The following is a 461,373-nucleotide window of genomic DNA, read 5'->3' on the forward strand; positions in this document are numbered from 1 at the left end:
CCAGCTGTCTTGAAAGCCTAGGCCATCCGCGCCTGTTCGCCTTCACCACCAAGGGCTCGCGGCCGTTCCACGACGCCAGCTTCGCCGAAGGCGATGCCTTCCTGTTCGGCCCGGAAAGCCGTGGCCTGCCCGCCGAAGTGCTGGACGCCCTGCCCGCCGAACAACGCCTGCGCCTGCCCATGCGCGAAGGCTGCCGCAGCCTGAACCTGTCCAACACCGTGGCAGTGGCCGTCTACGAAGCCTGGCGCCAGCTGGGGTTCAAATAAGCCACCCACTTCCGCGCCACTCCCTGTAGCCGCTGCCGCAGGCTGCGATAAGGCCGAAGGCCTTCAGCGTTCTCAAGGCCTTGCGCCTCCTTCGGCGGCGATCGCAGCCTTCGGCAGCGGCTACAGGTTCAGCGCCGGTATCGACATCAGTCTCGAAACCTTGGGCCCGAACATGAAAAAAGCGCCTGAAACGGCGCTTTTTTCATGGAACCCAGCAGCTTATTGAACAGTGCCTTCACCAGCTGCCTGCAGGCGTTGCAGCTCTTGCGCGTACAGCGCGTCGAAGTTCACCGGAGCCAGCATCAGGGCCGGGAACGAACCGCGGGTCACCAGGCTGTCCAGCGCTTCGCGAGCGTACGGGAACAGGATGTTCGGGCAGAACGCGCCCAGGGTGTGGCTCATCGAAGCGTCGTCCAGGTTCTTGATCAGGAAGATACCGGCCTGTTGCACTTCGGCGATGAACGCTACTTCTTCACCATTCTTCACGGTGACCGACAGGGTCAGCACGACTTCGTGGAAACCTTCTTCCAGCGCCTTCTGGCGGGTGTTCAGGTCCAGGCCGACGCTCGGCTCCCACTGCTGGCGGAAGATCGCCGGGCTTTTCGGAGCTTCGAAAGACAGGTCACGCACATAGATACGCTGCAGCGAGAATTGCGGTGCGGATTCGTCTTCGGTCGCAGCGGTGTTCTGTTGGTCAGTCATCTCAGATCCTTCTTGATCTCGGGGTCATGTAGGGTTTGCTGATCTTGGGTGGTCAGTCAGGCCGCGAGCAGCGCATCGAGCTTGCCGGCGCGCTCCAGGGCGAACAAATCGTCACAACCGCCCACATGGGTGTTGCCGATCCAGATCTGCGGCACGGACGTGCGCCCGGCCTTCTGGGCCATTTCGGCGCGAACCTGCGGCTTGCCGTCGACCTTGATCTCTTCGAAGGCTACGCCTTTGTTCTCGAGCAGGTACTTGGCCCGCGAGCAGTAGGGGCAGTAATCGCTGGAATAGACGACGACGGCGGCCATATCACTTCACCAGCGGCAGGTTGTCGGCTTTCCAGCTGCCAACGCCACCGGACAGCTTGGCGGCGGTGAAGCCGGACTTCATCAGCTCGCGAGCGTGGGTGCCGGCGTGCTGACCCAGGGCGTCGACCAGAATGATGGTCTTGGCCTTGTGCTTTTCCAGCTCGCCCACGCGGGCGGCCAGTTTGTCTTGAGGGATGTTCAACGCGCCGACGATATGGCCCGCGGCGAAGTCCTTGGACGGACGGATATCGATCACCACGCCCTGCTCGCTGTTGACCAGCGCGGTCAGTTCACGGGTGCTGAGGCTGCGGCCACCGCGGCTCAACTCGTGAGCGATCAACAGAGCCAGCAAGATGACGAAGGCGCCGACGAGCAAGTAGTGTTCAGTGGCGAATTGAATCAGGTGAGCAACCATCAAGGAGGTTCCAGGGCGTTAAAATGTCGGCCAGTATACACAGCCCTCCGGGTCGGCCAAACCCCGCCCGGCGGTGACGCCACCGGAACTTCGCTTTAAACTGCCACTCCCTTTTTCCAACATTCTCCCAATCCAGCCACGAGTGGAATCTATGACTACCACGCCTAAACCTTTGGTCCTGATGATTCTGGATGGCTTCGGTCACAGCGAGAGCCACGAATCCAACGCTATCTATGCGGCCAAGAAGCCGGTCCTCGACCGCCTGTACGCCAGCGTGCCGAATGGCCTGATCTCGGGTTCGGGCATGGATGTCGGCCTGCCGGACGGCCAGATGGGCAACTCCGAAGTCGGCCACATGAACCTCGGCGCCGGCCGCGTGGTGTACCAGGATTTCACCCGTGTCACCAAAGCCATCCGCGATGGCGAGTTCTTCGAGAATCCGACCATCTGCGCCGCCGTGGATAAAGCCGTGGCCGCCGACAAGGCCGTGCACATCCTCGGCCTGCTGTCCGACGGTGGCGTGCACAGCCACCAGGACCACCTGGTGGCCATGGCCGAACTGGCCTTCAAGCGCGGCGCCGAGAAGATCTACCTGCACGCCTTCCTCGACGGCCGCGACACCCCGCCGAAAAGCGCCGCCTCGTCGATCGAGCTGCTGGATGAAACCTTCAAGACCCTGGGCAAGGGCCGTATCGCCAGCCTGATCGGCCGCTACTTCGCCATGGACCGCGACAACCGCTGGGACCGCGTGGCCCAGGCCTACAACCTGATCGTCGACGGCAACGGCGAATTCAACGCCGCCACCGCCCAGGAAGGCCTGCAGGCCGCCTACGAGCGTGGCGAGAGCGACGAATTCGTCAAGGCCACCACCCTCGGCGAGCCGGTGAAGGTCGAAGACGGCGACGCCGTGGTGTTCATGAACTTCCGCGCCGACCGCGCCCGCGAGCTGAGCCGGGTGTTCGTCGAGGACGGTTTCAAGGAGTTCGAGCGCGCCCGCCAGCCGAAACTGGCCGGTTTCGTCATGCTGACCCAATACGCGGCGAGCATTCCGGCCCCTTCGGCCTTTGCCCCGGGCAGCCTGGAAAACGTGCTGGGCGATTACCTGGCGAAAAACGGCAAGACCCAGCTGCGCATCGCCGAAACCGAGAAATACGCCCACGTGACCTTTTTCTTCTCCGGTGGCCGCGAAGAGCCGTTCCCGGGCGAAGAACGCATCCTGATCCCGTCGCCGAAAGTCGCCACCTACGACCTGCAGCCGGAAATGAGTGCGCCGGAAGTCACCGACCGGATCGTCGACGCCATCGAAAACCAGCGCTACGACGTGATCGTGGTCAACTACGCCAACGGCGACATGGTCGGCCACAGCGGCGTGTTCGACGCGGCGGTCAAGGCCGTTGAATGCCTGGACCTGTGCGTCGGCCGGATCGTCGACGCCCTGGAAAAGGTCGGCGGCGAAGCCCTGATCACCGCCGACCACGGCAACGTCGAGCAGATGTCCGACGCCGCCACCGGCCAGGCCCACACCGCCCACACCAGCGAGCCGGTGCCGTTCATCTATGTTGGCAAGCGCAACCTGAAGGTCCGCGAAGGCGGAGTCCTGGCTGACGTGGCGCCGACCATGCTCAAGTTGCTGGGCCTGCCGCAGCCTGCGGAAATGACTGGCACTTCGATACTGGTCTGATATCAAACAGTCCGAATAATGGGCCGGAAACGGCTTTTTATGACGAACGCCTCAAAGCAGTTGGCTTTGAGGCGTTTTTTTTGCAGCGAGGGGCGGGCATACTAGGCCGTCCCTTTCCCTGGTGTCGCCCGCCTCTATGCTTCGCGCCCTGATTACCCTAGCTCTGATCTGCCTGCTCCAACCGGCCTTCGCCGACGAGCGCGCGCAAACCCAACAGCAGTTGGACGCCACGCGTCAGGACATTGCCGAGCTGAAAAAGCTGCTGGGCAAGCTGCAGGAAGAAAAGTCCGGCGTGCAGAAAGACCTGCGCGGCACCGAAACCGAGATGGGCAAGCTGGAAAAGCAGGTCGATGCCCTGCAGAAAGAGCTGAAGAAAAGCGAATCCGAGCTGCAGCGTCTCGATGATGAGAAAAAAAAACTCCAGAGCGCGCGCATTGAACAGCAACGACTGATCGCCATCCAGGCCCGCGCGGCCTACCAGAACGGCCGTCAGGAGTACCTCAAGCTGCTGCTCAACCAGCAGAACCCGGAAAAATTCGCCCGCACCCTGACCTATTACGACTACCTGAGCCAGGCCCGTCTGGAGCAGCTGAAGAATTTCAACGAGACCCTGCGCCAGCTGGCCAATGTCGAAAAGGAAATCTCCCTGCAGCAAGCCCAGCTGCTGGTGCAGAAAAGCAGCCTCGACACCCAGCGCGAAGAGCTCGACAAGGTCCGCAAGGAACGCCAGGTGGCCCTGGCCAAGCTCAATGACGACGTGAAGGCCCGTGGCGACAAGCTCAAGGCCCGCGAACAGGACCAGGCCGACCTGGGCAAGGTGCTGAAAACCATCGAGGAAACCCTGGCCCGCCAGGCCCGCGAGGCAGAGCAAGCGCGACAGAAAGCGCTGATCGCCCAGCAGGAAGCCGAAAAAAAGCGTTTGCGTGAGGCCCAGGCCAGTGCCGACGACAGCCCGCGCAAGCCGCCCCGAGCGGCGCCCGGCCCCTTGGTTTCCAGCGCAGGCGCCTCCTATGGAGGCCCTTTTGCTTCATCCCGGGGAAAACTTCCATGGCCGGTTGATGGTCGACTGCTGGCGCGCTTCGGCGAAAGCCGCGGCGACGATGCCCGGACCAAGTGGGACGGGGTGATGATCAGCGCCTCGGCCGGCAGCCAGGTGCATGCCGTCCACGGCGGCCGCGTCGTGTTCGCCGACTGGTTGCGCGGCGCCGGCCTGCTGGTGATCCTCGACCATGGCAACGGCTACTTGAGCCTCTACGGACACAACCAGACGCTGCTTAAAGAAGCAGGCGATGTGGTCAAGGCCGGCGAGTCCATCTCCACTGTGGGTAGCAGTGGCGGCCAGGGCGCGCCTGCACTGTACTTCGCTATTCGCCAGCAGGGTCGCCCAAGCGACCCGGCACAATGGTGCCGCGCGCAAGGATAAGCGCGCCATCTCATTCAGGAGTTCGTTCGACATGCTGCATTTGTCCCGCCTCACCTCGCTGGCCCTGACGATCGCTCTGGTGATCGGTGCGCCCCTGGCGTTTGCCGCCGAAACCGCTCAATCGACAGCCGCCACGACCACCAAGGCGCCATTGCCGCTCGAAGAGCTGCGCACCTTCGCCGAGGTCATGGACCGGATCAAGGCCGCCTATGTCGAACCCGTCGACGACAAGACCCTGCTGGAAAACGCCATCAAGGGCATGCTCAGCAACCTCGACCCGCATTCGGCCTACCTTGGCCCTGAAGACTTCGCCGAGCTGCAGGAAAGCACCAGCGGCGAATTCGGCGGCCTGGGCATCGAAGTCGGCGCCGAGGACGGCATCATCAAGGTGGTGTCGCCGATCGACGACACCCCGGCGTCCAAGGCCGGCATCCAGGCCGGCGACCTGATCGTCAAGATCAACGGCCAGCCGACCCGTGGCCAGAGCATGACCGAAGCCGTGGACAAGATGCGCGGCAAGATCGGCCAGAAAATCACCCTGACCCTGGTCCGCGACGGCGGTGCGCCGTTCGACGTGACCCTGGCCCGCGCCACCATCCAGGTGAAGAGCGTGAAGAGCCAGCTGCTGGAGTCAGGCTACGGCTACATCCGCATCACCCAGTTCCAGGTCAAGACCGGCGAGGAAGTCTCCAAGGCCCTGGCCAAGCTGCGCAAGGACAATGGCAAGAAGCTCAACGGCATCATCCTCGACCTGCGCAACAACCCGGGCGGCGTGCTGCAGTCGGCGGTGGAAGTTGTCGACCACTTCATCACCAAGGGCCTGATCGTCTATACCAAGGGCCGCATCGCCAACTCCGAGCTGCGCTTCTCCGCCACTGGCAAGGACGAAAGCGAAGCGGTACCGATGGTGGTGCTGATCAACGGTGGCAGCGCCTCGGCTTCGGAGATCGTCGCCGGCGCCCTGCAGGACCAGAAACGCGCGGTGCTGATGGGCACCACCAGCTTCGGCAAGGGCTCGGTGCAAACCGTGCTGCCGCTGAACAATGACCGTGCGCTGAAGATCACCACCGCGCTGTACTTCACCCCGAACGGCCGCTCGATCCAGGCCCAGGGCATCGTGCCGGACATCGAGGTGCGCCGCGCCAAGATCACCAACGAGGCGCAGGACAACGAGTACTTCAAGGAAGCCGACCTGCAAGGTCACCTGGGCAATGGCAACGGCGGCGCCGACAAGCCGACCGCTTCCGGCAGCAAGCCCAAGCCGATGCCGCAGGACGACGACTACCAGCTGGCCCAGGCCCTCAGCCTGCTCAAGGGCTTGAGCATCACCCGCAGCAAGTGATGGAACCCATCGCGAGCAAGCCCTCCGCCTCCTCTGTAGGAGCGAAGCTTGCTCGCGATGGCGTCATCATGATCGCCACACCCCGCCAAGGCCCTACCCGAACCCTATGCTGCAAATCCCCATGACCCACCAACGCCAACCCCACCCACGGTTGTCGTGGAGGCTCATGATCGGACTTCTGTGTCTTCTCGCCTTCACCTCGACCCAGGCCGCCGGGCCCGCTGCGCGCAAGGCCTACCTGAGCCTGATCATCGACGACCTCGGGCAGAACCTGCCCCGCGATCGCCGCGTACTCGCCCTGCCCGGCCCGGTGACTACGGCGATCATGCCCGACACGCCCCACGCCGCCGAGTTCGCCCGCGAAGCCCATCGCGCCGGCAAGATCGTCATCCTGCACATGCCCATGGACCCGGCCACCGGCCCCTTCGCCTGGCACCCCGAGCTGCCCATCGAAGAGCTGGAAAGACGCCTCAACGCCGCCTTCAAGGCCGTGCCCTACACCAGTGGCATCAACAACCACATGGGCAGCCGCATGACCTCCCAGCCCCAGGCCATGTCCTGGCTGATGGCCGAGCTGCAGCGGCGCCATAAGTTCTTTGTCGACAGCCGCACCAGCGCCAAGACCGTGGCCGCCGCCGAAGCGCAGAAGATCGGCCTGGCCAGCGTGTCCCGCGATGTGTTCCTCGACGACGAACGCACCGAGGACGCCATCAGCCATCAGTTGCAGACCGCGATCGACCTGGCGCGCAAGCAGGGTTCGGCGGTGGTGATCGGCCATCCCTACCCGCAGACCCTGGCCGTGCTCGAACGCGAACTGCCCAGGCTCAAGGCCCAGGGCATCGACTGGATCGATATCGAGTTGATGATCAGCGTGCGCAGCAACAGGGCGATGTCCGGGCACGGCAAGGATGGGGTTTACCGCTGAGGATTGGCGGCGGACGTTCGAATGCATCGCGGGCAAGCCTCGCTCCTACAGGAGCCGTGCCAGACGCAATTACCGCAAACGACCTGAATCCGTAGGAGCGAGGCTTGCCCGCGATATTCAGCTGCGTCTGCCTACAGGTAGCGGCCCATGATCTCTTCCACCACGCCTTCCTCGCGCAGCTGATCCAGCGCGGCCTGCAGCCGGGCGACGGTCTCGTCCGGCACTTCTTTGTTCAGCGCCAGGTACAGCTGGGCGCTGTGGAAGCGCAGCACGGTCTTGAGCCCGGTCACGCCTTCCTGCCTGGCCAGGTAACGCCCGGCGGGGTCGCCGGTGGCCCATAGATCGATCTGGCCGCCGACCAGCTTCCTGGCGTTGTCCTGGTCCTTCAGCACCACCTGCGGCTTGAGCCCTTGCTTGGCCAGGGTCTCGGCGATGGCGTCGCCCTTGTAGGCGCCGATCCGGTATTTGCGCGCCTGCTCCAGGGATTGCAGGGCGATCTTGCTGTCGTCCCGGGCCAGCAGGATCCAGTCATCCGGGCCGATGGGGCCGACCCATTTGAACAGCGGCTCCCGGTCCGGCAGCCGCGCCGTGACAAACACGCCATACCCCGGCTGCTCCAGGGCGAGCTTGTAGATGCGCTCCCAGGGAAAACGCAGGGTCAGGCTGTAATTGATCCCGGCGCGCTTGAACATTTCGCGGACGATATCCACGGCGATGCCGTTGATATTCTCGCCCTGGGCGAAGTTCTTGCCGTTCCTGGCCATGTTGTAGGGGGGGAAGTTTTCCGTCAGCAACACCAGGGAGGTGTCCGGCGTTTGCGCTGCACGAGCGCCTGCGGCGAAGAGAACCGAAGCGCTGGCAAGAACAAGAAGACGTTTGAACATGACGGGCTACCGGAATCCATGGCGTGCTCAAGAGTGCCGCGAGCCCGCCATGCTGTCCAGTGGCTATCTGACGACGATACCGCGGTGCGCCATGTAGGCCTTGGCCTCGGGCACGGTGTACTCGCCGAAGTGGAAGATGCTCGCCGCCAGCACCGCGCTGGCGTGGCCTTCGAGGATGCCGTCGGCCAGGTGCTGCAGGTTGCCGACACCACCCGAGGCGATCACCGGAATGCCCAGGGCGTCGCTGATGGCGCGGGTCACCCCCAGGTCGAAGCCGTTCTTCATGCCGTCCTGGTCCATGCTGGTCAGCAGGATTTCGCCGGCGCCCAGGCCTTCCATCTTCTTCGCCCACTCCACCGCGTCCAGCCCGGTAGGCTTGCGCCCGCCGTGGGTGAAGATCTCCCAGCGCGGGGTTTCGCCCGGCCCGGACACCTTCTTCGCATCGATGGCGACGACGATGCACTGCGAGCCGAAATGCTGCGCCGCTTCGCCGACGAACTCGGGGTTGAACACCGCCGCGGTGTTGATCGAGACCTTGTCCGCACCGGCGTTGAGCAGGTTGCGGATGTCCTGCACGGTACGCACGCCACCGCCGACGGTCAGCGGGATGAACACCTGGCTGGCCATGCGTTCGACGGTATGCAGCGTGGTGTCACGGCCATCGACGCTGGCAGTGATGTCGAGAAAGGTAATCTCGTCCGCGCCCTGCTCATCGTAGCGACGGGCGATTTCCACCGGGTCGCCGGCGTCACGGATGTTCTCGAACTTGACGCCCTTGACCACCCGGCCGTTGTCGACATCGAGGCAGGGAATTATGCGTTTGGCTAAAGCCATGGTTAATCCTCGAGTTGCAAGCTTCAAGCTTCAAGCTGCAAGAAAGAGCGGATCGCGTTCACGCTCTTAACTTGCAGCTTGCAGCTTACGACTTGGAGCTGGCCGCGTAGCCATCACAAAAGGCCTGAGCCTCAGCCACATCCAGAGTGCCCTCATAAATCGCGCGGCCAGTGATGGCGCCGATGATCCCCGGCGCCTTGGCGTCCAGCAGGGCCTTGATGTCGCCCAGGTTGTGGATACCGCCGGAAGCGATCACCGGGATTTTGGTGGCAGCGGCCAGGGCAGCGGTGAAGGGTACGTTGCAGCCCTGCATCATGCCGTCTTTGGCGATGTCGGTATAAACGATGGCGGATACGCCGTCGGCTTCGAAGCGCTTGGCCAGGTCGATGACCTGCACGCTGCTGACCTCGGCCCAGCCGTCGGTGGCGACGAAGCCGTCCTTGGCGTCCAGGCCGACGATCACCTTGCCCGGGAAGGCGCGGCAAGCTTCGGCGACGAATTCCGGCTCCTTCACCGCCTTGGTGCCGATGATCACGTAGCTCACGCCGGCCTTGACGTAGTGCTCAATGGTTTCCAGCGAGCGGATGCCGCCACCGATCTGGATCGGCAGGTTCGGGTAGCGCTTGGCGATGGCGGTGACCACTTCACCGTTGACCGGCTGGCCTTCGAAGGCGCCGTTCAGGTCGACCAGATGCAGACGGCGGCAGCCGCCCTCCACCCACTTGGCAGCCATGCTCACCGGGTCATCGGAGAACACCGTGGAATCTTCCATGCGGCCCTGGCGCAGACGTACACAGGCACCGTCTTTGAGATCGATAGCGGGGATAATCAGCATGCTTTTTCCTTCGTAAAAAGAGCTGCAAGCTGCAAGCCACAAGCTGCCAGCATGCGTGTGTATGTTTCTCTCTTACAGCTTGAAGCTCGAAGCTTTCAGCTGCTTTTCTCGAGCGCCCACAGGTCGCTTTCGATGCTTTCGAACCGCTCTTTGAGCTGGGTCTGCACATCGAAAATCGCCCTGTTGTAATAGTGCGGAGCAATTTCGCGGGTAAACAGTTCAAGAATCTCGGCTGCCTCGAACGAGCCCAGGTCGAGCTCGAAGCGATCTTCCATGAAGCGCTGGATCTTGTGATTGGCCTCACTCTCCTGCTCGGGGGTGAGGCTCAGGATCGGCGCTTTAGCCTTCTTGACCGCCATTTACCAGCGACCGTCCCACGCTGCGAAGTTCTGCAGCAATTGCAGGCCATGGGTATGGCTTTTCTCCGGGTGGAACTGCACGGCGAAACGCGAACCTTCGGCCAGCGCCGCGGCGAAATCGACGCCGTAGTGACCGCTGCCGACCACCTGCCGCGCGTTGCCGGCGGCGATGTAGTAGCTGTGCACGAAGTAGAAGCGCGCCAGGTCCGGGATGTTGTGCCACAGCGGATGGCTCACCGCCTGTTTCACTTCGTTCCAGCCCATGTGCGGGACTTTCAGGTGTTCGCCGTCTTCATGCAGGTCCTTGCCGAAGAACTTCACCTGGCCGGGGAACAGGCCGATGCAGTCGACGCCGTCGTTCTCTTCGCTGTGGTCGAGCAAGGCTTGCATGCCCACGCAGATGCCGAGGAACGGACGGTCCTGGCTGACTTCACGTACCAGCGCGTCGAAGCCCAGGCGACGGATCTCCGCCATGCAGTCGCGAATCGCACCGACGCCGGGGAATACCACCCGGTCGGCTTCGCGAATCACATTGGCATCGCTGGTGATCAGCACCTTGCCGGCGCCGACGTGCTCGAGGGCCTTGGCCACCGAGTGCAGGTTGCCCATGCCGTAATCGATAACCGCGACCGTCTGCATTACAGCACGCCCTTGGTCGAAGGCATCTGCCCGGCCATGCGGTCATCCAGCTCCACGGCCATGCGCAGCGCGCGGCCGAAAGCCTTGAACACGGTTTCGATCTGGTGGTGGGTGTTGTGCCCACGCAGGTTGTCGATGTGCAGGGTGACGTTGGCGTGGTTGACGAAGCCCTGGAAGAATTCCTGGAACAGGTCGACATCGAAGCCGCCCACGGTGGCGCGGGTATAAGGCACATGCATCTGCAGGCCAGGACGGCCGGAGAAGTCGATCACCACGCGCGACAGCGCTTCATCGAGCGGCACGTAGGCGTGGCCGTAGCGACGGATGCCCTTCTTGTCGCCGATGGCTTTGGTGAAGGCCTGACCCAGGGTGATACCGACGTCTTCCACAGTGTGGTGGTCGTCGATATGCAGGTCGCCTTTGCTTTCGATATCCAGGTCGATCAGCCCGTGACGGGCGATCTGGTCCAGCATGTGCTCAAGGAAGGGAACCCCGATATCGAATCGGGCCTTTCCGGTGCCATCCAGGTTGATCGAGGCTTTGATCTGGGTTTCCAGAGTGTCGCGCTCGACGGACGCCTTACGTTCGGCCATCACCAGCTCCGCAAAATCATTGGGCGAAAAAGGCGATCATTATAGGCCGGACGGCGGCTAAACAGGAACACGCAGGACAAGATCCTGACGGGCGCAACCCAATAAAGCCGGGGTTGTACCTGTCATGACAAGCAATATGAAACCTGTAGCCGCTGCCACAGGCTGCGATCGGCCGGAATTGGCCGTGGCGATCCTGAAATCGCTGAAGGTCCTGCGGACCTTATCGCAGCCTTCGGCAGCGGCTACATCCTTGCCAGCGATGCCTTAGTGGAACAACACCGCGGTCTTCTGCAGGGTGACCCATACGCCCCACGCCAGCGGAATGCCCACCACCAGCCAGGCGGCGACCGCCAGCGGCACGCTGCCGGACGAGGCTTTCCACTCCAGCACGGTGCTGCTGTCCGCGCCCTTGTCATGGCCCAGCGCCTGTTCGGCGGCCAGCTCGGCGTCGGTCATGAAGTACTTGTCGGCCACCGGACGCACCAGCAGGTTGCACAGGAAGCCCAGCACCAGCAGGCCGGCGAGGATGTACAGGGTGATGTCGTAGGCCGCGGCGCGCTCGACGCCGATGCTCAACTGATACTCACGCAGGTAGTTCACCAGCACCGGGCCAAGCACGCCTGCCGCCGCCCAGGCGGTGAGCAGACGACCGTGGATCGCGCCCACCATCTGGGTGCCGAACAGGTCCGCCAGGTAGGCCGGAACCGTGGCGAAACCACCGCCGTACATCGACAGGATGATGCAGAACGCCGCCACGAACAGCGCGACGTTGCCCAGATGCCCCAGGTTCGGGATCAGCGCATACAGGGCAAAGCCCAAGGCGAAGAACACGAAGTAAGTGTTCTTGCGGCCCAGGTAGTCGGAGAACGAGGCCCAGAAGAAACGACCACCGATATTGAACAGGCTCAGCAGGCCGGTGAAGCCGGCGGCGATCGCGGCGATCGACGCCAGCTGCGAAGCATCCAGCTGACCGAAGGCCAGCTCGTTGCCCAGCAGTTTGCCGGCGAAGACTTCCTGCAATAGCGGCGAAGCCATGCCGAGGATGCCGATACCGGCGGAAACGTTCAGGCACAGCACCAGCCATACCAGGCGGAACTGCGGGGTTTTCCAGGCCACGTTCACATGCACGTGACGGTGGGTGATCATCGCGTTCGCGGCTTTTTTCGCCGGCGGAGTCCAGCCCTCGGGCTTCCAGCCGGTCGGCGGCACGCGGTACGACAGCGCGCCACCGATCATGAACACGAAGTAGATCGCCGCCATCACCAGGAAGCTCTGCCAGACGCCAACACCGGTTGGCGAAGCGAAGTGACTCATCAGTGCCGCCGCCAGCGGCGCACCGACCATCGCGCCACCGCCGAAGCCCATGATCGCCATGCCGGTGGCCATGCCGCGCTTGTCCGGGAACCACTTGATCAGGGTCGACACCGGCGAGATGTAGCCCAGGCCCAGGCCGATACCGCCGATCACGCCGGAGCCGAGCCACATCAGCCAGATCTGGTGGGTATAGATACCCAGCGCCGAAATCAGCAGGCCGCCGCACCAGCACAGCGCCGACACCACACCGGCCTTGCGCGGGCCGGCGTGTTCCAGCCAGCCGCCCCAGACCGCCGCGGAGCAGCCGAGGAAGATGAAGAACAGGGTGTAGATCCAGCCGAGCATCGAGATCGGCCAGTCACACTGGGACGAAAAGACCTGAGCGATAAAGCTCATGTCCGGGGCACAGGCCAGCGGAGCGGTAACGCCCAGGGCCTTGGACAGCGGCAACCAGAACACCGAGAAGCCGTAGGCCATGCCGATGCACAGGTGGATGGCCAGAGCGGCCGGTGGAACCAGCCAACGGTTGAAACCGGGCTTGGCGATGATGCGTTCTTTGGACAAGAACGCCGGCTGGGCGGCAATGACGCCCGCCTCGGTGCTAGTGCTCATGAGTGTTTCCCCCAATTATTGGAATTATTCGCCGGCCACTCTCCACCCACGACCTTTGCACGCAGACGTGGCCGTTTTATCGAGTGAAGCTCCATAGAGTGCGACTTTTGGTCGCAGAAGGGCAGATGAACTGCGAGAGATTACCATTTGCTCGTGACAGAAAAAGCAAACTGCCATCACCTTTTCCGCATCATCTGCTCCGCAAGACGGCAAGAACGCCTCTGTAGGAGCCAGGCTTGCCGGCGATGGGCGTTATGCGGTGTGTCAGGCAGAACGCTTCGCGGGCAAGCCTCGCTCCTACAGAAGCCTGCGCGGCCCCGTCGACGATGCCTGCCCCTCGCCAGCCCGCGCGCTGCTGTCGATAATGGCCAGCCATTCCTTCGCTCTGCACAGGATCCGCCATGCCCATCGTTGTCGAGTCGCTGAAACAAGCCAGCTATCAGGATCAGCAGGACCTGCAGAAGATCTACCGCGATGCCCCGCCCTGGCTGTTCGCGCCGCAGCGCGATGACCAGGAGCTGATCGAAACCGCCCTGGGCGACGGCAGCCTGATCGCCGGGCGCTTCAACGACCGCCTGCTGGGCGCCGCCCGCCTGCAACGGCACCCAGGCGTCTGGCACCTGTCCCAGTTGTGCGTGCGCAAGATCACCCGGCGTCGCGGCGTGGCCGAGCGACTGGTGAGCGAAGCACAGAAAATGGCCGCCCGGCATGACGCCGCCTTGCACCTGCTGGCCCCCGCTGGGCATCTCGAAGCCCAGGCGCTGGCGGCCAAGCTGCAGATACCGCTGGATGTGCTGCAAAGCGATCAGTGACCAGTGGCCAGGCCCGGGGCGTTATACTCCCTGGCTAAATTCGAATTCGACACTACAAGGACTCGCCCATGAAAGCGTTCGGCAAAATCCTGGGTCTGGTACTTCTCGGGCTGTTGCTGATCATCGTGGCTCTCGGCTTCGCCCTGACTCACCTGTTTGATCCCAACGACTACAAAGAAGAAATTCGCCAGATAGCCCGCGACAAGGCCCACATCGAGCTGACGCTCAATGGCGATATCGGCTGGAGCCTGTTCCCCTGGCTCGGCCTCGAACTGCATGAAGCCGGCGTCGCCACCCTGGCCAACCCGACCCAGCCGTTCGCCGACCTGCAGATGCTCGGTTTATCGGTCCGCGTGCTGCCGCTGCTGCGCCGCGAAGTGCAGATGAGCGATGTGCGTGTCGAAGGCCTGAACCTGCGCCTGACCCGCGACAAGGACGGGCACGGCAACTGGGAAGACATCGGCAAGATCGCCCCCGCCGACAAGCAGGCCGCAACCCCGGCCACCAGCACCGGCGACACCGCCGCCGCGACCCCGGCCAGCCCGGAAAAACCGGCGCAGCCGATCCGCCTGGATATCGACAGCCTGACCGTGAACAACGCCCGGGTGGAATACAACGACGAACAGAGCGGCAAGCAGTTCACCGCCGAAAGCATCCAGCTGAGCACCGGCCCGATCCACGAAGCGACCAATACCCCGGTCAAGCTCACCGCCTTCCTCGCCAGCACCCAGCCGGCCGTGCGCGTACGCACCGAGTTGAAGGGCGAGCTGCGCTTCGACCGCGTGCTCAAGCGCTATCAGTTCGAAGACATGAAGCTGTCCGGCGAAGCCGCCGGCGATCCGCTGCAAGGCAAGACCCTGACCTTCGCCGCCCAGGGCCAGCTGCTGCTGGACCAGGCCGCCAACGTTGCCGAATGGAACAGCCTGAAGCTCTCGCTCAACCAGCTGCGCGCCATCGGCGAGCTCAAGGTCCACGACCTGGACAAGACCCCGCAGCTCAACGGCGGTATCTCCATCGCCCAGTTCGACCTGGCCAAGTTCGTCGACAGCATCGGCCAGACCCTGCCGGCCATGGCCGAAGGCAGCCTGAGCAAGGTCGAGCTGGTCAGCCGCCTGTCCGCCACGCCGAACAGCATCGCCCTTGAAAACATCAACCTGAAACTCGACGACAGCAGCTTCAGCGGCCGCCTGGCGGTCGAAGACCTGGCCAAGCAATCGCTGCGCGCCCAGCTCAAGGCCGACACCTTCAACGTCGACCGCTACCTGCCGCCGAAGTCCGCCGAAGCCAACAGCGCCGCGGTGGCGCGCAAGGCCGAAGTGCAGAGCAGCGAAGCCAGCGCCGTCGCCGGGGCCGGCAACTCGCCGCTGCCGGACGCGCCAACCAAGGGCGCCTGGAGCACCGAGCGCCTGCTGCCGGTGGAGCGCCTGAGCAAGCTGGATGTGAACGCCGACCTGAGCTTCGGCCAACTGACCCTGGACAAGCTGCCGATCCAGAACGCCACGCTCAAGGCCAACGGCCAGGGCGGCCTGCTGAAACTCGAAGGCCTGCGCGGCGAGCTGTACAACGGCAGCTTCGAAGCCAACGGCAACCTCGACGTGCGTCAACCGACGCCACAGCTGAGCCTGCAGACCAGGATCAACCGGGTGCCGGTGGAGCGCATCCTGGAAAGCCAGGGGCAGAACCCGCCGGTCAAGGGCCTGGTGACCCTCGACAGCAACCTGACCAGCAGCGGCAACAGCCAGAAAGCGCTGGTCGATAGCCTCAACGGCAATGCCAGCTTCGTCGTCAACAACGGTGTGCTGCTCAATGCCAACCTCGAACAGCAAGTGTGCCAGGGCATCGCCACGCTGAACCGCAAGACCCTGAGCAGCGAGCCGCGGGGCAAGGACACCCCCTTCCAGGAACTCAAGGGCAACCTGACCCTGCGCAACGGCGTGGCCAACAACCCGGACCTGAAAGTGCGCATCCCGGGCATGAGCGTCAAAGGCAATGGCGACATCGACCTGCGCGTGCTGGGCATGGATTACCGCGTCGGCATCATCGTCGAAGGCGACAAGAGCGACATGCCGGACCCGGCCTGCCAGGTCGGCGAACGTTTTGTCGGCATCGAACTGCCGCTGCGCTGCCGCGGCCCGCTGGAACTGGGCGCCAAGGCTTGCCGCCTGGACCGCGACGGCCTGGGCCAGGTCGCGGCCAAGCTGGCCGGCGATCGCCTCAGCGAAAAACTCGATGAGAAGCTCGGCGACAAGGTCAGCCCGGAACTGAAAAACGCACTCAAGGGGCTGTTCAAACGATGAGGGCCGAGCAGTTCGCACCGGCGGTACTGGACTGGTACGACCGCCATGGCCGCCATGACCTGCCCTGGCAGCAGGAGATCAACCCGTACCGGGTCTGGGTCTCGGAAATCATGTTGCAGCAGACCCAGGTCAGCACCGTGCTCAATTACTTCGACCGGTTCATGGCCTCGCTGCCAACCGTTCAAGCCCTGGCCGCCGCGCCGGAAGACGAAGTGCTGCACCTGTGGACCGGCCTGGGTTACTACACCCGCGCGCGCAACCTGCAAAAGACCGCGAAGATCGTGGTCGCCGAGTACGGCGGCGAGTTTCCCCGCGACGTGGAAAAACTCACCGAGCTGCCGGGCATCGGCCTGTCCACCGCTGGCGCCATCGCCAGCATCAGCATGGGCCTGCGCGCGCCGATCCTCGACGGCAACGTCAAGCGGGTGCTGGCGCGCTTTACTGCGCAGGAAGGCTATCCCGGCGAACCCAAGGTGGCCAAGCAGCTGTGGGCCGCGGCCGAGCGCTTCACCCCGCAGACCCGGGTGAACCACTACACCCAGGCGATGATGGACCTGGGCGCCACCCTCTGCACCCGAAGCAAACCCAGTTGCCTGCTGTGCCCCCTGGAAAGAGGCTGCGAAGCGCACATGCTGGGCCTGGAAACCCGCTACCCGATCCCCAAGCCACGCAAGGAAGTGCCACAGAAACGCACGCTGATGCCGATGCTGGCCAACCACGAAGGCGCCATCCTGCTGTACCGCCGGCCCTCCAGCGGCCTGTGGGGCGGTTTGTGGAGCCTGCCGGAGCTGGACGACCTGGCGGACCTGGAACACCTGGCTTCGCAGCACTCGCTGGAGCTGGGCAAGCAACAGGAAATGCCCGGGCTGGTGCACACCTTCAGTCACTTCCAGTTGGCCATCGAGCCCTGGCTGGTGCAGGTCCAGGCAGCCGCCCATCACGTGGCCGAGGCCGACTGGCTCTGGTATAACCTCGCCACCCCGCCGCGCCTGGGCCTTGCCGCCCCGGTGAAAAAACTGCTCAAACGCGCGGCCGACGTATTGAACGCAGGAGAGTTGCAATGACCCGCACCGTAATGTGCCGCAAGTACAAAGAACAATTGCCGGGCCTGGAGCGTCCTCCGTACCCGGGCGCCAAGGGCCAGGAAATTTTCGAGCACGTGTCCGCCAAGGCCTGGGCCGACTGGCAGAAACACCAGACCCTGCTGATCAACGAAAAACGCCTGAACATGATGAACGCCGAAGACCGCAAATACCTGCAGGGCGAGATGGACAAGTTCTTCTCCGGCGAGGAATACGCCAAGGCCGACGGCTACGTGCCGCCGTCCGAGTAATTGCCCGCAAATCGGGGTGGGAACGTAAGCGGCGGTAATAATTAAACTTTTTTTCAAAACTTGCTTGACGCCCCCCCGAAAAACCCGTTTAATGCGCCCCGTTGCCCAGATAGCTCAGTCGGTAGAGCAGGGGATTGAAAATCCCCGTGTCGGCGGTTCGATTCCGTCTCTGGGCACCACTAATACCGAAACCCCTGAATCGCAAGATTCAGGGGTTTTTTATTGCCTGCGATTAACTGGCACTTATCTGCGCCCCTCCTCCTCGCTCAATAACCTTCACTCCAATGCAGGTTGAGGTCGCGAATGCCCGCTGCCTTCATATCCACCGTGTTGCGCTCGGTACGCCCGCCACGGGTGGCGACAACCTGGTACTTGCCGGCCGGCAGTTGCACAAAGACGATCGGACCCACCTGATTCAGGGTCAGGACCGATTGCCCTTGCGGATTCTGGATCGCCAGGTCGACATCCGAGGTGTATTTGTTTTCCGGGCCGACGGAAAAGGTCATGTGCAGGTTGTACCCCTTGGTCTGCAAGAGCGCCCGCGACTCATCCAGGCCGATACCGCCGGACAGATAGGTAATGCCGTTCTGCTGTTGAGGCTCCAGCTGCACGCCCGCCGGGTCGATGGGTTCGTTGCTGGGGGTGGCGGACTGTACGCTGAACGGCGCGAGGGACAGGAACGCCGCGAGAACGCCTGTTACGACACACGAAAAAAAGGATTTCATGATGAGCACTCCCGGTTCGTCTCGAACCACTGAATGGGATGCCACCGCCAAGAGTCCGGCCCCAGCGCGGTAGCGTCCGGGTCTCCCCTTTCCTCTCGAATGGCTCAGCCTCGTTTCAACAAGCGATGCTCGAATGAAAAGCCCGTCAGGCGGCTTGCCCGCAGGCCTTGTTAGTCAGTGTACGCCCCGATTTAGGGCTGTTTAGATCGATTCGGTGTGAGGCTTTTAACCAAAAGTACCTAGCAGCGGCGCCTATCCCGGCGGTTGCCAGGGCGCGGACAAGGCGGTTATTAATGCTTGCACCCAAAAAGAGCCGACACGCCTTTTCGCCCGCAAAGGAATAGCGCCGATGACCGTGCAATCCCCGCCTTCGTCCCTGCACCCGGCCAGCACCGCCAGCAGCCCCGGCACGGCCTTCCGCGAACCCGCCGCCGACGGCTTCATGCTGGGCGGCTTCACCTGGCGCCATGCCGAACCGGACCCGGCACGCCCGGTGGTGATCATCAATGCGGCCACTTCCGTGCGCTGCCGGCACTACTCGCGGTTCGCCGATTACCTGTTCAGCCATGGCTTCGACGTCATCACCTACGACTACCGTGGCATCGGCGAGTCGCGGCCGGCCTCGATGCGCAAGTTGAAGGCATCCTGGTCGGACTGGGGCAGCCTGGACTTCGAAGCCATGCTGCAACGCGCACAGCGGGAATTCCCCGGCCAGCCCATCGATGTGGTCGGGCACAGCTTCGGCGGTTGCGCGGCGGGACTGGGGGCGTCCGGGCAGTTGATCCGCCGCGTGGTGACCGTGGGCGCGCAGTTCGCCTACTGGCGCGATTACGCCCCGGAAAGCCGCTGGCGCATGCTGGGCAAATGGCATGTCGTGATGCCGCTGCTGACGGCGATTTATGGCTACTTTCCCGGCAAGCGCCTGGGCTGGCTGGAGGACACCCCCGCCGGCGTGGTGCGCGACTGGGCCACGCCCACCGCGCACTATCAACGCCGGCCCAGCGGGCGCCATCTGGCGCGCCGGGACCCGGCGCTGCCCTTCGCCCGGGTCAAGGCGCAGCTGCTGGCCATCAGCATCAGCGACGACCCTTACGGCACCGTGCCGGCCATCGAGCGCCTGCTGGACTATTTCACGGCCAGCCAACGCCGCCATTGGCGCATCGAGCCCCGGGACATCGGTGAGCAGGAAGTCGGGCACTTCGCGTTTTTCCGCAGCCATTACCAGGACCGCCTGTGGCCGATCGCCCTGGCCTGGCTGCAACATGCGACGCTGCCCATGGATGCGCCGGGACGCCTGATCAGCGGTAGCCGTTGAGCGTGCCAGGCGGCGCATTTACTGGCATCCTCTGCCGCCTCAAAGCCAGGCCGGACGCAGTATCGATGCCCGGCCCTCCTATTTGCGCAAAAGGTACGACGCCCATGGCATCTGCGAACAAGCAACACAAAAGAGCCCAGCGGGCGAAAACCAAGGCCAAGCAGAACCGCACCCAGCGCAACGCCGCCCCGGTGGAGCTGGACCCGAATGACGACCGCATCGACTTTGAATCGGTGGACCTGACCGAACTGTTCAAGAAGATGATCGACGCCGAGAAGACCAGCCAGCAGGCGATGTGCGCGGCGTTCCTGGAAGACCCGCTGCTGGAGATCGTCTACGAGCAGGAAGGCGAGGAAGGTGCCATGGACTTTATCCTTGCCGCCCTGATCGAGTACCGCCAGTGGTCCACCGAAACCGACGAAGCCGGCGCCCTGGCCTGGATCGAAAGCCCGGAATTCCAGGCCGCTTACCTGGCCGCCTCGGAAGCGCTGATGCAGAAATAAGGCTCAACACCATCTGTAGCCGCTGCATGACCCTCACTGCTGCGTCGAATGTTCAATCGTCATCGCGGGCAAGCCTCGCTCCTACAGATGGAGGTGATCCGTAGGAGCGAGGCTTGCCCGCGAAAGCGTCAGTACAGACCACAAAAAAGGCCGCTGTCAGCACTGACAGCGGCCTTTTTGCTTAGCGGGAAAGACTCAGGCGCGGCTCAACACTCCGGCTGCCTGCTTCTCCAGCTTGCGCCGACGCGCCACCAGCAGGCCCGCCGCGATCACGATGATGCTCAGCAGGCCGGTGGCGATGATTTCCATGCGGTGCCCTTCCTGGAACAACATGATGGTCAGCACCCCGACGATGAACACGATCACCGCGTAGGTCAGGCCCGGGAACAGCCACATGCGGTAGGCGATCTTCTCGCCGGCCGCGGTGCGCTTCTGGCGCATGCGCAGTTGCGATACCGCGATCACCAGGTACACCAGCAAGGCGATGGCGCCGGAGCTGGCCAGCAGGAAATTGAACACCGCGGCTGGCGCTACATAGTTGGCGAATACCGCGAGGAAAGCCGCGGCGGTAGACAGGATCACCGCCCAGTAAGGCGTGCCACTGCTGTTGGTACGCTTGGAAGCGGCCGGGGCGTCGCCACGCTTGCCCAGGGAGAACAGCATGCGCGAGGCGGTGTAGAGCGCCGAGTTCAGGCAACTGGTCACCGCCACCAGCACCACCAGGTCGACGATCAGCTTGGCGTTGGGGATGCCCATGCGATCGAGCACGGTCTGGTAGGAACCGACCTGGGCCAGGCTCGGGTCATTCCATGGCACCAGCGACACGACGATAAAGATCGACACCAGGTAGAACAGGCCGATCCGCCAGATCACCGAATTGGTGGCTTTGCTGATCTGCTGGCCCGGGTTCTTCGATTCGGCGGCGGCGATGGTGACGATCTCGGTGCCCATGAACGAGAACATGGTGGTCAGCATGGCGGCGAGTACCGCGCCCATGCCGTTGGGCAAAAAGCCCTGGGTATCGAACAGGTGCGAGACGCCGCTGACATTGCTGGTCGGCAGCAGGCCGAAGATCGCCAACAGGCCGAGCACCACGAAACCGATGATCGCCACGACCTTGATCAGGGCGAACCAGAACTCGAACTCACCGTAGTTCTTCACGCTGAACAGGTTGGTCGCGGTCAGCAGCAAGGTGATCACCAGGGTGAACGCCCAGATCGCGATATCGGGAAACCAGGCATGCAGGATGGTCGCGGCGGCGTTGGCCTCCAGCGGAATCACCAGCACCCAGAACCACCAGTACAGCCAGCCGATGGTGAAGCCGGCCCAGTGGCCGATGGCACGGTCGGCATAAGTCGAGAAGGAACCCGTGTCCGGCGAGGCGACGGCCATTTCGGCCAGCATGCGCATCACCAGCACCACCAGGGTGCCCGCGGCCGCATAGGCCAGCAGCACGGCAGGGCCGGCTTCGGCGATGGCGTGGCCGGACCCGACAAACAGCCCGGCGCCGATTACCCCGGCGATCGACAGCATGGTCACATGCCGCGGTTTGAGCCCCTGTTCGAGGTCATTGGAGGTCTGCGTACTGCTCATTGAAACTACCTTTGCGAAGAAAGCGAAAGCGTCCACCCGGTCTGGATGTTCTTTCTCGTAAAAAGAATCCAACAGGGCGTTCTTTATTTCTTACGCAAGATTTGCGCCAAAATGTTACAGGCTCCCAGCCGGCGCGGCCTGCGAAGGCGACCGGCGGGTGAGCGTAAGTCCTTGAGATTAATGGCCTTGCGCCAGAACGTTACCGCACCACCCATTTGTAGAACGAACCAGCGCACCAGAAACACACACAAAAAGTGTGCGACGCACAAATAGAGGGCGGATACGCAACCTTTGGCCGTTTTACCCTTCCAACACCCGGCCAAAGCTGGCACCATCGCGCCTTTTTTTACGCGACACCCGCTGGGAACAGGGTTCAAACGGGCGTTCGGTTGTTGATGGGGCGACAGTCTGCTGTGCCGATGCGACAACCTGTCACACGCCGTCTGCTTACACCCTGAAGCGCTGTTGGCTGTCATTCGAACGCTATGCTAGGTTGGCGCCTCGCCAGGAAAGCCGCTACCAGCAGGAGCGCAATGAACTCATGAGGACCGCACATGGCTGAGGCCACGCCCGCGCTTGAAATCCGCAACTTGCACAAACGCTACGGCTCGCTGGAGGTACTCAAGGGTGTCTCGCTGACCGCACGCGACGGCGATGTGATCTCGATCCTGGGTTCCTCCGGTTCCGGCAAGTCCACCTTCCTGCGTTGCATCAACCTCCTGGAAAACCCGCACCAGGGCCAGATCCTGGTGGCCGGTGAAGAACTCAAGCTCAAGGCCGCCAAGAACGGCGAACTGGTCGCCGCCGACGGCAAGCAGATCAACCGCCTGCGCAGCGAAATCGGCTTCGTGTTCCAGAACTTCAACCTCTGGCCGCACATGAGCGTGCTCGACAACATCATCGAGGCCCCGCGCCGGGTGCTCGGCCAGAGCAAGGCCGAAGCCATCGAAGTGGCCGAAGCGCTGCTGGCCAAGGTCGGTATCGCCGACAAGCGCCACGCCTACCCGGCCCAGCTCTCCGGCGGCCAGCAGCAACGCGCCGCCATCGCCCGCACCCTGGCGATGCAGCCCAAAGTCATCCTGTTCGACGAGCCGACCTCGGCACTGGACCCGGAAATGGTCCAGGAAGTGCTCAACGTGATCCGCGCCCTGGCCGAAGAAGGCCGGACCATGCTGCTGGTCACCCACGAAATGAGCTTTGCCCGTCAGGTCTCCAGTGAAGTGGTGTTCCTGCACCAGGGCCTGGTGGAAGAGCAAGGATCGCCACAGCAGGTGTTCGAGAACCCGCTTTCGGCGCGCTGCAAACAATTCATGTCCAGCAACCGCTAACGGAGCAACACGCATGCAGAGCTATAAGAAATTCCTCCTGGCCGCTGCCGCCACTCTGGTGTTCTCGGCCAATGCGATGGCCGCCGACAAACTGAAGATGGGCATCGAAGCGGCCTACCCGCCGTTCAACAACAAGGATGCCAGCGGCCAGGTCGTCGGCTTCGACAAAGACATCGGCGATGCCCTGTGCGCCAAGATGAAGGTCGAGTGCGAAGTGGTCACCTCCGACTGGGACGGCATCATCCCGGCCCTGAACGCCAAGAAGTTCGACTTCCTGATCTCCTCGATGTCGATCACCGACGAGCGCAAGCAGGCGGTGGACTTCACCGACCCGTACTACTCCAACAAGCTGCAGTTCATCGCCCCTAAAGACAAGGCCGACTTCAAGACCGACAAGGCTTCCCTCAAGGGCAAGATCATCGGTGCGCAGCGTGCCACCCTGGCCGGCACCTGGCTGGAAGACAACCTGGGCGACGACATCACCATCAAGCTCTACGACACCCAGGAAAATGCCTTCCTCGACCTGACTTCCGGCCGCCTGGACGCGATCCTGGCCGACAAGTACGTCAACTACGAATGGCTGAAAAGCGAAGCGGGCAAGCCTTACGAGTTCAAGGGCGACCCGGTTGAAGAAAGCGACAAGATCGGCATCGCCGTGCGCAAGAACGATCCGATCCGCGAGAAGCTCAACGCCGCGCTGAAAGAAATCGTGGCCGACGGCACCTACAAGAAGATCAACGACAAGTACTTCCCGTTCAGCATCTACTGATACTGACTGGCCTGCCCGGCGCCCTCCCCCGAGGGCGCCGGTCCTTAGCAAAGCCTGCCGCGACTTGAATAACCATCCATGAATATCGATCTCTACGGATTCGGCCCGGCGCTCGCCGCTGGCGCGCTGATGACCGTCAAGCTGGCTCTTTCGGCGCTGTGCCTGGGGCTGGTGCTCGGCCTGCTCGGCGCCTTGGCCAAGACTTCCCCGTACAAGCCGCTGCAATGGCTTGGCGGCACCTATTCGACCCTGGTGCGCGGCGTTCCCGAGCTGCTCTGGGTGCTGCTGATCTACTTCGGCACCGTCAACCTGATGCGCGCCCTGGGTGAGTTCTTCGGCAACCCGGAGCTGGAACTCAACGCCTTCGCCGCCGGGGTCATCGCCCTCGGCCTGTGCTTCGGCGCCTACGCCACCGAAGTGTTCCGTGGCGCGATCCTCGCCATCCCCAAGGGCCATCGTGAGGCCGGCGTGGCCCTGGGCCTGTCGAAATGGCGGATCTTCACCAAGCTGATCATGCCGCAGATGTGGCGCATCGCCCTGCCGGGCCTGGGCAACCTGTTCATGATCCTGATGAAGGACACCGCGCTGGTGTCGGTGATCGGCCTGGAAGAAATCATGCGTCACTCGCAGATCGCTGTGACCGTGTCCAAGCAACCCTTCACCTTCTATATGGTGGCGGCCTTCATGTACCTGGGCCTGACCGTGCTGGCCATGACCGGCATGCACTTCCTGGAAAAACGCGCCGCTCGCGGCTTCGCGAGGAGCGCTTCATGAACTGGGAAGTGATCATCAAGTGGCTGCCCAAGCTGGCCCAGGGCGCCACGCTGACCCTGGAGCTGGTGGCCATCGCGGTCATCGCCGGCCTGCTGCTGGCCATTCCGCTGGGCATCGCCCGCTCGTCGCGCCTGTGGTACGTGCGCGCCCTGCCCTATGCCTACATTTTCTTCTTCCGCGGCACGCCACTGCTGGTGCAGCTGTTCCTGGTCTACTACGGCCTGGCGCAGTTCGACGCGGTGCGTAACAGCGCGATGTGGCCATACCTGCGCGATCCGTTCTGGTGCGCCACCGCCACCATGACCCTGCACACCGCGGCCTATATCGCCGAGATCCTGCGCGGGGCGATCCAGGCCATCCCGCCGGGCGAGATCGAAGCGGCGCGGGCGCTGGGCATGTCCAAGCCCAAGGCGCTGTTCTACATCATCCTGCCGCGGGCCGCGCGCATCGGCCTGCCGGCCTACAGCAACGAAGTGATCCTGATGCTCAAGGCCAGCGCCCTGGCCAGTACCGTGACCCTGCTGGAACTGACCGGCATGGCCCGCACCATCATCGCCCGCACCTACCTGCCGGTGGAGATCTTCTTCGCCGCCGGGGTGTTCTACCTGCTGATGTCCTATGTGCTGGTGCAAGGCTTCAAGCTGCTGGAACGCTGGCTGCGCGTCGAGCAATGCCAAGGCCGCTGAACCCTTCGCTCCTACCGGCGCCCCGCTAACCTGTAGGAGCGAGCTTGCTCGCGATTGCCATCCCCCAGACACCGCCGAGCCCGCCATGCCCTCCATCCTCCAAGGCCCCGAACTCCTCACCCGCTTCCAGGCCCTGGACCGCTTCCTGCTCGACCATCAACAGCTCTGGCGTCCGCGCCCCTTCACCGAGCTGCAGCTGCCCTGGGAAGCCCGGCACCACGAACTCGCCCAGTGGCTGCGCCAGCGCAGCCTGGACGATGCCGAGGCCAGCCATAACCACCCCGAGTTGCTCGATGCTCCCGCGCCCTTCCCCGATCTGGCGCGGACTGCCGCCGCGCTAGGCGCCGTGGCCGAGCTGCCAACGCACCAGGTACCAGCTGCCCGCCAACGCCTCAACGTCGACGTACCCGGGCGTAAATGGCAACAGATCGAAGCCTTCGCCGCCTGCCTGGAGTTCACCCAGGCACCCGGCCACTGGCTGGACTGGTGTTCGGGCAAGGGCCACCTCGGCCGCCGCCTGCTGCAACCCGGGCAACAGCTGACCTGCCTGGAATACGACCCGGCCCTGGTCGCCAGCGGCCGGCAACTGAGCGAACACCATCGGCTGCCGGCCAGCCACCTGCAGCAAGACGTGCTCGCCGCCGACGCCGCTGTCCGCCTGAGCGCCGAACACACCCCGGTGGCCCTGCACGCCTGTGGTGACCTGCATGTGCGCCTGATGCGACTGGCCAGCGAGTGCGGCTGTCGCCAACTGGCCATCGCACCCTGCTGCTACAACCGCATCCACCACGCCGAGTACCAGCCGCTTTCCGGCCCGGCCAAGGGCTCGACGCTGCAACTCTCCCTCGACGACCTCGGCCTGCCCCTGAGCGAGACCGTCACCGCCGGCGCCCGGGTACGCCGCCAGCGCGACAGCTCCATGGCCCGGCGCCTGGCCTTCGACCTGCTGCAACGCCGGCTGCGCGGGGTCGATGAATACCTGCCCACCCCGTCGCTGCCCGCCAGCTGGCTGGACAAACCCTTCGCCGACTACTGCCGCGACCTGGCCGCCCTCAAGCACTTATCCACAGTCGGCTCGCAGGACTGGCCGGCGCTGGAAGCCGCCGGCTGGCAGCGCCTGGCCCAGGTGCGCAACCTGGAGCTGCTGCGCGGCCTGTTCCGTCGGCCATTGGAGCTGTGGCTGGTGCTCGATCGCGGGCTGTTTTTGCAGGAACAGGGTTACCGCGTGCAACTGGGCCTGTTCTGCCCGGCACCGCTCACCCCACGCAACCTGATGCTGCTGGCGGAACGTGGATAACTTGGATCCACCACCCCACCCAGCCTGTGGATAACTCTGTTGATGAATTCCTGCCAAAGCCACTGAAAGTGCCTGCTACAGCACTAATCCACAGCTGGTCATTTTTTGTTCATAAAAATAAATCAACGAAAAAACAGCCAGTTGCGGCGAACTGAGAACGGATCCACAAAATCGGCCGTAATCGCCGTGCAACCGCCATCGATTGTGCATAAGCGTTAATACCAAAGGACATAACCGCCGAAAACCGGCACCTGGCAGGCAGCAAATTGCGCCGGTTGGCGGCGCTTGTTATACAGACGCAGGCGCTCGCGGGCGCGTCCGAGCCAGAACCTTTGTGACTGACGGGAAAAGACAGTGACGTTCATTTCTTATGCACAGAATTTCGAAGACATCCGCCTGTGGCGCGCGCTCAAACATGTCGAAAAAGGCTTCTACATCGACGTCGGCGCCAACCACCCCACCGCCGACTCCGTGACCCGCGCCTTCTACGACCGTGGCTGGAGCGGGATCAACGTCGAACCGGTACCCTGCTATTACGACGCCCTGTGCCAGGAGCGCCCCCGGGACACCAACCTGCAATGCGCAGCCGGCGACAACGCCGAGGCCCTGACCTTCTACGGTATCGCCGACACCGGCCTGTCCACCCTCGACCCCGCCATCGCCCAGCAGCACAAGGACGCCGGCATGCCGGTACAGACCCAGATCGTCAGCTCGCGCACCCTGAGCGATATCTGCGAGGCTCATGTCGACGGCCCGATCCATTTCCTCAAGATCGACGTCGAAGGCCACGAAGAAACCGTGCTGCGCAGCATGGACTTCAGCCGCTGGCGACCGTGGATCCTGCTGATCGAAACCCCGTGGAACCGCGACCAGGCCTGGGAACCCCTGGTTACCGGCGCCGGCTATCACCCTGTGGTGTTCGATGGCATCAACACCTTTTACCTGGCCGAGGAACACCTGAACCTCAAGGGCGCCTTCGACATCCCGCCGTGCAACCTCGACGAATTCCAGTTCAACCCCGGCCACCGCTTCGTCGCCCCCGCCACCGACCTGGAACAGGTCCTGATCGCCGAACGCCAACGCGCCGACCGCGCCGAAGCCGAACTGCACGCTCTGCGCAACAGCCGCTCATGGCGCGCCATCGAAAAACTCAAGAAAGTGCTGGTCCGCGGCGGACGTCACTGAGAGCGTCAATCAAGCAATAGCCTCATGCTGCGCTGTGACTGCTTGACTCACACGTTCCCCGCGGGCTTGCAAAAACAGTCTCGGCAGCCGAGTATTTCCGCCTACCTCAGCTCGAACAGGGATATGTTTCAGCGAGGCGTTATCAGGCACACACGGTCACAAGGACGAGACGACCATGACTTCTTTTTGCCAGCAAACGCGGCACGGCTCTCAGGCTGGGTGTCTATCGCAGCATCTGGACAGCGTGAGTCATCCCAAGGCCCCACCTCTCCTCGCTACGCTCCCTGATTCGCGTAAACCAAACCCGCCACGACTCAATCCCTTCTGCCCGACCTGACACGGAGCCCGATATGAGCGGAAAACCTGCAGCTCGCGTTACCGACCCTACCGCCTGCCCACTACCCGGCCACGGTACCAATCCAATCGCCTCGGGCTCCCCCGACGTACTGTTCGACGGACTACCGGCCGCTCGCCTGGATGACCCTTCAGCATGCGGAGGAAAGCTGTCCGGAAACCTCTCGGCGACAGTGTTCATAAACGGGAAAAACGCAGCAACGGTCGATAGCCTCGGCACCCATGGCAACGTAGTGATCGGTGGCTCCGGGACAATCATCATTGGCGATACCTTCGTCCCCAGCCCCATGGCACCGATCCAGGGCATGGGCACAAGTCCATTCAAAGGCCGCTTCCGGGTGTTCGACAGAGAAACCGGCAAGGCCATCGCCGGCCAGCAAGTGCGTATCAGCTCCAGCAGCGGAGAGTCGATACAAACTACCGATGCAGAAGGCTACACATCCTGGGTGAACAATGAGCAGCCGGAAACACTGAAGTTCGACCTGATCTATGGAGATGATCAATGAGTGGTGATAACCCCTTGTCGACCGGCGGCATGTCAGCACCAGGGCAGACAACGGATGTAGGCCTGACAAAACCCAGACTCGCCCCTGGAGACAAAAAAGTTCTCTGCTCGGCGGCCTGTTACTGCCAGGCGACACCTAACGTAGCGGTGGACGGCAAAAACCTTAAACAGCAGTGCGTTGCCGCGCGCCTGAACGGGCTGGACAAAATCCTTATGGGGCGAAGCCCGCTGAAGCCGGAAGTCAGCTACGACATGACCAAAAAGCCGCCCGTTCCGATCATGGACAGCCAGAGTGGCGACAACCCTCATAGCTGGATCCCCGGCTGGATCAAGAAATACTGGGATCAGGACCCAGATCACCCACCATTCGAAGCAGGCACGGGCATGATTCGCCGACCAGACGTCGTCATCGTGAATGACCCGAGAAAACCTCCGACCCAAGACAACATCAAACAGGTTGTGGAAATGAAGTTTCCACCCGATTCTCCAAACACGAAACAGACGGCTGAATACGCGAAAATTGCAGGGGGCAGCAATAAGGTGGTCACCCTCGATGCCAGAGAATGCGACTGCAGCCAGGAAGAGCAAACTTCTAGAGTCCCGTCTGAAGAGCTGGGGTGGGCCGCAGCGATTGCAGCCGCCGCCGCGTGGCTACTGAGCCGCGGCAAGACGCCTGTCCCGAGATTCCCGGTACCCGCCGGCGCCATGTGATTTAAAGGAACCGACCATGAGTGAACCTTTCGACTTAGCCGCCGAGCTGGAAAAAATGCCTTTCGCCCTAGAGATCCCGGGCCATTTACTGATGAAGGGTGGGCGGCAAGACTACATTGGAGCAGCGCTCTGCATCCGAGGCACCTTGTATTTCAAGGATGCCCATACCGTTCCGGTACGCGAAGAACTTGGTCGATGCTTCAACGACTACCAGCGCCTGGCAGGGCCTGAGTTGAGGTGGCTATGGCGAGAAGAACCGCCTGAAGGTTCAGCATTGACCCCTTACAACAAGGCCAGATCCCTGATCGAGATGCTGGCCACCATGAAAGAAAACGATCACCTGAGTTTTTACTACACCGGTGGCCGTGAAGCGGTAGACGCCAGTCCCTGGTTTTTCGAGTTGTTCGGCCAGCGTGGCTGGGAAGCAAAAATGGGGGATGACCTCAGCGTGCTGGAGTTTTCAGTCCCGATCCTCTTCTTCGAAGAGCACCGTCTCGACTTCCTGCGCTTGTTCCTCGATTGTGCAGCCCGTCTGAAAGCGGAACAGGGCTATGCCGGTTATGCGCTAAACCTGTCCGTGACCAAAAGAGACGGCAACGAAGCAACAGAAGCCTACATGAGCGAAAGCATGCCCGGGCTGGATGCAGGCCTGGCCCCCCTATTGGCCAACCGGCCCGAGTTCCAGAAGAACAAAATCAAAACCGTGAGCTGGCTGACCGTACTCAACAAACCACGCCTGGAAAGCGCAGGAGGTTTAAAGGCACTACAGGCCAGGTTGCCTGACAGCCATTTCGCTTTTTATGACTACGGTGCCGGCGTGATCATCCAGGCCGGAAACGAACCATCCGTGATAGGCGATGCCGACTTCCCAAGGCCTCCCGCCTACGTGCTGCTGAACCATGAGCTCAAGGAGTTGCGTTACGAAACAGTCGGCGACCTTCATGGTGGCTCTCATGATGGCGAAGTTCGTCTTACCGGGTGGTCGGCGGATCAATGGTTGAAACGCTTTGATGTGCCGCTGTCCGAGCTGAGCGCCTATCAGCACAAACTCAGCGAACAGCCCGCACTCAGCAGCCAGTACACGCTCAAGGACCGACTGCGCCCCCAAGGTTAAAAACCAGTGACCCCGGCAACGCCCCCTGACCGGCCAGTTCGGCGGTATGACGCGACTCCAATGAGTGCTACACCACTTTCCGCTTGAGCTGCTCCAAGGGCACCCATGCGAACGTCGATCCCGAGGTAGCTGGAACATCTGCAAAAATAGTCAGATTTCAGGGGTTTACAGAACCTTGCCAATCGCTATAATCGTCGCCCTGACACGCCGGTATAGCTCAGTTGGTAGAGCAACTGACTTGTAATCAGTAGGTCCCGGGTTCGACTCCTGGTGCCGGCACCATACAAGGTTCCAGAGAAGGCTTTCAAAATCTCTGGAACTTCCGAAAAACCCGCCTTCTGGCGGGTTTTTTCGTTTTGGGGTTCTGTCGGGTTACGGCAAAAACCGGGTGGATTGCGGCCGTTTTAGGGCTAAGGCCATTCGATACAAAGGGAGCCCCCTTATGTCGAGCTCCTCGCCGATTCGGCTTGCCGCTCAGCCAAGCCCACCAACTGCGCCTACAAGCTTTCGACGGCGACGACCTCTACCTTGGCAAAAGTTTTGCGCTAGTGTTCCCTGCGGGCTAAGACGGTTTTCACGTGCATTGCCTTTAAAAACAGGTGCGAACGCTTATGACGAATGCTACGCCGTCCATCAAACTCAGCACTCTTCGGCACATAGCCCCCTATCTGAGCATGCGAGGGGTGTCGCCGCTGGAGTTCTTTCGGCGTTACGGTATTTCCCCTCATGTTTTTCAAAACCCTGATGCCTGGGTACCGCGAGCGGCCTGCTTTCATATAGCCAATGAAATGGCAGCTATCGCACAGGACCCCTTCGGCGGCGCATGTGTGGGACACCTGATCGAAGTACGCTCTCTCGGTGCCTGGGGCGAGTTGATATTGGACTCAACCAACCTCGCTCAGGCTTGTGCAGTGGCGTCGATCTATACGGACTTACTGCATCAAGGAGGAGAAGTAAAAATCGTCACCGAAGGCCGTACGACAAAACTGATCCAGCAATTTACCGGACAGCATGGGGCTGATCCGAAGCAAGTCATTCTCGGCACTCTTGCGCTGCTTAGAAAAGTACCGCTCATGTCCGGCGAGCCTGGCGCCATACGCGTGCATCTGCAAAACCCAAGGGAAAGAGGAGACGAGGCGCTCGAAGAATACCTGGGGCCGAATCTCGAAATGAACGCGCAGTACAACATGATCGAATTCGACCGTGAGCTGCTAGGCACTCCCCTGCAAGCTGTTCGGGATGACGCCTGGAAAGTCACCGAAGCCTTGAGGTCGACCGCGGAAGCGGCAGGCGTGCTTATCGAGCAGATATCGGACCAGGATCAATCCAAACTTACCGCTATTTCCAGAAACATCGGACTGTCTTCTCGAACGCTGCAACGTCGTCTCAAATACTGCGGCATCGACTTCGAAGATTTACGCGACGAGACGCGTCGCAGCGAAGCCCTTCAGCTCATTGCCAGCGGTAAATACACTGCGACCGAGATTGCCTACATGGTGGGTTACAGCGATCAAGCGCACTTTACTCGAGCCTTCAAACGCTGGACTGGGAGTTCACCGTCGCGCTACCGCTCGGCCTTGAAACTTGATTATTAAAATTCAAGACAGCGTCTTCGCCTAACCACTTCCCCCCTCCCGCCGGACCATCTAATAGAGACCTGCGAAGCCTGCAACTACCGGGATATGGCTTGTCGTCCTGATCCCTGCAGCCATTTCTGTGCGAACTCCGCCAACAGGCGATGCGTAATGGCTTCGCCTTTTGGCACCAAATGGCAAGTTTCCATCAAGACGTTCTTATACAGTCTGAAAAGGTAATGCCAACACCAGCGAGCGGTGCAGCAAGCAATCCAGGCACAAGCAAAAGTCTGAAGCTGGTGAATGGAATCACTTCTTATAAGATCAAGAGGTTTAAATGCCCTACTCATTCACGGCCGGCATCGTCGCCCTGACGCTGGCAACTTTTGCGAGTGCAAACACTCAGTCATCCTCTGATGGGGCGACGCTGGTGGGTGTCGATAATTTTATCCGTGCCGAGTCCGACCTCTACATGGGTAAAAGGGTGGCCAGTGGAGGTTTTGGTCGGTTTGTCCATAGCCGCGAACCGGTTCCCATCGACGCTCAGGATGTCATTCGAATGAATCGGGACACGCTTTACTCGTCAGCTGTGTTCGATCTCGATGCCGGTCCAGTCACGATCACATTGCCTGAGGCCGGCGAGCGGTTCATGTCGATGCAAGTGGTCAACGAAGATCACTACGTAAGCGCCGTCGTTTACGGTGCCGGCCGCCATACGCTGACGAAAGAGGATATCGGCACACGATATATTTTTGTCGCTGTCCGCATGTTCTTCGATCCCACAGATCGAGAAGACCTTGAGCAGGTGCATGGACTGCAGGACGCAATCAAGGTCAGCCAGGCCAAGCCGGGGGCATTCGCAGTACCGAAGTGGGATCAGGCGAGCCAGAAAAAGATGCGTGATGCCCTGGCGGTTCTTGGTTCGACGATTCCCAACTACAACCAGTCCTTTGGCCCTAAAGGTGGGGTCGATCCGATCCACCACCTGATCGGAACTGCGACGGGGTGGGGCGGAAACCCGAGCAAGGACGCAATCTACCTCGGCGGTGTGATACCGCAGAACGATGGGAAAACCGTTTACCGTCTCAAAGTTGGACATGTCCCGGTCAACAGTTTCTGGTCTGTAAGTGTTTACAACGCAGATGGATACTTTCAAAAAAACCCATATGACGCCTATTCGTTGAATAACCTCACGGCCAAAAAAAGTGATGATGGTTCGATTGTCATTCAGTTCGGTAGTTGCGACGGAAAGATAGCTAATTGCCTGCCTACCATGCCCGGATGGAACTATACGGTCAGGCTTTATCAGCCAAGTAACGAAATACTGAATGGCCAATGGAGTTTTCCACAGCCGCAGCCCGTCGCTCTATAAGTTTAATTATTCGAATAGTGGCTGGTTCGTCAGATTAATGGGCTGACACCTCAGTAGAGTTAAACGCAAAGGTCACCAAGTTTGATATGGCTTATCAAGCCAGGGATGGCTCTGCACTACAGAGTTCACACCAAAGGAAATAAACAATGACGACCAAAGATAATCCAAATTCTTTCAGACATCCGGTGATGTTCATCATAGGTGCGGCACTCGCATTGACGCTGGCATTGCCTGCACACGCAGCCCTCGACGATTCAAACGGCACGCCATCCGTGACGGTAGGCGGCGGAATTGCCGTTGGCCCTTTGTATGAAGGCTCTTCACATTACGCCGCGTTCCCGTCCCTGAAGCTGAAAGCGGTCTTGCCTACCGAAGACTGGGGCACCTTTACCGCAGCCTTCCCGGAGGGGCTGCGTTGGGACTTGCCGGGGCTGGCGCCTTTCGGGGTGGCCCTGCTGATCGGTTATGACCAGGGGCGCAAGGAAAGAATTCATACCCTGGACGGTCGTGATGACTACTTGAAGGGAATGGGCAACCTGGACAGCACTGCCCTGGTCGGGGCGGAAGTGTACTGGATCCTGCCGAACGGCCGCCTGTTCGTTCGCGGTCTGCAATCGAGCCAGAACCGTAACTACGGTGGCGAAAGCCTGGGGCGCACGGCGTACCTGGAGGCCGGGGTCGCCACTGCATACCCACTGTCTTCGACCTTGACCCTGGACTCGACGCTGTACGGCACCTGGAGCAACGAGAACGACATGATGGCCCGCTTCGGCGTCACGGCCCAGCAAGCCGCACGCACCCGGTTCGATGAGTACCACCCGGGTGGCGGAATGCGGGACGTGACCTTGAAGCTGGGCCTGACCTGGCAATGGCAGCCACAGCTGGCACTGGAAGGTGGCATCAAGACCTATGCCCTGGTCTCCGACGCCCGCGACAGCCCGCTGACGGGTGAGAAGGTCGGAGCAGGTGCCTACCTGAATGCCTTGTACCGGTTCTGATCAACCGCCGGGACCGTGTGCGACATAAAGAAGGAAGCAGTCGATGAAAAAAGTACATGAACCCTGGGGGGTGACGCTGTCCCTGGCCGGCTTGCTCTGGTCGGGGCTGGTGCTTGCCGAGGATGCCACCACGACCGTCACGGACCCTCATTTCAAGCTGGCTCCAGGCTATCTCGCCCCGGCCGAATTGCCAGTGCACCTGGCGTTGCTCGGCGCCCCACCCAAGCCTGACTCTGCGGCGCTGGCACGGGACGAGGAAGCACGCCGCGCCGCGCTGGCGCTGCGTGGCTCGGTCCGGGAGAAACTTGCGGCAACGGACGCGGAACTGTCATTCCCGGGCCCGGCGCATACCTTCTCCTGCGCGCTGGGCACCCAGATCAGCGAAAAAGACACGCCTCATCTCTATACGTTGATGCAGCGCACCCTGACGGATGCAGGCGGCTCCACCTACGCCGGGAAGAATGCCTACAACCGTACCCGCCCCTTCGTGGTGCACAACGAAGGCACGTGCCGCAAGGACATGGAGCCACTGCTGCGCACGGATGGTTCCTGGCCGTCCGGCCACTCCGCTGCGGGCTGGGCCTGGGGCCTGGTCCTGGCCGAGATCAATCCTGCCCGCGCCACCGAATTGATGACCCGTGGCCTGGCATACGGCCAGAGCCGGGTGATCTGCGACGCACACTGGCAGAGCGACGTGGATGCCGGCCGCATCATGGGGGCCGCCACGGTGGCGAGCCTGCACAGCAATCCGGCGTTCCTGGCGGACCTGGCGGCGGCGAAGGAGGAGGTCAAGGCGGCTCAGAAGGCCGGTCTGAAGCCTACACAAGACTGTGGGGCCGAGGATGTGGCGCTCGCGCTGACCCAGCACTGATCGGAGAAACACCATGATGCACAGCGATCACCCCCGTTCATCGTCACGACTCAGGCATGCCCGCCTGGCTCTACTGGTCAGCGCCTTCACGACCGCCGGCTCCAGCCTGCCGATCGTGGCCATGGCAGCAGACGATGACAGTTGGCAGTTCAACGGCGGGCCTTACCTGTGGGGCGCCGGGATCCGTGGACACGTGGGCCACCGTAGCACCGGGACGCAGTTTATAAAGTCCGATTTCTCGGACATCGCGCGCACTGTCGATATGTCGGTGATGCTGATGGGCGAGGCGCGGCGCGGCCCCTACAGCGTGCTCGCCGACCTGATGTACATCGACACCGATACCCGCAACCGTCTACCAGCGGGTGCTCCGGCGTCCAAGCTTGAGGTGGAAAGCAAGACGGCTTCCGGATTCCTGGGGGGCGGATATACCGTGTTGGGGGATGACAATCATCGGTTGGACGTCGCGGGCGGCGTGCGCGTCTGGTACAGCAGCACCGCCATCACCCTGCATGGTGGACCTGCTGGCGGCCTGTCCGGGTCCGACCAGGCTACCTGGGCGGACGCCATGGTGGGGCTGCGTGGGCACTATGCCGTGAATGACCGATTCTGGTTGTCATCCTGGGGCATGGTGGGTGCCGGGCAGTCCCGGGAAGACTGGGATCTGGCCGCACTGGCGGGCTGGGAGTTCTTGCCCGGCTTTTCCGCGGTGGCCGGTTACCGGGCCATGGGGGTGAATTATCGCCATGACGGTTTTGTCTACGACATTGTCCAGAAGGGGCCACTGTTGGGTATCAGTGGGCGATTCTGAGTCTTTCATAGAGCCTTGCCCGACATCCCTCCTCGCTTTCAAATTCCCTTCAGTACTACGCCGCTCTCCAAGCCCCTATCAAGGGGGCTATCAGTTATTTAATCCAAATATATTCCTTATATATTTCAATCAATTAAAAACGCACTCCTGCCGCAGAAAGTAAAAACATTCATGACCTGTTCATAAAAGAACAGTCGCCCCCATCAGTCATCGTTGTTTTACAACGATCAATTTTCTCGAACATCCCGTTCGATATTTTCTCATATTCACAGAAGCCAATTAGATCGATCATGCGCCACGACTCACGCAGATGCAGGGTGAAACGGTGGGATGGATAACTAATCTGATCGCCTATTTAACAGGCAGTCAGTCAGCTCAAAACACACCTCAAGAGGAAGTACGCATGGCTAAGGTATTGGTTCTTTATCATTCGATGTACGGTCATATCGAAACAATGGCCCAGAGCGTGTCGGAAGGTGCCCGGAGCGTTCCCGGAGTCGAGGTCACTCTCAAACGCGTACCCGAAACCATGGACCCGGAAGCCTTCAAGGCTGCCCATGGGAAAGTGGATCAGAGCGCTCCGGTGGCCACACCAGGCGAGCTGGGCGACTACGACGCAATCATCCTGGGTACCCCGACCCGCTTCGGCAATATGTCGGGCCAGATGCGCAACTTCCTCGACCAGACCGGCGGGCTGTGGGCCAAGGGCGGGCTGGTTGGCAAGCTCGCCAGTGTATTCACCTCGACAGGTACGGGTGGTGGCCAGGAAATGACCATTGCCTCCACGTGGACCACCCTGGCTCACCACGGCATGATCATTGTGCCCATCGGTTATAGCTCGCCAGCCTTGTTCGACACTTCCAGTGTCGGCGGTGGCACGCCTTATGGCGCATCCACCATTGCCGGTGGTGACGGCTCTCGCCAGCCTGATGCTCGTGAATTGGACATCGCCCGTCACCAGGGCCAGTACGTGGCACAACTGGCGGTCAAACTGAGCAAGTAACAAATCGCCAGGTGAGCGCTGAGGCAGACACTGCATAAGCAGTGTCTGGCTGCGACTCCCGGCGTGGCACCCTACAAAACAAAGCCCTCGCAACGATGCGAGGGCTTTGTTGTTTCTGGGCTAATGTCCCTGCCTCCCGAGACAGCGGGCACCGACTGCTAATACCCACTTCGCCTGCCATCGAACAGAAGGACTCCCCCTCGGATTGCCCTATGTGCCCGCAGCCCCCGGCCGGCAAGGCGTTGCGGAGGGTGGTGCTATACTTTTTTAGCTAGCGACAAGCGTGCGGTGTTATCCAGAGCGACACGAAAACGATCTGGAATTTCAGATAACGACTGCAGAAAAAATGGGGGCCTCTGCGACGATGAAGTAGGAGGTGACTCATGAACCGACACTTTTACATCAGCGATAATCTCGACGAGCTGGAAACCGTTGAAAGCGAACTGGAAGCCAGCGGTATCAGCACCGAGCAGATTCATGTGCTCAGCGACCGGGATGCGGATGTGGAGCAGCATCACCTGCATGATGTGAACTCACTCATGAAGCAGGATGTCGTTCACTCCGGCGAGATTGGCGCGGTCATTGGCATACCGCTCGCGGCATTGGTACTGCTCGGTGCCTATCTGGCAGGTTGGACCGAGTCCGCGGCAGGCTGGGTGCCGTTCATCTTCCTGGCGATCGTGATCCTAGGCTTCTGTATCTGGGAAGGTGGCTTCTTCGGTATCCAGGTGCCCAATGCCCACTTCAGCAATTTGAAAAAGACGGTAAGGGACGGCGAGCACATCTTCTTCGTGGATGTGGAACCCGCTCAGGAAGCAGTCCTGGATCGGGTCATCAGCCATCACCCACAGCTACAGATCGCCGGAACCGGCGCAGCAGCCCCTCACTGGATAGTGGCCTGGCTGCAGAAGTGGCATCAGTTCAAGCGAACGATATAGAACGCCGTTGAACGCCGGAGGCGGAAGCCGGTCATTGCCCGAGGAAAATCCCCCGGGTGGAAAACACGTAGTCCGCCTCGGCTGCCATCAGGCCCACCAGCACCAGCAGGCACAAAGGCGGGACGAGTATGGCGTAGACCATCGCCAGGCGTTCCCACGCCATGTGCATGAAAATGGAAACGATCAGGCCCGCCTTCAACAGCATGAGCACCAGGATCAGCGACCACCTGAAGTAGCCCTGGAAGTGAAAGTAGTCGACCAGGTAGGACAGGGTACTGAGTACGAACAACAGCCCCCAGATCTTCAGGTACAAGCTCACTGGATGCTGTTGACCTTGTGCATGTGCCATCGCCGGTACTCCTCTGCGGGCTCACCATAAGTAGAAGAAAGCGAAGATAAATACCCACACCAGGTCCACGAAGTGCCAGTACAGCCCGGCGATCTCGACGATCTGATAGTTGCCGGAGCGCTCGTAGTCACCGCGCAATACCTTGAAGGCGACGATGCACAGGTAAATGACGCCGATCGATACATGCAGCCCGTGGAAACCGGTGATCATGAAAAAGCTGGCACCGAATTGCGCGGCGCCCATGGGGTTCGACCAGGGGCGTACGCCTTCGGCGATAAGCTTGCTCCACTCGAACGCCTGCATGCTGACAAAGGTCGCCCCGAAGGCCGCGGTAGCCAGCATCAGGGCCGCGCATTTGCCGCGTACACGGCGATAGGCGAAGTTCACGGCCATGGCCATGGTGCCGCTGCTGCTGATCAGCACGAAGGTCATGATGGCGATCAGGATCAACGGGATTTCAACGCCACCGATGGTCAGGGCGAACACTTCGCTGGGGTTCGGCCAGGGGGCGGTGGCACTCATGCGCACCGACATGTAGCCGGTCAGGAAGCAGGTGAAGATGAAGGTGTCGCTGAGCAGGAAGATCCACATCATCGCCTTGCCCCAGGGCACCCGCTTGAACACATCCTGATCCGAGGCCCAGTCGGTGGCGATGCTCTTCCACCCCGCTACCAGCGTATCGGGTGGGGGCGGGACGGGATCTTCCGGAGGGGTTGCTGAGGGCAATGCCATGGCTTCACCTCAGGCCGCAGAACGCGGCGATGGCTTGATAGGTTTCCGGCGTGCTGGTCAGCAGGAAGAAGAGGACGATCCAGAGCCCCAGCAGGTAATGCCAATAGATCGCGCAGAGCTCCACGCTGGAGGCCAGTTGCGACAGCGCAACCCGTCGCAGGAACCGGGCGCCGACGGTGCCCCAGGCCACCAGGCCTCCCAGCAGATGCAGCCCGTGCACGCCGGTCAGCAGATAGAAAAAGCTGTTGGCCGGATTAGCGGAGACGAAATAACCCCAGTCGACGAACTGCTTCCAGACCCAGAGTTGCCCCCCGATAAAGGCGATCGCAAAGACGCCGCCCAGGGTGAAGCCGAGGCGGGTCCCGCTCAACCCGCCCCGCCGGGCGGCCAGTCGCGCCCACTGCAGGCTGATACTGCCCAGCACCAGCAGGATCGTGTTCAGCCAGAGTTGCCGGGCACTGGCCAGCGGCGCCAACGGGTCGGTCAGCGGCTGCCAGTCGACCATTTGCGAACGCGCGATAAAGGCCAGCAGGAACAGCAGGAACAACGAGGTCACCGCCCCCAGGAACACGCGCAGGCCCACTTTTGCGGCTTTCGCCCTATCGAAGCCTGGCACCCGAGAGCTGCCTGGGGGCTGGCTCCAACGGCCTCCGGCGCCGGCGCTGTCGGTGTTTTTCAATAGCGGCCCGTTCATGGTCTTTCGCTCGCGGCCCTGGCTTCCACACAGCGCTGCCTCATCTGCTCCAGCTCCTGGGCAGAGACCGTCTGCGGCACGAAGTCCTGCTCTATCCCGGGCACGCTGTAGTCATAGGCCCAACGGTGCACCACCGGCAGCTCCGGCCCCCAGTTGCCATGGACGGGCGGGGTGTCCGGCGTCTGCCACTCCAGGCTGGCCGCCCCCCATGGGTTCGGGCCTGCCGGCTTGCCTTTGAAGGCACTCCAGGCCAGGTTGAAGAGGAACAGCAGCTGGCATACCCCGACCGTCAGCGCGACAACGGTGATGAACGCATTCAGTTGCTGCGCCGATTGCGGGATGAAGTCGTAGTTCTGCCAGGCGTAATAGCGCCGGGGCATGCCCAGCAGCCCCAGGTAGTGCATGGGGAAGTAGATGCAGTAGGTCCCCAGGAAGGTTATCCAGAAATGCAGCTTGCCCAGGGTGTCGTTCATCAGGCGCCCGGTGATCTTCGGAAACCAGTGATAGATGGCGCCAAATATCACCAGGATCGGCGCCACCCCCATGACCATATGGAAGTGGGCCACCACGAAGTAGGTGTCCGACAGCGGGATATCCACAATCACGTTGCCGAGAAACAAGCCGGTAAGACCACCGACCAGGAAGGTGACGATAAAGGCCAGGGCGAACAGCATCGGCACCGTCAGGTGGATGTCGCCATGCCACAGGGTCAGCACCCAGTTGTAGACTTTCAGCGCGGTCGGCACGGCGATGATCAAGGTGGTGGCGGCGAAAAAGAAGCCGAAGTACGGGTTCATCCCACTGACGTACATGTGGTGCGCCCAGACCACGAAGCTCAACACGCCGATGGCGACGATGGCCCACACCATCATGCGGTAACCGAAGATGTTCTTGCGCGCATGGGTGCTGATCAGGTCGGAGACCAGGCCGAACGCCGGGAGGGCGACGATGTAGACCTCCGGATGGCCGAAGAACCAGAACAGGTGCTGGAACAGTATCGGGCTGCCGCCCTGGTGCGCGAGCTGCTGCCCCATCGAGATCACCGCCGGCATGAAGAAGCTGGTGCCCAGCAGCTTGTCGAACAGCATCATCACGGCGCTGACGAACAAGGCGGGAAAGGCCAGCAGGGCCAGGATCGAGGCCATGAAGATGCCCCAGACGGAGAGCGGCATGCGAAACAGTGTCATGCCGCGAGTGCGGGCCTGCAGCACCGTGGTCACGTAGTTCAGCCCGCCCATGGTGGCGGCGACGATGAAGATCGCCAGCGACACCAGCATCAACACGATGCCCCATTCGGTTCCCGGGGTGCCCTGGGTGATCGATTGCGGCGGATAGAGTGTCCAGCCCGCCCCGGTGGGCCCGCCCGGGACGAAGAAGCTGGAAAGCAGCACCAGGACCGAGAGCAGGTAGAACCAGAAGCTCAGCATGTTGACGTAGGGGAAGACCATGTCCCGGGCGCCAACCATCAGCGGAATCAGATAGTTGCCGAAGCCGCCCAGGAACAGCGCCGTCAGCAGGTAGATGACCATGATCATGCCGTGCATGGTCATCGCCTGGTAATAGGTGCTGGCATCCATGAACTCGAGGCTGCCGGGAAAGCCGATCTGCATGCGCATCAGGCCGGACAGCACCAGGGCGACGAGCCCCACGGATATCGCCGTCAAGGAATACTGGATAGCGATGACCTTGTGGTCCTGGCTCCAGATATAGCGCGTGAAGAAGCTCTTCGGTTCGTGCAGGACTTCTGTTTCTGCGTGCTCGACATAAGCCATCAGGTCATCCTCCGCTAAGTTTCGGAGCATTTCCGGCTATTTACGGCGACTTGCCCGATTCCACCTTGCCGGCATCCGCGTCGACAGCAGCTTTCGACTTGATGAAGGCGATCAGAGCGTCCAGTTCCTTGTCATTGGGGGTAAAGGTCGGCATCACTGCGGCATAACCCTTGACGATCGCAGCGCCAGGTTGGCGCACGGAATCCTTCAGGTAGCCCTCATCGACCTTGATCTGAGAACCATCGGCCAGGGTTTCCGTCTTGCCGTACAAACCCTGCCAGCTCGGGCCGATACCCTGGCTGCCATCGACACTGTGGCAGGCCAGGCAACCCAGCGATTCGGCCAGCCGTTGTCCCTGCGCCGCCAGCTCATCCTGTGCGCCCGCAGGGCCTTGCTCGTTCTGCCCCGCGGCACTCAGCGACTTGATGAAGGCCACCACGGCGGCCAGGTCATCCTGGGTGAAAGTATAGGCCACCATGACCGGCGGGAATCCCTGGACCAGCCTGGCCTGCGGCTTAAGAATCGACTCCTTGAGGTAGGCCTCGTCGACCTGGACGCTGCTGCCATCGGCCAGCGGTTCCGAGCGGCCGTACAGGTCCTTCCAGCCCGGGCCCAGGCTGGTGCTGCCGTCCTGGCTATGGCAGGCGCGGCAGCCATGGCTTTCCACCAGTTGGCGACCTTTTTCCAGCAGGCTGTCCCGGCTTGGCGTGGCGACGCTCGTCAGCGTCTGGGCAAAGGTCGGCTGGCTGGCGAACCATTGGTCGAAAGCGCCCTGCTCCTCGACAATCAGATGGCCGCGCATATTGAAATGCCCCAGGCCACAGTACTCGGCGCACAGCACTTCAAACTTGCCGAGCCGGGTCGGGGTAAACCAGAAGTGGGACACCATGCCCGGCACCATATCCATCTTTGCGCGCATCTGCGGAACATAGAAATCGTGCAGAACATCCTTTGCCCGCAGCAGGACTTTTACCGGCCGATCGATGGGCAGGCGCACTTCATTGTTCATGACCAGCACATCGTCCTGCCCCGCAGGGTCATTGCGATCAAGACCGAAAGGATTGCCGGGATCGATCCATTTGACATCCGCCTTGCCGAGTTTTCCGTCCTGTCCGGGAAAGCGAAAAGCCCACTGCCACTGCTGGGCAACCACTTCGAGCTGGGTAGCCTCTTGCGGCACCTGGACGAAATCGTTGTAGACCACAAGGCCAGGCGCCAGCATGCCGATGATGCCCAGCGAGGTGAGGATGACCAGCCACCCTTCCAGCTTCTTGCTTTCCGGCTGGTAGTGCGCCCGGACACCTTCCCGATGACGGAAGCGAATCACGGCGATGGCCATGAATACCGTGATGGCGATGAAAAAGATGCCGGTGATGACCAGGGTGATCAGCAGCGTGGTGTCTATCGACCCCCAGTTGGAGGCCGCCGGCGTCATCTGCCAGGGAGCAAGCAGGTGAAACAGCACTGAAGCGACAACGACTAGAACCAAGATGATTGCTATCGCCATTTTCTCGTCATCCCGTGCCGGTTGTTCTGTGGCCGTGCAAACGCAACGTCGCCCAACCGCAGCGCCACACCGATGCCTAACCCTCCTCCCAAGCCTGCTGGAACATTGCCTCTATCCCCGGGGCAAATCTTCTGAAAAGTATAGTGCGCCCCAACGGACGTGCGGCGCCGGGTCCCTACGCGACACCGAGCCAGGGAGCTGTGGCACCACCACGTCCCTTTCCCCTGATGGCCATCCCCAACACCCGCCAACCATGCTCAAATAGCCCCCCGCTTTTGCCACAAGCCACACCCGATCCGGAGCCGAACATGAAAAGAACCGCCGCCCTGACCTTGACCCTGATGCTCAGCCTGCTGTCGCTCCACGCCCAGGCAGAAGCAGTGGGCGATGCCGAGGCCGGTGGCAAGCTGTTCAAGCGCATTTGCGGCGGCTGCCACAATATCGGGCCTTCGGTGCGCAGCTCTTTCGGGCCGCAGCTCAATGGCATTTTCGGGCGCACGGCGGGGAGCGTGGCGGACTATCAGTACTCCGATGCGATGAAGTCGTCCGGCATCGTCTGGACCCGCGACAAGCTGGTGGCCTACCTGGAAGATCCGAAGGCGGTGGTGCCTGGTACGCGGATGATTTTCTGGGGGCTGAGCGATCAGGAGAAGATCGATAATCTGCTGGCTTATCTGCAGAGCTTTCAGGCGCAATAACCCGTCGATTGGTGATCAACTCGGACTGAGCAACAACCGCTTCGCGCCCGATCGCAGCCTGGCGGCAGCGGCTACAGGGAGCCGCGGTGCTATTCAGGACGGGGTAACACCCACAAAAAAGCCCCGAACCAGTCGGGGCTTTTTCTATTGCTGGCCTGGTATCAGGCCGCGATCAGGCATTCATCAGAACACGTTGATCGGGTAGTCGACGAACACACGCAGTTCGTTACCGCTGTCGTTGTAGCCGGCGGATTTCTGCGATACGCGCAGGATCGAGCTACGAACCTTGACACTCAGGTCCTTGGCCGGGCCGCTCTGGACCACGTACTTGAACTGGTTGAAAATTTCGCGCTCGGTGCCGCCAGTGGTGGTGTGGCCCTCGCTGTTGGTGGAGGTGATGTTGTCACCACGCACGTAAGCCAGGTTGTAGGTCAGGCCCGGTACGCCAAAGGCGCCGAAGTCCAGACCGTAGCCCAGCTGCCAGCTGCGCTCGTCTTCAGCGTTGAAGTCGGACCAGTAGGAGTTGGCCAGGTAGATGGTGTTGCCGCCATCGCCCACGCGGTGCTGCTCTTTCTGGTAGCCGCCGTAGGCGTAGCCCAGGTTGCTGTCGCCGGTGCTGCGCTGGTGCGCCAGGGTGAAGGAGTGCGGGCCGGTGGCGTAGGTGGCTGCCAGGCTCCAGATCTTGTTGTCCTGGCCGCCTGCTTCTTTGAACTCGGCGTAGGACTTGTCCAGCTTGGTGCGATAGCCGTTGAAGTCGAAGGTCAGGGACTGATCGGTGGCCAGCGGGAACACGTAGTTCAGGTTCACGTACTGCTTCTTCAGCACGTCTTCGACGTCGGAAGCGTACAGCGAGCCCTTGAACTGTTCGGTGAACTGGTAGCTGCCGCCCAATACGTTGATCGACTTCAGGCCACCGCTGTCACGGCCTTCGGCGCTTTTACGCGATTCGGCGGTGAAACGACCGGCGTTCAGCTCCAGGCCCTTGATCTCTTTGGAGGTGATCAGGGTACCGGTGTAGCTTTCCGGCAGCAGACGGCCATTGTCGTAGCTCAGCACCGGCAGGGCCGGCATCTGGTCGCCGTAGGTCAGGACGGTGTTGGACAGGCGGAATTTGACCGCGGCGCCGGCCTTGGCCAGGTCGCCTGCCGGGCTCTTGTTGCCGCCTTCGCTTGGCTTGAAGAAGTCGATGCCCTGGCCGCCGCTGTGGCTGCCTTTATCCAGGCGCAGGCCGTACAGGCCGAAGGCGTCGACGCCCACGCCCACGGTGCCTTGGGTGAAGCCCGACGAGAAGGTACCAATGGCCGCTTGACCCCACTCGCGCTGGTCATCGTTACCGTTTTTCTTGTCGCGATTGATGTAGGCGTTGCGCAGCAGGATTTTCAGGCTGCTGTCTTCGACAAAACCCTTGGACTCAGCCTGGTCGTTAGCCATAACTTGAGTACTGCTCAGAATCCCCAGTGCGATCAGACCGATCCGCTTGTTCAACATTTTATTTTCCTTATTACGGGTTGATGACGCGCTGTGGTGCTCCTTGGAAACGGCGCTTAAGCGCTCTTTTTTCAGGCCAGAACAAAAAGACCCGCCCACGAAGAGTCGCGGCGGGCCTTTTATTATTTGAATGTTATGGCCGTTGGCCACAGGCGTTGGCGCGAATCCTATCTGCGCCCCGAACAGTGTGTCAATTTCAAGAATCGTCTGAAAATAGGCGAAAATCGTCTAAGAACTTAACGATCCTTGATGGCCAGTTGCACGGTATGGCTGTCGACGAACTGTTCGAAGTGCGTGACCTTGCCATCCTTGAGGGTCCACAAATGGGCCACGCGGGCATTCAGCGGTTTGCCCGTGGCTTTATAGACGCCGCTGTAATTGCCGTAGGCGAACACCTTGTCGCCCTGGGCCACATAGTTCTCGACGGTGAAGGCAAAGCCTTCCCATTCGGTGGCCAGGCGCTTGAAGACATTCTCCACCACGGCATCAAAACCGATGTAGGTGCCGGCGTAGGGAAAGCCTGCCGCCTCGGTCCAGCGCGCATCGGCGGCCAGGGCGGCGGCGGTGTTTTTCGCGTTCTCCTGGGAGTTGGCGCCTTCGTAGGTGCTTTTGATCAGTGCCAGGTTATCCATGGGTGACTCCGTCAATAAGTGGGTGGTTCAAAGGGCGCAACCGTCCAGGCCACAGGCCTGCAGACTCGGTGAAAGCTCGACCTCAGGCGTACCGAAGGCCTCGCTCAGCCAGTCGGCGAACGCCTGCGGCTTGCCCAGCCAGGGGCTGATATCGATCAGCCTGAACTGACCGTCCTGTTCCAGCACCAGGGTCGGAAAACCCTGGCCACCGACCCGGGCCAACAAGGCGCGGCTGGCCTTGATGTGCTCGTCCAGGCTATTCGCCGCGGAGTATTCGAAGGCTTCCTCGAACTCGCCGCGCTCAAAGCCCAGGCCTTCGGCGAGCTCCAACAGTACGTCGACATCGGCGATGCGTCGCCCTTCGACGTAATGCGCCGTCTGCAAGCGTCCGAGCAATTCCAGGCCGCGCCCGGCGAGCGCCTGCGCCGCCAGGGCCGCGGCGATCGGCGGGGCCGAATCGAAGACCGCCGAATGATCGCGCAGCAACCCTTCGAAGTAGGCCTCGCCGAACGGCTGCCCGGTGTATTCGGCAATGCGCCGGTCATGGGGCATGACGTAGTCGCGCAGTTGCGGCGAAACCTGCTGGCAGTTGCGCCCGGTCATCATGCCGCCGCCATGGGCCACCACCGGCAGCACCGCCTGGGCCGCCTGCACCAGCGGCTTGGCGCCGTAGCACCAGCCGCACAAAGGATCGTAGATGTAATGAAGGGTCGCTGCCGACATGCAAGGCTCCGGGACAAAGGCCGATAAATTCGATGGCGGCAGACTATGCCCGTGGCCCACAGGAAAAAACGCTGGAATGGCTTTTAGTCTGTTTCGGGAATCGGTCGAATCGGCCGTGTATCCACTTCATTTCAATCAAGACACAAATTGAAACAATCCGCCCGGGGAACTTTCCAAGAATAATTAACGAAAGTAAATAGCAAGCATTACCATTCGCGACCACTGTTTCCTTCACCCTTCTGGATGCGTTTTTCCATGCCTGCCCCCTTCCGCCTGACTCCCCTCACCCTTGGCTTTTGCGCCTCGCTGACGGCCGGTTTCACCTGCGCCGCCCCGACCACCCTGCCAGCCACCGCCATCAGCGCAGAAGTCGATGCCGACGATCCACGGGTCAAGGAAGTCAGCACCGCGACCCGCACCGCCACGCCGGTGCGCTATGTGCCGCAAGCCATCGACTCGGTGAAGACCAGCAACGTGCTGGACTACGGCATCAACGATCTGGGCACGGCCCTGAGCGGCATTCCCAACGTCAGCAGCGGCGCCGACACTCGCTTCGACAGCCTGCGCATTCGCGGCTTCGACGCCAGCAACGACTTCTACCTCGACGGCGTCCGTGACGACAGCCAGTACGTGCGCGACCTGCACAACATCGAGCGTATCGAGGTGCTCAAGGGCCCGGCGGCGGTGCTTTACGGCCGTGGCAGCCAGGGCGGGATCGTCAACCGGGTGAGCAAGCTGCCGCAGTTCGGCCGCCACTCCAGCGTCGAAGTCAAAGGCGGCAGCGAAGACCTGCGCAGCCTGTATGCCGACCTCAGCGCCGACCCCAGCGAGAACATCAGCCTGCGCCTGAACATGGGCAACCAGGACAACAACAGCTTCCGCGACGGCGTCAGTGGCAGTCGCCAGCTGTTCGCGCCGTCCATGAGCTGGCAGCTGACCCCGGACCTGAACTGGCTGGTGCAGTACGAATACAGCCGCTACAACCGCACGCCGGACCGCGGCATCCCGGGGATCGACGGGCGCCCGGCGGACGTGAGCCGCGACACCACTTACGGCGACAAGCGCGACTACATCGACGACAAGTCCCAGTCCCTGCGTTCCAAGCTCAGCTACGAGCTGAACGACAACTGGCAACTGCGCCATACCCTGAGCCTGTTCAAGCTCAACAGCGATTTCGACAACACCTACCAGACCGGCTACGACAGCCGCACCAAGCGGGTGAACCGCCAGCGCTGGCAGCAGGACCTGAACACCCGCAACATTTACAACAACCTCGAAGTCGAAGGCACCTTCGATACCTTCGGCCTCGAACACCGACTGCTGACGGGTGTCGAGCTGGGCAGCCAGCGACGCGATCCGAAGCTCTACACCGCAGCGGCGGTCAGCGCCGGTGGCCAGGCCGTGCCGTCCCTGGACCCGTTCAACCCGGATAAAAACCTGCGCCATACCGGGAAAATGGTGGCGTCCAGTTACAACCACAGCGAGGTGGAAAGCCGCGCCGTCTATGTCCAGGACCAGCTGCGCCTGAACGATCAGTGGCAAGTGCTCGCCGGCCTGCGCTACGACAACTTCAACGTCGAGACCCACAACAAGCTTCTGGATCGCAAGGACGACCGCGACAGTCACAGCACCAGCCCGCGCCTGGGTGTGGTCTGGACTCCGCTGGAGAACCATTCCTTCTACGCCTCCTGGAGCAAGAGCTTCTCCCCCGTCGGCGGTGGCCTGATCGGCATCACCCCGAACGCCAACGGCAACACCAACGACCTGAGCCCCGAGCGTACCCGGCAGAAGGAAATCGGGGTCAAGAGCGACTGGCTCGACGACCGCTTCAGCACCACCCTGGCGGTCTATGAGCTGGAGCTCTACAACCGCCGCAGCCGCAGCGTGGAAGACCCGAACGTGATCCTGCTGACCGGCCTGCAGCGCTCACGCGGCGTGGAACTGACCGCGGCCGGCAAGATCGTCGGCAACTGGTCGATACGCGGTGGCATCGGCCTGCAGGACGCGACTGTGGTCAAGAGCAATAACGGTGACGAAGGTAACCGGGTGAACAACGTGGCCAAACGCAACGGCAGCCTGTTCGTGACCTGGAAACCGGAAATGGGCTGGTACGCCGAGACCGGCCTGACCCTGGTGGGTGATCGTTATGCCGACAACGCCAATACCGTGATGCTTCCGGGCTATGGCCGCTGGGACGCCCTGGCCGGCTTCCGGCAGAAGGACTGGGACCTGCGGGCCGCGCTGAACAACATCAGCGACCGCACTTACTACTCCTCGGCTACCAGCGCCGGGCAGATCCAGTTCGGCGACCCGCGCAGCCTGGTGGTGACCGGTACCTACAGCTTCTAAAACGCAGCCATGGATGCGGCCAGCCATCGCCTGAGCGCAGTGGCGGCCTGGCGTCCGCTGCGCGGCCGATCGCAGCCTGCGGCAGCGGCTACACACGATCGCGTGTACCGTACTATCGGATTGCACCCTGTAGCCGCTGCCGAGCACCGCGAGGCTGCGATCGACCGCGAAGCGGGCGCTGCTCTTGAGCTCGCTGGAGGTCCTTCGGACCTATCGCAGCCTGCGGCAGCGGCTACACCGATCGCGTGTACCGAACTATCGGATTGCACCCTGTAGCCGCTGCCGAGCACCGCGAGGCTGCGATCGACCGCGAAGCGGGCGCTGCTCTTGAGCCCGCTGGAGGTCCTTCGGACCTATCGCAGCCTGCGGCAGCGGCTACACACGATCGCATGCACCGAAGTATCGGATTACACCCTGTAGCCGCTGCCGAGCACCGCGAGGCTGCGATCGACCGCGAAGCGGGCGCCGCTCTTGAGCCCGCTTGAGGTCCTTCGGACCTATCGCAGCCTGCGGCAGCGGCTACATTCGCGCAAAAAAAAGCGCTGCCATCAGGGCAGCGCTTTTACCAATCCGTTGTTTGCTTATCCTTCCAACACATCCCACAACGCTTCGAGTTCCGCCTCGCTGAACAAACCAGCAGGGTAACGATCGAGGATCATCCGACGCGGGTCGGCTTCCCGGACCTGTCGCGTTCCATTGGACTTCAACCATTGCGCCAGAACCTGAAGCGATTCGTTATTCATTGCCAAGGGATGTGAAGTCCGCTCGCTGACCCTATTCATCTCCAGCGCTCTCTCCCGGTTTGTGAGCGGCTAACTTATCCAAGGTTTATGACAGAACATCGCAGTTCCACCGGCCTCAGAGTGACCTCGCGAGGGATACAAGAGCTATGCCAAGGTCCCGTGATTGCTGGCTTTCGGATACAAAAAAACCCGCAGTCCATCAGGGCTGCGGGCTTGCCGGGCGACGCCGGATTGGATCCATGTAACAACCCGTCAATCAGGCGTCACAGGCTGTTACAACAACACTCAAACCTTGTGCGGCGCCGGTTGCTGTTGGGTAAGGCAATGGATATTTCCGCCCCCCAGTAACAACTCGCGACCCGGCACCATCACCACTTCGTGCTGCGGGAACAGGTTCTGCAGAATCTCCTTGGCCTGGGCATCCAGAGGGTCGTCGAAACTCGGGGCGATGATGCCGCCGTTGACGATCAGGAAGTTCACATAGGAACCGGCCAGGCGCACCGACGGATTACGCTCCTGGGTGCCGTCCACCGGGTCGACGCCCGCGCACTCTTCTTCGGTCGCATACAACGGCCCCGGAATCGGCATCTTGTGCACGGTGAACGGGCGACCCTTGGCGTCGGTGCTGTCTTGCAGCACTTTCAGTGCTGCCTGGCAGCGTGGGTAGTTCGGGTCCTGCGGGTCGTCGGTCCAGGCCAGCAGCACTTCGCCCGGGCGCACGTAGCAGCAGAAGTTATCCACATGGCCGTCGGTTTCGTCGTTGTACAGGCCGTCCGGCAGCCAGATGACCTTATCCACCGCCAGGTTGGCGCTGAGCACCGCTTCGATCTCGGCACGGTTCAGGTGCGGGTTGCGATTGCGGTTGAGCAGGCACTCTTCGGTGGTGATCACCGTGCCTTCGCCGTCGACGTGAATCGAGCCGCCTTCGAGCACGAAGCCCTCGGTGCGGTAACGCGGGCTGCGCTCGATCTCGAGGATCTTGCCGCCCACCTGCGCGTCACGGTTCCACGGCGAATACAGGCCGCCGTCGAAACCGCCCCAGGCGTTGAAATCCCAGTTCACGCCACGGACTTCGCCCTTGTCGTTGATGACGAAGGTCGGGCCGGTATCCCGGACCCAGGCGTCGTCGCTGGACATCTCCACCAGGCGGATATTCGGCACGTCCAGGCGGGCCCGGGCGTTTTCATACTGGCCCGCGGAGACCGCCACGGTCACCGGTTCGAAGCGGGCGATGGCTTTGGCCACCGCTACATGCGCGGCTTGCGCCGGCTTGCCGCCCAGGCGCCAGTTGTCCGGGCGCTCGGGCCAGATCATCCAGGTCTGGGTCTGCGTCGCCCACTCGGCTGGCATGTAGAAGCCGTCGGCGCGCGGGGTGCTGTGCAAAGTGGTCATGGGTTCAGGACTCCAGGGAACCGTCGAGGGTTTTGATCGCGCTGTACAGGTTCGGCCGACGGTCGCGGAACGAACCCCAGGCGCTGCGAATGTGTTCCAGCTCGTCGAGGTCGAAACTGTGGACAAGAATACCTTCTTCAGTCTCGTTCAGTTCTTCAACCTTCTCGCCGAACGGGTTGGCGATGAACGACGAGCCGTAGAAGGTGATGTCGTAGCCGTCCTGCTCTTCGTTGCCGATGCGGTTGCTGGCGATCAGCGGCATCAGGTTGGCGCCGGCGTGGCCTTGTTGCACGCGCTGCCAGTGGTCGCGGGACGAGATGCTCTTGTCGTGGGGTTCGCTGCCGATGGCGGTCGGGTAGAACAGGATCTCCGCGCCTTGCAGTGCCATGCTGCGGGCGCACTCGGGGAACCACTGGTCCCAGCAGATGCCCACGCCGATTTTCGCGTAACGGGTGTTCCACACCTTGAAGCCGGTGTCGCCCGGATTGAAGTAGTACTTTTCGTGATAGCCAGGGCCGTCCGGGATGTGGCTTTTACGATAAATCCCGAGGTTGCTGCCGTCGGCGTCGATGATCGCGATGCTGTTGAAACGCGCACGCCCGGCCAGCTCGAAGAAGCTGATCGGCAGCACCACTTGCAGCTCGCGGGCGACCTTCTGGAAGTGGGCGATGGCCGCGTTGCCTTCCACCGGGGTGGCCAGCTGCAGGTAGTCCGGGTTCGGCTTCTGGCAGAAGTACGGGGTCTCGAACAGTTCCTGGATCAGGATGATCTGCGCGCCTTTGGCGGCGGCCTCGCGGACCAGCTTTTCCGCGGTCTCGATATTGGCTTCGAGGTCCCAGGAACAGGCCATCTGGGTTGCGGCGACGGTAACGATACGGCTCATGAATCATCTCCTGGGCAGCAGCAAAGGACCGATGGTGGCATCGGCCGATGACAGAAAAGGGCAAGGCCGGACGCGGCTTGGCCGGGTCCCGACAGGGATGACTTTATATCCGATAAAAATCGACTTTAGAAGTCATAAAAATATAAATTCAAAAATAAAACCCGATAAATACCGATTCTTATCGATATTTATCGGGTCGTTCTGGGGATGGGGTTGTCTGTTCTGGCGCTATCGCGAGCAAGCTCGCTCCTACAGAGGCTGGCTGCTTGCTCGCGATCCGGGTACGAGGAGATCGAGGGGCTTAGAGCCCCTCGTCCAGCACCTTCGCCAACATGTCGACAAAGAAGTCGACGCTCTGGCGCGTGGTGACCATCGGCGGCTTGATCTTGAGGATGTTCAGGTAGTCGCCGGTGGGCTGCATGAAGATCCCCAGCTCGCGCAGGCGATCGCACAGCAGTGCGGTCTCCTCCGTGGCCGGCTCCAGGGTCTGGCGATTGCGGATCAGCTCCAGTCCCAGGTAGAACCCCGAGCCATGCACCGCGCCCACCAGCGGATAACGCTCGATCAGGGCTTCCAGGCGCTGCTTGAAGTGGCCGCCGACCACCTGGGCGTTTTCCCAGAGTTTTTCTTCCTGCATCACGTCGAGCACCGCCATGCCGATCCGGCAACTCACCGGGCTGCCGCCGGCCGAGGAGAAGAAATAGCCTTCGGCCTCCAGCGCTTCGGCGATCTCCCGGCGGGTGATCACCGCCCCCAGCGGCTGGCCGTTGCCCATGCCTTTGGCCATGGTGATGATGTCCGGCACCACGCCCTGCTCTTCGAAGCCCCAGAAGAACTTGCCCATGCGCCCGTAGCCGACCTGCACCTCGTCGGCGATGCACACCCCGCCCTGGGCGCGGACCAGGGCGTAGACCTGCTTCAGGTAACCCGGCGGCAGGGCGATGCCACCGGCGTTGCCATACACCGGCTCGCAGATGAAACCGGCCAGCTGGCGCTTCTGCTCCGCCAGCTTGGCCAGGTTGTGTTCGACGCTGCGCACGTAGTCCGGAGTGCTGTTCTGGCCGCGGAACTCACCGCGATAGGTATTGGGCGCGGTCACCGGATGCACCCAGTCCGGGCGGCTGCTCAGGGCCTGGGGGTTGTCGGCGATCGAGGTGGACACCGCGTCCGCGCCCACCGTCCAGCCGTGGTAGGCCTCCAGCACGCTGAGCATGTCGCGCCCGCCGCTGTAGGCCCAGGCCAGGCGGATCGCCAGGTCATTGGCCTCGCTGCCGCTGTTGACCAGGAACACCCGGTCCATGGAATCCGGCGCCAGCGCCAGCAGGCGCTCGGAGAACTCGGCAATCGCCGCGTAGTGGAAGCGCGAGTTGGTGTTGAGCAGCGACCACTGGCGCGCGGCCTCGGCGGCCATGCGTGGATGACCGTGGCCGAGCACCGCGACGTTGTTGAGCATGTCCAGGTAGGAACGGCCCTGCATGTCGATCAGGTGGTTGCGCCAGCCGCGCTCGATGCGTGGCGGGTCGACGTAATAGTGCTTCTGCGAGCGGGCGAAACTGGCCTCGCGTCGCGCCAGCAAGGCTTGCGGATCGAGCTCCGGCTCGGCGTCGCAGGCCAGGCCCAGCAGCGCCGCCGGCGACGGGCACAGCGCCTGCCATGCCGCGGCTCGCGATGGCGTACAGAACAGCGGCGGATCAAGCTGCGCGCCACGGCACAGCTGGACCTTGAGCCCGCCGTCCACCGCCCCCAGCACCTGGCCTTTGACCAGCGCCGCGCCGGCATGCACCGAGGGCGTGACGCCCCATAGCCGTACACTCAATTGCGGGCCGTCGAGGCGCAACGCACCGTCGGCGGCACGGTGCAGCACCCCGGCAAAAGGCGCCTCGACCGCCGTGCCCGACGGCACCTGCAACTGCACATGCAACGGGAAGGTGTCCGGCTCGACGGCACTGTCCGGGCAGGTCCGGGACAGGCGATACTGCCCGTAGCGACTGGCCGCCAGCCCATGGGCCGCCGCGGCCTGCTGCAACAGCTGGGTATCGATCTCCGGCTGCTCCCAGTTGCCGGCCTCGAAGTGCGGGCTGAGCACGCCCAGGTCGATCAGGGCGAACTCGCGTCCCACCAGGCCCGGCAACAACGGCGCGAAACCTTCGCCGGCGATGGCCGGCAGCGTCTGGCCGACCGCCCCGAGGATCGCTGCTTCCATCAATTCGAACGGCACCGAGGTGGCGACGCGGAAGATCTCCCATTCGTGGTTCAGGTTGTCGCGGCTGTACTGGTTGTTCGGGTCGATGCTCACCTGCTGTTCGCCACTGAGCACCAGCACCGCGGCGCGGGCCACGATCAGCGGCCACAGCGCCAGCAACTCGGCCTGCTGTAGCGGATTGACCGCGTGATAGGCGCGGACCGCCGGCAGGATGCAGAACGGATCGCCCTCGGCATGGTGCAGCAACGCCGCACAGGTCACCGACAGGTCGGTGATGCGCCAGGTGCGGATCAGGTCGCCGAAATCGATCACCCCCTGCACCTGCCAGTGGCGTTGGGCGTCACGCTGCCAGACCACGTTGTCGTCGGTGATGTCCAGGTGGATCGCCTGCACCGGCAACTGCTCGGCCAGGCGCTGCACGCGGCGCTCGGCCTGCTCGGCCACGTCGGCGATCAGGCTGCGCTGCTGTTCATCGGCGATCACCGGCAACAGGTGCTTGATCAGGCTATGGGCATGACGCGCGTCCCATTGCAGGGTGCGCGTAAGTCCTGGGTGCTGGAAGTCCGCCAGGGCCAGGTCCATTTGCCCGCACAGCCGACCAAAGCCGGCTGCCAGCTCGGGGCCCAGGTGCTTGAGGTGGGTCAGCGCCTGGCCTTCGATGTAGTCGAGCAGCCGCACATGCAGCGCCTGGCCATCGACGTCCAGGGACAGCAGGTCGGCGCCGTTCTTCGCCGGGATCACCCGGGGTACGTGCAGCTCGGGGTGGGCGCCAAGGTGTTTGAGCGCCGCATGCTGGGCCTGCAGTTCCAGGGCCGCGTAGTCGCCACGGCAGATCTTCAGGACAAACCGCCCCTGGGGGCTGTCGAGCCGGTAGTTGAGATCCTGCTGGCTGCCCAACGATTGCAGCGTGCCGCCAAGGCCGTAGTGCACTTCGAGCAGGTCCAGCGCCTGCTGTGGGGTGACCTGCGGACCGGGCAGGCTGGCGCGGTGAATCAACGTGGCGAGCAACATGGAACGACCCCTGGAATTATTGTCAGATGCGTATATCGCCACTGCGCCAGGCGTTACGCAACCCCCAGGCCCGGGCAGTCGACAAGGGCTGCACCGCCGCCGGGAAGCTAAACAGGATGCCAATAGCCGGGCCAGACGTCGGCGCCCCTTGCAGCGGCCGCTGGCTGCCGACAAGCTATGCTCCATTCGCGACTTCATGTCTTAGGGAAGAAGGCCTACCCATATGCGCATTCTCGTTACCGGCGGTGCCGGTTTTATTGGATCGGCGCTGGTTCGCCACCTGATCCGCAACACCGAACACGAAGTGCTCAACCTCGACAAGCTGACCTACGCCGGCAACCTGGAGTCGCTGTCGAGTATCGCCAGCGACACCCGCTACGAGTTCGTCCAGGCCGATATCGTCGACCAGGCCACCGTCAGCGCCCTGCTCGAGCGCTTCCAGCCCCAGGCGATCATGCACCTGGCCGCCGAGTCCCATGTCGACCGCTCCATCGACGGCCCGTCGGACTTCATCCAGACCAACATCGTCGGCACCTACAGCCTGCTGGAAGCCACCCGCGCCTATTGGCAGGCCCTGCCGACGGCGGAGAAAAGCGCCTTCCGCTTCCACCATATTTCCACCGACGAGGTGTACGGCGACCTGCACGGCGTCGACGACCTGTTCACCGAAACCACGCCCTACGCCCCCAGCTCGCCCTACTCCGCCAGCAAGGCTGCGTCCGACCATCTGGTCCGCGCCTGGCAGCGCACCTACGGCCTGCCGGTACTGGTGACCAACTGCTCGAACAACTACGGGCCGTTCCACTTCCCGGAAAAACTCATCCCGCTGGTGATCCTCAACGCCCTGGCCGGAAAGCCGCTGCCGGTGTATGGCAACGGCCTGCAAGTGCGCGACTGGCTGTTCGTCGAAGACCACGCCCGCGCCCTGCTCAAGGTGGTGACCGAAGGCGTGGTCGGCGAGACCTACAACATCGGCGGCCACAACGAACAGACAAACATCGACGTGGTGCGCGGCATCTGCCAACTGCTGGAAGAACTGGCGCCACGCAAGCCCGAAGGCGTGCAGCACTATGCCGACCTGATCACCTTCGTCCAGGACCGCCCCGGCCACGACCTGCGCTACGCCATCGACGCCGGCAAGATCGAGCGCGAACTGGGCTGGGTGCCGCAAGAAACCTTCGCCAGCGGCCTGCGCAAGACCGTGCAGTGGTACCTGGACAACCAGGAATGGTGCCAGCACGTGCAGGACGGCAGCTATCAAGGGCAACGCCTGGGCTTCACTGACTTCAAGGATCTGATCGCATGATGAAAGGTATCGTTCTGGCGGGTGGCTCGGGCACCCGCCTGCACCCGATCACCCTGGGTGTGTCCAAGCAACTGCTGCCGGTCTACGACAAGCCGATGATCTATTACCCGATCTCGGTACTGATGCTGGCCGGCATCAAGGACATCCTGCTGATTTCCACCCCCCAGGACCTGCCGCAGTACCGCAACCTGCTGGGCGACGGCAGCCAGTTCGGGGTGCGCTTCAGCTACGCCGAGCAACCGTCGCCGGACGGCCTGGCGCAGGCGTTCCTGATCGGCGAGGAATTCATTGGCGACGACCCCGTGTGCCTGATCCTCGGCGACAACATCTTCCACGGCCAGCATTTCACCGAGAAGCTGCAGAACGCCGCGGCGAAACCCTCCGGGGCGACGGTCTTCGGCTATTGGGTCAAGGATCCGCAGCGCTTTGGCGTGATCGATTTCGACGAACAGGGCAATGCCCTTTCGATCGAAGAAAAGCCTCTGCAACCCAAGTCCAGCTATGCCGTGACCGGGCTGTATTTCTACGACAACTCGGTGGTCAGCATCGCCAAGGCGGTCAAGCCTTCGGCACGCGGCGAACTGGAAATCACCGACGTCAACAACGCCTACCTGCAACGCGGCGACCTCAGCGTCGAACGTTTCGGCCGTGGCTTCGCCTGGCTCGATACCGGCACCCACGACAGCCTGCTGGAAGCCTCGCAGTATGTGCAGACCATCGAGCACCGCCAGGGCCTGAAAGTCGCCTGCCTCGAGGAAATCGCCTACAACCAGGGCTGGATCGACCGCGAGCACTTGCTCGAGCACGCCAAGTACTTCGGCAAGACCGGCTACGGCCAATACCTCTACAGCCTGGCGGGAGAAACCCAATGAAGGTCCTGGCCACCGAACTGCCCGGCGTGCTGATCATCGAGCCCAAGGTCTTTGGCGACGAGCGCGGTTTTTTCTACGAGAGCTTCAATGCCAAGGCGTTCGAAGCCGCGACCGGCGTGCGCACCCAGTTCGTCCAGGACAACCATTCGCGCTCGCAAAAGGGCGTGCTGCGCGGCCTGCACTACCAGATCGAAAACACCCAGGGAAAGCTGGTGCGGGTCGTCGCCGGCGAAGTGCTCGACGTCTCGGTGGACATCCGCCGCAGTTCGCCACACTTCGGCAAGTGGGTCGGGGTGCGGCTGTCCGCGGATAACCATCGCCAGCTGTGGGTACCGGAAGGCTTCGCCCACGGTTTCGTGGTGCTGAGCGAGTACGCCGAATTCCTCTACAAGACCACCGACTACTACACGCCGGCGTCCGAACGCTGCATTCGCTGGGACGATCCGACCCTGGCCATCGATTGGCAACTCACGGGCCCGGCGCAGCTCTCGGCCAAGGATCAGGCCGGCAAATTGCTCAGCGAAGCCGAGCTGTTCCCATGAGCAGCCGGTTGAAGATCCTGATCAGCGGCCAGCACGGCCAAGTCTCCCAGGCCCTGCAACAGCGCCTGGGCAACCAGCACGAATTGATCGTGCCCGGGCGCGGCCTGCTCGACCTGACAAACCCGGACGCCATTCGCCAACAGGTACGCAGCCTGCGCCCGCAACTGATCATCAACGCGGCCGCCCATACTGCCGTCGATCAGGCCGAGAGCGAGCCGGAGCTGGCCTTTGCGATCAATGCCAGCGCCCCCGGGGTGTTTGCCGAGGAAGCGCGGAAACTGGGGATCCCGCTGATTCACTACTCCACCGATTACGTCTTCGACGGCAGCAAACAGGCCCCCTACACCGAAGACGATGAACCCAACCCACTGAGTGTCTACGGCCAGAGCAAACTGGCCGGCGAACGGGCCATCGACGCAGTCGGTGGCGAACACCTGATCCTGCGCACCAGTTGGGTGTATTCCAGCACCGGCAAGAACTTCCTGCTGACCATGCAACGCCTGCTGCAGGAAAAACCGCACTTGCGCGTGGTGGCCGACCAGATCGGCGCGCCGACCTGGGCCAGCACCATCGCCGCCAGCACCGCCGCCCTGATCGAGCGCTGGCAGGCGGGCCAGCCAGGAGCATGGGGGACCTATCACCTGACCGCTGGTGGCGAGACCTCCTGGTTCGGCTTCGCCCAGGCCATCGGCGAGCACCTGCTGGCCCAGGGCAAGGCCTGCGCGACCCTGGAGGCGATCCCCTCCAGCGCCTATCCGACACCCGCGCCGCGGCCGTTGAATTCCCGTCTCGACTGCAGCCGCCTGGCGCGCGAGTGGGGCGTGGTCCAGCCGGAATGGCGCAGCGCATTGCACGAGTGTCTTGCCGGGCAGGGGTAGGTTCTGTACGGAAAGTCGCCGAGCGGCGATCAGGCAAGGCAAAAACAGGCGAGGAACGGCCGGGGTCGCGCTCGACTGTAGGGGCCTACATGAGCATTCCGAGCCTGTTTTTAACGCGGCATGATCGTCGCGCAGGCAGTTTACGTATAGAACCTAGGCATAATGCGCTTGTACCCACAGGCGCATCGCTCCCATGACTCCACCCCTTCCCCAACGCCCCCGCTGGCGTAGCCTGGCTTTGCTGGCCCTGTGCCTGGCGCCGCTGCTGTGGCCGCTGGAGCATCTGGCCGAGCGTTATTACCGCAGCGAACTGGCGGGCCAGAACCGCCAGACCCTCGACCTCTACGTCGCCAACCTGCTGGGCACCCTGCACCGCTATGAAGTGCTGCCGCAGATTCTCGGCGAGCTGCCGGCGCTGCGCGCGGTCCTCGGGGCGCCGGACGACGGCGTGACCCAGGGCAACGCCAACCGCCTGCTGAAAAACATCAGCGCCCAGACCGGGGCCGAAGTGATGTACCTGATGGACACCTCCGGCAACACCCTGGCGGCGTCCAACTGGGACAAGCACGACAGTTTTGTCGGTCGTAACTTTTCCTTCCGCCCGTATTTCAGCGAGGCCATGGCCGGGCGCCTGGGGCGTTTCTTCGGCCTGGGCACCACCTCGGCCAAGCGCGGTTATTTCTTCGCCGCCGCCGTGCGCAAGGGCGAGAAAATCATCGGTGTGCTGGTGGTCAAGGTCGACCTGGACCACACCGAAAGCCTCTGGGGCAAGACCCCCGAGCAACTGGTGGTCACCGACCACAATGGCGTGGTGATTCTCACCTCGCGGGCGGAATGGCGTTTCCGCTCGACCCGCCCGCTGAGCGAAGACGAAAGCAAGGCCATAGTCGCCATCCAGCCCTACCCGACCCGCGATCCACGGCCGCTGAACCTCGACTCCAGCGCCTGGCTGACCCAGACCCGAGAGATCGACGAAACCGGCTGGAGCGTGAGCATCCTCGCCCCACGCACCCTGATCGACCGCCCGGTGCGCACGGTGGTGGCGGTGGGCGGCGCCACGCTGCTGGTGCTGATGCTGTTGCTCGGGCTGATGATGCAGCGCCGCCGCCACTACCTGGAGCGCATCGCCTTCGAAGCCAAGGCCCGGCGCGAGCTGGAAATGCGCGTGGCCGAACGTACCAGCGACCTGGAAGGCCTCAACCGCCGCCTCAGACAGGAAGTGCTGGAGCGCGAACACGCCCAGCAGGAACTGGTGCGCGCCCAGGACGACCTGGTGCAGGCCGGCAAGCTCTCGGCCCTGGGCACCATGTCGGCAAGCATCAGCCATGAACTCAACCAGCCGCTGGCGGCGATCCGCAGCTACGCGGAAAACGCCGAGGTGCTGCTGGACCACCAGCGCACCGAGGACGCCCGCGGCAACCTCAAGCTGATCAGCGAATTGACCGGGCGCATGGCCTCGATCATCGCCCACCTGCGCGCCTTTGCCCGCCGCGACCGCCACGCGCCGGAAAGCGTTGCCCTGCAACCGGCGCTAGACGATGCCCTGGCGCTGCTGGCCAAGCGTCGACGGGCGATGGAAGTGGAGCTTATCCGCGACCTGCCGGCGGCCACCCTGTGGGTCGAGGCCGGGGAGACGCGCCTGCGCCAGGTGCTCGGCAACCTGCTGGCCAACGCCCTGGATGCGCTGACCGAAAAAGGCCCGCCGCGTAAACTCTGGCTGAGTGCCGAATCCACCGCCACGGGCGTCAATCTGTACATTCGCGACAACGGTCCGGGCTTCTGCATGGAAGCCCTGGGCCGCGCCGGCGAGCCTTTCTACACCACCAAGACCCGTACCCAGGGCCTTGGCCTGGGCCTGGCGATCTGCGACACCCTGATGCGCGCCTTTGGCGGTGAACTGTCGTTCTCCAACCACCGCGAAGGCGGCGCCCTGATTACCCTGCGGCTGCGCGCCGGCGCGCCGGGAGTGAGCCTGCAACCGTCCGAGGACCGCAGCGTATGAGTACACCGATCACCAGTGACGTGCAGGTGGTGTTGATCGACGACGATCCGCACCTGCGCCAGGCCCTGAGCCAGACCCTGGACCTGGCGGGGCTGAAGATCCTGCCGCTGGGCGAAGCCCAGGGCCTGGCCGCGCGCCTGGAGCGCGACTGGCCGGGGGTGGTGGTCAGCGACATCCGCATGCCCGGCATGGACGGCCTCGAACTGCTCAGCGAGCTGCACGGCCAGGATCCTGAACTGCCAGTGCTGCTGATCACCGGCCACGGCGATGTGCCGCTGGCGGTGCAGGCGATGCGCGCCGGGGCCTACGACTTCCTGGAAAAACCCTTCGCCAGCGATGCCCTGCTCGACAGCGTGCGCCGTGCCCTGGCCCTGCGCCGCCTGGTCCTGGACAACCGCAGCCTGCGCCTGGCCCTGAGCGACCGCCAGGAGCTCAGCGCACGGCTGGTCGGGCTGTCCGCGCCGATGCTGCGTCTGCGCGAGCAGATCGGCGCCCTGGCGGCGACCAAGGCCGACGTGCTGATCCTCGGCGAGACCGGCGCCGGCAAGGAAGTGGTGGCGCGGGCGCTGCACGACCTGTCGAGCCGGCGCAACGGTCCGTTCGTGGCGATCAACGCCGGCGCCCTGGCCGAATCGGTGGTCGAAAGCGAACTGTTCGGCCACGAGCCGGGGGCCTTTACCGGCGCGCAGAAACGCCGCATCGGCAAGTTCGAATTCGCCAACGGCGGCACGCTGTTCCTCGATGAAATCGAAAGCATGAGCCTGGATGTACAGGTCAAGCTGCTGCGCATGCTGCAGGAGCGGGTGGTGGAGCGCCTGGGCGGCAATCAACTGATCCCGCTGGACATCCGCATCATCGCCGCGACCAAGGAAGACCTGCGCCAGGCGGCCGACCAGGGGCGCTTCCGCGCCGACCTCTACTACCGCCTGAATGTCGCGCCGCTGCGTATTCCACCGTTGCGCGAGCGCGGCGAAGACGCCTTGCTGCTGTTCCAGCATTTCGCCGACGAGGCCAGCGCCCGCCACGGCCTGCCGCCCCACGAACTGCAACCGGGGCAGCGCGCCCTGCTGCTGCGCCACAGCTGGCCGGGCAATGTGCGCGAACTGCAGAACGCCGCCGAACGCTTCGCCCTCGGCCTGGAGCTGGCCCTGGACAACAGCGCGGCGGAGGGCGGCGCCTCGCAGCCGGCGCCGACGCTGGTCGAGGGCGGCCTGAGCGAACAGGTGGAAAACTTCGAAAAGAGCCTGATCGCCGCCGAGCTGGCCCGCTCCCACAACTCGCTGCGCAGCCTCGCCGAAGCCCTGGGTATTCCACGCAAGACCCTGCATGACAAACTGCGCAAACACGGCCTGAGCTTCGGCGACAGCAGCGCCAGTTCCGGTAGCGACGACATCGATTGAACGATGCCGACTAACCTTGTTAAAGCACCCCTTTCACCATCGAGGCCTTGCATGAACCGCGACAGTCGTCACCTGGAATCCATCCTCCATCACGACATTCCCCTGACGCGGGACATGGGCCTGAAAGTGCTCGACTGGCACGCACATGAGCTGCGCCTGCAACTGCCGCTGGAAGCCAACGTCAACCACAAGAGCACCATGTTCGGCGGCAGCCTCTATTGCGGCGCGGTACTGGCCGGCTGGGGCTGGCTGCACCTGCGGTTGAAAGAAGCGGGGATCGACGACGGGCACATCGTGATTCAGGAAGGGCAGATCAACTACCCGCTGCCGGTGACCAGCGACGCCACGGCGATCTGCGCCGCGCCGAGCGAAGAGGTGTGGCACCGGTTCGTGACTATGTATGAGCGCTACGGTCGCGCGCGGCTGATCCTGCACACCCGGGTGGTGAATGCCGACAGCGATGAAGATGCGGTGCGCTTCACCGGGCAATACGTGTTGCACCGGTAACCCTGTAGCCGCTGGCGCAGCCTGCGATTGGGCTAGGCGGCACTCCGACGAAGCGGCCGTGGATCGACTGACGATATTCTGTCTGACACACCGCGCGGACCGGTTTACGACTGCTGCGCAGCCGATCGCAGGCTGCGCCAGCGGCTACAAAGATCAGCCTCGCGCCAGCTCCAGCAAGCGCCCACGCCATGCGGCCTTGGCCGGCAGCGCCAGGAAGAAGCCATTGAGCAGCGACTCCCGCGCCGGGTAGCAGAACGGCTCGCCACTCAGATCCAGCACCTCGCCTCCAGCGCCCTCCAGCACGCCTTGGGCCGCCGCGGTGTCCCACTGCGAAGTCGGCGCCAGCCGTGGATAACAATCCGCCGCGCCTTCGGCCAACAGGCAGAACTTCAACGAGCTGCCGATGTTCGCCAGCTGCAACTCGCCCAGGGTCGCGCTCAGGCCAGCCAGCAGACGTTCCTGCTCGGGACTGGTATGCCGACGGCTGGCGACCACGGTGAAGGCTTCGCCCGCCGTCAGGCTGTCACGCACGTGGATCGCCACCGGCGCCTCGCCCTTGTCCGCGCGCCAGGACCCGAGGCCGGCGCCGCCGAAATAGCAGCGACCGCTGGTCGGCATCGACACCACGCCGAACACCACCCGCCCCTGTTCGATCAGGGCGATATTGACGGTGAACTCTTCACTGCCAGAGATGAATTCCTTGGTGCCGTCCAGCGGGTCCACCAGCCACCAGCGCTGCCAGCCGGCACGCACGTCCCGAGGGATATCGGCGTCTTCTTCGGAAAGCACCGGGATGCTCGGATCCAGCGCGGTCAGGCCTTGCACGATCAGGTGGTGCGCCGCCAGATCGGCCGCGGTCACCGGCGACTCGTCGGCCTTGCTGGTGATGGCGACGTTGGCGCGCCAGAACGGCAGGATCGCCTCGCCGGCCTTCAAGGCCAGGTCGATCACTGGCGCCAGCAATGGGTGGGGAAAATTCATCGGTTGTTCGCTCATGCTTGAAAGGCGCCGCGCTGGGTCAGCAGGTCGCGGGCCAGGTACAGCGCGGCCAGGGCGCGGCCCTCGGTGAATTGCGGGTTCTGCGCCAGGCTCGACAGCTCGCGCAGGTTGATCTTGTCCACGCGCATCGGCTCGGGCTCATCGCCCTCCAGCCGTTCTTCGTAGAGGTCGGTGGCCAGCACCACCTGGATCTTCTGGCTCATGTAGCCGGGGGACAACGACAGCTCGGTCAGATGCTCCAACTGCCGCGCGCCAAAACCGGCCTCCTCCTTGAGCTCACGTTCGGCGGCCGCCAGCACATCCTCGCCGGGCTCGATCAGGCCCTTGGGCAGGGACAGCTCATAGGCGTCGGTGCCGCCGCAATATTCCTCGACCAGCACCGCATGATCGGCATCGAGCATCGCCACGATCATCACCGCGCCGTAGCCCGCGCCCTTGCCCACCAGACGCTCGTAGGTGCGCTCCACACCGTTGGAAAAGCGCAACTGCACCGCTTCGACGCAAAACAGACGGCTGGTGGCGACGATCTCGCGGGCGAGTACGGTGGGTTTCTGGCGCATACAAAGGCTCCTTGGCGTGAACGCGCTACTATAACGCGGCTTTCCCGATTGTTTGTGTCGGATATCTTTCTACCGTTCGAGACGTTCTCCATGCCTTCACTGCCCTGGCGCGACATCGATACCGTTCTGCTGGATATGGACGGTACCTTGCTGGACCTGCACTACGACAACCACTTCTGGATGGAGCACCTGCCCCAGCGCTACGCCGAGCTGCATGGCGTCAGCCGCGCCATGGCGGAAATGGAACTGCAGCCGCTGTTCGAGCGTAACGCCGGACAATTGCAGTGGTATTGCCTGGACTTCTGGAGCGCCGAACTGAAGTTGCCGGTGCGCGAACTGAAGCTGGAGACCGCCCACCTGATCTCCCTGCGCCCGGACGCCGATACCTTTCTTGCGGCAATCAAGCAGGCAGGAAAGCGCGTGGTGCTGATCACCAATGCCCACCGCGACTCGTTGTCATTGAAGTTGGAAAAAGTAGAGCTGGCGCCCTACTTCGAACGTTTGATCAGTTCCCACGATTACGGTTTCGCCAAGGAGAACCCGCAGTTCTGGGACGCGCTGCAAGCGGATATCGACTTCGATCCGGCACGCAGCCTGTTTATCGACGACACCCTGCCGATCCTGCGCAGCGCGCGGGATTTCGGTGTGGCCCATCTGTTGGCGGTGAGTGAACCGGACAGCCGCAAGGGGCCGAAAGACACGGCGGAGTTTGCCGCGCTGGGAGATTATCGAGAATTGATCGAGGGGCTGTAGAGCAATCCTGTAGCCGCTGCCGCAGGCTGCGATCGACCGTGGAACGGTCGCAGCGATGTTGATCGCTGAAGGTCCTTCGGACCTTATCGCAGCCTTCGGCAGCGGCTACAGGCCGAGCATTACTCGGGAATGCGCAGTACCTGGCCCGGATAGATCTTGTCCGGGTGCGACAGCAGCGGCTTGTTGGCCTCGAAGATTTTGTTGTACTTGTTGGCGTCGCCGTACACGGCCTTGGAAATGGCGCTGAGGGTGTCGCCTTTTTTCACGGTGACAAAACGCGCGGCAGCCGCCACAGGACCGGTGACGGTGATCTGGTCGTCGACGCTGCCGACGCCTTCGATGTTGCCCACGGCCAGCAGAATCTTTTCCTTCTCTTCCTGACTGGCCACTTCGCCGGTCACGATGACCTTGTCGCCTTCCACGGTAGCCTGGACGTTGGGGTTACCCAGGCCGACCTTGGCGATGTGCTCCTTCAACTGTTCGCTCGCATTGGCGTTACCCGGCGTCAACAAATCGATAAGCTTTTCGCCCGCTTCTTTCACAAAGCTAAAAATACTCATGGTGCACACTCCTTGGGTTTAATAGGTCCAGACGCGAAAGACTAGACCAGCCTTCAGAGACGAGGTTCAAAATCGACCAATGACTCTGTGCACGGCAAGCACGCTAGAATCGCCTCCCCCCGCGCCCAGGAAGCGAAGATGGACATCAAACAGCTGAAATTCCTCATCGCTCTCGACGAAACCCGCCACTTCGGCCAGGCCGCCGCGCGCTGCCACATCACCCAGCCGACCCTGTCCATGCGCTTGCGCAACCTCGAGGAAGAACTCGAGCTGCCGCTGGTCAACCGCGGCCAGCGTTTCGAAGGGTTCACCGCCCCCGGGGAACGGGTGCTGGCCTGGGCCCGCAGCGTGCTGGCCGCCTATGACGGGCTGCAGGCCGAGGCGGCCGCCTGTCGCGGCAATCTGGTCGGTACCCTGCGCCTGGGGGTGGTGCCGCTGTCGAGCTTCGACCCGCTGCCACTGATGCAGCGCCTGCACCAGGCGCACCCGAACGTGCGCTTCGAGTTGTCGGCGCTGAGTTCCGAGCAGATCCTCGAACAGCTGGCGAGCAATCGCCTGGATATCGGCGTTTCCTACCTGGAGCGCCTGGACAGCGAACGCTTCGAATCCCTGGCCCTCGGCGAAACCCGCATGGGCCTGCTCTACGACCAACGCTTCTTCAGCTTCGGCGAGCAGCCCCTGAGCTGGGAGGCCGTGATCGAACTGCCGCTGGGCATGCTGACCAGCGGCATGCATTTTCGCCAGTCCATCGACCATAACTTCCACAGCCGCGGCCTCACCCCACAACCGCTGCTGCAGACCGATGCCGTGCATCAACTGCTGCAAGCCGTACATGGCGGCCTGTGCTGCGCGATCATGCCGTTGGACGGCGGCCTGGAAGCCCTCACCGAACACCTGCGCCTGCAACCCATAGCAGACGCCAACACCCTGGCGCACCTGGGCCTGATCATGCGCCGCAGTGCACCGCGCTCGGCCCTCGCCGAGGCGTGCTTTGCCCTGCAGCAGAAATCACCGAGCGAGCCTTGATCGACGGCATCTATCGGCACATCAGTACTAGCAATTAGACGCGACACTTTGACGCGCTTAGTCTTAGGGCTGGATATTCCGCCGGTGATGCCCCATGAAACCCCAGCGCCCGGCTTGCGCGACGCCCACTGCGAAAACGCCCGCGCCCGCCGCCAGTCAGAACTACCGCTACAGCAACCTCGACCACACGGAATCGGCCAGCACCGCGCTCGCCGAGGAAGTCGCGCTGGCGATCGCCTATAACGGCATCAGCCAGGCCGTGATGCTGGTCACCCCCAGCGACCTGGAAGACTTCATCGTCGGCTTCAGCCTCGGCAGCGGCATCATCGGCGACGCCTCGGACATCTACGACCTGCAACTGAGCGGCAGCGGTTCGGCCCAGTACGCCCAGGTACAGATCTCAAGCCGCGCCTTCTGGAACCTCAAGCAGCAACGCCGGCAACTGGCCGGTACCAGCGGTTGCGGCCTGTGCGGCGTGGAAGCCGTGGAGCAGGCCCTGCCGGACCTCAAGGTGCTACCCGGCGCGCCGTTGCCGCCGGCCCAATGGCTCGATGGCCTGCGCCAGCGCATCAGCGCCTTCCAGCCCCTGGGCCAGCACTCCGGCGCAGTGCATGCGGCGGTGTTCATGAACGCCCAGGGCGAGCTGCTGCTGGGCCGTGAAGATATCGGCCGGCACAACGCGCTGGACAAGCTGATCGGTGCGTTGATCCGCCAGAACATACCTACTGCCGGCGGCGTGGCCATCGTCACCAGCCGTTGCAGCCTGGAACTGATCCAGAAAGTCCTGCGTGCCGGCATCCAGACCCTGGTCAGCCTGTCGGCGCCCACCGGCCTGGCCCTGCAATGGGCACGCCGGCACAACCTCAACCTCATTCACCTGCCACAAAAAAGTGCGCCACGGGTCTATAGCCCTGCGATGGAGAAACAAGCGTGACCACTCATCATCAAGCCGACCAGACACCCACCCCGCGCTACAAGCCCTACAAGGGCCCGGCCGGCGGCTGGGGCGCGCTCATCAGCGTCGCCCAGGCCTGGCTGACGAGTGACAACGCACTGAAGAACATCCGCATGATGCTCAAGACCAACCAGAACGGCGGTTTCGACTGCCCGGGCTGCGCCTGGGGCGACTCGCCGGAAAGCGGCATGGTCAAGTTCTGCGAGAACGGCGCCAAGGCGGTGAACTGGGAAGCCACCAAACGCCGCGTGGATGGCAAGTTCTTCGCCAGGCACAGTGTCAGCTCGCTGCTGGAGCAGAGCGACTACTGGCTCGAATACCAGGGTCGCCTGACCGAGCCCCTGAGCTACGACGCCGAGACCGATCGCTATAAGCCCATCAGCTGGGAAGCGGCCTTCGCCCTGATCGGCAAGCACCTGCAAGCGCTGCCCAGCCCGGACATGGCCGAGTTCTACACCTCGGGCCGGGCCAGCAACGAAGCGGCGTACCTGTACCAGCTGTTCGTGCGCGCCTATGGCACCAACAATTTCCCCGACTGCTCGAACATGTGCCACGAGGCCAGCGGCGTGGCCCTGGCGCAAAGCGTCGGCGTCGGCAAAGGCACCGTGACCTTCGACGACTTCGAGCACTCCGATGCGATTTTCGTCTGGGGCCAGAACCCCGGCACCAACCACCCACGGATGCTCGAGCCGCTGCGCGAAGCAGTGAAACGCGGAGCCCAGGTGGTCTGCATCAACCCGCTGAAAGAGCGCGGCCTGGAACGCTTCCAGCATCCGCAGCACCCGATCGAAATGCTCACCAACGGCAACAAGCCGACCAATACCGCCTACTTCCGCCCAGCCCTGGGCGGCGACATGGCGGTGGTGCGCGGCATGGCCAAGTTCCTCCTGCAATGGGAACGCGACGCCCAGAAGACTGGCGCGCCGGCGGTGTTCGATCACGACTTCCTCAATGAACACACCGCCGCCGTGCTGGATTACCTGAGCGTCATCGACGACACCCCATGGGACGAGATCGTCGAGCAGTCCGGCCTGACCCTGGTGGAGATCGAGCGCGCGGCGCGCATGTACGCCAAGGGCAAGAACGTGATCATGTGCTGGGCCATGGGCATCACCCAGCATCGCCATTCGGTGCCGACCATCCAGGAAATCGCCAACCTGATGCTGCTGCGCGGCAACATCGGCCGTCCGGGCGCCGGCCTGTGCCCGGTGCGTGGCCACAGCAATGTGCAGGGCGACCGCACCATGGGTATCAACGAACAGCCGCCGGTGGCCTTCCTCGACGCCCTGGAGCGACGCTTCCAGTTCAAGGTGCCGCGCGAGAACGGCCATAACGTGGTCGAGGCGATCCACGCCATGCTCGAAGGCCGTTCGAAAGTCTTCATCGGGCTGGGCGGCAACTTCGCCCAGGCCACCCCGGACAGCCCGCGGACCTTCCAGGCCCTGCGCAACTGCGACCTGACCGTGCAGATCAGCACCAAGCTCAACCGCAGCCACCTGGCCCACGGCAGGGAGGCACTGATCCTGCCGTGCCTGGGCCGCACCGACATCGACCTGCAAAGCGAAGGCGCGCAAGCAGTGACCGTGGAAGACTCCTTCAGCATGGTCCACGCCTCCAACGGCCAGTTGCAGCCACTGTCACCGCAGATGCGTTCAGAGCCGTCGATCCTCGCCGGCATCGCCGCCGCTACCCTGGGCAGCCACCCGGTGGACTGGAACTGGCTGGTGGCCGATTACAGCCGCATCCGCGACCTGATCGCCGACACCATTCCCGGCTTCAAGGACTTCAACGAGCGGGTGAAAAACCCTGGCGGCTTCTACCTTGGCAACTCGGCCGGCGCGCGGCGCTGGAACACCCCGTCGGGCCGCGCCAATTTCCGCCCGAACCTGCTGCCCAAGGATCTGGTGCATGAGCGCACCCGCGCCACCGGGCAGTTGCCGGACCTGATCATGCAGTCGATGCGTTCCCACGATCAGTACAACACCACCATCTATGGCCTGGACGACCGCTATCGTGGCGTGAAGGGCCAGCGTGACGTGCTGTTCGTCAACGAAGCCGACATCATCCGCCTGGGCTTCAAGCCGGGGCAGAAAGCCGACATCGTTTCGTTGTGGGATGACGGCCGCGAACGCCGGGTCAAGAGTTTCACCCTGCTGGCCTTCGACATTCCGGCGGGGCAGGCCGCGGCCTACTACCCGGAGGTGAACCCGCTGGTGCCGCTGGAAAGCATCGGGGACGGCAGCTACACCCCGACCTCGAAGTTCGTCGCGATCCGCCTGGAGGCGGCCAGCGACAGCGGCTTGATCATGGCCCGGTCGGCCTGATCGGCGAACTCATTGGCCCTGTAGCCGCTGCCGCAGGCTGCTCGTCTCCGCAGGAAGCGTTGTTCTTGAGGGCGCTGGAAGGCGCTATGCGCCTTATCGCAGCCTGCGGCAGCGGCTACGATCCGCGAGATGTACCAGCGCCAACCAAATCGCAGGCACAAAAAAGGCCGTTTCCATCCAGAAGCGGCCTTTTCCAAGTAGCTAAAGACTCGCAAAAACGGGATAAGTTCCCTACTAAAAACAATAAGTTACGAGATTGTGTACAACTCGTGCTATTCGTCGGATTTTGATTGTAAGCGCCTCAATACAGCCTCAGGATCGCGCCGTCATCCCTTTGAGGCTCCTCTATGAAGTTCTCCTCGATTCTCTTGTTGTCCCTTGGCCTGGTCAGCGGCATCGCCTCTGCCGGCGGCACCACAGAAGCAGGTGTGGGCGGCGCATTGGGCGGGGTTCTAGGCTCGGTCGTCGGTCAGTCGATTGGTGGTAGCACCGGTTCGACCATCGGTGCGGCCCTGGGCGGCGCGGGCGGTAGTGCCGTGGGTGCCGACAGACGCAGCCGTGGCGAAGCCGCTATCGGAGGTGCGCTGGGCGCAGCCGGCGGTAACGTGGTCGGTCGCAGCATGGGGGGCACCACTGGCAGCCTGATCGGCGCAGCGGCGGGCGGTGGCGTCGGCGGCGCGCTGGGTAACCACCTGGGCAACTCCAGCGATCGTGACGATCGCCGCTACCGTGATCGCGACTACGACGATCGTCGCTACTATCGCGACGGCCACCCGGGTCGTGGCCATGCCTACGGGCATCGCAAGCACAAGCGTCACTGGCGCGACTAAGACCTGAAACGGTCGCAGCCCGCTGACACAAAGACCGCAGCCTGACGGCAGCTCCTGCCAGACAGGGTTCATCACCCCCGGGATGAACCCCCAGGAGCCGCCGAAGCAGGCTGTGTGAAAGCGTCGCGAGTGAAGGCAAGACAAGGCAAAAACAGGCGAGGAAGCGGAGTTTAGGGGCCTAAATGAGCATTCCGAGCCTGTTTTTAACGCAGGATTGCCGAACGCAGCAGCTTTCACACAACCTGCGAAGGCTGCGGTTTTTTTTTGTGCCTTACATCAGCAAGCGTTCCAGCGCTGCACGCAGCCCGGCGGGAATCCCCACCGGCTGGTTTGATGCCCGATCGACGAACACATGCACGAAGCGCCCCGCCGCGCAGGCATCGCTTTCCCCCGCCTTGAACACCGCCAACTCATACTGCACCGAACTGTTGCCCAGCTTGCCGACGCGCAGGCCGATCTCGATGCGCTCGGGAAAAGCGATCGAGGCAAAGTAATCGCAGGCCGAACTCACCACGAAACCCACCACCTCGCCGTCATGGATATCCAGGCCGCCCTCTTCGATCAGGTAGGTGTTCACTGCCGTGTCGAAGAAGCTGTAGTAGGTGACGTTATTCACATGACCGTACACATCGTTGTCGTGCCAACGCGTGATGATGGGCTGGAAGTGGCAGTAGTCGGTGCGTTGCGGCATGCGGTCGGTCATTGGCGGGTTCTCGGAGGTGAGGTGTCTGGAAGGCGACCCTGCTGTGGTCGGTCAGGCGATCGACTATTTCAACCGATGGCCCGGTGATCGGCAAACCCTTTGCCAGCCTGCACCAGCTCGTCAATCAACCGCGCCGGCTTCCAATGCGCGCCCAACTCGGCTTGCAGCCGCAGCAAGTCTTTCTGGATTGCCACCAGCCCCTGCCGGTCCGCCCAACTCATCGGCCCGCCCTTGTCCGCCGGGAAGCCATAACCGTTGAGGTACACCAGGTCGATATCCTGTGCCGAGCCGGCGATGCCTTCCTCGAGGATCTTCGCACCTTCGTTGACCAGCGCCAGCAGGCAGCGTTCGAGGATTTCCTCGAGGCCAACATCGCGACGACGGTAGCCCAGGCCTTCGCTGACCTCCTGAACCAGAGCATCGACCTGCACATCGTGCTCGGCCTGGCGACTGCCGGGCTCGTAGTGGTAATAGCCGTTGCCACTCTTCTGGCCGAACCGGCCCGCTTCGCACAGGCGATTATCCACCTGCACTTCGTGCGCCTCCTGGCCCTTGCCGGCCAGTTGCCGGGCGCGCCACTCCAGGTCGATGCCAACCACGTCATACATGCGGAACGGGCCCATGGCAAAACCGAAGCCCTGCAATGCGGCATCCATCTGATAAGGGAAAGCGCCTTCCAGCAGCATCTTGCGCGCCTCCAGCACATAGGTGCGCAACATGCGATTGCCGATGAATCCAGGGCAGTTGCCAGACACCACACTGACCTTGCCCATGCGTTCGCCCAGCGCCAGCGCGGCCTCGAGCACCTGCGGTGCGGTCGCGGCGCCGCGCACGATTTCCAGCAGCTTCATGATGTGCGCCGGGCTGAAGAAATGCAGGCCCAGCACCTGCCGCGGTCGCCGGGTGACTGCGGCGATGGCGTCGATATCCAGCGCCGAAGTATTGCTGGCAAGGATCGCCCGCGGCTGGAGCAGGTCATCGAGCTCGCGGAAGATTTTCTGCTTCAGCTCGAGGTTTTCGTAGACCGCCTCGATCACCAGGTCCACATCGCGGATCGCCGGATAATCCGCTACCGCGCTTACCCGGGCCCGGCGCGCGTCGGCCTCTGCCTGATCGATCCGACCCTGACGCACGTTGTGCGCATAAGTCTCGGTCACCGCTGTCAGCGCCTGTTCAAGCATCTGCGGATTGTTGTCCACCCACTGCACCGCAACCCCGGCATTGGCCAGGCACATCACTATCCCGCGGCCCATGGTCCCGGCACCGATCACTGCGGCGCGCTGAATGTCGATCTGGCTCATAGTGGCTCCCTTGTAGGTGGCTCGAAGACGCAAACCACCATAATCAGGCCCAGGGTATTTTTGAAATTTATTCCTGTGATGAGCGGCATTCAGCGGATGGATCGGGCAGGCATCAACCCTGAAGGTGATGTTCAGCCCAATCGCGCACGTCGGCGTAGGGGTAATCCTCGAGTACCGCAAACCCCTGGATCGACCGCGCCTTGAGCTTGGTGAACAGCGGCACGCTGATCCCACAGAGGAAACGCGTCAACCGTTCCGCCCCTGGAACCGTGCCGCTGTGCTGTTGGTGCCTGTGGATAAATTCACCGCACAGCGCTTCGAAGTTTTTATCCACAAGCGCGGGCAAGGCTGGCGGCTCCGGCAAGCGAGCCACCTGACCGTTACACACCGAGCAATGCCCGCACCGCTGCGGTGCCTGGTCATCGCCGAAATACTGCGCCAGGCGATACCCCAGGCACTGCTCGGTGGCGAACAGCGCGAGCATCGCGTGGATCCGCGCGATCTCGCTGCTTTCGTGCTGCTTGAAATAGGCGTGCAACTGCTGGCTCAGGATCGCGGCATCGAAGCTCGTCTCCAGCAGGTTGTAGACCTCGGTCATCTGCTTGCTTTCCAGCTCGACCCAGCCCTTTTCCTGGAAGTAGTCCAGGGCCTTCACCACCCGGTTACGCTCGGCCTGATGTTGCTGATACAGCGCGTCGAAATTCACCGTGGCCCAGGTCCGGGCACGGCTGGAGGTCTCGATGATCGCCGCCACGAACTCTCGGCGCTCACCCTCGAAACGCGCCAGCAGCACCTGCGGTTCCTCGAGGAACTTGAAGCGGTATTCGGCGAAGTAGGCGTAACGCGGCGCGATCAGCCCACGCAGCTCCAACTGCACCAGCAAGGTCTTGAGCGGCAGCTGACGAATGTTGCTCTGGTCCGCCAGCGGCCCCAACAGGAACTCCCATTGCCCGTCCGGCGCCGCGCCCTGCAACTCGTCCAGCACACAACGAATACCTTCCAGCTCCGGCGTGTCGCCGTAGACGAAGTTTTCCAGCACGTTGAGGCTGTCGCGGTTAGCCAGCACCAGGCAGTCGGAAGGTTGGCCATCACGCCCGGCGCGGCCGATTTCCTGGCTGTAGTTTTCGATGGATTTGGGCAGGTCGAAATGCACCACGTTGCGGATGTCGCTCTTGTCGATGCCCATGCCGAAAGCGATGGTGGCGACGATGCAATTGGACTGGCCCGCCATGAACTGACGCTGGATGGCCTCGCGCTGCTCATGGGGCAGGCCGGCGTGATAAGCCTGGGCCTGGATGCCGTGGCGACTCAGATGCTCGGCAATGTGCTCGGCGGTTTTCTGCAAGGTGACATAGACGATGCTCGGCTGCCCGGGACGCTCGCTCATCCACTGCACCAGGCGCCGGCGCTTGTCCTGGCCGCGCACCGGTTCCACCAGCAGGTTGAGGTTGGGCCGATAGAAACCGGTGGTCACCACATCCTCCTCGGCGATGGCGAATTTCGCCTGCATATCGGCGATCACCTTGGGCGTGGCGGTAGCAGTCAGCAGCAGTGCCTGGGGAATGTTGAACTGGCGCTGATAGTCCGGCAGCTTGAGGTAGTCGGGGCGAAAGTTATGGCCCCATTCGGAGATGCAGTGCGCTTCGTCCACCACCAGCAGGGAGATCCGCACCTGCTGCAGAAAGTTGCGAAAGCGCTCGTTCTTCAGGCGCTCCACCGAGATCATCAGGATCTTCAGCTCACCGGAGCGCGCCCGCGCCATGACCTCGTTGGCGTCGTCGCGGCTCTGCGCCGAATCGATGCTCGCCGCGGCGATGCCGTGGCGCTGGAGGAACGCCAGCTGGTCCTGCATCAGCGCCAGCAGCGGCGAGACCACCAGGGTCAGGTGCGGCAGCAGCAAGGCCGGCAACTGGTAACACAGGGACTTGCCGGAGCCCGTGGGAAAGATCGCCGCCGCCGAGCGCCCGGCCAGTACCGCGCTGACCGCCGCCTCCTGGCCGGGACGAAACTGTGGATAACCGAAGACCTGTTCGAGGGTGTCGTGCATGAGCTGTCACTCCTTTGACCGCTGACGTGCCTTGCAGACTGGCACAGGGTCGGGAAAAGGTCGGGGAAGAAAGGATACGGGATGATACAGGGAGGCGCAGAATGCTGTCCGGCTGGGGTTATGCGGAGTTTTTCAGGGTGTATCGCGAACCACCAGGCAGCCGATGGCTCGCGATAAAAGTCGTGTTCTTACCGCGTCGCGCGGCAATCCACCCACTTCACGCCATTGCTCTTGTTGGCGGCGATCAGCGTCGGCACTGCAGCAGGCGCCTTGTTGTGAATGTCGTGGAACAAAATGATCCCCCGGCGCCACAGCAGCATCAGGGTCTGCACCCGCTGGCTCGCCGCGCTGGCGCTGAGGCTCTTGCTCCAGTCCTGGGAGTCGATGCCCCAGAGCATCACCTTGATGCCCTGTGCCTTGAAGAACGCCGCACTGTCACTCGAACGCTGACCATAAGGCGGACGGAACAGCGGCTGGTAATCATCCGGCAACGTGCCGCGCACCAGGGTCGCGGAACGGGTGATGGACTGCTGCCATTCGCTCCAGGCGCTGTGGGACTTGTGCGCCCAACCATGCAAGGCAACGCACTGGCCGCTGTACAACTCACGCATTTGCGCCGGCGAGGACTTGCGCAGACGCGCCTGGAACGGCTCGCCCAGCACGAAGAACAGGCCATGCAGATCGTTGGCCCGCAGCACATTGGCCAGCGTATCGGTATGGCCGCCCGCGGCCGTCGGGCCGTCGTCGAAGGTCAGCAGAAACTGCCGGTCCGCCAACTCGTCGCCCATCAGCTCGGCGCTGTCGAAACGTTCGATCTCACTGCTGATCTTCGGGAACAAGGCCGCCAGGCGCAGCTGTTCGTTCAGGTACTGCTCATGAAACTGGCGGCTCGCCTGGGCCCACGCGTCATAGGCCGGGCTGACCGTTCCGGTGAAGCCCTGGGCCAGTTGCCGCAAGTCATCCAGGTTACGCACCAGCGGACAGAAGGCGGCGCCTTCACAGTCCTGGCTGGCGCTGTGATAACTGCTGAGCAGGCGTATCCAGAAACGCTCGCGCACTTGCTCGACCGAATGATGGTCCAGCGCCTTGACGCCCAGGCGCTGCTTGAGACTGACATCGTCCAGCGCCTCGCTGGCCAGCAGGGCCTTGCCGAACATCAGGATTTCCGCGCGCGAGGCGGTATCGAAGCCCGCTTGCGTGGCCAACGAACCCGGCCAGCTACTGCGATCGATGGTGGCGAACACCATCGGGCCGGCAGCCTGGGCAACGGCCGTCCACAGGGACAACATCAACGCAACAACCAGAACCCGCATAACAACCTCCATAAATGCATAACGCGCCGTGGGACGGCGCGTTATGGGGGTCAGATCAACACCCGTGAATCAACGGTTTTGCACACGCTCGATGGCTTTGTCGTACACCGGGTTGGCCTTCTGCTGCTTGGCCAACTGATAGTGACGCAGGGCATCGGCGAACTGGCCGGCCGCTTCGTAGATACGCGCGATGTTGTAGTAGGAACTGGCGCGCACGGTGGCCGCCGAGCTGCCGCTGGCCAGAGCAATGGCCTTGCGGTTGGCCCAGATCGATTCGGCGGTATTGCCGGCTTTCTGATAGGCCAGGCCGAGGTTGCTGTAGGCCTGACCGTAGCCGTTGTTCAGCTCGATGGCCTGACGGTAGAAGTCGATGGCTTGCTGCAGGTTACCGGCGTGGTAAGCCTCTTCGCCCTTGCGGTTCAGGGTTTTCGCATCGGCTTGTGCGCTGCTGCTGACGGCAACGGCGGCAACTTCCACTTTGTCGTCGAGCAACGGCGACACTTCGTTCAACACGTCCTGCGCGTCGACGGTCACGCCGCTGAGGGTGTTGATGTCCTGGAAGTCGCCATTGCCGGTCATGCGGAACACGGTCCACAGGTTACCGCTGCGGTCCTGCGGCACGTAGTAGGTGCGCACCAGCGACTGGCCCATGTACACGAACACCTTGGCCTGGCTGGCGGCAAGCTGACGGGACTCCGGACGGGTCTGGTTACTGTAGTCATGCACCGCGTACACATAGCTTTCGCCGTAGTGTTTCTTTTCCAGGGTGATGGTTTCCGGGCCGTAGCCGTCGATATCGTCGACGTCCAGGTGGGCGTCATCGCCTTGCTGGTTGCGGAAGTAGATGTTGTTGCCCGGGAAGATCATGTGCGAATCGAGATCGCTGGGGGTCGCGCCCCAGGTCAGCACCACGCGCAGACCGTCGAGGTTCTGCATCACCGGGCTGATGGCGTAGGTCATGCCGCTGCACGGGCACTTGACCACCAGATTGGAATAGCCGGGTTTCTTGATGATCAGCAGGTTGCTGGGATCATCGGCGAAGTCGGTGGTCAGGGTCACCTGGCCTTGAGCATTGGTACGACCGACCACGCTCTGTGCACCATTGCGCTGCACCAGCACTTCGGCGTCGGCGATCTTCTGGTCCTTGACCACCGCACTCAGCACCTCGACCGGCAGCTGCTGCGCCGTCACCGAAAACGCCAATGCCCACAACGAAAAAATCGAAGTCACGCGAAACAAGCGCATACCTAATTCCCTTTAAGTGTATGAAGTCGGCACCCAAAGGTACCCGGCAGATTTCGCGCGCACCATACACAGTTTTTTGGGGGTTTGCTTGTTAATCCATAGGGAAAGGTGGGGGGCTGCGGGAATCCCTGAAGTTTGCTGAGGGGCCGGGATGGCAAAACCTTTTCAGACAGATTTGAAACCAGGCAAACCATTAGCCGCCCGCCACGCTTTAACGACACCGATTACACCTTCAGGACTATCGTCCACCCCCTCGTCGGGATAAAAGAGAATCCCATTTCCACGTGGATGCTGAATCATCTTATCGATGTGATCGACGAGGTTCTGGTAGTCAGCTTCCGTGTCACTTTCCCCATTGAACAGAGTGTTCAGCAAGGTAATGAACTCGTCCTCGGTATAGTCCTTCAGCTGGCTTTTCAGCTTTACGTGCGTCATCTGCAGGCTCTCCACTCAAACCTGTCTCTTAATCTCCCGACAGAACTGTCAGCTACTTTTGAAACCAGGCAGTCCGTTGACAGCGCGCCATTCTTTCACTGTTTTTGTAATACCCTCGGCTGAGTCATCAGCCCCATCCTCTGGGTAAAAAATCAGATCGGAGCCTGCCGGGTGCCCGCATATCGTATTGAAGTGATAAACCAGTTTGTTTTCTACATCCTCACTCTCATCACTCCCAATGATGCGTTGGAGCAACTCAATAAACTCCTGCTCCGAGTAGTCCGAAAGACTATTTTTCAGCGTCATTTTCTATCCTGCTTGTGAATTTCTATGTGTCGTTTCGGTGTCATCACCCCGAGATTCTCAATATCGTAGACCGCACCGCCATGTTTTATGTACTCGATGTGATGTAGCTCATATCGAGAGTTTTCTCCGTAGTGTCCTGACCTAGGGGCAAATGGCGCTCTGCCCTTTAACAGCTTGCCTTGGTTACTCTTATTGAACTGGCCAAGCAGCTCAGTATCGCGTCCTACAGCAGTCCAAAATGCCTTTCTGAAATCGTCGAATCTATTGAATTTCCGCCCTCGTAATTGATCTGCGATCCGAGATGGAACCGGTGCCCCCGCTCCTACATCAGCACCCGCAAGCCAAGTGCCAGAAACGTCCGTACCCCGACCTATGACGGTGCCTGGCTCATACCGAGCATTGATCACAATGTAGAGCGGCTGAACTCCAGACCCCACCGGAAACACCAGAATAAAATCCCGATACTCCGGCGGATAAATCGGACTCACGATGATCCGCTCCGCCGCCTCAGTCGGCGGAAAAATCCAGATCGGAGGTGTCTGTGGCGCCGCTTCCAGCGGTGGTATCCCTATGGTGCTCGAAGGGTCCACAGCTGGGGTCCAGATAAGGGTGATGCCATCCCCCAGATCGGCCACTTGCTGCTCATCACGAACCTCAAACTCAGCCACCGGAATCATTTCCCACTCGCGGCGCCCCTGGGTGTTGAAACCGTAGCCCTTGAGACTGCCATCGGCCTGCTGTTCAACTCGCAGGCGTAGCCGGGTGCGAGCTTGCTTGAGATTGCGTAGCTGCTCTTCGCTGTACAGCGCGCCATCACCCAGGCTCGATGGAGCGAGCAAAGCCACCAGCCCCAGCAACGCACCGGCCGCCACGCCCGAGGAGATCAGCCCCAGGCCACTGCCGGTGGTACCAGCCGCCGCGGAGACACCACCCAGGGTCAAGGTACCGAGATTGGCCGGCAGCGCGCCGCTGATGCGCTTGAGGGCCACGCACCCACCCGCCTCGACCTCTCGACCGCCCAGCAGCGTCAACGCGCCGTAATTCGCCACCGAATCAGTGGGTATGAAGCCCGTCGGGGTGACGTAGTCGATGATTGCGTTCGGCAGCTTGCAAGACTTGGCAAATACGCAACCGACGGGCATTGGTTGCGATTCCACCTGTGTAGTCGCCAGCCGCTCTTCATAGGCCTGCTGGCGAGCGAGCATCTGCTCGTAACCCTGCTGCGCATCGTCACGCTCGGCCAATTCACTCGCCGTCATATCGCGCAGGCGACGATAACCACCGCCGTCAGCATCGTGGTGCTGCCATACCTGGGGCACATCCTTGTTGCGGGCCATAGTCCTTTGCTCGGTCGCCTGGGAAACCCCGGTCTTCAACCGGGGGATCTCACGTTAACCAGTGCGAGGGGACCTTGGCTGTCAGGCAAATCCGAGCTGGTCGAGCGACTTTTCTTTTTCGCTCAGGCCAGGCGATTGGCCCTGAACTGTCTGCACAGGACACCAGGATTTACCTTACACGTCGCGTCGAATCAGGCTTATTGAGCCGCTCGAACAAGCCGCCTGGAATTTGAACGGGACTGAATGACGCCCACAAAAAAGCCGCCCCAAAGGGCGGCTTCTTGAACCACTTACCCGATGCTTACAGCTTCGGACCAGCAGCCTTGATGGCGTCGCTCACGTCGAACTTCTTGAAGTTCTCGATGAACAGGCCGGCCAGGGCCTTGGCGGCTTCGTCGTAGGCGGCTTTGTCAGCCCAGGTGTTGCGCGGGTTGAGCAGGCCGGTTTCGACGCCTGGAACGGCCAGTGGCACGTCCAGGTTGATGGTGTCCAGGTGCTCGGTCTCGGCACCGACTAGAGCGCCGCTCTGGATGGCCGCGATCACGCCACGGGTGGTCGGGATATTGAAGCGCTTGCCAACGCCGTAGCCACCGCCGGTCCAGCCGGTGTTGACCAGGTAGACCTTGGAGCCGAAGCCGCGGATGCGCTTGATCAGCAGCTCTGCGTAAACGCCGGCCGGACGCGGGAAGAACGGTGCGCCAAAGCAGGTGGAGAAGGTCGACTTGATACCAGCGCCCGAACCCATTTCGGTCGAGCCCACCAGAGCGGTATAGCCGGACAGGAAGTGGTAGGCAGCTTGTTCTTCGCTGAGGATCGACACTGGCGGCAGTACGCCGGTCAGGTCGCAGGTCAGGAAGATCACGGCGTTCGGCTCGCCACCGAGGTTTTTCTCGGAACGCTTCTCGACGTGCTCCAGCGGGTAGGCGGCGCGGCTGTTCTGGGTCAGGCTGCCGTCGGCGTAGTCAGCCTTCTTGGCGTCGTCCAGCACAACGTTTTCCAGCACTGCGCCATGCTTGATGGCTTTCCAGATCACTGGCTCGTTCTTCTCGGACAGGTCGATGCACTTGGCATAGCAACCGCCTTCGATGTTGAACACCACGCCCTCGCCCCAGCCGTGCTCGTCGTCACCGATCAGGTAACGGCTTTCATCGGCGGACAGGGTGGTCTTGCCGGTACCGGACAGACCGAAGAACAGGGTCACATCGCCCTCTTCGCCGATGTTGGCGGCGCAGTGCATCGGCAGCACGTCGGCGGCCGGCAGCAGGAAGTTCTGCACCGAGAACATGGCTTTTTTCATTTCACCGGCGTAGCGCATGCCAGCGATCAGCACTTTCTTCTGAGCGAAGTTGAGGATCACGCAACCGTCGGAGTTGGTGCCGTCACGCTCTGGAACGCATTCGAAGTTGGCAACGTTGAGCACCTGCCACTCATCACGGCCAGCCGGGTTGTACTGGGCCGGGTTGATGAACAGGCAACGACCAAACAGGTTCTGCCAGGCAGTCTGGGTGGTCATCTTCACGGCCAGGTAGTGCTCGTCGGAAGCACCTACATGCACATGGGAAACAAAATGCTCTTGCGCGTTGTTGAATGCCTCGACGCGAGCCCACAGGGCATCGAACTTGTCGGCCGGGAACTTGCGGTTGATCGGGCCCCAGGCGATAGCGTCCTGGGTGCTCGGCTCTTCAACGATGAAACGATCGACTGGCGAACGGCCGGTACGGTGACCGGTACGAACAACCAGCGCGCCGGTATCGGCAAGCTCGCCTTCACCGCGGTTCAGGGCTTCTTTGACCAGATCATCAACACTCAGATCGGTGTACACGGCGTTATTGGCTTGCGTCATGAGGTTCCCCGTCGGCCAGTGGCCGAGTGCTCCAAACGTTTTGTAGTAGAAAGTCGTGCACTACTACCGCGAAAAAAGTGCGCCGGATTATGCCAGAAAAGCCCAAAAAGAGTAGGGCCCTCCCGTCAGAACGGCGTTAATCCGGCGCTTGACAGGTGATTTACCTGCGCTGAAACGTTTTAGTGACGAGTATCTGACGGCGACTCGACACCCGCTCCGGCGAACAATTGGCTGATATCGGCCGCATCGAACAGGTAGCGCTCGTTGCAGAACTGGCAATCGATCTCGATGCTGCCGCCGTGTTCGACCACCAGCTTCTGCGCATCTTCCAGACCCAGACTGACCAGTGCATTGCCCGAGCGTTCCCGCGAGCAGCTGCAACGGAAGCGCAACGGCTGCACATCGAACAGGCGCACGGCTTCTTCGTGGTAGAGGCGATGGAGCACGGTTTCGTTGTCCAGGCTCAGCAGTTCGTCGGCGGTCAGGGTGCTGCCCAGCGCGGTGATGTGCTGCCAGCTGGCGGCGCGTTCTTCTTCATCCTTGAGGCGGTCGGCCGGCAGTTGCTGCAGCAGCAGGCCACGGGCGCGACGACCGTCGGCGTGCAGCCAGAAACGGGTACCGACCTGCTGGGACATGACGAAGTAGTTGGTGAAGCATTCCGACAGGGTCGCGCCGTCCAGGTCGACGATGCCCTGGTAACGCTGGCCGTGGGTCGGGTCGACGGTCAGGGCCAGCACGCCATTGGGCATCAGGTCGGCCAGGGTCGCGTCCGGGGCGATCTGCTCCGCGTCATAGCGGGCCAGACCACGGATCTCGCGCTCGCTGGAGCACTCGATCATCAGCAAAGGCACCGGGCCTTCGGAACGGGCCTGGAGGATCAGCAAGCCATCGAACTTCAGCGTGCCGACCAGCAGCGCGGCCGCCGCCATCAGCTCGCCGAGCAGTTGCGCGACCGGCTCCGGGTAAGCGTGTTTGGCGAGGACTTCGGCATAGCTGCGCTCCAACGCCACCAGCTCGCCGCGGGCGTCGCTGTCATCGAAGATGAAGCGTTGGGTGAAGTCGGTATCCGGCAAATGAGTCATAGGTTTGGGTATCTGAAGTGATGACAAAATGGTTACAAGATATGAAAATTGCGTTTTTTGCACTGTTACGGTGCGCGATTTTCTGCCATTGGAGGCATTTTATGAACAATCCGGGTTTGTTCCAAGCAAGGTGGAACCTCGGCAAGCTAGTGTTGTGCAATTTGCTCCCTCTGGCGCTGCTGGGTTTCTGGTTATGGCCAAGCGGGCAGATGCTTTGTGTAATGTTCGACGAATGGCTGTTCCGCCTGCTGAATGCTCCCCTTGCGAGCAACTCCACCTGGCTGCATATCTGGGCCGTGGCCAGCCTCAGGCCTTTTGACGCGATAGTCGGGCTGATCCTGCTGACCCTGTTGATCCGCGGTGACTGGGTGTTCAAGGCCGTGGACGTGCGCCGGGCGTTTTTCGGCTTCCTGTCGATCCTGGTCCTGATGCTGATTATCCGCTTGTTGTTCTCCAGGCTCGCCGACGCCATGGGCTGGCAACACGACAGCCCGTCGATGATGCTCCAGGATGCCGTGCACATGAGCGACTATTTCCCGCACTGGGAAAAAACCTGGGAGCTCAAGGACCGTTCCAGCCAGAGCTTCCCCGGTGACCACGCTTCGGTGCTGCTGATCTGGGCACTGTTCATGAGCGTGTTCAGCCGCGGCGTCGGCCAGTTCCTGGTGATCTGGGGCCTGACCCTGCTGTTTATGATGCCGCGGCTGGTGGCCGGCGCGCACTGGGGCCAGGACGACTATATCGGCGGCGTGCTGCTGGCGGTCTGGGCGCTCGGCTGGGGCTACTACACCCCGTATGCGGCCAAGGCTTCGAACTTCCTGTTGCGGGTGACCAATCCGCTGTTCAACCTGCTGGGCAAGCTGCCGTTGCTGTCGCGCCTGAGCGTGGTGCGGGCTACGGCCTGAGCAGGCGCCGGCTTGCCGGTGATTGAATGCAGACGATGCGCCCTCCAGGGAATAGTGAGAGGGCTGCAACCGCTGCTTCGCAACTGATCGCGGGCAGCCTCGCTCCTACAGGGGCTTATTCGTGGCTGTGGAACTTAAACAGGTCGCGCCGCTGTTTCTTGGTCGGCTTGCCATCGGTGCTCACACCCAGGGCGCCGGCCTTGCGCAGGGCGGCGGCGTTTTCCCGCTTGGCGATGCTGGCTTCGGTTTCCGTATAGAGAGCCTGCGCCTCCGGCGCCCCACGGCGCACGATCGACAGGGCCTGGACCACCACGGTGCGCTCGTCGAAACCGGTGCGTATCTCATACTCGTCGCCGATCCTCGGCTCCTTGCCCGGTTTGCAGCGCTCGCCCCGGTGATGCACCTTGCCGCTTTCGATGGCGGCCTTGGCCAGGGCGCGAGTCTTGTAGAAGCGCGCCGCCCACAGCCATTTATCCAGACGGACCTTGTCGTCGTCTTCGGCTTTTTGTGCCATGGCATTTCCTCATTCTGAAATATTTTCGAACTGTACTACCGTTTCTCTCGTGCCATGAATTGCGATGGCTCGGTTTACAATGCGAGGCTCTGCGGCAGCCCGTCCGGGAGCTGTGGAGCCGGGCCTAGATATCTGTCGCCTTTTACCCATTATTCTGCGTGAATACCGCGAATTCGGCCGCTTGACGGTACGAGCGGGTTCCTCAGCGGTTGAGCACATTTGAAGACATTTGACCATTTGACCGTCGTGGGTCTGCGCGAGTGGGTGGCGCTTCCGGATTTGGGAGTCGCCGGCCTGCGCGCCAAGATCGATACCGGCGCCAGCACCTCCAGCCTGCATGCCACCGAGATCGAGCCGTTCGAGCGCGACGGTGAGCAGTGGGTGCGCTTCAACGCGCACCTGGGCAGCGTGGTGCAGTTGCGTCACCGGCGTTGCGAAGCGCCGCTGGTGGCGATGAAAACCATCAAGAGTTCCAACGGCCAGGCGCAGGTGCGCTACGTGATCAGTACCACCCTGGCGCTCGGCGATCGGGTCTGGCGGGTGGAGTTCACCCTCGCCTGCCGCAAGGCCATGCGCTATCGCCTGCTGCTCGGTTCCAAAGCCCTGATCGATGGCCAGTTGGTGGTCAACCCGGGGATCAAATACGTTCAAGACAAACCGGTGTTCCCGGTGTCCACTACCTCTGCCACAGGTGTTGCATGAAGATCGCTGTGCTGTCGCGTAACCCGCGTCTGTATTCCACTCGTCGCCTGGTCGAAGCCGGCACCGAGCGTGGCCATGAAATGGTGGTGGTCGACACCCTGCGCGCCTATATGAACATTGCCAGTCACAAACCGCAGATCCACTACCGCGGCAAGCCGCTGGAGGGTTTCGACGCGGTGATTCCACGGATCGGCGCCTCGGTGACCTTCTATGGCTGCGCGGTGCTGCGCCAGTTTGAAATGATGGGTGTGTTCCCGCTCAACGAGTCGGTCGCCATCGCCCGCTCGCGAGACAAACTGCGCTCCCTGCAACTGCTGTCCCGACGCGGCATCGGCCTGCCGGTGACCGGCTTCGCCCACTCGCCGGACGACATTCCCGACCTGATCGAGATGGTCAACGGCGCGCCGCTGGTGATCAAGGTGCTGGAAGGCACCCAGGGCATAGGCGTGGTGCTGTGCGAAACCGCCACGGCGGCCGAGTCGGTGATCGAGGCCTTCATGGGCCTGAAGCAGAACATCATGGTCCAGGAGTACATCAAGGAAGCCGGCGGCGCCGACATCCGCTGCTTCGTGGTCGGCGACAAGGTGATTGCCGCGATGAAACGCCAGGCCAAGCCCGGCGAGTTCCGCTCCAACCTGCACCGTGGCGGCAGCGCCAGCCTGATCAAGATCACCCCGGAAGAACGCATGACCGCCCTGCGCGCGGCCAAGGTCATGGGCCTGAGCGTGGCGGGCGTGGATATCCTGCGTTCGAACCACGGGCCGCTGGTGATGGAAGTGAATTCCTCGCCTGGCCTGGAAGGTATCGAGACCACCACCGGCAAGAACGTGGCGGGGATCATCATCGAGCACATCGAGAAAAACGGTGGCCCGAACATGACCCGGACCAAGGGCAAGGGTTAAGGGCAGCGGCAAGCTTTTAGCTGCAAGCTGCAAGCTGCAAGAGAAAAGCGACTCCTCACTTGCCGCTTATGGCTTGTAGCTTGCCGCTTGTAGCTGCCTTCAGACCGCATCCCTGGGCAACAACAACCCCAACGGCAACCGCACCCGCGCCTCCAGGCCGCCATCGGCGCGGTTGCGCAGTTCGACATTGCCGCCGTGCATCGAGGCGATCCGCTTGACGATGGCCAGGCCCAGGCCGGTACCCTTGCCGCCCCGGGCACGGTCGCCGCGGGTGAAGGGGTTGAAGATCGCCTCCAGCTCCGACGGGTCGATGCCCGCGCCACGGTCCATCACGCTCAGCACCACATAAGGCGCGCTGGTGTCGCCCGACACATAGGCCGCCACTTCGACTTCCGTCCCCGCGTGGTTCAGCGCGTTGCCGATCAGGTTGTTCAGCAGGCGTTTCATCGATACCCGGCGCAACGGGAATGGCGGGATCGGCTCCAGGCGCAGGCGCACCTTCTCGTCGTTCTGGTTGTAGGGTGCCGCCACTTCACGCACCAGGTCACTGAGATCGACCTCCTCCACCGACTCGTCGCGGCCGTCGCGGATAAAGGCCAGGAACTGGTCGAGAATCGCGTCCATGTCTTCGATGTCGCGGACCATGTCGTCGGTCAGGTCGTTGTGGCTGCCCATCAACTCCAGCGACAGGCGCAGGCGAGTCAACGGCGTGCGCAGGTCGTGGGACACCCCTGCCAGCATCAGCTCGCGTTCGCGTCCGGCCTGCTCCACATCCTCGGCCATCTGGTTGAAGGCGCGGTACACCTCGGTCATCTCGCTCGGCGTATCGCTGATCGGCAGGCGCACGCTGCGCCCCTGCCCCAGTTGCCGGGCGGCATAGACCAGGCGCTTGAGGGGCTGGTTGAGCTGGCTGACAAAGATCCACGCCGAGGCCGTGGACAACAGGCCGATCGCCAGGAACCAGCCGAGCACACTCCAGATCTTCTGCCCCCGCAACGGATGCGGATACAGCGGCACTTTCAGCCAGCCATCGCCCAAGCTCGGTGCGCGCACCCAGAGCGCCGGCGGGGCGTGCATGCGCAGGCGCACTTCAGTGTCGGCGCCCAATTCGGCCTGCATCTGCCGCTGATAAATCTCGCTATAGGGCCAATGCTGCTCGCCCGCCGGCACACCGCTGCCGACTACCTTGATCAGCCCGGCGGCCTCGGCGATCTGGTCGCGGTTGGATTCGTCGGCGGCCCAATAGGCGCGCAGGGTCAGGGCCACGCCGTGGCTGTACTGGCGGTCCACCAGCACGTCCTCGTTCATCAGCAGATAAACCAGGGTCAGCGCCTTGGAGAACAGCACCACGATCAGCACCAGCCAGAGGGTGCGGGAGAAGAAGCTTTGCGGGAACCACAGCGGGGTTTTCATAAACAGCCATTACACGCTTTGCAGGAGCGAGTCGCGCTCGCAGAGTTGCGGAATGCGAGCGCCCGGGTCGTTTGCCGGCCCGGGCGCTCGCTCCTACAAATCATCGGTCACTTGGTGGTGGTGCCATCCGGCACGAACACATAACCCACACCCCAGACCGTCTGGATATAACGCGGCTTGGACGGATCGGGCTCGATCATCCGGCGCAGGCGGGAGATCTGCACGTCAATGGAACGCTCCAGGGCATCCCACTCGCGGCCACGGGCCAGGTTCATCAGCTTGTCGCGGGTCAGCGGCTGGCGAGCGTTCATCACCAGGGCCTTGAGCACCGCGAACTCACCGGTGGTGAGCATGTGCACTTCGGCGCCGCGCTTGAGCTCGCGGGTGGCCAGGGACAGCTCGTAGTCGCCGAAGGTGACGTTTTCGTCTTCGCTGCCCGGCGCACCCGGCACCGGCGCCGACTGGCGACGCAGCACGGCCTTGACCCGCGCCATCAGTTCGTCGGGGTTGAACGGCTTGGCCAGGTAATCGTCGGCCCCCAGTTCCAGGCCCTTGATGCGGCTCAGCTCGTCGCCCTTGGCGGTGAGCATGATGATCGGAATCTGGTTGTTCGCACTGCGCAGGCGGCGGCACGCGGTCAGGCCGTCTTCGCCAGGCAGCATCAGGTCGAGGACGACCAGGTTGAAGACTTCGCGCCCCAGCAGACGGTCCATCTGCTCGGTGTTGGGAACCGCGCGGGCACGGTAGCCCTTGCTGACGAAGAAGCGCTCCAGCAGGCTGCTCAGCCCCGGGTCGTCGTCAACGATAAGAATTTTTTCGCCTTCGGCAGTTTGTGCAGTGCTGCTCATCAGATGCTCCTTTTATCTCGGTGCGCATTATGGCGTAGCTGCCGTTATACGCACCGTGTGCATTGTTAGCAGATTTTTCCTCGACCGCCAGAAAACCCGCCGTCGGCCGCCACCGGGCCGATACCCCCGAAGACTGGAACGCTGGTTATAATGCGCCGCCTTTTGTGTCAGGCAACGTCTGATCGTTATCGCCCGTGGCCATTTTTTATTTTTCCCGGCCAGGCAGTAATTGTTCGATTTCACGGGTCAACAGGCAGCCTTTTGATCCAGGCAGCGGCGCACGCCAGGCCGCTCAACCAGACTCGCCGAGCCCAATTTTCCGTGCCGGCGAGCCTGCTTTCACAATTTGTCAGGTGGTTTTATGGACAGCATCAACAGCCGCATTGCCGAGGAACTCGGTGTACGCCCACAACAGGTCGAAGCGGCCGTCGCTCTATTGGATGAAGGCTCCACCGTGCCCTTCATCGCCCGCTACCGTAAGGAAGTGACCGGCAGCCTCGATGACACCCAACTGCGTCATCTGGAAGAGCGCCTGCGCTACCTGCGAGAACTCGACGAACGGCGCATCAGCATCCTCGCCAGCATCGAGGAGCAGGGCAAGCTGACCCCGGAGCTGGCCCGCGACATCAAGCTCGCCGATACCAAGACCCGCCTCGAAGACCTCTACCTGCCGTACAAGCAAAAGCGCCGCACCAAGGGCCAGATCGCCCTGGAAGCCGGCCTTGGCGAACTGGCGGACGGCCTGTTCAACGACCCGGGCCTGACCCCGGAAAGCGAAGCCGCACGCTTCGTCGACGCGGAAAAAGGCGTGGCCGATGTGAAGGCCGCCCTCGAAGGCGCCAAGTACATCCTGATGGAGCGCTTCGCCGAAGACGCCAGCCTGCTGGACAAACTGCGTAATTTCCTCAAGCAGGAAGCCACCCTTAGTGCCCGCGTGATCGCCGGCAAGGAAGAGGAAGGCGCCAAGTTCCGCGATTACTTCGAACACGACGAACCGCTGAAGAGCATGCCGTCGCACCGCGCCCTGGCGATTTTCCGTGGCCGCAACGAAGGCATCCTCAGCTCCGCGCTGAAAGTCGGCGACGAACTGCCGGGCACCATGCACCCGTGCGAGGGCATGATCGGCCAACACGTCGGCATCCAGAACCAGAACCGCCCGGCGGACAAATGGCTCGGCGAAGTGGTGCGCTGGACTTGGAAAGTCAAGCTCTACACCCACCTGGAAACCGACCTGCTGGGCGAGCTGCGCGACAACGCGGAAACCGAGGCGATCAACGTCTTCGCCCACAACCTGCACGACCTGCTGCTGGCCGCTCCGGCCGGCCCGCGCGCGACCCTGGGCCTCGACCCGGGCCTGCGTACCGGCTGCAAGGTCGCGGTGGTGGATGCCACTGGCAAGCTGCTGGACCACGCCACCGTTTACCCGCACGTCCCGCACAACAAGTGGGACCAAACCATCGCCGTGCTGGCCGCGCTGTGCGCCAAGCACTCGGTGGACCTGATCGCCATCGGCAACGGCACCGCCAGCCGGGAAACCGACAAGCTGGCCGCAGAGCTGATCAAGAAATACCCGGCCATGCGCATGACCAAGGTCATGGTCTCCGAGGCCGGTGCTTCGGTGTACTCGGCGTCGGAACTGGCGGCCAAGGAATTCCCCGACCTCGACGTATCGATCCGTGGCGCGGTGTCCATCGCCCGCCGCCTGCAGGACCCGCTGGCCGAGCTGGTGAAGATCGATCCGAAATCCATCGGCGTCGGCCAGTACCAGCACGACGTGTCGCAGATGAAGCTGGCCCGTGGCCTGGATGCGGTGGTCGAGGACTGCGTGAACGCCGTCGGCGTGGACGTCAATACCGCCTCGGTGGCCCTGCTGGCGCGGATCTCCGGCCTCAACACCACCCTGGCGCAGAACATCGTCAGCCACCGCGATGAAAACGGTGCGTTCAAGACCCGCGCCGCGCTGAAGAAGGTCGCCCGCCTGGGTGAAAAGACCTTCGAACAGGCCGCCGGCTTCCTGCGCGTGATGAACGGCGACAACCCGCTGGACGCGTCCGCGGTGCACCCGGAGGCCTACCCGCTGGTGCAGCGCATCGCCGCCGAGACCGACCGCGACATCCGCTCGCTGATCGGCGACAGCGGCTTCCTCAAGCGCCTGGATCCGAAGAAGTTCACCGACGAGACCTTCGGCCTGCCGACCGTCACCGACATCCTCCAGGAACTGGACAAGCCCGGCCGCGACCCGCGCCCCGAGTTCAAGACCGCCGAGTTCCAGGAAGGCGTCGAAGACCTCAAGGACCTGCAACTGGGGATGATCCTCGAAGGCGTGGTGACCAACGTCACCAACTTCGGTGCCTTCGTCGACATCGGCGTGCACCAGGACGGCCTGGTGCACATCTCGGCACTGTCGGAGAAGTTCATCAAGGACCCGCGTGAAGCGGTGAAGGCCGGCGACGTGGTCAAGGTCAAGGTCATGGAAGTCGACATTCCGCGCAAACGCGTCGGCCTGTCGATGCGCATGAGCGACACCCCGGGCGAGAAGATCGACGGCGCTCGCGGTTCACGTCCAGGCTCGGCGCCGCGCTCGTCGGGCAACAGCGCCCCGCGCAAGGAAAGCGTGGCCGCGGCCCCGACCAACAACGCCATGGCGTCGCTGTTCGCCAATGCCAAGCAGTTGAAGAAACGCTGATGGAGATCCCGGCCGGCTTGACCGAAAGCGCGTTCAGCCAGCTGCTCGGCTGCCGTCTGCAGCGCCTGGAGGTCGGTGAAGCCGACGTCGCCCTGACGCTGACGCCGCAGTTGCGCAATCGTGGCCAGAAGCTGCACGGCGGGGCGATCTTCAGCCTGGTCGATATCGCCATGGGGCTGGCCTGTTCCAGTTCCCACGGCTTCGACCAGCAGAGCGCGACCATCGAGTGCAAGATCAACTACATCCGCGCCGTCGCCGAGGGCGACGTGATCTGCCACGCCCGGGTGCTCCACCCGGGTCGCCGCACCCTGGTGGTCGAGGCCGATGTGATGCAAGGCGACAAACTGGTCGCCAAGGCACAAGGCACCTTCGCGGTCCTCTGAGGAACCCTTTGGTGACAGCCGCGACGCCAATTCATCCGCTAGCGACGCGGCCCGCCTTCGAACATCGACAGACCTAGCTCCCCGTCATCGATTTGAGTTAATTTCGGCGCTGCGAAAGCGGCGTCGGAGTTTTCTGCCTGCGCTAAAGCCAGATTCAGGGATGAAGTGTGGTGCTTGCAAAATCGGGCCATGCCGGCTCAACGACCAGGCGAAAACGCCAGTTTCAACTTCACCCTTGTAGACCGTCCTGCCCACCCCCATATTGGGGCGACTGACGCGTGAAGGAATCCAACTTGAGCGAACTTCTCAACCGCCGCCTGGCTCTGCTCGGCGAGCGCGCTAACCTCTCTCTGCTCGAGCAGTGCCTGCACGGCATCGAGCGCGAATGCCTGCGCGTGACCGGCGAAGCGCGCCTGGCCCAGACTCCGCACCCGGAAGAACTGGGTTCCGCGCTGACCAACGAACAGATCACCACCGACTATTCCGAGTCGCTGCTGGAGTTCATCACCCCAGCCCTGCCCGATCCGGCGGACACCCTGGCCAGCCTCGACAAGATTCACCGTTTCGCCTACAGCAAGCTCGGCAACGAGTACCTGTGGAGTCCATCGATGCCGTGCCCGTTGCCGGCCGAGGAAGACATCCCGATCGCCTATTACGGCACCTCCAACATCGGCCAGCTCAAGTATGTGTACCGCAAGGGCCTGGCCCTGCGTTACGGCAAGACCATGCAGTGCATCGCCGGGATCCACTACAACTTTTCCCTGCCGGAGCAGCTCTGGCCGCTGCTCAAGCAGGCCGAAGGCTTCGTCGGCAGCGACCGCGACTATCAGTCGTCGGCGTACATCGCGCTGATCCGCAACTTCCGCCGCTACAGCTGGCTGCTGATGTACCTGTTCGGCGCCTCGCCGGCGCTGGACGCAGGCTTCTTGCGCGGTCGCGCGCACCAGCTGGAACAGCTGGACGCCGAGACCCTGTACCTGCCGTACGCCACCAGCCTGCGCATGAGCGACCTGGGCTACCAGAGCAACGCCCAGGCCGGCCTGACCCCTTGCTACAACGACCTGAACAGCTACACCGACAGCCTGCGCAAGGCCGTCGCCACGCCGTACGCGCCTTATGTGGAGATCGGCACCCACCAGGACGGTGAGTGGGTCCAGCTCAACACCAACATCCTGCAGATCGAAAACGAGTACTACTCCAACATCCGCCCGAAACGCGTGACCTACACCGGCGAGCGGCCGATCCAGGCGCTGATGGCTCGCGGCATCCAGTACGTCGAAGTCCGTTGCCTGGACATCAACCCGTTCCTGCCGATGGGCATCGACGTGCAGGAAGCCCGTTTCCTCGACGCCTTCCTGCTGTATTGCGCGCTCAACGAAAGCCCGCTGCTGGAGAACAACGAGTGCGGCAACGCCACCTCGAACTTCCTCAAGGTGGTCAAGGAAGGTCGTCGCCCGGGCCTGCACCTGCTGCGCCAGGGACAGTTGGTGGACCTCAAGGAATGGGCCGGCGAACTGCTGGAAAAGATCGCGCCGCTGGCCGCCCTGCTCGACCGCAGCCACGGCAGCGACGCCCACAGCAAGGCGCTGGACGCCCAGCTGGCCAAGGTCAAGGATTCGTCCCTGACGCCTTCGGCCCAGGTCCTGGCCGCCATGCAGGAACACAAGGAAAGCTTCAGCCAGTTCTCCCTGCGCCAGAGCCTGGCCCATGCCGAGTTCTTCCGCAGCGAGTCCCTGAGCAAGGAAGACCAGGCGCGTTTCGAAGAAGCGGCGCGCAACTCCCTGCTGCAACAGGCCGAGCTGGAACAGAACGAAGTCGGCGATTTCGACGTATTTGTCGGCTCGTATCAGGCGAGTATCCTGGCGATCAGCAACTAAGCGTCTGCGGCGCTTATCGCGGGCAAGCCTCGCTCCTACAGAAGATCAATGCGTAGGAGCGAGCTTGCTCGCGATGGAGCGCAAAGCGCTCCCCTTCAAAAAGCGCTTTCTTTAGAAGATTCCTCTTTTAAGCTAATTCTAAAAAGTTATTTATTTTTAGATTCTTAGATCATTTAGTCTCCTACCACGTCCACACTTGGCCGCCTGTTGAGGAGCTTCATGATGAAACTGCACCTTCCCCTCCGCCTCCTGGCGGCCGTGTCCCTGGCCACCGCGAGCTTCTTCGCCCAGGCAGCCGACGTCACCGTCGCCTACCAGACCACCGTCGATCCAGCGAAAGTCGCCCAGGCCGACGGCACCTATGAAAAGGTCACCCAGGCCAAGATCGACTGGCGCAAGTTCGACAACGGCGCCGACATCATCGCCGCCATCGCTTCGGGTGACGTGCAGATCGGCTACCTCGGCTCCAGCCCGCTGACCGCCGCGATCACCCGCAAGGTGCCAGTGGAAACCTTCCTTATCGCCACCCAGATCGGCGCCGCCGAGGCCCTGGTGGCCCGCGACGGATCCGGGATCAAGACGCCCCAGGACCTGGTCGGCAAGAAAGTCGCCGTGCCCTTCGTTTCCACCGGCCACTACAGCCTGCTGGCTGCGCTCAAGCACTGGAAAATCGACCCGGCAAAAGTACAGATTCTCAACCTGACGCCACCGGCGATCATCGCCGCCTGGAAACGCGGCGACATCGACGCCACCTACGTCTGGGACCCGGCGCTGGGCGTGGCCAAGGAGAACGGCAAGGTGCTGATCACCTCCGGCGAACTGGCCCAGTTCGGCGCGCCGACCTTCGATGCCTGGATCGTGCGCAAGGACTTCGCCGAGAAGCATCCGCAAATCGTCACCGCCTTCGCCAAGGTGACCCTCGACGCCTACGCCGATTACCGCAAGGACCCAAAAGCCTGGCTGGCTGAGCAGAGCAACGTCGACAAGCTGGTGAAACTCTCCGGCGCCAAGGCCAGCGACATTCCGCTGCTGTTGCAGGGCAACGTCTACCCACTGGCGGCCGACCAGGTCATCAGCCTTGGCGCGCCGACCACCAAGGCCATCACCGACACCGCGGCGTTCCTCAAGGAACAAGGCAAGGTCGAGGCGGTACTGCCGGACTACGCGCCGTACGTCAGCGCCAAATACATCACCCACTGAAGGTTCGCCGCAGAGGTCGCCGGGCCCAGGCCCGGCGCCTCTCGTACAGCGTCTCACCTCGACAAAGGCTGCATTTGAACAAGGAGCGCGCCGTCATGGCTTTGCTACAACTGGAGCGCATCAGCGCACAGTACCCCGGCGCCGCCGAACCGGTGCTGGCGGATATTTCCCTGACGCTCGGGCCACAGCAGTTGCTGGTCGCCCTCGGCCCATCCGGCAGTGGCAAGACTTCACTGTTGAACCTGATCGCCGGCTTCGTCGAACCCAGCGCCGGGCGCATCACCCTGGACGGCGTGCCGGTTGCCGGCCCGAGCGCCGAACGCGGCGTGGTGTTCCAGGATGATGCCCTGCTGCCCTGGCAGGACGTACTGGCCAACGTCGGCTTCGGCCTCGAACTGGCCGGCACCGCCCGCGACCAACGTGAAGCCCGCGCCCGGGAAATGTTGGCGCTGGTGGACCTGGCCGGCTTCGACAAGCGGCGCATCTGGCAGCTCTCCGGCGGACAACGCCAGCGCGTGGGCCTGGCCCGCGCCCTGGCCGCTGACCCGCGGGTGCTGCTGATGGACGAGCCCTTCGGCGCCCTCGATGCCTTCACCCGCGAACAGATGCAGGAGCTGTTGCTGCAAGTCTGGCAACGCACCGCCAAGCCGGTGTTCCTGATTACCCACGACATCGAGGAAGCGGTGTTCCTCGCCACCGACCTGATCCTGCTGGCACCCAACCCGGGGCAGATCGTCGAGCGCCTGAGCCTGGACTTCGGCCAGCGTTACGCGGCCGGCGAATCGGCCCGGGCAATCAAGTCCGACCCGCGCTTTATCGAAACCCGCGAACACGTGCTGGCCCGGGTGTTCTCCCAACGCAGTGCCGTCTTGCGGCAGGAGCGCGCATGAACAGCTACGACCTTCCGGCCACCACGACCAAAGCCGCTACCCCGCACACTGCCGCGCCCCTGCGCCGCAGCCTGAGCACCCGCTGGATCAGCGTGCTGACCCTGGTAGTGCTGCTCGCCCTGTGGTGGGCGGTGACGGCCAGCGGCCTGATCGAGCCGCTGTTCCTGCCGCCACCTTCCGCCGTGCTGCAAAAGGGCTGGTTGCTGGTGACCAGCGGCTACATGGATTCCACCCTGTGGCAGCACCTGGGCGCGAGCCTCGGACGCATCGGCCTGGCCCTGGGTTTTGCCGTGCTGACCGCGATCCCGGTGGGCATCGCCATCGGCCATAACCGCATCGCCCGTGGCGTGCTGGACCCGCTGATCGAGTTCTACCGGCCGATTCCCCCCCTGGCCTACCTGCCGCTGATCGTCATCTGGTGCGGCATCGGCGAGCTGTCCAAGGTGCTGCTGATCTACCTGGCAATTTTCGCCCCGATCGCTATCGCCACCGCCACCGGCGTGCGCACCGTGGACCCGACCCGGCTGCGCGCCGCGCAGTCCCTGGGTGCGACCCGGGCCCAGCTGATTCGCCATGTGATCCTGCCCAGCGCCCTGCCGGACATCCTCACCGGCGTGCGCATCGGCCTTGGGGTGGGCTGGTCGACCCTGGTCGCCGCCGAACTGATCGCCGCCACCAGTGGCCTGGGGTTCATGGTGCAGTCCGCGGCGCAGTTCCTGGTCACCGATGTGGTGGTGCTGGGGATCCTGGTCATCGCCCTGATCGCCTTCGCCATGGAAATGGGCCTGCGCGCCCTGCAGCGCAAGCTGGTGCCCTGGCATGGCCAGGCCCATTGAAACCCCGCTACCCCTGTAGCCGCTGCCGAGCCCCGGCGAGGCTGCGCAGCAGGCGCAACCCGCCTGACGCGTTGTATCTGGAATACCGCGGCGCCAGGTTTTGCGAGCGCTTTGCGCTCGATCGCAGCCTCGCCAAAGCTCGGCAGCGGCTACAGAGGTAGCGGGCAAGATTTCTTACAGACAAAACTGACCACGCCGGCAATTCGGCGCTCCATTCGAGAACGACATGAGCCTGACCATCACCCCTTTAAGCTCCGCCCTGGGCGCCCAGATCGGTGGCGTCGACATCAGCCAGCCACTGGCCAGCGAACAGCGCGATGCCATCGAGCAGGCACTGCTGCAGCATCAGGTGCTGTTCTTCCGTGACCAGCCGATCGACCCGCAGCAGCAGGCGCGCTTCGCGGCGAACTTTGGCGACCTGCACATCCATCCGATCTACCCCAACGTGCCGGAACAGCCGGAAGTGCTGATCCTCGACACCGCGCAAATCGACGTGCGCGACAACGCCATCTGGCACACCGACGTGACCTTCCTGCCGACCCCGGCCCTGGGCGCGGTGCTCAGCGCCAAGCTGTTGCCGGCCTACGGCGGCGACACCCTGTGGGCCAGCGGCATCGCGGCCTATGAGGCGCTCTCGGAGCCGATGAAGAACCTGCTGCAGGGCCTGACCGCGACTCACGAGTTCATCAAGTCATTCCCCCTGGAGCGCTTCGGCAATACCCCGGAGGACCTGGCGCGCTGGGAAGAAGCCAAGCGGAAAAACCCGCCGCTGTCGCACCCGGTGATCCGCACCCACCCGGTCAGCGGACGCAAGTCGCTGTTCGTCAACGAAGGTTTCACGACCAGGATCAACGAGCTGTCGGACAGCGAAAGCGAAGTCATCCTGAAACTGCTGTTCGCCCACGCCACCCGCCCGGAATTCACCATCCGCTGGCGCTGGCAGACCCACGACGTGGCCTTCTGGGACAACCGCGTGACCCAGCACTACGCCGTCGACGACTACCGCCCGCAACGCCGCGTGATGCACCGCGCGACGATTCTTGGGGATGTGCCGTTTTTTCGATAAACCATGATCATCAGCAAGCTCACGGCTTCAGTAGTGCTTGCCAGTGATCGAGGCGAACCCAAACGACCAGCGGTTGCCCTCCTCCAATGACTCGCCGTTATGCTATCAATGATTTCATTGATTTCATTCGGAGGAGCCCATGGCCAGCCTTACGATCCGTAATCTGGACGACCACATCAAAGAACGCCTGCGCATCGAGGCCGCTCACAATGGTCATTCCATGGAAGAAGAAGCCCGATTGATTTTGCGCCGCGCATTGAGCAGGACAGCTGACAGCCAAGGCCTGGGCAGCCGTATCAGGGCACGCTTTGCCGAGACCGGCGGAGTAGAGCTGGAGCTGCCTGAACGTACCGAACCGGCACGCTTGGTGGACCTGGGCGAATGATAGTACTCGACACAAATGTGTTGTCAGAACTGATGCGCCCTCAACCGGATACGGCGGTATTGCTGTGGATCGAAGCGCAACCCGTCGAAGACCTCTACATCAGCGCCATGACCATGGCCGAGATTCTCCACGGTATCGCGCGCCTGCCCCACGGCAAGCGCAAACAGACGCTGCATGCATCGGCGCTGGCTATGTTCGAGGAAGACTTCATCGACCGCATCGTGCCCTTCGGAACCCAAGCGGCTCTTTACTACGCGCATCTGGTCTCGCATCGCGAAAGATCAGGCCAGCCGATCAATCTGGTGGATGCGCAAATTGCAGCGATATGCCGGGTCCACGACGCCGCGATCGCCACTCGTAACACCAAGGATTTCACCGACACCGGGCTGATCGTTATCAACCCCTGGCTGCCGCTCGAGGTCTGAACCGCCGCAGGCCTGTAGGAGCGAAGCTTGCTCGCGATAGCGGTATGCCTGACACCACTCACCGCCTCGATCGCCGGCAAGCCTGACTCCTACAGAAGCCGCGACAGCCTCACAACATGACGGCTGGCTCTATTCGGCGGTTGAAGGCTTCTCCCACAGATTGATCCCGCCTTCCCGGGCGAAACGATCGATCTCCGCCAGTTCTTCCGTGCTGAAACTCAGGTTCTGCAATGCACCGACGTTCTCGACGATCTGCTCCGGCCGGCTGGCGCCGATCAGGGCCGAGGTCACCCGTGGGTCGCGCAGGGTCCAGGCCAGGGCCAGTTGCGCCAGGCTCTGGCCGCGACGCTTGGCGATTTCGTTGAGGGCGCGCACATGAGCAAGGTTGGCTTCGGACAGGTGCGCGGCTTGCAGCGAACCACCGCCCGGGCGATTGACCCGTGCGTCCTCGGGAATGCCGTTGAGGTATTTGTCGGTCAGCAGGCCCTGGGCCAATGGTGTGAAGGCGATCACCCCGGCGCCGAGTTCGTCGGTGGTGTCCAGCAGGTCTTTTTCCACCCAGCGGTTGAGCAGGTTATAGGCCGGCTGGTGGATCAGCAGCGGCACTTTCCATTCCTTGAGCAGGGCCGCGATCTCGCGGGTTTTCACCCCGGAATAGGACGAGATGCCGATGTACAGCGCCTTGCCCTGCTGCACCGCGGTGGCCAGGGCGCTGGCGGTTTCTTCCAGCGGGGTGTCCGGGTCGAAGCGGTGGGAATAAAAGATATCCACATAGTCGAGGCCCAGGCGCTGCAGGCTCTGGTCGAGGCTGGCCAGCACGTACTTGCGCGAGCCGCCGCCCTGGCCGTAGGGACCGGGCCACATGTCCCAGCCGGCCTTGCTGGAGATGATCAGCTCGTCGCGATACGGCTTGAAGTCTTCCCGTAGCAGGCGGCCGAAATTGATCTCGGCACTGCCATAGGGCGGGCCGTAGTTGTTGGCCAGGTCGAAGTGGTTGATGCCCAGGTCGAAGGCGGTGCGCAGCAACGAACGCTGGGTGTCGATCGGCGTGCTGTCGCCGAAGTTGTGCCACAGGCCCAGGGACAGCGCCGGCAGCACCAGGCCGCTGCGCCCGACGCGGCGGTAGGGGATGGAGTCGTAGCGGTTTTCGGCAGCAAGGTAAGTCATCGAACCCTCTCTATTGATCCTGAACACCCAGGTTTAAGCACATGCACATTGGTGCAGGGCAAGTTGCCCTCGCAACATCTGAATCAGCGGAACGCCTGAAAGTTGCCCAGCATACGCCCAGGCGAGATCGCGGCCACTTCAGATCGGTGAATGACTGAAACGATCCGGCGCCTGCTGACGGACAGAACCTGCTGCCGAGGAGGAATGACCAGAAAAAACCGAATGAAAAATATGACGACTAGAATATTTTATTACGTACCACGTAGCACAGTACGAAATCGTCGCTCAGAGGCAGTCTCAATCGAAACAAATTCCCGGTTAATGGCAACGCTGGCTGAAGGTGGGAATACGGGGGGAAACCCTGTAAACACAGGGCCCTGTCGCTGCCGGTGCTGCCTGGAAAAACCAGGAATGGCCTCGAACAAGGCGCTGCATCAGTTGTTTATAGACGGTAAAACACCGCTCTGCCGGGCCGAACCGAAGGTTCCCAAGCCTGGGCGGTACAGGAAAACTGCCGAGGGGCAGAGGCCAGGCATGCCCCCATGAGGACCATGGGGACGGGTAATGCCTAGGCGGAGAGTTCGCGCAATGCCGCTGCCGCGAGAAAGCCCGAGCGCGAACGGTAGCGCTGGTCGCGCTTCACCGTCTGGTCGATGCGCTCCAACAGTTGCTCCGGCAACGTCGCATTGAAACGCACCGCCTTGCCGAAGTAAGGCGTGATGTCGAACTCGATCACCCCCCACACGCCACCGGCGTAATCAGGATTGTCGATATGCACGTCGACCTCATGCACCTGGGGCAGCGGCTCACCATCGGCGACCAGGCCTTCGTAATGCAGCGACAGGGCCTCTTTCACATTCTCGAAGGCTTGCGCAGCGGTATGACCGGCGGAAAAACAGCCCGGCACATCGGGGACGATCACTCCATATCCGGAGTCGGCATCCTTGTGCAGCACGACCGGGAATTTCATCTCGTTGACCTCTTCGTTCAAGGCCGGCCTCATTTCAGGCCCGCCTGTTTCAAGATGCTGTGGATCGTGCCCCTGGGCAGATCCGCATCCGGGTGAGGGATAGTGACCCGTCCCGGCTTGTGCAGATGCTTGTATTGGTGATGACTGCCTTTGACCGCGATCAGATACCACCCGTCCTCCTCGATCATCCTGATCAGTTCCCGACTGCGCATTGCCGTGTCCTTTCGATACGTCCCGAAAAACCACAATACCCAGCCGAAGGCGAATAATACACACTATACACATTCAGACAATCAATACAGAAAGCGGCGATGACCGGCGTCGCCCTGGCACTGCTCAAACTGCCCTGGCGAAAACCTCCGCCAGCCAGTCGACGAACACCCGCACCCGTGGCGACATCTGGCGGTTGTGCGGGTACAGCACGGAAACCGGCATGGGCGGTGGCGGCGTGTCGGTGAGGATTTCCTGCACCAGCCCCTGGGAAATCTGCTGCGCCATGCGATAGCGCGGGCACTGGATGATGCCCAGCCCGGCCACGGCCGAGGCGGCGTAGATCTCGGCGCCGAACACCGACAGCGCGCCCTCGATGGCGACTTCCCGCAGTTCGCCATCGACCATGAATTCGAAAGGAAACTGCTTGGCGGTGGTGCGCGAGACATAGTTCACCGCCCGGTGCCGCGACAGCTCGTCGAGGCTCTTCGGCTCACCGTATTTGCGCAGGTACGCCGGACTGGCACAGGTGATCTGCTGCAGGCTGGCCACGCGCCGGCCGATCAGCGACGAGTCCCCCAAAGTGCCGGCGCGCAGCACGCAGTCCACGCCTTCGGCGATGAGGTCGACAAAACGATCGGCCTCGCTGACGGACAGCTCGATCTCCGGATAGCGCGCCATGAATTCGGGCAAGGCCGGAATCACGAAGTACTTGGCCAACGTGCCATGCAGGTCGACCCGCAAGCGCCCTTTCGGCGCCACCGTGCGAAACGCCAGCTCGGCCTCTTCCAGTTCCGCCAGCAACTGTATGCAGCGCAGGTAATAGGCCTCGCCGTCGAGGGTCGGGCGCACGCGGCGGGTGCTGCGCTCCAGCAGGCGGGTGCCGAGCCAGGCTTCGAACTGATTGAGGGTATGGGTCAGGGTGGCGCGCGGCAGGTTCAGGTCATCGGCGGCCAGGGTGAAACTGCTGCGTTCGTAGATCCGCACGAACACTTTCATCGCTTTGACTTGATCCATGACTGGCTTCCGGAGCGGTTGATTGTTGGCGATTATTGAACAGTCAAGCCAACTCTGGCGCATTTATCACTCTGGACAACCATGTGAACCTGCTTTCACACCCAACCGTTCCCAGAAGGAAATTCGCCATGACTACCCAGACTTCGAAAGTTGCCATCGTGACCGGCGCCTCCCGCGGCATCGGCGCGGTCATCGCCAAGCAACTGGCCAGCGAAGGTTTTGCTGTCGCCATCAACTACGCCAGCAGCGCCACCGAAGCCTCGGCCCTGGTGGTGGAACTGCGCCAGGCCGGCCACCGGGCCATAGCGGTCAAGGCCAACGTGGCCAATGCCGATGATGTGCGCCGCTTGTTCGACGAGACCGAAATCCAACTGGGCAAGGTCGACGTGCTGATCAACAACGCTGGCATCCTCAAGGTCCTGCCACTGGCGCAACACAGCGACGAGCTGTTCGAACAGACCTTCGCCATCAACACCCGCGGCACCTTCAACACCCTGCGCGAAGCCGCCAGCCGCCTGAACGCCGGCGGACGTATCGTCAACTTCTCCAGCAGCACCGTCGGCCTCAACCTGCCGGGCTACGCGGTGTACATCGCCAGCAAGGCGGCGGTGGAGTCCCTGACCCAGGTGTTCGCCAAGGAACTGCGCGGTCGCGACATCACCGTCAACGCGGTGGCCCCCGGCCCGGTGGCCACCGAACTGTTCCTGCACGGCAAGAGCGAAGAGCAGATCCAGAACTTCGCCAAGATGCCGCCCCTGGAGCGCCTCGGCCAGCCGGAAGACATCGCCAACGTCATCGCCTTCCTGGTCAGCCCGGCAGCCGCCTGGGTCAACGGGCAGATCCTGCGCGCCAACGGCGGGCTCGTCTGAGCCGCCTCACCCACGGGCTATCGATGCTTTCCAATGACCTACCCGCGGAGAATCCCATGCGCCCGACCACTGACTCGCCAGCCCCACGCAACACCCTGCTGATCCCGGCCCTCGCCCCGCTGTACCGCATTGGCGAACCCCTGGCCTATGCGCTGCTGCGGGTCTGTTATGGCGTGATCATGATCAGCCACGGCCTGCCGAAATTGCTGGGCCAGGCCCACGGTTCGATGGCCGACCCGATGGCGGCCTCGATCAACCTGATCCAGAACGTCCTGCATTTGCCGGCGCCGGCGTTGATCGCGCTGTTCGTCGCGCTCCTGGAAGGCGTCGGCGGGTTGCTCCTGGCCCTCGGCCTGGGGACGCGCCTGCTCGCCGCCATGATGGGCGTGCAGATGCTGACCATCGCCGGCCTGCTCGGCCCCACCTGGCCATGGATCGACCGAGGCATGGAATACCCGGTGCTGCTGGCGTTTTTGTCGTTCTACATTCTGTTTCGCGGAGCAGGACGCCACTCCCTCGACCACACTCTAGGTCGGGAGCTTTGAATCGCCATCGCCCTTTAGGCCAACCCCGAATCCCGCCCGCGAGGACTTCATCATGCACACCGCGATCATCACCTCCTTCGGCCTGGTCCTCCTGGCGCTGATGCTGTTTATCGGCGAAAAGATCGGCCTCGGCCGCCAGACCCTGGCCTACAGTTTCGTCGTACTGTGGCTGGCGCTGACGGTGATCAACGGCGCGGTGGGGATGGTCCACGCCGGCCAGTCCCTGAGCACGGAGCTGGCGGTCGGCAGTGTGGTATTCGGCGTGCCGGTGGCGGCGCTGGTGCTGTTCACGGTATTGAGCCCGGCCTGAGGGCCCCGATCGCGGGCAAGCCTCGCTCCTACAGAAAATCTTCTTCTGTAGGAGCAGGGGGACGCCCAGTCCTTGCCCGCGATGGCGGTGGCACGAACGCCACCGCCACCGATCAACGCACCAGGTGCAGGAACTGCATATGCCGTTCGTACTGGTCGAGGATGTCGTTGATGATCTGCTCCTTGGTGTAGCCCATCAGGTCATAGTCCTGGCTACCCTCGGCCAGGTGCACCTCGGCCCGGTAGTAACGCCGGTTGCGCATCTCCTTGGGCCCCATGCCGCCACGGGCGAAGGACGGGGTGAAGTAGCCGCGCATCTGCACCTGATAGATGAACGGATGCTGGTCGCCATGGCCGATTTCCAGGCTGACGTTGTCGTTGGCCGGGTCCGGCTGGGTGATCACGTTCAGGCCTTTCTCGACGAACACCGCGGTCACTTCTTCGATGGCCGGACGCACCGTCTGGTCGAGGAAGCGATACACCTCGTCGCGTGACGGGAAATGCACCGCCTGGCTCAGGCGCTGGCGCCAGCCGCCCTTGCCGCGACGCGAGGTTGACGACACGGGCGCCAGCGAATGCAGCTGGGCGATCTGCTTCTGCGATTCGAGGTAGAAGGCCTTGTGCAGCCCCCACATCATCAGCAGCAGGATCATCGAGAACGGCAGCGAGGTCAGCACCACCGCCGACTTCAGCGAGTCGATGCTGCCGGCGAACAGCAGCGCGCTGGTGACCAGCGCGGTCATCGCGCCCCAGAACACCCGCAGCCATTTCGGCCCGTCTTCGTCGGCGTTACCGCCCTTGGCCGACAGGGTCGAGAGCACCACGGTGCCGGAGTCGGCCGAGGTGACGAAGAACACGAAGCTGATGAACACCGTCACGGCGATGACGGTCTTGCTCCAGGGGTAGGTTTCCAGCAGCAGATAAAGCGTCATCGACGGGTTCTCGATGGCCGACAGGCCCAACGCGCTCATGCCGTGGTTGAGCACCTGGTCGATGGCGCTGTTACCGAAGATCGACATCCAGGCCAGGGTGAAGCCCAGGGGGATCAGCAGCACGCCGAACACGAATTCGCGGATGGTCCGGCCACGGGAAATCCGCGCGATGAACAGGCCCACGAACGGCGACCATGCGATCCACCAGGCCCAGTAGAAGACCGTCCAGCCGCCCAGCCAGTCGCTGGGTTCGTCATAGGCGTAGAGGTCGAAGCTCTTGGTCGGCAGGGCACCGAGGTAATCGCCGAGGTTCTGGATCAGAGTGTTGAGCAGGTGCTGGGTAGGGCCGGCGAACAACACGAACAACAGCAGCGCACAGGCCAGCAGCATGTTGATGTCGGACATCACCCGCACGCCCTTGTCGACACCGGACACCGCAACGATGATCGCCGCGCCCATCATCAGGGTGATCAGGCCCACCTGGACCCACTGGGTGTGGGCGATGCCGAACAAGTAGTCCAGGCCGGAGTTGAGGTGCAGCACGCCAAAGCCCATGTCGGCGCCGAGGCCGAACACCGTGGCGATGATGCCGAAGCCATCCACCGCGTAGCCGATGGGGCCGTTGATGCGCTTGCCGATCAGCGGGTACAGCGCCGAACGCAGGGCCAGCGGCAGGTTATGCCGGTAGGCGAAATACGCCAGGGCCATGCCGACGAAGGCGAACACGCCCCAGCCGTGCAGGCCCCAGTGCAGGAAGAGAATCTGCATCGCCTGGCGCGCCGCGTCCGCGGTCCCGGCCTCGCCCTGGGGCGGTTGCAGCATGTGGGTCAAAGGTTCCGAGACGCAGAAGAAAAACAGCGTGATGCTGATCCCGGCGGCGAACAGCATGCCGGCCCATGACAGGTAACTGAATTCGGGTTCGTCGTGGTCGGCACCCAGCTTGATCTTGCCGTAGCCGGACAAGGCGGTGACCACCACGAAGACCAGGTACAGGGTCATGGCCAGCATGTAGTACCAGCCGACCGTATTGGCCGCCCAGTTTTGCGCGGCCAGCAACCAGGCGCCGGCTTGTTCCGGCAGGGCAATGACCACCAGGCCGAAGGCCAGGATAAAGCTCGCGGCGAAGTAGAACACCGGCGGATTCATGCGGATCAGGCCGCTGGCGGGAATGGACGATGCACTCATGAAACGTGCACCTCGAGGGGGTAAAACGCGGCTGAAAAGATCGGACTCAGCAAAGGTAAGCCTCCTGTTGTGAGCGGGCAGCGAGCTGCCGGTTTAACTTGAACAAGCGTTCAAGTTAAACACGGATAGGCGCGCAAGGACTAATCGCCGGGCTCGGCGGTCGCCTGATTTCGCAGGTTTTAGGAAAGGTCTGATGTGTCGCGGAGGGAATCGTTCAGCGCTAAATAAGCGAATGGCCATCAGGCATATGAGCCACTGAAAAGCATCGCGGGCAATCGAGCGTCGACCGGCCGCTCCTACAGATGAACACATTCCTCTTCTGTAGGAGCGAGGCTTGCCCGCGAAAAATCCAACAGGCGCAGAAGACTCTTACTTCTGCGACCCATCGTCATGCTGCAGGTTGGCCTGGGTCAGGTTGCATCCGGCCGGCACGCTGCGGGTCAGCCAGACATTGCCGCCGATGGTCGAGCCCTTGCCGATGGTGATGCGCCCGAGGATGGTCGCGCCGGCGTAGATCACCACGTCGTCCTCGACGATCGGGTGGCGCGGATGGCCCTTCTGCAACTGGCCGTCCTCGTCCGCCGGGAAGCGTTTGGCACCCAGGGTCACAGCCTGGTAGATGCGCACCCGCTCGCCGATGATCGCGGTTTCGCCGATCACCACACCGGTGCCGTGGTCGATGAAGAAACTGCGGCCGATCTGCGCGCCCGGGTGAATGTCGATGCCGGTGGCCGAATGGGCGATTTCCGCGCTGATCCGCGCCAGCAGCGGCAGGCCGGCGCGATACAGATGGTGGGCCAGGCGATGGTGGATCACCGCCAGGATGCCCGGGTAGCACAGCAGCACTTCATCGACGCTGCGCGCCGCCGGGTCGCCGTGGTAGGCGGCCAGCACGTCGGTATCGAGCAGCACCCGCAGGCCCGGCAGGGCCAGGGCGAAGTCCTGGATGATACGGATGGCCCTGGCGTTGACGTCGTCGTCCGACTCGCCGCTCTGGCGCGCGGCGTAACGCAGCTCCAGGCGAGCCTGGGCGAGCAGCGCATTGAGGGCCGCGTCCAGGGTATGGCCGACGTAGAAATCCTCGCTTTCCTCGCGCAGGTCCACCGGGCCCAGGCGCATCGGGAACAGGGCGCCGCACAGTGCTTCGAGAATCTCGGCCATTGCCGCGCGCGACGGCAGTTCCCGACCGCCCTGCTCACCGCTGACCCGCCCGTTGCGGGTACGCCACTGGTCGCGGGCATCACGCAGTTGACCGACTATGGTCTGCAATTGCCAATGGCTGGAACGCTCGCTCACGATAGGACTCCTCACTCAGGCGGCCGGACTGTCTGGCCGCGTAAACGACGCCACTTTACGGTATGCGCCCCAGGCCAAATTAAGAACTAATTGTGCTGGACTAATCACCTTTTGGCATAAGCGATTGACGGTTGCCCCGGCAAATATCGCTGCCTATAGTCCCTGACACCTCTGACAACCCGTGCGGCCTCATGATCAAACAACAGCTCGACCGTTTTAACCGTCTCGACCTGCTGGGCGGTGCCACCACCCTGGAAAAACTCGAACGCCTGTCCACCTGGCTCGGCCGCGATGTCTACGTCAAGCGCGACGACACCACGCCGCTGGCCATGGGCGGCAACAAGCTGCGCAAACTCGAATACCTGGCCGCCGATGCGCTGGCCCAGGGCGCGGACACGCTGATTACCGCCGGCGCCATCCAGTCCAACCACGTGCGCCAGACCGCGGCCCTGGCTGCCAAGCTGGGCCTGGGTTGCGTCGCCCTGCTGGAAAACCCCATCGGCACCGACGACGGCAATTACCTGGGCAACGGCAACCGCCTGCTGCTCGACCTGTTCGACGCCAAGGTCGAGCTGGTGGACAACCTGGACAACGCCGACGAGCAGTTGCAGGCCCTGGCCGAGCGCCTGCGCAGCAGCGGCAAGCAGCCGTACCTGGTGCCGATTGGTGGCTCCAACGCCTTGGGCGCGCTGGGTTACGTGCGTGCCGGCCTGGAGCTGGCGGAGCAGATCCACAACACCGGGCTCGACTTCGCCGCCGTGGTCCTGGCCTCGGGCAGCGCCGGCACCCACAGCGGCCTGGCCCTGGCCTTGAGCGAAGTGCTGCCGCAACTGCCGGTGATCGGCGTCACCGTGTCGCGCACCGACGAAGCACAGCGGCCGAAGGTCCAGGGCCTGGCCGAACGCACCGCCGAATTGCTCGGGGTGACGCTGCCGGACAGCTTCAAGGTGGAGTTGTGGGACGAATATTTCGCTCCGCGTTATGGCGAGCCGAATGCCGGCACCCTGGCCGCGGTGAAACTGCTGGCGAGCCAGGAAGGCCTGCTGCTGGACCCGGTCTACACCGGCAAGGCCATGGCCGGCCTGCTCGACGGCATCGGCCGCCAGCGCTTCGACGACGGCCCGATCATCTTCCTGCACACCGGCGGCGCACCGGCGCTGTTCGCTTATGCCGGATCGTTTGCCTGACAAATGCCTGTAGCCGCTGGCGCAGCCTGCGCTCGGCGGCGCAGCCGTCGTAAAACCTGCGCATGCGGCGTATCGGAAGAGACGCGTTCGCCGGATTTGCGCCTGCTACGCAGCCGATCGCAGCCTGCGGCAGCGGCTACAAAGATTGAGAATCTTCATATTTATAAAAAGAATAACAATGTGAATTTATATTATTTTTACATCTATAAGCAGCCACTTATAGTCGCGCCGCAGGCGAATTTGCCGCGAGACGCATACGCTGCATTTAGTGCAGGATAAGGCGCTCGTTCCCGCTCACCGATTGACCTGCATTTCCCAACCGCATCTTCATAAGAAAACACAGGGGCTTGTCATGATTTTTTCCGCACTACGTCGAAATATCCTCGTTGGCTCGCTAGGTCTGGCACTGAGTGCCGGCTTGCTGGGGCAAGCGGTTGCCGGTGAGCAACTGCAAAAGATCAAGGACGCCGGCACCATCAACGTCGGCCTGGAAGGCACTTATCCACCGTTCAGCTACGTCGACGAAAGCGGCAAGCTGGCCGGCTTCGAAGTGGAGTTCTCCGAAGCCCTGGCGCAGAAGCTGGGCGTGAAGGTCAAACTGCAGCCGACCAAATGGGACGGTATCCTCGCCGCCCTGGAGTCCAAGCGCCTGGACGCGGTGATCAACCAGGTAACCATCTCGGATGAGCGCAAGAAGAAATACGACTTCTCCACCCCCTACACCGTTTCCGGCATCCAGGCCCTGACCCAGAAGAAGAACGAAGGCAAGTTCAAGACCGCCGCCGACCTGGCCGGGCACAAAGTCGGTGTCGGCCTGGGCACCAACTACGAACAATGGCTCAAGGACAACGTGCCCAAAGCCATCATCAAGACCTACGACGATGATCCGACCAAGTACCAGGACCTGCGCGTAGGCCGTATCGACGCGATCCTGGTGGACCGCCTGGCCGCCTTCGAACTGATCAAGAAAACCAACGACACCCTGGCCGTTTCCGGCGAACCCTTCTCCCGCCAGGAAGCCGGTGTGGCCCTGCGCAAAGGCGAACCCGAACTGCTGGCCGCGGTGAACAAGGCAATCGAGGAACTGCGCGCCGACGGCACGCTGAAAAAGCTCTCGGAAAAATACTTCAACGCTGACGTCACTCAATAATGGAAGCAGGTTTTCAGTTCGAACTGTATTTCCCGCAGTTGAGCCAGCAAATCGCCGAAACCACCCAGCTGTTGCTGAACTCCGCGCCCTTCCTGCTCCAGGGCGCGTATTTCACGATCATCCTCAGCCTCGGCGGTATGTTCTTCGGATTGGCGCTGGGGTTCGCCCTGGCGCTGATGCGCCTGTCGCGCTTCAAGCTGCTGAGCTGGATCGCCCGCGTCTATGTGTCGTTCTTTCGCGGCACGCCGTTGCTGGTGCAACTGTTCGTGATCTATTACGGCTTGCCGCAGCTGGGTATCGAGCTTGACCCGCTGCCGGCGGCGCTGATCGGCTTCTCGTTGAACATGGCGGCCTATGCCTGCGAGATCCTGCGCGCGGCCATCGGCTCCATCGAGCGCGGGCAGTGGGAAGCGGCGGCCAGCATCGGCATGACCCGGGCCCAGACCCTACGCCGGGCGATCCTGCCGCAAGCCATGCGCACGGCCCTGCCGCCCCTGGGCAACAGCTTTATCTCGCTGGTCAAGGACACCGCCCTGGCCGCCACCATCCAGGTCCCGGAACTGTTCCGCCAGGCGCAGCTGATCACCGCCCGGACCTTCGAAGTCTTCACCATGTATCTTGCCGCCGCGCTGATCTACTGGGTTCTGGCCAGCGTGCTGGCGCACCTGCAGAACCGACTGGAAGAGCGGGTCAATCGGCACGACCAGGAGTCCTGAACCCATGATTGTGGTTGAAAAACTGACGAAGCAGTTCAAGGGTCAGACCGTCCTCAATGGCATCGACCTGACGGTGGCGGAAGGCGAGGTGGTCGCCATCATCGGCCCCAGCGGCTCGGGCAAGACCACCTTTTTGCGCTGTCTGAATTTTCTCGAAGAACCTACCAGCGGCCGGATCAAGGTCGGCAACATCGAAATCGATGGCAGCCGGCCGTTGACCCAGCAGCAGGGCCTGGTGCGGCAACTGCGCCAGCAGGTGGGTTTCGTGTTCCAGAACTTCAACCTGTTCCCCCATCGCACCGCGCTGGAAAACGTCATCGAAGGGCCGCTGGTGGTGAAGAAGACGCCCCGCGAACAGGCGCTGGCCCTGGGTCGCGGGCTGCTGGCCAAGGTCGGCCTGGCGGGCAAGGAAGACGCCTACCCGCGGCGCCTCTCCGGTGGCCAGCAACAGCGCGTGGCGATTGCCCGGGCGCTGGCGATGGAGCCGGAAGTGATCCTGTTCGACGAACCGACCTCGGCCCTCGACCCGGAGCTGGTGGGCGAAGTGCTGGCGACCATCCGCGGCCTGGCCGAGGAGAAGCGCACCATGGTCATCGTCACCCACGAAATGGGCTTCGCCCGCGACGTGGCCAACCGGGTGATCTTCTTCGACAAGGGCGTGATCGTCGAACAGGGCGAAGCCAAGGCGCTGTTCGCCAATCCCAAGGAAGAACGCACCCGGCAATTCCTCAGCAAGTTCCTCACCGCGGGCCATCCCCAGGCCTGACCTGTGCCTCGCTGCCGAGCCTGCCAAGGGCTGGGCAGCGGGCGCAACCCCATCACCGCGTTCCGCCCGACAAATCCCATGCCCCGGTTTTACGACGGCTGCGCCGCCGAGCGCAGGCTGCGCCAGCGGCTACAGAAACCGTGTTCCCCTGTAGCCGCTGCCGAGCAACGCGAGGCTGCGAACGGTCTGGGCGGCATTCCGACGCAGCGGCCGCCAGGCCCACCACTGCATTCCGCCCGGAAAACCGTATGCCCCGGTTTACGACGGCTGCGCCGCCGATCGCAGGCTACGCCAGCGGCTACAGGAGCCCTGGATCCATCCCCCGTTACTCCTCGCAGCCCTTGCCTGCCGTATACGTAAACCCCTTCTATACATATTCCTAAAAGTTAGTTTATTTAATTTTTATACGCGCATAGGGTATATGAACCGGACCACCGGACATTCTTGAACCCGATTTCGCCGCCACGGCGCGGCACTTCCAAAGATGTGAGGTAGGTATGGTCCGGAACACAATCACCCCAGTGCAAATCGCCAGGGCATTGCGTGCAGCCAAGGAGTGGCACTGATGTCCAATCTGGCCGATGCAAATGTCCAGAGCGATCTGGATGTCGCCCCCCTGTTGTTGCCCGCACGGGTTCTGCTGAACGACGCAGAAGCCCTTCAAGCCGCCCATGAACTGGCCACCGTCGCCCGCCAGCAGGCGGCCCGACGCGACCAGCAGCGCAAGCTGCCATGGGCGGAAATCGAACACTTCACCCGCAGTGGCCTGGGCAGTATTGCCATCCCCCGTGAATACGGCGGCCCGCAGGTTTCCTTCGTCACCCTGGCGGAAGTCTTCGCGATCATTTCCGCGGCCGACCCGGCCCTGGGACAGATCCCGCAGAACCAGTTCGGCATTCTCAACCTGATCCTCGGCAGCGCCACCGAACGGCAGAAAAAGCAGCTGTTCCAGAGCGTGCTGGAAGGCTGGCGCATCGGTAACGCCGGCCCGGAACGCGGGACCAAAAACACCCTGGAACTCAAGGCGCGGATCACCGCCGACGGCGACGGTTATCTGCTCAATGGCCAGAAGTTCTATTCCACCGGCGCCCTGTTCGCCCACTGGGTGGCGGTCAAGGCGCTGAACGACGACGGCAAGCAGGTGTTGGCCTTCGTCCGGCGCGGCACGCCGGGGCTGCGCATCGTCGACGACTGGTCGGGCTTCGGCCAGCGCACCACCGCCAGCGGCACCATTTTGCTCAACAACGTGCGGGTCGATGCCGACCTGGTGGTGGACAACTGGCGGATCAACGAATCGCCGAACATCCAGGGGGCAGTCTCGCAGCTGATCCAGGCAGCGATCGACGCCGGCATCGCCCGCGCGGCCATCGACGACGCCATCAGCTTCGTGCGGGAACGCTCGCGGCCGTGGGTCGACGCCAACGTCGAACGAGCCAGCGACGACCTGTATGTAATCGCCGACATCGGCAAGCTGAAAATCGAACTGCACGCCGCCGAAGCCCTGCTGCGCAAGGCCGGCCAGGTGCTGGACCAGGTCAGCGCCGCGCCGATCAGCGCCGAGTCCGCCGCCCGCGCCTCGATCGCCGTGGCCGAAGCCAAGGTGCTGACCACCGAGATCTCGCTGCTGGCCAGCGAAAAGCTCTTCGAGCTGGCCGGCAGCCGCGCCACCCTCGCCGAATTCAACCTCGACCGGCACTGGCGCAACGCCCGGGTCCACACCCTGCACGATCCGGTGCGCTGGAAATACCACGCCGTCGGCACCTACCACCTGAACGGCACCCTGCCGGCTCGCCATTCCTGGATTTAAGCGACCAGATCTCTGGAGAAGTACATGACTCTTTCTCAACACGTCGCGGTCATAACCAGCGATGAGCAAGCCCTGATCGTCGCCAGCGACCTGGCCGAAGATTTCAAGCGCGACAGCGCCCTGCGCGACCGCGAACGCCGCCTGCCCCACCCCGAACTCGAAGCCTTTTCCCGCTCCGGCCTGTGGGGCATCAGCGTGCCCAGGGAATACGGCGGCGCCGGCGTGTCCAACGTCACCCTGGCCAAGGTCATCGCCCTGATCGCCCAGGCCGACGCCTCCCTCGGGCAAATCCCACAGAACCATTTCTACGCCCTCGAAGTGCTGCGGGTGAACGGCAGCGAGACGCAGAAAAAACGCCTGTACGCCGAGGTCCTGGCCGGCCAGCGCTTCGGCAATGCCCTGGCCGAGCTGGGCACCAAGACCGCCCACGACCGCACCACCCGCCTGACCCGAGACGTGCAGCAAGGGCACGACGGCTATCGCATCAACGGTCGCAAGTTCTACTCCACCGGCGCCATCTACGCCCAGCGCATCCCCACCTCGGTGGTGGATGAAAATGGCGTGCAGCAACTGGCCTTCGTCCCGGCGGACAGCCAGGGCCTGAACGTGATCGACGACTGGAGCGGCTTCGGCCAGCGCACCACCGGCAGCGGCTCGGTGGTGTTCGAGGAGGTGTTCGTCGCCGCCGAGGACGTGATCCCCTTTCAAAGCGCCTTCGAACGCCCGACCACCGTCGGCCCGCTGGCGCAGATTCTCCATGCCGCCATCGACACCGGTATCGCCCGCGCCGCCTATGAAGACGCCCTGCATTTCGTGCGCACCAAGACCCGGCCATGGATCGATTCCGGCAACGACAAGGCCACCGAAGACCCGCTGACCCTCAAGAGCTTCGGCCACCTGAGCATTCGCCTGCACGCCACCGAGGCGCTGCTGGAGCGCTCCGGGGAGTTCCTCGACGCCGCCCAGGCCGAGCCCAACGCTGAGACCGTGGCTGCCGCCTCCATAGCGGTCGCTGAGGCCCGCGCCATCAGCACCGAAATCTCCCTGGCCGCCGGCAGCACCCTGTTCGAACTGGCCGGCAGCCAGGCGACCCTGGCCGAACATGGCCTGGACCGTCACTGGCGCAACGCCCGGGTGCACACCCTGCACGACCCGGTGCGCTGGAAATACCACGCGGTGGGCAACTACTACCTCAACCAGACGAACCCGCCACTGCGGGGGACCATCTGATGGGCGCGAAGAAAAAGATCCTGCTCAATGCCTTCAACATGAACTGCATCGGGCACATCAACCACGGTCTGTGGACCCACCCGCGGGACACCTCGACCCAGTACAAGACCCTCGAATACTGGACCGAACTGGCGCAATTGCTGGAACGCGGGCTGTTCGACGGGCTGTTCATCGCCGACATCGTCGGGGTCTACGACGTCTACCAGAACTCGGTGGACGTGACGCTCAAGGAGTCGATCCAGCTGCCTGTCAACGACCCGCTGCTGCTGGTCTCGGCCATGGCCGCGGTGACCCGCAACCTCGGTTTCGGCCTCACCGCCAACCTCACCTACGAGCCGCCGTATCTGTTCGCCCGGCGCATGTCCACGCTGGACCACCTGAGCCGTGGCCGGGTCGGCTGGAACATCGTCACCGGCTACCTCGACAGCGCCGCCAAGGCCATGGGCCTGAGCGAACAGGCCGAGCATGACCGACGCTACGACCAGGCCGACGAGTACCTGCAAGTGCTCTACAAGCTCTGGGAAGGCAGCTGGGAAAACGACGCGGTGATCAACGACCGCGAACAGCGGATCTACGCCCGGCCGGAGAAGGTGCACAAGGTCGAGCACAAGGGCGAGTTCTATCAGGTCGAGGGCTATCACCTGTGCGAGCCGTCGCCGCAGCGCACGCCGGTGCTGTTCCAGGCCGGCAGTTCGGATCGCGGCCTGCTGTTCGCCGGGCGCCACGCCGAGTGCGTGTTCATCAGCGGGCAGAACAAGCCCTCGACCAAGGCCCAGGTGGACAAGGTCCGCGCCAGCGCCGTGGCGGCCGGGCGCAACCCCGAGGACATCAAGGTGTTCATGGGGCTCAACGTGATAGTCGCCGAGACCGAGGAACTGGCCTGGAAGAAGCACGCCGAGTACCGCAGCCATGCCAGCGCGGAGGCCGGGGTGGCGCATTTCTCGGCGTCCACCGCCATCGACTTTTCCCAGTACGAGATCGACGAACCTATCCAGTACGTGAAGAGCAACGCCATCCAGTCGGCCACCCGGAACCTGCAGAACAACGACTGGACCCGGCGCAAGCTGCTCGACCAGCACGCCCTGGGCGGGCGCTACATCACGGTGGTCGGCTCGCCGCAGCAGGTGGCCGACGACCTCGAATCCTGGATCGCCGAAACCGGCCTCGACGGCTTCAACCTAACCCGCATCGTCACCCCGGAAAGTTATGTCGACTTCATCGACCTGGTGATCCCCGAGCTGCAACGCCGCGGCTCGTACAAGACCGCCTACGACAACGGCACCCTGCGCGAAAAGCTGTTCCAGCAGGACGCACAGTTACCCGAGCAACACGCCGGAGCGGGCTATCGCCCTATCGCGAGCAAGCTCGCTCCTACAGGTTGAGCGCATTCCCTGTAGGAGCGAGCTTGCTCGCGATGAAGCCCACCCAAACACCGCCTCTTTATGCACTGACTGGAAACCTGACCATGAAAACCAAGCTCTTAAGCCACCCAGTCAAAGCACTGGCCCTCGCCCTCGGACTGTTCGGCAGCGCGGTATTCGCCGCCGACGCGCCGCTGAAAGTCGGCACCACCGCCGCCTTCGCCATTCCCCTGGAGGCCGCCGTCGAAGAGGCGGGCAAACAGGGCCTGAAAGTCGAACTGGTGGAATTCAGCGACTGGATCGCGCCGAACGTCAGCCTGGCCGCCGGCGATATCGACGTGAACTACTTCCAGCACATCCCGTTCCTGGAAAACGCCAAGGCCGCCGCCGGTTTCGACCTGGTGCCGTTCGCCCCGGGGATCATCAACAACGTCGGCCTGTACTCGAAGAAATACAAAAGCTTCGACGAGCTGCCCGAAGGCGCCACGGTGGCCATCGCCAACGACCCGATCAACAGCGGTCGCGGCTTGCAGTTGCTGGCCAAGGCTGGCCTGATCAGCCTCAAGCCGGGCGTCGGCTACAAGGCCACCGAGGACGACATAGTCGCCAACCCGAAGAAACTGAAGATCCTCCAGGTCGAGGCCGTGCAACTGGTACGCGCCTATGACGACGCCGACCTGGTGCAGGGCTACCCGGCCTATATCCGCCTGGCCAAGACCTTCGACGCCGGTTCGGCGCTGCTGTTCGACGGCCTCGACCACAAGGAATACGTGATCCAGTTCGTGATCCAGCCCAAGAGCAAGACCGACCCGCGGCTGATCAAGTTCGTCGACATCTACCAGCATTCGCCGGCTGTGCGCGCCGCCCTGGATAAAGCCCACGGCAAGCTCTACCAAGCCGGCTGGGAAGGTTGAGATGAGCGTCGCCTATCTCCCGCACAAGGCCTCCAGGCAGCCGCCCGAACAGCCGCAAAACGCGCAGCAGACCGAGTTGCATCCGGAGCTGAATCACGCCCATGTGCGCTTCATCGGCCTGACCAAGACCTACCAGGGCCAGCAAGGCCCGGTGCAGGCCCTGCACGGTATCGACCTGGCGATCCAGCGCGGCGAAGTGTTCGGCATCATCGGCCGCAGCGGCGCCGGCAAGTCGTCGCTGATCCGTACCATCAACCGCCTGGAACAGCCTTCGGGCGGCCGGGTGCTGATCGATCAGGTGGACATCGGCGACTTCGACGAGGACCGCCTGGTGGAGCTGCGCCGGCGCATCGGCATGATCTTCCAGCACTTCAACCTGATGTCGGCCAAGACCGTGTGGCAGAACGTCGAGCTGCCGCTGAAGGTGGCCGGCGTGCCCAAGGAACAGCGCGAGCGCAAGGTGCGCGAACTGCTGGAACTGGTGGGCCTGAAGGACAAGCACAAAGCCTACCCGGCGCAACTCTCGGGCGGGCAGAAACAGCGGGTGGGCATCGCCCGGGCGCTGGTCCACGACCCGGCGATCCTGCTGTGCGACGAGGCCACCTCGGCGCTGGACCCGGAGACCACCCAGTCGATCCTCGGCCTGCTCAAACAGATCAACCAGCGCCTGGGCCTGACCATCATCCTGATCACCCACGAGATGGCGGTGATCCGCGATATCTGCGACCGGGTGGTGGTGCTCGAGCACGGGCATATCGTCGAGCAGGGGCCGGTCTGGGAAGTGTTCGGCAACCCGCAGCACGAGGTCAGCAAGACCCTGCTGGCGCCCTTGCAGCACGGTTTGCCGGATGAGCTGCAAAACCGCCTGCAAGCCCAGCCGAAGTCTTCGGACGCGGCGGTAGTATTGCGCGTGCGGTTCACCGGCAGGACCAGCGACGAGCCGGACCTGGCCGCGCTGTTCAGCACCCTGGGCGGGCGCGTGCGGCTGCTGCACGGCGGTGTGGAGCGGATTCAGGGGCATGCCCTGGGGCAACTGCTGCTGGCGGTCAGCGGCTCGTCCCTGGGCGCCGAGGAACAACGCCTGCGCGCGCAGCACTTTTTGCACAAGCAATGGACACAACAGGTAGAGGTGCTGGGTTATGTGGTTTGATCGCTTGCTCCAGGGCGTTATCGATACCTTCCTGATGGTCGGCGTGTCGTCGCTGATCGCCTTGTTGGCGGGGATTCCGCTGGCGGTGATCCTGGTCACCAGCGGCAAGGGCGGGATCTACGAAGCACCCAGGCTGAACAGCGTGCTGGGGGCCTTCGTCAACCTGTTCCGCTCGATCCCGTTCCTGATCCTGATGGTGGCGCTGATCCCCTTCACCCGGCTGATCGTCGGCACCACCTACGGTGTCTGGGCAGCCGTGGTGCCACTGACCATCGCCGCCACGCCGTTCTTCGCACGAATCGCCGAGGTCAGCCTGCGCGAGGTCGACCACGGCCTGATCGAAGCCGCCCAGGCCATGGGCTGCCGACGCTGGCACATCGTCTGGCATGTGCTGTTGCCGGAGGCGCTGCCGGGCATCGTCGGCGGCTTCACCATCACCCTGGTGACCATGATCAACTCCTCGGCCATGGCCGGGGCCATCGGCGCCGGCGGCCTGGGGGACATTGCCTATCGCTATGGCTACCAGCGTTTCGACAGCCAGATCATGCTCACGGTGATCGTGCTGCTGGTGATCCTCGTCGCGGCGATCCAGCTCGGCGGCGACCGCCTGGCGCAGGTGCTCAACAAGCGTTGAGATCGGCGGTGTCCATTCGGATGTCATCGCGAGCAAGCTCGCTCCTACAGGTTGATCGCGTCGCCTTTTGTAGGAGCGAGCTTGCTCGCGATTGGCTTTCAAGGCCCACACCAAACCAGGGCCAATGCCCTTGGGGTATATTCGGCACACCACCCCAACCAACGCAGCCCGCCATGAAACTCGCCCCCACCGACCTCGACCAGATCACCTCCACCACCCTGGGTCACTACAACCAGGTGGCCGAAGACTTCCGCGAAGGCACCCGCGACCACGATGTCAGCCAGAACATCGACGCCCTGCTGCGGCATATCCAGGGCACGGCGCCCTTCACCCTGCTGGACTTCGGCTGCGGCCCCGGGCGCGACCTGCAGACCTTCACCCGCCTCGGTCATATCGCCATCGGCCTCGACGGCTCCGAGCGTTTTGCCCAGATGGCCCGCGACGACAGCGGCTGCGAGGTCTGGCAGCAGGACTTCCTCAAGCTCGACCTGCCCGCCGAACGCTTCGACGGCATCTTCGCCAACGCCGTGCTGTTCCACATTCCCTCGCAGGAACTGCCACGGGTGCTGCGCCAGCTGCACGCCACGCTGAAACCCGGCGGCGTGCTGTTCAGCTCCAACCCGCGCGGCGACAACCAGGAAGGCTGGAACGGCGCGCGTTATGGCGCCTACCACGACCTGGCGGCGTGGCAGCACTTGCTGACAGCGGCGGGGTTTGTCGAGCTGGAGCATTACTACCGGCCCGCCGGGCTGCCGCGCGAGCAGCAGCCGTGGCTGGCGAGTGTTTGGCGCAAGGTTTGAGCTTGCGTCGTTGATCGGCCTTTTTCGCGAGCAAGCTCGCTCCTACAGTTTTTTATGATCGGCGTTGCGCCGCCTCTTGTAGGAGCGAGCTTGCTCGCGATGGCGTTCTGTCGGACGGAGCACGATCTCAGGCCGTGGTGTTCTTCGGCTCCTTGATCTTGTACCAGGCCACATACAGCGCCGGCAGGAACAGCAGTGTCAGCAGGGTGGCGACGATGATGCCGCCGATCATGGCGTAGGCCATCGGCCCCCAGAACACTTCCCGGGCGATGGGGATCATGCCCAGGCTGGCCGCCGCGGCGGTCAGCAGGATCGGCCGGCGACGGTGCTCGGTGGCCTGCACCACCGCATCCCAGGATGAATGACCGGCGCGCTCGAACTCGTCGATCTGGGTCACCAGGATCACCGAGTTGCGGATGATGATGCCGATCAGCGCGAGAATCCCGAGGATCGCCACAAAGCCCATGGGCGTGCCCGTCGGCACCAGCGCCAGGACCACGCCGATCAGCCCCAGCGGCGCGACGCTGGCCACCAGGAACAGCTTCTGCACGCTGTGCAGCTGGATCATCAGGAAGGTCGCCATGAGGAACAGCATCAACGGCACCACCTTGGCGATCGGCCCCTGGGCCTTGCCGCTTTCCTCCACCGTACCGCCGGTGGCCACCGAGTAACCGGCCGGCAGGCTGGCGGCGAACTTGTCGATATCCGGCTTGAGCAGCCTGACCAGGTCGGTCGGCTGGATCTCATCACGCACCGAGGCCTTGATGGTGATGGTCGGCTTGCGGTCGCGCCGCCAGACCAGCGGCTGCTCCAGTTCGTAACGCACGGTGGCGAAGGCCAGCAGCGGAATCGAGGTGCCGTTGGGGTTGACGATCTGCAGGTTCTGCAGGGTTTCCGGGGAGCCGCGCTCGCTGTCGTCGGCCCGGCCGACCACGTTGATCAGGTAGATGTCGTCATGCACCTGGGTCACGGTGGAGCCACTGACGATGCTGTTCATCAGCTGCGCCACGTCCTCCGAAGACAACCCCAGCTGGCGGGCCTTGTCCTGGGCGATGTCGATGCGCAGCACTTTGCCCGGCTCGTTCCAGTCGTAGATGATCTCGCCGATGTGCGAGTTCTTGTCCAGTTCGGTGGCCAGCTCGATGGCGTGCTTGCGCACCTGGTCGATGTCCTTGCCGCTGACCCGGTACTGGATCGGTCGCCCCACCGGCGGGCCCATTTCCAGGGCCTGGACGTAGCTGCCGATGCCGACGAAGTCGTCGCGCAGGCGTTTTTTCAGGCGCTCGGTCAACGCCGTGCGCGACTCCAGGCCCTTGCTGACAATCACCAACTGCGCGTAGTAGGGGTTCTGCAGTTGCTGGTCCAGCGGCAGGTAGAAACGGATCGCACCTTCGCCGATATAGGTGCTCCAGCGCAGGATGTCCGGGTCGTCCTTGAGGGTCGCCTCCAGGCGATCCACCGCCATGCGGGTCTCGGCGATCGAGGCGTTCTGCGGCAGGTTGAGGTCGACGAGAATCTCCGGCCGGTCCGAGGACGGGAAGAACTGGTTCTGCACGAAGCGCATGCCGACCACCGACAGCACGAACACCAGGACGGTGATGCCGATGGCCCACCAGCGGTTGCGCATGGCCCACAGCAGGCCGCCGTTGAAGGCGCGGCCGATGCGCCCCGGCTCCTCGGAGTGGGGCTTCACGTTGGTGCTGAGGATATGCACGCCGATCACCGGGGCGAACAGCACGGCGACTATCCAGGACACCAGCATGGCCACGGCGATCACCGCGAACAGGGTGAAGGTGTACTCGCCGGCGGAGCTGGCGTTGAGGCCGATGGGCACGAAGCCGGCGACCGTCACCAGGGTCCCGGTGAGCATCGGGAAGGCCGTGGAGGTGTAGGCGAAGGTCGCCGCCTGCTCCTTGGTCTCGCCCATCTCCAGGCGCGTGACCATCATCTCCACGGTGATCATCGCGTCGTCCACCAACAGGCCCAGGGCGATGATCAATGCACCGAGGGAAATCCGCTGCATGGTGATGCCGCTGTATTCCATGAAGACGAAGACCATCGCCAGCACCAGCGGGATCGAGCACGCCACCACCAGCCCGGCGCGCACGCCCAGGCTGACGAAACTCACCACCAGCACGATCACCACCGCCTCGAACAGTGCGCTGGTAAAGCCGCCGACGGCTTTTTCCACCACCTCGGCCTGGTCCGACACCGTGTGTACGCCTACGCCCACCGGCAGCTCGGCGGTGAGCTGGTTCATCTTGGCGTGCAGGGCCTTGCCGAAGTCCTGGATGTTGCCGCCCTTCTTCATGGCGATCGCCAGGCCGATGGCCGGCTGGCCGTTGTAGCGAAACTGCGGCGTCGAAGGGTCGACGTAGCCGCGGCTGATCTCGGCGATATCCGCCAGGCGATAGAAGCGCTCGTTGAGCCGCAGGTTGACCGTGGCCAGGTCTTTCTCCGAGGCGAACTGCCCCGAGGTGCGCACGGAAATCCGCTCCGGCCCGGCTTCGATCACCCCGGCTGGAGTCACCGCATTCTGCGCTTGCAGGCTCTGCAGGACCTGGCGCTGGTCGATGCCCAGCGCCGCCAGCTTGCGTGTGGAGAAGTTCAGGTAGATGACTTCGTCCTGCTCGCCGACCATTTCCACTTTGCCCAGGTTCGGCACTTCACGGATCTCGGCGCGCACCTGCTCCACGTAGTCGCGCAGCTGGCGCATGCTCAGGCCGTCGGCGGTAAAGGCGTAGACCGAACCGAACACATCGCCGAACTCGTCGTTGAACCCCGGCCCTTGCAGGCCCTGGGGGAAGTCGCCGCGAATGTCGTTGATCTTCTTGCGCACCTGGTACCAGATCTCGGGAATGTCCTTGCCGCTGGTGGTGTCGCGCAGGTTGACGAAGACCGTCGATTCGCCGGGGCGGGTGTAGCTTTTCACGTAGTCGAGAGAGTCCAGTTCTTCGAGTTTTTTCTCGATGCGGTCGGTGACCTGCTTGAGGGTTTCCTCCTGGGTCGCGCCCGGCCAGCGGGTCTGGATGACCATGGTCTTGATGGTGAAGGACGGGTCTTCCTCGCGCCCCAGGTTCATGTAGGAGAACACGCCCATCAGCAGCGCGACGAACATCAGGTACCAGACGAACGACTGATGCTTGATGGCCCACTCGGATAAATTGAAGCTTCCTTTGGTGGCCGGCGTCATCGTGGGCTGTCCTCGTCGATTTTGACTTTCTGCCCCGGTTTGAGGCTGTTCACACCGGCGCTCACCACCCGCTCGCCGATCTTGATCCCGCTGCCGATCAACGCCGAATCATGGTCGCGGCTGAGCACCGTGACCTCCCGCGGCGCCACGGTGCGTGCCTGCGGGTCGACGATCCAGACCCGGGTCTGGCCGTCCACCTCCTGCAAGGCCGACAACGGCACCTCGGTGCGCGGAACGATGGCGGAGCTGAGGGTCACGCTGATGGCCGTGCCGAGGCGGAAGGTGGGCGGGGTTTGCGCCAGGGTCAGGCGCGAACGCCGGGTTCGGGTGGCGCTCTGCGCCTGGGGCTCGATCTCGCGCACCACAGCGGTGGTGTTGACGCTCGGGTCCAGCTGCAAGGCGACCTTGAACACCACGTCGGCCGGCAACTGGTCCACCAGGCTCGCCGGCAGGTCGATCACCGCCTCCTTGATATCCGGGCGAGCCAGGGTCACCACCTGCTGGCCGGCGCTGACCACCTGGCCGGCCTCGGCCATCCAGGCGGTGACCACGCCGCCGTGGTCGGTGCGCAGCTCGCTGTAGGCGAGCTGGTCGCGGGCCTGGCTGACCGCGGCCCTGGCCTGATCCAGGGAGGCGCGGGTGGTCTTCAGGTCGGTCTGGGCGATATCCAGCTGCGCCTGGGCGCCGACGCCGCGGTCGAACAATTGCTGCTGGCGCCGGGCATTGGCCTGGGCATTGATCCATTGCGCCTCGACCCGGGCCAGGTCGCCCTGGGCGGAACGCAACTGGTTCTGCTGATCGGTGGGGTCGAGGGTGGCGAGCAAGGCGCCCTTGCCCACCTCGGCACCGACATCGACGTTGCGATTGGCGATGCGCCCCGGCACCCGGAAGCCGAGGTTGGTTTCATAGCGGGCCTGGATGCTGCCGGCGAACCGCCCGAGGCTTTCCTCGGACTCGGCGCGCACCTCGAACGACAGCACCGGGCGCACCGGCTCGGGCGCCGGTTCTTCCTTGGAACAGGCGCCCAGCACCAGGCCGGCGCACAACAGCAGGGACAGGCGCTTCATGGCTGGGCTCCTTGGGCACCGGTCTCGGGAACGATCTCGACGAGCATCCCCGGGTGCAGCAACTGGCCGCCGGCGATCACCACTTTTTCGCCGCCCTCGAGGCCGTCGCTGATGATCACCTTGCCGGTCTGGTAGCGCCCCACCGTGACGGTGTGCAGGGTGGTCTTGCCGTCCTCGCCCACCAGCCACACGGCCGGTTCGTTGAGGTTCTTGGTCAGCGCCGCCCAGGGCAGCTCGACACTGGCCTTGCCGGGCACATGGGCACTGGCGCCGACCACCGAGCCCAGGTCCATGCCCGCCGGCAAGCCGTCGAGGGCCACCTTGACCTGCACCGTGCCGCTTTGCGCCGACACCACCGGGGTAACTTCCCGCACCCTGCCAGTGGTCTTGATATTCGGGTTGTCCAGCAGGCTGACGTTGATCACGCCATCCTCCGGCGGGGCCACCAGCAACGCCTCGTAGACGTTGAACACGGCGTCGCGCTCGCCGTCGCGGGCCAGGCTGTAAATCGGCACCGTGGCCTGCACCACCTGGCCGACCTCGGCCTGGCGCGCGGTGATCACCCCCGGCGCGTCGGCGATCAGCGCGGTATAGCTCAGTTGCTCACGGGCGTTGGCCAACTGCGCCTGGGCCGCGCTCAGGGCGCTCTGGCTGCTGCGCAGCGCCGCCTGGGCGGCATCGTATTCGCTCTGGCTGGTGTAGCCCTTGGGCAGGAGCTTCTGCTGGCGGACGAAGGCCGCGCTGGTCTGCTTGACCCGCGCCTGCTCGGCGAACACCGAGGCGGCGGCGGAATCGACATTGGTCTGCAGGTCTTTCGGGTCGAGCCGGGCCAGTACCTGCCTGGCCGTGACCCGATCGCCGACATCCACCAGGCGCTGGATGATCTTGCCGCCGACGCGGAATGACAACTCGGTCTGCACCCGCGCCTGCACATCGCCGGTCAGGGTCACTTGCGCGGCGAAATCGCGGGTCTGCACCTGCTGCACGCGCACCCGCGGCCGCTCCTTTTCGGTCGGTTTCTCCGCACCACAACCGCTCAGTAGTGCCGCCAGCGTCAAACCCACTATCCACTTCGATTCGAGACCAGCCATGCAGGCTCCTTCACGCGATGCAATCGTACAGGTGACGATACGACTGTGAGCTTAGAACAGGGTTCAACCGCTGCACGCGGGCTGCGGAACAAATGCGTAATGTCTGATCGGCTGAACAACGAGGGCGTCGTGACGCGCGGAGTTTCAGGTTCTGCGAACCTGATCGCGAGCAAGCTCGCTCCTACAAGGGCGGTCAGCAGGGGCGATGGCCAGGGGGAAAATCAGGCACACTGCGCCTTCATGCACAAGGAGCCCCGGGATGCTCAAGACCCTGGCAGTGGCCAATTACCGCTCGATCAACAAACTGGTGATTCCGCTGGAGCGGCTGAACCTGATCACCGGTCCCAACGGCAGCGGCAAGTCCAACCTGTACAAGGCCCTGCGCCTGCTGGCGGAAACCGCCCAGGGCGGGGTGGTCAACGCGCTGGCCAGCGAAGGCGGCCTGGAGTCGACCTTCTGGGCCGGGCCGGAACAGATCAGCCGGCGCATGAGCCGTGGCGAGGTGGCGATCCAGGGCGGACCACGGAAAACCGTCAAGCGCCTGCAACTGGGCTTTGCCGGCGAGGACTTCGGTTACTCGATCGGCCTGGGGCTGCCGGACTCGAGCGGCCATTTCATGCTGCCCGGGCACAGCACGCCGATTCCGTCGCGCTTCACCCTCGACCCGCGGATCAAGCGCGAGAGCATCTGGAGCGGGCCGGTGTATCGCCCGGCCAGTGTGCTGGTGGATCGCCAGGGGCCGATGGTGCGGGCCCGCGAGGGGCGGCAATGGGAGGTGCTGGCGCAGCACACCTCCAGCGGCGACAGCCTGTTCGACCAGGTCGGCAACCTGCGTTCGTCGCCCGAAGTCCTGCATCTGCGCGAGCAGATCCGTGGCTGGCGTTTCTACGATCACTTTCGCACCGACAGCCAGGCCCCCGCGCGCCGGCCGCAACTGGGCACCCGCACGCCAGTGCTGCACCACGACGGCCGTGACCTGGCGGCGGCGTTGCAGACCATCATCGAGGTCGGCGATCAGCAGGCGCTGCACGAGACCATCAGCGATGCCTTTCCCGGGTCGCGGCTGGAGATCGATGCGGTGCCGGGCGGGCTGTTCGGCGTGCAGTTTCATCAGGACGGTTTGCTGCGGCCGCTGTCGGCGGCGGAGCTGTCGGACGGTACCCTGCGTTACCTGCTGCTGGTCGCCGCCCTGCTGACGCCACGGCCACCGACCTTGATGGTGCTCAACGAACCGGAAACCAGCCTGCACCCGGACCTGCTGCCGGCCTTGGCGCGCCTGATCATCCGGGCTTCGCAGCAGTGCCAGGTGTGGGTGGTGTCCCATGCCAGCCGGCTGATCGCGGCGTTGCAGCAGGACCCGCAATGCAACGCCATCGTGCTGGAGAAGAATTTCGGCCAGACCGAAATCGTCGGCCAAGGGATGCTCGATGAACCGGCGTGGTATTGGCCGGACTGAGCGGCCTCAAAAGCATCGCGGGCAAGCCTCGCTCCTACAGAAGAAGATTGCACATGCTTCTGTAGGAGCGGAGCTTGCCCGCGATGGCGTACTTAAGAACACCTCGATCGTTCAGGCCGAATCACCCCTGCCACTTGCCCCCTTCGACAATCACGCTTTCCGGCTGGGTGTCGTCGCTCAGTTCCTTGCGCACGTACTGGTCGTAGAGCTTGAGCAGGTACTTGTCCTCGCCCAGCTTGGCCAGCTCGGCGTTGACCCAGTCACGCAACTCGATATTGCCCTTCTTCACCGCCGGCGCGATTGGTGCCTGTTCCCCCAGGGTCTGCGGCAGTACGCGGTAGCCCGGGTTCTGCTTGGACCAGCTGAACAGGATCAGGTTGTCCTGGGCATAGGCATCGCCGCGGCCGTTGGCCAGGGCTTGCAGGGACTCGGAGTTCTTCTCGAACTTCAGCAGTTTCCAGTCCGGGTGGTTCTTGGTCAGCCAGATATCGGCGGTGGTGCCGGTGGTGACGATGGTGGTGCGACTCGCCAGGTCATCCAGGTTTTTCACTTCGCTGCCATTAGGCACCAGGGCCTGCACCGCGACCTTGAGGTTGGGGTTGGTGAACTCCACCGCTTCCTTGCGCTCCGGGGTGACGGTCATGTTGGCCAGGATCAGGTCGACCTTGTCGCTCTGCAGGAACGGAATGCGGCTGGCCGGCTCCACCGCGACGAACTCCACCTTGTTCTCGTCGCCCAGCAGGTCCTTGGCGAATTGTCGCCCGATATCGGTATCGAAGCCCACGTAACGGCCAGTCTCATCGACGAAACCGAACGGCGGCTTGTCGGTGAATACGCCGACGATCAGCTTGTCGCGGGCCTTGATCTTGTCCAGGTAACCGGTCGCCGGGGCAGCGCTGGCGCTGGCTGCAGGCTTGGGCGCCTCGGTGGTTTTATCGCAGCCGGCCAGCAGCGCGAGGCCGAACAGCGGGAGTAGCAGTAGCGAAGACTTGGCAGTTTTCATAAGAGCTCCAGTTCCTTTGTAGGTGCTTTTTTTGGCAATGCTTCAACGAAGGAGAATTTCTCCAGGAACTGCTGCGCTCGTGCGGTCCGCGGGTTCGTAAAGAAGGTCTCGGGAGGGTGCTGTTCGAGGATGCGCCCGGCATCCATGAACACGATGCGGTCGGCCACCGCGCGGGCGAAGGCCATTTCGTGGGTGACGATCAGCAGGGTCATGCCGTCCCGGGCCAGGCCCTGGATCACTTGCAGCACTTCCTTGACCATCTCCGGGTCCAGCGCCGCGGTGACCTCGTCGAACAGCATCACCTGCGGGTTCATGCACAACGAACGGACGATGGCGATGCGTTGCTGCTGGCCGCCGGAGAGCTGGCGCGGGAAGGCATCGCGCTTGTCCGAAAGGCCCACCCGTTCCAGCAGCGCCTCGGCCTGGGCGCGGGCTTCGCGACGGTCGCGCTTCTGCACCTTGAGCGGGCCGAGCAGGATGTTGTCGAGCACGCTCATGTGCGGGAACAGGTGATAACTCTGGAACACCATGCCGATGTCCTGGCGCACCTGGCGCCAGTCGGTGGCCTTGTCCAGCAGTTCGCGGCCGGCGAATCTCAGGTGGCCGCCGTGGGCCTTTTCCAGGCCGTTGAGGCAGCGCAGCAAGGTGGACTTGCCGCAGCCGCTGGGGCCGAGAATCACCACCACTTCGCCCTGGGCGACCTTGAGGTCGATGTCCTTGAGCACCTGCTGCTCGCCGAAAAACTTGTTGAAACCCTGGAACTCGATCAGTGCGCTCATGCTTGCGTCCAGCGCCGCTCCAGCACACGCGAGGCGGCCGACAGCGGGTAGCAGATAAAGAAGAAAAACAGGAACAGGGCGCCGTAGATCAGCACCGACTCGTAGGTGCGCTCGATGATCTGCTGGCCGACCTTGATCACGTCCACCACGCCGATCAGCACCGCCAGCGAGCTGGTCTTGATGATCCGCGTGTAGACGTTGATGGTCGGCGGCGTCATGCGCTTCAGCGCCTGGGGCAGCAGCACGTAGCCGTACAGTTGCGGGTCGGACAGGCCGATCGACAGCCCCGCCTCGCGCTGGCCACGGGGCAGCGAATGCAGGGCGCCACGCACCACCTCGCCGACTTCGCTGGCGCCCCACAGCGACAGCACCAGCACCGCGCAGGTGAAGCTGGGGATGCTGATGCCGAAGAAGATCGGGAAACCGAAAAACAGCAGGTACAACCAGACCAGCACCGGGATCGCCCGGAACAACTCCAGGTAGAGGCGCAGCACGGCGTTCAACCATTTGTGGTCGAGGGTCCGCAGCACGCCGTAGAGCACACCGCCAACGGTGCTGAAGGCGATGCTCAGCAGGGAGATCGACAGGGTCTGCGCGGCGCCCTTGCCCAGTTGCGGCAAGGACACCCAGAGCAGTTCAAGACCCGAACTGGCCATGCTGCAACCTCCTTTCCAGACGGCTGAGCAACAGCGACAGCGGCAAGAACAGCAGCACGCAGATCAGCGTGAGCACGGCGAGCATTTCGTAGGTCTTGTAGTAGAGGGCGATGTAGCTCTTGGTGGTGTAGAGAATCTCCGGCACCGCCACCGCCGAGACCACAGTGGTCTCCTTGAGCAGGAAGATGAAGTTGGCGAACAGCGACGGCAGGCTGAGGATCCCGGCTTGCGGCAGGATCACATGGCGCAGCAGCTGCCAGTGCGACAGGCCGATGGAGCGGCCCGACTCCAGCTGGGCCGTCGGCACCGCTTCGACGCCGGCTCGCAGCACCTCGGTGAGGTAGGCGCCGCCGAGAAAGGTCATGGTGATGATCGCCGCGGCGAACCCGGAAATCTTCAGCCCCAGCGCCGGCAGGGCGAAGTAGACGAAGAACAGCTGGATCAGCAGCGGGGTGTTGCGCGCCAGCTCCACGTACAGCCCGATCAGGCGCTGCAGGTAGGGGGTGCGGAACACCAGGATCGTGGCGTTGATCAGGGCCACCAGCAGGGAGGTGGCGATGGCGATCAGGCCGACCTGCAAGGTCACGCCCACGGCCTTGAGGAAGGCCGGCAGCGTACTGAGGATAAAGGCGTAGTCGAGGGTCATGGCAATCCTGGACGCCACTGGGGTACAGCGGCGGTGGTGCAGTCCATTGGGCGGTGGGTAAACCACCCGGCAGGCGTCGACTTTAAAGCTATAAAAACAATAATTTAAATACCGTTAAAGCATATTGATATCACCCAAAAAACTAACCTGCGGGGTTTGCCATGCGCGTCTGGGCCGGCTACTTTTCTGACGCCGTCAGGGATCTTTCTGATCCTCCTCCATGGAACGGACAACCGGCACCCGACCTCAACGGGCCAGACACGTACAAGGACGATAAGAACAATGACCGACCTCGATACCCCGCAACCCCTCGATCCGCAGGACATCGTCAAATGGCTGAAGGCGTTGTGCCGGGCCATGAAGCCTTCCTGAGCAAAATCCCTTCATCGTTGATTGCCCGCGATTGCGTCCTTACTGATACACCGCAGCGCCTGGATCGCGAGCAAGCTTCGCTCCTACAGAAGCGAGGTGAGGTTGTTCTTGCGGGGGCGTAACGCGGGCAATAAAAAACGCCGACGCTGTAGAAGCCATCGGCGTTTAAACCTTGAAGGGGTTTGTACGACTTAAGCGTAGTTCATCAGAACGCCGGCAGTACTGCGCCGCTGTATTTCTTCTCGATGAATTCCTTCACTTGCGGGCTGGTCAGGGCCTTGGCCAGTTTCTGGATGGCGGCGCTGTCCTTGTTGTCCGGGCGGGACACCAGGAAGTTCACGTACGGCGAATCGGCACCCTCGATCACCAGCGCATCCTTGGCCGGGTTCAGGCCGGCTTCCAGGGCGTAGTTGGTGTTGATCATGTCCAGGTCGACCTGGTCCAGCACGCGCGGCAGCAGGGCCGATTCCAGTTCCTTGAACTTGAAGTTGTGCGGGTTCTTGGCGATGTCTTTCGGGGTCGCCAGGGCGTTCTTCGGGTCCTTGAGTTCGATCAGGCCGGCCTTCTGCAGCAGGATCAGGGCGCGGCCGCTGTTGCTGCCTTCGTTCGGAATGGCGATGGTCGCGCCGTCTTTCAGCTCGGCCAGGGTTTTGACTTTCTTCGAGTAGCCGCCGAAAGGTTCGACGTGCACGCCGATCACGGTCACCAGGTTAGTGCCTTTGCCTTCGTTGAAGCTCTTCAGGTACGGCAGGGTCTGGAAGTAGTTGGCGTCCAGACGCTTCTGATCGACCTGCACGTTCGGCTGCACATAATCGGTGAAGATTTTGATTTCCAGGTCCACACCTTCCTTGGCCAGGGTCGGCTTGATCAGCTCGAGGATCTCGGCGTGCGGCACAGGGGTGGCCGCCACTACCAGTTTCTCGCCAGCCTGGGCCAGACCGGCAGTCAGGGCAGCCGCCAGTGCGGTGAACAACAGAACCTTTTTCATGCAGTGTCCTTATGAGTCGTCAGTGACGACGGCTTTTGTAATGAGGGTGCCAGCGAAGTGCTATCTCTGGCGTGGAGCGGACAATACCGGGATTTTTTATGCCTTAACAATATCTTTTATTCACGTTGATATTCCATTTTGTTCATACAGAATCGGACCGCTCTAGCTCGCGCCCGGGGCACTCCACAAGCCCCTGTAGCCGCTGCCGCAGGCTGCGATCGACCGGAACGGTCGCGGCGATTTTGTTGACGCAAGAGGGCCTTCGGCCCTATCGCAGCCTGCGGCAGCGGCTACAGAAAGCAGGCCGCTGCACGGATCAGAATGGGAGGAGACTTCAGATCACGCCATGTTGCTTGAGCAGGTGCTTCAGCGCCTGCAACTCGGCGGCGGAACCGTCCGCGATCAGGCCCTTCAATTGCTGGTCCACCAACTCCAGCCGCGACAGCTGCGGCGGCAGGTTCAGGTGCTCCGGCAGGATCTCCTCGCCACTACTGACCAACAGGGCAAAGTGAATGACGTTCTCCAACTCGCGAGTGTTGCCCGGCCAGCTGTGCTGCTCCAGCACCTGCTGGGCGGCTTCGCTGATCAGCGGCACCGGCAGGTCCAGGCGCTGGCTGTAGATGCCGAGGAAATACTCGGCCAACGACAGGATGTCGCCGACCCGCTCGCGCAGCGCCGGCAGCTCCAGGTGGCCCTCGCCCAGGTAGTGATACAGCCGCTCATGGAACTTGCCCGCCGCCACCGCCTGGGCCAGGTCGATGCTGGTGGCCGCCACCAGGCGCACATCCACCGGGCTCGGCTGATGGGCGCCGACCCGGGTCACCTCATGATTTTCCAGGGCCGAGAGCAGCTTGATCTGGATCGGCAGCGGCAAGTCGCCGATCTCGTCCAGGTACAGGGTGCCGCCGTTGGCCGAGCCGAACCAGCCGGCGCGGCTGCTGGCCGAACCGCTGAAGGCGCCGCCGGCATAACCGAACAGTTCGGCGTCGGCGTAGGTCGGGCTGATGGCCCCGCAGTTGACCGAGACGAACAGGCCGCTGCGGTCGCTGGCGCGGTGGATATGCCGGGCCAGCAGTTCCTTGCCGCTGCCGGTTTCACCGCGGATCAACACCGAGATCGCCCGCGGCGCCAGCTGTTCCAGCTCCTGGCGCAACTGCCGCGAGCGGGGATCGACGAACACCAGCGCCTTGGCGCGGATGCTCAACGGACTTTTTTCAGCATCGGGAAAGGTCAGCAGCGGCTGACCGAAAGACTCATGCAGACTCATGGCAGACTCCCGCCCAAATCCGCTGGCAGGCGGGGGCGTTTAACAAAAAGAAAAAATCAGGCGCGGCGCAGGGAATGCTGTTCCATGCGGTTTTGCAGGCGGTAGAGATACGCGAAACCCTGCTCCCAGCGCTGGTGCCCGGACTTGACGTTGATATGCCCGGCACCGGACAGGATCCCCGCCTCGGCGCCCCAGTGGCGGGCCAGTTCCAGGGCACGCGGCGCGCTGATTGCACTGTCGTTGTCGGAGCTGACAATCTGGCTCGGGAACGGCAACAGGTCGCTGGGGATCGGCGCGAAATTGCGCAGCGCCGGCGCGCAGGCCGGACGCTCGACATCCGCCGGCGCCACCAGCAACGCACCGCGCACCTGGCGCAAGGCACTGACCGGCGCATGGGCGGCCCAGTGCGCGACGGTGATGCAGCCCAGGCTGTGGGCAATCAGGATCACCGGCGTGCTGTCGGCGGCAATCGCCTCAGCCAGCGCCGCGACCCAGTCTTCGCGCCGGGGCGTCAGCCAGTCGGCCTGCTCCACCCGCGCACTGTTTGGCAGGCTGTTCTGCCAGTGGCTTTGCCAATGATCTTCTGGCGATCCTTGCCAGCCCGGCACAATCAGGTAGCGAATTGATTCGTTGCGCATGGGGGAGCTCTCCTGCGTGTCTGTTCCCGATCGAGTATAGGGACGAGAGTTATATTCGTTAAGGAATAAGAAGCTATTTATTAAGACCTATAAAGAATATCAAGAGTCACCTGTACCCAGGCTGTACGAGCCCTAGGCGCCTGGCAGGCAGACCGCGGGGCCTGCATCGCGGGCAATCGAGCGTCGACCGGCTGCTCCTACAAAAGCCGGCGGGCGCCACGAACCTGTAGGAGCGCAGCTTGCTCGCGATGGCGTCCGTCCAGGCAACCTTGCCTGGCCAAATCGCAGGCAAAAAAAAGGCCGCACCCTGCCAAGGAGACGGCCTGAAAAGTCGTGGCTTACAACACTGGGTCAGCGTGCGGTGATCACCGACAGCTTGGTGATACCGGCACGCTCGATGGAGGCCATGGCACGGGCCACTTCGCCGTAGTTGACGCCGTCGTCCGCCTGCAACTGCACGCGCACTTCCGGGTCCTTGGCCTTGGCCACCTGAAGATTGGTTTCCAAAAGATCCGGCTGGATCTCGTCCTTGTTGATAAAGAGTTTACCGGCGCCGTCGATGCTCACCACCAGCGGGTCCTTCTGCTCCACCGGGGCCACGGCCTCGGTCTTGGGCAGGTTGATCGGAATCGCGTTGGTCAGCAGCGGCGCGGTGACGATGAACACCACCAGCAGTACCAGCATCACGTCCACCAGCGGCGTGACGTTGATCTCGCTCAGCACCTCATCACTGTCCTGGGTCGAGAAGGCCATGTCAGGACGCCTCCTTCACTTTCTGTGCGCTGCCCTGGGCCGCGGCCTTGTGCGCGGTCGGGTGGATCAGCACACGGAACGAACTCTTCTGCGCCAGGCTGTAGAAGTCATGGGCGAAGTCATCCAGGTCGGCGGCGGTCAGCTTCAGGCGCCGCAGGAAGTAGTTGTAAACCAGCACCGCCGGTACCGCGACGGCGATCCCCACGCCGGTGGCGACCAGCGCCGCGCCGATTGGCCCGGCCACGGTTTCCAGGCTCGCCGAGCCCGCCGCACTGATGCCTTTCAGAGCTTCCATGATCCCCCACACGGTGCCGAACAAACCGATGAAGGGCGAGGTGCTGCCGATACTCGCGACCACCGCCAAGCCGGTTTCCAGCGAACGCCGCTCACGGACGATCTGCTGGCGCAGGGCGCGCTCCAGGCGGTCCTGATGATTGATCGCCTGGCTCAGGTCCGCCGCGTGCGCGGTGTCGCCGACCTGGATCGCCGCGTAGCCGGCCTGGGCCACGCGAGCGGCGGCGCCGGGCTGGGTTTCGCTGAGCTCGGCCGCCGAGTCGAGGCTGGAGGCGGCCCAGAACTGCTTGTGGAACTTGCGATCCTGGGCCTTGAGGCGGGCGAACTGCGCGCCCTTGAGCAGGGCCAGGCCCCAGGTAGCCACGGAAAACACCACCAGCAGCCAGATCACCGCGCTTTCGATGGATTCGAGTGGAGATGCCAATAAACTCATGATGTGTCCCTCTGTATAACCCTTGTAAGAGCGAGCGTGCTCGCGATAGCGCCTGGCGCAGGCTCAATGAATCTTGAAATCGATGGGCACGCTGACCCAGCCGTCCTGGGCGACATCACCCTGCTTGGCCGGCACGAAGCTCCAGCGCTTGACTGCCGATAACGCCGCGTCGTCGAGTTGCTGGCGACCGCTGCTTTTCTGAATCTGGATCTCGCCGGGCTTGCCGCTGGCCAGTACATGCACCCGCAACAGCACCGTGCCTTCCCAACCGCGACGCTGGGCCAGCGACGGATATTCCGGCGCCGGGTTCTTCAGGTACGCGGCATTCGCCGAAGCCGGGGTCACGGGCGCCGGGGCCGGTGGCGCGGGCGGTGCCGGAGCGGCGACAGGCGCGGCCGGTTGTGGCGGCGCAGGCTGTTGCTGGACCGGCTTGGGCTCAGGCTTGGGCTCAGGCTTGGGCACCGGTTTCGGCTTGGGCTTGGGCTTGGGAATCGGCTTGGGCGGTGGCGGCTTGACCGCCAGTTCGTCCTCCACCGGCGGTGGTGGCTCCACCACCGGTTGTACCGTCTGCGGTGGCGGCGGCTCGACCACCGGCGGCGCCGGCCGGGAAAACTCGATGGTCATCGGTGGAATTTCCGGCGGCACGATCGGCAATACCGGGGTCGGCTTCTGACTGATCCAGTAGATCACCGCACCGTGCAAGACCAGGGCGATCACCCCGAGCGCAATCGCCTCGCGGCGCCGCAGCCCGGCCTTGGGTGCCTTCTGCAGACGCAACTGGCCCAACGGCAAGCGGTGCGGCCGGCCGAGGTCGACCAAATCGCCGCTCGGCGCCTGGCGCCACAGCACCTCGTGTGCACTGGCGGCGGTCTGGACATTGCCCATTGATTAACTCCCTACAGTCTTTTGCGAATAGCCCGACCCACACCTGCGAACTCCCCCGGAGCAGCGTCGAGGGCTGAATGATTGGCGCCAGACACTTATCTCCGAAAGTAATCTTTAAAGTTATGGATAGATCAAAATCGCATATTTAAAGCCGTCATCTCGCGCCAGGCCGCGCGGATCAAGGGCTGCAGGGAAGGAGTCAAAAAGCCATGCTTTTCGAGCATTGAAAATATTCGCCAAGGGCATTGCATCGCCACGGCAAAACCGGGGTGAAGCGACAGCAGTGGCGAAATAAAAGGGACCGACCGAACGTCGATCAAGGGATCAGGCGCCCCCGGTAAAGCGAATCAAGAGGCGCCTGCTCAAGCGAACCCTGGACAGGGTTGTTCATACCTTCAGCGCCTGGCTCTCGCACAACGCCAGCAACTGGCTCTCCAAGGCCTTGCCAGCGCGGCTCAAGCCGCTGCGGCCGTACAGCGCCAGGCACACGCCCTGGATGTCCGGCAAGCCGCTGGCTGCATCGAGCACGCGGTGCCCGGCGGCCACCACCCGCACCGGCAGCAGGCTGATGCCCAAGCCTGCGGCCACCGCCGAGCAGACGCTGGCCAGGCTGGCGCTGGAGTAACCGATGCGCCAGCGCCAACCGCCGACTTCGAGGTGATGAAGCATTTCATGGCGATACAGCCCACCCACCGGGAAGGCCACCAGCGGCAACGGATCGCGGCCGAAGGCCGGGGTGGCGCGGCTGTCGACCCAGCACAGGGGTTCCGGCCAGGACCCCAGGCAGTCGTCGCTGGCACCCATCTGCTTGACCAGCAACAGATCGAATTCGCCACGCCGATAGAGGCGGGTCAATTCCGGGCCCAGCCCGCTGGTGACCTCCAGGCGCACGCCGGGATGGTCCTGGCCGAAGCGCGACAACAACGGCATCAACCGCTCGGCGGCGAAGTCTTCCGGCACCCCGAGGCGCAGCACACCTTCGCTCTGCTGGTGCAGCAAGACATCGCTGGCCTCTTCGTTGAGGGCCAGGATGCGCCGCGCATAGCCCAGCAGACGCTCGCCCTCGGCGGTGGCCACCACCCGACGCTGGTCGCGATCGAGCAACTGGCAGTCCAGGCTCTCCTCCAGCCGCCGCACCTGCTGGCTGACGGTGGACTGGGTGAGGTGCAGGCGCTCGGCGGCGCGGGTGAAGTTGGCGCAGTCAACGACAGCGACAAAGCTGCGCAGCAGCACAGGATCGAACATGGCAGCACCATTCTGAATGCCACTGATTGGCATGGTTATATTTAATTTCAGAATACATCAGGGCCTGACCATACTCGGCGTTCATTGACTGCACAGGGAGCCTGACGCCATGCGTTACCTGTCTTGCAAACACGCTGTCCTGGCGATCTGTCTGTTCGTGGTGGGGGTGGTGATGGCAAAGGATAACCAGCTGCTCGAGGCAGTCCGCGACGGGCAGTTGCCCAAGGTCCAGGCGCTGCTTCGGCAAGGCGCGGACGTCAATGTGCGCGGCCTGGATGGCAGCAGCCCGTTGCTGCTGGCCACCGCCGCCAACCAGGTCGAGATCGCCCGGGCGCTGATCGAGGCCGGCGCCGACGTCAACCAGAAGAACCTGATCCACGACAGCCCTTACCTGCTGGCCGGCGCCAGTGGGCACACCGCGATCCTGCAACTGACCCTGGCCCACGGCGCCGACCTGAAAAGCACCAACCGCTACGGCGGTACCGCGCTGATTCCGGCCTGCGAGCGTGGGCATGTCGACACCGTGCGCCTGCTGATCGAGGCCGGCGTCGACCTCGACCACGTCAATCGCCTGGGCTGGACCTGCCTGATGGAAGCCATAGTGCTGGCCGATGGCGGCCCGGCACACCAACAGATTGTCGCCCAGCTGATCGCCGCCGGCGCCGACCTGAACCTGCCGGACAACGATGGCCTGAGCCCTCTGCAACAGGCGGAAAAACGCGGCCAGACCACCATCGCCAAACTGCTGCGGGACGCTGGCGCGTCCTGATTTGTGCCTTAAGGAGCCCCCATGAAAGACGATCAGGATTACCTGCAACGCGCCGTCGAACTGGCCCGGCAAAACGTCGCGGCCGGCGGCCGGCCGTTTGGCGCGGTGCTGGTGCGCGACGGCCAGGTGCTGGCCGAGACGGTCAATCAGATCCACCTGAGCCAGGACCCCACCGCCCACGCCGAACTGTTGGCCATCCGGGTCGCCAGCCAGCGGCTCGGCCCGCGCCTGGACGGCTGCGTGATCTATGCCAGCGGCCAGCCCTGCCCCATGTGTTTGAGCGCCATGTACCTGTGCGGTGTGGCGCGCGCGGTGTTCGCCGCGGACAACGCCAGCGCCGCGCCCTTCGGCCTGTCCACGGCGGCGATCTATGAACAACTGGCCCAGCCCCTGGCGGACCAGCGCTTGCCAGTGCAACACCTGCCGCAAGCGGCGATGAACGCGATCTACCGCGCCTGGCAGGCCCGCCATGCCGTTCGCTGAGTCGCGCCTGCGTCGCCTCGGCGGCTGGGCCCTGTTGATCGCCCTGGGGCTCAACCTGCGGCCGATCATCAGCTCCATCAGCCCACTGCTGATGGAGATTCGTGGCGCCACCGGCATGAGCTTCCAGAGCAGTGCCTGGCTCACCAGCCTGCCGGTGGTCTGCATGGGCCTGGTGGCCTTGCTCGGGGTGCGCCTGGAAGCCCGCCTGGGAGAACGGCGCGGGGTCGCCCTCGGCCTGTTGATGATCCTCTGCGCCTGCCTGGCGCGGTTGCTCTGCGACCAGGCCGGCGCGCTGCTCGCCACCGCCCTGCTCGGCGGTGCCGGCGTGGCCTTGATCCAGGCGCTGGTGCCGGCGCTGATCAAGCGCCAGTTCCAGCAGCGGGTGGCCTTGGCCATGGGCATCTATTCGGCTTCGCTGATGGGCGGTGGCGGCCTCGCGGCGCTGCTCAGCCCGCATGTCGCCACGCACTTCGCCCATTGGCAGGCCGGGCTCGGCGTGTGGTTGCTACCGGCGCTGGCGGCCCTGCTGCTGTGGTGGCTGCTGCCTTTCGTCGGGCCAGGGCAGCGCCTCAACGCCCCCTCCATCAACCTGTGGCGCAACCGCCGGGCCTGGTTGCTGGCGCTGTACTTCGGCCTGATCAACTGCGGCTACATGAGCATGGTCGCCTGGCTGCCGGCCTATTACCTGCAACTGGGCTGGAGCGCGACCCAGAGCGGCTCGCTGCTGGCGTTCATGACCATCTTCCAGGTCATTGCCGCGCTGTTGATGCCCGCCCTGGCGCAGCGCCAGAGCGACCGCCGGCCACTGCTCGCCATCAGCCTGAGCGCCCAGGCCCTGGGCTTCGGCGGCCTGCTGTTGTGGCCGCTGCAGGCCCCGCAGCTGTGGGTGGCGCTGATCGGCTTCGGCCTCGGCGCCTGCTTCGCGCTGAGCCTGATCCTCACCCTCGACCACCGTCGCGATCCCCGGGAAGCCGGGCAACTGGCGGCCTTCGTGCAAGGGGTGGGGTTCCTGATCAACGCTGTGTCGCCGTGGCTGACCGGCTGGCTGCGGGAACTCACCGGCAGCTTCATCAGCGCCTGGTGGGTACTGATCCTGACCGTGCTGGCCATGCTGGTGCTGACCCGGGTATTCAGCCCCTCCAGCTACCGCGAGTCGCCGTCGACAAGCGTGACGCCACAAGCGATACCCACGGGAAGCACCTCGACCTCCGCCTGACAAGGCCCTTGGCCATCATGCGCAACTTCTTGCGCACCTGGCTGTGGATAACTCTGTGAGCAGATGCTCAAGGGCTTTATAAACCGTGCCATACAGCCGAGTGCGCAACTTCTTGCACAGCACTGCGCAAGAAGTTGCGCACTTTCAGCGGCTTTCGCCCGGGAAATACTTTCACCGATCTCCAAAATCACCTGAAGCCCTTGATCCATAAGGCGCTTCCCGCTCCTGGCACGCTCCTTGATATCTACCTCGGCACCCAACCGGGCGATCCGTCCCACCGGGCACCTTTATTTTTTAGCAAGGAGAGCATCCATGGCTACACCAGCGTATATGTCCATCACTGGCACCAAACAAGGCCTGATCACCGCCGGTGCCTTCACCGCTGACTCCGTTGGCAACACCTACCAGGAAGGCCACGAAGACCAGGTCATGGTTCAGGGCTTCCAGCACGAAGTGATCATCCCGCGTGACCCGCAGTCCGGCCAGCCAACCGGCCAGCGCGTGCACAAACCAGTGGTCATCACCAAGGTATTCGACAAGGCTTCGCCACTGCTGCTGGCTGCCCTGACTTCCGGTGAGCGTCTGACCAAGATCGAAATCCAGTGGTACCGCACCTCCGCTGCCGGCACCCAGGAGCACTACTACACCACCACCCTGGAAGACGCGATCATCGTCGACATCAAAGACTACATGCACAACTGCCAGGACCCATCGAACTCGCACTTCACCCACCTGGAAGACGTGCACTTCACCTACCGCAAAATCACCTGGACCCACGAAGTCTCCGGTACTTCCGGTTCCGACGACTGGCGTTCCCCGGTCGCGGGCTAAGTCCGGCCGACCGTTACACCAACATCGGCCAGCTCTGCTGGTCGATGTTGTTTACGCCATAAGGGATTTCTTGCGTTCGTCGGCGCCCGGCCCCGGGCTCGACCCACGCGGCAGTACTGCACGAGGAACAAGGGATGTTCGCGCCGGCCAATCAGACTCACTTCAGCCTGACCATCGAGGGGCTTTCGAACGACCTCCAGGTCCTGTCCTTCACCGGACGGGAAGCCATCAGCCAGCCCTTTGCCTTCGAGGTCGAGCTGGTCAGCGCCCAGGCCACCCTGGACCTGGAAAGCCTGCTGCACAAACCGGCCTTCCTGCAGTTGGCGCAGAATGGCACCGGCATCCACGGGCAGATCTACCGCGTCGCCCAGGGCGATTCCGGCAAGCGCCTGACCCGCTACTCGGTGACCGTGCGCCCGCACCTGGCCTACCTCGCGCACCGCATCAACCAACGCATCTTCCAGAACCTCACGGTGCCGAAAATCATCGGCCAGGTCCTCGAAGAACATGGCATCCAAAGCAATGCCTACCAGTTCCAGCTGGGTTCGATCTATCCCGAGCGCAACTACTGCGTGCAGTACGACGAATCGGACCTGCATTTCATCCAGCGCCTGTGCGAGGAAGAAGGTATCCACTACCACTTCCAGCACAGCGCCGACAGCCACAAGATCGTCTTCGGCGATGACCAGACGGTGTTCCCGAAACTGGCGCCAGTGGCCTATCAGCAAGACTCCGGCATGGTCGCCAACGACCCGGTGATCAAGCGCTTCGACCTGCGCCTGGAAGCCCGCACCAGCCGCACCACCCGCCGCGACTACGACTTCGAGAAACCGCGCCTGACCCTGGAGAGCGACGCCAAGAGCGAGTTCAAGCCGGACCTCGAGGACTACGACTACCCCGGCCGCTTCGTCGACCGCGAACGCGGCAAGCACCTGGCCAAGCGCGCCCTGGAACGCCACCGCAGCGACTACCGGCTGGCCGAGGGCAAAAGCGATCAGCCGTTGCTGGTCAGCGGGCATTTCCTCGCCCTGAGCGAACACCCGAAAGCGCAATGGAACGACCTCTGGCTGCTCACCGAGATCGTCCACGAAGGCAAGCAGCCGCAGGTGCTGGAAGAGTCGGTGACCAGCGACACCACAGCCTTGAAGGACGACTTCCACCAGGGCTACCGCAACCGCTTCCAGGCCACGCCCTGGGACGTGCCCAACCGACCGCCGCTGCTGCACCCCAAACCGCGCATCCTCGGCAGCCAGAGCGCGGTGGTCACCGGGCCCAAGGGCGAAGAGATCCACTGCGACCAGTACGGTCGGGTCAAGGTGCAGTTCCACTGGGACCGCGAAGGCCAGTCGGACGACAAGACCAGCTGCTGGCTGCGCGTGTCCTCGGCCTGGGCCGGGGCGCAGTACGGCGGCATCGCCATCCCGCGGATCGGCATGGAAGTGCTGGTGACCTTCCTCGAGGGCGACCCCGACCAGCCGCTGATCAGCGGCTGCCTGTACCACAAGGAAAACGTCGTCCCCTACGAGCTGCCGGCGAACAAGACCCGCAGCACCTTCAAGACCCTCAGTTCCCCGGGTGGCGGCGGCTACAACGAGCTGCGCATCGAGGACAAGAAGGGCCAGGAACAGATCTTCCTGCACGCCCAGCGCGACTGGGACGAGAACGTCGAACACGACCAGAAGATCCGCGTCGGCAACGAGCGCCACGACACGGTCGAGGCCAACAGCTACAGCGAATTCAAGGCCGAGGAACACCACACCGTGCACGCCGACCGCAAGGTCGAAGCCCGCGCCAGTGACCACCTCACCGTCGGCGCCAACCAGCACATCAAGATCGGCACCGGGCAGTTCATCGAAGCTGGCCAGGAGATCCACCTCAATGCCGGGGTGAAGGTCGTGATGGAAGCCGGCAGCGAGCTGACCCTCAAGGGCGGCGGCAGCTTTATCAAGCTCGACGCCGGCGGCGTGACCATCAACGGCCCGCAGGTCAAGGTCAACTCCGGCGGCGCCCCGGGCAGCGGCTCCGGCGCCGCGCCACTGATGCCCGGCGTGCTGAAGCAGGCCGACGCCGACAAGGCCGGCGCCCTGCTGACCCCGGCGCAAATCAACACCCTCAAACGCAACGCGCCTTTCTGCGAAGAGTGCGAAAAGTGCAAGGACGGTGCCTGTGCCATCTGATCGCCTGACACCCCAAGCCTGGCTCGCCCAGCAGCCGCTGCAAGCCGACGAACGCCTGTACCTGGTCATCAGCAACGCCAGCGACGCCAACCCGCTCAAGGACTTCTACCAGACCCAGGGTGCCAGCGGCCTGACCGCCATCTGGAGCGGCACGCCCTACGCCGACTGGCAGCCGGTCATGCCCTACCTCGCCGAACTCAAACCGACCTCCCCCTTCCTCGACTGGATCGCCACCACCGACGCCGACGACTGGGGCTGGCTCGCTGTCTCCAGCAGCGAACCGGACGTGGTGTTCGAGCATCTGCGCAGCCTGACTCAGGTGAAGATGCCGGATGGGGCGGAGGTGTTTTTCAGGTTTTGGGATGGGCGGCATATCTATCCGATTCTGGAAGGGTTGGGCGAAGACGCCCCGCAAGTCCTGCCCATATTCGACCGCTACCTGATCAATGGCCGGGCATTGAGTACTGGCCAAGGCGTAGTCAAGCCACCCAAACCATTCCCCTGGTGGGAAGTGTCGGAAGCGCTGGTCAAGAAACTCGCCAAGGACGATCCCAGCACGGTGATCGACAACCTGATGCAGTGGCTGAGCGAAGACTGCCCCGAACTGTATTTCGCCTTTCCTGAAAACAACCTGCGCCACAAAGTCGAACGCTTCGTCCGTCATCAACCGAATACAGAAGATATGGCAGAGCGCCTCGCCGCCCAGCTGACAAAGGAAGTCAACGCATGATTAGCAGCCCACTGGGAACCTTGGTCCTTCGGGTACTGGACGCCAAAAAGCCCGACGTGAATCTGATCCTCAAGGACTTCAATAATTGCCTGAGTGATTACAAGAACTGGGCGGATGGTTTCTGGACAGGCTGGGCCATGGACGTCGACCAGAAATTCAAGGTCGGCAACGAAGTCAGCGTCACCCAGCGCAAGACCAAGACAGGGGCCGTCGAGACCTTTGCAGTGTGTCCAAAGGACGGCAAGTTCACCCTGATCCATACGTTCGAAACCGCACGCTACGTGCCCATCGGCAATACCCCGGTGCGCGTCGAACAGGTCGAAAAAGCAATGATCGGGTACTCCGTGGTGGGAGCCCCGATCAATAAAAAGATCGGTCCTGGCGGCATCGAGACCATCGACAAGTGCATCCCGGGGAAACTCTATCGCATCACCTTTTTTCCGGACGTGTCGGAAAACGATGTCAAAGCCCTCTATGGCTCTTACAAAGGCGTGATCACTCACCTCGATGGCTGGTTGAAAAGCGAGTGGACGAGCAAGTTCCAACCACAGTGGAGCACTTACTCCGCGGCAGATCGTTCGGGTCGCGCAAGGATTCTGCTGCAAGAGGCGCTCGATAGTTTTGAGCAAGCGCTGCTCGATTTGTGGGATGACTTGAAAGACCTTATGGAGCTTTTGGCCGACCCGATAGGCAAGGCCAAACAGCTTGGCGATTACTTATCGGACCTCGAAATCGACAAGCTCTACGCCACCTCCAAAGACGCCATCGCCTCTGCCTTATTGATACTCAACGACGAACCGCTGATGTTCATCTACGTCTCGGCAATCGTCGCCTGGGTCGGCATGTTGCCGCCGCAAGTGATCGTCAACGTGATCGCGAGCATCGGCGTCGAGTTCCTGATCAACGTGGTCATCGGCATCTGCCTTACCGGCGGTGCCGGCCTGGCCGTGCGCCTGGGAACCAAGGCCCTGAGCAAAATGAAGCCTGGGGGAGCGCTCAAATACCTTGAAGGCCTGGCTGAGCAGTTGATGACCGCCAGCACCAAACATAGCCTTCAGGCCCATACAGAGCTGTCCAAGCCTGTGATGCTCCAGGCCAAGGGTGTTCCTCTGGACGCGAGCAAGAAGGCCCCCCTCTCTATCAGCCCCAGCGATGCTGGCGGTGGCCCCAAGCCTATGCCTAAGCCTCTGCCCAAGACTGCCGATACCCCCACGCTGATGGAGCAGAACGCCTCGGTGTTTGCCCGGAAGAAAACAGAGCCGCAAAGCCTGCTGGTCAAACACAAACCTGTCGATGACGCGCCCAAGCAATCCAAGAATCCGGCGGATCAATCGACGCAATGCACAAAGAACACCCGCTGCGATATCGACCCTGTCTCGATGGTCACCGGCGAGGAACTGCTGACCCTTACCGACGGTGAACTCGACGGCCTGCTACCTCTGGAATGGACGCGGCTGTACCGCACCAGCGCCGCGGAAATCGACAACCGCCTGGGCTTCGGCTGGAGCCACTCACTGTCCCATCGTTTGCAACTGGACGATGAAGGTGTGCTGTGGACCGATAGTGAAAATCGCCGGACCCGCTTCCCGATGCCGACCGAACAGCGTCCGGCCATTACCAACAGCCTGGCCGAGGCCGCGATTTTCCTGGGCGATACGCCGGGGGAGCTGGTCCTGACCCAGGCCGGCCAGAGCTCGCGTTTTTATCACTTCCGTGCCGGGCGCCTGACCACCATCAGCGACGCCTACGACAACCAGTTGCACATCAGCTACGACCTGGTCGACCGTATCCAGCGCATCGACAACGGTGCCGGACGCTGCCTGTTCCTGCGCTATGACGACAGCCATATCGCCGCGGTCGACTATCAGCAGCGCCGCCCCGAGTACGACGAACGAGGTGAACGTCAGGAGCCCTGGCTGACAGTACAAACCCTGGTCAGTTACCAGTACAACGCACGCAACCAGCTGATCAGCGCCACCAATGCCGTGGGTGAAATCGAACGCTATCGCTATGACGAGCAACACGTCATTCAGGAGCGCCAACTGGCCGGTGGCGCGAGCTTTTACTGGGACTGGGAGCGCGAAGGCAAGGCGGCCCGTTGTATCCGCCAGTGGTCCAACCTCTCGCAAATCGATGCGCGGTATGTGTGGGACGACAAAGGCACAGTCACTGTCGCCCGCGCCGATGGCAGCGAGTTGGTTTACGTACACGACGAAAACGCCCGCCTGGTCAGCCAGACCGACCCTGACGGCGCAGAAACACAAAAGGCCTACGATGAAAAAGGCCGCCTGATCGCCGAGAAAGACCCGCTTGGTGCGGTCACCGAATATCAGTACGACGAAGCCGGGCGCCTGGTCGCAATCATCCCGCCCGAAGACCAACCGACCACCTACCAACACCACAACGGTTTCGTACGGGTGGTACGTCGCGGCAAGGCCACCTGGAAATACCAGCGCAACCTCCAGGGCGACATCACCCAACAGACCGACCCCGACGGCAACGAAACCCACTACCGCTACGACCGCCAGGGCCGCCTGCTGGAGATCACCCACGCCGACGGCAGCCGCCATCAACTGGGCTGGAACGGCCTCGGCCAACTGCTGGAAGAACGTTTGCCTGACGGCGGCCAGCGCAAATACCGCTACGACGCCCTGGGCCGGCAAATCACCCGCCAGGACGAAAGCGGCGCCATCACCCACTACCAGTGGGACGCCGCCAACCGCCTGGCTCAGATCACCCTACCAGGCGGCGCGACCCGCGCCTTCAGCTACAACGCCTACGGCAAAGTCACCGCCGAGCGCGACGAGCTGGGGCGCATCACCCGCTACGAATACGCCGACAACCTGCACCTGGTCAGCCGCCGCATCAACCCAGACGGCAGCCAGTTGCGTTATCGCTACGACAACGCCCGCCTGCTGCTCACCGATATCGAAAACGAGCGCGGTGAGCAGTACCACCTGGACTACTACCCCAACGGCCTGATCCAGCAGGAAACCGGCTTCGACGGGCGCAGCACCGCCTATGCCTACGACCTCAATGGCAAGCTGCTGAAGAAAACCGAATTCGGCGACGACGGCAGCGAGCTGGTTACCGAGTACCAGCGCGATGCCGCTGGCCGCCTGCTGGTAAAAACCCTGGCCGATGGTGAAGAGATCCACTACAGCTACGACGCCCTGGGCCGCCTGGTCAACGTCGACGACGGCCACTGGCCGCTGGCCTACGAATACGACCTGCAAGACCGCCTGATTACCGAACACCAGGGCTGGGGCACCCTGCGTTACGAGTACGACAAGCTCGGCCAGCTCAGCCATTGTCGCCTGCCCGATGGCAGCAAGCTCGACTACCGCCATGCCCCTGGCGGCCAACTCAGCAGCATCGACCTCAACGGCTCGCGCCTGACCAGCCACCAGTTCAGCGCCGGCCGCGAACAGCAGCGCCAACAGGGCCTGCTGCTCAGTCAGTACCAATACGACGAACAAGGCCGCCTGCAGGCCCACAGCGTCAGCCAGCAACAGCACGGCCAGCACCACAACCTCTACCGCCGCGCCTATGCCTACGACGCCAACGGCAATCTCGCCGGCATCGACGACAGCCGCAAGGGCAACCTGCGTTATCACTACGACCCGCTGGATCGCCTGATCAACGTACGGGGCGCCACCCCGGAAAGCTTCGCCCACGACCCGGCCGGCAACCTGCTAGGCCAAGGCGACCAGCCAGCGGCCAACCTGGCCAACGTCAAAGGCAACCGCCTGCTGATGCAAGGCGACCGTCATTACGACTACGACGCCTTCGGCAACCTCAGCCGCGAACGCCGCGGCGCGGGCCAGAAGCTGGTCACCGAGTATCAGTACGACTGCCAGCACCGGCTGATCGGCGTCAGCCTGCCGGGTGGCAGCACCGCTACCTACAGGTACGACGCCTTCGGCCGCCGCATCAGCAAAACCGTCGATGGCCGTACTACCGAGTTCCTCTGGCAAGGCGAACGGCTGATCGCCGAAAGCGCTGAAAACCGCTATCGCAGCTACATCTACGAACCCGGCACCTTCCGTCCGCTGGCCATGCTCGATGGCGAAGGCCCGGCCCAGGCCACACCGTTCTATTACCAACTCGACCACCTCGGCACTCCGCAGGAATTGACCGCCTATAGCGGCGAGATCATGTGGTCGGCGAAGTATCGGGCGTATGGCAATCTGGCCGCGCTGGACGTTTCCGAAATCGACAACCCGTTGCGTTTCCAGGGCCAGTACTTCGATACGGAAACCGGGCTGCACTACAACCGGCATCGCTACTACAATCCGAGTTCGGGACGGTTTTTGACACCGGATCCGATCAAGCTGGCGGGGGGGTTGAACAACTACAAGTATGTGAACAACCCAACGGGGCGGGTGGATCCTCTGGGATTGAATGAATGCCCCGGTGCTAATGAGGGAAAACCAGAGTCAAAAGACAGAACACCAGAAAACAATGCAAAGGTGGAAGAAGGGGCACCACACCCCCCATATGTAGATCGTGCCTTCAAACCTGGCGAAGATATTATTCACTTTGAAAAACATGGCGCCGAGATAGCTGAGACTCTTGGATATGAAAATTACTCTCTCAAACAGTACATTTCTGACGCTAACTCGGTTGTTCGAAACGGAACATTTGTGCCTGAACTAAATGCCTATGTCGCAATACCTGGCGGAACCGGGAGTGCTAAAGGTCTACTCGTTGGACTTGACAGAAAAACTGGTGAGATAACAACATTGCACTTAAAGCCAGTATCCTTTTTTGAGGCAAAAGCACCCAGCTTGGGATGGAAGGCTCAACCAAAATCAGCCAAAACTGATACTGTTGGCCCTAACCCTCATCTTGGGCATAGGCCACCGCCATATAAAATACCAACAGGATCGAGCGAATAGTCATGATAGTAAAAAGCATTAACTGGATATCAAGATCAGCTGAAGATGCGGAGGTCGAGATCACTGATGGGGAATTTACCTGTTTTGCCTTCTCTCAGCCATGCGCTGTTAACGTTGGTGATCACGTGACTGATCCGCTTCATGTCTTCTCAATGAAAAATGCAATGATCAGTCAAGATACAACAATTGGGATCTGGAAAATTAGCGATACCTCTTTAGAACAAAAAGTTATCGCAAAAATAATTGACTCCAAACAACAACTCATCTCTGTCGGCAAAATATTTCTACTGATCGATGATTACCTACCAGGAGGTTTAGATGACGGAAGCATCATTGAGTTCCAATGCAACAGAATCGACTTATGGTGAATAAATTTTATTACCTATAACCAGATAAAACCTCTGCTTTCAGCGCTATCAGAATTCTCTTAACTTAGATTTTCCAAAGAAATTTCCTACAGCACGTATCGACTGCTGCCAACTTGTATAGTTCCTTTCACATAGCTAAGATTTTTACCGTCGCTGAAAAATCAGTGACTGGTATTGACAGACCGAATATGATCAAGGCCATGTAGATATCGCTATATGAACATCTGGCATTTTTTGTGCCTGTCACTCCTTTATATGGCGGCAGTGCGTGGGGCACCTTTGCGTGCTCCGGGCTCCTTGTTCACTCAGGAAAAATGGCTTTCTAGATGGGAAAAAACCCTAGGAGAAAAGCATGAAAATTGACTGGAGTTCTTTTGGAATTGAACAAAGCTCATCAGTTACCAATGACACAATCTCTCAGACACAAAAATTATTGGGAGTAATCTTTCCAAGCTCATACTTAGATTTATTCACCTATTCAGACAAGTCATCTCCAGAAATATCTTCATTTCCTTATGATGAAAACGAGAGTTGTATTAGTGAGTTTTTTGAGCTCTCACCTGATATACGGCCATATACCATAGCATGGTATGCCCGCGCAGGAGGCACCGCTGGACTTCCGACAGGCATAGTGCCTATTGCACGGGACGCCGGTGATTACTTAGTATGTTTTAACTTCAACAAACCCTCTATAACCGTAGAAGTTTTCGATCCAAACTCAAGCAGCCTTTACTTCGTAACCAATAGCTTTGAAGAGTTTGTTGGTTTATGGACAGAGTAAGAAAGTCAGCCTCCCCTCAATAGAAAACAATGAAACAACAAGCATTAAAAATCAAGTCTGGTGAATAGCCTGGTCACTATTATCGTTTGAATAGCGATCTCAAGTTCGCGGAGACTGAATTACCAGTAGGCGCCTAAACCGTCAGGCCCACATGGAAATATCTCCCACATTGGCTCTGTTTCAAATATGAGTAATTAAATATGTCATATGACAAGGTTTTAAATGAGCTCGGCGCCGAGTCAATGTCCTTCGAGAGGAATCAATCCCGCAACGGCTTGCAGGATGGCAGCGAAATATCAGAAGACTTGAAAGAGCTTTTAAAAAAGTTCCAAACCGCCATAGTTTTTTCAAATGGAGCAAAATTTAAAACCCCAACAAAAATACCCGCCGCCGACAATAATGGTTTTGTATACCTGGACATAATTTATGGACTAACCCCAGATGCAAATAACATCTACTACAAAAATGAAATACACTCAAAACAAATAGACGGTGAGCTTTATACGTTTGGAGAATCCGGAGGTGGAGACCAATTTTGCATCAGCAAAAAAACAGGAAAAGTATATTATTGGCTTCATGAAGCAAAAGACGATGCTTCTTCACTCTTCCTAATTTCTCCATCCTTTACTGAATTTCTAGAACATCTCGCACCTGATAATGATGAAGACAACTCGAAAGATGACGACGACGGAATAGTTAGCGTCGAGTTTAACTTCTAAAAACAAATCAAAAACCAACTATCACCGACTGCTGACAAGGCTCCTACACAGCAAAAAATAGATATTTTAGGGATGGGATAATAAAGCCCCCGATAAAAGTAGGGCAATCTGCTTCTGGTGTTTTCAGAGACTTTTCCTACAAAACGCGTCGACTTCCGCCAACTTGTAGCCCACCGTCTACCCAGATAGGATCTTCAAGTCGCTGCAAAATCAGCGACAAGGGTGTGGAAGCCCTTTAAGTCCCAAGTGAAAGACCATGATGAAAGAAGCGCAAACGCACTCCAATCAGCAATTAATTTAGCTAATTGACTTTAAGATGAGTACTTTTCTAAGAGCTGACGCCATATATAAAATATGCAAAACAGCTTTAGACTCTCTCGATAACGATGCACGTAAACCATATATACTGAATTGGTGGACAATAGATGAAAGTGATTTCGAGTTTTCTCTACTATCAAAAGAAATGCAAAACTTACTATTATTGAACGATGATCCTCCGAGCGACGCTCAGAATCAAATGTACGATGAGCTGATCATGGTTGCTCTATCTTCAGAGTACAAAGGCGTAACAAATACATATTTATCAGAAGTCATGTCACAAATGGGACTGGGCAAGTATGAAATACATGGGAATATTGAAAAATTAGAAGTCTGCCCTTGCTGTGATTATCGAACTCTCTCATCAAGGGCACACTATGACATTTGCGGGCTATGTAACTGGGAAGATGATGGCACAATAGCGCAAGAAATCTATAGTGGCCCCAACCATATGACCCTTAGAGAAGGCAAAGAGAAACTCAGAGCGCAGATGGATCAATTACCATTGAACAAATGGACCATATCCTAATAACATACTGGATACCTACTACCAAAATCTTATGACACTCCTAAAAGTCTTCCTTGAAATTGAAGATATACAAAATCACCCATTCCCCAAAGGTTTTTGTAGACTTCATAAACAAAGAACCAAAAACCGACTTTGAACCTTGGTTGCTCTTAGTCCATGAGGAAGGAAAAATAAACAGCTAGTATAAAACTCTGAAAAAACCACACCCAAAAAGAACACTAATACCTTTTGCAAAGTTCAGTGCCAATGATGATATAGCTTGCTTCGACGGTGAAGATCTATCTGAAAATCCCAAAGTACTAATTATTCATGCCTACGCCTCAGAGGGCTGGGAGCACCATAGCACCTTCACAGACTTTAATACTTGGCTAAGCGAAGCGCTCAAAACAAGAGACAAATGGAATGAAGATGAATAGCTCACCACCTCATTCTAGTTGATGAGAGACTGGCCCATACATGCTTACCTAGACATCTCAACAACTCAACCCCACCCGGAACAGAGCTATGATTTTCATATCGAACAACAAAGAAGTGAGCTTCGACGTAATTGGTTACAGAGAACTAGGATTCGGAGAAAAACTAAAAGTAAAATCACAAAGCTTCGAATTCACTATTGAACTCAACTAACTAAGCAATGATTTTGTAGACAAAGCCGATTTTTTCATTGAGGAATGCAAAACCGATGACCTGTCTCAAGGATATATGGACATACCGGAGCTAGGAAACTTGGGGTATCCGGCCTTTGTAGAGCTTTTCAGGGCCAACAAAGAAGTGGCTGCTTCACTTATTCAAGACTTCTTATACTCCAATCTTTTTGAAGAGTTGTTCAGCCGCAAGAAAAAATACGAGCTTGTGATAAACAATATTTACACCACAAAGATTTCAGGCAATAAAATCACAATCAATGGCGAAGTTTTCATAACCCCACCAATCCCCATCTAAGAGTGAGCAAGATAGTCAAATTTTCATAAGCTTAAATAACGCCCCTCCCAGGGCCAATCACGCGCAGCGACAAAAAACCACAACCACCTCTCCCTACAAATCCGTCATGCTCCCCCTCCTGCCATCACGCTCGACAGGCGTAGCTACTTGCCGAAAATCCTATGAAGCTGTGCCCCTCAACTCCATCCTCTATTTGTTTATCCCAGCCCTCATCCGTCTAATCCCTATCCCATCCACCGCTGCACAACGAAGATCCCATGACTCGATACATGCTTTACCCGCTGTTCCTGCTTTCCATTCTGCTGACTGGCTGCGCCACCAAGCTCGACGTGGCGCTCAATGGTACGCCGGATCCGGACTATCCATTTGATCGGCAGGCGCCGGTGTTGGTGACGGTTACGACGGGGAATGATGAGAGTTCGCTGAATGCCCGCTATTACCTGCGCGACATGGTCAATGCGATGAAGGACCAAGGGTTCCGGGAGGTGTTCACCGAGGCGACGCTGCCGAAGAAACATGCGCCGATCAAGATGACGGTGACGCTGGATATCGAGAGCAAGCGGGTGACTTATCGCTATACCGCCACTGAGTATGGGCAGGTCCCGACCAGCACCTCTACGGTGTGCAAGGATGGCAAGAAAAAGGACAAGCTGGTCTGCACCAGTACGCCCAACACCAGTTATGGCCCGGTGGGCACTTCGGAGCGGACCGGTTACGCCAGGCGGACCACCTTTACCGTGACGGCCAGGGACGAAGCCAGCAGGCGGGCGGTCTATCTGCTGCGGGTGTCGTCGCAGAACGACGATTGCCAGGACGCCAAGGTCGAGGCCTTTGTCGTTGAACAGGGTTTGCAGAACCTGGATTTCCGCGACCGTGTACAGCGCAATTACACGGTGACCATGCCTGATGGTTACAGCTGCAAATAAGCCGTCTGCTCGCGATGCGGACGCCGTGGTGGGTCAGGGCGGACGCTATCGCGGGCAAGCCTCGCTCCTACGGAAGCACAGGTTATCCGGTTAGAAGTCGTAGCGGCCGGTCACGCCAAGGGTTCGTGGCGTGCCGAGCAGACCTTCATAGCCGCCATTCCCGCCCGACCACAGCGTGGTGTAGTAGGTCTTGTCGAAGGCGTTTTTCAGCCACAGCGACACGTCCCACTGTCCCTGCTCGTAGTTGCCACGCAGGCCGGTGGAGAGGTTGACCACGGCGTAGCTGGGGATCTGGCCGTAGTCGGAGTCCTCGACGGTGCCGACGGCCTTGGAGCGGAAGGCGTAGCTGCCGGTGACGTAGGGTTCGAGGCCGTTGTCCAGGTTCCATTTGTATTCGCCGTTGGCGTTGCCGATCCATTTCGAGGCGCCGACCACCTGGTGCCCGCTGAGGTCGCAGGAGGCCGGGGCGCCCGGGCGCAGGCTGACTTCGGGTGGGCACGGCGCGTCCTTGTAGGACAGGTAACGCACGTCGTTGTAGGAGCCGTTGAGGTTGAGGGTCAGGCCACGGATGGGGACCAGCGTGCTTTCGAATTCCACGCCCCGTGAGCGCACCGAGCCGGCGTTGGTCAGGTATTGCACACGGTTGTTGGCGTCGTAGGCGTTGGTCTGGTAGCCGTTGACCTGGGTCCAGAACAGGTTGGCGTTGAGTTGCAGGCGCTTGTCCCACAGGGTGCTCTTGAAGCCTAGCTCGGCGTTGTTGGCGCGCTCGGTGCCGATCAGCAACGAGTCGGCGCCAGCAGTGGGCGCCGAGCCGACCGCGAGGTTGACCCCGCCGGATTTCTCACCGTGGGACAGGGTCGCGTAGCCCAGCAAATCGTCGGTGAAGCGGTAGCTGAGGTTGAGCAGGCCCGAGGGGCTGGTGCTGTATTGGTTGAGGTCGCCGGAGTCGTAGGCCCCGGCCCGCCCGCGCCGCGCGGTGGCCGCGGCACCGCTCACCGTGGCGCCTCCCACTGGCGCGTTACGGGTCACCCAGGCGCTTTTTTCTTCATAGGTGCCGCGCAGGCCGGCGGTGAGGTCCAGGCGTTCGGTGAGGTGCCAGGTGCCCTGGGCGAACAGCGCGAAGCTGTCGGTGCGGATATGCCCGTTGCCGATGCTGGTGACGTTGTTCAGGGCGCCGGTGGGCGTGCCGTTCCAGATGTCCGCCTTGGGTCCGTAATAGACGAAGGATTTGTTATCCAGGTCGGAGCCGAAGTAATAGGCACCGAGCACATAGTCGAAGAAGCCGCCGGTCGGCGAGGCCAGGCGGAACTCCTGGGACCACTGTTTATCCTCCACCGAAACCCCAGCGTTATAGCTGGCCGGCACATTGAGGCCGTCGTCGTTGCGCGGGGTGAAATCCCACCAGCGGTAGGAGCTGACCGAGGTCAGGGTGAAGTCGCTGGGCAGGGTCCAGTTGGCCTCCAGCGAGGTGCCGCCCTGGAACACCGTGACGTGCTGGTCGTTGTCCAGGTTGACCTTGCGGTGTGTGCCGTCGACCAGGGTGGCGCCGGCCGCGGTGGCCCGCGACTGATACTGGTTGACGCCATTGATGGTCGGCCCGGTGCTGTACAGCACCCGGGTGCCGGCGCTGGAATCCTCTTCGTTGTAGTCGCCGATCCAGCGCAGGTTGAAGTTCTCGTTGGGCTTGAACAGCAACTGCCCACGGAAGCCCTGGCGCGAGCCGCCGTTGAGGTCATGGCCGTCGTGTTCGTTCTTGATATCGCCGTCGCTGCGGGTGCGATAGGCCGAAAAACGCCCGGCCAGCTCGTCGTTCAGCGGCCCGGAAATGGTGCCCTTGGTCTGGAAGTAGCCATCCTCGCCCACCGAAGTCTCGATGCTGCGCTCGGGGGTGAAGCTCGGTGCGCGGGTGCTGATGTTGATCACCCCGGCGGTGGTGTTCTTGCCGAACAGCGTGCCCTGGGGACCGCGCAGCACTTCCAGCTGCTCGATGTCCATCAGGTCGAACACCGCCATGCCCGGCCGTCCCAGGTAGACGTTGTCGATATACAGCCCGACGCTGCCTTCCAGGCCGTCGCTGGCCGGGTTGTTGCCCAGGCCGCGGATCGACACGCTGGACTGGCGCGCGTGCATGTAGGCGACGTTGACGCTCGGCACCAGCTGCTGCAGATCCTGGATGCGATAGACCCGCTGGCTCTCCAGGGCCTGGCCACCGATCACGCTCATCGGCGTCGGTACGTCCTGGGCGCTCTCCTCGCGACGCCGCGCGGTCACGGTCACGGTTTCCAGCTGGCCGCTGGCGGCGGGCCGGGCGGCATCGGTCTTGGCCGGGGCCTCGGCGGGCGTTTCGGCGTCGGCGGCATAGCCGTGGGACCAGCCGGCGCTACCGGCCAGCAGCAGGGCCAGCGGCAGGCGCTTGAGCCGTCGGGGCGAAGTGGGGGAGACAAGGTTCAACGGGCTCATGGGCGGCTCCTGGGCAAAAAAACAGACTGATCCGTATATTCTTTTAAGTTATTTATTTATGTTTTTAATAAGATTTACGGAATAAGAGATTGCCTTTATAAAGAGTCGACCTAATGCATAGCCAATGCATTTCCCCGATATTTTCAATGTGAAAAATGCATATCGATCTGCGCCAGCTCCGTCACTTCATTGCCCTCGCCGAACAGCGCAGCTTTGTCGCGGCCGCCTTGGCGGTGAACCTGTCGCAATCGGCCTTCAGCCGCAGCATCCAGGCCCTGGAGCACAGCGTCGGCTGCCAGCTGGTGGATCGCGGGCGCAAGGACCTGGCACCGACCAAACAGGGATTGGTGCTGCTCGAACATGCGCGGCGGCTGGTCAGCGGCGCGCAGCAACTGGCCAACGAGATCAGCCAGTTCAACGGCCTGGAGGCCGGCGAGCTGCGCTTCGGTTGCGGGCCGGCGCCGGCGGCGGGCTTGATCCCAAGGGCCATCGGCAGCTTTATCGGGCGCTACCCCAAGGCGCGGGTGCAATTCCAGGTGGATGACTGGCAAACCCTGAGCAAGCGCCTGCTCAGCGAGGAGTTCGAATTCTTCGTCGCCGACACCCGGCAGTTCGAGGCCAACCCGGATTACCTGACTCAGCGCCTGCGCCCGCGCAAATGGCATTTCTGCTGCCGCGCCGGGCATCCGCTGGCCGAGCAGGAAAGCGTCAGCGCCGCCGAGCTGATGAGTTACCCGCTGGCGGCGACCATCCGCCCGCCGAACCTGCGCAAGGTGGTGGTCGATCTCAGCGGTCGGCCGGATTTCGTTCCGAATGTGGAATGCGAGAACAGCTACAGCCTGCTCGGCGTGGTGATGCGCTCGGATGCGATCGGCATCATCGGCGCCTACAGCGATGCCCTGCACAACGCCCGGGGCGAGCTGGTGTGCCTGAAAATCGAAGGCCTGGCCGACGACCTGGAGGAGCTGTACACCCGCTACGGCATCGTCAGCCGCGCCGGCTACCGGCTGTCGCCGCTGGCCGAGGCGATGATCGAGGAGATCAAGCGCACCGACGCGCTGGATGAGGATGTGTGTTCCCTGGAGAACTTCGCAGTCTGAAACACCAAACCTGTAGCCGCTGCCGCAGGCTGCGATAAGGCCGCAGGCCTTCAGCGATATTGAAATCGCCGCGCCCCTTCGGTGCGATCGCAGCCTGCGGCAGCGGCTACAGGGATCGCCTTCGCCCATGCAGGTCGTGCATGAAAACCATGCGCCAAATGCGCTTGTCGTAACGCCCCGCGACAGCGAAAACCCTCACCTGTCTTTCGATCGGTGAAGCCCATGTCCAACCCCGTCCAACCCGTGCGCAACGTGCTGTACATCATGTGCGACCAGCTGCGTCGCGATTACCTGTCGTGCTACGGCCACCCCCATCTGCACACGCCGAACATCGACCGCCTGGCCGCCGCCGGCGTGCGCTTCAGCCGCGCCTACACCCAGGGCACCATCTGCGGGCCGTCGCGGATGTCGGCCTACACCGGGCGTTATGTCAGCAGCCACCAGGTGGCGTGGAACGCCGTGCCGCTGCCCCTGGAAGAGCTGACCATCGGCGACTACCTGAGCCCCCACGGCATCCGCACCGCGCTGGTGGGCAAGACCCACGCCACGCCCAACCTCGATGCCCTGCAGCGCCTGGCGATCGACCCCGAGAGCCAGCAGGCCGAAGCCCTCAACGAGGTCGGTTTTGAACCCTACCTGCGCCACGACGGGATCTTCCCCGACAGCCCGCTGTTCAACGATAAACGCGAGTCGGCGCCCTACACCCATTACCTGCGCGAACAGGGTTACCAGGGGCGCAACCCCTGGCATGACTGGGCCAACGCCGCCGAAGGTGAACAGGGTGAAATCCTCAGCGGCTGGAAGATGCGCAACGCCCACTTGCCGGCCCGCGTCCCCGAGCAGCATTCGGAAACCGTCTACACCACCGACCGCGCCCTCGACTTCATCCAGGAGCAGGGCGAGCGGCCCTGGTGCCTGCACCTGTCCTATATCAAGCCGCACTGGCCCTATATCGCGCCGGCGCCCTACCACGCGCTGTACAGCGCCGAGCAGGTTATCGCCCCGGTGCGCGCCGCCGCCGACGAGGCCAGCGACCACCCGGTGTACGCCGCCTTTCGCCAGCACCAGGAGAGCCAGAGTTTCTCCCGCGATGAGGTGCGCCTGAACGTGGTGCCGACCTACATGGGCCTGATCAAGCAGGTGGACGATCAGCTCGGGCGCCTGTTCGACTTCCTGCAAAGCAGCGGGCGCTGGGACGACACCCTGATCGTGTTCACCAGCGACCACGGCGATTTTCTCGGCGATCACTGGCTGGGGGAAAAGGAGTTCCTGTTGGAGCCGGCAGTGGGTGTGCCATTGATCGTGCGTGACCCACGGGCGGCGGCGGATATCAGCCGCGGCAAGGTGGACGAGCGCCTGGTGGAGACCATCGACGCCCTGCCGACCTTTCTCGACGCCCTGGGGCTGCCCGGCGCCGAACACCGGCTGGAAGGCCGCTCGCTGATCCCGCTGCTGCACGGTACGCCGGGCGACTGGCGCCGCTACGCCATCAGCGAATACGACTACGCGTTCCAGGCCCCAGCCCGCGAGCGCCTGGCCCAGCCCATCGACCGCTGCCGCATGACCATGGTACGCAGCGAGCGCTGGAAATACCTGGCCTACGACGGCTTCCGCCCGCAGCTGTTCGACCTGTACAACGATCCCCAGGAACTCCACGATCTCGGCGCCGACCCGGCCTATGCGGCGGTGCGCGAGGAGCATCTGGGCTATCTGTTCGACTGGCTGCGCGGGCTGAAACGGCGGACCACCATCAGCCACGAAGAGATCGACCTGCGTGGACAGCGGTTTAGGTATGGCGAACCGGAGGCGGAAAAGGTGGTGCAGATCGGGGTGTGGTGAGAGCGCCGCTGCGCGGCTGATCGCGAGCAAGCTCGCTCCTACAGGGACCGTACACAACCTGTAGGAGCGAGCTTGCTCGCGAAAAATCTCAATCTCACCACACACCCTGTAGCCGCTGCCGCAGGCTGCGATCGACCCGAAGGGGCGCGGCGGTCTCAAGATCGCCAAAGGCCTTCGGCCTTATCGCAGCCTGCGGCAGCGGCTACACAGAGCCGTGACGACCTCCGTCACAGCCCCTTGATGGTCTGGCTACGCTGCCCGTGCACACCCACCGGCACATCGCCCTTGAGGGTTACGCGGCGTACCACGCGGTCCTGGGTGCCGTAGTCGTCGACCGCGTAATGCTGGGTCGAGCGGTTGTCCCAGATCGCCACGTCACCGGCGGTCCAGCGCCAGCGCACGGTGTTTTCCAGGCGGGTGACATGGCTTTGCAGCAGGTTGAACAGGTGCGCCGAATCGGCCTGGGTGTAGCCCTTGATGCGCTTGACGAAATGCCCGAGCACCAGGCTCTTCTCGCCGCTCACCGGGTGCACGCGCACCAGCGGGTGTTCGGTCTCGTAGACGGTGGAGGTGAACACCTTGCGATAACGCTCCAGCTTCTCCGCCGACACGTCCGGCTTGGCCCCGGCGTAATCGTATTCGTTGCTGTGCACCGCCCAGAGCTTGTCCGCCAGCTCGCGCAGCTCCGCCGGCAGTTCGTTGTAGGCGCTGGCGGTGTTGGCCCAGACCGTATCGCCACCGGAAGCCGGGGCCACCACCGAACGCAGGATCGAGGCCTTCGGGTAGGCATCGACGAAGGTCACGTCGGTGTGCCAGGAGTTGGCGCGCTGGCCCTCGGCGCCGTCCAGTTCGAGCAGGTAACGGGTGCCGTCGCGCACCGGCACGGTGGGGTGCGCCACCGGCTCGCCGAGCAGGTGGGAGAAGGCTTCCTGGCTCTGGTCGTCGAGGTGGGCCTGGCCACGGAAGAAGATCACCTTGTAGTCCACCAACGCCTGCTGGATGGCTTCGACCGTGGCGGCGTCCAGCTCGCCGGAGAGTTGCACGCCACGGATCTCGGCGCCGATACGGCCGGCCACCGGGTGGATCTCAAGCGCATGAACAGCGGGTTTAACGGCTAGTGCGGCATTGCTCATCGGGTCGACCCTCGTCTGACTGCTTACGGTTGAGCGGCAGCGAAACAACGCTCTATCTATATTCGATTTAGATCTAATAGATATTCACATGCTTCGTTGACGGAATAAGAGCTTGCATTTAAAACCTCATTCCTCACTCGTCGCAAATGCCTTCGGGCTATTTTTCGGATGCCGGGAAAGCATATGGATCTTCGCCAGTTGCGTTACTTCATCGCCCTCAACGAACACCGCAGTTTTGTCCGCGCGGCCGACGCCATGGGCATCACCCAGCCGGCCTTCAGCCGCAGCATCCAGGGCCTGGAGCAGGAGTTCGGCTGCGTGCTGGTGGACCGTGGCAACAAGGATTTGCGCCCCACGCCGGAAGGCCAGGTGGTGTTGCAGCACGCCCTGAGCCTGGTGCAGGGCGCGGCCTTGCTGAGCAGCGAAGTGACGCAGATGACCAAGCTCGACGCCGGCGAACTGCGCTTCGGTTGCGGCCCGGCGCCGGCGGTGAAACTGGTGCCCGACGCGGTGGCGCAATTCACCGGCATCCACCCCAAGGTGCGCATCTGCCTGGAGGTGGATAACTGGGAAAAACTCAGCCGCAGCCTGAGCCGCGAAGAGATCGAATTCTTTATCGCCGACATCCGCCATTTCGAGGCCGACCCGAACTTCCAGACCCAGCCCCTGACGCCCAAGCGCGGAGTGTTTTTCTGCCGCCCGGGGCACCCGTTGCTGGCCAAGGAAAGCCTGTCGACCAACGACATGTTCGACTACCCGCTGGCCACCACCCTGATCCCGCCGGGGATCCGCAAGCTGCTGGCAAACCTCAGCGGGCGCATCGACTTTTCCCCGACCATCCAGACCGAACACTTCCCGGCGCTGGTGAAGATCGTGCGCCAGTCCAATGCGATTGGCGTGGGCACCGAAGAGGCCTTCGTCGAGGACATCGAACAGGGTTCCCTGGCGCTGCTGCACTGGCGCAACCTGCCGCAGAACATCGAGAGCATGAACGCCCGCTGCGGCATCGTCAGCCGCACGGGATTCCGCCTGTCGCCAGCGGCTCGCAAGATGATCGAAGTGCTGGTGGCGGTGGATCGGCAGCAGGTCAGCATTGCGTCCTAGGACGCCATCGCGGGCAAGCCTCGCTCCTACAGAAGAAGACCGTGAGCTTCTGTAGGAGCGAGGCTTGCCCGCGATAACGATCCCAGCTGCACCCCAGGCTTAAAGCCCCGCCGCCGCCAACTGCGGCGCCACCCATTCGCTGACCTTGAACGGCTTGCGAATCAGCCGCTGCTGCGCGGCCAGGTCCACCGCGTCCTGCAGTTTGCCGAGGAACACCGGGTCCAGGGTCGAGGGGAAGATTTCGCTGAAGCGCTGATCCTTGAGGTCCTGCTGCAGCACCGCCGGCGGGTAGCTGGCCAGCCCCGACACCAGCTCGATATAGGCGTCCTTGTTGCTGTCCTGGGTCAGCCACTGCACGGCCTGCTGCTGGGCCTTGAGCAGCTTCTCCACCACCTCGGGATGGGCGTCGACGAACGCGCCGCTGCCCACCAGCACCGCCTGCACGCTACCCGCGCCGCCCAGGTCCTTGGTGTTCAGCGGCACCTCGGCCAGGCCCTTGGCCTGCAAGGCATTCAGGTTGGAGCCGCCCCAGGTAGCATCGATTTGCTTCGCCGCCAGCGCCGCGACCGCCGCGTTGAAATCCAGGTTGATGATCTTCAGGTCCTTCTCGCTCAGCCCCTGGCTGGCCAGCGCGGCATCCAGCGACAGCTGCGTGGCGGTGCCGCGGAACACTGCGACCCGCTTGCCCTTGAGGTCCTGCAAGGTCTTGATCCCCGACCCCGGCACCACTCCCAGGTACTGCTTGACCCCACGGGCTGTGGCGCTGAGCAGGCGGGTGTCCAGGCCGTTGGACTTGCCGATGATCGCCGCCAGGTCCCCCAGGTAGGCCAGGTCCACCTGACCGTTGGCGAAGGCCTCGTTGATCACCGGGCCGGCGCCCTTGAAGTAATTCCACTGGATGCTGATGCCCTGGTCGGCGAAGGCCTTTTCGAAGATCTGCTGCTGGCGCAGCACGTCTGTCACCCCGCCGCCGCTGTGCTGGGTGCCGGCGCTGAGATCCGGCACGGCGATGCGGATCTGCTTGAGTTCATCGGCCTGGGCCAGCAGCGGCAGGCAGCCCAGAAGCCCCGCCAGGGCCGGCGCGGCGAACAGACTGAAGACGCGTTTGAAGGGAAGGTTCATAAGGTGTGGCTCCTGGCTACGACGGGCATTGAGGAGCAGAAGGTAGGCCCAAGGCGGTCCAAGCTTTAAATACTATAAGTTCACATTTTAATAACCCGTTCGAATAAACCAGCCAGGACGCGGCTCTGCGCGGCGTATGCATGGACAGCATCGAAAATATTCTCCAAATGCATTGGATGCAGCGTGCCTGGAGGCCTTAAATGGCCTCTCTTATCTCCCAATAGCATCGATATAACTTTTTATATAACCAAAATAAGATTCTGTAGGAGCGAGGCTTGCCCGCGATAGGCCGCAGGCCGGTGGTGGCCCTGTTGCGACCTTGAGGTCGCCATCGCGGGCAAGCCTCGCTCCTACAGAAGAAGAAAGAACAGAAGAAAAAAGATGCAGCACAACCCGACAACGGAGATCGTCCATGGCCCGTGTTTCCCTTCTCAGCTTGCCGTTGGCCGCGCCCTCCGCTAAGCCGCAGTCCTGGCCGCGCATCCACCGGCGGCTGTTGCCCTGGTTGCTGCCCCTGAGCCTGTTCGTCCTGTGGTGGCTGGCCAGCCGCAATGCCTGGATGAGCGAGCAGATCCTGCCGGCACCCGCGCTGGTCTGGAGCAGCGCGCTCGAGCTGGCCGGCGGCGAGTTGTGGAGCCATCTGGCGATCAGCCTGCAACGGCTGGCCTGGGGCCTGCTGGCAGGTATCGGCGCCGGCGCCGTGCTGGGCGCGGCACTGGGCTCCAGCCGGCGCCTGGAACGCCTGGTGTTCCCGACCTTCGCCGCCCTGGCCCAGGTCCCGACCCTGGCCTGGATCCCGCTGTTCATGGTGTTTTTCGGCATTGGCGAACTGCTCAAGCTGGTGGTCCTGGTCAAGGCCATCGTGGTGCCCGTGACCCTGCATACCCTGGTCGGCGTGCGCGACGCCCAGCCCAGACTGCGCGAAGCCGCCGCCGTGCTGCGCCTGCCGCCGCACCTGCTGATCCGTCGGCTGATACTGCCCGCCGCCCTGCCCGCCTTCATGGCCGGCGTGCGCCTGGCCCTGGCCGCCGGCTGGACCTCGTTGTTGGCGGTGGAGCTGCTGGCCTCCAGCGAAGGCATCGGCTACCTGATGGTCTGGGCGCGCCAGCTGTTCATGCTGGATATCGTCTTCGTCTGCATCGTGGTGATCGGGGTGATTGGCGTGGCCATGGACCGCGGCATCGGCCTGCTGGACAAGGCCCTGGTGCACTGGCCGCACCCGGCCATCGCGCAGATCCGCCGCGGCCCGCGCTACCAGGGCTGGCAACGCCTGCAACCCTGGCTGCTACCGCTGTTCCTGCTGGCGCTGTGGCAAGTGGCGAACCAGTTGGAATGGGTCGACGCCAACATTCTGGTGAGCCCGCTGGCGGTGCTGCAAACCACCTGGAACGGCCTGCTCGACGGCAGCCTGTCCGGCGGCCTGGGCCTGAGCCTGCGGCGCACCCTCGGCGGCCTGTTGCTGGGCGGCGGCCTGGGTTTTGCCCTGGGCCTGCTGCTGGGCTTGTCGCATCTGAGCGAACGGATTCTGGGCCCTACCCTGGCGGCGCTCCGGCAGATCGCCATTTTCGCCTGGGTGCCGCTGCTCACCGCCTGGTTCGGCCTCGGCGAGCTGGCGAAATGGGTATTTGTCGCCCTGGCTGCGTTCTTCCCGCTGTTTATCGCCACCCAGCGCAGCGTCGCCAACCTGTCGCCGCAACTGACCGAGGCGGCGCAAGTGCTGCGCCTGAACCTCTGGCAACGCCTGCGCCGCCTGGTGCTGCCGGGCGCCGCGCCGGGGATCTTCGCCGGGCTGCGCCTGAGCCTGATCTACGCCTGGCTGGGGACCATCGGCGCGGAATATTTCATGCCGTCCAACGGCGGCATCGGCAGCCAGATGATCGGCGCCCAACAGCTGCTGCGCATGGACCTGATCCTCGCCGGCATGCTCCTGGTGGGCCTCACCGGCGCCCTGCTCAACCTCATTGGCCAACAGCTCGAAACCCGCGCCACACGCTGGAGACACGCATGAACGCACTCGTACCTTCCCCCATCGTCAGCTTCAACCAGGTGGGCAAGACCTTCGAGGTCGCCGGCGGCGAACTGGAGGCGATCCGCGAATTCAACCTGGAAATCGCCGAGGGCGAATTCGTCGCCATCGTCGGCTCCAGCGGCTGCGGCAAATCCACCCTGCTGCGTCTGCTGATCGGCCTGGATACGCAGTTTCGCGGCGAGATCCGCGTCGACGGCAAGGCCGTCAACGGCATCGGCGGCGAACGCGGCATCGTGTTTCAGGAACACCGCCTGTTCCCCTGGCTGACGGTCGAGGAAAACATCGGCCTGGGCCTGGTCAACGAAGCCCTGAGCGCCAGCGAACGGCAAACCCGCATCGCCGATTTCATCGAACTGGTGGGCCTCACCGATTTCACCCGCGCCTACCCGCACCAGCTCTCCGGCGGCATGGCGCAACGGGTGGCCATCGCCCGCGGCCTGGTGGCCAGCCCGCGCATCCTGCTGCTGGACGAACCCTTCGGCGCCCTCGATGCGCTGACCCGCCAGCAGATGCAGGACGAACTGCTGGCGATCCGCGAGCGGGCCAGGATCACCACGGTGCTGGTCACCCATGACGTCGAGGAAGCGATCTTCCTCGCCGACCGCGTGGTGGTGATGGAACCGCGCCCCGGCCGGATCAAGCGGGTGGTGGACATCGCCCTGCCCCATCCGCGCCAGCGCAGCAGTTTCGACTTCCACCGGCTGCGCGAAGAACTGCTCCACGAACTGACCAGCGACGATCACTACCAGGTGCCTTTGCCCGCCCAGATCCGTGACCTGCCACTGGCCTTTATTGCTTGCTGATAAGGAGTGAATAGATGCCGCAACGTCCCAACTTCCTGGTGATCCTGGCCGACGACCTGGGCTTTTCCGATCTCGGTGCCTTCGGCGGTGAAATCGCCACGCCGAACCTCGATGCCCTGGCTTTCAACGGCCTGCGCCTGACCGACTTCCACACCGCGCCGACCTGCTCGCCGACCCGCTCCATGCTGCTCACCGGCACCGATCACCATATCGCCGGCATCGGCACCATGGCCGAGGCCCTGACCCCGGAACTGATCGGCAAGCCGGGCTACGAGGGCCACCTCAACGACCGCGTGGTGGCCCTGCCCGAGCTGCTGCGCGACGCCGGCTACCAGACCCTGATGAGCGGCAAATGGCACCTGGGCCTGACCGCCGAACTGGCGCCCCACGCCCGTGGTTTCGAGCGTTCGTTCTCGCTGTTGCCCGGCGCCGCCAACCACTACGGTTTCGAGCCGACCTACGACGAAAACACCCCGGGCCTGCTCAAGTCCACCCCGGCGCTGTACATCGAGGACGACCGCTTCATCGACGAGTTGCCCAAGGATTTCTATTCCTCCGACGCCTTCGGCGACAAGCTGCTGCAGTACCTCAAGGAGCGCGACCAGACCCGGCCGTTCTTCGCCTACCTGCCGTTTTCCGCGCCGCACTGGCCGCTGCAGGCCCCCGAGGAAGTGGTGGCCAAGTACCGTGGTCGTTATGACGCCGGCCCCGAGGTGTTGCGCCTGGAGCGCCTGGAAAAGCTCAAGCAACTGGGGCTGATCGAGGCCGATGTGGAACCGCACCCGCTGCTGGGCCTGAGCGGCGAATGGGCAGCCTTGAGCGAGCAGCAACGCCAGGTTTCCGCACGGGCCATGGAGGTCTACGCGGCGATGGTCGAGCGCATGGACTGGAACATCGGCCGGGTGGTGGACTACCTGCGCAAGCAGGGCCAGCTGGACAACACCTTTATCCTGTTCATGTCCGACAACGGCGCCGAAGGCGCGCTGCTGGAGGCCTTCCCCAAGTTCGGCCCGCAGCTTTTGACCTACCTCAACCAGCACTACGACAACAGCCTGGACAACATCGGCCGCGCCAACTCCTACGTCTGGTACGGCCCGGCCTGGGCGCAGGTCGCCACCGCCCCGTCGCGTCTGTTCAAGGCCTTCACCACCGAAGGCGGGATCCGCGTGCCGGCGCTGGTGCATTACCCGCAGCTGTCGCTCAAGGGCCGGATCAGCCACGGCTTCGGCACGGTGATGGACATCACCCCGACCATTCTCGACTTGGCCGGCGTGCGCCATCCGGGCAAACGCTGGCGCGGCAAGGAGGTGGCGCCGTTGCGGGGCAAGTCGTGGCTGGGCTTCCTGTCCGGCGAGACCGCGCAGGTGCACGACGAACACACGGTCACCGGCTGGGAGCTGTTCGGCCGCCGGGCGATTCGCCAGGGCCAGTGGAAAGCGGTGTACATCCCCGGCCCCGTGGGCCCGGCGACCTGGCAGCTGTACGACCTGAGCCAGGACCCGGGGGAAATCCACGACCTGGCACAGAGCAATCCGGACAAGCTCAGTGCGCTGATCGGCCATTGGCAGCAATACGTGGACGAAACCGGGGTGATCCTCAGCGCCTCGCCGTTCCAGCCGGATTGATCCCGTAGCCGCTGCCGCAGGCTGCGATAGGTCCGCAGGACCTCCTAGGGCCTTGAGATCGCTGCGGCCGTACCGGCCGATCGCAGCCTGCGGCAGCGGCTACAGGGTTGTGCAAGGCGCCGGGGATTGCGGCGTCCGGGTAATCGTTATCGCGGGCAAGCCTCGCTCCTACGGATGGGCGTCGTTCATAAATGTCGCGAACGACACAGCTCTGTAGGAGCGAGGCTTGCCCGCGATTGGCCCTCAACGCCGATCCATCACGCCCTGACGCCCCGCACCACCTGCGCCACCGCCTGCTCCTTGCGGGTAAAGCGGTTGGCCCGGCCGAAGGTGCCGAAATCGTTGAAGCGCACGCCCATCTCGGCCATCACCTTGTGCGCCACCGGCGCGGTCAGCTGGCGGATATAGAAGGGTTCCTTGACCACGAAATGGTGGATGCCGTGGGTGCTGCCGAAGTTGAAGCAGAACGCCTGCAACGGCCACAGCCACCAGGGGTTGAGCACCTGGGTCTGCTGGATCACGTTGCCCGCTTCGATGTCGCCGTAGTAGTGCATGTTCGAGCTGACGAAGTGCAGGCAAAAGGTGCGCAGCACATTGGGGCCGATGATCACCACCACGGCGATATCGATCACCTGCATCACCGCCAGGGTGCTGGCCGACCAATCGATGGGCGAACCCAGCAGCGCGGCGACGCCATTGGCGGCGTGGAAGCCGAGAAACACATACCAGGCCCCCCAATGCAGTAACGCCAGCGGTGCGTACACCTTCAGGGTGCGCTTGAGGATATTGCGCTTGTGCGCCCAGGTCCTGGCCCGCAGGGTGCGGATCAACGACGACATGACGTTGTCGCCAACCATCAGCAGGCGGGCGAAACCCCAGGGCTCGCCGTTGGTGATGGCGCGCTCCTCCATGTCCGCCTCGGTGCCGGACACCTTGTGGTGATTGAGGTGCAAATGGCGACGGATCCAAGGATTGATGGTGCTCGGCCGCGCCAGCCAGACCAACGCCAGCATCAGGTTGTGGGGGACGCGCTGCTTGCGGAAATACATGCTGTGGATCAGGTCGTGTTCCAGCTCGTGGGTCAAGGAGGCGAAAAATGCGTTGAGCAGCAGGCAGGCCCACCAGGCCATGTACCCGCCGATATAGAGCGCCGCCGTGCCGATCATCCCGGCCAGGGCCAAGGCCAGGATGCCCGCGCCCAGCGCATCCTGATGCTTGAGCAGCGGGTAGCGCTCGCGCAACTCGACGCCCCTGGCCAGCACCACCTCACGAATATGCGCCGATCGTTGCTGAGCATTCAGCCGGTCGGGACTTGCAGAAGTACCGTGCATGCTTCCATCCTCTGGTTATTGATGTTCGCATCCTGCCCTGCGCCCGCGCGCCGGGCGCTAGCCGCGGACGCCAACCTGTTGACCGGACGCGCCAACCGCCATGACCGAACCCACTTCCCTCGCCAGCTGGACCCGCGCCCTGCGCAAGCAGCTCGATGCCCTGGGCCTCGACAGTACCGCCCTGTGCCACCAGGCCGGGCTCGACCCGCAACTGATGGACGACCCCAACGCGCGCTACCCGCTGTCGGGCACTACCCGCCTGTGGCAGCTGGCGGTGCAGGCCAGCGGCGACCCGGCCATCGGCCTGCGGGTCTCGCGCTTCGTCAGCCCGACCACCTTCCATGCCCTGGGTTATGCGCTGGTGGCCAGCGGCAGCCTGCGGGAAGTGTTCGAGCGCATCGTGCGTTATCACCAGGTGGTCAGCGATGCCCTGGAGCTGGAGCTGACCCGCACCGAGGACCGCTATCGCTTTCGCCTGAAGGTCCCCGAGGGCAACCCGGAACCGGCGTTCGAGGCCATCGACGCCTTTGTCGCGATCTACGTGCGCACCTGCCGCAACCGCCTGGGCCGCGACTATGCGCCGCTGGCGGTATACCTGCGGCGCCCCGAACCGGCGGACCCCAAGCAATGGCACACGGTGTTTCGCGCGCCGGTGTTTTTCGGTGCCGACGAGGATCGCCTGGAGTTCGGCCTGCACGATTTCGACAGCCACCTGGACGACGCCAACCCGGAACTGGCCGAACACAACGAGGCGGTACTCAAGCGCACCCTGATGCAACTGCAACCTTTGACCTGGGAGCGCAAGGTGCGCGGGGTCATCGAGTCCCAGCTGCCGGAAGGCGAACCCTCGGCCGAACGGGTCGCCCAGGCCCTGCACCTGAGCCTGCGCAGCCTGCAACGCCACCTGGCGGACGAGGGGTGTCGCTTCGACACCCTGCTCAACGAATGCCGGGAAAACCTGGCCTTGCTGCACCTGCGCGACCCGCAGTGCTCCCTGAGCGAGATCAGTTACCTGCTGGGGTTCGCCGATGCCAGCAGCTTCAGCCGCGCGTTCAAGCGCTGGACCGGGATGACGCCGGGGCAGTTTCGCGATGGGTTGCGTTAACTGGGAGACTGGCGGTGCTAGTGCCGGCCTCATCGCGAGCAAGCTCGCTCCTACATGAACAACGCAGGCCCCTGTAGGAGCGAGCTTGCTCGCGATAGCGATCTGACGGTCAAACCCCGGCCAATATCCGCAACCGGTCTTCGTCGAGGATCTCGATCTCGCCATACCCCAGCTTGAGAATGCCCTGCCCCTGCAAGTCCTTGAGGATCTGGTTGGTGGTCTGGCGCGACAGCGACAGCAGCAGCGCCAGTTGCTCCTGGGGCAGGTGCAGGACCCGGCGCGGGGTGTCGGTCTCGCCGTAGCCGCGGGCGATCATCAACAGGCGGTTGGCCACCCGCGCCGGGGCCGGCATCAGGCTCAGCTGTTCGAGGTTGATAAAGGCCAGGCGCAGCTTATGGCTCATCAACAGCGCCAGCTGCCGCCAGTATTGCGGGTGTTCGTCCAGCAGTTCGAGCAGCGCCGCCTGGGGCACATTGAGCAGGCTGCACGGGCCCACGGCATAGGCGTCATGGGTGCGCGGCTGGCCGTCGAACAGGCAGATCTCGCCGAACCAGTGCGGCGCCTCCACCAGGCTCAGCAGCGCCTCCTTGCCTTGCTCGCTGACCGCGCCGACGCGCACCGTGCCTTCCAGCACCGCGTACAGGCCGCAGGGCGGATCGCCGCGCTGGAACAGGCGCTGGCCCGGCGCCAGCGAGCGCAAACGGGCATTGGCCAGCAGACTATTCTGTAATTCAACGGGCAAGCGGCTGAACCACTGGCCGCTCATCAGGCGCTCACGCCAGACCTGCATCTTCATCGATAGCGTTATCCACACGGGCAGCGAGCCGATTGTCGCCTAGCTGACAGAGCCGGCAACCGGCGCAGGGCATGATTCGATCACCCTACAGGAGGAACAACAATGAAAAGCCTCGTCGACCATCTCAGTCAATACGCCGCCTACCACCGTGATCCGCGCAACATCGCCAGCCACTTTATCGGCATTCCGCTGATTGTGCTGGCCGTCGCGGTCCTGCTGTCGCGCCCCGCCTGGCCGGTCGCCGGGCTGTGGTTGTCGCCGGCGCTGCTACTGGCCCTGGCGTCATGCGGGTTCTACCTGCGTCTGGAACTGCGTCTGGGCCTGCTGATGACGCTGCTGATGGGGCTGTCGGTGTGGGCTGGCCATGCACTGGCGCAGCAAAGCACCCTGGTCTGGCTGGCCAGCGGGGTGGGCATGTTCGTGATCGGCTGGGTGATCCAGTTCGTCGGCCATTACTACGAAGGGCGCAAGCCGGCCTTTGTCGACGATGTCTCGGGGCTGATCGTCGGGCCGTTGTTCGTGGTGGCGGAGCTGGCGTTTCTGTTGGGGCTGCGCCAGGCGCTCAAGCATGAGATCGAGGCGCGGGCGGGAGGGGTGCGGGTCAATCCGAAACGCGCGGCGGTGTAGATCGCTATCGCGGGCAAGTCGGATCGCCGCCCGCTCGCTCCTACAGATCGGCGTCGTTCGTAAATGTCGCGAACGACACGAACCTGTAGGAGCGGAGCTTGCCCGCGATGCTTTTGCTTGTTAGATATTGGCGACCTTCTGCCAGACCTTGGGCTTGAAGAACAGCGTCTCGCCCTTGGCCAGCCCGACCAGGCTGTCATGGTCTTTCACCACTTCGGCCTCGATCAGCTCGCTCTGCCCTTCGACCTTCAAGGTCACTCGGGTGGTGGCGCCCAGCGGACGGATATCGCGCACTTCGGCGGCATGGTGGTCGGCCAGTTCGGAGCGCGACAGCGACACTTCGTGCGGACGGAACAGCACATGGTGGTCCTCTCCCAGGTGCAGGCGGTTGGAGTCGCCGAGGAAGTGGTAGACGAAGTCGCTGGCCGGGTTCTCGTACACCTCGCCCGGCGAGCCGATCTGCTCGATCACGCCCTTGTTCATCACCACGATGCGGTCCGCCACTTCCATGGCTTCCTCCTGGTCGTGGGTGACGAATACCGAGGTCAGGTTGATGTCTTCATGCAGGCGCGCCAGCCAGCGGCGCAGCTCCTTGCGCACCTTGGCGTCCAGGGCACCGAAGGGTTCGTCCAGCAGCAGCACTTTCGGCTCCACCGCCAGGGCGCGGGCCAGGGCGATCCGCTGGCGCTGGCCGCCGGACAGCTGCTCCGGATAGCGGTCGGCGAGCCAGTCCAGCTGCACCATGTTCAACAGCTCATGGACCTTCTCGGCGATCTTGCTTTCGCTCGGGCGCTGGTTCTTCGGCTTCATGCGCAGGCCGAAGGCGACGTTGTCGAACACGCTCATGTGGCGGAACAGCGCGTAATGCTGGAACACGAAACCGACGTTGCGATCGCGCACGTCGTGGCCGGAGACGTCCTCGCCGTGGAACACGATGCTGCCGGCGTCCGGGGTTTCCAGGCCGGCGATGATCCGCAGCAGGGTGGTCTTGCCGCAGCCGGACGGGCCCAGCAGCGCCACCAGCTCGCCGCTCTGGATGTCCAGGTTGATGCTGTTCAGGGCCTTGAAGGCATTGAAGTTCTTGCTGACGTTACGGACTTCGATCGACATGATTCATTCCTCCGCGGCGCTGGCGCGCAGGCGGTTGATTCGGTTTTCGCTCCACTGCTTGAGCAGCAGGATGAAGAGCGCCAGGATCAGCAACAGGCTCGCGACGGCGAACGCGGCGACGTGGTTGTATTCGTTGTAGAGGATCTCGACGTGCAGCGGCAGGGTGTTGGTCACCCCGCGAATGTGCCCGGAAACCACCGATACCGCACCGAATTCCCCCATGGCCCGCGCGGTGCAGAGCACCACGCCGTAGATCAGGCCCCACTTGATGTTCGGCACGGTCACATGCCAGAACATCTGCCAGCCGTTGGCCCCCAGCAGCCGCGCGGCTTCCTCTTCCTGGGTGCCCTGCTCCTGCATCAGCGGGATCAGTTCGCGGGCGACAAAGGGCACGGTGACGAAGATGGTCGCCAGGACGATGCCCGGCAGGGCGAACACGATCTGGATATCGTGATCCTGCAGCCACGGCCCGAACAGGCCCTGGGCGCCGAACATCAGCACATAGACCAGGCCGGCGATCACCGGCGACACCGAGAACGGCAGGTCGATCAGGGTCACCAGGATGCTCTTGCCGCGGAAGGTGTATTTGCTCACGCACCAGGCAGCGCTGACGCCGAACACCAGGTTCAGCGGCACCGAGATCAGCACGGCGATCACCGTCAGCTTCAGGGCCGACAATGCGTCCGGCTCGAAGATCGCGGCGAAGAACGCACCGAGGCCGAGCTTGAGCCCCTGGGACACCACGATGAACAGTGGCAGCAGCAGGAACAGGGCGAAGATCAGCCAGCCAAGGCCGATCAGGATGCGCCGCGAAGTGGCGCTGCCACGACGGTCGGCGTTGGCCGAAGAGGCTGCGGAAATGGACGATTGGGACATGCTTCGCGCCTCCTTAAGGTCGTTCGATGCGCCGTTGCAGCAGGTTGATCAGCAGCAACAGGACAAAGGAAACCACCAGCATCAACACGCCGATGGAGGTCGCGCCGGTGTAATCGTACTGGTCGAGCTTGACCATGATCAGCAGCGGCAGAATTTCGGTTTTCATCGGCATGTTGCCGGCGATGAAGATCACCGAGCCGTACTCGCCGACGCCCCGGGCAAAGGCCAGGGCAAAACCGGTCAGCCAGGCCGGCAGCAGCGCCGGCACCAGGATGTGGCGGAACACCTGCCAGGGTTTGGCGCCAAGGCAGGCGGCGGCTTCTTCGACTTCCCGAGGAATGTCGGCCAGCACCGGCTGTACGGTGCGCACCACGAACGGCAGGGTGACGAAGGTCAGCGCCAGGGTGATGCCCAGCGGCGTGTAGGCGATCTTGAACCCCAGGTCGGTGGCGAACTGGCCGACCAGGCCGGTCGGCGCGTACAGCGCGGTCAGCGCGATACCGGCCACGGCGGTGGGCAGGGCGAACGGCAGGTCGATCATCGCGTCGATGATCTTGCGCCCGGGAAAGCTGTAGCGCACCAGCACCCAGGCCAGCAGCGTGCCGATCACGCCGTTGATGATCGCCGCGTACAGCGCCGTGCCGAAGCTCAGCTTGAGCGCGGCGAGTACCCGCGGAGCGGAGACAATGGCCCAGAACTGATCCCAGGTGAGTTGGGCGGCATGCACGAACATCGCCGCCAGGGGTATGAGCACAATCAGGCTGAGGTACACCAAGGTGTAGCCCAGCGTCAGCCCGAAGCCGGGTATGACGGGGGAGATACGACGCGACATAAAAGTCCTTGGTTAGCGGGTAGATACCATTGTAGGAGCGAGCTCGCTCGCGAAGAACTCAAGGGCACCGCGCTCATTCAGAATGTACGCGTCATCGTTGACGATCTTCGCGAGCAAGCTCGCTCCTACAGGTAGTGTTGCTTATTGCGCCTGGTAGATCTGGTCGAACACCCCGCCATCATTGAAGAACTTCGGTTGGGCAGTTTTCCAGCCGCCGAAGTCCTTGTCGATGGTCACCAGGTCCAGTTTCGGGAACTGCTGGGCGTATTTGGCCGCCACATCCTTGTCCCGCGGACGATAGAAGTTCTTCGCCGCGATTTCCTGGCCGGCCGGGCTGTACAGGTGCTTGAGGTAGGCCTCGGCGATCTCGGTGTTGCCCTTTTTCTCGGCGTTCTTGTCCACCACCGCCACTGGCGGCTCGGCGAGGATCGACAGCGAAGGCACCACGATGTCGAACTTGTCGGCACCGCCGTCTTCCTTCAATGCCAGGAAGGCTTCGTTTTCCCAGGCCAGCAACACATCACCCTGACCGTTGTTGACGAAGGTGATGGTCGAGCCGCGGGCGCCGGTATCCAGCACCGGTACGTGCTTGAACAGCTCCTTCACGTATTCCTGGGCCTTGGCTTCGCTGCCGCCGGCTTTCAGGCCATAGGCCCAGGCGGCGAGGAAGTTCCAGCGGGCGCCGCCGGAGGTTTTCGGGTTCGGCGTGATCACCGACACGTCTTTCTTGATCAGGTCGCCCCAGTCCTTGATGCCCTTGGGGTTGCCCTTGCGCACCAGGAACACGATGGTCGAGGTGTAGGGCGTGCTCGCATCCGGCAGGCGTTTTTGCCAGTCGGCCGGCAGGCTCTTGCCGAGCTTGGCGATTTCATCGATGTCGCCCGCCAGCGCCAGGGTCACCACGTCGGCGCGCAGGCCGTCGATCACCGCGCGGCCCTGCTTGCCCGAGCCACCGTGGGATTGCTGGATCTTGACGTTGTCGCCCGGGTGTTCCTTTTTCCAGAAACTCGTGAATTCGGTGTTGTAGTCCTGGTACAGCTCACGGGTCGGGTCGTACGACACGTTGAGCAATTCGTAATCCTTGGCAACGGCGGAACCGGCAAAAACGGCGCTGGCGAGGGCGGCCAGGGCATAACGGCGAATCGACGACATGATGGAGCTCCCGATTTTTTTAATGTGCTGGCATTTTTCTTATGGCGAATCAGGCCCGCATTCGTGGGCGAACGCTGGGGTTCAGGTTGGGGGTCATGGATGACGCCCTCCGGTGGTCCAGTCGGGCCTCTCGCGGCGAGAGGTAGTGCGAAATTCAGCTTGGTTTATTGCCAGGGTTTTGCAGGCGGAATTTTTCCTTGCGTTCGATCTGCACGACCTGGGCGTTGTGCACGGTGATTTCCACCGCGCCGAAACGCAGGTCGCGCAACGCGCTTTGAATCTCGCGCAAGATGGTTTGTTCGTCCTGGCCGTCAACGCTACGAAGAGATGCGCTCATGGTGTTGCTCCTGAATGAGATGTGCCTGGCAGTGGCGGCACTGCTTACGGCGTGAGGGCAATAGTAGATAGGCGCAGATATTCTTAAAAATACTATTTAAGAATGTTTATATAACCAGAAGAAATTATTTGAACTGACGCGGAGTTGCGTGGGAATCGGCGCTGATTGCAGCGCCAACTCACCTCTTGTAGGAGCGAGGCTTGCCCGCGATGGCGGCCTGCCTGATACACCGCGGCGCCTTGATCGCGAGCAAGCTTCGCTCCTACAGAAGCTGCCGCAGGTCCTCCTACGTTCTCACGCGCGCCACGGCCGTCTCGGCCGATCGCAGCCTGCGGCAGCGGCTACAGGTGGAATCGATGCAAGTCCGGCAATCAGTGGATCTGCGGCACCCGGCCCCATTCCAGTTGCGTGGCCGGCACCGGGCGGCCGAACCAGTAGCCCTGGCCCAGGTCGCAGCCCTGGTCGAGGAGGAACCGCGCCTGTTCCACCTGTTCGATGCCTTCGGCGTGCACCTGCATGCCCATGCTCTGGGCCAGGGCGATGATCACCCGGGAGATCGCCGCGTCGTCTTCGTCCCACGGCAGGCCGGCGACAAAACCCTGGTCGATCTTCAGCTTCTGCACCGGCAGGCGCTTGAGCCGCAGCAGCGAGGAATAACCGGTGCCGAAGTCGTCGATGGCCAGGCGCAGCCCCAGTTCGCGCAGGCGATGCATCTGCTCCAGGGCGACTTCCGGGTCTTCCATCACCGCGCTTTCGGTGACCTCCAGCTCCAGGTAGGCCGGGTCGAGGCCGGTGTCGTGCAGCACCTGGGCCACCTGCTGGTACAGCTCACGGCGGGCGAACAGACGGCTGGAGACGTTCACCGCGACGAAGGACAACGCCATGCCCTCCGCCTGCCATTGGCACATCTGCCGACACGCCTGCTGCATGACCCAGGCATCGATCTCGGCGATCAGCCCGGTGCGTTCGGCAATCGGGATGAACTCGCCAGGCGGCACCAGGCCACGCTGTGGATGCTCCCAGCGCACCAGCGCCTCGACCCCGACCAGGCGGCTGCTGGCGAGGTCGTGCACCGGTTGGTAGAACACCCGCAGCTCCTGCTGCTCCAGGGCGCGGCGCAATTCGAAGGCAATCTCCACCCGTTGCTGGGCGTGGGCCGTCAGTTCCTCGGTGTACAGCGCGTAACTGTCGCGCCCGGCGCTCTTGGCCTTGAACAGCGCCGTGTCGGCATTGCGCAACAGTTGCTCGGCGCTCAGGGCGTCGCTGGGGAACAGGCTGATGCCGATGCTGGCATTGATGAACAGCTGATTCTCGTCCATCAGGAAAGGCTGCTTCACCCCGTCGATGATGCGTTGCGCCAGCACCGCGGCCTGCCCCGGCTGCGCGCAGCTCTCGACCAGCACGGCGAACTCATCGCCGCCCAGCCGCGCCAGGGTGATGCCCGGGCCAAACATGCCTTGCAGGCGCTGGGCCACGGCCTTGAGCAGACGGTCGCCGACATTGTGCCCAAGGCTGTCGTTGATCATCTTGAAGTGATCCAGGTCGACCATCAGCAGCGCGCAGCCGCGCTTGTGGATCTGCGCCGACGCCAGGGCCTGCTCGGCGCGGTCGGTGAACAGCAGGCGATTGGGCAGGTCGGTCAGCGGATCGTGGTGCGCCAGGTGGGCCAGTTCGTGCTCGGAATCCTTGATCGCGCTGATGTCGGAGAACACCGCGACATAGTGGCTGAGCTGACCGTCGTCATCGCGGATGGCGCGGATGGTCTGCCACTGCGGGTAGATCTCGCCGCATTTGCGTCGGTTCCAGATCTCGCCGCTCCACTCGCCCGTGGTGTTCAGCGAATCGAACATGGCCTGGTAGAAATCCGCCGTGTGGTGCCCGGACTTGAACATGCTCGGCTGGCGGCCCAGCACCTCGTCGCGCTGATAGCCGGTGATCTCGATGAACGCGCGGTTCACATGAACGATCTGGCCCCGGCGATCGCTGACCAGCACCCCTTCGCGGGTGCAATCGAACACCGCGGCCGCCTGGCGCAGACGCTCGCGGTCCTCGCGCTGGTGGTGCAGCCAGGAGTCGGCGCCCAGCAAACGCAACAGTCGCCCCCGTGCGATGAAGATCAGGACCGCGCTGACCAGCGCCCAGAGATACCCGTTGATCAGTTGCCAGCGCGCCAGATCGTTCGACTCATCGAAGAAACTGCTCAATAAATGACCACTGAACTGCAGCCACAACACAGACAACAAGAGGTAGAGCAGGGCTGCGCGCAAAGCGTCGCGAGAAGAAACCGACATAAGGTCGTCAATGTCCTTACGGAAAGCTAGGGATTATAGAGGAAGAAACATCTCGCCACTCTTATCTGAAAGGGCGACTGGTTTTCTCTGTGGGCTTGGTGATAATGCGACTGCTGTTTTTTCTTTATCGAGGGCCCTACAGCCTATGTGGTACGAAGGTTTTCTTGGCTTGTCGGCCTGGCAACTGGTGGCAGTCACCCTGTTAATGACTCACGTGACCATCGTTGCGGTCACGGTTTACCTGCATCGCTATTCAGCCCACCGCTCCCTGGAGCTCAACGCCGGCCTGAAACATTTCTTCCGCTTCTGGCTGTGGCTGACCACGGCGCAGAACACCCGCGAGTGGACCGCCATCCACCGCAAGCACCACGCCAAATGCGAAACTGCGGACGACCCCCACAGCCCGGTGATCAAGGGCCTGTCCACGGTGCTGCGCAAAGGCGCCGAGCTGTACCGCGAAGAAGCGAAAAACCCGGAAACCCTGCGCATCTACGGCAAGAACTGCCCGGACGACTGGATCGAACGCAACCTCTACTCGCGCTACAAGCTGGGCGGCGTGGCGCTGATGGCGGTGATCGACCTGCTGCTGTTCGGCACCATCGGCATCACCATCTGGGCGATCCAGATGATGTGGATCCCGTTCTGGGCCGCCGGGGTGATCAACGGCCTGGGCCACGCGGTCGGCTATCGCAATTTCGAATGCCGCGACGCGGCGACCAACCTGGTGCCCTGGGGCATCCTGGTCGGCGGCGAAGAGCTGCACAACAACCATCACACCTACCCCAACTCGGCCAAGCTGTCGGTGAAGAAGTGGGAGTTCGACCTGGGCTGGGCCTGGATCAAGGTGTTCAGCTTCCTGCGCCTGGCCAAGGTGCAGCGTGTCGCGCCGATCGCCCACCGGGTCGAAGGCAAGGGCCACCTGGACATGGACACGGCGATGGCGATCCTCAACAACCGTTTCCAGATCATGGCGCAGTACCGCAAGCTGGTGATCGCACCGCTGGTCAAGCAGGAGCTGGACAAGGTCGATCACTCGGTGCGCCATCAGTTCCACCGCGCCAAGCGCCTGCTGTCGCGGGAAACCAGCCTGCTGGAAGAGCGTCACCATGCGCGCATCCAGAACATGCTGGAGCACAGCCAGGCCCTGAAAGTGATCTACGAAAAACGCCTGGCGCTGCAGCAGATCTGGGCCAAGACCAGCTCCAACGGCCACGACATGCTGGCGGCGATCAAGGACTGGGTCCACGAAGCCGAGGCCAGCGGGATCCAATCGCTGCGCGACTTCGCCAGCCAGCTGAAAACCTACTCGCTGCGCCCCGCCACCACCTGACGCTGGCCCGTTCACCCGCCACGGCAAGCTCAGCTGCCGTGGCCGGTGGGCTTCGCTACCCTCGCCGCCCCCTGAGTTCCAGCCCGTCATCCGCGGCACCGTGACCGCCCAGCGGCTGCCGGCACCCAGACCACGGAAACCGGGAACTTCGTCGCCAATCCCCTATCTCAAGCAACACTTCGCCATCCAGGCGGGCTTTCTGTGGCCGCTTCGTTTCCCGAGCGGCATGCGCTTTGAGATCGGTGCCGATGGTCAACAAGAACCCACAACTCCCATCCGCTTTGCCCCAGTGGCCCGAGGCCGCGCAAACCCTGATGGCGCTGATGCACGCCCAGGGCGAGGTTGCCCGGCTGACGGAACGCGAACAGCTGTTCAGCTCGTTGCTGGTCAGCGTCAATGCCGTGCTCTGGGCCTTCGACTGGGAAGCCCGCCAGGTGCTGTATGTCAGCCCGGCGTATGAACGCATCTTCGGCCGCTCCGCCGGCCTGCTGCTGGCCGACGCCAACGAATGGCGCGACAGCGTCTACCCCGACGACCTCGAATACGCCGAGCGGACCCTGGCCCAGGTGCTGGAAAAAGGCGCGGTGGAAGACCGCGAATACCGCATCATCGATGCCCAGGGCCAGGTCCGCTGGCTCAGCGACAAGTGCTTCATCAATCGCAATGCCGCCCCCGGGGACCGGGTGATCATCGTCGGCCTCGCCGAGGACATCACCGAGAAAAAGCACCTGGAAACCGAGCTGCAACGCCTGGCCACCACCGACGTGCTGACCCAGAGCAGCAACCGCCGGCACTTCTTCGAATGCGCCAACCGCGAATTCGAGCAGGCGCGCCAGCAAGGCACGCCGCTGGCCTTCCTGTTGCTGGATATCGATGATTTCAAGGTGGTCAACGACACCTACGGCCACCCCGAGGGCGACAACGTCCTGCAACGCATCGCCGAGACCGGCCGCGCCACCCTGCGCCGTGGCGATCTGTTCGGGCGTATCGGCGGCGAGGAGTTCGCCGCCCTCTTCCCCGGCTGCGCCCCGGACATGGCACGCCAGGTTGCCGAACGCCTGCAGCGGGAAATCCAGCGCCTGACCTTCAGCCATGCCGAGGGGCAGTTCAGCATCACCGTCAGCCAGGGCCTGACCAGCCTCACCGCCGACGACGAAAAACTCGACAGCCTCTTCGCCCGCGCCGACGCGGCGATGTACGAGGCCAAGCGCCAGGGCAAGAACCGGATCGTTTCGGGGTAGACGACCTCACGGGAACTCCGTAGCCGCTGCCGAGCGTCAGCGAGGCTGCGATCGAGGTGGGCGGCATTCCGACGAAGTCCTCGCAAAACCTGAACTCACGTTTTGTCAGGAAGAACTTTACGGCTGCTTCGCAGCCGATCGCAGCCTCGCGGGGCTCGGCAGCGGCTACAGATGTGCTGCGCCAGCCGCTGGTCGAGGTATCAGCTTTTACGCAGCCGGGTCAGTTCCGGCAGGCCAATCTTGAGCAGGCGCGCGGTCTTGCTGTTGGCCAGCTCTTCGAGGCCCTCGGACGGTTGCAGGCGCGCGAGCTGGGCGGAGAGGTTCATTACCAGGGCCTCGCGGGAATAAACCCCGCCACCGAGCTGGTAGGCCGAGGCAATCAGCTCGCGCAGCTCCAGCGGCAGGCGCCAGCGGGTGCGCAGGGCCGAACCGTAGGCCGCGCCGAACTGTTCCAGGGCATCGCCGATCTCTTCCATGTCATCCAGCGCGCCGCCGGCCTGTTTCCACTCTTGCAGGCAACGCAGCAGCGCCAGGTCACCCAGGCGATGCAGCATGCCGGCGCAATAGCAGCGCTCCTGGTCCAGGTCCAGCAAGCGGGCCAGGGTCCGGCCGTATTCCGCGGTGTGCAGCGACAGCTCCCAGTAACGCTCGGCGTAATCGCCCAGGGCCGGGTCGCTCAGGCGCGCGCTGCGCTTGAGCGCCAGGCCGAGAATCAGGTTCATGCTCTGCCCGGTACCCAATCGATGCAGGGCCTGGGCCAGGGTCTGCACGGCGCTGCCATGGTGCTGGGCGGCGCTGTTGGCCGCAGCGATCAGCACCGCGGTGATCTGCGGGTCGGTACGCACCTCTTCTTCCAGCAGCTTGAGGTCGAGGCCGTTGGGGTTGAGGCTGCGTTTCACCGCCAGCTGCACATCGGCGAGCAACGGCGCGCCGTCGGCCAGCTCGCGACGGCGCTCGAGAAAGGTCCACAGGGTCATGCCCGGCGCCAGGGTCGGAACCTCGCACGAGACTTCCTGGCCAGCGTCCAGCAGCAGGTCCTGCAGGCGCTGGGTCAGGCCTTCCATGTTCAGCGGCTTGGTCAGGTAGGCCGTCGGCGCCAGCGGCAGGGCTTCGCGCACGCTGGCACTGTCGTTGCGGGTGCTCATGAGGATAAAAGGCAGCACCGGGTTGCGCTTGCGCTGGCGCACGCTGCGCAGCAGGCCGAGGCCGTCGACGCCGGGCAACTCCCAGTCGGCGATCACCAGGTCATAGGGGTTTTCGGCCAGCAATTGCAGGGCTTCCTGACCGTCGGCGCACACATCCAGCCGCGCGTCGCAACGTACACTCAACAACACTTGCTTGAGCAAATCGCGAGACCAAGGGTCCGCCTCGGCAATCAACACTCGCGGTACAGCGGGTAAATCCACAGCAGTCATGCAGCACGCTCCCTGGGCAATCCCTTGCACCTTAGTCAATGCCAAGGCTTCCATACAACGCAAATGCACCGCGCAGCCGCGATCGGCACAAAAAAACCCGCCGAAGCGGGTCTTTTTGTCGATCGGGTCACAGGCGGGATCAGAGCTCGGAGAAGCACTCTTCGATGATCGCCAGGCCCTTGTCCAGTTGCTCGTCCGGCGAGGTCAGCGGCACCAGCACGCGCAGGACGTTGCCGTAGGTGCCGCAGGACAGCAGGATCAGGCCCTTGTCACGCGCCTTGGCGACAACCTGTGCCACGGCGGCAGCGTTCGGCTTGTGGCTGTCGCCGTTCTCGAACAGCTCGACCGCGATCATCGCGCCCAGGGCACGCACGTCGCCGATCACCGGGTACTTGGCCTGGATGGCCTTGAGGCCGGTCACCAGACGCTCGCCGACCGCCTTGCAACGGTCCAGCAGGTGCTCTTCCTCGAACACTTCCATCACGGCCAGGGCCGCGGCGCAGGCGATCGGGCTACCGGCGTAGGTACCGCCCAGGCCGCCTGGCGCGATGGCGTCCATGTATTCGGCCTTGCCGCAGACACCGGCCAGCGGGAAGCCGCCGGCGATGGACTTGGCGAAGGTGGTCAGGTCGGCGGCAACGCCCATCTGCTCCATGGCGAAGAAGGTGCCGGTACGGCCAGCGCCGGTCTGCACTTCGTCGGCGATCAGCAGGATGCCGTGCTGGTCGCACAGGGCGCGCAGACGCTTCATGAACTCTTTAGGCGCGACGTAGAAACCGCCTTCGCCCTGTACCGGCTCGATGATGATCGCGGCGATGTCACGAGGCTCGGCATCGTTCTTGAAGATGCGCTCGATGCTGGCGATCGAATCGTCGATGCTCACACCGTGCAGCTCGTTCGGGTACAGCGCGCGGAAGATACCGCCTGGCATCAGGCCCATGCCGGCCGAGTAAGGCACGACCTTGCCGGTCAGGCCCAGGGTCATCATGGTGCGGCCATGGTAGGCGCCAGTGAAGGCGATCACGCCGGCGCGGCCAGTGGCGGCACGGGCGATCTTCACCGAGTTTTCCACGGCTTCGGAACCGGTGGTCACCAGCAGGGTTTTCTTGGCGAAATCGCCAGGCACCTTGGCGTTCACTTTTTCGCACAGTTCCACGTAAGGCTCGTAGGCCAGGACCTGGAAGCAGGTGTGGGTCAGCTTGTTCAACTGCTCGGTCACCGCGGCGATGACTTTCGGATGCAGGTGGCCGGTGTTGAGTACGGCGATACCGCCGGCGAAGTCGATGAACTCGCGACCTTCAACGTCGGTTACCGTGGCGTTCTTCGCGGAATCGGCGAAGATCGGGTGAATCTGGCCTACACCGCGCGGTACGGCGGCTTCACGGCGTTTCATCAGGGATGCGTTGGTCTTGCTCATAGTGTCCTCATTCGCCGCTCATCGGTCGGCGTGGTTCAAGGATGACGTGGCGGGGAGGCAACCGCGGCAGCATGCGATGATCGACTGCCCCGGCTATCCCGGCCACTACTCAAATAGCGTTTGCAGCACGCCAGAGGACAGCGCTCTCGTGCCCCTGGCGTTTAAAACCATGCCTTGGCGCGGGTATCAGATGCCCAGGCAGAGGTATTTGATTTCCAGGTAATCCTCGATGCCGTACTTGGAGCCTTCACGGCCCAGACCCGAGGCCTTGATGCCGCCGAACGGCGCGACTTCGTTGGAGATCAACCCGGTGTTGACGCCGACCATGCCGTATTCCAGGGCTTCGGCCACACGGAACACACGGCCCAGGTCGCGAGCGTAGAAGTACGAGGCCAGGCCGAACTCGGTGTCGTTGGACATGGCGATCACTTCGGCTTCGTCCTTGAAACGGAACAGCGGCGCCAGCGGACCGAAGGTTTCTTCCTTGGCCACGGCCGCGTCTTTCGACACGTTGACCAGGATGGTCGGCTCGAAGAAGTTGCCTTCCATCGGCTTGCCGCCGGCCAGCAGGGTCGCACCTTTGCCCAGGGCGTCGGCGATGTGTTCCTGGACCTTGGCCACGGCTTTTTCGTCGATCAAAGGACCGGTGGTGGTGCCTTCTTCCAGGCCGTTGCCGATCTTCAGCTTGGCCACCGCGGCCTTGAGCTTCTCGGCGAAGGCGTCGTAGACCGAATCCTGGATGTACAGGCGGTTGGCGCAGACGCAGGTCTGGCCGTTGTTGCGGTACTTGGAGATGATCGCGCCTTCGACGGCCTTATCCAGGTCCGCGTCGTCGAACACGATGAACGGAGCGTTGCCGCCCAGCTCCAGGGAGACTTTCTTGATGTCCTTGGCGCATTCGGCCATCAGCTGGCGACCGATTTCGGTCGAGCCGGTGAAGGACAGCTTGCGCACGATCGGGTTGCTGGTCAGCTCGCCGCCGATGTCGCCGGCGCTGCCGGTGACCACGCTCAGCACGCCTTTCGGGATGCCGGCGCGGTGCGCCAGCTCGACCAGGGCCAGGGCGGAGAACGGGGTCTGCGAAGCCGGCTTGATCACCATGGTGCAGCCAGCGGCCAGGGCCGGGCCGGCTTTACGGGTGATCATCGCCGCCGGGAAGTTCCACGGGGTGATGGCCGCGGTCACACCGATCGGCTGCTTGATCACGATCAGGCGCTTGTCCGGCTGGTGGCCGGGAATCACGTCGCCGTAGATGCGCTTGGCTTCTTCGGCGAACCATTCGATGAAGGAGGCGGCGTAGGCGATTTCGCCCTTGGCTTCGGCCAGTGGCTTGCCCTGCTCCAGGGTCATCAGGCGACCGAGGTCGTCCTGGTTTTCGATCAGCAGCTCATACCAGCGACGCAGCTTGGTCGCCCGCTCCTTGGCGGTCAGCGCGCGCCAGGCCGGCAGGGCCTTGTCGGCGGCTTCGATGGCACGGCGGGTTTCAGCCGCGCCCATCTTCGGCACGGTGCCGAGGATTTCGCCCGTTGCCGGGTTGTTCACTTTGATGGTCTGGCCGTTATCCGCGTCGACCCAAGCCCCATCGATGAAGGCTTGCTGGCGGAACAACTGGGCGTCTTTAAGCTGCATGTCGGTTTCCTTAACAGCACCGCGCGGGGCGGAGCGAATTGTGATTGTTGAAAGGCGCCTTGACAGGCTGCCGTCAGGAAAAACTGTTACCGGGCTCAAGCACAGAAATAGCGCCTATCAGAATAGACGGGCGGGTCGGCTCTCAGACAAGAGCGTTTGAAATCTCAAACGAATCCTAGGGTCAACCGGGGGACAGGGCAATAGGCTGTTCGAAAAAAAGAACGAAAACGCCGCTTTGGCAGAATCTTTCGGATCAACGACACCGCCCCGGCGGTTGGGGGCAGACGCCCCCTGTGGGAGCGAGCTTGCTCGCGATGGCGGCCTGACGGTCGACATGGGTGTCGAATGGGCGTCCTTTATCGCGAGCACGCTCGCTCCTACAGGGGATTGGGGTTGGGCTGGCGTTGCGCAAACGCAAAAAACCCCGCAGCCGGAAGGCTGCGGGGTTTTCTCAGGGCCAGGTCTTAAGTGAACGACTTGAGCACTGTCAGCAGGCTGGTGAGGTTGTCGCCCACACCGCCCTGGGCCACTTTTTCGGTGGCCGAGGCGCCGGCGGTGGTGTCGACACTGTAGATCTGCATCACGCCCTGGTTGGTGGCCGCCTGGGCCAGGGTGTTTTGCTGTTGCTGGGCCGAGACCGAGTTCTGGAACAGGATCGCTACGGATTGCCCCATTGACTGGTAGATGGTGCCCATCGACATGGCCGGCGCTTCGGCCACGACCTTGACGTTGGTCTGGGTGACGGCATCGGTGATTTGCGGACTGACTGTACTCATAGATGAAACTCCTTATTAAGAAAGAACAACTTCCGTTAGCGTTCGCCCGATCAAGGGTTGAACGACTTGAGGATCGTCAGCAGGCTGGTCAGGTTATCGGCCACGCCGCCCTGGGCGACTTTTTCGGTCGCCGCCGCGCCGGCGGTGGTATCGACGCTGTAGATCTGCATCACGCCCTGGTTGGTGGCCGCCTGGGCCAGGGTGTTTTGCTGCTGCTGCGCAGAAACGGAGTTCTGGAACAGGATCGCCGTGGCCTGGGCCATGGACTGGTAGATGGTGCTCATGGCCATCGCTGGCGCTTCAGCCACCACTTTGACGTTGGTCTGGGTGACCGCGTCGGTAATTTGCTCGTTGACTAATGGCATGGTTCAACTTCCTTTGTTAGTACACGGCGGGTTCCGTGTTAATCAATGAACGTGGCAAAACACAGGCTGTGAATACGCAAACGCTCAATGCTCCGCCGGGGCGCCGGCTGGCTGGCCGAGACGGGAAATCACCGCCTCGACCTGCTCGACCAGCCCCTGCATCCGCGCCTGGACGGCCGCATTGACAGCCTGCTGGATCAGCTCGGTCTGCTCGGGCGTCAGCGCCTGCGCGGGCTTGGCGCCCGCCTCGGCGGCAGCCGCCTGTTGCTTGGCCGCCAGCCACTGGCGAATCACCGCTTCGCGCTGCTGGGCGCTCTGCTGCAGCGCGCCTTCGCTGGCCTTGGCCTGCGCCATCAACTCGCTGGTGCGCTGCTTCTCGTTGTCGATCAGGTGCTGAGTCTGGGTGAGCACCTGGTCGATGACACCCGTCTGCGGCTGACTGCGCATCCAGGCTTCGAGAATCTGCTTTTCACCCGCGGACAGGCTCAGGTTGAGCGCGTCGGCCAATTGGTAGAGACCCGCGAGCGAGTCCTGGTTTTCCTGGGGCATCTGGATGTCCTCCTTCAGACACGGAGCCGCGCCGCTAAAGCCGCACCTCGATGCCGTCCTGCCAGAAACCGGCGAAGTAGAACTTGCCGTCGCTGTCGCAGGACGAGGCCAGGTCCCAGGGGGTCATGGCGGTGGGACGGGTATCGAAGACCGCGGGCGGCGGTGGCAGCAGGTTGGCGTTGTTGTAGAGGTTGCCGACCTCGTAGCTGTTGGCGACGAATTGCGAACAGAACGAGACGTTGCCGATCGCCACCGACTCGTTGATCCGCGCCTGCAGCTCGGGGGTGAACGGGGTGCGCTTGAACACCGACAACGCCGCGTTCCATACGCTGTAGCGGCCACTGATCTGGGTACTGCCGACGTCGCCGTTGAATTGCTCGGCGGCCACCACGGCGGCCCGGGCAAGATCGTCGTCACCGCAGGAATAGACCATCGCCGAGCGCTTGACCGCCTCGCTCGACAGATCGGTCATCTGGATGCCACTGCCGACGCTTTCGATCACACAGGTATCGCTGATCGCGATGGCCGCGTGCACCACGGGCACATTCGGCGAACCGTCGCCGAACATCTTGGCCTTGATCCACTGCCCCGCGCGAATGAACGCGCGGGGAATGCTGGTGGACAGCTTGTCGTCCACTTGGGCTACTGAAAAAACAATATCTCCAGGCTGCATGATGTCGCTCCTCATTAAAGAAAAGTGCGTGTTGAACGTGCTGCTGCACAGTCCCGGAGGGGCTCCGGGACTGGGTGCTCATGACGCCGGGACGGCGTGAATCAGGACGGCGGCGCGCCGCGATTGGCCAGGGTGTTGCTGTACTTGGCGATGCTCTCGTCGATCTTGTCGATGGCGATGCCCGCCGCTGTCGCCTCCAGGGCGCCAGCGGCCGCGGCGACCGCGGCCGCCGCCCCCACCAGCAGGTCGGTGGCCAGGGCACCCAAGGCGTCCTCGGCGGCTTTTTCGGGGTGGTTCTCGACGATGTTTTTCGTCATCTGCTCGAGCAATACCGCCTGGGCCGCCAGCGCCAGCTTGCTGACCCCGTCGAAATAGCCCGCCGCCGATTGCGCGACCAGGCCGGCGGCCTGGCTGATCATCATGTCCGGGGCGATGGCGATCTGCGCCGGGGCATAGCTGAAGGTCTGCGCGTTGGTGAACTCCACCGCCTCGACGATCTGGCTGTTCAGCGCATCGGTGCTGCCGGTCGGCGGCGCCGCGACCTGGACCATCATGTGCTCGTTCATGCGGTCCATCACCGTGCGCGGCGACTTGGCGGGAGTGCTGGGTGGCGGGGAGGTGCCCCTTGTAGTGGAATCAGCAACCTGCGGCCCCGCAGCCGTAGGCTCAGCGGCTTTGGGAGTGCTCGGCTTGGGATTGCTCGGCTCGGTATCGCCTGGCTTGGGATTGGCCGCCTCAGGGTCGGTCGCCGGCGTGGCGTCAGTCTCCGGCTCGGCGGTGGCAGCAGGTTTTTTCTTGAACCAGAACATGAGGTCTCTCCCCAGGCGTCAAGGCTTCTCGCCGATCTGCATGATCAGCGACACAGCCTTGGAGATCACCGCGTTGGAGATCTGATTCAACGCCTGCTGGCTGTTGACCGCATTCTGCAGGGACAGCCCCGCCGAATGACTGGCCACCTGGTACAGCGAGGCAATGGCCTGGGCCGGCGCCTCCGCCACCACCTTGACGTTGGTTTGCGTTACCGCGTCGGTAATCTGGCTGTTGACCTCTGGCATACATCTCTCCTTGATGGAAGACGCCAGCGCAGGCGCGCTGGCGGTGAACTCGTCGGCGGTTTCAGGTGCTCATGAAACAAGAACGCCCGACATCCGCGGCTGTGAATGCAAAAGTGCTGTCAGCGCAGCGCCTCGCGCAGCAACTGCACGCGCTTGCGCGCCAGGGGCTGGGCGATGCCCAACTCGGCGGCGATCTGCGGGTACGGCAGTTCCTCGACAAAACGCATTTCAAACAACCGCCGCTGGAGCACTGGCAACTGCGCCACGCGACTGCCCAGTTGCGTCAGTCGCTCGAACTGCTCGACGTACTCGAGCACCGACAGGCAAGGCGCGGCGAGCAGGGCCTGGTGATCGTGCTCAAGGTCGACCGAATGATCGAACACCTGCCCTTCGCGCTTGCTGCGCCGCAGGCTGTCGAGAAAGACGTGGTCCAGCACCAGAAACAGAAAACCCTGCGGCTCTCGGATGCGTTCCGGGGAACGCCTGAAGAACAGCAGGGCTTTGACGGCCGTGTTGGACAGCCATTCCTGGGCCAATGCCAGGTTGCCCCTGGCTCGCCGGTTGGCCCGGCGCATCAGCTCGGGGTAGACCGCTCGCCAGCTTGCCTCGAACAACCGATCGACCGCCGCCACTTCACGAAAAGATCCCATCGCCAGCACTCCCTGTGCATTCCTTGATGAGCCGACAGTCTCTGATCGCGCAACAGGCGTTCGCTGTTACCTGGGGAACAGTTGAACAATTAATTCAGCGAGCAAGCCTTGCGCCGCAGATGCTCGACATCGTTGATCACCAGCCGGCCGCTCTGGCAACTGATCACCCCCGAACGCCGCCACAGCTGCAACTGGACATTCAGCTTCGGCCGGCTGGTGTTGAGCATCGCGGCCAGGATGCCCTGGTTGCGCGGCACCGCTGCACAGGTCAGCGGGGCCAGCTCGAAGTCATCGATACTGGCCAGCAGGAACCGCGCCAACCGCGACTCCAGGCGGTGCAGGCAAACCAGTTCGAGCAACTCGAGGACCTTCATCAGGCGCGTCATCAGCAGCATCAGGACCCGCTGCCAGAACAGCGGCTCGTCGTACAGCGCCCGGAAATGCCGCCTCCCCAACAGCAGCACCCGGGTCGGGCCACAGGCGAAGGCCGAGGTTTCCCGGGCGTGGCCCTCGATCAGCGCCGACTCGCCCACCACCTGGCCGACGCCGGCGCTGCCGACAATCTGCTCGCGCCCGTCCGGGCCATGAATCACCGAATACACCTGCCCTTCGGCGACCAGCGCGATGAAATCCAGCGCCTCGCTCTTGAGATAGAGCACCTCCCGGTCACTCAGCGAGCGCTCCACGGAATGGGTGGCCACATAATGGATCAATGTGTCCGGCATCCCCCTGAACAGATCGGAGCGTGCCAGCAGAGTCTGACGCAACGAAAAATCGAGCATTACCGCGCCTTTTGAATGCATGCGTTCGCCTTGACTGGTAGGAAATCGCTGCGCCAGCACGCAGCGGTTAGAGCGCTTGAAGCCATAGAGCAAAGCAAACAAAGGGACGTCCGACGGGAGGACTTGTGAATAGGGCGAAGGGGCTTTCGGGCATCGCGAAGGACAAGACAAACAACGAGGCGACGACCAATCATCACGCGAGAAAAAACCGCATGGACGCCCCAAGCCGACATGGGTATGATGTCGCCCGCACTGCACTCGTAGCTCAGCTGGATAGAGTACTGCCCTCCGAAGGCAGGGGTCGTGGGTTCGAATCCCGCCGAGTGCGCCAGCCAGAAACGCAAAAGCCCCAGGTCGCATGGCCTGGGGCTTTTTCGTTTGCATCCGTTGAGTCAATCGAAGAATCACCGAGGTGTGTGCCAACAACCTACGCCTCGCGGACAGGAGGTCCCGTTGCTGCGCCATCCTTTGCTCAACCAGCCCTATCAGCCGGACCTACGTTCCTGGATCGGCTGTTTCATCGGCTATGACATGCCCCCGGCACTGGATGCCGAGCTGAGCCGCTACGACCCCAACGACCCCGATGATCGCGAACACCTGATCCGCCATTACTGCCTGGCGCACTTCAACGACCGGGAGAATTTCCGTCACCGGCAGCGGTTGGTGGAGGTCCTGCAAGCGGCCCTGGACGATCCGGACTTCGACTTCGAGGAGGTTTGGGAACCCGTTGAAGACGACTACGACTACGATCAATGGCCCACCGGCTGGCCGGCGCAGATCGACGACAGCCGGGACTTCTTCCAGCGCCTGCTCCTGGCGGCCCGGCAGCTGTGGCACGACGACCTGATCCGCGCCCGATTGCCGTCCCTGGCCGAATGCCGGGCGATCCCGGCGCGGGATCGCGGCTCCCGCGACTGGCTGTTCAGCGTCGACAATCCCCAAGCCTGGAAAGCCGTATTCGATGTGGCGGCCACGCCCTACGACCTGCACACCCCGGGCCCACAGTTCCAGGGCGAGCAACTGAGCCTGCAGTTGGCAGGCCCGATGCTGCGCCAGTCCCTGCCATCCACCTGGCCGGCCAGCCAGGCGCTGACCCACTGCCGCCTGGACCTGAAGATCCAGGGCATCAGCGAACTGCACGTCAGCGGCACGCGTTTCGACGGGCGTATGCGTACCCAGCTCACACGCTTGCAGCCTGGTTATTACCTGCGCCTGGACATCGGCTTCGACTGCGTCATCGAATGCGTGGCGCAGTCCGTCGGCATCGCCAACGTCCAGGGCTCACGAGAGGAAGAGCGGCATGAGCAGCAACTTTGAACGGGCCCTGGCGCGCCAGGAAATACCGCAGTTCTTTCGCGGCCAGGGTGAGTACCTGACCCGGGACGGCGATTGGGACGAGCACCTGTTCTGCATCAACTGGCCGGGGATATTCGCCTACCTGCGCAATAACGCCGACGGCGAACAGCAGTTGAGCGCCGGCTTCGAGCGGTATGTGTACAGCATCGAGGAAAGCTTCGAGGACTGCTTCGGCCTGCGGGAAAACCTGTTCGGCTACTACTCGACCCGGGCTCGCTGGGCGCCCGCCAGCACCGACCTGCTGGCGCAGCTGCCAGCCCCTTGCCGGCGACGGATAGTCCAGCGCCTGAGTTGGTATCGCTGGCAGCTGGAAAACCACGCCCGGCTGCTGCCGGAGCGAGCCCGGCGCATGGCCGAGGACGGTGCCGCCGTCGAGTTCATCGACCTGCCCGCTTCGCCCTACGCTTGAACGCGCCTGCTGCCGGTTTAGGTATCTCCGCTCTTTTTTGCGATGATGCCTCTCCCCGATGCCGTTCGCGCACTCTGCCCATTACCGAGCAGATACCCGCCTTTTCTCGGCCAGACTCATGGAAGACCCCACACGATGAATATCTCGAACCTTTCCGCTAATACCGCGCCATCGCACCAGGCGCGTTATTACTACGGGCCCAACTACAAGAAAATGACCCTGGCGGGCCTGGTCTTCGGTGGGCTTTCGCTGTTCGCGGTGTTCGGCACACCCAGCGAGAACAACGGCGTGATTCGGCTGCTAGAGGCCCTGGGGCTCAATGGTCATCTGGTCATGCAACTGCTTGGCGTCGTGGGCGTGGCCATGACCGTCGCCGTCGCCGGTGCGCTGATCTTCCTGCGCGGTGCCGGCAATCGTTATGTGGTGCTGACGGACAAGAAGCTGGTGGCCCCGGTCAGCAACTTCAGTTCGAAGATCCGCGAGATTCGCCTGATCAATATCGCGGACGTCGAGCTGGTGGAAGTCTTCAACCAGCGTTTCATCCGCGTCCAGCACAGCGACGGCAAGATGGAACTGGTGGAGAACATGTTCAAGAACCAGGAACTGTTCTACGACTGCTACAAGGCGATTGCCCTGGCCATCGAGGCCAAGGGCCAGAACGTGAAACGCGCGCCCGCCCGCAAGTAAAGGCTCCGGGTTTCAGTCTGGCGTCTGCCGCTTCTGCGTCGACTCATCCTGATCCGCGGCAGGCTGGGCCTGCTGCGGGTCTTCATCTTCTTCCTCGGCCTCGAGCAGAAAGTCCTTGCGACTCTCCTTGATGGCCTGGCGGATATCCGCGCCCTTGGTCGGGCAATTCAGCAGTGCAGCGATACGGTCGATGCGTGGCGCCATGGCCAGCCTCTCACTTTCAGGAAACTGGCTCGATAGTGCGCGTTTTCCGGGTGCCAGGCCATTACTTGCGCGCGTTTACCCTCAGGGTTTCTGCAAAGCCTCCAGTCGATCGGCAATCTCCTCGTCGGGGAAGCGCTGTTTCAAGGCAATGATGTACTGGTCGGCGATCTTGTCCTGGCCGGTCTGGCGCAGCCGCAACACCTCACGCAGGGCGTCGTCGAGAATCGACTCCGGCGCCTCGCGCTCGCCCTGCTCCTTGCCCGGAAACGACGCCAGGTGCCCCAGGGACTCATAAGGTTTACCGGCGAAAGCTTCGGTGTCCCGGGTCAGCGGCAGGCCCGCCACGGGGGCGGCGGGAGCGGGCGCCGACAAGGCGCCGCTGGCATGCGGTGTGGTAGCCAACTCGAAGTGGTCCGATGCATCCATGCGTGATTCGGCACGGGCCGACTCTGCGGAGGCTGCAGTGGATTCGGCCTGGCGGCGCGCCAGCTGGGGGGCCGCGGCCTTGGCCATGGGCGCCGGGGCGAGCACCTGGCGGGGCGCAGGCTCTGGAGTGCGCTGCAACACGCCCAGCAACAAGGTCACGCCAAACAGGCCGGCGAACGCCACTTGCCAGCGCGGCTGGCGGCACAGATCGAACCAGCGTTGCCACAGGGAAGGTTTAGGCGTCGGGGCTTCGCGGCGGGCCGTGGCCATGATCAGGGCGTCGAGGCTGGCCGGCGGTTCGCCGTGGCTGTGCTGGCGAATGTGCTCGAGCATGCGCTCTTCTTCGGTGGGCGGAAGCTGTCGGGCGTCAGTCATGTCAGTACCTCCTCGGCCAGGAGCCGACGCAGTTTTTTCAGCGCATAACGGAAACGGCTTTTCACCGTTTCCAGCGGCGTATCGGTAAGGCTGGCGATCTGCGGCAATTCCAGTTCGCCGTGGGCGCGCAGCAGGAATACTTCGCGCTGGTCGGCGGGCAGGTCCTGCAAGGCGGCGTCGATGCGTTGCCGTTCACGGCTCAGGTTCAGGTGCTGTTCCGGGCCGCTGGCGTCATCGGCCAGCTCATGCAACTGCTCGTCGTTGCTATCGTGCAGCGGGTTGCGCAGGCCGTGCTTGCGCCAGTGGTCGATCAGGCGGTTGCGGGCGATCTGGTACAGCCAGGTGCGAAAACTGGCCCGGCCCTGTGGCGCGCTGCTGGTGCGGATCAGGCTGAGCCAGGTGTCCTGGTAGACCTCGTCGGCCAGCTCGGCCTTGTCGCACAGGCTCAGCAGAAACCGGTACAACCCCTGGCGATGGCGTTGGTAGAGGACCTCGAAGGCAGCGCTGTCACCCGCGCGATAACGCGCCAGCAGCGTTTCGTCGCTGCTGGCGGGTCCTGACCGGTTCACCGCAGGCATGGTCGTGCTGAACTCCTTCTGGTGGTGGGTCATGACGTTACTCACGGCGGCTCAAGGCCTCCCCGGAGCGTCCCGGTTGATCCGCCGGAGCGGCAGTCTGCAGGCTCTGCGCCAGTTCCACCAGCTGCACGAACTCGCCACGCAGGCCGAAACGGTCTTCGCCCTTGGCGCCGCGGGCCAGGGCGACGGTGTCCTTGAGGCCGAAGTCGCCGGTGTAGCGACCGTCCTTGAGCTGCTGGGCGAACGCCGCCACGGCTGCGGAAAATCTTAGATCATCGCTGGCCTGGGCGAGTTTGCCATGCTGCTGCGAAGCCAGGATCGGCCGCTCGATCAGCCGGCTGCTGCCGCCTTGCGGTGCCTGGTAGCGCACCCGCAGCATGGCCAGCTCGTCGCCCTTGCTGTTCGACTCCGACGACGCCTGGGCCTGGCCATAACGCAGCGGCTCCAGCCAGCCCTGTTCGCCCTTGGGCACGATTTCATACAGCGCGGTGACCGTATGCCCGGCCCCGATCTCGCCGGCATCGACCTTGTCGTTGTTGAAGTCCTCGCGTTTCAGCGCGCGGTTCTCGTAGCCCAGCAGGCGATATTCGCTGACCTGGGCCGGGTTGAATTCCACCTGCAGCTTCACGTCCTTGGCCACCACCGCCAGGGTCGAGCCGAGCTGGTCCACCAGGACCTTGCGCGCCTCGCGCAGGTTGTCGATGTAGGCGTAGTTGCCATCGCCGGCGTCGGCCAGTTGCTCCATCAGGTGCTCGTTGTAGTTGTCCACGCCAAAGCCGAGGGTGGTCAGCGACACACCGCTTTTACGCTGCTCGACGGCCATCTGCTTGAGGCGGTCGAAGTCGCTGATGCCAACGTTGAAGTCACCGTCGGTGGCCAGCAGGATGCGGTTGATGCCGTTCTTGATGAAGCCCTGGCGGGCCATCTGATACGCCAGCTGGATGCCCGAGGCGCCGGCGGTGGAACCGCCCGCCGTCAGTTGCTCGATGGCGTTGCGGATCTTCGCCTTGTCGCGCCCGGAAGTGGGCTCCAGCACCACCCGCGATTCACCGGCATACACCACCAGCGACACCCGGTCCTGCTCGCGCAACTGGTCGACCAGCAGCTTGAGGGTGCTTTGCACCAGCGGCAGGCCCTCGCGGCGATCCATGGAGCCGGAGACGTCCACCAGGAACACCAGGTTGGCCGGCGCCAACTCGGCAACGGTGCGATCCGAAGCCTTGATGCCGATGCGCAGCAGGCGGGTGTGGGGGTTCCAGGGCGACGGCGCGATCTCGGTGGTCACGCCAAACGGCGAACCATCGCCGGGCAGGGCGTAATCGTAGGGGAAGTAATTGACCAGCTCCTCCAGGCGCACCGCGCCTTGCGGCGGCAGGCTGCCCTGGTTGAGCAGGCGCCGGACGTTGGCGTAGGCGCCGGTATCGACGTCGACGCTGAAGGTCGAGACCGGGGCCTGCGCCACGCTCTGGATCGGGTTGTCCGGCAGGTTCTGGTACTGCTCCCGCGGCTCGGCGCGATAGCCGGCGGGCAGCGATTCGCGCGTCATCATCGAGGTGTGCAGGGGCGTCGGGGCGAGCGCCTTGGCGTTGTTGTATCCGGCCAGGATCACATCGGCGCGCTGGGCCTCGCTCGGCGAGGGCGCGGCGGCCTGGGGTGCGACCGCGTCCTCGACGGGCAAGGCTGCGCCCCGGGTATCCGGCGCGGACGGGCCGCAACCGGCCATGGCCAACAGCAACCCGGCGGCGCACCCCTGAACGGCGGGGCGAAGGTAGTACGGAGGAAGGAACATGGGGGCTGACCTCGGGAGAAATTGATCCATTCCCCCCTTCAGACGAAGCCCCTGGGCGATTCGGGTTAAGCCCCGGAATTTTTTTTCTTAGCGCAGGTAGCGCCGCACCACGCTGCTGTTACGCAGCACGTGGCCGTTGATCTTCTCCAGCAGCTGGGCACGGGTCAGGCCGGCCGGCAAGGCGTCAGGCGCCAGCTCCAGGGCGTAGATCTGGATGATGTAGTGGTGCGCGCTGTCGCCCACCGGCGGGCACGGGCCGACGTAGGTGGTGGTGCCTTTGCTGTTGGTGCCGCCCAGCCCTTCCAGGGTGCCCTTGGCCCCCGCGCCCGCGGCGATCTGCCGGGTCGTGGCCTTGATCCCGTAATGCACCCAGTGATCGATACCCTGGCCTTTGGCGCCGTCCGGGTCGTGCATCACGATGGCGTAGCTGCGGGTGCCTTCGGGGCCGGCGGTCCAGGCCAGGGCCGGCGACAGGTTATGCCCGCCGCAGCCCTTGGCATCGCTGGCGCTGGCCGGGGTGAACAGGCGGTTGTCCGAGACACCGGGCACGTTCAGGGTGAAACGCTCCTGGGCCTGGGCCGGCAACTGCAGGCACAGCAGGACGGCGCTGGCGGCCAGCCAGGTATTGAGAGAAGCAAAACGGGACATACGCGAGCACCTTCTGCGAATGGGTTCATCGGAGCCTGGAAACAGGAGCCTGGAGACTATAGCTGCGCGACGAAGCGTCGCGCTTGAGCGATATTGCCGCTGATTGAGCTTGAGCCGCAGCCGCTTGTAAACGAAAAAAACCCGGTTTTTTTCAGCTCCGGGGCTTTTTTCGACGGCATCCGGGATTGTTACCCGGTCGCCCTGACCCTGCCACCTTCAATCAGCGGCTGAATCAGCGTTGCACGGCATCCGCCAGCAACGGCGCATGCGGTGCATGCGGTGCATGTTCGGCGTTGAGGCGCATGAAGCCGGTGGTGACAAGGCTGATGCCGCCCTCCTCGTCGTTGTGCACCGTCATGGTCCCGGGCTGGCGCATGCGCGCAAAGTTGGCGGCGCTGAGCTTGAAGCTTTCGCTCAGGCGCCGGTCATCCACCGCCGGCGACGGCAGGCGGCGCCGGGCAAAGCTTTTGCTCTTGCGCTGCTGGTAACGCGCCCAGAGGATCAGCACGGCGGCGTTGAGCAGGGCCACCCACAGGTAGATCTGCAAGGTGCCGAGCGCCTCGAGCACGCCGATTTCGATGCGCGGGCCGTCGTGGGTGTCGATCAGCGGCCACAGGCCGCGTACCAGCAGGTACACCAGGCCGATCCAGGCCAGCACGGTGAACGCCGCATCGACGAGCACCAGCACTGGGCGTTGACGGGTTCTGATGATCTTCATCAGCGAGCCTCCTCTTCATCATCTATGGGCTTGATGCCACGGTCGGGGCTGACCCAGCGCGCACGCTTCTGGTGTTGGCTGAACAGCACCTTGGGGAAACTGACAAGGGTGGTGAACAGGCTGACGAGCCAGAACACCAGGGGGTACCAGACCACCCAGAACATGGTCTTGCCCAAGCCCTTTTCATAGCGGCGGTCGATCAGGATGCTGACCGCGAACTGCAGCAGGCAGACCATCGCCAGCACCAGCCCGGTGAAGGCCGGAGGCATCAGGCGGTCGACGGCGATGGCCTCGGGCATGACGATGAACTTGCCGACGCCCCAGAAGATCACCGACAGCAGGAAGGTGAAGGCCCAGCCGGTGGACAGGCAGTATTCGAACAGCAGCGGCCACAGGTAACGGTGGCGCCATTGCCAGATCCCGCGGATGTTCTTGAACAGCACCTCGGCGCCGCCCTGGGCCCAGCGCAGGCGCTGCTTCCACAGGCCGTGCAGGGTTTCCGGCATGAGGATCCAGCACAGCGCCCGTGGCTCGTAGAAGATGCTCCAGTGATCGAGCTGCAGCTTCCAGCTGATGTCGATGTCTTCGGTGATCATGTCCGGGCTCCAGTAGCCGACCCGGTGCAGGGCCGAGCGGCGGAAGGCGACAATCACCCCGGAGACTGTGAAGATCCGCCCGAACACCCGCTGGGTGCGCTTGATCAGGCCGATGATCGAGGAGAACTCGCCCACCTGGACCCGGCCCACCAGGGTCGAGCGGGTGCGGATCCGCGGGTTGCCGGTCACCGCGCCCAGGCGCGCATTCTCCAGCAGCGGCGCCACCAGGTAGGCCGCGGTGTTCGGCGCCAGCAGCGCGTCACCGTCAATGCACACCAGGTATTCGCTGCGCGCCGCCACGGCACCCATGCGCAGGGCCACGGCCTTGCCCTGGTTTTGGGCCAGGTGCACCACCCGCAGCCGTGGATCCTCCAGCGCCAGGGCGTCCAGCACTTGCGCGGTGTTGTCCTTGGAGCCGTCGTTGATCGCGATGACTTCGATGTTCGGGTAGTGCTGGGCCAGCGCCGCGTGGATGGTGTCCGCCGCGTTGTCGCCCTCGTTGTAGCAAGGGATCAGGATGCTGATCAGCGGCTCGCCCGCCAGCGCCGGCGGCAAGGTGTCGTCCTTCCAGGGCCAATGGCGTTCCCAGTGCAGCCAGAAGTACAGGCCGCCGGCGATCCACAGGCCGGACATGAACAGCGGGTAGAAGAACACGAAGTCCATCAGGAACTGGCCGGTCACCAGGAAGATCAGGCCCAGCGGCACACCGAGGACAATCGCCAGAACGAGCAGGGCTAGCAGTCGATCCAACATGATTTAAGGGTTCCACTTGGTGGAGAGCGCAGGACGGATGGTCTTCAAGTCCGGCGAGTTCTCGAGAAAGTTATCCGGGTAGTAGCCGAAACTGGTCGCGCCCTGGCGCTTGAGTCGGCCCATCCAGTCGGCCATCTGCGCGGCGTCGATATCGCTCGCCGGTTTTTGTGCCCAGTCCCGGGCCTGCAGTTCGAAGATGGTACGGTTGAGCGCGCCGGGGCGTGCCTTGACCGTGGCCACCAGTTGCTCCAGCCAGGCGCCGGAAGCCTTGCGCTGCTGGCCCTCCATCAATGGCATGGCCATCGGCGCGGTCCAGTCGTAGTTGGCGAGGAAGTCGTCGAGGTTCTGGGCGAACCAGGCTTCGCTCTGCGGGTTGAGCATCGGCTCGGCGAACAAGTTGCGCGCGGTCAGCACCTGCGGCCCGCGGATCGCCTTGACCTTGGCGGTCAGCTCATGGGTGAAGTCGATCAGGTAGCGGCTCTTGAAGCGGGTCCAGCGCTGCAGGGTCGCCGGATCGGCGCGCAAGGCGGCGATCGAGCCGGGCAGGCCGTTGGCGGCGTAGGTGCGCAGCGCTTCGGGGCTGGCGTCTTCGAAGTCGGAGAGCACCGCGTCGTCGTGGTAGAGGATGCCGTCCACCGAGGTCAGGCGCGCCACGTCCTCGTAGATCTCACCGATGATGCGCCGCACTTTCGGGTCGAACGGCGACAGGCGCCGGTACTGGTCCGGGTCGGCCGCGACCTGACCGGTTTCCGGGTCCCAGCGGGTCACGCGCGGCAGGCTCGGGTCGAGAGCGAAACTCAGCACCGGCATCCAGGCGAAGACCTTGACGTTGGCCCGGGTGCGCAGTTGCCAGGCGACCCGATCGAAGATGTCGGCGCGCACCGGCAGGTGACGGTTGGCGAAGTACAGCGAGTGCACCAAGCCATCGCCCTTGGGGTCGGCGAAGGCTTGCAGGAACACGGTATTCACGCCCAGGTCGGCCATGCGCTGGACCAGCTTGCCGAGGTTGATTTCCTGCTGCTGCGGGTCCGGGTCGTAGACGTTGTCCAGGTCGACATGGGCCACGCGCATCGGGTTGCTGGCTTCGACGCCGACGATGCTGTTGGAGAAGTGGATGCCATCCGGGTCCGAGGACACCAGGAACCGCGGGCTGCTCATCAGGTTGTCGAGGGCATCGAGGCCGTCGTCGAGGGTCAGGGCCATGTCGTAGCCCTGCTCGCCCACCACCCGCAGCGCGGTGCCGTCGGCGGCGCCGTAGGGCCAGACCCAGACGCGCGGGCTGTAGCCGGTGGCGGCGCGGATTTTTTTCGAGATCGCCGCCACGTCGCTGCGCAGGCGCGCCTCGAACTCGGCCTCGCTTTCATAGCGCCCGCTGCTGGCGTCATAACGCCGGGTGGCGGCGGCCGGTTGCAGGTTGCCCTGGGGGTTGGCCAGCACGCCCTTGTGGTTGGCATCGGTGTGGGCGGCGATTTCCACCAGGCCGGAACGGGAAATCTCGCGGACCTGCTGCCAGGTCAGGAAGTCCGAGCGCTTGCGCGGGGTGCCGGCAAAGTCCACCGGCTGGTTCAGCGGGGTATCGACCCACGCCCCCACCGGCGCCAGCAGGGCATGCCAGTTGTAGCTGCGCAGCACCGGCAGCACGCGGGTGTAGAAGCTCGCATAACCGTCATCGAAGCTCAGCAGCACGGCCTTGGCCGGCAGCTCGGGGCCGCCTTTGCGCGCCGCCATGATCTGGTCCACGGTGACCGGCTGGTAGCCGTTCTCGCGCAGCCAGGCCAGCTGTTCGATCAAGCGTTCGGTGCGCACGGCCACCACCGCCTGGTCGGGGTCGCGGTCTTCGACGTCGTGGTAGGCAATGCCCAGCACGTGGTTTTTCGGCCACGGGGTTTCGCTGGCGGGCACGGGGCGCTGCGCCGGCGGCAGGAAATCCGCGGCGGGCTGGGCGCAGGCGCTGAGAATCAGGGCTCCCAGCAGGAGGATGCAACGGGTCATCGGAGGCATCTTCGGACTCTTCTAGAAGCGATAGGTAAGGTCGAGGAGCAGGCGCAGGTCGGTTTCCCGGTCGCCGTCGTAAGGCCGGTTGAGCACGCTCAGGGCGACCCCGGCTTCAAACACGTCATTCCAGGTCACCCGCTGGCCATAGCTGAGCAGGCCGATCGCCCCGGTGGAGTAATCGCGCTGGCTGTAGGTACCGGCGCCCACCTGGAACTGCTGGCTCCAGGAGGTTTCGTAGCGGTGATAGAGCACGTGGTTGACGTTCACCGTCGGCAGCACCGTGAAGTCCGACCTGGGGTTGAAGTAGGGCGTGTCTTCCTTGGTGTTGCGGCTGGCGCCGACTTCCAGGCCCAGGTCGACCTGCACATGCGGCGTGGCATAGACGCCCTCGCGACCGGTGAGCAGGGCCTCGAAACGGTTGTTGCCGTCGCTGAAGTGCGAGGGGCTCAGGGCCAGCCGCCATTCACGGCTCTCGTTGGCCCGCCAGCGCAGGAACGCGCTGCCGCCATTGGCGTAGATGTTGCTGTTGAGCGCCCGCAGCGGGGTATTGGCCGAGAGGTATTCCAGGCTGCCGCCGTACTGCCAGTGATCGTCGATGTCGCGGGCCAGGGACAGCCGCGCGCCCTGCTTGTCGTCGAAGCCGTAGGAGTGGTTGGAGACTTCCGCTTCCAGGGTCATGTCGCGGGTCCGGCGCTCCACGCCGATCCGCTGCCAGCGGTGATGCCCGGTGCCTTCCTGAAAGTCGCCGGTGGCATAGCCGAGGCCGCCGAACAGCCGCCAGTCTTCATCGATCGGCGGGCTGTAGAGCACCGTCTCGATGCCGAAATCCTTGCTCCCGGAAACCGCGCCGGCGCCGCTGTTGCCGCCGCCGTAGCTCTTGCCGCCATAGGTCTCGACCCGCAGCTCGGCCATGTCGTGCACTTGGCGCTGGCGGGCCAGGCGCTGCACCTGACGGTTGTCGGGATAACGCTGCACCACGTCGTCGGTCAGGGCATCGAGCTGACGCCATTCCTGCAGGTCCTGGGCGGTGTGGCCCTGGGCGACCTCGAGGCCGACATCGCGCGGCGCCATGCTCTCGGTTTCCTTGAGCAGGCCCTCGGCGCGACGCGGCCAGTCCCGGGCCTGGTACAGGTTGGCCTGGGCCACGCGCAGGCCGATATTGCCCGGCGCCTGGTCCACCAGGCTGGCCAGGCGCTGCTCGCTGCCCGGCAGGTCGGCGCTGTAGGTGCCGGACTGCGCGGCGAGTTGCTGGGCGTCCATCCATTCATCGTTGGGGTTGCCCACCGGCAAGCCCTTGAGCTCGACCCGCGGTTTCTGGTTCCTGGCCAGGTCGTCGGCGACCTGTTGCGCCTCCTGTGGGCGGTCGCTTTCCAGCAAGGCGTAATACAGCGCGGTGCTGTCTTCGACGCGGTCGCTGACATCGGCATCCGGCGCCGCCAGCACCTGGCGATAGAGGTCGCTGGCGATCTCCGGCTGGCGCTGGTCCAGGTAGGAGGCCGCCACCCAGCGCAGGGCGTAGGTGGGGATGGCCACGTCTTCGGCGGTCAGCTTGTGGTATTGGTCGATCACCTGGGCGGTGCGCGCCCGGGCCTTGAGCGCGCCCATGCGGTCGATGCGCCAGCGGGTCACGTCGTCCTTGGCCGCCGGGTCCGGGGTCCAGGTGGCGAGCAACTGGTCGTAATCGGCCAGGGCGCGGTCGGCGATGACATAACGCTCTTTCTCGCTGCGGGTGGCCAGCTCGGCCAGGCGCACGCGCTCGGCGGCCAGGTCGCCTTGCAGGCGACGTTCTATGACGGGATCGATCAGCCCCGGGCGCTGGCGGGCCAGGCGCAAGGCCGGTTCCGGCAGGCGTGCCCGTTGCAGGGCGAACAGGTATTCGCGGGCGACTTCCGGCCAGGTGCCGGCGCGGATGAACGCCTGGTCGAACTCGAACAGCGCGTCATACGGCGAACCGGCGCGGGTCAGGGCGTAGCCCAGGGCCAGGCGGCGGGTGGCATCGTCAGGCTTGGCCGCCACCAGCTCGCGGGCGCGACGCACGGCTTCCTCGGGCTTGCCGGAGTCGGCCTGGGTCAGGGCCAGGCCCAGTTGCAGGTCGGGATTGCGCGGGTCGCGTTCGAGGGCCAGGCGGTAGACCTGGATCGCCGAGTCCCAGCGCTGCAGATTGCGGTAGGCACGGGCGGTGGCGGTCAGCGCCTGGATCGGCAGCACCCGGCCACGGGCCTGGGTTTCATAGACATTCACCACCTCGGCGTCGAGGCCGGCCCAGCTGGCGATCTGCAGGTGGTCGCTGACCAGCCCGGTGTTCAGGCGCTCGGCCGGCACCTGGCGCAAATGGCTCAGGGCTGGCGCATAGCTACCGGCGCGGGCGTCGAGAATCAGGCGGTCGTACGCCGGGTCGGCAAGGGCCAGGGTCGGCCACAGCAATTGGCTGCATAACGCCAGGCGAAACAGCGGTCGCAAACCATAAAGGCGAACGGGGTGAACAATGGGCGGCATTTTCTTCAGCGTCCTTACATGGCTAGCCGGGGTCTTGTGTCCCCCCGCCTGATACGTGCCAGGAAGCCGAATCAGATGACTCGGCCAGATTGGGGCGGAGTCTTCCACGCAAGGCTGATGCAGATGCGCAAATGTAATATTTCTTCAGATTCGTTTCTGCCCGAATCCGCGAACGACGTGGCCTGTAGCCATGTTCAGGGAGGCTCTGGGTGGGGGTTCTGCCGTCGGATGCAGGCAAAAAAACGCCCGGCAGATCCGTGCTACGGAGGCCGGGCGTTTCTGGCTGAAAACCCCAGGAAGGGGTTTTCGAGGCTTACTGGATGGTGACGGGTCCCAGTTTGCTCATGACAAAACCGACGAACTGCTCAGGCGTCATTTTCTGGCCGTTGAAGTCCACTTCGTTATTGGCGTAGCGCACCTTGGAGACTATGTCGTTGCCTTCCAGCTTGGCCAGCTGGGTACCCAGCGCCATGCCGCTGACCATGTCGGCGGCCATGCTGCCCTGGTCGGCGATCGCCTTGGCGTCGGTCACACCGTCCAGTTGCGCCTGCAACGCCGCCACGTCGGCGATCATCGGCTTGGACAGCAGCAGGTTCAGGTTCAGCTGGGTGAGCAGTTGCTTGCTCAGTTCGGCCGGCGGCAGATCCATGGATTGCGGCTTGTTCAGGTCCACCACCAGGCTCAGGCGGCTTTCGCCGTTGGCGGTCTTGAACGAGAGGTTTTCCAGGGCGATATGCGGCTGGGCAGCCAGCAGCTTGTCCAGGTCAGCCTTGACCTGGGCCTGCTCGGCCTCGCTCAGGTTCAGCTCGGGCGCTGGTTCCCCGGCGGCTTCGGCCGCGGCGACGGCGTCTTCGTAGGGTTGCAGCTTGTTCTGGTAGACCTGCATCAGCGACATGCCGGAGGCGATGTCGAGGTTCTTCATGCTCCAGGCCATTTGCGCCGAACCGACGGCTTTGCCGTTGAGGGCGACTTCGCTGATCTTGTAGTCGGCACGACCGGCCAGGTGGGCGCCCTTCTCGTCGGTGGCGCTCTTGATCTGTGAATTCTTGAAGCTGAGCACCGACTGTTTCTCGCCGAACGTGGCCTTGGTGCTGGTCAGTTCCAGGGTGTTGTCGCCGACGTAGAAGCCATAGTTGCTCTTGGTCAGGTTGCTGGCCAGGGTCAGGCCGTTGAGCTCGACCTGCACCGGGGTCTGGTCTTCGGCGACGCTGTTGAGCTTGAGGCTGTCCATGTAGCCTTCGGCCTTGACCTTCTGCGCTTGGGCGCTGGTCGAGAGGTCCAGCTTCAGGCCGGAGAACTTGAGGGTCGACTTGTCGTCCAGGGCCGTGTCCAGCGGCAGCAACTCCAGGTTGCCGGTGGCGGAACGGTCGTAACCCAGGTTGACCACGCCCTTGAGCGGGGAAACATCCTTGGTGGCGGCGAACCATTTTTCGGTCAGGGCGTTCTTTTCCAGCTCGTAGTGACTGGTGGCCATGACCGGCAGCCATTTCAGGGTCATCAGGCGCGAGAACGGCAGCGGGCCGTGTTCGATACGGTCGACGAACACCAGTTCGACGCCCTCGGCGCTGTCGCCGAACATCTCGCCCTGGCCCTTGAGGCGGTAGCGCGCGGTGCTGCTGAACAGATTGCGCTCCAGCGATACCAGCTCCAGGCTGGCGGTACCGTTGGAACCGACCATGGCCGCCTGGAGTTCCTTGTTGGCATCAGCGATAGAGGTTTGCAGCACCCCTTCCAGCTTGGTCCCGGTATACCAGGCGCCGCCGGCGCTGATAGCGCCCACTGCGACGACGATTCCTAACAGTACGCCTGCTGATTTATTCATTATTTGACCCGATCGATCCGTTGTTGAATGTGTGGTCGTCTTCCCTGAACCCGGTACGGGTTGTGGCTCGACTGTGCGTAAAACTGCCGAAGATTAGCACCGGCCAGGCCGGGCGGCCCAACCTTTCCATGTGAAAAGTAGTGAACGTGCGGGACGGTTCCTGTAGCCGCTGGCGCAGCCTGCGATCGACTTGGGCGGCATTCCGACGTAGCGGTCGCCAGGCCAGGCGACGCGTTTTTCCAGGTGGACCGCGGATTCAGGTTTTGCGGTTGCTGCGCAACCGGTCGCAACCTCGCGGGCTCGGCAGCGGCTACACAGGCGCCGCGGTTCCTGTAGCCGCTGGCGCAGCCTGCGATCGACCTGGGCGGCATTCCGACGTAGCGGTCGCCAGGCCAGGCGACGCATTTTTCCAGGTGAACCGCGGATTCAGGTTTTGCGGTTGCTGCGTCGGAATGCCGCCCAAACCGATCGCAGCCTCGCGGGCTCGGCAGCGGCTACAGGGTTTGCGTGCCTTCCTTCGGCCGCTACGCATGTTCGGAGTATTCGACTTCCAGCGCGTCGAGCTGATGATCGAAGCTTTTCAGGCGGGCGGTCCAGGTGTAGACCAGCACTTCGAAATCGCGGTTGATCACCGCGCCGCCCGGCGTTTCCGAACGCGGGTCGCAGAAGTCCAGTTGATAACGCTCGCGGGCCATGGCGGCGGCGACATCGGACAGTTCGCGGGCATTGTTCAGCCAGTGGCGACCGTCCGCGGCCTGTTTATCCAGCAGTACGCACTGTTTTTTCAGGGCTTCGAGGCTTTTCTCCAGGGGGGTGCCGGTCAACTCGCCCATGACTTCCTGAAAGGTCCGCCCCGGCTGCCAGTAACTGCCCCAGAAGTAACGGTCGAACACGGTTTCGACGCGGCGCAGGGCGACTTTGGTGTCCCAGATCGCCACCAGGGTCTTGCCCTGCTCCAGCTGTTTTTTCTTGATTTTCTGGGTCTGGAACGACGTCCAGGCCACGAAGACGATGGCGCTCACCGCAATCAGCGCGCTGGCGCTGTCGAGAAAGATCATTGCCTTGTCGATCTGGTGCGCCAGCATGACACCGTAGAAATAAGTCGCAGAAAGCAGCACCAGTGCAACGATGGCGCACCAGAAGCCGAGAGCATAAGGGTTTTTCATTATTCGAATCCCCATGACCATCACGTGCCTGACCGCTGGCCGAGCACTGGACGCAAGGTGCTCACCCAACTGATCAAAGCATAGCAACGGCCTCAGGGTTTGCCGGGGTTCGAGGCTTGCGTTCGTCCGCTTTCCCAGCCACCGCCCAGGGCCAGGAACAGGTCGATCTGACTCATCGCCACCTGGGTGTTGGCCGCCGCCAGTTGGGCCCGTACGTCGGTATAGGTGCGGGTCGCCTGCAGGTCGGCGAGGAACGACTCGCGGCCGGCCTGGAAGAAGCGATGGGTCTGGTCGGCGGCCTGCCGCGCCGACTGCTCGGCATCGGCCAAGGCGTCGCGACGTTGCAACTGGGCGCTGTATTGGGCCAGGCCGGTCTGGGTTTCGCGGATGGCATTGAGCACCACCCCGTCGAAATGCGCCAGGGCGCCCTGGCTGGCGGCTTCGGCCTGATGAATGCGTTCGCGGGCACCGTTGGCCGGCACCGTCCAGCTGATCAGCGGGCCAAAGCCCCAGCGGTTGGTGGAGGGTTTGCCGAGGTTGTCGACGATGCCCACGGTGCCAACGGTCGCGCCGATGCTGATGTCCGGGTACAGGGCGCCGGTGGCCACGCCGATTTCCGCGGTGGCGGCGGCCAGCCGGCGCTCGGCCTGGCGGACATCCGGACGGCGCTTGAGCAGCGCCGCGCCGTCACCCACCGGCAACAATTGCGCAATGTGCGGCAACTCGGCGCAACTGCCGGTGCCGGCGGGCAGTCGCTCCACCGGTTTGGCCAGCAGCATCGACAGGCGGAACAGCGCCGACTGGCGCGCCGCCTCGTAGCGCGGCAGTTCGGCGCGCAGGGATTTGAACTGGGTCTGGGAGCGGGTGACCTGGGTTTCGTCGCCGCGCCCGGCGTCGCGCAGGCGCTGGATGAGTTCGGTGCTCTGGGCTTGCAGGTCCAGGGAATGCTCGGCGATCTCGCGCTCTTCGTTGGCCGCGCAGACCTGCGTGTAGGCCCGCACCACATCCGCCACCAGGGTGATGCGCGCGGTATCGGCCGCCGCCTGGGTCGCGTCGGCGTTGGCCTTGGCCGCCTCGATGCCGCGCTGCAGGGTACCGAACAGGTCGAACTGATAAGAGGTGCTGACGGACAGGTTGCCGACGTTGGCCACCGGCACTTTCTCCGGCAGCAGGAAGGCTTCGCCGGACTCCTGCAAACGCTCGACCCCGGCCTTGGCCCCACCACTCCAGCCGCCTGCTGCCTGGGCCTCGTCGACCTGGGCGCGGGCCCGCGCCAGGTTGGCCGCCGCGACCCGCAGGTCGGTGTTGGAGGCCATGGCCTGCTGCACCAACTGGTCTAGGCGCGGGTCCTGGTACAAGCGCCACCAGTCTGCCGGGACCGGCGCCGAGACCACGCTGTCGCTCGAACCGGCCAACTCGCCCTGCAAATCGCTGCGATGCAGCGCCGCGTCGTCCGGCAGCCGGTAGTCCGGGCCGACCATCTGGCAGGCTGACAGCAGTAGACCGAGCCCGGCCGTGGCCAAACGCAGGGCGCTGTTCATTGCGCCGGCTCCGACCGGGTTTGCGGCTCGTCGATGATCGACACGGTGGCGGTGCGCCCGGCGATCATGCGGAAGTCTTCCGGCACCTCGTCGAAGGCAATGCGCACCGGAATCCGCTGGGCCAGGCGCACCCAGCTGAAGGCCGGGTTGACGTTGGGCAGCAGGTTGGAGCCGCTGCTGCGGTCGCGGTCCTCGATGCCGGCGACGATGCTTTCGACATGCCCGCGCAGCCGCGCGCGATCGCCGATCACCCGGATATCGACGCTCTGGCCGATATGAATGCCGTCGAGCTTGGTTTCCTCGAAGTAGCCGTCGATGTGGAAGGAGTTGCTGTCCACCACCGACAACACCGGGCGACCGGCGGTGACGAATTCCTGGGTGCGCGGCGCGCGGTCGTTGACGTAGCCATCCACCGGGCTGCGGATCACCGAACGGTCGAGGTTCAGCTGGGCGCTGTCCACCGCCACCTGGGCTTCGGCCAGGGCCGACTGGGCACGGGCCACGCGGGACTGGCTTTCTTCCAGTTGCTCGCGCGGCACCAGGTTGCCCAGGCCGAGGTTGCGCCTGGCCTCGCGCTGGGCCTGGGCCAGGGTTTCCTGGCGGTCGGCCAGGGACGCCCTGGCCTGGCGCAGGGCCAGGCTGAAGCGGTCCTGGTCGATGCTGAACAGCACCTGGCCGCGCTTGACCAGCTGGTTGTCCCGCACCTGCACCTGCTGGATCAGCCCGGAGACGTCCGGGGCGATCTGCACGATGTCGGCACGGATATGCCCGTCCCGGGTCCAGGGCGCGAACATGTAGTACATCACCATGCGCCAGACCACCACGACCGCGAAGCTCACCACCAGCAAGGTCAGGACCACACGGCCGATGGTCAATAAAGGTTTTTTCATGTCATCAGGTATCGACTGAGTGAGTCCACGGCGCCGAGCAGCAAAGCGTACAGACCAACGTTGAACAAAGCCCGGTGCCAGACCAGGCGATAAAAGTGCAGGCGCGTCAGCAGCCCATGGACCACCAGGTACAAGCCATAGGTAAGGCCCATCAGCACCAGCAGCGTGGGCAAAAACACCCCGCTGATATCCAGGTCACCGATCATAAAGGCGCTCCATCGATGCCATGGGGCAGCGGTTCTTCAAGCTCGCCACCGCCGACGAACTCCACGCCGGGCAGCAGGGCCAGGCGCAGGCCGCTGAGGGCGTGCAGCAGGTGCAAACGGGTTTCGCGGTCGTCCTGGCTGCGGGCATCCAGGGTGCGGCGGGCGCGGTCCAGGGTCATCAGCAGGCCGCTCGGCGCCGGCAGGCGTTCGCCGGCCTTGAGGCAGGCCTTGAAGTAGGCGCCGACCTCGGCCACCACTTGGCGCAGCAGCGCCTGCGCGTTGCCCTGCGCCCGAGGGGCGTAGGCCAGCAGGTCCAGCAGGTTCAAACCGACGCGCACTTCGCGCAGGGCCGCGCCGGTGTCCTGGCCGGTCATGGCCAGCCGCGGCAGGTGCTGCATCAGGCGGTCGAGCATCTGCACGCCCAGATGGCGGTGTCCGGCCAGGTTGGCCGGTTCGGTCATGCCGACGATGTCCTGCCAGCTGAAGCGGGTCAGGCGCTTGGCCGCCAGTTCCGAACCGAACGGCCGCGCGACCAGGGTCCAGACAAAGGCGAACAGCAGGCCCATGGGCCCGGCCAGGTTGGAATTGGCGAAGCTCATGAAGTCGGCGTCGTAGGCACCCTGGATGCTGATGAAGGATGAGGTGTTGACGATGGTCAGCAGCATGCCCAGGTAAAAACGCGGCTGTACCGTCAGGGTGCCGACGCAGATGAACGGCACGGCGAAGGCCAATACCAGCATCGGGAAATCGTGCAGGTTGGGCAGGATCAGGAACAGGTAGAGGCTGGCGAACAGCACCGACATCGCGGTCCAGAAGAAGAACCGGTAGATCTGCGGCGCCGGGTCGTCCATCGAGGCGAAGAAGCTGCAGGCCACCGCCGCGAGGATCACCGCGCTGCCGCCGTCGGTCCAGCCCAGGAGGATCCACAGCACCGAGGCGACGATGATCGCCAGGACCGTGGAGGCCACCGAATACAGCATCAGCCCGCGGTCGAGGAACGGCGTCAGGCGACCCAGGCGCCAGTGGCGATAGACCGCGCGCCAGATGTCCTGGCTTTCGCACTGGATGGCGTGTTGCAGGCTGCGGCAGTCCTGCCACAGGTCGATCCACTCGCCGAGGCGGTACAGGGCGTTGGAAAACAGCAACTGGCGCCGGTCGTCGAGGGCTTCGGCATCGGGTTGCAGCGCTTCGAGCTGGCCACGCAGGGCCTGCCAGCGCTCGACCGACGCACCCTGGGCGGTGCTTTCCAGCCATTGCCCGGCCTGGGCCAGCAGCGGCGCGAACCTGTCCACCAGCTCCGGGGTACGTCGCTCCAGGGCGTACAAGGCATCGTCCAGGGCATCGACCACGGGCAGCAGGTGGATCATGCGCCCGCGCAGTTCCTTGGTATTGCGCACGGTCTGCGGGCGCGCGCCTTCGTGGGGCAACTGGCCGATCATCAGCTCCAGGCTGTTGAAGGTGGCGACCATGGATGCGCGCAAGGCACTGACTTCTTCGGGCCGCACGTCGCGGCTGAGAAAACGCTGGCTGTAGGTGGACGCATCGGCGAACCATTTGCCCGCCGAATCGACGAACACCGGCGCCAGCCGCCGTGGCCAGAACATGCTGCCGATCACGGCCGCGCAGACGATGCCGAGGAAGATCTCCTCGGTGCGCGCCTCCGCCACGTCCCACACCCCCAGCGGGTTATCCACCACCGGCAGGGCGATCAGCGGCAGGCTGTAGCCGGCCAGCATCAGCGCATAGCTGTTGGCGGTGCGCAGGTGCAGGGAGAGGAACAGCAGGATTCCGGTCCACAGGGCGATGATCACCACCAGCAGATAAGGGCTCTGCACGAACATCGGCACGAACAGCACCGCCGCCGAAGCGCCGAGCAAGGTGCCGATCGCACGGTACAGCGCCTTGGAGCTGGTGGGCCCGACGAACGGGCTGGAGACGATGTACACCGTGGCCATCGCCCAGTACGGACGCGGCATCTGCATGAGCATGGCGATGTACAGCGCGATCATCGACGCGGCAAAGGTGCGCACGCCGTAGAACCAGTCGCGCGCGGGGGGGACGCCGGTGAAGAATCCGCTCAAGACGGCACCACCGGCAGCTGGGCAGCCGACTCGAAGGCGCGGATCACCTTCAACGCGGCCTCCAGGTCCGCTGCTGTGATGCCTTCCAGCACCTCGCGGCGCAGACGCACCAGCTCGGCTTCCACCGACTGCACCAGTTCGCGGCCGGTGTCGGTCAGGCTCAGGCATTTGGCCCGGCGATCGTGGGGATCTTCAGAGCGTATGGCGTAACCGGCGTTGCACAGCTGGTCCAGCAGACGCACCAGGGACGGGCTTTCCATCCCCGCCGCCTGCGCCACCGTCACCTGGCGCACGCCCTCGCCCAGGCGCCCGATCATCAGCAGGGGCACGGCGCAGGCTTCGGAGATTCCATAGTTGACCAGCGTACTCTGGCAGATCCGCCGCCAATGCCGGGCGGCGACCACCATGCCACTGCTGATATTCATCTGGAGTGATTCAAGAGAGTCGGGCAAAGGAAAGTTCGCACACAGTTAGTTTGCTAACTATCAATGGTGCATGGGGAGGATAATCTCAGTCAAGTTTTGAAACAATTGAACGACCATTGACCGTAAAACGCCTCAGCGCTTTCGTGCCCGCTCATACACGGCACTGCATTCACGTTTGCCCACGGCCACCACCGAAACCACGACCTGATCCTCGATCACTTGGTAAACCAGGCGATAGCCAGAGGCCTTGAGCTTGATCTTGTAGCAGTCCGCCATACCGTGAAGGGCGTCCGCGGGCACCCGCGGCATTTCCAGGCGCTCGGCCAGCTTCTTCTTGAATTGCTCGCGCAGGGTATGACCGAGCTTGTCCCATTCCTTGCGCGCCGAAGGCAGAAACTGGAGCTTATAAGTCATCCAGATTTACCGGGACCGGGGTCTCGTGACGACGGGCACGGACAATCTCCGCCAGTTCAAGATCGTCAAGACGCTCCATCATGGCTTCAAACACGTCGGCCGGGACCATATAGCCCATGACCCGGTTGTGATTGAGCACCGCAACCGCACCACCCTGTGCGCCGTTCAGGACAGCCGAAGGATTTTTTTTCAGTTCAGACACGCTGACAGCTTTATCAGCCAATACGCTTTGCATAATTAAGACCTCTAATTTGGTCTTAATTCTGGTCTATTTACATGACGACATCAATCCACTTGCCTCAACCCCCCCGCCCCTTCCTCAACAACACATCCAGCTGATCCACCACTTCCGCCCAGTCGGCGTCGTCGAGGATCTCGTCGCGCAGGAAATCCGCCTGGCTGGGGGTCCAGAAGAAGGCATCCGCCAGGTGCAGTTCCGGCTTGAGCGGTGAATGGGTGGCGATGAAACGGTCGATGTCCACGGGGTCGTCGGACAGGCCGAGTTGTTTGAACAGGGCAGGCAGGCTGTGGGATGGGGATTCCATGGGGGGCTCCTGAATGGGTCGGGAATGTCGGACGACTGCCGCGCAGTCGATCGCGTGCAGCCGCGCTCCTGCAGAAACAGCCTGCAGGAGCGGGCCAACCAGCAAAGGGTCGCTACAGGCACCGACGGCGCTAGTAGCTGACCTCGCACACCTCGGCATGAGGCACCATTTTCAGGTACTCGTCCATGCTCAGATGCACCAGGTTGTTGTGGTTGCCGGCTTCCAGGTAGATGTCTTTCTGCCGGGTCAGCATCGGATCGATCACCACGTCCAGCCCATAGGATTCGCCCAGGGCCGGTACCGCGCCGCGTTCGCAATCGTTGAACAGATGCGCCAGGGTGCTTTCCCGGGTGATCTGCCATTCGTTGCTGCCGCGCACCTTGCTCAGATCCAGGTGGCGGCTGGCCGGCAGCACGGCCATCAGGTAGTGGCCGTGACTGTCGTCGAGGATCACCGACTTGGCCACGCGTTCGGCGGGAACTCCCGCGACCCGGGCGGTCTCCAGGCTGCTCGACGAATGTGGATGAGCCACCACGTCAAAATCGCAATGCGCCTGTTCCAGGCTGCGTTGCACGGTTTTTGCCATACGCATGATGCACCTCGGTGTCCTGAACGGCTTTGCAGGACGATGGGTTAACGACTGTCACTCCCTCCCCAAAGTCTAGGCCGCGCCGCCCTCGCCCACTGACGAACTTCCGAACGGCACGCGAGCATGAGGTTGTTCAAAATTTGCTCAATCCCACGCTCTACTAGACTCAAGGACAAAGCCAGCGAACGGCTGGCAACCGAGGCACATGACTCTCCAGGAGGGTCGGATGAACGAGCGTGGGTGGCGGGCGACACTGAAGGGGCTGCTGCTGGGTGTGCTGATCGGCCTGCCGACCGGGCACGCCCAGGCCGTGAAGCCAGTGGTGGTGCTCACCGTCAACGATGTGATCAGCCCCGCCAGCGCCGACTACGTGGTGCGCGGCCTGGACAAGGCTGCCGACGAACAGGCCCAACTGGTGGTGCTGGGCATCGACACCCCCGGCGGTCTCGACACCTCGATGCGCTCGATCATCAAGGCGATCCTCGCCAGCCCGGTGCCGGTGGCCAGTTACGTCGCCCCCAGTGGCGCCCGCGCCGCCAGCGCCGGCACCTACATCCTGTATGCCAGCCATATCGCCGCCATGGCCCCGGGCACCAACCTCGGGGCCGCCACCCCGGTGCGGGTCGGCATGCCGGGGCAGCCCGACCCGGGCGGCAACCCGCCCGCCGCGCCACGCTCGGACAAGAACCCGGAACCGGAACCCGACACCCTCAGCCAGAAACAGATCAACGACGCCGCGGCCTATATCCGCGGCCTGGCGCAATTGCGCGGGCGCAACGCCGAATGGGCGGAACAGGCCGTGCGCGAGGCCGTCAGCCTGCCGGCCCAGGAAGCCTTGAAGCTGAAGGTGGTCGACTATGTCGCGGATGACCTGAACGGCCTGCTCAGGCAACTCGACGGCAAGTTCCTCATCGCCGCCGGCCAGGCGGTGCAGCTGCATACCCTGGGCGCGGCGGTGATCCATCACGACCCGGACTGGCGCACGCAGCTGCTGTCAGTCATCACCCACCCCAGCGTCGCGCTGATCCTGATGATGATCGGCATCTACGGGCTGTTCTTCGAGTTCGTCAACCCGGGCACCGCGGTGCCCGGCGTGCTCGGCGGCATCTGCCTGCTGCTCGGTCTGTATGCCTTGCAGTTGCTGCCGGTGAACTACGCCGGCGTGGCCCTGATCCTGCTGGGCATCGCCTTCATGGTCGCCGAAGCTTTTCTACCGACCTTCGGCGTCATCGGCTTCGGCGGCATCGTCTCCTTTGTGGTCGGCGCGGTGATCCTGATGGACACCGATGTCCCGGGCTATGGCATTCCCCTGCCGCTCATCGTCAGCCTGGCGGTAATCAGTGCGCTGCTCCTGGCGACGCTGGCGAGCATGGCGGTGCGTGCGCGACAACGCCAGCAGGTGGCTGGCGACGCGGGGCTGGTGGGCAGCATAACGGCGATCACCGCGGTGCAAACGGGCAACCCTTACAACGGCTGGGTGCTGTTGCAGGGCGAACACTGGCAGGTCCTGAGCGCGACACCGCTGCAAACCGGGCAACGGGTTCGGGTGGTGGCGCGCAAGGGGCTGCTTCTGGAAGTGACGACGGCCGAGGCCGCGCCGCGAGGAGGATGAAATGGGTCTGGAATTGGGTTTTGGCGCGCTGCTGGCGCTGCTGTTGGCGCTGGCGGTCTCGACGTTTCGCATCCTGCGCGAATACGAGCGCGGGGTGGTGTTCCAACTGGGGCGCTTCTGGCGGGTCAAGGGGCCCGGGCTGGTCCTGCTGATTCCGGTCGTCCAGCAGATGGTCCGCGTCGACTTGCGCACCGTGGTGCTCGACGTGCCGCCCCAGGATGTGATCACCCGCGACAACGTCTCGGTCAAGGTCAACGCCGTGCTGTACTTCCGTGTGCTGGACTCGCAGAAGGCGATTATCCAGGTCGAGGACTTCCTCATGGCCACCAGCCAACTGGCCCAGACCACCCTGCGCGCGGTGCTGGGCAAGCACGAGCTGGACGAGCTGCTGGCCGAGCGCGAACGCCTGAACGCCGATATCCAGCAGGTGCTGGACGCCCAGACCGACGCCTGGGGCATCAAGGTGGCGAACGTCGAGATCAAGCACGTCGACCTCAACGAATCGATGATCCGCGCCATTGCCAAACAGGCCGAAGCCGAACGGGAACGCCGGGCCAAGGTGATCCACGCCGAAGGCGAATTGCAGGCCTCGGAAAAGCTCATGCAGGCCGCCGAAATGCTCGGCCGCCAGCCCGGCGCCATGCAGCTGCGTTACATGCAGACCCTGAGCGCGATTGCCGGTGATAAAAGCTCGACCATCGTTTTCCCGCTGCCCATCGAATTCCTCAAGGGCATGGCGGAGTTGTCGCCGAAGAACTGAGCCGGGGTTGCGGGACCGCGCAGCTGCGCCACTGCTCCAGCGCTGCGTAAGGCGCCTGCGCCCAGTGCTCCAGCTGCTCCCGCAGCCGGGCTGAAGCCTGTTGCTGCTTGCCCTGGCGGTCATCGACAAAGGCCTGGGCCGGCTGCTTGGCATGCTGGCCGACACAGGCGAATGCCGTCCGGCGTTGCTCGGCGCTCAGGCCGAAAAAATCGCCCAGATGGCCGTCCATGGCGGCGGGCAATTCGCTGTAGTTCAGCACCAGGCCATGGTGTTCGCGGCAGTGCTCCAGCCCCAGTTGCAACAAGCGCCCCAGACGCCGGGCGATCCAGCTTTCCCGGTCCTGGAAAGGCTCGCCGTCGTCCAAGGCGCTAGGCCCGATCAGGCCCGGCGTCATGTGCATGCCGGCGCGGCGCAGATGCGATACGGCGATTTCCAGCGGCTCGCGATACAGAAACAACCACGGCGTATCGACGAAGCACTGGCGCAGCAGCGGCAGCTCACCGATGTTCCAGGCATCGAGCTTGATCACCAGCCGCTGCTCACTGCCGCGGCGCACCTGCCCATAGGCCGACAGCAAGCCCACCAGCGCGGCAGCCCTCTCCCGTGGCGCCAGCGAGCTGCGCAGCAAGGTATCCAGCGGCGGCGGTTCGGACACCACGATGTGATCGTCCAGATGAGCCAGCATCTGGCTGGCCAGGGTCGAGCCGCAGCGCGAGGCGTGGAAGATAAAGGCGCTGGGAGCCAGGCCCGGGCTACGTTGGCGCCATTCGGTCAGGGCAGACAACGGCGTCTGGCGCCGGAACGCCTGATTGAACGGCAGGCGCAGGGCCTCTTCGACCGCCTCGCGGAAAAACGGCTGCGACAGCGGCCTGTCGCCGAACCAGCACCAGTCGACCCGCCACTCGTCACGCGGCTGCCAAATGCGGATCGGCAACCAGCCGTGCAGGTTCAGGCCGTCCATTGTTCATTCCACAGGCGCCGCCCCTGGCGCATGGCCGAACGCAGGTCTTCGCGGGTGAACGCCAGGCCGCGCTCCGCCGCCAGGGCCAGGGTGCGCTCGATGAAGGCTTCGCTGTCGTTCAGCGCCTGCAAGGCCTGGCACAGCGCGGGGTCCTCTTCGAGCAACCGACAGAACCGGGCGAAGTCCACGGCAGCGCGGCCCAGGCCAGGCGTCGGCGTGGTCGGCGCACCGTCGGCAATCATCTGCTCCAGCCAGGAGTCGGGGCGACAATCGATCACCAGGTGAATGCGTTCCTGGCTGTCGTGGTTGTCCACACGGTGCGGGCGCGACAGGTCGAGAAACCAGCACTCCCCCGCCAGCATCGGCATGCGCCGCCCGTCGAGCAGGAAGTCCACCCGCGGCGGGCTGAGCAAGGGGATATGCAAGCGCAGGTCGGCGTCCTGGCCGCCCAGGTCGTAGTCGCGGTGTTCATGAATGCGCGCCCCCGGGCCCAGCCGCAGCAGGCGCGCCGAAACGATCTGCAAGGGCAGGTGGCGCAATGCCTGTTGCCAGTCCGGGTCCTGCCGCCAGGGCTCGCGCTGTACCGGCCGGCCCTTGCCCGGCGCCAGTTCGGAGGGCGCATCCACCGCCGAGATCAAGGCCACGCCGCTCCAGTCGCCTTCGTAATAGCCGCCGTTGAAGTGGCCCTGCCAGGCACTCGCGTCGATGCGCGCCAGGGCGCGCAACAGCCGCGGCAGATCCACGCTGACCGGCAGCCGGGCGAACGCCGGGCGGCTCATGAGGCAGGCAGCACCTTGCGCTCGACCAGCCAGCCGAGCAATTGCCGCTGGCAGTCGTCGATCGACTGGGTGCCGGTGTCCAGCTCCAGCGCGGCCCGTGGTGGCTCATAGGGTGCCGAGATACCGGTGAACCCCGGCAACTCGCCGCTGCGGGCGCGGGCGTAGTGGCCCTTGGGGTCGCGCTGTTCACAGACCGCCAGCGAAGCGCTGCACCAGACCTCCAGGTAGTCCTCACCCAGGCGCCGGGCGAACAGCTCGCGCTGCTCGATCAGCGGGGCGATCATCGCCAGGATCACGATCTGCCCGTTGTCCACCAGCAAGGCCGCCAGCTCGCTGGCGCGGCGGATGTTTTCCCGGCGGTCGGCCTCGGCGAACCCCAGGTCGCGGTTCAGGCCGCCGCGCAAGGCATCGCCGTCCAGCACCAGGCTCTGCCGGCCGTGCTGGAACAGCCCGGCCTGCAGCGCCTGGGCCAGGGTCGACTTGCCCGCCGCCGGCAGGCCGGTCAGCAGGATCGCCACCCCGCGATGACCATTGCGCGCCTCGCGCTGGGCCCGGCTGACGCTGGCCTGGGGCGCCTGCAGATTATTGTCTTTGGGCATGGGCCACCGGCGTGCTGATGTTGCCCGCCGCCCAGTCGGCCTCGCGGCTGGCCAGCGCCGAGGCGATGGACTGCACCTGGGTCGACTGCACCTCGTTGGGCAACGGGTCGAGCCCGGCACTGGCGAAGATCTGCCCATAGGCGTTGCGCAGGTCGGCATAGGCCAGGTCGCGCCGCAGGTCCGCCTGCAAGGTGTTCAGCTCGCCCTGGATCAGGTCCAGCTCGCCAATGCCATTGGCCTGGTAGCGGTTGCGCAGCTGGCCGACGATCTGCCCGTCGATGTCCGCCAGCTCCTGGCTGGTCTTGAACTGGCGCAACGCGTCGCGGTAGTTGGCGTTGGCCACATAGACCTGGGCCAGCACCGCGATGGACATGGCCTGGCGACGGGCCGCGGCGACGTCTTCACCGGCCTTGGCGGTGTCGATGGCCGCCGGCGCGGAGAGCACGTTGAACAGGTTCCAGGTGACCTTCACCCCGTAGTCGGCCCACTTGTCGTTGACCAGAAACGAGTTGCTGTCGTAGTGCCCACCGGCCGAGAACTCCAGGCCCGGCAGCAGGCGCAGCATGGCCTTGCGGGTTTCCGCGGCGCTGATACGGCTCTGGTAATCCTGCTCGCGCAGTTCCGGGCGGCTGGTCAGGGCCTCGTGTTCGAGGCGGGCCATATCGACCTTGAGTTCCGGCACCGGGTAATCGTCGGTGGTCGCCAGGGTCAGCTGGGTGCCCATGGGCAGGTTGATCAGGGTCGACAGCTCGGTCTTGGCCAGGGATAACGCCCGGCGCTGCTCCTCCAGCTGGCGGGTGGCCTCGATCAGCGAACGCTGGTAGGCCAGGGCCTGCACCGGGTCGCCGATACGCTGCTCGCTCATGCTCTGGCTGTTGCCGCGGGCCTGCTCGACCCGACCTGCGAGGCTGTCGATCTGCTTGAGCAGGCGTTCGGCCGCCACCGCCCGCCAATAGGCCGAGCGCACGTCCTGGACAATGGTGTTGATCACCTTGCGCCGGCGCTCCTGGACGATCAGCCGCTGGTCGCCTTGCTGCTTGGCGTTGATGTAGCTGACGCCGAAGTCCAGCACGTTCCAGACCATGGTCAGGTCGGCCACTCTGCGGTCCCGATCCTGGGAGGTCGAGGGTTCCAGGGACTGGGTACCGGTTTCCACGCTCTGGCTGCTGGAGGCGCTGACGTTGTTGCGCCCCACGTAGCCGGCGGAGAGGGCCATGCGCGGCAGCATGTCGAAACTGGCGAGGTCCAGTTGGCGCTTGGCCAGGGCCTCTTCCATGATTTTCAACCGGCCCTCGAGGTTGTATTTCACTGCCCGGGCCATGGCCTGGTGCAGGGTCAGCGGGCCGCTCAGCGGCTCCTGATCCTTGTACATGCTCTGCAGGTCGCTCCTGGCGCGCTGCTCGCTGGCACTGCGTTCAATCGGTTTACTGCTGACGGCACAACCACTGACCGTCAGCGCCAACAAGCTGACCCCGAACAACTTCTGACTTTTATTCATCCTTGTCTCGCCCCTGGGTGCCGCATCGTATTTATGTCTTGTTTCAGGCCTGCATTGCGCTGATGCCGGCCTGTTCGAATGCCTTGGCCAGATCGCGGATCGGCCGTTGCTCCATGTCTTGCATCACTTGCAATTGCTGGGTCAGCGACGGTGCCCCGAACACCCCGCGCCCGCCCTGGGAAAGATCGCCGGCCTTGGGCTTGTCGCCGAAGGACTTCAGCGAACCGCCGTCCTCAGTGGAGTCCTGGCCGAACAGCACCGACAGCGTGCTTTGGCTGAACACCCCGCCATCGCCGCCACCGAAGCCGAGGAAACCATGGCCATTACCGTCGCCACCGGGATCGCTGCTGCCAAATACCTGGGCAATGAAGCTCGGCGCCAGGGCCCCGTGATTGATGAAAATATCCCCCAACGGCCGGATGCCATCGCCCAGCACCCGCTGCTCGAACAGTGGCGCGAAGGCCAATGGCGAGCCCAGGTCGCCAACCGGTGGCGTGGTGACCGTGGGCTGCAGCGGCACATAAGGCGGCAGCGGCGGAACCACCGGGTCGCTCGAACGGAATTCCGGATCGCCCACCGGCAGCTCCGTGGCTGGGTTGGTCGCCGGCACGGTGTTGATCGCGTAGTTGTTGGAGTCGGTGCTGCCGCTGCCGGTATTGCCGAATGCGTCGCTCACCCCGCTGTTGTTCAGGGTGACCAGGTTGCTGGTATCGCTGATATTGACGGTTGGCGTCAGGGTCGCGGTCCAGGTCCGGCCGCCGTCGCTGCTGCTCAAGGCGCTCAGTGTGCCGTTGGCCACCGTCAGGTCCGAGTTGGTGAAGCCGCTCACCGCTTCGCTGAAGGTGATGGTCACGCCGCTGGTCTGGCCCACGCCGAGGCTGCTGTTGGCGACCACGATGGTCGCGGTCGGCCGCTGGGTATCGATCAGGTAATTGTTCGAATCCGTGCTGCCCAGCCCGGTATTGCCCGAGGCATCGCTGACCCCACTGTTGTTGAGGGTGATCAGGTTGCTCGTATCGCTGACGTTGGTGTTCGGTGTGAAGGTCGCGGTCCAGGTGATGCCGCCATCGCTACTGCTGACCGCGCTCAAGGTGCCGTTAGTCACCGTCAGGTCGCTGTTGTCGAAACCGCTGACCGCCTTGCTGAAGGTGATGGTCACCAGGGACGTGTCGCCCGCCGCCAGCATCGGGTTGGCGACCACCACGGTAGCGGTGGGGCGCACGGTATCGATGACGTAGTTGGCCGAGTCGGTGGTGCCGCTGCCGGTGTTGCCGACGGCGTCTATCACTCCGGCGTTGTTCAGGGTGATCTGATTGCTGCTGTCGCTGATGTTGATGGCCGGGGTAAAGGTGGCGGTCCAGGTAACCCCGCCATCGCTGCTGCTCAGGGCCCCCAGGGTACCGTTGGCCACCGTCAGGTCCGAGTTGGTGAAGCCGCTGATCGCCTCGCTGAAGGTGATGGTCACCGTGGTGGTTTCGCCCGCTTTCAGGGCCGTGTCGGCCAGCACGATGGTGGCGGTCGGCCGCCCGGTGTCGATGATGAAATTGTTCGAGTCGGTGCTGCCGCTGCCGGCGTTGCCCGCCGCGTCACTGACCCCGCTGTTGTTGAGGGTGATCAGGTTGGTGGCGTCGCTGACGTTGACGTTCGGGGTGAAGGTCGCGGTCCAGGTGATGCCGCCGTCGCTGCTGCTGACCGCGCTCAGGGTGCCGTTGCTCACCGTCAGGTCGCTGTTGTCGAAACCGCTGACCGCCTCGCTGAAGGTGATGGTCACCAGGCTGGTTTCGCCGATCGGCAGGATCGGATTGGCCACCACTATGGTCGCGGTTGGGCGCGCCGTGTCGATGACGTAGTTGTTCGAATCGGTGGTGCCGCTGCCCGTATTCCCCGAGACATTGATCACGCCGCTGTTGTTCAGGGTGATGACGTTGCTGGTATCGGCGATACCGACTGCCGGGGTGAAGGTGGCGGTCCAGGTGACACCACCGTCGCTGCTGCTCAGCGCACTCAAGGTGCCGTTGGCGATGCTCAGGTCGCTGTTGTCGAAACCACTGACCGCCTCACTGAAGGTGATGGTCACCAGCGAGGTTTCGCCGGCCTTCAAGGCCGTGTCGGCGATCACGATGGTGGCGGTCGGCACCACGGTTTCGATGCTGTAGTTGGCTGAGTTGGTGGTCCCGGTACCGCTGTTGCCGGCCACGTCGGTGATGCCGGTGTTGTTCAGGGTGATCAGGTTGCTCAGGTCGGTGATGCCCGCCGTCGGGGTGAAGGTGGCGGTCCAGGTGATACCGCCGTCGCTGCTGCTGACCGCGCTCAGCGTGCCATTGGCCACCGTCAGGTCGCTGTTGTCGAAACCGCTCACTGCTTCACTGAAGGTGATGGTCACCACCGCGGTTTCGCCGGCCTTGAGGGTCGAGTCGGAGAGAACGATGGTGGCATTCGGACCCAGGCTGTCGATGGCGTAGTTGTTGGAGTCGGTGGTGCCGCTGCCGGTGTTGCCGGCCCCATCCGTCACCCCGGTGTTGTCCAGGGTGATCAGGTTGCTGTTGTCGGTGATGCCGGCCGTCGGGGTGAGGGTGGCCGTGTAGGTGATGTTGTCGCTGGTGCTCAAGCCACTCAACGTACCGTTGGCAACGGTCAGGTCGGCCAGGGTAAAGCCGGTCACCGCCTCGCTGAAGGTGATGGTCACGGTACTGGTCTGGCCCACGCCCAGGGCGCTGTCGGCGACCACTATGGTCGCGGTCGGGCGGACGGTGTCGATCGCATAGTTGTTGGAGTCAGTGGTGCCGCTGCCGGCGTTGCCCGAGGCGTTGGTCACCCCGCTGTTGTCCAGGGTGATGACATTGCTGGTGTCAGTGATGCTCGACGTCGGGGTGAAGGTGGCGGTCCAGGTGATACCACCGTCGCTGCTGCTGACCGCGCTCAGCGTGCCGTTGGCGATAGTCAGGTCGGCATTGCTGAAACCGCTTACTGCCTCGCTGAAGGTGATAGTCACCAGTGAGGTTTCACCGATCTTCAGGGCGTTGTCGGCGACCACTATGGTCGCCGTCGGCAGGACGGTGTCGATGCTGTAGTTGTTGGAGTTGGTGGTGCCGCTGCCGGTGTTGCCAGCCAGATCGGTGACTCCGGTGTTGTTCAGGGTAATCAGGTTGCTGGCATCGGCGATGCCGACGGTCGGAGTGAAGGTGGCGGTCCAGGTGATGCCGCCATCGCTGCTGCTGACCGCGGTCAGGGTGCCGTTGGCGATGCTCAGGTCAGCATTGGTGAAGCCGCTCACCGCTTCGTTGAAGGTAATGGTCACCAACGAGGTTTCGCCAGCGCTGAGAGCACTGTCGGCAACCACTATGGTCGCGGTCGGCCGCACCGTATCGATGGCGTAATTGTTGGAATCGGTGGTGCCGCTACCGGCGTTGCCGGCCAGGTCGGCGATGCCCGTGTTGTTCAGGGTGATCAGGTTGCTGCTGTCGCCGATGCTGGCGCTCGGAGTGAAGGTGGCGGTCCAGGTGACGCCACCGTCGCTGCTGCTCACCGCGGTCAGGGTGCCGTTGGCGATGGTCAGGTCGGCGTTGGTGAAGCCACTGACGGCCTCGCTGAAGGTGATGGTCACCAGCGAGGTTTCACCGATTCTCAACGCGGTATCGGCGACCACGATGGTCGCGGTCGGCCGCACCGTATCGATGGCGTAGTTGTTGGAGTCGGTGGTGCCGCTGCCGGCATTGCCGGAGGCGTTGGTCACGCCGCTGTTGTCCAGGGTGATGACGTTGCTGGTGTCAGTGATGCTCGACGTCGGGGTGAAGGTGGCGGTCCAGGTGATGCCACCGTCGCTGCTGCTCACCGTGCTCAAGGTACCGTTGGCCACCGTCAGGTCACTGTTGTCGAAACCGCTCACTGCCTCGCTGAAGGTGATGGTCACCAGTGAGGTTTCACCGATCCTCAAGGCGTTGTCCGCCACCACTATGGTCGCGGTCGGCAGGACGGTGTCGATGCTGTAGTTGTTGGAGTTGGTGGTGCCGCTGCCGGTGTTGCCGGCCAGGTCGGTGACCCCGGTGTTGTTCAGGGTGATCAGGTTGCTGACATCGTTGATACCGACGGTCGGGGTGAAAGTCGCGGTCCAGGTGATGCCGCCATCGCTGCTGCTGACCGCGGTCAGGGTGCCGTTGGCGATGGTCAGGTCGGCGTTGGTAAAACCGCTGACTGCTTCGCTGAAAGTGATGGTCACCAGCGAGGTTTCACCGGCGCTGAGAGCACTGTCGGCGACCACGATAGTCGCGGTCGGCCGCACTGTATCGATCGCGTAGTTGTTGGAATCGGTGGTCCCGCTGCCGGCGTTGCCGGCCTGGTCGGCGATACCGGTGTTGTCCAGGGTGATCAGGTTGGTCGTATCGCTGATGCTGGCGCTCGGGGTGAAGGTCGCGGTCCAGGTGATGCCGCCATCGCTGCTGCTCACCGCGGTCAGGGTGCCGTTGGCGATGGTCAGGTCGGCGTTGGTGAAACCCGTCACCGCTTCGCTGAAGGTGATGGTCACCAGCGAGGTTTCGCCGATTCTCAGCGCGCTGTCGGCGACCACAATGGTCGCGGTCGGCCGCACCGTATCGATGGCGTAATTGTTCGAGTTGGTGGTGCCCAGGCCCAGGTTGCCCACGGCGTTCTGTACGCCGGTGTTGTCCAAGGTAATGACGTTGCTGGTATCGGTAATGCTCGACGTCGGGGTGAAAGTCGCGGTCCAGGTGATGCCGCCGTCGCTGCTGCTCACTGCGGTCAGCGTGCCGTTGGCGATGGTCAGGTCGGCATTGGTGAACCCGGTTACCGCCTCGGAGAAGGTGATGGTCACCAGCGAGGTTTCACCGATGCTCAAGGCATTGTCGGCGACCACGATGGTGGCCGTCGGGTGCGCGGTGTTGATCACGTAGTTGCCCGAATCCGTGGTGCCGCTGCCCGTATTACCGGCCAGGTCGGCAATGCCGGTGTTGTTCAGGGTGATCAGGTTGCTGGCGTCGCTGATGCCATCGGTCGGGGTGAAAGTCGCGGTCCAGGTGATGCCGCCATCGCTGCTGCTCACCGTAGTCAGGGTGCCGTTGGCGATGCTCAGGTCGGCATTGGTGAAGCCGCTGACCGCCTCGCTGAAGGTGATGGTCACCAGGGACGTCTCGCCCGCCGTGAGGGTGCTGTCGGCGACCACGATGGTCGCGGTCGGGCGGACGGTATCGATCGCGTAATTGTTGGAATCGGTGGTGCCGCTGCCGGCGTTGCCGGCCAGGTCGGCGATGCCGGTGTTGTCCAGGGTGATCAGGTTGGTGGTATCGGTAATGCTGGCGCTCGGGGTGAAGGTGCCGGTCCAGGTGATGCCGCCGTCGCTGCTGCTCACCGCAGTCAAGGTGCCGTTGGCGATAGTCAGGTCGGCGTTGGTGAGGCCGCTGACCGCTTCGCTGAAGGTGATGGTCACCAGCGAGGTTTCACCGACTCGCAAGGCATTGTCCGCGACCACAATGGTGGCGGTCGGCCGGACGGTATCGACCACGTAGTTGTTGGAGTTGGTGGTGCCGACCCCGGCGGTGCCAAGGCCATTGATCACCCCGGTGTTATCCAGGGTGATCACGTTGCTGGTATCGGTGATGCTCGACGTCGGGGTGAAGGTGGCGGTCCAGGTGATGCCGCCATCGCTGCTGCTCACCGCGGTCAAGGTGCCGTTGGCAATGGTCAGGTCGGCGTTGGTGAAACCGGTCACCGCCTCGGAGAAAGTGATGGTCACCAGCGAAGTCTCGCCGATGCTCAACGTGGTATCGGCGACCACTATGGTCGCGGTGGGCGGTGGTGCATAGGCGGTGTTGAGGATGCCGCCGTCGTTGTAGATGGTCGCGAACGAAGTCGGTGAAGTACCGGTCGTGCCACCCCCCAGCGCCACGCCGCCGGCGCCACTGGCCGCCGCGTTGCCGCTCAGGGCGGCGAAGTTGGCCGCGGTGATCAGGAAGGTGCCCTTGTTCCAGACTGCGCCGACGCCCCGGCCGCCGATCCCGCCGTTGCTGGCGTTGCTGCCTTGGCCGCCACCGCCGCCACCGCCGCCGCCCGCGCCGATGTTGTTGCTGATGGTCGAGGTGCCGATCACCGTGAGGGTGCCGCTGGAGGCGTTGTAGATACCGCCGGCGGCATTGCCGCCCGCGCCGCCGACCTTGTCCCAACCCGCGCCGCCACCACCGCCGCCGATGGAAATCGTGCCGTTGGTGGCCGTGGCGCCGTTGCCGCCGTTACTGTAGTAGGACACGCCCAGACCGCCCGCGCCGCCGGTGCTGGTACCGCCGCGACCGCCCATGTGGGTGGCATCGTAGCCACCGCCATAACCGCCCACGCCAGCGCTGCCAGCCTGGCCGCCCAGCGTGCCGGTGCCGGGGCCGGCGGAGCCGCCGTGGCCGCCACCCTGGCCACCCAGCCCGCCACCGCCACCACCGCCACCGCCGTAGAACGCGCCGGTGACACCGCCGCCACCGCCGCCGCCCGAAGCCGCGTTGGAGGTCACGGTGACGTTGTTGAGGGTGAGATTGCCGGCGTTGAAAATCCCCCCGGCCATGGCACCGGTCGCGCCATACCCGCCGTTGCCGCCGTTGCCCGAGACCAGGCCCCGGGTAATCACCAGGCCATCGAGGGTCACGGTACTGCCCGAGGCCACTTCGATGACCCGGGTGCGGTACTGGCCGTCGAGGATTACGTCCGCCGCGCCGTCGTTGTTCAGGTCGCCGTCGATGGTCACGTTCTTGTTGACCAGCAGTTCGGAGGTCAGCTGCACCGTCATGCCGCTGCTGAAGGTGACGATGTCGCCGTTCTGCGCCGACGCCAGCGCCGCCCGCAACGAACCCACGCCGGTGTTGGCGTTGTTGGTGGCGGTCCAGGTCGCCAGCCCCCATTGATAATCCTGCATGGCCTGGGTGGACAGCACATTGGCGCTTTCGATGGTGCCGGTGGCGATCTCCAGTTCCCAGTCGCCACCCACGCCGGTGCGGTCGCTGGAGGCGGCCACGTCGCGACCGGTCAGTTGCGCCAGCGAATCGACAAAACTCAGGCCGCGCTCGCCCTCGGCGGTGTAGCAGCCGTAGATCAGGATGTCGCCGCCGGCGTTCATGTCCTGGCCGATGTCCGCCAGCACCGAGCTACGCGCCTGGACGTTGTCAGCCGAGAGGTAGCTGTTGCCCAGCCACAGGTCCCCGGCATTGCCGTGGGCGATGATCTGCACCGAACTGACCCCCTGATGCTGGTCCAGGTAATCGGCGATCTGCTGCAGGCCATCCTGGTTCGCACCCAGCTGCACCACCTGGGTGCCGGACGCCAGGCCCTGGAGCAGGCTGTCGGCGTCCTTGACCCGCGAATCGACGAACACCACCGTCAGCCCCGGCACCGCGGTCGGGGTCGCGGCAGGCGCTGCATCGGCCTGGCCGTGGGTGTCCTTGCTGACGCTCGGCTGATCGGCGGCGGTCGGCGTCTTGGCCACCTCCGTGGTGGTGTGGCTGTCCGGCTGGACGGCCTCGGCCACCGTCGCCGCCACCGCGCCGTCGAACAGCATGCGCGGCTCCAGGGGCATGATCATCGGTGAGGCCAGGGCATTCGTCCGCCCGGTGGCCCGCTGATTGACCCGCGACTTGCCTTTGCTCCACCACATGATGCTCACCCGGACTCGAACGTGCTGAAAGGTGCGAATTGAAAAACCGCGGTCAACGGACCGCGGCGTCGGATTTCATGCGAATGACATTGGCGGCGCTGGATGCCCCGTCTTTCCAGAAGGACAGCTGCGCATACTTCTCGAACAGGTCCGGCGGCAGGATCGTGCGCCGCGACTGCAGCGCCACCCGCGCCTTGACCTTGTGCAGGCCCGCGACCCCCAGCGCCTGGTCGAACTCGGGCGCGTCGTAGGCCAGGCTGTCGAAATCGTGTTCGAACCAGGGTTCGCCGATAAAGTCGTAGATCAGCCGCATCACCCGCTCCGGGGCCTGGCTCAGCAGGTCGTAGTCGACGATCAGCATCGAATCGGCGTTTTCGCCGTAATAGGCCTCTTTCAAGGCCGTCCAGGCATACCCCACCAGGCGGTTGTGCTGGGCCAGGGTTTCGCAGCGGCTGTAGACCGAATTGCGCTCGACCGCATCGCCGAACAGCTTGGTGTTTTCGAAGGGGTTGGCCCGGTACAGCCGTTCCAGGCTGTCCATGACCCAGGCGACATTGCGCACGCAGGCGATGGTCCTGGCCTTGGGAAACAAGTCCTTCAAGGCCGGCAGGCGCGCGCACCACTGGCGGTTGGTATCGAAGATGACCGGTTTGTCGGCCTTGTCGGCGTAGTAGGAGTCGAACAGCCCGCGCAGCAAGCGGCGGCGCATGTCGAGGTCGATGACCGCGCCGAATTCGCTGCCGGCGCTGCATTGTTCGAGGATGCCGCTGAACAGCGCCCCCACCGGGCTGGTCATGCCGGCGTGAAAGCGTGGGTTCTGCAGCAGAATGGCGGACAGCAGGGTCGACCCTGAGCGCGGTAAACCGGAAATAAAATGGAACTGCGGCAATCCCTTCACCCTAGCTATAAGTCCATTTACGGAAAAAGCGTAGTGCAAGGTCAGAAAACCAACAGTGGTGCTTTGATATCAATTCGGAGCAAAACCACAAAAAATCTGTGCTCAAAAAAACAGCAGCTGCTCTGGGACTGAACATGAATCGATTAAGCCGCTGACCGCCCTGAATCCTGCCTTTCGTCACCCGCCTGTTCACAGGCCGATTTTTTTTGCGAAAAACCGCCCAAGGCGTCTATCCAGCAGGTTTCCCTGGCTGGCTACACAGCGCTTTCGCCGACGCCTGGCCCTGCACAGTGCCGCACATCAGCAACAACCGGGCCGTGACCCCGCCAGCAGTGAATTCGCCGGCCTTTCGCCATTGCCCCGGCAGCGGGGCGAACTCATCGGGTTGCTCGGCCGTGCCGATCAACCAGACGCGACCACTGCCCACCGGCAACGCCGACAGCCGGTCGAGGTAAACCCTGTCGGCCTGCTGGTCGATCAGGGTGCCGAAGCCGTAGGCATTGGGTCGGGTCGAGACCCCGGCGGACGTGGGCGGGGTGTAGAGCAGTGGCTGGGCATCGGTACGGTTGTAGTAGACGTAGCTCAGGTACCACAGCAGATCGCTGGTGACGATCCGGTCGCCGGCCACGTAGCGCTGGTTCACGTAGTCCACCAGCACGCTGATCTGATCGTTGCTATCCACCGTGGCGTTGTTGTTCAGGCCGACCACCTCGGCCCCGCCGAACAGCAACAGGATCGCCAGCGCCAGCACGCGGGCCTGCGCCAGCAGTTGGTCGACCGCAATCGCAAAAATCAGCGGCAAGCCCAGGGCATAGGCCGTCAGGTAGCGCTCGATGAACACCGGCGAAACGAACGACACCGCAAACACCAGCAACAGCGGCAGCGCGGTGTAGATCACCAGCAACCAGTGCCAGCGCCAGGGCGAGCGGTCACGCCAGGCGAGCATTCCGGCGACGCCCAGCACCAGCAGCGGCAGGCCTGCGAACAGCAGCGGGGAACGGGTTTCGCCATCGTCCTGGGTCAGCAGTTGCCAGACCATCGAGGGCAGCGAGGAAAAGTCCACCGACGGCTCCCAACCCACGTCGCCGCTGGCTTTCAGCTGGTCGATATGTTGCAGCAGGTCCACCAGCCCCGGCAGCCAGGGGGCGAACAGCATGACGATGGCAGCGTTGGCCAGCCACCAGGCCGGCCGGTTGATCGCCCGGCTCGGCGGCGTTGCGTGCAGGCGCAGCAGCAACAGGTACGACCAGTGGGCAAGCACGCAGAGCGCGGTGAAATAGTGGGTGTAGAACGCCGCGCTCATCAGCAGCGTGTAATACACCAGGTAGCGTTGACGCCGGGGCTGCCTGACCCAGTACACCAGGGCGATGGTGGCGCCGAGCAGCCACACCCCCAACAACGCATACATGCGCACTTCCTGGCTGTAGCGCACGGCGGTGGGCAGCAGGGCCAGCAGGAAGCCGGCGAGGATCGCCGCGCGACGGCTGGCGATCTGCGCCACCAGCCACACCCCCAGGCCGACACAGACGATCCCCGGCCAGGCGCTGAAACTGCGAATGGCAAAGATGCCGTCGCCAAACAGCGCGATCCAGCCACGCAGCAGCATGAAGTACAGCGGTGGATGCACGTCATGGGCGGCGCGCACCCAGAGCTCGCTCAGGCCGTAGCGGCTGAGCAACAGGCTGGAGCCTTCATCGCCCCAGATGGCCGCGGCGGTCAGGTCGTAGAAGCGGGTGGCCGCCGCCAGCAGCAGGATCGGCGGCAGCCAGTACGCCCGCAGCAGCGCGATCAGACGCTGCGTGTCACGCGTCAGCCGAAGGGCGATGCCCGGCTCGGCCGTACCCAGCAATTGCGGCTCTCTGCGAAACGCCATGAATTACCCCTGCACCCGCGTTTTACCAGCACAGCATCGCTGTTTATCCGGCCAGACATAAGGCGCCCCATCACCCCGGGCGACTGGCGGAACAGCGTCTACGCTAACCACTGCTGTCAACGAGCCCGCTTGGCGTTCTGACCGTATCGGTCAAGCTGTCAGGCCAGACACCAGGGATCGGCTCAGGGAGTTCCACTGATTAACCTGAAGGATGAAAAACTATGGAAGTGTTCATGGGCACCATTCAAGCTTTTTCCTTTAACTTCCCTCCCAACGGCTGGGCCTCGTGTTACGGCCAGACCCTGGGGATCTCGCAGTACCAGGCGCTGTTTTCGCTGCTGGGCACCTACTACGGCGGCAACGGCACCACCAACTTCCAGTTGCCGAACCTGCAAGGGCGCCTGCCCATCGGCCAGGGCAACGGGCTGGGCCTGACGCCCCGGGTGATCGGCGAAGTTTCCGGCACCGAAAACGTCACCCCCACCCTCAACAACCTGCCTGCCCACACCCATACCCTCGCCGGCCTGAACGCCGCCACCACGCTGCAACTGGCCAACCCCGCCAGCAACCCGGCCAGTACCCCCACGGCCACCAACTCGTTCATCGGCACCTCCGGCGGCGGGCCGGGCACCGCCACCATCTACTCCGACAAGCAAGGCACCACGCCCGTGCCGCTCCAGGGGGTCAACACCACGATCACCGGCACCATCTCGCCCGCCGGCAACGGGTTGCCGCTGCCGGTGATGAATCCGTTCCTGGTGATCAACTTCAGCGTGGCCCTGAACGGCCTGTTCCCATCGCGCAATTGACGTTCGCGCCGGGGGACATTCCCCCGGCCCTTTTTCCAGCCAGGAGTGGCGCCATGCTGCATCTGCTGCAAAGTGAGCATTTCCAGCCCTTGCTGGGGCAAACCTGCAATCTGTTGCTACCGGACGGCAGCGTCTTGCTGGTCCATATCGAGTCCATCAAGGACACCCCCCAGGCCCGCATGCCGAACAGTGCGCGCATGCCCTTCTGCGTCGAGCTCAACAGCCTGGAGCCGACAGAGTTCGTCGACGGCCTGTGCGACCTGGAACTGCCCGGCGTCGGCCATCTGCAAGACATGTTCGTGTCGCGGGTGCCTGCCCTGGGCCGCGATCCGATGCTGGGCTATTTCTATATCGCCTTCAACTGAACCGGGCGTGCCTGGCGGCATTGCCCCAGGCACTGGCTCGAATCCGCCGGGTTGCGCCGCTCAGCCGCGCGGGCCGGGATACCACACCAGCCGCTCGGCCGCCGGGTTGGCTTCCTCGACCTGAAACCCCAGCGCCAGGTAATGCCGGCGCGCATGGGGGTTGCTGGCCCAGACCACCGTGGCCACCGGGCAGCGCACCTGTTCGGCGGCCTTCTGCACGCCCCGCAGCACGGTGCGCCCGTAGCCGCGACCGCGGGCGGCCGGAATGAACGCCAGGTACAGCACGCGGATTTCATTGGGGCCGAAATCGGTGGTCAAGGCACCGATGGCGCTGCCGAGTTTTTCGATCACGTAGTGCATGGCGCCGGGGAAGTTCTCCCCCGCGCCCTGCTCCTGGACCTGGAACTGCTGGGCGATCACCTGCTCGATCTGCTCCTGCTCGCCATCGATCCATTGCAGATCGCTGCGCGCCGAACGGTAAAGACTTTGCAGGAACGGTCCGTCAGTGGGCCGCGACGGACGTACCACCAGGCCATCGGACATGGCTGAATCCTTATGCAACATATGCGTTCTCCCTGAACATTCCTTGTCTCAGAACCCGCTTTCCCTCACGCCGAGCGCCGCCAGGCGCCGCCAGGCCGTGCCCAGCAGCGACTCGCCACGCCCCTGCAACACCACCACGCCGCGCAATGGCTGGCTCGGGGTGACGCTGGCGTCGAGCACCTTGAGCCGCGCGCCGTACTGCGCCTGGACCGGTTCGGCGCGGCGGTTTTCATCGCGGCGCACGGCAATCGGCCCATGGTGATCGGAAGTCAGTGCCTCCTGGTCGATATAAGCCACGCCGTTGGTGTCGACTTCGGTCAGTTGCACCTCGAGCGCCGGGTGCATCGGGTCGTCGGCGATAAAGCGCCCCGTGGCCCCCGGCGCGACGCGCCACAGGTCGGCCTCGGCAAGGAAGCCGCGCAAGCGCGCCCCCGGCTCGACCACCCGGGCCAGCGGATCCTTGGGCGATACCCAGCGGCCCACCTGCAGTTGCGGCAGCAGGTCGCGCAACTGGCCGCCTTCGGGCGCGCGCAGCAGCAGGCGCTCGCGTTGCGCCGACAGGCCGCGGTACTCGGCCACGGCCTCAGCCAGTTGCTGCTCGACAACCCCGGCGTCGGCCGCGGTCTCGCTGCGCCCGGCACGGCGGCGCATCTGCAGTTGCTGGATCTCGATTTCCCGCCGCGCGATGGCCTGGCGCGACGCCAGGTCCGGGGACTCGAGTTCCACCAGCACCTGGCCCTTGCTCACCGCCTGGCCGTCGCTGACATTGAGCTGCCGGACCCGCGCCGCCACCGGCGCATGCAAGGCGCTGGCGCGTCCGGCCTCGAGCATCGCCGGCACCTCCACCGAGCTGCGCCAGGGCACCGCCACCAGCAACAGCGCCGCCACCAGCCCCAGGCTGCTGAGCAATACTCGCGGCGCATCGGCCTGTTCGCGGCGTGTCCACCATTCGCGCCACTCGCGCACGATGGGCAAAAAGATGAACCACACCAACTCGACCAGCATCAGGAAGATGCCCAGCAGCTTGAAAAACAGGTGGTACACCGCCAGCGCAATCCCGAAAAACAGCACCGCGCGCCACAGCCACGAGCCATAACCCCACCACAGCAGGCGCCGCTGCATGGCCGGCGACCAGGGCTCCGGTGCGGGCTGCCGGTAGCCGAACAAAGCCTCGCGCAGGCGCCAGCGACAGAGGGCGAAGGCCCGCCCCTGGAGGTTGTCCACCTCCCAGAAATCGCTGAGCAGAAAATAGCCATCGAAACGCATGAAGGGGTTCAGGTTGATCACCAGGGTGGTGATCCAGGTCGCGCTGGCGAGCATGAAGGCCGCGGTGCGTGCCGGGCCGTCCGGCAGCAGTGACCAGGCCAGCAGGGCGATGCTGGCCAGCAGCAGCTCGGCCAGCACGCCGCCGGCGCCGATCAGCAAGCGCGCGCGACGATCGTTGACTCGCCAGGCATCGCTGACGTCGGTGTAGAACATCGGCAGCAGCACCATGAACGCCACCCCCATGCTCTGCACCCGGCAGCCGGCACGCTTGGCCATGAAGGCGTGGCCGAACTCATGGCACAGCTTGGCGAAAAACAGCGCCACGCCGAACGCCAGGGCACCACCGAGGCTGAACAGGTGGGGGAAGGTCGCCAGGAAGCGCTGCCAGTCCCGCGATACCAGGAACACGCCCAGCCCCAGGGTCAGCGGCAAGCCGTAGCGCAACAGCCCCGGCCCGAACCGCGCCAGCCACGGCCAGGCACGATTGAGAAAGGCGTCCGGGCGCCACAGCGGGATACGAAAGAACAGGTATTGGTGCAGCAGCACCTGCCAGAGGCTCTGGTGCTGGGCGGCGGCCTTGAGGTCATAGCTGGCGCGCTGTTGCGGATCGAGGGCGGTGATCAGGTCGTGACTGCGCAAAAAGCCCAGCAATTCATCCAGTTCCGCGCCGCCCAGGGGCAGCCCCGGCTCACGATTGGCGGCGCGCAGCACCTGCCCGGCGTCCCCCAGGGACCAGTGCCTGAGCAAACGCATCGCCGCCGCGCCGAGCTTGAAATAACGACCGCGCACCGGGTCGGCCAGGGTCCAGCGCGGCGAACCGTCCAGCGCCGGCGCCGCTGCCGACAGCTGCAAGTCCGCGCGCAGACCCGGCAGGTCCATTACAACCCCACGCTCTGCCGCAGACCGGCCAGGGGCCGACGCAGCAGGTACAGCGCCAGCGGCGCGCGCTCGCCAAAGAGCTTGGCCGTGCCGCGCAGGCCAATCCGCGGTGGCGCCTCGCGAAAACGCGCATCGAGGCGGTAAGCCAGTTGCCCGCCCGGCGTCGGCTGCGCCTCGTAGGCCGCCCGTTCGAGGCTGGCCAGATGGCGCTGCAACGGGTCGCTGTCGAGAAACAGCGCCACCTGCGCGCCGGGCTCCAGGGCAATGGCGTCGCCCACGGCCAGTTCGATGCGTAATTCGGCCTGGCTCGGGTCGGCAATTTCCATCAGCCGCTCGCCGGTCTGCACCGGTTTGCCGGTCCAGCGCTCGGCGTCGGCGAACACCGCGATGCCGTCGCGTTCGGCGCGCACTTCGCTGCGCTTGAGCAACTCGCGGGCGTAATCGCGTTCGGCGCGTTTCTGTTCGACCCGCGCCGCCAGCAGGTCGATCTTCGAGCTGGATTCGGCATCGGCAAAGGCCCGCTGGGAATTGGCCTTCAATTCCGCCTCGGCCACGCCCAAGGCGCGGGCGGCGACATCGGCCTGGGCGTTGAGGGTGGTGTTTTCGAAACGCAGCAGCAGGTCGCCGGTTTTCACCGTCTGGTTGGGCTTGACCAGGAACTCGGCGATCACCCCGTCCAGCGGCGCCGCCACCACACGCCCGCCCAACGGCACCACTTCGGCCGGCGCCAGCACCGATTGCCGGACCGGAATCAGCAGGCCCAGCAACACCACCGCCAGCAGCGCCAGCCGACGCTTGCGATTCCAGCGCAGGCGCCACGGTTTGCGCGGCTGCAGCGCCAGCCAGGCGTGGCTGTAGGTGTCCCCCAGTTGCGCCAGCAACACCTGTTCGGAAGGGTTCCACGGCGTGTCGCGGGCCAGCCACAGGCCGCCAAAGACTGCGCCCTGGCGATCGATCAGCGGCAACCAGAACACCTCGGCCGCCGACAGGCTCTGCCAGTCGGCCCGCACCGGGGCACTCAATTGCTCGGCCGCGATCACCCGCGCCTGCTGCACGAGTTCGAGCTTGAACAGCTGGGTCACCGCCTGTTCGACGAAGGCCACGAAGGGCGCATTCGGGTCGAGCGCGCTGACGCCGGTCACCGCGCGGACCTTGCCGGCGATCACCAGCGCTGCGTGGCGAAAGCCGAACAGCGCCTGGCCGTCGTTGACCAGGCTGTAGGCCAGTTGCTCGACGGTACGCGCGGCACGGGTCTGACGCTCCAGGTCAAGGAACCGAGCGAAGACCTGCTCGGCGGCGCCCGCTACCGGTGCGTTCATTTGAGCTCCGCGAACCGCGCCGTGCCGCTCATGCCCGCCAACAGGCCCTCGGCGTTGGGCACGGCCGCCACCAGCAGCAGCGTCTGGCTGCCCTCGTCGATCCGCGCGCCGAGGCGCTTGACCGTAGCAGCCAGCGGCTTGCCGGTTTCATCGGGGACGAAGCTGAAGGTCTGCCCGGCCTTGAGCTTGCCCATCCAGCTCGACGGCACCAGCAGGTGGATTTCCAGGGAACGGTTGTCGACGATTTCCAGCAAGGGCGAGCCGGCCGTCACGCTTTCGTAGCGTTGCACCTTGCGTTCCACCACCTGCCCGTCGAACGGTGCGACCACGCTGCAACGCTTGACCTGCACCTGATAGACCTGGGATTGCGCCTGGGTCTCGGAGACCTTGGCCGCGGCCCGCGCCACTTCGAAGCGGCCGACCGAGTTGAGCGAAGCCAGTTGGCGGTTGTGCGCCAGCTCTTCGTTGGCGCCGCGGCTGGCGGCCTGAGCGGCATTGAGCTGGGCCTGGTAGGCCGAGCAATCGAAGCGGGCCAGCACATCGCCTTTCTTGAAGGACTCGCCTTCGCTGTAGGGCAACTCGACGATGCGCCCGGACAGTTCGCCGGCCAATACCGCCTGATCCTTGGCCCGCAGCACGCCTCGCGCTTCGCTGCCGCTCGCCACGGCGGCGCCGGCAGCACTGTCATTGAGCAGTGGATCGTCTGGTGCAGGTGTTTGCGCCTGGGCCACGCACACCAGGCAGGTCAATCCGAATCCCAATCCCAATCCATGAAATCGCCGCATAACCGTAACTCCCTGACGGATGGGCGGAGTCTAAGACAGCAAGCACAAGCGTCAAGCAAATGGCCACTATCTTTATCGATCCCGACAACGGCATCGAATGCCCGCCTGACAGCATAGATGCCTTGTCCGGCGCGGCGTATATCGGGTCGTGTGGGTATTTTAGATGCCCGCGAATGCCTTCTGTATGATTTGCGCCACACTTGGACCTTCGGCTCCCATAGTTTCGGATTAAGGACAATTCATGCGTATCGGTCTTTTGTCGTCTTTGACACTGGCGCTCGGCGCCCTCCTCTGCAATCAGGCCCAGGCCAGCTCCGACGATTCCTGTTACCCGCGCTGGACCCTGCTCAAAAAAAACCTCGAAGGCTGCAGCAGCCTGCCGTTTCTCAACCCGGGCAACGACAGCCGGGTGAACCTGCGCCTGTTGCTGGCCGACAGCGGTGCCTTGCCCCTGGCGCCGAAAGCGCTGGACGCCGACGACCTGGCCGAAGGGTATGGGCCGGTGCCGTTTTCGGTGTCTCGCCTGAACCCGGCGCCCGGCCCCGAAGCGGCGGATGCACCGGCAGCCAGCGCCGACACTGACCTCAACGGCCGCCTGGAAGCCTTGCAGGTGGTGCGCGAAGCGCCTCAGGCGGCCGGCGATGCGTTTCTGTCCGGCGAAGGCAGCCGCTGCCGCAGCAACTCGGACGCCAGCGCCCAGGTGTTTGTCGACCAACTGATTGCTGCCGACCTGCCAGACAGCGAGCGCCAGGCGCTGGCGCAAAGCCGGGTCAAGCTGCTCGCCGCCTGCAGCTGGGAAAGCCCACAACTGGCCAGCCTGTTGCCAACCAATCTGCAGACCCCGCTGGGCAAGGGTTTCGCCACTTATCTACAGGCCGCCGGCGACTTCTACAGTGGCCGCTTCAGCGAGGCCGGCGCGGCTTTCGCCACGCTCAAGGACAGCCCGAATACCTGGCTGAAAGAAACCGCGCTGTACATGAACGCCCGCACGGCCCTCAACAGCGCCCAGCAAAACGCTTTCGACGAATACGGCATGCCCGCGCTCGAGCATGTGGATAAGTCCACGCTGCAACAGGCCGAAGCCGGCTTCGACAGCTACCTGCAAACTTATCCACAGGGCGCCTACTCCGCTTCGGCCAAGGGCCTGCTGCGCCGGGTGCACTGGCTGGACGGCAATCCGGACAAGCTGGCCGCCGACTACGCCTGGCAAATGACCCAGGCCAAGGACGAGCAGCGCAACCTGTCGCTGAACGATCTGGTGGAAGAAGTCGACACCAAGCTGCTGATGGTCAACCGCAACCCGGTCAGCACCCCGCTGTTGCTGGCGGTCAACGACCTGATGTGGATGCGCGAGCACGCCGAAGGCCGGCTGACCCGCGAGGCCTTGCAGCAACAGAAGGCGGTCTTCGCCGCACAACCGGCGTTGCACGACTACCTGCTGGCGGCCTTCGCCCTGTATGTCGACAACAACCCGGACGCCGCGCTGAAACTGCTGCCCGGCGAGCTGCCCGCCAACCTCGACTACCTCTCCTTCAGCCAGCAGACCCTGCGCGGCCTGGCCCTGGAAGCGCAGAACGACGGCCCGGGCGCCCAGGCCCTGTGGCTGCAACTGCTGCCCCTGGCCAAGCAACCGCTGCAACGGGAACAGCTGGAGCTGGCCCTGGCGATGAACTACGAACGCAACCAGCAACTGACCAAGGTGTTCGCCGCCGACTCGCCGATCAAAAGCCCGCAGGTGCGTTTCACCCTGCTGCGCAACGTGGCCGATGCCGCGTTGCTGCGCCAACAGATCAGCCAGGCCGCCGACCCGGTAGAGCGCAACACCGCGCAGTTCGTGCTGCTCTACAAGGACCTGCTGCGCAGCCAGTACGCGGCCTTCGCCAGCGACCTCAAGCAACTGCCGGCCAGCGCCCCTGAAGACAAGCTCGGCTACAGCCTGGGTTACGTCTACAGCGACGGCCAGTCGCTCAAGCTGTTCCAGTGGAGCGGCGACAAGGCCGAGTCCGGCTACACCTGCCCGAGCATCGCGCAAACCGCGGCGGCCCTGGAGACGGATGGGAAAAACCCGCAAGGCCTGAACTGCTTCGGTGAGTTCATCCTGCGCAACGGCCTGGACGGCATGCCGCTGGACAGCCAGCCCGACAAGCAATCCCTGGGCGGTACGGAATCGGCCTTCAAGGGCGAGCTGTTCTCCCGCCTCGACGGCTACAAACAGGTGATCGCCAACAGCAAGGCGCCGCGCGACGACCGCGCCTACGCCCTGTACCGCGCCATCAACTGCTACGCGCCCTCGGGCTACAACAGCTGTGGCGGCAAGGACGTCGAACCGGCAGTACGCAAGGCCTGGTTCCGCCAGCTCAAAGGCACCTTCGCCGACACCCAGTGGGGCAAGTCGCTGCAGTACTACTGGTAAGCATGAGCGGTTTCTGGAAATGCCTGCTGCCGGTCTGGCTGTTGCTGACCGGCAGTGCCCAGGCAGCGGTCGACGCCCGCGACCACCAGGCCTTCTGGCTGTGGAGCGGCGTCGCTCCGCAGCCGGTGCTGAACCAGGCCAAGACCCTGTACATCCTGCAAGGGCAGATCAGCCGCTCGCGTCGCGACCCGAGCGGCAACGTGCACTTCATCGCCCAGGGCATGGCCATTCCGCGCCTGCGCCAGGGCGAGGTCTGGGTGGTCTACCGTGCGCACACCCTGCACTGGCCGGAGCCGGTCTACCGCCAGCTGCTGGGCCAGGTGCAGCGCTGGCAGCAGGCCGGCAACCCGGTGGTCGGCATCCAGATCGATTTCGACGCCCGCACCCGCTACCTCGACGAATACACCAGCTTCCTGCGCGACCTGCGCCAGCGCCTGCCCGCGCAGTACCGCCTGAGCATCACCGGCCTGATGGACTGGAGCAGCAACGCCAACCCCGAGGCCATCGCCGGCCTCAAGGGCATCATCGACGAAGTGGTGGTGCAAACCTACCAGGGCCGCCACAGCATTCCCAACTACGCCGCCTACCTGCCCCGCCTCGACCGCATGGGCCTGCCATTCAAGGTGGGCCTGATCCAGGGCGGCGAATGGCAGGAACCGGACTACCTGAAAGACAGCCCGTGGTTCAGGGGGTATGTGGTGTTTTTGCAGAATCCGCGCTAGCCAACGGATACACCGACTCCCAGCCACCACCCAGCGCCTTGTACAGGCCGACCATGGCCAGGGAAACGCCGGTCGAGCTTTCCACCAGTTGTTCCTGGGTGGCGAGCAGGGCGCCCTGGACGGTGAGGACGTTGACGAAGTCCACCACGCCTTCGACGTATTGCTGTTGCGCGGTGCGCAGGGCGATCTGGTTCTGCCGTACCGCTTCGGCGAGGCTGTCGCGGCGCAGCTGGCTGCTGTTGTAGCGGGTCAGCTGGTCGTCGATTTCATGCCAGGCGCGCAGCACGGTCTGCTGGTAGGCGACGGCCGCTTCCTGCTGCTGGGCTTCGCGCAAGTGCAGCATGCCGCGCAGGCGGCCGCCATCGAACAGCGGCAGGCTGAACTGCGGGCCGATACCGAACTGGCGCGAGCCCCAGGAGCCGAAGTCCGACAGCTGCATGGCCTGGGAGCCGAAGTTGCCCGACAGGGTGATGCGCGGATAAAAGTCGCCCTTGGCCACGCCGATGCTGGCGGTGGCGGCATGCAGGCGGGCTTCGGCCTGGCGGATATCCGGGCGGCGTTCGGCCAGTTGCGACGGCAGACCGATGGCGACCTGGCTCGGGGTTTGCGGCACCGGCGCATCCGCCGCCAGTTCCGCGTGCAGGGCCTGGGGCGGCTCGCCCATCAGCAGGCTCAGGGCATTGATCAGTTGCGCCTGGCGCTGCTGCAAGGCCGGCAGTTGCGACTCGATGGTCGCCACCTGCGCGGCGGCTTCGGCGACGTCCAGGTCGGTGGCCACGCCGTCGGCCAGGCGCAGTTGCGAGAGCTTGAGGCTGTGGCGGGCGACGTCGAGGTTCTGCTCGGTCACCGCGCGGGTGCTCTGCACGCCGCGCAGCTGGATGTAGTCCTGGGCGGTCTCGGCCAGCACCGACAGCAGCACCCCGCGCCGATCGTTTTCCGCGACTTCCAGGGTCGCGTCGGCGGCCTCGGTTTCGCGCCGCACGCGGCCCCAGAAGTCCAGCTCCCAGGACGCCGAGAAGCCGGCGTCCCACAGGTTGAAGGCGGACTTGCCTTCGTGGCCCGACGGGTCGTTCAGGCCTTCGCCGCTGTTGCGTTTGCGCGCGTAGCCGCCGCTGGCGCTGCTGGTCGGATAACGCTCGGCGGTGATCACCTGGCGCGCCGCGCGGCTCTGTTGCAGGCGGCTGGTGGCCAGTTGCAGATCGAGGTTGTCGGTCAGCACGCGCCGGCTCAGGGCCGACAGCTGCGGATCGTTGAAGACATCCCACCAACGCTCGTCCAGGGGGCTGGTCACCACCTGGCTCGGCGCGGCCTTTTGCGGGCTGGCCCAGGCCTCGACCCGCGGCCCTGCTGGGCGCTGGAAGTCCGGGCCGACAGTGCAGGCGGCCAGGGACAACAGGCCCAGGGCAAATACCGGCTGGAGCAGACGACTCATCGCTTCGCCACCTCACGCACGGAACTGGCCTTGCCCAGGGTATCGACGCTCGCTTCCACCGACATCCCGACCCGCAGGCGCTCGGCCATGGGCTGGCCGGGTTCCAGCAGGATCTTCACCGGAATGCGCTGCACCACCTTGGTGAAGTTGCCGGTGGCGTTGTCCGGCTTGACCGCGGCGAAGGTCACCCCGGTGGCCGGCGCCAGGCTCTCGACCCGGCCGCGCAGGGTTTCGCCGTCCAGGCTGTCGACCCGCACCGCGACCGGCTGCCCGGGGTGCATGCGGGCCAGCTGGGTTTCCTGGAAGTTGGCCACCACATAGGCCTGCTCCAGCGGCACCACGGCGAGGATCTTGCTGCCCGGCGTGACATAGGCGCCGACCCGCACCGCGCGCTCGCCGACCATGCCGTCCACCGGCGCGACGATGCGCGTGTAGGACAGCTCGTAGCTGGCCATTTCCAGGGCCGCCTGGGCGCGCTTCAGCCCGCCCTCGGCCGCGTCGCGCTGGGCGGTGAGGATCTCCACCTGTTTGCGTTCCGCCGCCAGCGCCGCGGTGGCCGTGGCCAGCCGCGCGCTGGCCTGGTCGATGCGGGTCCTGGCCTGCTGGGCATTCTGCACCGTGCCGGCGCCGACCCCGGCCAGGTGGTTGTAGCGGTTCAGTTCATGCTCGGCGAAGGCCATTTCCGCCCGCGCGGCCACCACCGAGGCCTGGGCCTGGGCGATCACCGAGCTTTGCCGGTCGAGGGTGGCGCGGGCGTTCTGCAGTTGCGCCTTGGCCACCAGGGTTTCGGCGTCCGCCGCCTGTGCTGCGGCACGCAGGTCGCGATCGTCGATCAGCGCCAGCAACTGGCCGGCCTTGACCCGCTGGTTGTCTTCCACCAGCACTTCCTTGATGAAACCCGCCACGCGCGGGGCCACCAGGGTGTAGTCGGCGCTCACGAAGGCGTCGTTGGTGGTCTGCTCGGTGGCCTTGCCGGTGACCAGATACACCAGCACGCCCAGGACCGCGACCGCCGCCACGCTGACGGCGATTTTGTGTTTGATGTGGATCGTCATAAAAACCTTCTGTCTCAGTGAACGTTCAAGTCGGCGCACGTGGCGGATAGATCCGCGTCGGCAGCCAGAAAATCAGCAGGATCAGGGCCGCCGCCACGCCAGCCATGACGTAGTAGAGGTCGGCGGAGGTCAGCACCACGGCCTGGCGGTGCAGGCGCTGGGCGAGGTTGCTGGCGTCGATGGCGCTCAGCGGCGAGTTGCCGAGGCTGTCCACCAGCATGGTCGAGTGAAAGTGCAGGCGGTGGGTGGTCAGGGCATCCAGCACGCCGGTGGCGATCACCGCCGCCAGGCCCTTCACAGTGTTGAACCAGGCGGAAGCGAACGGCCCCTCGATCGGCTGGATACTGCCGGTGGAGAGCATCAGCAGCGGCAGCACCGCCATCGGCTGGCCGAAGATCTGCAGCAGTTGCAGCACGTAGAAATCGTCGCGGATCCACGCCGAGGTCAGTTGCGTGCCACCCAGGCACGACAGCACCAGCATCGTCAGGCCAATGCCCAGCACCCAGCGGCAATCGACCCAGCGCAGGTTGCACAGGGCCGCCACCAGCGGCAGCGCGATCAACTGCGGCAGGGCCATCACCAGCATCACCGGGGCGGTCTGCAACGGCCGGTAGCCCTGGACCTGGGCCAGGAAGCTGGACGGAATGATGATCACCGCGGTCAGCACCACCAGCACCCCGGCCAGGGTCAGCAGGGCGAACGACAGGTTGCGGATGCCGAGCATCTGCAACTTGAAGAACGGGATCGGCTGCGACCATTCGTTGATCAGGAACAGCACCAGCAACAACCCGCCGCCGCCCAGCAGCAGGCAGATCAGCGGCGAGCCGAACCAGTCCAGGCGGTTGCCCTGCAGGATGCCGATCACCAGCATGCAGATCGCCGGAAACCCCAGCAGCAGGCCGCGCCAGTTGAAGGCCTTGAGACGCTCCAGGCGCAGCGGGTCCTGGGGCAGGCCGTAGGCCACCGCGAGCATCGCCAGCAAGCACGGCGCCACCACCTGCCAGAACGCCCACTGCCAGCCGACGTATTCGGTCCACAGGGCGGCCAGCGGCGTGCCCAGGCTCGGGCCGAAGGTGGCGGTCAGGGCATAGCCGGCCAGGCCGTAGAGCTTGACGTTGGCCGGCAGGAACCGCAGGGCCACGGTCATCAGCATCGGCGGCAGCGCGCCGCCGGCCAGCCCCTGCACGGTGCGCAGCAGCAACAGGCTGTGGTAGTTCGGGGCGAACGGACAGAGCACGCCCAGCAGGGTGAACAGGGCGATGGCGCAGAGGGTGAAACGCCGCAGCGAGAAGGTCACCGAGCACCAGGGCGCGAAGGCCATAGCCGCCACCGACGTGGCGGTATAGCTGGCCACCAGCCAGGTGCCTTCGTCGTAGCCGATGGCCAGGGCGCCACGGATATCGGCCAGGGCGATCTTGGTCACCATCTCGTTGAGGCCCGACACCAGCACCGCCAGCAATACGCCGAGCAGGCCGATGATGATTCGCGGGCCGAAGACCGCGGGGCTGGCAGCTGCCGGTTTGCTGGCCCCTTCAACGGGTGCCGGCACAGCCACGGCGAGGGAACTCATGAAGGGAACGACTCCGATGGAAATACCGAAGCAGTTTAAAAAGCCCGACAGCTGACGAAAACTGACTTATCGACAGTTTATAAGTGCACCACGCGCAACGATTGGATGACATGTAGCCTCTGCCGAGCAACGCGAAGCTGCGATCGGCGGCGCAGCCGTCGCAAAACCAGGCGACCTGATCCAACCGGCCAATCGCGGGCGCTGCCAGGCGAGGACTAAGTCGGAATCTCGCCCACCTAGTTCGCAGCCTCGCGTTGCTCGGCAGCGGCTACAGGGGTTGTGGTGCTCTGTAACCCTGTAGGAGCGAGGCTTGCCCGCGATGAACGATAACGCGGTGCAGCAGGTTAACCGTGGCGTGCCTATCGCGGGCAAGCCTCGCTCCTACGGGATATTGGGTGTTTTCAGGGCTGGGCGGTGCGCCAGGTTTCGTTGCAGGAAGCGCGCAGGGTCTCGCGGAACCATTTGTGCGCCGGGTCCTTGTCGTAGCGCGGGTGCCAGGCCTGGGTCAGCACCAGGGTCGGCAGGGGAATCGGCAAGGCGAAGGAACGCAGGTGCAGGCCCAGGCGCGACACGCTGAGCAGGGTTTCCTTGGGCACCGGCAGGATCAGGTCGGAATCCGGCAGCATGAACATCGCGGCATGGAAGCTCGGCGCGATCAGCGGCACCCGGCGCTCCAGCCCCAGGTCGCCGAGCGCCGCGTCGATCGGCCCACGGGCGATGCCGCGCCGGGACATGCTGATGTGCGGGAAGGCGGCAAAACGCTCGGCGGTGATCTCCTCGTCGAGCAACGGATGATGCTCGCGCACCAGGCCGACAAAGGTGGTGGAAAACAGGTTCTGCACCTTCACTTCCGGGGTCAGCGGCCGGGTATTGCTGATGCGCAGGTCGATCCGTCCTTCGCGCAGGGCCTCGTCGTCGCCATCGCCTTCGGGGACGAAACGCAGTTCGCAATGGGGCGCCTGGCGCTCCAGGGTGTCGATCAGGCGGCCACCATAGACGCCGACGAAGAAGTCGTTGGCGCGCACGTTGAAGCGCCGGCGCAGGGTGCTGAGGTCGACCTGATCGCCGGAGCGGAACACCAGCGCCGCCTGCTCCACCAGGTCGCGCACCTGGCCGCGCAGTTCCAGGGCCTTGGGTGTGGGCACCAGGCCACGGCCGGCGCGCACCAGGATCGGGTCGCCCAGCGCCTCGCGGATCCGCGTGAGGGTCCGGCTCATGGCCGCCGGGCTGAGGTTCATGCGCCGCGCCGCGCCGACCACGCTGCCCTCGTCGAGCAGGGCGTCGAGGGCGACCAGAAGGTTCATGTCCGGGAGTTGCATGCTGAGCACTCGTGGCTGATCGGGAATGAGTCAGGCGCAATGCTAGCAGGGTCATTTCAGTCAGGGACACCACTCTGTAGCCGCTGCCGCAGGCTGCGATCGAGGACGAAGTCCTCGCCAGACCGGCGCATGCGGTGTGCCAGGCAGAATGAGCCGTCAGGTTTTGCGGCCCCTGCGGGGCCGATCGCAGCCTCGCGGGCTCGGCAGCGGCTACGGGATCGTGGAGGGCAATTCAACCATGGACACCGCTCTGTGTAGCCGCTGCCGCAGGCTGCGATCGAGGACGAAGTCCTCGCCAGACCGGCGCATTCGGTGTGCCAGGCAGAATGAGCCGTCAGGTTTTGCGGCCCCTGCGGGGCCGATCGCAGCCTCGCGGGCTCGGCAGCGGCTACGGGTGCTACGGGTGCTACGGGTGCTACGGGTTCAGCGTTGCATGCCCCAGCGTTTCACGGTGACTCGCTCCAGGGTGTCGAACACCAGGTTTTCCACCAGCAGGCCGATCAGGATCACCACCGCCAGGCCGGCGAAGACTTTGTCGGTGTACAGCTCGTTGCGGTTCTGGAAGATGTACCAGCCCAGGCCGCCCTTGCCGCTGGTGGCGCCGAACACCAGTTCGGCGGCGATCAGGGTGCGCCAGGCGAAGGCCCAGCCGATTTTCAGGCCGGCGAGGATCGACGGCAGCGCCGCCGGGATCAGGATGAACAGTACGAAGCGCATGCCCTTGAGCCCGTAGTTGCGCCCGGCCATGCGCAGGGTTTCGGAAACCCCGAGAAAGCCGGCGTAGGTGTTCAGGGCCAGGGCCCAGAGCACCGAATGCACCAGCACGAAGATCAGGCTGTTCTCCCCCAGGCCGAACCACAGCAGGGCCAGCGGCAGCAGGGCGATGGCCGGCAACGGGTTGAACATCGAGGTCAGGGTGCTCAGCAAGTCGCGGCCCACCTGGGTCGACACCGCCAGGGTGGTCAGGGCAAAGGCCAGGACGATGCCGATCAGGTAGCCCTTGAGCAGCACGACCAGGGAGATGCCGACCTTGCCCAGCAGCTCGCCGCTGAGCAGGCCGTCGTACAGCGCGCTGGCGGTCTGCAAAAAGCTCGGCAGCAGCAGGTCGTTGTTCTGGTAGCGGGCCACGGCCTCCCAGAGCAGCGCCAGCACGATCAGGATCAGGCTCTTGCGCAGCCAGCCTTGCTGCCACAGGCGCTGGCCCAGCGGCAATTCACGCTCCAGCGGCACCGCCAGCAAGGGTTCGAGGGCAACTTCGTATTCCTGGCGAACAGGTGATGAATGGCTCATCGGGCGTTCCTCTTAAAGGCTCAATAAGCGATACGGATATCGGTGAAATCCAGCTCGCGCTCGGTTTCCGGCGACTGGCCTTCGTCGAACAGCAGCCGGTGGATGCGCCGCGCCGTCTGCTGGAACGCCACGCCGCCGAGGCTTTGCAGGTCGTACTGATGGCTGTGGATTTCCGCCCGCACCCGCCCCGGATGGGGCGACAGCAGCAGGATGCGATTGCCCACCACCAGCGCTTCCTCGATGGAATGGGTGACGAACAGCAGGGTGAAGCGCACCTCTTCCCAGAGCAGCAGCAATTCCTCCTGCATCTTGCGCCGGGTCAGGGCGTCGAGGGCCGCGAAGGGTTCGTCCATCAGCAGGATCTTCGGCTGCATCGCCAGGGCCCGGGCGATGGCCACCCGCGCCTTCATGCCGCCGGACAGGGTGTGCGGGTAGGCGTCGGCAAACGCCGCCAGGCCGACCTTGTCCAGGTAGTGCAGCGCGCGCTCCTCGGCCTCGCGGCGGTTGAGGCTGTTCGACGCCAGCAACGGGAACATCACGTTCTGTTTGACGGTTTTCCACGGCGGCAGCTGGTCGAACTCCTGGAACACCACGATCCGGTCCGGCCCCGGCTGGCTGACTCGCTGTCCTTGCAGGCGAATCTCGCCCTCACAGGGCTGGATGAAGCCGGCGACCGCCTTGAGCAGGGTCGACTTGCCGCAGCCCGAGGGCCCGAGCAGGACGAAGCGGTCGGCGGGATCGATTGCGAAACTGACCTGGTGGGTGGCCCGCACCACGCGCTGCGGGGTGCGGTATTCCAGGCTGACCTGGTCGACCGCCAGCAGCGCCTGCACCGCCGCGGTCGGGTTGCTGGCCGTGTGGCCTTGCAAGGGGGCGTTCATGGCGATCAGCTCCCTTGCAGCGGCGTGGTGTCCTGGAAGAAGTAGTCCTTCCACGATTGCGGCTTGTTCTTGATCGCACCCACGCGGTAGAGGAATTCAGCCAGCGGGTAGGTGTTTTTCGGGGTGACGGTGAACTCGAACTGCGGGTTGTCGATGATCTTCAGCAAGGCCTCGCGGTCGATCTTGGCCTTGGTCACGCGGATGTAGGTATCCGCCGCCGCACCCTTGTCCTTCTGGGCGAAGTCGGCGGCCTCGGCCAGCGCCTCGACGAAGGCCTTGTAGGTTTTCGGGTTCTCGGTACGGAATTTCTCGGTGGCGAACAGCACGGTCGGCGAGTTCGGGCCCAGCAGGTCGTAGGTGTTGAGCACCACGTGCACATTCGGGTTGGCCAGCGCCTGGTCCTGGAACGGCGGGTTGGAGAAGTGCCCGGTCAGCTCGGTGCCGCCGGCGATCAGCGCCGCCGTGGCGTCCGGGTGTGGAACGGCGATGGTGTACTTGTCCAGGCGATTGAATTCCTTGTCGCCCCACTGCTTGGCCGCCGCGTACTGCAGGAAGCGCGACTGCACGGAAACCCCCACCGCCGGCACCGCGATGCGGTCCTTCTCGGTGAAGTCGGCGATGGTCTTGACCTTGGGATTGTTGCTCACCAGGTAGTAAGGGAAGTTGCCCAGCGACGCCACGGCCTTGACGTTCTGCTTGCCGTGGGTGCGGTCCCAGATGGTCAGCAGCGGGCCGACGCCGGCCCCGGCGATGTCGATGGAGCCGGAGAGCAAGGCGTCGTTGACCGCCGCGCCGCCGGACAGCTGGGTCCAGTCGACCTTGATGTCGATGCCCTCTTCCTTGCCGTGCTTCTCGATCAGGTTCTGGTCGCGCACCACGTTGAGCAGCAGATAGACGATGCCGAACTGTTCGGCGATGCGGATCTCGCCTTCGGCATGGGCCGCCGTCGGCGCGACCAAGCTAGCGGCCAGCAGGCTGAAGCCCAGGCCGATGGCGGCCGCCAGTTTGCCCAGGCGCGGGAGGCGTTGAGTAGGTTGGGACATGGTGTTTCTCCTGCCGTGGGTGGCCGATCAGTAAGGGGCGTCGCCCTGGATGGTGGTGCGGTACAGCTTGCGGCGCAGGTGGCTGGGGCAGCCGGCGGCCAGGTGGATCAGCGAGCGGTTGTCCCAGAACACCAGGTCATGGGGCTGCCATTGGTGGCGGTAGATGTTTTCCGGCAGCACGCTGTGGGCGTACAGCTCGGCCAGCAGCTGGCGGCTTTCGTCTTCCGGCAGGCCGACGATGCGGGTGGTGAAGCCTTCGCTGACGAACAGCGCCTTGCGGCCGTTTTCCGGGTGGGTACGAACGACCGGGTGCACCACTTCCTGGACCTGGGCCAGTTGCTCCGGGGTCAGGGTCGGGCGCCAGTTGCCCTCGAACTTGGTCTCGCTGTAGCGCGCGGTGTAGGAGTGCGCGGCAGAGCGGCCTGCGACCGCCTTGCGCAGCGCTGCGGGCAGGCTGTCCCAGGCTTTGTGCATGTCGGCGAACAGCGTGTCGCCGCCCTCGGACGGCAGCTCCTGGGCATGCAGCATCGAGCCCAGGCTCGGCAGCTCCTTGTAGGAGAGATCGGAATGCCAGAACTTGCCGGCGTCCCCCAGGCCGATGGACTGGCCGTTCTCGATGATGTTGGAAACGATGAGGATTTCCGGGTGCCCGGCCAGCAGGAACTGCTTGAGCACGTGGATCTGCAGCACGCCGAAACGGCGGCTGAAGGCGATCTGTTGTTCGGGGCTGATGCGCTGGTCGCGGAACACCACGACGTGATGATCCAGGTGCGCGCGGTGGATACGGGCGAAATCCTGGTCGTTGACCGGCTGGGCCAGGTCCAGGCCGACGATCTCGGCACCGACGGCGCCGCTGAACGGGCGGATATCAAAAGCTTGTGCGGCGATGGGCGCGGCACTTGGGGACAGTACGGACATAAATCACTCCCACGCAGAGCACGCCCGGTGGCGCGCGCGTCGATCAGAAACTCACGGAGGTCCCGTGTGGGTTCATTTCGTGCGGCGCGCCGATTGGTCGGCAGGTACGCAGGGAGTCGACTTTATAGATATAAGAACTTAATTTTAAATACCGTTAGTGAATAACGATATGGCGATTCAGGCGGAGAAATAGTGGGGACCAAAAGGACGCTATCGCGAGCAAGCTCGCTCCTACAGGTGCATGAGTGCCCTTGTAGGAGCGAGCTTGCTCGCGAAAAGATTCAAAGATCTACGGGCAATCCCTGCCCTACGACTCTCGGGCTACGGCCTCAACGCTCGTGCAGCGCCTCGGCGCGAGCGCGGATGATCGGCTTGAGCAGGTAGCTGAGCACGCTTTTCTTGCCGGTGATGATGTCCACCGAGGCGACCATGCCGGGGATGATCAGCAACGGCTTCTCATCGGTGCCCAGGTGGCTGCGGTCGGTGCGCAGCTTGATCACGTAGTAGGTGGTCTTCTTGTCTTCGTCGGTGATGGTGTCGGCGCCGATCTGCTCCAGCTTGGCCTTCAGGCCGCCGTAGATGGTGTAGTCATAGGCGGTGAACTTGACCACGGCTTCCTGCCCCGGGTGCAGGAAGGCGATGTCCTGCGGGCGGATCTTCGCTTCCACCAGCAGGGTGTCGTCCAACGGCACGATCTCCACCATGTCGCTGCCCGGCTGGATCACGCCGCCGATGGTGTTGACCATCAGTTGCTTGACGATACCGCGCACCGGCGAGGTAACCAGGGTCCGGCTGACCCGGTCTTCCAGGGCCTTGCCGGTGGCGCTGGCCTTGTTCAGTTCGGTGCGCGCCTCGTTGAGCTGGGTCAGGGCTTCGCTGCGGAATTTGCCGCGGGTTTCGTCGATCTTGCGCTGGACTTCCTTGATCGCCGACTCGGCACGGGGGATCGCCAGGGTGGTGGCGTCCAGTTGCCCGCGGGTCTCGACTTCGGCGCGCTTGAGCCGCAGCACTTCCACCGGCGACACCGCGCCCTGGGCCACCAATGGCTCGGACATGGCGATTTCCTGGCGTTGCAGGCCCAGTTGCTGGCGGTACTGCGCCTGCTTGGAGGTGAACTCGCGCAGTTCCTGCTGCTTCTGGATCAGTTGTTCCTGCAGGCCGCCAACTTCGTCGTGCAACTGCTGGCGGCGGCTTTCATACAGGGACTTCTCGCTGGCGGCCTGGCCGGGCGCGGCCTCCAGGGCATCGGCCGGGAAGTTCAGCTCGCGGTTGTCGATCTCCGCGCTCAGGCGCTCGACCCGCAACAGCATCGACAACCGGTCGGCCTCGGTCTCGCCGACGTTGGACTTGAAGCGCGTATCGTCCAGGCGGATCAACGGCGCACCGGCCTCGACTATCTGCCCTTCCTTGACGAACAGTTCGGAGACGATGCCGCCTTCCAGGTTCTGGATTTTCTGCACCTTGGACGACGGGATCGCCTTGCCCTCACCCTTGGTCACTTCGTCGATCACCGCGAAGTTGGCCCACAGCAGCAGGAACAGGAAGAAACCGATGATGCCCCAGATGGTCAGGCGGATAACCCGCGGCGCATCCTCGATCAGCGCCTTGTTGACCTCCGGCAGGGGTTGGTCGTGCAGCGACTCGGTGCCCTTGAAGTAACGCAGGATGGAGTCCTTCAAACCCGACTTAAGCAACACTGATCTGCCCCTTCTTCAACGCTTCCATCACGACCGCTTTCGGTCCATCGGCGAGGATCTGCCCGCGGTCGATCACCAGCAGGCGATCCACCAGCGACAGCAGCGAGGCACGGTGGGTGACCAGCACCACGGTCTTGGCTTCCACCACGGCTTGCAGGCGTTGTTTCAAGCGTTCTTCACCGGTGTTGTCCATGGCGCTGGTCGGTTCGTCGAGCAGCAGGATAGGTGGGTTGAGCAACAGGGCCCGGGCCAGGGCGACGTTCTGCCGCTGGCCGCCGGAGAGGTTCTGCCCGCGCTCGCCGACCTGCAGTTCATAGCCCTGCGGGTGCAGCCGGGCGAACTCATGAACGCCGGCCAGTTCGGCGGCCTGCAGCACCAGTTCGTCTTCGACATAACGGGCGCCGGAGGTCAGGTTGTCGCGCAGGGTGCCGGCCAGCAGCTGGATGTCCTGGGCCACATAACCGATGTTGTGGCGCAATTCGCTGACGTCGATCTGCCGGATGTCCACACCGTCCACCAGCAAGGCGCCGGAGTCCGGGGTATACAGGCCCACCAGCAGCTTGGCCAGGGAGCTCTTGCCCGAGCCACTGCGGCCGATGATGCCGATCTTCTCGCCCGGCTTGATCACCAGGTTGATGTTCTTCAGCGCCGGGTTCTGCTGCCCCGGGTAGGTGAAATTCAGCTGCCGGCATTCGATGGCGCCCTGCAGCACGTTGCGGCTCAGGGGGCGCTCGTCGAAGTTGCGCTCCTGGGGCAGCTCCATCATCTGGTCGACCGAGGTCATGGTCACCCGCGCCTGCTGGTAGCGGGTCAGCAGGCCGGACAACGAGGCCAGCGGGCTGAGGGCGCGGCCGCTGAGCATGTAGCAGGCGATCAGCCCGCCCATGCTGAGGTTGCCGTCGATGATCTGGTACACGCCGAAGACGATCATGATCACCCCGGCCAGCTGCTGGATCAGCAGGGTGATGTTCATCGCCAGGCTGGAGAGCATCTTCACCCGCAGCTCGAGGCGGCCCAGGGTGCCGATGGTCTGCTCCCACTGGTACTGGCGTTCGCTTTCGGCGTTGTTGACCTTCACCGCATCCAGCCCGGCCAGGGTCTCGATCAGGCTCGACTGGCGCTCGGCGCCCAGGGCCATGGTTTTTTCCATGGTGGCGATCAGCGGTTTCTGCAGCGCGTAGCCGATGCCCAGGGCGATCGGGAAGGCCAGCACCGGGATCCACACCAGGTGCCCGCCGAGGATGGCGATCACCAGGAAGATCAGCAGGGTGAACGGCAGGTCGATCAGGCTGGTGAGCGTCAGCGAGGCGAGGAAGTCGCGCAGGCTCTGGAACTCGTGGATGTTCTGGGCAAAGCTGCCGACCCGCGCCGGCCGGTACTTCATGGCCATGCCGACGATGCGCTCGAACAGCGTGGCCGAGATGATCAGGTCGGTCTTCTTGCCGGCCAGGTCCAGGCACAGGCTGCGCAGGCTCTTGAGGATCAGGTCGAACAGGTAGGCGCCGGTGATGCCGATGGCCAGCACCCACAGGGTGGCGGCGGCCTGGTTCGGGACCACGCGGTCGTAGACGTTCATCACGAACAGCGGCGCGGCCATGGCGATGACGTTGATCAGCAGGCTGGCGGCGATGGCGTCGGCGTACAGCCAGCGCGAACGCTTCAAGGTGTCGCGGAACCAGGAGCGGGCGCGGGGAATCAGCGAGCCATGGTTGACGTCGAACTTGTGTTGCGGCTGGGCGAAGAACACTTGCCCGCTGTAATCGTCGGCCAGCATCTGGCGACTGACGCTGACCTCGCCGCCGTCGCTCTCACTGAGCAGCAGGCGGGCCTTGTCTTCGCCCAGCCAGCCGAGCAGGACGGCGCTGCGGCCGTCCTTGAGCAAGAGCATGGCTGGCATGGCGATGGCAGGAATCTGCTCCAGCTTGCGCCGCAGCAGGCGCCCCTGCAGGCCGGCGCGAGCGGCGGCGCGCGGCAGCAGCTCGGCGCTCAGGCGCTGGGACGGCAACGGCAGGCCAGTGGTCAGCATCGCCGCGCTGGCCGGCTTCTGGTGCAGAGAGCACAGGGTTAGCAGGGCATCCAGCAGCGGGTCGTCATGCATGCCGCGTGGATCATGGCTAAGTTGCACTCGACTGACTTCTGATTCCACGCTCGGCACTCTTTAACTGTCTATTTGGATGAAATGTACTCAATTCATCCCAGGCAGTTGGACCTTGGGCTTCACATCGTTCTGCACGACTGAAGCCATGGGTGCGACCACTCCCTGGCTCTTGAGCAATTCGCCCATGGTCGCCTTGATTCGATATTGAGTAAATAACTGAATGTTCTTGATTTCCGCCAACCGACGCGAGGCGGTGAACAGTTCATTCTCGCTATCGAGCAAGTCGAGCAAAGTGCGCTCGCCCAGACTGAATTGCTTCTGATACGCCTCACGCACGCTGGCGCTGCGATCGACATATTGCTGGGCGATCGGCACTTGCGCATTAGCGTTGTTCAAGGCGTTCCACGCCAAGCCTAGCTCCTCATTCAGAACTCGCAGGGCGTTGTTACGAATATCCAGCGCCTGGTTGGACTGATAGGCCTTGGACTCCAGGTCGGCCTTGTTGCTGCCGCCGGCGAACAGGTTGAAGCGCATGCGCAGCATGGCCTGCCATTCGTTGTTGTGGCCGTCGATGCCGTCCAGGTTGTTGTCGGCGGTACGCCCAAGCTCGGCATCGAAGCGCGGGTAGAAGGTCGACTTGGCGGCTTCGTACTGCTTCTCGGCGGCGACGATGTCGGATTCGGCCGAACGCAGGATCGGGCTGTTTTCCAGCATCTGGTGCCGGGCTTCGTCGAGGGTGGCCGGCAGCAGGGCCATGAAGCCGACCGGGCGCTCCAGCTGGTCCGGCATCTGGCCGACGGCGCTGAGGTAGTTGGTCTGGGCATCGGCCAGGTTGGTCTGTTCGGTGATCAGGTTATTGCGCGCCTGGGCCATGCGCGCTTCCGCCTGGTCGAGGTCGGCGCGGCTGCCGACGCCGCGCTGGGTGCGCAGCTGGATCTGATCGTAGATGCGCTCGTGATTGCGCATGTTGTCTTCGGCCAGGCGCACGAACTCGCGCCGGGTCAGCACATCCAGGTACACCTGGGCCACGGTCAGCGCGGTGCGCTCGGAAGTGCCCAGCAACGAGTACGCCCGGGAATTGACGGTGGCTTGTTGACGCCCGACCTCACTGGAGGTGGCAAAACCGTCAAAAACCATTTGCTGGAGACGTAAACTTGACTCACTGCGGTTCAGCGTCTCCCAGTGATTGCTCGATCCTGCACGAGTGGTCGGGCTGTCGGTGCCTTCACGACCATAACCGCCCAGCAAATCGACCCGCGGCAAATAGCCGCCCTTGGCTGCTTTTAGCTGGTAATCGGCTGCCAGGCGGCTGTTCACCGCGGCCTGGATTTCCGGATGGACATCCAGTGCTTTCTGCATGGCTTCAGGCAGGGTTTGTGCTTGGACAAAACTGGCGGCAAGCAAGAAGGGTAAGGCTTTGAACAACTGCGGACGCATAGAGGAGGTTCCCAGGACTTCTTGTCCCAAATCACAGCAAAACGAGGTGCTGCATCGGATGATGGCAACCGGAATGACCGTATATCGGAAAGTTCAAACCATGAACTGGATCACACACTTTTAGACAGGTCGCCGCATGAATATCAATGTGACATTACCTTGACGATTGTTTAGGATGACACCCAGAAGGTCAATAGTTTGGCATATGGTTAATAGCAAAAAAATATAGCCAATTTATTGACAAGCATTCGCGTCAAAATCACGTATTTCTACACTCTGAAGAACGTCCAGACTGCGTCGGCGTATGCCTGTCAGGAACATGGAAGTCTACTGAACGGTACCCCCCGGAGAATCCTCAATGAGCAGTGTTGTTGCTACCGTCAAAAGCATTGTTGGCCAAGTTTTCGTCGTATCCCCTGAAGGGGTTCGCCGCGTACTCGTTGAGGGTGATCGCCTGTATGTAGGCGACCAGGTCGATACCGGCCTGTCGGGCGCCGTCAGCCTGGAGCTGGCCGATGGCCGGACCCTGGACCTGGGCCGTGAGACGCAATGGAGCGGCAGCGCTCCAGACTCCAGCACCGACCTGGCCGAGGCCGCCGAGCAGGCTGCGCCGTCCGTCGCTGAGCTGCAGCAGGCAATCGTCGCCGGCGCGGACCCGACCACCGAGCTGGAAGCCACCGCGGCCGGCCCGACCGCCGCGGGTACCGGCGGCGCTGCTGGTGGCGGCCACAGCTTCGTGATGCTCGACGCCACCGCGGGCCGGGTCGACCCGACCATCGGCTTCCCGACTGCGGGCCTCGGTGCGGCGGGCACCGCAGCGCAAAACACCACCGGCGCGCTGACCACCAATGACAACAGCACCACCAGCGAGATCCTGCGCGACTCGACCCTGACCCTGAGCGCAACCCCCTCCATTACCGAGGCCGGCGGCGTACTGGTGTACACCGCCACGCTGACCCAGGCACCGTTGACCGGCCTGACCATCACCTTGTCCAACGGCTCGGTGATCGTGATTCCGGCCGGGCAACTGACCGGCACCGTCAACGTTCCGCTGGCACCGAACGACACCGTCTATAACGACCCGAAACAGATCAGCGTGGGCGTCACCGGCACCACCGGCGGCGGTGGCCTGGTCGTGACTGTCGACCCGACACCAGCCGTCACCCAGGTCACGGACACCGTGGACACCACCACCGTGACCCTGACCGCGGGCTCCAGCGTGACCGAGGGTGGCCAGATCACCTATACCGCGACCCTGACCAACCCGGCGCAGACCCCGGTCACCGTGACCTTGTCCAACGGTTCGACCATCACCATCGACGCCGGACAGACCGTCGGCACCGTGGTAGTCGATACCCCACCGAACGATGTCTACAACAATGGCAGCACCGTCAGCACCAGCATTACCGACGCCAGCGGCGGCAACTTCGAGAACCTGGTGCCGAACCCGACACCGGCGGTGACCACCATCACCGACTCGCCGGACACCACCGGCCTGACCCTGACCGCCAACGGTACCGTCGTCGAAGGTGGCCAGATCACCTACACCGCGACCCTGACCAATCCGGCGCAGACGCCGGTCACCGTGACCCTGTCCAATGGCTCGATCATCACCATCGACGCCGGCCGGACCGTCGGCACCGTCGTGGTCGATACCCCGGCCAACGACGTCTACAACAACGGCAGCACGGTCAGCACCAGCATTACCGGCACCACCGGCGGCAACTTCGAGAACCTGGTGCCAAGCACCACGCCAGCGGTGACCACCATCACCGACTCGCCGGACGCCACCGGCCTGACCCTGTCGGCCACCGGTACGGTCGTGGAAGGTGGCCAGATCACCTACACCGCGACCCTGACCAACCCGGCGCAGACCCCGGTCACCGTGACCCTGTCCAACGGTTCGACCATCACCATCGACGCCGGTAAAACCACCGGCACCGTGGTAGTCGATACCCCGGCCAACGACGTCTACAACAACGGCAGCACGGTCAGCACCAGCATTACTGGCGCCACCGGCGGCAACTTCGAGAACCTGGTACCGAGCACCACGCCGGCACAAACCACCGTGACCGACTCGGTGGACAACACCGGCCTGAGCCTGACCGCCACCGGCAGCGTTGTGGAAGGCGGCCAGATCACCTACACCGCGACCCTGACCAACCCGGCGCAGACCCCGGTTACCGTGACCCTGTCCAACGGCTCGACCATCGTGATCGAGGCCGGCAAAACCGTCGGCACCGTGGTGGTCGATACCCCGGCCAATGACGTTTACAACAACGGCAGCACAGTCAGCACCAGCATTACCGGCGCCAGCGGCGGCAACTTCGAACAACTGACACCCGACACCACGCCGGCGCAGACCACCATCACCGACTCCGTGGACGACACCGGCCTGAGCCTGTCGGCCAGCGGCTCGGTCGCCGAAGGCGGCTCGATCGTCTACACCGCCACCCTGACCAACCCGGCCGGCACGCCGGTCACCGTGACCCTGAGCAACGGAGCGGTGATCACCATCGCCGCCGGCGCGACCACCGGTTCGGTGAGCGTTGCAGCGCCTGCCGACGACGTCTACAAGGACGCCGGCAAGGTCGAAGCGACCATCCAGGACGCCACTGGCGGCAACTTCGAGAATCTGGTTCCGAGCACCACGCCGGCAGTGACGGACATCACCGACACCATCGATACGTCGACTGTTTCGCTGACCGCGACTCCGTCTGTGGCTGAAGGCGGCACCGTGGTGTACACCGCGTCCGTAACCGCTCCAGTGACTGGCTCGCCGGTTGTGGTGACCCTGTCCAATGGTCAGACCATCACCATTCCGGTCGGCGAGTCCTCCGGCTCCGTCAATATCACGGCACCTAACGATGCTCTCGCGGGCGGCAGCTCCCTGAGCGCGACCATCACCGGTGCAACGGGCGGTAACTACGAGAAGCTGGACGTCGACGCCAAGCCTGCCGAGACCTCGGTGACCGATACTCCGGACACCACCAATCTGAGCCTGACAGCGACTGACACCGTCGCTGAAGGCGGCTCGATCATTTATACCGCGACTCTGACCAACGCCGCTGGTACGCCAGTGACCGTGACCCTGTCGAATGGTGCAGTGATCACCATTGCTGCCGGCGCTACCACGGGCTCCGTCACCGTCGCTGCTCCAGCTGATGATGTGTACAAAGATGCCGGCAAAGTCGAAGTCAGCATCAAAGAGGCTGCTGGCGGCAACTTCGAGAACCTGGTTCCGAGCACCACGCCAGCCGTTACCGACGTGACTGATACCATCGACACCTCGACCGTCAGCCTGACTGCGACGCCTAGCGTTGCTGAAGGTGGCGTTGTCGCTTACACCGCGTCCGTGACAGCACCAGTGACTGGCTCACCTGTAGTCGTAACCCTGTCCAACGGTCAGACCATCACCATTCCGGTCGGCGAGTCTTCCGGCACCGTCAATATCACGGCACCTAACGATGCCCTCGCAGGCGGCAGCTCCCTGAGCGCGACCATCACCGGCGCAACGGGCGGCAACTACGAGAAACTGGACGTCGACGGCAAACCTGCCGAGACGTCGGTTACCGATACTCCGGACACCACCAATCTGAGCCTGACAGCGACTGACACTGTTGCCGAGGGTGGGTCCATTGTTTACACCGCGACTCTGACCAATGCAGCCGGGACTCCGGTAACCGTAACTCTGAGCAACGGTGCAGTGATCACTATCGCCGCCGGTGCTACTACCGGCTCCGTGACCGTCGCCGCCCCTGCGGATGACGTTTACAAAGACGCTGGCAAAGTCGAAGTCAGCATAAAAGAGACCTCTGGCGGTAATTTCGAGAATCTCGTTCCAAGCACCACTCCTGCTGTGACTGATGTCACCGACACTATCGACACCAGCACCGTTTCGCTGACCGCTACTCCGTCTGTGGCCGAAGGCGGCACCGTGGTTTACACCGCGTCCGTGACCGCGCCGGTTACTGGTTCGCCAGTAATCGTGACCCTGTCCAACGGCCAAACCATCACCATCCCGGTGGGCGAGTCTTCCGGCACTGTGAACTTCACGGCACCCAACGATGCTCTCGCGGGCGGCAGCTCCCTGAGCACCACCATTACCGGTGCAACCGGCGGCAACTACGAGAAGCTGGATGTCGACGGCAAGCCTGCCGAGACCTCGGTTACTGATACGCCAGATACCACCACCCTTAGCCTGACTGCGACCGACACCGTCGCTGAAGGTGGATCGATCGTTTACACCGCGACCCTGACCAATGCCGCTGGTACGCCAGTGACCGTAACCCTGTCGAACGGTGCGATCATCACCATCGCAGCGGGCGCTACTACTGGTTCTGTCACCGTCGCCGCCCCTGCGGATGACGTTTACAAAGATGCCGGTAAAGTCGAAGTCAGCATCAAAGAAACTGCTGGCGGTAACTTCGAAAACCTCGTTCCGAGCACTACGCCTGCTGTGACTGATGTCACCGACACTATCGACACCAGCACCGTTTCGCTGACCGCGACTCCGTCTGTGGCTGAAGGCGGCACCGTGGTGTACACCGCGTCGGTCACCGCTCCAGTGACTGGCTCGCCTGTAGTCGTGACCCTGTCCAATGGCCAGACCATCACTATTCCTGTAGGTGAATCGTCCGGCACCGTGAACTTCACCGTGCCAAACGATGCCCTGGCGGGCGGTAGCTCCCTGAGCACCACCATTACCGGCGCTACCGGCGGCAACTACGAGAAGCTGGATGTTGATAGCAAACCGGCTGATACCTCGGTCACCGATACGCCAGATACCACCACCGTTAGCCTGACAGCGACTGACACTGTCGCTGAAGGCGGTTCGATCGTTTATACGGCCACCTTGACCAACGCCGCCGGTACGCCAGTCACCGTGACTCTGTCGAACGGTGCGGTAATCACCATCGCAGCCGGTGCGACCACAGGCTCTGTGACCGTCGCGGCTCCAGCCGATGACGTCTACAAAGATGCCGGTAAAGTCGAAGTCAGCATCAAGGATGCTGCAGGCGGTAACTTCGAAAACCTGGTACCAAGCACTACCCCAGCTGTGACTGATGTCACTGACACCATCGATACCTCGACCGTCAGCCTGACCGCGACTCCATCCGTGGCAGAAGGCGGCGTTGTCGTTTACACCGCGTCCGTGACCGCTCCAGTGACCGGTTCGCCGGTGGTGGTCACCCTGTCCAACGGCCAGACCATCACCATTCCGGTGGGCGAGTCGTCGGGCACCGTGAACTTCACCGCGCCAAACGACGCCCTGGCGGGCGGTAGCTCCCTGAGCACTACCATCACTGGCGCGACTGGCGGTAACTACGAAAAACTCGATGTCGACAGCAAGCCGGCCGACACCTCGGTGACCGATACCCCGGACACCACCAATCTGACCTTGAGCGCCACCGAAACCGTGGCTGAAGGTGGTTCGATCGTTTATACCGCGACCCTGACCAATGCGGCCGGAACGCCTGTGACGGTCACCTTGAGCAACGGCGCGGTGATCAACATCGCCGCTGGCGCAACCACGGGCTCCGTGACCGTGGCCGCACCGGCCGATGACGTTTACAAGGACGCGGGCAAGGTCGAAGCGACCATCAAGGACGCTACCGGCGGCAACTTTGAAAACCTGGTGCCAAGCACCACGCCTGCCGTCACCGATGTGACCGATACCATCGACACCTCGACCGTCAGCCTGACCGCAACCGCGACCGTCGCCGAAGGCGAAACCGTGGTCTACACCGCATCGGTCACTGCTCCAGTGACCGGCTCGCCGGTGGTCGTAACGCTGTCGAACGGCCAGACCATTACCATCCCGGTAGGTGAAAGCAGCGGGTCGGTGAACTTCGTTGCCCCGAACAGCCCGCTGGCCGGCGGCAGTTCCTTGAGCACCACCATCACCGGTGCGACTGGCGGTAACTACGAAAAACTCGATGTCGACAGCAAGCCTGCCGACACCTCGGTTACTGACACACCAGATACCACTACGCTCAGCCTGACAGCGACCGACACCGTCGCCGAGGGTGGTTCGATCGTTTACACCGCGACCCTCACCAACGCCGCGGGCACGCCAGTGACCGTGACTCTGAGCAATGGCGCGATCATCACCATCGCAGCTGGTGCGACCACAGGCTCCGTCACTGTCGCGGCGCCAGCTGATGATGTGTACAAGGACGCTGGCAAGGTCGAAGCGACTATCCAGGACGCCACCGGCGGCAACTTCGAGAATCTGGTGCCGAGCACCACACCAGCTGTGACTGATGTCACCGATACCATCGACACTTCGACTGTTTCGCTGACCGCTACTCCATCTGTGGCTGAAGGCGGCGTTGTTGTTTACACCGCGTCCGTGACTGCTCCAGTCACCGGCTCGCCGGTGGTCGTCACCCTGTCGAATGGCCAGACCATCACTATTCCGGTTGGCGAATCGTCCGGTACCGTGAACTTCACCGCGCCAAACGATGCCCTGGCGGGCGGTAGTTCCCTGAGCACCACCATCACCGGCGCTACCGGCGGCAACTACGAGAAGCTGGATGTTGATAGCAAGCCAGCGGACACCTCGGTCACCGATACACCGGACACCACCACCCTCAGCCTGACTGCGACCGATACCGTCGCCGAGGGTGGGTCCATTGTTTACACCGCGACCCTGACTAACGCCGCGGGCACGCCGGTTACCGTGACTCTGTCGAACGGCGCGGTGATTACCATCGCCGCCGGCGCCACCACAGGTTCCGTGACCGTTGCAGCCCCGGCTGACGATGTGTACAAGGACGCGGGTAAAGTCGAAGTCACCATCAAGGATGCCGCTGGCGGCAACTTCGAGAATCTGGTGCCAAGCACCACGCCGGCCGTTACCGATGTGACTGACACCATCGACACTTCGACTGTCAGCCTGACGGCAACTCCGTCTGTGGCTGAAGGCGGCACCGTGGTTTACACCGCGTCCGTGACTGCGCCAGTGACTGGCTCGCCAGTCGTGGTCACCCTGTCGAATGGCCAGACCATCACCATCCCAGTCGGCGCCAGCAGCGGTACCGTGAATTTCGTAGCGCCTAACGACGCCCTGGCGGGCGGCAGCTCCTTGAGCACCACCATCAAGGAAGCTACCGGCGGTAATTACGAGAAGCTCGACGTTGATAGCAAACCGGCTGAAACCTCGGTTACCGACACCCCGGACACTACCACTCTGAGCCTGACGGCGACTGACACTGTCGCCGAGGGTGGGTCCATTGTTTACACCGCCACCCTGACCAATGCGGCCGGCACGCCTGTAACCGTGACTCTGTCGAACGGTGCAGTGATTACCATCGCAGCAGGCGCTACCACAGGTTCCGTGACTGTCGCCGCCCCGGCTGACGATGTGTACAAGGACGCTGGCAAAGTCGAAGTCAGCATCAAAGAGACTGCTGGCGGTAATTTCGAGAATCTGGTGCCGAGCACCACGCCAGCGGTCACCGATGTCACTGACACCATCGATACGTCGACCGTCAGCCTGACCGCGACGCCTAGCGTTGCTGAAGGTGGCGTTGTCGTTTACACCGCTTCCGTAACGGCTCCAGTGACTGGCTCGCCAGTAGTCGTAACCCTGTCCAACGGACAAACCATCACCATCCCGGTCGGCGAATCTTCCGGCACTGTGAACTTCACCGCACCAAACGACGCCCTGGCTGGCGGTAGCTCTTTGAGCACCACCATTACCGGCGCAACGGGCGGCAACTACGAAAAACTCGATGTCGACAGCAAACCTGCCGAGACCTCGGTTACTGATACGCCAGACACCACGAACCTGACCCTCAGCGCGACAGACACCGTGGCTGAAGGCGGTTCGATCGTTTACACCGCGACCCTCACCAACGCGGCCGGCACTCCGGTAACCGTGACATTGTCGAATGGCGCGGTGATTACCATCGCCGCGGGCGCAACCACAGGCTCCGTGACCGTGGCCGCCCCTGCCGATGACGTCTACAAAGACGCTGGCAAGGTTGAAGTCAGCATCAAGGACGCCGTAGGCGGTAACTTTGAAAACCTGGTGCCGAACACCACGCCGGCTGTCACCGACGTGACCGACACCATCGATACGTCGACTGTTTCGCTGACCGCGACTCCGTCTGTGGCTGAAGGCGGCACCGTGGTGTACACCGCGTCGGTCACCGCTCCAGTGACTGGCTCGCCAGTAGTCGTAACCCTGTCCAACGGACAAACCATCACCATCCCGGTCGGCGAATCTTCCGGCACTGTGAACTTCACGGCACCCAACGATGCGCTGGCCGGCGGTAGCTCCCTGAGCACCACCATTACCGGTGCAACCGGCGGTAACTACGAGAAGCTGGACGTCGACGGCAAGCCTGCCGAGACCTCGGTGACCGATACTCCGGACACCACCAATCTGACCCTCAGCGCGACAGACACCGTGGCTGAAGGCGGTTCGATCGTTTACACCGCCACCCTGACCAATGCGGCCGGCACGCCTGTAACTGTGACTCTGTCGAACGGTGCAGTGATTACCATCGCTGCTGGCGCGACCACTGGCTCTGTCACCGTCGCAGCGCCTGCTGACGATGTATACAAGGATGCCGGCAAGGTCGAGGCGACCATCAAGGACGCCACCGGTGGCAACTTCGAGAATCTCGTTCCGAGCACTACTCCAGCGGTCACCGATGTTACTGACACCATCGACACCAGCACCGTTTCGCTGACGGCCACGCCGTCCGTGGCTGAAGGCGGTGTCGTTGTTTACACCGCGTCCGTGACTGCTCCAGTCACTGGTTCGCCGGTAGTGGTCACTTTGTCCAACGGCCAAACCATCACCATCCCGGTTGGCGAATCGTCCGGTACCGTGAATTTCACTGCGCCTAACGATGCACTGGCGGGCGGCAGTTCCTTGAGTACCACCATCACCGGTGCGACTGGCGGCAATTACGAAAAACTCGACGTTGACAGCAAACCAGCTGACACCTCGGTCACCGATACGCCAGACACCACCAATCTGACCCTCAGCGCAACTGACACTGTCGCTGAAGGTGGTTCTATTGTTTACACCGCGACACTGACCAACGCGGCTGGCACTCCGGTGACCGTAACGCTCTCCAACGGTGCAGTGATTACCATCGCAGCCGGCGCCACCACGGGCTCCGTGACCGTGGCCGCTCCTGCGGACGACGTCTACAAAGATGCCGGTACCGTAGAAGCCACAATCAAGACAGCTACTGGCGGCAACTTCGAGAACCTGGTGCCGGGCACTACGCCTGCGGTCACCAATGTGACCGACACCATCGACACCAGCACCGTTTCGCTGACGGCAACGCCGTCCGTGGCTGAAGGTGGCACTGTGGTCTACACCGCGTCCGTGACAGCTCCAGTGACCGGCTCGCCAGTCGTGGTCACTCTGTCCAATGGCCAGACCATCACCATCCCGGTCGGCGCCAGCAGTGGCACCGTGAACTTCGTGGCCCCTAACGATGCCTTGGCCGGCGGCAGCTCTCTGAGCACCACCATCAAGGACGCCACCGGCGGCAACTACGAGAAGCTGGCAATCGACAGCAAACCGGCGGATACCTCGGTCACTGATACTCCGGACACCACCAATCTGAGCCTGACAGCGACTGACACCGTCGCCGAAGGCGGCTCGATCGTTTACACCGCGACGCTGACCAATGCCGCTGGCACGCCAGTGACCGTGACTCTGAGCAATGGCGCGGTCATCACCATCGCCGCCGGCGCCACCACCGGTACCGTGACCGTGGCCGCTCCAGCGGACGACGTCTACAAAGACGCCGGCACCGTGCAAGCCACGATCCAGACCGCCACTGGCGGCAACTTCGAGAACCTGGTGCCGAGCACTACGCCGGCTGTGACCAACGTCACCGACACCATCGACACCAGCACCGTTTCGCTGACGGCCACGCCGTCCGTGGCCGAAGGTGGCGTCGTGGTCTACACCGCATCGGTCACCGCTCCGGTGACTGGCTCACCAGTCGTGGTCACCCTGTCCAACGGCCAGACCATCACCATCCCAGTCGGCGCCAGCAGCGGTACCGTGAATTTCGTAGCGCCTAACGATGCCCTGGCGGGCGGCAGCTCCCTGAGCACCACCATCAAGGACGCCACCGGCGGCAACTACGAGAAGCTGGCAATCGACAGCAAACCAGCCGACACCTCGGTGACCGATACGCCGGACACCACGTCCCTGACCCTCAGCGCCACCAACACCGTGGCCGAGGGCGGCTCGATCGTTTACACCGCGACCCTGACCAATGCGGCCGGCACTCCGGTGACAGTGACCCTGAGCAATGGCGCAGTGATCACCATCGCCGCCGGCGCTACCACTGGCACCGTAACCGTGGCCGCTCCTGCCGACGACGTCTACAAAGACGCCGGCACCGTGCAAGCCACGATCCAGACCGCCACCGGCGGCAACTTCGAGAACCTGGTACCAAGCACCGCACCGGCTGTGACCAACGTCACCGACACCATCGACACTTCGACCGTCAGCCTCACCGCGACCTCGAATGTGGCCGAAGGCGGTACCGTGGTTTACACCGCATCGGTCACCGCTCCGGTCACCGGCTCACCAGTCGTGGTCACCCTGTCCAACGGCCAGACCATCACCATTCCGGTCGGTGCCAGCAGCGGTACTGTGAACTTCGTAGCGCCTAACGATGCCCTGGCGGGCGGCAGCTCGCTGAGCACCACCATCACCAACGCCACCGGCGGCAACTACGAAAAACTGGCGGTCGACAGCAAGCCTGCCGACACCACCGTGACCGACACCCCGGACACCACCAACCTGACCCTCAGCGCCACCAGCACCGTGGCCGAAGGCGGTTCGATCGTCTACACCGCGACCCTGACCAACGCCGCCGGCACGGCCATGACCGTGACCCTGAGCAACGGCGCGGTGATCAATATCGCGGCCGGTGCCACCACCGGCACCGTGACCGTGGCCGCGCCGAGCGACGATGTGTACATCGACGCCGGCAACGTCAGCGCCAGTATCGCCAGCACCACCGGCGGCAATTTCGAGAACCTGGTGCCAAGCACCACGCCGGCCGTGACCAGCGTCACCGACACCATCAACACCACCACCGTGAGCATCAACGGCAGCACTTCGGTCACCGAAGGCCAGGCCGCGACCTACACCGTCAGCCTGACCAGCCCGGCGCAAACCGAGGTCACCCTGAAGATCAGCTACAGCGGCACCGCCGCCGACGGCTCGGACTTCACCGGCGTGTACACCGTGAAGATCCCGGCCGGCGCCAGCAGCGCCAGCTTCAACGTCGCCACCATCGACGACAAGATCACCGAGGGCACGGAAAACTTCGTGGTCAAGATCGACTCGGCCACCGGTGGCAACTTCGAGAACCTGGTGGTCAGCGGCACCAACGGCAGCGTCACCACCTCGATCATCGACAACGATGCGCCACCGGTCCTCGACCTGGATGCCAACAACTCCAGCGGCGCCACCGGGGCCGACTACAAGGTGACCTTCACCGAAAACACCCCGGGCGCAGGCGTGTCGATCGCCGACACCGACCTGAGCATCACCGACCCGGACAGCACGATGCTGACCGGCGCCACCATCGTGCTGACCAACCGTCAGCCGGGCGATGAGCTGAACCTGGGCAACAGCGTCAACGGCATCACCATCAATGCCAACAGCCAGGCGGGCACCATCACCCTGACCCTGTCCGGCAATGCGACGCTGGCCGACTACATGCAGCAGATCAAGAACATCACCTTCACCAACAGCAGTGAGGACCCGAGCACCACGCCGCGGACCATCACCGTGACCGTGACCGATGGCAGCAATTACTCCAACACGGCTACCACCACGGTCAACGTGGTGGCGGTGAACGACGCGCCAGTGGCCACCGGCGGCGCCGTGACCGGCACCGAAGACACCGCCCTGACCCTGACCTGGGCCACCTTCGGCGTCAGCGACGTCGACAGCCCCGCGACCAGCCTCGGGGTGAAAATCACCCAGCTGCCGGGCGACGGCAAGCTGCAGTACCTCGACGGCTCGACCTGGAAGGACGTGGCCACCAACCAGACCTTCAGCAAGGCCGATATCGACGCCGGCAAGCTGCGCTTCACCCCGGATGCCAACGAATCGGGTGTCGACGGCTACAACGGCAGCGGTGTGGGCAACCAGCAGGCCGACTACGCGCAGATCAAGTTCCAGCCAACCGACGGCCAGGCCCTGGGCAACACCGGCACCGTGAAGATCGACATCACCCCGGTGGCCGATGCGCCGACCCTGGGCGTGGCGAGCAACAGCGTGAACTCCATCGGCCTGCTCAAGGAGTCCTGGACCAGCCTCAACGGCCTGGGCACCAACGGCAACGGCATCACCGGCGACACGCTCAAAGCGGTCTTCGACAGGTCCGGCAACCCGACCAGCAGTTCGGTGGTGACCAACGCCCAGTCCGATGCCAGCGTGACCGGCGGCAGCGGCTCGAAAACCTCCGGCCTGATCTACCTGGAAGCCGGCAAGACCTACAGCTTCAGCGGGGTCGGCGACGACAGCCTGCTGATCACCATCGGCGGCAAGAACGTGGCCACCGCGACCTGGGGGGCCGGCGGCAGCATCAGCGGTTCGTTCACCCCGACCACCAGCGGCTACTACACCCTGGACATCTACCACGCCAACCAGAGCGGTCCGGGCAGCTATGACGTCAACCTCTCGGTCAATGGCAGCACGCCGGTCGACCTGAGCAACGCCAACATCCCGATCTACCCGAGCGAAACCGCGCTGAACAATGCCGGCGTCACCCTTTCCGAGCTGCACGGCAGCAACGGCGAGGGCTACTACGACGGCTACAAGCTCAACGAAGGTGCCGAGGGTGGCAGCGTCAAGCTGTCGAAGATCACCACCGCCCTGACCGATACCGACGGCTCGGAAAGCCTGAGCGTGAAGATCGGCGGTATTCCGGCAGGTTCGGTGCTCAGCGATGGCGCCGGCCATACCTTCACCGCCAGCGCCAGCGTCGGCGAGGTCAATGTCACCGGCTGGAACCTGGGTACGCTGACGATCACCCCGCCGTCGCACTACAACGGCTCGTTCAACCTGACCGTAACCTCGACCTCCACCGAGTCCCTGGGCGGTTCGGCCAGCAGCACGGCGCAGATCCCGGTCACGGTGTACCCGGCGACCTACAGCGCCAGCGTCGCCACGGCGGGCGATGACAACTTCGTCGGCACCGAGGGCAACGACATCATGGTCGCCGACGTCGCCGGCCTGAACGTGGTGCAGGGCAAGAACTACAACATCGCGTTCATGGTCGACAGCTCGGGCAGCATGAGCGATGCCTCGCTCACCGCCGCCAAGAACTCGCTGACTACGGTGTTCAACACCCTGAAGAACAGCCTGGGCAGCAGCACCTCGGGCACCGTGAACATCTTCCTGGCGGACTTCGATACCCAGGTCAACAAGCAGATCTCGGTGAACCTCAACGATCCGAACGCCCTGACCCTGCTCAAGTCGGTCCTGGACTCCATGGCGTCCGGCGGCGGCACCAACTACGAGGACGTGTTCAAGACCACGGCCAACTTCTTCCAGAGCAGCGCGGCCACCAGCAATACCAACGCCACCAACCTGACGTACTTCATTACCGACGGCAAACCGACGTTCTACCAGGCCGGCGAGCAGACCAACCCGACGCTGTACTGGGGAGGGGCGAAGCTCGACGACGTCGTCACCACGTCCAACTACAAACTGGGGGACACTTTCTCCAAGCAACTGGACAGCACCCATGTACTGCAAATCAACAGTGATGGCGCCGTCACGCTGCAAACCTATAACAGCTGGTGGAATAGTTGGTCTGCCTCCAACCTGGGCACCCTGCACGCCCAGGGCGACGGCACCTACGAGCTGTCCTACCAGACCGGACCGGGTTCCTACACCGACAGCGCCACCATCAACAACTCCAACAGCGGCTTCGCCCTGCTGAGCAACCTGTCGCAGGTGGAAGCGATCGGCCTGAACAACGACGTCAGCCTCAACGACCTGAAGCCGTACGACACCGACAGCACCCCACAGACCAACATCGACCCGTCGAACCTGGCCAACGCGATTCTCGGCCATACCGAGGCGACCATGCCGGGCGCCGACACGGTCAACGGCGGCAACGGCAACGACATCCTGTTCGGCGACCTGGTGAGCTTCAATGGCATCGCCGGCGAGGGCTACCAGGCCATGCAGGCCTTCGTGGCACAGAAGACCGGCGTGGCCGCGAGCAGCGTCACCACCAGCAACGTGCACCAGTACATCACCGAGCACTACACCGAGTTCGATGTCTCCGGTGCCCATGACGGCAATGACACGCTGCTGGGCGGCGCCGGCAACGACATCATCTTCGGCCAGGGCGGCAACGACCTGCTCGACGGCGGCAAGGGCAACGACATCCTGCTGGGCGGTACCGGCAACGACACGCTGATCGGTGGCGCGGGCAATGACATCCTGATCGGCGGCTCGGGTGCCGACACCTTCGTCTGGAAGGCTGGCGATACCGGCAACGATGTGATCAAGGACTTCAAGGCCAGCGAAGGCGACCGTATCGACCTGCGGGACCTGTTGCAGGGCGAGAGCGCCAGCACCATCGACAACTTCCTGAAGATCACCACGGTGGACGGTACCTCGACCCTGCAGGTCAGTTCCGAAGGCAAGCTCAACGCGGCTGGCGGCATCGCCAACGCGGACGTGACGATCAAGCTGGAGGGCAACAACTGGTCCAACACCAACATCAACTCGCTGATCGCCGGTAGCGACCCGACCATCAAGATCGATCACAACAACAGCTGATCCACGGTCGACCGGCCACCCGTCCTGGGTGGCCGGTTCTTCCCACCGTGACGATTTTGCCGCCACGTCGCATACTCGCGACCAAAGCGCGCCGTTGGCCTATGCTGCTGACAGCATGATGCCGGACCATATCTAGAGGGATTCCCCATGTTCTACGTGCAACGCGATGCACAGGGCCAGCTGGTTCGCGTGGAGGCCACGCCTTACGCCGAGGCCACGGAAACACTGCCGGCCGACCACAGTGAGATCCAGCAGTGGTTCGCCAACGAGGTGGTGGAAGTCAGCCTGAAACAACTCAAGCAGAGCGACCTGGAAATGATCCGGGTACTCGACGACTTGATTCAGGTGCTGACCAGCAAGGGTGTGATCCGCGTTACCGACCTGCCACCGGCGGCCCAGGCCAAGCTGATGGACCGGACCCAGGCGCGTGAAGCGCTGGGCGGCCTGAGCCATCTGATCAACGACGACGAAACCGGCCTGATCTGATCCGTCGCCGGCGGCTGGCCGGCGCTCTTCGTGCAGCGCCTCAGCGCCAGGGCGCGGGCTCGCCGAACAGGCGGCCCTGGACACCGTACAGGCCCATCTCGCGAATCACCTGCAATTCCCCTTCGGTTTCCACGCGCTCGGCAATCAGCGGCAGGTCGATGCTGTGGGCGGCGCGCTGGATGGCTTCGATAAACAGGCGCTTGTCGCTTTCCCGGTCGATGTCGCGGATGTAGCTGCCGTCGATCTTCAGGTAGGCCAGGCCCAGGCGCGCCAGGTTGCCGATCATGCTGAAGCGCCCGCCGAAACGCTGCAGGCTCAGGGAGAAGCCCAGCTCGCGCAGGCGCCGGGTCAGCTGTTCCAGCAGCGCCTGTTCAGGCAACTGCTCTTCGCCGATCTCCAGGGTCAGGCGCGGCCCCAGGCTGGAGTGCTGGCGCAGGATCTCGAACACCTTGTTCAAGGCCTGCGGATCGGCCAGGGTCGCGGCCGACAGGTTCAGCGCCAGCGAGTCCTGATGCGCGGTCATTTGCTTGAGTACCTGTTCGAGCATCAGCAGGTCCAGGCGCGAGGTCCAGCCAAAACGCTCCAGCCACGGCAGGAAGCGCCCGGCGGCGATGGTCTGGCCCTGCTCGTCGAGCAAGCGCGACAGCACCTTGTAGTGCAGCACCAGCGCGGTATCGCGGGTCGCGACCACCGGCTGGAAGTACAGCTCGAACCGCTGCTGGCTCAAGGCCCCGTCCAGCAGGGTGTGCCAGGCGTGATGGTCGTCGCCGACGCTGGCCGCCGCGCCATGCTCCAGGCAGGCCCAGCTCGTATCGCCCTGGGCTTCGGCCTGGGCCAGGGCCTGGTCGCCCAGGCTCAGCACCGCCTGCGGCGAGTCGCCATGAACGAAGGGCGCCAGGCCGATGGAGGCCACGGACGCCACATCGGTGGCGCCAGTGGCATGCAGGCTGGCCAAGGCATTTTCCAGATTCTGCGCCAGCTGCAGGGCCTCTTCGCGCACCAGCCCCGGCGCCAGCACGGCAAATTCGCCGCCGCGGATGCGGGTCACCAGGTTGTGGGTTTCCGGGTAGCGCGCGCACTCACGCTGCAATTGTTCGCCCACCGCCTGCAACAGCTGGTCGGTGCGCTGCCCGCCCAGGCGCTGGTTCAGGCCGGCCAGGTCCTTGACCCGCAGCAACAGCAGGTAGCCGGAACTGGCCTGCTCCGGGTTGCTCACCCGGGCGTTGAGCTGCATCTCGAAATAACGACGGTTGGCCAGGCCGGTCAGGTTGTCCTGGTAGGACTCGACCCGCAGCTTTTCGCTGCGCTCGGCCTGCTCCTGGAACAACGCCTTGAGCTTCTCGACCATCTGGTTCATCGCCTGCACCACGCGGCGCAGTTCTGGCGTACGCGGCAGCTCGGGCAGGCTGAGGAATTCGCGGCGGGCAATGGCGTGGGATTGCTGCACCATGTAATCCAGTGGCTTGAGCTGGCGCCGCAGCAGCAAGGCCCCCAGCACCGCGCTCACGGCCCCGCACAGCAGCAGCCAGCCGAGACTGCCCAGGGCGCTTTGCCAGAGCTTGGCGACGGCGAACATCGGGTGGCTGACCACCTCGACCCGCGCCGCCTGTTGCCAGCCACGGCTGACCAGAGCGTCGCCGCCGGCCGGCTCCAGGCCGATCAGCTTGACGAACCAGTCCGGCACGTTGCTGACCTCGGGTGTGCCGCTGCGCTCGACCATGACCTCTTCGGTGACCTGGTTGACCACGCGGATGCTCGAGTAATAGCCGCTGTCGAAAATCGAGCTGACCAGCAGCTCGACCATCGCCGGGTCGTCGATGTTCGGGGTCAGGGACAAGGCCAGCGCCGTGGCCGCGTCCTGGGCATGGGAGCGCAGCTGGTTGACGTACTGGGTGCGCGAACTTTCCAGGCTGACCATGAAGCTGCCGCTGAAGGCGACCACCAGGAACAGACAGATTGCGATCAACAGTTGTTTGAACAAAGACATCTGAGCTCGTGCTCCTAGTGAGTCGTCTCGACCGGAAAACCTTCGGCCTGCATTTTCTTCAACACGTCCTGCCACCGGGACAGACGCTTGGTGTCACCGACTTTCTTGCTGCCCTTGCCGGGCAGCCACAGGCCCTCGGCATTGAAGGAGTACACCGGCAGCAGGTCGGTACGCTGGCTGGCCGGCTGGATGGCGTCGATCAGGCTGTCGAGGACCAACGGCATGGCTTCCGGGGTTGAATAGTAGGTCAACACCATGTGCGCGCGATTCTGGCGCAAGGCCTTGACGTAGGTGATGCGCAGCTTGTCACTGGAAACGCCGAGGTGACGCAGGCTGAAATACTTGGCGATCGCATAGTCCTCGCAATCGCCGGCGCCCTTCCACAGGGCCTCGACCGGGGTTTCCCAATAATCCACCTGATGCCACAGGTCGATATCTTCCACGTAGCGCATGTTCTTGTTGAAGAACAGGTTGACCACCCTGAGCTGCTCCATCTCGCTGGCCTGGTTCTGGGTCGCCAGCAACTGCTGCCAGGCGTCGATGCGCTTCTGCCCTTCGCCCAGCGGCCCGTACAGCGCCGTGGCGCGGCGGCTGATCTGGGAAAAGTCCCAATCGGCCTGCAGGCCGCCCAGCAGCAAGCCGGCCAGCAGCAGCGCCGAAAACAGCCAGCGCAGGGTCCGAGAAAGAGCTAAACGTGCCGCCAATGCGAAGAGTCCATGGGAGCTGTCGTGGGTCGAAGGATGGTGCAGGCTGGTCCGCCAAAAGACAATGGCACCTTACAATCACAGCCCCTCTGGAGACGCTAAGCTGAAAGCAGGCACCTGTTCGTTTATCGGCCAGTGCTTGAGCGGCAGGAGGGCTGCCCCGAGAATCAGCGCCGGCAAAATTCATGACAGGGCTCAGGCGGCTGGTTTGACAAGCTGCAGGGCGCTATCTAGCGTCCATTGGATCCAAATCCCATAGAAAACAGGATAGCGTTAACGTGACAGAAAAACCGAGACCCTTGAGCAAGATCGCAGTCAGCGGGCCGATCCCCGCCCACCTCGCGCGCTCGGTGATCGAGGAAACCCTGCGCGCGGCGATTCTCGACGGCCGCCTGCCCAGCGGCACGGCGCTGCGCCAGCAGGACCTGGCCGACCTCTTCGGCGTCAGCCGCATGCCGGTGCGCGAGGCCTTGCGCCAACTCGAAGCGCAATCGCTGTTGCACGTGGTGCCGCACAAAGGCGCGGTGGTCGCCGAGCTGATCGGCTATGACGCGGTGGAAACCTACGGCCTGCGCCTGCTGCTGGAGCTGGAGGCGCTGCGCCTGTCGATCCCGCTGCTCGACGCCGAGGACATCGCCCAGGCCCGCAGCTACATCGCGCAGCTGGAAAGCGAGACCGACCACGCCGAAATCGGCCGGCTCAATCGCCTGTTCCACATGACGCTGTACCACCGGGCGCCGAACCAGAAGCTGCTGCGCCTGATCGAGCTCGAATTGAACGAGGAAGAACGCTTCCTGCGCTTCCACCTGTCCTCCATGGGCCTGGGCAAGTTGACCCAGGACGACCACAATGCCATGACCGACGCCGCCGAGGCCAAGGACGTCGAGCGGGCGGTGGAGGTGCTGCGCGGCCATCTGGAAAAGGCCGCGAAGACCATTCGCGACTACCTCGAACGGTCCGCCGAAAGCTGACAGCGGTAACGGCGGCATGACGCGGCCCCCCTGCAACACTCAATGACCGGCACACCGGCTTAAGGAAAAGCAGTGCACGCGCGCAATGACAAATGGCTGATGGTGCTCAACTCCGGCGAGCCGGCGAAAACCCGGCTGATCTGCTTTCCGCAGACCGGCGCGGATCCGGAACAGCTGCGCAACTGGTCCACGGGGCTGGCCGGGCACATCGAGCTGGTGCTGGTGCGGCTGCCCGGCCACGGCAGCCGCCAGGCCGAAACCCCGCTCGACGACTGGCCGCGGCTGCTGGCCGATACCTTCTCCGCCCTGCGCCCACTGCTGGCCAAGCCCCACGCCCTGTTCGGCCATGGCCTGGGCGGAATGCTGGCCTACGAAACCGCCAAGTACGCCCAGGCGCACTACCCCGGCCAGACCCGCCACCTGTTCATTTCCGCCTGCCGCAGCCCCGATTACCCATCGCCCCGGCCGTTGCTGCACGTGCTGCCCACGGCGCCCTTCCAGGAAGCCATGCTGTCGCTGGGCGCCGCGCCGATCGAAATGCCCCGCGACCAGGCCAGCCGGAACCAGTACGAGACGCTGCTGCGCGCCGACCTGAAGCTGTTCGAATCCTGGCGCGATCTGTCGAGCGGCAACCTCGACATTCCCCTCACCGCCTTCTATGGCAGCGAGGACCCGCTGGCCCCCGCCAGCAACATGGCCAACTGGCGAGAGTTCACCCACCGTGAGTTCGAGCTGATCGAGGTGGCCGGCAATCACTTCTTCATCAAGTCCCAGCGCCAGCGTCTGCTGCAGATCATCAACATCCACCTGGGCCTGCTCGGCGAATAATCCGCCGTCTTCCTCCGCTCCTGCCCTCACTGGCCCGCCGACGATGGCTCAGCCGTCGATTTGGGCCCACTCTTGCTGTCGCCGACTGAAAAAGGGACGTGAGCGGCACGCAGGCTTGTCCGCACACGTCGATCTGCAGACCCACGCAAGGAGCCCAGCGACTGGAGGGCATGACCGGGATCGGCTCCCGCATGCCTTCTCCCAGATATTCAACGACTTCAATTCAGCGCTTCGAAGTTTGCTTCGAGTGAGGCATTCACTCAGCGTTAAAAATTCTGACTTATATAAGCCGGAAGGGGCAACTTCATCTCAACAAAACTTGAACAAGAAGTTTTGCAGCAACTTGTCGCGCGATAAAAATACACGTTAGAAAAGTATTATAAAAACAACTTGCCCGATACTTTCCCCTGTATTAGTTTTTTCTCCGTCGAGGTTTAAACAACGTCGACACACTCGGTTATGAACACCTGGCAAGCCTTGGTTTTATTGGCTCTTGAAAACCTATAAAGCCAAGGCAGCGGCTCTTTAACGGATAGGCCGGCCAGCACTATAGAACTTTCCAGATTATCAACTCAGGTTTGAGGCCCCTGCTCGCCCGCAACAAATAAGCACTGATTAAAACACCTATACGAGCCGCAACTAATCGGCCAACAAAACACACGTGAACATCTCAGACAGGTAGCCTAAATGAACGCCAGCAAAGAACTTCTCGACGCCAGGAAAGCCACACTCGGCGCCCATCCCATTTTTACCGAAATCAACACACTTGCCGTTCTTCAACGCTTTATGCAGACCCATGTTTTTGCCGTATGGGACTTCATGTCGCTGACCAAGCGCCTGCAACAGGAACTGACCTGCGTACGTCTGCCCTGGCTACCACCGCAGGACCCCCGCGCCGCGCGGCTGATCAACGAGATCGTGCTCGGCGAAGAGTCCGACGATCGTCCCGGGCAAGGCCATTACAGCCATTTCGAGCTGTACCTGGATGCCATGCGCGAGGTCGGCGCCGCCACCCGGGTGGTGGAACGCTTCGTCGCGCTGCAGCAGGAAGGCGTGAGTTTCGACACCGCCCTGCAAAGCGTCGACGCCGATCCGGCCGCCAGCGCCTTTGTCCGCCAGACCGTGCACACCGCCGTGCAGGCGCCGGCCCATTGCGTGGCGGCGGCCTTTCTCCATGGCCGGGAAAGCGTCATCCCGCAGATGTTCCAGCGCATCCTCGACGACTGGGGCATCGGTATCGAGCAGGCGCCGACCTTTCGCTACTACCTGCAACGCCATATCGAGGTCGATTCCGACGACCACGGCCCGGCCGCGGAACAGCTGCTAGAGCGGCTGGTGGCTGGCGACCCGCAACGCCAGCAGGAGGTGTACGCCGCGGCCATCGCCGCGGTGGACAGCCGCATCGCCCTGTGGGACGGGCTGCGCCTGAGCATGGCCGAATCGCCGATCGGGGTGAGCGCATGAACGCCCTCGACTACCAGTCCTTCGCCGACACCTGGGAAGAGCGCGCGACCATCCGTACCCGCCCGCGGCGCATGCTCGAGGACGACGACAAGCTGATCTACCCCCTGAGCCGCCAGCCGCTGGTGCACAGCCAGGGCTTCCTCGAGCACTGCGCCCACCTGCGGGATTTCGTGCTGGTGCAAAGCCTCTACAAATTCATCAACGACGTGGTGATCTTCGAGACTGAGCTGGTGGACAAGACCGCCCGCAATATCGCCAAGAATCGCTTCGCCATCGCCTTTCCCTTCGCCTGTCGCTACGACGCCATGACCGTGGTGGTGGACGAGGACTACCACGCACTGGTGGCGATGGACTTCATGCAGCAGACCATCGCCATGAGCGGCATCGAACCCATCGAGCTGCCCCGGGAAATCGAACTCAGCCGGGCCATCCCCGCGGCCCTGCAGCGGGCACCCGAACACCTGCGCGACGCGGTGGAATTGATCTGCGTGGCCATCGCCGAGAACACCGTGACCAACGATGTCGCCGCTTTCGCCAAGGACGACACGGTCAAGCCGTCGATCAAGGGCCTGATGGCCGACCACCTGCTAGACGAAGGCCGGCACTCGGGGTTCTGGTCGCGCCTGGTGCGCATCTATTGGCACGGCGCCAGCGACGCCGACCGCGCGGAGATCGCCCGGGTGTTGCCGGTGTTCATCGCCCAGTACCTGACCAATGACATCCAGAAGGACTTCGACGTGCGGCTGATCGAGCAACTGCCCGTCGCCGCCCCGATCAAGCAGGCGCTGCGCGAGGAGGCAGCCGCCCTGGCCTACCCGATCAACCGCCATCACCCCCTGATCGCCAACATCCTGCGCTTCTTCCGCAGCAGTTCGATGCTGGATTCGGCCTGCGTCCAGGACGCACTGGCCGACTACCTGCCCTAACGGAGGGACCCGAGCATGAGACGCCTCGACATTGTATTGACGGGCCGCAGTCAGGCCCTGAACGAACTGGCCATGGAGCTGGAGCGCCACGGCCATCTGCTGCGGCGGCTGGACTCGCCGCAAGCGATCGCCAACGCCGAAGGGCTGCGGCCCCATCTGCTGATCGACGATGGCAGCCTGGGTGCTTCACCCATCCTCGCGGCGGACACCGCGCGCCTGGAACTGCGCATCGCCCTGATCGCCCAAGCGGCTTGCGGGCTGCCACAGGTGCGCCTGTTCCACCGCCACGGCGCCCGGCTGATCGAGCAGGCGACCCTGCCGCCGGAAGCCAGCGGCAATGGCCAGGCCCTGCGCAGCGGTGCTATTGCCAGGCTGGTGGCCAGCACCGCGCGGCTGGTCAGCGGCTTTTCCCGTGGCGCCGCGTTTTTCCACCAGCTCGCCACCCTGGATGAGCCCAGCGAACCGCTGCTGGGCCTGGAGCGCCTGGACTCGCTGGCCTTCGAGCACCGGCACAACCAACAGCCGGCACCGGCCTTGCTGCGGGAGATGCAGGTGCCGATCGCCCAGCGCATCGACCAGAGCCTGCTGGCCTTCGCCCAGCGCCCGGCCTTGAACATCCAGGGCATCGACTACAGCTACCAGACCCTGCACCGCCTGAGCCGCCACCTGCAGCGGCAGATGCTCCGACACCTGCCCGCCAACCCTGGCCAACCGCCGGTGATCGGCCTGTGCCTGCCCAAGTCGGCAGAGCTGTATGCCGCCATTCTCGCCACCCTCGGCTGTGGCGCGGTGTACCTGCCGCTGGACCCGGAGCATCCGGCGCAACGGCGGCGCTACATTCTCGACAACGCCGGCGCGGTCCTGCTGCTGCACGATGGCTGCGAAGACCTGGGCGACCTCGACCTGGCGCAACTCGATGTACGCACCCTGCTGCATGACGATGCCGAGGACGCTCTCCCGCTGCTACGCCAGGCACCACCGCCAGAGGCGCCCTGCGTGGCGATCTACACCTCGGGCACCACCGGCCAGCCCAAGGGCGTATTGCTCAGCCAGGGCAATCTCAGCCACTTCTGCGCCTGGTACATCGGCCATGTCGAGCTGGAGCAAAACAGTCGGGTGCTGCAGTTCTCCACCATCAACTTCGACGCCTCGCTGCTGGATATCCTGCCCACCTTCCTCTGTGGCGCGCTGTTGGTGGTCCCCGATCAGGACCAGCGGCGCGACCCACAGCAACTGCTGGCCCTGCTCCAGCGCCAGCGGGTCAGCCATACCTTCCTGCCGCCCGCGCTGCTGAGCATCCTGCCCCTGGAGCAGCCGCTGGGCCTGGAGCATCTGGTGACCGGCGGCGACGTCTGCGAACCCTTCGTCATCCAGCGCCTGGCCGGCCAGTGCGCACTGCACAACATCTACGGCCCGACGGAAACCACGGTGCTGGCCACCACCCGCCGCCTGCGGGTCGGCGACAACCCGCGCAACCTCGGCCTGCCCATCGCCAACAGCCAGGTGCTGATCCTCGACGAACAGCTGCAACCAGTGCCCGAGCGCACCCCCGGCGAGCTGTACCTGGCCGGGCCGGGGGTCGGCCTCGGCTACCTGAACAACCCGGTGCTGAGTGCCGAACGCTACCTGGCCCTGGACCTGCCGGACGGGCGCCGACTGCGGGTCTATCGCACCGGGGATATCGGCCAGTGGACCGACAGCGGCGTCGAGATCTGCGGGCGGCGGGACAATCAGGTGAAGATCCGCGGGTTCCGGGTCGAGCCGGAAGAGATCGAACACTGCCTGCGCGACGGCCAGCTGTTTCGCCAGGTGGCGGTGGTGATCGACGAGCAGCGGCGGATCCTCGCCTACCTGGCCCAGCCAAATGCCGACGACGCGCTGCAAACCCTGCGCGAACAGGTACGCCAGCGCTTGCCGGACTACATGCGGCCCAGCGCCTACATCGAACTGCCGAGCATGCCCTACACCGCCAACGGCAAGGTCGACCGCCGCGCCCTGCTGGCCCTGCCGCGTACCCCAGGCCGCAACCGCCAGCGACGCCTGCCGCAAAACGCCAACGAACAGCGCCTGCTGGAGCTGTGGGCCGAGCTGCTGGAGCTGCCGGCCGAGGACATCGGCACCGACGACAGCTTCTTCAACCTCGGCGGCCACTCGATCCTGCTGTCGCGCCTGCTGCTGGCGGTTCGCGAACAGTTCGGCCGCGGCCTGTCGATCAACCGCTTTATCGAGGCGCCGACCCTGAGCAACCTGGCGACCCTGATCGACGGCGCCGACGACAGCCCGGACGCGGCCCTCGACCAGGTGTTCGCCGATGCCCATGCCGAACTCGACCTGCAAGTGCTGCCCATCAGCCAGCTGGGCGACGTGCACAAGGTGCTGGTCACCGGCGCCAACAGTTTTCTCGGCGTGCACATAGTCGAGGCGCTGCTGGAATGGGGCGCCAGCGAGGTGGCGTGCCTGGTGCGGGAAACGCCCACGCAATCGGCCGCCGAACGGTTCGCCCAGGCCCTGCGCGACAACCGCCTGGAGCATCTGGACCTGAGCCGGGTGCGGGTGCATGCCGCCGACATCAGCCAGCCACGGCTGGGGCTGACGGCAGAGGTGTACGAGCGCATCGACCGCGAGTACGGCGCGCTGGTGCACAACGCCGCCAACGTCAATCACGTGCTGGATTACCCGGCGCTGGCGCGCGACAACGTCGAGCCGTTGTTCGAGTGCCTGCGCCTGTGCGAAGGGCGCAGCAAGAAGGTCTTCAACTTCGTCTCGACCCTGTCCGCCTCCAGCAGCATCGACGCCCAGGGCCGGGTGCTGGAACAGCCGCCCGCGACCACCCCGCCGATCTACATCCGCAACGGCTACAACCTGTCCAAGTGGGTCGGCGAGCGGATCCTGCAACGGGCTCGCGAACAGGGGGTGTGGGTCAATCTCTATCGCCCGGGCAACATCAGTTTCAACAGCCAGAGCGGGGTCTGCCAGCCCCACCGGAACCGCCTGATGCTGATGCTCAAGGGCTCGCTGCAACTGGGCCAGGTGCCGCAGCTGGCGATGAACTTCGACCTGATGCCGGTGGACTTCCTCGCCCGCTTCATCGCCTTCCACGCCAGCCGTTATCAGCCGGCCCACGCGGTGTTCAACCTGCACAACCCGCAGCCCCTGAGCTGGGAGGCCTATGTCGCCTCGTTCCGCGAAGCCGGGCGTGAATTCCGCATGGTCAGCGTCGCCGACTGGCAGCGCCAGCTGGGCCGGATCGACCGCGACAACGCGCTGTTCGGCGTCCTCGGCTTCTACCTCAATGGCTTCGAGGAAGACATCGGCGACATCTCGCTGATCGGCCACGCCAACGCCGAGGCCGGGGTGCGGCGCATGGGCGCCGACTACCCGGCCAAGGACCCGGCGCTGCTGCGCAAGGGCTGCCAGTACCTGAAAGACATCCGCTTTATCTGAACCCACCCACGCTGGAGAACAGCATGAAAAACCTGCAACCCGACACCCTGATCAAGAACCCGAATGCCTGTGAGGTTCTGTCCTCCGTGGACATCGGCGCCGATGCCCGAAGCGTCTGGGCCATCGTCGGCAACTTCGCCGGCTTCCCGGCCTTCATTCCCGCGCTGTCGCACATCGAGATGACCGGCGAGGGCGTGCGCTCGGTGCGCAAGAAGTTCTTCCACGACGGCAACATCGTCATCGAACAACTCAACTCACGGGACGACCAGGCGCTGTACATGACCTGGAGCCTGATCTACGACACCCTGGGCATCGGCAACCTGTGGGCGGCCATGAGCGTCGAGGCCCTGCCCGGCGAACGGGCGCGCGCCACCTGGCGCATCGTCGCCGACCCGGCCGAAGGCGGTGCCGAGGTCGCGGCCTTCCAGAAGTTCCTGCAGGGGTTTGCCGATGAGGCAATGGGGAATGTGCGGAGGATGTTCAAGTAAGGCGCTGAAACGCCTGCGCGGGTGCGGGCGCTATCGCGAGCAAGCTCGCTCCTACAGAGGGATCGTGGCTTTCTGTAGGAGCGAGCTTGCTCGCGAAAAAACCAAACGCGATGCGGTCAGGTAGACCGCATCGCGTTTTTTATGTCGCTCGCCGATCAGATCTTGAAGCTATCCACCAGTTGCTTCAGGCGGTTGGCCTGCAGCGACAGGGCGTCGCAATCCTTCAGGGTTTCGTTGAGGTTGGCCACGCCCTGCTGGTTCAGCAGGTTGATCTGGCTGATGTCGACGTTGAGGGTTTCCACCACAGCGGTCTGCTCTTCGGTGGCGGCGGCCACCGACTGGTTCATGCCGTCGATCTCAGTGATGCGCTGGGTCACGCTGACCAGCCGCGCACCGGCCTGGTTGGCCACTTCAACGCTCTCTTCGCTGGACGCCTGGCTGGCGTTCATGGTCGATACCGCTTCGCGGGAGCCGATCTGCAGCGAGGTGATCATCTTGTGGATCTCCTCGGCCGATTCCTGGGTGCGATGAGCCAGGTTGCGGACCTCGTCGGCCACCACCGCGAAACCGCGACCGGCTTCACCGGCGCGCGCCGCTTCGATGGCTGCGTTGAGCGCCAGCAGGTTGGTCTGCTGGGAGATGCCTTTGATCACATCGAGGATGTGGCCGATGTTGTCGGTGCTGGCGTTCAGGGTTTCGATCTGGGTGCAGGACAGGCTGATCTTCTGCGACAGCTCGGTCATGGCCAGGATGGTTTGCTCCACCACCTGGCGGCCATCGTCGGCCTGCTCGCTGGCGCCGCTGGCGTGCTGCGAGGCATCGGCGGCGTTGCGGGCGATTTCCTGGGTGGCGGCGCCCAGCTGGTTGATTGCCGCGGCCACGCTGTTGGTGCGCGCGCTTTGTTCGTCGGAGCCGATGATCGAGGCGTTGGACGACGCCATCACGCGCTGGGACAGGTCGTGCACCTGGCGGGTGGCCGAGGACACTTCGGAAATCGATGCGTGAATACGCTCCACGAACTGGTTGAACGAACCGCCCAGTACGCCGAATTCGTCCTTGCTCTCCACCACCAGGCGACGGGTCAGGTCGCCCTCGCCCTGGGCGATGTCCTGCATCGCACGGCCCATGGTGGTCAGCGGACGCATCAGCACCTGGATCAGCAGGCTGAGCAGCACGGCAATCGCGGCCACGGCGATGAACATCGCCAGCAGCGCCGAGGTGCGGAACTTGCTCAGCGGGGCGAAAGCCTTGTCACGGTCGATGGACAGGCCGATATACCACTCGGCATTCGGCAGACCGGTCACCGGGGTGAACGACAGGATGCGTTCCTGGCCTTTGAGCTGCACCTCCTGGGTGCCCTTCTGGATGTGTACGTTGTCGCCCGGGTAGATATCCTTGAGGTTCTTCATCACCTGGTCTTTGTCCGGGCTGACGATCACCTGCCCGTCCGCGCTGACCAGGAAGGCATGGCCCAGGCCGCCGAAGTCCACCGAGTTGATGATCTTCACCAGGGTTTCCAGGCTCAGGTCGCCCCCCACCACGCCCAGCAGCTGGCCGTCCTTTTTCACCGGCATGGCGATGGTCACCACCAGACCGCCAACGGCCGCCATGTAGGGCGGGGTCAGCATGGTCTTGTCGGCCGCCACGGCCTGCTTGTACCAGGGACGCTGACGCGGGTCGTAGCCGTCGGGCATCTTCGCGTCAGGCCGCTGGGTGAACACACCGTTGGCCTGGCCCACGTAGGTGAACTGGAAGTTCGTGGTGAACGCCGGCTGGTCCACCAGCCCCGGGAAGTCAGCGTTGGCGCCCTGGTGGGCGACGTTCTGCGAGAGGTTCTCGAGCACCAGGATGCGTCCGCTCATCCAGTTCTGGACGCTGCTGGAAGTGAGGTCACCCGCCTGCTGGATCGACGATTCGAGGTTCTGGCGAATGGTGTTTCGCTGCAGATAGTCGTTGTACAAAGTGAACAACGCGAATGCCAGAACCACTACACCGGAGGCGGCCAAAAGGATTTTATGGCTGAACTTGAGATTCATGTCATGGGACTTCTTATGCCGAAAGTGGGGATGCGTACGGGATGCAACTTTCCATGTAACAGCGCAGGCGGCGTTCTACGACCGCTCTACTTTGGTGCACGCATGGGTCTCACTGTCTGTCGGCACGAGTCGGATAAATCTTAGCGATTTGTCAGAAATGTACGTGTTATCTGCAAAAAACCCGCTGAACGGCAGGCTAGAGCGGTCGCATCAGACTTTTCCATAGCCGGGCGCCCTGCGGCTGTTGCAAAATCCGAAACCCTTGATGACAATGCGACTAATTATCATTTGTGACACCCAGGCAGTCGCATCCATGTCATCACCTGAGTTCGCGGTACAGGCGCTTTACAGCCATCACCATGGCTGGCTCAACACATGGTTGCGCAGCCGGCTGGGCAATGCCGCCGATGCGGCCGACCTGGCGCAGGACACCTTCGTGCGCCTGTTGCAGCGCACCGAACGCCTCGAACTCAAGGCCCCGCGCGCTTTCCTGCGGACCATCGCCCGCGGCCTGGTGATCGACCACTGGCGCCGCGAGGAAATCGAACGCGCCTACCTGGAAACCATCGCCCATCTGCCAGAAGCCGAAGCCCCCAGCGAGGAAGCCCGTGCCCTGGTACTGGAGCTGCTGGAAAGCATTGCGCGCATGCTCGAAGGCCTGAAGCCGAAGGTGCGCAAGGCGTTCCTGCTGGCCCAGTGCGAAGGCCTGAGCCACAAGCAGATCGCCGAACAGATGGGGTTGTCCCTGCGTTCGGTGGAGCGTTACGTGGCCGACGCGCTGTTCCACTGCTACCTGCTGCGCTATGAGGCGTGAGGGCTGTGGATAACCCTTCGATCAATCTGCGCCGGCCCGTGGACCCCAGGCACCTGGTGGTCAAGCAGGCCATCAACTGGATGCTGCGCCTGCGCAACAACGCCGGTAATCCCCGGCTGCTGCAGCAATGCGATACCTGGCGCGCAGCCCATCACGAACATGAGCTGGCCTGGCAACGGGTGCAATCGCTGCAACAGGAACTGCACAGCAACCTGCGGACCGTACCCGGAGCCCAGGTGGCCTTCGATACCCTGGAAAACAGCGCCCAGCGCCTCGGCCGGCGCCAGGCCCTGAAGCTGCTCGGCGGCGTCATGCTGGTGGGCTGCGCCGCGTGGCTGGGCAAGGAGCAACTGGCCTGGCAGCAATGGAGCGCCGACTTCGCCACCGCCACCGGCGAACGCCGCGGCTTCCAGTTGCCGGACGGCTCGCGCCTGGAGCTCAACACCGACAGCGCCGCCGACATGGACTTCAATGCCCAGCAGCGGCTGATCCGGCTCAGCCGTGGGGAAATCATGCTGACTTGCGGGCCAGCCCCGCAGGCGAGCCCTTCCAGGCCGCTGCTGGTACGGACTCGCCATGGCCTGTTCGAAGGGTTCGACGCCAGTTTCGTGGTGCGCATGGAAGGCGGCTGCACGCGCCTGAGCGTCACCGCCGGCAGCGTCGCCATTCACTCGCCACACACCGCCGATGGCATCTCGGCCCGGGTACAGGCCGGGCAAAGCTATCTGGTCAGCGCGTCCCAGGCACTGCCGGTGCCGCCGCTGGACATGGACGTGGGCGCCTGGGCCGATGGCCTGATCGTCACCCGCAACATGCGGCTGGCGGACTTCATCCACGAGGTCGGGCGTTATCGCCACGGTTACCTGGGCTGTGCCGACGAGATCGGCGACCTGCGCCTGTCCGGCGTGTTCCGCCTGGAGGACACCGACAAACTGCTGGCGATCCTCCCGCAAACCCTGCCCGTGCGCCTGCGTTATCGCACCCGCTGGTGGGTCACCCTGGAGCGCCTGGCCTGAGGCGCTGCAACTCGTTGGAATTTTTTTTGGCGGCTTTTTCCCGTGAGTCCGGCTTAGACAGTAAGCACTTCCATCTGCCTTCAGCGACTCAACGGAACCCTTCCATGATTGTGCACTTGCACCACTTCTCTTCTGCACGGCCCGCCCTCGGCCTGCGCCATGCCGTGCGCGTGGCCCTGCTTTCCTCGGCGCTGGGCGTCGCCGCCCTGCCTGGCCTGGCCCAGGCGGTCGAGACGGGCGCGGCCAGCCTCAGCCACAGCTACAACATTCCTGGCGGCACCCTGAGCGACGTACTCAACCGCTTCGCCCGCGAGGCCGGCATCACCCTGTCGATGACCCCGGCGCAGCTCCAGGGCCGTCAGTCCGCCGGCCTGAAGGGCGAGTACTCCACCGACCAGGCCCTGGGCCAGTTGCTCAACGGCTCCGGCCTGGAAGCGCTGAGCCAGGACGGCAGCCGCTATGTGCTGCGGGCCTTGCCCGAGACCGGCGCCCTGGCGCTGCCGACCACCGACATCAAGGGTTTCGCCCTGGGCAATGCCTTGGGCAGCATGGAAGGCTACAACGCCACCCACAGCCAGATCGCCACCAAGACCAGTACCGCGCTGCTGGAAACCTCGCAAAGCGTGTCGGTGGTGACCCGCGAGCAAATGGACGACCAGGGCTCGCAAACCGTTTCCCAGACCATGCGTTACACCCCCGGCGTGCTGACCAACCCCTACGGCGCGACCCACAGGTACGACTACGTGGCCATGCGCGGCTTCAACGACGGCTCGGTGGACAACATCTACCTCGACGGCCTCAAGTCCATGGGCGACAGCGGCACCTACAGCACCATGCAGGTCGACCCGTACTTCCTGGAGCGGGTGGACATCCTCAAAGGACCTTCATCGGTGCTGTATGGCCGCAGTTCCCCCGGCGGCCTGGTGGCGCTGACCAGCAAGAAACCGCTGTTCGAGCCCTACCATCAGATCCAGGCCACGGTCGGCACCCAGGGCCAGCGCGGCATGGGCTTCGACTTCAGCGGCCCGGTGGACGACGACAAGCGCATCGCCTATCGCCTGACCGGGCTGGCGGACCGCTCCGACACCCAGTTCGACCACAACAAGGAAAAACGCTACGCCCTGGCACCGACCCTGAGCATCGACTTCACCGATGACACCTCGCTGACCCTGCAGGCGTACCTGCAACACGATCCGGATGGCGGCTACCACAGCGGCATGCCGGCCGACGGCGCGCTGCACCAGCGCAACGGCCAGCGGATTTCCGAGAATTTCTTCGAAGGCGAACCGGGCATCGATCGTTATGAGCGCGATCAGCAGTCGTTCGGTTATCAGTTCGAACATCGCTTCAACGATGTCTTCACCGCGCGGCAGAACTTCCGCTACCTCGACTCCAAGGTGAAGCTGGACCAGGTCTACGGCTACGGCTGGACCACCCCGACCAGCAACGAGCTGAACCGCTACTACACCGGTGGCGACGAGAAGCTGCATGCGTTCATCGTCGACAATATGCTGCAGGCCGAATTTCTCACTGGCGCGACCAAGCACACGGTGCTGATGGGCGCGGATTACCAACGGCGCAAGACGGTGGTGGACTGGACCAGCGGCTCGGTGGCGCCGATCAATGCGTTCGATCCGGTCTATGGCAACTCGGCCATCACTTACTACGACCCGCTCAGCTATCTGCGTCGCCTCGAGCAGACCGGCGTCTACCTGCAAGACCTGATCGAGATGGACCAGTGGCGCTTCTCCCTGGGCCTGCGCCAGGACTGGGTGGAGACTTCGGACGAGAACCGCCTGGCCGAAGCCTCGCGCCCGGTGGGCACCGAGATCAATGACAAGCGCACCAAGCTGACGGGCCGCGCCGGGGCGCTGTACCTGTTCGATAACGGGCTGGCGCCTTATATCAGCTACTCCGAGTCCTTCAATCCCAACTCCTACGCGGACAGCGCCGGCAACCCGCTGGCGCCTACCGATGGCACCCAATGGGAACTGGGCCTGAAGTACCAGCCACCGGGCACGGATGACCTGTACACCGCGTCCCTGTTCCGCATCGACCAGGAAAACCTGGCCACCAAGCTGCCCCAGGAAAACTTCTATCGCGCGGTCGGCGCCGTGCGCTCCCAGGGCCTGGAACTGGAAGCGCACATGCAGTTGAACGACAACCTCAAGCTGCTCGGCAGCTACACCTTCACCGATATCGAGTACTCGAAGTCGATGATCAGCACCCTGAGCACCGCCACCGATATCATCGAAAACAAGGGTAACTCGCCGACCCAGGCGCCGCGGCACATGGCTTCGCTGTGGGCTGACTACAAGTTCGACAGCGGGTCGCTCGACGGCCTGCGCCTGGGTGGCGGTGTGCGGTATGTGGGCTACAGCTGGGCGGATGCGGAGAACACCATGAAGGTGCCGTCCTACACGTTGTTCGATGCCTCCATCGGCTACGACCTGGGCAAGGTCGGCCTGAAGGGCGTGGATGTCCGGCTCAATGCCAACAACCTGACCAACGAATCCTACATCGCTTCCTGTGCCAGCCTGAGCTTCTGCTACATGGGCGAGGAGCGGAACGTCGCCGCCACGGTCAGCTACCAGTTCTAATTATTTGTCGTTCCCCCGAAGCCAGCGCACGCGCTGGCTTTGTCGTCTCTATGGGAAAATTCCATGCGCGCAATTCTGGTTCTACTGCATCGTTATATCGGCCTGGCCACCGCGGTGTTTCTGCTGCTGGCGGGGCTGACCGGCAGCCTGCTGGCCTTCAATCACGAGCTGGACGAGTGGCTTAACCCGGGGTTCTACGAGGCCCCTGCGGAGGGTCAGGCACTGCCGCCTGGAACCCTGATCGACCAGGTGCAGGCGCAGCATCCACGCTTGCAGGTCTGGTACATGGAGTACCCCAACGAGCCCGGGCATACCGCGCTGCTCGCCGCAGTACCGCGTAACGATCCGGCCACAGACAAACCGTTCAACGAACCCAACCAGGTGTTCTATCTGGACCCGGTCAGTGGCGAGCAGACCGGCAAGCGGTTCTGGGGTGCCTGCTGTTTTCAACGGGAGAACCTCATCCCCTTCATTCTCGAGTTCCACTACAACCTGACGCTGCCGGGTAATTGGGGACTGGTGTTGATGGGGCTGGTGGCGATCTTCTGGGTCGTCGATTGCTTCATTGCCCTGTTCCTCACCCTGCCCCGTGGCCGGCCGTTCTGGAAGAAGTGGTCGACCGCCTGGAAGATCAAGGGCGGGCACGCCTATCGTCTCAACATGGATCTGCATCGGGCGGGCGGGTTATGGCTGTGGTTACTGCTGCTGCCGATCGCCATCAGCAGCGTGGCGATGAACCTGCCGAGCCAGGTGTTCAAGCCGGTGGTATCCCTGCTCTCGCCGATCGAACCGAGCGTCTATGAAGCCCGTGGGCGTATGCCCAGCGATCAGTTGGGAGTCACCCGACTCACCTATCAACAGGCTTATGAACGGGCCCAGGAAGAAGGCAAACGGCTGGGCCTGACGGCGGCGATCGGCGAGCTGTATTACAGCTTCGAATACAACTTTTATGGCGCCGGTTTCGGCCAGCACGATACCGAGGCCCATGGTAAGTCGTGGCTGTTCTTTCATGGCACGGATGGCCGCCTGCTGGGGCAGGAGATCGCCGGGCAAGGCACCTTGGGCGAACGCTTCTATCGGCTGCAACTGCCGATCCATGGTGGCCGGATCATCGGTTTTACCGGGCAGGTGCTGATTGCGGTGTTGGGGTTGGTGATTGCGGTGTTGTCCGTCACCGGGATCTATATCTGGTGGCGTAAATGGCTGGCTCGCAGAAGCAGCAAGATGCGTCAGCGGTGAAGTGAGAGGCGCTTCACTCTGTTCTAATGTTCTGGAGTGGAGGTTGGGAGCCGGTGGGGGATTCAGGTCCCCCGCTGGGAAGCCTGGAGGCCTGACTCAGGTGTAAGCCCAGAGGCTTTCAGGCGTACAAAAACAAAACCCCTGTCTGCGTCAGCAGACAGGGGTTTCGGAATTCAATCTTGACGATGACCTACTCTCACATGGGGAAACCCCACACTACCATCGGCGATGCATCGTTTCACTGCTGAGTTCGGGATGGGATCAGGTGGTTCCAATGCTCTATGGTCGTCAAGAAATTCTGTGGCCGGACCGTTGGCTCAAGGGCCGAACGTGCCAGCAAAATCGGGAACTTCTACAAAAACAAAACCCCAACTGCTTTCGCAATTGGGGTTTCGGAATTTAATCTTGACGATGACCTACTCTCACATGGGGAAACCCCACACTACCATCGGCGATGCATCGTTTCACTTCTGAGTTCGGGATGGGATCAGGTGGTTCCAATGCTCTATGGTCGTCAAGAAATTCGGTGTGCCGAGTCGTCTTTCGACGCTTCAGCAAATTGGGTATGTAATAGCTTTGTGGTGCTTTTGTGAGTAGTGCAAACTTTCGGTTCGTTTCGTCTTCACACACCGCAACTCGCTCTTAAGCAAATTGCTTGGGTGTTATATGGTCAAGCCTCACGGGCAATTAGTATTGGTTAGCTCAACGCCTCACAGCGCTTACACACCCAACCTATCAACGTCGTAGTCTTCGACGGCCCTTCAGGGAACTCAAGGTTCCAGTGAGATCTCATCTTGAGGCAAGTTTCCCGCTTAGATGCTTTCAGCGGTTATCTTTTCCGAACATAGCTACCCGGCAATGCCACTGGCGTGACAACCGGAACACCAGAGGTTCGTCCACTCCGGTCCTCTCGTACTAGGAGCAGCCCCTCTCAAATCTCAAACGTCCACGGCAGATAGGGACCGAACTGTCTCACGACGTTCTAAACCCAGCTCGCGTACCACTTTAAATGGCGAACAGCCATACCCTTGGGACCGGCTTCAGCCCCAGGATGTGATGAGCCGACATCGAGGTGCCAAACACCGCCGTCGATATGAACTCTTGGGCGGTATCAGCCTGTTATCCCCGGAGTACCTTTTATCCGTTGAGCGATGGCCCTTCCATACAGAACCACCGGATCACTAAGACCTACTTTCGTACCTGCTCGACGTGTCTGTCTCGCAGTCAAGCGCGCTTTTGCCTTTATACTCTACGACCGATTTCCGACCGGTCTGAGCGCACCTTCGTACTCCTCCGTTACTCTTTAGGAGGAGACCGCCCCAGTCAAACTACCCACCATACACTGTCCTCGATCCGGATAACGGACCTGAGTTAGAACCTCAAAGTTGCCAGGGTGGTATTTCAAGGATGGCTCCACGCGAACTGGCGTCCACGCTTCAAAGCCTCCCACCTATCCTACACAAGCAAATTCAAAGTCCAGTGCAAAGCTATAGTAAAGGTTCACGGGGTCTTTCCGTCTAGCCGCGGATACACTGCATCTTCACAGCGATTTCAATTTCACTGAGTCTCGGGTGGAGACAGCGCCGCCATCGTTACGCCATTCGTGCAGGTCGGAACTTACCCGACAAGGAATTTCGCTACCTTAGGACCGTTATAGTTACGGCCGCCGTTTACCGGGGCTTCGATCAAGAGCTTCGCGTTAGCTAACCCCATCAATTAACCTTCCGGCACCGGGCAGGCGTCACACCCTATACGTCCACTTTCGTGTTTGCAGAGTGCTGTGTTTTTAATAAACAGTCGCAGCGGCCTGGTATCTTCGACCGGCATGGGCTTACGGAGCAAGTCCTTCACCCTCACCGGCGCACCTTCTCCCGAAGTTACGGTGCCATTTTGCCTAGTTCCTTCACCCGAGTTCTCTCAAGCGCCTTGGTATTCTCTACCCAACCACCTGTGTCGGTTTGGGGTACGGTTCCTAGTTATCTGAAGCTTAGAAGCTTTTCTTGGAAGCATGGCATCAACCACTTCGTCACCTAAAAGGTAACTCGTCATCAGCTCTCGGCCTTAGAACCCCGGATTTACCTAAGATTCCAGCCTACCACCTTAAACTTGGACAACCAACGCCAAGCTGGCCTAGCCTTCTCCGTCCCTCCATCGCAATAACTAGAAGTACAGGAATATTAACCTGTTTTCCATCGACTACGCTTTTCAGCCTCGCCTTAGGGACCGACTAACCCTGCGTCGATTAACGTTGCGCAGGAAACCTTGGTCTTTCGGCGTGGGTGTTTTTCACACCCATTGTCGTTACTCATGTCAGCATTCGCACTTCTGATACCTCCAGCAAGCTTCTCAACTCACCTTCACAGGCTTACAGAACGCTCCTCTACCGCATCACTTACGTGATACCCGTAGCTTCGGTGTATGGTTTGAGCCCCGTTACATCTTCCGCGCAGGCCGACTCGACTAGTGAGCTATTACGCTTTCTTTAAAGGGTGGCTGCTTCTAAGCCAACCTCCTAGCTGTCTAAGCCTTCCCACATCGTTTCCCACTTAACCATAACTTTGGGACCTTAGCTGACGGTCTGGGTTGTTTCCCTTTTCACGACGGACGTTAGCACCCGCCGTGTGTCTCCCATGCTCGGCACTTGTAGGTATTCGGAGTTTGCATCGGTTTGGTAAGTCGGGATGACCCCCTAGCCGAAACAGTGCTCTACCCCCTACAGTGATACATGAGGCGCTACCTAAATAGCTTTCGAGGAGAACCAGCTATCTCCGAGCTTGATTAGCCTTTCACTCCGATCCACAGGTCATCCGCTAACTTTTCAACGGTAGTCGGTTCGGTCCTCCAGTCAGTGTTACCTAACCTTCAACCTGCCCATGGATAGATCGCCCGGTTTCGGGTCTATACCCAGCGACTAAACGCCCTATTAAGACTCGCTTTCGCTACGCCTCCCCTATTCGGTTAAGCTCGCCACTGAATATAAGTCGCTGACCCATTATACAAAAGGTACGCAGTCACAGAACAAAGTCTGCTCCCACTGCTTGTACGCATACGGTTTCAGGATCTATTTCACTCCCCTCTCCGGGGTTCTTTTCGCCTTTCCCTCACGGTACTAGTTCACTATCGGTCAGTCAGTAGTATTTAGCCTTGGAGGATGGTCCCCCCATATTCAGACAAAGTTTCTCGTGCTCCGTCCTACTCGATTTCATGACTAAGAGACTTTCGCGTACAGGGCTATCACCCACTATGGCCGCACTTTCCAGAGCGTTCCGCTAATCTCAAAGCCACTTAAGGGCTAGTCCCCGTTCGCTCGCCACTACTAAGGGAATCTCGGTTGATTTCTTTTCCTCAGGGTACTTAGATGTTTCAGTTCCCCTGGTTCGCCTCTTGCACCTATGTATTCAGTACAAGATAACCATCTTATGATGGCTGGGTTCCCCCATTCAGACATCTCCGGATCAAAGTCTGTTTGCCGACTCCCCGAAGCTTTTCGCAGGCTACCACGTCTTTCATCGCCTCTGACTGCCAAGGCATCCACCGTATGCGCTTCTTCACTTGACCATATAACCCCAAGCAATCTGGTTATACTGTGAAGACGACATTCGCCGAAAATTCGCGATTAAACTCACAAATTTTACCTTAGCCTGAATAAACACCAGTGAAAGTGCTATCCAGTCTATCTTTCTATCACATACCCAAATTTTTAAAGAACGATTCTGATAAAGATCAGAAATCAACATTCATCGCCAATCAGCGGAATGCTCATTTCTAAGCTTTAAACGATGGACACCAATCTGTAATGGTGGAGCCAAGCGGGATCGAACCGCTGACCTCCTGCGTGCAAGGCAGGCGCTCTCCCAGCTGAGCTATGGCCCCGTATCGCTACAGGGTGCACCAGTAATTGGTGGGTCTGGGCAGATTCGAACTGCCGACCTCACCCTTATCAGGGGTGCGCTCTAACCAACTGAGCTACAGACCCAATCGTCTTCTTCAATGAATCAAGCAATTCGTGTGGGAGCTTATGAAGCAGCTGATGTCGTCGATTAAGGAGGTGATCCAGCCGCAGGTTCCCCTACGGCTACCTTGTTACGACTTCACCCCAGTCATGAATCACACCGTGGTAACCGTCCTCCCGAAGGTTAGACTAGCTACTTCTGGTGCAACCCACTCCCATGGTGTGACGGGCGGTGTGTACAAGGCCCGGGAACGTATTCACCGCGACATTCTGATTCGCGATTACTAGCGATTCCGACTTCACGCAGTCGAGTTGCAGACTGCGATCCGGACTACGATCGGTTTTATGGGATTAGCTCCACCTCGCGGCTTGGCAACCCTCTGTACCGACCATTGTAGCACGTGTGTAGCCCAGGCCGTAAGGGCCATGATGACTTGACGTCATCCCCACCTTCCTCCGGTTTGTCACCGGCAGTCTCCTTAGAGTGCCCACCATTACGTGCTGGTAACTAAGGACAAGGGTTGCGCTCGTTACGGGACTTAACCCAACATCTCACGACACGAGCTGACGACAGCCATGCAGCACCTGTCTCAATGTTCCCGAAGGCACCAATCCATCTCTGGAAAGTTCATTGGATGTCAAGGCCTGGTAAGGTTCTTCGCGTTGCTTCGAATTAAACCACATGCTCCACCGCTTGTGCGGGCCCCCGTCAATTCATTTGAGTTTTAACCTTGCGGCCGTACTCCCCAGGCGGTCAACTTAATGCGTTAGCTGCGCCACTAAGAGCTCAAGGCTCCCAACGGCTAGTTGACATCGTTTACGGCGTGGACTACCAGGGTATCTAATCCTGTTTGCTCCCCACGCTTTCGCACCTCAGTGTCAGTATCAGTCCAGGTGGTCGCCTTCGCCACTGGTGTTCCTTCCTATATCTACGCATTTCACCGCTACACAGGAAATTCCACCACCCTCTACCATACTCTAGCTCGCCAGTTTTGGATGCAGTTCCCAGGTTGAGCCCGGGGATTTCACATCCAACTTAACGAACCACCTACGCGCGCTTTACGCCCAGTAATTCCGATTAACGCTTGCACCCTCTGTATTACCGCGGCTGCTGGCACAGAGTTAGCCGGTGCTTATTCTGTCGGTAACGTCAAAATACTCACGTATTAGGTAAGTACCCTTCCTCCCAACTTAAAGTGCTTTACAATCCGAAGACCTTCTTCACACACGCGGCATGGCTGGATCAGGCTTTCGCCCATTGTCCAATATTCCCCACTGCTGCCTCCCGTAGGAGTCTGGACCGTGTCTCAGTTCCAGTGTGACTGATCATCCTCTCAGACCAGTTACGGATCGTCGCCTTGGTGAGCCATTACCTCACCAACTAGCTAATCCGACCTAGGCTCATCTGATAGCGCAAGGCCCGAAGGTCCCCTGCTTTCTCCCGTAGGACGTATGCGGTATTAGCGTCCGTTTCCGAACGTTATCCCCCACTACCAGGCAGATTCCTAGGCATTACTCACCCGTCCGCCGCTCTCAAGAGAAGCAAGCTTCTCTCTACCGCTCGACTTGCATGTGTTAGGCCTGCCGCCAGCGTTCAATCTGAGCCATGATCAAACTCTTCAGTTCAAACATCTTTGGGTTTTGAGAAAACCCTAAACTTGGCTCAGCAATCGTTGGTTACATCTTTGATTTCTCGCAGAGTAACTTGTGATGCTGATAATCTTTCTGACTATCAGTCTGACTCCACAAGCACCCACACGAATTGCTTGATTCAGTTGTTAAAGAGCGGTTGGTTAAGTCTTTCGTCTCAACCGAGGCGCGCATTCTACAGCAGCCTCCGTATCTGTCAAGCGGTTATTTTAAGAAGTTTTCAAAGTTTCCTTTGCAACTTCAACCACTTGCGCTTCCGATCTCTCGTCAGCGGGAGGCGAATTCTACAGCGTTACACGCTGCTGTCAACACCTCTTTTTCTCCGCTTTCGACCGAGAAGATCGAACCGTCAATCCGGCGAAAACACACTGCCGAACCGACTCCTTCGGGCTTCGATGAACTGAAGCGTAACCGCTGTCGAAAACCGCGTAACTCATTGAATCTCAAGGAGTTTTCCGTTTCGACTGCGCCGGAAGTGGGGCGAATTATAGACTTCCAGAATCTGCCGTCAACCCCTAATTTGCTTTTACTATGAATAAACTTGAAAACACCCCAAAAGGGGTGTTTTCAAGCCTCATATATAGAAGGGATCAGATGCTCTCTATATAGAAGAGCACATTCACAGCACGCCCGAGGCTCGCAAGGCATCCACGGACTCAAGCTCAAGCCCCAACACCCGCTGCAGAACCTGGGCGGTATGCTCTCCTAATAAAGGAGGAGCATGACGGTACTCGACCGGCGTTTCGGAGAGACGGATCGGACTCGCCACCTGAGGCACCAGCCCGGCCAACGCATGGGGCAGCTCGATCGCCAACCCGCGCGCCTTGACCTGCGGATCCTCGAACATCTGCGCCAGGTCGTTGATAGGGCCGCAAGGCACTCCTGCCTGCTCCAACTGGGTGACCCACTCAGCAGTGGTCTTGAACACCGTGGCCTGACGAATCAGCGGGATCAACACCGCCCGATTGGCAACCCGCAGCTTATTAGTCGCAAAACGCGGATCGTCCGCCCACTGCGGCTGGCCCGCCACCTCGGCAAACTTGCGGAACTGCCCGTCATTCCCCACGGTAAGGATGAAATCACCATCCGCCGTAGGAAAGTCCTGATAAGGCACGATATTCGGGTGAGCATTACCCAGGCGCTTGGGAGCGACTCCAGTGGTCAGGTAATTCATCGCCTGGTTGGCCAGACACGCAACCTGCACATCCAGCAGCGCCATATCGATGTGCTGCCCACCACCGCTGTGCTGCCGATGCGCCAGCGCGGCAAGAATCGCCACAGTCGAATACAGCCCCGTCAGGATATCCGTCAACGCCACGCCAACCTTCACCGGCCCGGCACCTTCATCGCCCTCGGGACGCCCGGTCAGGCTCATCAGCCCGCCCAGCCCCTGGATCATGAAGTCGTAGCCGGCACGCTTGGCATAAGGCCCGGTCTGGCCGAAGCCGGTAATGGAGCAATAGATCAGGTCAGGGTTGAGCGCCTTCAGCGACTGGTAGTCCAACCCATAGGCCGCCAAACCGCCAACCTTGAAGTTCTCGATCAGAATGTCGGACTTGGCCGCCAGTTCGCGCACCAGGCGCTGACCCTCCGGCCGAGTGAAGTCGATGGTCACCGACTGCTTGTTACGGTTGGCCGACAGGTAATAGGCAGCCTCCGTGGTGTTCTCGCCATAAGCGTCCTTGAGGAAAGGCGGCCCCCAGGCGCGGGTATCGTCACCATTGCCCGGACGCTCGACCTTGATTACCTCGGCCCCCAGGTCCGCCAGGATCTGACCGGCCCAAGGCCCGGCCAGCACTCGCGACAAGTCCAGCACCCGCAAATGAGATAACGCGCCCATGGTCGCTCTCCTATTAGTAGAACGCCTGGATGCCGGTCTGCGCGCGCCCCAGGATCAGGGCATGGACGTCATGGGTCCCTTCGTAGGTATTCACCACTTCCAGGTTGACCAGGTGACGGGCGATGCCGAACTCGTCGGAGATGCCGTTACCCCCCAGCATGTCGCGGGCCATGCGAGCGATGTCCAGAGATTTGCCGCAGGAGTTGCGCTTCATGATCGAGGTGATTTCAACCGCCGCCGTGCCTTCATCCTTCATCCGGCCCAGACGCAGGCAGCCTTGGAGGGCGAGGGTGATCTCGGTCTGCATGTCTGCCAGTTTTTTCTGGATCAGTTGGGTAGCCGCTAGCGGGCGACCGAATTGCTGACGATCCAGGGTGTATTGGCGAGCGGTGTGCCAGCAGAATTCGGCCGCACCCAGAGCGCCCCAGGAAATGCCGTAGCGGGCAGAGTTCAGGCAGGTGAACGGACCTTTCAGGCCACGCACGTCCGGGAAGATGTTCTCTTCCGGAACAAAGACGTTGTCCATGACGATTTCGCCGGTGATGGAAGCGCGCAGGCCGACCTTGCCGTGAATCGCCGGAGCACTCAGACCTTTCCAGCCTTTTTCCAGCACGAAGCCGCGGATATCGCCAGCATCGTCCTTGGCCCACACCACAAACACATCAGCGATCGGACTGTTGGTGATCCACATCTTGCTGCCAGTCAGGCTGTAACCGCCGTCCACCTTGCGAGCACGGGTAACCATCGCGCCCGGGTCGGAACCATGGTTGGGTTCGGTCAGACCAAAGCAGCCGATCCACTCGCCAGAAGCCAGTTTCGGCAAATACTTCTGCTTCTGGGCTTCGGTACCAAATTCGTTGATCGGCACCATCACCAGGGAGGACTGCACGCTCATCATCGAGCGGTAGCCGGAATCCACACGCTCCACTTCACGGGCAATCAGGCCGTAGCAGACATAGTTCAGGCCGCTGCCACCGTACTGCTCGGGAATGGTGGCACCCAGCAGGCCGACTTCGCCCATTTCGCGGAAGATCGCCGGGTCGGTCTTTTCATGACGGAAAGCTTCGAGCACACGCGGCGCCAGCTTGCCCTGAGCGAATTGCTCGGCACTGTCGCGCACCATGCGCTCTTCTTCAGTGAGCTGTTGATCCAGCAGAAGGGGATCGATCCAGTTGAAGCTTGCTTTACCGCCCATGAGTGAGTCCTCGTGAAGTAGGTCAACGTTCGTGGGTTGATCCTAGGCCGGCTTGCCGGGCGCGGCAAACGAGGATTTCGCATACTGTTGTGCTAATTTCTCACTCCGTAACAGCCGTAAGTGGCTTTTAGCGATTCCATTAGTGAGATTGCCGTACATGCGCAGAAAGATCCCCAGCACAGCCGCCCTGATCAGCTTCGAAGCCGCCGCACGCCACGAGAGCTTTACCAAGGCGGCGCAGGAGCTTTCGCTAACCCAGGGCGCAATTTGCCGACAGATCGCCAGCCTGGAAGAGTTTCTCGGGGTCGAGCTGTTCCGCCGGTCCCGGCGCGGCGTCAAGCTGACCGAAGCCGGGCTCTCCTACAGCCGCCGCGTGGCCACCCAACTGGACGCGGTGGAGCGCGACACGCTTTCCGTCATGGGCCAGCAGGGCGCCAACGTCATCGAGCTGGCGGTGGTCCCGACCTTTGGCACCCAATGGCTGCTGCCCCGACTCAAGGATTTTCAGCAGCGACACCCGGAAGTCACGGTCAACCTGACCAACCGCACCCGGCCTTTCCTGTTCGCCGATACCGACTTCGACGCCGCGATTTACTTTGGCGATGCCGACTGGTCGGGCACCCAATCCCATCGCCTGATGGGAGAAAACCCAATGCCGGTGTGCAGCCCCGCGACCCTGGGTAACCGCACCCGGCTAAGTGCCGAAGAAATCGCCGAGCTGCCGCTGCTGCAGCAGACCACGCGCCCCTATGCCTGGCGGCAATGGTTCAACTCACAGCACCTGAATATCCCGCGGGACATGACAGGCCCGCGTTACGAACTATTCTCCATGCTGGCGCAGGCCGCCATGCACGACATGGGCATCGCCCTGATCCCGCCATTCCTTATTCAACGGGAGCTGAGGGAAAAGCGCCTGGTGATCGCCAACCCCGAAGCCCTGGCGAGCATCAAGGCGTATTACCTGATGATTCCCGAGCGCAAGGTGGAATCAGCGTCTTTACGGGCTTTTCGCGATTGGCTGGTGGAGCAGGCACAAAGCTACAGCCTAGAGAAATAGCAGGGCAGGGCAACAAGCTGACTTCGTAGTCAGAAAAAACCAAACACTACAGATATAACTAAATGTCGCATTCAGACAGACTGTATCGATAAGCGGGACAACCGTCCTACAAGCGCCTAACCACGTGGCTTGTAGGGCTTTTTGAGGGTCATGAACGCTCATTCACGCGAGCAATATGAAAATTGTTTTATTTTCCGTCGAAATCCTTACAGGTCACGACTTACAAGGGATTGAGCCCAACCCTTGCGACATTCGGTCACAGGGTGACTTGTAGTTAATTTTCCGTCACCCCTCATAATCCCTTGAAGGGCGTAATGTTCGCCTGCAAAATGCCGCGCCCCGCCTTGATTCTGGCGGGATCGTGCTGATCGGCCGCCCCAGCTGCACCATCCGTAGTGCGCTGGCCTTCTAGAAAAGATCGAAAGCAATAAGATCAAGCAGGAGATTTGACGTGCACATTGGTGTTCCTCTCGAGACCCAAACGGGTGAAACACGGGTTGCTGCAACCCCGGAAACCATCAAGAAACTGATCGGCCAGGGTCATAAAGTCACTGTGCAGAGCGGCGCCGGCATCAACGCCAGTGTTGTCGACAGTGCCTATGAAGCGGCAGGTGCAACCATTGGCAGCGCCAACGATGCATTCGGCGCGGAGCTGATTCTCAAGGTCGTGGCTCCCAGTGACAGCGAGCTGGCCCTGATCAAAAGCGGCACCGTCCTGGTGGGCATGCTCAATCCGTTCAGCAATGAAACCATTGCCAAGATGGCCGAATGCGGCATCACCGCCTTTGCCCTGGAAGCAGCGCCACGCACCTCGCGGGCCCAGAGCCTGGATGTGCTGTCCTCGCAAGCCAACATCGCCGGTTACAAGGCGGTGCTGCTCGCTGCCCACTATTACCCGCGCTTCATGCCGATGCTGATGACTGCCGCGGGCACCGTGAAAGCTGCTCGCGTGCTGATTCTCGGTGCCGGGGTTGCCGGCCTGCAGGCCATCGCCACCGCCAAGCGCCTGGGCGCGGTGATCGAGGCCTCGGACGTGCGTCCGGCGGTCAAGGAACAGATCGAATCCCTGGGGGCCAAGTTCGTCGACGTGCCTTACGAGACCGATGAAGAGCGCGAATGCGCCGTCGGTGTCGGTGGTTACGCGCGCCCGATGCCTGCCAGCTGGATGCAGCGCCAGGCCCAGGCCGTGCACGAACGCGCCAAGCAGGCGGACATCGTGATCACCACCGCCCTGATTCCAGGCCGCAAGGCGCCAGTGCTGCTGAGCGCCGAAACCGTGGCCCAGATGAAGCCAGGCTCGGTGGTCGTCGACCTCGCCGCGGCCCAGGGCGGCAACTGCCCGCTGACCGTGGCGGATCAGGTGGTCGTCGAAAATGGCGTGACCATTGTCGGCCCGACCAACCTGGCCGGTGCTGTCGCTGCCGATGCCTCGGCGCTGTACGCCCGCAACCTGCTGGACTTCCTGAAGCTCGTCTTCACTAAAGAAGGTCAGTTCGAGGTCAACCTAGAAGACGACATCGTCGCCGCGTGCCTGATGTGCCGCGACGGCCAAGTCATCCGTAAAAACGCCTAAGCAGGGATTCAGACGATGGAAGAGCTTATCTCCCCCGGTATCTACAACCTGATCATCTTCGTGCTGGCGATTTATGTCGGTTATCACGTGGTCTGGAACGTTACACCCGCACTGCACACCCCGCTGATGGCGGTAACCAACGCCATTTCGGCGATCGTGATCGTCGGCGCCATGCTGGCCGCCGCCCTGACCGTGACGCCGCTGGGCAAGACCATGGGCACGCTGGCCGTGGCCCTGGCCGCGGTCAACGTGTTCGGCGGCTTCCTGGTAACCCGCCGCATGCTTGAGATGTTCAAGAAAAAAGCCCCGAAAGCCGTAAAAGAAGAGGCGCCCAAGTAATGAGCATGAATCTGGTAACGACGCTCTACCTGATCGCGTCGATCTGCTTTATCCAGGCCCTCAAAGGCCTGTCGCACCCGACCTCCTCGCGTCGCGGCAACCTGTTCGGCATGCTCGGCATGGCCCTGGCGATCGTCACCACCGTCGGCCTGGTGTTCAAGCTCGGCGCGGAACTGGCGACCGTTGGCATTGGCTACGTGATCGTCGGCCTGCTGATCGGCGGCACCGCCGGTTCGATCATGGCCAAGCGCGTGGAAATGACCAAGATGCCGGAGCTGGTGGCCTTCATGCACAGCATGATCGGTCTGGCGGCGGTGTTCATTGCCATTGCTGCCGTGGTCGAACCGCAGTCCCTGGGCATCGTCCAGCAGTTGGGGGATTCGATTCCGGCCGGTAACCGCCTGGAGCTGTTCCTCGGCGCAGCCATCGGTGCCATCACCTTCTCCGGTTCGGTGATTGCCTTCGGCAAGCTGTCGGGCAAGTACAAGTTCCGCCTGTTCCAGGGCGCACCGGTACAGTTCGGCGGCCAACACAAACTGAACCTGATTCTCGGCCTGGCGACCCTGGGCCTGGGCGTGACCTTCATGTTCACCGGCAATCTCAGCGCCTTCGCCCTGATGCTGGTCCTGGCCTTCGTGCTGGGCGTGCTGATCATCATCCCGATCGGCGGCGCCGACATGCCGGTGGTGGTGTCGATGCTCAACAGCTACTCGGGCTGGGCAGCGGCGGGGATCGGCTTCTCGCTGAACAACTCGATGCTGATTATCGCCGGCTCCCTGGTGGGTTCGTCCGGTGCGATCCTGTCGTACATCATGTGCAAGGCGATGAACCGTTCGTTCTTCAACGTACTGCTTGGCGGCTTCGGCAACACTGCAGACGCTGGCGGCCCGGCGGGCGCGCAAGAAGCCCGCCCGGTGAAGTCCGGCTCGGCCGACGACGCCACCTTCCTGCTGACCAACGCCGACACCGTGATCATCGTTCCGGGTTACGGCCTGGCGGTCGCGCGGGCCCAGCACGCGCTGAAAGAGCTGACCGAGAAACTGGTACACCGTGGCGTGACCGTGAAGTACGCGATCCACCCGGTAGCAGGGCGCATGCCCGGCCACATGAACGTACTGCTGGCCGAGGCCGAAGTGCCGTACGACCAGGTGTTCGAGATGGAAGACATCAACTCCGAGTTCGGCCAGGCCGACGTGGTGCTGGTGCTCGGCGCCAACGACGTGGTCAACCCGGCGGCGAAGAACGATCCGAAATCGCCGATCGCCGGCATGCCGATTCTCGAGGCGTTCAAGGCCAAGACCGTCATCGTCAACAAGCGTTCGATGGCCAGCGGTTATGCCGGCCTGGACAACGAACTGTTCTACCTGGACAAGACCATGATGGTGTTCGGCGACGCCAAGAAAGTCATCGAAGACATGGTCAAAGCCGTCGAGTAAACCCTGCTCCAGCGCAACACCCAAGACCTCAGCCTTTAGTAGGCTGGGGTTTTTTATTTCCCGCACAAACCCGACAAAAGGCTCTAAATCGCGGCCTTTCATTCGACCTTGGTAGCGGGACGAATTTTTTTGAAATCACTAGACTGCGCATCTTGCTTCCGCTGCCCGAGATAACAATCCATGTACCGTGATCGTATCCGCTTGCCTTCGTTGTTGGATAAGGTGATGAGCGCCGCCGACGCTGCCGCTCTGATTCAGGACGGCATGACCGTCGGCATGAGCGGCTTCACCCGCGCCGGCGAAGCCAAGGCCGTGCCCCATGCATTGGCCGAGCGCGCCAAGGTAACCCCACTGAAAATCAGCCTGATGACCGGCGCCAGCCTGGGCAACGACCTCGACAAGCAACTGACCGAGGCCGGTGTCCTGGCCCGACGCATGCCGTTCCAGGTCGACAGCACCCTGCGCAAGGCGATCAATGCCGGCGAGGTGATGTTCATCGACCAGCACCTGTCGGAAACAGTGGAACAGCTGCGCAACCAGCAGCTCAAGCTGCCGGACATCGCCGTCATCGAAGCCGTGGCGATCACCGAGCAAGGCCATATCGTGCCGACCACCTCGGTGGGCAACTCCGCCAGTTTCGCGATCTTCGCCAAGCACGTGATCGTCGAGATCAACCTGGCGCACAACCCGAACCTGGAAGGTCTGCACGACATCTATATCCCGACCTACCGGCCGACCCGCACGCCCATCCCGCTAGTGAAGGTCGACGACCGTATCGGCAGCACCGCCATCCCGATCCCGGCGGAGAAGATCGTCGCTATCGTCATCACCAACCAGGCGGACTCGCCATCCACTGTTTCGACGCCAGACAGCGAAACCCAGGGGATCGCCAATCACCTGATCAACTTCTTCAAGCAGGAAGTGGACGCTGGGCGCATGAGCAACAAGCTCGGCCCGCTGCAGGCGGGTATTGGCAATATCGCCAACGCGGTGATGTGCGGCCTGATCGAGTCGCCGTTCGAAGACCTGACCATGTACTCCGAAGTGCTGCAGGATTCGACTTTCGACCTGATCGACGCCGGCAAGCTGAGCTTCGCTTCGGGCAGCTCGATCACCCTGTCGAGCCGGCGCAATGCCGATGTGTTCGGCAACCTGGAGCGTTACAAGGACAAGCTAGTGCTGCGCCCGCAGGAGATCTCCAACCATCCGGAAGTGGTGCGTCGCCTGGGCATCATCGGCATCAACACCGCCCTGGAGTTCGACATCTACGGCAACGTCAATTCCACCCACGTCTGCGGCACGCGGATGATGAACGGCATCGGCGGTTCGGGTGACTTCGCGCGCAACGCGCACCTGGCGATCTTCGTCACCAAGTCCATTGCCAAGGGCGGGGCGATTTCCAGCGTGGTGCCGATGGTCAGCCACGTCGACCATACCGAACACGACGTCGACATCCTGGTGACCGAAGTCGGCCTGGCCGACCTGCGTGGCCTGGCGCCACGGGAGCGGGCCCGGGTGATCATCGACAACTGTGTACACCCGGACTATCGCCAGCCCCTGAATGACTACTTCACCGCCGCCTGCGCCCTGGGCGGCCACACGCCGCACATCCTGCGCGATGCCCTGCGCTGGCACATGAACCTGGAAGAAACCGGGCGCATGCTCGCTGTGTGATGGGTACAGTCGATGGCTGACGCAAGCACAGTTGCGTCAGCTCATCGACAGCCCTTAAACACTTGTCAAAAACTGTACTGCTGTACTGGTGTTTTACCCCCTCAAAACCCCACCTTTTTCAAGAAAACGTCCTGAAACGCACCTAAATGGTGCTGATAGGTACAGTTGCATCATTTCCGAACAGTACAGCACCTATAAACAGTTAACTGGTCCCTCACAATACAGATGAACTGTATCTACAGAGACTGGCGCGAGAGGAGGATCATGGGCTCCAGTTAAACCACTACCTAATCCCGCCACAAGCGGAAGGATGCACACCATGGAACGTACACTCAGTTCCGAACTGTTCTTCGAAGACAAAGCTGCAAAAACCCAGGCCTCCCTGCCTCTGCGCGTTCTCGCCAACCTGATGTTGTGGCAGCGCCGCATCTCCAGCCGCCACCAACTGGCTCGCCTGGATTCGCGTCTGCTGGCTGACGCAGGTATCAGCGAAGCTCAACGCTACGAAGAGCTGAGCAAGCCGTTCTGGCGCTAAGTTAGCGTCGCTGGCCCTGACCCACCGGGTCCACCGCCAGCACCCCGAATTGAAAAAACAAAACCCGTCGCGGGCAACTGCGACGGGTTTTGTCGTTTTAGGCCTGGCAATACTGGGAAGAGCCGGTACAGAAAGGGTATGGCCAGACAGGTACAGTTTAAATATAAATAAAACTGGACCAGTACAATTTCACACTGTTGTATCTGTATACGAGCCTGCGTGAATAGCAACATGGTGTCCCAAGTCCCTGACTTCGGCCTGCCGAAAGGACCGCACCATGAACCACATACCAGGACGTATCGCACCTCTCAGCTTCTCCCATCCTCAGATAAGCGCGTGGAAACGCTTGTACCGCGCCTTGTGCCAAATGCAACAGAACGCCCGGACACGCCGCGTACTGGCAGGGCTCAACGATCAGCAATTGTCCGATGTAGGCATCAGCCATAGCGACCGCATGGCTGAACTGGAGAAACCCTTCTGGCGCTAGTTCGCGCCAAGACAGCAGAAGAGGGCTATTCGAACAGATGGGGTGGGCCTAATATCCAGTAGCGTGTAGCGATTTTCCTGAAGGGGCGTCTGATTCATCTGCCCCACAGTGACTACCCGGTGCCCACTCAGCACCACCCTATCTGTTATCAAGGAGTTTTACCTATGTCCCGTCTTCGCCTGCTCAGCGCTGCTGCCTTGCTGGCCTTGGCCTCCAACGCCCACGCCTCCAGCTTTATCGTCACCACCGATGCGGTTGTCGGCGCACTCAAGGCCACTTCCGATGCGACTTCCGACGTCACATCCTCGTTCCGTGACGACAAAATCGTGCGCGCCGCTCGTGACGACGCCGCCAGTTTTGTCGCCACCGAAGGCGCCATTCGTGGAGTGAAGCTGGAAAGCGCGTTTGACCACATCCGCCAACAGTTGCCACAACTGAGCGCTACTGACGCCCAGCTCGCTCAGGCCATCCTGACGATCTGACACCGGTCCGGCGACGGGTGCGCCCAACGCACCCGAAACCCTGGGCGCTGGCTCTCGCCCGGGCATTGCGCTAGCCTTGCCGCTGGTTTTTCAGCTGTCGAGACTCATGCGTTTTTTCAGATCCCTGCTTACCGTCCCTTCGTTGATTGCCGTTTGCTGGACAGGCTCGGCGGCTGCTTTCGACTTGAGCACACAAGGCCTGGTCATCACTGGCTACGCCACCAGCAAGGTGACCTCCGCGCCTTTCGACAACAAACGCGTACTGGCTGCCCAGGATGATGCCGCGGCGTTCGTCGCCACTGACGGCCACCTGCGCGGAGCCCGGCTGGAATCAGCCCTGAAATACCTGCGTAAAACCCAGCCACAACTTCATGTCGGCGACCTTGAACTGGCGCAGGCAATTCTCGTCCAATAACTATCCCTGTCATCCCGGAGTCGTTCCATGCGTAGCCCGCTGATTGCTGCCACCCTTGGCCTGTTGCTGTTGGCTGATGTGGCCCAGGCACAAACCCTGGTAGCCACCAGTAACATCATCGTTCGAGCCTTTGGTCGTACCATCGATTTCACCTCGGACACCACCACCTCCATCCGCGACTCGAAAATCGTGCGTGCCGCCCATGACGACGCCGCCAGCTTCGTCGCCAGCGACGGCGATATTCGTGGCGCCCAGCTGGAGGCCGCCTTCGATACCTTGCGTAACCGCGTGCCGGAAGCCCGCGACGCCAGTGATCAGGTGCTCGCCGAAGCCATCCTCGCACTGTGAGGCCGCTCGCTGCCTGGCTGCTGGGTGCAGCGCTGTTACTCTTGGGCAACAGCGCTCAGGCCGACCTGCAACTGCGGCTCAAGACCGAAGGCTTGAGCCCGGAGCAGCAGCACGCCAGCCAGGCGCTGCTGGATGAAGCGATGCAAGCGCTGCCGCCGCGCTTCATCGAACAACTGGACCGTCGCATCGATGTCGGCTGGACCGACGACATGCCTCACAACGCCTACGGCCAGGCAGCGCTGGTCGACGAACTCGACCTGAATCGCAAGCTGCTGGCCAGCCTCACCGACGGCAGCGCGGCCACCCAGAAAACCCATCGCCCCCATGGCACCGTGCGCCGGGAAATGCTCGCCACCGTGCTGCACGAACTCACCCACATTTATGACCGTTCGCGCCTGTGGCCTGGCGCCGAGCGCACGCTGATCCAGCGTTGCAGCCGCCAGAACAGTGCCTCGGGCCTGATCGGGCTGCCGGACCAGTGCCGCGGCCAGACCGCGCGCCGCTTCACCCTCAGCGACGACCCGCGCCTGCTCGACCTCGCCGGCTGGCCGCAATACGTCGGCCGCCGCGGCGAACGCGAGCAGTACAACCGCCAGATCGCCCGCAGCCCGGATATCTACGAAACGACCAACCCGAAAGAGTTCGTCGCGGTGAACATGGAGTACTTCCTCCTGGACCCGAGCTACGCCTGCCGCCGGCCAGCGCTGTACCGTTATTACCAGGAGCATTTCGGCTGGGCGCCGAAGGCCAAGGACACCTGCACCCAATCCTTCGCCTTCCTCAATGCCGGCAACGACTTCGCCAAGCAGCCGCTGGGCAAGGTCGACCCGGAGCGGGTCTACGCCGTGGATTACCTGCTGGCCGAAGCCAACCAGAACTGGGTCAGCCGCTGGGGGCACAGCATGTTGCGCCTGGTGATCTGTGCACCTGGCCGGCCACGCGGGCCGGATTGCCGGCTGGACCTCGAGCAGCACCTGGTGCTGTCCTACCGCGCCTTTGTCGGTGACGTGCAGCTGTCGAGCTGGGACGGCCTGGTCGGCAAATACCCGTCCCGCCTGTTTATCCTGCCGTTGGCCCAGGTCATCGATGAATACACCAAGACCGAGTTGCGCAGCCTGGCTTCGGTGCCGCTGAACCTCTCGCGCAGCGAGATCGAAGAGGTGGTCGAACGCGCCGCCGAGATGCACTGGAGCTACGACGGCAACTATTACTTCCTGTCCAACAACTGCGCCGTGGAAAGCCTGAAGCTGCTGCGCAGCGGCAGCAACAATGCCCAGCTCACCGGGCTCGACAGCATCATGCCCAACGGCCTGCTGGAAGTGCTCAAGGGCCGTGGCCTGGCCGACACCAGCGTGCTGGACGACCCTCGCGAAGCCTTGCGCCTGGGGTATCGCTTCGACTCTTTCCGCGACCGTTACCAGGCGATGTTCGAAGTGTTGAAAAAGCATCTGCCGATCAAACAGAACAGCGTCGAAGACTGGCTGTCCCTGAGCGCCGCGCAGCGCCGCCAGTGGTTCGACCAGGCAGACCTGCGCACCAGTGCTGCCTTGCTGCTGCTCGAACAGGCAAGCTTCCGGCGCCAGCTGCTGCTGGCCCAGGACGAGGTCAAGCAGCGTTATCTGGGCGCTCGCGACCTGCAGAACGGCGGCATGGACAAGGCCAACAAGACCCTGCAGGAAATCCTCGCCAACAGCGGCTTCCTCAGTCGCCCGGCCGAGTTGCTCGGTAGCAGCGGCTATGGCTTGCCGCAGCCAAGCGAATGGCAACGCCTGGAGTCGGAAAGCAGCCTGCGCCAGAAACAGCTGCAGGCCCTGACCGGCGATCTGGACAAGGAAGTACGGGCCTTGCTGGAGCCGAACCGCGCCGCCGAAATCGCCGCCAACGAAGCCAACCTGAAACAGCTGGGCGAACACCTGCGGGCCTTGCACAAGGCCGCGGGCGGGCTGGAACTGCCCTGATCCCGCATCGCGGGCCAGCCTCCTTCATAGCTGGCCCGCGAAGCGATCCCGCAACCTTACAACGTCTCCTCGGCCTCTCCCGGCAGCTGCTCATCCAGGTGCAGCCAGGGCAAACGGCTGTCGGTCCAGATATGCCGCTCGGCCGGCGCCAGTTCCGGATGATCCAGGGTAGCGATGGTCACATCGATGCTGTCCGGGCTCAGTTGTGTGATCAGCGCCAGATGGGCACCGCAGTTCGGGCAGAAGTACCGCGCACAGCCGGGTGAGGAGTGGTAACACGCCGGCGTCCCGGCCAGCCACTGGAAAGCCGGGCGGGGCAGGGTGATCCAGGTGGTCACCAGGCCGCCGCTGACCCGTCGGCAGATCGAACAATGGCAATGGGCGATATCGCGCAACGGCCCGCTGAACTGATAACGCAGCTGGCCGCAATGGCAACCGCCGGTATGCAACAGGCTCATACAAGGACCTCCCATCGAATGGCAGCGGAAAACTCCGTCAGCAGGCCGATCTGGTTGTTTTTTAACCGCACGTCGGCTTGCGACGCATCTGATCATTGCTTTCTACAACGAAAGGTAGCTGAAAGCTTCCGCGATTAGGATCGCCTCCACTGCCGGCAACAGACCGGTTGGCCATTGGGCGTTTTCGCGCCTCCAGGCCCAATTAACAACAACAATGGTGATTCTGATGTCCGTTCGTACCCGCCTTTTCGCCCCGCTTCCTCCACGTCCCGCGCTTCCCGTTCTGCGCTGACCCCAACCGGTTTGCCATTCCCTAGCCGCGCTACGCCTGGAGTATTCCCATGCTGACTTTCCTTGGCTTCGCCATGGTCATCACCTTCATGTTCCTGATCATGACCAAGCGCCTGTCCGCGCTGATCGCCCTGATCATCGTTCCTATCCTGTTCGCGCTGTTCGGCGGCTTCGCCCCGAAGATCGGCCCGATGATGCTCGAAGGCATCACCAAGCTGGCACCGACCGGCGTGATGCTGATGTTCGCCATCCTGTATTTCGCCCTGATGATCGACTCCGGCCTGTTCGACCCGGCCGTGCGCAAGATCCTCAAGCTGGTCAAGGGTGACCCGCTCAAGGTCTCGGTCGGTACCGCCGTGCTCGCGCTGGTGGTGTCCCTGGACGGCGACGGCGCCACCACCTACATGATCTGCGTGGCGGCCATGCTGCCGCTGTACAGCCGCATCGGCATGAGCCCGCGGATCATGGCCGGCCTGATCATCCTGGCCGGCGGCGTGATGAACATGACTCCCTGGGGTGGCCCGACCGCCCGTGCCGCCAGTGCGCTGCATGTCGACCCGTCGGACATCTTCGTGCCGATGATCCCGGCGATGCTGGCCGGCGTGGTGGCGATCCTGGCGATCGCCTATATGTACGGCAAGCGCGAACGTGCGCGCCTGGGTGAACTGCACCTGCAGGGCGACGAGATCGACCACAGTGAAATCAGCGTTTCGCAGTTCCCGGACGCCCGCCGTCCGAAGCTGATCTGGTTCAACGGCGCACTGACCTTCGCCCTGATGTGCGCACTGATCGCCGGCCTGTTGCCGCTGCCAGTGCTGTTCATGGTGGCCTTCAGTATCGCGATGATCGTCAACTACCCGTGCCTGCAACAGCAGAAGGACCGCGTCGCGGCCCACGCTGGCAGCGTGCTGGCGGTGGTCGGGCTGATCTTCGCCGCCGGTATCTTCACTGGCATCCTGTCCGGTACCGGCATGGTCGACGCCATGTCGAAGAGCCTGCTGGCGGTGATTCCGGATGCACTGGGCCCGTACCTGGCGGTGATCACCGCGCTGGTGAGCATGCCGTTCACCTTCTTCATGTCCAACGATGCCTTCTATTACGGCGTGCTGCCCGTTCTCGCCGAGGCCGCCAGTCACTACGGCATCACCGCGGTGGAAATGGCACGTGCCTCGATCGTCGGCCAACCCGTCCACTTGCTCAGCCCGCTGGTACCATCCACCTACCTGCTGGTGGCCCTGGCCGGTATCGAGTTCGGCGATCACCAGCGCTTCACCCTCAAGTGGGCAGTACTGGTTTGCCTGTGCATAATGTTCGCCGCCTTGCTGATGGGGATTTTTCCGCTGTTCAGCACTCTATAAAAAGCAATGACTCACCGCGTCGGCCGCTAGACTTCGTTCTCGGAAATCTCGACTGGCGCGGTACAACACTCGCTCAAAGGAATACACATGGAATGGCTGACCAACCCGGAAATCTGGGTTGCCTTCTTTACCCTGACCGCCCTGGAAATCGTCCTGGGTATCGACAACATCATCATGATCTCGATCCTGGTCAGCCGCATGCCCAAACACATGCAGGCACGGACCCGGATTTTCGGCCTGGCGCTGGCCATGATCACGCGGATCCTCCTGCTGCTGTCGATCACCTGGGTCATGCGCCTGACCGCCGACCTGTTCGTGGTCTTCGGCCAGGGTATTTCCGGGCGTGACCTGATCCTGTTCTTCGGTGGCCTGTTCCTGCTCTGGAAGAGTTCCCAGGAGATGTACCACGCCCTGGAAGGCGAGGACGAAACCGCGGAAGAACCAAGCGGCAAGGGCGGCAACTTCCTCTACACCATCATCCAGATCGCGATCATCGACATCGTGTTCTCCCTGGACTCGGTGATCACCGCCGTCGGCATGGTCTCCCATGTGCCGGTCATGGTCGCGGCGATCATCGTCGCGGTGCTGGTGATGATGCTGGCCTCGGGCACCATCAGCGAGTTCATCGACAAGCACCCGTCGCTGAAGATGCTGGCGCTGTCGTTCCTGCTGGTGGTCGGTACCGTACTGATCGCCGAGGCGTTCGAAGTGCATGTGCCAAAAGGCTACGTCTACTTCGCCATGGCCTTCTCGCTGGCGGTGGAGGCGATCAACATCAAGATGCGCACTGCCATCGCGAAAAAGAAAAAGCAGCAGGACCCGGTGAAACTGCGCAAGGACATCCCGGGTCAATAACCCGAGAGCGCAGCAGAAAAAGGGGCTTTCGAGCCCCTTTTTCACATCCGCGAAAAGCCGTTTTTTCATGACAGTTTTGTTTCAATCGCCGCATCAGCTATGCGATGCTGGCGCACAGACCGTTAGCCAACTACAGCTTAAGTACAGAACGTAGAACGACGCGCGGCACCGTTAACTTGCCCCTCTGGGGCGCTATTCACCACAGGGGGCCGTTATGCTCACCCTGCTCAATTTGCTCTCCGCCGTGGCCTTGCTGATCTGGGGCACGCATATCGTCCGCACCGGCATCCTGCGGGTCTATGGCTCGAACCTGCGTCACCTGATCGGCCAGAACATGGCCAAGCGTCCGCTGGCCTTCATCGCCGGGATCCTGGTCACCGCCATGGTCCAGAGCAGCAACGCTACGGCGATGCTGGTCACCTCGTTCGTCGGCCAGGGGCTGATGGCCCTGACACCCGCCCTGGCGACCATGCTCGGCGCCGACGTCGGCACCGCGCTGATGGCCCGGGTGCTGACCTTTGACCTGTCCTGGCTGTCGCCGCTGCTGATCTTTCTCGGGGTGATCTTCTTCCTGTCGCGCAAACAGACCCGCGCCGGCCAGCTCGGGCGGGTAGGGATCGGCCTGGGGCTGATCATCCTGGCACTGCAACTGATCGTCGAAGCCGCCGCGCCCATCACCCATGCCCAAGGCGTGAAAGTCCTGTTCGCCTCGCTGACCGGCGACATCCTGCTCGATGCCCTGATGGGTGCGCTGTTCGCCATGATTTCCTACTCCAGCCTGGCGGCCGTGCTGCTTACCGCGACCCTGGCCGGAGCCGGCGTGATCAGCCTGCCGGTGGCCATCGGCCTGGTGATCGGCGCCAACATCGGCAGCGGGGTGCTGGCCTTTCTCAGCACCAACATGCAGAACGCCGCCGGCCGCCAGGTGGCGCTGGGCAGCCTGCTGTACAAGCTGATCGGCCTGCTGCTGATCATTCCGGTGCTCGACCCGCTCGCCCACTGGATGGACAGCCTGGACTTCAGCCCGCAAGAGGTGGTGATCGGTTTCCACCTGCTCTACAACACCCTGCGTTGCCTGGTGCTGCTGCCGACGGTCGGGCCGATGGCCAAGGTCTGCGCCTGGCTGCTGCCGGAGCGCCCGGAAACCAACGGCCGGGCCAAGCCTCGCCACCTCGATCCGACCGCCCTGGCCACCCCCAGCCTGGCCCTGGCCAACGCGGCGCGGGAAACCCTGCGCATCGGTGACCTGATCGATAACATGCTCGAAGCCGTGCGCGATGTGCTGCACGGCAAGCAGACCGCGATCACCCAGGAAATGCGCAACCTCAACGACGACGTCGAAGTGCTCTATAACGCGATCAAGCTCTACCTGGCGCAGATGCCCCGGGAAGACCTCAGCGAACAGGACAGCCGGCGCTGGGCCGAAATCATCGAACTGGCGATCAACCTGAAACTGGCCAGCGACCTGATCGAACGCATGCTGCGCAAGATCCAGCAGCAGAAGACCGCGCAGCGCCGCTCCTTTTCCGAAGTCGGCATCGAGGAACTGGTCGGCCTGCATGAACAGCTGATCGCCAACCTGCGATTGGGGCTTTCGGTGTTTCTCAGCGCCGATCCGGAAAGCGCCCGGCAGTTGCTGCGGGAAAAACGCCGCTTTCGCGCTCAGGAACGTCGCCTGGCCCATGCCCATGTCAGCCGCCTGCAACGTAAAATCGTCCAGAGCATCGAGACCAGTTCGCTGCACCTGGAACTGATCGCCGATATGAAACGCTTGAATTCGCTGTTCTGCGGCAGCGCCTACGTGGTGCTGGGGACGTCCGAAACCGGTGCGCTCGCCGTGGACGATATGGCTGACATCACCCATTCACCCTGAACGTCCACAGTTACCCGAAGTCTGTAGAACTTACGCCCGTCGTAAGGAAGCCTGTTATGCGTTGCCTGTTATTCGCCTGTCTGCTGCTCGGATCAGCCCACTCGTTTGCCCTGGATCGCTTCCAGGTCGAGGGCTACATGCTGCCCAACGGCCTGCAGTTGCTGCTCAAGCCGGGCAGCGAGCGCGGCCACGTGGCGATTCGCCTGGTGGTCGGGGTAGGGCTGGACGACTTCGGCTGCGCCGACAAGGAGCTGCCGCATGTGCTCGAACACCTGCTGTTCAGCGGCATCGACGCCAGCGGCGAGGGCGGGCTGGAGGAGCGCATGCAAGCCCTGGGCGGCGAGTGGAACGCCTATACCAGCAATGCCGACACCACCTTCGTTATCGAGGCCCCGGCGAAAAACCAGCGCAAGGTACTGGACCTGCTGCTGGCCCTCTTGACCCGCACCGAACTCGACGACAGCGCACTGCAAACGGCGAAACGGGTGGTCGAGCGCGAGGACGGCGGGCACTACTCGCACCTGCAACGCTGGCTGGACCGCCAGGACCTCGGCCACACCGCCAGCAACCAGCTGGCAGTGGAACTGGGCCTGAAATGCGCCGAACGGGCCGAGGTCGATCAACTGACCCTCGAACAGCTGGAGCGGCTGCGCAAGGACTGGTACGCGCCGAACAACATGACCCTGATCGTCGTCGGTGACCTTGACCGCCTGTTGCCGGCCTACCTGGAGCGCAGCTACGGCGCGCTGGAACCGGTGGAGCCCAGCGAGCACCAGGGCCTGCCGGACATTCAACAAACGGCCGTCGCCGAGCGCAGCCTGATCCACGGCTGGGTCGGCGACAGCGCCAAGCTGCATTGGCTGTTTCCCGAGCCAACCCTCGACCGGCAGCACGATGAAACCTTCGACCTGCTCAAGGATTACCTGGACTGGGCGCTGTACCAGAAGCTGCGCCTGCAGCACGAGCTGTCCTACGGACCGAACAGCGAACGCGAGGTGTTCGGCGGCGTCGGCTTTCTCAGCCTGAATGCCGACCTGGAGCGCGCGGACGTGCCGCAGGCCCGGCAAGCGATCGATGAGCTCAAGGCACAACTGCTCAAGGACGGCCTGGAGCCGGCCACCTTCGCCCGCCTGCAACAGGCCGCCATTGCCCGCCAGGCCTGGGCGGTACAGGGCAACAGCGCCCTGGCGGACTACTACTGGGGCGCCTTGAGCGACTATGCGGACGGACATTTCAGCGACCCGGCCAAGCGCCTGAAAGCCGTCAGCCTGAAGCAGGCCAACCAGGCCATGCGCCAGCTGCTTGAGCAACCCGGCTACCTGCGGATCGAAAAACCGCTGCTGAGCTACACGGCCTTGAGCGGGCTGATCCTCGGCGCACTGCTATTGATCATTTTGGCGCTGTTCGGCTGGCGCGCTTATCGCAAACGAATCCGTGGCTGATGCGTCTTTTGTCATGCTAAACCGTTATTCTGTCGGGGATTTTTTCTAGTGTGATCGCCGAATGCCAAACCTGACTCATTACATGCAGCGCATCCTGGAACTGATGAAGCGCTACCCAGGGGTCATTGCGCTCGGCGGTTTCATTTCCGGTGTCGGCAGTTTCATCCTGGTGGACCGCCAACAGGGCCTGGCCACCTGGATCGCCGTGATCATGCTGGTGAGCTGGATCTGGCTGATGCTGGAAAACAGCCTGACCCAGCTGTTCACCAAGATCTTCAAGCGGGAAATCCCCCAGCCGCTGCTGCGTTACGCAACGCAGATGATTCACCAGGAAAGCCTGTTTTTCGTCCTGCCGTTCTTCTTCATCACCACCGCCTGGAACAGCGGACAGCTGGTATTCACCGGCCTGCTGGGCGCCTCGGCGCTGGTCTCGATCATCGACCCGCTGTACTACAAATGGCTGGCCCCGCGGCGCTGGCTGTTCCTCGCCCTGCACACCCTGACACTGTTCGCCGCGCTGCTGACCGCGCTGCCGATCATCCTGCACCTGACCACCGCGCAGAGCTTCAAGCTGGCCCTGGGCATCGCCATGCTGCTGTCATTCCCCAGCCTCGCGTCGATCTTCCCGATCCGCAACCTGCGCGGCGCGCTGATGCTGCTGGGCATGACCCTGGCCATCGGCGGCACCGGCTGGCTGCTGCGCTCCTGGGTTCCGCCGGCGACCTTGTGGATCGCCGAGGAAGCCATCAGCACCCAGTTGCAGGACCGCACCCCCGGCGCCAGCCTCAAGGAAGTCAGCGCCAGCGACGTGCGCAGCACCGGGCTGTATGCCTACACCGCGATCAATGCGCCGCGCGGGCTGGACGAGCGCATTTATCACGTCTGGCAATTCAACGGCAAAGAGGTCGACCGGGTGGCCCTGGACATCCACGGCGGGCGCAAGGAGGGCTACCGCGCCTGGTCGCACAAGCAGAACTTCCCCGGCGATCCGACCGGCAGCTGGCAGGTCCGGGTGCTGACCGAAGACGGGCAGGTGATCGGCGTGCTGCGCTTCAAGATCACCGGCACCAACGGACAAAACTCAGCACCTTAGTACAAGGCAAAGTCGCCTCGATCGTGGTATTACGTAGCACTGCGTAAAAACCATACAAGCACGGAGCTTATGACCCAGAGCGCGACGGCCGGCAGTGCCCAACTGGATACGTCAAGTTCCCCCTCGCGGTTGCGAGTCACGGGGGACTGGACGCTCGTCCATTACACCGAGCTCAAGCACCTCTGCGAAAAGCTCACCGGACAATACGACACCAGCACCCACATCGACCTCAACGGCCTCGGCGCCCTGGATACCGCGGGCGCCTCGCTGCTGGTCGAACTGCTGGGTTCCGAGCGTCTCGGCAAGTCTGCCGAACACCCCGACTGCACCCTGTCTTCGGCCGACCGCGCGCTGCTGCAGACTGTCTATTGCTCGCTGAGCGACTTCTGCGTGCCGCTCAAGGAACCGGAAGTATCGGTCGGCATCCTGTTGCTGACCCGGATCGGCAAGGCGGTCGACGCCATCTGGCAGGACAGCCTGAAGCTGCTGGGTTTCGTCGGCCTGATCCTGGAAACCCTGGTCCGTGGCCTGCTGCATCCCAAGCGCTGGCGCATCACGCCGATGGTCGCGCATATCGAGCAGACCGGCCTCGACGCCGCGCCCATCGTCGCTCTGCTGACCTTCCTGGTGGGCGCCGTAGTGGCCTTCCTCGGCGCCACGGTGCTGCAGAGTTTCGGCGCCAGCATCTTTACCGTGGACCTGGTGGCGTTCTCCTTCCTGCGTGAATTCGGTGTGCTGCTCACGGCGATCCTCATGGCCGGCCGGACCGCGAGCGCCTTTACCGCGCAAATCGGCTCGATGAAGGCCAACGAAGAAATCGACGCCATCCGCACCCTGGGCCTGGACCCGATGGAGCTGCTGGTGCTGCCCCGGGTCCTGGCGCTGCTGGTGGCGCTGCCGATGCTGACCTTCCTGGCGATGCTCTCGGGGATTGTCGGTGGCGGGGTGGTCTGTGCGCTGTCGCTGGATATCTCGCCAGCGATGTTCCTCGCCTTGCTGCAATCGGACATCGGCGTGCAGCATTTCCTGGTGGGCATGGTCAAGGCGCCGATCTTCGCCTTCCTGATCGCCGCCATCGGCTGCCTGGAAGGCTTCAAGGTCAGCGGCAGCGCCGAGTCTGTGGGGGCCCACACCACGTCCAGTGTGGTGCAATCGATCTTCGTGGTGATCGTCCTCGATGCCGTCGCCGCGCTGTTCTTCATGGAGATGGGCTGGTGAACCGTTCAACCCGTCCGCCTGCCGAGGCGGTGATCGAAGTCCGCGGCCTGTGCAATCGCTTCGGCCCGCAGAGCGTGCACGAAAACCTCGACCTGGACCTGTACAAGGGCGAGATCCTCGCCGTGGTCGGCGGTTCGGGCAGCGGCAAGTCGGTACTGCTGCGCAGCATCATCGGCCTGCGCCAGCCCAGCGAAGGCTCGGTGCGGGTGTTCGGCCAGAACCTGCCAAGCCTGGCGGAACATGAGCGCTCGCTGATCGAACGGCGCTTCGGCGTGCTGTTCCAGAAGGGCGCGCTGTTCTCGTCGCTGACCGTGACCGAAAACGTCGCCCTGCCGCTGATCGAGCACGCCGGCCTGAGCCGCGCCGACGCCGAGCACCTGGCGGCGGTGAAGCTGGCTCTGGCCGGGCTACCGCTGTCGGCGGCCGACAAATACCCGGCCTCGCTGTCCGGTGGCATGATCAAGCGCGCCGCCCTGGCCCGGGCGCTGGCCCTGGACCCGGACATCCTGTTTCTCGACGAACCCACCGCCGGCCTCGACCCGATCGGCGCCGCGGCGTTCGACCAATTGATCCTGACCCTGCGTGACGCCCTGGGTCTGAGCGTGTTCCTGGTCACCCACGACCTGGATACGCTGTACACCATCACCGACCGGGTGGCAGTGCTGGCGCAGAAAAAGGTGCTGGTGGCGGATGCCATCGACCAGGTCGCCGAGACCGACGACGCCTGGATTCACGAGTACTTCCATGGCCCTCGCGGCCGCGCGGCGTATCAGGCCGCTACACAGCTCAACGAGGTATGACATGGAAACCCGAGCCCATCATGTACTGATCGGCCTGTTCACCGTGATTGTGGTGGTCGGCGCCCTGCTGTTCGGCCTGTGGCTGGCCAAGTCCAGCGTCGACACGGAGTTCAAGGACTACGAGGTCGTGTTCAACGAGGCCGTCAGCGGCCTGTCCAAAGGCAGCGCCGTGCAGTACAGCGGGATCAAGGTCGGCGATGTGGTCAGCCTGCGCCTGGACCCGAACGACCCGCGCCGGGTCCTGGCGCGGATCCGCCTGAGCGGTGAAACCCCGATCAAGGAAGACACCCAGGCCAAGCTGACCCTGACCGGCATCACCGGGACTTCGATCATCCAGCTCAGTGGCGGTACTCCACAAAGCCAGCCGCTTCAGGGCAAGGACGGCAAACTGCCGGTGATCGTCGCTTCGCCATCGCCGATCGCCCGCCTGCTGAACAACAGCGAAGACCTGATGACCAGCGTCAACCTGCTGCTGCACAACGCCAACAGCATGTTCTCGCCAGAGAACGTCGAGCGCATCGGCAACACCCTCGAACACCTGGAGCAGACCACTGGGGCCATCGCCGAACAGCGCGGCGACGTGCGCCTGGCCATGCAGCAACTGGCGTCCATCGGCAAGCAGGCCAGCGCCACCCTGGAACAGACCACCGCGCTGATGCGCAATGCCAACGGCCTGCTCAACGAGCAGGGCAAGCAGATGTTCGGCAGCGCCGAGCTGGCCATGCAATCGCTGGAACAGAGCAGCGCCACCATCAACAAACTGCTGACCGACAACCAGGACTCGCTGAACAACGGCATCCAGGGCCTCAATGGCCTGGCGCCGGCGGTGCGCGAGCTGCGCGACACCCTGAGCTCGCTGCGGGCCATTTCGCGTCGCCTGGAAGCCAACCCCAGCGGCTACCTGCTGGGCAGTGACAAGAACAAGGAGTTCACGCCATGAAGCGTGCCTATCGCCCATTCGGCCGGCTGGCCCTGGCCGCCGGCTTCGCCTTGAGCGGCGCCTGCTCGATCCTGCCCCAGGCCGACCCAGTGGATATCTATCGCCTGCCCACGGCCCAGAGCGCCGCAGCCCAGCCTCAGGGACACACACAGCCCTGGTCCCTGCGCCTGACCAAACCCCTGGCGAGCGACGCCTTGAACAGCGCGAGAATCGCTGTGATCCCCCAGGGCGATGTGATCAGCAGCTACAAGGACGCGCGCTGGAGCGATCCGGCGCCGGTGTTGTTGCGCAATCGGCTGCTGGACGGATTCCTCGCCGACGGTCGGGTGCAACTGCTGGGCACCGACGACAGCGATGTGCAGACCGATCTTGAACTGGGCGGCAACCTGCAGGCATTCCAGAGCGAATACCAGGGCAAGGCCGTGGCGGTGGTGATCCGCCTGGATGCGCGCCTGGTGCGCGGCTACGACCAGAAGATCCTGGCCAGCCAGCGCTTCGAAGTGCGCCAGCCGCTGAACGATACCAAGGTGCCGGCGGTGGTCGCCGGATTTGGCCAGGCGGGGGATACCCTGAACCGGCAGGTGGTGGAGTGGACGGTGAAGCAGGGCAGCCAGCTGGTCAGGCGCTGACGGCCTCATCGCGGGTAAGCCTCGCTCCTACAGGATGTTTATCGTCCTTGTAGGAGCGAGCTTGCTCGCGATCAGCCGAAGAACCAGTAGCACACTGCAATCGCCGCCACCACGCCGGCCAGCTCGGCCAGCAGGGCGCAGCCGACGGCATGGCGCGCGCGCTGGATGCCGACCGAACCGAAGTACACCGCCAGCACGTAGAAGGTGGTCTCGGTACTGCCCTGGATAGTCGCCGCGGCCAACGCCGGGAAACTGTCCACGCCCTGGGTCTGCATGGTTTCGATCAGCATCGCCCGCGCGGCACTGCCGGAGAACGGCTTGACCAGGGCCGTCGGCAGGGCATCGACGAAACGCGTGTCCCAGCCAGCCCATTCCACCAGATGACGGATGCCGTCCAGGCCGAAGTCCAGGGCCCCGGAGGCGCGCAGCACGCCTACCGCGCAGAGCATCGCCACCAGATACGGCAGCAGGTTCTTGGCGACGTCGAAACCTTCCTTGGCGCCCTCGACGAAGGCCTCGTAGACCTTGACCTTGCGTAACGCGCCAATCACCAGGAACAGCATGATCAGGCCGAACAACGTCAGGTTGCCCAGGATCGACGACAGCGACGCCAGCGCGGTGGCCGACAGCGTGGCCAGCAGGGCCATGAAGCCGCCCAGGGCCAGGGCGCCGGGAATCAGGTAGGCCAGTACCACCGGATCCCACAGGCGCAGGCGCTGCATCAGCGCGACCGACAGCAGGCCGACCAGGGTCGAGGCGCTGGTGGCCAGCAGGATCGGCAGGAACACCAGGGTCGGGTCGGCGGCGCCCTGCTGGGCGCGGTACATGAAGATGGTCACCGGCAGCAGGGTCAGGGACGAGGCGTTCAGCACCAGGAACAGGATCTGCGCGTTGCTCGCCGTGGTTTCGCTGGGGTTGAGGTCCTGCAGGGCGCGCATGGCCTTGAGGCCGATCGGCGTGGCGGCGTTGTCCAGCCCCAGGCCGTTGGCCGCGAAGTTCAGGGTGATCAGGCCAATAGCCGGGTGCCCTGGCGGCACGTCCGGCATCAGGCGGGTGAACAGCGGGCCCAGGGCCTTGGCCAGCCAGTCGACGATCCCGGCCTTCTCGGCGATCCGCAAAAAGCCCAGCCACAGGGTCAGGGTGCCGAACAGCAGCACCATCACTTCCACCGACAACTTGGCCATGGCGAAGATGCTTTCCACCATCGCCGAGAAGATCCCGGCGTTACCGCCAACCAGCCACTGCGCCAGCGCTGAAACGGCCGCCACGATGAAGAAGCCAAGCCACAGGCCATTGAGCATCAGTTATTCCCCCAGAAGATGCGGCGAATGATAGCGGGGCGGACAGAAACGACAAACCCCGGATTGACCGGGGTTTGTCGATGATGACAGAGCAGAACATTGCTAGCCGCTGCCACAGGCTGCGCTCGCCTGCGCAGGAGGCGCCGCGGCCCGGATCGCGAAGTTCCTGCGGAACTTATCGCAGCCTTCGGCAGCGGCTACAGGTATCAGCCTTTGGTGACTTCACCGGCCGGCAGCGGCTCCTTGCTGCGCCAGTGCGGCAGGGAGTTCCAGTAGCGCTGGCCCTTGGCGTCGTCGTACATGCCTTCCCAACGAGCGATGACCAGTACCGCCAGGGCGTTGCCAATCACGTTCAGGGCAGTACGGGCCATGTCCATGATGCGGTCGACACCGGCGATGAAGGCCAGGCCTTCCAGCGGAATGCCCACGCTGCCCAGGGTCGCCAGCAGGACCACGAAGGACACGCCCGGTACGCCGGCGATGCCTTTGGAGGTGACCATCAGGGTCAGGACCAACAGCAGTTGCTGGCTGATCGACAGGTCGATGCCGTACAGCTGCGCGATGAAGATCGCCGCGATGCTCTGGTACAGGGTCGAACCGTCGAGGTTGAACGAGTAACCGGTCGGCACCACGAAACTGCAGATGGCTTTCGGCGCACCGTAGGCTTCCATCTTCTCGATCACCCGCGGCAGCACGGTTTCGGAGCTTGCGGTGGAGTAGGCCAGCACCAGCTCATCCTTGAAGATGCGCATCAGCTTGATCACCGAGAAGCCGAACAGGCGAGCGATCAGGCCCAGGACCACGAAGGCGAAGAAGGCAATGGCCACGTAAACCAGGATCACCAGCTTGGCCAGCGGCAGCAGGGAGGCGAAACCGAAGTTGGCCACAGTCACCGCGATCAGGGCGAATACGCCGATCGGGGCGTAGTTCATGATCATGTGGGTGACTTTGAACATGCTTTCCGAGACGCCCTGGAACATCTTCACCAGCGGCTCGCGCAGGTCGGCCTGCAGGCTCGACAGACCGAGGCCGAACAGCACCGAGAAGAAGATGATCGGCAGCATCTCGCCGCGGGCCATGGCCGCGAAGATGTTCGATGGGATCAGGTTGAGGATGGTTTCGATGAACGCGTGTTCATGCTGTACCTCGGCGGCGGTCGCCTGGTACTTGGAAATATCCACGGTACCCAGGGTGCTCATGTCGATGCCGGCGCCCGGGTGGAACACGTTGGCCAGCACCAGGCCGACCAGGATCGCGATGGTGGTGACGATTTCGAAGTAGATGATGGTCTTCAGGCCGATACGCCCGAGTTTCTTCGCGTCGCCCACGCCGGCGATACCGACGATCAGCGAGGAAATCACGATCGGGATCACGATCATCTTGATCAAGCGGATAAAGATATCGCCCGCAGGTTGCAGGACGTTGCTGATCCACCAGGCTTTTTCGGCACTGAAATGGTTGAGCAGCGCACCAATTGCAATCCCCAGCACCAGACCGATGAGGATCTGCCAGGCGAGGCTTAGTTTTGCCTTCTTCATATCATTACCCTTACTTCAGTTGGACTCGGGCTGATGCGCGAACTGGAACGCTCAATGGCGGAAAAGTCTGTGCATCGGCCCCCGTATAAGGTCACCCCGAGCGAGCATTTACGGCTCTCTGCAGGCGAAAAAAGGCGCAACTATTCCGACGCAAGGGGGGCGCGTCTAATGCCGTAAACGCCTACCCTATGCCGAATCGGCATGAGTTTTTCTAAACGAAACGGGCGTCCCAACCGGTTCGAATGCGACATTTCGGCCTGGCCATCTACCGTGAAACGGCCATTTCAGGCGGCATTCAGCGCTTTTGGAAGGATTCGGAATGACCTTCGAAAGAAGGGAAAGTTCTTACGTTAGAACCAGAAATCCCGTCTGGAAAAAGGCAAAAGTTTCTCGATGTACGGTCGCAAAGAAACACCGTGAAACGGTTAGGCCAGGCAACTCGGAATATTTGTCGCGAACCCCTGCCTGAAAAAGCAGGCACCGCTCTGCCACAAAGGTTTGTGGCATTCAAACACGACGCAAGTCGTCAAGCCTGAGCGGCTTGCGAGCTTGCGCCGCAGTTTTTCCTGACCCGGCCCTCGCGGAGGCACTCCCTGTCCCCCAAACTCAGTACCAGTTCGGGTCCTTTTTCAGCTGTTCCCTGAGCAAGCCCTGCATGCCAGCGTCCGGCTTGCCGAGAAAACGGTATTCGGCATGGCGGGTCGGCGACTTGTCCGCGGGCAGGCCCGCCGGCACTTCGACCAACATGGCGTAGGCGTGTTTCTTGTCGAAACTGAACGCCACGATCAGGCGCTGGTTGCGACAGGTATCGCGGGTTTCGCAAAGCGGACCGACCAGGTACTTGTCGCCGTCTTCTTCCAGCGCATTCATCTGCTGCGCATCACCGGACAGGTTCATCACCCACTCCGGCAGGCGCTCTTCCTTTTCGACGACGTCCTGCCAGGTTTCACGGTATTGCGGGTCGCTGTTCAACAACTCGTTGACCCGGGTCTGACCGTCGTTGGCTGCCATCGCCGTGGCCGCGCCGCCCAGTAACAGGGCGGCGGCCATTGCTTTCAAAGAAACGCTCATGTTCAACCTCGACCACGACGGCCAAAGAAGAAGGAAGCAATGAACATCACCAGGAAAACGACAAAGAGAATCTTGGCGATACCCGTGGCGGTGCCCGCGATACCACCGAAGCCCAGTACCGCGGCGATGATGGCAATGATCAGGAATGTGATTGCCCAGCTCAACATGGTCATTCTCCTTACGCTTCTATTTAGAGGTACTGCTTAGCCGGCCCGCAGTTGCGTACTGGCTGTCCTGCCTAGAACACCCAGCGCTCCTGATAAGCCGTGTCGGTGGCAGGCTGAGCCTGGTCGACGTCCATCAGATGCAGCGGGGCGGAATCGGCAAACCGAGTGCTGACTGCACTGAAGTGGGTTTGGGTGGTGTGATAAACCGGCAACCTCACAGCCTCTTGCTGCTGGCTCTGCTCCCAACGTGAAAACTGCTGACCGCCAATCAAGGTCACCAGCAATGCCAGGCTGGCGAACAATCCCTGCTGCAGGTGCAGGGGCGAAACAGACAATTGGGCGAGACGTTGGCGTTTCATCCGGAGGCTCCTCCCACGCGGGTCATTGTTCTCAAGCGCTTGTGGCTGCGCTTGCAGCTTGTTCGGCCGAGTCTGATCGGACTGTTGCAGCCTGCATGCCAGTTTTTTGAATTGAAATAAATTCAATAAAAACAATGAGTTGAAAGCAAACAAGGAAGATCTTCATACGCCATCCTGCACGATGCCGCCCTGGATACCGTGCGAATTGCACGATTGGACTGATACTTGAGGAAAAAACGCGGCTGAAAATGCAGGAGTACAGTGACGAAATCGGGAAAGAATTACGGAGAAGTCCTAAAAGCAATAAAAAACCTATTATTTTCAATCGATTAGCAATACACCCCGGAGATGACTAACCTGCACCCCTGGGAATCGATAAGAATTAACCATGCAACTTGCCCGATTTTTCCGGGACTAAATAAGATCACTCACTTCAGGAGCTTCGGACATGGAATCAGCACCGGAAAATCAAGGCCGCATTCTTCTGGTAGATGATGAGTCCGCAATCCTGCGTACCTTCCGTTATTGCCTGGAAGACGAGGGCTATACCGTCGCCACGGCCAACAGCGCCGCTCAGGCCGAGGCCTTGCTGCAACGCCAGGTGTTCGACCTGTGTTTCCTCGACCTGCGCCTGGGCGAGGACAATGGCCTGGAGGTGCTGGCCCAGATGCGCATCCAGGCCCCCTGGATGCGGGTGGTGATAGTCACTGCCCATTCGGCCGTCGACACCGCGGTGGACGCGATCCAGGCCGGCGCCGCCGACTACCTGGTCAAGCCCTGCAGCCCCGACCAACTGCGCCTGGCGACCGCCAAGCAGCTGGAAGTCCGCCAGCTCTCGGCGCGCCTGGAGGCCCTCGAAGGCGAAGTGCGCAAACCCAAGGACGGCCTGGACTCCCACAGCCCGGCGATGAAAGTGGTGCTGGAAACCGCCCGCCAGGTCGCCGGCACCGATGCCAACATCCTGATCCTCGGCGAATCCGGCACCGGCAAGGGCGAGCTGGCCCGGGCCATTCACGGCTGGAGCAAGCGCGCCAAGAAATCCTGTGTGACCATCAACTGCCCGTCGCTGAACGCCGAGCTGATGGAGAGCGAATTGTTCGGTCACAGCCGCGGAGCCTTCACCGGCGCCAGCGAAAGCACCCTTGGCCGGGTCAACCAGGCCGATGGCGGCACGCTGTTCCTCGACGAGATCGGCGACTTCCCGCTGACCCTGCAACCCAAGTTGCTGCGGTTCATCCAGGACAAGGAATACGAGCGGGTCGGCGACCCGGTAACCCGCCGCGCCGACGTGCGCATCCTCGCCGCGACCAACCTCAACCTCGAGGACATGGTGCGCGACGGCCGCTTTCGTGAAGACCTGCTGTACCGCCTGAACGTGATCACCCTGCACCTGCCGCCGCTGCGCGAACGCAGCGAAGACATCCTGACCCTGGCCGACCGTTTCCTCGCACGCTTCGTCAAGGAATACGCCCGTCCCGCCCGAGGCTTCAGCGACGAGGCCCGCGAAGCGCTGCTCAATTACCGCTGGCCGGGCAATATCCGCGAGCTGCGCAACGTGGTGGAACGCGCCAGCATCATCTGCCCCCAGGAGAAAGTGGAGATCAGCCACCTGGGCATGGCCGAGCAACCCACCAACAACACTCCGCGCATCGGCGCCGCCTTGAGCCTGGACGAGCTGGAGAAAGCCCATATCGGCGCCGTGCTGGCCACCAGCGATACTCTCGACCAGGCCGCCAAGACGCTCGGTATCGACGCCTCGACGCTGTACCGCAAACGCAAACAGTACAACCTGTGAGCCGCACCTCATGAAGTTAGCGATGAAACTGCGCACGAGACTGTTTCTGAGCATCTCGGCGCTGATCACCGTGGCGCTGCTCGGCCTGCTGCTCGGGCTGGTCAGCGTGATGCAGATGGCCAAGACCCAGGAAGCGCTGATCCGCAACAACTTCATCACCCTGGACCTGGGGCTCAAGCTGCGCCAGACCCTGGGCGACCAACTGATCATCATGCTCAACCACAACCCTGACCGGGCGGCGCTGGACGACTCCAGGCAGGAATACCTGGCCCTGCTCGACCAGGGCATCGAGCATGAACGGCAAAACAATGTGCGCAACGGCTTCACCCAGGCACGCGACGACTACCAGAGCTTCTTCGAGGCCTTCGAGCGTGCCGACGGGACCTCGGCAGGGGTCAATGGCAATACGGAACTGACCCACCGCTTCAATACCCTGCGCAATGGCTTGATCAGCGAACACAAGCAGGCCCTGGACAACATCAATGACATCGAACATCAGGCCCGCAATCGCGCCTTGCTGATCGCCGGCCTGCTCGGCCTCGTCGGGCTGGCCGTGCTGATCATCGGCTTCATCACCGCCCACGGCATCGCCCAGCGCTTTGGCGGCCCCATCGAAGCCCTGGCCAAGGCCGCCGACAATATCGGCCAGGGCAACTTCGACGTGACCCTGCCCCTGTCTTCGGCTGCCGAGATGAACTTGCTGACCCGGCGCTTCGGGATCATGGCCCAAGCCCTGCGCGAGCATCAGGCCACCAATGTCGACGAACTGCTCGCCGGCCAGCAGCGCCTGCAATCGGTGCTCGACAGCATCGACGACGGCTTGCTGATGATCGACCGCCAGGGTCACCTGGAACACCTCAACCCGGTGGCGCAACGTCAGCTGGGCTGGGACGAGGAACGCCTTGGACAAGGGCTGGGCAGCGCCCTGCAGCGACCGGAGCTGGACGAGCAGCTGCAACTGGTGCTGCGCGGCGGCAGCCTGGAACGGCCGCCGGAAGACCTGAGCATCGAGGTCGATGGCGAGTCGCGCCTGCTGACGTACAGCCTGACCCCGGTCAGCCATCCCCAGGGGCATATCCTCGGCGCGGTGATGGTGCTGCACGACGTCACCGAGCAGCGGGCCTTCGAGCGCGTGCGCAGCGAATTCGTGCTGCGCGCCTCACATGAATTGCGCACCCCGGTCACCGGCATGCACATGGCGTTCGGCCTGCTGCAGGAACGCCTGCGCTTCCCTGAGGACTCCCGCGAAGCCGACCTGCTGAACACCGTCAACGAAGAAATGCAGCGCCTGATGCAGCTGATCAACGACCTGCTGAACTTCTCGCGCTATCAGAACGGCCTGCAGAAACTCACCCTGGCACCCTGTTCCCTCGAAGAGTTGCTGGAGCAGGCGCGCAACCGCTTCATCGGCGCTGCCACGGCGCAGGGCATCGAGCTGCTGGTGGAACTGCAGGAGCCGCTGCCGCGGCTGCATGCCGACCGCATGCAACTGGAACGGGTGCTGGACAACCTGATCGACAATGCCCTGCGGCATACCGCCAAGGGCGGGTTGATTCGCTTGCAGGCGCGCCGGCATGGCGAGCGGGTCATCATCAGCGTCGAAGACAACGGCGAAGGCATCGCCTACGGGCAACAGGGACGGATTTTCGAACCCTTCGTCCAGGTCGGGCGCAAGAAAGGCGGGGCCGGCCTGGGCCTGGCGCTGTGCAAGGAAATCGTGCAACTGCACGGCGGGCGCATGGGTGTCTATTCGCGGCCCGGGCAGGGGACCCAGTTCTATCTGGCCTTGCCTCTTTAGGGGCTAGACCTCGTCGTCCAGACGCCGCGGGCCCAGGCGGCGTCCGCGGGTAATCAGGTCGATGAACTGCACTGCGCTCAGTGCATGGGCAAACAGCCAGCCCTGGCCAAAACGCACGCCCTCGCTGCTCAGCAGCAACGCCTGATCCTCGAATTCGATGCCCTCGGCAATCACCTTGAGCTCCAGGGCATGGGCCATGCGAATGATGTGCGGGGCGACGCCGCTGCTGGCGGCGTCATGCCCCAGGGCATCGATGAATGCCTTGTCGATCTTCAGGTAATCCACCGGCAGGGTCTGCAGGTAGGCCAGGCTGCAATACCCCGTGCCGAAGTCGTCGATCAGCACCTGATGGCCAACGTCCCGCAAGGCTTGCAGGTTATGCCGGGCGACCACCACATCAATCAGCCCGCGCTCGGTGACTTCGAAGGCGATCTGCCGCGCCGCCACCCGATGCAGCGCCAGCAGGCGCGCCATCACCTTGCCGATCCGCGGCACCATGACATCGCAGGCCGCCAGGTTGACCGAGATGTACAGCTGCGGGTTGGCCCGCAACAGATGCCCCAACTGCTCGAGCAGGCGTTGCAGGACAAAATCGGTGATGGGGCGGATCTGCCCGGTGTTCTCCGCCATGGGAATGAACAGCTCCGGACTGGTCAGGGTGCCGTCCGGACGGCGCCAGCGCAGCAGAGCCTCGGCGCCGACACACTGGCGCGTTCGTAGATCGAAGATGGGCTGATACAGCACCTGTAGCTCGCCACGGCGCAGCGCCCCTTGCAATTCGGCGCCCAGGGACTGGCGCTGCCCGGCCAGTTGAAAGGCCAGGCCGCCGATGAAGATCGCCAATGCCAGGCTGCTGGGCAGCAGCCACCACCACCCCTCGAACATTTCTCGCTGCATGTTGGTGCGGGGGGTGACGAGTACCAGCTGATACTCCGGATTGCGGGTGGGCATCCGGTAGATCAACTGGTCCTGGGTCACCAGCAACGGGCTGCGCCCCGCGGGCGGCCACGGCTCGGTCGGCGGCCATTCCAGCGCCGGCCCCAGCACCGGGATGGCCCGCAAGCCATGGTCGAGAACCACCATCAGGCTGCTGTTGGCGGGCAGATCGACCATATCGGTCAGATGTCCGCGAGACGTTGCCACGCGAAAGTTGCCCCGCCCGAGCATCAGCGCCGCGCGGTTTTCGTTGGGTTCGGTGGAGGTGTTCAGCCAGTAGTTGTAGGTCGGGCCGCTGATATCCGGCGGCCGCATCACGGCCAGGTTGTCCTGGCGTGGCCAGTTGGTGCAGGCCTGGGCAGCATCAATGTAGGCCGCTTCATAAATGAAGCGATAACTGAAACTGATCTGCTGCAGGGTCGCGACCATCTCGGGGCTGCATTCGCGCAGGGGCTGCGCCTCGAGCACGTCCAGGCCTTCGCGCAGCTGGCCGAACAGTTGCTCCAGGCGCTCGAGAAAGCGCTGGCCCTGGGCATTCATCTGCTCGCTTTCGCGCAGTTGCGCCTCATGCATCGCAATGCCCAGGCTCGCCGCCAGCAGCAAGGCCGCACTCAATACAGCCGCGCACGTCGCCAACAGCCAGGGGCGATAGAACCAACTGCGCAGGGGTTCGCGGGCGGCCAGCATCATTGGATATCCGAGGGTTACCAATGAGTTATAGCTACTGATTGAGAAAAAGCCCTGACCGTCGGGCGGGCGTCATTATTTTGTCTGGTTGAGAACCTGCAGGATCGCAGCGCTTTGCGCATCCGGCTGGCCGTCGAAACGCGACGGCCGGTAATGCATCTGGAACGCGGCCAGCACGTGACGGGTCGCCACATCCAGCTCGCCAGTCTGCGGCGTCTCATAACCGAGACGCGCCAGGCCTTGCTGGAACCAGGCGACGCTCGGCAACTGCGCGGTAAAGAACGCCTCCTGGCGCGCCACCGCCTGGGCGTTCGGCCACCGGCCCAACCCGGCTTCGGCCAGACGCTTCCAGGGGAACAGCGGGCCCGGGTCGAGCTTGCGCAGGGGGGCGATATCGCTGTGGCCGATGATGTGTTGTGGCGCGATGTTGTTGCGCTTGCTGATGTCCTTGAGCAGCACGATCAGGCTCTGGACCTGCGCTTCGCTGTAGGGGTACCAGACACGTCCGGTGGGCAGGTCGCGAAAGCCCGGGTTGACGATCTCGATCCCGATGGAGCTGGAGTTCAGCCAGGTACGGCCTTGCCACTGGCTCTCGCCGGCGTGCCAGGCGCGGTATTGCTCGTCCACCAGCTTGTAGATGGTCGCTGCCTTGTCGTCGCCGATCAGGTAGTGGCTGCTGACCTGGCCATGGGTCAGCAGTTGCAGGGAGCGCTCCATCGAGGCCGAGGTGTAATGCACCACCACGAATTGCACCCGCTCATCGAAGTTGACCGAAGGGTGGCTGGTATCGAAACGCGGACCGCTGGCGCAACCGGCCAGCAACAGAAGGGACAAGGCGAGGGCAAGAACTTTCATGGTGGAAGGCAGTACGCTGGAGAAAATAATGCAACAGTGTAACGTACTGCCTTTGCGGAAAACCGGCAAAAACACCGGTTTATACAAAATGGAACAAATTATGCGTCAGCCCAGTTCCACCCGGTTGCGCCCCGCCTCCTTGGCCCGATAGAGCGCCTGATCGGCTCTTTTGAGCACCAGATCGCTGCGTTCTCCCGGCTTGAAGGCACTCATGCCGATGGACATGGTGATGGTCACGCGCTCGCCCTTGAAGTGGAACGGACAGGCTTCGATGGCCGCCCGCAAGGTTTCCGCCAGGCGCGCCCCGACCGGCCATGAGGTATTGGGTATCAGCAGAACGAACTCTTCACCGCCGAAACGGGCGATGAAATCACTGCCGCGCAGGCGCTTGCGCAGCACGCCGGCGATGATCTTCAACACCTTGTCGCCGGCCAGGTGACCGTAGTTGTCGTTGATGCGCTTGAAGTGGTCGAGGTCGAGCATCGCCAGCAACAAGGTGTTGCCGTGCTGCTGCCACTGCGCCACTTCATGCTCCAGGCGCTCGCTCCAGGCCGCGCGATTGGGCAGGCCGGTGAGGGGGTCGATCAACGCTTTCTGCCGCTGTTCTTCCAGGTGCTCGCGGTAGCCCTGGGCTTCCTGCTCCATGCTCGACACCCGCTCGGCCAGGCTCTGCAGGCGTGCGGCCACTTCCTTCTCGCGCTCGTCACGCTGCTTCTGGTGATGGTCCATGGTGCCGAGCAGGCCTTCCAGGTGGCTTTCCAGGACCTGCTTGAGGTCGTCCAGATCCGCCGCCTCCTGAACGCTGCTTTGCAGACCATCGACCTGCTCGCGAATCTGCGTATCCATCTCCCGCGCCGCGGAACTGCTGTCGGCATGGCCTTCGCTGGCGGCCTGCAGGTTGCTCTGGAAGGATTCCAGGCGCTCGTTGAGCTGCTTGAGATAAGCCTCGAACTCATGCTGGCCACTGTCGGTGATCGCCAGCATCAACACTGCCAGATCGTCGAGGATCGGCAGCAATTCGTACCAGTTCAATCCATGTTGCAAGCGATCGCGCATGGACTCGGCTTGCGGCCGGTGACGCTCGGGCAGGCTCAAGTCGTCCAGCAGGCCGAGCAGGGTATGTTCGATGTGCTTGGCCACCGAACTGTAGGACGGCTCCGGCGAGTCGGGCAGGGCGTACAGCACATCCTGCTCGGCCTGCTGCGGATCGACCGCCGCCAGCGCCTCGGCCATGGCCGCCGGCAATGGCAAGCGGTCAAGCAGCACTGGCGCCGGGGTCGCCTCGGCGGGTGCGGCAACGATCAATTCGTCCGGGTTGGAAAGAACAACCGGAGCCTCGACAGCCGGCGACTGCACGGACAGCGGTGCTTCGACGGGGCCAGGCACAACTGGCAGCGGCGCTTCCTGCGAATCCGGCATCGGCGGTGCCGGCTCGACGGCGATGGGGTTCTCCGACTCCAGCACCGGCGGCACAAAGGCCTCGACCAGGACTGCCGTGGTTACCTCGGGCAGCGCTTGCGGCTGTGGCTCGGGCGGCTGGCTGACAGCAGCGGGCTTCTCGACCACAGGCGGGGGCACCGGCTCCGGGGTTTCGGACGGCCGTGCGGGCGCGACTTCGACCCGAGGCGGGGGCGGGGGCGTTTCAACTCTTTCAGCCGTTGCCAGCGGCTGCTCCATAGCGGGGGCTGCCACCACCGCAGGCGTCTCAGCCGCGGACGCCGCAGGTGCTTCGTCAGCGTCACGACCACCAAACAAGCGCTGCAGCAAACCTGGGCGGCTCGGCTCCGGGGGGCTCTCCAACTGGCTCAGCGCCTTGCCTTGCAGGCCGCTCAGTTCGCCCAGCAACAGTGGGATTTCCCGGGCCTGGCCGACGCGACCATCCAGCTGCTTGGCGAAGTTTTTCAGCGGCCGACTCACCTCGCGGGGCAACGGCAGCTTCTGCAACTGGCTGACCAGCGAAGTCAGGGCCGTGCTCATTTGCTCGATGCGCGTCTCGCGACGCTGCTCGGAGTCCAGCACGGCTTTTTCCAGGCGTGGCAACAGGGCCGCCAAGGCCGCGTCCATATCGTCGGTGCGCACCACCTCGCGCATTTCCTTCATGCACTGGTCGACGGCGCGATCAGTCCCTTCGGCCGCCAGCGTGCTGCGCACCAGGCCACGGCGAAGCAGGTCGAGGCGGGCATTCCAGCGTCGCTCGAGTTTTTCCTGTTGTTCGATACTTTTGAGGTATTTCTCTTTCCAGCGCTGGGCGTCGTCGCTCATTCATGGGTTCCGCGAGGGGCAGGACTCAGCGCGGGCAATGCATCGGCCGTGAGCGAACCCGGCAGACGAATCTCTACCGCGACCGGCAGGTGATCGGAAATCGGTTGGGCCAGGACTTCGACCCGCTCCAGCGTCAGGCTGGAGCTGAGCAAAATATGATCAAGACAGCGTTGCGGGCGCCAGCTGGGGAACGTCGCTTCCAATTGCGGCGCCAGCAGACCGAGATCGCGCAACGGCGAATGCTCCAGCAGATCGCTGGCATGGGTGTTCATGTCGCCCATCAGCACCTGATGCTTGTAGCCGCCGATCATCTCGCGGATGTAGGCCAGCTGCCGGGTGCGCGTACGGGCGCCCAGGGCCAGGTGCATCATCACCACCACCAACGCCTCGGGACCATCGCCGAAGCGCAGAAGGATCGCACCACGCCCCTTGGGGCCTGGCAGCGGATGATCTTCGATCGCCCAGGGTCGCAGGCGGCTGAGCACACCATTGCTGTGCTGGGCCAGGCGACCGAGGTTGCGATTGAGCTGTTGGTACCAGTAGGGGAAGGCGCCGAGCTGGGCCAGGTGCTCGACCTGATTGACGTAGCCCGAGCGCAGGCTGCCGCCATCGGCTTCCTGCAGGGCGACCAGATCGAAGTCGCCCAGCAGATCGCCGATCCTTTGCAGGTTGTCGGCGCGCCCGTTGTGCGGCAGCAGGTGCTGCCAGCCACGGGTCAGGTAATGCCGGTAACGTTCGGTACTGATACCGACCTGGATATTGAAACTGAGCAGCCGCAGACGGCTGTCTGCTGGCAGGCCGGAGGACGCCACATGGTGCTCGTTGACCCGCGGGTCATGCAGGCCAACGATGCGTTCCGTACCCCAACGTCGCATGGCAGGGGCTCGCTTACTTGGCCGCCCGCTCTTTGGCGATCAGCTGGTCGGCGACGCTCAGGGCACCTTCAGGACCACCGGCGGTGCCCAGGTCGAAGCGGTACTTGCCATTGACGACCATGGTCGGTACGCCGGAGATCTGATAAGCCTGGGCCTTCTTCTTCGCGTCCTCGACCTTGCCTTTGACGGCGAACGAGTTGTAGGTGCTCAGGAACTTGTCCTTGTCGACGCCTTCGCCGGCCAGGAACTCGGCCATTTCCTCTGGGGAAGCGAGTTTCTTGCCGCCATGGATGGCTTCGAATACGGCTTTGTGGACCTTGTGCTCGACACCCATGGCTTCCAGGGTGATGAACAGTTGGCCGTGAACGTTCCAGATACCGCCGAACATGGCCGGGATGCGTACGAAGTTGACGTCGGCCGGCAGTTTTTCAGCCCATGGGTTGATGGTCGGCTCGAAGGCGTAGCAGTGCGGGCAGCCATACCAGAACAGCTCGACCACTTCGATCTTGCCAGGCACCGCAACCGGAACGGCGCTGCTCAGCTCTACGTATTGTTTACCGGCTTCAAGGGGTTCGGCGGCTTGAGCGGTCATGCCAAACAGGCTGGCAGTGACGAGAGCGGCGCTGAGAATCAGATTACGCATGCTTTACTCCTGAACAAGTAAGGTCGCCTCGCGCGGCCTGTTCGCAGACAGGTCATGGCGGGGCTTGAGTTCGCTAGTGTAGCGGCAGACGCCATAAAAAAGGGCGGCCTGAGCCACCCTTTATGCTTTCATCGACAGATTAATCGATCATTAACGTTGCGCAAGATAGACCCTTTCGCAACATGATCGCCGGCCTCAGTGCAGGCCCTGGATGTAGCTGGATACTGCTTCGATGTCCTTGTTGCTCAGCTTGGCGGCGATGCTGCGCATGATCATGGTGTCGCCGTCGTTGGTGCGGTTGCCTTCGCGGAAGTCGGTCAACTGCTTGGCTACGTACTGAGCGTGCTGGCCACCCAGGTGCGGGAAGCCGGCGGCGGCGTTACCCGTGCCATTTGGCGAGTGGCAACCGGTGCAGGAAGGCATGCCTTGATCCAGCTTGCCGCCACGGAACAATTCTTCACCGCGAGCCACGACTTTCGGGTCTGCCGCGCCGACGCTGCCTTTCTGGCTGGCGAAGTAGGCGGAGAGGTCGGCCAGGTCCTGATCGCTCAGGTTGGTCAGCAGGCCGGTCATTTCCAGCACCTGGCGCTTGCCGGACTTGATGTCGTGCAACTGCTTGTTCAGGTAACGCTCACCCTGACCCGCCAGCTTTGGAAAGTTAGGCGCCATGCTGTTCCCATCCGGACCATGGCAAGCACCACATACGGCGGCTTTCGCCTGACCGGCAGCAGCGTCGCCTGCAGCATGGGCGACACCTGTGATGCCCAAGGTCAACAGCAGACTCACGAGTAATTTGTTCATCAGCTAATCCAACTACGGCTAAGGGTTAAGAGTTATGGACCGGGATCACTCGCTCATCCAAAGGATGATGGCTCGGTAATCCTCGGCACTGCAGTCCATGCACAAACCACGCGGCGGCATCGCCTTGAAACCCTGGGTCACGTGTTGCACCAGCGTCTCCATACCTTGCGCCAGCCTCGGCGCCCAAGCTCCCTGGTCCCCCTTGCGGGGAGCCGTTGGTAGTTGGCCGGAATGACAAGCCCCACAAACACGGTTGTACACAGCTTCCGGATCCTGTGTAGCCTGAGCGCTGTAAAGCGGTATCAGGACGCCGGCAGCCAGCAGCCATTTCGTCATAAAACGACCTTTTCAGGGTTGAGAGCGTGCTGCGTTCTAATGCGCAATCAAGGTCTATCGCTCTCGTGAACTTCATCCTACGCTGGGACAAAGCGCACACAAAATCTGCGGCATTATATACTGGCGTTACTGAAACGGAAACGACACCGCTCGCCGCGTCCATTCTCGGCACCGCCCCTATCGGAAATCCCATGCAACTGAAAAACCCCATTCTTGGTCTGTGCCAACAGTCCACTTTCATGCTCAGCGCCGCCAAAGTCGATCAATGCCCCGACGACGAAGGCTTCGAAGTGGCCTTCGCCGGGCGTTCCAACGCCGGCAAATCCAGCGCCCTGAATACCCTGACCCATGCCAGCCTGGCACGCACCTCGAAAACCCCGGGCCGCACGCAGCTGTTGAACTTCTTCAAGCTAGACGACGATCGCCGTCTGGTCGACCTGCCGGGCTACGGTTACGCGAAAGTACCGATCCCGCTCAAGCAGCACTGGCAGCGTCACCTGGAAGCCTACCTGGGCAGCCGCGAGAGCCTGAAAGGGTTGATTCTGATGATGGACATCCGCCATCCGATGACCGACTTCGACCTGCTGATGCTCGACTGGGCCGTCGCCAGCGGCATGCCGATGCATATCCTGCTGACCAAGGCCGACAAACTGACCTACGGCGCGGCCAAGAACACCCTGCTCAAGGTGCAGTCGCAAATCCGTAAAGGCTGGGGCGACAACGTCACCATCCAACTGTTCTCGGCGCCAAAACGCATGGGCCTGGAAGAGGCCTACACTGTACTGGCGAGCTGGATGGAACTGGCAGACAAAGGCGCCGAAATCGAAGTCTGAAAGACATAGATAAAACTGTCTGTGGAGTGATCAGGCAAGGCAAAAGCGCGGCTCGAAAGCGGAGTTTACTGGCTGTAAATGAGCATTTCGGGCCGCGCTTTTAACGCAGCATGATCGCGCCACAGGCAGTTTTAGGGCAAAAAAAACCCCGGACTTCGTATGGGGAGGGGAAGTTCGGGGTCCAAGTTCCGGACCGCTAGGGCGGGGTCCAGATATCTGCCAACACTTAACACAACATAGGAGCATCGAAGGGCTTCACCAGCCATTCAGATACTCTGAGTGGGCTTTCGCCGATTAAGTTCCGGGAGGTTTCAAAAACTATTGGCAATAGTCGATGAAATTTTCCGCACTAATAGCTCTTCGCCAGCCTTCGCCGCGGCACTATGCCGCGGCCAAAGTGCTGCGTTCTCGCCTCAGTGCGCCTCATCCCAGTTGCTGCCCACCCCGACCTCGACCAGCAGCGGCACATCCAGGGTCGCGGCCTTGCTCATGTAGCCGCGAATCTCCTCGCTTACCTGGTCCACCAAGTCTTCGCGCACTTCCAGCACCAGTTCGTCGTGCACCTGCAGGATGACTTTGGCATCCAGGCCTGAGGTCGCCAGCCAGTTATCCACCGCCACCATGGCCTTTTTGATGATGTCGGCCGCCGTGCCCTGCATCGGCGCGTTGATCGCCGTACGTTCGGCGCCGGCGCGTTCCTGCGGCTTGTTGGAGTTGATCTCCGGCAGGTACAGGCGGCGCCCGAACAGGGTTTCCACATAACCCTGTTCCGCAGCCTGGGCGCGGGTGCGATCCATGTATTCGCGCACGCCGGGATAGCGGGCGAAGTAGGTGTCGATATAGGCCTTGGCGGTCTTGGTATCGACGCCAATGTCCTTGCCGAGCTTCTGCGCGCCCATGCCGTAGATCAGGCCGAAGTTGATCGCCTTGGCGCTGCGGCGCTGATCGGAACTGACGTCCTTGAGCTCGACCTTGAATACTTCGGCCGCGGTTGCCGTGTGCACGTCGAGGTTATTGCGGAAGGCATTCAGCAGCCCTTCGTCGCGGGACAGGTGCGCCATGATCCGCAGTTCGATCTGCGAATAGTCAGCCGCCAGCAGTTTGTAGCCAGGCGGCGCGATAAAGGCCTGGCGGATACGCCGGCCTTCGGCGGTACGCACCGGGATGTTCTGCAGGTTCGGATCGCTGGAAGACAAACGCCCGGTAGACGCGACCGCCTGATGGTAGGAGGTGTGGATCCGCCCGGTACGCGGGTTGATCTGCTCCGGCAAGCGGTCGGTGTAGGTGCTCTTGAGCTTGCTCATGGAGCGGTACTGCATCAGCACCTTGGGCAGCGGGTAGTCGTCCTCCGCCAGCTTGGCCAGCACTTCTTCAGCAGTGGACGGCTGGCCTTTGGCGGTTTTCTTCAGCACCGGCAGGCCGAGCTTGTCATAGAGAATCACCCCCAACTGCTTGGGCGAGCCGAGGTTGAATTCTTCGCCGGCGATCTCGAAGGCTTCACGCTCCAGTTCCACCATCTTGTCGCCGAGTTCGATGCTCTGCACACGCAGCAGGTCGGCATCCACCAGCGCTCCCTGGCGCTCGATCCGCGCCAGTACCGGCACCACGGGCATTTCGATATCGCTGAGCACGCTGGCCAGGCTCGGGATCGCAGCCAGTTTTTCATGCAGGACCTGATGCAGACGCAGGGTCACATCGGCGTCTTCCGCCGCATAAGGCCCGGCCTGCTCGAGGGCGATCTGGTCGAACGTCAGCTGCTTGGCGCCCTTGCCGGCGATGTCCTGGAAGCTCACGGTGGTGTGGCCCAGGTATTTCTCCGCCAGGCTGTCCATGTCGTGCCGGGTAGCCGTGGAATTGAGCACATAGGACTCGAGCATGGTGTCGAAGGCGACCCCGCGCACCGTGATGCCGTTGGCCTGATCGCCGCCGATGGTGCAGTTGGCCAGGATGTTCATGTCGAACTTGGCGTGCTGGCCGACCTTGAGTTTGTTCGGGTCTTCGAGAATCGGCTTCAGGGCCCGCAGGACGGTGTCGCGATCCAGTTGCTCCGGCACATCGATATAAGAGTGGGTCAGCGGAATATAAGCCGCTTCGTTGGCCTGCACGGCGAAGGACAGCCCCACAAGCTGCGCCTGCTGGGCGTCGATACCGGTGGTTTCGGTATCGAAGGCGAACAGCTTGGCGTTCTTCAGTTTCTCCAGCCAGATATCGAAACGCGCCTGATCGAGGATGGTTTCGTACTGCGCTTCGACAACCACCGGCACTTCGATCTCGACCTGAGTCAACAAGTCGGCCACCGGCTCAGAGGCGGCGACACTCAGCTCCAGGCGCTTGGCATCGCGCTGCAGCTCGTCGAGCCAGCTCTTGAACTCCAGCAGGCTGTACAGCTCGAGCAGTTTGTCGCGGTCCGGTTCGCCCAGGTGCAGGTCGTCCAGGCCGATATCCAGCGGCACATCGACCTTGATGGTCGCCAACTGATAGGAGAGGAAAGCCATCTCCCTGTGCTCTTCGAGCTTGGCCGGCAGGGTCTTGGCCCCGCGAATCGGCAGGCTCGGGACGATATCGAGCTGGGCATACAGCTCGTTCAGGCCACCGTTGACCCCCACCAACAGGCCGGAAGCGGTCTTCGGGCCGATGCCCGGCACACCCGGAATGTTGTCAGAGGAGTCGCCCATCAGCGCCAGGTAATCGATGATCTGCTCGGGAGCGACGCCGAATTTCTCCTTCACGCCCTCCACGTCCATGCTGCTACCGGACATGGTGTTGACCAGCGTAATGTGCCCATCCACCAGCTGCGCCATGTCCTTGTCGCCAGTGGAGATCACCACCGGCCGGTCGGCCGCCGCGCTGCTGCGGGCCAGGGTGCCGATCACGTCGTCCGCCTCGACGCCCTCGACGCACAGCAGCGGAAAGCCCAGGGCGATCACGCTGGCGTGCAACGGCTCGATCTGCACCCGCATGTCGTCGGGCATGCTCGGGCGATTGGCCTTGTACTGGGCGTACATGTCATCGCGGAAGGTCCCGCCCTTGGCGTCGAACACCACGGCGAACGGACTGTCCGGGTACTGCTTGCGCAGACTCTTGAGCATGTTCAGCACGCCCTTGACCGCACCGGTCGGCATGCCTTTGGAAGTGGTCAAAGGTGGCAGCGCGTGGAAGGCGCGGTACAGGTAAGACGAACCGTCCACCAGGACGAGGGGGGCTTGGCTCATGAGCAGGATCAACCTTTTCGGCGGGTCCGGCGCTAGAATAGCGGGACCGTTGACGACAAAGGGACAAGGTTATCATGCGCACACTAAATCGCTTGCTGCTGGCCAGCCTGATTGCAATCGCGCCGATGGCCGTGATTGCGGCGGAGGATGCGCCATCGGCGGATCCGGAAGTGACCATTCGCACGGAAGGCGACAAGACCATCCAGGAGTACCGCCAGAACGGTTTCCTGTACGCCATCAAGGTCACGCCGAAGGTTGGCAAACCCTACTTTCTGGTGCGCGCCGACGGTTCCGATGGCAACTTCATTCGTTCGGACCAGCCGGATATGCTGATTCCGGCGTGGAAAATTTTCGAGTGGTAAACCACTCCTAACTTCAACCGGCGCTGGCTCGACAGCGGCGCCCGTACTGGCAGTTTTTAACCATGTCTGTGTTTACTCCCCTGGCTCGGCCCGAGCTGGAAACCTTTCTCGCCCCTTACGGGCTCGGCCGCCTGCTTGACTTCCAGGGGATTGCCGCTGGTAGCGAAAACACCAACTTCTTCATCAGCCTGGAACAGGGCGAGTTCGTCCTGACCCTGGTCGAGCGCGGCCCGGTCCAGGAAATGCCGTTCTTCATCGAACTGCTGGACGTGCTGCACGACGCCGACCTGCCGGTGCCTTACGCCCTGCGCACCACCGACGGCGTGGCCCTGCGCGAGTTGGCCGGCAAGCCGGCGCTGCTGCAGCCGCGCCTGGCCGGCAAGCACATCAAGGAAGCCAATGCCCAGCATTGCGCGCAGGTCGGCGAGCTGCTCGCTCACCTGCACCTGGCGACCAAGGACAACATGATCAAGCGCAAGACCGATCGTGGCCTGGACTGGATGCAGGAAGAAGGCTCGCAGATGCTCTCGCATCTCGATCCGCAGGCGCGGGATCTGCTGCAGCGGGCGCTGGATGAAATCGCCGAACAGAAGGTGAAGATCCTCGCGCTGCCACGGGCCAATATCCACGCCGACCTGTTCCGCGACAATGCGATGTTCGAAGGCACGCACCTGACCGGGCTGATCGACTTCTACAACGCCTGCTCCGGGCCGATGCTGTATGACGTGGCGATTGCCCTGAACGACTGGTGTTCCGACGCCGACGGCCTGCTCGACGGCTCGCGCGCCCGGGCCCTGCTGGGCGCCTACGCGACCCTGCGCCCGTTCACCACCGCCGAGGCCGAGCTGTGGCCAACCATGCTGCGGGTGGCCTGCGTGCGCTTCTGGCTGTCACGCCTGATCGCCGCCGAGTCCTTCGCCGGACAGGACGTGCTGATTCACGACCCGATGGAGTTCCAGCTGCGCCTGGCCCAGCGCCAGCAGGTCAGCACGCCATTGCCGTTCGCCATCTGAAAGCATCGCGGGCAAGCCTCGCACCTACGATCCCCTGTAGGAGCGAGGCTTGCCCGCGATAGCGTCAGCCGCCTTTACAGCGATTCCAGGCAACCCGCCAGATCGTTGCCCAGCTTCTCCAACACCTGCTCGTACCCCTGCGCGGAGGCCGGGGTGTAGCCGCCCAGCGCATCGAGCTCCGCCAGCTTCACCGGCAAGCCCGCCACCAGGGTTTCGGCCAGGCGCGGGCGCAATGGCGGCTCGCTGAAGACACAGGTCTTGCCGACTTCCTGCAAGCGCGTGCGCATCGCCGCTACGTGCTGCGCGCCCGGCTGCACCTCGGCCGCGACGCTGAACACGCCCGCGTGCTTGAGGCCATAAGCGTCTTCGAAATAATCGAAGGCTTCGTGGAAGACGAAGTAAGGCTTGCCGGCGATTGGCGCCAGGCGGGTTTTCAAACGGGCATCCAGGGCATCCAGGCGTGCGTCGAAAGCCTTGGCGTTGCTCTGGTAACGCGCAGCATTGGCCGGGTCCGCGGCGCTCAGGTCGGCCGCCATGCGGTCGGCGATGACCCGCGCGTTGACCGGCGACAGCCACAAGTGCGCATCGAGGCTGCCCGGACGATGATCGTGATCATGTTCGTCGGCTTCTTCAGCGTGCGAGTGGTTATCTTCGGCGAAATGACGGAGTTTCAGGCCTGGCAGATCCTGCACCGCCAGCGATGGCAACGTGCGGCCCTTGAGCACCCGCGGCAGGAAGCTCTCCATGTCCGGGCCGATCCAGTACAGCAACTCCACCGACTGCACTTTGCGCACGTCGGAAGGGCGCAGCGCATAGTTGTGCGGCGAGGCACCCGGCGGCAGCAGAACCTCGGGCACGGCGATGCCATCCTGGACGGCGGCGGCGATCAATTGCAGGGGTTTGATGCTGGTCAGGACCCGGACCTCGGCCTGGGCCGAGCTGATCACGAACAAACTGGCGGTAAAAGCGACAAAAAGGGCAAAAAGTCGGGACACGATGACCACTCGAAGAGGCGAGAACGGGTAACATAATAACGTCTCTCACAATTATCGTCGCCGCTCATGCCTAAAACCCCCCTCGCCAGTCGCCCCCACGACCACTCTCACTGCGTGCACAGCGCGCTGTCCGAGGCCGATGCCCTGTGTGCGCGCCAAGGCCTGCGCCTGACCGCCCTGCGTCGGCGGGTGCTGGAGCTGGTCTGGCAAAGCCACAAACCACTGGGTGCCTACGACATCCTCGCCGTGCTCAGCGAACAGGACGGTCGTCGCGCCGCGCCGCCAACCGTGTACCGCGCCCTGGATTTCCTCCTGGAAAACGGCCTGGTGCACCGCATCGCCTCGCTCAACGCCTTCGTCGGCTGCAACCACCCGGAACACGCGCACCAGGGCCAGTTCCTGATCTGCCGCGTCTGCCACGCCGCCATCGAGCTTGAACAGAAATCCATCAGCGACGCGATCATCAGCAGCGCCCGCGATGTCGGCTTTGTCGTCGAAGGCCAGACCGTTGAAGTGGTCGGCCTCTGCTCGGGTTGCCAGGGGGCTTGATGAGCACTGCCTTGATCCGCCTCGACCAGGTCGCGGTGACCTTTGCCGGGCAGAGCGTGCTGGACAACATCCAGCTCAGTGTCGAACCAGGGCAGATCGTCACCCTGATCGGCCCCAACGGCGCCGGCAAGACCACCCTGGTGCGCGCCGTGCTCGGCCTGCTCAAGCCCGACAGCGGCAGCGTCTGGCGCAAGCCGAAGCTGCGGGTTGGCTATATGCCGCAGAAGCTGCACGTCGATCCGACCTTACCGCTGTCGGTGCTGCGCTTCCTGCGCCTGGTGCCCGGCGTGGACCGCGCGACAGCCTTGGCCGCGCTGAACGAAGTCGGCGCCGAACAGGTGATCGACAGCCCGGTGCAGAGCATTTCCGGCGGCGAAATGCAGCGTGTGCTGCTGGCCCGCGCCCTGCTGCGCGAGCCGGAACTGCTGGTACTGGACGAGCCGGTACAAGGCGTGGACGTCGCCGGCCAGGCCGAGCTGTACAGCCTGATCACCCGTTTGCGCGATCGCCACGGCTGCGGCGTGCTGATGGTCTCCCACGACCTGCACCTGGTGATGAGCACCACCGATCAGGTGGTCTGCCTCAATCGCCACGTGTGCTGCTCCGGCCACCCGGAACAGGTCAGCGGCGACCCGGCCTTCGTCGAGCTGTTCGGCCAGAACGCGCCGAGCCTGGCGATCTACCACCACCATCACGACCACGCCCACGATCTGCACGGCTCGGTCGTCACCGGGGCCGCGGCCGGTCACGTTCATGTTCATGTTCACGGAGATAGCTGCAAGCATGGCTGATTTTCTGTTCTACGCCCTGCTCGCAGGCCTGGCGCTAGCGCTGGTGGCAGGTCCCCTGGGATCGTTCGTGGTCTGGCGGCGCATGGCCTATTTCGGCGACACCCTGTCCCACGCCGCCTTGCTCGGCGTGGCCCTGGGCTTTCTGCTGGATGTCAGCCCGGCGGTGGCGGTGACCGTCGGCTGTCTGTTGCTGGCGGTGCTGCTGGTCACCCTGCAACAACGCCAGCCGCTGGCTTCCGATACGCTGCTGGGGATTCTCGCCCCCAGTACGCTCTCCCTCGGGCTGGTGGTACTAAGCTTCATGCATGACGTGCGGATCGACCTGATGGCCTATCTGTTCGGCGATCTGCTGGCGATCAGCCCCGGCGACCTGGCGTGGATTCTCGGCGGCAGCGCCGCGGTCCTGCTGCTGTTGGTGGCCCTGTGGCGGCCGTTGCTGGCGATCACCGTGCACGAGGAGCTGGCCAGGGTCGAAGGCTTGCCGGTGGCGTCGTTGCGCCTGGCGCTGATGCTGTTGATCGCGGTGGTGATCGCGGTGGCGATGAAGATCGTCGGGGTGTTGCTGATCACTTCGCTGCTGATCATCCCGGCGGCTGCGGCTCAACGTCACGCCCGTTCCCCGGAGCAGATGGCGCTGGGTGCAAGCCTGCTGGGCATACTCGCGGTCTGTGGCGGGCTGGCGTTGTCCTGGTTCAAGGACACCCCCGCGGGGCCGTCGATTGTGGTCACGGCGGCCGCATTGTTTCTGCTGAGTTTTGTCCTGCCCCGTCGAGGGGTGTAGACTTGCTCGCTTTTTGCGCAATTAGAGAGTCGCAGGAATGAAGCCGTTCGCCTCCCGTTATCTGCTCCTTGTCGCATTTTCCCTGCTGCTGGGCGCCTGCCAGAGCACGCCGCCGGCTGAAGTGCCCGACGCCCGCGCCACGGCCATCGCACAGCTGCAGCAAAATATCGCCAGCAGTGAACTGGCCACCGCCGAAGACCAGTTGAGCGCCTTGCAGGCCCAGTCGCCCAACGACCCGCAGCTCGAGCAATACCAGCGCCAGCTGGCCGAAGCCTACCTGCAGCGCAGCCAGATCGTGCTGCAAAAGGGTGATGTCAACGCCGCCGCCACGGCCCTGAGCCGCGCCCGCGCGCTAATGCCCAAGGCACCGGCCCTGACCGGTGGCGTCGATGGCGCCATCACCCAGGCCCGTAAAGCCGAGCTGGAAAAAGCCGAAGCCGCGCTCAAGGCCGCTGAAGCCCGGCCGCCAGCCAAGCTGATCGACCCGGCCGCCGAGAGCACCACCATTGCGCTGAACCTCAGCGATATCAAGCAACTGCGTCGGCAACTCGATGCGATCGCCGCCGATGTGGTGAATTACCAGTGCGACGTGAGCATCCAGGCGCCACGCACCGAGGATTACCCCTGGCTGAAGACCCTGCTGAGCAAGCGGGTGAAGAAGCTCGACGGTGAGTTCGACCTGCAGATCGAGCGGCAGATCCTGCGCCACGTCCCGGCACAGATGGTGCTGAGCCCGCGCAAGCCCCAATAAGCCCATCGCCCGCAAACCCGCGTCTGTAGGAGCAAGCGGGCGGCGATCCGACTTGCCCGCGATGAACGATAACGCGGTACTACAGATGACCGTGGCGTCCCCATCGCACGCAAGCTGTGCTCCTAAACAAACATCTCGCCGCAATCGCCTTGGGCTCCCGCTCCCAGAGCCGGTGCCATAACCTTTGATCGCGTTATTGCCAAATCGAAGGATGAATACAAAATAAATGCTAAGAACCTCTATACGGACAGGCTAAAATGCGCGCCCGGCTAACCGCTGATCCTTTTCTAACGCGCCCCACAAGGTTCGCTACGTGATCGAGTTTCAAAACGTCCATAAAACCTACCGGGTCGCCGGTAAGGATATTCCCGCCCTGCATCCGACCAGCCTGAAGGTCGAGAATGGCCAGGTATTTGGCCTGATCGGCCATTCCGGCGCGGGTAAAAGTACCCTGCTGCGCCTGATCAACCGCCTGGAAAACCCCAGCGGCGGCAAGATCATCGTCGACGACGAGGAAGTCACCGCCCTGGACGCCAACGGCCTGCGCCGCTTCCGCCAGCAGGTCGGGATGATCTTCCAGCACTTCAACCTGCTGGCTTCCAAGACCGTGGCCGACAACGTCGCGCTGCCGCTGACCCTGGCCGGCGAGCTGTCGCGCAGCGCGATCGACCAGCGCGTCGCCGAGCTGCTGGCCCGCGTCGGTCTGTCCGATCACGCCAAGAAGTATCCAGCCCAACTGTCCGGCGGGCAGAAGCAGCGCGTCGGCATCGCCCGCGCCCTGGCGACCAAGCCGAAGATCCTGCTGTGCGACGAAGCCACCAGCGCCCTGGACCCGCAGACCACCGCGTCGGTCCTGCAACTGCTGGCCGAGATCAACCGCGAACTGAAGCTGACCATCGTGCTGATCACCCATGAGATGGACGTGATCCGTCGCGTCTGCGACCAGGTGGCGGTGATGGATGCCGGGGTGATCGTCGAGCAGGGTTCGGTGGCCGAGGTGTTCCTGCATCCCAAGCACCCGACCACCAAGCGTTTCGTCCAGGAAGACGAGCAGATCGACGAAAGCGAACAGCGCGACGACTTCGCCCACGTACCGGGGCGCATCGTGCGCCTGACCTTCCAGGGCGACGCCACCTACGCGCCGCTGCTGGGCACCGTGGCCCGCGAAACCGGGGTGGACTACAGCATCCTCGCCGGCCGCATCGACCGCATCAAAGACGTCCCTTACGGGCAACTGACCCTGGCTATCACCGGCGGTGACATGGAGGCGGCCTTCGCCCACTTCACCGCGGCGGACGTCCATATGGAGGTGCTGCGCTAATGGAACTGCTGACAAGTTTCTTCGCCAATATCGACTGGTACGAAATCTGGCTGGCCACCGGCGACACCCTGCTGATGCTCGGTGGTTCGTTGCTGTTCACCGTGCTGCTGGGCCTGCCCCTGGGTGTGCTGCTGTTCCTTTGCAGCCCGCGCCAACTGCTGGAGCAGAAGAGCCTCTACGCCCTGCTGTCGCTGATGGTGAACATCCTGCGTTCGCTGCCGTTCATCATCCTGCTGATCGTGATGATCCCGTTCACCGTGCTGATCACCGGTACCTCGCTGGGTGTCGCCGGCGCGATCCCGCCCCTGGTGGTCGGCGCCACGCCGTTCTTCGCCCGCCTGGTGGAGACCGCCCTGCGCGAAGTGGACCGCGGCATCATCGAAGCTACCCAGTCGATGGGCGCGACCACCCGACAGATCATCACCAACGCCCTGCTGCCGGAAGCCCGTCCGGGTATTTTCGCGGCAATTACCGTGACAGCGATTACCCTTGTTTCCTACACCGCCATGGCGGGCGTGGTAGGCGCGGGCGGTCTCGGCGACCTGGCGATCCGTTTCGGTTACCAGCGCTTCCAGACCGATGTGATGGTGGTCACCGTGGTGCTGTTGCTGGTGCTGGTTCAAGTTCTGCAAACCGTCGGCGACAAGCTGGTGGTGCACTTTTCCCGAAAATAAGTCGGCCCTGGCCGGCAGGCGTCCGGCACCGGGCGCCTCACAAGGAGCTAGCTGGATGAAAAAACTACTCGTCGCTTTCGCCGCCGTTGCCGCGTTTTCCGCGCACGCCGCTGACACCCTGACCGTGGCCGCCACTCCGGTGCCTCACGCCGAGATCCTCGAATTCGTGAAGCCGGCGCTGGCCAAGGAAGGCGTGGACCTGAAGGTCAAGGTCTTCACCGACTACATCCAGCCGAACGTGCAAGTCGCCGAAAAGCGCCTGGACGCCAACTTCTTCCAGCACCAGCCGTACCTGGATGAGTTCAACAAGGCCAAGGGCACCCACCTGGTGAGCGTCGCCGGCGTGCACCTGGAGCCGCTGGGCGCCTACTCCAACAAGTTCAAGAAGCTCGAAGAACTGCCAGGTGGCGCCAACGTGGTGATCCCCAACGACGCCACCAACGGCGGCCGCGCCTTGCTGCTGCTGGCCAAGGCCGGCCTGATCAAGCTCAAGGATTCCAACAACATCCTGTCCACGGTCAAAGACATCACCGAGAACAGCAAGGACCTGAAATTCCGTGAGCTGGAAGCCGCGACCATCCCGCGCGTGCTGACCCAGGTCGACCTGGCGCTGATCAACACCAACTACGCCCTGGAAGCCAAGCTGGACCCGTCCAAGGACGCCCTGGTGATCGAAGGCAAGGACTCGCCTTACGTGAACATCCTGGTGGCCCGTCCTGACGACAAGGATTCGGACGCCATGAAGAAACTGGTTGCCGCCCTGCACAGCCCCGAAGTGAAGCAATTCATTCTCGAGAAGTACAAAGGCGCCGTGGTTCCGGCGTTCTGATCGGTTACAGAAACACAAACGGGGCGCCTCAAGGCGCCCCGTTTCGTTTCAGTTGCCTACCGCGCCCCCTGTAGCCGCTGCCGCAGGCTGCGATCGGCTCCGCAGGAGACGCGCTCTTGAGGGCCTCGGAAGGTGCTCCGCACCTTATCGCAGCCTGCGGCAGCGGCTACAGGACTCAGGCGTCCCGGACTACTTGCGCTGCAACATCACCGGCAGCTGGGCCACCAGTTTCTGGTTGTTCAGCGGCGCGCGGATGAAGCCGCGCTGGGTGCCGTCCGGGCCGATCACCGCGAGGTTGCCGCTGTGGTCGACGGTGTAGTTGGGCTTGCTGGTATCCGCCGGAATGAACGGGATACTCACCGCATTGGCGAGCTTCTGCACATCCGCCACCGAGGTCGCGGTCAGGCCCTTGAAGTCCTTGTCGAAGTAGCCCAGGTACTGTTTCAGCTGCTGCGGCGTATCGCGGTTCGGGTCGACGCTGACCAGCACCACCTGCAGGTTGTCCACCGCCTCCTTGGGCAGCTCGCTCTTGATCTGGCGCAGCTGGGCGAGGGTGGTCGGGCAGATGTCCGGGCAGAAGGTGTAGCCGAAGAACAGCAGGCTCCACTTGCCCTTGAGCTCATTGAGCACCACCGGCTGGCCTTCCTGGTCGGTCATCTTCACATCCGGCAGGTTGCGGCTCTGGGGCAGCAGGATGATCCCGGCGTCGATCAGCGCGGTCGGGTCCCCCTGGTTCTTGCCGGTCAGCACTTTGTTGACGGTGAGCCCCAGCACCAGGGCCACCAGCGCCACGAGAATAAAGACGGTTTTCTGAGTTCGAGTCATAGGTTCAACAATAGGTAGTGGTCTACGAGCAGCGCGATAAACAGCAGGAACAAGTAATAAATAGAGTACTTGAAGGTGTTGATCGCCGCGTGCGGCCGACTGCCACGGTACAGCACCCAGGCCCATTGCAGAAAGCGCGCGCCCAGGCCCAGGGCACAAATCAGGTAGAGCAGGCCGCTCATGTGGATCGCATAGGGCAGCAGGCTGACCGCCAGCAGGGCGAAGGTGTAGAGCAGGATATGCACCTTGGTGTAATGCTCGCCGTGGGTCACCGGCAGCATCGGGATGTCGGCCTTGGCGTATTCCTCCTTGCGGTGAATGGCCAGGGCCCAGAAGTGCGGCGGGGTCCAGGCGAAGATGATCAGCACCAGCAGCAGCGGTTCGGCCGTCACATGGCCGGTGGCCGCGACCCAGCCCAACAGCGGTGGCGCAGCCCCGGCCAGACCGCCGATCACGATGTTCTGCGGGGTCGCCCGCTTGAGGAAACCGGTGTAGATCACCGCATAACCGAGCAGCGATGCCAGGGTCAGCCAGGCAGTCAGCGGGTTGGTGAACGCCAGCAGCAAGGCTTGCCCGGCGATGGCCAGCAGCAGGGCGAAACCCAGCGCCGCCGGCGGCGATACCCGGCCTTCGGCCAGCGGCCGTTTGTGGGTGCGCGCCATGACCGCGTCGATCCGCCGGTCCACCACATGGTTCACCGCTGCCGCCGCACCGGCGCACAGGGCGATGCCCAGGTTGCCGAACACCAGCACCGTCCACGGCACCCCGGCGCGGGTGGCGAGGAACATGCCCACCAGCGAGGTAATGAGCATCAGCACCACCACCTTGGGTTTGGTCAGCTCCAGGTAGTCACGCCAGATCGCCTGGCGGTGACGCTCGCCGATCAGAGTCGCCATGGCATTTCTCCTTTAATAGTGATGGGCCCGGCGGCGTGTTTGCGCGGGCTCAGGCGCCAGCCCAGCGGCAGGTGCGAGCGGGCGCGGACCAGGCTGGTACGGGCGTGATAGTTGACCAGCACCAGGGTCAGCAGCAGCGCCGCGCCACCCGCGTTATGCGCCACGGCCACCGGCAGCGGCAGGTGGAACAGCACATTGCTGATGCCGAGGCCGATCTGCGCCGCCAGCGCCACCAGCACCAACCCGGCGAGGCGGGTCATGCCCACATGCTTGAGTTGCCAGGCCAGGCCGAGCAACACCAGGGTCACCAGCAGCGCACCGATACGATGGGTCAAGTGGATGGCGGTGCGGGCGTCGCTGTCGAGCTGCCCGCCCAGGTAGTTGGGGCCAATGTGCTGGGTCAGGTGAAAACCGTTGGCGAAATCCGCCGCCGGCCACCACTGGCCGTGGCAGGTCGGCAGGTCGATGCAGGCCACCGCCGCGTAGTTGGAGCTGACCCAGCCGCCCAGGGCGATCTGCCCGATCACCAGCACCAGCCCGGCCGTGGCCCAGTACTGCAGGCGGCGCGGCACGATCAGCGCCGGCAGCACCCCGGACAGGCGCAGCGTCAGCAAAAACAGCAGGCTCAGGGTGGCGAAGCCGCCCAGCAGGTGCGCGGTGACCACCTGCGGCCACAGCTTGAGGGTCACCGTCCACATGCCGAACAAGGCCTGGGCGAACACCACCGAGAGCAGGAACAGCGGCAACTTCAATGGTTGCCCGGGATGATGCCGATGGGTCCAGGAGCGTGCCGCCAGCAATACGATCAACAGGCCCAGGGTACCGGCGAAATAGCGGTGGATCATCTCGTTCCAGCCCTTGTGGGCTTCCACCGGGGTGTCGGGAAAATGCAGCTCGGCATGGGCCAGCTGGGCTTCGCTTTTCGGCACGCTGATGAAGCCGTAGCACCCCGGCCAGTCCGGGCAGCCGAGGCCGGCGTGGGTCAGCCGGGTATAGGCGCCGAGCAGCACCACGATCAGTGCCAGCAAGGTGGCAAACAAGGCGAGGCGAAATCCAGGTTTGGCCATGACGATGCCCTTATCCGATGTTCGACAGTTTCAGCAGATGGCGCAGGTCGTTGAGCAGGTCCTTGCCCTTGACCCGGGCGTCGTAGCGCAGGACCAGGTTACCGTGCGGGTCGACTATCCACAGCAGCGGCGCGCCCTGGTCGCTGGCGCCCTTGGTGAAGGTCGGCAGGTCCAGTGGGTAGCGTTGCAGTTGCGGGTACTCGCGCTGCAGCTTGGCCTGGTAATCGGTGTCCAGCGGCTGGGCGGCGGCCAGGGCGTGGCTGGCCCGGGAGGCGTCGCGGCCCAGGGATATCTGGATCTGCCGCGCCAGGTACACCAGTTGCTGGCAATCCACCGCGCAGTCCCTGGGTGCGGTGACCAGGATCTGCCAGCGCGTCTCGTCGGCCTGGACCCCGATGTCGGCGCGGCTCTGGCCGTTGCCGATCAGCTCACCGTGGTAGCTGCGGCTTTCCGGCACCCAGAACTGCAACTTGTACATGCCGGTGGCGAGGATCATCGGGCCGATCACCATGGCCACGATCAGCAGCAGCTGCCAGCGTCCGCGGCGCCGGTTGTGCGGCGCCTGGGCCTCAGAAATGTTGGGTGGATTCATGGCCGCTCCCATGGTGTTTCTCCCTTGCGTTATGCCATCCGAGATAGAGGTACAAAGCGCACAGGGCCAGCGCCATGGCGAACCACTGCACGGCGTAGCCCAGATGTTTTTCCGGCCCCATGGCCACCACCGGCCATTCGGTCAGGTAGGCGCCCGGGCCAGCCTCCTGGCGTAGCTCGTAGGCAAAGCCGCTGCGTCCCAGCTCGCTCCAGAGCCTGGCCGGATCGACCGTCGTCACCAGCCGCGGCCACTGGGCATTGCGCGGATCGGCATGCAGTTGAAAGGTCGCGCCGGGAGCGACATAGACCCAGGCGTCGAGGTCCAGAGGTTGTTCGGGGGTACTGAACGCCGGTGGCGTGCGCCGGTCCGGCCAGGGCAGCCAGCCACGGTTGAGCAACAGCCATTGGCCGCTGGCCTGGTCGAGAAAGGGTTGCAGCAGCTCGACCCCGACCTTGCCTTCGTGCATGCGGTTATCCAGCAGCAGGCTGTGGGCTGCATCGAAGCTGCCATGCACTCGCACCCGGCGGAACGCCGGATCAGGGGCAGCCTGCAGCTCATCCACGCTCAAAGGCTCGGCCACCCGCCGTTCCGCGTAGCTGGCCAGCAGCTCGCGCTTCTGTTCGCCCCGGCCCAGTTGCCAGAACCCGAGCGTCACCAGTACCGGCAGCAACGCCAGCACCACCAGGGTCGGCAGCACGCCCGGGCGAAAGCCGTTCATGGCAGCGCCCGAAAGTGGCGAGATCGACTGGCTATACTCAAGCGCATCGCGTTTCCCCTGGAGCCCACCATGCTTAAAGCGGCAATCGCCCTGTTGCTGATCGCCACGCTCATCAGCCTGTTCAGCGGCCTGTTCTTTCTGGTCAAGGACGACAGCAGCTCCCATCGCCTGGTCAGGTCGTTGACCGTGCGTGTGTGCCTGGCCGCGCTCACCGTCGGCTTGATCGCCTGGGGCTTCTTCAGCGGCCAGCTGGTGTCGCACGCGCCCTGGTAACCCCGCGCTCAGAGCACGTAGACGAAGACAAACAAGCCGATCCACACCACATCGACAAAGTGCCAATACCAACTGGCCGCCTCGAAACCGAACTGATGCTCGGCGTCGAAGTGCCCCTTCATGATGCGCATCAGCATCACGAACAGGATCAGCGTGCCGATGGTCACGTGGGCACCGTGAAAGCCGGTGAGCATGAAGAAGGTGGCGCCATAGATGCCCGAACCCAGGGTCAGCCCCAGCTCGTGGTAGGCGTGCAGGTACTCCTCGGCCTGGAAGCCGAGAAAGGCACAACCCAGCAACACGGTGATCGCCAGCCAGATTTTCAGCGCGCCGCGATGGCCGTTCTTCAGGGCGTGGTGGGCGATGGTCACGGTGACGCTGGAACTCACCAGCAGCACGGTGTTGAGCAGCGGCAGGCCCCAGGGGCTGATGACTTCCTTGGGCGGCGGGAACAGCTTGGAATCGGGGTTTTCGAGCAATGGCCAGACGAACTCGAAGTTCGGCCAGAGCATGTGCGCGATGCCCTTGCTGCCTTCGCCACCCAGGGCCGGGCCGGCGATCTGGCGCACGTAGAACAGCGCGCCGAAGAAGGCGATGAAGAACATCACTTCGGAAAAGATGAACCAGCTCATGCCCCAGCGGAACGAGCGATCCAGCTGGGCGCTGTACAGGCCGGCGCGACTTTCCTTGATCACCGCGCCGAACCAGCCGAACAGCATGTAGGCCAGCAACAGGCTACCGACGAAGAAAATCAGCGGGCCATGGGATTCCGGGCGCGCGGCCTTGAGGTCGTTGAACCAGGTGGCCAGGCCGAACACGGTAACGAACATGCCCACGGTGGCGATGATCGGCCACTTGCTCTGGGCGGGAACGTAATAATGCTCATGAGTTGCCATTTATTGTTCTCCTTATCGGGCACGCTTGAACGTCTTAACCGCCGGTGTTGGTGCTCACGGCCACCGGTGGATGACGCGCGGTGATATCGAACAGCGTGTAAGCCAGCGTCAGGTGCTTCACATCCTTGGGCATGTCGCGGTCAACGATGAAACGTACCGGCATCTCGATCTGCTGACCGGGCTGCAGCACTTGCTGGGTGAAACAGAAGCATTCGGTCTTGTGGAAATACATCGCGGCGCTGCTCGGCGAAATGCTCGGGATCGCCTGGGCGCTCATCGGGCGGTCGCTGGGATTGCGGGCGATGAAGATCATCTCGTTCACCGCGCCCGGATGGACCACGATGTCGTCGGCCTTGGGGTAGAAGTCCCAGACCATGTCGATCGCGTTGGTCGACAGGAACTGCACCCGCACCTGGCGCGAGACATCCACCTGCTGCTCGCCGGAATACTGCCCGCCGGTCTTGCCGTTGATGCCCAGCGCCTTGCACATCACGTCGTAGATCGGCACCAGGGCAAAACCGAAGACGAACATCGCCGCCACCACCAGCAACAGACGGGTGACCAGCTTCTTCATCGAGATCTCAGCCATGAGCGCGCCCCCTTATAGGAGCGAGCTTGCTCGCGAAAAAATCACCAACGATGACTCGATGAGGCTGATAGCGCGCCACTTCGTGGCTATCGCGAGCAAGCTCGCTCCTACAGGAGGAGGTCAGCGGGTATCGCTGCAGGCTGTTCATTTCACTTCCGGTGGCGTGGTGAAGGTGTGGTAAGGCGCCGGCGACGGCACGCTCCACTCCAGCCCTTCGGCACCGTCCCAGGGCTTGGCCGGTGCGGGTTGGCCGCCACGGATGCACTTGATGACGATGAACAGGAAGAAGATCTGCGTCGCGCCGAAGGTAAACGCGCCGATGGACGACACCATGTTGAAATCGGCGAACTGCAGGTTGTAGTCCGGGATCCGCCGCGGCATCCCCGCCAGGCCAACGAAGTGCATCGGGAAGAACGCCATGTTCATGCCGACGAAGGACAGCCAGAAGTGCAGCTTGCCCAGGGTTTCGTCGTACATGTGCCCGGTCCACTTCGGCAGCCAGTAATAGGCCGAGGCGAAGATGCCGAAGATCGCGCCCGGCACCAGTACATAGTGGAAGTGCGCGACCACGAAATAGGTGTCCTGGTACTGGAAGTCCGCCGGGGCGATGGCCAGCATCAGCCCGGAGAAGCCGCCGATGGTGAACAGGATCACGAAGGCCACGGCGAACAGCATCGGCGTCTCGAAGGTCAGCGAGCCCTGCCACATGGTGCTGACCCAGTTGAAGACCTTGACCCCGGTCGGCACCGCGATAAGCATCGTGGCGTACATGAAGAACAGCTCGCCCACCAGCGGAATGCCGACCACGAACATGTGGTGCGCCCAGACGATGAACGACAGGAAGGCGATACTCGCCGTGGCGTAGACCATCGAGGTGTAGCCGAACAACGGCTTGCGCGAGAACGCCGGGATGATTGCGCTGACGGCGCCGAAGGCCGGCAGGATCATGATGTACACCTCGGGGTGGCCGAAGAACCAGAACACATGCTGGAACAGCACCGGATCACCGCCACCGGCGGCACTGAAGAAGCTGGTGCCGAAGTGGATGTCCATCAGCATCATGGTCACGCAGCCGGCCAGCACCGGCATCACCGCGATCAGCAGGAACGCGGTGATCAGCCAGGTCCAGACGAACAGCGGCATCTTCATCAGGGTCATGCCGGGGGCGCGCAGGTTGAGGATGGTGGCGATCACGTTGATCGCGCCCATGATCGAGCTGATGCCCATCAGGTGGATGGCGAAGATAAAGAAGGTCACGCTTTCCGGCGCGTAGGTGGTGGACAGCGGGGCGTAGAAGGTCCAGCCGAAGTTGGGTCCGCCACCGGGCATGAACAGGGTCGAGACCAGCAGCAGGAACGCCGCCGGCAGCAACCAGAAACTGAAGTTGTTCATCCGCGGCAGGGCCATGTCCGGCGCGCCGACCATCAGCGGGATCATCCAGTTGGCCAGGCCGACGAAGGCCGGCATCACCGCGCCGAAGACCATCACCAGGCCGTGCATGGTGGTCATCTGGTTGAAGAATTCCGGCTGCACGATCTGCAGGCCGGGCTGGAACAGCTCGGCGCGGATCACCATGGCGAACGAGCCGCCGAGCAGGAACATGGAGAAGGCGAACCACAGGTACAGGGTGCCGATGTCCTTGTGGTTGGTGGTCAGCACCCAGCGCATCAGGCCCTTGGCGGGGCCGTGGGTATGGTCATGATCGCCAACGACTGCATGACCGTGCTCATCGCTCACAGCGTTCATGGCCTGTCTCCTGTAAACGGTTGGGCTGGATGATCGAGGGCAGCACGCCCCGAGCGGCTGCGGGAACACGCAATGGACCGGGTCATTTGCTTTCCGCCTGTTTCAGAGCCAGGACATCCTTGGGCGTCACCATGTCGCCCTTGTTGTTGCCCCAGGCGTTACGTTCGTAGGTGACCACCGCTGCCAGGTCGACTTCCGACAGCTGCTTGCCGAAAGCCGCCATGGCGGTGCCGGGCTTGCCGTGGAAGACGATGTTCAGGTGATCCGCCACCGGCCCGGTGGCGATCTTCGAGCCCTTGAGCGCCGGGAACATCGGCGGCAGGCCCTGGCCCTCGGCCTGGTGACAGGCCACGCAGGTGGTGTGGTAGACCTTGTCGCCGCGGGCCACCAGCTCTTCGAGGGTCCATTCCTTGCTGGTCAGTTCCTTGAGCTTGAGGGCCTCGGCCTTGCGTTCGCCCAGCCAGGTGTCGTAGTCGGCCTGGGTCTTCACATCGACCACGATCGGCATGAAACCGTGGTCCTTGCCGCACAGCTCGGCGCACTGGCCGCGATACAGGCCGGGCTTGTCGACCCGGGTCCAGGCTTCGTTGACGAAACCGGGGATCGCATCGCGCTTGACCGCGAAGGCCGGGACCCACCAGGAATGGATGACGTCGGCGGAGGTCACCAGAAAGCGCACCTTGGCACCGATCGGCAGCACCAGCGGCTGATCGACTTCCAGCAGGTAATGCTCGCCCTTGGCACTCTGGTTGTGAATCTGTTCGGCGGGCGTGGTCAGGTTGCTGAAGAACTCGACGTCCTGGCCCAGGTATTTGTAGTGCCACTTCCATTGATAGCCGGTGATCTGGATGTCCACATCCGGCTCACTGGCGTCGTACATCTTGATCAGGGTTGCGGTGGCGGGAACGGCCATGGCCACCAGGATCAGCAGCGGCACCACCGTCCAGAGGATTTCCACCGTCGTGCTTTCGTGGAACTTGGCGGCCACCTGGCCGGTGGAGCGGCGGTGCACGATCATCGACCAGAACATGGCGCCAAAGACAATGACGCCGATCACCACACAGATCCAGAAGATGGTCATGTGCAGGTCGAATACCGCGTGACTTATATCAGTCGCTCCAGGCGCCATATTCACGGTCCAGGCGCCATGCGCCTGGCTGAATACCGACCACAACAGGAGGCCCATCCAGACTTGTGGATGTCGCATCATTGCGGGTTCCCCTTATCGTTCTTGTTATCCCGCCGGCTTTCACCTGCGGCCAAGGGATCGGCTGCCCAGACTACGAACTTAAACCGCCGAGCCTTCGCTGCACATGCAGTCGGGCGTCATCAGCTAACTTCATACAGCCCCGAGTATAGACAGCGACTTCGACCTCGCAACGCGGTGCCGTAAATCCACTGAAACAGTTTGCCGCGGCCTTATAGGCCACGGTTGGAAAGGGATAGGGGATGAATGATGGCGAAGCGATATAACTCAGACGACTAACCATGAAATAATTATGAGAAATACGTCTTAAGCGATTTCGTGAGCAGGCTAACTTATGTCTTCCCTAATTAATTGCCCTTGTTTCCTGGAGTATTCATGAACACCGCCGCATTGCGCGAGCAGATCCAACGAGCCCATCAACATGAGTCCAGCACCGGGCATTTGCGCCGCCAGCTGGAAACCCAATTGCCACACCTGCACCCCGCCATCCAGCTCCCCGAACTGGACGCCCAGGGGGTGATGACCCGTTTTGTCGCCGCTTATATCGATCAGGTTCCCGACCTGCTGGACGCCGCCAACGAAGTCGCGCGCGAAGCCGGCATCGAGTCGCAGATCAAGCCGGTGCTGAAGATCGCCGAGCAGTTCTTCCTCCAGCCGCCCGCCATCATGGCCGGCCACGAAGGCCTGGACAGCCTGCTGGACGAAGCCTATCTGGCCCATCGCCTGGTGGAAGAGGTCAACGACCTGTACATCACCCATTTCGGCCAGCCGCTGATCCCGCTGGACACCACGGTGGCCAACCTGATCGCCCACCAGTTGATCGGCGAAACCTTCGCCAACCAGCTGGACGAAGCGGTGCACCATGCGGTCGACGCGATGCTCAATGAAGAAAGCTTCGCCCTGGAGTCGGTCGAGGCCTACCGTGAGAAGCTCAGCAGCCCCGACACCGACGCCGCCTGGAAACGCTGGCCGTGCCTGTCGCGCCAGTTGGGCGTGGAGCTGGAACTCGACCAGCCGGCTGCCTGAGGATTGCAGGTGGCGCCCCTGTAGCCGCTGCCGCAGGCTGCGATCGACCGGCACGGTCGCAGCGATATCACCGCCGCTGAAGGCCCTTCGGACCTTATCGCAGCCTGCGGCAGCGGCTACAGGGCTACAGACTTACGCCCGGCTCAAGCCTTTCGCCTCCAGCTTCGAGGCCGGACTCACGCCGACGTTGGTGTGCAAACGCCCCTCCAGCCGGCGCTTCAACCCGCGCGACTCGATCACCAGCTTCGAGCCCTTGGCCGCATTGGCCCGTCCCCACTCCTCGAGCAGTTCCAGGCAGGCATGGTCGATGTAGCCCAGGTTATTGAGCGGCACATGCACCGTGGTGCCCGGCGGGATGCTGCCCAGTGCCTGGGTCAGGGCCGGCACCTTGAGGAAGGTCGCGGCGCCTACCAGGCGCAGCTCCATTTCGCCTTCGGCGGGCAGGTCCACCAGGCTGATCTTCAGTCGCGAAGCGCCCCAGGCCAGCTTCACCAGGGTCAGGCCGAAACCGATCAGCACACCGGTCAGCAGGTCGGTGAAGACAATCGCCAGCGCGGTCACGCCGTAGGTCAGCATCGGCATCGGCCCATAACGGCCCAGCTTGCGGAACGACTTGAGGTCCACCAGCTTGAACCCGGTGTACACCAGCACGCCCGCCAGGCTGGCCACCGGAATGCTTTGCAGCACGCTGGACAGCAACAGCACGAACGCCAGCAGCCACAGGCCGTGGAAGATCGCCGACAACCGCGTGGTCGCGCCCGCCTGGACGTTGGCCGAACTGCGCACGATCACCCCGGTCATCGGCAAGGCGCCGAGCAACCCGCAGAGCATGTTGCCGATCCCTTGCGCCGACAGTTCACGGTCGAAATCCGAGCGCGTACCGCTGTGCATGCGATCCACCGCGGCAGCGGACAGCAGGGTTTCGGCGCTGGCGATAAAGGCCACGGCAAAGGCTGCGATCAGCAGTGTCGGGTCCGCCAGGTTGAGCAGGTCGGCCGGGCGCAGCCAGTCGATTGCCTCGGCGAGGTTTTCCGGTACCTCGACCCGCTTGACCTGCAGCGCCAGGAGCAGGCTGGCAAAGGTCGCCAGGCCGACACCCAGCAGGGCACCAGGGATGAAGCGCAGCGAATGCGGGCGCAGTTTTTCCCACAGGAACATCACCGCCATGGTCGACAGGCCGAGCAACCCGGCCTGCCAGCCAAAGCCGCCGCCCAGGCTGGGCAAGGCTTGGGTCACCGCCTCGGGGAAACCCGCGAGGTTATCCAGGCCGGACGCCTGGGGCTGGGCATCGAGCATCACGTGCACCTGGGAGAGCACGATCAACACCCCGATCCCGGCAAGCATGCCGTAGACCACCGCTGGCGCCGTGACCCGGAACCAGCAGCCCAGGCGCAAGCGCCCGGCCACCAACTGGAGGAAACCCGCCAATAGCAGGATCGGCCCGAGCATGGCGATACCGTGCTGGCGCACCAGCTCGAACACCAGGACCGCCAGCCCCGCGGCCGGACCGCTGACCTGCAAGGGCGAGCCCGCCAGCCAGCCCACTACCAGGCCACCGATGATCCCGGTGATCAGACCCTTGGCCGGCGGCATGCCGGAAGCGATGGCAATACCCATGCACAAGGGCAGGGCCACCAGGAACACCACCACGGAAGCGAGCAGCTCCCGTGGCAAAACAGCTTTCAGTTGTGCTGCACGCATGATGATTCTCCCGAACTTTTTTCAGGCGTGGCAAAGCCTGACCGCACTGACAGCAGTCATGGCTGAACCCCACTGGGATTTAGGAGGATTTAGAAGCGCGCTTTAGGCGTCGCAACCGGGATCGGATGGCGTCCGTCCAACGGCAGGAAACACCCTTGATCCGCGTCGTAGGCTTTGATTTCGCTGGTTTCGATGTTGTATACCCAGCCATGGATGAACAACTGGCCGTTGGCCATGCGCGAAGCCACCGAAGGGTGGGTGCGCAAATGCTGCAACTGGGCGATGACGTTCTCTTCGGTCAGCACATGCATGCTGGCGTTCTCGTCGGCGCAGTCGCAGTTCTCCTGGACCATGGTCTTGGCCACTTCGGCGTGGCGCAGCCAGGCTTTGACCGTCGGCATCTTTTCCAGGCTCTGCGGGTTGAGCACCGCGCGCATGGCGCCGCAGTCGGAATGGCCGCAAACGATGATGTGGTGCACACCCAGCGCCATGACCGCGTATTCGATGGCCGTGGACACACCGCCGTTCATCTGCCCGTAAGGCGGTACCACGTTACCGACGTTGCGGGTCACGAACAGGTCGCCCGGGGCGCTCTGGGTAATCAGTTCGGGAACGATGCGCGAATCCGCGCAGGCAATGAACATCGCCCGCGGCCGCTGGGCCGTGGCGAGTTTCTTGAACAGTTCTTCCTGCTGTGGGAAGACCTCGTGATGAAAATGCAAAAAGCCGTCAACGATTATCTGCAGCGCTGCATCGGCGCTTTCGGCGACCTCCGTGGACGCTGAAGCCGACGCAGCCAACGGCTGTTTATCCTTGTCACTCATGATTCATCCCCTTTTGACGGATTAGGTGAATTTTCCAGTTTTATCCGGCACGACGCCAGCGATTGATTAAAAAACGACCAGACCGCCGACAGCGACCCATCGGTCACTCGGTGAACAAGGTAGCCTTCCAAACTTAACTCAAACTGAACGGAGCGCTCTAAAACGCCACTATTGGCGATGCAAAAAGGTGACCAGCCTATAACTCCACCATAGGCCAATAACCCCTACAGCAACGACATCTGCCCACCCGGCGGACAGAAGGCCGTGCAATCGAGGTTGTAGCCTTCGCGCCGATCGAGCCCCAGGCGTTTGCTGGCCTTGGCGAAACGCTGCGCCAACAGGGCCGCGAAGGGGCCTTCGCCGCGCATCCGTGCACCAAAACGGCTGTCGTACAGCTCGCCGCCGCGACACTGGCGGATCAGGCTCAGGACATGGGCCGCCCGCTGCGAGTAGTGGGCGTTGAGCCATTCCTCGAACAGCGGCGCCACTTCCAGGGGCAGGCGCAGCATCATGTAGGCCGCGCTTTGCGCGCCCGCGGCATGGGCCTCGGCGAGCAGGCTTTCCAGTTCGCTGTCGTTGATCATCGGAATCATCGGCGAACACAGCACCCCTACGGGAATCCCCGCCTCGCGCATCACCCGGATCGCCCGCAATCGCGCCTTGGGCGCCGCCGCCCGGGGTTCGAGGATGCGCTTGAGCTCGTCGTCCAGGGTGGTCAGGCTGATCATCACCGCCACCAGCCGCTGCTCGGCCAGCTCGACCAACAGGTCGAGATCGCGCAGGATCAGCGAGCCCTTGGTGACGATGGTCACCGGGTGCCGGTAGCGCAGCAGCACCTCCAGAGTCCGGCGGGTCAGTTGGTGCTCACGCTCGATGGGCTGGTAGGGGTCGGTGTTGGAACCCAGGTTGATCGGCGCGCATTTGTAGCCGGGCTTGGACAGCTGCTGTTCCAGCATTGCCGCGGCATTGGTCTTGGCGATCAGCTTGGTCTCGAAGTCCAGCCCCGGCGACAGGTCCCAATAGGCATGACTGGGCCGCGCATAACAGTAGATGCAGCCGTGCTCGCAACCGCGATAGGGGTTGATGGAGCGGTCGAAGGGCAGGTCCGGCGAGCTGTTGCGGGTGATGATGGATTTCGCCGTCTCGAGGCGCACCTCGGTGCCCTGGGTCAGCGGGGCTTCCTGGTACCAGCCGTCATCGAAGGCCACCGAGCGCTGGGGCGCAAAACGGTTGTGCGGATTGGTCGCGGTGCCACGGCCGCGAGGGGGCAGGGGGCTGAACATGGGAGGCGCTCCGATACTGTATTCATATACAGTATCGGAGGTTCGAATTTCTGCAAAGCGCCGTCGGGCGGAGCGCGCCTTCGGCGCTGATCGCGAGCAAGCTCGCTCCTACAGAGAACACACGCATCCCTGTAGGAACGAGCTTGCTCGCGAAAAAGGCCGGTCAGCCACCGCTGTGCTTGGTCCCCTGCCCCAGATCGTCATTCGAGGTGCTTTGCAGGTCGCCCTTGCGCAGCCCCGCCACGTCCGCGGCGTTCACCTCGGAACCCTGGTTGCCCCAGCTGGTGCGGATGAAGTTGACCACATCGGCCACCTCCTGGTCCGACAGCCGCCAGGCGAAGGCCGGCATGGTGAAGGTCGATGGCGCGGTATGAGTCGCCGGCAAGGTGCCGCCCTTGAGCACGATATTGATCAGCGACGTGGCATCGGCGCTTTGCAGCACCGGGTTGCCCGCCAGCGCCGGGAACACCCGGGTATAGCCATGGCCGTCGGTACGGTGGCACGCCGCACAGTTGTCGACATACACCGACGCCCCCGGCTTGCTGTCGTCACCTTTCCACAACGCCTCGGCCACCGCCTTGTCGTACTGGTGCGGCTGGTCGTTGGCATCCACTGCCGGCAGCGACTTGAGGTAACGGGCGATGGCCGTCAGGTCCTCTTCGGACATGTACTGCATGCTGTGCACCACCACGTCGCTCATGCCGCCGAACACCGCGCCACGATCACTACGACCGGTCTTGAGGAACTGCACCAGCTGCTCTTCGCTCCAGCTGCCCAGGCCGTCCTTGTGGTCGCCGCGCAGGCTCTTGGCGATCCAGCCTTCCAGCGGCGCGCTGCCGGCCAGGAAGTGGCTGCCTTCGCTGGCGCTCAGGGCCTTCTCCTGCATGGTCAGGGCGCGCGGCGTGTGGCAGGCGCCACAGTGGCCGAGGCCCTCCACCAGGTAGGCACCGCGACTGACCACCGGGTCTTCGCCTGCCTTGGCCTGGCCGTTGCCTTGCAGGTCCGCCACGCTCGGCGCGAACATCCAGCGCCAGCCCGCCAACGGCCAGCGCATGCTCAGCGGCCAGGGGATGTCGCTGTCGCGGTTCTCCTGGACCACAGGCGCCACGCCTTGCATGAAGTAGGCATACAGCGCCTGCATGTCGGCGTCGCTGACCCGCGCATAGGACGGGTAGGGCATGGCCGGGTACAGGCTGCTGCCGCTCTTGGCCACGCCATGGCGCACGGCCTTGTCGAAGTCGTCGAAGCTGTACTCGCCGATGCCGGTCTTGTCCGGGGTGATGTTGGTGGAGTAGATCATGCCGATCGGGGTTTCCATCGGCAGGCCGCCGGCGAACGGCTTGCCGTCCTTGGCGGTGTGGCAGGCCACGCAGTCACCGGCGCGGGCCAGGTATTCGCCCTGCTTGATCAAGGCTTGCCGATCGGTTTCGGCGGCGCTGAGGGAAGCGCTGCCGAGCAGGGCCAGGGTCGCGATAACGAGGGTTTTCATGGTCATCGCTCCTTATGCCTGGACCAGCGGGCCGGGGTTCTTCAGGTACTGCTCGCGGATCGCGCGGGCCGACCAGTAGGTCAACGCGGCCACCAGGCCGGTCGGGTTGTAGCCCAGGCCCTGGGGGAAGGCCGAAGCGCCCGGGACGAACACGTTGTGCACGTCCCAGCTCTGCAGGTAACGGTTCAAGGCACTGGTTTTCGGGTCGGTGCCCATGATCGCACCCCCGTTGAGATGGGTGGTCTGGTAGGACGCGGTGTTGAAGTGCTCACCGACCTTCTTGCCCAGCACCGCGATGGCCTTGGGGTTCATCGCCTCGGCGATCTTGCCCATCTTCTCGACCATGAAGCGGTTCATCTTGATGTCGTTTTCCTGCCAGTCGAAGGTCATGCGCAGCAGCGGCAGGCCGTAGGCGTCGCGGTACACCGGATCGAGGTCGAGGTAGTTGCCGCGGTAGGACTGGTGGGCGCCGTGGGCGTCCATCGACACCTGGTGGGTGTAGTAGTCGGCGGTGGCCTTCTTCCAGGCGCTGCCCCAGGCCGGGGTGCCCGGTGGATTGGAGGTCCCGGCGATCGGCCGGCTGCCAGCCTGGTTGACCCAGAACGGCGAGCCACCGACGAAGCCATGCGGGCCGTGGTCGAAGTTGTCGGCGTTGAAATCGTCCACCGCCACGCCATTGCCGCCGGCACCGATGAAGTTGTTGGTGTGCACGTCCTTGTCGAAGTAGGCCTTGATGGTGGCCATGTTCTGGTAGGCGAAGTTCTTGCCCACCACGCCTTCGCCGGTGATCGGGTCATACGGCTTACCGATGCCCGACAACAACATCAGGCGCACGTTATGGAACTGGAAGGCACCGAGGATCACCAGGTCCGCCGGCTGCTCGATCTCGCGGCCCTGGCCATCGACGTAGGTAACGCCGGTCGCGCGGGTCTTGGTGCTGTCGAGGTTGACCTTGAGCACGTGGGAGTTGGGGCGCAGCTCGAAATTCGGCAGCGGCTTGAGGGCCGGCAGAATGTTCACGTTCGGCGAAGCCTTGGAGTACATGTAGCAGACATAGCCGCTGCAGAACCCGCAGAAGTTGCACGGCCCCATTTGCGCGCCATAGGGGTTGGTGTACGGCCCCGAGGTGTTGGCCGACGGCAGGTTGTAGGGCTTGTAGCCGACTTCGCCGGCGGCTTTCTGGAACAGCTGGGCGGAGTAGGTGTTCTTCTGCGACTCCAGCGGGAAATGGTCCGAACGGTCCGGCGCGTAAGGGTTGCCGCCCTTGCCTTCACCGACCAGCTGGCCTTTCACGGTCCAGGCCTGACCTGAGGTACCGAAGACTTTTTCCGCGTAATCGAAGAACGGCTCCAGCTCTTCGTAGGTGACGCCGAAGTCCTGGATGGTCATGTCCTTGGGGATGAAGTTCTTGCCGTAGCGCTCTTCGTAGTGGCTGCGCATACGCAGCTCGATCGGGTCGGCGCGAAAATGCACGCCGGACCAGTGCAGGCCGGCACCGCCGACGCCGTTGCCCGGCAGGAACGCGCCCAGCTGGCGGTTCGGCAGGGCCACGTCGTTGACGCTGTGACGAATGGTCACCGTTTCCCGGGAGATGTCCTGGAAGAGTTTCTTGCGCACGCTGTAGGTGAGTTCGTCGATCACCTGCGGGTAGTTGCCGTCCGGGTAGGTGTCCTGCATCGGCCCGCGCTCCAGCGCCAGCACGTTGAGCCCGGCCTCGGTCAGCTCCTTGGCCATGATCGCGCCGGTCCAGCCAAACCCGACGATCACCGCATCGACCTTCTTCATTACCGTTGCCATGCTCAAGCCCTCTCGCCGCGAATCGACACTGCCGGGAAAGGGTATTGCTCGTTGCGTTCCACCCAGTCCATGAAATCGGCGCGCGCGCCGGGGAAGCCGATCAACGTCCAGCCGACCATGCCTTTATTGCCGCCGTGGATCGGGTCGCAGAAGAACCCTTCCTTGGTGTTTTGCAGCAGAAGGTTGAAGAAAATCTTCGGCGGAACGCTGTCGAATTGAGGTTTTCCCGCTTCGAGCTGCTTGAGCAAATCGTCTCGGGTAGCGCTGTCTTGCGCGGCAAATGTTTTACCGTTGAAGGCTTTCGACCAAGCATCCGTCGCGGCAATGCCCAGGCGGTAGATCTCCTTGGGTACCAGCTTGCTCTGCCAGCCCATCTCCGGCGCGGCGTCGGCGTTGAACGGGCCTTGCATGTACCACAGGGCACCCGCGGCGTAGGGGGTGTTCATCTGCCGGTCGATGTATTCCGGCACGCCGGCTTCCAGGGCACCCGGGCCTTGTTCGTCGGCCGGGATCAGACGCTCTACCGCGGCCTGGACAAAGGCCCATTCTTCGGCGGTGAAATAGCTTGGCTGGTAAGCGTCAGCATTGGTGCTGACCGGGGTTCGGGCCGGCTCGACCGGCTTGGGCGCTTCGGGCGCGGCCATCAGCATCGAGCTGCCCAGGCCGGTACTGGCGACCGTGACCACCGGGATCAAGGTCAGGGATTTGCGCAGAAACTCACGCCGCGGGTTGTCTTGATCGTGATCAGACATGGGGGTGCACCTCACACTAGGCATTCACGGGTTGGGCAGCCGCGTCATGGCGTGGCTTGTCGTTCTGGCGGCGCAACGGGTCGATCCCGAGGCCGGGGAAAGCACAGTTCAGCAAATTTTGGTTACAAATGGTAGCAGGCTAAGCATTCGAATAAATCGTTTGCGTTGCAAAAAAGTCGCGATTGCCGAGAAAAAACCTCTATCGCAGCGACTTCACGTTTCTTTGACGAGCGCCTCACAGGGCGTTGACCGGTCCGGATGGAAGCTAGGCTCTCTCCACCCCATTTCCGGTCACGGCCTTCTGCATGCACAACTCTCGTATCCTTCCCGCTCTCTGCCTGTCCCTGCTGACGCTGCTCGCCTGGCCCCAGGCGCAGGCCGCCGAAACCGGCACGACCCGCCCGGCCCAGTGGGCCCAGCCCGTGGAAACCCACTACAACCTGTACCAGATGTCGCCGACGCTGTACCGCAGCGCCTTGCCGGACGGCGGCGCCGTGCCTTTGCTGGAAAAACTCAAGGTGGGCACGGTGATCAACTTCCTGCCGGAGTCCGATTCCAGCTGGCTGCAGGCCCCGGGAATCAAGCAGGTGCAATTGCCTTACCGGACCAATCACGTGGATGACGCCGACGTGCTGGCGGCCTTGCGCGCGATCCAGAGCGCCGAAAGCGACGGCCCGGTGTTGATGCACTGCAAGCACGGCTCGGACCGCACCGGCCTGATGTCGGCGATGTATCGAGTGGTGGTTCAGGGTTGGAGCAAGGAGGAGGCGCTGAATGAAATGACCGGAGGCGGGTTTGGTGACAGTTCCCACTTCAAGGACGGCATTCGCTACATGATGCAGGCCGATGTCGACAAATTGCGCACCGCCCTGGCCAATGGCGATTGCAGCACCAGCGTGTTCGCCACCTGTTCGGTGAAGAGCTGGTTCGAGACGGTGAGCGTCAGCAAGCCAGCGAATTGACCGGCTGCGTGAAGCTGCAGAATTGAGCTTCGACCGCATCCCGGTAGGAGCCAAGCTTGCTGGCGATCAAAGCACCGCGGTGTACCTGATACACCGCTATCGCGCGCAAGCTGCGCTCCTACAGGGGATTTGCAGTTACTTGGGCTCGTCGGTCTTTTTCTTCAACTTGGGGTTGGGGAAAAACTGCACCGACTGGACCTTGGCATCCAGCACCTTGAGGGCCGTGGTGTTGACCCGCGTGCCCAGCTCCTTGGGCACCGACAGGCCCTGTTCATTCAGGGTGTCGGAATACCCGCAGGCCACGCACTCGCGATGGGGAACGTCGTCTTCGCTCCACATCATCAACTTGTCCTGCTCGCTGCACGCCGGGCAGACCGCCCCGGCGATAAAGCGTTTTTTCGTCTTCACTGGCCCCTCGCTCATGCCGCTGCGTCCTCGGTCAGGCCGCTATGGCGCAAGAGTGCGTCAATCGACGGTGCGCGTCCGCGGAAGTCGACGAACAGCACCATCGGCTCCTGGGAGCCGCCGCGGGCCAGGATCGCTTCGCGGAACGCGCGACCGGTCTCGGCATTCAGCACGCCTTCTTCCTCGAACCTCGAGAAGGCATCGGCCGACAGCACTTCGGCCCACTTGTAGCTGTAGTAACCCGCCGCGTAACCGCCGGCGAAGATGTGCGCGAAGCTGTTGGGGAAACGGTTGTAGGCCGGCGGACGCATCACCGAGACCTCGTCGCGCACGCCTTCGAGCACTTGCAGCACGGCACGGCCATCGCCGTGGGTGGCATGCAGTTCGAAGTCGAACAGCGAGAACTCCAGCTGGCGCACCATCATCAGGCCGGACTGGAAGTTCTTCGCCGCGAGCATCTTTTCCAGCAGGTCCTGGGGCAGCGGCTCGCCGGTTTCATAGTGACCGGAGATCAGCGCCAGGCCTTCCGGCTCCCAGCACCAGTTCTCCATGAACTGGCTCGGCAGCTCCACCGCATCCCAGGCCACGCCGTTGATGCCGGAAACACCGGCATGTTCGACGCGGGTCAGCAGGTGGTGCAGGCCATGGCCGAATTCGTGGAACAGCGTGGTGACTTCATCGTGGGTCAGCAGGGCAGGCTTGCCGCTGTCGGCCGGGGTGAAATTGCACACCAGGTTGGCCACCGGGCTTTGCAGCACGCCGTCGAAAGTGCGGCGACGATCACGGGCGCCATCCATCCAGGCACCGCCACGCTTGTTGGCGCGGGCATACAGGTCGAAGAAGAAGCGGCCCACGTGCTGGCCGTTCTCCTTGATCTCGAACAGGCGCACGTCCGGGTGCCAGGTGTCGAAGCCTTTCAGTTCGGCGATCTCGATGCCGTACAGGCGCTGGACGATGGCGAACAGGCCGCCCAGCACCTTATCGATCGGGAAGTAGGCGCGCAGGGTTTCCTGGGCCACGCTGTAGCGCTGCTCGCGCAGCTTCTCGCCGTAGAAACCGCTGTCCCAGCTTTGCAGGTCCGGGCAGCCCTGTTCGGCGGCGTAGGCCTTGAGCTGTTGCAGGTCCTGGGCGGCGAACGGCTTGCTGCGCTTGGCCAGGTCCCGCAGGAAACTCAGCACCTGGTCGCTGGACTCGGCCATCTTGGTGGCCAGGCTCAGCTCGGCGAAGTTGGCGTAGCCCAGCAGTTGGGCCAGTTCCTGGCGCAGGTCGAGGATTTCTTCCATGACCGGGCCGTTGTCATTCTGGCCGGCGTTCGGGCCCTGGTCCGAGGCGCGGGTGCAGTAGGCGGCGTAGACTTCTTCGCGCAGCGCGCGGTCTTCGGCGTAGGTCATCACCGCGTAGTAGCTGGGGAATTCCAGGGTGATCAGCCAGCCTTGCAGATCCTTGGCCTGGGCCGCGGCAGCCATCTGCGCCTTGGCCGAAGCGGTCAGGCCGGCCAGGGCCGCTTCGTCGGTGATGTGCTTGGTCCAGGCCTGGGTGGCGTCGAGCAGTTGGTTGGAGAAGCGGCTGCCCAGCTCGGAAAGCTTGCTCTGCACTTCGGCGTAGCGCTTCTGCTGCTCTGGCGGCAGGTCGATACCCGACAGGCGGAAGTCACGCAGGGAGTGTTCCAGGATAGTTTTTTGCGCCACGTCGAAACCGGCGGCTTCCGGGCTGCTCGCCAGGGCTTCGAAGGCCTGGAACAGCTCACGGTTCTGCCCCAGCTCGGTGGCGTAGGCGCTCAAGTCCGGCAGGCAGGACTCATAGGCTTCGCGCAGTTCGGCGCTGTTGCACACGGCATTGAGGTGGCTGACCGGGCTCCAGGCCGCGCCCAGGCGGTCGTTGAGTTCGTCCATGGCCAGCACCAGGCCGGCCCAGGTCGGTTGCGCGCCCTGGTTCTTGAGGATTTCAGCGATGGCGGCGCGGTTGTCAGCCAGGATCTGTTTGATGGCCGGCTGTACGTGCTCGGCGCGGATCGCCGAAAACGGCGGCAGGTCGTAGGGCTGCAGAAGAGGGTTGTTCACACTCACGGTTGGCACCTTGGCTGGAAGAAACGTGGCCCCATCTTAATTACAATCGACGCACATCGCAGCTATCGACCCCATTAATAAATGTCAGAGCAGGTATCCAACTTGGCCATTCGCAGCTATCAGAACCACACGCCCATCCTTGGCCCGCGGGCCTTCGTCGACAGCTCGGCGGTGGTGATCGGCGACGTCGAAATCGGTGCCGACAGCTCGGTCTGGCCATTCACGGTGATCCGCGGCGACATGCACCGCATCCGCATCGGCGCCCGCACCAGCGTGCAGGACGGCAGCGTGCTGCACATCACCCACGCCGGCCCCTTCAACCCGGATGGTTTCCCGCTGCTGATCGGCGACGACGTGACCATCGCCCACAAAGTGATGCTGCACGGTTGCAGCGTCGGCAGCCGGGTGCTGATCGGCATGGGCAGCATCGTCATGGACGGCGCCGTGGTGGAAGACGACGTGATCGTCGGCGCCGGCAGCCTGGTGCCGCCGGGCAAACGCCTGGAAAGCGGCTTCCTCTATGTCGGCAGCCCGGTGAAACAGGCCCGCCCGCTGACCGACAAGGAGCGCGCGTTCTTCACCTACAGCGCCACCAACTACGTGAAGCTCAAGGACCTGCACCTGGCCGAAGGCTACGACCAGGCTTGAGCCCCCGACCCACTGCCCAGGAATCCCCCATGCATTACCAAACCGTTCTGTTCGACCTCGATGGCACCCTGACCGACCCGCGCGAAGGCATTACCCGCTCGATCCAGTTCGCCCTCGGCAAGCTGGGCATCGACGAACCCGACCTGAGCAAGCTGGAACACTTTATCGGCCCGCCGCTGTTGCAGGCGTTCATGCAGTTCTACGGTTTCGACGAAGCCAGGGCCTGGGAGGCGGTGAATTTCTACCGCGAGCGGTTCAAGGTCACCGGCCTGTATGAGAACCGCGTGTTCGACGGCGTCACGCCCCTGCTGGAAACCCTCGGCGGGCAGGGCCGCCAGCTGTACATCGCGACGTCCAAGCCGTGGGTGTTCGCCCGCGAGATCGCCCGGCACTTCGATTTCGCCCGGCACTTCAAGGTGATCTACGGCAGCGAACTGGACGGCACCCGCACCGACAAGGTCGAGCTGATTCGCCACCTGATCAGCGAAGAAGGCCTGGACCCGAGCGATACCCTGATGATCGGCGACCGCAAGCACGACCTGATCGGCGCCCGCCGCAACGGGCTGGATGCGGCGGCGGTGGGTTACGGCTTCGGCAGCCACGAAGAACTGAGCGCCGAGGCACCGGCCTATCACTTCCAGACCCTGGATGAACTGCATCAGGCGTTCCTGCAACGCTGAGCCGATCGCTATCGCAGGGCTTGCGTGCTTCTGTAGGAGAGGCCGGTCGACGCTCGATTGCCCGCGATAGCGTCCCCCCAGACACATCCCGCACAACAGACATACACCGTTCCGCCCTTCTTCGATCTAGCCTGAAAAACACGATCAAGGAGGATCTCCCATGCCCAGCAAACCCCACGCCCATCGCCTGCGTACTGGGCGTTACTCGCAGCCCGGTCAAATCTACGTTCTCACCTCCGTCACCCAAAACCGGGAACCGCTATTCAGTGATTTCCACTCGGGCCGCTTGGCAGTGGCTGCGTTCAAACAGGCCGAGCAGGAGCAACTCGCCCACTCGCTGGCCTTTGTCGTCATGCCCGATCATTTTCACTGGTTGGTCGAACTGCATGGCTCCACGTTGCCAGTGTTGATGGGCAGGACTCGCTCGCGCATTTGCGTATCGTTGAATCGCCAGCGGCGGCGCAAAGGGGCGGTCTGGCAACGTGGGTACCATGATCGAGGCATTCGCAAGGAAGAGGATTTACAGGCTGTCGCACGGTATATCGTGGCCAACCCGTTACGCGCGGGGTTGGTGAAGCGGGTGGGGGATTATTCGCTTTGGGATGCGATATGGGTTTGACGATCCGGGCTCATCGCGGGCAAGCCTCGCTCCTACAGAAGCACGTACGCCCTTTGTAGGAGCGAGGCTTGCCCGCGATAGCGTCCTTTCAGGCGCCATCCATCAATGTTTGCAACGCCGCCTTGCGCTTTTCAGCCGGCAGCGCGCCGAGCTTCTCCACCGCCTGGTAAAACGCCCGCCAATCGCCGTTCACCTGCTTGAACAAGGCGGCAAACGCCGGCACCCACTGGTCGTACAGGCCGAAAGGCAACAGCCTGGCATTGTTCAGCGGGGTGTTGATCCAGAAGTCGTAGCGCGAGTCGCCCTGCCATTGGCTGTCCTTCAGCTGGCGGTAATCCCGGCGCAGCCGTTCGAATTCGGCGGCCTTGCGCTGGCGCATCTGCTCGGCTGGCAGCGGCAGGGCATACAGGCGTTCCAGGCGCTGGCGGGTATCGAGGATCAGCTGGATGAACTGGTCCTTCTGCTTGACCAGGGCATCGCTGGCCGGCGCCAGGCCCCGGGCCGCGCGCCATTGCCGGGTGCCTTCCTGCTCGACGAAGGTGGCGAAGGACTCGTTGAACTCGGTGTCGTCCTTCACATAGAAGCGCTGATGGGCCAGCTCGTGGAAGATCAGGGTCGCCAGGCGCTCGTCGCCCCAATGCAGCATCGAACTGAGGATCGGGTCGTTGAACCAGCCCAGGGTCGAGTAGGCCTCCACCCCGCCGATGGCCACATCCATGCCCTGCTGTTTCTGCAAGGCCGCCTCGCCCCGGGCCGCGCCCTGGCTGTAGTAGCCGCGATAGGCCACGCAGCCGGCAATCGGGAAACAGTGGGTCTTGGGGCTCAGGGAAAACTCGGGGGTGCTGAATACATTCCACACCACGTAAGGCCGGCCGATGTCAGCGTAGAGGCGGTAGCTCTGGTTGTCCGGCAGGTGCAGGTGCTGGCTGGCGAAGCGCCGGGCCTTCTGCGACTGGGCCAGATGGGCGCGCAATAACGGGTCGCGAGCCGGGTCGGCGATGACCTGCTCGACCGGCGTGCGGGCCTGCAACAGACGCCATTGGCCACTGGCCAGCTGGCCGTAGTAACCCACGCTGGAACAACCGTTGAGCAACAAAAGCAGCAAGCCCGGAAACAAAAAGCGCAAAAGATGATCAAGTAACCCATGGCTTGAACGCGGCCTAATCAAATCGAATCATCCTTCGAGAGTCTGCCCCCAAGACTATCTCGCCTGCCTGGAGTTTCGCTATGCGCGTGTTGCTGCTGACCACCGGACTGTTGACCCTGAGCGGCTGTGCCGGATTGCCCGCCCCCGATCCGACGCAAGCCTGGATCGATCTCGACACCCACCAGGACAGCGCGCTGCAGGCGCTGGAGGTCGACGAAAAGGCTTGGGTGGACCGTCGATATTTCGAGGTCCAGCCCGGCAACCATGAGCTGAAGGTGCGCTACCAGTTCGCCGTGGAGCCCACCAATATCGGCCCGGACAGCGAACCGCTGTGGCGCGATTGCCAGCTGAACGTGAAGTACAAGGACTTCAACGCCGGCCAGCGCTACCAGTTGCAGACCGGCAATATCGGCTTCCGGCCCTGGGCCAAGCTCTATGACCAGCAGCGTAATCTGGTGGGTACCGGCCAACCAGCGGGCTGCCAGCGCACCTGATCGGCGCTATGCTTGAGGCCTTTCCCCGGACGGCCCGACCTCATGCGCCAACCTTTGCTGCTGCTTGCCCTGACCGGCCTCGTTGCCTGCTCCAGCCCCCTGCCGGCGGTGGACCCGCAACAGGCCTGGGTCGATTTCGCCACCCCGACGCCGGGCGGCAAGCTGCTGATGGCCGAGCGCCTGGACAACCAGCGCCTGACCGACGGCCGCTACTTCCAGGTCACCCCGGGCAGTCACGAGTTGATGGTGCGTTTCGATTTCGAGGTGTTCAGCGGGCGCTTCGGCATGATGAACGATCCGGCCGAGCGCCTGTGCTACCTGAGCGTGCGCTACGACCATTTCGAAGCCGGCCAGCGTTACCTGCTGGAAGCCCGCTCGCTGGGTTTCTCTCCCAGTGCCCGGCTGTACAACGCCAAGCGTGAGCTGCTGGCCGAAGACCACATGGTCAACTGCGTGATCTGAACGATCAGCTGTCGTTTCGCTGATAGATGATCGCCTTGGTGCCGTTTTCGCAGGTACCGACCACCATGGCCACGTCATGCTTTTCGGCTTCCTCCTTGCTGACAATCTCCAGGGTGTAGGAGGGCACGGCGTTAGCCTGGATCTTGATTTCAATCTCTTTCTTGAGTTCTTCGCAATCCTTCGGAGCCGCCAGGGCCGAGGTGGCCAGCGCGCTACAAACAACTGCCAGGACAAAACGTTTCATGAGTGGAGCTCCCCTTGATGCAGCGCCCACGGTCATGGGCTGAGCCTGCAGTCGTGCATTCGACCACATTTTCATGAAGCGAGTTCTGACGCCGCGCATATCTGGCGCGGGAGTGTTGCGAAGAAAACGCAATCGCGAGCCAGCGAACGGCGGCCGGTTGCTCCTGCAAAAGGCCTCGTTCGCTGGCTCGCGATGCGATGTAACGGTTGTAACGGTTGTAACGGTTGGACCGTGGCTCAGCTGACCAGCGTCGCATCCAGGCTGATCTTGGCGTTCAGCACCTTGGACACCGGGCAACCTTCCTTGGCCTTCTTGCTCAGTTCATCGAACTGCTGCTGGCTGGCGCCGGGAATCTTCGCCTTGAGGATCAGGTGCACCGCGGTGATCGCAAAACCGCCATCGACCTGGTCCAGGGCCACTTCGGCGTTGGTGTCGATACTGTCGGCCTTGAGCCCGGCCTCGCCGAGAATCATCGAGAAGGCCATGGAAAAACACCCCGCGTGCGCGGCGCCGATCAGTTCTTCCGGGTTGGTGCCCTTGCCGCCTTCGAAACGCGCCTTGAAGCCGTAAGGTGCATCGCGCAGTACCCCGGTTTCAGTGGAAATCGAGCCAATGCCGGTTTTCAGGTCGCCTTCCCAGTGAGCCGATGCTTTCTTGGTGATGCTCATGTCTGTCTCCTCGAGAACGGGCGCGAAAGACCGCGCCCTTGTGGTTTTCTGCTACTCAGGGTTCTAGAGGATAGAAGGCCTGGCGAAGTTCATCCTGTCTGAATCCGCCGTTTATCCGGACAGCAAATTCAGCTTGGCTATTGAAACTCGGGTATATGCCCACATTGCATGAAACAGGCTTTCAGCATTCGGCAGGTTTTGGCTCATGACAAAGGCCTGCACACCATTGGAGAAGCAGGCTTATGAAACCACTGTCCGACGTTAAGTTTTCCACCCTCGACCTGGTCCCCGTGCGCGAGGACGGCAGCCCGGCGCAATCGCTGCGTAATTCCCTGGACCTGGCCCGCCATGTAGAGAAGTTCGGCTACACCCGCTTCTGGGTCGCCGAGCACCACAACATGGACGGTATCGCCAGCTCCGCGACCTCGGTGCTGCTGGGTTATCTGGCCGGCGGCACCTCGAGCATTCGCGTCGGTTCCGGTGGCGTGATGCTGCCCAACCATGCGCCGCTGGTAATCGCCGAGCAGTTCGGCACCCTGGAAAGCCTGTACCCGGGGCGCATCGACCTGGGCCTGGGACGCGCGCCGGGGTCGGACCAGATGACCGCCCGCGCCCTGCGCCGCGAACGTTCCGGCAGCGCCGACGATTTCCCTGAAGACGTGGCCGAGCTGATGGCCTACCTCGGTCCACGCACCCCGGAACAGCGGGTGATCGCGGTACCAGGGACCGGTACCCAGGTGCCGGTGTGGCTGCTGGGTTCCAGCCTGTTCAGTGCGCAACTGGCCGGTGAGCGCGGCTTGCCTTACGCCTTCGCCTCGCATTTCGCGCCGCGCTACATGCACGAGGCGATTCGCGTGTACCGCAATCACTTCAAGCCCTCGGCCGTGCTCGACAAGCCTTATGTGATGCTCGGCGTGCCGCTGGTGGCGGCCGATACCGACGAACAGGCCGACTATCTGGCGACCTCGGTGTACCAGCGGATCCTCGCGCTGATGCGCGGCCAGAGCCTGGTGCAGCGCAAACCGGTGAAGAGCATGGACGGCCTGTGGCTGCCCCATGAAAAAGAAGCCGTGGGCAGCTTCCTCGGCCTGGCCATGATCGGCAGCCCGGCGAAGATCCGCGCCAAGCTCGAAGTGCTGATCGAACAGACCGGCGCCGATGAGCTGATCTTCACCTGCGACCTGTACGAACACGCCGACCGCCTGCATTCCTACGAATTGCTGGCGCAGGTCATGAAAGGTTGAGTGCAATCGGGCCAAAGGATTCTGTGATCCTGAGGCCTTGCGCGCCCTTCGGCCGCGATCGCAGCCTGCGGCAGCGGCTACAGGGGCGCCTGGCCTGAGTAATAACCGGGCACAAAAAAGCCGACGCATTGCGTCGGCTTTGTTCATTTCTACGAGGGCTCAGCCGCGCTTGTAGACGATTTCCTTGGTACCGCCTTCGCAGGTACCGACCACTTTGCCGTCAGTCGCGCTGCCTTTGTCGACAATTTCCAGCGAATAACCCGACACGCCTTTGGCATCGATCTTCGCGGCGATTTCGCTTTTCAGCTCTTCGCATGATTTGCCGGCAGCAAGGGCTGTTCCCGCGACACTCAACAACGCTAAAGCCATTACCAGTTTTTTCATCGGTCACATTCCCTGGTCGAATCAAAAATAAGCGTCAAGCCCCGGCCTGCTCGGCATCGAGGCAGATATAGCGCTTTGCCATTCCCTATGGCAATCGGCCAGCGCCCAAGTTCAACAGCCTAGTCCAGGTTCAGCTGTTGGCAATGCGGAAACCGACCTTGAGCGTGACCTGGAAATGCGCGGCCTTGCCATCAAGGATGTGCCCGCGGGTTTCCGTGACCTCGAACCACTCCAGGTGCTTGATGCTTTTGCTGGCTTCGGCCAGCGCATTGTTGATGGCGTCTTCGATGCTGCTAGGGGACGAACCGACCAGTTCGACTTTCTTGTAGGTGTGATGATCAGACATGGCGCTCTCTCCTTATGAGGTAGATCAAAGCCTAGCAGCGATTACCAGCAACACTGGAATAAGCCCCGGGCCCATCGTCATGCAGATTTAATGCACTTTCGCCAGGCCGCGCAGTCGGACCCTACAGACCCCTCAATCAACAATGCAGGAGAGCCACCATGGCCAACACTTCGCTACGCAAAGCCTCATTGGAAAGCATGGAAGCCGAGATCGAAAGTCTGCTCAAGTCCCTGGAAAGCCTCAAGGACGATGCTTCGGACGAGTCGCGCAAAACCCTCAAGGCACTGAAAAGCAACGCCGAGAGCGCGCTGAGACATTCGCGCAGCCTGCTCAGCGATGCCTATGAAGAAGTCAAAGTGAAAACCCGTGAAACCGGGATCGCCACCCGCGACTACGCCCAGCAACACCCCTGGACCACCGCCGGCGTCGCCGTGGGCGCGCTGGGCCTGCTGGCCGCTTACCTGCTGTGCATACGCGGCAATTAAGGAGTCTGGCGCAGCTCATTACGGAGCCACTGCGCCAGCTGCCGGGCGCGTCCGTCCGCGGCGCGCTTGGGTAGCCACAACGCCAGTTGCCCCGGGGTTTCACAGAAACCCCACGGGGCAACCAGGCGCCCGGCACGCAGGTCCTCGGCCACCAGCGGCTGCGGCGCGATCGCCACGCCCAGCCCGGCCACCGCGGCCTCCAGCAAATAATACAAATGCTCGAAACCCTGCCCGAACTTCAACGCCCCGGCGTCGATGCCGTTCTGCCGTGCCCAGCTGGGCCAGGCCTGCGGGCGCGAGCTGGTCTGTAGCAATGTCTCGTTGAGCAGCGCACTGGCCGGCGCCTCGCGCAGTTGCTCGTAACGGCTGTAGCGCGGGCTGAGCACCGGGCCGATGCGCTCGCTGGCCAGTTCAAAGACCTGCATGTCCGCCGGCCACGGCGGCTCGGCGAATACCAGCAAGGCATCCAGCCCCGGCCGGCGCGGGTCGAGATCGCCTTCGCCGGCCGACAGGTGCAGGCGCAGGTCCGGCAGGTCGGCATTCAGCCGCCCCAGGCGCGGAATGAACCAGCGCGCCAGCAGGCTGCCGGAACAACCGAGCACGAAGGGCGCATCGGCGGTGCTCTGGCTCAACTCGGCGCAGACCGTGCGCAGGCGCTCGAAGGCATCGCTGCTGGCATCGCGCAGGCGCACCCCGGCATCTGTGAGTTTCAGGCCGCGTCCTTCCTTGACGAACAGGCTCACCCCGAGATGCTCTTCAAGCACTTTCAACTGGCGGCTGACCGCGCCATGGGTGACGTGCAGCTGCTCGGCCGCCTGACTGACGCTGTTCAGGCGGGCGGTGGCTTCGAAGGCCCGGAGGGCGTTCAGCGGGGGCAGGTCGTGGCTCATGGGATATGTGAGTTTTTCTGACAGGTTGTGGCGATCTTATCGGTTTTCAGCCTGGGGCGTCAGGGGTAGAGTGAACGCCATTGCCTGTCCACGCATTCACCCTTTTGACGAATCACCGGGAGCGCCCCAATGACCCAGACCAACCTGCGCAACGGTCCTGATGCCAACGGCCTGTTCGGCGCGTTCGGCGGCCGTTACGTCGCCGAAACCCTGATGCCGCTGATCCTCGACCTGGCCCGCGAATACGAAGCGGCCAAGGAAGATCCGGAGTTCCTCAAGGAACTGGCCTATTTCCAGCGCGACTACGTCGGCCGTCCAAGCCCGCTGTATTTCGCCGAACGCCTGACCGAGCACTGCGGCGGCGCCAAGATCTACCTCAAGCGCGAAGAGCTGAACCACACCGGCGCGCACAAGATCAACAACTGCATCGGCCAGATCCTCCTGGCGCGGCGCATGGGCAAGAAACGCATCATCGCCGAGACCGGCGCCGGCATGCACGGCGTGGCCACTGCCACCGTGGCGGCGCGTTTCGGCCTGGACTGCGTGATCTACATGGGCACCACCGACATCGAGCGCCAGCAGGCCAACGTGTTCCGCATGAAGCTGCTGGGCGCCGAAGTGATCCCGGTGGTCGCCGGCACCGGCACCCTGAAGGACGCGATGAACGAAGCCCTGCGTGACTGGGTGACCAACGTCGACAGCACCTTCTACCTGATCGGCACCGTGGCCGGTCCGCACCCTTATCCCGCCATGGTCCGCGACTTCCAGGCGGTGATCGGCAAGGAAACCCGCGAACAGCTGCAAGCCCAGGAAGGCCGCCTGCCGGACAGCCTGGTGGCGTGCATCGGCGGCGGTTCCAACGCCATGGGCCTGTTCCATCCGTTCCTCGACGACAAGAGCGTGCAGATCATCGGCGTCGAAGCCGCCGGCTACGGCATCGAGACCGGCAAGCACGCGGCCAGCCTGAACGGCGGCCTGCCAGGCGTGCTGCACGGCAACCGCACCTTCCTGCTGCAGGACGAGGATGGCCAGATCATCGATGCCCACTCGATTTCCGCCGGCCTCGACTACCCGGGCATCGGCCCTGAACACGCCTGGTTGCACGATATCGGCCGCGTCGAATACACCTCGGTGACCGACGACGAAGCCCTGGCCGCGTTCCACCAGTGCTGCCGACTGGAAGGCATCATCCCGGCCCTGGAAAGCGCCCACGCCCTGGCCGAAGTGTTCAAGCGCGCGCCGAACCTGCCCAAGGATCACCTGATGGTGGTCAACCTCTCGGGCCGCGGCGACAAAGACATGCAAACCGTGATGCACCACATGGAACACTCTCAACAAGAGCACTCCCAGCAGGAGAAACACTGATGAGCCGCCTGCAAACGCGCTTTGCCGAGCTTAAGCAACAGAACCGCGCCGCCCTGGTGACCTTCGTCACCGCCGGCGACCCGGGCTATGACGCTTCCCTGGCGATCCTCAAAGGCTTGCCGGCAGCCGGCGCCGACGTGATCGAGCTGGGCATGCCCTTCACCGACCCGATGGCCGACGGCCCGGCGATCCAGCTGGCCAACATCCGCGCCCTGACGGCCAAGCAGAACCTGGCGAAAACCCTGCAAATGGTTCGCGAATTCCGCGCCGGCAACAACGACACACCGCTGGTACTGATGGGGTACTTCAACCCGATCCACCACTACGGCGTGCCGCGCTTTATCGCTGAAGCCAAGGAGGCCGGCGTCGACGGCCTGATCGTGGTCGACATGCCGCCCGAGCACAACGCCGAGCTGTGCGACCCGTCCCAGGCCGCCGGTATCGACTTCATCCGCCTGACCACGCCGACCACCGACGACGTGCGCCTGCCGAAGGTGCTGAACGGCAGCTCGGGCTTCGTCTACTACGTCTCAGTGGCCGGTGTGACCGGTGCCGGTTCCGCCACCCTGGAGCATGTGGAAGAGGCGGTGACCCGCCTGCGTCGCCACACCGACCTGCCGATCAGCATCGGTTTCGGCATCCGCACCCCGGAGCAGGCCGCGGCCATCGCCCGCCTGGCCGACGGTGTGGTGGTGGGTTCGGCGCTGATCGACCAGATCGCCAATGCCACCAGCTCCGAACAGGCCGTGGACGGCGTGCTGAGCCTGTGCGCCTCCCTCGCCGAAGGGGTGCGTCAAGCCCGTGTCAGCTGAGGGTAAAGTTCCTGATACAGAGGAATTAGCCTCGGGATCCACAGACTAAACCGGCAAGACCAAGGGGTTCAGGACCAGGTTCTGAACCCCTTTTTGTTGTTCGTGCTCTGAGGAAGACCCGATGAAAATGCCCAAACGCCTGATTGCCGGTCTCGGTGTGCTGATGCTCAGCGCCAGCCCGCTGTTGCACGCGGTCGCGGACCCACGTGACGACCACGATCGCGGAGACCCGCAACAGGGTCGCTACGACAATCGAGGAGACAATCGCGCGGACAATCGGGGCGATGAGCATCGTGGCCCGCAGGCCGATCGGCGTGGCGGCCCGCCCCGGGATTTCGGCCCGGTGCGCGAAACCATTCGCGACAATCACGTCTACTTCGTACGCGGCGCACCACCGCCCCACGGCATCCACCTGGTACGCGGCCAGCCGCTGCCCCGCGGCTACTACGGCGAACGCCTGGACAACCGTGCCCTGGCGCACCTGCCGTACTACCCGGGTTATGAATGGCGGCGCATGGGCGCCGATATCGTGCTGATCGCGGTGGGCAGCGGGATCGTCTACGAGATTCTCGACGGCGTGCTGTATTGATCGGGGATTGATAGCGTTTGAGAGGACGTCATCGCGAGCAAGCTCGCTCCTACAGAAAGCGCCTGACCTTGTAGGAGCGAGCTTGCTCGCGAAAAATCTCAAAAAATCGACAGATCCAGCGGCCTGATCGCCCCCATCCAGACCGCATGCTCAGTGTGATCCTTCAGGTCGTCCCCGGTATCCGGGTGCAGAAACACCACCAGCCCGTTGCGATTGAGCGCCAGCCACGGCAGCACCTCCCCCAGGTACTGCGGTTCGAACGCCAGCTGGCAGCTCCAGTCCGGATGCGGGCCGACCGGCCGTTCATGCACCCGGCCCATCTTCAATGGAAACAATTGCGCCGCCTGCTCACACAAGGCCCGCGCCTGGTCGATGGTGCTGGCGTCGAAATAGACGTGGGCGTGATAGCCCTTGATGCGTTGCATGGAACCTCTCATGACAAAGTCGAACCCTGGCGACAGCCCACAGGTCATAACCTTACCAGTGTAAAGAAACGAGCCGCGCCATGAAAAATGCCGAAACCCCGGTGGTCAAACTGGTGCTCTACGGTGCCATGAGCAGCCTGGGCAGCGCACTGATGGCGGAGTTCCTGCGGCGCCAGCATGAAGTCATCGCCATCCTCGACGACCTGACGGCCCTCGAGCCCCTTCCCGGCTTGCGCACCAAATGCGGTGACCTGTTCGATGCCGTGCGGGTCAGGCAAAGCGTGGCCGGAGGCGACGTGGTGGTCTGCCTGCTGAATGCCCCGGGGCTGCCCATGGGTCTCGAACAACAGGAAAACCTGCTGCTCGAACCCCGGGAACAAGTCCAGGCAGTCGAAGCGCTGATCGCCGGCATGCAGGCTGCCGGCGTCCGACGCCTGTTTCTGGTGGGGAATTTCGAGGTGCTGGACCAGCCGGAGATGGAGGGTTATCCACACCGTCAGACGGCCGAGACCATCCTCGACGCGCTGCAAGGCAGCAGCTTGCGCTGGACCCTGGTGAATGCGCCGCAAAGCGTACCCGGGCTGACCCTGGAACACTTCAGCCACCCCATCGACAGCCTTGCACCCGAGCGGGTCGAGCCGGTGCAGCGACTGGCGCGGGTAGCTGCCGGCATCGCCGACGAACAGCAGCTGAACCTGCATGTGGGCGAGCATGTGAACTTCGTGTGTTGAATCCTTATCGCGAGCAAGCTCGCTCCTACAGAAGGTTATGCGATCCCATGTAGGAGCAAGCTTGCTCGCGATGGCTTGCGCGCCAACCCCAAACCTCAGATGGCAATCGAAGGCAGGCCCAGCCCGGTCAGGGATTGCGCGCTGTCGGCCTGCTCGGCCATCAGCCAGTCGAAAAACCGCTGGATCAGCGCCCCCCGGCGTTTGCGCTGGGGCAGGACCACGTAATAGCCGTAGCGGGAAATCAGCGTTTCGCTGATCGGCCGGCACAACAGACCTTGCGCCAGCAAGTTATCCACAAGGTGGCGCCAGCCAATGCCCACGCCCTGGCCACCGATCGCCGCCTGGATCAGCAGGGTGTAGTTGTCGAAACGCAACTGCCCCGGCGCTGGCGGGGTGGCGATCCCTAACTCACGAAACACGCCGCTCCAGTCGAACCAGTGGCTGCTGTTTTCGCCCTTCAGGTGCAGCAGCGGAAACTCCAGCAGCGAATGGGCGCCCAGCGGTAGCGGCCGCTCCTTGAGCAACAGCGGGCTGCACACCGGAAACACCTCTTCATTGAACAGCCAGTGGCTTTCCCCCTGCTTGAAACGGCCATCGCCAAACAGCACCGCCACGTCGATATCGCTGCGCAGCATGTTGTGGCTGCGTTCGCTGGTGACCAGGCTCACATCCACCTGCGGATTGGCGGCGTGGAAACGGTGCAGGCGCGGCATCAGCCAGTAGGCGGCAAAGGCGAAGTCGGTGGCCACCTGCAGCACCTCATGCTGATGCTGGGCGGTGATGGCGCTCAGGCCGTTGTCGATGCTCTGCAAGCCGGCCTGCACCTGTTCGAACAACTGGCTGCCGGCCTCGGTCAGTTCGATGCCACGGTAGATGCGGTCGAACAGCCGGGTGCCGAGCTGTTCTTCCAGCCGCTTGATCTGCTGGCTGATGGCCGGTTGGGTGGTCCCCAGTTCCACCGCCGCGGCGGTAAAGCTGCGCTGGCGCGCCGCCGCCTCGAATACGCGGAACAGGTCCAGGGACAGGTCGCCAAGCGCTTCATACATAAGCTGTACTTATCCTAGTCATTGCCGCACATGGGCTTTACCGCAAAAGCCGCGGGTTACATGCTCGATCGCAGCACTTTCGCATAACTGCCTACTATGGAATGCCGCGAATACATGAAGCGCAAGAACATTCTTTTCATCATGGCCGATCAGATGGCCGCGCCAATGTTGCCGTTCTACGGTCCATCGCCCATCAAGCTGCCGCACCTGAGCCGTCTCGCCGCGCAAGGCGTGGTGTTCGACGCCGCCTACTGCAACAGCCCACTGTGCGCGCCCTCGCGTTTCACCCTGGTCAGCGGCCAGTTGCCGAGCAAGATCGGCGCCTATGACAACGCCGCCGACTTCCCCGCCGACGTCCCGACCTACGCCCATTACCTGCGCCGCCTGGGCTACCGCACCGCGCTGTCAGGCAAGATGCATTTCTGCGGCCCGGACCAGCTGCACGGTTACGAAGAACGCCTGACCAGCGATATCTACCCGGCCGACTATGGCTGGGCGGTGAACTGGGATGAGCCGGACGTGCGCCCCAGCTGGTACCACAATATGTCCTCGGTACTGCAGGCCGGGCCATGCGTGCGCACCAACCAGCTGGATTTCGACGAAGAGGTGGTGTTCAAGGCCCGCCAGTACCTGTTCGATCACGTTCGCGAAGACGGCGACCAGCCGTTCTGCCTGACCGTGTCGATGACCCACCCGCACGACCCGTACACCATTCCCAAGGCCTTCTGGGACCTGTACCGCGACGAGGATATTCCGCTGCCGCAGACCCCGTCCCAGGACGCGCTCGACCCGCATTCCCAGCGCCTGCTCAAGGTCTACGACCTGTGGGACAAGCCGCTGCCTGTGGATAAGATTCGCGACGCGCGTCGCGCCTATTTCGGCGCGTGCAGCTATATCGACAGCAACGTCGGCAAACTCCTGGAAACCCTGGAGGAAACCGGGCTGATCGACGACACCATCATTGTCTTTTCCGGCGACCACGGCGACATGCTCGGCGAGCGCGGCCTCTGGTACAAAATGCACTGGTTCGAAATGGCCGCGCGGGTGCCGCTGCTGGTCAGCGCGCCGGGGCAGTTCGCCGCTGGCCGGGTGGGCCAGGCGGTCTCGACCGCCGACCTGCTGCCGACCCTGGTGGAACTGGCCGGTGGCCAACTGCAAGCGGATCTGCCGCTGGATGGCCGCTCCCTGGTGCCGCACCTGCAAGGGCAGGGCGGGCATGACGAAGTCTTCGGCGAATACATGGCCGAAGGCACTATCGGCCCGCTGATGATGATTCGTCGCGGCCGCTACAAGTTCATCTACAGCGAAGACGACCCGTGCCTGCTGTTCGATGTGGCCAACGACCCGCGTGAACAGGAAGAACTCAGCCAATCACCGCAACATCGCCCGCTATTCGAGGGTTTTCTCCGCGAAGCCCGGGCCAAATGGGATATCCCGCACATTCATCAACAGGTACTCGCCAGCCAGCGCCGCCGTCGCTTCGTCGCCGATGCGCTGAGCCTGGGCAAGCTGAAGAGCTGGGACCACCAGCCACTGGTCGACGCCAGCCAGCAATACATGCGCAACCACATCGACCTCGACGATCTGGAGCGCAAGGCTCGTTATCCACAACCCTGCCAAAACCAATAACGTAAGGGGAAGAGCATGCAAAGGTTATCCACAGCAGTGACGGCCGCGCTTCTGGCGCTGGGCAGTGCTTCGATCCCGGCCCTGGCCTGGGCCGAACAGGGGTGCGAGACCGTGAAGATGGCCGACCCGGGCTGGAGCGACATCGCCGCCACCAACGCCATCGCCGGTTTCCTGCTGGACGGCATGGGCTACAAGGCCAAGGTCGATACCCTGGCGGTGCCGATCACCTTCGGCGGGCTCAAGGACGGCCAGGTGGATGTGTTCCTGGGCAACTGGATGCCGGCGCAGCAGGGCTTCTACGACAAGTTCGTGGCCAATGGCGATGTCACCCAGCTGGCGAAGAACCTGGACGGCACCGAGTTCACCCTGGCGGTGCCGGATTACGTCTGGGACGCCGGCGTGCATGACTTCAACGACCTGAACAAATACGCCGAGCTACACCCAAAAGAAGTCGACAAAAAGCTCTACGGCATCGGCTCCGGGGCCCCGGCCAACCTGTCGTTGCAGGAGATCATCAAGAAGAACGACTTCGACCTCGGCCAGTGGAAGCTTATCGAGTCCAGCGAGCAGGCGATGCTCGCCGAAGTCTCGCGGGCGGTGAAAAGGCAGAAGTTCGTCACCTTCCTCGGCTGGACCCCGCACCCAATGAACGTGCAGTTGAAAATGCGCTACCTCAAGGGTGGCGAGAAGTACTTCGGCGATACCGGCAGCGTCTACACCCTGACCCGCAAGGGTTATGCACAGGCCTGCCCGAACGTCGGCAAGCTGCTGAGCAACCTGAGCTTCACCCAGGACATGGAGAACAGCATCATGGCCGAGGTGGCCAACAAGAAGGTCAGCAACTTTGACGCAGCCAAGGCCTGGATCAAGGCCAACCCGGCGGTGCTGGACAAGTGGCTGGATGGGGTGAAGACCCTCGATGGCAAGGATGCGCTGCCGGCGGTGCAGGCCAAACTCTAACGCCCGTCGTAGGAGCGAGGCTTGCCCGCGATGCGGGCGACACGGTCTTCCAGATGGACCCTGCATGCAGGTTTTGGGGCTACTGCGTAGCCCATCGCGGGCAAGCCTCGCTCCTACAGGCAACCCTGGCGGAATGGGGCAAGCCTTCCGGCAATGCTTTACCCTGACGCCCCTGAACACCTTCACCCGCGAGGACCCATGGCCTGGCCCAATCGCCATTCACTCTTGCCCTTCCTGAGCTGGCTGCCCCGGCAGACCCGCGCCAGCGTCGGGCGCGACCTGCTGGTGGGCCTGAGCGGCGCCATCCTCGCCCTGCCGCAATCCATCGCCTATGCGCTGATCGCCGGCCTGCCACCGGAATACGGCCTGTATGCCGCCGTCGTGCCGGTGCTGATCGCCTGCCTCTGGGGTTCTTCCTGGCACCTGATCTGTGGCCCCACCGCGGCGATTTCCATCGTCCTCTACGCCAGCGTCAGCCCCCTGGCGGTGCCGGCATCCCAGGACTACATCACCCTGATCCTGCTGCTGACCCTGCTCGCTGGCGTGTTCCAGTGGCTATTGGGGCTGTTGCGCTTCGGCGCGCTGGTGAACTTCGTGTCCCACTCGGTGGTGCTCGGCTTCACCCTCGGCGCCGCGGTAGTGATCGCCCTGGGGCAGCTGCCCAACCTGCTGGGCCTGGACTTGCCGAGCGAAGCCACCGCGCTGAACAGCCTGACCTCGCTGTTCGCCCATCTCGATGCTGTGGATAACCCCTCGCTGATCCTCGGCCTGGGCACGCTGATCGTCGGCCTGGCCCTGAAACTGCTGGTGCCGCGCTGGCCGTCGCTGCTGATCAGCCTGATCCTCAGCGCTCTGGTGGTATGGCTGTGGCCGGCGCTGTTCGGCCAGGTGAAGCTGGTCAGCGCCTTTACCGGGCGGCTGCCGCCGTTCAGCCCGCTGCCGCTGGACCTGGACATGATCCTGCGCCTGCTGCCCAGCGCCGTGGCGGTGGGCATGCTGGGGCTGGTGACCAGCCTGTCGATCGCCCGCTCGCTGTCGGCGCGCTCCGAGCAGTTGCTCGATGCCAACCAGGAAGTCCGCGCCCAGGGCCTGTCGAACATCGTCGGCGCGTTCTTCTCCGGCTATCTGTCTTCCGGTTCCTTTACCCGTTCCGGCCTGAGCTACGAAGCTGGTGCCTGTTCGCCGCTGGCGGGGGTGTTCTCGGCGTTGTGGGTGGCCTTGTTCGCCGTGGCCGGCGCGGCGCTGATCGCCCATATCCCGATCCCGGCCATGGCCGGGAGCATCCTGCTGATCTGCTGGGGATTGGTGGACCACCGCGGCATTCGCGCGCTGTTCCGGGTCAGCCGCGCCGAGTTCGTGGTGATGAGCCTGACCTGTGTCGCCACCTTGCTCCTGGAATTGCAGACGGCGATCTATGCCGGGGTCCTGGCGTCGCTGTTCTTCTACCTCAAGCGCACCTCGCAACCGCGCGTGCAGCATGGGCGCGAAGGCGACGAGGACATCCTGCGGGTCGGCGGCTCGATCTTTTTCGGCGCCAGCCATTACCTGCAAGTGCGCATGCAGCGCTGCCATGCGCCGCGCCTGGTGATCGACGCCCGGCAGATCAACTTCATCGACTATTCCGGGGTGGCCATGCTGCACCAGGAAGCCCGCCGCCTGCTGCGGCAGAACCGCAGCCTGACCCTGCGCCGCGCGCGGGCCTCGGTGATCGAAGAGTTGAGAAAGCTCGAAGGCGCGGAGAGATGCCCGATCCGGTTTGAGGATTGAACCCGGCTATGTAGGAGCGAGCTTGCTCGCGATGAACGTCGACGATAATACGGCGTGGCTGTCGCACCGCCGCTTCGCGGCTATCGCGAGCAAGCTCGCTCCTACAATAGAAAGAGGGGCGCGGGGTCAGAGCCCCAGCTGGCGCCGCAGCTCCGCCAGCACCGGCGCGGTGTCCGGGCGCACGCCGCGCCACAGGAAGAAGGCTTCCGCCGCCTGTTCGGCGAGCATGCCCAGGCCATCCATGGAAATCGCCGCGCCGTATTGGCTGGCCCAGCGACAGAAGGCGGTCGGCTCCTTGCCATACATCATGTCGTAGCACACCGTCTTGCCCGGCTCGATCAGGCTGGCGGCAATCGGCGGCACGTCGCCGGTGAGGCTGGCCGAGGTAGCGTTGATGATCAGGTCCACCGGCTCGCGCAACCAGTCGAAACCGCTGGCGGACACCGGCCCCAGGTCGCTGAACAGCTCGGCCAGCAGCTCGGCCTTTTCCACCGTGCGGTTGGCGATGATCACCGACGCCGGCTGCTCCGCCAGCAGCGGCTCCAGCGCGCCACGCACCGCGCCACCGGCCCCCAGCAGCAGAATGCGCTTGCCCTTGAGGCTGAAGCCGGCGTTGACCGTCAGGTCACGCACCAGGCCGGCGCCGTCGGTGTTGTCGCCCAACAGGCTGCCATCGGCGAGTTTACTCAAGGTGTTCACCGCGCCGGCGCGCTGGGCACGGGCGGTCAGGCTGTCGGCCAGGCGGTAGGCGTCTTCCTTGAACGGCACCGTGACGTTGGCGCCACGCCCGTCGACGAAGAACCCGCGGGCACAGCCGGCGAAATCGTCGAGGGGCGCCAGCAGAGTGGTGTAGACCAGCCGCTGCGCCGTCTGCTCGGCGAACAGCCGATGAATCAGCGGCGACTTGCTGTGGCCGATCGGGTTACCAAAAACGACGTACTGATCCATCCAATAAAACCCTCATGCACATCCCTGTAAGGAACCAGCTTGCTGGCGACAGGGACGCTGCGCTGTTCTGTTCAATCGCATTATCGTCCAGCGCCGGCCAGCCGGCTGCAACGCTTTACGCAGAGCCCGCCAGCCAGTCGCGGTCCTGCAGGAAATATTCGGTCAGGCGCGCTTCTTCGCTGCCCGGCTCGGCTTTCCAGTCGTAGCCCCAGCGCACCTGCGGCGGCAGGGACATGAGGATCGACTCGGTACGCCCGCCCGATTGCAGGCCGAACAGGGTGCCGCGGTCGTAGACCAGGTTGAACTCGACATAGCGGCCGCGACGGTACTCCTGGAACTCGCGCTGCTTCTCGGTATAGCCCAGGGCCTTGCGGCGCTGGACGATCGGCAGGTAGGCCTCGAGGTAGGCGTCGCCGATGGCGCGCATGAAGGCGAAGCTGGTGTCGAAGTCCCACTCGTTGAGGTCGTCGAAGAACAGGCCGCCGATGCCACGTGGTTCATTGCGATGCTTGATGTGGAAGTAGCTGTCGCACCAGGCCTTGTAGCGCGGGTAGACGTCCGGGCCGAACGGAGCACAGGCCTTTTCGGCGACGCGGTGCCAGTGCACACAGTCCTCTTCGTTGGCGTAGTAGGGGGTCAGGTCGAAACCGCCGCCGAACCACCAGACCGGCTCTTCGCCTGCTTTTTCGGCGATGAAGAACCTTACGTTGGCGTGGGAAGTCGGCACATGGGGGTTGTGCGGGTGGATCACCAGCGACACGCCCAGCGCCTCGAAGCCACGGCCGGCCAGTTCGGGCCGGTGGGCGCTGGCGGACGGCGGCAAGCCGCTGCCGAACACGTGGGAAAAGTTGACGCCGCCTTTCTCGATCACCGTACCGTCGGCAATCACCCGGGTGCGCCCGCCACCGCCGGCCGGTCGGGTCCAGGCGTCTTCGACGAAGCGCGTACCGCCGTCTTCGGCTTCCAGGGCAGCGCAAATGCGGTCTTGCAGGTCGAGCAGGTAGGCTTTTACGGCCTCGGTGCGGGTAGTCATGGCATCACCTTGAATCGGGCAAAGCTACGCGGCGCCAGGGATACAGCAGGGGGCCTGCGCAAATGGGCGCGTAGCATAACACTGCGTGGGGGCCGGTCGCAGTTGACGGCGGTCAAGCATAGGAGTCCGATAAGGCACTTTCGCGACACGACCGAGGAGAGAGTGCAGATGGCCAAACGTATCCAGTTCCGGGCCCATGGCGGCCCGGAAGTACTCGAGTATGTGGATTACCAACCCGCAGAACCGGGCCCGCAACAGGTCCGCGTGAGCAACAAGGCCATCGGCCTGAATTTCATCGACACCTACTACCGCAGCGGTCTCTACGCGCCACCGGCCTTGCCATCGGGCCTGGGTGCCGAAGGGGCCGGGGTGGTCGAGGCGGTGGGCAGCGCCGTGACCCGCTTCAAGGTCGGCGATCGCGTGGCTTATGGCAGCGGTCCGCTGGGTGCCTACAGCGAGCTGCATGTACTGCCCGCGGACAATCTGGTGCACCTGCCGGACAGCATCAGCTTCGAACAGGCGGCCGGGGTGATGCTCAAGGGCCTGACCGTGCAGTACCTGCTGCGCCAGACCTACGAGCTCAAGGGCGGTGAAACCGTGCTGTTCCACGCGGCCGCCGGCGGTGTCGGGCTGCTCGCCTGCCAGTGGGCCAAGGCCCTGGGGGTGAAGCTGATCGGTACTGTCAGCTCGCCGGAAAAAGCCGCGCTGGCGAAATCCCTCGGCGCCTGGGAAACCATCGACTACAGCCATGAAGACGTGGCCAAGCGCGTACTGGAGCTGACCGACGGCAAGAAATGCCCGGTGGTCTACGACGGCGTGGGCAAGGACACCTGGCTGACCTCGCTGGACTGCCTGCAGCCACGGGGTCTGATGGTCAGCTTCGGCAATGCCTCGGGCGCGGTGGAGGGGGTCAACCTGGGCATCCTGGCGGCCAAGGGCTCGCTGTATGTCACCCGTCCGACCCTGGGCACCTACGCCAACAATGCCGAGAACCTGCAGGCCATGGCCGACGATCTGTTCGGCATGATTACCAGCGGCAAGCTGAAGATCGAGATCGGCCAGCGTTATCCACTGGCGGACGCGGCGAAGGCGCAGACCGAACTGTCGGCGCGGCGCACCACGGGTTCGACCATTCTGCTGCCTTGAAATGCATCGCGGGCGGCGATCCGACTTGCCCGCGATAAACGATGACGCGGTGTCAGGCCGGACGCACGATCTTGCCGGTCACCAGGTCGCGGATCAGGCTCGGGTTCTTGCGCCCGCCCAGGCTGCCGCCCAGGACCATGTCCAGCTGCCCGCGGAAATACTGCTCGACGCGAATCCGCGTGCGGGCGGCCGGGCGCCCCTGGGGATTGGCCGAGGTGGAAATCAGCGGCCCCACCAGCGCACATAACTCGCGCACCAGTGGATGATCGCTGACCCGCAAGGCCACGGTGTCGTGGACCCCGGTGACCCATTCCGGCAACAGATTCTGATGGGGTACCAGCCAGGTGTTCGGGCCTGGCCAGGTGCTGGCCATGCGATCGAGCCATTCCTGGGGGAAATCCTCGAAGAGGAAATCGAACTGGCGGATGTTGTCGGCGATCAGGATCAGGCCCTTGTCCACGGAGCGCGACTTGATGGCCAGCAACCGGTCCACCGCCTCTTCGTTCCACGGGTCGCACCCCAACCCCCAGACTGCTTCGGTTGGGTAGGCAATCACCGCCCCTGCGCGAATTTCTCGTGCGGCTTGTTGCACACGCCAACTGCTGACCATTGCTGACTCTCCGGATTAAGGCTGTGCGCAGTTTACCGATCCTGCTTATAAAGCCTAGCCTTTTGCCCGGGCATACCAGCAGCCTGCTTCACATACCGCATGGCCCTCCAGCTCCAGCTCCGTAAGCGCCGCCAGCACCCTGGACAGGCTCCAGCCACTGGCCTGCACCAGGCCCTCGCTGGTCTGCGGCGCAGCATGCAACAGCGCCAGCAATGGGTGCGTGGGCGCGACTGGTGGCGGGGCTGGGGATAACGACAGCCGTTGCCAGCCACGCAGGGCTTCGAGGATATGTTCGATGGTTTCCACCAGCACCGCGCCATCACGAATCAGCTGATGACAGCCCCGGGCCCCGGGGTGATGGATCGACCCGGGTATCGCATACACCTCGCGGCCTTGTTCGGCGGCGAGCCGGGCGGTGATCAGCGAACCGCTGGCGACGCTGGCCTCCACCACCAGCACGCCAAGGGACAGGCCGCTGATGATCCGGTTGCGCCGGGGAAAGTGGCTGGCGTGGGGTCCGGTCTCCAACGGGAACTCGGAAACCACTGCGCTGCCCTGGGCGATCATGGCGTCGGCCAGGCGTCGATTGCGCTGTGGATAAAATTTTTCCAGGCCGGTGCCGAGCACGCCGACGGTCTGCCCGCCGACCTCCAGGGCAGCCTGGTGCGCCGCGCCATCGATCCCCAGCGCCAGGCCGCTGGTGATGACAAAACCGGCCGCGGCCAGGCTGCGGGAAAAGGCCGCGGCGGTGTCCATTCCAGGCCTCGAAGCGCGACGACTGCCAACCACCGCCAACTGCGGTTTTTCCAGGATCCGCGGATCGCCGGCGACAAACAGCAGCGGCGGCGCATCGGCAATTTCATTCAACAACGGCGGGTAGTCAGGCTGGTCCCACATCAGTAAATGCTGGCCCGGACGCTCCAGCCAGGCCAATGCACGGCTGGCGCCATCACGCACCTCGGCGTTGCGCCGGGCCTCGGCCGCACTCGCCGGCAGGCCCAACGCACGCCAGGCACTGGCCGGCGCGCTGATGGCCTTGGAGGCCGAACCGAAGGCTTCGAGCAACAGCTGAAAACGCTTCGGGCCAAGGTCCGGCAAGCGGTGCAAACGTAGACGGGCTTCCAGTTCCGCGGGGGAAACCGGAGCCTGGGCAGGCAGTGACATAGGATCATCCTTGATCGTTATAAGCCCGGCTGAAGCAGGAATAAGCTGTGGATAACTCTGTTGGTAACTTGTTGAGGGTTTACGGGTTACGCACCTTGTCCATGATCGCCAGGGAGCGGGAAGCATTGAGCACCAGGCCGTAGCTGAGTTTGTCGTAGGTGCGGAAAACCATCAGCAGACCGGCCCGCTCATCCGGCATCTTCACCTGGCCGCCGGCCACCCGATCGCGCACGGTTTCACCGGTCTTCAGCACCGCCAGCACATTGCCTTCAGCCAGGCCATCGCGCCGCCCCTTGTTCAGCGTCACCACGTCCAGCGCGCCGATCTGGGTGACGCCCCGTGGCACGTCGATGATCAGGCCCTCGACCGCCCGGCTCGGCGGGCTGGGGACAAAGGTCGAGTTGATGACCCGCGGCTCGCCGCTGAACAAACGGTCGCCCAGGCGCACTTCCTGGGTGGTGCGCTGCAATTGCAGGGTGGCGATATCGCCCTCGACCGCGACCACCTCGCCGCCGCCGATCTCGTCGGCGTTGATCCCCAGCACTTCGCCGCTCTGCGGGTCGGTGTAGGTCTTGCCCTGGCGGAAGATGCCGTAGGCCGATTGTTCCGGGTCGAAGCGGCCGCGCGCGAAGATCCGGTCGCCGGTGCCGCTGAGCACCCGTTCGGCATCGCCGGCGACTATGTAGGGCGCACTGTCGAAGGTCTCGGCCCGGTCGAGGATGCGGTTGCTCAGCAGAAAGCTGTCGATGGCCTGCAGTGGAATGGTCGGGATCGCCTCGGCCAGCGGCGTGCGGCGCACCTGAGGCGACAGTTTGACCGTACCCCGGGAAGCGCCGCGCTCCAGGGTCAGGCGTGGTTCGCCATTGACCTGTACCAGCGCCAGGGAGTCGCCGGGGTAGATCAGATCGGGGTCGGCGAGGCTGGAATTGGCCTGCCAGAGCGCCGGCCATTGCCAGGGATCGCGCAGAAAGCGGTTGGCGATGCTCCACAAGGTATCGCCCGCCACCACGGTGTAGCGCTGTGGGTAACCCTCCCGGAGCGGCACCTGCGCCTGGCCGAAACCGGCCCAGCCCACGAGCAGCAAGGCGAGTAGTGATTTCCTCATGCGGTGAATCCCTTTATTATGTGTACTCGCGTGAAACGCCAGCGCCTGTGCGCTCCCTGCTCCTGATCGAGCACGTTTTACAACGGTTGCCCTTCCAGACCCCGCAAGGCCTCCGACTCCGAACTTACTTCACACGTGTAGCAATTACGCTTATGGCCATTTTAAACATCCTCGAATTCCCCGACTCGCGCCTGCGCACTATCGCCAAACCAGTGGCCGTAGTGGACGACGAAGTGCGTCAGTTGGTCGACGACATGTTTGAAACAATGTATGAGGCGCCCGGCATCGGCCTGGCCGCTACCCAGGTCAACGTGCACAAGCGCATCGTGGTCATGGACCTGTCCGAAGACCGCAGCGAGCCACGGGTGTTCATCAACCCAGAGTTCGAACCGCTCACCGACGAAATGGGCCAGTATCAGGAAGGCTGCCTGTCGGTACCGGGCTTCTACGAGAACGTCGATCGTCCGCAACGCGTGAAAATCAAGGCCCTGGACCGTGACGGCCAGCCTTACGAACTGATCGCCGAAGGCCTGCTCGCGGTGTGCATCCAGCACGAATGCGACCACCTCAACGGCAAATTGTTCGTCGATTACCTGTCCACGCTCAAACGCGACCGGATCAAGAAGAAGCTGGAAAAGCAGCATCGTCAGCAGGCTTGATCCCCTTCTTCCAAAGGCTTGCAGCGGCAAGCCTTTTTCTTTTCTGCGTATTTATTAGCGAGAATTCCCATGACTGAGCCACTGCGCATCGTCTTTGCCGGTACCCCGGAATTTGCCGCCGAACACCTCAAGGCCCTGCTCGACAGCCCCTACGAGATCGTCGCGGTCTACACCCAGCCGGACCGGCCGGCCGGACGCGGGCAAAAGCTGATGCCGAGCCCGGTCAAGCAACTGGCGCTGGAGCACGATATCCCCGTGCTGCAGCCGCCAACCCTGCGCAACGCGGAGGCCCAGGCCGAACTGGCGGCCCTCGCGCCGGACCTGATGGTGGTGGTCGCCTACGGCCTGATCCTGCCGCAGGCGGTGCTGGATATTCCGCGCCTGGGCTGCATCAACAGCCACGCTTCGCTGCTGCCACGCTGGCGCGGGGCGGCGCCGATCCAGCGCGCCGTGGAAGCCGGTGACGCCGAGAGCGGCGTGACCGTGATGCGCATGGAAGCCGGCCTGGACACCGGGCCGATGCTGCTCAAGGTCCGCACCCCGATCAGCGCCACCGACACCGGCGGCAGCCTGCATGATCGACTCGCCGAAATGGGCCCGCCGGCCGTGGTGCAGGCCATCGCCGGCCTCGCTGCCGGAACCCTGCAAGGCGAAGTGCAGGACGACAGCCTGGCCACCTACGCCCACAAGCTGAACAAGGACGAAGCACGGATCGACTGGAGCCGCCCGGCGCTGGAACTGGAGCGCCTGGTACGGGCCTTCAACCCCTGGCCGATCTGCCACAGCACGCTCAATGGCGAAGCCCTGAAAGTGCTGGCCGCCAGTCTCGCCGAAGGCAAGGGCGCCCCGGGAACCATCCTCGGCGCCAGCAAGGACGGCCTGCTCGTCGCCTGCGGCGAGCAGGCGCTGTGCCTGACTCGCCTGCAATTGCCCGGCGGCAAGGCGCTGAACTTCAGCGACCTGTTCAACAGCCGGCGTGAGAAATTCGCCACCGGCACCGTGCTCGGACAAGCGGTGGACGCTCAATGAACCCGCGTCTGGCCGCAGCCAAGGCCCTGACCTCGGTCCTCAATGGCAAAGCCTCGCTCAACAGCTCGCTGCCAACCCTGCTGGACAAGGTCGAAGTGCGCGATCGCGGCTTCACCCAGGACCTGGCGTTCGGCACCGCGCGCTGGCAGCCACGGCTGGCGGCGCTGGCGGCCAAGCTGTTGCAGAAGCCGTTCAAGGCGGCCGATGCCGATGTCGAGGCGCTGCTGCTGGTGGGCCTCTATCAATTGCTCTACACCCGCGTCCCGGCGCATGCCGCCATCGGCGAAACCGTGGGCTGCGCCGACAAACTGAAAAAGCCCTGGGCCAAGGCGCTGATCAATGCCGTGCTGCGCCGCGCCCAACGTGAGAGCGAAGCGCTGTTCGCCGAGCTGGAGCGCGACCCGGTGGTGCGTACCGCCCATCCGCGCTGGCTGCAAAAATCCCTCAAGGCGTTCTGGCCCGAGCAGTGGGAAGCCATCTGCGCGGCCAACAACGCCCACCCGCCGATGATCCTGCGGGTCAACCGTCGCCATAAATCCCGCACGGCCTACCTCCAGCTGCTGAGCGAAGCCGGTGTCGCCGCCAAGCCTTGCGTCTACAGCCAGGACGGCATCGTCCTCGATGAAGCCGCCGACGTGCGCAGCCTGCCGGGCTTCGCCGAAGGCTGGATCAGCGTGCAGGACGAGGCCGCGCAACTGGCCGCCGAGCTGCTGGAGCTGGCGCCGGGACAACGGGTGCTGGACGCCTGCTGCGCGCCTGGCGGCAAGACCTGCCACATCCTCGAAGTCGAGCCCGCGCTGGCCGGCGTGGTCGCGGTGGACTTGGAAGCCAAGCGCCTGGTGCGCGTCCAGGAAAACCTCGACCGCCTGGGGCTGAACGCCGAGCTGATCGCCGCCGACGGCCGTGACACCGCTGCCTGGTGGGACGGCAAGCCGTTCCAGCGCATCCTGCTGGACGCGCCGTGTTCGGCCACCGGGGTGATCCGTCGCCACCCGGATATCAAGCTCACCCGTCAGGCCGACGACATCGCCGCCCTGGCCACCTTGCAAGGCGAACTGCTGGACACCATGTGGTCGACCCTGGAAGTCGGCGGCATCCTGCTGTACGCCACCTGCTCGACCTTGCCGACCGAAAACACCGAGGTGATCGAGGCGTTCCTGGCCCGGACCCCGGGCGCTCGCGAACTGGACATCGGCGGGCAACTGGGCCAGCCTCCGGCCGGCCTGAAGCAGCCCCACGGTCGCCAGTTGCTGGCGCAAGAGGGCGGCCATGACGGGTTCTACTACGCCAAGCTGATCAAGATTGCCGCCGCGCGCGGTTAAGAAAGGTTCTAAGGGAGTGACTGGATGAAGATCATCATCCTCGGAGCAGGGCAGGTGGGCGGCACGCTGGCAGAGCATCTGGCCAGCGAAGCCAACGACATTACAGTGGTCGACACCGATGGCGAACGCCTGCGCGATCTCGGCGACCGCCTGGACATCCGCACCGTACAGGGCCGCGGTTCGTTCCCGACGGTGCTGCGCCAGGCCGGCGCCGACGATGCCGACATGCTGGTCGCGGTGACCAACAGCGACGAAACCAACATGGTCGCCTGCCAGGTCGCCCATACCCTGTTCCACACCCCGACCAAGATCGCCCGGGTCCGCGAGGCGGCCTACCTGACCCGCGCCGGCTTGTTCGACAACGAGGCGATTCCGGTCGACGTGCTGATCAGCCCGGAACAGGTGGTGACCAACTACATCAAGCGCCTGATCGAACACCCCGGCGCCCTGCAGGTGATCGACTTCGCCGAAGGCAAGGCCCAGCTGGTGGCGGTCCGGGCCTATTACGGCGGGCCGCTGGTGGGGCAACAACTGCGCCAGCTGCGCGAGCACATGCCCAACGTCGACACCCGCGTCGCGGCGATCTTCCGCCGTGACCGGCCGATCCTGCCCCAGGGCGATACGGTGATCGAGGCCGACGACGAAGTGTTCTTCATCGCCGCCAAGGCCAACATCCGCGCGGTGATGAGCGAGATGCGCCGCCTCGACGAGTCCTACAAGCGCATCGTCATCGCTGGCGGCGGGCAGATCGGCGAACGCCTGGCCGAAGCCATCGAAAGCCGTTACCAGGTGAAGATCATCGAGATGAACCCGGCGCGTTGCCGCTACCTCTCGGACAACCTCGACAGCACCGTGGTCCTGCAAGGCAGCGCCTCGGACCGCGACCTGCTGATGGAAGAGAACATCGCCGACGCCGATATCTTCCTGGCCCTGACCAACGACGACGAGGCCAACATCATGTCCTCGCTCCTGGCCAAGCGCCTGGGAGCGAAGAAGGTGATGACCATCATCAACAACCCGGCCTATGTCGACCTGATCCAGGGCGGCGATATCGACATCGCCATCAGCCCGCAGCTGGCGACCATCGGCACCCTGCTGGCCCACGTGCGCCGTGGCGATATCGTCAGCGTGCACTCGCTGCGCCGTGGCGCGGCGGAAGCCATCGAGGCGATCGCCCATGGCGATGCCAAATCGAGCAAGGTGATCGGCCGCGCCATCGAGGACATCGCGCTGCCGCCAGGCACCACCATCGGCGCGATCATCCGCGACGAGGAAGTGCTGATCGCCCATGACGACACGGTGATCGAGGCCGGCGACCATGTGATTCTGTTCCTTGTGGATAAAAAACATATCCGCGATGTGGAGAAGCTGTTCCACGTGGGGTTGAGCTTCTTCTGATCCGGGACCTGCGCTGTCAGGACCGGTCAATCGCGAGCAAGCTCGCTCCTACAATGGAAGGCGTACATCCCTGTAGGAGCGAGCTTGCTCGCGATAGCTGTCTCGAATACGCCACCTAACCGTCGAAGGAGCCCTCCCATGCTCGAATCCCTGGAAAAAATGCTCGCCAAGGGTATGGATAACTCGCTGCTGCGCTTCGGCCTGGGCAAGGGTTATCTGGATCTGCACGAATACGCCAAGGCCGCCGAGCACCTGCAACGCTGCGTCGGTTTCGACCCCAAGTATTCGGCGGCATGGAAGCTGCTGGGCAAGGCCTATCAAGGCCTGGAGGATTATCCGGCGGCGCGCCAGGCCTGGGAGCAGGGCCTGGAAGCGGCCCGCGGGCATGGCGACAAGCAGGCGGAAAAGGAAATGACGGTGTTCCTCAAGAAACTCGAGCGCCAGACCAAAGGCTGACTGTAGCCGCTGCCGAGTGAGCGAGGCTGCGATCGACCGCGAAGCGGTCGTAGAACCAGACGCCGCGATCTGCCAGACACTCCTGCTGCGCAGGTTTAGCGAGGACTGCGTCCTCGTACGCAGCCTCGCAAGCTCGGCAGCGGCTACAGGCGATGTCCGAACGCTTCAGAGATAACGCAGGCCGATGCCCTCGGCGTCCACCAGCACCACTTCCATCTTTACCCGTGGGGCGCTCATCGGCAGGCCTTGCACCTGGCCGTAGACCACCGCGCCCTTGGGTAGCGCCGCCAATGCCGGGTGCTTGACGTAGACCCCGCTGGCAGACAGGTTGCGCGTCTGGCCCAGGCATTCGCCGAAGCTTTCGTGCTGGATCTTGATCCTCAGGGATTTGCGCGAATCGGGCATATGCTGTGCTCTGCTTCAACCTTTGTGGATAACCTTGGGCGAAAGGTTATCCACAGATCGTGCCAGGCGGTCAGTACCAGCGTTCTTCGCCGGCCGGACGTTTCTTGAAACGCTTCATGCTCCACATGTACTGGCTCGGATAAGCCCGCACATAGCGCTCGACCACCTGGCTCATCGCCGCGCAGGAGGTTTCGGTATCGGTGCTGTACATCGCATCCGGCGCGGCTTCGAGGATCACCTTGTAGCCGGAACCGTCGGGCAGGCGCAGCGCATGCAGGAACACCCCGACCGCCTTGCCGCCGGCCAGCATGTTCGGCACGAACTTGCTGGTCAGCGCCTTGGTGGCGAAGAAGGGCACGAAGATCCCGGCGGATTCGGCCGGTTCCGGGTCGGCGGGAATGCCCACCGCACCACCTTTGCGCACTTCCTTGATGACGCTGAGGATGCCTTCCTTGGTGGACGGCGCCACGCGGTTGCCCAGTTGTACCCGCTGTTTCTGCAGCAGGTCGTCCACCGCCTTGAGCTTCGGCGGGCGATAGAAAATGATCGGTTTGCACTGGCTGCAATAGAAGTGGTTGAGCACTTCCCAGTTGCCCAGGTGGCTGGTGATGCCGACCACACCCTTGCCCGACGCCAGCGCCTCTTGCAGCACCTCGAGGCCCTCGACTTCACGCACCAGGGCGATCGAGCGCTCGGCCGGCCAGATCCAGGCGCAGGCGCTTTCGGTCAGGGATTTGCCGATGTCTTTCAGGCTCTGTCCCACTAAACGCTCGCGCTCGGCGGCGTCCATCTGCGGAAAGCACTTGGCCAGGTTGATCCGCACCACATCGCGGGAACGGTTGGGGGTCTTCCACATGATCCAGCCGATGGCCGAACCGACCGCCTGCACCGCGCGCCAGGGCAGCAGGGCAAACAATCGCAGAGCGCCCACCAGCAGGGCGCCTTTAAACTTATCCACAGGTGACTCCTGATATCCGGGTCATGAACCTTGTCGCAAGCCGGTTATTCTAACCGCCCGTTTGCCAGGATGGCGTAGCGATCGCAGTCGCGGGTGTGATCCATCACCATGCCCGAAGCCTGCATCAGCGCATAACAGATGGTCGGCCCGACAAAGGTGAAGCCGGCCTTTTTCAGACCCTTGCTCATCGCCTCGGCCTCTGGAGTCACCGCCGGAACCTCGCTGCGGTCCTTGAAATGATTGACCCTGGGCACCCCGCCGACGAACGACCAGAGGAATGCCACCGGGTCCTCCAGCGCCATCCAGGCCTGGGCATTGCGCCGCGCGGCAGCGAGTTTCAGGCGATTGCGGATGATCCCGGGATCGAGCATCAACTCGTCGATTTGTGCATCGCTCATCTGTGCCACGCGCTGCACATCGAAGCCGAACAGCACCTGGCGATAGCGCTCGCGCTTCTTCAGGACGGTGATCCAGGACAGGCCGGCCTGGAACCCTTCGAGCAATAACAACTCGAACAAACGCTGCGCATCGCGTAGCGGCACGCCCCACTCCTGATCGTGGTACGCCATGTACAGGGGATCTTCGTTGCACCAAAAGCAGCGTGGCATAAGGCTCCAGTGGGCGTGCGCACAACTGAATCGGGTATACTCCCGCTCTTTAAATCGCAGCCCAAGTAACAGGTGAATTTCGTGAGCCAGCCTACGCCAGCCGTGCGTACCTTCCAAGACTTGATCCTCGCCCTCCAGCAATACTGGGCCGAGCAAGGTTGTGTGGTACTTCAGCCCTACGATATGGAAGTAGGCGCCGGCACTTTCCATACCGCCACGTTCCTGCGCGCCATCGGCCCGGAAACCTGGAACGCCGCTTATGTGCAGCCCAGTCGTCGCCCGACTGACGGCCGCTACGGCGAAAACCCGAACCGTCTGCAGCACTACTACCAGTTCCAGGTGGTCTTGAAGCCGAACCCGGAAAACTTCCAGGAGCTGTACCTGGGCTCGCTCAAGCACGTCGGGCTCGACCCGCTGGTGCACGACATCCGTTTCGTCGAAGACAACTGGGAATCGCCGACCCTCGGCGCCTGGGGCCTGGGCTGGGAAGTCTGGCTCAACGGCATGGAAGTGACCCAGTTCACCTACTTCCAGCAAGCCGGTGGCATCGAGTGCTACCCGGTGACCGGCGAGATCACCTACGGCCTGGAACGCCTGGCCATGTACCTGCAGGGCGTGGATTCGGTCTATGACCTGGTCTGGGCCGACGGCCCGTTCGGCAAGGTGACCTACGGCGACGTGTTCCACCAGAACGAAGTGGAGCAGTCGACCTACAACTTCGAACACGCCAACGTCGAGAAGCTGTTCGAACTGTTCGATTTCTACGAAAGCGAAGCCAAGCGCCTGATCGAGCTGGACCAGCCGCTGCCGCTGCCGAGCTATGAAATGGTCCTCAAGGCCTCGCACACCTTCAACCTGCTGGATGCCCGTCGCGCGATCTCCGTGACCGCGCGTCAGCAGTACATCCTGCGTGTGCGCACCCTGGCGCGTTCCGTTGCGCAAGCCTACCTGCTGGCCCGCGCCAAGCTGGGCTTCCCGATGGCAACCCCGGACCTGCGTGATGAAGTGTTGGCTAAGTTGGAGGCGGCACAATGAGTGCGCAAGATTTTCTGGTTGAACTGGGCACTGAAGAACTGCCACCCAAAGCCCTGAACACCCTGGCCGAAGCCTTCCTGGGCGGTATCGAAAAAGGCCTGCAGGCCGCCGGCCTGAACTTCGAGACCAAGCACGTCTACGCCGCACCACGCCGCCTGGCGGTGCTGATCAGCGGCCTGGCCACCCAGCAGCCGGATCGCAGCATCAACCTCGACGGCCCGCCGCGCCAGGCCGCCTTCGACGCCGAAGGCAACCCGACCCAGGCCGCCCTGGGCTTCGCCAAGAAATGTGGCGTGGACCTGAGCGAAATCGACCAGAGCGGGCCGAAGCTGCGCTACAGCCAGAGCATCAAGGGCAAGCCGACCGCCAGCCTGCTGCCGACCATCGTCGAAGACTCGCTGAACGACCTGCCGATTCCAAAACGCATGCGTTGGGCTGCGCGCAAGGAAGAGTTCGTGCGTCCGACCCAATGGCTGGTGATGCTGCTCGGTGACCAGGTCATCGACTGCACCATCCTCGCCCAGAAAGCCGGTCGCGACTCCCGCGGTCACCGCTTCCATCACCCGCAAAGCGTGCGCATCACCTCGCCGGCCAACTATCTGGACGACCTGCGTGCCGCCTATGTGCTGGCCGACGCCAACGAGCGTCGCGAGCTGATCAGCAAGCGCACCGAAGAACTGGCGCGCCTGCAGGAAGGTACTGCCATCGTTCCAGCCGATCTGCTGGACGAAGTGACCGCCCTGGTGGAATGGCCGGTGCCGCTGGTGTGCTCGTTCGAGGAACGTTTCCTCGAAGTGCCGCAGGAAGCCCTGATCACCACCATGCAGGACAACCAGAAGTACTTCTGCCTGCTGGACGTCGACGGCAAGCTGCTGCCGCGCTTCATCACCGTGGCCAACATCGAAAGCAAGGACCCGCGCCAGATCATCGAGGGCAACGAGAAAGTCGTTCGCCCACGCCTGACCGACGCCGAGTTCTTCTTCAAGCAGGATAAGAAACAGAAGCTCGAAGACTTCAACCAGCGCCTGCAGAACGTGGTGTTCCAGGAGAAGCTGGGCAGTGTCTACGACAAGGCCGAGCGCGTCTCGAAACTGGCCGCGTTCATCGCCCCGCGCATCGGCGGCGACGCCCAGCGCGCCGCGCGCGCGGGCCTGCTGTCGAAGTGCGACCTGGCCACCGAAATGGTCGGCGAGTTCCCGGAAATGCAAGGCATCGCCGGTTACTACTACGCCCTCAATGACGGCGAGCCGGAAGACGTCGCCCTGGCGCTGAACGAGCAGTACATGCCGCGTGGCGCCGGCGCCGAGCTGCCAAGCACCGTCACCGGTGCCGCCGTGGCCATCGCCGACAAGCTCGACACCCTGGTCGGCATCTTCGGCATCGGCATGCTGCCAACCGGCAGCAAGGACCCGTACGCGCTGCGTCGTGCCGCGCTGGGCGTGCTGCGCATCCTGATCGACAAGAAGCTCGACCTGGACCTGACTGAAGCCGTGGCGTTCGCCGTCAGCGCGTTCGGCAGCAAGGTCAAGAGCGCCGGCCTGGCCGATCAGGTCCTGGAGTTCATCTTCGACCGTCTGCGTGCCCGTTACGAAGACGAAGGCGTGGATGTCGCCACCTACCTGTCGGTCCGTGCCCTGAAGCCGGGTTCGGCCCTGGACTTCGACCAGCGCGTGCAGGCCGTGCAGGCCTTCCGCAAGCTGCCGGAAGCCGCTGCGTTGGCCGCGGTGAACAAGCGCGTTTCGAACCTGCTGAGCAAGGTCGAAGGCAGCGTGCCGACCACCGTGGAAGCCAAGTACTTCGACAACGCCAACGAGTTCTCCCTGTACTCGGCGATCCAGCAAGCGGACCAGGCCGTGCAGCCAATGGCCGCGGCGCGTCAGTACAGCGAGACCCTGGCCCGCCTGGCCGCCCTGCGCGAGCCGGTCGACGCCTTCTTCGAGAAGGTGATGGTCAACGCCGAAGACGCCAACGTGCGGGCCAACCGCTACGCGCTGCTGGCACGTCTGCGGGGTCTGTTCCTCGGTGTCGCCGACATCTCGTTGCTGGGGTAAGGCGTACGTGAAACTGCTGATTCTCGATCGGGACGGAGTGATCAATTACGACTCCGACGCTTACATCAAATCGGTGGAGGAGTGGATTCCGCTCCCCGGCTCGGTCGAAGCCATCGCGCAGTTGAGCAAGGCCGGCTGGACGGTAGCGGTCGCTACCAACCAGTCGGGCATCGCTCGCGGTTACTACGATGTCGCCACCCTCGACGCCATGCACGAGCGCCTGCGCGCCCTGGTGGCCGAGCAGGGCGGCGAACTCGGCCTCATCGTGTACTGCCCCCATGGCCCGGACGAAGGTTGCGCCTGCCGCAAACCCAAGCCCGGCATGTTGCAGACCATTGCCCGGCACTACGAAGTGGATCTGGCTGGTCTATGGTTTGTGGGCGACAGTCTCGGTGACCTGGAAGCCGCAAAAGCCGTCGACTCTCAGCCAGTTTTGGTAAAGACCGGGAAAGGCGAAAAGACCCTGGGGAAAACCCTACCGGTAGGCACCTTGATTTTTGACGACCTGGCGGCAGTTGCCGCTGAACTTATCCACAATTAGAGAGTTCTTCTGACATCCTGGCCAAGGACTGTTCGGGAGTGCGCTTTTTTAGAGGCGGGCAATGCCCGCAACGGTAAACGCCGCTATGTCGATCCTGCAGGCAATCAGAACCTTCTTCTTTTACCTGCTGCTGGGCACCAGTTCGTTGCTGTGGTGCTCCCTGAGCTTTTTTATCGCGCCCTTCCTGCCGTTCAAGGCGCGCTATCGCTTTATCAACGTCTATTGGTGCCGCTGCGCGTTGTGGCTGGCCAAGGTGTTTCTCAAGATCAACGTGGAAGTGAAGGGCGCGGAAAACGTCCCCGAGCGTCCATGCGTGATTGTCTCGAACCACCAGAGCACCTGGGAGACGTTCTTTCTCTCGGCCTATTTCGAACCGCTGAGCCAGGTGCTCAAGCGTGAACTGCTGTACGTGCCGTTCTTCGGCTGGGCCATGGCCATGCTGCGTCCGATCGCCATCGATCGCGACAACCCCAAGGCCGCGCTCAAGCAGGTCGCCAGCAAGGGCGACGAGCTGCTCAAGGACAATGTCTGGGTACTGATCTTCCCGGAAGGTACCCGGGTGCCTTACGGCCAGATGGGCAAGTTCTCCCGCAGCGGCAGCGCCCTGGCGGTCAACGCCGACTTGCCGGTGCTGCCGATCGCGCACAATGCCGGCAAATACTGGCCGAAGACCGGCTGGGTCAGGCACCCCGGCACCATCACCGTGGTGATCGGTGCGCCGATGTACGCCGAAGGCTCCGGACCACGGGCCATCGCCGAGCTCAACGACCGGGTCGCAGCCTGGAATGAGCAGGCGCAGCGGGACATGGGTTCGCTGCCTCCGGTAGCCGCGGCGCCGGACAAGATGGCCATCTGAGTTTCTGTGGATAACCTGTGTACCGTTTTATGGATAATCGCTATATAAAATTCGTAAGCAGATGATTTATATACATATTTCATAAACCCATAAAACTCCGGAAAACGTGCATAAGTTTTCTGGATACGAAAAAAACCGGCCCTGGAGCCGGTTTTTTTTTCGCCTGTCGATATTCAGTCCGTGAGCAGGGGTAATTGCAGGCTGAAGGTTGTCCCCTGGCCGACCACACTACGGCAGACAATCCGCCCTTCATGCCGGTCGACCACCGCCTTGACCATCGACAACCCCAGCCCCAGGCCTTCGCTGCCCTGGGCCGAGGCGAAGCGCTGGTACTGCACGAACAGCTGCGGCAGCTCATCGGCCGCAATGCCTTTGCCCTGGTCGGTGATATCGCAGGTCAGCCAGCCTTCTGTGCAAGCGACTTGCACCCGGACGGTCGAGCCCGACGGGCTGTACTTAATGGCGTTTTCCAGCAGATTGAACAAGGCCCGGGTCAGCAGGGATTGATCGGCCAGCACCATGCCTTCGGCGTCGTCGTCGAGGTCATGCACCAGCTGGATGTTTTTCAGCTGGGCGATGGTCATGGCCTGGTCGAATGCATCCAGCACCAGCATGGCGAACATGCTCGGCTGGAACTGATAGGCCTCGGACTCGGCCTTCGCCAGTTGCACAAAGGCTTCGGTGAGCCCCAGGGCGCGACGCACCTGCAGTTCGATCTGGCTGTAGATCCGTGTATCGCCCGAGCCCTGGTGCCGCTGCACATCGAGCAAGGCCAGGATCGCCGAATGGGGCGCGCGCAGGTCATGGGACAGGAAGCGCAACAGGGTGGCCCGCTGCTGCTCGGCATCCCGCTCGAGGCTCAGGTCGGTGAGGCTCAGCAGCCAGCCGATCGGCGTATCGCTGTCGATCGGCAGCAAGGGCGCCAGGTCCACGCGCAGGCTGCGCTGTTCGATATCCCGAAATTCCAATGGCTGCAGTTGCGACAGGGCAGGGCGTTGCCCGTCCTGCAAACCGGGATAACCCAGGCCGGCCAACTGGTGGACCAGGTCCTCGCCGATCAGCGCGTTGCCAAACACTTCACGGGCGTTGCGGTTGGCCAGCAACACGCGGCCGTCCGGATCGCTGATCAGGGTGGCCACCGGCAGGTATTCCAGGCCGTCGGCAATGAACCGGCGGGTGTCGCGGGTGCGGCTCAAGGCCTGCTCCAGGGCCACGATCTGCCCCTGCAGCACATCCCCGGCGGGGGTCTGGGTGCGCCGGCGTTCGGGCAGTACCTTGGGTTCGCTGTCCAGGCGCGCCAGCTCCCAGCCAAAGTAGGCCAGGATCACGCTCAGGCGACGCCAGTTCCAGATCAGGTAAGCCAGCAGCATCCCCAGCAGACTGGCCACCGGCGGCCACCACAGTCCCAGGCGCAGCAGCCCGGCCGAACCGAGTAGGGCCGCCGCCATGCAGGCCAGGGTCAACCACAACGCATGCCGCGGCCGTACCAGCAGCAATCCCAGCAGGGCCGCCACCAGCAGCACCGACAGCGCCGCGGCCGGCCATTGCCCCAGGGCAACGATGGTGCGCTGCTGCAACAAGCCATTGAGCAGGTTGGCCTGGATCTCGATGCCTGGGGTGGTGCCGACGCTGGCCGACTGCGGGGTGACGTAACGGTCGCCCAGGCCGGGAGCGGTGGTGCCGATCAGGATCAGCTTGTCACGCAACAACTCCGGTGGGACTTCACCGCGCAATACGCTGACATAGGGAACACTGGGGAACCCGGCCTGGGTGCTGATGAAGGGGATGCGTATTTCGTTGCTGCGCAGCCAGCCCTGGGTGATCTGCGCGGTGTCCGAGCCAGGCATCGACAGGGCAGTGCCCACCGGGTGCGCCTGTTGATAAAGCAGCCAGGCCAATTGTGCCTTCGGCGCCTGCGGTGGGCCTTCGCGCAGATAGACGCTGCGGACCGTGCCGTCGGTATCGGCCTCGGCATTGATATGGCCGACCGCCTTGGCGCACTGACTCAACGGGGCCACAGGTTCGATCTCACCCAGCGGCTGGCCATAGCGGGCCACGCTCTCGCGCAGCAGGGGCAGGAATACCTGGCCTTCGCGGCAGATCGCCTGGGCCAAGTGCTGATCGTTCTCGGGGACGCTGTCGGGTTCGCTGAAGATCACGTCGAACAGCACGCCCTGGACCTTGGCCGCCGTCAGCCGATCCAGCAGGTCGGCGTGCAGGGTGCGCGGCCAGGGCCACTGGCCCAGCTGCTGCAGGCTGTAGTCGTCGATGGTGATCATCAGCAGGCGTGAATCGACCGGCAACGGGCTGAGCCGTCGCAGGTTGTCATACAGCAGGTTATTCAGCGCCAGTCCGTGGCTCAGCGACAACAGGGCGGTCAAGGGCAGCAGGATCAGGCTGACCCATGCCCATTCCCGCACCAGACCGCCAAACAGTCGCTGGGCTTGCGTCGGCTCCCGGCCCTCGGGTCGGCGCCAGCGCCTCACCGACAAACCGCCGCGTACTTACTGAACACGCGTGGTCCTGGGGTAATAGAAGATGTCATAGACCCCCGTCTCTCCTTCGAGTCCGTGCTCATCGAAAGCAGAAAGGCGGACATGATAAAAAAAGGCTTCCAGGCCGCTGAAGTTGACTTCCGGCGTGCTGGAGAACTGTTCCTGCTTGATATTGAGGAAGCTTTTGTCGGTCGCCACCTGGGCCCGGTAACGCTTGGCGCCCGGCAAGGGCTTCATGATCAGCTGCCAGACCGGCAGATCGCCCGTCTGGCCCGCCTGGCCCATCAGCTGCGGCGCAGGTAACAGATCGACTGGCTTCAACGGGCCTTCTTTCTGGATACGCAAACCTTGGCGAGCCATGACCTGCACTTCACCGGGAACCGGCCCGACCGGTTTATCCACAGGGCGTTTCTTGCCCTTGGTCTGTTTCGGCGCTTCGTCGTCTTCGCGGTTGACCGCTACCTGGCCGTTGAGCACTTCCACCAGCGACTGCTGATCGTCGTTACGCACCCGGAAGTGCGTACCGCGTACACCCAGCACGCCGATCGGCGTGACGATCTGGAAACGGTCGTAATCGCTCGGGCGCTTGATGACATAGGACTCGATCTGCCCCTGTTCGAGCGCGACCTGGGGGATCGCATGTTCTTCGTTCAGGTGCAGGGTGATCTGGGAACTGGAGGGCAGCACCACCAGCGAGCCATCGCCCAGGGACAGGCTGACGAATGCCGAAGGCGAGGTCTTTACCCCTTCGAGTTCATCGACGCTCATGCCTTCTTCCAGGGGTACCTGGTTGCCCTTGGCATCCAGCTTCCAGGCTTCGCCCGTGAGATGCTCGACCGTCGCCGGCAGCGGCTGGCCACGGCATTGCTGGTTTTCATCGATATAGGGAGGGCGCTTGGGCGCGGCGACGGCAGCCTGCGGCATGGAAAAGGCCAGTGTGCTGCCGAGCAGAAATGAAACGAGCATGGCCCGGTGGCGGATGTGCAAGGAGGTCATGGGTTCATGGGTCCGTAGTCGCGCTCTTCTGAAGTCCGTGCCATTAGAACTGCATTGTTAGCGTTCTGACCATACCTCTTGAACCAAGGCCGGCCAGGGTCATTCCATTACGGGACAAACAGCACAACCGCTAAAGAGCGGCTGCGCTGTTTGGCTCCATGCCGGCCGGATGCGAATCAGCGCATCCGACCCGCTCAGGTCAGTCCCGCTCGATGGAGATCAACCGATAGGCCAGGGCTCCCAGCCCTGCGCCCAACAGCGGCGCTACCCAGAACAGCCACAGCTGGGACACTGCCCACTCGCCGGCGAAGAAGGCGACCGCGGTGCTGCGAGCAGGGTTGACCGAGGTATTGGTGACCGGAATGCTGATCAGGTGGATCAGGGTCAGCGTCAGGCCAATGGCAATCGGGGCAAAACCGGCTGGCGCGCGCTTGGCGGTGGCGCCCAGGATGATCAGGAGGAACATCGCCGTGAGCACGACTTCGGTCAACAGCGCAGCGAACATCGAGTAGCCGCCAGGGGAGTGTTCACCGTAACCATTGGCCGCGAAGCCGGCCGAAGCGTCGAACCCGACCTTGCCGGAGGCGATCAGGAACAGTACGCCACCTGCGGCGAGTCCACCGAGCACCTGGGCGACGATATAAGGCAGCAGTCGGCTACCCGGGAAACGCCCGCTCAACCACAGGCCAACCGAGACCGCGGGGTTGAGGTGAGCCCCGGAAATCGGACCCAATGCGTAAGCCATAGTCAGGACGCTCAGGCCAAAGGCCAGGGCTACCCCCAGATAACCGATCCCGAATTGCGGAACACCGGCCGCCAGCACGGCGCTCCCGCACCCGCCCAGGACCAACCAGAACGTACCGAAAAACTCAGCGCCGAATGTCTTCATCAGAGGCCTTCACAGATAAAAAATGAGGAATTGTTTGTTGGCTGGCGGCGCCGTGGGGCCGCGCGGGAGAGGAGGGATGACACATCCCTGTGTCGGAGCATTACGTCCTGAGGAGGCACTCCCTGTATTCCCCTGTACTGCAAACCGAAGACAAGCCCCGGCCTGACGTCCGCCAATCCGGCGGTTGACACTCCCTGTGTCGGAGCACTTCCGATTGCCCCTGTGTGCCACTCAGCGACTACGAATTTACCGGCATGCCGTGGAGGCCGGGCCGGTTTGCAATATTTGTTCAGAATTGTCTGATCTAGAACACCCAACGCTGCTGCTCCTGATAGACCATAGGCTGCGCCGTCTGTGTCTGTGGCGCGCTGATCGGGGCGAAGCCCTGGGAGTCGCTGAACCCGATGGTGGTTACGGACGGGCTGAAATAACGCTGCACCGGCAAGGCATAGTCCGAAGACGGCAGCGCAGGCTGCTCCGCGGTCGACCCCAGGCTCAGGCAAGCCGCGAGCATCAGAGTGGTAAATCGAGCCAGGTCCGCTGCCTGCGCAATGCCTGCGTAGAGCAACCGCCCCTTCCCCAGGATGTTCCCCATAGTTCTTTTCCTTGCACGTTCGAGCCGGTATCGTTCTGCAACGAATGCAGGCCGGATGGACAGTGCTCCTGTCGGCTACCGGCTATATGACATCAGCGTACCGAGCAAAGGTGTGAACCAGAGCAATTCGCCACAATTGTTCAGATTCGTCTGATCAGCCTAAACTCAGCGCCAGGAAAGGCCTCAAATAAAGCCATCAGCATTCTCTCGCGATAAAAGGAACTGCCCCGCATGCGTGTCGCAATACTGGATGACGAGCCCGCCGAACTGGCGCGGGTGGAACAGACACTGCGACAGATCCCCGGCCCCGGGGAACAACCATGGACGCTGCACAGCTTCGAGCGTGGCGAGGACCTGCTGCGGCAGCTGCGGCGCGAAACCTTCGACCTGCTGATTCTCGACTGGCAGCTGCCGGACCTCAGCGGACTCTCGTTGCTGCGCTGGACCCGCGAGCACATGGAGGCGCCACCGGCGGCCATCATGCTCACCAGCCGCGATGCCGAGAGCGATATCGTCCAGGCCCTGAATACCGGGGCCGACGACTATGTGAGCAAACCTTTCCGCCCCAACGAACTCAAGGCACGGGTGACCGCTGTCCTGCGTCGCCACGGCTTGCAGCGCTCGGCGGCCGTCGAGGTACAGACCTTCAACGACCTGGCCTTCGACGACGCCGAGCTGACCGTGACCCGCGCCGGCAACCCGATCAGCCTCACCGAACGCGAATACCGCCTGGCCCGCTGCCTGTTCGCCAACCTGGGTCGGCCGCTATCCCGGGAATACCTTTATGAGCGTTTCTGGACCCATGAGGAAATCGTCTCCTCCCGCCCCCTGGACACCCACATCTACCGCCTGCGCAACAAGCTGGGGCTGACCGCGGATCGTGGCTGGCAGCTGCTGACCATCTATGGTTATGGCTATCGCCTGGAAAGTGTTTCGGCGGCCGAGTAGGGCCCCTTTTAGCCGGGCAATAAAAAAGGCCAACGCTGAGCGTTGGCCTTTTTCATTTCGGCGATGCAACCCGGATCAAAAGTCCAGGTTGGATACCGCCAGGGCGTTGCTTTCGATGAAGTCACGACGAGGCTCGACCGCATCCCCCATCAGGGTGTTGAAGATCTGGTCGGCGCCGATGGCATCTTCAATCGTGACCTTGAGCATACGGCGTACGCTTGGGTCCATGGTGGTTTCCCACAGCTGATCCGGGTTCATCTCGCCCAGACCTTTGTATCGCTGGATGGTGTGGCGCTTGGTGCTTTCGGTCATCAGCCAGTCCAGGGCTTCCTTGAACTCGGTCACCGCCTTCTTGCGTTCGCCACGCTGAATATAAGCGCCTTCGTCCAGCAGGGAGCTCAGTTGAGCGCCGAGGGTAACGACGGTCTTGTAGTCATTGCTACCGAAGAAGTCGCGGTTGAAGGTGACGTAGTTCGACAGGCCGTGGGAGATCAGTTCGACCTCTGGCAGCCAGACATTACGTTCACGGTCTTCACGCAGGCTGGCCTTGTAGACCAGGCCGGACTTCTCGACGGTGCGCAGGCGGACTTCATATTGGGCCAGCCAATCCTGCATGGCCGCGTGATCGGAGAGTTGCTCCAGGCTCACGGCCGGCAGGTAGATGAAGTGCTCGGTCAGTTCCTGAGGGTACAGGCGCGACAGACGCTTGAGGGTTTTCATGACCATGCGGAAGTCGTTCACCAGGCGCTCCAGCGCCTCGCCGGAAATACCCGGTGCTTCTTCGTTCAGGTGCAGGCTCGCATCTTCCAGGGCCGACTGCGTCATGTACTCTTCCATGGCGTCGTCGTCTTTGATGTATTGCTCTTGCTTGCCTTTCTTGACCTTGTACAGCGGCGGTTGAGCGATGTAGATGTAGCCACGCTCGATCAGCTCCGGCAGCTGACGGAAGAAGAAGGTCAGCAGCAGGGTACGGATGTGCGAACCGTCGACGTCAGCGTCGGTCATGATGATGATGTTGTGATAACGCAGCTTGTCGATGTTGTACTCTTCGCGGCCGATGCCGCAACCGAGTGCAGTGATCAAGGTGCCGACCTCTTGCGAGGAAATCATCTTGTCGAAGCGCGCTTTCTCGACGTTAAGGATCTTGCCCTTGAGCGGCAGAATCGCCTGGGTCTTACGGTTGCGTCCCTGCTTGGCGGAGCCGCCAGCAGAGTCACCTTCCACCAGGTAGAGTTCGGAAAGGGCAGGGTCTTTTTCCTGGCAGTCCGCCAGTTTGCCCGGCAGGCCGGCGATATCCAGCGCGCCTTTACGGCGGGTCATCTCACGAGCCTTACGCGCCGCTTCACGGGCACGGGCGGCGTCGAGCATCTTGCCGACCACCAGCTTGGCTTCGTTCGGGTTTTCCAGCAGGAAGTCGGAGAAGTACTTGCCCATTTCCTGTTCAACCGCGGTCTTCACTTCGGAAGACACCAGCTTGTCTTTGGTCTGGGAGCTGAACTTCGGATCCGGCACCTTGACCGAAATGATCGCGGTCAGGCCTTCGCGGGCATCGTCACCGGTGGTGGCGACCTTGTGCTTCTTCGCCAGACCTTCCTGTTCGATGTAGTTGTTCAGGTTACGCGTCAGTGCCGAACGGAAGCCCACCAAGTGGGTGCCGCCATCGCGCTGCGGAATGTTGTTGGTGAAGCACTGCAGGTTTTCGTTGAAGCTGTCGTTCCACTGCAGGGCGATTTCCACGCCGATGCCATCTTCACGCTGCACATTGAAGTGGAACACCTGGTTGACCGCGGTCTTGTTGGTGTTCAGGTATTCAACGAACGCACGCAGGCCGCCTTCGTACTTGAACAGCTCTTCCTTGCCGCTGCGTTCGTCCTTCAGAACGATACCGACACCGGAGTTGAGGAAGGACAGTTCACGAATCCGCTTGGCCAGGATGTCCCAGCTGAAATGGATGTTCTTGAAGGTCTCGCTGGAAGCCTTGAAGTGAATCTGGGTACCGGTGGTTTCGCTGTCACCGACGATCGCCATAGGCGCCTGAGGCACACCGTGAACGTAGGTCTGTTCCCAGATCTTGCCGCTGCGGCGAACGGTCAGGACCAGTTCTTCGGACAGGGCGTTCACTACCGACACACCCACGCCGTGCAGACCGCCGGATACTTTGTAGGAGTTGTCGTCGAACTTACCACCAGCGTGCAGCACGGTCATGATGACCTCGGCCGCGGACACGCCTTCTTCTTTATGCACGTCTACCGGGATGCCGCGACCGTTGTCACGCACGGTAATGGATTCGTCCGGGTGGATGATGATGCTGATGTCGTCGCAATGGCCGGCCAGAGCTTCGTCGATCGAGTTATCGACCACCTCGAACACCATATGGTGCAGACCGCTGCCATCGTCGGTGTCACCAATGTACATACCGGGACGTTTGCGTACGGCATCCAAACCTTTCAGCACTTTAATGCTGCTCGAGTCGTACGTGTTTTCTTCGCTCATGCCTTCACTCCCGATGGTCGTGGGTCTGGGTGATACGGCCCTGTTCCACGTGGAACAGGGCAACTGGCGTTTCCGTCTGCCAGCCTTCCCTCAATAATTCGTGGTCTACACAGGTGATGAACACCTGGCAGCGTAAGTCTTCCAACAAGCGACAAAGTGCGCGGCGATGCTGCTCGTCCAGCTCGGACGGCAAGTCATCCACCAGATAAATACACTGACCGCGCCGGGCCTGGCTGACCAGGTGCCCCTGGGCGATCCGCAAGGCACAGACCACCAACTTCTGCTGACCGCGGGACAAGATGTCCGCAGCGTTGTGTGCGCCCAACCTGAGACGCAAATCAGCACGTTGGGGGCCAGCCTGGGTATGACCCATTTGCTGATCACGATGGAGGGATGTCGCGAGCACTGCACTGAGCTCTCGCTCTTTATCCCAACCACGGTAATAGCTAAGCGTTAAGCCCTCGAGCTCTACCAGCTCGCTCAAGGTCCGCTCAAAGACTGGTTTCAAGGCTTTGATATAAGCGCGGCGGTATTCATCAATTTCAGCGCTGGCCTGACACAGCTCCCTGTCCCAGGCTGCTTGCGAAGCGGCGTCAAGTGTACCATGCCGCAGCCATGAGTTCCGCTGCCGCAGGGCCTTCTGCAAGCGCTGCCAGGTTGACATGAAGCGGGGTTCCACGTGGAACACGCCCCAATCGAGGAACTGGCGCCTGATTTTGGGTGCGCCTTCCAGCAAGCGGAAACTGTCCGGGTTGATCAACTGCAGGGGCAGGATCTCCGCCAGCTGCGCGGCACTGCGGGCGTTCTGCCCGTCGATGCGGATCTGGAATTCACCCTGGCGATCGCGAGATATCCCCAGGCTGCTGTGTCCTCCTTCCGCCAGCTCGACCTGGCCGAACACCGTACACGCGAGTTGTTCGTACTGGATCACCGGCAATAAACGGGCACTGCGAAACGAGCGAGCAAGCCCCAGCAAGTGGATGGCTTCCAGCACGCTGGTTTTGCCACTGCCGTTGGCGCCGTAGAGGAGGTTGATGCGGGGGGAGGGGGAGAAGGTCACCGGGTGCAGATTGCGCACCGCGGTGACCGAGACGCGACTGAGGGACATCTAGCTTCTGCTGAGCATGATTACAGGCGCATCGGCATGACAACGTAGGCCGAGTCGTCGTTGTCGGATTCCTGCACCAGCGCACTGCTGTTGGAATCGGACAGGATCAGGCGTACCTGTTCAGTGGTCATCACGCCCAGCACGTCGAGCAGATAGCTCACGTTGAAGCCGATCTCCAGCGAACCGCCGTTGTATTCCACGCCTACTTCTTCTTCCGCCTCTTCCTGCTCCGGGTTGTTGGCCTGGATTTTCAGCTGACCGTTGGCCAGTTGCAGACGGATACCGCGGTACTTCTCGTTAGACAGGATCGCGGTACGGCTGAAGGCTTCGCGCAGCGCCTGACGGTCGCCCAGTACCAGCTTGTCACCGCCCTTCGGCAGCACACGCTCGTAGTCCGGGAACTTGCCGTCGACCAGCTTGGAAGTGAAGGTGAACTCGCCGGTGGTCGCACGGATATGGTGCTGACCCAGAACGATGCTGACATTGCCGTCCGGCTCGGTGAGCAAGCGGGCCAGTTCCAGGATGCCCTTGCGCGGCACGATCACCTGGTGGCGATCCGGCTGGCCAATATCGGCCTGCATCGAGCACATGGCCAGGCGGTGACCGTCGGTGGCCACGGCACGGATGATGCCGGCGGAGACTTCCAGCAGCATGCCGTTGAGGTAGTAGCGCACGTCCTGCTGGGCCATGGCGAAGCTGGTGCGTTCGATCAGGCGACGCAGCTTGCTCTGCTCCAGCTGGCAGGTCAGCGAGCCCGGGCCTTCTTCCACAGTCGGGAAGTCGTTGGCCGGCAAGGTGGACAGGGTAAAGCGGCTACGGCCAGCCTTGACCACCAGCTTCTGCTCGTCGACCTTGATGTCGATCAGGGCGTCGTTCGGCAGGCTCTTGCAGATGTCCATCAGCTTACGCGCCGGGACAGTGATTTCGCCTGGCTCCGCCGGCTCTTCCAACTGCACGCGACCGACCAGCTCGACTTCCAGGTCGGTACCGGTCAGCGACAGTTGCTGGCCTTCGACAACCAACAGCACGTTGGAAAGTACCGGCAAGGTCTGACGACGTTCGACGACGCCGGCGACCAGTTGCAGGGGTTTCAACAGGGCTTCGCGTTGAATGGTGAAATGCATGGTCTAGTCCCTTGCCTTAATAAGCTGCGCTGGAGTCATCAAGTGGTCAGAGTACGCAGCAGGTTCTTGTAGTCCTCGCGGATGTCCGCGTCGGATTCCTTAAGTTCATTGATCTTGCGGCATGCGTGCAAGACCGTGGTGTGATCGCGGCCGCCGAACACATCGCCGATTTCCGGCAGGCTGTGGTTGGTCAGTTCCTTGGACAAGGCCATGGCCACCTGGCGTGGACGCGCGACAGAACGCGAGCGCCGCTTGGACAGCAGATCGGAGATCTTGATCTTGTAGTATTCGGCGACAGTGCGCTGAATGTTATCCACAGAGACCAGCTTGTCCTGCAGGGCAAGCAGGTCCTTCAGCGATTCGCGAATCAGCTCGATGGTAATGTCGCGTCCCATGAAGTGCGAGTGAGCGATGACACGCTTGAGCGCCCCTTCCAGCTCACGCACGTTGGAACGAATTCGCTGGGCAATGAAGAACGCCGCATCGTGAGGCAGCTCGACTTTGGCCTGATCGGCCTTCTTCATCAGGATCGCGACGCGGGTTTCCAGTTCCGGTGGCTCTACCGCCACGGTCAGGCCCCAGCCGAAGCGCGATTTCAGGCGTTCTTCCAGGCCTTCGATCTCCTTCGGATAGCGGTCACTGGTGAGAATCACCTGTTGGCCGCCTTCGAGCAGGGCGTTGAAGGTATGGAAAAACTCTTCCTGGGAACGCTCCTTGCGAGCGAAGAACTGAATATCGTCGATCAGCAACGCATCCACCGAACGGTAGAAGCGCTTGAATTCGTTGATCGCGTTGAGTTGCAGCGCCTTGACCATGTCAGCCACGAAGCGCTCGGAATGCAGGTACACGACCTTGGCATTCGGGTTCTTCTTTAATAGATGGTTACCCACAGCGTGCATCAAGTGGGTCTTACCCAAACCTACGCCGCCATAAAGGAAGAGCGGGTTGTAACCATGCTTGGGGTTGTCGGCTACCTGCCAGGCCGCGGCGCGGGCCAGCTGGTTGGACTTACCTTCCACAAAGTTTTCGAAGGTGAAGGTGCGGTTCAGGTAACTGGTGTGCTTGAGCGCACCTTCCACCTGAACGGTGCGCTGTTCGGCGCGCACTGGAGCCTGCTGCGAGCTGGCCCCCGCCATCGGGTCGAAGCTGTCACGAGAGGGTTCTTCGCTGACTTCGGCGACTTTCTGGGTCGCCGCCTTGGTCGGGGCGGCCGGAGCCGGCGCAGCGACCGGGGCGGCAGCTGCTGCCTGCTGAACCTGAGAGGCAACCGCAGCGGCCAGCGGAGCATTGGGTGCCGCACGAGGAGCGGAACTGCGTTTGCTGCCTATTAATAAGGAAAGCGCCGGCGCCATGCCATTGCCATGCTCATCCAGCAGCTCGAGCACGCGGCCCAGGTACTTTTCGTTGACCCAATCGAGAACAAAACGATTCGGTGCGTATACACGCAACTCGTCGCCTTCGGCTTCGACCTGTAGCGGACGGATCCAAGTGTTGAATTGCTGGGCAGGCAGCTCATCACGCAGAAGCTCCACGCACTGCTGCCAAAGTTCCACTGACACGGATATCCCCTAAGTTGAAAGCCGGTGAGGCAAAAACAAGCCGCCATTGTAACGACCAGACGCACACTTATCCACATGTAGGTTGATCGCAGGCCACTATGAATCAACGCTTTATCCCGAAAAAACACGACCAATGGTATGTGCATAAGCTCTGTGGATAACCACACCTAAGGGCATTGCACAACTGGGGGCGAAAATCGGTGGATAACCCGCTTGTGGATAACTCGCCTTTCCACACACAGCTTTTCCGATAGCGCAGCACAGGCAAAGCACCGTTTCTCGACAGTGTTGTCATTCTCTGTACAGCACGTCCTATAAGGGCTCAATGTAGTTATCCACAGACAGGGACGTCCCTAGCCTTTATAAGCTTTACAGAAAAGCTTTAAATAATTCCCTTCTTTATTTTTATATCTGGCTGACCCGGTTCTTCAGCCTCAGAGGCGGACATACCCAGATAAAGGAAAAGCTGGTTGGAAATTGACCTAGAGGCTTGCTTTCTCTAGAATCGCCGATCTCTTAAAACGGGGGCCATTCCGGCCCGTTGTGGACGAACCAGGTAACACGACAATGAAACGTACTTTCCAACCAAGCACTATCAAACGCGCTCGTACCCACGGTTTCCGTGCTCGCATGGCTACCAAGAACGGTCGTGCCGTCCTGTCGCGTCGTCGCGCCAAAGGTCGTGCGCGTCTGGCAGTTTGATACTCCGGCACTGGAGGTGAGTCAGGACTTCAGTCGGGAAAAGCGTCTGCTTACCCCCCGGCATTTCAAGGCAGTCTTTGACTCCCCTACCGGCAAGGTTCCGGGGAAAAATCTCCTGCTCCTTGCGCGCAACAACGATCTGGATCATCCCCGTCTGGGGCTGGTTATCGGAAAAAAGAGCGTCAAGCTCTCCGTTGAGCGCAATCGCCTCAAACGTCTGATGCGCGAATCGTTTCGCCTGAACCAGGATGCTCTGGTCGGCTGGGACATCGTTATCGTCGCGCGCAAAGGTTTGGGCGATGTAGAAAACCCCGAATTGATTCAGCATTTCGACAAGCTCTGGAAGCGTCTGGCCCGTAACAAGCCGGCACCAGCAGTCAAAATCGAAACTGTAGGGGTAGACAGCCCGAATGCGTAAACTGGCACTCGTTCCGATCCAGTTTTATCGCTATGCCATTAGTCCTCTGATGGCCAGTCACTGTCGTTTCTATCCCAGCTGTTCCTGCTACGCGTATGAAGCCATCGAAAATCATGGCCTTCTGCGCGGTGGCTGGCTGACCTTTCGTCGTTTAGGTCGCTGTCATCCGTGGAATCCCGGTGGTTATGACCCGGTTCCACCTATCCCTACCTCCCGTTCTTCTTCGATGGCCGAGTAATCATGGATATTAAACGCACGATCCTGATCGTCGCCCTGGCAATCGTGTCCTACGTCATGGTTCTTAAGTGGAACCAGGATTATGGCCAGGCTGCCCTGCCGACTCAGAATGTTGCTGCCAACACCGCCACCCCGGCTCTACCGGATACGCCTGTTGGTAACAATGCTTCCGCCAGTGCCGATGTACCCAGCGCGAATACCGATACCAGCACCCCTACCGAAACTCCGGTGGCGGCAAGCAAAGACCTCATCCAGGTAAAAACGGATGTGCTCGATCTGGCTATCGATCCTCAAGGTGGTGATATCGCCCAGCTGAAGCTGCCGCTGTATCCACGTCGCCAGGACCATCCGGAAATTCCGTTCCAACTGTTCGATAACGGTGGCGAACGTACTTATCTGGCGCAAAGCGGCCTGACCGGTGTCAACGGTCCGGATGCTCGTCCTGCAGGACGCCCGGTTTATTCGGCCGAGAAAAAGACTTATCAACTGGCTGACGGCCAGAACCAGCTGAATGTCGACCTGAAATTCAGCGACGCCGGCGTCAACTACATCAAGCGTTTCACCTTTACCCGCGGTCTGTACGATCTGAAAGTCACCTATCTGATCGACAACACCAGCGACAAGGCCTGGACTGGCAACCTGTTTGCCCAGCTCAAACGCGACGCCAGCTCCGATCCTTCTTCCAGCACCGCCACCGGCACCGCGACTTACCTGGGCGCCGCCCTGTGGACAAGTTCCGAGCCGTACAAAAAAGTGTCGATGAAAGATATCGACAAGGGCTCGCTGAAAGAAACCGTGCAAGGTGGCTGGGTTGCCTGGCTGCAACACTACTTCGTGACCGCCTGGATCCCGGCGAAGAACGAAAGCAACGTGGTGCAGACCCGCAAGGACAACCAAGGCAACTACATCATCGGTTTCACTGGCCCGGCGCTGACCGTTGCACCTGGTGCCAAGGCTGAAACCACCGCCACTCTGTACGCCGGTCCGAAGAGCCAGGCCGTTCTGAAAGAGTTGTCCCCAGGCCTGGAACTGACCGTCGACTACGGCATTCTGTGGTTCATTGCCCAGCCGATCTTCTGGCTGCTGCAACATATCCACAGCATTGTGGGTAACTGGGGCTGGTCGATCATCTTCCTGACCATGCTGATCAAGGGGATCTTCTTCCCGCTGTCGGCAGCCAGCTACAAATCCATGGCGCGCATGCGTGCGGTGGCGCCGAAACTGGCGGCTCTGAAAGAGCAACATGGCGACGACCGGCAGAAAATGTCGCAAGCCATGATGGAGCTGTACAAGAAAGAGAAGATCAATCCGCTGGGTGGTTGCTTGCCAATCCTCGTGCAGATGCCGGTGTTCCTGTCCTTGTACTGGGTACTCCTGGAAAGCGTGGAAATGCGCCAGGCGCCATTCATGCTGTGGATTACCGACCTGTCGATCAAGGATCCGTTCTTCATCCTGCCGATCATCATGGGCGCCACCATGTTCATCCAGCAGCAGCTGAACCCGACTCCTCCGGATCCGATGCAGGCCAAGGTGATGAAAATGATGCCAATCATCTTCACCTTCTTCTTCCTGTGGTTCCCGGCCGGTCTGGTGCTGTACTGGGTTGTGAACAACTGCCTGTCGATCGCACAACAGTGGTACATCACACGTAAGATCGAAGCCGCTACCAAGAAAGCAGCGGCCTGACCTACTCTGTGGATAACCACTCAAAACGCCCCCTAGTGGGGCGTTTTGCTATCTGTCACTTTTGTCTGCCTCTTTATGTCTGGAGCGGGTTATGAATGTCCCTCGTGAAACCATCGCAGCCGTCGCCACCGCCCAGGGGCGTGGTGGTGTGGGCATCGTGCGTATTTCCGGACCACTGGCCAGCGTCGCCGCCAAGGCCATCAGCGGCCGCGAGCTGAAACCGCGTTACGCTCATTACGGGCCGTTTTTCAGCGATCGGGACGAGGTCCTGGACGAGGGGATCGCCCTGTATTTCCCGGGGCCGAACTCCTTTACCGGCGAAGACGTACTGGAACTTCAGGGCCACGGCGGTCCGATCGTCCTGGATATGTTGCTGCAGCGCTGCCTGCAGTTGGGATGTCGCCTGGCCCGGCCGGGGGAATTCAGCGAGCGCGCCTTCCTCAACGACAAGCTCGACCTGGCCCAGGCCGAAGCCATCGCCGACCTGATCGAGGCCAGTTCCGCACAGGCCGCGCGTAATGCCTTGCGCTCTTTGCAGGGAGCGTTCTCCAAGCGTGTGCATAACCTGACCGAGCAATTGATCGCGCTGCGCATCTACGTCGAGGCGGCAATCGATTTTCCCGAGGAAGAAATCGACTTCCTGGCCGATGGCCATGTGCTGCAGATGCTCGACACCGTGCGCGACGAGTTATCCACCGTGGTCCGCGAAGCCGGGCAGGGCGCCTTGCTGCGTGACGGTATGACCGTGGTCATCGCTGGCCGACCGAATGCCGGCAAGTCCAGCCTGCTCAATGCCCTGGCCGGACGCGAAGCGGCCATCGTCACCGAGATCGCCGGCACTACTCGGGATGTGCTGCGCGAACATATCCACATCGACGGCATGCCGCTGCACGTTGTGGATACCGCGGGACTGCGCGATACCGAAGACCAGGTGGAAAAGATCGGTGTGGAACGTGCCCTCAAGGCCATTGGCGAGGCAGACCGCGTATTGCTGGTGGTCGACGCCATGGCACCGGAAGCGCTGGACCCCTTTGCCTTGTGGCCGGAGTTCCTGGAACAGCGGCCGGATCCGGCGAAAGTTACGCTGATCCGTAACAAGGCCGACCTGACCAGCGAAGCGATTGCCCTGGAAGTCAGCGACGATGGCCACGTGACTATCAGCCTCAGTGCCAAGGCAGGAGGCGAGGGCCTGGAGTTGCTGCGTGAGCACCTCAAGGCTTGCATGGGTTACGAGCAGACGTCCGAAAGCAGCTTCAGTGCACGCAGGCGTCACCTGGAAGCCCTGCACCACGCCAGTAAGGCACTTGAACACGGGCGTTCGCAATTGACCCTGGCCGGCGCCGGCGAGCTGCTGGCTGAAGACCTGCGTCAAGCCCAGCAATCCCTGGGAGAAATTACCGGCGCTTTCAGCTCGGACGACCTGCTGGGCCGGATTTTCTCCAGCTTCTGTATCGGTAAATAACCCCATCTTCCTGTAGGAGCAGCCGTTCAGCGGCTTGGTTGCTCGTGATGCTCAGTGGCGATGTTCTGCCCGACATCACGGGCGAACCCGCTCCTGCAATCCTTTGTACTTCCCACCATTTCCGAGTTTGCCGGGCGCCATCGAGCGCTTCGGTGGATTTCTCGTGGGCGCCCTTTGGTCGGCTGAGCCTTTTTTCTGTGGATTAAGCCCTGTGAATAACTGCCCTTAGGCTCAGTTGATAACAGAGCGTCAAAACTGAGGAAAACCCGCTCTGTGGATAAGCATCACTTTAATCCACAGGCTTACACCGGTTATCCAAGGGCCTCGTTGCCACCTAACCACAGACTTTTGAATCGCTGTACACATTGAAAACAAAGGGCTGTATGAATCTATCCACAGATAGGTCGGTGCCTAAGAATAAACATAAAAACAAAGATTTAATAAATTTCTTTCTTTTTAATTTCTATTGTCCGTGAGTCATCCACAGCTGGTTAAATTTTGTGCAAAGGGTTCTTTAGGAAGGGCGAAGACCCTATACTTGTCCGTTATCCCAAGAACCCATCCTTTTTTACCCATATAAGCAGGCACGAGGTGCGTGGTGGATTTCCCTTCCCGTTTTGAAGTGATCGTCATCGGCGGCGGTCATGCCGGTACCGAGGCAGCACTTGCATCAGCACGCATGGGGGCAAAAACCCTGTTGCTGACGCACAACGTGGAAACCCTCGGAGCGATGAGCTGCAATCCCGCGATTGGCGGGATCGGTAAAAGTCATCTGGTCAAAGAAATCGATGCCCTCGGCGGCGCGATGGCCATGGCTACCGATAAAGGTGGTATTCAGTTTCGGGTGTTGAACAGCCGCAAAGGCCCAGCCGTGCGCGCTACCCGTGCCCAGGCCGACCGCATCCTGTACAAGGCCGCTGTCCGCGAAATCCTGGAAAACCAGCCGAACCTGTGGATATTTCAACAGGCGGCGGATGACCTGATCGTCGAACAGGACCAGGTTCGCGGTGTAGTGACCCAAATGGGCCTGCGTTTCTTCGCCGAATCCGTGGTGTTGACCACCGGTACCTTCCTCGGTGGACTTATCCACATCGGGATGCAGAACTATTCCGGCGGTCGCGCCGGCGATCCACCTTCGATCGCCCTGGCCCATCGCCTGCGTGAATTGCCGCTACGTGTCGGCCGCCTGAAAACCGGTACGCCGCCGCGTATCGATGGTCGTTCCGTGGATTTCTCGGTGATGACCGAACAACCGGGCGATACGCCGATTCCGGTGATGTCGTTCCTGGGCTCGAAAGAGCAGCATCCGCGGCAGGTCAGCTGCTGGATCACCCATACCAATGCCCGTACCCACGAGATCATTGCTTCCAACCTTGATCGTTCGCCGATGTATTCCGGGGTGATCGAGGGAATCGGCCCGCGCTACTGCCCGTCGATCGAAGACAAGATCCATCGCTTTGCCGACAAGGAAAGCCATCAGGTCTTCATCGAACCGGAAGGCCTGACCACCCACGAGCTGTACCCGAACGGGATATCCACATCCTTGCCGTTCGATGTGCAGTTGCAGATCGTGCAATCGATCCGTGGCATGGAAAACGCCCACATCGTGCGCCCTGGCTACGCCATCGAGTACGACTATTTCGATCCGCGTGACCTGAAGTACAGCCTGGAAACCAAGGTGATCGGTGGTCTGTTCTTCGCCGGCCAGATCAACGGCACCACCGGCTACGAAGAGGCCGGCGCTCAGGGGTTGCTCGCCGGTGCCAACGCCGCACTGCGCGCGCAGGGCAAAGACAGCTGGTGCCCACGTCGCGACGAGGCCTACATCGGTGTGTTGGTCGACGACCTGATTACCCTGGGAACCCAGGAACCGTATCGGATGTTCACATCCCGTGCCGAATACCGCCTGATCCTGCGCGAAGACAACGCCGATCTGCGCCTGACCGAAAAAGGTCGGGAACTGGGTCTGGTCGACGATGTCCGTTGGGCTGCGTTCTGCAAGAAGCGCGAAGGCATTGCCCAGGAAGAGCAACGTTTGAAAAGCACCTGGGTTCGCCCGGGCACCGAACAGGGCGATGCGATCGCCGAAAAGTTCGGCACGCCGCTGACCCATGAGTACAACTTGCTGAATCTGCTGAGCCGTCCGGAAATCGACTACGCTGGTCTGGTCGCAGTGACCGGGCAGGGCGCAGAAGATCCACAGGTTGCCGAACAGGTCGAGATCAAGACCAAGTACGCTGGCTACATCGATCGCCAGCAGGACGAAATCGCTCGTCTGCGGGCCAGCGAGGACACCAAGCTGCCTGTGGATATCGACTACAGCACCATTTCCGGCCTCTCGAAAGAGATCCAGAGCAAGCTCGGCGCCACGCGTCCTGAAACCCTGGGCCAGGCTTCGCGGATCCCGGGCGTTACACCGGCGGCGATTTCCCTGTTGATGATTCACTTGAAAAAACGCGGCGCGGGCCGTCAGTTGGAGCAAAGCGCTTGAGTTCGCAGGTCACCTCGCAACATGCAGAAGAGTTATCCACAGGTGCTCGCCAACTCGGTGTCAACCTGACAGAAGCCCAGCACGAATTGCTGCTGGGTTATCTGGCCCTGTTGATCAAATGGAACAAGGCTTACAACCTGACCGCCGTGCGCGATCCGGATGAAATGGTTTCGCGTCATCTGCTCGATAGCCTGAGTGTGATGTCGTTCATCGAAAACGGTCGCTGGCTGGATGTGGGCAGCGGCGGCGGGATGCCGGGCATTCCATTGGCTATCCTGTTTCCGGACTCGCAAGTGACCTGTCTGGACAGCAATGGCAAGAAAACCCGCTTCCTGACCCAGGTCAAACTGGAACTGAAGCTGGATAACCTGAATGTTATCCACAGTCGTGTCGAAGCTTTCCAACCGCAGCAGCCGTTCAACGGGATCATTTCCCGGGCGTTCAGCAGCATGGAGAACTTCACCAACTGGACTCGCCACCTCGGCGACCGCGATACACGTTGGCTGGCAATGAAGGGCGTTCATCCCGCCGATGAGCTGGTAGCATTGCCGGCAGACTTCCACCTCGATAGCGAACACGCCCTGGCCGTACCCGGTTGCCAAGGCCAACGCCATCTGCTGATACTGCGCCGCACGGCATGATTGGGAACACAAGCAAGAATGGCTAAGGTATTCGCGATAGCGAACCAGAAAGGTGGTGTGGGCAAGACCACCACCTGCATCAACCTCGCAGCATCGCTGGTTGCTACCAAGCGCCGGGTGCTGTTGATCGATCTCGATCCACAGGGCAACGCCACCATGGGTAGCGGTGTGGATAAACACGGCCTGGAAAACTCGGTCTACGACCTGCTGATCGGCGAATGCGATCTGGCCCAGGCCATGCACTACTCCGAGCACGGTGGTTATCAACTGCTGCCGGCGAACCGCGACCTGACCGCCGCGGAAGTCGTTCTGCTGGAAATGCAGATGAAGGAAAGCCGTCTGCGCAGCGCCCTGGCGCCGATCCGGGAAAACTACGATTACATTCTGATCGACTGCCCACCGTCGCTGTCGATGCTCACGCTCAATGCCCTGGTTGCCGCCGATGGGGTGATTATCCCCATGCAGTGCGAATACTTTGCGCTCGAAGGGCTGAGCGACCTTGTGGATAACATCAAGCGCATCTCCGAATTGCTCAATCCGAACCTCAAGGTCGAAGGCCTGCTGCGGACCATGTACGACCCGCGGCTAAGCTTGATGAACGATGTGTCCGCGCAGCTCAAGGAACACTTCGGCGATCAGCTGTACGACACGGTGATCCCGCGCAACATCCGTCTGGCGGAAGCCCCCAGTTATGGCATGCCGGCGTTGGCCTACGACAAACAGTCCCGCGGTGCCATCGCCTATCTGGCCCTCGCTGGCGAGATGGTTCGTCGGCAACGGAAAAATTCACGCGCAGCCGCTGCCCAGCCAACTTAAGGAATCCCCATGGCCGTCAAGAAACGAGGTCTCGGACGTGGACTGGATGCACTGTTGAGTGGTCCGACTGTCAGCGCACTGGAAGAACAAGCGGTGCAAGCCGATGTGCGCGAGCTGCAGCATCTGCCGCTGGACCTGATCCAGCGCGGCAAATATCAGCCGCGCCGGGACATGGACCCACAGGCCCTGGAAGAACTGGCGAGCTCGATCAAGAGTCAGGGCGTGATGCAGCCGATCGTGGTGCGTCCGATCGGCTCCGGCCGTTTTGAAATCATCGCCGGCGAACGCCGCTGGCGCGCCAGCCAGCAGGCGGGCCAGGAAACCATCCCGGCGATGGTTCGCGATGTGCCGGACGAAACCGCCATCGCCATGGCGCTGATCGAGAATATCCAGCGCGAAGATCTCAATCCCATCGAGGAAGCGGTTGCCCTGCAGCGCCTGCAGCAGGAATTCCAGCTGACTCAGCAGCAGGTTGCCGAGGCTGTGGGTAAGTCCCGCGTCACCGTAGCCAACTTGTTGCGCCTGATCGCTTTGCCTGAAGTGATCAAGACCATGCTGTCCCACGGCGACCTGGAAATGGGTCATGCCCGTGCCTTGCTGGGTTTGCCGGAAAATCAACAGGTTGAAGGGGCGCGACACGTTGTCGCACGTGGCCTCACCGTACGCCAGACCGAAGCCCTGGTTCGCCAGTGGTTGAGTGGCAAACAGCAGCCTGCCGAACCGGTCAAACCTGACCCGGATATCGCACGCCTGGAGCAACGCCTGGCCGAGCGCCTAGGCTCTGCGGTGCAGATTCGTCACGGAAAGAAAGGGAAAGGTCAGTTGGTCATCGGGTATAACTCCCTCGATGAGCTTCAAGGCGTCCTTGCACACATCCGCTGAAACATTTCCTCATGTAGCGTGCAGTCGGAAATCACTACCCGGCAGTTGAATAGGGGCTGAACCGCCCCTATACTCTGCGCGCATTTTGTCGGCACAAATTATGCCAAGTTATTGAATTCTGGCAGCCGACCCATGAGGAGCAAGAGTGATGGAAACCCGCACGCCAAACCGCTTGCCGTTCCATCGCTTGGCGGTTTTCCCGGTTTTATTGGCTCAATTGGTCGTTTTACTGCTGGCCGCCTTGGCGCTCTGGCAATGGCATGGAGTCGTAGCCGGATACTCAGGCCTTTGCGGGGGACTGATAGCCTTGCTACCCAATGTGTATTTCGCTCATAGGGCATTTCGGTTTTCCGGCGCCCGAGCAGCTCAAGCCATCGTCCGGTCTTTTTATGCTGGCGAGGCGGGCAAACTGATTTTGACGGCAGTGCTCTTTGCATTGACGTTCGCAGGTGTGAAGCCATTGGCGCCGCTAGCTGTATTCGGCGTCTTCGTGCTGACCCAACTGGTCAGCTGGTTCGCTCCCCTGCTTATGAGAACAAGACTTTCGAGACCTTAGGGCGTTTGAGGCAACCATGGCAGAAACAACCGCTTCGGGCTATATCCAGCACCACTTGCAGAACCTGACCTTCGGTCAGCTACCTAATGGCGGCTGGGGCTTTGCCCACACCGCAGCAGAAGCCAAAGAAATGGGCTTCTGGGCATTCCACGTCGATACCCTCGGCTGGTCTGTGGCGTTGGGTCTGATCTTCGTTCTTCTTTTCCGCATGGCGGCCAAGAAGGCAACTTCCGGTCAGCCAGGTGCTTTGCAGAACTTCGTTGAAGTATTGGTCCAGTTCGTCGATGGCAGCGTGAAAGACAGCTTCCATGGCCGTAGCCCAGTGATTGCACCGCTGGCACTGACCATCTTCGTCTGGGTGTTCCTGATGAACGCCATCGACCTGATCCCGGTCGACTGGATTCCTCAGTTGGCCATCCTGATCTCCGGCGATGCGCACATTCCGTTCCGCGCCGTGTCGACTACCGACCCGAACGCCACGCTGGCCATGGCTTTCTCGGTGTTCGCACTGATCATTTTCTACAGCATCAAGATCAAGGGCATCGGCGGCTTCATCGGCGAACTGACCCTGCACCCGTTCGGCAGCAAGAACATCTTCGTTCAGGCGCTGCTGATTCCGGTGAACTTCCTGCTTGAATTCGTGACGCTGATCGCCAAGCCAATCTCCCTGGCACTGCGTCTGTTCGGCAACATGTACGCTGGCGAACTGGTGTTCATCCTGATCGCCGTGATGTTCGGCAGCGGCCTGCTCTGGCTCAGCGGCCTGGGCGTGGTGCTGCAATGGGCGTGGGCTGTGTTCCACATCCTGATCATCACCCTGCAAGCGTTTATCTTCATGATGCTGACCATCGTCTACCTGTCGATGGCGCACGAAGAGAACCATTAAGACCGGTCTCGATCAGTCTGATGTCCCTCCCGGTCAAACGGGAGGGGGCCCGTCTAGGGCACGATGAAACGATTTGTTTTACCGCTTTAATCTAAAAAACCTAAACCATACGACGTAAAAGTCGGGAGGAAAGATGGAAACTGTAGTTGGTCTAACCGCTATCGCTGTTGCACTGTTGATCGGCCTGGGCGCACTGGGTACCGCAATTGGTTTCGGCCTGTTGGGTGGCAAGTTCCTGGAAGGCGCTGCGCGTCAGCCAGAGATGGTTCCAATGCTGCAAGTTAAAATGTTCATCGTTGCCGGCCTGCTCGACGCCGTAACCATGATCGGCGTTGGTATCGCTCTGTTCTTCACCTTCGCGAACCCCTTCGTTGGTCAACTCGCTGGCTAATCACTCGAATTTTCGAGTTGATTGGTGTGATGGACAACGAACGAGCGAGGTGTTGGCGTGAACATTAATGCAACCCTGATTGGCCAGTCCGTTGCGTTCTTCATTTTTGTACTGTTTTGCATGAAGTTCGTGTGGCCTCCGGTCATCGCGGCTTTGCACGAACGTCAGAAGAAGATCGCGGATGGACTGGACGCTGCCAGCCGAGCAGCTCGCGACCTGGAACTGGCCCAAGAGAAAGCGGGTCAGCAACTGCGCGAAGCAAAAGCTCAGGCAGCCGAAATCATTGAGCAAGCCAAGAAACGCGGTAACCAGATCGTCGAAGAGGCTGTTGAAAAAGCCCGTGTCGACGCTGACCGTGTGAAGGTTCAGGCTCAGGCCGAGATCGAGCAGGAACTGAACAGTGTCAAAGACGCGCTGCGTGCCCAACTGGGTGTGCTGGCCGTTGGCGGCGCCGAGAAGATCCTGGGCGCCACAATCGATCAAAACGCGCACGCGGAGCTGGTTAACAAACTGGCTGCTGAAATTTAAGCGAGGGCGATCATGGCAGAACTGACCACGTTGGCCCGACCTTACGCTAAGGCGGCCTTCGAGCACGCTCAGGCCCACCAGCAGCTGGCCTCTTGGTCAGCCATGCTCGGCCTGGCTGCAGCGGTGTCGCAAGACGACACCATGCGGCGCGTGCTCAAGGCCCCGCGACTGACGAGCGCAGACAAGGCCGCCACGTTTATCGACGTGTGCGGCGACAAGTTCGATGCCAAGGCACAGAATTTCATCCACGTCGTTGCCGAAAACGACCGTCTCCTGCTTCTGCCGGAGATCGCCGCTCTGTTCGACCTGTACAAGGCCGAGCAAGAGAAGTCGGTAGATGTGGAAGTCACCAGTGCTTTTGCGTTGAACCAAGAACAGCAAGACAAACTCGCCAAGGTTCTCAGTGCACGACTCGACCGGGAAGTGCGCCTGCAAGTTGCGGAGGACGCTGCCCTGATTGGTGGTGTCGTCATCCGCGCCGGCGACCTGGTTATCGATGGCTCGATTCGCGGCAAAATCGCGAAACTTGCCGAAGCATTGAAATCTTGAGTTTGAAGGGGCAGCAGAGCAATGCAGCAACTCAATCCTTCCGAAATAAGTGAAATTATCAAGGGCCGCATCGAAAAGCTCGATGTGACCTCTCAAGCCCGTAACGAAGGCACTGTCGTCAGCGTTTCTGACGGTATCGTGCGGATTCACGGTCTGGCCGACGTCATGTACGGCGAGATGATCGAGTTTCCGGGCGGTGTCTACGGTATGGCACTCAACCTCGAGCAAGACTCCGTAGGTGCCGTTGTACTGGGCGCATACACGACTCTGGCTGAAGGCATGAGCGCCAAGTGCACCGGCCGCATCCTCGAAGTTCCGGTTGGTAAGGAACTGCTGGGGCGCGTAGTCGACGCACTGGGTAACCCAGTTGACGGCAAAGGTCCGCTGAACAACACCGAGACCGACGCGGTCGAGAAAGTTGCTCCAGGCGTGATCTGGCGTAAGTCGGTAGACCAGCCTGTACAGACTGGCTACAAGGCTGTCGATGCCATGATCCCAGTCGGCCGTGGCCAGCGTGAGCTGATCATCGGTGACCGTCAGATCGGTAAGACCGCTCTGGCGATCGACGCGATCATCAACCAGAAAGACAGCGGCATCTTCTGCGTATACGTAGCAGTGGGTCAGAAGCAATCGACCATCGCCAACGTTGTTCGCAAGCTGGAAGAAAACGGCGCTCTGGCCAACACCATCATCGTGGCTGCCAGTGCTTCCGAATCCGCTGCCCTGCAATTCCTGGCACCGTACTCCGGTTGCACCATGGGCGAATACTTCCGCGACCGCGGTGAAGACGCGCTGATCGTTTATGACGATCTGTCCAAGCAAGCAGTGGCTTACCGCCAGATTTCCCTGCTGCTGCGCCGTCCACCAGGCCGTGAAGCTTACCCAGGCGACGTGTTCTATCTCCACTCCCGTCTGCTGGAGCGCGCATCCCGCGTTTCGGAAGAGTACGTAGAGAAGTTCACCAACGGCGCGGTAACTGGCAAGACCGGTTCCCTGACCGCACTGCCGATCATCGAAACCCAGGCTGGCGACGTTTCCGCGTTCGTTCCGACCAACGTGATTTCCATCACCGACGGTCAGATCTTCCTGGAATCGGCCATGTTCAACTCCGGCATCCGTCCGGCAGTGAACGCCGGTGTTTCGGTATCCCGTGTAGGTGGTGCCGCTCAGACCAAGATCATCAAGAAGCTGTCCGGTGGTATCCGTACCGCTCTGGCTCAGTACCGTGAACTGGCGGCATTCGCCCAGTTCGCTTCTGACCTGGACGAAGCGACCCGTAAGCAACTTGAACACGGTCAGCGCGTTACCGAGCTGATGAAGCAGAAGCAATACGCGCCTATGCCCATCGCTGACATGTCGCTGTCGCTGTATGCCGCTGAACGTGGGTTCCTGACTGACGTCGAAATCGCCAAGATCGGCAGCTTCGAACAAGCGCTGATTGCTTACTTCAACCGCGATCACGCCGATTTGATGGCGAAGATCAACGTGAAGGGTGACTTCAATGACGAAATCGACGCTGGCCTGAAAGCCGGTATCGAGAAGTTCAAGGCCACCCAAACCTGGTAAGCCGCAGCGGGGGCCGCGAGGCTCCCGCTTGCTAACCTGATAGGTGTTACATGGCAGGCGCAAAAGAGATTCGCAGTAAGATTGCGAGCATCAAAAGCACGCAAAAGATTACCAGCGCCATGGAAAAAGTGGCGGTCAGCAAAATGCGCAAGGCACAAATGCGCATGGCTGCTAGCCGTCCTTACGCGGAGCGCATCCGCCAGGTTATTGGTCATCTGGCCAACGCCAACCCGGAATATCGCCACCCGTTCATGATCGACCGTGCCATCAAGCGCGTCGGTTATATCGTGGTGAGCAGTGACCGTGGTCTGTGCGGTGGTTTGAATACCAACCTGTTCAAGGCTTTGGTCAAGGACATGGCGGTAAACCGCGAAAATGGCGTCGAGATCGATCTGTGCGTGGTTGGCAGCAAAGGTGCGGCTTTTTTCCGTAACTTCGGCGGTAACGTCGTCGCTGCAATCAGCCACCTGGGTGAAGAGCCGTCGATCAATGATCTGATCGGCAGCGTCAAGGTGATGCTGGATGCCTACCTGGACGGCCGGATTGACCGCCTGTCCGTGGTGTCCAACAAGTTCATCAACACCATGACGCAGCAGCCTACGGTGGAGCAGTTGATTCCGCTGGTGGCAACCCCGGATCAAGAACTCAAGCACCACTGGGACTATCTCTACGAACCGGACGCCAAAGAGCTGCTTGACGGCTTGATGGTTCGCTACGTGGAGTCGCAGGTCTACCAGGCGGTGGTCGAGAACAACGCGGCTGAACAAGCTGCGCGGATGATCGCGATGAAGAACGCTACCGACAACGCCGGTGATTTGATCAGCGATTTGCAGCTGATCTACAACAAGGCGCGTCAGGCTGCGATCACCCAAGAGATCTCGGAAATCGTCGGCGGCGCTGCCGCGGTTTAACGGTTCAAATATTCAGAGGATCCAGCTATGAGTAGCGGACGTATCGTTCAAATCATCGGCGCCGTTATCGACGTGGAATTTCCACGCGACAGCGTACCGAGCATCTACGACGCCTTGAAGGTTCAAGGCGCCGAAACCACTCTGGAAGTTCAGCAGCAGCTGGGTGACGGCGTGGTACGTACCATTGCGATGGGCTCCACCGAGGGCTTGAAGCGCGGTCTGGACGTCAACAACACTGGCGCAGCCATCTCCGTACCGGTCGGTAAAGCGACCCTGGGCCGGATCATGGACGTACTGGGCAACCCGATCGACGAAGCTGGCCCGATCGGTGAAGAAGAGCGTTGGGGCATTCACCGTCCTGCGCCGACCTTCGCTGAACAAGCTGGCGGCAACGACCTGCTGGAAACCGGCATCAAGGTTATCGACCTGGTTTGCCCGTTCGCCAAGGGCGGTAAAGTCGGTCTGTTCGGTGGTGCCGGTGTGGGCAAAACCGTAAACATGATGGAACTGATCCGTAACATCGCCATCGAGCACAGCGGTTATTCCGTGTTCGCCGGTGTGGGTGAGCGTACTCGTGAGGGTAACGACTTCTACCACGAGATGAAGGATTCCAACGTTCTGGACAAAGTGGCACTGGTATACGGCCAGATGAACGAGCCGCCGGGAAACCGTCTGCGCGTAGCTCTGACCGGCCTGACCATGGCCGAGAAGTTCCGTGACGAAGGTAACGACGTTCTGCTGTTCGTCGACAACATCTATCGTTACACCCTGGCCGGTACCGAAGTATCCGCACTGCTGGGCCGTATGCCTTCGGCAGTAGGTTACCAGCCGACCCTGGCTGAAGAGATGGGCGTTCTGCAAGAACGTATCACTTCGACCAAGCAAGGCTCGATCACCTCGATCCAAGCGGTATACGTACCTGCGGACGACTTGACCGACCCGTCGCCAGCGACCACCTTCGCCCACTTGGACGCCACCGTCGTTCTGTCCCGTGACATCGCTTCCCTGGGTATCTACCCAGCGGTAGACCCACTGGACTCGACTTCCCGTCAGCTGGACCCGAACGTGATCGGCACCGAGCACTACGAAACCGCTCGTGGCGTTCAGTACGTGCTGCAGCGCTACAAAGAGCTGAAGGACATCATTGCGATCCTGGGTATGGACGAACTGTCCGAAGCCGACAAGCAACTGGTATCCCGCGCTCGTAAGATCCAGCGCTTCCTGTCGCAGCCGTTCTTCGTGGCTGAAGTCTTCACTGGTTCTCCAGGCAAATACGTTTCCCTGAAAGACACCATCGCTGGCTTCAAAGGCATCCTCAACGGTGACTACGACCATCTGCCAGAACAAGCGTTCTACATGGTTGGTGGCATCGAAGAAGCGATCGAGAAAGCCAAGAAACTGTAATCCCGGCGCCCGGCAACGGGCGCTAATTTAGGTTGAGGCAAGCAGATGGCTATGACAGTCCATTGCGATATCGTCAGCGCGGAAGGAGAAATCTTCTCCGGTCTGGTCGAGATGGTGATCGCACACGGTGAGCTGGGGGATCTTGGTATCGCCCTGGGTCACGCTCCGCTGATCACTAACCTGAAACCAGGTCCGATCCGCTTGATCAAACAGGGCGGGGAAACCGAGGTGTTCTACATCTCCGGTGGTTTCCTCGAGGTTCAGCCGAACATGGTCAAGGTTCTTGCCGACACCGTGCAGCGTGCTGCCGACCTGGACGAAGCCTCCGCTCAGGAAGCCGTCAAGGCTGCCGAGAAGGCCTTGCATGAAAAAGGCTCGGAGTTCGACTACGGTGCCGCTGCTGCACGTCTGGCCGAGGCCGCAGCCCAGCTGCGCACCGTCCAGCAGATCCGCAAGAAGTTCGGCGGCTAAGCCGCGGGATTTCCGCGTGATTGATTAAAAAGGGTAGCCTCGGCTACCCTTTTTTCTTTTTTGTAATTCACCTCTTGGTCGCAGCCGCCGACCACCCAGGATTGGTAGCCAGTCATGTCTCTTGAAATCGTTATTCTCGCTGCCGGTCAAGGCACTCGCATGCGTTCGTCGTTGCCTAAGGTTCTGCATCCGGTGGCAGGCAACTCCATGCTTGGTCATGTTATCCACAGCGCCCGGCAACTCGATCCACAACGCATCCATGTCGTCATCGGTCACGGTGCCGATGCGGTGCGCGAGCGCCTGGCGGCGGATGACCTGAATTTCGTGCTGCAGGACAAGCAGCTCGGCACCGGTCACGCCGTAGCCCAGGCCGTACCCTTCATTACCGCCGACACCGTGCTGATCCTGTACGGCGATGTGCCGCTGATCGAGGTGGAAACCCTGCAACGCTTGCTCAAGCAGGCAGGCCCTGAGCAACTGGGCCTGCTCACTGTCGAGCTGGCCGATCCGACCGGTTACGGCCGCATCGTGCGTGACGCTGCCGGCAAGGTGGCCGCCATCGTCGAGCAGAAGGACACCAATGAAGCCCAGCGCGCGATCACCGAAGGCAACACCGGCATTCTCGCGGTACCGGCCAATCGCCTCGGCGATTGGATGAGCCGACTGTCGAACAACAACGCCCAGGGCGAGTATTACCTGACCGACGTGATCGCCATGGCGGTCAGCGACGGCCTGGCGGTGGCCACCGAGCAACCCCACGATGCCATGGAAGTGCAGGGCGCCAACGATCGCAAGCAGTTGGCCGAGCTGGAGCGTCATTACCAGCTGCGGGCGGCCCGTCGCCTGATGGCCCAGGGCGTGACCCTGCGTGATCCCGCACGTTTCGACGTGCGTGGCGAAGTCAGCGTCGGCCGCGACGTGCTGATCGACATCAACGTGATTCTCGAAGGTCGCGTGGTCATCGAGGACGACGTGGTGATCGGCCCGAACTGCGTGATCAAGGACAGCACCCTGCGCAAGGGCGTGGTGATCAAGGCCAACAGCCATATTGAAGGCGCTGTGCTGGGCGAGGGCAGCGATGCCGGTCCGTTCGCCCGCCTGCGTCCGGGTACCGTCCTGGATGCCCGTGCCCATGTGGGTAACTTTGTCGAGTTGAAGAACGCGCACATGGGCGAGGGCGCCAAGGCCGGTCACCTGGCCTACCTGGGCGATGCCGAGATCGGTGCGCGCAGCAATATCGGCGCCGGCACCATTACCTGCAACTACGATGGCGCCAACAAGCATCGGACGGTGCTGGGCGAAGACGTATTCATCGGTTCCAACAACTCGTTGGTGGCACCTGTGGATATCCAGGATGGCGCCACTACGGCGGCCGGTTCCACCATCAACCAGACTGTGGAAAAAGCCCAGCTGGCCGTGGCCCGTGCCCGGCAGAAGAACATCGACGGCTGGAAACGCCCGGTGAAAATCAAGAAGAGCTGAGTTATCCACAACACAGTGGTCGGTGCTCTCGAGATTGCTTTCGCGGGCAAGCCTCGCTCCTACAGATATCACTGTCTGTAGGAGCGAGGCTTGCCCGCGATGCTTTTATCCACAGCATTTTTTCATTTCCCTCGCTTGACGAATTTCCGGCAATAGGTTTTGATTGCTTCCGTTATCTTTCGAATCGAAACTTAAGTGCTCATGTCGAAACGCAATACGCCCCAACGCCGTCACAACATTCTTGCCTTGCTCAATGAACAGGGCGAGGTGAGCGTGGACGAGCTGGCTAAACGCTTCGAAACTTCGGAAGTTACGATCCGTAAGGACCTGGCAGCGCTGGAGAGCAACGGCCTGTTGCTGCGGCGCTACGGCGGCGCAATCACCATGCCGCAGGAACTGGTTGGCGATATTGGCCAGCCGGTCTCCCGCTATAAACAAGCCATCGCCCGCGCGGCGGTGGCGCGGATTCGCGAACACGCACGCATCATCATCGACAGCGGCAGTACCACCGCGGCCATGATCCCCGAACTCGGCCAGCAGCCGGGCCTGGTGGTGATGACCAACTCGCTGCATGTGGCCAATGCCCTGAGCGAACTGGAGCACGAGCCGGTGCTGTTGATGACCGGCGGCACCTGGGACCCGCATTCCGAGTCGTTCCAGGGGCAGGTCGCCGAGCAGGTATTGCGTTCCTACGACTTCGACCAGCTGTTTATCGGTGCCGATGGCATCGATCTGGTGCGCGGGACCACCACCTTCAACGAGTTGCTCGGCCTGAGCCGGGTGATGGCCGAGGTGGCGCGGGAAGTCGTGGTGATGGTCGAGGCCGACAAGATCGGCCGCAAGATTCCCAACCTGGAGCTGCCCTGGAGCAGCGTCCATACCCTTATTACCGATGATCGCCTGCCTGCAGAGGCCCGCGACCAGATTCAGGCCCGCGGCATCACGCTGATTTGCGCGGCAGTCATCTAGGAGAGAAACCATGTGTGGAATTGTCGGTGCCGTTGCTGAACGGAATATCACGCCCATCCTGCTCGAAGGCCTCAAGCGCCTCGAATACCGTGGCTATGACAGCGCCGGGGTGGCGGTCCTGACCAACGATGGCAAGCTTGAGCGCCTGCGTCGTCCGGGCAAGGTCAGCGAACTGGAACAGGCCCTGGCCAGCGAACCATTAATCGGTCGTCTGGGCATCGCCCACACCCGCTGGGCCACTCACGGCGCGCCGTGCGAACGCAACGCCCACCCGCATTTCTCCGGTGACCTGGCAGTTGTCCATAACGGCATCATCGAGAACCATGAAGCCCTGCGCGAGCAGCTCAAAGGCCTGGGTTACGTGTTCACTTCGGACACCGACACCGAAGTCATCGCTCACCTGCTGGACCACAAGATCAAGGACCTGGGCGACCTGACCGTGGCCCTGAAAGCCACCGTCAAGGAGCTGCACGGCGCCTATGGCCTGGCTGTGATCAGCGCCAGCCAGCCGGACCGCCTGGTCGCCGCCCGCAGTGGCAGCCCGCTGGTGATCGGCCTGGGCCTGGGTGAGAACTTCCTGGCTTCCGACCAACTGGCCCTGCGCCAGGTAACCGACCGCTTCATGTACCTGGAAGAGGGCGATATCGCCGAGATTCGCCGCGACAGCGTGCAGATCTGGAATGTCGATGGCAAAGCGGTGGAACGCGAAGCCGTGCAATACCGCGACGGTGCCGAAGCCGCCGAGAAAGGCGAGTTCCGCCACTTCATGCTCAAGGAAATCCATGAACAGCCAGCCGTGGTGCAACGCACCCTCGAAGGCCGCCTGAGCTCGAACCAGGTGCTGGTCCAGGCCTTCGGTCCACAGGCCGCCGAGCTGTTCGCCAAAGTGCGCAATGTGCAGATCGTCGCCTGCGGTACCAGCTACCACGCCGGCATGGTTGCCCGTTACTGGCTGGAAGAGCTGGCCGGGATTCCGTGCCAGGTCGAAGTGGCCAGCGAATTCCGCTACCGCAAGGTGGTGGTGCAGCCGGACACCCTGTTCGTGACCATCTCCCAGTCCGGCGAAACTGCCGACACCCTGGCCGCCCTGCGTAATGCCAAGGAGCTGGGTTTCCTCGCCAGCCTGGCGATCTGCAACGTCGGCATCAGCTCGCTGGTGCGTGAATCCGACCTGACCCTGCTGACCCAGGCCGGTCGCGAGATCGGCGTGGCCTCCACCAAAGCCTTCACCACCCAGCTGGTGGGCCTGCTGTTGCTGACCCTGTCGCTGGGCCAGGTCCGCGGTACCCTGGGCGAAGGCGTCGAAGCCACCCTGGTGGAAGAACTGCGGCGCTTGCCGACCCGCCTGGGCGAAGCCCTGGCGATGGACAGCACAGTGGAAAAAACCGCCGAGCTGTTCGCCGAGAAGCACCACACCCTGTTCCTCGGTCGCGGCGCGCAATTCCCGGTGGCGATGGAAGGGGCGCTCAAGCTCAAGGAAATCTCCTACATCCACGCCGAAGCCTACCCGGCCGGCGAGCTCAAGCACGGTCCGTTGGCCCTTGTGGATAACGACATGCCGGTGGTCACCGTAGCGCCGAACAACGAGCTGCTGGAAAAGCTCAAGTCCAACCTGCAGGAAGTCCGCGCCCGTGGCGGCGAGCTGATCGTCTTCGCCGACGAGCAGGCCGGCATGACCAACGGCGAGGGCACGCATGTTATCCACATGCCGCATATCCACGACATCCTGTCGCCGATCCTCTACACCATCCCGCTGCAACTGCTGTCGTATTACGTCGCGGTGCTCAAGGGCACTGACGTCGACCAGCCGCGCAACCTGGCCAAGTCGGTGACGGTGGAGTGAGTTATCCACAACCGGGCTGATTTGATCTTAAACAAATAAGTCAGTCTCGGAATAAATAAGTCAGTCTCGCTTGGAGCCTTTAAGGGCTCCGAGCGACGTGACGTTCCTCGCCTCTCTCGTGCTTTGACACCCCTTGGTGCGCCACCTTGCTGCTGACCATCCAACCGCAAGAGTCCTTACGTTCCTTCCTGGAAAGGCATTTCTTTGTCGATTCACGCTCACCGGAGTCGATTGAGTTCAAGAAAATCTCCAGGTACTACATGCGAGGAGAATCCATCGGATTTATCGCTGCTGTACTTGGAAGGTCTGATACCTACGGATTCAATCGATTGCTCCACGATCACACAAGTTACTCGCAAGTAGCAGTTTTCCCGGATGCCGGTCAGAACAGCTATACCCGAAGCAAGTATCCTAGATGCTCTACGAGATTTGAAACGGAGAGTCAGCAGGCCGGGATTTGCATCGACTGTATTAAAGAGGACATTGATTCACTCGGCTTTCCGTACTGGAGACGAGATCACAGATACGTAAAAGTATGTGCGAAGCACAACACCGTATTACTTAGGAAATGTCCTGTTTGTGGTGTTGATATCAGTCGTCACAGCTTAGGATATGGGCACGAACTTATATGGAGAGGGTGTAAAGGGCGCTATCTTCATCAGTATGAATCGGAGAAAAACCATGACGAAGAAAATATTGTATTTGCGAGAATTTTCGCGGAGATCGGTGAGTCAGAATTCGCCGTTGACTTTGAATGTGTCCTAGCGCATCTTGCAGATGAGGCCACAGCAATGTGCAATTCTGGGAGGATTTCTAAAGAATATCTGAGCGCTATTTATTGGAAGCTAGATGTCTCTAGAAGAATTTCAGATACAGGCACGAATTATCGTCCTGATTTTATGTACAGCGACTACATAATACACACAATAGCAGTTGTGCACGGTAGCTTCGCAGGTTTGATCGATAGCGTGCGTAGTAAAGGGATGTTAGTCCGGAGCGTTGATGATCTTATGCGAGTCAGGCACACGGATCGTTCAAGGTATTAATCATCCTTCTTATCATCGAAGAACTCGCTGAAACCGCTCCCCAAATCATCATTCGTCGGTTTCCCTAATGGCTTGCGCTTGGGCCGCTTGGGGGGCGCAGCCTTCATGTCTGTATCCAGCTTCAAGCTTTTGTGCGTTTCACGCTCCTCTGCTGTAAGCGCACCTTTGAAAGCAGCCTGAGCGACACGGTTGTCACGTTCTTTCCTTACGAACTGCACCACATTCGACCGAGTGGGTGATCCGAATGGGCAAAGAAGGTCGTCTCGCTTGGTTTTCTGTTTAATTGCGATGCGTTCCAACTCCTCAACGTCGGTTCTGTAAGCATAATACGCACTTGAGATGTAAGCTTTATGGACATCTCCCAGTTCAATCCACGTGCGATTGGCCTGGCGAGCTTGAATATATGCTTGTACAATAAGATGGATGGCTGCACGTTTAAGTCCATAACTACCACGATAGATTTCATGTGAAAAATCTGAGCGATCGGCACGAATACGACCATCACTCGCTGCGATACATGCATCTATGAAATCGTTCCAGATTTTTGACTCTGGCGCGTCCGGCCACATGATTCTTGGTTGTGCTACCAAGCGCTGCGTGTCTTCCTGATTACGCCTAAGCAGCTTATGGCCCAAGCTGAAGTTTGATACATATACCATAGGCAAGCCGAGGCTGGACATAGTTAGCAGGAAGTCGGTTGTAAGGGCCACACCTTTCCCAGGCGTCAAATGCTGCATTTCCTCTAGCACCGCCAGTGAGATACCGCGCTTGTTTGCTTGCTGCTGTGCCCTAAATTGGAGGCTTGCTGCGTTCTCACGGGTCGTAGCCTCAATACCGAGAAAGTCGGTGAGGAGCTGCTTACCAGATGACTTGCCCTTAGCGCTGGCGTACCAGTGAGACTCTGCTGTCAGGGGGGCCATGCAATGATCGATCTGGAACTCAGTAGGGCCGGGCATTACACGAAGAAGCGCTTCGATGGTCGCCGACTTACCTACACCGGCTAAGCCAGTCAGGCAGATCGGGAATGTTTCGGTTGGAGTTGGGTAATACATTCCTTTGACAAATGCCTGTTCCGATGTTGAACGTAGCGCCGAGTGTGCCGCTGCTTTCCCTACCAACTCTGCAATCAGTTCAAGGCTGAATTGATTTGGTAGGAAAATCTGCCGTAGCGTCATTTCTAAAAAGTGCGCAGCTAACATAGGAGGCAGTTGATCAATGTCGCCAACTGGCACAGGACGGATCGTTACCTTCCTTCGAATGTACTCAATGTCAATCAGACCGTCGAATCTTGTTCGCATTATTTCGATCATGATTTATCACCCATCAGTCTTCTTTGATCATCCAAGTCTCGCTGCGCTTCAGCACTCTTTGCAGGTCGTCCCAGCTTTCTCACACCCGCATGCCACGATTTTCCTGTCTCTTTTTCAAATGCTTCATAATGGTGCTGATCGATCGCGACCTTTTCGCCCCGGCGTTTTGCTTGAGCTTGGAGCCGCGATTGGTTAATGAATTGGAGATCTTCCAGGGAGATATCCCCGCTGCCAGCTCTTGTGCTTGCGGTGTAAACGAAACTGAGTTCGTAGAGCCTGCCTTCAACCTCGACCCATATGTGACGTACGCACATTGTCATGCTGTATGCTGTAACCTGAATCGCTCTACCGGGTCCCACGCGATCAAATATTCCAGTAGCTGTTAACTCTTTTGAGTTATATTTTCGCCCAAAAAAATGTACTCCTTTTTGCTTGATTACCGCAGTCATGGGCGTCAAAAATTCCCTAACAGCTTGGTCGAAGGACATTTTGATGCCATGGTTTCGACCTAAGGCATCGTGATATTTCCAAACGTTCAGCGGGGTTGGTGAGAAACCTTCCAGCCACATATCTCCATCCATCCGATCGCTAGCATCGGAGTTTTCATTGTCCTTTATTGCTCTCCGGATTTCTCTTCGAGCCATCTCAACGAGATTGAGACCGCTATGAACGTATACCGCCTCATCGTCCAGCTGCTTGTCCCTCGGGTGTGAGGATTCAACGGTAGCTTTTGATTGACCAGAGTGAGTAGGTGTAACTTCCAAACGGCCTAGCCAATCCTTGGCTTCGGACACATTCATGTGTACTGCGGGGCCTCTGTCGAAGATCATCTGGCTAGAAAGTCCTTCACAGGGCCATTCTTCCGGATTTATAGGAATACCAAAAAGCTCGCAGTATTTGACTTTACCCACTGCTAAACAGAATAACGCCATCCGGTACGCTTCCATGCTTTCTCTGCCTCTCGCAAAACCTACGGCTGCAACTGCTCCTGATAGTCCGCACGCAACTCGTACCACACAAAATGAATCCAGGGCCGCTCCTTCTATGATTCCTGATATTTTTTCGCTCGGATAATAGCCATCAAACTCCAGCCGCTGGTTTAGGTTGCCAATCATCTGCGCAAAAGTTCCGACGTCGCCAGATTTTGCACGGGCAGCGCTTGGTCCTTGCATTTCTATTGCAAGTGCAGCTGGCTCTGTTTGTTTTTTGACCCAATACCAGAATTGAGTAAAGCTTGGAAACGGCTCACCTTTGGGATGGTAAAACTCTTTTCCTGTTGAACCCTCACGAATACGGCAACCAAATGTCTTTCTCAGTGAAGCTCCGTAGATCTCGTCTCTGGTTTTGTCCACCCGTTTATGCTTCAAGAAGCCATCCAGAATCTTCACTTTCATGTCAGGTGTTACGGGGTGACCATGATTCTGACCGTGGCCTGAAGGACGACCCATCTTTTTATGGTTGTTCTCACTCCTGCTCGACTTTCCGCATCGGTCAAAGCGGGGCAACAATGCCCATTTCGTCTGCCCGAACACCAGATATGTGAAGAACAACAGTCTTGTCCGTGCAGGATGCTGCCTTGGCTTCGCAGCTCTGGCGTGAGCATTGATGATTGCCTCAGGGTCCTCTGAGGCCAGTATTTCCGCCCTTTTGGGGATCAGTTCCGCAATACTCATGAGGCGCTGATCCACCATTTCTTCATACGACAGTTTCGCGCTAAAGCGCCGGCTTTCACGCCATTTGGTTTCGATCCCTGCGGCAGCCGTCAGCCAGGGCGGATGATCGTGGCTACCTATCTCCACGATCTCACCGTCTTCTAGTGCCGCTTCGAAGCGCACGCGGGTCATCGTAAGCAGCTTGGCGGAGGACCCTTTTTCGTCAAACTCAACCATGCGGACACGGTTACAGTTGCCATCGCTGATGAGAAAGTAGTAGTCATGTCCTTTGACAAGCTCACCGCAGCCCTCTGGCGCAGTGAGCCGAGATCCCGCCATCATAGGGCGGCTTCCGAGAAGAAACCGCGATAGTGGTCAATGACCTCGCACTGAGCCTGTCCAAGTGGTTGGTCAACTTGTATGTATTGAAACAGGTCTACAGGCAGCACCCGATTCCAAATGTCTTGATATATCCGTGCAATAAATTGATCTCGATGACCCCACTTATTACCAAACGCGATCGCAGTAGGCGCTAAAGGGCGACCGGTATCGAAATCCTCTTTCAATTCAGCGCTAAAGTCTTCTAGCAATTTAGTGTCGAGGCTTAGAGGGCGATCATGTAAGCCAAACATCTGATCAAGGTTGGCTGCGACAATGGGATCTATATCGTCGAGAGAGAGATTAACTGTTCTAATGCCAGCATTCGAATAATATGTTTCTTCGAGGCGGAGCCGTAAATCAGCAAGTTCCCTGTCTTTCCTTCGCGCTTCCAAGGATTTCAATTTGGAGCGACTTTTTTCCATGAAATCGTACTTTGAAAGCTTGATGTTCCAGTTGAGAGCATAGGGTGCTGAACCAGGTTCGCTGATGTAGATGAGTAAGTCTCCGAGGTATGGGTAGGCGGACCATTGTCGGTCGCCATTGGATGACTCGATCACCACCTTGGCATGGTTCATCCCTATTTCCTGTGCTGCGGCAAGCGTGCCTACCAGTGGACTGAGGCTCAAACCGCTGGCTAGCGGGTGGCCGTGCAGTGGATGGACATGTGGCAGCGGTTGAAGCATTTTCTGTTCATGAATTTCAAAGACAGCTGGGTTGAACAATGCCAACTGTGTGAAGACTCGTTCAGGAATGGACAGCAGGTGAAGTGTGCGGCCGAGCTTGCGGCTGTTGAGGCGGCAGACTCTTGAAGTCTTTGGAGCTTCACCTGGAACGGCAAAAATTGCGGGAACGTACTCGTCCCCCCATCGGAAATTGCCCTGGCGGTCTTTAATCCGCTTCAGCGTCTTTTCAGAAATCATTATTGTCCATACCCATGCCACTTGGTTCTTTCAGAGGTGGCCAAGCTGAGTACATGCATACGAGTTGCGTACGCACACGACCAAGTGCTGTTGGGGCACCCGGATTTACGTTTCTAGGGACGAAGGGGGGCGGCAGGGCTTGACGCCCCGCGTATGCGGATAGACAATAGCTGTGTCAGGGCACGAATCTTGACACAGGGGCTTGGGGTAAAACTCAGGCCTTTGTCTATTCTGGCTCCCCGAAAAGCTAACCAGAATTCTTCATACTGCTTACCTCATTATATTCTAAACTTGGCTATCGTACTCGGCAGCGAACTTTTTGCTCTAGGGCTTAGCAAAGTTTGGAGACTAAGCATACGCCGCTATCCATGTATTTTTAGATCGATTCGCAGTTAAGGCTATAGCGATTACCGCGCATGGTAACGCTATGAAAGCGGCATTGACAACCATAAAAGTTTTTTGAAAAGCGCACACAAGATTCCGGTCCCCTTCATAGCTGCTTGATATAGAAAAAGTTTCTCGGGGTAATGTGTGCAAAAGGTTTCAATTCTTTTTCGTTGGATAACTTCAAAGTTATCCACATCTCTATGGTGTTGCTGAATATCTGCGTTGTCTGATAATTCCAAACAGACTATCCACAACTTCTGTCGAGCTAAAATAAGTTATCCACAGCACGTTTTTGTTTCTCCGAGCACGCACTCGCATGGAGAAGTGCCCATGGAAGCCTACTGTTTATGTGCTTACCCCGCTTGGTTACCGGGAGAGACCTTCTTCAGTCTTTGCAGTCGCCTGCATTTCCTGTCTGGCCACCTCCGCCCAGCCGCGACTACCAAGCAGCTGTTCAGTCTCTCGGAGCGGAGCATCAAGCATGACTTGCCTTATGGTCTGGATGCTTTCGAGCTGAACACCTCTGGCCGCTGGGGAGGAGCTATCTCCATCATCGAGCACCACACGATTTTTCCGTTCTTCTCACCTTTCCAGTCAGATAGTTCAGTCGCTGGGGCGCTTGCTCAAATCAGAAGCCCATCACTCGGGTCGCTGAAGTATCAACTCGGCCTCGTTTGTGGGGGATTCGGTGCGGATCATCCTCTCAGAGCGTGCCGCTCCTGCATGGCTCGGGACGTGGCCTCGTACGGGGTCTCGTATTGGCATCTGTCCCATCAGTACCCAGGCGTGGTGATATGCCCTGAGCACAGTGAAGTGCTTTGCGAATGCAGCCAAAATCGCCGTTGGTGTGGGCGCTTCACTTGGACGATGCCTTGGGCTGGCACATTACGCGATTCGGATTATGGCGTGATCACCTCCCTGGAACGGGAGCGCCTCGCTCAACTGGCCTCGGCGTGCCGCGAGTTGGGGGCTCTAGGCTTGGCCAAGCACTTTGATCCAGTAGTGGTCGCCCAGCTCTACCGCAAGTGGCTACCAACAGAAAGCGCGGCACAGAGCCTGTTGACGCATATCAGCCCTTTGCGAAGGTTTCGTCCATATGGTGGGTTACCATCCACTGAGACCGCCGCCACCAGCTTCATCAGTCAAATGGTGCGGTCACCACGCCGGCACATTCATCCACTCAAACACCTGATGATGATTACCTGGCTATTCGGCGAGGTTTCGTCCTTTGCGGTATGCCACGATGTCGCTTGTGCTCAGCGGAAAGCGCTTTCGGCACTGCCGGCGTCACCCCCAGTACCTGACGTTTCAGTATCACCGGCAAACAGAAAGGGCCACCCTCGGCCGAAGCGACTCAAGCCTGAACTCAGGGCACTTTTACTGAGCCGACTTGCTGAAGGAACGGCAAAGGATGACATTTGCCGGGAGTTTCAACTCACCATATCCACGGTGAACAAGCTGCTCCGCGCGGAGCGTGGCGTTCAAGCGTCATGGGAGGCTCGACGGATGGCTCTCGATCAGGCTGATCATCGCTTACGATGGGCTGAGCTTCAGTTGCGGTTTCCATCGCATTCTCTCACTGAGCTTCGCCGCGAATGCCAATCGCTTTACACCTGGCTGCATCGTCACGACAGAGAGTGGTTGTATGCGCAGGCTAGTCAAATGCCCAAACCTGCTAGAAACCCTAATCCGCGAGTCGATTGGGAGAGCAGGGACGATGGACTGCAACGTGAGTTGGAAGCTGAGATTATTCGGCGATTCGGATCGGATCAGAACCTGTGTCTCAAGCAGTCGCAGATTCTCTCCCTGCTCCCACGCCTTGCACAGCGTCTGGAACGTCGAGATCGATATCCGCGAACTCGGGCCTACATGAAGCTGCTGTTCAAACGATAGGGCCGTACTGATCGCCCAGGTGTGCATCATGACCCACATGCAGAAAGCGGCCGATGTGCTGGCAGTAGCCAGGCGAATCGTGTTCTTCACGGGGGCGGGTATATCTGCCGAGAGCGGCATACCGACCTTCCGAGACAAACTCACTGGATTGTGGGCAAAGCATGACCCGCAGCGTCTGGAAACCGCTGACGCGTTTCGAGAGAACTCCGCGCTGGTATGGGGTTGGTATCTGTGGCGCCGGCGCCAAGTCACTCTGGCCCAACCTAACGCAGGTCATCACTCAATCCGCAAGTTTGCGAAGGCTGGCTGGGACGTATCGGTGATCACCCAGAATATTGACGATCTGCATGAGCGGGCCGGAGTAGATGCAGTTGTCCATCTGCATGGCACCCTGCTGAGCGTGAAATGTTTTGCATGTCACCGTCCGATTGCATTGGAGCCAGAGCAGTTGGGCATTTCCAAAGAGGGCGAGTTGGTTGAGCCGCCCAGGTGCAGCCGCTGCAATGGTCGAGCCCGACCGGGAGTGGTCTGGTTTAGGGAGAATTTGCCTGAGGATGCTTGGCTGTCGGCTGTGCGGCTCGTCAGGACCTGCGACGTGCTTATCTCCGTAGGGACATCTGGTGTAGTGAGGCCGGCAGCGGACCTGCCTGAGATGGCCATCAGAGCGAAAGCCACCGTGATCCACGTAAACCTTGAGGATGTGAGCCTGGGGGGTGATAGGGAGATCATGTTGATAGGCAGCGCTGCGCAAGTGCTGCCGGAGTTGCTCGGATGTTTGGGAGTGAAGTAGTGATCTTGAGCGATCCAGCGAGCCGAGGTGGGATTAACTCACTTTTCGAAGCGGCTGATCATTACAATGAGAGAGAAACGGATTTAATCTGGCATCCAGGGCATTGGGAGGTCAGTCCAATGAGTTCTTCAATCTTGAGACCTCAAACAGGGGTCGCAGCTCAACCGCCGACGTTCCAGTTGACCCATGCTGAGACAGGAAGCTTGAGTCATGTGGACATCCTGCGCCTTGTCCAAGCTGGTTTTGCCCTCAGTGATGTTCAGGCTATGGTCCGCTCATCAAGCCTGTTCAAAGCTCACAAGCTCCTGGAGCGAATCATGGGGAAGTCCGCTCGGACCATCCAACGGCTGAGTAATCCCCAGAACGAAGCCCGATTGAATCCCCAGCAGAGCGCTGTAGCGCTCCAATACGCCCAGGGGCTTGAGCTTGCAGTGATGGTCTTCGGCTCTCAAACGCTCGCCGAGAATTGGCTGGGACGGTCATGTAAGCATCTGTCAGGGATTGTTCCTTTCGAGATGCTCAATACCTCGGTGGGTTTCAAGGTTGTGGTGGACTACCTGGAGCGCGCTCGCTTGGGTGTTTACCAGTAGCGGCGTGCCCCTCCACGCGATACGGTCACTCGGGGCTCATCTGCTTTCATACGCTCGCTGGCGTGAGGAGATAGGAGATGAAAGTTATCGGTAAGGTCGAAATTGATGGTGTCAGAGACGTTGTTTGCGATGTCTGTCGACTCACCACCAAGGTACACAACGGTGGGCTTCAATTTGCAACGTTGCAGGCACATTGGGGCTATGGAGCGAAGCATGACGGTGAACGGTACGAGATACACCTGTGTGAAGGCTGCTTTTTCCAAGCTGTTGCCGGCCTTAAGCAAGAGCGGCGTACTCAAGGGCTCTTCGACGATGATGGCGGAATGCCGGATGACGATTTCGGTTTGATTACGAAGGACGATTTCTTCAAGGACAGAGGTTGATGCAGCGTGGCCACAACGGCCGTTTCCGCAGAAGAAAATAGCAGTCCAATTCGATTACAGGTTCTTGTTCAGAACGCACTAATCAAGAGGGAGCGGACCCATTGATGACCTGGGTCACGATGCGTTCTCTCATGCCACACAAGCGTTTGCCCGAAACCTGAAATCACGACAGATGCTTCGACCATAGCTATCGCAGGCACGCTCGCTTTGACTGATGGTGGCAGTGCTCTTCCGTTTGTACCGCCATCTCTGGGCCGACCTGTATCCGACAGTTAGAACTCGACGAAGGGGTCGGTGTTGGAGTTCATCTGGTCGTAGGAATGCGTGGCCACCCGTGCGCCGAATGCGTTGGCTTCAATATCGCTATCGTCATCGCTACTAGAGTCAATTCATCCGACTCAGCGGCCAGCATGTCTATCGTATCCTGATCGACCTATCCGAAGGTGAGCTCTTCCAGTGCTGAAACCAGGCTTTCGATTGCGCGTTCGCTGCTTTGAGAGGACGTGATCAGTCTTTCGATGCGGGAGAACAGCGACTGCATTTGTTCGGTATCACTTTTGTTCGGGGAAATATCTACGTGCAGAAATGTGCAAATTGATTTGAGATTTTTGCTCACGCGCACCATTTTTCCCTGCTCAAAGCGGGAAAGCTGAGAATGATGAACTCCGCATTTAGACCCAAGAATTTCAAGGGTTAAGCCGCGAGAAATACGCGCTTCTCGGATGATTTTTGCGAGATTGGCGGAGGATGCTGCATTGAGTTTTTCGGTCATATGTGCATAATATTTGCACATTATGCACAGAGAAACTAGCCATGGCGGTCTACGTCGATTCTGAAGATATCCGCTGGAAAGGCCGTGTGTGGTGCCATCTGGTAGCAGATTCGCTTGACGAGCTCCACAGCTTTGCGGCTCGATTAGGCCTCCAGCGTAAGTGGTTCCAGAGCAAGAGTTTTTATCCACATTACGATGTCACGCTCTCGGTTAAGGCTCGGGCTATGCAACTGGGAGCCTTACACGCAGATCGCAGGAAAATCATTGGGTGCTGCAAGCAGATGCGGGCCCAGTTGCAAGCGCAGAGGATGCAACAGCAGTCGCTGTTCGATTCAGGAGGAATAGATGGCACCTATTGCCAGACAGCAGGAGCGACCACTATCGCTGCCGGAATACGCCCTCAAGGCCAGCAACAGCTCCCGCTTCAAGAATGACCCCAAAGCGCTGCAGGTTTTACGCTTCGGCTTTTTCGGCGAGGTGGGGGGACTGCTTTCATCGGTGAAGAAGGCCGAGCGAGACCGGCTTGAAGAAACTCAAAGTGAGGTCGCGGCTGAAGAGCTTGGCGATGCACTGTGGTATCTGATCAGGGCCAATTCCATTCTGCAGTTCACTCCGGATGAAATTGGAGAAAGCTGCCTGAAGGTTTTGAGGCAGCGATTCAAAGAGAGCGCGTCTCCAGTTATCGCAACCGTGAACTTCAGGCACATCGATGCTCTGATCAATTCGCGTCGGCAGGAGGAAGGTTCAGCGCTTAGAGGGGGCCAACTCGGTGCTCTGGCTCATGCGGCCGGCATTTTCTGTAATATGCCTGACGCTCAATTACGGGCGGGGCCGACCCCAACACTAAGGGATCACCTGGGTGGTCTGTTGGCGGAGTTGGCACTCAGTTGCGCGAGTTTCGATCTACATCTTGAAGATGTCGCGCGATACAACCTTGAAAAGACCAAGAGCCGGTGGCCTGGCGACGAGCGTGAGTTCACTTCTTTCTTCGATCCAGAGTCTGAGTTTCCTCGCTATGAGCGCTTGCCCAGGACACTCAAAATGGACTTCATCGAGCTACCAGGTCGCAACGGGCCATCTGTCGTGCAGCAGCTGAACGGTGTCTTCATCGGTGACCGTTTGACAGATAATAGCAACGAGCCCGACGACTATCGTTTCCACGATGTCTTTCATCTTGCCTATATGGCGTACCTCGGATGGTCGCCGGTCCTGCGTGGTTTGCTCAAGCTCAAGCGAAAATCGGACCCGATCATCGATGAGAATGAGGATGGTGCTCGGGCGATGATTATCGAGGAAGGGATTGCCACCTGGATTTTCAACCATGCCAAGCGCCGAAAATTCTACAAAGGAATCAAAGAGGGGGAGCTTGAGTACGGCCTGCTCAAGCAGATCCATTCCATGGTGGAAGGGTATGAGGTTCACAAATGCCCGTTGTGGCAGTGGGAGCTGGCCATTCTGAAGGGATTCGAGGTGTTTCGAGAGCTTCGTTCCGTGCGGTCAGGATCTGTTGTCGTCGACATGACTAATCACCAGCTGACCTTCCACTCTCTTGCCGATAAGAACTGTGTGTAAATGACCCCCACCTCTTTCGTGAAAGCCCTCGCCAGTTTGAGCCTGGAAGATGTATTCAACCCATATGCCGACACGTGCCCAGTGCATGATCGGACAGATGCGGCTTCATACCGGCGTACGAACCTGCGCACATACCTCAGCGCTGCTGAAGATATCGGTGTCGACACCATTTGGATGGGACGAGATCTTGGTTACCGAGGTGGGCGTAGGACCGGCTTAGCGCTGACGGATGAGTTTCACTTAGCGGAGATGGCTAAGGTTTATCCGGGTTGTTCTTCACGACAAGCCACTAGAGGGCCTGTAATCGCTGAGCGTACGGCCGCCGAGATTTGGGGGGTCTTGAAGGTGATCGAGAAGCCGCCTCTACTTTGGAACGTGTTTCCCTTCCATCCGCACGAAACGGACAACCCCCTGACGAATCGACGCTTCAAAGCCAAGGAACTCGCGCTGGTTAACGATCTCAACAATGCGCTGATCAAATGGCTCAAGGTGCGCAGGATTGTTGCAATCGGCCAGGATGCCGCAAGCTATGCAACCGCTTTTGGAGTTGAGGTCCTAACGGTCCGGCATCCAAGCTACGGTGGCGTGAAAGACTTCCGCAACGGAATGAAGCAGATCTATAGCATTCCGGAAGACCTTTTGGGGGCTAGATCACTGCAGCCGTCTCTTTTATAAGCGTCTCATCGATCGGGAACGTTTCAAGCAGATTGCTTGCCGCACGGATGCCACCCAATCCATCATCGAGCTTGGCGTAGGTGGAAATGCACGTCAGCGTCCCTGTCTCGTATCCCGCCTCCGTTGCGACATATTGCTGCAACTGGGCAAGCCCAATAAGGTTACCCAGTGCCCTCTCAGCGTAGTGGTGCGACCTGTAGATCGCAGTCAGATCAATCTTTCCGTGCATCAGTTTGAAGGTCACGTGGCTGAGGCAGGCGGAACCGTAGTACTTGTGCCGATCGATGCTCGGATCATAGGTCGGGAGATCAAATCCAAGGCCGTTTAAGTCGTCTGCAAGATCTACGGCCAGATCGCAAACGCCTAGCTCATAAGCGGCCACGTACTTATTCAAATATTTGGTACGAATAGCAATCAGTTTTTCGATGATTTTGTCGAGCGGATTAAACGTCGCGCCGCTTTCATCCTTGCGCTCGATCATACGCAATGCATAGGTGCCCCAGGTGTTCGGTGCCATGCCGCGCGCCATGATCGACTTGTAGTGCGCGTACCAATCTGGACGCCCATAACGCTTATAGATTGTCTGGGGGAAGATTGTCCCTGCAGCCGTCATCACAGTCCGTTTTGCCTTCCGCTGTTGGAGGGCACGACTGACGGCGTTGACTACCTGACGGTCCTCGCTGGTTGCAGCTTGGGGCGAGGTAATTTCCAGGATGATATTGGTGGCATCATGCTTCTTTTGGCTTTCCAGATAGCGGATGCCAGCCAGCCATGCTTGTACTACTCGCGACCTCTGGAATACTTCCGTCATTTATCAGCTCCGTAGATACATGATGCGTGGGCGGTTAGGTAAGAGTTCGGCACCCATGCGTGTCCATTCACTCCCCAAGCAACTCCCCAACTATTGCAGATCAGATAATGCTCCGTCCCCGATTGATCGTGACCGTAGCCCACGATCACTACTGCATGTCGGCCTGGGAAGACATTCGTTTCGAAGGCCACCACACCATCGATAGGGCGTATGAAGGATTGGGTTGTTGAAACCAGCACCCCTACCGGTCTGCCAAGACCCAGCCATTGCTTGATTTTGTTCAGGTCGAGTGCTGCAAGTGCCAGATCAGGGCCGTGGAGAGGGACGCCGGTGGGAAGTACCGGTAATGGCAGCCCCGGTTCGCTCTGCTGGTATGGGAAGTGATGATCTTCTGGCAATCCCATTTTGGTAGCCGCAATAGCGATTCGGACATCCAATCCAGCGTTGGGCGTCCATGTAGGACTCTGATGCACGGTAGCTAAATAAGCGTATTCGGGACTGAGCAAGTGGTTCGAGAGGTTACCCTTGATCCCTGCGAGCGAAAACGCGACGCATGACCCCCTGTTTCCCTGGTCCCTGGAATTCATCGGTATCGTTACGCGCGGTTGGATCACGATTGGCCGGTTCCTTGAAGCAAAGCCTGCTTGGCTACGGAAGAAAGTCCGCTTGCCAAATCCTCGAATTGGGTCTGGGTTTCGAAGCTGTTAAGGGGATCCGATGACCGGTCCCATGGTTTGTGCTCGTCGAGCTGAAGCTCTGAACGACCAGTTGGCAGACTCTGAGGCGGTGAGATCAGGTAGTCCAAATAGTGCTCACCACCTGCAATGAGCGCGTCGGCATCTGCGGCGTTGCCTGGAGGCAGTAATACCGGTTCGATGGTGAAACCTTCCGAGGCTGCCTCTTTCGTGTCCCAGACGTAGCCAGCACCTGAGTGGTCTTTTAGTCGCACCAACATCTGGTCATCAACACGGGGTTCGAGAACGAGATCTCGATCAGCTTCATCGAGAAGCCAGACGTCTCGCTGCGAATTGACCAGTGGTTTGGGGAGCAGTGCTTTCTTGATTGCCGCTGGTTGAATTCGCAGCACCTCCTCAACAAACGAACGGTCACACAGCTTCAGTCTCTGAAGTGACCATGCGGTTGCGGCGTAGCTGATTCCTAGCCTCAGGGAAAGCTGATAGAGGTTGAAGGGGTGCGCAAGATCGGCCACCGCCCAACCTTTTCGTTTCATGATCTTCGCGACAGCCCAGCGCGGTGCCACCAAACTGTAGGCGAACCAATCAGCTTCCAGTTCTTTCTGAGCGGCAGTGTTGGTGTAGTCCAGCTGTTCGTCTGTTGTGGTGCCGTGATCCAGAACGAAGTGCCCGAGCTCATGTGCGCAAGTCATTTGGATAACGCCTGCTGGACGCTCAGCATTTACCAGAATTCCTGGTTGTCCTTCGCTGATAAATGCGCCCCAAAGCTTTTCCAGTGGTCGTAGCATCACGACCACCCCGGCCGCTTGAGCAATCCGAAATGGATCGACGCGTGTGTACCCATCCTCGTCGATTCGGCGCTTCGCGCCGGAGTCTCTGACGACTTCAGCGGCGCGTGTAACAACAGATTTGATTTGAGTTGCGGAGAGCATCCCTATCCCCTAATTAGCTTTCGAAGCCCTCAAGAAGTCAGCAAACCGAGCGACTTCATCCACATCCTTCTGAGTCAGGCCTTTGACTGCCCTGGCCAGGAAAGCGAATTGTTCGGGACCGGAGTACGCGGGTTCGCACCCGGTCAGCAAATACTCCACGGACCGATGGTAGATGCTCGACAGGCGTTTCAGCTCTGTCACTTCAACCTTGCGAGTGCCGGACTCGATTCCGGTAATGGCTGTGCGGGTAAGTCCAACGAGCTGAGCAATTTCAGCTTGGGAAAGCCCTAGATACTCGCGAGCAGATCGCAGCCGCTCCGCAATTTGGAGACGTTCTTCATCGTTGTCAGTTTCACTCATCTTCCTTCGTTAGGTACGTGAGTACCCCCTCAGTGACTTGCTGAATGAATTGATCGCGCGACTCATAGCCCCCATTGCGAATGACCACTTCTACAGGGATTTTCTTGCCTACGAGCACGTCGATATCGATCATCGCTTCACAAGCGGTTAATGAGTCCATCGGTGCTCCCATGTCATCGATAGACGTGGGATCGCTGGCAATGACGATCTCTCGTTCATCCCAGAACGCACCTAACAGATCTTCAATTTTGCTTTGAAGTAAGGTCATTATAGTGTCTGAAAATCGAACAATGGCTGTACATAAATACAACCACATGGTGTGGCTGATGGCAATAGGCTTGTACCGGGTCCTAGACTAGGCCGGCTTTATTGAGATAAAGGTGAGGATCACGGGCTAGTCGGAATCAGTCGGCTAGCGCGTGGGGAAAGGACCCCAACGCGATTCCTGACAACGGACTGATGAGCGCCCCACTCGCCTTGGTCGGGACCATCAATCACTAGTAGGGCTTTGCTTGGATCACGGGGCGTACTCATGGAACCCCTTGTTCTGGCACACAACCGCTGTGCCGGGATCGGATTTCAGTGTCGTGGAAAAAGAGCCTTGCCTAGCTTGGCTGCGGCCCCGACTCCATTTTGAGCTTCATTCAAAATGTCACGTGAGAAGTAATCCGCGAGCCGTGCGCGGCTCTCGATTTCCTGCCGGATACAAGCTGAATCGATGTTTGGATAATTTGCACGGTAGGCAGCGTGGTGAACCAACGCGGCAGCCTGGAAGAGTGCGTCAGAGAGCCTGTGGCCATCCAGCCCCATTGATGCACACGCCTCAAGGATTGCGGTTGCATCACTTTCAACCTGATCTACAAGCCGTTGATCCGGCAAAAAAGAGTGCGCTCGAAGATGCTCTACATAACGGCACAAAGTCGGGATCGAGAGGCTGACCGTGTAGTGCCTGCCGTACCAAGGTCCGATGATGTCAATTTCATCCTGCGTGATGGCCATTTCCTGGAAGTAACCTGCCCAAGCTTCTTGAATCTCCTCATCGATTCGCTCGTCGCCGAGGTTGGTCAGATGCTCATTCAGGCGCTTAACCAAACGGAAGTAATCCAGTCGAACAGGTGTTTCGCGATGCTCATCCATAATCAGCTCCGAGATTCTGGGGTGTGGGAGTCTTCGCCTGCTTGGTGGAACTGGTCAAGATAGTAGTCATCGATGGCATACCCGTACGGTCTTGGCTACGAAGCCCAAGGCTTAAGATAGCTTCGCGCTCATCCTTGGTCAGGCCATGGAGATCACTCGCAGTCCTTGCTTCCTCGCGACTGAAGGCAAAGGCGGCACGCGGGGCTGAAAAAAGGCTTTGTGACATTTTTACCAAAAAACGGAGCAATGCGCTCTGAAAGGCCCATTTTTCCTATGCCTAAGAACAGGCGCCGAAAGGAAGCGTTGACCCTTGTTTACAAGGAGTATAAATAGCGCTGTGTGACATCCTTCGAGAACGAACATGGCTGACAATGCGCTCATCGACCTATTGAAGCAAACAGGCCCCTTGCTGAGCAGTGATTTGTCCAAGCTCCTTGAGACCAGGTACGGCCTCAACCCCGAAGCGGCGAGAAAGCGGGTCGAACGTGGGTGCGCTGGTATGACCCGTCTCAATCACATCATCTTTCCCCATCGGGCACGCTTCTGCTATCTCCAAGAGGACTATGGGTCTCCGTTTTTCTTCGATAATTTGATGGAGGCTCTGAAAAAAACTCGGAGTGCCTATTTTGCGGCATTACAGGCTCTCGCGCTTCGAGGCAACGTGATGCCCCGCCGGCATTTTCTTATTGCCTGTGGTGCACCTGTTGCTCAAAAGAAACACATTTCAGCAGAAACTCTGCTGGAGCGACTGGTGAAAGCGACTCTTGTAAAAGAGGTGACGCTTCCAGGCGGCGAAGTCTGTGTGGTGCGATGCGATCACCACCAGATGCTCGAAATGACCTCCACGTGGGCAAAGATGAAAGGTCGTCTCATCGCAGAGAAGGTAACCCTGTTGGCGGTAAAAGACTGGGCCCGCAACTTGGGAATGGTGAGCTACGATTCCGTTGAAACCCGCGAGGATGAGGGCTCAGAGGGGTTGCCGAAGGTCGGGACATTCAATTGGGACCTGGCCGGCCCATCCTACTTATTTCCGATGCGAGAGTACGTCAACACAACTCTCAAACCAGGCTTCTTCGTTTGCGACCTTGCCCTAAACGGCAGGGTGACCGCTGCCCATCTGGCAGGGTTCGTCAACAAATGCGTCACGCTGCGCAGTCTCAGGAAGGTGAGCAAATGCCTTCAAATTTTTGTCGCCGAAAGCTACCACACTGAGGCTTTCGCCCTTCTCAAGGAGCAGGGCATCATTCCGGCGACAACCGAGAGCCTTTTTGGCCACGATGTGGCATTAGCATTGAAGAACCTTTGTGCGATTCTTACCGACACAGCGACGCTCACACAAAACCCTGACGCGCTGGACAAAATCTTCAACGATTTGTCCCGAATCGAAGGCGCGGCTTCGACGCTACGCGGCAGCCTTTTCGAATTCGCGGTAGCCCAGATCGCGCGATCCACCTTTTTGGGATATCCCCAGGAGATGAACCGGATCGTCAAGGACAGTATCGGAGCGGAAGCGGAGATCGACGTGCTGGCCCACCGTCCGAGCCATGAAGTCGTTTTCATCGAATGCAAAGGGATACACCCTCTCAGCACTTTGGATGATGTCGAAGTGGAGAAATGGCTTGATAAACGTATCCCCGTGATCAGGGGATTTGTTAAAACGCACTCCGAGTGGGCTAGCATCCGCCAAAGGTTCGAACTGTGGACGAGCGGCAAGCTTTCCGATAACGCGATTGCGATGGTGAACGCTGCACAGGCGAAACACCCAAAATTGGACATCCAGCTGCGTGATGCCGACTACGTGCTTGGCCAGGCTATGAGCAGCAATGATCAAGGACTGCTCAAAACATACCGCCAGCATTTCGTGACGCATCCGATGCAGGAATTTGAAGAGGCCCGGAAACGCGAGCAGCGTAAGGCCGACAAAGCCAAGGCAAGGTTGAAAGCGCCCTCTGTAGAGGCATCGGCCCCTCCACCTATGAGCCCGCCAGCACCCAGTGCCGTGGCCTTGACCCCCCAATCAAACCTGTAGCTTATTTGGCTAAAAGTCATCGATCCAAAGAATCGACCCAAAGCTGCCCTTCGTGGAGGGCAGCAGACGGCCAAAAGTGGACTGATATGCCCGATTGTACAGGCCTCACAATGAAGCTGTGGGAGGCAGAGCCTATTCCAAGGCTATGCTGGGGCTAGTGCTTACCGGCTTACCTTTTTTCGAAGGTCCGCGGCAGCTGACTCAATCTTAGCCAGCAACAAAGCTCTTGGTTTGCACTCCTCATAACCCTTAAGGAGCACGTCTCGGGCAGTTTCAATGGCTTTGAGAGTGTCTTGCGGGGTGGCATACCCATCAACTGGCGGCCCGTAGTAGAGCTTGGCATCAACCTCCGCGGTAATGCCACCGGGATGTTCCATGAAAGCCCAGTCCTCTAGGCGCGATCGCACCTGGTTCAATCTATCGTAAACCCTGGTAGTTACGCCGGCAGTCCGGACAGAACTGTTGCAGAGTTTATGCAGGATAGGACCAATAGTGGTGTGCAACTCAAGTGACATGCTCCGTGCAGGGCGCCACTTGGAACGAACCCCTGGCGCCCCGCCGTAAGCTAAAGCCCCATTACTGACACCGCTGGTAGGCAGCATACGCGACCTCCGTGGCTTGCCCGAGGCAGCGCGGGCTGGGCTGATAAACCTGGAGTCGTACTCCATGGCCTGAGGAATGCCCATGGGAAAGGAGCAGTCCGGAATGCTCTCAACCTGGGTCTGAATCCTCGAAAGCAGGGCCTGACTGGGGGAAATGAGGTATGGGACAGCATTCCCCGGGTAGTAGACTCCCTGCCATTGCGGGGCCACCTGATGCAGTCCATTCTCCTGCAGCCACTCCTTCCTGAACCCTGGTTTAGGCGAGATGTAGGGCTCATCCAACAGTAACCAGTCGCCACTTTGCGGATCCTCCCAGCCAGTCATGTGATCTGCAAAGGGGATCCGTTCAAGGCCATTCATCACCTCAATGTTCTCTTTTCGGAAAACTCTCACCAGCCCGGTTGAGTTAATAAAGAGCAGGGCAAAACTGGCTTGATCCAAATATTGCATTGCACTGACCGGGCTGCTTGCATCGGTTCTCATTTCGATGTGATCTGGCGCTTCAAGCCTGAAATTACGCAGATATGCACCGCCAACCTTGGGGCCGTCAGCAAGTAGCTCGGAAAGGGGACGCGTGAGCTGAACCTCTACGGTGTACCGTCCGGAAGATGGAGCCTCAGACCTGAGGTCATTCCAGTACACAGTCACATAGGCGGTATAGCTTTGATCAGAGCCTCTGGTGATCGCACGTGTAGCGTGAAGGAAATTCTGGAAGCCTGCCTTGCGGGCGGCCTCTTCGAGAGCTGCGTGGTGAGCGATACCAGATTCGCGCTTGATGGCTTTTGCCAAGCGCTTAATGCCATCGATAGTGGACGGAGGAGTAGCGAGGGTAACCATGAATGTCTCCCGGCCTATCACGCAGCGTCACCCGTCTCCGCTACAACAGACCGAATGAATTCACAGTCGGTGGCTTAGCAAGGCAGTGCCGTTTCCAGCTTTAAACGACGGGTGTCATACGCCTGCCGGGGCGCAACCTCATAGTAGCAACGAGATTTAGAGAGGTTCAAGTGCTAAGGACTGAGGTGACCCGGAGCGTAATAGATACGCTTGAGCGAACCATGAGCGCTCATCCATTTCCGAAAGCATTTGTTTGAGTAGGTTATTGCTATACCGCACGCCTCTTGGGGTAGCCTAAAGCTCTGGTAAGTTCGGCGCTAAATTTTAGGGATATATGATTTTCATGAAGAAACCTCGTTGGTACCTGCCTCTCAGTGAAAACCTCAGCGCTGCGCTTTCAATCGGGACTGCTCCTGATGTGGTTCGTCTGTCTCGCTATGAGGTAGCGGCGATTCTCTACGTGCTCCAACTGCCCAAGCTACCCGTGCGCTCGCCTCTGGAGATGGAGCGGGTGTTTGCAAATCTACTAACTCATCACTCCGATAAGCTGAGAGCGGCTTTGGCTGGGTCCTACAGCCAGGTTGATTTTGAAGCGGGACTTCTCCAAGCATCTGCAGTCGAGATCGGTCTGATGGACAAAGAGTCGGTTGCTCGTCGTCAGTACATTCATCCCGAGGGCACCTGGAATTTCGATTATGCGAAGCAGCACACGGCTTCATTAGGTGCCATCAAACATGAGCATGTTCGCCCCAATGGTTTGCTAATAAAGCTAAGCGATCACCAGCTTCGATTGGTTCAGAACATTAGGGCAAACATGGAGGATTCCATCGATGCTCAAGCTCACGCGGGCACTGGGAAGTCCTTTGTGCTGAATGAGATATTGGCTCTTATGCCAGAGCGTAGAATCCTGTTTCTCGCTGATGTGGAATCGAAGCTCGAACCCATCCGGGCTCGATTTTCCAAGGATCGGGTTTGGGCGGTAACATTCAGGTGGATGGCTACGAGGCTTCTGGCAGGCGGGAACATGACTCTTGAGGCAAGGTTGGACGCGATCTCGAGATTACCACTCTCGTATTCAGCGATCGCAGAAAAGGCCGGGATCAGCCCTATCGGTAATCGTAGTGCTGCCCATGTGGCGGCTCTTTGCTGGTCGGTAATCGCCAAATTTTGCTTTTCAAACGATGTTCGGATCACCACCAGTCATATACGTTCCGACCAAGTCCACTGGCTCTCGACTTCGGAGCAAGAAATGGTAGCGGCCGCGGCCGGAAAGCTTTGGTTCAAGATGACAAGTTTTGAGGAAGAGGCGGATCCCCTTCCGGTCCGTGGCTACCACCGCGTGAAACAAATGGCTTTGTTGAGGCTTCATCTACCTGAATCTATTGATACGGTAATCGTCGACGAAGGCCATGACTTAAGCGGGCCAATGGTCGATATTCTCGACAGGTCGCCTCAAACTGTAATTACCTTGGGGGACCAGTTTCAAAATCTGCAAGGACGATACGTACCCCATAACGCGAGGATTCGCTATCGCGAAATGGCGATCTCGTTACGAGCAGGCCCAGCATTGGTCGATTACATCAACCCACTTTTAGCTGAGTTCCCAGATGTAAGCGCGTTACCGTTTGTAGCTGATAAGGCGAAAGACACAGTGGTGGCTGAATACCGAGCGGACTCATTCCCTCCTGAGCCCTCAGTAATTCTGGTGGCCGATGAATGGGGTATTTTCGACTGGTTAATTCGCAATCGCGATTTGAGCCAAGGTGCTGCGGTTATTGATTGGACCAATCAGTTCGAACCATTCCTAGAGGGGTGTCTTGATTTATATATGCATGACAAGCGTCCGAGCCACGGGGCGATTGCTCGTTTCAGAAGCTGGGAACAATTGCATGCGGAAATGAGCTGGAACGATGCCTTTCTCAGGGTTGAGCAATGGCTTGAAGTTGTGGGTACAAAATTTGGTGTTTCCGGGCTTTACCAATGCGCCAAGTTGGCTGAGCTCGCTGATGGAAAACCGTCACGTCCGTTGTTGGCCACAGTATTTACAGTGAAAAACTACGAGTTTCCGAGAATGGCAGTTTCTGAGGACCTGTACTATTTTGCTGACCTGCGAAGCAAAACCGAGCTGTCAAAAAAACTGGCATTGCTGTACACCGCGATCACAAGATCGTCTGGAAAAATCTACTTTCCGGATACGCATCAGGAGCGAATTGCAACGATTTTGAGCGTTCAAAGCTTGAGAGCAAAGCCACTAAGCCTCCTTCACCTGAATGTCTGAATCGCCCATGGTTTCGTGGACGCACAAGGAGGGCAGAATTGAATAATTATATGGAAGTTAAAAAGTGACCGTTAATTTTGTGGTGGGCCGAAATGGTGCAGGAAAGAGTGAGTTTCTAAACTCTATTGCAAGAGACAGCCACTTTAAAACCATCTTTATATGCAACACTGTTCATGACAAATCCCCATCACTAAGACGGATAAAGAAATTTTCAGCGAAAAAGCGAGGCTCCCGCCCCAATCAAACCCTGAGAGCAGTTATTAAGAAATTCCTTCTAGAAGGGCATTCTGAGCTCAACAAGATAGAAAGGGTTTTAAATCACTGTGGCTATCTTCCCAAAATAACTATTACAATTAGAGCCGCATTTGAATTTGATAAAATGAGAGAGCTACTACAGGACTCTCCAAGTACCTATAACATTGTTAAAGTCGCAGAAGACCTTTTTAATGGTAATGGAGAAGTCTCAACAGATATATACTTCAACGAGCGCATAGAGTTCAGTGAGGTTCATCGCCTGACGAGTTTCTTGAGCAAAGAGGACTATCTGAAGAAATGGAAACTAGCGACAACTGCAGAATTTACTCTCTACAAAGAGGCCGGCCCTGTACCCCTTAAGCATGCAAGCTCTGGTGAACTCAGCCTCATTACATCAATGATGTTTCTGTTGAGCGAAATCAATGACACCGGACTGCTGCTCATTGATGAACCAGAAAATAGCCTCCACCCCTCATGGCAGCGCGTTTACGTCCCATTTCTTCTAGATCTAATAAGCTACTATGAAATGGACATCTTCATAGCCACACACTCACCGCTGCTTGTAACTGGCGCCCAACTAGATAAGGGAATCGACCTTCGCTTCATCCACCCAGAGAGAGGATCGATTGAAACTCCATCCTCAGCAAATATTGAGGAACTGCTCTGGGGGCAATTCGAAACGATGCCACCAGCAAGCAGGTACCTCAGCGAAATGCTTTCATCCAAACTGGATGACCTGTGGTCGAGAAAATCTACTATCAACGAAACACTGACTTTCATTGAAGACGTGAGCCGTGCTTCATTTGATGAAAGCCAGAAGAATTTCCTCAATGCTGCTCAAATACTCGCCAAGGAGATTGATGAGGTGAGCCGATGAGCGATGACAAATTAGATCCTCCTCTCTCAGATTTCAGCCTGAGTGATGAGGAAAAAGACGCTATAGCTCACGCTCTCACTCTAGATGACTCTTGGAAATTGGAGCAGGCTGAAATGGAGCCTGTCAGGGACGTCTTAAAAAAGTTAAGAGACAGAATTAAAGCGTTCCATATGGAGCGACAGAACAATCTGTGCTGCTACTGCAGAAGCAACCTATATGGTGGTGGTCTTTTCACGATTGATCGTGAGCATATAATCCCGAAAAGCCACTGCAAACCTCTCACATACGAAATAAGCAATCTTTCCGTCGCATGCAAGCGCTGCAACATGGAAATCAAGAAGGACAAGACCACTCTCTTTCACAACCCTGCCACGATCAAAGACACGCACGAAAATAAAGACAGCTACAAGATCATCCATCCTAACTTCGAGGTCTATGAGGAGTTTATTACCAGAGTACAGATCCAGCTTGGAGCCGACGTCTTAGTGAAATTCAATAAGAATAAAGAAGATGCGAAAGCAGATTTCACATTCGATTTCTTCAAGTTGAATGAACTTGAGCTCAACTCCTTCGATAACGCCCAGGGTTTACCCGAAAGCTCAGCTACGCGTGCTGCAATCGCGTCAGTTCTACTAGCACGAGCAACGGGTGAACCTGTAGGCCCCGGCACTGCCATGGCGCTAATCAGCCAAGCAGCCGCGAGCGACAACGGGGACAACGGCGGGGGCGCTATCGGAACCACTAGCGGGGCTGGGAGCGACATGGCTAGCGGGGGCGATAACTCTACCCCCACACTCCCGACAGACAGCGATCTCGCTAAGATTTTTGCGGCCATTCAACAGCAATACGCGAGAGGAGCAGAGAAGCATCCTGATTCTCTTGGGCAAGGCATCACACTTAGCCTGCCGCCTCCCTCTTCGACCTCGGACGAGTAAACCTGGACACGATGGTTACGGTAGCTTCGGCTGCCGGCGACAGTCGGCCACCTCATGCGCCAGCTGAGACTGACTTAATTATTTTTCCGAAGCGTAAAGCCCCTCAAGAGGTGCCGTGAGACCGACTTAAAAAGTCAGCCTCGTACCCTACAGACCCCAAGCCGTGCAGGCCGGCGAGACTGACTTATTTGTCTACGACCAGATTTTTTCGGCCCGGTCGGCGCTTTGACAACGGGCCTATATGGCCCGTTGCCTTATGTCCGGATTGTTCAAAACAATATGATGAAACGATATAGCAACTGATTTGCGCTCCTAAAAAGGCTGATCTATACCTCCAAGCCACACATTGATGAGGTGTGTGGCAAGCAAGGGCTCACGGAACCGGAGCTCCTGCATAACAAGGATAAAACAGCGCTTCAAGGATGATTCAGCCATGCATGCGTATCGGCATTTCGGTCGTTGTTCCGTTTTTCAACGAAGCCACAATTCTTCGATCCAGGTTTTCGGCCAGGTAGCTCATTGCCACCAGCGCTCGATTCGACCTGATTCCCCTCCTACCTATCGCCTTCGCGGCGCTATCCCTTCTGCCCATCGCGCCTCTATGGCTCCTCGGTCTCAACCGGGTGTCGGCGTGTGGCGTGAAACATCCGAGTGTTCCACCCGGGTGACCCTGGGCAACAGCCCGAACGGACTCTGTAAAGGTGATCCGTTGTTCTGAGGCAATCCTGCCTCGATTGAAGCGAATGTCGGACCGGATCGGCTCACCCCGCAGGTGACCCGAGGCGGATCCCGTGTAGTCGTTCGTCCAACCTTTTCATGACGCAGTACCCACTTTTCCAGGATGGAGATGGTTATGACTGTACTCAGAGTTGGCATCGTCGGCCTCGGCGCGCAGATGCAAGAAAACCTGCTGCCTACGCTTCTGCAAATGCCGGATATTCGCATCGTCGCCGTGTGCGACAGCGACTTGAACCGCGCCGGACAGATTCACCGTTTCATCTCCGAGGTCGCGATCACCGACGACTTCGACGAGATGCTCGATACCGCTGCGCTGGATGCGGTGGTCATGGCTTGTCCGCCCCAGGCGCACCGCGACCTGGCGATCAAGGCAATGGCCAAGGGCGTGCATGTCTTTGTCGAGAAGCCGCCGTGCTTCACCCTCGCCGAGCTCGAATACCTGATCGGCGCGGCTCGCCAGGCCCAGGTGGTCACCGGTGTGGGGATGAACTTCAAATATGCCAAGCCGATGCGCCAGCTGCGCGATATGACGCGCACCGAGCAGTTCGGCAAGGTCGTGCACATCCAGCTCAACCACTATGCGAGCAAACCCACCGCGCCGCTGTGGGGGCTGGATTCCACCCTGCGTTCGTTCCTGCTGGCCCAGGCGATTCACACCATCGACCTTGGCGTGACCTTCGGCGGTGGCGAATTGCGCGATATCGAATCCCGGGTGCAGCGCCACGAGGACTCGTTGCTGGTGAGCCTGGAGCTCGGCTTCAGCTCCGGCGCGACGGTCAGCCTGCTGAGCGGGACCATGTTCCCGTACTTCGAATTCGACATGAAGATCGTCAGCTCCAATTCGATGATGGTCGAGCTCAACAACCTGTGGAACATCACCCTGCACGAGCCGGTGCATGGCACCGGGGCAACCGGCACCGCCAAGCGCTGGCGCGGCGCGTGGCAGCCAGGGCCGCTGGATTCGGGTTATGAGCGCAGCGGTTATTTCGGCGAACTGGAGAAGTTCTTCGACGCGGTGCGCAACCGTTCGCCTTACGAGGCCAGCTTCGAAAGCCTGCTGCCGACCTTCCGGGTGATCGAGCAGATCTGTCATGCCGACAGCGCTCGCGCCGATGTCGCCCCCGTGCTTGCCCTCCACTCCACCCATGCCGCCAAGTCCCCAGCCTTTCTCGGAGCCCAGACCAATGTCCTCTAATCTCTCCAGCGCTGCCCGCATTTCCGTTTCCGACAAGTACCGTCCGGTGTACGCCGACGATCTGCTGACCCTGCAGAACACCCTGGAACGGCCGCTGTCCGGCACCAGCGATGTGGTGGGCGAATACGAGGCCAAGCTGGCGGCCTGGTTCGAGGCGCGGCATGCGATAGCAGTCTCCTCGGGTGGCGCGGCCCTGAGCGTGGCGATCTACGCCGCCGGCGTCGGTCCCGGCGACGATGTGCTGCTGACGCCGAGCTGCCCGCTGTGCACCATCTATCCGATCATGGCCGCGGGTGCCAACCCGATCTTCGTCGACACCCGCCGTCACGGTTTCGGCGCCGATCCGGAGTCGATCAAGGCCCGCATCACCCCGCGCACCCGGGCGATCATCGATATTCCGATGTGGGGCTACCCCACCGAAGTCGATGAGCTGCAAGGCCTGACCCGCGAGCTGGGGATCAAGCTGATCCTCGACCTGGCGCATTCCCATGGCAGCACCCTCAACGGCCGGCCGCTGTCGGCCTATGGCGACCTGTCGTGCTTCAGCACCCACGAGCGCAAGCCGCTGGCCACCGGCGAGGGCGGTTTCATCCTCACCGACGACGACCAATTGGCCCAGCGCTGCCGCGACTACAGCCGCTTCGGCAACCTCAACGGCAAGGACTTCGGCCTCAACTACAAGCTGGCCGCGCTGCCTGCCGCGCTGGGCGCCAACCGCCTGGATTCGCTGGCCGCGCAGATCGAGCAACGACGCGCCAATGCCAGCTACTTCCTGCAGCAGCTCGACCATAGCAAGGTGCGGGAAAAGGTCATCATCGAGGGCGGGCGGACCAACTACTACTTCCTCAACCTGGAGCTGCATTTCGCCGACAACCGGGCCTTCATCGATTACCTGGACGAGGCGGGCATCCCGTCGGACATCAAGCGCTACGGCTGCAAGGCACTCTACGAGTTCCCGGCGCTGGCCCAGTACCGCAACGACTGTCCAAACGCCGAGGCGCTTCTGGCCAGCATGACCACCATCCCGGTCCATCCGGACATCACCCGCGCCGAACTGGACTACATGGCCGAACGGATCAACCAGTACGGTGCGCCATTATGACGGACGTCCCCGATCGTTCGACCCTGGACCGGCATTTCACGGCCTCGGCGTTCGTGTTGAATCCGGACCGCAAGATGCTCCTGCTGCACCATCGCAAGCTGGGGGTCTGGCTGTACCCGGGCGGCCATATAGAGCAGGGGGAAACCCCTGATGTGGCAGTGCTGCGCGAGATCTACGAGGAAACCGGGATTCACGCCGCCCTGCTGGGCGAGCGTGACCTGGAACTGGCCGATGCCGAGACCGATGTCACGGTGTTGCACCAGCCTTACCGGATCCTCTGCGAGTTCATCGATGACAAGCGCGGGCCGCATTACCACCTGGACCTGATCTACCTTACCGCCACCGACCTGCGGGCTTGCCCGCCGGAGCGCGAGGTGGAAAACGCGCGCTTCTTCAGCCGGCAGGAAACTGCCGAGCTGAAGATGTTCCCCAACTTCCGGCGCATGGTGGACCGGGTGTTCGCCGATGCCGAGGTGTGGGACATGGTCGGCAGGAAGGTGGCGCCATGAACCAGGCCATCTCCCGACCCTCCCGGGTCATCGCGGACAAGTGCGGCCACGATACCGCCGACGATGTGCCCGAGCTGCAACGCGCCCTGGCGACAGGGCTGACCGGCACCTCGCAGATCGTCGAGGACTATGAGACCGCGCTCGCCGTGCTGTACGGCGTGCGCCACGTGATCGCCGTGTCGTCGGGGGCCGCTTCGGTCACCGCGGCCCTGGCCGGCGTGCGCTTCCAGCCGGGGGACGAAGTGATAGTCGCGCCCACGTGCCCGATCTGCACCGTCCTGCCGATCCTGTCCCTGGGCCTGGTCCCGGTGTTCTGCGATGTGGCGCCGGACAACTTCGGGCTCGACCCGGATGACCTGCAACGCTGCATCGGCCCGCGGACATGCGCGGTGATCGAGGTGCCGATGTGGGGCTATCCGATTGCCTCGCACACCACCTGGGCCACCGCGCGCCAGGCCGGCATCCCGCTGATCCAGGACCTGGCCCATGCGCACCTGACACGCCTGAACGGCAGCTGGTTGGCGCAGCATGGCGACATCAGCTGCTTCAGCACCCATGACTGCAAGTTCATGTCCACCGGTGAGGGCGGCTTTGTCATGACCGATGACGACGAGCGCGCCAGCCGTATCCGGGCCTACACCCGCTTCGGCAACCTCACCGGCGAAACCCTGGGCATCAACCTCAAGCTCGGTGGCCTGCAGGCCGCCCTCGGGCTGGCGCGTTCGCGGCAGCTGGAAAGCCGTCTGCACCAGCGCCAGGACAACCGCCGGCGGCTGCTGGAGCAACTGGACAACCCGGCGCTGCGCGAGCTGCCGCTGACCCCCGGTGGAGAGGCCAACGCCTATGCCTTGCTGTTGCAGGCGGTGGGGCACGACGGGCGTGAACTGGTGCATTACCAGCAGCGTCATGGCATCCCTTCGGACATCGGCAAGTACGACAACCAGCCGCTGTACCAGTTGCCGCTGCTGGCGCAGTACCGCCGCGATTGCCCCAACGCCGCCCGGTTGCTGCGTTCGCTGACTACGGTGCCGCTGCACCCGGGCCTGGCGGACGACGACCTGGCCTACATTGCAAAGGTGCTCAATGACTACTCCCCAGCCTGATACCGCCGCGGGCGGTCGCCATGCCGTGGTCATCGGCGGCAGCGTGACGGGCTGCCTGACGGCCGCGGTCCTGGCCCGGCGTTTCCAGCGGGTCACGGTGATCGAGAAGAGCGATTTCTTCGACGAGACCGGGCCGCGCCAGAGCCTGCCCCAGGAGCATCACGTCCACCTGTTGTTGCTGCGCGGCAAGCAGATCATCGAAGGCATCTTCCCCGGCACCCTGAGCGCCCTGGAGCAGGGGGGCGCGCAAGTGGCCGACCTGGGCCATGACGTGAAGTGGTACCAGGGCGGGCGTTGGAAGAACCGCTACCGCAGTGGCATCTATGCCCATTACTGCAGCCGGCGGCTGATCGACAACCAGCTGCGCCGGGCCTTGCTCGGCGTGCTGAACGTCGAGGTGCTGTCCAGCACCCGGGTCACACGAATCGAGTTCACCGGGGCCGATCCGTCCCGGCGGGTCGAGGCGGTGACCGTCGACGATGGGCATGGCGAGCGGACGCTGCGCTGCGACCTGCTGGTGGACGCCAGCGGGCGTGGCACGCGCTTGCCGACGTGGCTGAAAGAGGCCGGCTTCGGCGAGGTCGAGACCAGCGTGGTCAAGACCGAGCTGGGTTATGCGTCGCGCATCTACCGGCGCCTGCCGGCCTATGCCGAGCAGTGGCAAGTGCTGCTGGTGCTGCCCAAGGCGCCGTTGCAGCGTTCCATGGGGGTGATCAGCCCGATCGAAGGCGACCGCTGGATGGTCACCACCGGCGGCTGGTTCGGCCACTTTCCCGGCAACGACCCGCAGGAGTTCCTGCAGGCGCTGGCGGCGCTTCCGGTGCCGGACATCCATGAGGTGATTCGCGACGCCGAACCGCTGTCGCCGGTCCATACCTTCAAGATGCCCGGCAGTCGCCGCACCCACTTCGACCGGGTCGAGCACTGGCCCGCCGGGCTGCTGGTGGTCGGCGACGCCCTGAGCAGCATGAACCCGCTGTACAGCCAGGGCATGACCATCGGCGCGCTGGAGGCCGATTGCATCGACCGCCACATCGACGAGGTATTGCTGCAGGGAGGCCAGGGCTTTCGCCAGTTGCAGGGCCGCCTGTGCGGGGTGGTCGATGGCGCCTGGAGCATGGCCACCACCGAAGACTTCCGCTTTCCCGAAACCGTCGGCCAGCGCAGTTGGCGCACCCGTTTCCATCATTGGTACGGCGCCGGCCTGGGCCAGGTCTCGGCGAACAATCGGCGGGCCCTGGAAACCCAGATTGGCGTGACCAACCTGGTGATGGAGCCCAGCAAGCTATACACACCGGCGATCGCCTCGCGCATCGCCCTCAACGCCCTTCTTGCGGAGAAAACCCGACCATGATCGATGATCGACTGCACTTCTCGGGGATCGAACACCTGGTATTCGACTGGAACGGCACCCTGATCGACGACATCGCCCTGGCGGTCAGCGCGGTCAATCGCTGTGGCGAGCGCTATGCGGTGCCGCCCATCGATGCCGTTCGTTACCGTGCGCTGTTCGACTTTCCGATTGCCGATTTCTACGCCTCCCTGGGGTTCGATCTGCAGCGCACGCCCTTCGCGCAAATCGTCGAACACTACCTGGAGCACTTCGATACGAATGTCGCGCAGTGCCCGCTGCACGATGGGGTGTTCGAGGTATTGGAGGCGGCGCGCAATGCCGGCATCGGCGTCTCCATCGTGTCCGCCTCGCATTGCGACGTGCTGCTCCAGACCCTGGAGGCCAAGGGCCTGCGCGGGCATTTCGAGCATGTCGTGGGGCTGAGCCACAACCAGGCCACCAGCAAGACCGCCGAGGCCCTGATGCTCCAGGAGAGGCTCGGCACACCGGCCGGGCGCACCCTGTTCATCGGCGACACCCTGCACGACTACGACGTGGCGCGGGCCGTCGGCTGGAAGCCGCTGCTGGTCAGCACCGGCCATCAGGACATCGACCGCCTGCGGCAGGCCGACGCCCCGGTCTTCGGCGGGCTGGGCGAATTGCTGGGCCATTACGCCAGCGCCGAGCGGCGCGCCGTCGTTCGCGAGGGGGCCTGATCATGGACACTGCGCACATTGTCCTGCTTGGCCTGATCGCTGTTTCGCTGCTGTTGCGCGGGCTGGTGGCGTTCTATTACCGGGATGCGCAGCGGGTGCTGCGCCTGCTCAAGCTGATACCGCGCCTGGAGGGACGGCGGGAGCAGTACTACCGTCCGCTGGATACCTGGTTCGCGCCGCTGCCCTTTGTCTGGACGTGGCTGGACATAGTCGCCGCGGTGCAGGCGGCGTCGATCTACTCGTCGCCGCTGGCCTGGCTGGCCGTGCTGTTGTGGAGCGGCGGTCGCATGCGCGCGTTGCAGGAGTTCGGGCACAACGCGGTGCACTTCGCCCTGTGTCGCCACCATGGCTGGCAGTGGTGGCTGAGCAACCTGTTCTACCAGTTCCCGATGTTCAAGCGCGACATGCGCAGCCGGCACCAGACCCATACCCTGGAGCACCATCGCCACCCCAACCATCCCGAACTTGATCCCAACCGCGCCCGGGTGCAGGCCGGCGGCTACGTTGCCGGCCTGTCGCCCAGCGGTTTCTATGGCCTGTTGCTGTACCCGCTGACCCCTCGCGGGGCCTGGGTGAATCTCACCACCCTGGTGCGCAGCAGCCTGCTCAACCACTCCCGCCTGACCACCCTGGCGCGCTGCCTGAGTGTGGCGGCGGTGGCGGCGTTGCTGTACGCCTTCGGCGGCTGGAAAGGCGTGTTGTTCGGCTGGTTGCTGCCGTTGCTGACGTCCTATCCGGTGTTTGCCTGGATCTCGCTGCTGACCGAGCACCGCTGGTTCATCGAAGGCAGCGCGCGCAACCGCCGCGAGCTGGAATACCTGGCGGGCCGACCCACCGATTACTTCGGGGTATCCGGCTGGCTGGTGCGGGTGTTCATCGCCCCGACGTCCGACGCCTATCACCTGGCGCATTCCCTGTACCCCGGCGTGCGCTGGAACTACCTGCCGGCGATCGACCGGCACCTGAAAATCCACGAACCGCGCTACAGCACCAACGCCAGCGAAGGGCTGCTGCTGCCCCGCGGCAATGCGCCCACGGCCTTGTCCGAACTCTATGAACGCCTGGTGTGCAGCGAACACGAACCGTCCCCCCTGAAGTCGAGAGGTAGCCTGTGACCCATTCCACTCCAACCCAGCACGTTCAACGTATCGGCATCATCGGCGGCAGCGGCCTGCAACAGCTGCCGGGCCTGCAGGACATTCAGCAGGTGGAGTGCACGACCGCCTTCGGCACGCCGTCCTCGCCGCTCACCCTGGGCACGCTCAATGGCGTGCCCGTGGCCTTTGTCCAACGGCATGGCGTGGGCCATGTGATTCCGCCGGCCTCGATCAATGCCCGCGCCAACATCGCCGCGCTGCGCAGCGTCGGTTGCACGCAACTGCTGTCGGTCAGCGCGGTAGGCAGCCTGACC

The 461,373-nt window shown here is 62.3% G+C and carries 410 protein-coding genes, 5 tRNA genes, 4 rRNA genes and 1 pseudogene (2 of these 420 cut by a window edge); 215 read left to right on the top strand and 205 right to left on the bottom strand.

Translation table 11 applies throughout. From position 1 onward, the window contains the following. On the top strand, positions 1-266 hold the 3' portion of the coding sequence (trmL, locus tag NRG23_RS17340; protein WP_007930832.1) for a tRNA (uridine(34)/cytosine(34)/5-carboxymethylaminomethyluridine(34)-2'-O)-methyltransferase TrmL. It extends 190 nt beyond the left edge of the window; the window shows 266 of its 456 coding nt (coding positions 191-456); the start codon falls outside the window, past its left edge; it ends in the stop codon at positions 264-266. Positions 267-485: 219 nt separating this feature from the next. Here the strand turns inward: trmL and secB are convergent, their stop codons facing one another. From secB to NRG23_RS17355, 3 genes are read right to left on the bottom strand one after another with little or no spacing between them, the layout of a single operon-like run. After that, entirely contained in the window at positions 486-968 is a 483-nt protein-coding gene (gene secB, locus NRG23_RS17345) for a protein-export chaperone SecB (protein ID WP_009046533.1), read from the bottom strand. Positions 969-1,024: 56 nt separating this feature from the next. Continuing rightward, complete coding sequence (gene grxC, locus NRG23_RS17350; protein WP_124339496.1) at positions 1,025-1,279, bottom strand: glutaredoxin 3; 255 nt, start codon at positions 1,277-1,279, stop codon at positions 1,025-1,027. 1 nt (position 1,280) lies between these two features. After that, positions 1,281-1,694 (bottom strand): rhodanese-like domain-containing protein, encoded by a 414-nt coding sequence (locus NRG23_RS17355; RefSeq protein WP_009046532.1) that lies wholly within the window; start codon positions 1,692-1,694, stop codon positions 1,281-1,283. A 151-nt stretch (positions 1,695-1,845) separates the two neighbouring features. Between NRG23_RS17355 and gpmI the strand changes: the two genes are divergently transcribed. The 4 genes from gpmI (at position 1,846) to NRG23_RS17375 (ending at position 7,065) form a co-directional block, all read left to right on the top strand. Then, on the top strand, positions 1,846-3,375 hold the full coding sequence (gpmI, locus tag NRG23_RS17360) for a 2,3-bisphosphoglycerate-independent phosphoglycerate mutase (protein WP_028683800.1): 1,530 nt from the start codon (positions 1,846-1,848) through the stop codon (positions 3,373-3,375). A 136-nt stretch (positions 3,376-3,511) separates the two neighbouring features. Next, positions 3,512-4,798: a murein hydrolase activator EnvC gene (locus tag NRG23_RS17365; RefSeq protein ID WP_009046530.1), complete on the top strand. Its 1,287-nt coding sequence runs from the start codon at positions 3,512-3,514 to the stop codon at positions 4,796-4,798. Positions 4,799-4,829: 31 nt separating this feature from the next. After that, entirely contained in the window at positions 4,830-6,140 is a 1,311-nt protein-coding gene (locus tag NRG23_RS17370) for a S41 family peptidase (RefSeq protein WP_009046529.1), read from the top strand. A gap of 166 nt (positions 6,141-6,306) precedes the next feature. Continuing rightward, a complete protein-coding gene (locus NRG23_RS17375) occupies positions 6,307-7,065 on the top strand; it encodes a divergent polysaccharide deacetylase family protein (protein WP_016702607.1) in 759 nt (252 codons plus the stop codon). A gap of 131 nt (positions 7,066-7,196) precedes the next feature. On the opposite strand, the gene NRG23_RS17380 is transcribed toward NRG23_RS17375, so the two are convergent. The 7 genes from NRG23_RS17380 to NRG23_RS17410 all read right to left on the bottom strand — a co-directional run bounded on the left by NRG23_RS17380 (position 7,197) and on the right by NRG23_RS17410 (position 13,135). Continuing rightward, complete coding sequence (locus NRG23_RS17380; RefSeq protein WP_257371467.1) at positions 7,197-7,949, bottom strand: ABC transporter substrate-binding protein; 753 nt, start codon at positions 7,947-7,949, stop codon at positions 7,197-7,199. Between the two features lie 63 nt (positions 7,950-8,012). Then, positions 8,013-8,783, bottom strand: coding sequence for an imidazole glycerol phosphate synthase subunit HisF (hisF, locus tag NRG23_RS17385; protein WP_007921812.1), 771 nt, complete (start codon positions 8,781-8,783; stop codon positions 8,013-8,015). Positions 8,784-8,868: 85 nt separating this feature from the next. Continuing rightward, on the bottom strand, positions 8,869-9,618 hold the full coding sequence (hisA, locus tag NRG23_RS17390; RefSeq protein ID WP_009046525.1) for a 1-(5-phosphoribosyl)-5-[(5-phosphoribosylamino)methylideneamino]imidazole-4-carboxamide isomerase: 750 nt from the start codon (positions 9,616-9,618) through the stop codon (positions 8,869-8,871). Positions 9,619-9,713: 95 nt separating this feature from the next. Then, positions 9,714-9,977 carry a DUF2164 domain-containing protein gene (locus tag NRG23_RS17395; protein WP_257371468.1) on the bottom strand — a complete coding sequence of 88 codons (264 nt, stop codon included), beginning with the start codon at positions 9,975-9,977 and terminating at the stop codon, positions 9,714-9,716. Further along, complete coding sequence (hisH, locus tag NRG23_RS17400) at positions 9,978-10,616, bottom strand: imidazole glycerol phosphate synthase subunit HisH (RefSeq protein WP_009046523.1); 639 nt, start codon at positions 10,614-10,616, stop codon at positions 9,978-9,980. It abuts the gene before it with no gap. Next, positions 10,616-11,209 carry an imidazoleglycerol-phosphate dehydratase HisB gene (gene hisB / locus NRG23_RS17405; protein WP_007921806.1) on the bottom strand — a complete coding sequence of 198 codons (594 nt, stop codon included), beginning with the start codon at positions 11,207-11,209 and terminating at the stop codon, positions 10,616-10,618. The genes hisH and hisB overlap by 1 nt, the downstream gene beginning before the upstream one ends. A gap of 264 nt (positions 11,210-11,473) precedes the next feature. Further along, positions 11,474-13,135 (bottom strand): OFA family MFS transporter, encoded by a 1,662-nt coding sequence (locus NRG23_RS17410; RefSeq protein WP_053268050.1) that lies wholly within the window; start codon positions 13,133-13,135, stop codon positions 11,474-11,476. A 401-nt stretch (positions 13,136-13,536) separates the two neighbouring features. Between NRG23_RS17410 and NRG23_RS17415 the strand changes: the two genes are divergently transcribed. The 5 genes from NRG23_RS17415 (at position 13,537) to NRG23_RS17435 (ending at position 17,756) form a co-directional block, all read left to right on the top strand. Then, a complete protein-coding gene (locus tag NRG23_RS17415; protein ID WP_028683804.1) occupies positions 13,537-13,947 on the top strand; it encodes an acetyl-CoA sensor PanZ family protein in 411 nt (136 codons plus the stop codon). 68 nt (positions 13,948-14,015) lie between these two features. Next, positions 14,016-16,244, top strand: coding sequence for an AsmA family protein (locus tag NRG23_RS17420; RefSeq protein ID WP_257371469.1), 2,229 nt, complete (start codon positions 14,016-14,018; stop codon positions 16,242-16,244). Further along, a complete protein-coding gene (mutY, locus tag NRG23_RS17425) occupies positions 16,241-17,308 on the top strand; it encodes an A/G-specific adenine glycosylase (protein ID WP_016702603.1) in 1,068 nt (355 codons plus the stop codon). Before NRG23_RS17420 ends, mutY begins: the two co-directional genes overlap by 4 nt. Then, on the top strand, positions 17,305-17,577 hold the full coding sequence (locus tag NRG23_RS17430) for an oxidative damage protection protein (RefSeq protein ID WP_007921798.1): 273 nt from the start codon (positions 17,305-17,307) through the stop codon (positions 17,575-17,577). Before mutY ends, NRG23_RS17430 begins: the two co-directional genes overlap by 4 nt. 103 nt (positions 17,578-17,680) lie before the next feature. Further along, positions 17,681-17,756: transfer RNA gene (locus NRG23_RS17435), tRNA-Phe, on the top strand. 87 nt (positions 17,757-17,843) lie between these two features. Here NRG23_RS17435 and NRG23_RS17440 read toward each other — a convergent pair. Beyond that, complete coding sequence (locus tag NRG23_RS17440; RefSeq protein ID WP_028683806.1) at positions 17,844-18,302, bottom strand: hypothetical protein; 459 nt, start codon at positions 18,300-18,302, stop codon at positions 17,844-17,846. Positions 18,303-18,651: 349 nt separating this feature from the next. Between NRG23_RS17440 and NRG23_RS17445 the strand changes: the two genes are divergently transcribed. Then, positions 18,652-19,617: an alpha/beta fold hydrolase gene (locus NRG23_RS17445; RefSeq protein ID WP_124312659.1), complete on the top strand. Its 966-nt coding sequence runs from the start codon at positions 18,652-18,654 to the stop codon at positions 19,615-19,617. A gap of 104 nt (positions 19,618-19,721) precedes the next feature. After that, entirely contained in the window at positions 19,722-20,120 is a 399-nt protein-coding gene (locus NRG23_RS17450; RefSeq protein ID WP_009046516.1) for a hypothetical protein, read from the top strand. Positions 20,121-20,315: 195 nt separating this feature from the next. Here the strand turns inward: NRG23_RS17450 and gabP are convergent, their stop codons facing one another. Then, positions 20,316-21,713, bottom strand: coding sequence for a GABA permease (gabP, locus tag NRG23_RS17455; protein ID WP_009046515.1), 1,398 nt, complete (start codon positions 21,711-21,713; stop codon positions 20,316-20,318). Positions 21,714-22,267: 554 nt separating this feature from the next. Here gabP and NRG23_RS17460 point away from each other — a divergent pair. The 17 genes from NRG23_RS17460 (at position 22,268) to NRG23_RS17540 (ending at position 38,000) form a co-directional block, all read left to right on the top strand. Beyond that, entirely contained in the window at positions 22,268-23,041 is a 774-nt protein-coding gene (locus NRG23_RS17460; RefSeq protein ID WP_009046514.1) for an ABC transporter ATP-binding protein, read from the top strand. 13 nt (positions 23,042-23,054) lie between these two features. After that, positions 23,055-23,810, top strand: a complete 756-nt coding sequence (locus tag NRG23_RS17465; RefSeq protein WP_009046513.1) for an ABC transporter substrate-binding protein — start codon at positions 23,055-23,057, stop codon at positions 23,808-23,810. Between the two features lie 78 nt (positions 23,811-23,888). Beyond that, a complete protein-coding gene (locus NRG23_RS17470; protein ID WP_009046512.1) occupies positions 23,889-24,584 on the top strand; it encodes an ABC transporter permease in 696 nt (231 codons plus the stop codon). Beyond that, complete coding sequence (locus tag NRG23_RS17475) at positions 24,581-25,270, top strand: ABC transporter permease (protein WP_007922607.1); 690 nt, start codon at positions 24,581-24,583, stop codon at positions 25,268-25,270. Before NRG23_RS17470 ends, NRG23_RS17475 begins: the two co-directional genes overlap by 4 nt. A gap of 85 nt (positions 25,271-25,355) precedes the next feature. After that, a complete protein-coding gene (locus tag NRG23_RS17480) occupies positions 25,356-26,567 on the top strand; it encodes an SAM-dependent methyltransferase (protein WP_257371470.1) in 1,212 nt (403 codons plus the stop codon). 354 nt (positions 26,568-26,921) lie between these two features. After that, the gene (locus NRG23_RS17485) at positions 26,922-27,752 is read left to right on the top strand and encodes an FkbM family methyltransferase (RefSeq protein WP_257371471.1); all 831 of its coding nucleotides are present in this window, start codon (positions 26,922-26,924) and stop codon (positions 27,750-27,752) included. Between the two features lie 350 nt (positions 27,753-28,102). After that, complete coding sequence (locus tag NRG23_RS17490) at positions 28,103-28,612, top strand: PAAR domain-containing protein (protein WP_028683813.1); 510 nt, start codon at positions 28,103-28,105, stop codon at positions 28,610-28,612. After that, positions 28,609-29,322, top strand: coding sequence for a VRR-NUC domain-containing protein (locus tag NRG23_RS17495; protein WP_028683814.1), 714 nt, complete (start codon positions 28,609-28,611; stop codon positions 29,320-29,322). The genes NRG23_RS17490 and NRG23_RS17495 overlap by 4 nt, the downstream gene beginning before the upstream one ends. Before the next feature lie 16 nt (positions 29,323-29,338). Beyond that, positions 29,339-30,436 (top strand): type VI immunity family protein, encoded by a 1,098-nt coding sequence (locus NRG23_RS17500; protein ID WP_038630394.1) that lies wholly within the window; start codon positions 29,339-29,341, stop codon positions 30,434-30,436. Between the two features lie 206 nt (positions 30,437-30,642). Continuing rightward, a tRNA-Thr gene (locus tag NRG23_RS17505) sits at positions 30,643-30,718 on the top strand. A 329-nt stretch (positions 30,719-31,047) separates the two neighbouring features. Then, positions 31,048-32,031: an AraC family transcriptional regulator gene (locus NRG23_RS17510; protein WP_009046506.1), complete on the top strand. Its 984-nt coding sequence runs from the start codon at positions 31,048-31,050 to the stop codon at positions 32,029-32,031. Between the two features lie 316 nt (positions 32,032-32,347). Beyond that, positions 32,348-33,382 (top strand): DUF1254 domain-containing protein, encoded by a 1,035-nt coding sequence (locus NRG23_RS17515; protein ID WP_124301050.1) that lies wholly within the window; start codon positions 32,348-32,350, stop codon positions 33,380-33,382. Between the two features lie 146 nt (positions 33,383-33,528). Further along, on the top strand, positions 33,529-34,380 hold the full coding sequence (locus tag NRG23_RS17520; protein ID WP_009046504.1) for a MipA/OmpV family protein: 852 nt from the start codon (positions 33,529-33,531) through the stop codon (positions 34,378-34,380). A gap of 43 nt (positions 34,381-34,423) precedes the next feature. After that, a complete protein-coding gene (locus tag NRG23_RS17525; protein ID WP_009046503.1) occupies positions 34,424-35,251 on the top strand; it encodes a phosphatase PAP2 family protein in 828 nt (275 codons plus the stop codon). Between the two features lie 13 nt (positions 35,252-35,264). Next, positions 35,265-36,059, top strand: coding sequence for a hypothetical protein (locus NRG23_RS17530; protein WP_124339481.1), 795 nt, complete (start codon positions 35,265-35,267; stop codon positions 36,057-36,059). 403 nt (positions 36,060-36,462) lie between these two features. Continuing rightward, positions 36,463-37,062, top strand: a complete 600-nt coding sequence (wrbA, locus tag NRG23_RS17535; RefSeq protein WP_009046501.1) for an NAD(P)H:quinone oxidoreductase — start codon at positions 36,463-36,465, stop codon at positions 37,060-37,062. A 383-nt stretch (positions 37,063-37,445) separates the two neighbouring features. Next, entirely contained in the window at positions 37,446-38,000 is a 555-nt protein-coding gene (locus NRG23_RS17540) for an NAD/FAD-utilizing enzyme apparently involved in cell division (protein WP_081362947.1), read from the top strand. Between the two features lie 31 nt (positions 38,001-38,031). Here NRG23_RS17540 and NRG23_RS17545 read toward each other — a convergent pair whose 3' ends face one another. The 5 genes from NRG23_RS17545 to NRG23_RS17565 are packed head-to-tail and all read right to left on the bottom strand — an operon-like array spanning position 38,032 to position 43,054. Continuing rightward, positions 38,032-38,349 (bottom strand): cytochrome C oxidase subunit IV family protein, encoded by a 318-nt coding sequence (locus NRG23_RS17545; RefSeq protein ID WP_016702591.1) that lies wholly within the window; start codon positions 38,347-38,349, stop codon positions 38,032-38,034. Positions 38,350-38,370: 21 nt separating this feature from the next. Continuing rightward, positions 38,371-39,081, bottom strand: coding sequence for a heme-copper oxidase subunit III family protein (locus NRG23_RS17550; RefSeq protein WP_029526346.1), 711 nt, complete (start codon positions 39,079-39,081; stop codon positions 38,371-38,373). Positions 39,082-39,085: 4 nt separating this feature from the next. Continuing rightward, a complete protein-coding gene (locus NRG23_RS17555) occupies positions 39,086-39,775 on the bottom strand; it encodes a cytochrome c oxidase subunit 3 (protein ID WP_257371472.1) in 690 nt (229 codons plus the stop codon). After that, entirely contained in the window at positions 39,772-41,547 is a 1,776-nt protein-coding gene (gene ctaD / locus NRG23_RS17560; protein ID WP_016702588.1) for a cytochrome c oxidase subunit I, read from the bottom strand. The genes NRG23_RS17555 and ctaD (NRG23_RS17560) overlap by 4 nt, the downstream gene beginning before the upstream one ends. A gap of 40 nt (positions 41,548-41,587) precedes the next feature. Then, the gene (locus NRG23_RS17565) at positions 41,588-43,054 is read right to left on the bottom strand and encodes a cytochrome c oxidase subunit II (RefSeq protein WP_150084979.1); all 1,467 of its coding nucleotides are present in this window, start codon (positions 43,052-43,054) and stop codon (positions 41,588-41,590) included. Between the two features lie 308 nt (positions 43,055-43,362). Between NRG23_RS17565 and NRG23_RS17570 the strand changes: the two genes are divergently transcribed. After that, positions 43,363-43,752: a cytochrome c family protein gene (locus tag NRG23_RS17570; protein WP_038582947.1), complete on the top strand. Its 390-nt coding sequence runs from the start codon at positions 43,363-43,365 to the stop codon at positions 43,750-43,752. 183 nt (positions 43,753-43,935) lie between these two features. Here the strand turns inward: NRG23_RS17570 and NRG23_RS17575 are convergent, their stop codons facing one another. The 3 genes from NRG23_RS17575 to NRG23_RS17585 form a co-directional block, all read right to left on the bottom strand. Continuing rightward, positions 43,936-45,240, bottom strand: a complete 1,305-nt coding sequence (locus tag NRG23_RS17575) for an OprD family porin (RefSeq protein WP_016702585.1) — start codon at positions 45,238-45,240, stop codon at positions 43,936-43,938. Between the two features lie 236 nt (positions 45,241-45,476). Then, complete coding sequence (locus NRG23_RS17580) at positions 45,477-45,872, bottom strand: nuclear transport factor 2 family protein (protein ID WP_009046492.1); 396 nt, start codon at positions 45,870-45,872, stop codon at positions 45,477-45,479. 27 nt (positions 45,873-45,899) lie between these two features. Next, on the bottom strand, positions 45,900-46,595 hold the full coding sequence (locus NRG23_RS17585) for a DsbA family protein (RefSeq protein WP_257371473.1): 696 nt from the start codon (positions 46,593-46,595) through the stop codon (positions 45,900-45,902). Between the two features lie 255 nt (positions 46,596-46,850). Here NRG23_RS17585 and NRG23_RS17590 point away from each other — a divergent pair, with 255 nt between their 5' ends. Continuing rightward, complete coding sequence (locus NRG23_RS17590; RefSeq protein WP_124301047.1) at positions 46,851-48,944, top strand: TonB-dependent siderophore receptor; 2,094 nt, start codon at positions 46,851-46,853, stop codon at positions 48,942-48,944. Between the two features lie 581 nt (positions 48,945-49,525). Here NRG23_RS17590 and NRG23_RS17595 read toward each other — a convergent pair. From NRG23_RS17595 to NRG23_RS17610, 4 genes are all read right to left on the bottom strand, one after another. Then, positions 49,526-49,726, bottom strand: a complete 201-nt coding sequence (locus tag NRG23_RS17595; protein WP_038630380.1) for a hypothetical protein — start codon at positions 49,724-49,726, stop codon at positions 49,526-49,528. Between the two features lie 246 nt (positions 49,727-49,972). Further along, complete coding sequence (aguA, locus tag NRG23_RS17600; RefSeq protein ID WP_038630379.1) at positions 49,973-51,079, bottom strand: agmatine deiminase; 1,107 nt, start codon at positions 51,077-51,079, stop codon at positions 49,973-49,975. 4 nt (positions 51,080-51,083) lie between these two features. Then, entirely contained in the window at positions 51,084-51,962 is an 879-nt protein-coding gene (aguB, locus tag NRG23_RS17605) for an N-carbamoylputrescine amidase (RefSeq protein WP_038582957.1), read from the bottom strand. 301 nt (positions 51,963-52,263) lie between these two features. After that, the gene (locus tag NRG23_RS17610; protein WP_257371474.1) at positions 52,264-55,176 is read right to left on the bottom strand and encodes an aminotransferase; all 2,913 of its coding nucleotides are present in this window, start codon (positions 55,174-55,176) and stop codon (positions 52,264-52,266) included. 223 nt (positions 55,177-55,399) lie between these two features. On the opposite strand from NRG23_RS17610, the gene rfbB reads away from it, so the two are divergent. The 7 genes from rfbB to NRG23_RS17645 all read left to right on the top strand — a co-directional run bounded on the left by rfbB (position 55,400) and on the right by NRG23_RS17645 (position 62,683). Then, on the top strand, positions 55,400-56,482 hold the full coding sequence (gene rfbB, locus NRG23_RS17615; protein WP_028683831.1) for a dTDP-glucose 4,6-dehydratase: 1,083 nt from the start codon (positions 55,400-55,402) through the stop codon (positions 56,480-56,482). Further along, entirely contained in the window at positions 56,479-57,354 is an 876-nt protein-coding gene (gene rfbA, locus NRG23_RS17620) for a glucose-1-phosphate thymidylyltransferase RfbA (protein WP_025808399.1), read from the top strand. Before rfbB ends, rfbA begins: the two co-directional genes overlap by 4 nt. Continuing rightward, positions 57,351-57,896: a dTDP-4-dehydrorhamnose 3,5-epimerase gene (rfbC, locus tag NRG23_RS17625; RefSeq protein WP_053268033.1), complete on the top strand. Its 546-nt coding sequence runs from the start codon at positions 57,351-57,353 to the stop codon at positions 57,894-57,896. Before rfbA ends, rfbC begins: the two co-directional genes overlap by 4 nt. Further along, positions 57,893-58,774 carry a dTDP-4-dehydrorhamnose reductase gene (gene rfbD, locus NRG23_RS17630; RefSeq protein ID WP_257371475.1) on the top strand — a complete coding sequence of 294 codons (882 nt, stop codon included), beginning with the start codon at positions 57,893-57,895 and terminating at the stop codon, positions 58,772-58,774. The genes rfbC and rfbD overlap by 4 nt, the downstream gene beginning before the upstream one ends. Before the next feature lie 193 nt (positions 58,775-58,967). Next, positions 58,968-60,776: an ATP-binding protein gene (locus tag NRG23_RS17635; RefSeq protein ID WP_009046481.1), complete on the top strand. Its 1,809-nt coding sequence runs from the start codon at positions 58,968-58,970 to the stop codon at positions 60,774-60,776. Next, positions 60,773-62,176 carry a sigma-54 dependent transcriptional regulator gene (locus NRG23_RS17640; protein WP_009046480.1) on the top strand — a complete coding sequence of 468 codons (1,404 nt, stop codon included), beginning with the start codon at positions 60,773-60,775 and terminating at the stop codon, positions 62,174-62,176. Before NRG23_RS17635 ends, NRG23_RS17640 begins: the two co-directional genes overlap by 4 nt. 51 nt (positions 62,177-62,227) lie before the next feature. Continuing rightward, positions 62,228-62,683: a YiiD C-terminal domain-containing protein gene (locus tag NRG23_RS17645; RefSeq protein WP_053268031.1), complete on the top strand. Its 456-nt coding sequence runs from the start codon at positions 62,228-62,230 to the stop codon at positions 62,681-62,683. Positions 62,684-62,836: 153 nt separating this feature from the next. Here NRG23_RS17645 and cysQ read toward each other — a convergent pair whose 3' ends face one another. Both cysQ and nudE read right to left on the bottom strand, forming a co-directional pair. Continuing rightward, a complete protein-coding gene (gene cysQ / locus NRG23_RS17650; RefSeq protein WP_053268030.1) occupies positions 62,837-63,664 on the bottom strand; it encodes a 3'(2'),5'-bisphosphate nucleotidase CysQ in 828 nt (275 codons plus the stop codon). An 11-nt stretch (positions 63,665-63,675) separates the two neighbouring features. Next, positions 63,676-64,242 carry an ADP compounds hydrolase NudE gene (gene nudE / locus NRG23_RS17655; RefSeq protein WP_007931715.1) on the bottom strand — a complete coding sequence of 189 codons (567 nt, stop codon included), beginning with the start codon at positions 64,240-64,242 and terminating at the stop codon, positions 63,676-63,678. Between the two features lie 90 nt (positions 64,243-64,332). On the opposite strand from nudE, the gene yrfG reads away from it, so the two are divergent. After that, complete coding sequence (yrfG, locus tag NRG23_RS17660; RefSeq protein ID WP_009046478.1) at positions 64,333-64,995, top strand: GMP/IMP nucleotidase; 663 nt, start codon at positions 64,333-64,335, stop codon at positions 64,993-64,995. A 119-nt stretch (positions 64,996-65,114) separates the two neighbouring features. Here yrfG and lysM read toward each other — a convergent pair whose 3' ends face one another. Further along, positions 65,115-65,555 (bottom strand): peptidoglycan-binding protein LysM, encoded by a 441-nt coding sequence (gene lysM / locus NRG23_RS17665; RefSeq protein ID WP_009046477.1) that lies wholly within the window; start codon positions 65,553-65,555, stop codon positions 65,115-65,117. A 138-nt stretch (positions 65,556-65,693) separates the two neighbouring features. On the opposite strand from lysM, the gene NRG23_RS17670 reads away from it, so the two are divergent. The 4 genes from NRG23_RS17670 (at position 65,694) to NRG23_RS17685 (ending at position 70,690) form a co-directional block, all read left to right on the top strand. Continuing rightward, positions 65,694-66,581, top strand: a complete 888-nt coding sequence (locus tag NRG23_RS17670) for a LysR family transcriptional regulator (RefSeq protein ID WP_009046476.1) — start codon at positions 65,694-65,696, stop codon at positions 66,579-66,581. Between the two features lie 94 nt (positions 66,582-66,675). After that, positions 66,676-67,515: a formate dehydrogenase accessory sulfurtransferase FdhD gene (gene fdhD / locus NRG23_RS17675; RefSeq protein ID WP_009046475.1), complete on the top strand. Its 840-nt coding sequence runs from the start codon at positions 66,676-66,678 to the stop codon at positions 67,513-67,515. After that, positions 67,512-69,860: an FdhF/YdeP family oxidoreductase gene (locus NRG23_RS17680; protein ID WP_257371476.1), complete on the top strand. Its 2,349-nt coding sequence runs from the start codon at positions 67,512-67,514 to the stop codon at positions 69,858-69,860. The genes fdhD and NRG23_RS17680 overlap by 4 nt, the downstream gene beginning before the upstream one ends. A gap of 347 nt (positions 69,861-70,207) precedes the next feature. Continuing rightward, the gene (locus NRG23_RS17685; RefSeq protein WP_009046473.1) at positions 70,208-70,690 is read left to right on the top strand and encodes a glycine zipper domain-containing protein; all 483 of its coding nucleotides are present in this window, start codon (positions 70,208-70,210) and stop codon (positions 70,688-70,690) included. Positions 70,691-70,961: 271 nt separating this feature from the next. On the opposite strand, the gene NRG23_RS17690 is transcribed toward NRG23_RS17685, so the two are convergent. The 10 genes from NRG23_RS17690 to hslO form a co-directional block, all read right to left on the bottom strand. Further along, positions 70,962-71,393 (bottom strand): thioesterase family protein, encoded by a 432-nt coding sequence (locus tag NRG23_RS17690; RefSeq protein ID WP_257371477.1) that lies wholly within the window; start codon positions 71,391-71,393, stop codon positions 70,962-70,964. Positions 71,394-71,461: 68 nt separating this feature from the next. Beyond that, complete coding sequence (locus NRG23_RS17695; RefSeq protein WP_257371478.1) at positions 71,462-72,694, bottom strand: 3-hydroxyacyl-CoA dehydrogenase; 1,233 nt, start codon at positions 72,692-72,694, stop codon at positions 71,462-71,464. A gap of 112 nt (positions 72,695-72,806) precedes the next feature. Further along, on the bottom strand, positions 72,807-74,741 hold the full coding sequence (locus tag NRG23_RS17700) for an ATP-dependent DNA helicase RecQ (RefSeq protein WP_257371479.1): 1,935 nt from the start codon (positions 74,739-74,741) through the stop codon (positions 72,807-72,809). A 188-nt stretch (positions 74,742-74,929) separates the two neighbouring features. Further along, a complete protein-coding gene (locus NRG23_RS17705; protein ID WP_009046469.1) occupies positions 74,930-76,054 on the bottom strand; it encodes a polysaccharide deacetylase family protein in 1,125 nt (374 codons plus the stop codon). Positions 76,055-76,123: 69 nt separating this feature from the next. Next, entirely contained in the window at positions 76,124-77,299 is a 1,176-nt protein-coding gene (locus NRG23_RS17710; RefSeq protein ID WP_016702570.1) for a tetratricopeptide repeat protein, read from the bottom strand. Between the two features lie 165 nt (positions 77,300-77,464). Further along, complete coding sequence (locus NRG23_RS17715; protein WP_198919627.1) at positions 77,465-77,734, bottom strand: bacteriocin immunity protein; 270 nt, start codon at positions 77,732-77,734, stop codon at positions 77,465-77,467. Positions 77,735-77,782: 48 nt separating this feature from the next. After that, the gene (locus NRG23_RS17720) at positions 77,783-78,040 is read right to left on the bottom strand and encodes a bacteriocin immunity protein (RefSeq protein ID WP_198919626.1); all 258 of its coding nucleotides are present in this window, start codon (positions 78,038-78,040) and stop codon (positions 77,783-77,785) included. Beyond that, entirely contained in the window at positions 78,037-79,377 is a 1,341-nt protein-coding gene (locus NRG23_RS17725; RefSeq protein WP_257371480.1) for an S-type pyocin domain-containing protein, read from the bottom strand. The genes NRG23_RS17720 and NRG23_RS17725 overlap by 4 nt, the downstream gene beginning before the upstream one ends. A gap of 301 nt (positions 79,378-79,678) precedes the next feature. Beyond that, complete coding sequence (locus tag NRG23_RS17730; RefSeq protein WP_009046463.1) at positions 79,679-81,220, bottom strand: phosphoenolpyruvate carboxykinase; 1,542 nt, start codon at positions 81,218-81,220, stop codon at positions 79,679-79,681. Positions 81,221-81,399: 179 nt separating this feature from the next. Beyond that, a complete protein-coding gene (gene hslO, locus NRG23_RS17735) occupies positions 81,400-82,302 on the bottom strand; it encodes an Hsp33 family molecular chaperone HslO (RefSeq protein ID WP_007931739.1) in 903 nt (300 codons plus the stop codon). A 101-nt stretch (positions 82,303-82,403) separates the two neighbouring features. Between hslO and NRG23_RS17740 the strand changes: the two genes are divergently transcribed. Continuing rightward, positions 82,404-83,207: a phosphatase PAP2 family protein gene (locus NRG23_RS17740; RefSeq protein ID WP_028683842.1), complete on the top strand. Its 804-nt coding sequence runs from the start codon at positions 82,404-82,406 to the stop codon at positions 83,205-83,207. Positions 83,208-83,322: 115 nt separating this feature from the next. Here the strand turns inward: NRG23_RS17740 and NRG23_RS17745 are convergent, their stop codons facing one another. Beyond that, positions 83,323-83,721, bottom strand: a complete 399-nt coding sequence (locus tag NRG23_RS17745) for an RNA-binding S4 domain-containing protein (protein ID WP_009046461.1) — start codon at positions 83,719-83,721, stop codon at positions 83,323-83,325. 219 nt (positions 83,722-83,940) lie between these two features. Between NRG23_RS17745 and NRG23_RS17750 the strand changes: the two genes are divergently transcribed. Continuing rightward, on the top strand, positions 83,941-84,423 hold the full coding sequence (locus NRG23_RS17750) for an ATP-dependent zinc protease (RefSeq protein ID WP_007931742.1): 483 nt from the start codon (positions 83,941-83,943) through the stop codon (positions 84,421-84,423). Beyond that, positions 84,420-85,325: a 30S ribosomal protein S6--L-glutamate ligase gene (rimK, locus tag NRG23_RS17755; RefSeq protein ID WP_007931744.1), complete on the top strand. Its 906-nt coding sequence runs from the start codon at positions 84,420-84,422 to the stop codon at positions 85,323-85,325. The genes NRG23_RS17750 and rimK overlap by 4 nt, the downstream gene beginning before the upstream one ends. Positions 85,326-85,424: 99 nt before the next feature. On the opposite strand, the gene NRG23_RS17760 is transcribed toward rimK, so the two are convergent. Both NRG23_RS17760 and ompR read right to left on the bottom strand, forming a co-directional pair. Continuing rightward, positions 85,425-86,738: an ATP-binding protein gene (locus NRG23_RS17760; protein WP_009041700.1), complete on the bottom strand. Its 1,314-nt coding sequence runs from the start codon at positions 86,736-86,738 to the stop codon at positions 85,425-85,427. Between the two features lie 107 nt (positions 86,739-86,845). Beyond that, on the bottom strand, positions 86,846-87,586 hold the full coding sequence (gene ompR, locus NRG23_RS17765; protein ID WP_007925257.1) for a two-component system response regulator OmpR: 741 nt from the start codon (positions 87,584-87,586) through the stop codon (positions 86,846-86,848). A gap of 361 nt (positions 87,587-87,947) precedes the next feature. Here ompR and NRG23_RS17770 point away from each other — a divergent pair, with 361 nt between their 5' ends. The 9 genes from NRG23_RS17770 (at position 87,948) to NRG23_RS17810 (ending at position 97,334) form a co-directional block, all read left to right on the top strand. After that, on the top strand, positions 87,948-90,272 hold the full coding sequence (locus NRG23_RS17770; RefSeq protein WP_257371481.1) for a Tex family protein: 2,325 nt from the start codon (positions 87,948-87,950) through the stop codon (positions 90,270-90,272). After that, positions 90,272-90,655, top strand: a complete 384-nt coding sequence (locus NRG23_RS17775) for a PaaI family thioesterase (RefSeq protein ID WP_009046459.1) — start codon at positions 90,272-90,274, stop codon at positions 90,653-90,655. Before NRG23_RS17770 ends, NRG23_RS17775 begins: the two co-directional genes overlap by 1 nt. 293 nt (positions 90,656-90,948) lie before the next feature. Further along, the gene (gene gshA, locus NRG23_RS17780; protein ID WP_009046458.1) at positions 90,949-92,532 is read left to right on the top strand and encodes a glutamate--cysteine ligase; all 1,584 of its coding nucleotides are present in this window, start codon (positions 90,949-90,951) and stop codon (positions 92,530-92,532) included. Between the two features lie 222 nt (positions 92,533-92,754). After that, on the top strand, positions 92,755-93,732 hold the full coding sequence (tauA, locus tag NRG23_RS17785; RefSeq protein WP_257371482.1) for a taurine ABC transporter substrate-binding protein: 978 nt from the start codon (positions 92,755-92,757) through the stop codon (positions 93,730-93,732). A 95-nt stretch (positions 93,733-93,827) separates the two neighbouring features. Then, on the top strand, positions 93,828-94,622 hold the full coding sequence (gene tauB / locus NRG23_RS17790; protein ID WP_028683844.1) for a taurine ABC transporter ATP-binding subunit: 795 nt from the start codon (positions 93,828-93,830) through the stop codon (positions 94,620-94,622). Continuing rightward, positions 94,619-95,458 (top strand): taurine ABC transporter permease TauC, encoded by an 840-nt coding sequence (tauC, locus tag NRG23_RS17795; RefSeq protein ID WP_009046455.1) that lies wholly within the window; start codon positions 94,619-94,621, stop codon positions 95,456-95,458. Before tauB ends, tauC begins: the two co-directional genes overlap by 4 nt. 226 nt (positions 95,459-95,684) lie before the next feature. Then, complete coding sequence (gene tauD, locus NRG23_RS17800; RefSeq protein ID WP_016702562.1) at positions 95,685-96,524, top strand: taurine dioxygenase; 840 nt, start codon at positions 95,685-95,687, stop codon at positions 96,522-96,524. A gap of 139 nt (positions 96,525-96,663) precedes the next feature. Further along, on the top strand, positions 96,664-96,909 hold the full coding sequence (locus NRG23_RS17805; protein ID WP_009046453.1) for a plasmid stabilization protein: 246 nt from the start codon (positions 96,664-96,666) through the stop codon (positions 96,907-96,909). Next, positions 96,906-97,334, top strand: a complete 429-nt coding sequence (locus tag NRG23_RS17810; protein WP_009046452.1) for a type II toxin-antitoxin system VapC family toxin — start codon at positions 96,906-96,908, stop codon at positions 97,332-97,334. Before NRG23_RS17805 ends, NRG23_RS17810 begins: the two co-directional genes overlap by 4 nt. Positions 97,335-97,463: 129 nt before the next feature. On the opposite strand, the gene mgrA is transcribed toward NRG23_RS17810, so the two are convergent. The 4 genes from mgrA to NRG23_RS17830 form a co-directional block, all read right to left on the bottom strand. Continuing rightward, positions 97,464-98,501: an L-glyceraldehyde 3-phosphate reductase gene (gene mgrA, locus NRG23_RS17815; protein WP_124314665.1), complete on the bottom strand. Its 1,038-nt coding sequence runs from the start codon at positions 98,499-98,501 to the stop codon at positions 97,464-97,466. Between the two features lie 568 nt (positions 98,502-99,069). Continuing rightward, a complete protein-coding gene (locus NRG23_RS17820) occupies positions 99,070-99,471 on the bottom strand; it encodes a type II toxin-antitoxin system HicB family antitoxin (protein WP_009046450.1) in 402 nt (133 codons plus the stop codon). A 29-nt stretch (positions 99,472-99,500) separates the two neighbouring features. Next, positions 99,501-99,683, bottom strand: a complete 183-nt coding sequence (locus NRG23_RS17825) for a type II toxin-antitoxin system HicA family toxin (RefSeq protein WP_009041685.1) — start codon at positions 99,681-99,683, stop codon at positions 99,501-99,503. Positions 99,684-99,807: 124 nt separating this feature from the next. Beyond that, positions 99,808-100,698: a LysR family transcriptional regulator gene (locus tag NRG23_RS17830; protein WP_038630364.1), complete on the bottom strand. Its 891-nt coding sequence runs from the start codon at positions 100,696-100,698 to the stop codon at positions 99,808-99,810. 128 nt (positions 100,699-100,826) lie between these two features. Here NRG23_RS17830 and NRG23_RS17835 point away from each other — a divergent pair, with 128 nt between their 5' ends. The 3 genes from NRG23_RS17835 to NRG23_RS17845 are packed head-to-tail and all read left to right on the top strand — an operon-like array spanning position 100,827 to position 102,422. Further along, positions 100,827-101,567, top strand: a complete 741-nt coding sequence (locus tag NRG23_RS17835) for an SDR family oxidoreductase (protein ID WP_009046448.1) — start codon at positions 100,827-100,829, stop codon at positions 101,565-101,567. Between the two features lie 56 nt (positions 101,568-101,623). Continuing rightward, a complete protein-coding gene (locus tag NRG23_RS17840; RefSeq protein ID WP_028683850.1) occupies positions 101,624-102,112 on the top strand; it encodes a DoxX family protein in 489 nt (162 codons plus the stop codon). Positions 102,113-102,164: 52 nt separating this feature from the next. Then, the gene (locus NRG23_RS17845) at positions 102,165-102,422 is read left to right on the top strand and encodes a hypothetical protein (protein ID WP_009046444.1); all 258 of its coding nucleotides are present in this window, start codon (positions 102,165-102,167) and stop codon (positions 102,420-102,422) included. 112 nt (positions 102,423-102,534) lie between these two features. On the opposite strand, the gene betT is transcribed toward NRG23_RS17845, so the two are convergent. Continuing rightward, positions 102,535-104,499 carry a choline transporter BetT gene (betT, locus tag NRG23_RS17850; protein ID WP_193384703.1) on the bottom strand — a complete coding sequence of 655 codons (1,965 nt, stop codon included), beginning with the start codon at positions 104,497-104,499 and terminating at the stop codon, positions 102,535-102,537. Between the two features lie 408 nt (positions 104,500-104,907). Next, on the bottom strand, positions 104,908-105,834 hold the full coding sequence (gene epsC / locus NRG23_RS17855) for a serine O-acetyltransferase EpsC (protein ID WP_028683852.1): 927 nt from the start codon (positions 105,832-105,834) through the stop codon (positions 104,908-104,910). A gap of 191 nt (positions 105,835-106,025) precedes the next feature. Between epsC and NRG23_RS17860 the strand changes: the two genes are divergently transcribed. The 11 genes from NRG23_RS17860 to NRG23_RS17910 all read left to right on the top strand — a co-directional run bounded on the left by NRG23_RS17860 (position 106,026) and on the right by NRG23_RS17910 (position 117,549). Then, a complete protein-coding gene (locus NRG23_RS17860) occupies positions 106,026-107,021 on the top strand; it encodes a D-cysteine desulfhydrase (protein ID WP_053268015.1) in 996 nt (331 codons plus the stop codon). Between the two features lie 352 nt (positions 107,022-107,373). Beyond that, complete coding sequence (gene tcyJ / locus NRG23_RS17865; protein ID WP_009046440.1) at positions 107,374-108,171, top strand: cystine ABC transporter substrate-binding protein; 798 nt, start codon at positions 107,374-107,376, stop codon at positions 108,169-108,171. Positions 108,172-108,221: 50 nt separating this feature from the next. Beyond that, positions 108,222-108,887 carry a cystine ABC transporter permease gene (tcyL, locus tag NRG23_RS17870; protein WP_028683854.1) on the top strand — a complete coding sequence of 222 codons (666 nt, stop codon included), beginning with the start codon at positions 108,222-108,224 and terminating at the stop codon, positions 108,885-108,887. A gap of 4 nt (positions 108,888-108,891) precedes the next feature. After that, positions 108,892-109,653 (top strand): L-cystine ABC transporter ATP-binding protein TcyN, encoded by a 762-nt coding sequence (gene tcyN / locus NRG23_RS17875; protein ID WP_009046438.1) that lies wholly within the window; start codon positions 108,892-108,894, stop codon positions 109,651-109,653. Between the two features lie 565 nt (positions 109,654-110,218). Continuing rightward, on the top strand, positions 110,219-111,460 hold the full coding sequence (locus NRG23_RS17880) for an SfnB family sulfur acquisition oxidoreductase (protein ID WP_009041673.1): 1,242 nt from the start codon (positions 110,219-110,221) through the stop codon (positions 111,458-111,460). A gap of 24 nt (positions 111,461-111,484) precedes the next feature. Further along, positions 111,485-112,690: an SfnB family sulfur acquisition oxidoreductase gene (locus NRG23_RS17885; protein WP_198919622.1), complete on the top strand. Its 1,206-nt coding sequence runs from the start codon at positions 111,485-111,487 to the stop codon at positions 112,688-112,690. Continuing rightward, on the top strand, positions 112,690-114,072 hold the full coding sequence (locus NRG23_RS17890; RefSeq protein WP_028683856.1) for an LLM class flavin-dependent oxidoreductase: 1,383 nt from the start codon (positions 112,690-112,692) through the stop codon (positions 114,070-114,072). Before NRG23_RS17885 ends, NRG23_RS17890 begins: the two co-directional genes overlap by 1 nt. 83 nt (positions 114,073-114,155) lie before the next feature. Then, entirely contained in the window at positions 114,156-114,965 is an 810-nt protein-coding gene (locus tag NRG23_RS17895) for a MetQ/NlpA family ABC transporter substrate-binding protein (protein ID WP_016702547.1), read from the top strand. 1 nt (position 114,966) lies between these two features. Beyond that, the gene (locus tag NRG23_RS17900) at positions 114,967-116,115 is read left to right on the top strand and encodes a methionine ABC transporter ATP-binding protein (RefSeq protein WP_257371494.1); all 1,149 of its coding nucleotides are present in this window, start codon (positions 114,967-114,969) and stop codon (positions 116,113-116,115) included. After that, entirely contained in the window at positions 116,105-116,749 is a 645-nt protein-coding gene (locus NRG23_RS17905; protein ID WP_257371496.1) for a methionine ABC transporter permease, read from the top strand. The genes NRG23_RS17900 and NRG23_RS17905 overlap by 11 nt, the downstream gene beginning before the upstream one ends. A 173-nt stretch (positions 116,750-116,922) precedes the next feature. Beyond that, positions 116,923-117,549 carry a bifunctional 2-polyprenyl-6-hydroxyphenol methylase/3-demethylubiquinol 3-O-methyltransferase UbiG gene (locus tag NRG23_RS17910; RefSeq protein ID WP_009046432.1) on the top strand — a complete coding sequence of 209 codons (627 nt, stop codon included), beginning with the start codon at positions 116,923-116,925 and terminating at the stop codon, positions 117,547-117,549. 127 nt (positions 117,550-117,676) lie between these two features. Here the strand turns inward: NRG23_RS17910 and NRG23_RS17915 are convergent, their stop codons facing one another. From NRG23_RS17915 to NRG23_RS17925, 3 genes are read right to left on the bottom strand one after another with little or no spacing between them, the layout of a single operon-like run. Then, positions 117,677-120,742, bottom strand: coding sequence for an efflux RND transporter permease subunit (locus tag NRG23_RS17915; RefSeq protein WP_038630357.1), 3,066 nt, complete (start codon positions 120,740-120,742; stop codon positions 117,677-117,679). Beyond that, a complete protein-coding gene (locus NRG23_RS17920) occupies positions 120,739-121,809 on the bottom strand; it encodes an efflux RND transporter periplasmic adaptor subunit (RefSeq protein ID WP_053268008.1) in 1,071 nt (356 codons plus the stop codon). Before NRG23_RS17920 ends, NRG23_RS17915 begins: the two co-directional genes overlap by 4 nt. Beyond that, entirely contained in the window at positions 121,806-122,900 is a 1,095-nt protein-coding gene (locus NRG23_RS17925) for an efflux RND transporter periplasmic adaptor subunit (protein WP_009046429.1), read from the bottom strand. Before NRG23_RS17925 ends, NRG23_RS17920 begins: the two co-directional genes overlap by 4 nt. 259 nt (positions 122,901-123,159) lie before the next feature. Here NRG23_RS17925 and NRG23_RS17930 point away from each other — a divergent pair, with 259 nt between their 5' ends. Then, positions 123,160-124,356 (top strand): AAA family ATPase, encoded by a 1,197-nt coding sequence (locus NRG23_RS17930; protein ID WP_016702541.1) that lies wholly within the window; start codon positions 123,160-123,162, stop codon positions 124,354-124,356. A gap of 121 nt (positions 124,357-124,477) precedes the next feature. On the opposite strand, the gene NRG23_RS17935 is transcribed toward NRG23_RS17930, so the two are convergent. The 11 genes from NRG23_RS17935 to NRG23_RS17985 all read right to left on the bottom strand — a co-directional run bounded on the left by NRG23_RS17935 (position 124,478) and on the right by NRG23_RS17985 (position 134,315). Then, positions 124,478-125,359 carry a transporter substrate-binding domain-containing protein gene (locus NRG23_RS17935; RefSeq protein ID WP_016702540.1) on the bottom strand — a complete coding sequence of 294 codons (882 nt, stop codon included), beginning with the start codon at positions 125,357-125,359 and terminating at the stop codon, positions 124,478-124,480. Then, positions 125,356-126,138: an amino acid ABC transporter ATP-binding protein gene (locus NRG23_RS17940; RefSeq protein WP_023969983.1), complete on the bottom strand. Its 783-nt coding sequence runs from the start codon at positions 126,136-126,138 to the stop codon at positions 125,356-125,358. The genes NRG23_RS17935 and NRG23_RS17940 overlap by 4 nt, the downstream gene beginning before the upstream one ends. Next, positions 126,135-126,794 (bottom strand): amino acid ABC transporter permease, encoded by a 660-nt coding sequence (locus NRG23_RS17945; protein WP_038630355.1) that lies wholly within the window; start codon positions 126,792-126,794, stop codon positions 126,135-126,137. The genes NRG23_RS17940 and NRG23_RS17945 overlap by 4 nt, the downstream gene beginning before the upstream one ends. Next, positions 126,775-127,440 (bottom strand): amino acid ABC transporter permease, encoded by a 666-nt coding sequence (locus NRG23_RS17950; RefSeq protein WP_009046424.1) that lies wholly within the window; start codon positions 127,438-127,440, stop codon positions 126,775-126,777. Before NRG23_RS17950 ends, NRG23_RS17945 begins: the two co-directional genes overlap by 20 nt. 577 nt (positions 127,441-128,017) lie before the next feature. Continuing rightward, complete coding sequence (locus NRG23_RS17955; RefSeq protein ID WP_009046423.1) at positions 128,018-128,800, bottom strand: MetQ/NlpA family ABC transporter substrate-binding protein; 783 nt, start codon at positions 128,798-128,800, stop codon at positions 128,018-128,020. 334 nt (positions 128,801-129,134) lie between these two features. Beyond that, entirely contained in the window at positions 129,135-130,067 is a 933-nt protein-coding gene (locus tag NRG23_RS17960) for a sigma 54-interacting transcriptional regulator (protein WP_016702536.1), read from the bottom strand. A 56-nt stretch (positions 130,068-130,123) separates the two neighbouring features. Next, positions 130,124-130,705, bottom strand: coding sequence for an alpha/beta hydrolase (locus tag NRG23_RS17965; protein ID WP_009046421.1), 582 nt, complete (start codon positions 130,703-130,705; stop codon positions 130,124-130,126). A 351-nt stretch (positions 130,706-131,056) separates the two neighbouring features. Next, positions 131,057-131,458, bottom strand: a complete 402-nt coding sequence (locus NRG23_RS17970) for a biopolymer transporter ExbD (RefSeq protein ID WP_257371503.1) — start codon at positions 131,456-131,458, stop codon at positions 131,057-131,059. Between the two features lies 1 nt (position 131,459). Further along, on the bottom strand, positions 131,460-132,185 hold the full coding sequence (locus NRG23_RS17975; RefSeq protein WP_009046420.1) for a MotA/TolQ/ExbB proton channel family protein: 726 nt from the start codon (positions 132,183-132,185) through the stop codon (positions 131,460-131,462). Positions 132,186-132,248: 63 nt separating this feature from the next. After that, a complete protein-coding gene (locus NRG23_RS17980; protein ID WP_257371508.1) occupies positions 132,249-133,070 on the bottom strand; it encodes an energy transducer TonB in 822 nt (273 codons plus the stop codon). A gap of 387 nt (positions 133,071-133,457) precedes the next feature. Next, on the bottom strand, positions 133,458-134,315 hold the full coding sequence (locus NRG23_RS17985) for a LysR family transcriptional regulator (RefSeq protein ID WP_103331272.1): 858 nt from the start codon (positions 134,313-134,315) through the stop codon (positions 133,458-133,460). Between the two features lie 109 nt (positions 134,316-134,424). Here NRG23_RS17985 and NRG23_RS17990 point away from each other — a divergent pair, with 109 nt between their 5' ends. From NRG23_RS17990 to NRG23_RS18045, 12 genes are all read left to right on the top strand, one after another. Beyond that, on the top strand, positions 134,425-135,084 hold the full coding sequence (locus NRG23_RS17990) for an ankyrin repeat domain-containing protein (protein ID WP_041985352.1): 660 nt from the start codon (positions 134,425-134,427) through the stop codon (positions 135,082-135,084). Positions 135,085-135,105: 21 nt separating this feature from the next. Continuing rightward, positions 135,106-135,567 carry a nucleoside deaminase gene (locus tag NRG23_RS17995; protein WP_257371509.1) on the top strand — a complete coding sequence of 154 codons (462 nt, stop codon included), beginning with the start codon at positions 135,106-135,108 and terminating at the stop codon, positions 135,565-135,567. Beyond that, entirely contained in the window at positions 135,554-136,783 is a 1,230-nt protein-coding gene (locus NRG23_RS18000) for a CynX/NimT family MFS transporter (RefSeq protein WP_257371511.1), read from the top strand. The genes NRG23_RS17995 and NRG23_RS18000 overlap by 14 nt, the downstream gene beginning before the upstream one ends. A 312-nt stretch (positions 136,784-137,095) precedes the next feature. Beyond that, a complete protein-coding gene (locus NRG23_RS18005) occupies positions 137,096-137,614 on the top strand; it encodes an Hcp family type VI secretion system effector (protein WP_007925756.1) in 519 nt (172 codons plus the stop codon). A gap of 134 nt (positions 137,615-137,748) precedes the next feature. Next, on the top strand, positions 137,749-139,791 hold the full coding sequence (gene tssI / locus NRG23_RS18010) for a type VI secretion system tip protein TssI/VgrG (protein ID WP_009046414.1): 2,043 nt from the start codon (positions 137,749-137,751) through the stop codon (positions 139,789-139,791). Continuing rightward, positions 139,781-140,521, top strand: a complete 741-nt coding sequence (locus tag NRG23_RS18015) for a DUF4123 domain-containing protein (protein ID WP_257371513.1) — start codon at positions 139,781-139,783, stop codon at positions 140,519-140,521. The genes tssI and NRG23_RS18015 overlap by 11 nt, the downstream gene beginning before the upstream one ends. Continuing rightward, on the top strand, positions 140,518-145,422 hold the full coding sequence (locus tag NRG23_RS18020; RefSeq protein WP_373922228.1) for an RHS repeat-associated core domain-containing protein: 4,905 nt from the start codon (positions 140,518-140,520) through the stop codon (positions 145,420-145,422). Before NRG23_RS18015 ends, NRG23_RS18020 begins: the two co-directional genes overlap by 4 nt. 2 nt (positions 145,423-145,424) lie before the next feature. Then, a complete protein-coding gene (locus tag NRG23_RS18025; RefSeq protein WP_155499971.1) occupies positions 145,425-145,790 on the top strand; it encodes a hypothetical protein in 366 nt (121 codons plus the stop codon). Between the two features lie 352 nt (positions 145,791-146,142). After that, complete coding sequence (locus NRG23_RS18030) at positions 146,143-146,571, top strand: SMI1/KNR4 family protein (RefSeq protein ID WP_081001197.1); 429 nt, start codon at positions 146,143-146,145, stop codon at positions 146,569-146,571. Between the two features lie 200 nt (positions 146,572-146,771). Then, positions 146,772-147,290, top strand: a complete 519-nt coding sequence (locus tag NRG23_RS18035) for an SMI1/KNR4 family protein (RefSeq protein ID WP_081001196.1) — start codon at positions 146,772-146,774, stop codon at positions 147,288-147,290. Between the two features lie 316 nt (positions 147,291-147,606). Further along, a complete protein-coding gene (locus NRG23_RS18040) occupies positions 147,607-148,137 on the top strand; it encodes a CPCC family cysteine-rich protein (protein WP_257371517.1) in 531 nt (176 codons plus the stop codon). A gap of 1,199 nt (positions 148,138-149,336) precedes the next feature. After that, positions 149,337-150,005, top strand: coding sequence for a hypothetical protein (locus tag NRG23_RS18045; protein WP_103331268.1), 669 nt, complete (start codon positions 149,337-149,339; stop codon positions 150,003-150,005). A gap of 90 nt (positions 150,006-150,095) precedes the next feature. Here the strand turns inward: NRG23_RS18045 and NRG23_RS18050 are convergent, their stop codons facing one another. Continuing rightward, positions 150,096-152,465 (bottom strand): TonB-dependent receptor, encoded by a 2,370-nt coding sequence (locus NRG23_RS18050; RefSeq protein ID WP_257371519.1) that lies wholly within the window; start codon positions 152,463-152,465, stop codon positions 150,096-150,098. Between the two features lie 155 nt (positions 152,466-152,620). Here NRG23_RS18050 and NRG23_RS18055 point away from each other — a divergent pair, with 155 nt between their 5' ends. Together NRG23_RS18055 and NRG23_RS18060 are read left to right on the top strand one after the other, a co-directional pair. Beyond that, the gene (locus tag NRG23_RS18055; protein WP_041985331.1) at positions 152,621-153,565 is read left to right on the top strand and encodes a LysR family transcriptional regulator; all 945 of its coding nucleotides are present in this window, start codon (positions 152,621-152,623) and stop codon (positions 153,563-153,565) included. 222 nt (positions 153,566-153,787) lie between these two features. Continuing rightward, complete coding sequence (locus tag NRG23_RS18060; protein WP_257371521.1) at positions 153,788-155,404, top strand: alkaline phosphatase family protein; 1,617 nt, start codon at positions 153,788-153,790, stop codon at positions 155,402-155,404. 227 nt (positions 155,405-155,631) lie between these two features. On the opposite strand, the gene NRG23_RS18065 is transcribed toward NRG23_RS18060, so the two are convergent. Then, on the bottom strand, positions 155,632-156,537 hold the full coding sequence (locus NRG23_RS18065; RefSeq protein ID WP_124314653.1) for a TauD/TfdA family dioxygenase: 906 nt from the start codon (positions 156,535-156,537) through the stop codon (positions 155,632-155,634). 183 nt (positions 156,538-156,720) lie between these two features. Here NRG23_RS18065 and NRG23_RS18070 point away from each other — a divergent pair, with 183 nt between their 5' ends. Beyond that, the gene (locus tag NRG23_RS18070) at positions 156,721-157,641 is read left to right on the top strand and encodes a LysR family transcriptional regulator (protein ID WP_009046398.1); all 921 of its coding nucleotides are present in this window, start codon (positions 156,721-156,723) and stop codon (positions 157,639-157,641) included. Between the two features lie 99 nt (positions 157,642-157,740). Here the strand turns inward: NRG23_RS18070 and NRG23_RS18075 are convergent, their stop codons facing one another. Then, a complete protein-coding gene (locus tag NRG23_RS18075) occupies positions 157,741-158,763 on the bottom strand; it encodes an ABC transporter substrate-binding protein (protein WP_009046397.1) in 1,023 nt (340 codons plus the stop codon). A 210-nt stretch (positions 158,764-158,973) separates the two neighbouring features. Further along, positions 158,974-159,177 carry a hypothetical protein gene (locus NRG23_RS18080; RefSeq protein ID WP_124314652.1) on the bottom strand — a complete coding sequence of 68 codons (204 nt, stop codon included), beginning with the start codon at positions 159,175-159,177 and terminating at the stop codon, positions 158,974-158,976. On the opposite strand from NRG23_RS18080, the gene NRG23_RS18085 reads away from it, so the two are divergent. The 3 genes from NRG23_RS18085 to NRG23_RS18095 are packed head-to-tail and all read left to right on the top strand — an operon-like array spanning position 159,176 to position 163,220. After that, a complete protein-coding gene (locus NRG23_RS18085) occupies positions 159,176-160,771 on the top strand; it encodes an ABC transporter permease (protein ID WP_028683881.1) in 1,596 nt (531 codons plus the stop codon). The two genes, NRG23_RS18080 and NRG23_RS18085, sit on opposite strands and share 2 nt — an antisense overlap. Beyond that, positions 160,768-161,595, top strand: a complete 828-nt coding sequence (locus NRG23_RS18090; RefSeq protein WP_038583086.1) for an ABC transporter ATP-binding protein — start codon at positions 160,768-160,770, stop codon at positions 161,593-161,595. Before NRG23_RS18085 ends, NRG23_RS18090 begins: the two co-directional genes overlap by 4 nt. A gap of 14 nt (positions 161,596-161,609) precedes the next feature. Then, on the top strand, positions 161,610-163,220 hold the full coding sequence (locus NRG23_RS18095) for an arylsulfatase (RefSeq protein WP_257371527.1): 1,611 nt from the start codon (positions 161,610-161,612) through the stop codon (positions 163,218-163,220). 257 nt (positions 163,221-163,477) lie between these two features. Here NRG23_RS18095 and NRG23_RS18100 read toward each other — a convergent pair whose 3' ends face one another. Further along, positions 163,478-164,551 (bottom strand): fatty acid desaturase, encoded by a 1,074-nt coding sequence (locus NRG23_RS18100; protein WP_257371528.1) that lies wholly within the window; start codon positions 164,549-164,551, stop codon positions 163,478-163,480. Positions 164,552-164,651: 100 nt separating this feature from the next. On the opposite strand from NRG23_RS18100, the gene NRG23_RS18105 reads away from it, so the two are divergent. Continuing rightward, complete coding sequence (locus NRG23_RS18105) at positions 164,652-165,656, top strand: AraC family transcriptional regulator (RefSeq protein ID WP_038583092.1); 1,005 nt, start codon at positions 164,652-164,654, stop codon at positions 165,654-165,656. A 109-nt stretch (positions 165,657-165,765) separates the two neighbouring features. On the opposite strand, the gene NRG23_RS18110 is transcribed toward NRG23_RS18105, so the two are convergent. Further along, complete coding sequence (locus NRG23_RS18110) at positions 165,766-166,452, bottom strand: Crp/Fnr family transcriptional regulator (RefSeq protein WP_103331593.1); 687 nt, start codon at positions 166,450-166,452, stop codon at positions 165,766-165,768. Positions 166,453-166,554: 102 nt separating this feature from the next. On the opposite strand from NRG23_RS18110, the gene NRG23_RS18115 reads away from it, so the two are divergent. Next, positions 166,555-167,079: a DUF962 domain-containing protein gene (locus NRG23_RS18115; protein WP_009046390.1), complete on the top strand. Its 525-nt coding sequence runs from the start codon at positions 166,555-166,557 to the stop codon at positions 167,077-167,079. A gap of 120 nt (positions 167,080-167,199) precedes the next feature. Here NRG23_RS18115 and NRG23_RS18120 read toward each other — a convergent pair whose 3' ends face one another. From NRG23_RS18120 to dibA, 6 genes are all read right to left on the bottom strand, one after another. Then, a complete protein-coding gene (locus NRG23_RS18120; RefSeq protein ID WP_007921524.1) occupies positions 167,200-168,189 on the bottom strand; it encodes a sulfate/molybdate ABC transporter ATP-binding protein in 990 nt (329 codons plus the stop codon). Positions 168,190-168,192: 3 nt separating this feature from the next. Continuing rightward, positions 168,193-169,065 carry a sulfate ABC transporter permease subunit CysW gene (gene cysW, locus NRG23_RS18125; protein ID WP_007921522.1) on the bottom strand — a complete coding sequence of 291 codons (873 nt, stop codon included), beginning with the start codon at positions 169,063-169,065 and terminating at the stop codon, positions 168,193-168,195. A 13-nt stretch (positions 169,066-169,078) separates the two neighbouring features. Next, entirely contained in the window at positions 169,079-169,897 is an 819-nt protein-coding gene (gene cysT, locus NRG23_RS18130) for a sulfate ABC transporter permease subunit CysT (protein WP_007921521.1), read from the bottom strand. A 141-nt stretch (positions 169,898-170,038) separates the two neighbouring features. After that, a complete protein-coding gene (locus NRG23_RS18135) occupies positions 170,039-171,049 on the bottom strand; it encodes a sulfate ABC transporter substrate-binding protein (RefSeq protein ID WP_016705023.1) in 1,011 nt (336 codons plus the stop codon). 154 nt (positions 171,050-171,203) lie between these two features. Further along, positions 171,204-171,386, bottom strand: a complete 183-nt coding sequence (oscA, locus tag NRG23_RS18140; RefSeq protein WP_009041629.1) for a sulfur starvation response protein OscA — start codon at positions 171,384-171,386, stop codon at positions 171,204-171,206. Between the two features lie 371 nt (positions 171,387-171,757). Continuing rightward, positions 171,758-173,677, bottom strand: coding sequence for a phosphodiesterase DibA (gene dibA, locus NRG23_RS18145; RefSeq protein ID WP_009046388.1), 1,920 nt, complete (start codon positions 173,675-173,677; stop codon positions 171,758-171,760). A 145-nt stretch (positions 173,678-173,822) separates the two neighbouring features. On the opposite strand from dibA, the gene desA reads away from it, so the two are divergent. Together desA and NRG23_RS18155 are read left to right on the top strand one after the other, a co-directional pair. Beyond that, positions 173,823-175,007 (top strand): delta-9 fatty acid desaturase DesA, encoded by a 1,185-nt coding sequence (desA, locus tag NRG23_RS18150; protein ID WP_124303343.1) that lies wholly within the window; start codon positions 173,823-173,825, stop codon positions 175,005-175,007. A 248-nt stretch (positions 175,008-175,255) separates the two neighbouring features. Then, on the top strand, positions 175,256-176,248 hold the full coding sequence (locus NRG23_RS18155) for a sensor domain-containing diguanylate cyclase (protein WP_009046386.1): 993 nt from the start codon (positions 175,256-175,258) through the stop codon (positions 176,246-176,248). A gap of 200 nt (positions 176,249-176,448) precedes the next feature. On the opposite strand, the gene NRG23_RS18160 is transcribed toward NRG23_RS18155, so the two are convergent. The 11 genes from NRG23_RS18160 to NRG23_RS18210 all read right to left on the bottom strand — a co-directional run bounded on the left by NRG23_RS18160 (position 176,449) and on the right by NRG23_RS18210 (position 185,559). Next, complete coding sequence (locus NRG23_RS18160) at positions 176,449-177,663, bottom strand: response regulator (RefSeq protein ID WP_009046385.1); 1,215 nt, start codon at positions 177,661-177,663, stop codon at positions 176,449-176,451. 139 nt (positions 177,664-177,802) lie between these two features. Then, positions 177,803-179,080 (bottom strand): 4-aminobutyrate--2-oxoglutarate transaminase, encoded by a 1,278-nt coding sequence (gene gabT / locus NRG23_RS18165; RefSeq protein WP_009046384.1) that lies wholly within the window; start codon positions 179,078-179,080, stop codon positions 177,803-177,805. Between the two features lie 186 nt (positions 179,081-179,266). Continuing rightward, entirely contained in the window at positions 179,267-180,709 is a 1,443-nt protein-coding gene (gabD, locus tag NRG23_RS18170) for an NADP-dependent succinate-semialdehyde dehydrogenase (protein ID WP_009046383.1), read from the bottom strand. Between the two features lie 464 nt (positions 180,710-181,173). Beyond that, complete coding sequence (locus NRG23_RS18175; protein WP_009046382.1) at positions 181,174-181,485, bottom strand: RebB family R body protein; 312 nt, start codon at positions 181,483-181,485, stop codon at positions 181,174-181,176. A 50-nt stretch (positions 181,486-181,535) separates the two neighbouring features. Then, on the bottom strand, positions 181,536-181,850 hold the full coding sequence (locus NRG23_RS18180) for a RebB family R body protein (protein ID WP_009046381.1): 315 nt from the start codon (positions 181,848-181,850) through the stop codon (positions 181,536-181,538). Positions 181,851-181,934: 84 nt separating this feature from the next. Beyond that, entirely contained in the window at positions 181,935-182,399 is a 465-nt protein-coding gene (locus NRG23_RS18185; RefSeq protein ID WP_009046380.1) for a hypothetical protein, read from the bottom strand. A gap of 34 nt (positions 182,400-182,433) precedes the next feature. Further along, a complete protein-coding gene (locus tag NRG23_RS18190; protein WP_009046379.1) occupies positions 182,434-183,072 on the bottom strand; it encodes a hypothetical protein in 639 nt (212 codons plus the stop codon). A gap of 101 nt (positions 183,073-183,173) precedes the next feature. Further along, complete coding sequence (locus NRG23_RS18195; protein WP_028681524.1) at positions 183,174-183,881, bottom strand: hypothetical protein; 708 nt, start codon at positions 183,879-183,881, stop codon at positions 183,174-183,176. An 18-nt stretch (positions 183,882-183,899) separates the two neighbouring features. After that, positions 183,900-184,127, bottom strand: a complete 228-nt coding sequence (locus NRG23_RS18200; protein ID WP_007930328.1) for a RebB family R body protein — start codon at positions 184,125-184,127, stop codon at positions 183,900-183,902. A gap of 119 nt (positions 184,128-184,246) precedes the next feature. Beyond that, complete coding sequence (locus NRG23_RS18205; RefSeq protein WP_028681523.1) at positions 184,247-184,777, bottom strand: RNA polymerase sigma factor; 531 nt, start codon at positions 184,775-184,777, stop codon at positions 184,247-184,249. Between the two features lie 89 nt (positions 184,778-184,866). Further along, positions 184,867-185,559 carry a Crp/Fnr family transcriptional regulator gene (locus NRG23_RS18210; RefSeq protein ID WP_160168800.1) on the bottom strand — a complete coding sequence of 231 codons (693 nt, stop codon included), beginning with the start codon at positions 185,557-185,559 and terminating at the stop codon, positions 184,867-184,869. A 254-nt stretch (positions 185,560-185,813) separates the two neighbouring features. Here NRG23_RS18210 and NRG23_RS18215 point away from each other — a divergent pair. The 4 genes from NRG23_RS18215 to NRG23_RS18230 all read left to right on the top strand — a co-directional run bounded on the left by NRG23_RS18215 (position 185,814) and on the right by NRG23_RS18230 (position 188,011). Continuing rightward, a tRNA-Arg gene (locus NRG23_RS18215) sits at positions 185,814-185,890 on the top strand. A gap of 122 nt (positions 185,891-186,012) precedes the next feature. Beyond that, positions 186,013-186,876: a hypothetical protein gene (locus NRG23_RS18220; protein WP_257371545.1), complete on the top strand. Its 864-nt coding sequence runs from the start codon at positions 186,013-186,015 to the stop codon at positions 186,874-186,876. Next, positions 186,860-187,324: a hypothetical protein gene (locus tag NRG23_RS18225; protein ID WP_257371546.1), complete on the top strand. Its 465-nt coding sequence runs from the start codon at positions 186,860-186,862 to the stop codon at positions 187,322-187,324. The genes NRG23_RS18220 and NRG23_RS18225 overlap by 17 nt, the downstream gene beginning before the upstream one ends. Positions 187,325-187,459: 135 nt before the next feature. Next, positions 187,460-188,011, top strand: coding sequence for a hypothetical protein (locus NRG23_RS18230; protein ID WP_009046373.1), 552 nt, complete (start codon positions 187,460-187,462; stop codon positions 188,009-188,011). A 12-nt stretch (positions 188,012-188,023) separates the two neighbouring features. On the opposite strand, the gene NRG23_RS18235 is transcribed toward NRG23_RS18230, so the two are convergent. The 20 genes from NRG23_RS18235 to NRG23_RS18330 all read right to left on the bottom strand — a co-directional run bounded on the left by NRG23_RS18235 (position 188,024) and on the right by NRG23_RS18330 (position 208,271). After that, the gene (locus NRG23_RS18235) at positions 188,024-188,215 is read right to left on the bottom strand and encodes a hypothetical protein (RefSeq protein WP_009046372.1); all 192 of its coding nucleotides are present in this window, start codon (positions 188,213-188,215) and stop codon (positions 188,024-188,026) included. A gap of 81 nt (positions 188,216-188,296) precedes the next feature. Continuing rightward, on the bottom strand, positions 188,297-189,016 hold the full coding sequence (locus tag NRG23_RS18240; protein ID WP_257371548.1) for a hypothetical protein: 720 nt from the start codon (positions 189,014-189,016) through the stop codon (positions 188,297-188,299). Continuing rightward, complete coding sequence (locus NRG23_RS18245) at positions 189,013-189,594, bottom strand: RNA polymerase sigma factor (protein WP_257375079.1); 582 nt, start codon at positions 189,592-189,594, stop codon at positions 189,013-189,015. The genes NRG23_RS18240 and NRG23_RS18245 overlap by 4 nt, the downstream gene beginning before the upstream one ends. Positions 189,595-189,631: 37 nt before the next feature. Beyond that, positions 189,632-191,383 (bottom strand): VWA domain-containing protein, encoded by a 1,752-nt coding sequence (locus NRG23_RS18250; RefSeq protein ID WP_257371550.1) that lies wholly within the window; start codon positions 191,381-191,383, stop codon positions 189,632-189,634. 87 nt (positions 191,384-191,470) lie between these two features. Beyond that, on the bottom strand, positions 191,471-192,031 hold the full coding sequence (locus tag NRG23_RS18255; protein ID WP_009046368.1) for a YbhB/YbcL family Raf kinase inhibitor-like protein: 561 nt from the start codon (positions 192,029-192,031) through the stop codon (positions 191,471-191,473). A 232-nt stretch (positions 192,032-192,263) separates the two neighbouring features. Further along, entirely contained in the window at positions 192,264-192,749 is a 486-nt protein-coding gene (gene pgaD / locus NRG23_RS18260) for a poly-beta-1,6-N-acetyl-D-glucosamine biosynthesis protein PgaD (RefSeq protein ID WP_124301012.1), read from the bottom strand. Continuing rightward, a complete protein-coding gene (pgaC, locus tag NRG23_RS18265; RefSeq protein WP_009046366.1) occupies positions 192,749-194,098 on the bottom strand; it encodes a poly-beta-1,6-N-acetyl-D-glucosamine synthase in 1,350 nt (449 codons plus the stop codon). Before pgaC ends, pgaD begins: the two co-directional genes overlap by 1 nt. 3 nt (positions 194,099-194,101) lie before the next feature. Further along, on the bottom strand, positions 194,102-196,099 hold the full coding sequence (gene pgaB / locus NRG23_RS18270; protein WP_257371552.1) for a poly-beta-1,6-N-acetyl-D-glucosamine N-deacetylase PgaB: 1,998 nt from the start codon (positions 196,097-196,099) through the stop codon (positions 194,102-194,104). Between the two features lie 12 nt (positions 196,100-196,111). Further along, positions 196,112-198,589 carry a poly-beta-1,6 N-acetyl-D-glucosamine export porin PgaA gene (gene pgaA / locus NRG23_RS18275; protein WP_257371553.1) on the bottom strand — a complete coding sequence of 826 codons (2,478 nt, stop codon included), beginning with the start codon at positions 198,587-198,589 and terminating at the stop codon, positions 196,112-196,114. A gap of 313 nt (positions 198,590-198,902) precedes the next feature. Next, a complete protein-coding gene (locus NRG23_RS18280; RefSeq protein WP_009046363.1) occupies positions 198,903-200,411 on the bottom strand; it encodes a YdgA family protein in 1,509 nt (502 codons plus the stop codon). Positions 200,412-200,935: 524 nt separating this feature from the next. Continuing rightward, complete coding sequence (locus NRG23_RS18285; protein WP_016705008.1) at positions 200,936-201,577, bottom strand: hypothetical protein; 642 nt, start codon at positions 201,575-201,577, stop codon at positions 200,936-200,938. A 92-nt stretch (positions 201,578-201,669) separates the two neighbouring features. Next, the gene (locus NRG23_RS18290) at positions 201,670-203,118 is read right to left on the bottom strand and encodes an efflux transporter outer membrane subunit (RefSeq protein ID WP_257371556.1); all 1,449 of its coding nucleotides are present in this window, start codon (positions 203,116-203,118) and stop codon (positions 201,670-201,672) included. Beyond that, positions 203,115-204,008, bottom strand: a complete 894-nt coding sequence (locus NRG23_RS18295; RefSeq protein WP_257371557.1) for an HlyD family secretion protein — start codon at positions 204,006-204,008, stop codon at positions 203,115-203,117. The genes NRG23_RS18290 and NRG23_RS18295 overlap by 4 nt, the downstream gene beginning before the upstream one ends. Beyond that, positions 204,005-204,214 carry a DUF1656 domain-containing protein gene (locus tag NRG23_RS18300; protein WP_007932080.1) on the bottom strand — a complete coding sequence of 70 codons (210 nt, stop codon included), beginning with the start codon at positions 204,212-204,214 and terminating at the stop codon, positions 204,005-204,007. Before NRG23_RS18300 ends, NRG23_RS18295 begins: the two co-directional genes overlap by 4 nt. Next, positions 204,211-206,295, bottom strand: a complete 2,085-nt coding sequence (locus NRG23_RS18305) for an FUSC family protein (RefSeq protein ID WP_257371560.1) — start codon at positions 206,293-206,295, stop codon at positions 204,211-204,213. The genes NRG23_RS18300 and NRG23_RS18305 overlap by 4 nt, the downstream gene beginning before the upstream one ends. Further along, positions 206,292-206,720: a MarR family winged helix-turn-helix transcriptional regulator gene (locus NRG23_RS18310; protein WP_028681511.1), complete on the bottom strand. Its 429-nt coding sequence runs from the start codon at positions 206,718-206,720 to the stop codon at positions 206,292-206,294. Before NRG23_RS18310 ends, NRG23_RS18305 begins: the two co-directional genes overlap by 4 nt. Positions 206,721-206,852: 132 nt before the next feature. Beyond that, a complete protein-coding gene (locus NRG23_RS18315) occupies positions 206,853-207,134 on the bottom strand; it encodes a type II toxin-antitoxin system RelE/ParE family toxin (RefSeq protein WP_257371562.1) in 282 nt (93 codons plus the stop codon). Then, positions 207,124-207,369: a type II toxin-antitoxin system Phd/YefM family antitoxin gene (locus NRG23_RS18320; protein WP_009046356.1), complete on the bottom strand. Its 246-nt coding sequence runs from the start codon at positions 207,367-207,369 to the stop codon at positions 207,124-207,126. The genes NRG23_RS18315 and NRG23_RS18320 overlap by 11 nt, the downstream gene beginning before the upstream one ends. A gap of 64 nt (positions 207,370-207,433) precedes the next feature. Continuing rightward, complete coding sequence (locus tag NRG23_RS18325; protein WP_009046355.1) at positions 207,434-207,679, bottom strand: DUF2789 domain-containing protein; 246 nt, start codon at positions 207,677-207,679, stop codon at positions 207,434-207,436. Between the two features lie 130 nt (positions 207,680-207,809). Further along, positions 207,810-208,271: an aminoacyl-tRNA deacylase gene (locus NRG23_RS18330; protein ID WP_016705004.1), complete on the bottom strand. Its 462-nt coding sequence runs from the start codon at positions 208,269-208,271 to the stop codon at positions 207,810-207,812. Positions 208,272-208,494: 223 nt separating this feature from the next. Between NRG23_RS18330 and NRG23_RS18335 the strand changes: the two genes are divergently transcribed. Next, entirely contained in the window at positions 208,495-209,880 is a 1,386-nt protein-coding gene (locus tag NRG23_RS18335) for a nodulation protein NfeD (protein WP_009046353.1), read from the top strand. Between the two features lies 1 nt (position 209,881). Then, positions 209,882-210,640 (top strand): slipin family protein, encoded by a 759-nt coding sequence (locus tag NRG23_RS18340; protein ID WP_009046352.1) that lies wholly within the window; start codon positions 209,882-209,884, stop codon positions 210,638-210,640. Here NRG23_RS18340 and NRG23_RS18345 read toward each other — a convergent pair. The 7 genes from NRG23_RS18345 to NRG23_RS18375 all read right to left on the bottom strand — a co-directional run bounded on the left by NRG23_RS18345 (position 210,606) and on the right by NRG23_RS18375 (position 224,890). Continuing rightward, on the bottom strand, positions 210,606-211,601 hold the full coding sequence (locus NRG23_RS18345) for a sulfotransferase family protein (protein WP_257371566.1): 996 nt from the start codon (positions 211,599-211,601) through the stop codon (positions 210,606-210,608). The two genes, NRG23_RS18340 and NRG23_RS18345, sit on opposite strands and share 35 nt — an antisense overlap. Next, positions 211,589-212,380, bottom strand: coding sequence for an aspartyl/asparaginyl beta-hydroxylase domain-containing protein (locus NRG23_RS18350; RefSeq protein ID WP_038630328.1), 792 nt, complete (start codon positions 212,378-212,380; stop codon positions 211,589-211,591). Before NRG23_RS18350 ends, NRG23_RS18345 begins: the two co-directional genes overlap by 13 nt. Further along, the gene (cysC, locus tag NRG23_RS18355; protein WP_016705001.1) at positions 212,377-212,979 is read right to left on the bottom strand and encodes an adenylyl-sulfate kinase; all 603 of its coding nucleotides are present in this window, start codon (positions 212,977-212,979) and stop codon (positions 212,377-212,379) included. The genes NRG23_RS18350 and cysC overlap by 4 nt, the downstream gene beginning before the upstream one ends. Further along, on the bottom strand, positions 212,963-214,477 hold the full coding sequence (locus NRG23_RS18360; RefSeq protein WP_053267975.1) for a TolC family protein: 1,515 nt from the start codon (positions 214,475-214,477) through the stop codon (positions 212,963-212,965). The genes cysC and NRG23_RS18360 overlap by 17 nt, the downstream gene beginning before the upstream one ends. A gap of 43 nt (positions 214,478-214,520) precedes the next feature. Continuing rightward, positions 214,521-222,023 (bottom strand): Ig-like domain-containing protein, encoded by a 7,503-nt coding sequence (locus tag NRG23_RS18365; protein WP_373922262.1) that lies wholly within the window; start codon positions 222,021-222,023, stop codon positions 214,521-214,523. Between the two features lie 148 nt (positions 222,024-222,171). Then, complete coding sequence (locus NRG23_RS18370) at positions 222,172-223,017, bottom strand: sulfotransferase (RefSeq protein WP_009046345.1); 846 nt, start codon at positions 223,015-223,017, stop codon at positions 222,172-222,174. Between the two features lie 229 nt (positions 223,018-223,246). Further along, entirely contained in the window at positions 223,247-224,890 is a 1,644-nt protein-coding gene (locus tag NRG23_RS18375) for a glycosyltransferase family 39 protein (RefSeq protein ID WP_257371573.1), read from the bottom strand. Between the two features lie 221 nt (positions 224,891-225,111). Between NRG23_RS18375 and NRG23_RS18380 the strand changes: the two genes are divergently transcribed. Next, entirely contained in the window at positions 225,112-225,699 is a 588-nt protein-coding gene (locus NRG23_RS18380) for a phage tail protein (RefSeq protein ID WP_009046343.1), read from the top strand. Between the two features lie 53 nt (positions 225,700-225,752). Continuing rightward, the gene (locus NRG23_RS18385; RefSeq protein WP_257371575.1) at positions 225,753-226,064 is read left to right on the top strand and encodes a hypothetical protein; all 312 of its coding nucleotides are present in this window, start codon (positions 225,753-225,755) and stop codon (positions 226,062-226,064) included. A 60-nt stretch (positions 226,065-226,124) separates the two neighbouring features. Here the strand turns inward: NRG23_RS18385 and NRG23_RS18390 are convergent, their stop codons facing one another. Genes NRG23_RS18390 through NRG23_RS18405 form a run of 4 tightly spaced genes read right to left on the bottom strand, consistent with a single transcriptional unit; the run spans position 226,125 to position 230,856 of the window. Then, positions 226,125-226,628, bottom strand: coding sequence for a GNAT family N-acetyltransferase (locus NRG23_RS18390; RefSeq protein ID WP_009046341.1), 504 nt, complete (start codon positions 226,626-226,628; stop codon positions 226,125-226,127). Between the two features lie 27 nt (positions 226,629-226,655). Next, positions 226,656-228,752: a biotin/lipoyl-binding protein gene (locus NRG23_RS18395; RefSeq protein WP_124344782.1), complete on the bottom strand. Its 2,097-nt coding sequence runs from the start codon at positions 228,750-228,752 to the stop codon at positions 226,656-226,658. Next, positions 228,752-230,071 carry an efflux RND transporter periplasmic adaptor subunit gene (locus NRG23_RS18400; protein ID WP_053267971.1) on the bottom strand — a complete coding sequence of 440 codons (1,320 nt, stop codon included), beginning with the start codon at positions 230,069-230,071 and terminating at the stop codon, positions 228,752-228,754. Before NRG23_RS18400 ends, NRG23_RS18395 begins: the two co-directional genes overlap by 1 nt. Beyond that, a complete protein-coding gene (locus NRG23_RS18405; protein ID WP_009046338.1) occupies positions 230,068-230,856 on the bottom strand; it encodes an efflux RND transporter periplasmic adaptor subunit in 789 nt (262 codons plus the stop codon). The genes NRG23_RS18400 and NRG23_RS18405 overlap by 4 nt, the downstream gene beginning before the upstream one ends. Positions 230,857-231,097: 241 nt before the next feature. Between NRG23_RS18405 and NRG23_RS18410 the strand changes: the two genes are divergently transcribed. Then, positions 231,098-233,269 (top strand): outer membrane assembly lipoprotein YfiO, encoded by a 2,172-nt coding sequence (locus tag NRG23_RS18410; protein ID WP_257371578.1) that lies wholly within the window; start codon positions 231,098-231,100, stop codon positions 233,267-233,269. 2 nt (positions 233,270-233,271) lie between these two features. Continuing rightward, the gene (locus NRG23_RS18415; protein WP_101281614.1) at positions 233,272-233,991 is read left to right on the top strand and encodes a DUF3142 domain-containing protein; all 720 of its coding nucleotides are present in this window, start codon (positions 233,272-233,274) and stop codon (positions 233,989-233,991) included. Here the strand turns inward: NRG23_RS18415 and NRG23_RS18420 are convergent. The 11 genes from NRG23_RS18420 to NRG23_RS18470 all read right to left on the bottom strand — a co-directional run bounded on the left by NRG23_RS18420 (position 233,954) and on the right by NRG23_RS18470 (position 248,731). Beyond that, on the bottom strand, positions 233,954-235,423 hold the full coding sequence (locus tag NRG23_RS18420; RefSeq protein ID WP_124339426.1) for an efflux transporter outer membrane subunit: 1,470 nt from the start codon (positions 235,421-235,423) through the stop codon (positions 233,954-233,956). The two genes, NRG23_RS18415 and NRG23_RS18420, sit on opposite strands and share 38 nt — an antisense overlap. Further along, positions 235,420-236,478 carry an HlyD family secretion protein gene (locus tag NRG23_RS18425; RefSeq protein ID WP_009046334.1) on the bottom strand — a complete coding sequence of 353 codons (1,059 nt, stop codon included), beginning with the start codon at positions 236,476-236,478 and terminating at the stop codon, positions 235,420-235,422. The genes NRG23_RS18420 and NRG23_RS18425 overlap by 4 nt, the downstream gene beginning before the upstream one ends. 25 nt (positions 236,479-236,503) lie before the next feature. Next, on the bottom strand, positions 236,504-238,048 hold the full coding sequence (locus NRG23_RS18430; RefSeq protein WP_257371583.1) for an MFS transporter: 1,545 nt from the start codon (positions 238,046-238,048) through the stop codon (positions 236,504-236,506). A gap of 401 nt (positions 238,049-238,449) precedes the next feature. Beyond that, positions 238,450-239,367, bottom strand: coding sequence for a LysR family transcriptional regulator (locus tag NRG23_RS18435; RefSeq protein ID WP_038583194.1), 918 nt, complete (start codon positions 239,365-239,367; stop codon positions 238,450-238,452). Positions 239,368-239,790: 423 nt separating this feature from the next. After that, positions 239,791-240,657, bottom strand: coding sequence for an ABC transporter permease (locus NRG23_RS18440; protein ID WP_025808568.1), 867 nt, complete (start codon positions 240,655-240,657; stop codon positions 239,791-239,793). Positions 240,658-240,677: 20 nt separating this feature from the next. Continuing rightward, positions 240,678-241,538 (bottom strand): ABC transporter ATP-binding protein, encoded by an 861-nt coding sequence (locus tag NRG23_RS18445; RefSeq protein ID WP_101281612.1) that lies wholly within the window; start codon positions 241,536-241,538, stop codon positions 240,678-240,680. 5 nt (positions 241,539-241,543) lie between these two features. Continuing rightward, positions 241,544-242,581 carry an ABC transporter substrate-binding protein gene (locus NRG23_RS18450; RefSeq protein WP_009046329.1) on the bottom strand — a complete coding sequence of 346 codons (1,038 nt, stop codon included), beginning with the start codon at positions 242,579-242,581 and terminating at the stop codon, positions 241,544-241,546. A gap of 27 nt (positions 242,582-242,608) precedes the next feature. After that, a complete protein-coding gene (locus tag NRG23_RS18455) occupies positions 242,609-243,499 on the bottom strand; it encodes a TauD/TfdA family dioxygenase (RefSeq protein ID WP_053267964.1) in 891 nt (296 codons plus the stop codon). A gap of 329 nt (positions 243,500-243,828) precedes the next feature. After that, positions 243,829-245,196 carry an HlyD family type I secretion periplasmic adaptor subunit gene (locus NRG23_RS18460; protein WP_023969889.1) on the bottom strand — a complete coding sequence of 456 codons (1,368 nt, stop codon included), beginning with the start codon at positions 245,194-245,196 and terminating at the stop codon, positions 243,829-243,831. Then, complete coding sequence (locus NRG23_RS18465; RefSeq protein ID WP_009046326.1) at positions 245,186-247,342, bottom strand: type I secretion system permease/ATPase; 2,157 nt, start codon at positions 247,340-247,342, stop codon at positions 245,186-245,188. Before NRG23_RS18465 ends, NRG23_RS18460 begins: the two co-directional genes overlap by 11 nt. Positions 247,343-247,381: 39 nt before the next feature. Continuing rightward, a complete protein-coding gene (locus NRG23_RS18470) occupies positions 247,382-248,731 on the bottom strand; it encodes a TolC family outer membrane protein (RefSeq protein WP_009046325.1) in 1,350 nt (449 codons plus the stop codon). Between the two features lie 358 nt (positions 248,732-249,089). Here NRG23_RS18470 and NRG23_RS18475 point away from each other — a divergent pair, with 358 nt between their 5' ends. Continuing rightward, positions 249,090-263,540 (top strand): retention module-containing protein, encoded by a 14,451-nt coding sequence (locus NRG23_RS18475; RefSeq protein WP_257371588.1) that lies wholly within the window; start codon positions 249,090-249,092, stop codon positions 263,538-263,540. A gap of 147 nt (positions 263,541-263,687) precedes the next feature. After that, positions 263,688-264,026, top strand: a complete 339-nt coding sequence (locus tag NRG23_RS18480) for a hypothetical protein (RefSeq protein ID WP_009046323.1) — start codon at positions 263,688-263,690, stop codon at positions 264,024-264,026. Between the two features lie 40 nt (positions 264,027-264,066). On the opposite strand, the gene lapD is transcribed toward NRG23_RS18480, so the two are convergent. Both lapD and lapG read right to left on the bottom strand, forming a co-directional pair. After that, positions 264,067-266,013, bottom strand: a complete 1,947-nt coding sequence (gene lapD / locus NRG23_RS18485; protein ID WP_009046322.1) for a cyclic di-GMP receptor LapD — start codon at positions 266,011-266,013, stop codon at positions 264,067-264,069. Between the two features lie 14 nt (positions 266,014-266,027). After that, the gene (gene lapG / locus NRG23_RS18490; RefSeq protein WP_124298188.1) at positions 266,028-266,717 is read right to left on the bottom strand and encodes a cysteine protease LapG; all 690 of its coding nucleotides are present in this window, start codon (positions 266,715-266,717) and stop codon (positions 266,028-266,030) included. Between the two features lie 278 nt (positions 266,718-266,995). Between lapG and NRG23_RS18495 the strand changes: the two genes are divergently transcribed. The 6 genes from NRG23_RS18495 (at position 266,996) to NRG23_RS18520 (ending at position 274,838) form a co-directional block, all read left to right on the top strand. Continuing rightward, entirely contained in the window at positions 266,996-267,688 is a 693-nt protein-coding gene (locus tag NRG23_RS18495) for a GntR family transcriptional regulator (protein WP_096375925.1), read from the top strand. A 72-nt stretch (positions 267,689-267,760) separates the two neighbouring features. Beyond that, on the top strand, positions 267,761-268,516 hold the full coding sequence (locus NRG23_RS18500; protein ID WP_257371591.1) for a thioesterase II family protein: 756 nt from the start codon (positions 267,761-267,763) through the stop codon (positions 268,514-268,516). Positions 268,517-269,203: 687 nt separating this feature from the next. After that, positions 269,204-269,980: a DUF3050 domain-containing protein gene (locus NRG23_RS18505; protein ID WP_009046318.1), complete on the top strand. Its 777-nt coding sequence runs from the start codon at positions 269,204-269,206 to the stop codon at positions 269,978-269,980. After that, a complete protein-coding gene (locus NRG23_RS18510; RefSeq protein WP_009046317.1) occupies positions 269,977-270,906 on the top strand; it encodes a diiron oxygenase in 930 nt (309 codons plus the stop codon). The genes NRG23_RS18505 and NRG23_RS18510 overlap by 4 nt, the downstream gene beginning before the upstream one ends. A gap of 15 nt (positions 270,907-270,921) precedes the next feature. Further along, the gene (locus NRG23_RS18515) at positions 270,922-274,350 is read left to right on the top strand and encodes a non-ribosomal peptide synthetase (protein WP_257371593.1); all 3,429 of its coding nucleotides are present in this window, start codon (positions 270,922-270,924) and stop codon (positions 274,348-274,350) included. Positions 274,351-274,373: 23 nt separating this feature from the next. Beyond that, the gene (locus tag NRG23_RS18520; RefSeq protein WP_103331849.1) at positions 274,374-274,838 is read left to right on the top strand and encodes an SRPBCC family protein; all 465 of its coding nucleotides are present in this window, start codon (positions 274,374-274,376) and stop codon (positions 274,836-274,838) included. Positions 274,839-274,993: 155 nt separating this feature from the next. Here NRG23_RS18520 and NRG23_RS32875 read toward each other — a convergent pair whose 3' ends face one another. Beyond that, positions 274,994-275,779 (bottom strand): methyl-accepting chemotaxis protein, encoded by a 786-nt coding sequence (locus tag NRG23_RS32875; RefSeq protein WP_370686837.1) that lies wholly within the window; start codon positions 275,777-275,779, stop codon positions 274,994-274,996. A 117-nt stretch (positions 275,780-275,896) separates the two neighbouring features. Continuing rightward, positions 275,897-276,874: pseudogene (locus tag NRG23_RS32880) on the bottom strand (cache domain-containing protein); the annotation flags it as partial. A gap of 313 nt (positions 276,875-277,187) precedes the next feature. Between NRG23_RS32880 and NRG23_RS18530 the strand changes: the two are divergent. From NRG23_RS18530 to NRG23_RS18545, 4 genes are all read left to right on the top strand, one after another. Then, on the top strand, positions 277,188-277,688 hold the full coding sequence (locus tag NRG23_RS18530; protein WP_009046313.1) for a sigma-70 family RNA polymerase sigma factor: 501 nt from the start codon (positions 277,188-277,190) through the stop codon (positions 277,686-277,688). A 5-nt stretch (positions 277,689-277,693) separates the two neighbouring features. Then, positions 277,694-278,704, top strand: a complete 1,011-nt coding sequence (locus NRG23_RS18535; protein WP_257371599.1) for a FecR domain-containing protein — start codon at positions 277,694-277,696, stop codon at positions 278,702-278,704. A 104-nt stretch (positions 278,705-278,808) separates the two neighbouring features. Continuing rightward, positions 278,809-281,304, top strand: a complete 2,496-nt coding sequence (locus tag NRG23_RS18540) for a TonB-dependent siderophore receptor (RefSeq protein ID WP_110177037.1) — start codon at positions 278,809-278,811, stop codon at positions 281,302-281,304. Between the two features lie 63 nt (positions 281,305-281,367). Next, positions 281,368-282,543: a PepSY domain-containing protein gene (locus NRG23_RS18545; protein ID WP_198919579.1), complete on the top strand. Its 1,176-nt coding sequence runs from the start codon at positions 281,368-281,370 to the stop codon at positions 282,541-282,543. Between the two features lie 177 nt (positions 282,544-282,720). On the opposite strand, the gene rrf (NRG23_RS18550) is transcribed toward NRG23_RS18545, so the two are convergent. The 8 genes from rrf (NRG23_RS18550) to NRG23_RS18585 all read right to left on the bottom strand — a co-directional run bounded on the left by rrf (NRG23_RS18550) (position 282,721) and on the right by NRG23_RS18585 (position 291,180). Continuing rightward, positions 282,721-282,836: ribosomal RNA gene (gene rrf / locus NRG23_RS18550) — 5S ribosomal RNA — on the bottom strand. Between the two features lie 110 nt (positions 282,837-282,946). Beyond that, a 5S ribosomal RNA gene (gene rrf / locus NRG23_RS18555) occupies positions 282,947-283,062 on the bottom strand. A gap of 147 nt (positions 283,063-283,209) precedes the next feature. Continuing rightward, positions 283,210-286,101 (bottom strand): 23S ribosomal RNA (locus tag NRG23_RS18560). Positions 286,102-286,340: 239 nt separating this feature from the next. Continuing rightward, positions 286,341-286,416: transfer RNA gene (locus NRG23_RS18565), tRNA-Ala, on the bottom strand. A 26-nt stretch (positions 286,417-286,442) separates the two neighbouring features. Next, a tRNA-Ile gene (locus NRG23_RS18570) sits at positions 286,443-286,519 on the bottom strand. Between the two features lie 65 nt (positions 286,520-286,584). Then, a 16S ribosomal RNA gene (locus tag NRG23_RS18575) occupies positions 286,585-288,121 on the bottom strand. Together the 16S, 23S and 5S rRNA genes with 2 tRNA genes alongside form the textbook arrangement of a ribosomal RNA operon. Before the next feature lie 643 nt (positions 288,122-288,764). Beyond that, entirely contained in the window at positions 288,765-289,985 is a 1,221-nt protein-coding gene (locus NRG23_RS18580; protein WP_016703894.1) for a CaiB/BaiF CoA-transferase family protein, read from the bottom strand. A gap of 13 nt (positions 289,986-289,998) precedes the next feature. Next, entirely contained in the window at positions 289,999-291,180 is a 1,182-nt protein-coding gene (locus tag NRG23_RS18585; protein ID WP_009046307.1) for an acyl-CoA dehydrogenase, read from the bottom strand. 157 nt (positions 291,181-291,337) lie between these two features. On the opposite strand from NRG23_RS18585, the gene NRG23_RS18590 reads away from it, so the two are divergent. From NRG23_RS18590 to NRG23_RS18640, 11 genes are all read left to right on the top strand, one after another. Next, the gene (locus NRG23_RS18590) at positions 291,338-292,237 is read left to right on the top strand and encodes a LysR family transcriptional regulator (RefSeq protein ID WP_009046306.1); all 900 of its coding nucleotides are present in this window, start codon (positions 291,338-291,340) and stop codon (positions 292,235-292,237) included. 451 nt (positions 292,238-292,688) lie between these two features. Continuing rightward, positions 292,689-293,810: a Re/Si-specific NAD(P)(+) transhydrogenase subunit alpha gene (locus NRG23_RS18595; protein ID WP_016703895.1), complete on the top strand. Its 1,122-nt coding sequence runs from the start codon at positions 292,689-292,691 to the stop codon at positions 293,808-293,810. 15 nt (positions 293,811-293,825) lie between these two features. Beyond that, the gene (locus NRG23_RS18600; RefSeq protein WP_003187010.1) at positions 293,826-294,149 is read left to right on the top strand and encodes an NAD(P) transhydrogenase subunit alpha; all 324 of its coding nucleotides are present in this window, start codon (positions 293,826-293,828) and stop codon (positions 294,147-294,149) included. After that, positions 294,149-295,585, top strand: a complete 1,437-nt coding sequence (locus NRG23_RS18605; RefSeq protein WP_106696173.1) for an NAD(P)(+) transhydrogenase (Re/Si-specific) subunit beta — start codon at positions 294,149-294,151, stop codon at positions 295,583-295,585. The genes NRG23_RS18600 and NRG23_RS18605 overlap by 1 nt, the downstream gene beginning before the upstream one ends. 180 nt (positions 295,586-295,765) lie before the next feature. After that, positions 295,766-297,259, top strand: a complete 1,494-nt coding sequence (locus NRG23_RS18610) for an acetyl-CoA hydrolase/transferase family protein (RefSeq protein WP_009046303.1) — start codon at positions 295,766-295,768, stop codon at positions 297,257-297,259. A gap of 319 nt (positions 297,260-297,578) precedes the next feature. Further along, on the top strand, positions 297,579-297,794 hold the full coding sequence (locus NRG23_RS18615) for a DUF1127 domain-containing protein (RefSeq protein WP_007924247.1): 216 nt from the start codon (positions 297,579-297,581) through the stop codon (positions 297,792-297,794). Positions 297,795-298,161: 367 nt separating this feature from the next. Continuing rightward, the gene (locus tag NRG23_RS32885; protein ID WP_373922263.1) at positions 298,162-298,281 is read left to right on the top strand and encodes a DUF1127 domain-containing protein; all 120 of its coding nucleotides are present in this window, start codon (positions 298,162-298,164) and stop codon (positions 298,279-298,281) included. Positions 298,282-298,445: 164 nt separating this feature from the next. Beyond that, positions 298,446-298,763 carry a DUF2388 domain-containing protein gene (locus NRG23_RS18625; RefSeq protein ID WP_009046302.1) on the top strand — a complete coding sequence of 106 codons (318 nt, stop codon included), beginning with the start codon at positions 298,446-298,448 and terminating at the stop codon, positions 298,761-298,763. 106 nt (positions 298,764-298,869) lie between these two features. After that, positions 298,870-299,178, top strand: a complete 309-nt coding sequence (locus NRG23_RS18630; protein WP_009046301.1) for a DUF2388 domain-containing protein — start codon at positions 298,870-298,872, stop codon at positions 299,176-299,178. Positions 299,179-299,205: 27 nt separating this feature from the next. Then, on the top strand, positions 299,206-299,526 hold the full coding sequence (locus NRG23_RS18635) for a DUF2388 domain-containing protein (RefSeq protein ID WP_009046300.1): 321 nt from the start codon (positions 299,206-299,208) through the stop codon (positions 299,524-299,526). Then, the gene (locus NRG23_RS18640) at positions 299,523-301,484 is read left to right on the top strand and encodes a DUF4105 domain-containing protein (protein WP_257371615.1); all 1,962 of its coding nucleotides are present in this window, start codon (positions 299,523-299,525) and stop codon (positions 301,482-301,484) included. The genes NRG23_RS18635 and NRG23_RS18640 overlap by 4 nt, the downstream gene beginning before the upstream one ends. 56 nt (positions 301,485-301,540) lie before the next feature. Here NRG23_RS18640 and NRG23_RS18645 read toward each other — a convergent pair whose 3' ends face one another. Continuing rightward, positions 301,541-301,942 (bottom strand): GFA family protein, encoded by a 402-nt coding sequence (locus NRG23_RS18645; protein ID WP_009046298.1) that lies wholly within the window; start codon positions 301,940-301,942, stop codon positions 301,541-301,543. Between the two features lie 341 nt (positions 301,943-302,283). On the opposite strand from NRG23_RS18645, the gene NRG23_RS18650 reads away from it, so the two are divergent. From NRG23_RS18650 to NRG23_RS18690, 9 genes are all read left to right on the top strand, one after another. Next, on the top strand, positions 302,284-303,591 hold the full coding sequence (locus tag NRG23_RS18650; RefSeq protein WP_007924260.1) for a CitMHS family transporter: 1,308 nt from the start codon (positions 302,284-302,286) through the stop codon (positions 303,589-303,591). Between the two features lie 87 nt (positions 303,592-303,678). Next, positions 303,679-304,446: a TerC family protein gene (locus NRG23_RS18655; protein ID WP_009046297.1), complete on the top strand. Its 768-nt coding sequence runs from the start codon at positions 303,679-303,681 to the stop codon at positions 304,444-304,446. Between the two features lie 214 nt (positions 304,447-304,660). Beyond that, positions 304,661-306,319: a Na/Pi cotransporter family protein gene (locus tag NRG23_RS18660; protein WP_009046296.1), complete on the top strand. Its 1,659-nt coding sequence runs from the start codon at positions 304,661-304,663 to the stop codon at positions 306,317-306,319. Between the two features lie 56 nt (positions 306,320-306,375). Beyond that, the gene (locus NRG23_RS18665; RefSeq protein WP_124300991.1) at positions 306,376-307,761 is read left to right on the top strand and encodes a pitrilysin family protein; all 1,386 of its coding nucleotides are present in this window, start codon (positions 306,376-306,378) and stop codon (positions 307,759-307,761) included. A gap of 61 nt (positions 307,762-307,822) precedes the next feature. Next, positions 307,823-308,854: a DUF5924 family protein gene (locus tag NRG23_RS18670; protein ID WP_009046294.1), complete on the top strand. Its 1,032-nt coding sequence runs from the start codon at positions 307,823-307,825 to the stop codon at positions 308,852-308,854. Between the two features lie 69 nt (positions 308,855-308,923). Further along, positions 308,924-310,072: an ABC transporter permease gene (locus NRG23_RS18675; RefSeq protein ID WP_016703904.1), complete on the top strand. Its 1,149-nt coding sequence runs from the start codon at positions 308,924-308,926 to the stop codon at positions 310,070-310,072. Then, positions 310,069-310,872, top strand: coding sequence for an ABC transporter ATP-binding protein (locus tag NRG23_RS18680; protein ID WP_007924271.1), 804 nt, complete (start codon positions 310,069-310,071; stop codon positions 310,870-310,872). Before NRG23_RS18675 ends, NRG23_RS18680 begins: the two co-directional genes overlap by 4 nt. A 1-nt stretch (position 310,873) precedes the next feature. Continuing rightward, entirely contained in the window at positions 310,874-311,812 is a 939-nt protein-coding gene (locus NRG23_RS18685; protein WP_009046292.1) for an MlaD family protein, read from the top strand. Continuing rightward, positions 311,809-312,441: an ABC-type transport auxiliary lipoprotein family protein gene (locus NRG23_RS18690; RefSeq protein ID WP_009046291.1), complete on the top strand. Its 633-nt coding sequence runs from the start codon at positions 311,809-311,811 to the stop codon at positions 312,439-312,441. Before NRG23_RS18685 ends, NRG23_RS18690 begins: the two co-directional genes overlap by 4 nt. A gap of 71 nt (positions 312,442-312,512) precedes the next feature. Here NRG23_RS18690 and NRG23_RS18695 read toward each other — a convergent pair whose 3' ends face one another. From NRG23_RS18695 to NRG23_RS18720, 6 genes are all read right to left on the bottom strand, one after another. Then, the gene (locus NRG23_RS18695; RefSeq protein WP_038635619.1) at positions 312,513-313,742 is read right to left on the bottom strand and encodes a nucleoside recognition domain-containing protein; all 1,230 of its coding nucleotides are present in this window, start codon (positions 313,740-313,742) and stop codon (positions 312,513-312,515) included. 206 nt (positions 313,743-313,948) lie between these two features. Continuing rightward, positions 313,949-315,280: a glutamate/aspartate:proton symporter GltP gene (gene gltP / locus NRG23_RS18700; protein WP_007924276.1), complete on the bottom strand. Its 1,332-nt coding sequence runs from the start codon at positions 315,278-315,280 to the stop codon at positions 313,949-313,951. A gap of 606 nt (positions 315,281-315,886) precedes the next feature. Beyond that, entirely contained in the window at positions 315,887-316,351 is a 465-nt protein-coding gene (locus tag NRG23_RS18705) for an inhibitor of vertebrate lysozyme family protein (RefSeq protein WP_124339413.1), read from the bottom strand. Positions 316,352-316,353: 2 nt separating this feature from the next. Beyond that, positions 316,354-316,518, bottom strand: a complete 165-nt coding sequence (locus NRG23_RS18710) for a DUF1328 domain-containing protein (RefSeq protein WP_003177151.1) — start codon at positions 316,516-316,518, stop codon at positions 316,354-316,356. A 71-nt stretch (positions 316,519-316,589) separates the two neighbouring features. Continuing rightward, a complete protein-coding gene (locus tag NRG23_RS18715; protein WP_009046288.1) occupies positions 316,590-316,877 on the bottom strand; it encodes a hypothetical protein in 288 nt (95 codons plus the stop codon). A 31-nt stretch (positions 316,878-316,908) separates the two neighbouring features. Next, positions 316,909-317,043 carry a hypothetical protein gene (locus NRG23_RS18720; protein WP_256587560.1) on the bottom strand — a complete coding sequence of 45 codons (135 nt, stop codon included), beginning with the start codon at positions 317,041-317,043 and terminating at the stop codon, positions 316,909-316,911. Positions 317,044-317,325: 282 nt separating this feature from the next. Between NRG23_RS18720 and algB the strand changes: the two genes are divergently transcribed. Both algB and NRG23_RS18730 read left to right on the top strand, forming a co-directional pair. After that, positions 317,326-318,672: a sigma-54-dependent response regulator transcription factor AlgB gene (gene algB, locus NRG23_RS18725; RefSeq protein WP_053267951.1), complete on the top strand. Its 1,347-nt coding sequence runs from the start codon at positions 317,326-317,328 to the stop codon at positions 318,670-318,672. Between the two features lie 10 nt (positions 318,673-318,682). Next, complete coding sequence (locus NRG23_RS18730; RefSeq protein ID WP_009046286.1) at positions 318,683-320,470, top strand: KinB sensor domain-containing domain; 1,788 nt, start codon at positions 318,683-318,685, stop codon at positions 320,468-320,470. 3 nt (positions 320,471-320,473) lie between these two features. On the opposite strand, the gene NRG23_RS18735 is transcribed toward NRG23_RS18730, so the two are convergent. The 7 genes from NRG23_RS18735 to NRG23_RS18765 form a co-directional block, all read right to left on the bottom strand. Beyond that, complete coding sequence (locus NRG23_RS18735; protein ID WP_016703907.1) at positions 320,474-322,096, bottom strand: EAL domain-containing protein; 1,623 nt, start codon at positions 322,094-322,096, stop codon at positions 320,474-320,476. Between the two features lie 72 nt (positions 322,097-322,168). Beyond that, the gene (locus tag NRG23_RS18740; RefSeq protein WP_038635624.1) at positions 322,169-322,948 is read right to left on the bottom strand and encodes an N-acetylmuramoyl-L-alanine amidase; all 780 of its coding nucleotides are present in this window, start codon (positions 322,946-322,948) and stop codon (positions 322,169-322,171) included. A gap of 105 nt (positions 322,949-323,053) precedes the next feature. Further along, a complete protein-coding gene (locus NRG23_RS18745) occupies positions 323,054-325,210 on the bottom strand; it encodes a diguanylate cyclase (RefSeq protein ID WP_257371630.1) in 2,157 nt (718 codons plus the stop codon). Further along, positions 325,207-326,085 (bottom strand): endonuclease/exonuclease/phosphatase family protein, encoded by an 879-nt coding sequence (locus NRG23_RS18750; protein ID WP_009046282.1) that lies wholly within the window; start codon positions 326,083-326,085, stop codon positions 325,207-325,209. Before NRG23_RS18750 ends, NRG23_RS18745 begins: the two co-directional genes overlap by 4 nt. A gap of 13 nt (positions 326,086-326,098) precedes the next feature. Next, complete coding sequence (locus NRG23_RS18755) at positions 326,099-326,728, bottom strand: thiol:disulfide interchange protein DsbA/DsbL (protein ID WP_009041530.1); 630 nt, start codon at positions 326,726-326,728, stop codon at positions 326,099-326,101. 195 nt (positions 326,729-326,923) lie between these two features. After that, positions 326,924-327,529 carry a cytochrome c gene (locus NRG23_RS18760; RefSeq protein WP_009041529.1) on the bottom strand — a complete coding sequence of 202 codons (606 nt, stop codon included), beginning with the start codon at positions 327,527-327,529 and terminating at the stop codon, positions 326,924-326,926. Positions 327,530-327,574: 45 nt separating this feature from the next. Then, complete coding sequence (locus NRG23_RS18765; protein WP_009041528.1) at positions 327,575-327,865, bottom strand: cytochrome c5 family protein; 291 nt, start codon at positions 327,863-327,865, stop codon at positions 327,575-327,577. Positions 327,866-328,056: 191 nt separating this feature from the next. Between NRG23_RS18765 and yihA the strand changes: the two genes are divergently transcribed. Continuing rightward, on the top strand, positions 328,057-328,698 hold the full coding sequence (gene yihA, locus NRG23_RS18770) for a ribosome biogenesis GTP-binding protein YihA/YsxC (protein WP_009046280.1): 642 nt from the start codon (positions 328,057-328,059) through the stop codon (positions 328,696-328,698). 413 nt (positions 328,699-329,111) lie between these two features. Here yihA and polA read toward each other — a convergent pair whose 3' ends face one another. Further along, positions 329,112-331,910, bottom strand: coding sequence for a DNA polymerase I (polA, locus tag NRG23_RS18775; RefSeq protein ID WP_257371635.1), 2,799 nt, complete (start codon positions 331,908-331,910; stop codon positions 329,112-329,114). A gap of 74 nt (positions 331,911-331,984) precedes the next feature. Here polA and NRG23_RS18780 point away from each other — a divergent pair, with 74 nt between their 5' ends. After that, positions 331,985-332,272, top strand: a complete 288-nt coding sequence (locus tag NRG23_RS18780) for a DUF2782 domain-containing protein (RefSeq protein WP_007924295.1) — start codon at positions 331,985-331,987, stop codon at positions 332,270-332,272. Between the two features lie 62 nt (positions 332,273-332,334). After that, positions 332,335-333,285 (top strand): homoserine kinase, encoded by a 951-nt coding sequence (locus NRG23_RS18785; protein ID WP_028683571.1) that lies wholly within the window; start codon positions 332,335-332,337, stop codon positions 333,283-333,285. Positions 333,286-333,359: 74 nt separating this feature from the next. Here NRG23_RS18785 and NRG23_RS18790 read toward each other — a convergent pair whose 3' ends face one another. Then, complete coding sequence (locus NRG23_RS18790; RefSeq protein WP_009046277.1) at positions 333,360-334,289, bottom strand: zinc ABC transporter substrate-binding protein ZnuA; 930 nt, start codon at positions 334,287-334,289, stop codon at positions 333,360-333,362. Between the two features lie 57 nt (positions 334,290-334,346). Here NRG23_RS18790 and zur point away from each other — a divergent pair, with 57 nt between their 5' ends. The 7 genes from zur to NRG23_RS18825 all read left to right on the top strand — a co-directional run bounded on the left by zur (position 334,347) and on the right by NRG23_RS18825 (position 339,976). Continuing rightward, positions 334,347-334,829, top strand: a complete 483-nt coding sequence (gene zur, locus NRG23_RS18795; RefSeq protein WP_007924301.1) for a zinc uptake transcriptional repressor Zur — start codon at positions 334,347-334,349, stop codon at positions 334,827-334,829. Beyond that, a complete protein-coding gene (gene znuC, locus NRG23_RS18800; protein ID WP_038635633.1) occupies positions 334,829-335,620 on the top strand; it encodes a zinc ABC transporter ATP-binding protein ZnuC in 792 nt (263 codons plus the stop codon). Before zur ends, znuC begins: the two co-directional genes overlap by 1 nt. Next, a complete protein-coding gene (znuB, locus tag NRG23_RS18805) occupies positions 335,613-336,401 on the top strand; it encodes a zinc ABC transporter permease subunit ZnuB (protein ID WP_009046274.1) in 789 nt (262 codons plus the stop codon). The genes znuC and znuB overlap by 8 nt, the downstream gene beginning before the upstream one ends. Positions 336,402-336,438: 37 nt before the next feature. Beyond that, entirely contained in the window at positions 336,439-337,152 is a 714-nt protein-coding gene (locus NRG23_RS18810) for a PA5502 family lipoprotein (RefSeq protein ID WP_009046273.1), read from the top strand. 313 nt (positions 337,153-337,465) lie between these two features. Continuing rightward, entirely contained in the window at positions 337,466-338,473 is a 1,008-nt protein-coding gene (locus NRG23_RS18815; protein WP_210476110.1) for a methionine ABC transporter ATP-binding protein, read from the top strand. Continuing rightward, the gene (locus NRG23_RS18820) at positions 338,473-339,147 is read left to right on the top strand and encodes a methionine ABC transporter permease (RefSeq protein ID WP_009046271.1); all 675 of its coding nucleotides are present in this window, start codon (positions 338,473-338,475) and stop codon (positions 339,145-339,147) included. Before NRG23_RS18815 ends, NRG23_RS18820 begins: the two co-directional genes overlap by 1 nt. Before the next feature lie 55 nt (positions 339,148-339,202). Then, complete coding sequence (locus tag NRG23_RS18825; protein WP_007924308.1) at positions 339,203-339,976, top strand: MetQ/NlpA family ABC transporter substrate-binding protein; 774 nt, start codon at positions 339,203-339,205, stop codon at positions 339,974-339,976. Positions 339,977-340,165: 189 nt separating this feature from the next. Here the strand turns inward: NRG23_RS18825 and NRG23_RS18830 are convergent, their stop codons facing one another. From NRG23_RS18830 to NRG23_RS18850, 5 genes are read right to left on the bottom strand one after another with little or no spacing between them, the layout of a single operon-like run. Further along, positions 340,166-340,801 carry an SCO family protein gene (locus tag NRG23_RS18830; protein ID WP_009041520.1) on the bottom strand — a complete coding sequence of 212 codons (636 nt, stop codon included), beginning with the start codon at positions 340,799-340,801 and terminating at the stop codon, positions 340,166-340,168. Then, positions 340,798-341,697, bottom strand: coding sequence for a heme o synthase (gene cyoE, locus NRG23_RS18835; RefSeq protein WP_009046269.1), 900 nt, complete (start codon positions 341,695-341,697; stop codon positions 340,798-340,800). The genes NRG23_RS18830 and cyoE overlap by 4 nt, the downstream gene beginning before the upstream one ends. Next, positions 341,685-342,764, bottom strand: a complete 1,080-nt coding sequence (locus tag NRG23_RS18840) for a heme A synthase (protein ID WP_007924313.1) — start codon at positions 342,762-342,764, stop codon at positions 341,685-341,687. The genes cyoE and NRG23_RS18840 overlap by 13 nt, the downstream gene beginning before the upstream one ends. A gap of 10 nt (positions 342,765-342,774) precedes the next feature. Continuing rightward, positions 342,775-343,368 carry a hypothetical protein gene (locus NRG23_RS18845; protein WP_110175219.1) on the bottom strand — a complete coding sequence of 198 codons (594 nt, stop codon included), beginning with the start codon at positions 343,366-343,368 and terminating at the stop codon, positions 342,775-342,777. Further along, positions 343,334-344,074 carry an SURF1 family protein gene (locus NRG23_RS18850; RefSeq protein ID WP_041987860.1) on the bottom strand — a complete coding sequence of 247 codons (741 nt, stop codon included), beginning with the start codon at positions 344,072-344,074 and terminating at the stop codon, positions 343,334-343,336. The genes NRG23_RS18845 and NRG23_RS18850 overlap by 35 nt, the downstream gene beginning before the upstream one ends. A gap of 69 nt (positions 344,075-344,143) precedes the next feature. Here NRG23_RS18850 and NRG23_RS18855 point away from each other — a divergent pair, with 69 nt between their 5' ends. Beyond that, entirely contained in the window at positions 344,144-344,347 is a 204-nt protein-coding gene (locus NRG23_RS18855; RefSeq protein WP_257371645.1) for a twin transmembrane helix small protein, read from the top strand. Between the two features lie 8 nt (positions 344,348-344,355). Here NRG23_RS18855 and NRG23_RS18860 read toward each other — a convergent pair whose 3' ends face one another. The 4 genes from NRG23_RS18860 to coxB form a co-directional block, all read right to left on the bottom strand. Beyond that, complete coding sequence (locus NRG23_RS18860) at positions 344,356-345,243, bottom strand: cytochrome c oxidase subunit 3 (RefSeq protein WP_009046266.1); 888 nt, start codon at positions 345,241-345,243, stop codon at positions 344,356-344,358. A gap of 34 nt (positions 345,244-345,277) precedes the next feature. Continuing rightward, a complete protein-coding gene (locus NRG23_RS18865; RefSeq protein WP_009046265.1) occupies positions 345,278-345,832 on the bottom strand; it encodes a cytochrome c oxidase assembly protein in 555 nt (184 codons plus the stop codon). 144 nt (positions 345,833-345,976) lie between these two features. Continuing rightward, positions 345,977-347,578, bottom strand: a complete 1,602-nt coding sequence (gene ctaD, locus NRG23_RS18870) for a cytochrome c oxidase subunit I (protein WP_009046264.1) — start codon at positions 347,576-347,578, stop codon at positions 345,977-345,979. 82 nt (positions 347,579-347,660) lie between these two features. Then, entirely contained in the window at positions 347,661-348,788 is a 1,128-nt protein-coding gene (coxB, locus tag NRG23_RS18875) for a cytochrome c oxidase subunit II (RefSeq protein WP_009046263.1), read from the bottom strand. Positions 348,789-349,160: 372 nt separating this feature from the next. On the opposite strand from coxB, the gene NRG23_RS18880 reads away from it, so the two are divergent. Continuing rightward, positions 349,161-349,811, top strand: coding sequence for a hypothetical protein (locus NRG23_RS18880; RefSeq protein ID WP_009046262.1), 651 nt, complete (start codon positions 349,161-349,163; stop codon positions 349,809-349,811). Positions 349,812-349,943: 132 nt separating this feature from the next. Here the strand turns inward: NRG23_RS18880 and NRG23_RS18885 are convergent, their stop codons facing one another. The 6 genes from NRG23_RS18885 to NRG23_RS18910 form a co-directional block, all read right to left on the bottom strand. Beyond that, positions 349,944-351,512 carry a SulP family inorganic anion transporter gene (locus tag NRG23_RS18885; protein WP_016703919.1) on the bottom strand — a complete coding sequence of 523 codons (1,569 nt, stop codon included), beginning with the start codon at positions 351,510-351,512 and terminating at the stop codon, positions 349,944-349,946. Positions 351,513-351,601: 89 nt separating this feature from the next. Then, on the bottom strand, positions 351,602-352,336 hold the full coding sequence (locus NRG23_RS18890) for a carbonic anhydrase (protein ID WP_009046260.1): 735 nt from the start codon (positions 352,334-352,336) through the stop codon (positions 351,602-351,604). A gap of 224 nt (positions 352,337-352,560) precedes the next feature. Further along, positions 352,561-353,619, bottom strand: coding sequence for a PA0069 family radical SAM protein (locus NRG23_RS18895; protein WP_257371649.1), 1,059 nt, complete (start codon positions 353,617-353,619; stop codon positions 352,561-352,563). A 163-nt stretch (positions 353,620-353,782) separates the two neighbouring features. Continuing rightward, positions 353,783-355,108, bottom strand: a complete 1,326-nt coding sequence (locus tag NRG23_RS18900) for a cytochrome c (protein ID WP_009046258.1) — start codon at positions 355,106-355,108, stop codon at positions 353,783-353,785. Between the two features lie 12 nt (positions 355,109-355,120). Continuing rightward, complete coding sequence (locus tag NRG23_RS18905) at positions 355,121-356,905, bottom strand: GMC family oxidoreductase (RefSeq protein WP_009046257.1); 1,785 nt, start codon at positions 356,903-356,905, stop codon at positions 355,121-355,123. 2 nt (positions 356,906-356,907) lie between these two features. After that, positions 356,908-357,657 (bottom strand): gluconate 2-dehydrogenase subunit 3 family protein, encoded by a 750-nt coding sequence (locus NRG23_RS18910; RefSeq protein WP_038583305.1) that lies wholly within the window; start codon positions 357,655-357,657, stop codon positions 356,908-356,910. A 305-nt stretch (positions 357,658-357,962) separates the two neighbouring features. Between NRG23_RS18910 and NRG23_RS18915 the strand changes: the two genes are divergently transcribed. Further along, entirely contained in the window at positions 357,963-358,619 is a 657-nt protein-coding gene (locus tag NRG23_RS18915) for a tyrosine-protein phosphatase (protein WP_009046255.1), read from the top strand. A 135-nt stretch (positions 358,620-358,754) separates the two neighbouring features. Here the strand turns inward: NRG23_RS18915 and NRG23_RS18920 are convergent, their stop codons facing one another. Then, a complete protein-coding gene (locus tag NRG23_RS18920) occupies positions 358,755-359,042 on the bottom strand; it encodes a YheV family putative zinc ribbon protein (protein ID WP_124300985.1) in 288 nt (95 codons plus the stop codon). Next, entirely contained in the window at positions 359,039-361,090 is a 2,052-nt protein-coding gene (gene prlC / locus NRG23_RS18925) for an oligopeptidase A (protein WP_124310000.1), read from the bottom strand. The genes NRG23_RS18920 and prlC overlap by 4 nt, the downstream gene beginning before the upstream one ends. 102 nt (positions 361,091-361,192) lie before the next feature. Here prlC and NRG23_RS18930 point away from each other — a divergent pair, with 102 nt between their 5' ends. The 3 genes from NRG23_RS18930 to NRG23_RS18940 all read left to right on the top strand — a co-directional run bounded on the left by NRG23_RS18930 (position 361,193) and on the right by NRG23_RS18940 (position 363,037). Further along, a complete protein-coding gene (locus NRG23_RS18930; RefSeq protein WP_257371653.1) occupies positions 361,193-361,738 on the top strand; it encodes a gamma carbonic anhydrase family protein in 546 nt (181 codons plus the stop codon). Between the two features lie 29 nt (positions 361,739-361,767). Further along, on the top strand, positions 361,768-362,418 hold the full coding sequence (locus NRG23_RS18935; RefSeq protein ID WP_041987875.1) for an HAD family hydrolase: 651 nt from the start codon (positions 361,768-361,770) through the stop codon (positions 362,416-362,418). A gap of 160 nt (positions 362,419-362,578) precedes the next feature. Next, entirely contained in the window at positions 362,579-363,037 is a 459-nt protein-coding gene (locus tag NRG23_RS18940) for a transposase (RefSeq protein WP_009046251.1), read from the top strand. A gap of 88 nt (positions 363,038-363,125) precedes the next feature. Here the strand turns inward: NRG23_RS18940 and NRG23_RS18945 are convergent, their stop codons facing one another. Then, entirely contained in the window at positions 363,126-364,205 is a 1,080-nt protein-coding gene (locus tag NRG23_RS18945; RefSeq protein ID WP_124339406.1) for an aminopeptidase, read from the bottom strand. Positions 364,206-364,264: 59 nt separating this feature from the next. Here NRG23_RS18945 and NRG23_RS18950 point away from each other — a divergent pair, with 59 nt between their 5' ends. Together NRG23_RS18950 and NRG23_RS18955 are read left to right on the top strand one after the other, a co-directional pair. Continuing rightward, complete coding sequence (locus tag NRG23_RS18950; protein WP_009046249.1) at positions 364,265-364,678, top strand: hypothetical protein; 414 nt, start codon at positions 364,265-364,267, stop codon at positions 364,676-364,678. Between the two features lie 42 nt (positions 364,679-364,720). After that, a complete protein-coding gene (locus tag NRG23_RS18955) occupies positions 364,721-365,140 on the top strand; it encodes a hypothetical protein (RefSeq protein ID WP_009046248.1) in 420 nt (139 codons plus the stop codon). A 4-nt stretch (positions 365,141-365,144) separates the two neighbouring features. Here NRG23_RS18955 and NRG23_RS18960 read toward each other — a convergent pair whose 3' ends face one another. Both NRG23_RS18960 and NRG23_RS18965 read right to left on the bottom strand, forming a co-directional pair. After that, positions 365,145-365,384: a DUF1161 domain-containing protein gene (locus NRG23_RS18960; RefSeq protein ID WP_009046247.1), complete on the bottom strand. Its 240-nt coding sequence runs from the start codon at positions 365,382-365,384 to the stop codon at positions 365,145-365,147. A 236-nt stretch (positions 365,385-365,620) separates the two neighbouring features. Continuing rightward, complete coding sequence (locus tag NRG23_RS18965) at positions 365,621-366,052, bottom strand: OsmC family protein (RefSeq protein WP_257371657.1); 432 nt, start codon at positions 366,050-366,052, stop codon at positions 365,621-365,623. A 242-nt stretch (positions 366,053-366,294) separates the two neighbouring features. Between NRG23_RS18965 and NRG23_RS18970 the strand changes: the two genes are divergently transcribed. Further along, positions 366,295-367,296, top strand: coding sequence for an LLM class flavin-dependent oxidoreductase (locus NRG23_RS18970; protein WP_009041499.1), 1,002 nt, complete (start codon positions 366,295-366,297; stop codon positions 367,294-367,296). A 159-nt stretch (positions 367,297-367,455) separates the two neighbouring features. Here NRG23_RS18970 and NRG23_RS18975 read toward each other — a convergent pair whose 3' ends face one another. Together NRG23_RS18975 and NRG23_RS18980 are read right to left on the bottom strand one after the other, a co-directional pair. Next, positions 367,456-367,680: a DUF1161 domain-containing protein gene (locus NRG23_RS18975; RefSeq protein ID WP_009046245.1), complete on the bottom strand. Its 225-nt coding sequence runs from the start codon at positions 367,678-367,680 to the stop codon at positions 367,456-367,458. 130 nt (positions 367,681-367,810) lie between these two features. Continuing rightward, entirely contained in the window at positions 367,811-368,026 is a 216-nt protein-coding gene (locus tag NRG23_RS18980) for a dodecin (RefSeq protein WP_009046244.1), read from the bottom strand. 158 nt (positions 368,027-368,184) lie between these two features. Here NRG23_RS18980 and NRG23_RS18985 point away from each other — a divergent pair, with 158 nt between their 5' ends. Then, a complete protein-coding gene (locus tag NRG23_RS18985; RefSeq protein ID WP_257371660.1) occupies positions 368,185-368,511 on the top strand; it encodes a YqjD family protein in 327 nt (108 codons plus the stop codon). Here the strand turns inward: NRG23_RS18985 and NRG23_RS18990 are convergent. Further along, entirely contained in the window at positions 368,508-369,401 is an 894-nt protein-coding gene (locus NRG23_RS18990) for a LysR family transcriptional regulator (protein ID WP_257371662.1), read from the bottom strand. The genes NRG23_RS18985 and NRG23_RS18990 overlap by 4 nt on opposite strands. 129 nt (positions 369,402-369,530) lie before the next feature. On the opposite strand from NRG23_RS18990, the gene trpB reads away from it, so the two are divergent. The 3 genes from trpB (at position 369,531) to NRG23_RS19005 (ending at position 372,167) form a co-directional block, all read left to right on the top strand. Further along, a complete protein-coding gene (gene trpB, locus NRG23_RS18995; protein ID WP_009046242.1) occupies positions 369,531-370,766 on the top strand; it encodes a tryptophan synthase subunit beta in 1,236 nt (411 codons plus the stop codon). Then, positions 370,766-371,578, top strand: coding sequence for a tryptophan synthase subunit alpha (gene trpA, locus NRG23_RS19000; RefSeq protein ID WP_016703927.1), 813 nt, complete (start codon positions 370,766-370,768; stop codon positions 371,576-371,578). Before trpB ends, trpA begins: the two co-directional genes overlap by 1 nt. A gap of 121 nt (positions 371,579-371,699) precedes the next feature. Next, positions 371,700-372,167 carry an anti-virulence regulator CigR family protein gene (locus tag NRG23_RS19005; RefSeq protein ID WP_110175224.1) on the top strand — a complete coding sequence of 156 codons (468 nt, stop codon included), beginning with the start codon at positions 371,700-371,702 and terminating at the stop codon, positions 372,165-372,167. 98 nt (positions 372,168-372,265) lie between these two features. Here the strand turns inward: NRG23_RS19005 and NRG23_RS19010 are convergent, their stop codons facing one another. Next, complete coding sequence (locus NRG23_RS19010; protein ID WP_009046239.1) at positions 372,266-372,592, bottom strand: DOPA 4,5-dioxygenase family protein; 327 nt, start codon at positions 372,590-372,592, stop codon at positions 372,266-372,268. Between the two features lie 80 nt (positions 372,593-372,672). Between NRG23_RS19010 and NRG23_RS19015 the strand changes: the two genes are divergently transcribed. Then, a complete protein-coding gene (locus NRG23_RS19015) occupies positions 372,673-373,323 on the top strand; it encodes an NAD(P)-dependent oxidoreductase (RefSeq protein WP_257371667.1) in 651 nt (216 codons plus the stop codon). Between the two features lie 95 nt (positions 373,324-373,418). Here NRG23_RS19015 and NRG23_RS19020 read toward each other — a convergent pair whose 3' ends face one another. Beyond that, positions 373,419-374,369 (bottom strand): choline sulfate utilization transcriptional regulator, encoded by a 951-nt coding sequence (locus tag NRG23_RS19020; RefSeq protein ID WP_101281591.1) that lies wholly within the window; start codon positions 374,367-374,369, stop codon positions 373,419-373,421. 114 nt (positions 374,370-374,483) lie between these two features. Between NRG23_RS19020 and betC the strand changes: the two genes are divergently transcribed. From betC to NRG23_RS19035, 3 genes are all read left to right on the top strand, one after another. Next, complete coding sequence (gene betC, locus NRG23_RS19025; protein ID WP_041987886.1) at positions 374,484-375,998, top strand: choline-sulfatase; 1,515 nt, start codon at positions 374,484-374,486, stop codon at positions 375,996-375,998. Positions 375,999-376,013: 15 nt separating this feature from the next. After that, a complete protein-coding gene (gene choX / locus NRG23_RS19030) occupies positions 376,014-376,958 on the top strand; it encodes a choline ABC transporter substrate-binding protein (RefSeq protein ID WP_110175226.1) in 945 nt (314 codons plus the stop codon). Between the two features lie 198 nt (positions 376,959-377,156). Next, positions 377,157-378,725 (top strand): SulP family inorganic anion transporter, encoded by a 1,569-nt coding sequence (locus tag NRG23_RS19035; RefSeq protein WP_257371669.1) that lies wholly within the window; start codon positions 377,157-377,159, stop codon positions 378,723-378,725. A 126-nt stretch (positions 378,726-378,851) separates the two neighbouring features. On the opposite strand, the gene aroE is transcribed toward NRG23_RS19035, so the two are convergent. After that, positions 378,852-379,673, bottom strand: a complete 822-nt coding sequence (gene aroE, locus NRG23_RS19040) for a shikimate dehydrogenase (protein ID WP_009046233.1) — start codon at positions 379,671-379,673, stop codon at positions 378,852-378,854. Between the two features lie 115 nt (positions 379,674-379,788). Continuing rightward, the gene (gene hemF, locus NRG23_RS19045; protein ID WP_009046232.1) at positions 379,789-380,706 is read right to left on the bottom strand and encodes an oxygen-dependent coproporphyrinogen oxidase; all 918 of its coding nucleotides are present in this window, start codon (positions 380,704-380,706) and stop codon (positions 379,789-379,791) included. 168 nt (positions 380,707-380,874) lie between these two features. On the opposite strand from hemF, the gene NRG23_RS19050 reads away from it, so the two are divergent. Continuing rightward, positions 380,875-381,852, top strand: a complete 978-nt coding sequence (locus NRG23_RS19050; protein WP_009046231.1) for an NADPH:quinone reductase — start codon at positions 380,875-380,877, stop codon at positions 381,850-381,852. 52 nt (positions 381,853-381,904) lie between these two features. On the opposite strand, the gene NRG23_RS19055 is transcribed toward NRG23_RS19050, so the two are convergent. The 3 genes from NRG23_RS19055 to NRG23_RS19065 form a co-directional block, all read right to left on the bottom strand. Further along, the gene (locus NRG23_RS19055) at positions 381,905-382,462 is read right to left on the bottom strand and encodes an L-threonylcarbamoyladenylate synthase (protein WP_007926207.1); all 558 of its coding nucleotides are present in this window, start codon (positions 382,460-382,462) and stop codon (positions 381,905-381,907) included. 54 nt (positions 382,463-382,516) lie between these two features. Continuing rightward, positions 382,517-383,626 (bottom strand): DNA-processing protein DprA, encoded by a 1,110-nt coding sequence (gene dprA, locus NRG23_RS19060; protein WP_110175228.1) that lies wholly within the window; start codon positions 383,624-383,626, stop codon positions 382,517-382,519. 79 nt (positions 383,627-383,705) lie between these two features. Beyond that, positions 383,706-384,731: a LysM peptidoglycan-binding domain-containing protein gene (locus tag NRG23_RS19065; protein ID WP_009046228.1), complete on the bottom strand. Its 1,026-nt coding sequence runs from the start codon at positions 384,729-384,731 to the stop codon at positions 383,706-383,708. Between the two features lie 152 nt (positions 384,732-384,883). On the opposite strand from NRG23_RS19065, the gene def reads away from it, so the two are divergent. From def to NRG23_RS19090, 5 genes are all read left to right on the top strand, one after another. After that, positions 384,884-385,390 carry a peptide deformylase gene (def, locus tag NRG23_RS19070; RefSeq protein ID WP_009046227.1) on the top strand — a complete coding sequence of 169 codons (507 nt, stop codon included), beginning with the start codon at positions 384,884-384,886 and terminating at the stop codon, positions 385,388-385,390. A 69-nt stretch (positions 385,391-385,459) separates the two neighbouring features. Beyond that, complete coding sequence (gene fmt / locus NRG23_RS19075; RefSeq protein ID WP_016703938.1) at positions 385,460-386,419, top strand: methionyl-tRNA formyltransferase; 960 nt, start codon at positions 385,460-385,462, stop codon at positions 386,417-386,419. Next, a complete protein-coding gene (gene rsmB, locus NRG23_RS19080) occupies positions 386,416-387,741 on the top strand; it encodes a 16S rRNA (cytosine(967)-C(5))-methyltransferase RsmB (protein ID WP_016703939.1) in 1,326 nt (441 codons plus the stop codon). The genes fmt and rsmB overlap by 4 nt, the downstream gene beginning before the upstream one ends. A gap of 24 nt (positions 387,742-387,765) precedes the next feature. Next, positions 387,766-389,139 carry a Trk system potassium transporter TrkA gene (gene trkA, locus NRG23_RS19085; protein WP_007932603.1) on the top strand — a complete coding sequence of 458 codons (1,374 nt, stop codon included), beginning with the start codon at positions 387,766-387,768 and terminating at the stop codon, positions 389,137-389,139. 138 nt (positions 389,140-389,277) lie between these two features. Continuing rightward, entirely contained in the window at positions 389,278-389,595 is a 318-nt protein-coding gene (locus tag NRG23_RS19090) for a tetratricopeptide repeat protein (RefSeq protein ID WP_009046223.1), read from the top strand. A 165-nt stretch (positions 389,596-389,760) separates the two neighbouring features. Here the strand turns inward: NRG23_RS19090 and NRG23_RS19095 are convergent, their stop codons facing one another. The 3 genes from NRG23_RS19095 to NRG23_RS19105 all read right to left on the bottom strand — a co-directional run bounded on the left by NRG23_RS19095 (position 389,761) and on the right by NRG23_RS19105 (position 391,566). Further along, positions 389,761-390,000 (bottom strand): pilus protein PilZ, encoded by a 240-nt coding sequence (locus tag NRG23_RS19095; RefSeq protein WP_016703940.1) that lies wholly within the window; start codon positions 389,998-390,000, stop codon positions 389,761-389,763. Positions 390,001-390,070: 70 nt separating this feature from the next. Next, the gene (locus tag NRG23_RS19100) at positions 390,071-390,958 is read right to left on the bottom strand and encodes a lysophospholipid acyltransferase (RefSeq protein ID WP_023967681.1); all 888 of its coding nucleotides are present in this window, start codon (positions 390,956-390,958) and stop codon (positions 390,071-390,073) included. A gap of 44 nt (positions 390,959-391,002) precedes the next feature. Beyond that, positions 391,003-391,566: a DNA-3-methyladenine glycosylase I gene (locus NRG23_RS19105; protein WP_009046221.1), complete on the bottom strand. Its 564-nt coding sequence runs from the start codon at positions 391,564-391,566 to the stop codon at positions 391,003-391,005. Positions 391,567-391,647: 81 nt separating this feature from the next. On the opposite strand from NRG23_RS19105, the gene glyQ reads away from it, so the two are divergent. From glyQ to NRG23_RS19125, 4 genes are all read left to right on the top strand, one after another. Next, the gene (gene glyQ / locus NRG23_RS19110) at positions 391,648-392,601 is read left to right on the top strand and encodes a glycine--tRNA ligase subunit alpha (RefSeq protein WP_003177094.1); all 954 of its coding nucleotides are present in this window, start codon (positions 391,648-391,650) and stop codon (positions 392,599-392,601) included. After that, positions 392,598-394,652, top strand: a complete 2,055-nt coding sequence (gene glyS / locus NRG23_RS19115; RefSeq protein ID WP_007921024.1) for a glycine--tRNA ligase subunit beta — start codon at positions 392,598-392,600, stop codon at positions 394,650-394,652. Before glyQ ends, glyS begins: the two co-directional genes overlap by 4 nt. Positions 394,653-394,659: 7 nt before the next feature. Next, positions 394,660-395,193 (top strand): D-glycero-beta-D-manno-heptose 1,7-bisphosphate 7-phosphatase, encoded by a 534-nt coding sequence (gene gmhB, locus NRG23_RS19120; protein ID WP_016703942.1) that lies wholly within the window; start codon positions 394,660-394,662, stop codon positions 395,191-395,193. Positions 395,194-395,278: 85 nt separating this feature from the next. Further along, positions 395,279-396,049, top strand: a complete 771-nt coding sequence (locus NRG23_RS19125) for a 1-acyl-sn-glycerol-3-phosphate acyltransferase (RefSeq protein ID WP_037006036.1) — start codon at positions 395,279-395,281, stop codon at positions 396,047-396,049. Between the two features lie 173 nt (positions 396,050-396,222). On the opposite strand, the gene NRG23_RS19130 is transcribed toward NRG23_RS19125, so the two are convergent. The 4 genes from NRG23_RS19130 to NRG23_RS19145 form a co-directional block, all read right to left on the bottom strand. Next, a complete protein-coding gene (locus NRG23_RS19130) occupies positions 396,223-398,541 on the bottom strand; it encodes a CHASE2 domain-containing protein (RefSeq protein ID WP_036985504.1) in 2,319 nt (772 codons plus the stop codon). Between the two features lie 12 nt (positions 398,542-398,553). Further along, on the bottom strand, positions 398,554-399,540 hold the full coding sequence (locus tag NRG23_RS19135) for a FecR domain-containing protein (protein WP_028683592.1): 987 nt from the start codon (positions 399,538-399,540) through the stop codon (positions 398,554-398,556). A gap of 199 nt (positions 399,541-399,739) precedes the next feature. After that, positions 399,740-400,429: an aquaporin Z gene (aqpZ, locus tag NRG23_RS19140; protein ID WP_007921032.1), complete on the bottom strand. Its 690-nt coding sequence runs from the start codon at positions 400,427-400,429 to the stop codon at positions 399,740-399,742. A gap of 304 nt (positions 400,430-400,733) precedes the next feature. Continuing rightward, a complete protein-coding gene (locus NRG23_RS19145; protein ID WP_016703945.1) occupies positions 400,734-401,024 on the bottom strand; it encodes a hypothetical protein in 291 nt (96 codons plus the stop codon). Between the two features lie 231 nt (positions 401,025-401,255). Between NRG23_RS19145 and NRG23_RS19150 the strand changes: the two genes are divergently transcribed. After that, a complete protein-coding gene (locus tag NRG23_RS19150; protein WP_009041468.1) occupies positions 401,256-401,972 on the top strand; it encodes a response regulator transcription factor in 717 nt (238 codons plus the stop codon). Between the two features lie 75 nt (positions 401,973-402,047). Here NRG23_RS19150 and gyrB read toward each other — a convergent pair whose 3' ends face one another. From gyrB to dnaA, 4 genes are read right to left on the bottom strand one after another with little or no spacing between them, the layout of a single operon-like run. Further along, positions 402,048-404,465, bottom strand: a complete 2,418-nt coding sequence (gyrB, locus tag NRG23_RS19155) for a DNA topoisomerase (ATP-hydrolyzing) subunit B (protein WP_007924471.1) — start codon at positions 404,463-404,465, stop codon at positions 402,048-402,050. Positions 404,466-404,469: 4 nt separating this feature from the next. Continuing rightward, complete coding sequence (gene recF, locus NRG23_RS19160; protein WP_007924472.1) at positions 404,470-405,573, bottom strand: DNA replication/repair protein RecF; 1,104 nt, start codon at positions 405,571-405,573, stop codon at positions 404,470-404,472. A 20-nt stretch (positions 405,574-405,593) separates the two neighbouring features. Further along, entirely contained in the window at positions 405,594-406,697 is a 1,104-nt protein-coding gene (dnaN, locus tag NRG23_RS19165; protein WP_009046209.1) for a DNA polymerase III subunit beta, read from the bottom strand. A 38-nt stretch (positions 406,698-406,735) separates the two neighbouring features. Then, positions 406,736-408,256 carry a chromosomal replication initiator protein DnaA gene (gene dnaA, locus NRG23_RS19170; RefSeq protein ID WP_016703949.1) on the bottom strand — a complete coding sequence of 507 codons (1,521 nt, stop codon included), beginning with the start codon at positions 408,254-408,256 and terminating at the stop codon, positions 406,736-406,738. Between the two features lie 567 nt (positions 408,257-408,823). Between dnaA and rpmH the strand changes: the two genes are divergently transcribed. From rpmH to NRG23_RS19280, 22 genes are all read left to right on the top strand, one after another. Further along, entirely contained in the window at positions 408,824-408,958 is a 135-nt protein-coding gene (rpmH, locus tag NRG23_RS19175) for a 50S ribosomal protein L34 (RefSeq protein WP_003213577.1), read from the top strand. Positions 408,959-408,974: 16 nt separating this feature from the next. Continuing rightward, complete coding sequence (rnpA, locus tag NRG23_RS19180; protein ID WP_198421982.1) at positions 408,975-409,376, top strand: ribonuclease P protein component; 402 nt, start codon at positions 408,975-408,977, stop codon at positions 409,374-409,376. After that, positions 409,369-409,614 carry a membrane protein insertion efficiency factor YidD gene (gene yidD, locus NRG23_RS19185; protein ID WP_010465488.1) on the top strand — a complete coding sequence of 82 codons (246 nt, stop codon included), beginning with the start codon at positions 409,369-409,371 and terminating at the stop codon, positions 409,612-409,614. Before rnpA ends, yidD begins: the two co-directional genes overlap by 8 nt. Before the next feature lie 2 nt (positions 409,615-409,616). Further along, the gene (gene yidC / locus NRG23_RS19190) at positions 409,617-411,299 is read left to right on the top strand and encodes a membrane protein insertase YidC (protein WP_009051704.1); all 1,683 of its coding nucleotides are present in this window, start codon (positions 409,617-409,619) and stop codon (positions 411,297-411,299) included. A gap of 91 nt (positions 411,300-411,390) precedes the next feature. Beyond that, entirely contained in the window at positions 411,391-412,761 is a 1,371-nt protein-coding gene (gene mnmE / locus NRG23_RS19195) for a tRNA uridine-5-carboxymethylaminomethyl(34) synthesis GTPase MnmE (protein ID WP_257371689.1), read from the top strand. A 598-nt stretch (positions 412,762-413,359) separates the two neighbouring features. Beyond that, complete coding sequence (gene mnmG / locus NRG23_RS19200; RefSeq protein WP_009051702.1) at positions 413,360-415,252, top strand: tRNA uridine-5-carboxymethylaminomethyl(34) synthesis enzyme MnmG; 1,893 nt, start codon at positions 413,360-413,362, stop codon at positions 415,250-415,252. Continuing rightward, entirely contained in the window at positions 415,249-415,893 is a 645-nt protein-coding gene (gene rsmG / locus NRG23_RS19205) for a 16S rRNA (guanine(527)-N(7))-methyltransferase RsmG (RefSeq protein WP_009051701.1), read from the top strand. Before mnmG ends, rsmG begins: the two co-directional genes overlap by 4 nt. A gap of 18 nt (positions 415,894-415,911) precedes the next feature. Then, on the top strand, positions 415,912-416,709 hold the full coding sequence (locus NRG23_RS19210; protein ID WP_009051700.1) for a ParA family protein: 798 nt from the start codon (positions 415,912-415,914) through the stop codon (positions 416,707-416,709). 9 nt (positions 416,710-416,718) lie between these two features. Further along, positions 416,719-417,591: a ParB/RepB/Spo0J family partition protein gene (locus tag NRG23_RS19215; RefSeq protein WP_009051699.1), complete on the top strand. Its 873-nt coding sequence runs from the start codon at positions 416,719-416,721 to the stop codon at positions 417,589-417,591. A gap of 148 nt (positions 417,592-417,739) precedes the next feature. Beyond that, positions 417,740-418,147, top strand: coding sequence for a F0F1 ATP synthase subunit I (locus NRG23_RS19220; RefSeq protein WP_016703952.1), 408 nt, complete (start codon positions 417,740-417,742; stop codon positions 418,145-418,147). Between the two features lie 16 nt (positions 418,148-418,163). Further along, positions 418,164-419,033, top strand: coding sequence for a F0F1 ATP synthase subunit A (gene atpB / locus NRG23_RS19225; protein ID WP_007924498.1), 870 nt, complete (start codon positions 418,164-418,166; stop codon positions 419,031-419,033). Between the two features lie 133 nt (positions 419,034-419,166). Beyond that, positions 419,167-419,424, top strand: coding sequence for a F0F1 ATP synthase subunit C (atpE, locus tag NRG23_RS19230; protein WP_002555987.1), 258 nt, complete (start codon positions 419,167-419,169; stop codon positions 419,422-419,424). 57 nt (positions 419,425-419,481) lie between these two features. Further along, on the top strand, positions 419,482-419,952 hold the full coding sequence (locus NRG23_RS19235; protein ID WP_007924504.1) for a F0F1 ATP synthase subunit B: 471 nt from the start codon (positions 419,482-419,484) through the stop codon (positions 419,950-419,952). Positions 419,953-419,964: 12 nt separating this feature from the next. Beyond that, complete coding sequence (locus NRG23_RS19240) at positions 419,965-420,501, top strand: F0F1 ATP synthase subunit delta (protein ID WP_007924505.1); 537 nt, start codon at positions 419,965-419,967, stop codon at positions 420,499-420,501. A 21-nt stretch (positions 420,502-420,522) separates the two neighbouring features. Then, entirely contained in the window at positions 420,523-422,067 is a 1,545-nt protein-coding gene (gene atpA / locus NRG23_RS19245; RefSeq protein ID WP_257371700.1) for a F0F1 ATP synthase subunit alpha, read from the top strand. Between the two features lie 50 nt (positions 422,068-422,117). After that, entirely contained in the window at positions 422,118-422,978 is an 861-nt protein-coding gene (gene atpG, locus NRG23_RS19250; protein ID WP_007924507.1) for a F0F1 ATP synthase subunit gamma, read from the top strand. 27 nt (positions 422,979-423,005) lie between these two features. Continuing rightward, entirely contained in the window at positions 423,006-424,382 is a 1,377-nt protein-coding gene (gene atpD, locus NRG23_RS19255; RefSeq protein ID WP_009051697.1) for a F0F1 ATP synthase subunit beta, read from the top strand. 45 nt (positions 424,383-424,427) lie between these two features. Then, the gene (locus NRG23_RS19260) at positions 424,428-424,853 is read left to right on the top strand and encodes a F0F1 ATP synthase subunit epsilon (protein ID WP_009051696.1); all 426 of its coding nucleotides are present in this window, start codon (positions 424,428-424,430) and stop codon (positions 424,851-424,853) included. 114 nt (positions 424,854-424,967) lie between these two features. After that, positions 424,968-426,335: a bifunctional UDP-N-acetylglucosamine diphosphorylase/glucosamine-1-phosphate N-acetyltransferase GlmU gene (gene glmU / locus NRG23_RS19265; RefSeq protein WP_009051695.1), complete on the top strand. Its 1,368-nt coding sequence runs from the start codon at positions 424,968-424,970 to the stop codon at positions 426,333-426,335. 201 nt (positions 426,336-426,536) lie between these two features. Beyond that, positions 426,537-427,304, top strand: coding sequence for a DeoR/GlpR family DNA-binding transcription regulator (locus tag NRG23_RS19270; protein ID WP_007924514.1), 768 nt, complete (start codon positions 426,537-426,539; stop codon positions 427,302-427,304). Between the two features lie 10 nt (positions 427,305-427,314). Then, positions 427,315-429,147 (top strand): glutamine--fructose-6-phosphate transaminase (isomerizing), encoded by a 1,833-nt coding sequence (gene glmS / locus NRG23_RS19275; protein ID WP_257371704.1) that lies wholly within the window; start codon positions 427,315-427,317, stop codon positions 429,145-429,147. A 146-nt stretch (positions 429,148-429,293) separates the two neighbouring features. After that, on the top strand, positions 429,294-430,193 hold the full coding sequence (locus NRG23_RS19280) for a hypothetical protein (RefSeq protein WP_155290700.1): 900 nt from the start codon (positions 429,294-429,296) through the stop codon (positions 430,191-430,193). Here NRG23_RS19280 and NRG23_RS19285 read toward each other — a convergent pair. The 3 genes from NRG23_RS19285 to NRG23_RS19295 are packed head-to-tail and all read right to left on the bottom strand — an operon-like array spanning position 430,190 to position 434,456. After that, complete coding sequence (locus NRG23_RS19285; protein ID WP_038574438.1) at positions 430,190-431,503, bottom strand: ATP-binding protein; 1,314 nt, start codon at positions 431,501-431,503, stop codon at positions 430,190-430,192. The two genes, NRG23_RS19280 and NRG23_RS19285, sit on opposite strands and share 4 nt — an antisense overlap. Then, complete coding sequence (locus tag NRG23_RS19290; RefSeq protein WP_155290701.1) at positions 431,500-433,497, bottom strand: transposase; 1,998 nt, start codon at positions 433,495-433,497, stop codon at positions 431,500-431,502. The genes NRG23_RS19285 and NRG23_RS19290 overlap by 4 nt, the downstream gene beginning before the upstream one ends. Then, a complete protein-coding gene (locus NRG23_RS19295; RefSeq protein ID WP_038574440.1) occupies positions 433,494-434,456 on the bottom strand; it encodes a hypothetical protein in 963 nt (320 codons plus the stop codon). The genes NRG23_RS19290 and NRG23_RS19295 overlap by 4 nt, the downstream gene beginning before the upstream one ends. 717 nt (positions 434,457-435,173) lie before the next feature. On the opposite strand from NRG23_RS19295, the gene NRG23_RS19300 reads away from it, so the two are divergent. The 4 genes from NRG23_RS19300 to NRG23_RS19315 all read left to right on the top strand — a co-directional run bounded on the left by NRG23_RS19300 (position 435,174) and on the right by NRG23_RS19315 (position 438,499). Next, positions 435,174-436,736 (top strand): TnsD family transposase, encoded by a 1,563-nt coding sequence (locus NRG23_RS19300; RefSeq protein ID WP_257371712.1) that lies wholly within the window; start codon positions 435,174-435,176, stop codon positions 436,734-436,736. Positions 436,737-436,764: 28 nt separating this feature from the next. Then, on the top strand, positions 436,765-437,526 hold the full coding sequence (locus NRG23_RS19305) for an NAD-dependent deacylase (RefSeq protein WP_038574447.1): 762 nt from the start codon (positions 436,765-436,767) through the stop codon (positions 437,524-437,526). A gap of 119 nt (positions 437,527-437,645) precedes the next feature. Then, entirely contained in the window at positions 437,646-438,116 is a 471-nt protein-coding gene (locus tag NRG23_RS19310) for an antitoxin Xre/MbcA/ParS toxin-binding domain-containing protein (protein WP_052107351.1), read from the top strand. Positions 438,117-438,193: 77 nt separating this feature from the next. Then, positions 438,194-438,499, top strand: coding sequence for a hypothetical protein (locus tag NRG23_RS19315; RefSeq protein ID WP_038574450.1), 306 nt, complete (start codon positions 438,194-438,196; stop codon positions 438,497-438,499). 433 nt (positions 438,500-438,932) lie between these two features. Here the strand turns inward: NRG23_RS19315 and NRG23_RS19320 are convergent, their stop codons facing one another. Next, positions 438,933-439,271, bottom strand: a complete 339-nt coding sequence (locus NRG23_RS19320; protein WP_257371718.1) for a helix-turn-helix transcriptional regulator — start codon at positions 439,269-439,271, stop codon at positions 438,933-438,935. Between the two features lie 41 nt (positions 439,272-439,312). Between NRG23_RS19320 and NRG23_RS19325 the strand changes: the two genes are divergently transcribed. From NRG23_RS19325 to NRG23_RS19335, 3 genes are read left to right on the top strand one after another with little or no spacing between them, the layout of a single operon-like run. Beyond that, positions 439,313-439,705 carry a DUF4031 domain-containing protein gene (locus NRG23_RS19325; protein WP_080748231.1) on the top strand — a complete coding sequence of 131 codons (393 nt, stop codon included), beginning with the start codon at positions 439,313-439,315 and terminating at the stop codon, positions 439,703-439,705. Next, positions 439,617-440,843, top strand: coding sequence for a nucleoside triphosphate pyrophosphohydrolase family protein (locus NRG23_RS19330; RefSeq protein ID WP_038574452.1), 1,227 nt, complete (start codon positions 439,617-439,619; stop codon positions 440,841-440,843). The genes NRG23_RS19325 and NRG23_RS19330 overlap by 89 nt, the downstream gene beginning before the upstream one ends. Beyond that, positions 440,844-441,518, top strand: a complete 675-nt coding sequence (locus tag NRG23_RS19335; RefSeq protein ID WP_038574454.1) for a uracil-DNA glycosylase — start codon at positions 440,844-440,846, stop codon at positions 441,516-441,518. It begins immediately after the preceding gene. On the opposite strand, the gene NRG23_RS19340 is transcribed toward NRG23_RS19335, so the two are convergent. The 6 genes from NRG23_RS19340 to NRG23_RS19365 form a co-directional block, all read right to left on the bottom strand. Next, a complete protein-coding gene (locus tag NRG23_RS19340; RefSeq protein WP_038574455.1) occupies positions 441,490-442,329 on the bottom strand; it encodes a hypothetical protein in 840 nt (279 codons plus the stop codon). The two genes, NRG23_RS19335 and NRG23_RS19340, sit on opposite strands and share 29 nt — an antisense overlap. Beyond that, positions 442,326-442,835 (bottom strand): C1 family peptidase, encoded by a 510-nt coding sequence (locus NRG23_RS19345; RefSeq protein ID WP_253277847.1) that lies wholly within the window; start codon positions 442,833-442,835, stop codon positions 442,326-442,328. The genes NRG23_RS19340 and NRG23_RS19345 overlap by 4 nt, the downstream gene beginning before the upstream one ends. A 104-nt stretch (positions 442,836-442,939) precedes the next feature. Further along, on the bottom strand, positions 442,940-443,956 hold the full coding sequence (locus tag NRG23_RS19350) for an ImmA/IrrE family metallo-endopeptidase (RefSeq protein ID WP_038574457.1): 1,017 nt from the start codon (positions 443,954-443,956) through the stop codon (positions 442,940-442,942). A gap of 9 nt (positions 443,957-443,965) precedes the next feature. After that, on the bottom strand, positions 443,966-444,316 hold the full coding sequence (locus NRG23_RS19355) for a helix-turn-helix domain-containing protein (protein ID WP_038574459.1): 351 nt from the start codon (positions 444,314-444,316) through the stop codon (positions 443,966-443,968). Further along, a complete protein-coding gene (locus tag NRG23_RS19360; RefSeq protein ID WP_038574461.1) occupies positions 444,309-444,584 on the bottom strand; it encodes a hypothetical protein in 276 nt (91 codons plus the stop codon). Before NRG23_RS19360 ends, NRG23_RS19355 begins: the two co-directional genes overlap by 8 nt. A gap of 311 nt (positions 444,585-444,895) precedes the next feature. Then, positions 444,896-445,453 (bottom strand): hypothetical protein, encoded by a 558-nt coding sequence (locus NRG23_RS19365; RefSeq protein WP_038574463.1) that lies wholly within the window; start codon positions 445,451-445,453, stop codon positions 444,896-444,898. Between the two features lie 361 nt (positions 445,454-445,814). Here NRG23_RS19365 and NRG23_RS19370 point away from each other — a divergent pair, with 361 nt between their 5' ends. Then, complete coding sequence (locus tag NRG23_RS19370; RefSeq protein WP_257371726.1) at positions 445,815-447,482, top strand: hypothetical protein; 1,668 nt, start codon at positions 445,815-445,817, stop codon at positions 447,480-447,482. Positions 447,483-447,643: 161 nt separating this feature from the next. Here the strand turns inward: NRG23_RS19370 and NRG23_RS19375 are convergent, their stop codons facing one another. After that, positions 447,644-448,921: a DUF5623 domain-containing protein gene (locus NRG23_RS19375; protein WP_038574465.1), complete on the bottom strand. Its 1,278-nt coding sequence runs from the start codon at positions 448,919-448,921 to the stop codon at positions 447,644-447,646. 343 nt (positions 448,922-449,264) lie between these two features. Between NRG23_RS19375 and NRG23_RS19380 the strand changes: the two genes are divergently transcribed. The 11 genes from NRG23_RS19380 to mtnP all read left to right on the top strand — a co-directional run. Beyond that, positions 449,265-451,199, top strand: coding sequence for a hypothetical protein (locus NRG23_RS19380; protein WP_257371728.1), 1,935 nt, complete (start codon positions 449,265-449,267; stop codon positions 451,197-451,199). 64 nt (positions 451,200-451,263) lie between these two features. Then, positions 451,264-452,331 (top strand): AAA family ATPase, encoded by a 1,068-nt coding sequence (locus NRG23_RS19385; RefSeq protein ID WP_155290704.1) that lies wholly within the window; start codon positions 451,264-451,266, stop codon positions 452,329-452,331. Then, positions 452,328-453,266 carry an HNH endonuclease gene (locus tag NRG23_RS19390; RefSeq protein ID WP_257371731.1) on the top strand — a complete coding sequence of 313 codons (939 nt, stop codon included), beginning with the start codon at positions 452,328-452,330 and terminating at the stop codon, positions 453,264-453,266. The genes NRG23_RS19385 and NRG23_RS19390 overlap by 4 nt, the downstream gene beginning before the upstream one ends. 853 nt (positions 453,267-454,119) lie before the next feature. Then, the gene (locus NRG23_RS19395) at positions 454,120-455,199 is read left to right on the top strand and encodes a Gfo/Idh/MocA family protein (protein ID WP_009051693.1); all 1,080 of its coding nucleotides are present in this window, start codon (positions 454,120-454,122) and stop codon (positions 455,197-455,199) included. Further along, complete coding sequence (locus tag NRG23_RS19400) at positions 455,189-456,301, top strand: DegT/DnrJ/EryC1/StrS aminotransferase family protein (protein WP_257371734.1); 1,113 nt, start codon at positions 455,189-455,191, stop codon at positions 456,299-456,301. The genes NRG23_RS19395 and NRG23_RS19400 overlap by 11 nt, the downstream gene beginning before the upstream one ends. Next, complete coding sequence (locus NRG23_RS19405; RefSeq protein ID WP_226303174.1) at positions 456,298-456,810, top strand: NUDIX hydrolase; 513 nt, start codon at positions 456,298-456,300, stop codon at positions 456,808-456,810. Before NRG23_RS19400 ends, NRG23_RS19405 begins: the two co-directional genes overlap by 4 nt. Then, the gene (locus NRG23_RS19410) at positions 456,807-457,913 is read left to right on the top strand and encodes a DegT/DnrJ/EryC1/StrS aminotransferase family protein (RefSeq protein ID WP_257371736.1); all 1,107 of its coding nucleotides are present in this window, start codon (positions 456,807-456,809) and stop codon (positions 457,911-457,913) included. Before NRG23_RS19405 ends, NRG23_RS19410 begins: the two co-directional genes overlap by 4 nt. Continuing rightward, a complete protein-coding gene (locus tag NRG23_RS19415; protein ID WP_009051689.1) occupies positions 457,894-459,267 on the top strand; it encodes an NAD(P)/FAD-dependent oxidoreductase in 1,374 nt (457 codons plus the stop codon). The genes NRG23_RS19410 and NRG23_RS19415 overlap by 20 nt, the downstream gene beginning before the upstream one ends. Continuing rightward, a complete protein-coding gene (locus tag NRG23_RS19420) occupies positions 459,264-459,962 on the top strand; it encodes an HAD family hydrolase (protein WP_009051688.1) in 699 nt (232 codons plus the stop codon). The genes NRG23_RS19415 and NRG23_RS19420 overlap by 4 nt, the downstream gene beginning before the upstream one ends. Before the next feature lie 2 nt (positions 459,963-459,964). Continuing rightward, the gene (locus tag NRG23_RS19425) at positions 459,965-461,077 is read left to right on the top strand and encodes a fatty acid desaturase (protein WP_009051687.1); all 1,113 of its coding nucleotides are present in this window, start codon (positions 459,965-459,967) and stop codon (positions 461,075-461,077) included. Next, positions 461,074-461,373 carry the start of an S-methyl-5'-thioadenosine phosphorylase gene (gene mtnP, locus NRG23_RS19430; protein WP_257371741.1) on the top strand. The gene runs 612 nt beyond the window's last position, so 300 of the gene's 912 nt are visible here — the first part of the coding sequence; the start codon lies at positions 461,074-461,076; its stop codon lies off the right edge, out of view. Before NRG23_RS19425 ends, mtnP begins: the two co-directional genes overlap by 4 nt.

Source organism: Pseudomonas sp. T8 (assembly GCF_024610635.1).
GTDB classification, from domain to species: Bacteria; Pseudomonadota; Gammaproteobacteria; order Pseudomonadales; family Pseudomonadaceae; genus Aquipseudomonas; species Aquipseudomonas chlororaphis_I.

Excerpts from the sequence above, each read along its gene's own strand:
- NRG23_RS19415 (WP_009051689.1), top strand. The coding sequence starts at position 457,894 with ATGACTACTCCCCAGCCTGATACCGCCGCGGGCGGTCGCCATGCCGTG.
- NRG23_RS18345 (WP_257371566.1), bottom strand. The coding sequence starts at position 211,601 with ATGGACGGCCTGAACCTGCACGGCTGGTTGCCGATCCGCATTTGGCAG.
- nudE (WP_007931715.1), bottom strand. The coding sequence starts at position 64,242 with ATGCGCCAGAAACCCACCGTACTCGCCCGCGAGATCGTCGCCACCAGC.
- atpE (WP_002555987.1), top strand. The coding sequence starts at position 419,167 with ATGGAAACTGTAGTTGGTCTAACCGCTATCGCTGTTGCACTGTTGATC.
- NRG23_RS17955 (WP_009046423.1), bottom strand. The coding sequence starts at position 128,800 with ATGAAAAAGGTTCTGTTGTTCACCGCACTGGCGGCTGCCCTGACTGCC.
- NRG23_RS17995 (WP_257371509.1), top strand. The coding sequence starts at position 135,106 with ATGAAAGACGATCAGGATTACCTGCAACGCGCCGTCGAACTGGCCCGG.
- NRG23_RS18295 (WP_257371557.1), bottom strand. The coding sequence starts at position 204,008 with ATGAAAAAACCTTTATTGACCATCGGCCGTGTGGTCCTGACCTTGCTG.
- desA (WP_124303343.1), top strand. The coding sequence starts at position 173,823 with ATGTGGTACGAAGGTTTTCTTGGCTTGTCGGCCTGGCAACTGGTGGCA.
- NRG23_RS18310 (WP_028681511.1), bottom strand. The coding sequence starts at position 206,720 with ATGAATATCAGCAGTGGCATGGTGGTCGCCGCCCGGCATTGGCGGCGG.
- NRG23_RS19135 (WP_028683592.1), bottom strand. The coding sequence starts at position 399,540 with ATGACCTCCTTGCACATCCGCCACCGGGCCATGCTCGTTTCATTTCTG.
- atpD (WP_009051697.1), top strand. The coding sequence starts at position 423,006 with ATGAGTAGCGGACGTATCGTTCAAATCATCGGCGCCGTTATCGACGTG.
- NRG23_RS18375 (WP_257371573.1), bottom strand. The coding sequence starts at position 224,890 with ATGGCGTTTCGCAGAGAGCCGCAATTGCTGGGTACGGCCGAGCCGGGC.
- NRG23_RS18410 (WP_257371578.1), top strand. The coding sequence starts at position 231,098 with ATGCGTATCGGTCTTTTGTCGTCTTTGACACTGGCGCTCGGCGCCCTC.
- NRG23_RS17860 (WP_053268015.1), top strand. The coding sequence starts at position 106,026 with ATGATCAAACAACAGCTCGACCGTTTTAACCGTCTCGACCTGCTGGGC.
- NRG23_RS17980 (WP_257371508.1), bottom strand. The coding sequence starts at position 133,070 with ATGGGCAATGTCCAGACCGCCGCCAGTGCACACGAGGTGCTGTGGCGC.
- NRG23_RS18110 (WP_103331593.1), bottom strand. The coding sequence starts at position 166,452 with ATGAAGATGCAGGTCTGGCGTGAGCGCCTGATGAGCGGCCAGTGGTTC.
- NRG23_RS18255 (WP_009046368.1), bottom strand. The coding sequence starts at position 192,031 with ATGTCCCGTTTTGCTTCTCTCAATACCTGGCTGGCCGCCAGCGCCGTC.
- glyS (WP_007921024.1), top strand. The coding sequence starts at position 392,598 with ATGAGTGCGCAAGATTTTCTGGTTGAACTGGGCACTGAAGAACTGCCA.
- NRG23_RS18480 (WP_009046323.1), top strand. The coding sequence starts at position 263,688 with ATGTTCTACGTGCAACGCGATGCACAGGGCCAGCTGGTTCGCGTGGAG.
- aguA (WP_038630379.1), bottom strand. The coding sequence starts at position 51,079 with ATGACCACTTTGCACAGCACCCCGCGCGCCGACGGCTTCTACATGCCA.
- NRG23_RS18545 (WP_198919579.1), top strand. The coding sequence starts at position 281,368 with ATGCGCGCAATTCTGGTTCTACTGCATCGTTATATCGGCCTGGCCACC.
- NRG23_RS18060 (WP_257371521.1), top strand. The coding sequence starts at position 153,788 with ATGTCCAACCCCGTCCAACCCGTGCGCAACGTGCTGTACATCATGTGC.
- ompR (WP_007925257.1), bottom strand. The coding sequence starts at position 87,586 with ATGAGCAGCACTGCACAAACTGCCGAAGGCGAAAAAATTCTTATCGTT.
- atpG (WP_007924507.1), top strand. The coding sequence starts at position 422,118 with ATGGCAGGCGCAAAAGAGATTCGCAGTAAGATTGCGAGCATCAAAAGC.
- NRG23_RS18890 (WP_009046260.1), bottom strand. The coding sequence starts at position 352,336 with ATGAGTGACAAGGATAAACAGCCGTTGGCTGCGTCGGCTTCAGCGTCC.
- NRG23_RS17965 (WP_009046421.1), bottom strand. The coding sequence starts at position 130,705 with ATGCGCAACGAATCAATTCGCTACCTGATTGTGCCGGGCTGGCAAGGA.
- NRG23_RS18445 (WP_101281612.1), bottom strand. The coding sequence starts at position 241,538 with ATGAACGCCCCCTTGCAAGGCCACACGGCCAGCAACCCGACCGCGGCG.
- NRG23_RS17895 (WP_016702547.1), top strand. The coding sequence starts at position 114,156 with ATGAAAACCAAGCTCTTAAGCCACCCAGTCAAAGCACTGGCCCTCGCC.
- NRG23_RS17380 (WP_257371467.1), bottom strand. The coding sequence starts at position 7,949 with ATGTTCAAACGTCTTCTTGTTCTTGCCAGCGCTTCGGTTCTCTTCGCC.
- NRG23_RS19050 (WP_009046231.1), top strand. The coding sequence starts at position 380,875 with ATGGCCAAACGTATCCAGTTCCGGGCCCATGGCGGCCCGGAAGTACTC.
- NRG23_RS18190 (WP_009046379.1), bottom strand. The coding sequence starts at position 183,072 with ATGCAGCCTGGAGATATTGTTTTTTCAGTAGCCCAAGTGGACGACAAG.
- NRG23_RS17545 (WP_016702591.1), bottom strand. The coding sequence starts at position 38,349 with ATGGCACATGCACAAGGTCAACAGCATCCAGTGAGCTTGTACCTGAAG.
- rfbC (WP_053268033.1), top strand. The coding sequence starts at position 57,351 with ATGAAGGTCCTGGCCACCGAACTGCCCGGCGTGCTGATCATCGAGCCC.
- NRG23_RS18120 (WP_007921524.1), bottom strand. The coding sequence starts at position 168,189 with ATGTCGATCGAAGTCCGTAACGTCAGCAAGAACTTCAATGCCTTCAAG.
- NRG23_RS18455 (WP_053267964.1), bottom strand. The coding sequence starts at position 243,499 with ATGTCCGTACTGTCCCCAAGTGCCGCGCCCATCGCCGCACAAGCTTTT.
- NRG23_RS17460 (WP_009046514.1), top strand. The coding sequence starts at position 22,268 with ATGGCTGAGGCCACGCCCGCGCTTGAAATCCGCAACTTGCACAAACGC.
- ctaD (WP_009046264.1), bottom strand. The coding sequence starts at position 347,578 with ATGAACGCTGTGAGCGATGAGCACGGTCATGCAGTCGTTGGCGATCAT.
- NRG23_RS18920 (WP_124300985.1), bottom strand. The coding sequence starts at position 359,042 with ATGAGCGAGGGGCCAGTGAAGACGAAAAAACGCTTTATCGCCGGGGCG.
- NRG23_RS18955 (WP_009046248.1), top strand. The coding sequence starts at position 364,721 with ATGCGCCAACCTTTGCTGCTGCTTGCCCTGACCGGCCTCGTTGCCTGC.
- NRG23_RS18540 (WP_110177037.1), top strand. The coding sequence starts at position 278,809 with ATGATTGTGCACTTGCACCACTTCTCTTCTGCACGGCCCGCCCTCGGC.
- NRG23_RS18285 (WP_016705008.1), bottom strand. The coding sequence starts at position 201,577 with ATGAAAAACCCTTATGCTCTCGGCTTCTGGTGCGCCATCGTTGCACTG.
- NRG23_RS19010 (WP_009046239.1), bottom strand. The coding sequence starts at position 372,592 with ATGCAACGCATCAAGGGCTATCACGCCCACGTCTATTTCGACGCCAGC.
- NRG23_RS19290 (WP_155290701.1), bottom strand. The coding sequence starts at position 433,497 with ATGATGGCGGGATCTCGGCTCACTGCGCCAGAGGGCTGCGGTGAGCTT.
- NRG23_RS17935 (WP_016702540.1), bottom strand. The coding sequence starts at position 125,359 with ATGAAAACTGCCAAGTCTTCGCTACTGCTACTCCCGCTGTTCGGCCTC.
- NRG23_RS17445 (WP_124312659.1), top strand. The coding sequence starts at position 18,652 with ATGACCGTGCAATCCCCGCCTTCGTCCCTGCACCCGGCCAGCACCGCC.
- NRG23_RS18515 (WP_257371593.1), top strand. The coding sequence starts at position 270,922 with ATGAGACGCCTCGACATTGTATTGACGGGCCGCAGTCAGGCCCTGAAC.
- NRG23_RS18000 (WP_257371511.1), top strand. The coding sequence starts at position 135,554 with ATGCCGTTCGCTGAGTCGCGCCTGCGTCGCCTCGGCGGCTGGGCCCTG.
- NRG23_RS18600 (WP_003187010.1), top strand. The coding sequence starts at position 293,826 with ATGGAAGAGCTTATCTCCCCCGGTATCTACAACCTGATCATCTTCGTG.
- NRG23_RS18765 (WP_009041528.1), bottom strand. The coding sequence starts at position 327,865 with ATGACGAAATGGCTGCTGGCTGCCGGCGTCCTGATACCGCTTTACAGC.
- NRG23_RS18645 (WP_009046298.1), bottom strand. The coding sequence starts at position 301,942 with ATGAGCCTGTTGCATACCGGCGGTTGCCATTGCGGCCAGCTGCGTTAT.
- NRG23_RS18380 (WP_009046343.1), top strand. The coding sequence starts at position 225,112 with ATGGAAGTGTTCATGGGCACCATTCAAGCTTTTTCCTTTAACTTCCCT.
- NRG23_RS17640 (WP_009046480.1), top strand. The coding sequence starts at position 60,773 with ATGAGTACACCGATCACCAGTGACGTGCAGGTGGTGTTGATCGACGAC.
- NRG23_RS18300 (WP_007932080.1), bottom strand. The coding sequence starts at position 204,214 with ATGATCGGTGACCTGGATATCAGCGGGGTGTTTTTGCCCACGCTGCTG.
- NRG23_RS18855 (WP_257371645.1), top strand. The coding sequence starts at position 344,144 with ATGCTTAAAGCGGCAATCGCCCTGTTGCTGATCGCCACGCTCATCAGC.
- NRG23_RS18320 (WP_009046356.1), bottom strand. The coding sequence starts at position 207,369 with ATGCAAAGCGTATTGGCTGATAAAGCTGTCAGCGTGTCTGAACTGAAA.
- NRG23_RS17940 (WP_023969983.1), bottom strand. The coding sequence starts at position 126,138 with ATGAGCGCACTGATCGAGTTCCAGGGTTTCAACAAGTTTTTCGGCGAG.
- fmt (WP_016703938.1), top strand. The coding sequence starts at position 385,460 with ATGACTGAGCCACTGCGCATCGTCTTTGCCGGTACCCCGGAATTTGCC.
- polA (WP_257371635.1), bottom strand. The coding sequence starts at position 331,910 with ATGAGCCAAGCCCCCCTCGTCCTGGTGGACGGTTCGTCTTACCTGTAC.
- NRG23_RS17730 (WP_009046463.1), bottom strand. The coding sequence starts at position 81,220 with ATGACGCAAGCCAATAACGCCGTGTACACCGATCTGAGTGTTGATGAT.
- NRG23_RS18020 (WP_373922228.1), top strand. The coding sequence starts at position 140,518 with ATGATTAGCAGCCCACTGGGAACCTTGGTCCTTCGGGTACTGGACGCC.
- NRG23_RS19300 (WP_257371712.1), top strand. The coding sequence starts at position 435,174 with ATGGAAGCCTACTGTTTATGTGCTTACCCCGCTTGGTTACCGGGAGAG.
- choX (WP_110175226.1), top strand. The coding sequence starts at position 376,014 with ATGCAAAGGTTATCCACAGCAGTGACGGCCGCGCTTCTGGCGCTGGGC.
- NRG23_RS18035 (WP_081001196.1), top strand. The coding sequence starts at position 146,772 with ATGTCATATGACAAGGTTTTAAATGAGCTCGGCGCCGAGTCAATGTCC.
- NRG23_RS18780 (WP_007924295.1), top strand. The coding sequence starts at position 331,985 with ATGCGCACACTAAATCGCTTGCTGCTGGCCAGCCTGATTGCAATCGCG.
- NRG23_RS17525 (WP_009046503.1), top strand. The coding sequence starts at position 34,424 with ATGAAAAAAGTACATGAACCCTGGGGGGTGACGCTGTCCCTGGCCGGC.
- NRG23_RS17880 (WP_009041673.1), top strand. The coding sequence starts at position 110,219 with ATGTCCAATCTGGCCGATGCAAATGTCCAGAGCGATCTGGATGTCGCC.
- NRG23_RS17580 (WP_009046492.1), bottom strand. The coding sequence starts at position 45,872 with ATGGATAACCTGGCACTGATCAAAAGCACCTACGAAGGCGCCAACTCC.
- NRG23_RS17355 (WP_009046532.1), bottom strand. The coding sequence starts at position 1,694 with ATGGTTGCTCACCTGATTCAATTCGCCACTGAACACTACTTGCTCGTC.
- NRG23_RS18935 (WP_041987875.1), top strand. The coding sequence starts at position 361,768 with ATGCATTACCAAACCGTTCTGTTCGACCTCGATGGCACCCTGACCGAC.
- cysQ (WP_053268030.1), bottom strand. The coding sequence starts at position 63,664 with ATGAATTTTCCCCACCCATTGCTGGCGCCAGTGATCGACCTGGCCTTG.
- NRG23_RS19310 (WP_052107351.1), top strand. The coding sequence starts at position 437,646 with ATGAGTTCTTCAATCTTGAGACCTCAAACAGGGGTCGCAGCTCAACCG.
- NRG23_RS17585 (WP_257371473.1), bottom strand. The coding sequence starts at position 46,595 with ATGTCGGCAGCGACCCTTCATTACATCTACGATCCTTTGTGCGGCTGG.
- NRG23_RS17395 (WP_257371468.1), bottom strand. The coding sequence starts at position 9,977 with ATGGCGGTCAAGAAGGCTAAAGCGCCGATCCTGAGCCTCACCCCCGAG.
- betT (WP_193384703.1), bottom strand. The coding sequence starts at position 104,499 with ATGAATCCGCCGGTGTTCTACTTCGCCGCGAGCTTTATCCTGGCCTTC.
- NRG23_RS18830 (WP_009041520.1), bottom strand. The coding sequence starts at position 340,801 with ATGACTCGAACTCAGAAAACCGTCTTTATTCTCGTGGCGCTGGTGGCC.
- NRG23_RS18825 (WP_007924308.1), top strand. The coding sequence starts at position 339,203 with ATGAAAAAACTACTCGTCGCTTTCGCCGCCGTTGCCGCGTTTTCCGCG.
- NRG23_RS18475 (WP_257371588.1), top strand. The coding sequence starts at position 249,090 with ATGAGCAGTGTTGTTGCTACCGTCAAAAGCATTGTTGGCCAAGTTTTC.
- NRG23_RS18865 (WP_009046265.1), bottom strand. The coding sequence starts at position 345,832 with ATGGCTGAGATCTCGATGAAGAAGCTGGTCACCCGTCTGTTGCTGGTG.
- NRG23_RS19105 (WP_009046221.1), bottom strand. The coding sequence starts at position 391,566 with ATGCCACGCTGCTTTTGGTGCAACGAAGATCCCCTGTACATGGCGTAC.
- tauC (WP_009046455.1), top strand. The coding sequence starts at position 94,619 with ATGAACAGCTACGACCTTCCGGCCACCACGACCAAAGCCGCTACCCCG.
- NRG23_RS17555 (WP_257371472.1), bottom strand. The coding sequence starts at position 39,775 with ATGAACGGGCCGCTATTGAAAAACACCGACAGCGCCGGCGCCGGAGGC.
- NRG23_RS18510 (WP_009046317.1), top strand. The coding sequence starts at position 269,977 with ATGAACGCCCTCGACTACCAGTCCTTCGCCGACACCTGGGAAGAGCGC.
- NRG23_RS17610 (WP_257371474.1), bottom strand. The coding sequence starts at position 55,176 with ATGTTGCTCGCCACGTTGATTCACCGCGCCAGCCTGCCCGGTCCGCAG.
- NRG23_RS17840 (WP_028683850.1), top strand. The coding sequence starts at position 101,624 with ATGCGCCCGACCACTGACTCGCCAGCCCCACGCAACACCCTGCTGATC.
- NRG23_RS18820 (WP_009046271.1), top strand. The coding sequence starts at position 338,473 with ATGGAACTGCTGACAAGTTTCTTCGCCAATATCGACTGGTACGAAATC.
- NRG23_RS18660 (WP_009046296.1), top strand. The coding sequence starts at position 304,661 with ATGCTCACCCTGCTCAATTTGCTCTCCGCCGTGGCCTTGCTGATCTGG.
- NRG23_RS18365 (WP_373922262.1), bottom strand. The coding sequence starts at position 222,023 with ATGCTGTTCGACGGCGCGGTGGCGGCGACGGTGGCCGAGGCCGTCCAG.
- NRG23_RS19365 (WP_038574463.1), bottom strand. The coding sequence starts at position 445,453 with ATGGATGAGCATCGCGAAACACCTGTTCGACTGGATTACTTCCGTTTG.
- NRG23_RS18175 (WP_009046382.1), bottom strand. The coding sequence starts at position 181,485 with ATGAGTACAGTCAGTCCGCAAATCACCGATGCCGTCACCCAGACCAAC.
- NRG23_RS17575 (WP_016702585.1), bottom strand. The coding sequence starts at position 45,240 with ATGTTGAACAAGCGGATCGGTCTGATCGCACTGGGGATTCTGAGCAGT.
- NRG23_RS18290 (WP_257371556.1), bottom strand. The coding sequence starts at position 203,118 with ATGAACAGCGCCCTGCGTTTGGCCACGGCCGGGCTCGGTCTACTGCTG.
- pgaC (WP_009046366.1), bottom strand. The coding sequence starts at position 194,098 with ATGTTGGATCGACTGCTAGCCCTGCTCGTTCTGGCGATTGTCCTCGGT.
- NRG23_RS19260 (WP_009051696.1), top strand. The coding sequence starts at position 424,428 with ATGGCTATGACAGTCCATTGCGATATCGTCAGCGCGGAAGGAGAAATC.
- NRG23_RS19405 (WP_226303174.1), top strand. The coding sequence starts at position 456,298 with ATGACGGACGTCCCCGATCGTTCGACCCTGGACCGGCATTTCACGGCC.
- hemF (WP_009046232.1), bottom strand. The coding sequence starts at position 380,706 with ATGACTACCCGCACCGAGGCCGTAAAAGCCTACCTGCTCGACCTGCAA.
- glmU (WP_009051695.1), top strand. The coding sequence starts at position 424,968 with ATGTCTCTTGAAATCGTTATTCTCGCTGCCGGTCAAGGCACTCGCATG.
- NRG23_RS18710 (WP_003177151.1), bottom strand. The coding sequence starts at position 316,518 with ATGTTGAGCTGGGCAATCACATTCCTGATCATTGCCATCATCGCCGCG.
- NRG23_RS18715 (WP_009046288.1), bottom strand. The coding sequence starts at position 316,877 with ATGAAACGCCAACGTCTCGCCCAATTGTCTGTTTCGCCCCTGCACCTG.
- cysW (WP_007921522.1), bottom strand. The coding sequence starts at position 169,065 with ATGTCCCAATCGTCCATTTCCGCAGCCTCTTCGGCCAACGCCGACCGT.
- NRG23_RS17480 (WP_257371470.1), top strand. The coding sequence starts at position 25,356 with ATGCCCTCCATCCTCCAAGGCCCCGAACTCCTCACCCGCTTCCAGGCC.
- NRG23_RS18065 (WP_124314653.1), bottom strand. The coding sequence starts at position 156,537 with ATGAGCAATGCCGCACTAGCCGTTAAACCCGCTGTTCATGCGCTTGAG.
- NRG23_RS18050 (WP_257371519.1), bottom strand. The coding sequence starts at position 152,465 with ATGAGCCCGTTGAACCTTGTCTCCCCCACTTCGCCCCGACGGCTCAAG.
- NRG23_RS18450 (WP_009046329.1), bottom strand. The coding sequence starts at position 242,581 with ATGTCCCAACCTACTCAACGCCTCCCGCGCCTGGGCAAACTGGCGGCC.
- NRG23_RS18155 (WP_009046386.1), top strand. The coding sequence starts at position 175,256 with ATGGTCAACAAGAACCCACAACTCCCATCCGCTTTGCCCCAGTGGCCC.
- NRG23_RS18880 (WP_009046262.1), top strand. The coding sequence starts at position 349,161 with ATGAACACCGCCGCATTGCGCGAGCAGATCCAACGAGCCCATCAACAT.
- NRG23_RS18235 (WP_009046372.1), bottom strand. The coding sequence starts at position 188,215 with ATGGCGCCACGCATCGACCGTATCGCTGCACTGCTGAATTGCCCGACC.
- NRG23_RS32875 (WP_370686837.1), bottom strand. The coding sequence starts at position 275,779 with ATGGCGTCGTCCAACGCCTCGATCATCGGCTCCGACGAACAAAGCGCG.
- NRG23_RS19285 (WP_038574438.1), bottom strand. The coding sequence starts at position 431,503 with ATGATCGAAATAATGCGAACAAGATTCGACGGTCTGATTGACATTGAG.
- def (WP_009046227.1), top strand. The coding sequence starts at position 384,884 with ATGGCCATTTTAAACATCCTCGAATTCCCCGACTCGCGCCTGCGCACT.
- NRG23_RS19125 (WP_037006036.1), top strand. The coding sequence starts at position 395,279 with ATGTCGATCCTGCAGGCAATCAGAACCTTCTTCTTTTACCTGCTGCTG.
- NRG23_RS19390 (WP_257371731.1), top strand. The coding sequence starts at position 452,328 with ATGAGCGATGACAAATTAGATCCTCCTCTCTCAGATTTCAGCCTGAGT.
- NRG23_RS18625 (WP_009046302.1), top strand. The coding sequence starts at position 298,446 with ATGTCCCGTCTTCGCCTGCTCAGCGCTGCTGCCTTGCTGGCCTTGGCC.
- NRG23_RS17830 (WP_038630364.1), bottom strand. The coding sequence starts at position 100,698 with ATGGATCAAGTCAAAGCGATGAAAGTGTTCGTGCGGATCTACGAACGC.
- NRG23_RS18395 (WP_124344782.1), bottom strand. The coding sequence starts at position 228,752 with ATGGACCTGCCGGGTCTGCGCGCGGACTTGCAGCTGTCGGCAGCGGCG.
- yihA (WP_009046280.1), top strand. The coding sequence starts at position 328,057 with ATGCAACTGAAAAACCCCATTCTTGGTCTGTGCCAACAGTCCACTTTC.
- NRG23_RS18590 (WP_009046306.1), top strand. The coding sequence starts at position 291,338 with ATGCGCAGAAAGATCCCCAGCACAGCCGCCCTGATCAGCTTCGAAGCC.
- NRG23_RS17820 (WP_009046450.1), bottom strand. The coding sequence starts at position 99,471 with ATGAAATTCCCGGTCGTGCTGCACAAGGATGCCGACTCCGGATATGGA.
- NRG23_RS19270 (WP_007924514.1), top strand. The coding sequence starts at position 426,537 with ATGTCGAAACGCAATACGCCCCAACGCCGTCACAACATTCTTGCCTTG.
- NRG23_RS18580 (WP_016703894.1), bottom strand. The coding sequence starts at position 289,985 with ATGGGCGCGTTATCTCATTTGCGGGTGCTGGACTTGTCGCGAGTGCTG.
- NRG23_RS18280 (WP_009046363.1), bottom strand. The coding sequence starts at position 200,411 with ATGAATAAATCAGCAGGCGTACTGTTAGGAATCGTCGTCGCAGTGGGC.
- NRG23_RS18325 (WP_009046355.1), bottom strand. The coding sequence starts at position 207,679 with ATGGAATCCCCATCCCACAGCCTGCCTGCCCTGTTCAAACAACTCGGC.
- NRG23_RS17475 (WP_007922607.1), top strand. The coding sequence starts at position 24,581 with ATGAACTGGGAAGTGATCATCAAGTGGCTGCCCAAGCTGGCCCAGGGC.
- aroE (WP_009046233.1), bottom strand. The coding sequence starts at position 379,673 with ATGGATCAGTACGTCGTTTTTGGTAACCCGATCGGCCACAGCAAGTCG.
- NRG23_RS17375 (WP_016702607.1), top strand. The coding sequence starts at position 6,307 with ATGATCGGACTTCTGTGTCTTCTCGCCTTCACCTCGACCCAGGCCGCC.
- NRG23_RS18665 (WP_124300991.1), top strand. The coding sequence starts at position 306,376 with ATGCGTTGCCTGTTATTCGCCTGTCTGCTGCTCGGATCAGCCCACTCG.
- dnaN (WP_009046209.1), bottom strand. The coding sequence starts at position 406,697 with ATGCATTTCACCATTCAACGCGAAGCCCTGTTGAAACCCCTGCAACTG.
- NRG23_RS18470 (WP_009046325.1), bottom strand. The coding sequence starts at position 248,731 with ATGCGTCCGCAGTTGTTCAAAGCCTTACCCTTCTTGCTTGCCGCCAGT.
- dprA (WP_110175228.1), bottom strand. The coding sequence starts at position 383,626 with ATGTCACTGCCTGCCCAGGCTCCGGTTTCCCCCGCGGAACTGGAAGCC.
- hisB (WP_007921806.1), bottom strand. The coding sequence starts at position 11,209 with ATGGCCGAACGTAAGGCGTCCGTCGAGCGCGACACTCTGGAAACCCAG.
- NRG23_RS17670 (WP_009046476.1), top strand. The coding sequence starts at position 65,694 with ATGGACATCAAACAGCTGAAATTCCTCATCGCTCTCGACGAAACCCGC.
- NRG23_RS18440 (WP_025808568.1), bottom strand. The coding sequence starts at position 240,657 with ATGAGCCATTCATCACCTGTTCGCCAGGAATACGAAGTTGCCCTCGAA.
- NRG23_RS18750 (WP_009046282.1), bottom strand. The coding sequence starts at position 326,085 with ATGCGACGTTGGGGTACGGAACGCATCGTTGGCCTGCATGACCCGCGG.
- NRG23_RS18615 (WP_007924247.1), top strand. The coding sequence starts at position 297,579 with ATGGAACGTACACTCAGTTCCGAACTGTTCTTCGAAGACAAAGCTGCA.
- NRG23_RS19360 (WP_038574461.1), bottom strand. The coding sequence starts at position 444,584 with ATGACCTTACTTCAAAGCAAAATTGAAGATCTGTTAGGTGCGTTCTGG.
- NRG23_RS18840 (WP_007924313.1), bottom strand. The coding sequence starts at position 342,764 with ATGGCCAAACCTGGATTTCGCCTCGCCTTGTTTGCCACCTTGCTGGCA.
- NRG23_RS17410 (WP_053268050.1), bottom strand. The coding sequence starts at position 13,135 with ATGAGCACTAGCACCGAGGCGGGCGTCATTGCCGCCCAGCCGGCGTTC.
- NRG23_RS17690 (WP_257371477.1), bottom strand. The coding sequence starts at position 71,393 with ATGACCGACCGCATGCCGCAACGCACCGACTACTGCCACTTCCAGCCC.
- NRG23_RS17915 (WP_038630357.1), bottom strand. The coding sequence starts at position 120,742 with ATGACGCCGGCCACCAAAGGAAGCTTCAATTTATCCGAGTGGGCCATC.
- NRG23_RS19380 (WP_257371728.1), top strand. The coding sequence starts at position 449,265 with ATGAAGAAACCTCGTTGGTACCTGCCTCTCAGTGAAAACCTCAGCGCT.
- NRG23_RS17530 (WP_124339481.1), top strand. The coding sequence starts at position 35,265 with ATGATGCACAGCGATCACCCCCGTTCATCGTCACGACTCAGGCATGCC.
- hisA (WP_009046525.1), bottom strand. The coding sequence starts at position 9,618 with ATGCTGATTATCCCCGCTATCGATCTCAAAGACGGTGCCTGTGTACGT.
- NRG23_RS18885 (WP_016703919.1), bottom strand. The coding sequence starts at position 351,512 with ATGCGTGCAGCACAACTGAAAGCTGTTTTGCCACGGGAGCTGCTCGCT.
- NRG23_RS19055 (WP_007926207.1), bottom strand. The coding sequence starts at position 382,462 with ATGGTCAGCAGTTGGCGTGTGCAACAAGCCGCACGAGAAATTCGCGCA.
- NRG23_RS18185 (WP_009046380.1), bottom strand. The coding sequence starts at position 182,399 with ATGCCCCAGGAAAACCAGGACTCGCTCGCGGGTCTCTACCAATTGGCC.
- NRG23_RS18350 (WP_038630328.1), bottom strand. The coding sequence starts at position 212,380 with ATGAGCCGCCCGGCGTTCGCCCGGCTGCCGGTCAGCGTGGATCTGCCG.
- NRG23_RS18115 (WP_009046390.1), top strand. The coding sequence starts at position 166,555 with ATGAAAAGCCTCGTCGACCATCTCAGTCAATACGCCGCCTACCACCGT.
- NRG23_RS18605 (WP_106696173.1), top strand. The coding sequence starts at position 294,149 with ATGAGCATGAATCTGGTAACGACGCTCTACCTGATCGCGTCGATCTGC.
- rsmB (WP_016703939.1), top strand. The coding sequence starts at position 386,416 with ATGAACCCGCGTCTGGCCGCAGCCAAGGCCCTGACCTCGGTCCTCAAT.
- NRG23_RS17835 (WP_009046448.1), top strand. The coding sequence starts at position 100,827 with ATGACTACCCAGACTTCGAAAGTTGCCATCGTGACCGGCGCCTCCCGC.
- NRG23_RS17495 (WP_028683814.1), top strand. The coding sequence starts at position 28,609 with ATGAGTGGTGATAACCCCTTGTCGACCGGCGGCATGTCAGCACCAGGG.
- NRG23_RS19370 (WP_257371726.1), top strand. The coding sequence starts at position 445,815 with ATGGCTGACAATGCGCTCATCGACCTATTGAAGCAAACAGGCCCCTTG.
- NRG23_RS19410 (WP_257371736.1), top strand. The coding sequence starts at position 456,807 with ATGAACCAGGCCATCTCCCGACCCTCCCGGGTCATCGCGGACAAGTGC.
- gabP (WP_009046515.1), bottom strand. The coding sequence starts at position 21,713 with ATGAGCAGTACGCAGACCTCCAATGACCTCGAACAGGGGCTCAAACCG.
- pgaB (WP_257371552.1), bottom strand. The coding sequence starts at position 196,099 with ATGCCTCCGATGACCCGTTGCATCCTCCTGCTGGGAGCCCTGATTCTC.
- tcyJ (WP_009046440.1), top strand. The coding sequence starts at position 107,374 with ATGATTTTTTCCGCACTACGTCGAAATATCCTCGTTGGCTCGCTAGGT.
- NRG23_RS18910 (WP_038583305.1), bottom strand. The coding sequence starts at position 357,657 with ATGTCTGATCACGATCAAGACAACCCGCGGCGTGAGTTTCTGCGCAAA.
- tauA (WP_257371482.1), top strand. The coding sequence starts at position 92,755 with ATGAAACTGCACCTTCCCCTCCGCCTCCTGGCGGCCGTGTCCCTGGCC.
- NRG23_RS18915 (WP_009046255.1), top strand. The coding sequence starts at position 357,963 with ATGCACAACTCTCGTATCCTTCCCGCTCTCTGCCTGTCCCTGCTGACG.
- NRG23_RS17715 (WP_198919627.1), bottom strand. The coding sequence starts at position 77,734 with ATGACGCACGTAAAGCTGAAAAGCCAGCTGAAGGACTATACCGAGGAC.
- NRG23_RS18845 (WP_110175219.1), bottom strand. The coding sequence starts at position 343,368 with ATGGGAGCGGCCATGAATCCACCCAACATTTCTGAGGCCCAGGCGCCG.
- NRG23_RS19090 (WP_009046223.1), top strand. The coding sequence starts at position 389,278 with ATGCTCGAATCCCTGGAAAAAATGCTCGCCAAGGGTATGGATAACTCG.
- cyoE (WP_009046269.1), bottom strand. The coding sequence starts at position 341,697 with ATGGCGACTCTGATCGGCGAGCGTCACCGCCAGGCGATCTGGCGTGAC.
- NRG23_RS18090 (WP_038583086.1), top strand. The coding sequence starts at position 160,768 with ATGAACGCACTCGTACCTTCCCCCATCGTCAGCTTCAACCAGGTGGGC.
- NRG23_RS18040 (WP_257371517.1), top strand. The coding sequence starts at position 147,607 with ATGAGTACTTTTCTAAGAGCTGACGCCATATATAAAATATGCAAAACA.
- NRG23_RS18850 (WP_041987860.1), bottom strand. The coding sequence starts at position 344,074 with ATGAACGGCTTTCGCCCGGGCGTGCTGCCGACCCTGGTGGTGCTGGCG.
- betC (WP_041987886.1), top strand. The coding sequence starts at position 374,484 with ATGAAGCGCAAGAACATTCTTTTCATCATGGCCGATCAGATGGCCGCG.
- NRG23_RS17635 (WP_009046481.1), top strand. The coding sequence starts at position 58,968 with ATGACTCCACCCCTTCCCCAACGCCCCCGCTGGCGTAGCCTGGCTTTG.
- NRG23_RS18240 (WP_257371548.1), bottom strand. The coding sequence starts at position 189,016 with ATGACTGACGCCCGACAGCTTCCGCCCACCGAAGAAGAGCGCATGCTC.
- NRG23_RS19215 (WP_009051699.1), top strand. The coding sequence starts at position 416,719 with ATGGCCGTCAAGAAACGAGGTCTCGGACGTGGACTGGATGCACTGTTG.
- hslO (WP_007931739.1), bottom strand. The coding sequence starts at position 82,302 with ATGACTCATTTGCCGGATACCGACTTCACCCAACGCTTCATCTTCGAT.
- NRG23_RS17760 (WP_009041700.1), bottom strand. The coding sequence starts at position 86,738 with ATGAAAACCCCGCTGTGGTTCCCGCAAAGCTTCTTCTCCCGCACCCTC.
- NRG23_RS18245 (WP_257375079.1), bottom strand. The coding sequence starts at position 189,594 with ATGCCTGCGGTGAACCGGTCAGGACCCGCCAGCAGCGACGAAACGCTG.
- ctaD (WP_016702588.1), bottom strand. The coding sequence starts at position 41,547 with ATGGCTTATGTCGAGCACGCAGAAACAGAAGTCCTGCACGAACCGAAG.
- NRG23_RS17695 (WP_257371478.1), bottom strand. The coding sequence starts at position 72,694 with ATGAGCCAGATCGACATTCAGCGCGCCGCAGTGATCGGTGCCGGGACC.
- atpA (WP_257371700.1), top strand. The coding sequence starts at position 420,523 with ATGCAGCAACTCAATCCTTCCGAAATAAGTGAAATTATCAAGGGCCGC.
- NRG23_RS18960 (WP_009046247.1), bottom strand. The coding sequence starts at position 365,384 with ATGAAACGTTTTGTCCTGGCAGTTGTTTGTAGCGCGCTGGCCACCTCG.
- NRG23_RS18080 (WP_124314652.1), bottom strand. The coding sequence starts at position 159,177 with ATGGACGATCTCCGTTGTCGGGTTGTGCTGCATCTTTTTTCTTCTGTT.
- NRG23_RS19395 (WP_009051693.1), top strand. The coding sequence starts at position 454,120 with ATGACTGTACTCAGAGTTGGCATCGTCGGCCTCGGCGCGCAGATGCAA.
- znuB (WP_009046274.1), top strand. The coding sequence starts at position 335,613 with ATGGCTGATTTTCTGTTCTACGCCCTGCTCGCAGGCCTGGCGCTAGCG.
- NRG23_RS19015 (WP_257371667.1), top strand. The coding sequence starts at position 372,673 with ATGAAAAATGCCGAAACCCCGGTGGTCAAACTGGTGCTCTACGGTGCC.
- NRG23_RS18940 (WP_009046251.1), top strand. The coding sequence starts at position 362,579 with ATGCCCAGCAAACCCCACGCCCATCGCCTGCGTACTGGGCGTTACTCG.
- NRG23_RS18055 (WP_041985331.1), top strand. The coding sequence starts at position 152,621 with ATGCATATCGATCTGCGCCAGCTCCGTCACTTCATTGCCCTCGCCGAA.
- NRG23_RS18895 (WP_257371649.1), bottom strand. The coding sequence starts at position 353,619 with ATGTTCAGCCCCCTGCCCCCTCGCGGCCGTGGCACCGCGACCAATCCG.
- NRG23_RS17550 (WP_029526346.1), bottom strand. The coding sequence starts at position 39,081 with ATGGCATTGCCCTCAGCAACCCCTCCGGAAGATCCCGTCCCGCCCCCA.
- NRG23_RS18180 (WP_009046381.1), bottom strand. The coding sequence starts at position 181,850 with ATGCCATTAGTCAACGAGCAAATTACCGACGCGGTCACCCAGACCAAC.
- NRG23_RS18405 (WP_009046338.1), bottom strand. The coding sequence starts at position 230,856 with ATGCGGCGATTTCATGGATTGGGATTGGGATTCGGATTGACCTGCCTG.
- NRG23_RS17970 (WP_257371503.1), bottom strand. The coding sequence starts at position 131,458 with ATGGCCTTCTCGACCCAGGACAGTGATGAGGTGCTGAGCGAGATCAAC.
- NRG23_RS18975 (WP_009046245.1), bottom strand. The coding sequence starts at position 367,680 with ATGAAAAAACTGGTAATGGCTTTAGCGTTGTTGAGTGTCGCGGGAACA.
- NRG23_RS17590 (WP_124301047.1), top strand. The coding sequence starts at position 46,851 with ATGCCTGCCCCCTTCCGCCTGACTCCCCTCACCCTTGGCTTTTGCGCC.
- NRG23_RS18900 (WP_009046258.1), bottom strand. The coding sequence starts at position 355,108 with ATGAAAACCCTCGTTATCGCGACCCTGGCCCTGCTCGGCAGCGCTTCC.
- tcyN (WP_009046438.1), top strand. The coding sequence starts at position 108,892 with ATGATTGTGGTTGAAAAACTGACGAAGCAGTTCAAGGGTCAGACCGTC.
- NRG23_RS17885 (WP_198919622.1), top strand. The coding sequence starts at position 111,485 with ATGACTCTTTCTCAACACGTCGCGGTCATAACCAGCGATGAGCAAGCC.
- NRG23_RS17745 (WP_009046461.1), bottom strand. The coding sequence starts at position 83,721 with ATGGCACAAAAAGCCGAAGACGACGACAAGGTCCGTCTGGATAAATGG.
- NRG23_RS17415 (WP_028683804.1), top strand. The coding sequence starts at position 13,537 with ATGCCCATCGTTGTCGAGTCGCTGAAACAAGCCAGCTATCAGGATCAG.
- NRG23_RS18980 (WP_009046244.1), bottom strand. The coding sequence starts at position 368,026 with ATGTCTGATCATCACACCTACAAGAAAGTCGAACTGGTCGGTTCGTCC.
- NRG23_RS17420 (WP_257371469.1), top strand. The coding sequence starts at position 14,016 with ATGAAAGCGTTCGGCAAAATCCTGGGTCTGGTACTTCTCGGGCTGTTG.
- NRG23_RS19240 (WP_007924505.1), top strand. The coding sequence starts at position 419,965 with ATGGCAGAACTGACCACGTTGGCCCGACCTTACGCTAAGGCGGCCTTC.
- pgaD (WP_124301012.1), bottom strand. The coding sequence starts at position 192,749 with ATGAAGATCATCAGAACCCGTCAACGCCCAGTGCTGGTGCTCGTCGAT.
- NRG23_RS18095 (WP_257371527.1), top strand. The coding sequence starts at position 161,610 with ATGCCGCAACGTCCCAACTTCCTGGTGATCCTGGCCGACGACCTGGGC.
- NRG23_RS17430 (WP_007921798.1), top strand. The coding sequence starts at position 17,305 with ATGACCCGCACCGTAATGTGCCGCAAGTACAAAGAACAATTGCCGGGC.
- NRG23_RS18655 (WP_009046297.1), top strand. The coding sequence starts at position 303,679 with ATGGAATGGCTGACCAACCCGGAAATCTGGGTTGCCTTCTTTACCCTG.
- yrfG (WP_009046478.1), top strand. The coding sequence starts at position 64,333 with ATGCCTTCACTGCCCTGGCGCGACATCGATACCGTTCTGCTGGATATG.
- NRG23_RS18785 (WP_028683571.1), top strand. The coding sequence starts at position 332,335 with ATGTCTGTGTTTACTCCCCTGGCTCGGCCCGAGCTGGAAACCTTTCTC.
- rpmH (WP_003213577.1), top strand. The coding sequence starts at position 408,824 with ATGAAACGTACTTTCCAACCAAGCACTATCAAACGCGCTCGTACCCAC.
- NRG23_RS18005 (WP_007925756.1), top strand. The coding sequence starts at position 137,096 with ATGGCTACACCAGCGTATATGTCCATCACTGGCACCAAACAAGGCCTG.
- NRG23_RS19325 (WP_080748231.1), top strand. The coding sequence starts at position 439,313 with ATGGCGGTCTACGTCGATTCTGAAGATATCCGCTGGAAAGGCCGTGTG.
- NRG23_RS18045 (WP_103331268.1), top strand. The coding sequence starts at position 149,337 with ATGACTCGATACATGCTTTACCCGCTGTTCCTGCTTTCCATTCTGCTG.
- NRG23_RS17510 (WP_009046506.1), top strand. The coding sequence starts at position 31,048 with ATGACGAATGCTACGCCGTCCATCAAACTCAGCACTCTTCGGCACATA.
- NRG23_RS17740 (WP_028683842.1), top strand. The coding sequence starts at position 82,404 with ATGAACAATCCGGGTTTGTTCCAAGCAAGGTGGAACCTCGGCAAGCTA.
- NRG23_RS17685 (WP_009046473.1), top strand. The coding sequence starts at position 70,208 with ATGAAGTTCTCCTCGATTCTCTTGTTGTCCCTTGGCCTGGTCAGCGGC.
- NRG23_RS17450 (WP_009046516.1), top strand. The coding sequence starts at position 19,722 with ATGGCATCTGCGAACAAGCAACACAAAAGAGCCCAGCGGGCGAAAACC.
- NRG23_RS18695 (WP_038635619.1), bottom strand. The coding sequence starts at position 313,742 with ATGCTCAATGGCCTGTGGCTTGGCTTCTTCATCGTGGCGGCCGTTTCA.
- NRG23_RS17890 (WP_028683856.1), top strand. The coding sequence starts at position 112,690 with ATGGGCGCGAAGAAAAAGATCCTGCTCAATGCCTTCAACATGAACTGC.
- NRG23_RS17570 (WP_038582947.1), top strand. The coding sequence starts at position 43,363 with ATGAAAAGAACCGCCGCCCTGACCTTGACCCTGATGCTCAGCCTGCTG.
- NRG23_RS18160 (WP_009046385.1), bottom strand. The coding sequence starts at position 177,663 with ATGACTGCTGTGGATTTACCCGCTGTACCGCGAGTGTTGATTGCCGAG.
- NRG23_RS18025 (WP_155499971.1), top strand. The coding sequence starts at position 145,425 with ATGATAGTAAAAAGCATTAACTGGATATCAAGATCAGCTGAAGATGCG.
- NRG23_RS17950 (WP_009046424.1), bottom strand. The coding sequence starts at position 127,440 with ATGACCCTCGACTACGCCTTTATCCTCAGTACGCTGCCGGCCTTCCTC.
- NRG23_RS18105 (WP_038583092.1), top strand. The coding sequence starts at position 164,652 with ATGACCGAACCCACTTCCCTCGCCAGCTGGACCCGCGCCCTGCGCAAG.
- NRG23_RS17930 (WP_016702541.1), top strand. The coding sequence starts at position 123,160 with ATGCTCAAGACCCTGGCAGTGGCCAATTACCGCTCGATCAACAAACTG.
- NRG23_RS19145 (WP_016703945.1), bottom strand. The coding sequence starts at position 401,024 with ATGGGGAACATCCTGGGGAAGGGGCGGTTGCTCTACGCAGGCATTGCG.
- NRG23_RS17725 (WP_257371480.1), bottom strand. The coding sequence starts at position 79,377 with ATGGCCCGCAACAAGGATGTGCCCCAGGTATGGCAGCACCACGATGCT.
- NRG23_RS18990 (WP_257371662.1), bottom strand. The coding sequence starts at position 369,401 with ATGAGCCACGACCTGCCCCCGCTGAACGCCCTCCGGGCCTTCGAAGCC.
- NRG23_RS32885 (WP_373922263.1), top strand. The coding sequence starts at position 298,162 with ATGCAACAGAACGCCCGGACACGCCGCGTACTGGCAGGGCTCAACGAT.
- NRG23_RS18905 (WP_009046257.1), bottom strand. The coding sequence starts at position 356,905 with ATGGCAACGGTAATGAAGAAGGTCGATGCGGTGATCGTCGGGTTTGGC.
- NRG23_RS17645 (WP_053268031.1), top strand. The coding sequence starts at position 62,228 with ATGAACCGCGACAGTCGTCACCTGGAATCCATCCTCCATCACGACATT.
- NRG23_RS18230 (WP_009046373.1), top strand. The coding sequence starts at position 187,460 with ATGAATATCTCGAACCTTTCCGCTAATACCGCGCCATCGCACCAGGCG.
- rfbA (WP_025808399.1), top strand. The coding sequence starts at position 56,479 with ATGATGAAAGGTATCGTTCTGGCGGGTGGCTCGGGCACCCGCCTGCAC.
- yidD (WP_010465488.1), top strand. The coding sequence starts at position 409,369 with ATGCGTAAACTGGCACTCGTTCCGATCCAGTTTTATCGCTATGCCATT.
- NRG23_RS17515 (WP_124301050.1), top strand. The coding sequence starts at position 32,348 with ATGCCCTACTCATTCACGGCCGGCATCGTCGCCCTGACGCTGGCAACT.
- coxB (WP_009046263.1), bottom strand. The coding sequence starts at position 348,788 with ATGATGCGACATCCACAAGTCTGGATGGGCCTCCTGTTGTGGTCGGTA.
- NRG23_RS18330 (WP_016705004.1), bottom strand. The coding sequence starts at position 208,271 with ATGCGTATGGCAAAAACCGTGCAACGCAGCCTGGAACAGGCGCATTGC.
- NRG23_RS17900 (WP_257371494.1), top strand. The coding sequence starts at position 114,967 with ATGAGCGTCGCCTATCTCCCGCACAAGGCCTCCAGGCAGCCGCCCGAA.
- NRG23_RS18585 (WP_009046307.1), bottom strand. The coding sequence starts at position 291,180 with ATGGGCGGTAAAGCAAGCTTCAACTGGATCGATCCCCTTCTGCTGGAT.
- NRG23_RS19355 (WP_038574459.1), bottom strand. The coding sequence starts at position 444,316 with ATGAGTGAAACTGACAACGATGAAGAACGTCTCCAAATTGCGGAGCGG.
- NRG23_RS18630 (WP_009046301.1), top strand. The coding sequence starts at position 298,870 with ATGCGTTTTTTCAGATCCCTGCTTACCGTCCCTTCGTTGATTGCCGTT.
- NRG23_RS18195 (WP_028681524.1), bottom strand. The coding sequence starts at position 183,881 with ATGTTCTGGTTCAAGAAAAAACCTGCTGCCACCGCCGAGCCGGAGACT.
- secB (WP_009046533.1), bottom strand. The coding sequence starts at position 968 with ATGACTGACCAACAGAACACCGCTGCGACCGAAGACGAATCCGCACCG.
- NRG23_RS17595 (WP_038630380.1), bottom strand. The coding sequence starts at position 49,726 with ATGAATAGGGTCAGCGAGCGGACTTCACATCCCTTGGCAATGAATAAC.
- algB (WP_053267951.1), top strand. The coding sequence starts at position 317,326 with ATGGAATCAGCACCGGAAAATCAAGGCCGCATTCTTCTGGTAGATGAT.
- NRG23_RS17805 (WP_009046453.1), top strand. The coding sequence starts at position 96,664 with ATGGCCAGCCTTACGATCCGTAATCTGGACGACCACATCAAAGAACGC.
- NRG23_RS18745 (WP_257371630.1), bottom strand. The coding sequence starts at position 325,210 with ATGAGCGACGACGCCCAGCGCTGGAAAGAGAAATACCTCAAAAGTATC.
- NRG23_RS18685 (WP_009046292.1), top strand. The coding sequence starts at position 310,874 with ATGGAAACCCGAGCCCATCATGTACTGATCGGCCTGTTCACCGTGATT.
- NRG23_RS18740 (WP_038635624.1), bottom strand. The coding sequence starts at position 322,948 with ATGAAAGTTCTTGCCCTCGCCTTGTCCCTTCTGTTGCTGGCCGGTTGC.
- tssI (WP_009046414.1), top strand. The coding sequence starts at position 137,749 with ATGTTCGCGCCGGCCAATCAGACTCACTTCAGCCTGACCATCGAGGGG.
- NRG23_RS17710 (WP_016702570.1), bottom strand. The coding sequence starts at position 77,299 with ATGCGCTTGTTTCGCGTGACTTCGATTTTTTCGTTGTGGGCATTGGCG.
- NRG23_RS17845 (WP_009046444.1), top strand. The coding sequence starts at position 102,165 with ATGCACACCGCGATCATCACCTCCTTCGGCCTGGTCCTCCTGGCGCTG.
- recF (WP_007924472.1), bottom strand. The coding sequence starts at position 405,573 with ATGTCCCTCAGTCGCGTCTCGGTCACCGCGGTGCGCAATCTGCACCCG.
- NRG23_RS17990 (WP_041985352.1), top strand. The coding sequence starts at position 134,425 with ATGCGTTACCTGTCTTGCAAACACGCTGTCCTGGCGATCTGTCTGTTC.
- NRG23_RS18985 (WP_257371660.1), top strand. The coding sequence starts at position 368,185 with ATGGCCAACACTTCGCTACGCAAAGCCTCATTGGAAAGCATGGAAGCC.
- NRG23_RS17470 (WP_009046512.1), top strand. The coding sequence starts at position 23,889 with ATGAATATCGATCTCTACGGATTCGGCCCGGCGCTCGCCGCTGGCGCG.
- NRG23_RS18135 (WP_016705023.1), bottom strand. The coding sequence starts at position 171,049 with ATGTCGTCGATTCGCCGTTATGCCCTGGCCGCCCTCGCCAGCGCCGTT.
- NRG23_RS18200 (WP_007930328.1), bottom strand. The coding sequence starts at position 184,127 with ATGCCAGAGGTCAACAGCCAGATTACCGACGCGGTAACGCAAACCAAC.
- aqpZ (WP_007921032.1), bottom strand. The coding sequence starts at position 400,429 with ATGAAGACATTCGGCGCTGAGTTTTTCGGTACGTTCTGGTTGGTCCTG.
- NRG23_RS17465 (WP_009046513.1), top strand. The coding sequence starts at position 23,055 with ATGCAGAGCTATAAGAAATTCCTCCTGGCCGCTGCCGCCACTCTGGTG.
- NRG23_RS18070 (WP_009046398.1), top strand. The coding sequence starts at position 156,721 with ATGGATCTTCGCCAGTTGCGTTACTTCATCGCCCTCAACGAACACCGC.
- rfbD (WP_257371475.1), top strand. The coding sequence starts at position 57,893 with ATGAGCAGCCGGTTGAAGATCCTGATCAGCGGCCAGCACGGCCAAGTC.
- NRG23_RS18650 (WP_007924260.1), top strand. The coding sequence starts at position 302,284 with ATGCTGACTTTCCTTGGCTTCGCCATGGTCATCACCTTCATGTTCCTG.
- lapD (WP_009046322.1), bottom strand. The coding sequence starts at position 266,013 with ATGTCTTTGTTCAAACAACTGTTGATCGCAATCTGTCTGTTCCTGGTG.
- NRG23_RS19210 (WP_009051700.1), top strand. The coding sequence starts at position 415,912 with ATGGCTAAGGTATTCGCGATAGCGAACCAGAAAGGTGGTGTGGGCAAG.
- NRG23_RS17520 (WP_009046504.1), top strand. The coding sequence starts at position 33,529 with ATGACGACCAAAGATAATCCAAATTCTTTCAGACATCCGGTGATGTTC.
- glmS (WP_257371704.1), top strand. The coding sequence starts at position 427,315 with ATGTGTGGAATTGTCGGTGCCGTTGCTGAACGGAATATCACGCCCATC.
- oscA (WP_009041629.1), bottom strand. The coding sequence starts at position 171,386 with ATGAGCGCATCTCTTCGTAGCGTTGACGGCCAGGACGAACAAACCATC.
- NRG23_RS18205 (WP_028681523.1), bottom strand. The coding sequence starts at position 184,777 with ATGGGATCTTTTCGTGAAGTGGCGGCGGTCGATCGGTTGTTCGAGGCA.
- NRG23_RS18635 (WP_009046300.1), top strand. The coding sequence starts at position 299,206 with ATGCGTAGCCCGCTGATTGCTGCCACCCTTGGCCTGTTGCTGTTGGCT.
- NRG23_RS18085 (WP_028683881.1), top strand. The coding sequence starts at position 159,176 with ATGGCCCGTGTTTCCCTTCTCAGCTTGCCGTTGGCCGCGCCCTCCGCT.
- NRG23_RS18720 (WP_256587560.1), bottom strand. The coding sequence starts at position 317,043 with ATGAAGATCTTCCTTGTTTGCTTTCAACTCATTGTTTTTATTGAATTT.
- NRG23_RS19305 (WP_038574447.1), top strand. The coding sequence starts at position 436,765 with ATGACCCACATGCAGAAAGCGGCCGATGTGCTGGCAGTAGCCAGGCGA.
- NRG23_RS18100 (WP_257371528.1), bottom strand. The coding sequence starts at position 164,551 with ATGCACGGTACTTCTGCAAGTCCCGACCGGCTGAATGCTCAGCAACGA.
- tauB (WP_028683844.1), top strand. The coding sequence starts at position 93,828 with ATGGCTTTGCTACAACTGGAGCGCATCAGCGCACAGTACCCCGGCGCC.
- NRG23_RS18385 (WP_257371575.1), top strand. The coding sequence starts at position 225,753 with ATGCTGCATCTGCTGCAAAGTGAGCATTTCCAGCCCTTGCTGGGGCAA.
- NRG23_RS17825 (WP_009041685.1), bottom strand. The coding sequence starts at position 99,683 with ATGCGCAGTCGGGAACTGATCAGGATGATCGAGGAGGACGGGTGGTAT.
- NRG23_RS19425 (WP_009051687.1), top strand. The coding sequence starts at position 459,965 with ATGGACACTGCGCACATTGTCCTGCTTGGCCTGATCGCTGTTTCGCTG.
- NRG23_RS18210 (WP_160168800.1), bottom strand. The coding sequence starts at position 185,559 with ATGCTCGATTTTTCGTTGCGTCAGACTCTGCTGGCACGCTCCGATCTG.
- NRG23_RS17440 (WP_028683806.1), bottom strand. The coding sequence starts at position 18,302 with ATGAAATCCTTTTTTTCGTGTGTCGTAACAGGCGTTCTCGCGGCGTTC.
- NRG23_RS19220 (WP_016703952.1), top strand. The coding sequence starts at position 417,740 with ATGGAAACCCGCACGCCAAACCGCTTGCCGTTCCATCGCTTGGCGGTT.
- NRG23_RS17775 (WP_009046459.1), top strand. The coding sequence starts at position 90,272 with ATGGAGATCCCGGCCGGCTTGACCGAAAGCGCGTTCAGCCAGCTGCTC.
- mgrA (WP_124314665.1), bottom strand. The coding sequence starts at position 98,501 with ATGACTTACCTTGCTGCCGAAAACCGCTACGACTCCATCCCCTACCGC.
- NRG23_RS18730 (WP_009046286.1), top strand. The coding sequence starts at position 318,683 with ATGAAGTTAGCGATGAAACTGCGCACGAGACTGTTTCTGAGCATCTCG.
- NRG23_RS18520 (WP_103331849.1), top strand. The coding sequence starts at position 274,374 with ATGAAAAACCTGCAACCCGACACCCTGATCAAGAACCCGAATGCCTGT.
- NRG23_RS19350 (WP_038574457.1), bottom strand. The coding sequence starts at position 443,956 with ATGCTCTCCGCAACTCAAATCAAATCTGTTGTTACACGCGCCGCTGAA.
- NRG23_RS18760 (WP_009041529.1), bottom strand. The coding sequence starts at position 327,529 with ATGAACAAATTACTCGTGAGTCTGCTGTTGACCTTGGGCATCACAGGT.
- NRG23_RS19375 (WP_038574465.1), bottom strand. The coding sequence starts at position 448,921 with ATGGTTACCCTCGCTACTCCTCCGTCCACTATCGATGGCATTAAGCGC.
- NRG23_RS17945 (WP_038630355.1), bottom strand. The coding sequence starts at position 126,794 with ATGGCCAGTTCGGGTCTTGAACTGCTCTGGGTGTCCTTGCCGCAACTG.
- gpmI (WP_028683800.1), top strand. The coding sequence starts at position 1,846 with ATGACTACCACGCCTAAACCTTTGGTCCTGATGATTCTGGATGGCTTC.
- hisH (WP_009046523.1), bottom strand. The coding sequence starts at position 10,616 with ATGCAGACGGTCGCGGTTATCGATTACGGCATGGGCAACCTGCACTCG.
- NRG23_RS18250 (WP_257371550.1), bottom strand. The coding sequence starts at position 191,383 with ATGTTCCTTCCTCCGTACTACCTTCGCCCCGCCGTTCAGGGGTGCGCC.
- gabT (WP_009046384.1), bottom strand. The coding sequence starts at position 179,080 with ATGAGCAAGACCAACGCATCCCTGATGAAACGCCGTGAAGCCGCCGTA.
- NRG23_RS19315 (WP_038574450.1), top strand. The coding sequence starts at position 438,194 with ATGAAAGTTATCGGTAAGGTCGAAATTGATGGTGTCAGAGACGTTGTT.
- NRG23_RS17975 (WP_009046420.1), bottom strand. The coding sequence starts at position 132,185 with ATGAGTTTATTGGCATCTCCACTCGAATCCATCGAAAGCGCGGTGATC.
- gyrB (WP_007924471.1), bottom strand. The coding sequence starts at position 404,465 with ATGAGCGAAGAAAACACGTACGACTCGAGCAGCATTAAAGTGCTGAAA.
- NRG23_RS18505 (WP_009046318.1), top strand. The coding sequence starts at position 269,204 with ATGAACGCCAGCAAAGAACTTCTCGACGCCAGGAAAGCCACACTCGGC.
- hisF (WP_007921812.1), bottom strand. The coding sequence starts at position 8,783 with ATGGCTTTAGCCAAACGCATAATTCCCTGCCTCGATGTCGACAACGGC.
- lysM (WP_009046477.1), bottom strand. The coding sequence starts at position 65,555 with ATGAGTATTTTTAGCTTTGTGAAAGAAGCGGGCGAAAAGCTTATCGAT.
- NRG23_RS19035 (WP_257371669.1), top strand. The coding sequence starts at position 377,157 with ATGGCCTGGCCCAATCGCCATTCACTCTTGCCCTTCCTGAGCTGGCTG.
- NRG23_RS18315 (WP_257371562.1), bottom strand. The coding sequence starts at position 207,134 with ATGACTTATAAGCTCCAGTTTCTGCCTTCGGCGCGCAAGGAATGGGAC.
- NRG23_RS18420 (WP_124339426.1), bottom strand. The coding sequence starts at position 235,423 with ATGAGTCGTCTGCTCCAGCCGGTATTTGCCCTGGGCCTGTTGTCCCTG.
- NRG23_RS18675 (WP_016703904.1), top strand. The coding sequence starts at position 308,924 with ATGACCCAGAGCGCGACGGCCGGCAGTGCCCAACTGGATACGTCAAGT.
- NRG23_RS18425 (WP_009046334.1), bottom strand. The coding sequence starts at position 236,478 with ATGACGATCCACATCAAACACAAAATCGCCGTCAGCGTGGCGGCGGTC.
- NRG23_RS18610 (WP_009046303.1), top strand. The coding sequence starts at position 295,766 with ATGTACCGTGATCGTATCCGCTTGCCTTCGTTGTTGGATAAGGTGATG.
- NRG23_RS19420 (WP_009051688.1), top strand. The coding sequence starts at position 459,264 with ATGATCGATGATCGACTGCACTTCTCGGGGATCGAACACCTGGTATTC.
- NRG23_RS18415 (WP_101281614.1), top strand. The coding sequence starts at position 233,272 with ATGAGCGGTTTCTGGAAATGCCTGCTGCCGGTCTGGCTGTTGCTGACC.
- tauD (WP_016702562.1), top strand. The coding sequence starts at position 95,685 with ATGAGCCTGACCATCACCCCTTTAAGCTCCGCCCTGGGCGCCCAGATC.
- NRG23_RS18965 (WP_257371657.1), bottom strand. The coding sequence starts at position 366,052 with ATGAGCATCACCAAGAAAGCATCGGCTCACTGGGAAGGCGACCTGAAA.
- pgaA (WP_257371553.1), bottom strand. The coding sequence starts at position 198,589 with ATGCCGCCCATTGTTCACCCCGTTCGCCTTTATGGTTTGCGACCGCTG.
- NRG23_RS17490 (WP_028683813.1), top strand. The coding sequence starts at position 28,103 with ATGAGCGGAAAACCTGCAGCTCGCGTTACCGACCCTACCGCCTGCCCA.
- NRG23_RS19340 (WP_038574455.1), bottom strand. The coding sequence starts at position 442,329 with ATGACGGAAGTATTCCAGAGGTCGCGAGTAGTACAAGCATGGCTGGCT.
- cysC (WP_016705001.1), bottom strand. The coding sequence starts at position 212,979 with ATGCCCAAAGACAATAATCTGCAGGCGCCCCAGGCCAGCGTCAGCCGG.
- NRG23_RS19320 (WP_257371718.1), bottom strand. The coding sequence starts at position 439,271 with ATGACCGAAAAACTCAATGCAGCATCCTCCGCCAATCTCGCAAAAATC.
- NRG23_RS19330 (WP_038574452.1), top strand. The coding sequence starts at position 439,617 with ATGGCACCTATTGCCAGACAGCAGGAGCGACCACTATCGCTGCCGGAA.
- NRG23_RS17920 (WP_053268008.1), bottom strand. The coding sequence starts at position 121,809 with ATGAAGCGCCTGTCCCTGCTGTTGTGCGCCGGCCTGGTGCTGGGCGCC.
- NRG23_RS18705 (WP_124339413.1), bottom strand. The coding sequence starts at position 316,351 with ATGAGCGTTTCTTTGAAAGCAATGGCCGCCGCCCTGTTACTGGGCGGC.
- NRG23_RS19295 (WP_038574440.1), bottom strand. The coding sequence starts at position 434,456 with ATGATTTCTGAAAAGACGCTGAAGCGGATTAAAGACCGCCAGGGCAAT.
- znuC (WP_038635633.1), top strand. The coding sequence starts at position 334,829 with ATGAGCACTGCCTTGATCCGCCTCGACCAGGTCGCGGTGACCTTTGCC.
- NRG23_RS18400 (WP_053267971.1), bottom strand. The coding sequence starts at position 230,071 with ATGAACGCACCGGTAGCGGGCGCCGCCGAGCAGGTCTTCGCTCGGTTC.
- NRG23_RS18430 (WP_257371583.1), bottom strand. The coding sequence starts at position 238,048 with ATGAGTTCCCTCGCCGTGGCTGTGCCGGCACCCGTTGAAGGGGCCAGC.
- NRG23_RS18810 (WP_009046273.1), top strand. The coding sequence starts at position 336,439 with ATGAAGCCGTTCGCCTCCCGTTATCTGCTCCTTGTCGCATTTTCCCTG.
- NRG23_RS18390 (WP_009046341.1), bottom strand. The coding sequence starts at position 226,628 with ATGTTGCATAAGGATTCAGCCATGTCCGATGGCCTGGTGGTACGTCCG.
- trpB (WP_009046242.1), top strand. The coding sequence starts at position 369,531 with ATGACCCAGACCAACCTGCGCAACGGTCCTGATGCCAACGGCCTGTTC.
- NRG23_RS18860 (WP_009046266.1), bottom strand. The coding sequence starts at position 345,243 with ATGGCAACTCATGAGCATTATTACGTTCCCGCCCAGAGCAAGTGGCCG.
- NRG23_RS19400 (WP_257371734.1), top strand. The coding sequence starts at position 455,189 with ATGTCCTCTAATCTCTCCAGCGCTGCCCGCATTTCCGTTTCCGACAAG.
- NRG23_RS17960 (WP_016702536.1), bottom strand. The coding sequence starts at position 130,067 with ATGAGTCTGCATGAGTCTTTCGGTCAGCCGCTGCTGACCTTTCCCGAT.
- NRG23_RS18690 (WP_009046291.1), top strand. The coding sequence starts at position 311,809 with ATGAAGCGTGCCTATCGCCCATTCGGCCGGCTGGCCCTGGCCGCCGGC.
- trkA (WP_007932603.1), top strand. The coding sequence starts at position 387,766 with ATGAAGATCATCATCCTCGGAGCAGGGCAGGTGGGCGGCACGCTGGCA.
- gltP (WP_007924276.1), bottom strand. The coding sequence starts at position 315,280 with ATGAAGAAGGCAAAACTAAGCCTCGCCTGGCAGATCCTCATCGGTCTG.
- mnmE (WP_257371689.1), top strand. The coding sequence starts at position 411,391 with ATGAATGTCCCTCGTGAAACCATCGCAGCCGTCGCCACCGCCCAGGGG.
- NRG23_RS17810 (WP_009046452.1), top strand. The coding sequence starts at position 96,906 with ATGATAGTACTCGACACAAATGTGTTGTCAGAACTGATGCGCCCTCAA.
- NRG23_RS18335 (WP_009046353.1), top strand. The coding sequence starts at position 208,495 with ATGAACGAGCGTGGGTGGCGGGCGACACTGAAGGGGCTGCTGCTGGGT.
- NRG23_RS17925 (WP_009046429.1), bottom strand. The coding sequence starts at position 122,900 with ATGGCTGGTCTCGAATCGAAGTGGATAGTGGGTTTGACGCTGGCGGCA.
- NRG23_RS18950 (WP_009046249.1), top strand. The coding sequence starts at position 364,265 with ATGCGCGTGTTGCTGCTGACCACCGGACTGTTGACCCTGAGCGGCTGT.
- NRG23_RS18030 (WP_081001197.1), top strand. The coding sequence starts at position 146,143 with ATGAAAATTGACTGGAGTTCTTTTGGAATTGAACAAAGCTCATCAGTT.
- NRG23_RS18530 (WP_009046313.1), top strand. The coding sequence starts at position 277,188 with ATGTCATCACCTGAGTTCGCGGTACAGGCGCTTTACAGCCATCACCAT.
- NRG23_RS18075 (WP_009046397.1), bottom strand. The coding sequence starts at position 158,763 with ATGAACCTTCCCTTCAAACGCGTCTTCAGTCTGTTCGCCGCGCCGGCC.
- NRG23_RS19335 (WP_038574454.1), top strand. The coding sequence starts at position 440,844 with ATGACCCCCACCTCTTTCGTGAAAGCCCTCGCCAGTTTGAGCCTGGAA.
- gabD (WP_009046383.1), bottom strand. The coding sequence starts at position 180,709 with ATGCAGCTTAAAGACGCCCAGTTGTTCCGCCAGCAAGCCTTCATCGAT.
- NRG23_RS19020 (WP_101281591.1), bottom strand. The coding sequence starts at position 374,369 with ATGTATGAAGCGCTTGGCGACCTGTCCCTGGACCTGTTCCGCGTATTC.
- NRG23_RS17500 (WP_038630394.1), top strand. The coding sequence starts at position 29,339 with ATGAGTGAACCTTTCGACTTAGCCGCCGAGCTGGAAAAAATGCCTTTC.
- wrbA (WP_009046501.1), top strand. The coding sequence starts at position 36,463 with ATGGCTAAGGTATTGGTTCTTTATCATTCGATGTACGGTCATATCGAA.
- NRG23_RS18970 (WP_009041499.1), top strand. The coding sequence starts at position 366,295 with ATGAAACCACTGTCCGACGTTAAGTTTTCCACCCTCGACCTGGTCCCC.
- NRG23_RS17540 (WP_081362947.1), top strand. The coding sequence starts at position 37,446 with ATGAACCGACACTTTTACATCAGCGATAATCTCGACGAGCTGGAAACC.
- atpB (WP_007924498.1), top strand. The coding sequence starts at position 418,164 with ATGGCAGAAACAACCGCTTCGGGCTATATCCAGCACCACTTGCAGAAC.
- rimK (WP_007931744.1), top strand. The coding sequence starts at position 84,420 with ATGAAGATCGCTGTGCTGTCGCGTAACCCGCGTCTGTATTCCACTCGT.
- NRG23_RS18225 (WP_257371546.1), top strand. The coding sequence starts at position 186,860 with ATGAGCAGCAACTTTGAACGGGCCCTGGCGCGCCAGGAAATACCGCAG.
- NRG23_RS19065 (WP_009046228.1), bottom strand. The coding sequence starts at position 384,731 with ATGAGGAAATCACTACTCGCCTTGCTGCTCGTGGGCTGGGCCGGTTTC.
- NRG23_RS18670 (WP_009046294.1), top strand. The coding sequence starts at position 307,823 with ATGCCAAACCTGACTCATTACATGCAGCGCATCCTGGAACTGATGAAG.
- trpA (WP_016703927.1), top strand. The coding sequence starts at position 370,766 with ATGAGCCGCCTGCAAACGCGCTTTGCCGAGCTTAAGCAACAGAACCGC.
- NRG23_RS19095 (WP_016703940.1), bottom strand. The coding sequence starts at position 390,000 with ATGCCCGATTCGCGCAAATCCCTGAGGATCAAGATCCAGCACGAAAGC.
- NRG23_RS17700 (WP_257371479.1), bottom strand. The coding sequence starts at position 74,741 with ATGCACGACACCCTCGAACAGGTCTTCGGTTATCCACAGTTTCGTCCC.
- NRG23_RS17985 (WP_103331272.1), bottom strand. The coding sequence starts at position 134,315 with ATGTTCGATCCTGTGCTGCTGCGCAGCTTTGTCGCTGTCGTTGACTGC.
- NRG23_RS18755 (WP_009041530.1), bottom strand. The coding sequence starts at position 326,728 with ATGCGTAATCTGATTCTCAGCGCCGCTCTCGTCACTGCCAGCCTGTTT.
- NRG23_RS18360 (WP_053267975.1), bottom strand. The coding sequence starts at position 214,477 with ATGAATAAAAGTCAGAAGTTGTTCGGGGTCAGCTTGTTGGCGCTGACG.
- fdhD (WP_009046475.1), top strand. The coding sequence starts at position 66,676 with ATGAAACCCCAGCGCCCGGCTTGCGCGACGCCCACTGCGAAAACGCCC.
- zur (WP_007924301.1), top strand. The coding sequence starts at position 334,347 with ATGCCTAAAACCCCCCTCGCCAGTCGCCCCCACGACCACTCTCACTGC.
- rfbB (WP_028683831.1), top strand. The coding sequence starts at position 55,400 with ATGCGCATTCTCGTTACCGGCGGTGCCGGTTTTATTGGATCGGCGCTG.
- cysT (WP_007921521.1), bottom strand. The coding sequence starts at position 169,897 with ATGTCGCGTCGTATCTCCCCCGTCATACCCGGCTTCGGGCTGACGCTG.
- NRG23_RS19150 (WP_009041468.1), top strand. The coding sequence starts at position 401,256 with ATGCGTGTCGCAATACTGGATGACGAGCCCGCCGAACTGGCGCGGGTG.
- NRG23_RS17370 (WP_009046529.1), top strand. The coding sequence starts at position 4,830 with ATGCTGCATTTGTCCCGCCTCACCTCGCTGGCCCTGACGATCGCTCTG.
- NRG23_RS18735 (WP_016703907.1), bottom strand. The coding sequence starts at position 322,096 with ATGATGCTGGCCGCCCGCGAACCCCTGCGCAGTTGGTTCTATCGCCCC.
- mutY (WP_016702603.1), top strand. The coding sequence starts at position 16,241 with ATGAGGGCCGAGCAGTTCGCACCGGCGGTACTGGACTGGTACGACCGC.
- NRG23_RS18340 (WP_009046352.1), top strand. The coding sequence starts at position 209,882 with ATGGGTCTGGAATTGGGTTTTGGCGCGCTGCTGGCGCTGCTGTTGGCG.
- dibA (WP_009046388.1), bottom strand. The coding sequence starts at position 173,677 with ATGTCGGTTTCTTCTCGCGACGCTTTGCGCGCAGCCCTGCTCTACCTC.
- NRG23_RS18435 (WP_038583194.1), bottom strand. The coding sequence starts at position 239,367 with ATGCAACTCCCGGACATGAACCTTCTGGTCGCCCTCGACGCCCTGCTC.
- NRG23_RS17720 (WP_198919626.1), bottom strand. The coding sequence starts at position 78,040 with ATGACGCTGAAAAATAGTCTTTCGGACTACTCGGAGCAGGAGTTTATT.
- grxC (WP_124339496.1), bottom strand. The coding sequence starts at position 1,279 with ATGGCCGCCGTCGTCGTCTATTCCAGCGATTACTGCCCCTACTGCTCG.
- NRG23_RS17770 (WP_257371481.1), top strand. The coding sequence starts at position 87,948 with ATGGACAGCATCAACAGCCGCATTGCCGAGGAACTCGGTGTACGCCCA.
- NRG23_RS19005 (WP_110175224.1), top strand. The coding sequence starts at position 371,700 with ATGAAAATGCCCAAACGCCTGATTGCCGGTCTCGGTGTGCTGATGCTC.
- NRG23_RS17905 (WP_257371496.1), top strand. The coding sequence starts at position 116,105 with ATGTGGTTTGATCGCTTGCTCCAGGGCGTTATCGATACCTTCCTGATG.
- yidC (WP_009051704.1), top strand. The coding sequence starts at position 409,617 with ATGGATATTAAACGCACGATCCTGATCGTCGCCCTGGCAATCGTGTCC.
- NRG23_RS17565 (WP_150084979.1), bottom strand. The coding sequence starts at position 43,054 with ATGGCGATAGCAATCATCTTGGTTCTAGTCGTTGTCGCTTCAGTGCTG.
- NRG23_RS17910 (WP_009046432.1), top strand. The coding sequence starts at position 116,923 with ATGAAACTCGCCCCCACCGACCTCGACCAGATCACCTCCACCACCCTG.
- aguB (WP_038582957.1), bottom strand. The coding sequence starts at position 51,962 with ATGAGCCGTATCGTTACCGTCGCCGCAACCCAGATGGCCTGTTCCTGG.
- NRG23_RS17365 (WP_009046530.1), top strand. The coding sequence starts at position 3,512 with ATGCTTCGCGCCCTGATTACCCTAGCTCTGATCTGCCTGCTCCAACCG.
- NRG23_RS17705 (WP_009046469.1), bottom strand. The coding sequence starts at position 76,054 with ATGCGGGTTCTGGTTGTTGCGTTGATGTTGTCCCTGTGGACGGCCGTT.